The organism is Klebsiella sp. BIGb0407, from assembly GCF_024807845.1.
Lineage (GTDB): Bacteria > Pseudomonadota > Gammaproteobacteria > Enterobacterales > Enterobacteriaceae > JGM124.
In genome coordinates, this window is sequence record NZ_JANUEQ010000001.1 from 173015 (window position 1) to 634387 (window position 461373).

The following is a 461373-nucleotide window of genomic DNA, read 5'->3' on the forward strand; positions in this document are numbered from 1 at the left end:
TTATCGGTTCAGGCAAAATTGAACGTGTACGTTCGGCAATTTCTGCGTTGTCGCTGGAAATGAATCGTCAGCAATGGTTCCGGATTCGTAAAGCCGCATTAGGTTATGATGTCCCTTAATCTCAGTGGTCATACTGAATAATTACTAATCCCCTATAACTGTCTGTTCATATCCTGTGAGCAGGCAGATGAAAATAAATCAGACAGCTAATGTCAATTAGCTAAGTGTTTGTTATTTTTTGTATTGCCCCCCCTCTTTGGAAAAAGATAAACAACGTGTTAGATTGGCCTGAAACGCGCTGTCTGACTGGCTATTATCGGTATTAGATGAACAATTCATTTTGATTCGGCACGTTTCTATCGCATCTTTTGGTGACGTAGTCGCAGTCTATATAGTCGAAAAGAGATGATATAAAAAACCAACATCTGTCTGATTTTTTGCGAATAAAAAAGCAAAGCCAATAGCAATAACCTATTAAAATTGTAAAGGATTTTTTTCATTTCTGTTAATCTACCGATGAGGGAAAAAAGACTGGGTAAGTAGACTTGATCAAAATAAGGGATTTGTTTTTAGCATTTAATGCCTGCACAATGCATTAGGAACGGCAATTTAAGTTAGTGAGCTAATTATAAGGAGGTGAAATTGGAATCGCCATTAGGATCGGACTTATCCCGCTTAGTACGTCTCTGGCGTGCATTAATCGATCACCGATTAAAACCATTGGAATTGACCCAGACTCACTGGGTGACACTGCATAGTATCCATCAAATGCCCCCCGAGCAGTCCCAAATTCAGCTGGCAAAAGCGATTGGTATTGAGCAGCCTTCTCTGGTACGCACTTTAGATCAACTAGAAAAGAAAGGGCTGATTGCTCGCCGTACCTGTGCCTTCGACCGTCGTGCTAAACGAATTACGCTTACAGAAAGCGCAGGGGATATCATCGAGCAAATGGAGCATGTGATAGGTGTGACTCGTTGTGAGATTCTGGCTGGTATCAACCCGGAAGAACAAGCGCAGCTGATCAATCTGATAGGGCGACTGGAGAAAAATATCACCAGACTACAAGAAGGTGAGGTTTAGTCAGTTTTTCCAGCCCGTAAAACATGAAGTGGCATGCGGGCTCATCCGGGCACAGAAAAAGGCTATTGCAGCCTGACAATCTTTGTTCAGGTACTGTACCTGCAAGTGGCTTGCATGACATGGGAAAAGCATAAGGCCTGCCTGATTAGAGGTAGGCCTTTAGTCAGTCTAACGTGGAGATACAGAGACCTGGTTGCCATTACCAATCAGAGCAACACGCTGGCCGACAGAAAAGCGGGTCGCGTCTTGTTTCTGGGTAACAACAATCGTTCTGCCGCTATCTTCACGAATTTCCATCTGGACACCGTTGGAACGGTTCAGAGCGCCTTGGGCTTCCTGACCCGCTAAACCACCGGCGATAGCACCTGCAGCGGTTGCCAGTGAACGACCTGTACCACCACCTACAGTATTACCCAGGAATCCCCCGAGTACCGCACCACCGATAGCACCAACGATATTTTCATCGTTACCACCCTGAATTTGTACCGGACGAACTGACAGGACAGTACCGTATGTCACATTTTGGACTTGTTGCGCTTGACTTGCACTTACCACATCACCAGAAAGCGTTCTGTTATTAACACAACCCGCCAGGGTCAGGCCTACCAGTGAAACTACCAGGACACGTGAAATCATTTCTATCTCCAGATCATGACGTAATGCTCAAATGAGCTTCCATGAGTATATATTATACGGTAAAACCGATCTGATGCCGAATATCCGTCATACTTCGGGTTACCCGGGCGTCGCTCGCGAGGACGTAACCGAATTACGCTCGTACAGATACGGTAAAATATAAACAGATCTTTAGTAATAATACCTAAACAGAAATCAAAAAAATATCGAGTTAAAGGGTTATTACACTTATCTGTAGAATATTCTGCACTCTGAGACTCTCATTTCACCAAACAGTTCGTTGAAACTGGCAACCGGAAGAAAATCAGTATGACGTCCCGTTTTTCAAATTCGTGCAGGCTCGGGTAACGGATATCCAAATCGTTGTGATTTTAGGGGACTGGGGGCACAATAGACTTTATTTACTCATAGTCGGTATAACACCATGTCAGATAACGATTCTTTGCAGCAGATTGCCCATCTGCGCCGTGAATATACCCAAGGTGGATTACGGCGCCAGAATCTTACCGATACACCCTTGCCACTTTTTGAACGCTGGCTGGCACAGGCTTGTGAAGCCAGACTCGCCGACCCGACCGCGATGGTTGTTGCAACCGTTGATGAAACCGGGCAACCTTTTCAACGTATTGTCTTACTTAAACATTATGATGAGAAAGGGTTGGTTTTCTATACCAATCTGGGCTCACGTAAAGCTCAGCAAATTGAACATAACCCCCGCGTCAGCCTTCATTTTCCATGGCATATGCTTGAACGTCAGGTCATGGTGCAAGGAACCGCAGAAAAATTATCGACTTTTGAGGTGCTCAAGTATTTCCACAGCCGTCCTCGCGATAGCCAGATAGGTGCCTGGGTTTCCAAACAATCCAGCCGTATCTCTGCGCGCGGTATTCTTGAAAGTAAATTTTTTGAACTCAAACAGAAATTCCAGAATGGTGAAGTTCCTTTGCCGAGTTTCTGGGGCGGTTATCGTGTCAGCATAGAACAAATGGAGTTCTGGCAGGGCGGTGCCCACCGTCTGCATGACCGTTTTCTCTATCAGCGAACTCCTGACGGCTGGAATATCGACCGTCTTGCACCCTGATATCAGGATTTTCTTGTTAAGCGCTGGTACTCCGGGGGCGAGCGCTTTATTCTATGAGCCCGGAAAAGGGATGTTGCAGGCGCATTTTACATAAACACCCTAATCGAGCCTGCAATATGAATGCGTTGGCGTTTATCGCCTAATAAAAAGACTTTCGCCAGTGGGCGAAAAGCCGTGTACCGGCCAAGGTGCAGTCGTATAGAGATGGAGAATTTGATGTCAGGCATCAATTTGATAAAACAATTGCAAGAGCGGGGCCTGGTGGCTCAGGTTACGGATGAAGATGCGTTAGCAGAGCGACTGGCGCAAGGGTCAATCGCACTCTATTGCGGCTTCGATCCGACCGCTGATAGCTTGCACTTGGGCCATCTGGTTCCACTGCTCTGTCTGAAGCGTTTTCAGGAAGCAGGCCATAAGCCGGTTGCGCTGGTTGGTGGAGCAACGGGGCTTATCGGTGATCCTAGCTTTAAGGCCGCAGAACGTAAGCTCAATACTGAAGATACGGTACAAGAGTGGGTCGATAAAATCCGTCGTCAGGTTGCGCCATTCTTGAGTTTTGATTGTGGTGAGAACTCGGCTATTGCTGCCAATAACTATGACTGGTTTGGCAATATGAACGTGCTGACCTTCCTGCGTGATATTGGCAAGCACTTCTCTGTTAATCAGATGATTAATAAAGAAGCGGTAAAACAACGCCTTAATCGTGATGATGTCGGCATTTCATTTACTGAATTCTCCTATAACTTGCTGCAAGGCTATGACTTTGCCTGCCTGAATAAACTTCACGGCGTAGCATTGCAGATAGGCGGCTCTGACCAGTGGGGTAACATTACCTCCGGTATCGATTTAACCCGTCGTATGCATCAGCAACAGGTTTTTGGTTTAACGGTTCCACTTATTACTAAATCAGATGGCACTAAATTCGGTAAGACCGAAGGTGGCGCTGTCTGGCTCGATCCGAAAAAAACCAGCCCGTATAAATTCTACCAATTCTGGATTAACACGGCAGATAGCGATGTTTACCGCTTCCTGAAATTCTTCACCTTCATGAGTCTTGAAGAGATCGATGCGCTGGAAGAAGAAGATAAGAATAGCGGCGCTGCGCCGCGTGCCCAGTATGTGCTGGCAGATCAAGTAACTCGACTGGTACATGGTGAAGAGGGTTTAACCGCAGCCAAACGTATTACTGCAAGCTTGTTCAACGGTAACCTTAGTGAACTGAGTGAGGCTGACTTTGAACAACTGGCCCAGGATGGTGTTCCGATGGTTGAGCTTGATTCCGGTGTTGACCTGCAACAGGCGCTGGTAGACTCAGAGCTTCAGCCATCACGTGGCCAGGCGCGTAAAACGATTGCTCAGAACGCCATTACGATTAATGGTGAAAAACAGTCCGATCCTGAATATGTGTTCACTGAATCAGATGTGCTGTTTAATCGTTATACCTTGTTGCGTCGTGGCAAAAAGAACTACTGCCTGATTTGCTGGAAATAAGTCTGGTAAACAGCCTGAGCGTAGCAACTTTAATGCTACGCTCTTTTTTTGCCAGGCGATCGATGCCCGGCATTTTTGGTGAGTAAACAGTAAACATGAAAAATATCCTTGCCATCCAGTCTCATGTTGTTTTTGGTCATGCGGGAAATAGTGCTGCAGAATTCCCTATGCGTCGTTCTGGTGTGAATGTCTGGCCCCTGAATACCGTACAGTTTTCCAACCATACACAATACGGCCAGTGGACCGGAACAGTGATGCCCGCCAGTCATTTAAGTGAAATTGTGCAGGGTATTGCCAGCATTGGTCAGCTTAAGCGCTGTGATGCAGTGCTCAGTGGGTACCTGGGTTCTGCGGAGCAGGGGGAGCATATCCTGGAAATTGTCCGTCAGGTTAAAGCCGCAAATCCAGCTGCAAAATATTTTTGTGACCCGGTTATGGGGCACCCGGAAAAAGGTTGCATTGTTGCACCAGGCGTCGCGGAATATCATACCCGCTATACTTTACCGGCCAGCGATATCATCGCTCCTAACTTGGTCGAGCTAGAGATTCTCTGTGGACACAGTGTTGATTCCGTTGCAGAGGCTGTGGCAGCCGCGCGTGAATTGATTGCAATCGGGCCACAAATTGTTCTGGTTAAACATCTGGCAAAAGCCGGTTTACGCGTTGAGCATTTTGAAATGCTGCTCGTGACAGCAGACGAGGCATGGCATATCCACCGGCCACTGGTTGATTTTGGTGACCGTCAGCCTGTCGGCGTTGGTGATGTCACAAGCGGACTGCTACTGGTTAAACTACTGCAAGGGGCTAGCCTGCGTCAGGCTCTTGAGCATGTCACTGCGGCAGTCTATGACATTATGCTGATGACAAAAAACATGCAGGAATATGAGTTACAGCTGGTGGCTGCACAAGAAAGTATTGTGAATCCTGAGCATTTCTTCACGGCGGTAGCGCTCTGATATTATATGGCCCTCTACGAACAGTGAGGGCCTTCATCTTGCATCAGTGAAAAACTACATGCCTTCAGCTGCCAGTGCTGCAGCAACAGCAGGGCGGTTTTTCATGCGGGTCATAAAGTCTTCAAGATGAGACAGACCTTCTAAATTCAGACCCAGAGCATAACCCCAGCGAGCCACGGTAAACAGATAGGCGTCTGCAATAGTAAAGCGCAGCCCCATGAGCCACTGCTTGCCATTCAGCTCATCATTCAGCCAGGCAAATTTTTGCTCCAGTTGCTCACGAACAACCGCTTTATATTCATCCGGTGTATTCGGTTTAAACAGAGGGCTAAAGCCTTTGTGCAATTCTGTAGCAACAAAATTCAGCCATTCCAGAGTATGGTAACGCGTCAGGCTACCTAAAGGCGCCAGCAGCTGACGGTCAGGTACTTTATCGGCCAGATATTGCACAATTACCGCACCTTCGGTCAGTAATGAACCGTCATCGAGCAATAAAGCCGGAACCTGACCTTTCGGGTTAATCGTCAGATAATCTTCATTATTTTCTGTACGTTTAGTCGCCAGGTCAACTTTTACGATCGAAAAGTCAAGTCCGGATTCACGCAGAATGATATGAGGTGAAAGAGAACAGGCACCAGGCTTGATAAACAATTTCATGACTCGCTCCTTTAGAACACTAAGAGAAACAACAAAGATAAGTAAACAGGCTGATAGTCGTTATCTATCTGACCTTAATAACAAAAGCGGGAAACCTAATGTATCCCGCTTTTGTTATTAAGGTCTCCTCAAGCATATACCTGAAGAGACCTGAACTCACGTGCTTAGCGGCTCGGAAGTTCTTGCATCATACGGTTAAGTTTTGGTGCAATAAAAATCATTACTATCGCGATAATACCAGTAACAATCCCGATTTGCAGGAACACTCGACCATAAATTTCCAGTGACTGTAATGGGTTTGTCACATCATTCGGAACGGCCATCAGGGCGGCGACTTTACCCGCAATAACAGCCGCGCTGGCAGAGGTCAGGAACCAGCTTCCCATGATAAAGCCCATCAAGCGCTGAGGAACTAACTGAGCGACCATTGCCAGGCCCAGCCCTGAAATCATGAGTTCCCCAATACTCTGCAAAGCATAACTGAGGATTAACCAGCTGGATGAGACAATACCAGCGGCATTGGCAAAGGTGATACCAAGAGGTAACACCAGGAAAGCCAGGGAACATAATACCATGCCGATAGCGAACTTATGTGGCATCGGCATTTTATCGCCCAGCTTATTATAGAGAGCGGCCAGAATTGGACTACCGATGACTATCCAGAATGGGTTCAGCCCCTGGAACTGCTCAGGCTCAATGGCAATGCCCAGAATGCTGTGCTCAACGTTACGTATCGCAAAGAAGTTGAGGGAGGTTGGCATTTGACTGTAGAGAACAAAAAAGACTACAGCCTGAAGCATCAGAATAAAGGCCACTATCATCTTACGGCGAGCAGTGCCTTTTAAAGCAAAAGTCTCTCTGGCAAAAATACAGATAACCCCCAGCGCTACCAGACCCAGCATCAGGCGGGCAATACCCTGGTAGTGTAATAACCAGGTAGCGATAACTATCAGCGCCGCAACACCGACCAGCGTTGCCAGCAGTTTTCCGATATGAAGCGGTTCAAAGTCGGGTTTTGAACCATGGTTTTTAACCCATTTACGGCAGAATAAAAAGTTAACAATAGTTATCAGCATCCCCACAACACTCAGTGCAAATGCGGTGCTCCAGCCATATTTAGCAGCCAGCCAAGGCGTCGCCAGCGTTGAGAAAAATGAACCGATATTAATCGCCATGTAATACATGGTGAATGCGCCATCAAGGCGAGGATCGTTTTTCTCATAACAGGTGGAAAGTAACGAAGACGGGTTGGCTTTAAATAAACCATTACCTACAGCAACGGTAGCCAGACCGATATATAACAATGCGGTGTTATATCCGGAGCTGGCAACGGCCAGATAACCAAAAGCCAGGACGATTGCTCCCAGCATAATGACACGTTTGGTGCCGAGTATTTTATCACCCAGCCAGCCGCCAATTGACATCATGCCAAACATTAAGGCGCTGAAAGTGGCGAACAGGGTAACGGATTGCTCTTCCGTCATACCCAGCATTTTTACCAGGTAAACGGTAAGAATAACCTGCAGGCCGTAAAAACCGAAGCGTTCCCAAAGTTCGATAGAGAAAATCAGATAGAACGCTCGGGGTTGTTTAAAAACATTCAAGCTTACACTTTCAGTTGGTTCTTTGTTTGCTGTTGACACATAGACCTCTTTACACATCCTAAATGAAGACGTTTTTTTATTTGATGTCCTGACAGACATTCAGTTTTTATTATCAAAAAACGAAAAATGAGGGTTAATGTTCCTGATCCTTGCCGATTCAACAAGGGGATTGTCATATTCCGTTACATATAATTAAGTTAGTGTAAATCACTGGCTGGGAAAATAGAAACGCGTGTTAAATTTTGTAACCTGCCTTAATTTCCTGACATTTACCTGCCAGTGTTCTCTGATTCTCCTCTGTTAGTGTCATATTCTGACTTATTTGATCTGAGTGGTGACATAAACTGGCTAGTTAAATGTTAGCCAGCTATTTATTCGATTAAAAACACTACAATAAAGATGGGTTAATACCGGAGGAAACGATAATTTCATTATTTACTAACCACGCCTTAACAACATTAGCTTGATAGCAGATGGTCAGATTTTTTTCTCATAAAAAACACGCTAAAACCTGATTTTGATAATTAATCGCATTATTTATCAGTATAGCAATGATATTTACGAACAGCGGGAAACAGCGGAGGCTGAAGATGGCCTGAGCCATCTCAGAAGATCAGATACTGGTTTTTTCCTTAAACTCGCATAAATCTTCAATCAGACATGAACCACAGCGTGGTTTTCGAGCAATACAGGTATAACGGCCATGCAGAATTAACCAGTGATGGCAGTCTATTTTGTATTTCGCCGGTACAACTTTGAGTAGTTTTTCTTCAACCTGATCGACATTTTTACCCGGAGCAAATTGTGTCCGGTTACAGACACGAAAAATATGCGTATCGACAGCAATGGTTGGCCAGCCAAACGCCGTATTCAGTACCACATTAGCGGTTTTACGCCCGACACCGGGTAGGGCTTCCAGCGCTTCACGATTTTCAGGCACTTCACCCTGATGCTGCTCGAGTAAGATGCGGCAGGTCTTGATGATATTTTCCGCTTTACTGTTAAACAGGCCGATGGTTCTGATATATTCTTTGACCCCTTCGACACCAAGCGCCAGCATTGCCGCAGGGGTATTCGCGACGGGGTAAAGCTTAGCCGTCGCTTTATTGACGCTCACATCCGTTGCCTGTGCTGAGAGCAGAACCGCAATCAGCAGCTCAAAAACGCTATTAAACTGTAGCTCAGTGGTAGGATGAGGATTATTTTCCTGTAAACGTTGCAGGATCAGTAATCGTTTTGCACTATTCATTATGCCTTTTCCACGCTTCCGTCGATAACCACTGCAGGTTCCCTGGCCCGACGTGCTTTCATCTTCTCATCAATGAGATATTTACCTGCCAGCATTAATCCTAAACCGATAAAGGCGCCTGGTGGTAGCATGGCCAGCAGGAAGGGGGTATCCGTATGGAAAATTTCAATACGTATTGCTTTAGCCCAGTTACCCAGGAGCGCATCTGCACCATCAAACAGCGTGCCGTTACCGATAATTTCACGTGCGGATCCTAAAACAAACATCACACAGGTTGCCCCCAGGCCGGTGGCAAAGCCATCCACGGCAGCCAGCGGAATGCTCGCTTTAGCGGCATAGGCTTCTGCCCGACCAATAACGATACAGTTGGTGACAATCAACGGAATAAAGATCCCCAGCGATTGGTATAAGCCAAAGGCATAGGCATTGATCAGCATCTGCACCACGCTCACCACGGAAGCGATGATCATGACATAGATAGGAATACGAATTTCTGCCGGAACCCAGTGGCGAAACGCTGAGACAGAGGCATTGGTCAGAGTCAGTACCAGCATAGTCGCCAGACCCAGGCCAAGTGCGTTTGTAGCAGTTGATGTCACAGCCAGCAGCGGGCAAAGACCTAAAAGTTGTACCAGCGCGGAGTTATTTTTCCAGACGCCGTCTACCAGAATACGTTTTGCTTCACTCATTGCTGTTCTCCGCAAGCGCTCAATTTATTCAGTTCCGGGGGGAGGGTTTCGGCAAATAAACCTGCACGCTTAACCGCATTAACCACCGCACGTGGCGTGATAGTTGCGCCGGTAAACTGGGTAAACTCCCCCCCATCTTTTTGTACCGCCCAGCGGGGATCCTGACTGCCCTCAATATGCTTTTGCGCAAAATGGGTTATCCAGTCACCGAGGCGAAGCTCAATTTTATCACCCAGTCCCGGCGTTTCGTGGTGTTCGGTAACGCGCGTTCCGAGAATAGTGCCATTAAAGTCGGCACCGACTAACAGGTGTATTGCGCCGGAATAACCGTCTGGTGCTGTGGCTTCCATTACCACACCGACCGGCGTCTCTCCTTTACGGGCAATATAAATCCTGCGTTCACCTTTACCTAAAGGCGTGTCTTTGACAACGAAACAACTGCTCTGAATATCATTGTCGTAGAGATCATGACTGATAACCTGATCGAAGAGTAGCTGCTGCTGTTGGGCTGCTTGCTTGTCGATAGTAGGTTTAGTCAGCTCGTTCACCAGCGCGGTGACCCCGGTCAGTAGGGCAGCAAATACCGCCAGGGTAACACCATGTTTTTGCATTGTCTTTAACATAGTCTTTCCTAACGATGACCATAGGGGCGTGGACGGGTGTAGTAGTCAATCAGCGGCACGGTAATATTACCGAGTAGCACGGCAAAGGCAACGCCGTCCGGATAGCCGCCGAAGGTCCTGATTAACCATACCAGCAGTCCCACCAGGGCCCCAAAAATTAAACGTCCACGATCGGTGGTTGATGCGGTCACCGGATCGGTGAGGATAAAAAATGCCCCCAGCATGGTTGCACCTGAAAAAAGCATGGTGAGCGGTGGCAGGTACTTATCCGGCGCAATCAGCCAGCTAAGGCTGGAGCAGAATACCAGAGTGGCAAGGAAGGCAACCGGCATATGCCAGCGGATAGTTCCGCGTGCGAGTAGAAAAATGCCGCCAGCCAGGTAAGCAAGATTTACCCATTGCCAGCCAACGCCGCCCAGAGCACCAGAAAATAACGGTAACTGCAGTAATGATTCAGCTGACTGCCCGGAGTGTAAACCCGTTTTAAAGGTATCCAGCGGTGTTGCCTGACTAATTCCATCAATGCCCAGGCGATATTCTTGCAGGGTCTGCCCGCTGCTTGTTATGCCGTGAAGGATCAGATTCAAACTATCAAGCGGGCCTGGTGCGACCGCTGCAAGGGTATGGGGTGGCAGCCAGGTGGTCATTTGTACCGGAAAGGCAATTAACAGTACTACATAGCCTATCATCGCTGGGTTGAAAGGATTATGCCCTAAACCACCATACAGCTGTTTAGCGATAATGATTGCAAAAACAGTTCCGAGAATAACCATCCACCAGGGTGCGATTGGCGGAATACTGATACCGAGTAACAGCCCGGTCAGCAATGCTGAATTATCATTGAGATAGGCACGTGGCGATTTTTTACGTAACTGCAATACCAGAGTTTCAGCCAGCAGGGCTGCTGCAATACCGAGCAGCACCTGAATCAGCGTTCCTGAGCCAAACCAGTACCACTGGGTCATGATACCCGGTACTGTAGCAAGGCAAACCAGCATCATAATACGTGAAGTATTACGCTGATTATGGGTGAACGGGGAGCTTGCGATTTTGAAAACCATTTATTCCTCTGGAGACATCTGAGCGGCTTTTCGTGCCTGAGCGCGTGCAATAGCCGCAGCCACTGCGGCTTTACGTGGGTCGACCGCTTCGGGGGTATTTTCTTCAGTATTTTTAGCCTGCTGTTGCTTACGGGCTTTAGCCCGAGCGATAGCGGCTTCAACCGCCGCTTTACGCGGGTCGACAGCCTCAACAGAAGCTTCTGCCTCAGCGGGTTCCGCCTGCTTTTGCTTGCGCGCTTTGGCGCGGGCGATAGCGGCTTCAACCGCCGCTTTACGCGGGTCGACAGCCTCAACAGGAGCTTCTGCCTCAGCGGGTTCCGCCTGCTGTTGCTTACGCGCCTTAGCCCGGGCGATAGCGGCTTCAACCGCCGCTTTACGCGGGTCGACAGCCTCAACAGAAGCTTCTGCCTCAGCGGGTTCCGCCTGCTTTTGCTTGCGCGCTTTGGCGCGGGCGATAGCGGCTTCAACCGCCGCTTTACGCGGGTCGACAGCCTCAACAGGAGCTTCTGCCTCAGCGGGTTCCGCCTGCTGTTGCTTACGCGCCTTAGCCCGGGCGATAGCGGCTTCAACCGCCGCTTTACGCGGGTCGACAGCCTCAACAGGAGCTTCTGCCTCAGCGGGTTCAGCTTGCTGTTGCTTACGCGCTTTAGCCCGGGCAATAGCGGCTTCAACCGCCGCTTTACGCGGGTCGACAGCCTCAACAGGAGCTTCTGCCTCAGCGGGTTCAGCCTGCTGTTGCTTACGGGCTTTAGCGCGAGCGATAGCGGCCTCAACCGCCGATTTGCGCGGATCGGCACCTTCCGTGGAGGGACTTGTTTCACTGGTTGCCATTTCGGCCAGGCGACTTTTCTCTGCCTGACGGGCGCGAGCTTGTGCCTTACGCGCCTCACGACTGGCAATCACGTCACTGTTATCCGGAACCGTACCCGGTTTGATAACAATAGCCGCGCCGCTCGAAAGCGATTTTGTGCTCTGCACCCGGGCCTGAGCAGCTTTAATGGCTGAACTATCCTGGCTGGTGGGCTGTACCGCGGCCGATTTATGTTTCTCCAGGCGTGCTGCTTTCTCACGTTCAAGGCGAGCCTGACGTGCTTCAAAACGCACTTTAGCCTCTGCCGTGCGTTTGGCTTCCAGCTCTATTTCGCGTATCTCTGCTTTTTCCTGACGGAAGTATTGAATCAGTGGAATATTGCTTGGACAAACCCAGGCACAGGCTCCGCATTCAATACAGTCAGACAAATTATAACTGGTGGCTTTATCATGCTGCTGACCCTTACTAAACCAGTATAACTGTTGTGGTAATAAATCAGCCGGACAGGCATCGGCGCAAGCACTGCATCGAATACAGCCTTGTTCTTCTTGGGGTGGAGCCATTTCCTGAACAGAAGGAGCCAGTAAGCAGTTGGTGATTTTCACCACCGGTACATCTAAAGCCGGGAGCGTGAAGCCCATTAACGGGCCACCCATAATGACTTTTTGTTCAGCGCTTGGGTGGAATTGAGCAAACGCCATTAAATGCGCAACCGGAGTGCCTAAACGCGCCCAGACGTTGCCGGGCTGTCGTACCGACTCACCGGTTAATGTCACAACACGTTCAGTTAAGGGTTCACCATCAATTATCGCCCGTTTAATCGCATAGGCAGTACCGACGTTTTGCATCAGAATGCCGATATCTGAAGAACGCCCGCCGTGGGGAACCTGTTTACCGGTCAAAATCTGTGTCAGCTGTTTTGCGCCACCGGAAGGATATTTGGTGGGGATCACCCGCAGTTGGATATCATCACAGCCAGTCAGCACCGCGCGAAGCATCGAAATGGCCTGCGGTTTATTATCTTCAATGCCTATCAGCGTTTTTTGTGGCTGAAGAATACAGGCCAGAATACGAATACCTTCGACAATTTGTGCGGCGCAATCCTGCATTAATCGGTCATCGGCCGTTATGTAGGGTTCGCATTCTGCAGCATTAATTATCAGAGTATTAATGCTATCGCCGCCGCCACGCAGTTTAGTGGCCGTCGGAAAACCTGCACCACCAAGACCTGCCACACCAAACTGGTGAATACGTTCAATCAGTTCGGCACGAGGACGCGCGGTATAGTCACTCCAGCCATCGCGTTCAAACCAGCGATCCTCACCATCGGCCGTCAGAATGACACTGGGTTCAGTCAGGCCTGATGGATGGGCGGTAATATGAGGCGCAATCGCGCTAATAGTGCCTGACGTAGGGGCGTGTACGGGCAGCATACGCCCCCAGCCACGGGTCAGAGGTTGCCCACGCAGTACATGATCGCCTACCTTCACGCACAGCTCACCCTCATCGCCAATATGTTGTTTCAGCGGGATGATTAACTGTGGGGGTAACGGAACCTGACGAAGTGGTGTGCCGCTGGACTGTGTTTTCATCTCCGGGGGATGAATACCGCCGTCAAAATCCCAGACTCTGTTTTGGTTAAAACGTTTTAGAAAGCTAAACATGATGATCCACCGGAATATTTCGCACCGGAATACTGTTTAAATCCCACTTCCACGTTGCAGTGGTAGTTGCGACAGGGCGTAAATCGATACAGCGAGTCGGGCAGGGGTCAACGCAAAGATTACATCCGGTGCATAAATCACTGATAACGGTATGTACTGCGCGAGTCGAACCAATAATGGCATCAACCGGACAAGCCTGAATACATTTGGTACAACCGATACAGTTGGCTTCGTCAATGATAGCCAGCATTCGCACCGGCTCGGCCTGGTTATCACCGTCTATCGGCTGAGGGTCGACATTGAGTAGGGTGGCGATTTTAAGCATGACGGCTTCGCCGCCCGGTGCGCACAGATTAATCCTGGCACCCTGATTACCGACTGCTTCAGCATAAGGGCGACAGCCAGGATAGCCGCATTGCGCACACTGACTTTGCGGCAGAATTTCTTCAATACGCTCAACTATCGGATCTTCGGTAACGGAAAATTTACGCGATGCATAGCCCAGAATGAGGCCAAAGATTAACGCCAGCAAGGTGAGGGCGATAATCGCAATCCACAGGGTACTCATCAGAACTTCACCAGTCCGCTGAAACCAAGGAACGCCAGAGACATCAGACCTGCGGTAATCAATGCAATCGCATTACCTTTGAAGGGCGCGGGAATATCCGCCACCACCAGACGTTCGCGCATAGCGGCAAACAGTACCATAACAAATGAAAACCCGACTGCAGCAGAAAATCCATACAGCGCTGACTGCAAGAAATTATGGTTCAGGTTGACGTTGAGTAATGCCACACCTAATACCGCACAGTTGGTGGTGATCAACGGCAAAAAGATCCCTAACAGGCGATAAAGCGCCGGGCTGGTCTTACGTACCACCATTTCGGTAAATTGCACAACAACGGCAATAACCAGGATAAATGACAGTGTACGTAAATATCCTACATCCAGCGGAATAAGGATCAGCTCATTGATTATCCATGAAAAAATAGACCCGATCGTCATAACGAAGGTGGTAGCGAGTCCCATTCCGATGGCACTTTCAAGCTTTTTGGACACGCCCATAAAAGGGCACAGGCCAAGAAACTTCACCAACACGAAGTTATTGACCAAAATAGTACCCACAAAAAGCAGCAAGTAATCTGACATGATTCGACCTAAAACGAAAAAAGCTGCCTATTATTGACTAATCAACTAATGGCAGCAACAGGATGACTGTAGGGTTATTACGGATTAATAAAGGTTTCTTTAACCCGTTTTGACCGTTTTAAATAAGGCACTGCCAGTGCTGCGGCCAGTAATGGGAACATCAGCTGACGTAAGGCGACACTGTCGGTGACCGGCGACAAGGCAAAAGCCTTAATAGCCAGAATCAGAGAAAGCATTAACCACAGAATATAGTGACGAACGACGGTCTGACGGCGTTTAAAAAAGGCAATGGTTAACCACAGGGTATAGCACCACATGGCCAGTGCGCAGGCAACGGAAAAATACCACAGAAACAACATATTCGAGCCCTGATCCGCCATCATCTGATGGGTATTCGGCGCGAGTAGCATCATCACGTAAATCGCCACGGCGAGAGAGCTACTGATCAGCGACATTAAGAGCCAGGCTAAAGGAACAAGGAGCCAGCCTGCGATACGTGGAGGTTTAACTGTCATGAAAATTCCCGAACCACCTGATAGTATTTAAGCGGGTGATTATAAGTGTTTTTACTTCGAATGCTACCGTGACACCTGCCATAAAGCTATTCTGGCGGGAGTGTATTACGCTGAACGTTAAAAAAAGCACTATCTGATAAATTATTATCAGAGCTTTGTTCTTAGGATCAGGATGAAGAGTCGATAAGGTCACGATCGGGTTATTAATATGCTTACTAACGATATAAGTCTGGAGCATTATCAGCTTGATGTGAAAAAACTTCAGGCGTATGGCTTCGAAAAAAGAGAAAACAGCTATATTTGTAACCGCACGCTTAAGGTGCCGTCGTTTAGATTACAGCTCGAGGTTACACCAAATAATAGGTTAAAGACTCAGATAACTGATGTGGATGTAAGCGCGGTCTATATGCTGCATTTGAATGCGGCGACCCAGGGGGAGTTTGTCGGCAAAATTCGTCAGGAATATAGCGAAATAGTCAGCGATATTCTGGCGAACTGTTTCACTGGCATTGTCTTCACCGCACAGCAGTCTCTGAATGTCATTCAATTTATTAAACAGAAATATGATGTTGAGCTTGAATACCTGTGGGCTAAATTTCCCCGCAACGCCATCGCTCGTTGTAAAGATAACAACAAATGGTTTGCGGCCTTGTTAACGGTGGAAAAAAGTAAACTGGGTCTGCCCGGCCAGGGAATTATAGAGGTGCTGGACTTAAAGATGCGTCCGGAAGAGAAAGACAGCCTGATTGATAATCAGCGTTATTTCCCGGGCTACCATATGAACAAAAATCACTGGTTCACTATTTGTCTTGATGGGCGAGTGAAAGATGAAGAGATCTTTAGCAAAATAATCGCCAGTTACAAGCTTGCAAAATAAAACCAGAACGGATAAATGACAACCTGATACGGTGTCTCTCGCTGAGACACCGTATCAGTGAGACTAACTGGCGCGAACGGTATCGATGATCGCTTGTTTTTCTGCCGGCGTTAAAAAGGCAATTTCCAGCCCATTTTGCTGCGCGGTACGAATCTGTTCTGCGCTCAGGCCTGCAGCAGGTGCAGCGAACTGATACTCATGAATAATGTCTATCCCTTGTACTGCAGGATCGTCGGTATTAATGGTTGCCAGAATGCCGTGATTTAAAAAGGTGGCCAGCGGGTGTTTATCCAGTGAAGCGACGGTACTGGTTTGAATATTAGACGTCAGGCAAGACTCAACGCCAATCCGGTGTTCGGCAAGGTAATCCATTAAGGCCGGATCCTCTACCGCTTTGACGCCGTGACCGATGCGTTCAGCACCCAGTTCACGAATTGCCTGCCAGATACTTTCCGGACCTGCTGCTTCGCCAGCATGCACCGTGATACGCCAGCCAGCATCGCGGGCGCGGGTGAAGTGTTCACGGAATAAATGGCCAGGGAAGCCCAGCTCGTCTCCGGCCAGATCGAGGGCGGTAATATGGCTCCTGTGTGCCAGCAGAGCATTCAGTTCTGCTTCACAAGCCGCTTCACCAAAGGTACGGCTCATAATCCCGATAAGGCGCGCCTGAACGCCAAAATCACGACAACCCTGAGTAACTCCCTCAATTATCGCTTCGACGACGCCGGCTACTGGCAAATTATGGCTCATTGCCATATAACCCGGAGAAAAGCGTAATTCAACATAATGCAGGCCATTACGTGCTGCATCCTCAATGTTTTCCCAGGCCACACGTCGGCAGGCTTCCAGGGAACCCAGAACTTTCACCCCCCAGTCGAGTTTTTGCAGAAAACTGACCAAGTCTGGCGCAGTTTCGACTACCTGAACGTGCGGACGCAAGCTTTCCAGCGTGGTGGCAGGTAAAGCAAGATTAAATTCGCGACCAAGCTCAAGAATGGTTTGCGCCCGGATATTGCCATCAAGGTGGCGATGGAGGTCGGTTAACGGCAGGCTGGTATCAAGCATAGTGCACTCATTTATTGAAGGAAGTGCGGCCTAGTATAAAAACAAATGCGTATAAATTGCTACGAAACAAATGCTGTTGCGCAACAATAAATCGTGGGTCACAGACTTACCATTAACTGGGTGCTTTTTTTGTACAATTAGTGGTGTATTTATCGTCGAAAGATAAAAAAGCCCCCCTCCAGGCATGCATCCCGGAGGGGGGCTGATAAGCTTAACGAACTAAAAGTACGGTGTGACTGACAGCGATCGTCACCACCCGTAACAGACAGTCACGGCTTATTGCTGTGGAACGGCTTCTGCTTCTGGCTCGGTATTTGGAACAATAATCGCCGGTGCTGGCGCTTCTGCATCCTGTTCTGCCTGCGCATCCGCGTCAGGTACTAACAGCTCTGGTTCAGGGATAGCCGGCGCTTCTGGTTCTTCTTCACTGCTTAAACCTAACGGCAGTGCACCGAACAAATCGCTCAGTGGTACAGGTTCGCCGTTCAGAGCCGCTTTGTCGTCTGCAAAGGTCAGCGTCGCGGTGATGTTGTTATCTTCCACTTTGGTGATATGGAACATTTGTCCCATTGCGGCCAGCCCTTTGACTTGCTCAACGGCGGCTTTCTCTGCCTCTTCAGGCGTAGCGCCTTCCAATTGCCCAACCTGGCTTACCAGCTGAGTTGCCATATCCATAGGGACGACCAGACGCGTATCCAGTGAGGATAAATATCTGCCCAACATCGCTTCCGCAGTCTGTGGCGCGACATCAGTTTGCTGTGGATCTTTCAGGGTCAGCGACAGATTAAATGTGGCTTCTCCTTTGCTATTCTTCCAGCTCAGAGGCGCGATGCTCAGGCTTGGATTACCTTTTAACAGCTGTGGGAAGCTGGCAACCAGGGCCTCGACCATTTTCTCACTGTACAGATCGGGTTCTTGCATAACCTCTGGATCTGCCAGCAGTTTCTGAGATTCCTGCGCATAGACTTTACTCACTGCGCCCAGAGCTTCTGCATCCAGGTTGTTGACCTTCATGGTCAGTTTACCGCTACCGAAGTCCTGTCCCTGAGCTTTTAAAGCGTCCAGGGTGTAATCGGCTTGCAGAGAAACGTTCTTTTTATCTGCCTGTAACTCGGTGGTGCCCGTCAGCATCAGACCGTTTAATGCCGCAGTCTCTTTACCGTCAACGCTCAGTGTCAGGCCCTGTAAGCCCACTTTCTGCGTGCCCACACGGAGATCCGCTACCGTCAGCTGTGAGTCACTTGCCAGGCTGATGCCGTTGAAGTTAACCTGAACAGGCTGACCGATTTCACTGATTGTATTGATGCTACCGCTAGCAGCATTCAACTCAAATTTAACCTTATCGCCTTTTGCATCAGCATCAGCCGTTATTGTGCTGCCGCTAAAGACAAAGTGGTTTTTATCTTTGGTGTAGTCGATTGGGATCAGGTTGATAACCGAAGAGGTTGCACCATCAAATGCTATTTGAGTAACGGCATTAATCAGTGATTTATCTTTGGTGACATCAAACAGGGGCTGAGTGGTGCTGTTTTTCGCTAACTCAGACTGAACAGAAGCCATTGCTGGCATAAAACTAAGATGCTTCAGACCTGGCAGTGGACCGTGGGTAATGTTTTCATTAAATACGATAGTTTCGCCCGCAGGTAGCAACGGATTTTTGGTATCAGAGGCATTTTTTAAAACTAACTGCATCTGGCTATCAAATACGCCACGCTGGTAATTTTCGTAGCTAATGACAATCCCTGCCTCCGGGAGAGATTTGGTTAACTCGCTATTGGCCTGTTGCACCAACTGAGCCATACGGCCTTCAAGTTGTTTACCGATATACCAGGATGATCCCGTCCATACCACGCCCAATGCGACAATAACACCTACCGCAACCAGAGATTTTTTCATTGTATTGAGTTCCATATTGAGAATACCGGTAATCACCTCTACCGGATGAGTAAACACGCCTGCTGACAGACGTTCAGACAACTTATCAGGCGGAAAATCGTGCCTTTCCCTGCCTGGCGATTAAAATTACTTCAGTTGCAGCACTAAGCCGCCCCTGATTTTCAGCCTCGCAGGCGACTTAAATTATAAGCCGAAAAACAGTTTAGCAAACCAAAGAAAACCCGCTGCTAAATTTTATTGTATACCCGTGCCAGACGGCCACTTCCGCTGACGCTGACGGTAGCATCGTTAGCGGCAATAAATGCCGACTCACCGGCCTTCAGAACTAACGTTTCTTGAGTATCGGCCAGCGTAGCTTCACCTTCAATACAAAAGACAATCGCAGCACTGTTCTGCGTTAACGGTGTAGCCCTATCCTGCAAGGTATGAATAGAGAACGCAAAATCCTCAACAGGGATCGGGAAATCCAGTCTGTTATCAACTTGCTCAGGCTGCATCAGCAGCTGGCTTGCTGGCTTGGCAACAAACTTTACATTAGCAATAAGTTCAGGAATATCAATATATTTCGGTGTCAGACCGGCTCGTAATACGTTATCCGAGTTGGCCATAACCTCAAGGGCTACACCATCCAGATAAGCATGCGGTGTTTCTGCGAACAGGAACATCGCTTCGCCAGGTGCCAGTTTGACTACATTCAACAATAGCGGTGAGAACAGACCACTGTCATTAGGATAAAACTCACTAATTGCCCGCAGGGTATCCCAGGGTTCACCGCGCTGGTGATTGAGTGCTGATTTGAGTACTGCTAAAGCGCGAAATTTTTGGTCACCCTCTAATGCAAGCAAACTGGCGAACAGTTGCGAAAGCTGGGTTTCATCCGGTTGTTGCAGGAAACGGTTTATAGAACTATGTGCGGCAGATACTGGCTGTAATAGGGTAATAATCTCCGAAAATTCACGAAAACCATTCATCGCCAGGAAAGGTGTCAGAGCATAAACCAGCTCAGGTTTATGATTCGCATCTTTGTAGTTACGCTCAGCCGCATCCAAAGGAATACCGGCGGCATTTTCTTTCGCGAAGCCTTCAACAGCTGCTTGTTTGCTGGGATGTACCTGAATAGACAGGGGCTGTGCGGCACACAGCACTTTAAACAGAAATGGCAGTTCGCCAAAGCGTTCCGCAACTGACTCACCTAAAAGAGCCGTTTTGTTTTCATCAATCACTTCGCGCAGCGACCGTTCGCCGCCTTCAGGGGCAACTAACGATGAGCTACTTTTGGGATGCGCACCCATCCACAATTCTGCCATCGTTTTATTTTCAGGATTAGGGTAACCATACAGTGATGTTAAGGCAGTCTGGCTGCCCCAGGCATAATATTGAATAGAATTGCGCAGTTTTTGCATGATCGCTCCATGAATAATGTGTTGATATACCCGTCATACTGCAAGAGCCTCGGAAGTGGAAACCCGTTTCTGGAAGCAAGTTGAAATATTTAGGTAAGATATCGCTATTAAACCAATAAATCGCCGAGAAGTAACCCAGGCAATAAAAAGTCGTATTAGTCTCAGTTTTTGTTAAAAAATTGTGTAGCATATTACGGCTTGTTTTGAACGCAGCTTCCTAGACTGTGGTGAACAATAATTTTAACGTTACTGTTGTCGTAAGTGAGAGAACAATGTCGAATAAAGCCTTTCATTACCAAGACCCATTCCCACTCCAGAAAGAGAAAACCGAATACTACCTGCTTACCAGTGATTATGTATCGGTAGCTGATTTTGATGGCAACGAAGTTCTGAAAGTTGACCCTCAAGCACTGACCTTACTGGCTAAGCATGCCTTTCATGATGCCTCTTTTATGTTACGCCCCGCGCATCAGCAGCAGGTTGCCGATATTCTGAACGATCCACAAGCCAGTGAAAACGACAAATATGTCGCTCTGCAATTCCTGCGTAACTCAGAAATCGCCGCCAAAGGTATTCTGCCAACCTGCCAGGACACCGGTACCGCCATCATTATGGGCAAAAAAGGACAGCGTGTCTGGACTGGCGGAGGCGATGAAGCCGCGCTGTCATTAGGGGTGTACAACACCTTTATCGAAGACAACCTGCGCTATTCCCAGAATGCGGCACTGGATATGTACAAAGAGGTCAATACGGGCACTAATCTGCCAGCACAAATTGATCTCTACAGTGTCGATGGCGACGAGTATAAATTCCTTTGCATCGCTAAGGGCGGCGGTTCTGCCAATAAAACCTATTTGTATCAGGAAACGAAAGCCCTGCTTTCGCCGGGTAAACTGAAAAATTACCTGGTGGATAAAATGCGTAGCCTCGGGACTGCGGCTTGTCCGCCGTATCACGTGGCATTTGTCATTGGCGGGACTTCGGCTGAAGCGACCCTGAAAACAGTTAAACTGGCTTCGACCAAGTATTACGACGAATTACCGACTTCCGGTAATGAGCATGGCCGCGCATTCCGCGATATCGAGCTTGAGCAAGAGCTACTCATCGAGGCACAGAACCTTGGCTTAGGCGCGCAGTTTGGCGGGAAATATTTTGCGCATGATGTTCGCGTTATTCGTCTGCCACGTCATGGGGCATCTTGTCCGGTGGGGATGGGCGTTTCTTGTTCCGCCGATCGTAATATCAAAGCCAAAATTAACAAACAGGGCGTGTGGATCGAAAAACTGGAAAATAATCCGGGGAAATATATTCCTGAGTCATTACGTCAGGCCGGTGAGGGTGAGGCGGTCAAAGTTAACCTGAACCGTCCGATGTCAGAAATTCTGGCGCAGCTCTCTTCTTATCCTGTTTCAACCCGTCTTTCATTGAGCGGCACCATTATTGTGGCGCGAGACATTGCTCATGCGAAGCTGAAAGAGCGTATCGATAACGGCGAAGGGTTGCCGCAGTATGTCAAAGATCACCCTATCTATTATGCCGGCCCGGCAAAAACGCCAGAGGGTTATGCATCAGGATCGCTTGGCCCGACAACGGCCGGGCGTATGGATTCCTATGTTGATGCCTTACAAGCCCATGGTGGCAGTAAAGTGATGCTGGCCAAGGGTAATCGTAGCCAGCAAGTGACCGATGCCTGCCACAAACACGGCGGTTTCTACCTCGGAAGTATTGGTGGTCCTGCAGCAGTCCTGGCACAGAACAGCATTAAAAGTCTTGAATGTATTGAGTACCCTGAATTAGGGATGGAAGCTATCTGGAAGATTAAAGTTGAAGATTTCCCAGCCTTTATCCTCGTGGATGATAAAGGGAATGACTTCTTCCAGCAGATTCAGTCCTCTCAGTGTGCTCAATGCGTTAAGTAATCTACGAACCGCCCGGCAAATTTGTGGGCGGTTTTTTTTATCGCGTGAGGAGAAAACATGACATCCAGTCGCAGTGAAAAAGACTCAATGGGCCCCATCGATGTACCGGCGGATAAATTATGGGGAGCACAAACTCAGCGCTCTCTTGAACATTTCCGTATCTCAACCGAAAAAATGCCAGTCGCGCTTATTCAGGCGCTCGCTCTGACTAAACGGGCAGCAGCTCAAGTCAACGCCGACTTAGGTCTGCTGCCAGCAGAAAAAGCCAGGGTGATTATTCAGGCGGCAGATGAAGTGTTGGCGGGTAAGCATCCGGATGAGTTTCCACTGGCGGTCTGGCAGACAGGATCCGGCACCCAGAGCAACATGAATATGAATGAAGTCCTGGCGAACCGGGCCAGTGAATTACTGGGAGGCGAGCGCGGAATGGCGCGTTTGGTTCATCCCAATGATGATGTAAATAAAAGCCAGAGCTCGAATGATGTTTTTCCGACCGCGATGCATGTTGCTGCTGTGATTGCGATTCGTGAACAGTTACTGCCGCAACTGGGCGAGTTAACCGCAACCCTGAGTGAGAAAGCACAGCAGTTCCAGGATATTGTCAAAATTGGCCGTACGCACCTCCAGGATGCGACGCCGCTGACCTTAGGACAGGAAATTTCTGGCTGGGTAGCGATGCTGGAGCATAATCTACGTCATATTGAGCACAGTTTGCCGCATCTCAGTGAGCTGGCCCTCGGCGGAACGGCAGTGGGGACCGGGCTTAATACCCATCCTGAATATGCGGTGCGTGTTGCCCGCGAACTGGCTGAGATTACTGAACAGTCGTTTATTACCGCACCGAATAAATTTGAAGCGCTGGGTACCTGTGATGCGCTGGTGCACAGCCATGGTGCCTTGAAAGGGCTGGCCGCATCCCTGATGAAAATTGCCAATGACGTGCGCTGGCTGGCCTCTGGCCCGCGTTGCGGGATCGGCGAAATTTCGATTCCGGAAAATGAGCCGGGCAGCTCTATTATGCCGGGCAAGGTTAACCCGACCCAGTGTGAAGCCCTGACGATGCTCTGCTGCCAGGTGATGGGGAATGATGTCGCGGTCAATATCGGCGGCGCGTCCGGTAACTTTGAGCTGAACGTTTTCCGACCGATGGTTATCCATAATGTTTTACAGTCTGTCCGCCTGCTGGCCGATGGTATGGATAGCTTTAATCACCATTGCGCTATCGGCATTGAGCCTAATCGGGAGCGTATCAGCCAGCTACTCAATGAGTCATTAATGCTGGTGACCGCCCTCAATACGCATATTGGCTATGATAAAGCGGCTGAAATTGCCAAAAAAGCCCATAAAGAGGGGCTGACCCTGAAAGAGGCTGCCCTGAAACTGGGCTATCTGACTGACCGCGAATTCGATGCCTGGGTTCGCCCTGAACAGATGGTTGGCAGCCTGCCTTCTTAACTTACGGCTGATAGTAGAGGTGCAGTCGCGGGATAATTAACGCCAGCGGCTGCGCATCGGGCTTATAGCGATACTGAATATTGTCCGCATCATAATTCGTCAGTTCGCCAATTTGGGGGAGTCCTTCTCCCTGTTCGCGCTGACACAAGATTAACAGCGGGGAAGGGCAGGCATACTGCACCTGCTTCTGTATCTTCTGGTACCAGACTCGAGCCACGGGCTGCACTTTTACCGGTCGTTTAATTTTCAGAACGGTATTTTCAGGTAGCCGCGCAATATCGTTGATTTCCTGGGTCAAACGCTCCGCCCACTGTTCTTTGGTCCAGGGCGGCACGGCACGGCAGGTTTTCAAACTCTTATGCAAACTCTCCAGCACCTGCTCCCGGGTCAGATTTTTAATCACCTGCTTATTCGCCCAGCCAAACCGCACCGTGTCGGGGGTTTCAAGCAGGGTAAGGGTACGATAAGCGTTCAGCGTAATCAGACCCGGAATATAGCGATGTACCCACTCAAAACGCTGAGCGGAAGCCAGCCCGGAATCAACGGTGATGATTTCTTCCAGTGTTTTTTTCAGCATATTGATCTCAGTAATCTGCTGGCTCAACTGTTGATGCTGTTTTTTAGTGACGTTGTAACAAATCACGCCTGGCAGACGAACCGCCGTTTTGCTGCTGATATTCTCTGACTGCTGCTGAATAAACAGATGAGTTAAATGTGCCTGGCTCATCCTGTGGGCTTCCTGACCGATATGCTGGGTCACCGTAATCTGCGAGACAGGGTCATGTTCCTTGCCCTTTGGTGTCTGAGGCAGTGAAAAAACCCGGCAAGCCAGCACCGGCACCCGCTCAAGCTCATCGCGAAACTGTATCAGAGCATGTTCAAGTGTGCGAAAGGTGGAGGTCATTCGTTCAACCAGATCATAGCTTGCCATTATTACCTCACCATAGTTACAACATACTATTCAGTTTTACCATAATGAGGAATTCTCGACAATAATATATCTGTGATGTGTAAATGAGCATTTGCATATTTTATAGATAGCTTTCAGAAATTACGCATTTAATGAATGAATATTCCTATATTATATCTGCTTAACCAACGTAATGTGATGCGGGAAAAATATAAAATGGACGTGCGTATTGTTTAAATCTACCCCGGTAAGCAACTTGTGAAAACGAGGAATAAAATATTCCTTTAAAAAGTGGGTTCACTGTTTATTCGTTGTTGGTGAGATATTATTTAAAAATAGCGGCATAAGAACGTCATCTTGCAGACGGAGTTTCTCCGCGTGTTTAATGGAGGAATATTCTTATCTTATACTTTATTGAGCGATGCAATACTATGCTAATAAAGCAGAAATGGCTTTACTTATTTTTTTAATATATCTATACGGACAATTTATGTCTGCATAGAATAAATTATTCTTATTAAAAATAGATTTATCATTTTATTCATCATCGGTTATGCGTTATTTAAAAGGTAGTGGCATAAAATAGTCTTTATATAGGCGAAACTTCTCCGTGAGTTTAGTTGGCGAATATTCCTATATAATCTCCGCTTGGTCAATATAATGTGATCTATCTGAAATTATGCCCAGCTTTTGTTTGTTTTTTTAAAAATTTACCCTTATTATCCAGCCATGAAAATAACAAGGTGCCTTTGCCATTTTTGCTTGAGTAATATGATGTTATCAGTATTGGGTAAGGTTGGGATTTAGTTTTCACTTATTAAACCTGTGTCTGTAAATATTTTATTAACATAAATAATAAACACTCTGCTGAACGGTGGATTCATCATGGTATTTATTTTTTATGGGGTGGTAGTCGTTGGTATAAAATTACAAAATGTAAGCAATTAACCTTAAATTATCGTTATATATAACGCATTTGTGTCTGTACTACACAGCAAATACATCCATCTATAAGGATGTTAAATACGCCATTTTAATTGAGATTCGAATGGCTTAATGAAAGTTAGTTACCTAAGAATAAACAGGAAAAAATATGAAAAAATTAGCCCTCGTAGTTTCTCTGGCAGCAGTATTTGGATCTGTCAATCTGGCACAAGCTGCTGGTACTGGTACCATCACCTTTAATGGTGAACTGACCGCGAGTACTTGTGACGTCACCATCGATGGACAGGGTGCAGATGCGACCGTTGTACTTCCAACTCAAAGCACAAGCCTGCTGGATGCAGCGACTAAAACTGCCGGTGAAACGGGGTTTGTAATGGCGCTCAACAATTGCACAGGCACCCTGCAAACCGCTTCTGCCTTCTTTGACTCAGGTAGTTCTGTTGAGGCAGTGACTGGCCGTCTGAAAAACATTTCAGGTAGTGCTACTAATGTTAGCCTTCAATTAATTGATGGTTCCAGCCCTTCTCGCGCGGTGATTCAGGCCGGTAACCAAAACCAAACTTCCGGGACCAGCTATGTAGATGTAAGCAGTGGTAGCGCTAACTTGCCTTATGCTGTGCGTTACTATGCGGAGGGCGTAACCGGTCCAGGTACTGTTGTCAGTAATGTGGTCTACTCCATCCAGTACCAATAATATCCTGACTGCCAGCAGTACAATCTCAGGGGGGGAGAAAGTCCCCCTTTAATTAACAGCATCAGGAGAGTCTATGAAGTTCTTACCCATGCCAGTGGTTAGCTTAGGTGTAGTAGCGGTGCTGAGTATGTTTAGTGCTGGCTCGATAGCAAGCTCTGTGATCAGTGGAACGCGTGTAATCTATCCATCTGATAGTAAAGAAGTGAGTATCAAAATCACCAATAACGGCACTGCTCCGGTGCTCATTCAAAGTTGGATCGACGATGGCGACCAGGATGCTCGTCCATCGACTATCAAAGTCCCCTTTGTTCTGACGCCACCCATAAACCGTGTCGACGCGGGTAAAGGTCAGACATTACGTATAAGCTACATCGGCACCGCCTTGCCTATGGATAAAGAGTCCGTTTACTGGCTGAATGTGCTGGAAGTGCCGGGTAAAAACCCAGCGAAATCAGCAGAGAACACTCTTCAAATGGCCTTTCGCAGCCGCATAAAGCTATTTTATCGTCCGGCTAATCTACAAGGGACCGCGAATGATGCGCCGAAATCCGTCATTTGGCAGGCGAAAGGTAATAGCCTGGAAGCCACTAATCCCACACCCTATTTTGTTAACTTTGTCAATCTAACGGTAAGTGGAAAGAAAATTGATGCAGCAATGCTAGCTCCACGCAGCTCAATGAAAGTGAATTTGCCCGGTAAAGTCGGAAATAAAATTAGTGGCGTTTTCGTTAATGACTATGGTGCCGTTAATGCCTATACCGCTGACATTAAATAACCGGATAATCCGGTCCGCTGATTAAACTATTTCATATTTTAATCATTGTTCAGGAAATAAGTTCTTGAAGGTTTTAGCTATGTCTAAATCGTTGCCAGTTGGATTGCGGAGTAAACTTTCGCCCCTTACTATTGCGGTACTTTCAACATTTTTTCTGGGCGGTATTTGCGCAGAGGATGTTCGTGCTGCCGTCAGTGATTCCGCAATGGACATGGAATTTGATTCTTCTTTCCTGAATGTTGATGATAATAAAACTGTTGATTTAAGCCGTTTCAATCGTGGTTCTTCAGGTTCACCGGGAACTTACAAAACCGCCGTGTATGTCAATGACCAGCTTGTCAGTAATACTGATGTTGTTTTTTTTGCCCGCGAAGATAAATCAGTGTACCCCTGCCTGACGGTGGATATCCTGAAGAATATCGCATTTGATTATGACAAACTTCCGGCGAATTTTTTTACGCCGAAAGCTGGCGAAACCTGTATTGATCTGCAGCATAAACTGCCTCAAGCCTATATAAGTTATGACAGTAATGAACAGCGTCTCAATATTGCTATTCCACAGATTTATATGCAGAACGTTGCCAGAGGAACGGTCAGCCCGGAACTCTGGGATAAAGGGATCCCTGCCTTGCTGCTAGGGTATAACGTTAATGGCTATCGCAGTGAATCACGCGGACAAACTTTTGACTCATTATTCGCAGGCCTTAATGCCGGATTAAACGTCGGTGCCTGGTACTTACGCCATAATGGCTCGTTCACCAAAATGGATAATGAGTCGGGTTCGTACAGCAATATGAATACCTACCTTCAGCGTGATATCCCAATATTGAAAGCACGGGCGCTCATTGGTCAGTCCAATACATCAGGCGACCTCTTTGATACGTTACCTTATTCAGGTGTGCAATTAGCCACCGATGAACGCATGTTGCCGGAATCTCTGCGCGGCTATGCTCCGGAAATACGCGGAATTGCGAGAACCAATGCCAGGGTTACTGTACGCCAGGGCGGTCAGGTATTGTATGAAACCAATGTTCCGCCGGGGGCGTTTGTTATTAATGACCTTTATCCTACGGGGTATGGTGGTGATCTGAACGTTACCGTGCGTGAAGCTGACGGCTCTGAACAGAACTTCAGCGTGCCCTACGCCGCGGTGGCGCAGCTACTGCGGCCGGGAACGTCTCGTTATACCTTCACCGCAGGAAAATTACGCAGTGATAACATCCGGGGTAATCCGGCGCTGTACCAGGCAACCTATCAGCGCGGACTCAACAATTCACTGACGGGTTACAGTGGGTTGCAGCTAAGTCAGAATTATTATGCATTGAAGCTGGGGACCGCCGTAGGTACTCCGGTAGGTGCTTTTTCTTTTGACGTCACTCAGGCCCGTACGCTTCTGGGACAAGGTTATAGCAATACCAGCCAGTCAAAGTCTGGCAGTAATAGTAGCGGTCAAAGCTATCAATTTAGCTACAGTAAGTTGATTAACGAAACCAACAGTAACATTTCGCTGGCGGCTTATCGTTTCTCGACCGATGGTTATATGGACTTTATTACTGCCATGCAGACCCGAGACGCAGTGCAGACAGGGCTATCACCGGATGCTGTCAGACGCGCTAAAAATCGCATAACGCTTACCTATGGGCAGGGGCTGCCAAACAGCCTGGGGCAGCTGTATGTCAGCGGTTCAGTACAGAACTACTGGAACAAAGAGGGTACCGATGAGCAGTATCAGCTGGGCTACAATACTCGCTATAAGCAGTTGAACTGGGGAGTTAGCATTTCGCGAAGTTTTTCCAGCTATGGCGCACAGCAAACCAACTATTTACTGAGCTTCAGTTTGCCGCTGGGACGGGATGATTATCAGCATACCCCGCAGCTGCGTACCGATCTGACTTATGACACCAATGGGCGTACCGGGCAGCAGGTGGCAATATCGGGGACCAGTGGGGAAGACAGCCAGTTCAACTACGGTGTGACGGCAATGCACGCTAATCAAAATACAGGTACGACTGGTTCACTCAGTGGAAACTACCGCAGTAGTGCAACCTCAATGACGGCTTCCGCCAGTACGGGCAAAAGCTATCACAGTCTGTCAGCAGGTCTGAGTGGCACTGTAGTGGGGCATTCTGGAGGAGTCACCTTTACACCCTATACCTCAGACACTTTTGCCTTGGTTGAAGCAAAGGGGGCAGAAGGTGCAAAAGTCACTTCTTACCCCGGGGTGCGCATTGACTCTAAAGGTTTTGCAGTAGTGCCCTATCTGAATCCGTACCAAATGAACGATATCAGTATTGATCCGAAAGGCATGTCTGACCAGACTGAATTAGTCAGCGCCAGCCAGAAAACGGCGCCATATTCTGGTGCTGTTGTAAAAATGAAATACGATACTAAAACGGGTTCTGCACTATTAGTTAATGCCACCTGGAATGGACAACCAGTACCTTTCGGAGCCGATGTTTTTGATAGTCAAGGAAATAACGTCGGAACTACCGGTCAGGGTGGACAGATATACGCCCGTGTTATTAAAGACAAAGATCAATTGCATGTGAAGTGGGGGAATGAGCATGCAGCACAGTGCTCAATAGACTATCAATTGATACCCGTTCCGAAGGAAAGAACAGCCTTGTCACTGCAGCAATTTGACAGCATCTGCCGTTGAGTCGTTTAAATATAGAATAACCTGGATTGCGCGGATGCTTACTGTGCAGGTCAGAATTATAGAGAATAAAAAATATGATTAAAAATAATCGGAACGAGAAAGATCATGTTTTGGCAGGAAAAAAACGCAAGGTAGTAATATGTGTGCTAACTGGGGCATTTTTACTGAACAGTGGCGCCGCTTTTGCTGTCGTTTCTTGTCGGGCTCTTAATGCTTCCACTCCCAGAACAGATGATATTCCTCTTGCGCCGGTTAATATTTCAGCTGGTGTGGATATGCCAAACGGGACTGTTCTATATCGAGGTTCATGGTTTGGTGGAACGCCTGACTATCAAATAATATGCAGTACTAATACCTCACCTGAGCGTTTTTATTATACCTTTAAGTTAGGTATCCAGTCAGCACCTCGACCCTTATCGGCATGGTCTGGTTCTCCTTATGCAGGGAAAGTTTATGAAACGGGTATTCCAGGTATCGGCGTGGCAATTACGGATGGTAATTCTGCGGTAACCCTCGATGCTCCTTTTGCCAATGGTGGGAACAGGTCGGGAACTATAGAGTCAGGTTCAAAAAATTTTCGGGTAATGGGCAGTACCCGATATATTAATTTTATTAAAATTGGAAATATAATACCCGGCAGATATCCGCTGACTGCGGCAAATTTGCCGACAGCAAAAATTTTTTTTGATAATCCTGCAGGGCAAGCTAATGTTTCTGGCTTTCCTATAACCAGCAATATTCTTCGCTATTCGGGATCAATTACAATTAGCTCTCAAACTTGCTCAACACCAGATGTTAATGTGCCAATGGGAAAATATGATGCTGATATTGATTTGAGCGGCATAGGCTCCTCCACGCCATGGGTTGATGTTAATCTGGAAATGAGAAATTGTCCGACGTTTAATGGTTATTATAATAATGCCAATACTGTGTCATTATTTAATTTTACTACTGGTGGGACAGGCAGTATTCCCTCATCGACCAATAATAGAATTGGTCTTCGTTTAAGTCCTAATACCTCGGTTATCAGTAATTCAAGTGGGATCATGGCCATCGATAGTACGGTGGATGAAGCGGCTTCCGGCGTGGGCATTCAGATAGGGTGGGGAAGGCCGGTACCGGTTCCGTTTCGACTGGACCAGGAGCAGGTTATGGATTTGCCAAAAGATGGAAGCCCGACGATTCGAATCCCGTTATCGGCTCGTTATACCCAAATCGCAAACCGAATAACGCCCGGGCGTGCAGATGGAAAAGCGACGTTTACGATAAATTATTACTAATACCGCTTAAGAAAAAAGGGGCGTCGTCAGGATGTTGCAGGTTAATTAACCGGCCAGCAAAAACGTAAACTTGCGCCCCCTAACGGGCTGCTGGTAATAATGACTTCCCCCTGCATCGCAACCGCAACTGAATGGACAATAGCCAGTCCCAGACCACAACCACCGGTTGCTCTGTCCCGGCTGGGATCCAGGCGTACAAAAGGTTCCAGCACCCGAGTACGCTCTTTTTCAGGGATACCCGGGCCGTCGTCTTCAACTTGCAAGTAAGCTTTCTCTTCGTCACGCCATAGACTGATACGTAACCGCTGCTGACTATAACGCAGCGCATTATTCAGCAGATTATCGGTGACACGTTCCATCAGCCGCAAATCCAGAACGCCATAGTCGACAGTCGTCGTGGTATCGGTTTCCAGACTGATGGTCTGCTGAGGGTTCATTAGCTGAGTATCAGCGATATGGTTAACCAGCCACTGGCCGAAATTGACCGGGGCAAGATTTAATTCGGTCTGTGGTCTGTCGAGGCGGGCATAGGTGAGCAGTTCATCGATTAATGATTCCAGCTGATCGATATCCCGGTTTAGCATCAACGACTCTCCCTCACTGAGATTATCGCTAATAGCGAGACGATAACGCAGACGAACCAGCGGAGTACGAAGTTCATGAGCAATACCATCAATAAGCCGTTTTTTGCTGGCAATTAAGGTATTAATGTTATCCGCCATCAGGTTAAAAGTGACTCCCAGACGAGTAAATCCTGATGTGTTATCAAAATAGACACGTTCTTCCAGGTAGCCCTCACCAAGGCGCTGGGCAGCATTTTCAAGTTTTAGCATGTCCTGCCAGTGTGGGCGGATCCAAATAAACACCGGTAAGGCGAGAGAAAAGGCGATAAAAGCGATAAGGGCAATATCCAGAAGACGCATTTGATGCAGAAACAGCAGATAAGGCACCGGACCGACTACCAGAACATAGTGGCTGCGAGGTATCCGCTGAATAAACGTGTACTCCTCATCCAGGGCGACAATTTCACCATTATGTAGCCGCTTCATACTTTCCTCATCGAGAGAAAATTTACTCAGTGGCTGGATATTGAGCTTAAACGACAGATTAAGATCGAGTTCATGGATGGTCTTATTCCAGTCCCGAGGCGGGATTTCACGAAGCTCGCTGCGCATCAGATACAGCGAACTTTTCATCAAATCATCCAATGACTCTTTGCCAGCCCGCTCTGCGGTGAATTTATAGACCAGACCCACCAGCATGGTCATCACCAGGAAGCAGACAAACAACAGAAGATAGAACTGGATAAAGAGTTTCTTCATCAGAGACCGGTTTCCCAGGCATGGGGGGCAAATAAATAGCCTTTATTGCGCACGGTTTTGATCCGAAAGGGTTCAGTTGCACTATCGTAAAGTTTCTTGCGTAACCTGGAAATAGCCACATCCACGCTACGATCAAGTCCGTCGTAGCTGACACCGCGCAGATTTTTCAATAAGGCATCACGATCCATAATCTGTCCTGCATGGGTTGCCAGTTCCCAGAGTAAATCGAAATCGGCAGTCGATAAGATAATATTCTCGTTGCTGAGCGTAACCTGACGGTTAATTGGATCAATAAAAAGGCTACCAAAACGGATGGATTTATGCGGGATTAACGCGGCGGATTTGTCATTATTCGCGCTGACAAAACCCGGACTATGCTGGCGTAAATGTGAGCGCAAACGGGCCAGTAAAACAGCAGGCGGGGTGGTTTTGAGCAGATAATCATTGGCGCCCATTTCCAGCGCCAGAATATGATTCATATCGCTATCCAACGCGGTTAACAGCACTATAGGCCCCTCCCAGCGTGGACGCAGATCGCGGCATAACGTCATACCGTCTTTACCCGGCAACATGATATCCAGCAATACCAGATCAGGTTGCAGTCGATCAATGACCGCCTCAGCGAGATCGCCCCGGCTTTCAACGATAACTTCAATATCATGCTTCGCCAGATAAGTGGTAATTAAGCTCCCGATTTCCGGATCGTCTTCGACAAATACTATTTTATTCATTATGGGTTATGCCGGGGTTTAAAGTCTCTGTACAGAATATCTGAAGCTACCACAACCGCGTGTTAACGAAGTGGCCGTCCGCCATCCACGCTGTGCGTTCGCCCGGTCACATAGTTACTGGTCAGCAGGTACTCTACCAGACGGATAATTTCCTCGGGGCCGGGCTCTATCTTCATTAACGACTTATCCAGAGATTGCTGGCGATAGGCTGCATCATCATGGTCGTTAAACATTATCATTGCGGGCGCAATAGCATTGACCTTGATCTCGGGAGCCAGTTTACGAGCAAAGGAACGAGTCATATTGTCGAGAGCGGCTTTACTTGCGGCATAAGCGATATGCTTATCACTCCCACGTTCAGCAACATAATCTGTGAGATGAATGATATCGCCGCTGGCAGGCCCTGAGCCACGTAACAAGGGGGCAAATTCATGATTCAACAAATAAGGCACTTTGACATGGATTTGCATCATCCTGTCCAGAGTATTGCTCAGAGGAACCTCTGCACTTTCTGCCTGCCAGTCACTGGCATTATGAATAATGGCACGTAATGACGGAGTGATAGTGTGAACCTGTCTTGCAAAATCCAGAATGCCCTGATCGCTTGAAAAATCCGCAGCAAGACAGATAACGCCTGCCTGTTTGAGCTTCTCAATAGCAGGGTAATGGGTACGGTAACTGATAATCAGCGGCTGTTTTTGAGCTGCAAAGTGTTGTGCCAGTGCCAGCCCTATCCGTTTTCCGCCCCCGGTCAGGACGATCGGTCGATGTGTCATGGTATTCCCCAACCCTAGATTTTGAGATAATAACGAACAAGTCATCGGAAACTTGTTTACCGTATCTGTTCAGCTGAACGCGAATAACAGTATATATAATAACGCACTCTGCCAGGTTAAATGTTTGTTATCTTTAAAAAACATCAAATTAAAACAGGGGCATAGACAATTTCTGTTTAATGGATATAAAAAAAGACAGCCTTAGCTGTCTTTTTCACCGCCATGCTGATTATTTATACAGATCGGCACTGATTGTAATATTGCCGCCATTTTCCTGCCACTGACGGGTCAGGTGATAGTATTTAGCCCCTTTCTTGGCTGCACGTTTAGCAACCTGATAAGAAATCTCAGTACTACTGCCGTAGTTACCGGTGAATTTAACACTATCAAATGGAATCATTTGTGCTGCAGTGACTTTATTCACTTCTTCAATTTTGGTGCCGTCTGGCAGGGTGACAGTGTAACGTCCACCTTTAGACGACTGAGTTTCAAAGAAACGGCCAACATCGCTGCTTGGTGCTTCAGAAGAGGCTACGCCCGGAATTTCTACACGTTTAGCCGCTTCGCCGCCTTCAGCCAGAGCAGTTCTTCCTGCTTCAGAATTTGCCGGAATCGCATCCGGGCTCTGCACCACACGTTCTTTGGCATCAGCTTTATAGATAAAAGCGGTAACGCGCTGGTTTCCACCCTGGTTAACGTCTACCTGACGAACGATAAAGAATGAGGCTGCATCTTTCGCTTTTGCCGCTTTAGCAATTGCTTCGTTAATATCAGGCTGGTTACGGTAGAAACCTTGTACTGTAACCGTATCGAATGGCTGAAGTATATTGGCGCGATCTTTAGACAATTCAGTTACGCCATTAATAATACGGCCTTCTACCGCTTTGGCTGCAGGGGCATCAGCTTTATAGACCGCCGCTACCACACGCCAGTTACCGCCGTTACCGGTGTCATTCGTATCCTGAACATAAAATGAAGCAGCACCAATTTTGTCTGCACGGCGAGAAACTGCTGCAACCGCATCACTAATAGCGTTAAAACGCCCGGTCACCACAATAGTGTCGTAAGGTTGTAGAGCAGCAGCTTGCTCCGGTGTCAGTTCCGTCGCCGCCTGCACTGACAGTGAGGTAAGTGAAATAATAACTGACGCCAGAATGGTATTCTTGAGCTTCATAAAAATTCCTTCGCCTTGCGCAAAATGAGTACGGGTACTGCGTTTCATGACCAGTACCTGTTAGGCCTCGATTATGGCATTGAAACAATACAATTGTCTGCGCCATTTTTGCTGCAGATATTATCTGCTTATGAATAGAGCGCCATAATTCAAGTTACTTATCTACTGTTTGAATTTCGCCCACAGCGTTATATCCTCCGGTTATGTGGGTTGCAGCCATGAGCATCAAGCTTGTCAGCGGTGCAGATTAATAAGTGATGTGAGTAGGATAGAGGGCTTAATTGCAAAAAACACCCTGTTCACCACTAAAATAGATAAAGGTTATGACTATTTTAGTTAATGCGATGTTAAATGGCATCGTACTATGGAGCAGAATCATGTTTTTACCCGGCTGATAAGCTGATTATCAGGCTACGGCAGTGGAATTAAGATGAAAATGACTAGCTGAATGCATTATGTGGAAAATTTTACTGTTTCTGAAATAAATACTGATAACCTGATGTAGATCACAAGCGTTATTTTCAGTAGGTTATAAAAGATTACGACAGAAACTTTTTGTAACGGGTGATGAATCAGTCGTCTGGATTGAACGTAAATCAGATAGCTAACGTTACTTTGGCAAGGTCTGACAAACCATCATAAAAACCGATGGAAGGGAATAGTATGCGTATTGGTGTACCAAAAGAGCGGCTGGCCAATGAATCCCGTGTAGCAGCAACACCGAAAACGGTGGAGCAACTACTCAAGCTGGGGTTCACCGTAGCCATTGAAAGTGGTGCGGGTAAAGCGGCGAGTTTTGACGATGAAGCATATGTGCGCGCGGGTGCAAGCGTGGCAGATACTGCCGATGTCTGGCAATCAGATGTTATCCTGAAAGTAAACGCCCCGCTGGACAGTGAAATTGAGCTGGCACGGGAAGGTTCTACACTGGTCAGCTTTATCTGGCCGGCACAGAATCCTGAGTTACTTGAAAAGCTGGCAGCGCGTAATATCACCGTGATGGCGATGGATTCTGTACCGCGTATTTCACGCGCGCAGTCGCTTGATGCCTTGAGTTCAATGGCTAATATTGCGGGCTATCGTGCCATTGTTGAAGCGGCTCATGAATTTGGCCGTTTTTTCACCGGACAAATTACTGCTGCAGGTAAAGTACCACCGGCTAAAGTCATGGTTATCGGTGCAGGTGTTGCCGGTCTTGCTGCCATTGGGGCCGCAAACAGCCTGGGTGCCATTGTACGTGCCTTCGATACGCGTCCTGAAGTAAAAGAGCAAGTCCAGAGTATGGGCGCTGAGTTTCTTGAACTGGACTTTAAAGAAGAAGCAGGCAGCGGTGATGGCTACGCAAAAGTCATGTCTGAGGCGTTTATTAAAGCCGAGATGGAACTGTTTGCGGCTCAGGCCAAAGAAGTCGATATCATCGTGACAACCGCATTGATCCCGGGTAAGCCAGCACCAAAACTGATCACCCGTGAAATGGTTGACTCTATGCAGCCGGGTAGTGTGATTGTTGACCTTGCAGCACAAAATGGCGGCAACTGTGAATATACTGTCGCAGATACCATAACTGTCACACCTAACGGTGTGAAGGTTATCGGTTATACCGATTTACCTGGCCGTCTGCCGACGCAGTCTTCCCAGCTGTATGGAACCAACCTGGTTAACCTGCTGAAACTGCTGTGTAAAGAAAAAGACGGCAATGTGGTCGTTGATTTTGAAGACGTAGTCGTTCGTGGTGTAACGGTGATTCGTGAAGGTGAGGTCACCTGGCCTGCGCCACCGATTCAGGTTTCTGCTCAACCAAAACCTGCGGCAGCCAAAGCAGCGGCTCCGGTGGAAGAAAAGGCTCCCGCATCCCCTTGGCGCAAATATGCGCTGATGGCTCTGGCCATTATTCTGTTTGGCTGGCTGGCCAATGTCGCACCGAAAGAGTTCCTCGGTCACTTTACTGTGTTCGCGCTGTCCTGTGTGGTCGGCTATTACGTGGTATGGAACGTTTCCCATGCATTACACACTCCGCTTATGTCGGTAACTAATGCCATTTCGGGAATTATCGTCGTGGGTGCTTTATTGCAAATTGGCAGCGGTGGCTGGGTCAGCGTCCTGAGCTTTATTGCGGTATTTATTGCCAGCATCAATATTTTCGGTGGCTTCACCGTCACTCAGCGCATGCTGAAAATGTTCCGCAAGAATTAAGGGGTAGCACATGTCAGGCGGATTAGTTACAGCGGCATATATTGTTGCCGCAATCCTGTTTATTTGTAGTCTGGCTGGTTTATCTCGCCATGAAACCTCACAACGGGGCAACCTGTTTGGTATCGTCGGGATGGCTATTGCCTTAGTTGCCACCGTTTTTGGCCCGGAGTCAGGTAATATTGGCTGGGTGCTTGTGGCAATGGTGCTTGGTGGTGCAATTGGTATCAGACTGGCGAAAAAAGTCGAAATGACCGAAATGCCAGAGCTGGTTGCTGTTCTGCATAGCTTCGTGGGTCTGGCTGCGGTTCTGGTCGGCTTTAACAGCTATCTGGAACACCATCCTGGCCTTGACTCGGTGATGGAAAATATCCATTTAACCGAAGTCTTCCTCGGTATTTTCATTGGCGCCGTAACCTTCACCGGTTCAATTGTTGCCTTTGGAAAATTATGCGGCAAGCTCTCATCCCGGCCGTTAATGTTACCTCATCGCCATAAGCTGAACCTGGCGGCGATTGTAGTTTCATTCTTGCTGTTAGTGATATTTGTTCGTGCCGAAAGTACTGCCGTACAGGTGCTGGCATTACTGGCGATGACGGCGATCGCTCTGGCTTTTGGCTGGCATTTAGTGGCATCAATCGGTGGTGCAGATATGCCGGTTGTCGTTTCTATGCTGAACTCCTACTCAGGCTGGGCAGCAGCAGCGGCAGGTTTTATGCTGAGCAACGACTTGCTGATTGTGACCGGTGCGCTGGTCGGTTCTTCAGGTGCAATTCTGTCCTACATTATGTGTAAGGCGATGAACCGCTCGTTTTTCAGCGTTATCGCTGGTGGATTTGGTACTGACGGCTCCTCTACGGGTGAAGAAGAAGAGCAGGGCGAACACCGTGAAATCAATGCAGAAGAAACCGCTGAACTGCTGAAAAACTCGACTTCGGTCATCATTACTCCAGGGTATGGTATGGCGGTGGCTCAGGCTCAGTATCCGGTCGCAGAGATTACTGAAAAACTGCGCGCGCGCGGCATCAAAGTTCGCTTTGGTATCCACCCGGTTGCCGGACGCCTGCCGGGTCATATGAACGTACTGCTGGCGGAAGCTCGCGTGCCTTATGACGTAGTTCTGGAGATGGACGAAATCAACGACGATTTCACTGATACTGATACCGTATTGGTTATCGGCGCGAATGACACCGTCAACCCGGCCGCTCTGGACGATCCAAAAAGTCCTATCGCAGGAATGCCTGTTCTGGAAGTCTGGAAAGCGCAGAACGTTATCGTTTTCAAACGTTCAATGAATACCGGCTATGCTGGTGTACAAAACCCGCTGTTCTTTAAAGACAACACCCAGATGCTGTTTGGTGATGCGAAGGCTAGCGTTGAAGGAATTTTGAAAGCGCTGTAAGTCGTTTCCCAGCCAATTCATAACAAAATCCTGCCCTTCGGTGCAGGATTTTTTATTTTTGTTGCATCATATATGCCCGAGGTGTACTCCCGGTCATATTCCTAAAAAATGTGGCAAAGGCACTGTCACTGGAAAATTCTAAAATACTGGCTATTTCTGTAACAGGGTAAGCTTCTGCAAGCAATTCAATCGCCTTAAATAGTCGCCATTGTTGGCGCCATTGCTGGTAGTTGAGTCCCGTTTCTTTCATCATGATACGACTGATAGTTTTCCCTGTAGCACCATTATTCACAGCCAGTTGTTGTAGCAGTGGTGGTAGTTCCATTTCACTCAAGCACTTCAAACGTCGGTCTTTTGGTAATGGAAGAAATGTTGATTCTCGCCAGGCACTATTAATTTCATCCTCACATACAGCCCAAATATGCGCCGCTGCACCCTGCCGCCAATTTATTGAAAAATCCGCAAAAGCAATACGTTCTAATATTTCACGCAACAGCGCTGTCACGCTTAGTACTTCCACATGAGGACTGAAGGTAGAGTGGCGTTGATTATCAACATAGATGGAACGATATCCAACCACACCACGAATTTGAACGCGATGCATCACTCCCGGAGGGATCCAGGCAACACGGGCTGGTGGTAACAGGCAAATACTGTCGTTAAGCGTAATACGCATACATCCTTGCTGGCTGAACAGTAACTGTCCCTTCTTATGACAGTGAGGCCCTGAATCATGCTGAGTGAGTTCAGAGGCAATGCCGACGATATCATTCTCATGCTCATCGGGGTTAAATACGGAATCTGCGGGTATCAATGCCATAAAATGTCCGATTTTATAAATATTATGTCCGTTATGTTGTAATGAGAAAAATACCATCATGGTATTTTTTTTTAAACACCCCAGACATCCGGATGATTATGCAGCGAAAACTAACCCTGACCTTAGCAACATCGATGATGATGTTTCCTCAGGCGGTCGAAACAATATACAGCCCCGCGCTGACCCATATAGCAAAGGGCTTTCATATTAGCGAGGAAGTTGCCGCACAAACCTTATCCAGTTATTTCTTTGCTTTTGCGTTCGGTGTCGTAGTCTGGGGGCGATTATGTGATGTTATCGGACGACGACCGGTCATTTTGTTTGGTCTTGGGATATATCTGTTGGCTTCAATTGTGGCGGTGTTAAGCGACACCTTCGCGCTATTGCTGGGTGCGCGTATTATTGCTGCTTTTGGTGCAGCAGTCGGTTCCGTGGGAACGCAAACAGCGATCCGGGATTGTTTTAACGGACAAAAACTGGCGCAGGTATTTTCATTGATGGGAATCGCCATGGCGATAAGTCCGGCAGTGGGGGTGCTCAGTGGCACCGTGCTGGCACATTACTGGGGATTTCAGGGCGTGTTCATTGGTCTGGCTGCGTTAGCGGCCATACTGCTGGGTTATGCATTCAGGCAAATGCCCGAAACGCGGGCATTACAGAAAGCGCAGGATCCTTTTTTCAGTATCTTTATACGTATGTTGAAAGATGGTGACATTTGGCGAAGTGCTGTACTGGTCGCGCTGCTTAATACGTCTATGTTCAGTTATTACCAGTTAGCTCCGTTCCACTTTGAAGCACTGGCTATTCCGCAACAGTGGTTTGGTTATACAGGCCTTATTCTGGCTCTTGGCGTGGGCATTGGTGCCGCAGTAAATAAGATTTTAGTTAAAAGAAATTGGATGTTTATATCGCTGTTAACATTAGCTTTCGCCCTAGAGTTGTCAGGCGGAATAGCCATGCTGGTTATGGAAAATACCTTATGGTTTATATTCCCAATGATACCGGTTGTTATGGCTTACGGTATCGCAATACCCAATATTCTGGCTCGGGCACTACGGCATTATACGGATTGTATCGGTACGGCTGGTGCTATTCTGGGCTTAATGTATTACATAATGTTAGGTGGTGGCCTAGTGTTAGCCGGTTTAACACAGCGCTTAAGTTTAGTGTTAATTTTTTGTTCTTTGTTACTGGGCCTCATTACATCAGGTATCTTACGTGATGAGCGAAAATCGAGTACACCGAGTGCGTACAGGGGACGGTGAGAACACCCGCCCCCTGTTTAAAAGGATCATATGACGCGCGGACTAATCGTCATCATCCTCTTCGTCATCTAAATCAATCGGGCTTTCAAAATCATCAGGTTTGATGACCAGCAGATCACAACGCAGGCTGTCGATAACCTGTTCCGCGGTATTGCCCAGAAAAGCGGCCGATAACCCGGTACGGCCTATGGTACCCAGCACCACAATACCTGCTTCAAGATGGGTTGCGAGGTTAGGAATAACTTCTTCTGCCAGCCCCTTTTCAACATGGGTTCTATTTTCATCGATAGAAAATTTTTGCCGCAAGGCTTTCATGGCAATGAGATGCTGACCGCGTATCGCGTTGTTATAGGTACTGGAGTCAAAGTCAGGTAGCTCAATAGCAATGCTGATTGGCGTTATTGGATAGGCGCCCACCAAATGGACTTCAGTTTTGTTAACCTTACTTGCCAGCAGGATGGTATCCCGCAGGAGTTTCTCATTTAACGCATCATGATGTTGCTCTTCACTGGTCAGGTTAACGGCAACCAGGGCCTTGCCGCCTTCAGGCCAGGGCTGATCTTTGACTATCCAGACCGGACAAGGGCATTTGCGCAATAAATGCCAGTCAGTGGGAGTAAACAGCACGGCACTCAGGCGGTCGTACTGGTGGGCCATTTTTAATACCAGGTCATGCTTAGCCGTGATGACTTCCTGGATAATGGCTTCAAAAGGGCGGTTATGCCAGACCACCTTAATTTCAATTGGAACGCCTGCATCAATATAGGCCTGGGCTTGCTCTTTAACCCAGGCTGTACGCTGGCTGATAACGCCTTTGCGCATCGCGACGCGTTCGTCCGGCGACAGCAGCGTGGTCATTTCATAGGAAAATTCATAGATAGGTAGAAAGGCTTTAATTTTACAGCCAATGCAGTGATGTAAATAAACCGCGCGACGCAGGGCGGGCTGATCGTCCTGGGTGGCGTCAATTGCCACAAGTACACTTTGATAGTTTGCCATACCGTTCTCCTTACCACAGAGCAATGGATATATACCCGTCATACTTCAAGTTGCCTGGGTGTTGCAGGCGCTCAGCCTGCCGAATCACATAGTTTGTCTATGCTCATCGACAGGCTGAACTGGGCGCCTACAGGCAACTCGAATTATTTAGGGTATAACATCAGAGTACATCAAAGTGACGAGGGAAACAGCAAGGGGATGATTGCCGGGTCAAAAAAATAAAAAATCACCGGCAATAATAAGAGGCAATGAGATTAGCGTACTGCTGAGAGTTGCGGCTGTCCTGCCAGCTCACCCAGCATTTGGCTGTTTTCGATAGTAATATACTTACCTTTAACCGCTAACATTCCGCTTTTCTGGAAACGGCCTAACAGGCGGCTGATGGTTTCCACGGTCAAACCGAGATAGTTACCAATATCGCCACGCGTCATCGTCAGACGAAACTCGCGCGGTGAGAATCCACGCTGAGCAAAACGTCGGGACAGATTATAGATAAAGGCGGCCAGACGCTCTTCTGCGTTCTTTTTCGACAACAGCAGAATCATCTCCTGGTCGTTTTTAATTTCACCGCTCATTAAACGCATCATCTGCTGACGCAGACTGGTGACTTTTCCGGACAAGTCATCGAGCGTTTCATAAGGGATTTCACAGACCATGGACGTTTCCAGAGCCTGAGCAAAGCTAGGATGGCTTCCGGCACCAATAGCATCGAAACCGACCAGATCGCCGGCAAGATGAAAGCCAGTAATTTGTTCATCGCCCTGTTCAGTAATGGTATAACTTTTAATGGTACCAGAACGAATAGCGTATAATGATTTTAGCTCATCACCCGCTTTAAAAATGGTCTGGCCCTTCTGAATCGGCTTTTTACGCTCAATGATATTGTCGAGCTGATCCAGTTCATGTTCGTTCAGTGTAAACGGAATACATAACTGGCTTATACTGCAATCCTGACAATGGATCGCACAACCACCAGACTGAATACGTCGAATGATGCGTTTTTCTGGGATCATAAATAAGCCCTCGGCATAATTGATATTTGTCAATTTTAACATCTTTTCTGATAGCAAGTAAGCGTAACGAAGATGCAATAAAACAATAAATCAATATCACCCGAGGGAGTTTTTCATATCGGTTTGAATTTAAAACGATTAGTGGGGTTTTTAGCCAGTAATTTAGTGATAAAGATTTTTGTTATTTAGCCGGTAAATAGCCTTCATGCTTCAATAACCACTCTTTTCTTGCCACGCCGCCGGCATAACCCGTCATTGAGCCATCGCGACCAATCACCCGATGACAAGGCACAACAATACTGACCGGGTTAGCCCCATTAGCGGCCCCCACTGCCCGGGATGCTTTCGGACGCCCCAGCTGTGCCGCCAGTTGCCCGTAATAGAGTACCTGACCGCAAGGAATAGTTCGTAGTGCCTGCCAGACCTCCCGCTGGAAAGGCGTGCCCATAGTTGCGGTGGGTAAATTATTAATGACGTCAAGGTCACCGGCAAACCAGGCGTGGAATTTATCACTCAGGTCACCAGGGTTAGCACTGCTAATCCGCTTCATGCCCTGTTTACCGTAATGAATATTCAGCAATTGTTCCATGCGCTGCTGATGTTCTTCCCATTCCACTGCCCGAAGATTGAACTCGGCGTCACATAAGATAAATAACTTGCCCAATGGGGTATCAATTTTGTCTTCTAAAAGTGTTATCACAAGTTGCTCCATTGAAATTTAACGGTCGCTATGTCGTCTGATAACAGACAGATACGTCACCTGAATAGCTTTTATCATAGAGAGTGAGGAGGATAAATAGAATGACTTTCTGGTAAAATTGCGTAGAGCCGCGCGGGAATATTACTGTGACCTGCGTTGAGCATGCCCTGTGGCAAGGTTATAGTGACAAAGATGATGGCAGGAGGAGTGATAATGAGTTCTGGTGATAAATCTTTGTTTCTGGAAGCGATGGGTGACGTCACGCCACTAAAACATGACGAAACTCAGCACTGGCTTAAACCGCAGAAAAAAACGATACAGCAGAAGCTGGATACCACACAGCTGGATAACTTCCTGACGACCGATTTTTTGGAGATAGTTTCCCTCAATACGCCGCTGGAGTTTAAGCGAGAAGGGCAACAGCCGGGGGTGCTGAATAAGCTGCGGTTGGGTAAATATCCTCAACAAGCCAGTTTAAACCTGTTACGCCAGCCCGTAGAACAGTGCCGGCAAATGCTGTTTAACTATATTCAACAGGCCCGAGCGGAAGGCCTTCGTAATGTGCTTATCATTCATGGTAAAGGACGTGAAGATAAATCGCATCCGAATATCATTCGTAGTTTTCTTGCTCGCTGGTTAGTTGAATTTGATGATGTTCAGGCATTCTGTTGTGCGCTGCCGCATCATGGTGGAAGCGGGGCTTGTTATGTTGCTTTGAGAAAATCGGCAGAAGCAAAACAGGAAACCTGGGAACAGCATGCGAAACGTAGCCGTTAACGGCTGTATCAAGCAAGAACCCGGCGTGAGCTCATATGTTACGCCGGGCTATCGGTTAAACCGAAGGCATAGATTTACGAATTGAAGAAATAAGCGTTTGTGCACCTGGCGACAACACTGTGTCGACGCGAGTCAAAATACCAATCGGTTCTGCTGAACATTGTGAGGTAATGGGTAGAGCCGTCAGTACTCCCTGGCGTAAGTCATCTTTTACCGCTCCAGAAGGAACAAACCAGACGTAGTTAAAATCCACAGTCAACTGATGTGAAAGTGATGCTGAAAGCGTTTCAATACAATTCGCAGGAAGTTTACAGCCTTGGCTGGCCAGCAATGTTTCTGCATTTTGGCGTGGCACCGTGCCTTGGGGCAAAACGATAACCGGCCACTCCATCACCCGACTTAGCGTAATATTTTCATTTAATAAAGGATGATTCGGACGTACCACCAGTTTTAACGATTCGAGAAATAATAATTCGTAGTTAAGCCCGACCATCAGCTCCGGGTCAGTCATTCGTCCAATACCGATATCGAGTTCACCTGACTTGAGTCCGGACAAAATCATGGTGTTGTTCATGCTCGCGACCTGAAGGGTGACGTGGCTTTGCTGTTTGTGAAAAGGACCAATCACCGCGGGTAAAATCCCCAGAGCGGCAGTGGGTAAGGCACCTATGCGGATCACTTCTGCAGGCTGGGATATTTTTTGGTTGAATGAAAGCCCTGCGTGATTGAGCGCATCAAGAATTTTCACCGCATGAATAAGAAACTGTTCGCCAGTCAGTGTCAGATGAGCACCCAAACGTCCACGATCGAATAAACGTGTACCTGTCAGTTGTTCCAGTTCATTTAATGTCTTGGAAAGTGCTGGCTGGCTAAGGTTAAGAGTTTCAGCCGCACGCCCCAAAGTTCCTTGCTGTGCGACGGCTACGAAAGTGTGTAAATGGCGCAAGCGAATGCGCTGACTGAAGAGACCATTTTTTTCCATACTGAATGTTAAAAAAGGCCCCTCCAGCTGACAAGATAAGTTGTTCAAATTTGATAACTTGATAGCAAAATAAAATCAACATCTCTCGATAAGTCACAACATTTAAATCGTAAACGCGGCAAAATCCAGTCATAACGGGTTTGAGCTTCGGTATTTTTTACTTACTGAGGTCAAAAACCGGTTTACCCGAAATATCGCCGCTCGCTTAAGTGAAACTGCTTAGCTATCGTTTTTTAGCCGGGAGAGTTTCGGCTTCGCCAGGGTTAGGTTAAAGTGAGTAACAATAACTAAACGAAATAAAATAGCTAAAAAACATTCCATTTAGTTATGTTTCGGGACAGATCACAAAATGAATATTCTTCCTGACTAAACGCGCGCCAGACTCTACGCTTTCAGCAGTATCCACTGGAGAAAACAGCTTATGCCGAACACTATCTCAGCCGATGAAATCAGAGAAAGATTTTCACAGGCGATGTCAGGGATGTACCAGAGTGAGGTTCCACAGTATGGCGAGTTATTAGAGCTGGTGGCTGATGTGAATCTGGCGGTGCTTGAGAGTCATCCTGACCTTTATCAGCAATTGGAAAATGCCGATGAACTTGCCAGACTTAATGTTGAACGCCACGGTGCTATTCGGGTAGGCAAAGCGGAGGAACTGACAACACTGAAACGTATTTTTCAGATAATGGGCATGTATCCCGTTGGCTATTACGATTTATCTCAGGCGGGAGTGCCCGTGCACTCAACGGCATTCAGGCCTGTTGATGATTGTGCTCTGGCGCGTAATCCGTTTCGTGTTTTTACCTCGCTGTTACGTCTGGAATTAATCGAAAATCAGACATTGCGTGATCAGGCGGCCAGTATCCTGGCTCAGCGTGATATTTTCACCCCCCGGTGTCGGGAGTTACTCGATATTTATGACCAGCAGGGGAGTTTTACCGCGCAACAGGTTAATGAGTTTATTCCCGAGGCACTGGAAACCTTTCGCTGGCATCAGCAGGCGACGGTGGATATCCGGACTTATCAGGATCTACACCATGAACATCGCCTGATTGCTGATGTGGTCTGTTTCCGTGGTTGTCATATTAATCATCTGACCCCCCGCACTCTGGATATCGACAGAGTTCAGTCCTTGATGACGGAGTATGGTATGACACCGAAGGCAATAATCGAAGGTCCTCCTCGTCGTGAGATCCCGATTTTACTGCGTCAGACCAGTTTTAAAGCTCTGGAAGAGCCAGTTCTGTTCACTGATCATCAGCAAAGTAAGCATACAGCGCGTTTCGGCGAAGTAGAGCAGCGTGGGATTGCGCTAACGCCGAAAGGGCGGGCTCTTTATGATGCTTTATTACTGGAAGCGGGCCAGGGAGTTGATAATTTTCATCATCAGCAACATCTTTGCCAGATATTTAGCCGCTTTCCAGACAGCGATATACCGTTACGGGAGCAGGAACTGGCCTATTTCAGATATCGTTTAACCCCTGTCGGTGAAAGCCATCGTCAGGAAATTACTCCGGCAGACGATATACAGCTACTGATTGAGCGAGGCTGGTTACTGGCACATCCGATTATTTATGAGGATTTTCTACCTGTCAGCGCAGCAGGTATTTTTCAGTCCAATCTGGGTGGCGAAGAGACGCACCGCCAGCATGGTGAAGGGAGTCGTGGTGTTTTTGAGCAGGCCTTGGGGACATCCGTCATTGATGAGTTCTCGCTCTATCAACAGGCACAGGAGAGAAGCAAGCGTCGCTGTGGTCTGTTGTAGCCTTATCTTGAGGATAGGGGAACGGCATTGTCTTTTATGAGAAAAGTCGGGTTAATTTTCTCTAGAGTGTTCGGCGGAAACAAGGCAAAATCTTGTTAACGCGTTGTTCTATCAGGACAGCATATATCGACAGATGAGGACAAGTTCCCTGGCATGAATCGTAGACGTTTTCTCAAAGCCTCCATGGCACTTGCTGCTGCTTGTGGCACACCCGCACTGGCCACCTTTTTTTCTAAAGCGGCTTTTGCCAGTGGCGTAGATATTGCCGATGGGCAGTCGAACAAATTTGATTTCAAAGTCCTGCAAAGCATGGCGCATGATTTGTCGACCCAACCCTGGAGCGGGACGCCTCGTCCACTGCCGGATACCCTGGCGAAAATGACGCCGCAGGCGTACAACAGCATTCAGTATGACGCTGAACACTCCCTGTGGAACAACAAGAATGACCGTCAGCTTGATGTTCAGTTCTTCCATTCTGGTATGGGTTTCCGTCGTCGTATCCGTATGTTCTCCGTCGACCCTGACTCGCATCTGGCGCGTGAAGTGCATTTCCGTCCGGAACTGTTTAACTACAATGATGCCGGGATTGATACTAAACAACTTGAAGGGCAGTCCGATCTCGGATTTGCCGGTTTCAGAGCGTTCAAAGCCCCTGAACTGGCTCGTCGCGATATCGTCTCATTCCTCGGTGCCAGTTATTTTCGTGCAGTTGATGATACTTATCAGTACGGACTTTCTGCGCGCGGTCTGGCCGTTGACACTTACGCGGGTACCCCTGAAGAGTTCCCGGACTTTACGGCCTTCTGGTTTGAAACTCCGAAACCTTCAGATACTACCTTCGTTGTCTACGCTCTGCTCGACAGCCCAAGCGTGACGGGCGCTTATAAATTTATAATTCACTGTGAACAGAAACAGGTCGTGATGGATGTCGACAGTCATCTGTATCTGCGCAAGGATGTAAAACAACTCGGTATTGCACCGATTACCAGCATGTTTGCCTGTGGCACCAATGAACGTCGGATGTGCGATACCATCCATCCACAAATTCATGACTCCGATCGCCTGGCAATGTGGCGTGGTAACGGTGAATGGGTCACCAGGCCGCTCAATAACCCGCAAAAATTGCAGTTCAATGCCTTTGTGGATAATAACCCGAGAGGCTTTGGTCTGCTGCAACTTGATCGTGATTTTAACAGCTATCAGGATGTTATTGGCTGGTATAATAAACGCCCAAGTCTGTGGGTTGAGCCGCGTAACAAGTGGGGCAAAGGCAGTATCGGATTGATGGAGATCCCAACTACTGGCGAGACGCTGGATAATATTGTTTGCTTCTGGCAGCCAGAAAAACCGGCCAAAGCGGGTGATGAGTTTGATTTTAAATATCGCCTCTACTGGAGTGCACTCCCGCCGGTCGAAAGTTCACTGGCTCGCGTCCTTGCGACCCGTACCGGTATGGGTGGTTTCCCGGAAGGCTGGGCACCGGGTGAGTTCTATCCGGAGAAGTGGGCGCGCCGTATCGCTGTCGATTTTGTCGGTGGTAATCTGAAAGAGGCTGCAGCGAAAGGTATCGAACCGGTCATTAATTTATCGAATGGTGAAGCGAAACAAATCGAAATTTTGTATGTCGAACCTTTTGATGGTTATCGTATTCTGTTTGACTGGTATCCGACCAATGACTCAACCGATCCGGTGGAGATGCGTATGTTCTTACGCACCAAAGATGAAACATTAAGTGAAACCTGGTTATACCAGTATTTCCCGCCACCGCCGGAAAAACGTCAGCACCATGATGATCGTATAATGTATTAATCTGTACGCCCCATGCCTGAAAGCATGGGGTTATTTGGATATAACAACGTCTTACTCACATCAACACTATAATTATTAAAAGCATATAAAAATGACAACAACCAGAAATGAATCATCTCTCACTCAAAACCAGTGGCCTGATGAAATAATCGAGGTTAATGGCGATATTTATCTGCACTCGGTGAACGAGAATTTTAGTGAACCCCTGTTTACGCTGGTGATGCGTAATCAAGCCTGGCTACAAACCGCGATGGACTGGCCTCGGTACGTTCGAACAGCGGAAGATACACGTAAAACGCTGATGACGAACTATTTGTTGCACCATCGTCATTACACCAAAATGTATCTGATTTTTTATCGTCAAAAGATGGTCGGGGTATTTTCTTTTAATCTTATTGAACCGACCAACAAAACCGCTTATATCGGTTACTGGCTTGACGAGCAGGTACAAGGTAACGGCATTATTTCTGCAACCATCGAAAAAGTTATTGCAAAGTTTGTTAACGAAGGCCGGGTGCGTCGTTTTGTTATTAAGTCTATTGTCACTAATCGAGCCAGCAACCAGGTGGCTTTGCGTAATGGTTTTACTCTTGAAGGCTGCCTGAAACAGGCGGAATTCCTTAATGGTCAGTATCATGACCAGAATATTTATGGGCGTGTCGAGTCCTGATGGTCAAAGAGACAGACGCCCCCTCTGCAGAGGCTATTATCAGCCTCTATGAGGCACAGACTGAACTCTGGGCCAAAGTACGCCCTGCGCATATCACGCTGGAGAAAGTCTGGCTTGATGCCTTGATAGCGAATATTGCTCCGGGGAGTCGTATTCTTGATATCGGCTGTGGAAATGGTGTTCCGGTTGCTGAATACTTTATTCAACGGGAATTCCAGCTGACCGGGCTTGATTCATCCCCGAGTATGATAGCCCGGTGTCAAAGACGTTTTCCGGATAACCAATGGCATTGCGCTGATATGCGATTCCTCGCGCTCGGGCAGCAGTTTGCGGCCCTTGTTGCCTGGGATAGTTTTTTTCATCTGACGCGTGCTGCTCAGCGTCAGATGTTTCCCCGCTTTGCTGCACATGCTATTCCCGGGGCTTATTTGCTGTTTAATACCGGGCCCGGGAATGGCGAGGCCATTGGCCGTTTTGCGGAACAGGATCTCTATCATGCCAGCCTGGCAGCAGATGAGTATCGTTATTTATTACAACAGTCAGGTTTTGAAGTGATCCGTCATGTCGTCGAAGATACAGAGTCTGGAGGGCGTACGGTCTGGCTTGCACGTAAGAAAATATAATCTTTATTATACATATAATAAAGATGTGCGAATTCAGTTTATATATCATACACATCGTTAAATAATTTATTTTAAGCGGCCGATTTTTTAATTGTTTTGTGATGTGAGTCCTGGTTTTTAATTTCGAATGCTATTAGTCTCAGCAATAGTTAAAACTCTATGTCTGTAGTGTCTTCATTGGTTAATTTTATTTCCTGCATGTCATTCTATTTATATTAAAAGTTTAATTTCTCTTTAATATAGTCGCTGGTGTTCATTGCTTTAGCAAAATAGCCCTTAGCTTCAGTTATACTTCTAATTATTGAATGTGAGGTTATCAATGATGATTATATTCACTATTATTCTTTTGATGATTAACAGTAGAGGTGCATTATGACAGTTATAGTTAACAGTATCATTCAAACAAATATTCCAGTCGCACAGGTAAATAAGTCTGTAAAAATAAGTTTTGATTTTAATACTAACGGTGGGTCTGAGAAAAAAGGGGCGAGGATTGAGGTCAGAGTTATTTCTGATAGTATTATTACAGGCATGTATGCTCCAATGGGTTCTGAATTTGAAACCTCGGCGGATAGAACAATAGCCACCGTTACCAGTGTTGCAGATAAGAGCAATGGCTGGGGGGTAAACAGGCATATTACCCTACAGTTTGATGTGTTACCTGCTGGTGACGGAGATTATATTGTTGGGACACTATACTACTATAATACGGATAATGTTCTTGACAAAGGGATTCCTTTATTAGTGAGATTAGCAGAAGAGTAATGACCATGCTGTACGCCAGTGATTAATTGAATGTTATATTAACCTGAGTGTGATGGAAACTGTTCACTTTTAATTATATTAAATCCGCAACGGATAGATAATAAATCCTGTGGAGTTTAATTAAAATAAACAATCCTTGGTTTGTGACGCGCCGGTTATTTATATCGGCGCATGCCTGATAAGTAAAATACGGTGAAGTCTTATTATTCTGAACAGCATCCCAGTCGTTGCGCTCTTTATTAAATAAGATATTTATGCGATTTTTTTGCGCCCAAAGGGCAAACGTACAGGGCCGGCAAACATCACCAGATTTCCCGCAAGGATCATTACAAGACCGACCACCGCGTTAATATGCCAGACATAGCCTTCGTACATCGTCGACAGGCTTAAGGCTACCAGTGGAAATAACAGCGTGCTGTAGGCGGCTTTACTGGCTCCCAGCCGTGCAACCAGTGAGAAATAGACCCCAAAGGCAATCACCGAGCCAAAAATAGCCAGATAGAACAGGGCACCCAGATAACGCAGGGTTAACTCCGGCATAAATGAATCGCCTCGTATTAGCGCCAGAACCCCCATAATCACTGTACCGTAGAGCATGGCATAACTGTTGGTTGACAGCATATCCAGACCGCGCTGTTGATGGCGAACACTGATCATATTGCCAAGGGAAAAGCCGAAAGTCCCTAACAGACTCAGTCCTATACCATAAAACAGGGAAGCGGAAACCGTACTGCCGACCAGTTCATGCCAGAACAGTGCGATAACACCCACCATACCTAGCAAGGCAGCCGGAAGAATACGTGAAGAAGGTTTCTTGCCAAAAAACAGAAAACTATTCAGGGTATTGAACAGCACAGCCATCGAAAAAATAACCGATTCAAGCCCGGTATTGATAAAGGCTGACGCGTGATAAAAACAGAAGAAGTTAAAACCGAATACACAGGCACCTTGCATGATGCAAAACAGATGATCTTTCAGGGTAATATGACGTAATCGCCCCAGCAGACTAAGAATAATAAGCATCACTCCGGAGGCAATAGCAAAACGCCAGAAAATTGACACTGGAACGGAAACTTGCCCCTGTTGCATACCAATTGCAATCCAGGTTGTTCCCCAAATCACAACGACCAGGCTGTAAAGAAAAGCATTCATTATTATTGTACCTCTAAGAATCAGGCTCTCAGTATGGATAACCTCAACTATCAGGACTTTCACCTGCTTGCGTTACTTGCTTATTCTTGCGCTTTTATTTGTAGAAGCTGGTTATCTGGTGAGCCATTCTTTACACTGACTGTGTGTTTTGATACCAGAAATCACTTATGACATCGCCCTATTATATTTTTGAAAATCTGCTTAAACATAAAGCCCGGTTACTTGATAGCGTTCAGCCGGGTTCCGGTTTGCAGCTGGCGGCCTGGTCGAATGAAAACGATACGGTGACGCAGCGGGGCGATCATCATACCCTCAGCCTTTATGTTAACGGGGGATATGAAACCTACCGGGAAACGACGAATGGCTGGCGAAATGGCGGCGGGCCTGACCGTTTTTGTCTGATGCCTGCAAACAGTGAATCAAAATGGAATATAGGCAGTAATTTTTCATTCGTGCATCTTTACTGTACCGATAAGCACTTGCGCGCCATTGCTGAGCAAATCTGGGATCGCAGCCCGGCAGCAATACAGCTTGATGAAAAGACGTTTGCCAGTGACGAACGAATTACTCAGTTGTATCGCCACTTTTTACTCAATAATGACTGGCAACAGCGTGCCAATCATCTGACGCTTAGCACCGCATCGATGCTGCTGTTAACACACCTCGTTCAGCATTACAGCACCGTTAACTGGCAGCTTCCGATCACCAAAGGTGGGTTATCTCCGGCAATACTACGTCGTACTCAGGACTACATTGAACACCATCTTGATGGCCCGTTAACCCTCGAGGAACTGGCGTTGCAGGCTGAATTGAGCGAGTTTCATTTTGCCAGGATGTTCAAACAGTCTACCCAACAAGCACCGCATCAGTATGTGATGCAGCGGCGGATGATAAAGGCGAAAACCTTGGTCTGCGGTACTTCTCAGACCTTGACTGAGATAGCCCTGGCCTGTGGTTTCAGTTCGGCGAGTCATTTTAGCAACCGTTTTAAAACGGTCTGGGGTGTGACACCTTCCGGATTACGTACCACTCTTTCGTGATAACAGGCAATAGCTTATTCCCCCCGCGACTAACCCCCAGAATGCTGCGCCGACGCCCAGTAGACTGATGCCTGATGCAGTGACGAGAAAGGTAATAATGGCCGCATCTCGTTCATGAGCCTGGTTCAGAGCTTGAAACAGGCTGCCTGCAATAGTGCTCAACAGTGCCAGTCCTGCCAGTGTCTGAATAAACGCCAGCGGCAGGGCGGTCAAAAGACCGGAAATCGATCCGCCAAACACCCCCGCCAGCAGATAAAATCCCCCAGCCGCCGCCGCGGCAAGCCAGCGTTGCTGTTTATCCGGGTGGGCCTCCGGGCTCTGGCAAATCGCCGCGGTAATCGCAGCGATACAGACAGAAAATACCCCGAAGGGAGCCAAAATCAGGGCAATTAGCCCGGTGACCGTGATTAACGGTGAGACCGGAACTTTGTAACCGGAGGCCTGCAGCGTAGCAATGCCTGGGGCATTCTGTGACGCCATGGTGACCAGAAAGAAGGGAATACCGATACCGAGTAGACTTGCCCAGTTAAACTCTGGAGCAGTCCAGGCGGGTAGCACAATACTCACTGCGGTACTGTCGGATTTAAACTCACCGCCCAGCAAACATACCGCTAATCCTGCCAGCAGTGCCGCAACTACCGCATAACGGGGTGCAAATAATTTCAGTGCCAGCCAGCTTACCAGCATGCTAGCGGATAATAAAAAGTGACCCTGTAACGAAGTGAAGGTATCCAGTCCAAAACGTAGTAAGATCCCCGCCAGCATAGCGGCGGCAAGTGAATGTGGAATGATGCGCATCAGACGTGCAAACAGGCCGCTGGCACCACAAAGCAGTATAAGAAATGAGGAAAAAATAAAAATCCCCACCGCCTGATTGATATTACTTCCTGCTAAACTGGTGGCCAGTAACGCCGCGCCAGGCGTTGACCATGCCGTAAGAATGGGTGCCCGATACCAGATTGTCAGAATCAGGGTGCTGACACCCATGGCGATGCCCAGCATGGTGAGCCAGCCAGCAATTTGTTGCGGGGTAGCACCGGCTGCGGCACCGGCTTGCCAGATGATAGCCGCGCTGCTGGCATAGCCCACCAGTACCGCGATAAACCCTGCCAGCAAAGTGGGTAATGGAAGTGCTGCTATGCGCATAAAAACTCCGTGTGCGTTATAACGTCCGAGGAACTCTAGCATTGTGCGTTATAGCGCACAAGCTGCTATACTGAATAAAAAGGAGACCATTATGGATGCCGCTCAGTATTTGGCCACTACGCTCAAAAATTTACGTCATGACAGGGGATTAAGTCTGTCTCAGGCTGCTGAGCAAACGGGTGTGTCCAAGGCGATGCTCGGGCAAATAGAACGTAATGAGTCAAGCCCGACCGTAGCCACATTATGGAAAATAGCCACTGGCTTTAATGTGCCGTTTTCATTCTTTCTTGCGCCTTCCTCATCCCCCGTACAGCCACTTTATAGCCCGCCGTTACAGGATATGCAGCTTGAGCCGCTATTTCCGTTTAACCCTGAACTGGGATTCGATTACTTCTCGATAACACTCACGGCAGGGGCGCTCAGTGAGTCGTCGGCTCACGACAAGGGGGTGGTTGAGCATGTAGTCGTGATAAGCGGGATACTCGATTTGCAGCTTGAAGGGCAGTGGCAGACATTGCAGGCAGGGGATCGGCGGCAGTTTGCCGGTGACAAAGCACATAGCTACCGTAATAGTCGGACAGAAGACGTGCATTTTCACTCACTGATCCACTACCCAGTTTCCGGGCGCTAACCCCCCTCAGACACCCGATAAGAGAGAAGAATGCCGGTTTTCTCCTCTCTTTCTGTTATGCGTCAAAAATCCAAAAACTAAATTTCCTTATCATTTACGCAGAGACAATATTTCTCCGGCGGCAAAATAAGGTTTGTCATCAGTCTCGGGGGAATGAATCCCCCTGTTTTTGTGCGGGGGATACGACTACAATAGCCGCCTTTCACCTATAACAGAACCTGATAACTATTATGCGCCTGCACGCAAATCAACTTGAATTACTCAGCCCTGCCCGTGACACCTCGATAGCCCGTGAGGCGATTCTTCATGGTGCGGATGCCGTCTATATCGGGGGGCCGGGTTTTGGTGCCCGCCATAACGCGGGCAACAGCTTGCGTGATCTGGCCGAACTGGTGCCCTTTGCTCATCGTTACGGGGTGAAAATCTTCGTCGCACTGAATACCATACTGCACGATGATGAGCTAGAGCCTGCCAGACTGATGATCCATGATTTGTATCAGGCAGGGATTGATGCCCTGATTGTTCAGGATATGGGTGTTCTTGAGATGGATCTACCGCCGATCGAACTCCACGCCAGTACTCAGTGTGACATTCGTAGTGTCGAAAAAGCGAAGTTTCTCTCTGACGTCGGTTTCTCGCAAATCGTACTGGCACGAGAACTGAACTTGCAACAGATTACAGATATTCATCAGCAAGTGGATGCCACAATTGAGTTTTTCATTCACGGGGCTTTGTGCGTTGCCTATTCCGGGCAGTGTAATATCTCCCATGCTCAGACCGGGCGTAGCGCTAACCGGGGTGACTGTTCCCAGGCCTGTCGTCTGCCTTATACCCTGAAAGATGACCAGGGTCGGGTAGTCGCGTATGAAAAGCATCTGTTATCGATGAAAGATAACGATCAGAGCGCCAACTTAGGAGCGCTGATTGATGCCGGTGTCGGCTCCTTCAAGATTGAAGGGCGCTATAAAGATGTCAGCTACGTAAAAAATATCACCGCCTACTATCGCCAGTTACTGGATGAGCAAATGGAAGTCCGTGGCAACCTGCGTCGTGCTTCAGCAGGTGTGTCTTCACATTTCTTTATCCCTTCGCCGGATAAAACCTTCCATCGCGGAAGTACCGATTATTTTGTTAATGAACGCAAAATCGATATCGGTGCTTTTGATTCACCGAAATTTATCGGGCTTCAGGTAGGAGAAATTTTACGTGTCAGCAAAAATCATCTTGATGCCGAAGTAACAGATACATTAAATAACGGCGATGGTCTGAATGTCCTGATTAAACGTGAAATTGTCGGTTTCCGCGCGAACACAGTAGAAAAAATTGGTAAAAATCAGTATCGAATTTGGCCAAATGAGATGCCAGAAACGCTGAAAAATGTCCGTCCACATCATCCGCTGAATCGCAATCTTGATCATGACTGGCAGCAAGCTTTGCTGAAAACTTCCAGTGAACGTCGTATTGCCGTGGATATGGCGTTGAGTGGATCTGCCGAAGAGCTGACGTTAACGCTGACTAGCGAAGACGGCGTCAGTGTCAGCCAGCAGTTAGCCGGAAACTTTGAACCAGCGAATAATCCTCAGCAGGCCTACAATAACCTGCGTGACGGGCTCAGTAAACTGGGACAGACCCTCTATAGCGCACGTCAGGTTGATATTACTTTGCCTGTAGCCTTATTTGTGCCGAACAGCGCACTTAACCAGCTACGCCGTGATGCGATTGATGCATTGACGGAAGCTCGTTTACAGAACTACCAGTCAGGACGTCGTAAAGCAGTCAGTGTTCCTGCGCCAATTTATCCCCATACCCACTTGAGTTTCCTGGCAAACGTCTATAATCACAAGGCACGGGAATTTTATCATCGCTATGGTGTGCAGTTAATTGATGCGGCTTATGAGGCGCATGAAGAGAAGGGCGAAGTTCCGGTAATGATAACTAAGCATTGCCTGCGTTTTGCTTTTAATCTCTGCCCTAAACAGGCGAAAGGTAATATTAAAAGCTGGAAAGCCACCCCGATGCAGCTGGTGCAGGGAGACGAAACGCTGACGTTGAAATTCGACTGTCGTCCTTGTGAAATGCATATCATTGGCAAGATGAAAAATCATATTTTGAAAATGCCATTACCTGGCAGTGTGGTGGCGACTATTAGCCCTGATGAATTAATGAAAACAATACCCAGAAAAGCGCAACCTTAAGTATTAAATGTGGTCAGAGAGTCGATTACCCTGTGTCATTGGCGAGGGTAATCGACTTATCTGGTGATATAACAAGCAAAAGCAAAGGGTTGCTCATGAAATTTCAACCCTTTTATTAGCGGCGCATCTATTTTCTTAAGGCTGCTTTAAGCATTTTCTGTTAAATTTCACCACAGAAGAGCTACTTTTAGTGATATCAGCGGCTATTTTTTCCAAGTGTTGTCATTCTATTTAGTCTGTCTGAACCATTATCCAGTCTGTTTGTCGATGTACAGCGATTATATTAAGGAATCCATGTAATGAGTGATTTTCTGCCGTTTTCACGTCCTGCGTTTGGCGCTGAGGAAATTGCAGCAGTAACGGAAGTTATGCAATCAGGATGGATCACGACCGGTCCTAAAAACCAGGCTCTTGAGCAGGCTTTTTGCGAATTGACCGGTAATCAACATGCGATAGCTGTGAGTTCCGCTACCGGTGGAATGCATGTCACATTAATGGCTTTAGGTATTCAGGCAGGTGATGAGGTTATTACTCCCTCAATGACCTGGGTTTCAACACTGAACATGATTTGCTTGCTGGGTGCTGAACCCGTGATGATTGACGTCGATCGTGACACTCTGATGGTGACACCTGAGGCGATTGAAGCAGCTATCACCCCGCGAACTAAAGCGATTATACCGGTTCATTATGCGGGTGCGCCTGCTGACATGGACGCTATCCACGCGATTGGCAAGCGTTATGGTATTCCGGTGATTGAAGATGCGGCTCATGCTGCAGGAACGGAATATAAAGGCCAGCATGTCGGTCGTAGCGGAACGGCGATTTTTTCTTTCCATGCTATCAAGAATATGAGCTGTGCTGAAGGCGGGCTGATTGTCACTGATGACAGCGAGTTAGCCGCACGTATTCGCAGCCTTAAGTTCCATGGCCTGGCGGTTGATGCGTTTGACAGACAAACTCACGGACGCGCCCCACAGGCAGAAGTTATCTCACCGGGTTTTAAATATAACCTTGCCGATATTAACGCCGCGATAGCGCTGACGCAGTTAGGTAAACTGCCACAGCTTAATGCTCAACGCCATAAAATCGCCCAGCGTTATCTGCGTGAACTAGCCGATACGCCGTTCTCACCCCTGGCGATTCCTGGCTGGGAACATCGTCACGCCTGGCATTTGTTTATTATCCGCGTTGATGAAGAACGCTGTGGTATTTCGCGCAGCGGACTGATGGATGCCTTAAAAGCACGCAATATTGGTAGTGGGTTACACTTCCGCGCTGCACACACACAAAAATATTACCGTGAACGCTTCCCGGAACTACATTTACCTAATACTGAGTGGAACAGCGAACGTATTTGCTCGATTCCACTGTTTCCAACCATGACTGACGACGATACCACTCGTGTTATTCATGCATTACGCGAAATTGCAGGACAATAAAATGATAACTACGGACATAATCAAAAAAGTTTCGGTCGTGATACCGGTCTATAACGAGCAGGAAAGTTTACCTGAACTTATTCGCCGAACGACGGAAGCTTGCCAGCAATTAAACCGTGATTATGAAATTTTGCTGGTTGACGATGGTAGCAGCGATGATTCAGCTGCCATGTTAACCAAAGCCGCTGAAGCTCCCGGAAGTCATGTGGTTGCGGTACTGCTTAACCGTAACTATGGCCAGCACTCTGCCATTATGGCGGGTTTCAGCCATGTTACCGGTGATTTAATCGTCACCCTTGATGCGGATTTACAAAATCCACCAGAAGAAATCCCTCGTCTGGTAGAAAAAGCAGATGAAGGCTACGACGTCGTCGGGACAGTTCGTCAGAACCGTCAGGACAGCTGGTTCCGTAAACGCGCATCAAAAATGATCAACAATGTTATTCAGCGTGCCACCGGGAAAGCGATGGGCGACTACGGCTGTATGTTACGCGCCTATCGTCGTCACATTATTGATGCGATGCTGAATTGCCATGAACGCAGCACCTTTATTCCTATTCTGGCCAATACCTTTGCTCGTCGTGCAGTAGAGATCCCGGTACATCACTCAGAGCGCCAGTTCGGTGATTCTAAGTACAGCATTATGGGCCTGATTAATTTGATGTATGACTTGATAACTTGCCTGACAACTACACCGCTGCGTCTGTTAAGCGTGGTAGGTAGCGTTATCGCGTTATCCGGTTTTGCTTTAGCGGTTATGCTGGTGATATTACGTCTCGCCTTAGGTCCACAGTGGGCTGCAGATGGCGTATTTATGCTGTTCGCCGTGCTATTTACATTTATTGGTGCGCAGTTTGTCGGTATGGGACTGCTCGGTGAGTATATCGGTCGCATCTATAACGATGTGCGTGCTCGTCCGCGTTATTTCATTCAACGAATTGTTAGCAGCAAACAAGCTTCATCTTCAGAGGATCATTTATAATGAAAGCAGTCGTTTTTGCCTATCACGATATGGGCTGTGTAGGGGTTCGTGCCCTGGTTGAAGCCGGTTATGATATTGCGGCCATTTACACGCATCCTGATAATGCAGCAGAGAATAATTTCTTTGGTTCTGTCGCCCGTACTGCGGCAGAGTTTGGCATTCCTGTCTTTGCTCCGGAAGATGTCAATCATCCCCTGTGGGTCTCTCGTATCCAGGAGAGCGAGCCTGACGTTATCTTCTCTTTTTACTACCGCAACCTGTTGAGTGAAGAGATCCTCAATACTGCGAAAGTAGGGGCCTTTAATTTACACGGCTCACTGCTGCCAAAATTCCGCGGTCGCGCTCCTCTGAACTGGGTACTGGTTAAAGGTGAGACAGAAACCGGTGTGACCTTACATCGCATGGTAAAACGTGCTGATGCCGGTGATATCGTGGCTCAGGAACGTGTTGCCATTACCCATGATGAAACAGCCCTGACTCTGCACCACAAACTCTGTGCTACCGCTAAATCACTGCTGACCAGTGCGCTGCCTGCGATTAAAAGCGGCCAGTTTAGCGAAACTGTACAGGATGAAAGCCAGGCGAGCTGCTTTGGTCGTCGTTCACCGCAGGATGGCGCGATCTCCTGGACCGGTTCAGCACTTGATGCCCATAACCTGGTACGTGCCGTGACTGAACCATGGCCGGGTGCTTACAGCTATGTGGGTGGTGGCAAGTTTATTATCTGGAAGAGCCGTATTGTTGAAAACAGTAACGGTGCCAGAGCCGGAACCGTTATTTCTGTTAATCCACTGACTATCGCTTGTGGCGAAGGTGCGCTGGAAGTCGTTACCGGGCAGGCTGAAAATGGCGTCTACATGCAAGGCACTCAACTGGCTCAGTCTCTGGGTCTGGTGAGCGGCGCGATTCTTAGCAGCAAGCCAGTCTCTGCGGTTAAACGCCGCACTCGTGTGCTTATCCTTGGTGTGAATGGCTTTATCGGTAACCACCTGACTGAGCGTCTGTTACAGGATGATAACTTTGAAGTCTTCGGTCTGGATATCGGCTCTGATGCGATTAGTCGTTTCCTGAGTAACGATCGTTTCCACTTTGTTGAAGGTGATATCAGTATCCATTCCGAGTGGATCGAGTATCACATTAAGAAATGCGATGTGATTCTGCCGTTAGTGGCAATCGCGACGCCAATTGAGTACACCCGTAACCCACTGCGCGTATTTGAACTCGATTTTGAAGAAAACCTGAAAATTATTCGTGATTGTGTGAAATACAAAAAACGGATCATCTTCCCATCCACTTCTGAAGTGTACGGCATGTGTTCTGATGCTGAGTTTGATGAAGATAACTCACCGCTGACCGTGGGTCCTATCAACAAACAGCGTTGGATCTACTCCGTTTCTAAACAGCTGCTGGATCGCGTTATCTGGGCTTACGGTGAAAAAGAAGGCTTACGCTTTACACTGTTCCGTCCATTTAACTGGATGGGCCCGCGTCTGGATAACCTTAACGCAGCGCGTATCGGTAGTTCACGTGCAATCACTCAGCTGATCCTTAACCTGGTTGAAGGTTCACCTATCAAACTGATTGATGGTGGTCGTCAGAAGCGTTGCTTCACCGACATCAGCGAAGGTATTGAGGCTTTGTTCCGTATTATTGAGAACAAAAATCACAACTGTGACGGCCAGATTATCAATATCGGTAACCCGGAAAACGAGGCCAGTATTAAGCAACTTGCTGAAATGCTTCTGGAAAGCTTTGAACGTCATCCACTGCGTAGTAAGTTCCCACCGTTTGCTGGTTTCCGTGAAATAGAAAGCAGCGCCTACTACGGTAAAGGTTACCAGGACGTGGAACACCGTAAACCGAGCATCCGTAACGCTCAGCGTTTACTGGGCTGGACGCCAACGGTTGAGATGGATCAGACCATCGATGAAACCCTGGACTTCTTCCTGAAAACCGTTGATTTAACGGATAGCGATTCATGAAAAAAGTCGGCCTGCGCATAGATGTCGACACCTGGCGAGGCACCCGTGAAGGGGTGCCTAACCTTCTGGAAACGCTAAGTTTACATAAGACACAGGCAACGTTTTTCTTCAGTGTTGGGCCGGATAACATGGGACGCCATTTATGGCGTCTTATCAAACCTCAGTTTCTGTGGAAAATGTTACGTTCTAACGCCGCATCGCTTTACGGCTGGGACATTTTACTGGCAGGCACCGCCTGGCCCGGCAAAATTATCGGTAAAGGGAATGCGGATATTATCCGAGCCTCGTGTGAGCAGCATGAGGTTGGGCTACATGCCTGGGATCACCATGCCTGGCAAGCCTTTGCCGGGGTATGGGATAAACCGGCAATGGAAAGACAAATTGCGCTCGGGCGTGATGCCCTGGAACAGATTACCGGGCAATCGGTTACCTGTTCGGCTGTGGCCGGCTGGCGAGCTGACGAGCGCGTGGTTGAAGCGAAAGCTGCATTTCCTTTCTACTACAACAGTGACTGTCGTGGGACGACGCCTTTTATTCCTCAACTGGCGGATGGTAGCTTAGCAGCGCCACAAATCCCCGTCACTCTACCGACCTGGGACGAAGTTATAGGTTCCAGTGTCAGTAAAGAGGACTTCAATCGTTTTATCCTCGATAAAATCCACCAGGATCAGGGTACCCCTGTTTATACCATCCACGCGGAAGTGGAAGGGATGGTAATGCGAGAGTCATTTAATGAATTACTGACAATGGCAAGCTCTGAGGGGATTGAGTTCTGTCCTTTGCGTGATCTATTACCTGATGATTTAACAACCCTGCCCAGGGGAAAAGTCATTCGTGGCACTCTTTCTGGCCGCGAAGGATGGCTGGGCTGTCAACAACTTATCGAGAATTGAGTAGATGAATTCAGTAAAATACGGCGGCGCTTTGCTGGTCTGTTTTATCTTGCTTTATTTGGCTCCACTGGAGTTTCGTGACCTGTGGCAGCCTGACGAGACGCGTTATGCGGAAATCAGCCGGGAGATGCTGGCATCCGGTAACTGGATTGTTCCGCATTTTCTTGATCTGCGCTATTTTGAAAAACCCGTAGCAGGTTACTGGATTAATAATATTAGCCAGCTCCTGTTCGGGCATAATAATTTCTCTGTTCGTTTTGGTTCTGTTTTCTCCGTAACCCTCAGTGCATTAATGACCGGCTGGCTGGCTTTCCAGTTATGGCGTGATAAGACCATCGCCATTTTATCCGGTGTTATTTTCCTGACCTGTTTACTTGTCTACGCTATCGGAACCTATTCGGTTCTCGACCCGATGATAACCCTGTGGCTGACGGCCGCGCTATGTTGCTTCTGGGGAGCCTCAACGGCAAAAACGACGGCGGGTAAAGTCGCTGGCTATGTACTACTCGGGCTTGCCTGCGGCATGGGCGTGATGACTAAAGGTTTTCTGGCGCTGGCAGTACCGGTTCTGGGAGTACTTCCTTGGGTGATAGCTCAAAAACGCTGGAAAGAAGTCCTGTTGTTTGGACCTATTGCGATTATCAGTGCCATTCTGATTACCTTACCTTGGGCGTTAGCGGTCGCAAAAGCAGAGCCGGATTACTGGAACTATTTCTTCTGGGTAGAGCATATTCAACGCTTTGCTGAAAAAGATGCCCAGCATAAAGCGCCATTCTGGTATTACATTCCTTTCCTGATTGCCGGAAGTTTACCCTGGCTGGCTTTATTACCCGGGGCGATTAAACGCAGTTTTCAGGAACGTCGCGAGCAAAACGGTGCGTTCTATTTGCTGGGTTGGGTAGTGATGCCCATTCTGTTTTTCAGTATTGCGAAAGGTAAATTACCGACCTATATTCTGCCTTGTTTTGCACCGCTTGCCATTTTAATGGCGCGTCATGCGGTGTTGCTGGCAAAAGCGGGATCGCGAACCTTGCGGGTAAATGGCTGGATTAATCTGGCATTCGGCACCCTTTGTGTGCTGGTGGTCCTACTGGTGTTAGCGCCATTTGGCCTGGCAAAAAATCCGGTTTATGAAGCGGGTGAAACCGGAAAAGTGGTACTTGCAGCCATTGCCTTTGCCGTGTGGGGGCTGTTCGGTGCACTGACGCTCTGTCACAGTCGTCAGCGCTGGTTCTGGGCGGCTGCTTGTCCGCTAGGTCTTGCGTTGCTGGTGGGTGCGGTCATTCCTGAACAGATTATTCACTCGAAACAACCTCAAGAGTTTACGGAGATTGTTCGTCCGAAGCTTGAAGATAGCCGCTATATTGTGACCAATAATGTCGGTGTCGGGGCTGGACTTGCCTGGGAACTCAAACGCAGTGATATCACGCTGTATAGCAATAAGGGCGAAGTCAGCTACGGACTCAGCTACCCGGATGCGCAGCATCGCTATGTTGATGGGCCAGATTTTGCTGCCTGGCTTGCTGAACATCGCAAAGAAGGTAACGTCTCGCTGGTTATCCTGTTATCGAGAAACAGTAATTTGAGTGACCGCGGATTACCTGCTGCAGATTATGAGTATAACGATGGCCGACTGGCACTGTTGCAGTACAACAAATTACCATGAATAGCCTGATGATAATCCTGGCCAGCCTGCTTAGCTGCGCTGGCCAGTTATGTCAGAAACAGGCGGCTCAGGGACATGGACGACGTCATCTGGTAATTTGGCTGGGGCTTAGCGTTTTGATGCTAGGTCTTGGCATGCTGGTATGGTTGTGGGTATTGCAGCATGTTGAGGTCAGTATTGCTTATCCGATGTTGAGCCTGAATTTTATCTTTATTACCCTGGCAGCTCACTGGATCTGGAAAGAACGCATTTCCCTGCACCACTGGTTGGGGTTGGCGTTAATTATGTCAGGTATTGTGATGCTGGGAGTGTCCGTCTGATGGGCTATCTGTGGGCATTATGCAGTGTACTGCTGGTGAGTGGGGCACAGCTGGCGATGAAATGGGCCGTCATGCAATTTCCGCAAGCGACCTTCGAGCTGGCATTTTTAACCGCGGTTCTGTTTGATAATCTGCCAGGATTGCTGGTCTTATTCTGTGGCCTGCTGGCCTATGCATTATCAATGCTATGCTGGTTTTTAGCGCTGAGGCGGATCCCATTAAGTAAAGCCTACCCATTGCTCAGTCTAAGCTATGTTCTGGTCTGGGCTGCGGCTATTGTGCTCCCCTGGCTTAATGAGCCGTTCAGTGCGCTGAAATTGGTTGGCGTCGGGGTCATCTTTGTTGGTTTGTTGCTGATTTTTATACCAGGACGCGCAGCGACGATAACTAAACCCTGAGATTTCACTTATCTCTCCCATTTACCTCTGTCTTCCAGCGTGATTAACGCCAGAAGACCGCTATCTTAAGGCCTATAATGACAAAAAAAATTACGCTGCCCGCTGAAGAATATCAGCAACTGAGTGCGTTTATTACCAAGTGGCTTGATGATAATCATGAACTGACCTTGGGGCAGTTTGAATCAGATATTTTCCTTGATGAGCTGGTCAAAAAGATGGCGCCGATTCTCTATAATCAGGGGCTGGATGATGCGATTAAAGTCGCTCAGCATAATATGCTGACGCTGGAGGAACTGCTGGATTTGGAAAAAATCGTTCCCTAATATTAAGCATTATGTTTTATTATTTTCATGATAAACCCCACTATTACAATCAGTTATAACTAAAAACCTCATCTTCGGCATAGGAAATTGAATGCTATGCCGAACGCCCTCGCTTGCCTGTAAAAATTACCGTGATTGATTCTTGATTGAAGAGAATGGATGCCAATGATAAATGTGGTGGCCATCGCGTGCCCGGCAGAAAAGGAAAAACTCAGGGACGACAATCAAAATGGTCTGACGGGCATAGCCGCGTCAGAGAATGGATATTATGCACTATGGATACTGAAGACTCACTCAGAGTATGTCTAGTAGTGCCACAAGTAACGTTTATTGTATTTAAGGAAGAAATACAGTGTTTCGCCAGGACGCGATTGATCATCAAAAAATGAAATGGTACGGCAGGGCGCTTCTCCTCCCCGGCATTCCATTTTGGTTCACGGCAGGGTTATGCCTGTTTTTTCTCATCGCCTTTCTCACCTTTATCATTACCGGCACCTATACCCGACGACTCAATGTAACCGGTGAAATCAGTAGCTATCCACGCGCTGCCAACCTTTACTCTTCTGTTCAGGGGGGCGTTACCAGACAATTCGTCACTGAGGGACAGGTGGTGAAGACCGGTGATCCCATTTATCAGATTGATGTCAGCAAAAGCACCAGTAGCGGCGTGGTCAGCGACAATCAGCGCCGGGATATCGATGACCAACTGATACGTATCGATCAGATTATCCAGCGACTGAAAAGCAATAAACAAACTACTCTTACGATGCTGGAAAAACAGAAAATACAGTATGCCGATGCATTGACGCGCTCCGGCGACATTCTCCAGCGAGCCCGGGAAGGTATCCATATCATGAAGAAGAATATGGATAACTACCGGCATTATCAGACCAGAGGACTCATCAACAAAGATCAGCTCGCAAGCCAGGTCGCACTCTATTATCAGCAGCAAAACAATCTGTTGAGTCTGTCCGGACAGCATGAGCAAAATGCCTTACAGGTAACCGTCCTGGAAAGCCAGGTTCATACCCAGGCCGCCGAATTTGATAACCAGATTTATCAAATGGAGCTGCAACGCTATGAGTTGCATAAGGAGCTGCAAAATATCCACGCCACGGGGACTGTCATTATCCGTGCGCTGGCCGCAGGGCGTATTAATTCGCTGAGTGTTACCGTCGGACAGATGGTCAGCGTCGGCGACAGTCTGCTTCAAGTGATCCCTTGTGAGATAGAAAACTATAACCTGGTGCTCTGGGTGCCCAACGATGCGATTCCCTACATAAACTCTGGGGATAAGGTCAACATCCGCTATGACGCCTTTCCTGCGGAAAAATTCGGTCAGTTTGCCGGCACGGTGTCCCTTATATCCAGAACCCCGGCATCACAGCAGGAAATGCTGACCTACCAGGGGGCACCCAAAGCAACGCTCACCGCCGCCAGACCATACTACAAAGTGATTGTCAGGCCAGAGAAACAGGCCATTGCTTATAAAAATAAATATTTAAACTTAGAAAATGGCATCACGGCACAAAGTACGTTGTTTCTGGAAAAAAGGAGAATTTATCAATGGATGTTGTCCCCGTTCTACGACATGAAACACAGCACAACGGGGCCAATAAATGAGCAGTAAAATCCCTTTGAAAGGGCTGTTAAATAAGCTGGATCAGAAACTGTGGCGACGTATTCCGGTGGTACATCAAACCGAATCGTCAGAATGTGGAATGGCCTGCCTGGCAATGATCTGTGGTCACTATGGTAAGAGTATCGATCTGCTTGTCTTGCGTCGTCAGTTTAATTTGTCAGCCCGGGGGACAACCCTCGGTAGTGTCAGAAGTATGGGGGCTCAGATGGGCATGGAGACCCGGGCCGTATCCCTGGATCTTGATGAACTCAGTGCCCTGAAACTGCCCTGTATTTTGCACTGGGATTTTAATCACTTTGTGGTGCTGGTGAGTATCCGGAAGGGGCATTTTGTTATTCATGATCCCGCCCTTGGGCGGAGAACCGTGGGTCTTGCAGAAGTCTCTCAACGTTTTACCGGCGTGGCGCTTGAAGTGTGGCCTGGCAGTGAGTTTTTGCCAGAGACAGTGAAAGACCGTGTGAAATTACGTACGCTGTTCCGCAATATCTATGGTATTCGCAGTACGCTGGTCAAAATCTTTTGTCTGTCACTGGTGGTCGAGGTGGCCAGTCTGGTCATACCGGTCGGCACTCAACTGGCGATGGATCATGTCATTCCTGCCGGAGATCGCGGCCTGCTTACGCTAATCTGCATCGGTCTGATGTTTTTTATTCTTCTCCGTGTTGCGGTCAGTATGGCACGCGCCTGGACATCCCTGGTGATGGAAACGCTGATTGGTGTGCAATGGCAGTCTGGGTTATTCCGCCATCTGCTCCAGCTGCCGCTGACCTATTTTGAACGGCGTAAACTGGGAGATATCCAGTCCCGTTTTAGCTCGCTGGATAAGTTACGTTCCACGTTTACCTCAAGCGTAGTCGGGGCCATTATGGACGGTATCATGGTGGTCGGCCTTCTGATTATGCTGCTACTGTACGGCGGATGGCTGGCCGCCGTGGTACTCGGTTTTACTGGGGTATATGTCCTGATTCGTTTATTCACCTACAACCGTTATCGGCAACTCTCAGAAGAGGAGATGGTCAGAGAAGCCCGTGCAGGCTCGTATTTTATGGAAACATTGTACGGAATAGCCACAGTAAAAATGCAGGGAATGAGTGAGCGTCGGGGTGGTCACTGGCTGAACCTGAAGATTGACTCCATCAATACCCATATCAGACTGACCAGAATGGAAATGCTGTTTGGCGGGCTTAACGCATTTGTTGCTGCTTGCGATCAGGTGGTGATTCTGTGGCTGGGAACCAGCTTGGTCATTGATAATCAAATGACCATCGGGATGTTTGTCGCCTTTGGCGCCTTCCGCGGGCAGTTCTCGGACCAGGTGGGTTCCCTGACCAACTTTTTGCTTCAGTTGCGCATGATGAGTTTACATAACGAACGTATTGCAGACATCGCACTGAATGAAAGAGAACCCCGAAAACCGGACAGCGGCATAAAGGCAGATATGCATCCGCTGGCCTTGGAGGCCTGTGACCTGAGTTATCGCTATGACAGTCAGTCGGCATCGGTTTTCAGCAACCTGAACATCAGTATAAAACCAGGAGAAAGCGTGGCTATCACGGGGCCTTCCGGTTCAGGGAAAACCACGTTGATGAAGGTACTATGTGGGCTGTCTGTCCCCGAATCCGGCAAGGTGATGATGGACGGCAGCGATATCCAGCACCTGGGTATCAATAATTACCACAAAATGATTGCCTGTGTGATGCAGGATGACAGGCTATTCTCAGGCTCTATTGGTGAAAATATCTGTGGTTTCACGGAGCATTTCGATGAGGACTGGATGATAGAGTGCGCCAGAACAAGCTGTATTCACGATATGATCATGAAGATGCCAATGAAGTATGAAACACTGATTGGTGAGTTGGGAGAAGGGCTTTCTGGCGGACAGAAACAGCGAATTTTTATCGCACGCGCGCTTTACTGCCGTCCGGGGATATTATTTATGGATGAAGCGACCAGCGCACTGGATAATGAGAATGAATATGAGGTTAATCTGGCAATAAAGCAGCTTAATATTACCCGGGTTGTGATTGCTCACCGAGAAACAACGATTAAATATGCAGACAGGGTGATATCCTTATAAGGCGTAAAAGTAAGGTATTCGCGTAAATATGTGAATGCCTTTTTTACCAGATTAACATCATTTCCCTTTGCTATGTACCATCATACCGCCGGTACAGGTACCCGATCCGGTAGATATTGAGTTATGGCTGGAGCCCCAGTAACCCAGTATGCACTTCCACTTGAGACCTGTTTATCAGAACCACCTGTAATTAATAATAGCTCTAATTCGTCAGTGATTTATTTCAAAAAAAACATTATGTTTTCTTTTCATTTTCTAACTCCCTTATTTTCTGAACGACTTGATCGGTTTCAGTATGTGCATACTCCATCATGCTTAGATATATTATATTATTTTTATTAAAGCCTCCCTTGTAGAATTGATATTTCAGCCCTGGGGCGCAGATGAGTAATTTAATTTTCTTTTCAATTATTTTTTCTATATCGGATTCTGTATCATCTATTTGTACAGTCCAGTTTAATTTTTTTCTTTCTAGCTCTGACTTTAATGCCAGAATATATTTATCTTCCGTGTATATACCAAAAATGTTTCCGAAAAAACCTAACCCACCAATGCCCTGAATCAGACTACGTCCAATCGTCGGGCTTGGCATATAGATGAAGTATATTTTTTCTTTTTCCATTACTCGCACCCGTTATTTCCACATGGCACATTCGACCTGTAACGTATTGAATACTAAGGGATGTTAGTGACGGTTGCTATGGTTTTATTTATCATTTTTAAAATACAGTTAAATACATTTTTATCATCAAAGAATTTGAATTTTATTCTGACCATCAAATCAAGGATAGAGAAGGTATGTTTATCTGATTTTAAATTTGAAACATTTAAGTGGAGGGGGATATTTATTTTCATATGTGTTATCGCTAAGTTAACATAAACATTTTTTGATTATAAACGAAAGTAATATCTCATTTAAAATGGAATTTGAGTAATTACTGTAACAGTAAGTATCGATAATAAGTTGCATGTAATATCTTTTTGCTGCTCGTCTGATTATTTATTTTCTAGTGGCTGGGAAAGTATCCTATCCAAATAGAGTAATAGTCTTGTGTATCACAGTTGGCACCGCCAAAAAACATCCCCTTTACCGGTAAAGTTGACTAGAATTAAACTTAATAGCGGTTATCAGTGCCTTCTGATGGTTTTATCCTGATATGAGGTCAGATTATCAGAGCACGAAAGAGACATATCTTGCGACACTCTTGTTACCCTGAGTCACGTCCGTATCACTCATGCGGGCAATCCTAGTGGTATGCTGGTTAACAGAGTCAGTTAATCATCGAGGTTATCATGAAAACACCCTTATTTATTACTCTTGTGGCCTGCCTGGCGCTCAGTGGATGCGTGTCTATTCCGCAGGATATTCAGGGAAGCAGTAGTTCGCTGGACAAGGTTAGCTACCAGGATATTAAACAAGATGTTTCCCGGTTTAATGGCCAGGAAGTTCGTCTTGGCGGCAAGGTTTTAAATGTTGTAAATAATCAGAATGAAACCTCATTTGAGGTGGCTGTGCTTCCGCTTGATTACAGCGCCAGGCCCGAACTGGGTACTGCCTTTCAAGGGCGCATTATCGTCAAGGCGAGCAAATTTATAGACCCTCTGACATTAAAAGGTAATTTGGTTACCGTTCTGGGCACGGTCACCGGAACCACCAAGGGTAAAGTCGGGGAGGCTGACTATCAGTATCTGACTCTGAGCCTACAGGGTTATCAAGTCTGGAGAGTTCGCGAGAATATTGTACCTGTTAATTATCCTGGTTTTGGCGGTTTTGGCCCGGATCCCTACTGGCGATACGGCTGGGGACCGACTAATGCCTATTTTATGCCGGGCTGGGGATGGTATCCGGCAGGCGCGATGTTCCAGGTTGAGCAACAGGTAGTGAAATAACCTGACTATTAATGACAGCTGAAATCAATTCCAATATAGGGTAGTGTAGCCAAAACAATATCTTATATGCCCGTCATACTCGAGGTTACCTGAGCGTTGTCCGGCAGGTAACGCGAGTTATGGAGGATAGAGTGGCGCCCTGGAGAGCCTGGTTGAATGAAAAAACTGATTATTTTGTTACACGGTGTGGGAAGTTCGGGAGCAGACCTTGAAGGACTTGGCTATTTTTTTCAGCAAGTGATGCCTGAGATAGAATTTGCTTCACCCGACGGTAGTGCGCCTTTTGACGGAGGAGGAGAGGGGTATCAGTGGTTCAGTCTGGACGGTATTACGGAAAACCTGCGTACTGAGCGCCTTGTTGCTGCCAGAGCCGATTTTGCTGCCATTATCAATAATATTTTGAAAGAGCATGGTATTGTCGCGGGCAGAGATAAAGTGATTTTGCTCGGATTTTCTCAAGGTTCAATAATGGCGCTGGATGCTCTGGTTACGGACAGTATCCCATTAGCCGGTGTTGTCGCATTCTCAGGGCGACTGGCGTCACCAAAACCTTATCAGCCTGCGGTTAATACGCCAGTCCTGCTGGTGCATGGCATGGCTGACCCAGTTATCCCCTGGCAGGAAAGTGAAGCCGCCGCCGCCGCGCTGATAGAAGCCGGTGTGAATGAGGTTGAAACGCTGTTTGAACCGGATGTGGTTCATACTATCAGCGGCGACGGTATTGCCAGAGCGATGGCTTTTGTAACCGAACAGTTCGAACTCAGCGAATTTCCTGACGAGTAATAATGACTGGCCCTGTTTGTGGCTGTTTGAGCTTTGAGAATAGCCCGGGCAGGGTTGTTTTTTGATTTTTTTGTAAAGAATTGAAAATTTCGCAAAATAAAAACTGAAATATGGTACAAATCACGGGTGTTTAACTACTGAGGACAATTTTCTATCCGCAATCGATGAGAAGCAATACCGCGGGTAAGTTGGAAAATCATATGGACAATATGTTCAAAAAAAACCATTCAAGCTATCACTTCGACATTTCTTTATCTGCAGTTTCTCTCTCTGGTGAACAACACTGGCGTAACGCACTATAGTCCTTTCTTCTGGCAATAACTTACAACTTTAATTAGCTTGTCGCTTTTTTGCGTCTGGCCAATTTTTATAATTTTATTTTCTCTGTCAGGAGAGGAAAAATGATTTACTGGATTTTTCTAGGGATGGCTATCGTCGCCGAAATTACTGGTACCCTTTCTATGAAGTGGTCAAGTGTTAGCGATGATAATATTGGCTATATTTTTATGCTGGTGATGATCACACTTTCTTATATTTTATTGTCATTTTCGGTTAAAAAAATTGCCCTTGGCGTTGCCTATGCAATGTGGGAAGGGATTGGTATTCTGATCATTACCGTTTGTAGTGTTTTATTATTTGATGAACCAATTTCACTACTTAAAATATTAGGTCTGACGACGCTGGTAGCCGGCATTGCATTATTAAAATCAGGCACGCGCAGCAAAAAAGAGCGCACAGAAGTCGTGTCAGAGAAGAGAGGGCAGCATGCTGTCGTTTGAATGGATACACGGGCTGTGGTTATTTTCAGCCATTGTGTTAGAAATTCTGGCTAATATTTTTCTTAAACACTCCGACGGTTTTCGTCGTCCTGTTTATGGTATTTTTTCTTTAATTGCAGTGTTAGCCGCATTCAGCGCATTATCACAGGCCGTAAAAGGTATTGAACTCTCCGTGGCTTATGCTTTATGGGGTGGGTTCGGTATTATTGCAACGGTTGCTGCTGGCTGGATACTGTTTGGCCAGCGTTTAAATCGCAAAGGCTGGTTAGGCCTCGGGTTATTATTAGCCGGAATGATTCTTATTAAAATGGCCTGACGATATCCCCTGTTTCAGTCGAGGAACAGGGGGTTTCTGCATATTTTTCCAATTCTTTTTTACTCCTGCAATCCTGCTGGTCAATTTTCAATCTCCTCATGGGTGCTAAACGGCACATCCTCATATTTATTATTATCAAATCACCATAAATGTATCCGTAAATTAGCCACATTCTTTCGGCTGCAGAACGACTAGAATAATTTTGCCTTGCTCGCTACGGGTTTTTGCCTGCAGAGAATTTACTTAATGTTACTAAGGGGTAAAATAATGTCACGTATCGTGATTATTGGTGGCAGTGGTCATGTAGGGACTTATCTGGTTCCTCTATTAATCGAACGCGGTCATCAGGTAATTAATGTCAGTCGTGGTAATGCACAGGTTTACCGCCCACATTACGCCTGGTCGCTGGTAGAAAATATCGCTATTGATCGCCAGAAGGAAGAAGAAAATGGCTGTTTCGGTGAGCGAATAGCGGCGCTCAATCCAGATATTGTGATTGATATGATAGCCTTTGACCTGGAAAGTACTCAGCAATTGGTCGAATCGCTGCGTGGAAAGATAGAACATTATCTGTTCTGTAGTTCTATCTGGGTCTACGGCCAGTATGTGACAATTCCGTCAACTGAAACGGATCCTGTTTGCCCTATTGATGCTTATGGTCTTGGCAAGGCAGAAAGTGAGGCCTGGTTAATGCGCGAGGCACGCCGTCAGGGATTTCCTGCAACCTGTTTTCGGCCGGGGCATATTGTGGGTGAGGGTTGGGTTCCAACCAGCCCACAGGGTAATTCTGATCCGAATGTTTTCTCAAAAATCATTCGGGGAGAAGAGCTTTGCCTTCCAAATCTGGGGCATGAAACATTACATCATGTTCATGCTGCTGATGTGGCTCAATGGATTATCCAGGCTATAGAAAACAGAGCAGCGACACTTGGCGAGATTTTTAATACCGTTTCTTCACAGGCAATTACTCTGAGAGGCTACGCAGAAACGGTCTACCGCTGGTTTGGCCATGAGCCGCAAATTCGTTATCAGCCTTTTGCTGAATGGCTTCAGGGACTGGAAAGTGAATATGTCGAGAACTCACGCGGCCATATTGTCCGAAGTTCATCGCATTCGATTGAAAAAAGCCGACAACGTCTGGGTTATCAGCCACGCTACAGTAGCCTCGAGGCGATTCATGAATCGCTACATTCCCTGATATCTGCAGGTGTAGTCACCGCGGAACGGCGATAAATCTACGCCTTCAGATCTTGTCGGGTAACGGATACCGTAGCATTTTTATCATAACGGCTAGCGCCGGAGAAATCTGCCTGCGCCCAGGGTAATATAGATGGTACCCACTTACTGGCGGGCACCATTCATCAAGCACCCGGCAGTAGATACCTTGTTGCAGTTCGTCGGCAACCAGTGACTCTGGCAGATAGGCGAGTCCGTAACCCGAGGTCACTGCCGCAAGCATCGGATAGATGCTGGAAAAAATAAGCTGACCCTCGACTTTAATTTGTAATGGCTGCCCCTGTTTTTCAAACTCCCATGCATAGATTGAACCTGCTGGTGAGTGCCGGATATTAATACAATTATGCTGTTCGAGTTCAGATGGGTGTGCCGGATACCCGTGTTGTTTGAGATACGCAGGGGAGCCAATGACAATAAAGCGAATATCCGGCCCGATGCGTACTGCGACCATATCCTTAACGATATCGTCTCCAATGCGCACTCCTGCATCAAATCGCCCCTCAATAATATCGACAAAACCGTTTTGCTGGGATAATTCAACCTTAACATCCGGGTATTCTTTTAATACCGGAGCAAGGCGAGGCCAGATGCAGTCATGGATCATATGGTCGGAAACCGTCAGTCTGACGGTACCCGCGGGAGTATCACGAAAGCGGAGGAGTGCGGCAATATCGTCTTCCATACCATCAAGACGTGGCTGAAGAATTTGTAACAGCATTTCGCCAATTTCAGTTGGAGCTACCCGGCGGGTGGTACGCATCAATAACGGTAGTCCGAGACGTTCTTCAAGACGACGAATAGTATGGGAAAGCGTTGACTGGGATATTCCCAGATTTATTGCCGCTCGTGTAAAGCTTTTTGCCTCTGCGACAGCAATGAAGGCCAGATAATCGTTGAAATCGTCTCGCAAAGTGCGTCCCTGCCTACCACTGTAGTTTCTGAAAGTATTTTTGCTATTTTATCATGCCATTGTTGAAGTGCGGAAAAGCATCATCGATATCATGATATTTATCCGCAGTGATATAGGCGCCTCGATACTCCCAAAAATAAGGGGGAACCCCTGGGGCGTCCTGATAGCTGTTAATATCATAACGGGTAAATTTCACCGGCAGATCGTCGGAGACATCTTCACCATGCTCCCCGCCGGTTAATTTATGCGCGCTGACAATAAAATAGCCTCCAGGTTTTTTAAATAAAGCATAGTCAGCAATTTTTATTGTCGAAGCCGATAAGATAAAATCAGACCAGGTGAAACCAATATCATTGGCTACCGGAAGGATATGATATTTACCCTGCGGATCGATCATAAATATAGTCGTGGTATTATTAGGGTGTGATGTATTATTCTCAAATCGAGAATAGACCACTAAATCGTCCACCCCGTCACCGTTGATATCCAGCAGGTTACTGCCTTCTTTCAGAATCACTTTGCTGGTTTCATTCGCCAGAGCATGAAACGAGACCAGTAGCAAAGCTAACATTAGCCCTTTTTTTATTTTCACCCAGAGAAATCCTCAATAGTCTGATGCCCGGTACTAAAATCTCGCACAAGAACGACTTAGCTGGCTTACGCCTTATTATGATCTAAAAATAGCACATTGATTGACGGGTTGAAGTTTAAGTTAAGTGTGTCAGGTCGCAGAATATAACAATAGGCAGGCAAAAAAATGCCTGACTGCCTGAGTGTGCAACTCAAGCGGCTGAAACCACAGGCGCTGCCAGGTTTGCCTACCCTTGTTGCCTGTAAGCCCTCCAGATATTAGTAGAACAAATCCAATTGATAAGGCTCGCCAATAATCGCCATCGCTCCGCTAGCCTGTCGGGCAAAATCTGCCTGATAGCGAGCATTCTTTATACCCGTTACCAGATTATCAACGTCGCTGTATGCCCCTCTGATTGCCGGTGCTGTAGCCCATTCTGGCAGGTTTTCTATCCGGTAATCGAAAATAACAGAGAGGGTGCCATCATCATTCTTAATGATTTTTTCAATTTGATTAACCCGTATAGTCCCGTAACAAAAATCATTTTTTTTGTTAAATTCTTTTTTCCCCTGCGGAGTTAATGACCATTGCTTAGTGGCTGATTGACCCTTGTCAGTAACCAAACCGACCTCCATTAGCGCTGCCATTCTGGCATATACCCAGGCAGATTCACCCTGCGCCATGGATACCGGCCACTGCAGCTCGCCAAGGCATAAAGGGGGCTGTTTATCCAGGGCTTGTTGTATCAGTTTAGCGTATGGTTTTTGGTTGCTATAACTTAAGCCTGGTAACATCAGTAGTAAAATAAATAGAGCAGATTTCATTTTAGTTTCTCAATCTGAAAATGTTTAAATGCCTCATCGGTATCAGGATATTTTTCTGTAGTGACATAAGAGCTCTTGTGCTCCCAGGAATAGAGGGGAACACCCGGTGCATTTTGATCAGTATTCATATCATAACGCGTAAATTTAACCGGTAGGGCATCGGACATATCATCGCCATATTTTCCGCCGGCTTTTTTCTGTGCGCTGACTATAAAATAGCCTTTCTGTTTTTTATATAAGGCATAGTCGGCTATTTTTATTGTCGAAGCGGATAAAATAAAATCAGACCAGGTAAAGCCCGTATCATTGGCTACCGGAAGAATATGGTACTTTCCCTGTCGATCAACCACAAATATAGTCATGGTCTGATTAGGGTGTGATGTATTATTTTCAAATTTTGAATACACCACTAAATCTTTTATCCCATCACCATTGATATCCAGCATATTGACACCTTCTCTAAGTGTTACCTTACTGGTATTATTCGCACAGACGGTAAATGGTATCAGTAGTGATAATAAAAAAACCAAGCTATTTTTTTTCATGTATAGAACCCCTGACTAATCGAAATCCAATATCTGACATAGTAATCCCAGAGCTATGACTATCGCAGCTGGCTAAGGTGGTTGCATGAGAAAGATAACTCCCTCCACAAAAGTAGTACATTATCGTATTATCTAGCTGATAACTTTCAAAAACCCATTCGGAAACATTACCGCTCATATCAAAAATACCCAGTGCGTTAGGAGACAACTTACCCACGATCTGTGTGCCAAAATGAGGGCTATCAAATTCCGGATACCAGGCCACTTTTTTTGCATTGTTACTTCCAGAATGAAGGTCACCATAGGTATTAGATTTTAGCGCTGGCTTGCCTCCTCTGGCCGCGACCTGCCATTCATGTAAACCGGGTAAACGATAACCCGTGGCTTTGGGATTGACATAAATAGCACTATTTCTATCACTAGCCCGTAGTGGCTCAGCATTTTTCATCAGGTATACAGGTTGCAGTTGCAGCATTTCACTCAGTGCATTGGCAAATATAATGGTATCTAACCATTCTATATTGGTAACAGGATGGAGACCGCCATCAGTTTCTGGCGTGAGGCAGTCTTCCTCCCTGGCACCATTACAGCCGTTGTTTATTATATAGCCATGGTTATTTGCCCAGGCAGAAACTTGTTGATAGAGCGAGTAAGTGACCTCTTTCTTCATAATAAAAAATGATTCTAAATGTACATTAGTATGTTCTGCATAATTATGTCTGCCAAAAACATTACCAGTATAATAATTACCTTCCTCAACGAAGCTCTCAGGGATAATAGTATGAGCTTTTAAATAGAAGGGTAATGTAATCATAAAAAAACTTAGCCATATAAAATTGATTTTATTTCTCATTGAATTTTCACAGTCTTGTTTAAAACTCATCAAAAGGGTACATGAGGAGCCAGCATAATTATGCAACAATAAATACAAAAAACTATTTTCTTATAGTTTATGTTAAACGTCATCTCAGGACGCAAAGCGTCATGGATTATCCCTGAGAGTGAGCAGGACGAAGACTCAATCCGACATTGTCAGCAACATCCAGCATCTCAATCGCAGAATATAACGATACCTGAGCAAAAAGCTGTACAATGCGCGCAGACAGCCCTATTTAGAGAATCATACTGTGACCGCTTTTTCAGAACTGAATGCTTTACCTGATGCTCAACTGACTAACCTTAATGAGCTCGGATACCTTAATATGACGCCGGTACAGGCGGCAACCTTGCCAGCGATTCTGGCGGGCAAAGATGTACGTGCACAAGCCAAAACCGGCAGCGGTAAAACGGCTGCATTTGGTCTTGGATTACTACAACGTATTGAGGCCGGACAATTTTCCACTCAGTCGCTGGTACTGTGCCCGACGCGTGAGCTGGCAGCCCAAGTCGCGGAAGAGCTACGTCGTCTGGCACGCTATATGCCCAATATTAAAATTCTCACCCTGTGTGGTGGACAGTCCTTTGGCGTGCAGAAAGAATCCTTACAACATGCGCCGCATATTATTGTCGCCACGCCGGGTCGTTTGCTTGACCATCTGAAAAAAGAGACCGTAAACCTTGGCTCTGTGCGGGTAGTGGTGCTGGATGAAGCCGACCGTATGCTGGATATGGGCTTTGCAGACGCTATTGACGAAGTCATGGCCTATGCGCCACCAAAACGTCAAACCCTGTTGTTCTCTGCCACCTGGCCACCCGCTATTGCGGCAATTAGTGGCCGCATTCAGCAGAACCCGGAAACGATTGAGATTGATACCGTTGATGAGCTCCCGGCGGTTGAACAGCATTTTTATGAAGTATCGCGTCATCAGAAAATTAAACAGCTACAGCAGCTATTAAGTCAGTATCAGCCCGCGTCTTGTGTGGTGTTCTGTAATACCAAGAAAGATTGTCAGGCGGTTTGTGACGAGCTGAATGCGGGTGGACAAAGTGCTCTGGCACTGCACGGTGATATGGAACAGCGTGACCGTGATCAGACGTTGATTCGTTTCGCTAACGGCAGTAGCCGGGTTCTGGTCGCAACAGACGTAGCTGCCCGTGGTCTGGATATCAAAGCCCTGGAAATGGTCGTTAACTACGAACTGTCCTGGGATCCTGAAGTACATGTTCATCGTATCGGCCGTACCGCGCGTGCAGGGCAGGATGGGCTGGCGGTTAGTTTCTGCGCTCCTGAAGAAGCCCAGCGTGCCGCTGTTCTCGCCGATATGCTGAATATCTCACTGAACTGGAAACAGGCCCCGGCAGCCGGAACCATTAAACCACTGGCGGCAGAGATGGTAACCTTATGCGTTGATGGCGGTAAAAAAGCCAAAATGCGTCGCGGTGATGTGCTGGGTGCATTAACTGGTGAAATGGGGCTTGATGGCGCTGATATAGGCAAAATCGATGTGCATCCGATGCATGTTTATATTGCCGTGCGCCAGTCGGTGGCTCGCCATGCAGCTTCGCAATTACAGAAAGGTAAGATCAAAGGTAAGTCGGTTAAAGTGAGAATACTGCGCTAACTGCTTGTAAGAGTCTGTCATGGTACGTTTATCGCTAACGTACCATGCTCCCATTCTTTTTCCTCCGCAATGTTCAAACCCATAGTTCTATCAGACATTGGCCAGAGGCAAGTGAATGAGCTCATCTGGCTATCTTGTGCATTGTAAAAAATTATTTTATTTATTGTCTTTATCCGGGGCGATATTTTCACTATTCCCGATGAACAAGATGTATGAGCTATGATTCAGCCAGAAACAAAGTATTACAGTCATCATTTCTCTCTTCATGAATAAATTCTGTCAGGCAGTATGATATCTGTTCGGATAAGAGAATCTCGGGCAGGAGTATTAAAGGTGATGGATTCACTAAAAAAGAGCGAATTTTTAAGTCAGATCGTCAGGGATTTTAAGGATGAAATTGCAGGTTTTTCTTTTGATGTAGCAAAAAAAATTAAAAATCAGATTTTCACCACAATGACCAGGAACATCAATGCAACTAGCGAACCGATAGTATTTTTTACTGCGGGAGCTCCTGCATGCGGTAAAAGCGAAACCGTAAAATATTTACTTGAAATATATCCTAATACGGTGCGTATCGATCCTGATGAGTTCAGAGAACTATTTCCTTATTATATTGGTAGTAATGCAGAGAATTATCAGAAACCTTGCACACATATTATATCTCACTGTTACAAAAACTCGGTGGCCAGGCGTTTTGATATTATTCACGACACTAATTTTGCTGATACGGATACCGCGATAAAAAACATAGCCGAAGCGTTTAAAAAAGGGTATTGGGTTCAGATAATTTATGTTTATCTGGATCCCATAAATGCCTGGAAACATGCTCAAAGGCGAGTGCGTAAAATACTTCCGGAGGTTTTTTGCCATAACTATTTTAAGGTCCGGTCAACGATAAAATCAGTTCTGACGCATCCTGGTTTTCAGGGGAAACCGCTGCGCTGTCGCGCTTATGTGTATGAGGAGATCCCTGGTAAACACGCATTTTCGGTAGCTATCCACGAAAATGTCACTGCTGAGACGCTTGATGTTTTTGTACCATTCAACTATTCAATTTCAGATCTTAAAAAGATTGCTGTATGATAAATGTTCACATAGAGGAGGGAAACACTATGTTACTGAAAGTCAATCAATCAACTCAAAGAAAAGAAGTTTCGTTGCGGGATTTGTTTGGAGACAATCTTACAGCAGCGGGTAAAGGCGTGCTTGAGAGGACGGCGGAAAAAACAGCGCATGATCTTGCTGTAATTATTTTTTCATCTAATGCCGGGTTATCAAGTGACGTGGAACTCTCGGTTCAGAATCGATGAGTACTGCCTCGGAATAAAACAGAACTTGAATAGAGGATTGTTGTATTCAAGTGTTTAAAACGCCCGCATCCCAAAGGGATACGGGCATCAGTCAATCAGGGCGCATCAGCCAGAATAAACATCCCGTAAGGGTGGATTTCCAGGTAATAACTCTCGCCCGCATTCGGTTGTAAACGCGTAGCATTGACTTGCAGTAACAGCGTTTGCCCGTGCCATTCAACTGTCACTTCATATTGTGGTCCCATATAAGCAACATGGCGCACAATGCAACGCTGACACTCTTCGCCACGGTCACTCAGTGTGATGGCTTCCGGTCTGACGCCAACGGTACCTTCTGCCTCGGTAATCACTAACTGTGGCGGACGCGGCAGGGCGTAGCCATAGATCTCGACCACATCCTGAGTAAAGCGAGCCGGGAAGATGTTGGCATCACCCATAAAGTTCGCCATAAAGCGTGAGGCAGGGTGACGATAGAGCGTCTGCGGACTGCCCATTTGCATAATCACGCCTTTATTCATCACCAGCACCGTATCAGATACCGCAAAAGCTTCGCTCTGATCGTGGGTGACATACAGGGACGTGATATTAAATTGCTTCTGCAAATCGCGGATTTTATCGCGCATACTGCGGCGCAGGTTAGCATCCAGGTTACTCAACGGCTCATCAAACAACAAGACTTTAGGTTTCAGGATCAGAGCACGCGCCAGAGCAACACGTTGCTGTTGCCCACCGGAAATCTGGTCGACATAACGGTTTTCGAAACCGTCGAGATCGACCATCGCCAGCGCTTCTTTCACCCTGGTCTTGATTTCTGCCTTAGCGACACCGAGCATCTTCAGACCATAGCCGACGTTTTCCCCGAGCGACATATGCGGAAACAGAGCATATGACTGAAATACCATACAAATATCGCGCTGCTGAATCGAACGCTCGGTAACGTCCTCACCATCAATAAAAATCTGTCCGCTGGTCGGTTTTTCCAGCCCGGCAACCAGACGAAGAATCGTCGTTTTACCGCAACCGCTCGGCCCCAGCAGGCTGACCATCTCCCCTTTAGGAATGGCTAAGTTAATGGTATCAATCACGGTATTGGTTCCAAACCGTTTTGTGATATTGCGTAATTCAACAAAATGAGCTTGCGTCATAGTTATATTCCGTAATCAGGCGTTGTTTTTGGCTTTGGAACGGGAAGTTCGGGACTCACCGATCAGCCAGTCAAAGATGAAAATAATGGCCAGCATCACCACAATCAGAATCGATCCATAGGCGATAGCAATGCCGTACTCACCATCTTCCACTCGGTTCAGAATATAGGCCGTGGCGACACGGGTATCCGGGGTAACAAGGAAAACAATGGCGCTGACGGTAGTAATGGCGCGAACGAAGCTGTAGATAAGGGCTGAAAGAATCGCCGGGCGTAATAATGGCAACAGAATATTGATAATGGTGCGCATCGACCCGGCACGCAGGCTTAAAGACGCCTCGTCCAGTGATTTATCGATTTGTCCGAGTCCGGCAATACCAGCGCGAATACCGACGGGCACGTTACGCATCACCATAGAGATAATCACGATGGCTGCGGTACCGGTCAGGTACACCGGGGCGTCGTTAAAGGCGAGAATATAAGAAACACCTGCAACAGTACCAGGCACGGCGAAGCATAACATGGTGCTGAACTCGATGACTTTTTTGCCACGGAATTGCTGACGAACCACAACCCAGGCAATCAACAGGCCAAAGAACGCGGTAATCGGTGCGGCAATACCTGCATACAACAGGGTATCGAGCAATGAAGGCCAGGCGCCGTCATTCATACCTTGTCCGAACAGCTTGATAAAGTTATCGAGCGTCAGGGTGTAATCCACGCCCCAGTTCACGGTAAAGCTACCGTAGAAAATACTGCCATACAGTAAGGTATTAAAGACCACCCAAAGGGTGAGTAAGGCAACGACTGCCCAAACCAATAAGGTTGGCAGCGGCTGGACATCGCCGCGAGACGATTTACCCGATACGGTGACGTAGGAGCGCTTTCCAATCCACAGATACTGTACGCAGAATACCAGTAACGAGAAGATTAACAGGAAGGCTCCGAGGGTACTGGCAGCCTGATAATCCAGTTGTGACCCGGTAATATAGAAGTAGATTTGCGTGGCCAGAACGTCAAAGTTCCCTCCCAGTACCAGGGGGTTACTAAAATCGGCCAGCGACTGAACGATAACAATTAAGAATGCGTTAGCCAGGGCAGGTTTCAGCAATGGCATGAACACACCCATAAAGGTCTGCCAGCGATTCGCGCGTAAGGTATAGGAAGCTTCTTCCAGCGACGGATGAATAGTTTTAATGGCTCCGTCGAGGATCATAAATGCCATCGGGGTAAAGGCCAGAACTTGCGCCAGCCATATGCCGGTAAAACCATATAACCAGTTTGTGTTCACCAGGCCAAACCAGTCGACCATCAGTTCGGTAATATAACCCGAACGGCCCATCATCAGGGTGACGCCAAGCCCGACAACAAAAGGCGGGGTAACGATCGGCAGTATAGAGAAAATACGTCCCAGCAGCGCACTGCGTTTAGCAATTCGCGTGGTATAAATGGCCAGTACCAGGCCAAAGAAAGTACAGCCAATACCCACGGCGACCGAAAGGACGATGGAGTTAATAATCACCTGGATAATATGTGATTTACTCAGCACCGCCATAAAGGCCAGAGGGGCAAACTCACCGCTGCTGTTAGTAAACATCGGGATGAAAATCGCGATGCTCGGCCAGATAATAAATACGCTAATCAGCGCAATAATGGCCACCAGCGCGCCGATAACAAAGCGGTCGCCTCCCAGCCATTCAAGACGCGTCAGAGCCAGCGTCAGTACTATCCCTAAGGCGACAAACAGCACAATAGTGGCATAGCCCATACCGCGCTCAGCGAACGTAGAGCTAATGACAATAAATGCCATACAGCCTAAAGCCCAGAGTGCGTCAAAACGATGACGACCCAGGTTTTCACCTTTAGCCAGGTGGAAAGGGCGTAACAGCAGAACGGTCGGCAGCAGATACCACAGTAAACTGATATTCAGCCCCGACCAGCTATAGGCTTCCAGCCACTCTTCCTGAGTGGATTCCAGCAGGCCATAGTCAAGGCTCCAGCTAGGCAGAAGAGCGAAAGCCAGCCAGCAAGCGATGACACACCAGACAATAGCGTCCCGCTTTCGCGGCGTACGCAAAAGTAATGTTTCAGACATAAAGAGCCTTATCGGGCAGAGAAAAGAGAATTGGGTGACCTGAGGCGGTCACCCTGATTTGGTTATTTGCCCATCTTCACTTCGTTAACCCATTTGTCGATCAGGGCTTTACGCGTATCGGATGCGCCATACTTGTCCATGTCGTAGTTGATAAGCTTCAGGTCATCAAGCTTCAGAGACAGTGGTGAGCTTTCAGCGGTGGTATTGGTCAGGATCTGGTAGGATTTACCTTTCTTCCATGAAAGCTCTTGTGCTTCTTTTGACAATGCCCAGTCCACGAACAACTTGGCATTGTCGACGTTACGAGCGCCTTTCAGAATACTGACACCACCCACTTCATAACCGGTGCCTTCGCATGGGGAAATCAGTTCAATCGGAGCGCCTTGCTCTTTTTCCAGCGAATAGTCGTGCAGGAAGCCGATACCAATCGCCGTTTCACCACGTGCGGTGTTACGGGCCGGGGCTACGCCTGACTTGGTGTATTGGGAGATGTTTTTATTCAGCTGTTTCAGGTAATCAAAGGACTGATCGTCACCCCATAACTGGGCAAAGGTTGCCAGAGCGGTATACGCGGTGCCAGAACTTTGTGGATCGGCTATCTGAATCTCACCTTTGTACATCGGGTCAGTCAAATCTTTCCAGCATTTTGGTACTGGCAGATTTTTCTCTTTCAAGCGTTCTGTGTTAACCCCAAAACCTAAAATGCCGACATAGACCGCAGAGGAGTAGTTCCCTTTACGTTTAGCCGGGTCCTGGAATTGCGGCATGATTTCAACCAGATTGGCAGACTTATACGGCATCAGTAAGTCCATTTCACCGGCTTGTGATTGTGGGTCCAGCGTACCGCCATACCAGACATCGGCCTGCGGGTTTTTCTTCTCAGCATCGACTTTCGCGAGAGTACTGCCTGAACCATTGCGAATAAATGAGGTTTTAACATCATATTTTTCGCCGAAAGCTTTAGTTTCGGTCTCACACATTTCGTTAGTGGCGCTACAGTAAACCACCAGACGACCTTTCGCTTGTGCGGCACCAGACAGGGTTGCGAGGGCAACACCCGCGGCGATAAGGGTAGACAGAGCAGTCAGTTTCATCGTTATTATCCTGAGTTATATTAATTATCCTGAGGTAAGGTATTACCCGTCATACTTCAAGTTGCTTGGGTGTTGCTCGAGTGAGTCTTGCCGAATCACATAGTTTATCTATGCTCATCGGCGAGCCTCACTCGGCGCCTACAAGCCACTCGAATTATTTAGGGTATTTGCCGTTTCCGTGGCATTGTGACTCCGGTCCTGCCAGCTGAGCCCCGCGATTAACAGGGGCATCAGCAAAAATCCAATCAACGCTGCGGCAATGGTGAGCAGTACAAACATGCCGGACCAGCCATAATCAGTAATCACTTGTGAGAGTGGCCAGCCTGCCAGCGCTGCGCCCAAATAGGCGAACAGTCCTAAGAAACCGGTCACCGTTCCCGCCGCTTGTTTATGGCTGCACTCGACCGCTGCCAGCCCAATCAACATTTGCGGGCCAAAAACAAAAAAACCGGTGGTGAAAAAACACATTGCCAGTAAGGCGTAATGATGAACTGGCGATAACCATAACGCTGCGACAGAAACAAACAGTCCAAGCGCAAATAACAAAATCATCGGTGCACGCTGGCCACGGAACAGTAAATCTGAACCCCAGCCAGCAAATAACGCCCCGCATAAGCCCCCGAGCTCAAACAGCATCACCGTCGCATTCGCGCTAAGCAGGTTGACGCCGTGGCTCTCGGCTAACCAGATATTGCCCCAGTCATTGAGGGCGATACGAATCAGGTAAACCAGGACATAACTCACCGCCAGTAGCCAAATCATGCGATTTTTCAGGATGGTTCTGGAAAACATTTCCCAGAGCAGCATCACGGGGCTTTGCTGTAACTGGCGGATCTCCAGCGGATCCTGGCGCCAGTAACCTACCGCCGGTAAACCTTGTTCTTCCGGGGTGCCACGTAATCGTCTGCACAACCATAATCCAATCACAATACCGATAACGCCGGGGACTAAGAGAGCCGCCTGCCAGCCATACCACAACGCCATTAAGGCTGATAGTAACGGCACCGCTGCTCCCCCCAGGTTGATGGAGGTATTCCAGCATCCCCACCAGAAACCGCGCTCATTTCTGGAGTACCAGTGTGTTAAAATCCGCGCACAAGGTGGCCAGCCAAAACCCTGGAAAAAGCCATTCAGGGTCCAGATAATGACCAAGGTTGTTAAGCTGCCGCCAAAAGCGAACAAAATATTCAGTATCCCGGTCGCCAGCAGGCCCACGCCCATAAACCAGTTCTCGCCCCGTCTGTCATGCCAGATCCCGGCGGCAAATTTTGACACGCCATACGAGAGATAAAACAAGGTACCCAGTAACCCGATATCTCCCTTGTCCAGCCCAAGATCGGTTTGCATCGCGGGCAAGACAAAATTAAAACTTTTACGCGTCAGATAGAAAGCGGCGTATCCGACAATCATCGACAGCAATAAACGGGGTCGCCAGTACTGGTATTCGCGGCTTATGTCATTGTTAGCGAGCATGGCGCCTCCGGTGTAAAGCGACTATAGAAACAAATATCGGAAAGAGGATGAGACCAGGTTGTAGTCGACTAAGACTTATTCCTGGATTAGCCTGACTTTGTTAAAAAAGTGCGGGCAAGTTAACAATTATGCGCGTGCCATTTCGGCTTTCGAGCTGAAAAGTTCCACCCAGTGCCTGGATGCGTTCGCTCATGCCTTGTAAACCAAAACCAGGGCGGTGCTCAGCAGGTAAGCCCACTCCATCGTCATTAACCTCGAGGCAGACTGCGTTATTCCGGTGGGAAAGGGTTATCTCAATCCGGTGTGCACTGGCGTGTTTACTGATGTTATTCAGTAATTCCTGCAGTAGACGATAGAGGGTAAATACTACGGTCTCACTGGCCGGCTGTCCTGGCAGGGCATAGTGAAACCGACAGTCAATGCCCTGTTCTTCAAAAGCAAACTCTTGCACCAGATGATAGAGCGCTTTTTCTAACGACATCTCATCCAGAACCGGAGGACGCAGTTGACGTAATAACTGACGGGTTGAGTGATGAATACGCTGGGCCAGCTGATCTATTTGCTCGGCGGCCAGTCTGGCCGGGGGAGAGTCTTGCGTGCGTTTAATTAACATCGACTGGATTTGAATCGCGGTAATATTCTGGCCGATTTCATCGTGCAGCTCCCGCGCCAGGCTTTTGCGGGCACCTTCTTCAGCATGCACAAGTTGCTCCATCAGGCTACGTCGGGCATGTAACTCTTGCTCCAGCCGCTGGCGATAGCGCAGCATATTATTCGCCAGATGCTGCTGGCGGCTAATGGCGATCCCTAAGCCAATACCTAGCAAGGCTTGGGTAGAGAGAAACAACTCCATTTCCAGCAGATTACTAAAACCGCCGCTGATCTGGCGCGCGATGGTGATCATCATGCTGCCCAGCAGGGCCGCCAGTACGCCACCCTGCCAGCCAAATTTATACGCCATCACCACATTGGGCAGAAACACCACTATCAATAACAGGCGGGCTATTTCAGGTGAAAAAACCAGTTGAGTACCGGTGCCTATAATAAAAAACAGGCTGCACCAGATTAACAGCGAAGTCCGTAGCGGCGGATTAGGGGTCTCCAGAGCCAGTAAATCTTCCAGTCGTTGCTGGCGCAGATACTCATAAATTAAATAGACAAAAGGCGTCAGCAGAATACCGCCAGTAAAGGCGGCCAGCAGAATAAGCGTGGCCGGGCTTTGCAGAAAAGGCGCCAGAATCAAAGTGTGTAGCAGGGCGTCCGCAGTGACAGCTGCCATTAACAAAGATAGTCGCTGCCAGTAGAGGGTAAATCGAGGCCAGAAATGCCGCACGCCAATCACAGTGACCAGACTGATAAACGGCGAGATCAACATCAGGGACTCGCTCATCAGTTGCTGTTGTAACAACCAGCCAGTCAGGAGTAACTCGGGCAGAATCAACGCGGGCCAGAAACGGCGACTGAGCAGGATTAGCATTGCCAGGTGCACGCCCTGAGGCAGTAACAAGGCGGCCTGCTGGCCGTTATGGGTCAGGTAAAAGCTGATAGTCCAGAGGGCAAACCAGCCCAGCCCCCAGGCCATAAAGATAAACAGCGACATCAGAATATGTCGCAACTCCCGGCGCATTACTGGCCTGCCAGTAATTTATTTTCCAGGGCAAAATGCACTAAATCAACGGTGGTTTCGCATTGCAGTTTGCCGAGAATATTCGCCCGATGCACATGGACAGTTTTATGGCTTAACTGCAATAAATCCGCGATATGCCTGACACTTTCCCCTTTGACCAGCAGATTAAAAATTTCGCATTCGCGCGGCGTTAAGCTTACAAGCGCTTTAGAGGGTTGTCCGGCATGGCGCAGCGCTCTCAGGGCATCGGTACATAAATAATTTCCCCCCAAGCCGACAGTACGTACTGCCTGGACCAGTTCCTCAGGGCCACAGCGTTTAGTGAGATAGCCACAGGCTCCGGCATCAAGCGCGCTTTGCACAAAGGCGGTGGTGTCATAAATACTGAGAATAATGGCGCGAAACTTGGGGTTATGCTGGCGCAGACGTTTGAGCAGACTCAGGCCGCTTTCATCCGGCATGGCGACATCCAGCACCGTAACATCCGGGACTGATTTGGTCAGCGCCGTCCAGGCTGGAGCCGCAGCGCTGTACTGACCCACAACTTCAATATCAGGTTCCAGATTTAGCAGTTGAGCAAAACCAGAACGGACCACAACGTGGTCATCAACCAGGGCAACAGCAATCATAAGATGTCATTTAGCAAAACAAGGTATCGCTATGATGCGGGTGAAAGAATTTATGGCAATGATATTATGACAAATATGTTACGAGGGTAACAAAATGTTATCAGACTGCCACAGTTGCACATCTGCACCGACGATACCCTTTTTACCTGGCCAGTTGTGCCCGCTCTCCGGAGCGATTCAGAGTTTAGACCTTGCGGTTTTGGGCCCGCTGCTGGAATAGATGAAAAACAGCGCGATCCCCAGACAGATGATAGCGGCGAGACGGCTCAGCGAAAATGGAATCGACGCATTGCCCAGCCAGCCGAAGTTGTCGATTAACATGCTCATTGTCAACTGACCAAAGATCACGGCGACAGTGGCGATTGCCGCACCGATACGCTGTACCGCCAGTACCATGATAATGATGTAGGGTACGCCAAACATGGCACCAAGCAGCTGCCATTTAGGTACGTCCATCAGGGTCAGTGCATGTTCAGGTTCAAAAAAGAAAATCAGCAGCCCTGTAACCAGCGCACCAATAGAAAACGTCAGGAACGCACTTTTAAATACGCCGACTTTACTGCCCAGTTGCCCGTTAATTGCAGCCTGGATACTCAACATGGCACCGCCAACAACGGCGAGAAGAATCATGAAAATTGTCATAACGTTACCTTATCCCTGTGCAACCATCACCAGCGCTGCAATGATGAATATCAGCGCGATAATACGTTTTTTATCGATGGGTCTGTGCGGTGTACCGAGCAGGCCGAAGTGGTCAATAATCAGGCTTTTGAATACCTGACCGGCCAGAATACCGATCATAGTCATGGCGATGCCGATAGCGGGTGTTGTTACCGTCAGGATGATGACATAAATCGGCCCCAGCAGGCCACCCAGAAGCTGCCAGGGGGGCTGAGCAAAGAAAGACGGGCTGTTACGAGGGCTGAAAAATAACATCAGCAGAAAGGTCAGTGCGGCGCCTACACCAAATACACTGAAAGTGGCCCATAAGTCACCGACCTCACCACCTAATGGCCCGAGCAATCCTGCCTCTATGGACAGTCCCATTCCTCCGGCAATTACGATTAAAATCAGTATTAGTTGCATATCAATAATCAGTTTCCAGTTGTTCAGGCGGAAAAGATTACTTGTTGTGGTGAAGAAGAAAAATGCCATAATCAGGTAAACACCTGTGCAGGATATGCATCAATGAGTGAGCCCGGGAACATCAGCATTCGCTCTCTGCTGATTTTTATAGATGTTTATGAAACGCAAAACTTCTCTGTCGTGGCGCGCAGGGAAGGGATTTCCGCGTCTCAGGTCTCTCGCGTCATCCAGCAGATTGAGGATGCGCTAGGGCAGCAGCTTTTTTACCGTAATACACGTGCCATTATCCCGACGGAAAACGGTCATCTCTTTATCCGTTATGCGAGGACTATGACAGAAAGCCTGGAGGAGGCGCGGCGTGAGCTAAATGAGAGGACGCTTGAGCCCACTGGGATGGTACGCATTAACGCGCCTGTATTTTTCGGACAGAGGCATGTAGCGCCCGGACTACCGGGCCTGGCTGAGAAGTATCCGAAACTGAGCATTGAACTTACACTGACCGATGATTACATCGATCCGCATCGGGATCCGGCTGACGTAATTTTTCGTATAGGTACGCTGACGGACTCTTCTTTTCACGCCCGGGTTTTTGGTCAGCAGTTTTACCATCTTGCTGCCTCACCGGCGTATATAAGCCGGTATGGTGCCCCCGAATCGCCTGAAGATCTGGTCCGGCATAAATGTCTGGTCTACCGTGGATCTTCCGGGCCCAACCGCTGGTTGCTGCGACAATTCGGAGGGGAATGGGTGCACTATCAAGTTTCACCCCTGATGTCTTCTAATAATGCAGAAACGCTGCTTGTTGCCGCGATCGGTGGAATGGGGATCGTATTATTCCCTGACTGGCTAATTGGGGAAAGGCTGAAAAGCGGGGAGCTTGTTGGACTGCTGCCAGAGCTGGATATGTCCATTAAAACTGAGCCACAGCACATTGCGGCCATCTATCCAAACGCTCGCCATCCTCCGCTGAATGTCAGAGCCATTATCGATTATTATCTTGATGCGTTCGGCTCACCACTTTACTGGCAGTCAAAGATCGATACTCAACCTTAAGACCGTGAAAACGAGCTCCAGCATTGATATCCAGTCAGACATTGCCTGAATACAACGCCTGGCGTCACCCAGGCGTTGCGGCACTTAACAGAAGAAGATTACTCGGTTGTTTTTTCCGCTTTTCCTGCCATATTCGCCAGGAAGTCATAGCGTTTTTGTAAATCAGTTGCCGCTTCTTTCCATAACTGTTTTGCCACTTCCGGCTGCTGATTATTCAGGCGGCGGAAACGCTGCTCGTTCATCAGTGTTTCAGCTAATGCATCTGACGGTGGACGGGAGTCCAGCGCCAGCGGCAGTTTACCTTCATCAGCCCGACGCGGGTCGAAGCGATATAGCGGCCAGAAACCAGTGGCTGTCAGCTGGCGCATCTGGTCATGACTCAGGGCCAGGTCGTAACCATGCTCTTCGCAAGGGCTGTAGGCAATAATCAGTGACGGCCCAGGGTAGGCTTCCGCTTCCTGAATCGCTTTAATCGTCTGGTTAAGCTGTGCCCCCAGCGAAATTTGCGCCACATAGACATGACCGTACATCATCATGCTGACGCCCAAATCCTTACGCGCCTTACGTTTACCGTGCTCACCAAATTTAGTGACCGCGCCAAGAGGCGTAGCTTTTGAGGCCTGGCCTCCGGTGTTGGAATAGCACTGGGTATCGAGCACCAGAATATTGACGTTTTCGGTCAGACTCAGCACGTGATCAAGCCCGCCAAAGCCAATATCATAGGCCCAGCCATCGCCGCCAATCAGCCAGATAGACTTATCCACCAGGGCATCGGCATCGGTCACTAACTGACGGGCATCGGCCTCGTCAACGGCTGCAAGCTGCTGACGCAAGGCAACCACCTGGAGGCGACGTTGCTCAGGGGTGGCATCAGCATGCAGCTCCTGATAGAGCTCCGGCGTCAGATTATCGGCAAATTTTTCCAGCAGACGCATGACGCGCGCCCGATGCTGATCGACAGTTAAGCGGAAACCTAAACCAAACTCGGCGTTATCTTCGAACAGCGAGTTGGCCCAGGCCGGGCCGCGACCGTTGGTATCCGTGGTATACGGCGTGGAGGGCAGGTTACCGCCATAGATAGAGGAACAGCCGGTGGCATTGGCTATCAGCATCCGATCACCGTATAACTGGGTGAGGATTTTGATATAAGGGGTTTCGCCGCAACCGGAACAGGCACCCGAGTATTCAAATAACGGCGTAATCAATTGTGAGGTCCGGATATCAATACGCTCAATCTGGCTGCGGTCTATCTCTGGCAGATTCAGGAAGAAGTCATAATGCTCTTTTTCCTCTTCCAGATGTTCAAGTCTGTCCAGCATATTGATGGCTTTAATTTCCGGGTTCTGGCGGTCTTTAGCCGGGCAGACTTCGACGCATAAATTACAGCCAGTACAGTCTTCTGGTGCGACTTGCAAAACGTATTTCTGACCGCGCATATCCCGCGCTTTAACATCGAGGGCTTGCAGGCTCTCTGGTGCATTTTCCATGGCATCAGGCTGAACGACTTTGGCCCGAATAGCGGCATGCGGACAGGCGGCAACGCAGTGGTTACATTGGGTACAGAGGTCAGCTTTCCAGACCGGGATCGCTTCGGCAATATTACGTTTTTCCCAGCGGGTTGTGCCAACCGGCCAGGTGCCGTCTGGCGGCAGGGCTGAAACCGGCAGGGCATCACCGAGACCTGCCAGCATAGCGGCAGTCACGGTTTTCACAAAGTCTGGCGCACTGTCGGAAACGATAGGCGGGCGCATGGCGCTGTCAGGGTCGACAGGCTGCAGTTCAACGGCAAACAGCGACTGTCGGGCAAGCGCCAGGGCCTGCCAGTTACGGTTGACTAACTCCTCGCCCTTACTGCTGTAGCTGCGGGCAATGGCGTTTTGTAGCTCGGTGAGTGCCGAATCGCCAGGAAGAATCGCGGTGAGGTGGAAAAAGCCCATCTGCATGACGGTGTTAATGCGTGCGCCCAACTGGCAGTCACGGGCAATCTTCGCGGCGTTGATAACATAGAAACGCGCTTGTTTCTGATTCAGTACCGCCTGCACATCCTGGGGTAAACGGTGCCAGACCTCTTCGGCACTGTAAGGGGTATTTAACAGGAAAATACCGCCAGGCTTCAGACGTTCGGCCATCAGATATTTATCTACGAATTGCAGCTGGTGGCAGCCAACAAAATCCGCCTGCTCAATTAAGTAGGTCGAATTGATTGGCCGCTCACTGACGCGCAGATGGGATACAGTCAGGCCACCGGCTTTTTTCGAGTCATAGACAAAATAACCCTGGGTATACCAGTTCGTCGCATTGCCGATGATTTTAATATTATTTTTGGTGGCAGAAACACTGCCATCGCTTCCCAGTCCATAGAACAGGGCTTCCAGTTTGGCATGATTCGGCAGGGTGTTGACCGGAAGGGGTAGTGACAGATGCGTCACATCATCGTAAATACCAACGGTAAAGCGTGGGCGCGGTTTAGCTTCGCGTAGTTCATTAAATACCGCCAGCACACATTCCGGGCCAAACTCTTTAGAAGATAACCCGTAGCGGCCGCCAATAACCCGTGGCAGGGTGGCACGACCGCCGCGACTAAAGGATTCCGCCAGCGAAGTCATCACATCCAGATATAAAGGTTCGGCATGAGCGCCTGGCTCTTTGGTACGATCGAGGACGGCGATTTGACTGACGCTGTCGGGTAACACAGACAGTAAATGCTCTGCGCTGAACGGACGGAAAAGACGGACTTTCAGCACGCCGACTTTTTCCCCGCGGGTTAGCAGCTCATCGATCACTTCTTCGCAGGTGCCAATCGCAGAACCCATAACGATAATCACGCGTTCGGCCTGCGGATGACCATAATACTCGAAAGGCTGATACTGGCGACCGGTTGCGGCGGCAAAATCGTTCATTGCCTGCTCAACATGGGCATAGGTCGCGTTATACCATGGGTTGGTGGCCTCGCGAGACTGGAAGTAGGTATCCGGATTCGCCGAAGTACCCCGAATCACCGGATGGTCGGGATTTAACGCCCGGCTGCGATGCTCATCAATCTCTTTCTGCGGCATCAGGCTGAGCAGGGTATCATCTGCCAGGGGGACGATTTTATTGATTTCGTGCGAGGTGCGGAAACCATCAAAAAAATGAATAAACGGCACGCGACTTTTTAGCGTTGCAATATGGGAGATCAGGGCGAAATCTTGCGCTTCCTGAACGCTGCTGGCGCATAACATGGCGCAGCCAGTCTGGCGTATTGCCATCACATCAGAGTGATCGCCGAAGATGGATAAGGCATGCGTTGCGACAGTACGGGCAGCAACGTGCAGCACAAAAGGCGTGAGTTGCCCGGCCAGCTTATACAGCGTCGGGATCATCAGCAGTAAGCCCTGCGATGAGGTAAAGGAGGTCGACAGCGCGCCTGTCTGTAATGCGCCATGGACCGCCGCAATCGCCCCGGCTTCAGACTGCATTTCTACCACACGCGGCACATCACCCCAGATATTCTTCCGCCCGTCTCCTGACCAGGCGTCAGCTTGCTCCGCCATCGTGGAGCTCGGCGTGATGGGATAGATGGCGATAACCTCACTGGTACGAAACGCCACGGAGGCTGCTGCACCATTACCGTCGATAGTTTGCATAAAAAAGCCCTTACATTGCAAAAAAGTAAAGTGGCCCGTTCGGCCATTATTTCTCTAATAGTCTTGTTATTTTAGTCAAATATAAAAAAGACATTTTCGCTTTTGTGTCTTAGGCACAAATTATATCAGGGCATTAGGACAATATTTTTGATTCAGGATGGGATCAAAAACAGATAAGTGGCCAGATTTATCTCTTTTTCATCTCGACGTTGCGCAATCCATAGTTCATGATGGCAAAGTTTTGCACTTCACTGGAGAAAATCATGCGCTCGCTTTTATTGGTCGGTTTTGCCGCACTCTTTTTATCTGCATGCAGTAGTGAACCCCCTCAGCAGGCAACAGCGGCACATGTGCAGCCTGGTCTGCGGGCAGCAATGTCAAATCAAGGGCAGGCGAATTGTGCGATGGTGGGAGGGGCGCTTAGCGTGGCTCATCAGCTGGACGGCAGTGCCGTTGGTATGTGTGCGATGCCAAACGGCAAGCGATGCAGTGAAGATGCGCTTGCCGCCGGGACCTGCGGAAGTTACTGAGGTTTTGCCAGCGTATAAGTCAGAGTGTGCTGGTCATTTTTCAGCGTTAACTGCTGACCGTTAAGGCTCACCTGTGCGCCGTTGCTCAGCATTTGCCCGAACTGATTATCCAGCTCGTTCAGTTGCTGCTCGCCGCACATCATGCGGGTCATCGCTAAACCTTCAGCTTTAAGCTGGTCGCCACTCAGGGTGGCCTGGCCAAAGAAACGGTTACACATGGAACCGGATATCTGCAGTTTTTCACCAAAACTCAGTTCCGGCACGTTGGTGCTTTCCCCGGCGACGAATGGCGTACCGTTGACACTTTGCAGCACGAAACGATGATTTTCTAAATCTTGTGCTGAAAGTGATTTTTGCGCTGATGGCTGGGCGCAACCGGCCAGTGCCAGCGTCGTCAGTATCAATAAGGCCGTTCTTTTCATAACTTCTCCCTCATTTGCAGGTCATCAACGGGCACACTTTGCCCGTTGATGATTTAATACTCCTGATATCTACAGGAGCCTGTGACTAGCTTAGTTGATTTGCGCACGTCTCGCCGCTATCAAGCTGGCGTAAATTCTCAAGTGTAGTCTGGGCAATACTGGTGAGCGCCTCAGCGGTTAAAAACGCCTGATGTCCGGTAAAGAGTACGTTATGACATGCGGACAGGCGACGGAATACATCATCCTGAATCACGTCATTTGACTTATCTTCAAAGAACAAATCACGTTCGTTTTCGTAAACATCCATACCCAGAGCACCGATTTTTTGGTGTTTCAGAGCGTCAATGGCTGCCTGGGAGTCAATTAACCCGCCGCGGCTGGTGTTGATAATCATCACACCGTTTTTCATTTGGGCAAATGCAGAGCTATTGATCAAATGGTAATTCTCTGGCGTCAGCGGGCAGTGCAGAGAAATAATATCGGATTGTTCAAACAATGTGCTCAGCGACACATATTCGACACCCAGATCCAGCGCGGCCTGGCTTGGATAGGGATCAAATGCCAGCAGGCGTAAGCCAAATCCTTTGAGAATACGCAGGGCAGCGATACCAATTTTACCGGTACCAATCACGCCTGCTGTCTTACCGTACATAGTAAAACCAGTAAGGCCTTCAAGTGAGAAGTTAGCATCACGAGTACGCTGGTAAGCACGGTGGATACGACGGTTAAGGCACATCATCATGCCGATAGCATGCTCGGCCACCGCTTCCGGAGAATAGGCCGGGACGCGAACAACCGGCATATCGAGTTCTTTTGCCGCTTCAAGATCGATGTTATTGAACCCGGCGCAGCGCAGGGCAATAAACTTAACCCCTTCACTTTTAAGCTCTTCAAGCACGGCACGATTACCGATATCATTTACAAACAGACAGACCCCATCGTAGCCTTTGGCCGTCTTTGCCGTTTTTTCAGTCAGAAGGAAGTCAAAAAATTCAACATCAAAGCCATATTCGAGATTAACTTGCTCAAAATACTTCCTGTCATACTGTTTTGTGCTGTAAATAGCGAGTTTCATAACTGTGCTCTCCGGGAAGGTATCGCTTAAAATTATCATGCTTAAATTCAGCATACAAATCAGGATAGTGAATCATTGCCTGTCAGGACGTTTTTCTTATGTTATGCGCGTTAAACTTAATCATCAGACTACTTTTTTCTTAGGCTCAGGCATGCCAGAATAACAAGGTATCGGACGAAAATTATGCGAAATCAGGAAGATGAACCTCCCATGAAGGGTAAGTATAAGACGCTTGTTGCGCTAGCACTGGTATTGATTTTAATACCGTTATCACTGTTTTTCACGCTGACCTCCTGGTTACCGGCGGTGGTGGGCTGGTGGCTGCCTGCGGGAAGTCATATCACTCTTAACGCCACTCCCCGAATCCATCGCAGTGCTATCACTCTCGCCGATGTGCGCTACTGGGTAGGTTCCTGTGAAATGGCGGTGGTAAAAGATGCCCGGCTCAGCCACCCCGACCGCTGGCAACTGACGATGGCAGAACTTCGCGTTAACCCGGATTGCCTGTCTGAATTTCCCGCAAGCCACGAAAGTACCGACGACCCGCTACTGCTCAGTGCCTTACAAAATCTGTTGCCTGAGAGCCGGGTGAATATTGACAACCTGGTGGTGACCCCCTGGCCACAATACCATGGGGCGTTACGGCTGGTACTCGACTCCGATAGGCAAGAACTGCACTATCAAGGGCCGTCAGTCTCCACTCATCTCACTCTCACTCAACAAGCGCTGGATATCTATCAACTGGAGCTGCGTCTTGGCGAAGACCAGCCGCCGATTGAACTGGTCGGAAAGCTGACGCTGGCCCTGCATCCCGATGGCATTCCCCCACAAGGCTATCTGACCACTCAGTTTATTGCTCCTGATGTCATCGGAAAGCTCGATGCGACGCTGCGCTGGCAGGAAAACGAAGGCGTGTTAATCATTGCCGAAGAGAAGAGCGGAACGCCGTTGCTGACTCTTCCCTGGTCTGTTGAAGGGAACCTGTTAGAGGTTAACGGCGGTCAGTGGCACTGGCCTTATGCGGGATTGCCGCTGCAAGGTGGGCTGGCATTACGCATTGATGACTGGCAGCAGGGCCTGGAAAAAATGACCGTCAGCGGGCGTATGAATATGGTGACAGAAGGGCGAGCCGGGAAGGGCAACGTGGTGCTGAATATCGGCCCCGGAAAGCTGAGTTTGCTCGATAGTGCGTTACCGCTGCGACTCACCGGTGAGATTAAACGCGAACAGCTAATTTTTTATGCGCGGTTACAAGGTTTATTAACCGGGTCGTTGATTGATCCCACGCTGGCCTTTCAGCCCGGATCTCTGCTTGCCTCTCGAGGCAAGGTGAATGAGGCCCTGAATATCGATGATGTGCGCTGGCCCCTGGCGGGGGTGCGTATTTCCAGCCAGGGTATTGAGGGGCGGTTACAGGCAATTTTACGCGCCAGACAAAATTCTCTTGGTCAGATGACCTTGCATCTCGATGGTAAAGCACAACATTTTATTCCCGGTCAGAGCGGCGCATGGCAATGGAATTACTGGGGTAACGGATTATTTGCGCCGGTACAGGCAAAATGGGATGTAAAAGGAGACGGAGAATGGCAGGGGGATCGCCTGCAATTCACGAGCTTATCAACGGGTTTTGATAAGCTCGGATACGGAATGATGCATGTCAGCAAACCCCGGTTGCAGCTTACCCGGCCGCTGATTTGGGACCGCACGGAAGATGAACCGCAGTTATCCGGAAGTTTTGTGCTGGAAACAGGCGAAACAACATTTGGCGCAGGCGGGAGCCGCCTGCCGCCTGCGGCACTCTCATTCGACGTCGATGGCAGGACGCCCGCTGACTTCCGCTTTAAAGGTGCCCTTCAGGCCGAGGCTATTGGCCCGGTTCGCCTGTCCGGGCGCTGGGATGCGGAACGCTTACGAGGGAATGCCTGGTGGCCAAAGCAATCATTAATGGTTTTCCAGCCCCTGGTGCCGGCTGACTGGAAAATGGATCTGAAGGACGGCAATCTCTATGCCCAGGTTGCCTTTTCGGCGGCAGCAGGGCAAGGCTTTGAGGCCGGAGGCCACGGAGTCGTTAAACAAGGCAGCGTCTGGCTACCGGATAACCAGGTGAATGGCGTCGACTTTATCTTGCCGTTTCGCTATCAGGATTCTCGCTGGCATTTAGGGACGCGTGGCCCGGTCAGTCTGCGAATTGCTGAAGTACGTAACCAGTTTACCGTAAAAAATATTACCGCTGATTTGCAAGGATGGTATCCCTGGGATGAGCAAAAGCCGCTGAATTTAAGCGATGTCAGTGCTGACCTGCTGGGCGGTAAAGTGGTGATGCAGCAATTACGAATGCCGCAGAAAGACGCGGCGTTAATTCGTCTGCAAAATCTCTCTTCCAGCGAGCTGGTGAACGCAATTAATCCCAAACAGTTTACTTTTTCAGGCCGCTTTGATGGGGGGCTGCCGTTATGGCTGAATCACCCCAAATGGATAGTAAAAGATGGCTGGCTCAGGAGTCCGGGATCGATGACTTTTCGGATGGATAACGATATGGCCGATGCGATTGTTGCGAATAATCTGGTTGCGGGAATGGCAATTGACTGGATACGCTATCTGGAAATTACCCACTCCTGGGCGAGTGTGAGTCTGGATAACCTGGGAGAAATGGACATGTCAGCAAGCGTTACCGGGGTCAGTCGTAATAACGGAAAAACCAGCACCGTTAAGCTGAACTACCGCCATCAGGAAAATTTGTTTTCCCTGTGGCGCAGTTTGCGTTTTGGTGAGAACTTACAAACCTGGCTTCAGGAAAATGCCGCATTACCCTCAGGAGTCTGTACTGCTCCGGGTAATGTCTGTGAGGAAAAACAATGAAAATGACACTGGTTTTACTACTGTCTGTCGGTACCTTAACGCTCGGTGGCTGCGTACCGCGTATTGAAGTAGCCGCGCCAAAAGAACCGATAACCATCAATATGAATGTCAAAATTGAGCATGAGATTCTGATTAAAGCTGATAAAGATGTTGAGTCTTTGCTCAAAAGTCGTAGTGACGTATTCTGATAACGGGACATAATCCTATGAAAATACTCATTAAAGGCGCGCTGTTACTGACCCTGATATTAAGCCTGCCCGCACAGGCGTTGACGCTGAATGAGGCGCGTGAGCAAGGCCGTGTCGGCGAAACGTTAAATGGTTATCTGGGGGCGGTAAAGCAAGATCCTGAGACGCTGGAGCTGGTGGCAAAAATTAATGCTGCCCGGGTACAGGTTTATCAGCAACTGGCAGATAAAAATCAGATAACACGTGAAGATGTCGCCAGACTGGCTGGACAGAAGCTCGTGAATAAAGCGGGGCGTGGGGAGTATGTTCGCGGGCTGAATGGTCAGTGGCTGAAAAAAGAGTAACGGGCGGAAATTCATTAACCCGGGGTGACAATACACCCCGGGATCACCGCTAATCAGGCAGCAACGATGCTGTCGATAGAGGATTTAGCATCGGTCTGTGCTTTGGTAGCGACTTCAGGACCGTAAGCAATACCTTCAGCAAACACATAGTTCACATCGGTGATACCAATAAAACCAAGGAACAGGTTCAGGTAAGGAACCAGCAAGTCACTTGGGGTATCTTTATGAATGCCGCCGCGGCTGGTCAGAACCACAACGCGCTTACCTTTCACCAAACCTTCAGGGCCTTGCTCGGTATAACGGAAGGTCACACCGGCACGCGCAATCAGGTCGAAATAGTTTTTCAGCTGCGTCGGGATGTTGAAGTTATACATTGGCGCATTAATAACGATAACGTCGTTAGCCTGAAGCTCTGCAATCAACTCATCAGATAAAGCCAGGGCTTCTTGCTGACGTGGTGTCAGGGGCGCGTCTGAAGGACGCAGACCGCCAACCAGCTCACCATCCAGAACCGGAACCGGGCTGCTCGCCAGGTCACGAACGGTAATGACATCATCGCTATGCTGTGCTTGCCACTGTTGTACGAAATAGTCAGAAAGCTGGCCTGATTGAGAGTAGTCGGCGAGGATGCTGGACTTAAGCACTAAAACTTTGCTCATGGATGGATCCTTGTGTCTTGATTACTGGGCGAATTGCCAGGGTATGCTGATAATGTATTGGCAATGGTGCCAGATAGATAGCGTAATAAATCGAACCCTCTGTTCAAATTTATTGAACAACACAGGGTGCGGTGAGGTGTGGTAAAATACCGATTAATAAAAAAGACATTTATACATGCGTGCTCTGGAGCGTTTTAACGACAGCAATGATGGAAATAACTACACACTCTCTGTCTTCTCTTTTTGCCCGTCTTGACGGCTTAATGTTGCGCGACAAACAGAATTTCACCCGCCGCCTGCATGGGGTGAAGAAGGTCAAGAACCCACAATCTCAGCAGAACTTACTGGATACTTTAGCCGGTGAAATCGCGATTGCCGAGGAACGCGTGCAGCGTCGCAAGCAATCCCGTCCGGCAATCAGCTATCCGGAAAATTTACCGGTCAGTCAAAAGAAAGACGATATCCTGGCGGCCATCCGTGATAACCAGGTGGTGATTGTCGCCGGTGAAACCGGTTCCGGTAAAACCACCCAGTTGCCAAAAATCTGTATGGAGCTGGGGCGGGGTATTAAAGGGCTGATCGGCCATACTCAGCCTCGTCGACTGGCAGCCCGTACCGTTGCTGACCGTATTGCACAAGAGTTAGAGAGCGAACCGGGAAGTACGGTTGGCTATAAAGTGCGCTTTACCGACAGTGTCAGTGAAAACACTCTGGTGAAGTTAATGACTGACGGGATCTTGCTGGCTGAAATTCAGCAAGACCGACTGCTGTTACAGTACGACACCATTATTATCGATGAGGCTCACGAACGCAGTTTAAATATCGATTTCTTACTCGGTTATCTGCGGGAACTGCTGCCGAAGCGTCCTGATTTAAAAATCATTATTACGTCTGCGACTATCGATCCCCAGCGTTTTTCACGTCATTTCAATAATGCGCCCATTATTGAAGTCTCCGGCCGTACCTACCCGGTAGAGGTGCGCTATCGCCCGCTGGTTGAAGATAATGACGATACCGACAGGGATCAGCTGCAGGCGATTTTTGACGCGGTGGATGAACTTGGCCGGGAAAGTCGCGGCGATATTCTGATCTTTATGAGCGGCGAGCGTGAAATTCGTGATACCGCCGATGCGCTCAATAAACTTGCCTTACCTCATACTGAAGTATTGCCGTTATATGCCCGTCTCTCGAACAGCGAACAGAACCGCGTATTCCAGAGCCATGTCGGGCGGCGTATCGTGCTGGCCACTAACGTAGCGGAAACCTCACTGACGGTACCGGGTATTAAGTATGTTATTGACCCCGGAACCGCGCGTATCAGTCGCTACAGCTATCGCACTAAAGTTCAGCGCTTACCGATAGAGCCGGTTTCTCAGGCTTCAGCCAACCAGCGTAAAGGCCGCTGCGGGCGCGTTTCAGAAGGGATCTGTATTCGTCTCTATGCGGAGGCGGATTTCCTGTCGCGCCCCGAGTTTACCGATCCGGAAATATTACGTACCAACCTGGCCTCGGTTATCTTGCAGATGACCGCGTTAGGGCTAGGGGATATTCAGGCTTTCCCGTTTGTGGAAGCGCCCGATAAGCGCAATATTCAGGATGGTGTCAGGCTGCTGGAAGAGCTGGGCGCTATCACTATTGATGAACAGCAAACGGCCTATAAACTGACTTCATCAGGTAAGCTATTAGCGCAGTTACCGGTTGACCCGCGGCTGGCAAAAATGGTGCTGGAAGCCCAGAAGTTTGGCTGTGTCAGGGAAGTGATGATTATTGTCTCGGCGCTGTCGATTCAAGACCCACGCGAACGACCGATGGACAAACAGCAGGCTTCGGCAGAAAAACATCAGCGTTTTCAGGATAAAGAGTCTGATTTCCTAGCCTATGTGAATCTGTGGAACTATCTGAGCGAGCAGCAAAAAGCGCTGTCGACCAATCAGTTTCGTCGTCAGTGTAAACAGGAATACCTCAATTATCTGCGGGTGCGTGAATGGCAGGATATCTACACCCAGCTTCGCCAGGTCGTCAAAGAGCAGCGCTTACCGATTAACAGTGAACCGGCCGATTTCCGCGGGCTCCATTGCGCTTTACTGACAGGCTTGCTTTCTCATATTGGCCAGAAAGATACCGATAAGCAGGAATATACCGGCGCACGTAATGCCCGTTTTTCCATTTTCCCGGGCTCCGGATTATTCAAAAAGCCGCCTAAATGGACCATTGTCGCTGAACTTGTCGAAACCAGCCGTTTATGGGGGCGTATTGCTGCCCGTATCGATCCGGAATGGATAGAACCGCTGGCCCAGCATTTAATTAAACGCAGCTACAGCGAACCCCACTGGGAAAAAGCCCAGGGTGCGGTCATGGCGGTCGAAAAGGTCACGCTCTATGGCCTGGCGATTGTCACCGCCCGTAAAGTGAATTACAGCCAGATAGACGCCGTCCTGAGTCGTGAGTTGTTTATTCGTCATGCTCTGGTGGAAGGTGACTGGCAGACCCGTCATGCCTTCTTACGGGATAACCTCAAACTGCGTGCTGAAGTTGAGGATCTGGAACATAAATCACGTCGCCGCGATATTCTGGTGGACGACGAAACGCTGTTTGAGTTTTACGACAAACGTATTGCTCAGGATGTGGTTTCTGCCGCGCATTTCGATCACTGGTGGAAAAAGACCAGCTTGCGTGAACCAGACTTGCTCAATTTTGAAAAGAGCATGCTGATTAAAGAGGGCGCAGAGCAGGTCAGTAAATTGGACTATCCGAACGTATGGGTTCAGGATTCGCTGAAACTTCGTCTTAGCTATCAGTTTGAACCCGGCGCCGATGCGGATGGTGTCACCGTTCATATCCCGCTGCCCGTACTGAATCAGGTTGAGGAAAGTGCTTTTGAATGGCAAATTCCGGGCGTGCGGCGTGAGCTGATTATCGCATTGATAAAATCACTGCCAAAACCGATACGCCGTGGTCTGGTGCCAGCGCCAAACTATGCTGAAGCATTTTTAAGTCGTGCAACACCCTTTACCTTACCCTTGCTTGATAGTCTGGAACGTGAATTCCGTCGAATGACCGGCACCACGATTGACCGGGAAGAGTGGGCTTGGGATAAGGTGCCCGATCATCTGAAAGTCACCTTCAGAGTGGTGGACGAGCATAATAAGAAACTTGCTGAAGGCAAAAATCTTGCTGAGCTGAAAGCCTCTCTGAAAGATAAGATTCAGCATACCTTATCGGCGGTTGCGGATGATGGAATTGAGCAGTCCGGGCTGCATATCTGGAGTTTCGGGCAGTTACCGGAAAGTTATGAGCAGAAGCGGGGCGGCTATAAGATGAAAGCCTTCCCGGCGCTGGTAGACGAAAAAGACAGCGTGGCGATTAAACTGTTCGATAACCCGCTGGAACAGCAACAGGCCATGTGGCAGGGGCTGCGCCGCCTGTTGTTACTGAATATTCCTTCCCCGGTGAAGTATCTGCATGAAAAACTGCCGAATAAAGCCAAGCTGGGGCTCTATTTTAACCCTTATGGCAAAGTGCTGGATCTGATTGATGACTGCATTGCCTGCGGTATCGATAAACTCATCGCTGACGCAGGGGGGCCGGTCTGGACTGAGGAAGGATTTGCGCAACTTCATGAACGGGTGCGGGCGGAATTAAACGAAACCGTCGTGGAGATAGCGAAGCAAGTCGAGCAGATACTCACCTGCGTGTTTAATATCAATAAACGTCTGAAAGGGCGGGTTGATATGACCATGGCCCTGGGACTATCGGATGTTAAAGCGCAAATGACGGGACTGGTCTATCGTGGTTTTGTGACCCGAAACGGTTACCGTCATCTCGGTGACACGTTACGCTATTTACAGGCTATCGAAAAACGGCTGGAAAAAATGGCTATCGATCCGCACCGGGATCGGGCGCAAATGCTGAAAGTGGAAAGCGTGCAAAAAGCCTGGCAGCAGTGGCTGAATAAGTTACCGCCGACCCGTCGGGAACAAGATGATGTCACAGAGATCCGCTGGATGATTGAAGAGCTCAGAGTCAGTTATTTCGCCCAGCAGCTTGGCACCCCTTATCCGATATCCGATAAGCGTATTTTGCAGGCCATGGAGCAGATCAGTAGTGAGTAAAGCGTAGAGAATACCCCGCCGTATTATACCGGCGGGGCAATTTTTCAGGCGATGCGTTCTTTATCCACCGCGTCACTGCGAGTGAGTATCACGGGAACGGATTTTGATGCTGGTGTTCCGGTGTCTTTACCGATATTTGTTAAGGGGACGAGTGGGTTTGCTTCCGGATAATAGGCCGCCAGATTACCGCGCGGAATATTGTAGGCAACCAGTTTAAAGTGGCTCACTTTACGGTGAATATCATCATTCCAGACGGTTTCAATATCCACATAGTCCCCGTCGCTGAATCCCAACTGCTGAATATCATCAGGGTGGATAAATAATACCTCCCGTTGCCCGTAAACCCCACGATAGCGATCGTCAAGCCCATAAATGGTGGTGTTATACTGATCGTGAGAACGCAGGGTTTGCAGGGTGAAAATATCGCTATTCTCGCTCGAGTGTAACTGCGGGAGCGCCTCGCTACTGAACTCCGCTTTACCACTGGCAGTATTAAACCGTCGTTCAGCCGCCGCATTGCCCAGATAGAAACCACCAGGAATTTCACAGCGCTGATTAAAGTCAGTGAATCCAGGGATAGTGGCTGCGATATGGTCGCGAATTAAATTATAGTCCCCGGCGAGTGCTAACCAGTTGAGGTATTTATCGCCTAATACTGCATCAGCAATACCCGCCACGATTGCTGTTTCTGAACGTTGCGTACTGGCAATCGGTTTGCCCACGCCCTCAGAGGCATGCACCATACTGAAGGAGTCTTCCACGGTAATAAACTGCCTGCCGCTAGCCTGAATATCTTCCTCTGTACGGCCAAGCGTGGGCAGGATCAGCGATGCTTTACCCGGCACTAAATGGCTCCGATTAAGTTTGGTGCTGATATGAACGGTTAAACCGCAGCGTTGTAGCGCTTGTTCACTGCGCGGGCTGTCTGGTGCCGCCGCCGCGAGATTGCCGCCCAGGGCAATAAAGACCTTAACCTTATCATTGAGCATGGCTTCAAGAGCCGCGACCGCGTGATAGCCTGGTGTACGTGAAGGCGTAAAATTAAAGTGGCGTGACAGGCTATCCAGCAGAGCGGCAGGGGCTTTCTCATCAATGCCCATGGTGCGGTTACCCTGCACATTACTGTGTCCACGCACCGGACAAATACCCGCGCCAGGACGACCAAGATGCCCGCCCAATAATTGCAAATTAGTGATTTCACGTACGGTATGCAGGGCGTGCTGGTGCTGAGTGATCCCCATGGCCCAGGTGACAATCACCGCTTTGGCGTGCTGCCAGATTTTCGCGGCATCCCGTAACTGCTGTTCGCTCAGACCGGACTGCTGCGTGATGGCTGACCATGGCGTGGCGTCTATTTGCGCAAACCATGACTCGATACCCTGCGTATTCTGTTCTATAAACGTCAGGTCAAAGATACCCGGCTTACCCTCCGTAATCAGGCCTCGCTGGGTTTCCAGTAATGCTTTTGCCATGCCGCGAACGGCCGCCATATCGCCCCCGAGATTGGGCTGATAGTAATTAGTACTGATGGTGCCGGAGAGCGGAGTAATAACTTCCAGCGGCTTTTGCGGATCGGCAAAACGCTCAAGGCCTCGCTCATGCAGGGTATTAAAGGTAACAATTTTTGCCCCATTCTCAGCGGCATGGCGCAGGCTATGTAGCATGCGTGGGTGGTTAGTTCCTGGATTCTGGCCAAACACAAATACGGCGTCGGTTTTTTCAAAATCACTGAGGTTGATAGTCCCTTTCCCGACTCCAAGACTGAGTTTTAAACCACTGCCACTGGCTTCATGACATAAATTGGAGCAATCAGGAAAGTGGCTGGTACCCGCCATACGGCCAAACAGCTGGTATAGATAGGAGGCTTCATTGCTGGCCCGGCCTGAAGTGTAGAGAACCAGGTCTTCGGGTTTATCCATATCAGCGATATGTTGCGCAATTAACGTAAACGCATTTTCCCAGCTAATCGCTTCATAGCTGTCGGTCTGGGGGTTATAACTGAGCGGTTCAGTAAGACGGCCCTGATACTCAAGGAAATAGTCGCTCTGCTGATAGAGTTTACTGACGCTATGCTGAGCAAAGAAATCGGCTCCAATCGCGCGGCGGGTTGCTTCCCAGGCGACTGCCTTGGCGCCGTTTTCGCAGAAACTGAAGGTGCTTTTATTATCATCGCCCCAGGCGCATCCCGGGCAGTCAAAACCTTTGGCTTTGTTCATGCGCATCAGATTGCGCATATTTTTCAGTGCGTGTTTACTGTCAAAAACGTAACGCGTGGTGGACTCTAAAGAACCCCAGCCACCAGCAGCTGCTTCATAAGGTTTAATTTCTGATTTGAATTTCATCCGGCAGCTTCCTGTCTTATTATCAGTGACACAACTATTTAACATTTATTAATACAGTTTACCGTAAATTGATAATAAACGAGGCGTAAAGCGTGCTTAACTTGCGCAACACAACACTAAAGGATATTCCTCTACTCCAGACTCTGGAGGCAGCAGCTGCGCAACGGTTTCTTGCTATTCCTGAACTGGCGATTCTTGCTGACTCAAATGTTACTGATAGTCAGACCCATGAGCTGAGTATTACACAGGAATTAGCCTGGCTGGTTGAAGATGCCCGCGGAAGTATTCTCGGTTTTTGCTATACGCAAGAATTAGCAGGGAGTCTGTATCTGGCAGAAATATCTTCTCATCCCGCAGCCCGGGGACTGGGTGTGGGGCGTATGCTGGTGGCGCATGTCCGTCAGGTTGCGGCCAGGCGTGGGTTGTCGGGGGTGACGTTAACCACTTACACCGATATTCCCTGGAATGCTCCCTGGTATGAACGGGAGGGATTCATTATCCTCGAACCTTCATCATATTGCCCTGAACTGAAGAATATTGTTCAGAGTCAGGTGACAGAATTAATGTTACTGCCACGTTGTGTCATGTGGTCAGCTCCCCTGAAAAAAGATAACGATTACAGCCGCATAAAAGATAAATAATTATTCGTTAAGTTTGGCTTTAAAAGAGGTCAGAATACGAGAATTCAGGAGTTTAGTGCGTAACTTGCTGCCAAGTTCGCAATTCCCCATAAAAACGCATCATGGCGAGCAGGGGGGAAATGCGCTAAATTACGTTCCTCGCTATTATTTTTGACACTCTATGTGGGTCTGATGAGCACTGAAAATTTAACAGATATTGCCTATCGCCATTTTATCGAAAGCGTTAAAGATTACGCTATTTATATGCTGAATGTTGATGGTTGTGTGGCGACGTGGAACGAAGGTGCACGTCGGGCAAAAGGTTATGTTCGTGATGAAGTGGTTGGGAAGTATTACGGCCTTTTCTATAGCCAGTCTGAACAGATTAGCGGGCTTCCTGCTCGTAATCTGGAAATCGCCGCAAAAAATGGCAAGTTCGAAGGTGAGGGTTGGCGTTTTCGTAAAGACGGCAGGCGTTTCTGGGCCCATGTCATCATTGATGCTATCTATGATGACAATAATACCCTTTTAGGTTTTGCAAAAATCACTCGTGATATCAGCGAACAAAAAGAAGTTATCGATAAAATTTCCTGGATGGCACGTTTTGATACCTTAACCGGGCTACCAAACCGGGTTGAATTTTTTACCTTTGTAGAAAAAATCTTTCTTGAGTCTGATTATAGTCGGGTGGCTATCTGCACTATTGACCTGGATAAGTTTAAAGAGATTAACGACAGCGAAGGGCACTTGGTTGGCGATCAGCTCCTGCAGCGGGTCTCCACCTCGGTACAAAAAGTGCTGGGTCCCGATGAGATTGTGGCGCGCTTTGGCGGGGATGAATTTGTCGCGGCCAAGCCCTATAACCATGAAAGCGAGCTGACTGATTTTACCGACAGGCTCTACGCGTGTTTTAGCGGCCGACAGTCATTTGCCCAGACAGAAATTAACGTGAATGCCAGTATCGGGGTGGCTATCTATCCCGATGATGCCACCGAAATTAATAAGCTTATCAGTAATTCAGATCTCGCGATGTACCGTGCCAAAGAGAATCTGGAAACCAAGATTTGCTGGTATGAGAAGGATATGGATGAAAAAACGCGTCAGCGCAATATGCTGGCTGCGGATATTCGTCGCGGAATTAAAGAGGGCGAGTTTTATATTCATTACCAGGAAAAACGCGCCATGAAAGATAAATCCATTACCGGATATGAAGCGTTACTGCGCTGGAATCATCCGACCAAAGGATTTATCCCACCGGATGAATTTATTCCCATCGCCGAGGAAAGCGGTGCCATAGTCCCACTCGGCTATTGGGTTATTGAAGCCGTGTGTAATGAATCACTGGCCAATAAACTCGATAAAAAAATCTCCATTAATATTTCACCGGTACAGCTTCGTAACAGAAACTTTATCGATAAAGTGCGGGAGATTTTAATGCGCACCGCCTGGCCTATTACCTTGCTGGAATTTGAGGTGACAGAAACGGCATTTATTATTAATAAAAAACTGACCTTCAATATTCTCCATCAGTTCCAGAAAATGGGGATCAGTATTGCGCTGGATGATTTCGGGACCGGCTATTCCTCTCTGAGCACTTTACGTGAGTTTCAGTTCGACGTTATCAAACTCGACCGTAGTTTTTTGACCAATGTTGAACATAATCAACAGGCGCGTTCTTTTGTGCGGGCAATTATTTCTCTGGGCAACTCGATTAATACCCCACTGATAGCTGAAGGGGTCGAAACCAGCGAGCAGCTACGCATCCTGGAAGAAGAAGGTTGTACCGAAATTCAAGGTTTCCTGTTTGGAAAGCCGGTTGATATAAAAAATATTCATCGTTAGATGATGGGCATGGCAGACTTCAGCATAGGATCCTGCCATCTCACCTTTCACCTGAACTCCCACACCCTCGGTAAAATCCCCTTAATGTCTGCAACACCAGTTGCATAATGCTTTTAGCATCAGTAAGGTGTGAAAAATTTACCACAAAATCCAGGGTTAACGATGTCAACTCAACATGCTAAAGATCCCTTACATGGGGTAACGCTCGAGGCTTTATTAAACGCGCTGGTGGCAAATTATGGTTGGGACAAACTGGCTAAGGAAGTTAACATTAACTGCTTTAAAAGTGACCCCAGTATTAAGTCGAGCCTGAAATTTCTCCGCCGGACGCAATGGGCGCGTACAGAAGTGGAAACCCTCTACCTTAATATGCTGGAAGAGAAACAAGAACGTCTTGCCGATGGGGATGAGAGTCCCTGGGCTAACTGGCTTCAGCCCGATCGTTAATTATGCTGACGGGTCTGAACCATCTGACATTAGCGGTCAGTTCTCTGGAACGAAGCCTGGTCTTCTATCAGCAATATCTTGGGATGCAGTGCCATGCATCCTGGGAGGCAGGGGCTTATCTTTCCTGCGGCGAGTTCTGGTTATGCCTCTCTCATGATAACCAGGCGGGAATAAGGCGCCGCGATTATACCCACTATGCCTTTAGTATCAGTGAGGGGGATTTTAGCCTGATGGTCGAGCGGCTGAAAATGGCAGGAGTGGCATGCTGGAAAGATAACCGCAGTGAAGGACAGTCATTCTATTTTCTTGATCCGGATAACCATCAGCTGGAGCTGCATGTCGGAACCCTTGCATCCAGACTGGAAGCCTGTCGTGAAAAGCCGTATCACCAAATGGTTTTTTATTCTGATAACAATGCGGCTAATGACGAAATCTTGTAGCAATTGCCCTTTAAGTTACCGTAGCACGATAAAAAATAATAACACCCCAAATGATGGGGATGTTTATTGCAGTGAAGATACTGCAAAATAATACAGACCTGTTTGAGCGCCGATCTTCGTCGGTATGAGTAATGTTGCTGTTTACCCCAAAGGCCTAATATGCGTAGCAAATACACCGCATTACAAATCTCACTGCACTGGCTGGTATTTATACTGGTAGTCGTCGCTTATTGCGCTATGGAGCTACGCGGCTTTGCGCCACGCAGCTACCGGCCACTGATTAATAGCCTTCATTTTTTCTGCGGCATTTCTGTTCTGGTGCTGATGGTTGCCCGTCTTCTGGTCAGAATCGTTTATCGTGCGCCGGCTATTGTACCGAAACCTCATCCGGCGATGATTGGTCTGTCTCACCTGGCCCATACGCTGATTTATTTGCTCTTTATCTGCCTGCCGATAATTGGCTTCCTGGCGGTTTATAACCGCGGAAGTGAATGGCAGGTTTTTGGAATATCGATGCCGTTCCGGGCTGAACCGGACGAGGATTTTGAATATACCCTTAAATCCTGGCATGGACTGCTGGCTAATACCGGCTACTTTTTAGTCGCGATACATGCCGCGGGCGCGCTATTCCATCACTACTTCATCAAAGACAACACGTTACTGAGGATGATGCCGGGTAAAAATAAGCGTCAATAACAGTAAAGGCACTACCGTTATCAACGGTGGTGCCTGACGTTTGATGCCGGACCACGAAATCTTCGTCGCCATTCGCTCGGGCTGACATTAAATCGTGCCTTAAAACTCTGACGAAAAGATACCGGGGACTGAAATCCTGATATCCCCGACACAACCTCAATACTTTGGTCTGTTGTTTCCAATAATTCCTGGCTACGCTGAAGACGCTCGGCATTCAGCCAGTCGCCCAGTGAAATCCCCGTGGCGTTGAGGAAATGACGGGTGAGCGTACGGCGGCTCATACTGACTAACCTGGCCAGGGAATCAAGATCGTGCTGTTTTTCCAGGTTGCGGCGCAGGTACTCCATCAGTTCATTCATTTTCCCATCTCGCGTTGAAACCGGAACCGGGCGTTCAATAAATTGTGCCTGGTCACCTTCCCTGTAAGGGGAGACCACCATTCTTCTGGCAACCCGGTTAGCAATCGCTGAGCCATAATGCTCACGAATAATATTCAGACAGCAGTCAATACCGGCTGCGGTACCTGCCGAAGTAATCAGACGTTCATCACTGATATACAGAGCGTTATTATTCAAATGAACGTCGGGAAAGCGTTCAGTGAAATCCTGTTCATACTCCCAGTGAGTGGTGGCGTGGTGTCCTGTCAGTAAACCAGAATAGGCCAGAACATAAGTCCCAAGACAAAGCCCGACGACGGTCGCTCCCCGCTGCCAGCAACCGTTCAGTTTATCCAGAAGGACCTGGGAGGGGCTTTCGGCGGGATTATGCCAGTAGGGTACAATCACAATATCCGCACTATCCAGCAGCGTAAGATCCTGCTCCACATTTATCGACAGTCCCAGGCTGGTATGTACGGTGCCGGGTATCTCAGTACAAACCTCCAGATGAAACAAATCTGGCTGCGGCATTGCTGCCCCGAAGAGAATACAGGGCACTGAAAAATGAAACGGGCTAAATCCGGTGGTGGCTATTACGGCGACCCTCAGTGCAGACATAGTTTTAACCTTAGGTGTAATGACTTTTCTGAGGATAACAGCTGGTCCGCCTGAGTGTCTGTCTCTGGTTATTCAAAAAGAAAAGTACTTTCAGAAAAACATACTTTCACCATCAGCCGGGATCAGCACTTTATCTTCAATACCCTGTTCCAGGGTGAATTCACGTAGCTCAGCGCGGGTCAGCAGACAGTGGTTAATGGCTTCCATATGTGAGGTTACGATGGTTGCCGTCGGTAAAAATTGAAGAGTACGCAGCGTGTCTTCTTTCCCCATGATAATTGGACCGTAGAGGTCGTTTACAGCATTGCCTGCATTCAGCACCACAATTTCTGGCTGGAAACGCTGGAGATTTCTCACATAAGGTTTAACCCAGACGGTATCGCCGGCGATATAGAGCGTTTTTTCGTCCGGGTGGGTGAATACCAGCCCACAGGCATCACCCAGTAAGCTTCCCAGCAGGGTATCGGCATATAAGTCATTACTTCCATGCTGGCCATCTGTTTTATAAATAGTCAGGTCATCTCCAAAGCAATTTTCATCTTTGAGTACCCGGACATTAACAAATCCCTGAGAGCTAACCAGTGCGGCATCACTTTCATTCTGGGTATAAATCATCATCTCTTTAGGGATTAATTGCTGGGCGGCTTCATCCCAGTGGTCAGTATGGGTGTGGGTCAGAATAATGATATCGACGGCGAGTAACTCAGCGACTTCAACAGGCAAATCAACCATAGGGTTACGCAGGTGTGGTCGGGCATTTCCTACAAAACCCGGCCAGGCTTCCTTTTCAGCAAGCATAGGGTCGATAAGGAATTTTTTATCTGCGTATTCCAGCGTCAGTGTTGCATTGCGAATTTGAGTTAATTTCATTGAGAGCTCCAGTGATAAATCCGTATTTTGCTGCAACCACCCCGTTGTCAGAACAAGGTGGCTGCGAATGGACTCACTGTAACGGCGGGAGGGTATTAATGGTGACAGGCTCTCAGGTCAATTGTCGATGAAATCAGGCCAATCGGCAGTGGCCTGATTTTAACGGACAGCGTAGCTGTTGCTCAGACCTTGGCAGGCGCTTCTTCAGGTCGTAATTTACCTAACACAATACTGGCGACGATGGCGACACAACCGCCAATAAAGGTTTCATAGACCCGTGAGAATGGCAGTAAATAGGTAGGATCATGCAGAAACTCTGTCTGTTCCAGTAACAACAGAACAAATACGGTAATCGCAAAGGTTTTCGCCGTATAGTTCATTTTTAAAAAACTGGGCAGTAAAAAAACCACCACGCCGAGGATGCCGAAATAGAGATAAATATGGGTGAAGCTAATGAGGTTGAAAAGCGCAATAATAAATAAGGCGCCCAGCAGACTCCCGGCAAACCTTAAACAGGTTGTCTTTAAGATATTCAGTTCTTTTGGCCTTAATAACACAATAAAGGTCAGTGGCGCCCAGTAGGCACGATACAGGTCAAGATAGTCTGGCAGAGCAAGGCTTGCGAACAGGAAAGCGCTATAGATTAAGGCGCGCAGTGGAATGTTTTTTTCACCGGTATAGGTTTGTCTGGCAAAGAGGCCGTTTCTGAAGGCATTATTGTCAAAGTGTTTATGCTTAAGCAATGCGAGGCAGAAGAGGCTGATAGTGATACCGGTAATATAGGCCAGGGGTAATTCAATCTTCACGGCCGGTAGCGTTGTGCCAAGGCTTGAGAAAATAATTAAAAAAGGAATGGTACGATCGATATAAAGATCTTTGTTATAGGCGACGTAGTAGAAGCAAGAAACACAGAACAGATAGAAATAGAATCCAACCGACAGCTTTAGCAGAAAGCCGAGTCCCGCCCCTGCCAGTACGAGTAGCAGTAAAAACCAGATATACAGGACATTGCCTTCCTCCGGCTTGGCTTCATAGATGATATGGGTGAAGAGGACGGTGATAACCCCAAATACGGCGCCGATGACGCCAAAAAGGCTAAAACAAACAAGGCTGTTCAGCAACGCGATAAAAAAGAACACACCATTATTTCGAAAACTAACCTGCATTTTACCCCCACAACTCAACGTTTATCATCGTACAGATACCTTAGTATAAGACTGACGAAAAAAATGGGTTTATTTTTTAGTTTAGCGGGGCGGTGTGCCAGTCAGATGTCATTTGGGTATGATGCCATCGCGACGATAAACGGTCGCGATGAAAATGCCTAAAAAATTACAGACCACGTCAATTAAGCTATTTCGTTCTCTACCGGAATATCATCAAGATGCGTATAGATTTTTAACCCCAGCTCTTTACCGATACGCACATCATTATCCGCACCCTTTGATGCACCCGGAATTCGTAATATCGCGTTACAGCAGTGGATCAGTCGATGTGCGACTGGGTAGAGATAGGTTTCACTGATCTCATCACCAATCTCTTGTGACCCGGCAGCCCGGGCAATCGGTAATGCCAGCCATTCACCGACCACCGGAGTATGGCCTTTATGGTAGATTTCCAGGGCGGTACGTTCAAACGCTTGCAGATTAGCGTGGACCAAGGCCTGGTTTCCTTCAGTGCCACTGCGCACCGGACCGGCAATCAGAATTAACATGGGGCTTTTTCCTCAGAATATAGTTTTAATGCCAGGTGCTGGAGTAACATGATGGTTTTGCCATCCATAATTTCTCCGCTGGCTATCGCCGACATAGCCCGTTCAAGCGGCCACTCCAGGACTTCGATATCCTCTCCTTCCTCTGCCAGCCCGCCGCCAGAGTTTTGACGATTTTTTTCCTGGTATTCGGCAATAAAAAAGTACAGTTTTTCGGTAACTGAGCCGGGACTCATATAGGCTTCCATCACTTTATGAACCTGACTAACGCGATACCCGGTTTCTTCTTCCGCTTCAGCGACAATGCGCGTTTCAGGGGAGGCGTTATCCAGCAAACCTGCTGCTGCCTCAATCAGAAAACCATCATGGCCGTTGATAAAAGCGGGTAAGCGGAATTGCCTGGTCAGTACTACGGTGCGTTTTTGGCGATTATAGAGCAGGATCACTGCACCATTACCCCGGTCATAGGCCTCGCGCTGCTGTTCCTGCCATTGACCGTCGCTACGTTGTAGTTCGAAGGTGTATTTTTTCAGTATGTACCAGTTATCGGATAACAACTGTTCACGAATATTGCGTATTTTTTGCTGCATGGTATTCCCTCGGCGGATGACAAGGTCGACATTATCATGCATAATCGTGCAAGATCAAGACCAGACACGAATGAGGTTTTATGCTCTCCAGTCAACGTAAAAAACAGATTCTGGCCCTTCTTGCCAGTGAAAATCAGGTGATGTCTCGCGAGCTAAGCGTGCATTTTGGCGTCTCTGAAGATTCAATAAGGCGTGATTTACGTGAATTAGCTGCTGAAGGACTATTGCAGCGAGTGTATGGCGGGGCATTGCCGGTTTCTGCCGCTATTGCACCTTTTGAAACGCGCAAAACCGTGCAAATTGGATCCAAGCAGCGTATTGCCCGAACCGCTGTTCAGCTTATTCAGCCAGGCCAGGTAGTAATGATTGATGGTGGCACCACCACGGCGGAAATGGTGAAATTACTACCTACAGATCTCGCCTTTACGGCCATTACCCACAGCCCAAGCATTGCCCTCGCACTTGTCGATTTTCCCCTGGTGGAAGTGATTATGCTGGGAGGCCAGCTGTATCGGCATTCACTGGTTTCAGTCGGTTCGGCGGTGCTGGAGTCGATAGCCAGGATCAATGCTGACTTATTCTTTATGGGGGTCACCGGTGTGCATAAAACCGCGGGACTGACAACGGGAAATTATGAAGAGGCTGGCGTTAAACGGGCACTGGCAGCTCGCGCCGCTGAAACTGTGGTGATGGTTTCAGCGGAAAAACTCAATTCGGCCTCGGCCTTTGTTATTGGTGAACTGACGCTGGCCAGCACGTTTATCTTTGACGGTGAGCCGGATAAGGATATGCGCAGGGTTCTGGAGCAAAAACAGATAACCCTGCTAACCTGTTAATCTATTCTGCCTGCCAGAGCGAGTATATTTTATACGGCAGGCTACAGTAGTCAGGTATGAAACAAGAATAGCCTTATGTTGTTATTTCAGGCCAAAACCACGAGACTGCACGGTTGCGCGTAAGTGTTCTCTGCCACCCATATAATCCATGCTGGTGGCGGATTCGCGGACTGCTTCCTGCCAGGTTTTTGGCTTCATATTCTGTGAGGTTCTGAAATCCAGAAAGGCAGTTTCAAAATCTTGCAGATAATCGCGATAGCCCTCTCTGTCATATTGATTGTAATGCAACACCACCGGCTGGGCAGGGCGAGGACGAATCTTAGCGATCTGCTTATTGTCTGGTTTGCCGACTACCATGCCGAAGGTGACGAAACTCTGCTGCGGAAGATTTATTATCTCAGCAACTTCTTTGGCTGCATTTCGCATCAATCCCATATAAACAATACCCAGCCCCATAGACTCAGCGGCTAATGCCGCATTTTGCGCTGCCAGAGAGGCATCAATAGCAGCCATTAAAAATGAATCGAGATAATCAAAAACCACCGGATCTCCGCCTTGCTCTCTGGTGATTTCAGCACTGCGAGATAAATCAGCAATCCAAAGAAGGAGTAACGGTGCTTCTTCCACGTAGGGGATTCTATCTGTTGGTACTGTCGCGGCAACGGTATCTGCCAGTTTTTGTTTAAGGCATTTATCCGTCACGGCCACGACGCTCCACTGATGAAGGCCTGATGAATTAGATGCTGATTGCGCGGCAGCAACCATGGTTTCAATTGTCCCATCAGGAAGCGCATCGGGTGAAAAATTACGAACCGATTTATGGCTTAGCATCATTTCAATCTGAGGGGTCCGGATGATATTTTCTGGTTTGCTCTGGGCGGCACCGTAGCGTTGTTCCAGCAGTGAGGCTAATTTATGTTGTGATGAGTGCATAGTGGATTTAATCTCCTGATTTATGACTTAATAATCACAGGATATCGGGATTATTTTGTCAGATAATCTCCTTTTTTTCGTCTTCTGTTTCTACAACCGTGCACAATAATCGGCTAAAAGGTAGGACTGCTATGGATCATCTCGAAGCTATACGTACATTTCAGCGCATTGTTGAGACACGGTCATTCACCAAGGCTGCTGCGCATCTCGATACCCCGCGTTCGACGGTGAGTAAATTATTACGAGAACTGGAATCTCACCTTGGGGTAAAGCTGATTCACCGGACTACCCGAACGGTGAATTTAACGACCGAGGGGGCAGAGTATTACCGGCGGATGAGCAAAATCATCACCAAAATTGATGAAACTGAGACGGATCTGCGTGATATGGGCACCGCTGCAAGAGGGCGATTGCGGATTGACTTGCATTCCTCGCTCGCGGGCTTTGTGCTTATACCCAAGTTGAAAGAATTTCAGGCGCGTTATCCTGACATACAGCTGGCATTGGGCGTGGGTGACAGACCGGTAAATTTGATTGAAGAGGGTGTTGACTGCGTGATCCGTGCAGGTGAGCTGGCTGACTCTTCTCTGCAGGCTAAAATATTATATAAAGACCGGCTAATAACTTGTGCGAGTCCGGATTATCTTGAACGTTATGGTATTCCAGCTAGTCCCGAAGAGCTGGAGAAAAATCATAAAATTGTTGGTTATTTTAGCGCAGGAACCGGGGAGGTCTGGCCGCTTCGTTTTCGTCATCGTGGAGTGGAAAAGCAAATAGCGCGTTTCGATATTGCGGCAAATGACAGTGTCTCACAGATCAATATGATGGTTAACGGGCTCGGAGTCGGACAAACTCACACTTCGGTTGTCGCTCAATTTATCCAGTCCGGACAGCTAGTGGCGTTGATGGAAGATATCACCCATCTGCGCATTCCGGTTTCCATTATTTATCCTCCAGCCAAACAGCTTAATGCTCGGGTGAGACTATTTATCGACTGGCTGGTTGAGCATTTATCGGATAGTCCTCAATAGAGCTATTGGGGCACTAATCGCTGCTCCTGGGGGCCGATAAGCAGCGTTATGGCACTGAAAATCAGTCAACAATAAAGAGTCTGGCACCCTGTTTTGTGCTGGATTGATGGGGTTCTGCATTATCGCCCACCTGATAACTCATTCCCGGGGTTAAAACAAATTTACGCCCGTCTTCAAGCACGGTTTCCAGTTCACCTTCCAGGCAAAAAAGAACATGTCCTTTCTTGCACCAGTGATCGGCGAGGTAGCCCGGAGTATATTCAACCATTCTTACCCGAATTTGATTCGGTTTCTCACCAAAGAACTGGGTACGCCAGTAAGCCATGCCGGTTTCTCCTGCATGCTCAGTTTTTTCTATTTCATTCCAGTTGGTGGTGCCAAAAGCAAATGCATCAAGTTTCATTCTGCCGTTCTCATTGTCAGTAAAGTCTTCTACGCTCAGATGAGTCTGTTCTAACGTTATACATAAATGATTAATTCCACAACATAGCGTTAACTTATTGTTTGCGGTATTATGCTGTTTATTGCAGTATTTTGCGGTGAGGAGGTCATAATGCATAAAACAGCCAGACAGCAGTTTCTGATGGAACTGCTGATGAAAGAAGGGCAGGCGGACATCCACTCTCTGGTCGAAAAATTGCAAGTTTCAGCGGATACCGTTCGTCGGGATCTGGCAGAGCTAGAAAAAAAGGGTCTTGCCCAGAAAAACCATGGTGGTGCCGTTGCGCTTAATCTCTCGGTAATGAGTCGTACTGAAAGAAGTGTGCTGATCCCAGAGATTAAATTAAACATTGGACGCTTAGTTGCAGACAAAATCCCCCGTTGTTCAACGATTTTCCTTGATGCTGGCAGTACGCTGTTAGGCGTTGCAACTCTGTTGAACGGGCCAATGACGGTGATCACTTCTTCACTGGATATTGCCTATCAGCTCAGTGATAAACCTGAAATAGAACTGATTCTGCTCGGGGGGAGATGGGATATGCAGCAGCGTCTTTTTTCTGGTAGTGCAACCTTGATGCTACTGGAAAAATACCGGGCAGATATAGCCATACTCGGTGCCTGTGCACTCCACGCAAAATTTGGACTCACCGCAGGGCAAGAGGCTGATGCTGAGGTTAAACGTGCCATGCTGGCTTCCAGTAACGAACACTGGCTGGTGGCCGATCATATGAAGCTGAATCGCTGTGAACCTTATCAGGTTGCACCGTTATCAGAAATAAATCAGCTGTTCCTGAATTCACCCTGGAGTGAGTTTGAAGATACTGGCTCGACACATATAAATTTAACCCATTCCCTATAGTCTGGAGATAACGATGAGTAACACTAAAGATATCAACGTGGCGTTAATCGGTTATGGATTTGTCGGTAAAACCTTTCACGCGCCATTAATCCTTTCTGTACCCGGATTGAAGCTTACCGTCGTTTCATCCAGCAATGCAGATAAAGTTAACAAAGACTTGCCTGATGTCAGGGTTGTCGCTTCTCCTGAGATAGCGATTAATGATCCTGATATTGATCTGATTGTTATCGCGTCGCCTAACGAGACCCATGCGCCATTAGCCAAAATGGCACTGAACGCAGGTAAACATGTCGTTGTCGATAAACCCTTCACGCTCAATATTGATGAGGCGAGAGAGTTAGCTATTCTGGCCGAAGAGAAGAAACGCCTGTTATCTGTGTTTCAAAATCGACGCTGGGACTCAGATTATTTAGGCGTTAAGAAGGTGATTGAGTCGGGCGTTCTTGGTGAGGTCAAACATTTCGAGTCCCATATTGACCGTTTTCGCCCTGAGGTTCGCGATCGCTGGAGAGAGCATAATATCCCGGGCAGTGGATTATGGTTCGATATTGGACCCCATATTATTGATCAGACTTTACAGCTTTTTGGTCTGCCGGAAAGCGTTTATGGCAATATCGCTGTTCTGCGTAAAGGGGCTGAGATTAATGACTGGGCCCATGTGATCCTGAATTATCCCGGCCATAAAGTTATTCTGCACGCAAGTATGCTGGTGGCGGGTGGTGTAATGCGTTTCTCAGTTCATGGGGATAAAGGCAGTCTCATCAAGAAAAATGCCGATCAGCAGGAAAGTCAGTTACTTGCTGGCATCTTGCCTGGCTCCGAAACCTGGGGGGATGATAATGATGACTTGGTTTTATTCGACGGTCAGCAGCAGTCCACCAGGATTAAAGCCCCGAAAGGTGACCAGCGTCAGTACTATATGCAAACTCGTGATGCCATAAATGGTGATGGCGCTAACCCAGTGACTCCGGTTCAGGCGATTGCGGTAATGGCCGTTCTTGAAGCTGCCGTTCTGTCATCTGAATCCGGGCAAGTTCAGAAAGTGGCACTCAGTCAGTCTGAAACGGAAAGTTATAATCATACCCTTTAGTCTGGGTTAAGCATTGAGGTTATGGCACGGAACACAACCGTGGTTCGTGCCATACATCTGTAACTGGGGATTGATACTGTCACCGGATATGACGTTTTTGTCTCGGTCTCTGTTGCTTGCTAGCCTATTTTTCTGCACAGGTACTTATTTTTAATCACACCGTCAAAAAAACGACCTTTAGACACTACGCCTAAAAAGGTTTCATAAGTATGTGCAGGTACGTCGACATACTGATAAATGCCAAGTTCGAAGAATTCGATTTCAAGAACTTTTGTTTCTTTGTTGTAACCAATTGATTTTATTCTTGATGATTTAACTTCATTACGTCGCATTTTTATCTTAAAGCCCCACTAACCGTTTAAACTTGATGGATAATCTCACCAGTGCACTGACTCTCGTATCACGGAGTTCAGGATATCATACCGCATTGTTCGTTAAGGATATTTAACATCCTGGGTCAATGTTACCCTTATTACTGACTTGATGGCTGATATTTATCACTAAAGGATACCTCATCAGGGACTACGGCACCCATCTATCCTTCTTATTATTCATTTTGCTGAGCATGAAGGATGCTTGGGTTGACTGTCTGCATGGCAGTGCAACGACGGATGGAAATGTGACTTATGGTGGTGGGAGAACTCATAGTTTTAGGAAATAGCGAAATCTAATAATGATAGTTCTGGTTGTTTTTTGAACAAGAATGTATCTTCTATTCGGAAACATTGAAGCATGATGTTATTAATAGAGGTGGAAGGTGAAAAAAACATTATTAATTGCGGCTGCAGTGATGGTGATCACTGGATGTGATGGTAAATCTCAGGCGTTAAAACCTCTGCAACCTCAAGAGCCTGTGTCAATTGCAGAAATGATTGCTACAGGTAAACCGGTAATGGCTTCCGAGTGCAGGAAGGGAGAGGGGTCGTTTAACTGTGAATTCATTACCGGTGACTTAACTAAACCCGGTAAGTGGCACCATACCAGGTTAAATCTCTATAAGGGAAGAGAAGCTGAAATGGTTATCGACGGGAACCCTTATAACGTGACCGATTTTGCAAACAATGCCACTGCCAGGCAGGAAACGACCTTGTTCGTCATGAAAAGTGCGCGAGGCGACAGAGGAGAAATAAAAATAGTGAAGTCTAGCGAAGGGAAGTCATTGAGCTTTAACGCTTATAGTTCGGATAACATACCTTATACTAAGGGCTTAGTTAAATTGAATTAATCCGCCTGGAGGGGGGCTCGGCTGTCAGCTATAAATCTATTAGGTCAATATACTCTCTAATCCTCAGCTATTTAGTGAAGCTTTTATATCAAAATGACATCTATTTATATTTCCTAAAAAAGTCTCCATTAATCTGTGATCCTCGAAATTTATCAGTAACTTACTCCAGCAATACCGAGGGCTGCGTAATATCCTGCAGTGACTCTTGGTTTTCACACCCCTCGCAGAATTTTTATTATTACTTTCCACAAACAAACACCACGATGATTGCCAAACAAACACAATCGTGCAAAAATGCCAATAATCGATCGAAATCGTCAGGTTAATGGTAGGTGTTTATGCTCAATCAAGAACGGCAGGATTTGATTTTAAGAAAACTTGAGGCCAAGGGCCGTGTTGTAGCCACTGAGCTCGCGAAAGAATTTGGCGTGTCTGAAAATGCAATCAGGCGAGATCTTCGTCAAATGGCCAGTCAAGGACTTTGCCGCAAAGTTTATGGTGGGGCCTTACTTCCCGCTCCAGATGCAGGAAACATTAGAATAAGAGCTGAGAATTTTGTTGAAAATAAACAATTACTTTCAAACTGTGTTTCTAAATATATAAAAAGTGGACAAACAATATTTATTGATGCCAGTTCTACCAATATAACCGTTGCTGCTGGTTTGCCTCGGGATCGTCCTTTTACGGTTGTAACAAATGCACCTGCAGTAGCAATAGCATTATCTGAGCATAATCTTTGTACAACTATGGTGCTAGGTGGCATTTTCAATACAGTAAAGGGGGCTTGCTTAGGGAGTAAAACCGTAGAGGAAGCAAAGCAAATTTACCCTGATGTGCTTATTTTGGGTGCCTGTGGAGTAGATAAAAATATAGGTATTACCTCACTAGAACCTGAAGAAGCAGAATTAAAGCGATGCCTGATTCAGCAAAGTTCAAGAGTCATAGTACCAGTTACGCTTAATAAAATAGGCACAGCAGCGCCTTTCAGATTAGCTGAAATAAATGATATTGATGTACTTATTGTTCCGGCCGGTCTTAGTGATGAAGTTATTGAAGAGTTTATTGACGCGGGGATAAATGTAGAGATTGCGGAATAGGATGGTTTTTTTATTGTATCAATTTTGTCGGATATATAATGAATGAAATTTAAAAGTGCCTATTCAGGAACGTCTGGAAAAAGAGAAAGCATTGCGATATTGATCTTATCATTGGCTGCATTTGTCATTGTGACGACAGAATTTATCATTATCGGCTTAATGCCATCAATAGCTCTTGATCTTAATATCACAATACCTGTTGCGGGACAGTTGGTGACAGCATTTGCTATCATTGTTGTCTTTGCAGGACCTCCGTTAACCGTCTATCTTTCTCGTTTTGAAAAACGTGCATTATTTACCTGGATTTTGGTAGCTTTTTCATTTAGCAATATAGTTGTTGCTTTAGCTCCTGGATATTGGACGGTTATGGCTGCCAGAGTTTTACCTGCTGCTCTGCTCCCCGTATTCTGGGGAGTGGGTAGTGACGTAGCAGGTAAAATTGTCGCGAAGGATAAAGCTGGTAAGGCAATCTCACAAGTTTATCTGGGCGTGACTGCCGCACTCTTATTCGGACTACCTCTGGGAACATTAATGGGGGATGCTATTGGGTGGCGGGGCGCATTCTGGTTTTTAGCTGTTCTGTCCGCTGTAATGGCTTATTTGATCAATGGATTTATGCCTGTTATTCCTAAAGAAGAGCAGGTTAGTATCAAATCACAGATCGGTATGCTTAATAATCGCTTCTTTATCGCAAATCTTTTGTTATCTCTCGCTGTTTTTACCGCAATGTTTGGTGCCTACACTTATCTGGCTGATATGTTACAAAGCTATGCAGGAATAAAACCTGCATATATCGGTTGGTGGTTGATGGGTTTTGGCACGGTTGGACTGATAGGAAATTATCTGGCTGGGCGATTTGTTGACAGCCACGCGAATAAAGCCGGAATCGTCTTCTGTGTTATGCTGGGAACCGGTGCCGCATCATCGGTATTACTGACACACTCACTTATTATATTTGTTATGGCTCTTATTGTATGGGGTATAGCACATACAGCACTTTTTCCATTAGGGCAAATAAGAGTCATGAAAGCGGCACAAGGAGGTAAAGCTCTGGCGGGTACATTAAATATATCTGCTTGTAATAGCGGTATTGCGTTGGGAGCTATATTGGGAGGATGGGCTATCGATTTAGGTGGCGTTAGCGCAGCGATAACAGGGGCAAGTCTACTTATGATATTGTGCGCTGCTGCATATCCTTATGTAGAGAGTCTGAAGTCGAAAAAAAATAAATGTGAGCAATTCTGACAGGGGATAAACATATCCTCACACTGTTAACTAAAATGTATCTTGAAAGGAATAATTGAATGTATTCTAATTTACCTGAAGATTTTCATGCTTCGAAGGGGGCTGAGTGGTCCTTCGATAGAAATTCTGGAACACTTACAGTGTTTGCTCACCCGCAAAGTGATATTTATATTGATCCCTCTTGCAGCGTGCCCGATTCGGGAACTGTACCCCGACACGACGCAGTAACGATAATGACAAAAATTCCTGATAATGACTTTCAACTACAAGCAACCGTAAACGTTGATTTCAAAGATACATTTGATGCCGGGGTCTTACTGTTAAGAGCAAATGAAAAAACCTGGGCAAAATTATGTTTTGAATACTCTCCAGATAGAGAACCGATGGTAGTCTCGGTCGTGAATAAAGGACATACTTCAGATGATGCAAATGCCTTTATCGTTCCCGATGCTCCGGTTGCATTACGTATATCTCGGAATAGAAATATTTATTCGTTTCATGCGTCACTTGAAAAAAACAAATGGATCTTTATTCGGGCATTCTCATTCGATGAGGCCGTATATGGAGACACTGAAGAAATAGAAGTGGGTTTTGAAGCTCAATCCCCGAACGGGAAAGGTTGTAAAGTTGAATTTAGTCAGATTTCATTGGAAAATAAATCTCTGGAACAACTTCGGGATGGGAGTTAAGATTAAAGAATATACCTCTGGCTCCTCCGGAGCGATGTTCCTGGCTGCTTACAATATATTTGTTTAATTTAATCTCACTGTGTAGCTTATCTATATAGAAATATGGATTGTTAATTTCTCCTCATCCTATGCAATAGAAATTTGTGTATGGGGAATTTAATGAGTGTAATTATATAAAGATTTACTATAGAGAGGTACATGATCCCTCTCTATTTTTTCTATTAATAACGATGAGGCTTTGTTATTTGTTTAACTAAGGAGAGTTTGTAATGAGTTTTTTTAATAATCATCTAATTCAAGTGGATGCGCAATATTATCGTGAATGGCAGTTAAAAAATACTCATTATGATTTTTATTATCCTTTTACAAATCATTTAGCTCATTATTTGACTGGCGATTTTTCTCATGACTGTATAATAAATAATACTGGGGTATCTCTAAATATTTTAAGCTTTAAAGACTTTGTACTCAAACATCAGGATGATGAGCTTTTCGGAGATATTGTTTTTATAATATTAAAGTCCTGTTTTATAGCTTATTATAATAATGACGCTATAATAAAAACAGACCGTTTCCGTACTCTTCTGGAGATCGTTATTGAGTTGTATGATTATTTTTTTACTCATGATTTTGATATTGATGAAAGAGATTATCTGCGTTGTTTTCAGTTGAGTTCTATTGATGATATAAATCAAGCAAGAAAAAAAACCAGAGAAATATCACTTTATTTAAATGCTTCTCAACTCAGGAATCTGCTTCCCCCCTTAGTTTCATGCTTTCCTTTTATTAAGGAGGTATCCTATGAGGAGTTAAAAAATATCGTAACAACGAATAGAATTGAAATATTAATGCCTGTCATTTCCTGTGCGATGGGGTATAAAATTGGAGATTATGCAAATATAACTAATGGCATATCTAAGTCAAAGGCAACACAATATTTTTTTAAATTTAATGATATTTCTATTGAAATAGATACAGAGTGTTTTTCATTTGGAAATAGTAATGGTTTGTCATATATATCCGATGTTAAATCTTTTGTTCATGTTGGCGATTGTAGTTTTTCTCTTAATTGGAATTTGTTACGGGACCTTGTGATTGCGATCGGTTTTTTTCATGATGGTAACTACATGTCAACTTATGGTTTAAGTCGTGGTGAGAATATAAAAATAATATATTCAGAACATCCAGATGGAATTTGTTATTTTTCGATCTCTTCCTTTAATATTGCATTCACCAGAAAGCACTTGCATGAATTTATTTTAAAATTAAATTTATTTTTTGAAAGTGATGATATGGTCAGAGTTTTTTCGAGATTAAATTATTACTTGGGTAATCTGTAATTATAAAGACAAAATCGAGTGATTATATATCAGATGTTTGATTTTTTTAAGTCAGGATCTGATTCTCTGGAGGATAATGTTGTATTTGATTTTTAACATATTATCTTAATACAGAACTATTGGTGTTTTCTCCGGATATCCGGCAGACATATCAACGTAAGTTATGGTTATTTGGGGATTTTCTTATAGAAGAATGCTATCCAGTACAATAGAATCCAGATACCTTTATTCACTGGATCGTATTTATATGAAATGGATTATTTCGGCGATTATCGCTATTGTTGCTGTAATGCTTCTTTATGGTGTGTTTTCAGCAAAATATCAACTGAGTAGTGGGGCATCAGTTATAGAAGTATCGAGTACATATCGGGCAATGAACCCTGTAAGTCGTTACGGATATGAATGGGTAATGAAAAATGATTCCATCATTAATTATTCCGTTATTAAAACGAATCAGGTTCTTGATGATTTGAAATCTCAGTAGTCATGATGCATGAATATCTAAGGTCGTCATGTGCGGCCTTTTTACTTTCTATAGCGCTACGGTAATACCTGAAGCCGTGACGAGTACGGGACGGTTATGTATAAGAATGACCACAAGTGTAATAAATGTCAGATAAATCATTTGGTTAATTAAAATCAAAGTGTTCGCGTTTTATTCTGTTAGTTTATTTCTGCATGCTGTATAAAAAATTCATATTACCAGAGCCCCCTTAAGCTAAATTTTTCGCGTTTTTTTGTAATAATTCTCTGCTAGCATAGAAACATAATGTTACATGTGAGGGTGAGATGTGAAAAAAATACTACTGATTACTGCGGGTGTAGTGCTGCTTGCCGGGTGTGATGGTAAATCTCAAGTGTCTACGACGACCCCATCTAAAAATTTACTCACTATTGCTGAAATGATTACAAAAGGTAAGGAAGATAGAATCTCTGAATGCAATAAGAGAGAGGCCTCCCTTAACTGCGAATTCCTGACCCCTGATCTTACGAACCAAGGTAAATGGCATCATACGAAGGTGGTGCTGTATAAGGGCAAGGAAGCAAATATGGTTATCGATGGCAAAGAATTTAACGTAACCACTTTTGATACCAATGCCTCAGCAGAGCACGAAACGACCACTTTCTCCATGAGAAATACCGATGGCGGCAGGGGGGATATCAAAATAGTTAGCTCTGATGAAGGCAAACTATTGAGTTTTAATGCTTACGGTGTGGATGATAAAAGTATTGTAGCGAGTAGTGTCAAATTGAAATAACTGTCCAGGCGCGTTTGAGGGTGCCCGTTACAAATCTGACAGCTCAATGTATTTACCGCATCCCCAGCCTTCAGACGCGACTTTGTTTGCTATATATTCAGCCTGCATAATCTTGCCTTGTCGTTCAAAAAGAGTAATAAGTTTTTCGGCTGCCAGATGGTCTGGGTAATAAAATTTAGTACCCGGGTGTGGCATGCCCATAATTCGTAGATACTCATCACAGTCATGCTTGTGCTTATTTATCATTGCAGCTATGACAAGAGAGGATATCTCAACCGCTCTTTCGCATAACCAGATGGCACTATCCAGGTTATTCTGATTGTATCCTAGCGCGTAATGAGCAAAAGCTTTGCTCTCGATCTTAAAATGAAGGAGCACGATTTCTTCTGGGGACATGTGGAATATACGGGCTATTGAATCAGTGGTCTGTTGCATGACTTATCCTTCCTGTTGATTAATTTTAGGATTTCAAAGCTTCTGGTGATTCACTCAGTCAGAGTATAGAGGTTTAATTAACTATACTACTACATTAAGATACAGGCGGTGGGTAACTTTATCGGTATCTGTAATCTGAATAAAACCGGCACGTTTATAGAATGCGTGTGCTGATTCAGGTGCATTAGTATTGATAAAATTAAACCAGTCGTTAGAACCCTCAAGCAGAGCGCTGAGTAAAGCGCTGCCAATCTGCCTTTTTCTCCATTCGATTCCTACATACAGATGACGAAGCCGTCCAGCCCGAACCGAAGATGTATAGGGATCCTGGTTTAATCCACACACCGCAATAAGTGAGTCATCGGCATAAAAACCGAATAGTTTTTCCCCCGGCTTATCAAAGCGATTCTGCCCGTTCAGCCAGTTCTCTTCCAGCCTGCGTAGCAGGTTGAACCCGGAAGCCATGCTCTCCGTTTTTAACGCCAAAAAGCCTTTTTGGTCTGGGGTCATTTTCGCAATGGTACTGAACGAAGGGAAGAGATCAGAGATCAATGGCTCTATGAGTTCGGTGATAAAGGGACTTGTTGACTGGATACACTTGAGTGAAGATGCGGTTCGTCCATCACAGAGTAAAACTCTCTTGAGTCCAACCTTTACAGGCACGACAATTCAACAGTGGGGATAGACATTTGTAACTGTGTCCTCATAGCCAGCTATCTCAGTTTAAAGTGTTGGTAGCTCTGCGAACTTTAGAAAAACCGCCTTGCAGGGCGGTTTTTTCATCGACAAGAAATTACTCGCAAAAATACAGGTTCTCAAAAGAGCTCTTTATTTATCCAGCGAAGACATATATTTACCGATTACGTAATTGCTATAACGCTAAAAAAACTCATCATCTTTCAGCCACTACCAGTAGCTTAAAGATACAATCATGGCTTCTGAATATTCACCAGGAGTGGTAACTGCCACAGCAGTAATTTGTGCAGTTATTTTAGTCATTGTCAATGCTGTATTATTCCGTATCTGATACGTCAGTTTGCCAGTGTTATTTTCGAATGTAACAGGTATGGTAAGCCCCCCTAAATGAATAACATTACTCATATCTTTCGTTGTTCGAATAGTCGCTATAACATCTGCATCGCCAGAACATATACTCTGTAATACAGTTGAGCCACTGGTTCCTAATGCCGTTGTTTTATCTACAGAACCTAAATTTATATCACCTGACACAGAGAAATTACATGATAAATCTGGTGTTTCAGGAACGAGCGGTTCGGAAGGGAGAGTAGTTCCCACTCCTAAAACAGCACCACAATTCAAACCATAAATATCAGTATAAGGAACTGAGTTAGGAGTCATTCCTGCATTATGCACATAAACTCGTTTCCCTCCTGGCATCGTATATACACCTTGAGGTCCAGTGGAAACATAAACAAAGGAGTACAAACTAGAATTATTAAATGTGGCTATAAACTCAGGTTTACCATTCGGAACACCAACCCAGCGACTTTGAACACCTACACCGCCAGAAAATCCATCAAAATATAACGCGCCTGCACTATTGTATACGTTACCCGTTATGCCCGGTTGCATTACAGTCCAGCCAACAAACACCTGAACATTACCATCAAAACTACAGTTACCAGCTGCAGAGTAAAATGCAGGATCAATCGATAATGATATAACTCCCGTATAACTGTATCTATATGTAGTAACATCATATGAGTTACCATCTGGACCAACACCTTTCCATGGAGAATTGGCATTCTCAATGATAAACCCGGCTCCATTTCCAGTTATACTTATTCCATTAACCAACCTTGCTTCACCAGTAACAAGGTTAAAAACTCGAGATTCATTAGGGTAAGGTTCAGCATAAGTAAAAGGTACGAAAAATAGCAAAACACAAAATAAAAGACGCTTCCTCATATAGACAAATAGCCTACTTAGCGAATTAATGGTCGTAAGCTTATACAGATTAGAAATCATTTTGCTTTGAAAAATACGAGTTCTATACATTTGTTATCACTCCTAATAAAAAACGCAATGAACTCAATATAGCTAACTTTTCATCTTGTGATGAATTATTTAAAGTGATTTTTTAGGTTGAGTGAAATACAACCGAATTTGAAAGAAGAGGTGGTAATGCTATAGGATAGTCAAAAATGGTTATCATGTTAAGGTAATATACCGCTAAGTCGAAAAGTCTACTTGGAGGTTTTTCTGCTCCCCCGGGCATTTACCATATCGTCGCATTGCACGAACTACCAGGAAGGAGGGAGATGGCGTATCTGACGGAATCTTAGATAAAACTGATAACAAACCCCGAAAAAACCGCCAGAAATGCACCTGATAAATGTCACGTGAATACTTAGTCATGCAAGGAGGTCAATAAGTCTGAATTTCAGTCCTGATAGGTTAAAAGAACGGTGTTTATGGCGGTTTTATATCAGTAGCGATACTTCCTGTTTCCTGGGCTTAGCGAGCGCTGGCTTCTGTTCCTGTCGGTTTTCAAGTTCATGACGCTGACAAATACCGCCTATTTCACGGGTTATTGGCGAAGCGGCTCTCCAGCTTGGCCAGGCAGTGAACAAAATAGATCCCCTTGTTACTGAAGGGAGCATTGAGTTTAGCTGTTTTAAAATGGTAAATCTTCTTATCCGATTTTACCCAATCATCCTCAGGTCGGCTTTACGATGTCGTTTGTACTCGTCATAGAAATTCTCGTGCGTTCCCGGCTCAGAAATGACACGGGGAGTTTGAGTTCCGTGCTGAACTTAACTATGAGAAGGAAAAGCTTCCATGAACGGTCGCCTATCCCGCGCCACTTAACCAGCTCCCCATATGGCAAGCAGCATCAGAAAATACAATCGACGGTACTTTTCCGAACACTCCGCAGTATCAATCTATAAAACTAATTGCAAGATGCTCAATCCCCGCATCGATGTAATCGGCAATCTTTTTTAGTTTGCGTAATAGTTTTTCAGCCAAGCTGACGAGAAAGGCATATTGCTTAATCGGGGGGATTCTTTGATGGGCGTATCTGTTCGGTTTGCCAAATTATCAAGCGATTTATTGAGAGGAAAATCCTTATAAGCGCAATCTCGATTGTAGAAAAGACGACGATTAACAGCCTGAAAGGCGCTATTTTTCATTAAGTTAGCCGCTAATTTCTGAGGGGCGTATTGGGGGCGTTTTAGGGACAAAACAGGGTTTGGGGGTGTATAAAGGGGCGTTAAATAGGCTCTATATGTCCCTGTATGTCTTTCCCGATTAATTACTAACTCCATGATTTTAAATTAATCTTATATTTTACATCAAGATATGATTTTTGTTACTATACCCCCCTATAGTATGCAGAGGCGCCTATGCCACATTCAGAAAAAGATAAAAAACGTATTCTGACGCGGGTCAGGCGCATTCGCGGCCAGGCTGAAGCGTTAGAACGCGCTCTTGAAAAAGGAGACTCCTGCATCGAGATTTTGCAGCAGATAGCCGCGGTTCGCGGGGCTGCAAATGGTCTGATGGGGGAGATGATGGCGATTCATCTGAAAGACGAGCTGGTGACCGGGGAGACCACGGAACAGCAGCGGGCTTTACGAATGGCCGAAGTTGATAACCTAATTCGTTCTTACCTTAAATAGAACCACACTAACAAATGGATAATACTGATGAAATCACGTGCTGCAGTGGCCTTTGGGCCAGGAAAACCACTGGAAATTGTTGAACTTGATGTGGCACCGCCCCAGGCGGGAGAAGTGTTAGTTAAAATTACCCATACCGGTGTTTGCCATACCGATGCCTTTACTTTGTCCGGCGATGATCCTGAAGGTGTGTTCCCTGCGGTCTTAGGCCATGAAGGTGGCGGTATTGTAGTTGAAGTAGGTGAAGGCGTGACCAGCCTGAAACCTGGTGACCATGTTATTCCGCTGTATACCGCTGAATGCCGTGAGTGTAAATTCTGTAAGTCAGGCAAAACTAACCTTTGTCAGGCGGTTCGCGCCACACAAGGTAAAGGGTTAATGCCGGACGGCACCACGCGTTTTTCCTATAATGGCGAACCTATTTATCACTATATGGGCACCAGTACTTTCAGCGAATATACCGTAGTGGCAGAGATTTCACTGGCTAAAGTGAATCCTGAAGCCCCATTAGACAAAGTGTGTCTGTTAGGCTGTGGTGTCACTACCGGGATCGGCGCTGTTCATAACACCGCTAAAGTAAAACCAGGGGATACCGTTGCCGTCTTTGGACTGGGGGGGATCGGTCTGGCGGTTATTCAGGGCGCTGTTCAGGCAAAAGCGGGTCGTATTATTGCGGTTGATACTAACCCGGAAAAATTCACCCTGGCGCGTGAGTTGGGCGCAACTGACTGCGTTAATCCGCTCGACAGCAGCAAACCTATCCAGGATGTGATCGTTGAATTAACCGATGGTGGCGTTGATTTTAGTTTTGAGTGTATCGGTAATGTCAATGTCATGCGTGCGGCGCTGGAATGCTGCCATAAAGGCTGGGGCGAAAGCATCATTATCGGTGTTGCTGGCGCAGGCCAGGAAATTAAAACCCGTCCATTCCAACTGGTTACTGGCCGTGTATGGCGTGGTTCTGCTTTTGGTGGTGTTAAGGGACGCACTCAGTTACCGGGAATGGTTGAGGATGCTATGGCGGGTAAAATTAATCTTGATCCGTTTATTACTCACCGTTTACCACTGGAACAGATTAACGAAGCCTTTGATCTGATGCATGAAGGTAAATCTATTCGTACGGTTATCCACTTCGGCGACAAATAAGCTGAATCATTCCCCTCATTAGATGGGGGGAATTCTTACCTGACGTTACTATCAGCGAATAATATCCCTTTCAAAACCATGTGAATATTTACGGTGGCGCTCACGATACTCTTCTGCGGTATTGAGCGCAGTAACGCGTAACTCTTCGCTGTCGCCATTATGGCGTAACTGCGAGTCTGCACTCGGTACATAGAAGTACTTATGCCCGGGTGTCCCCGCCATAGTCTGACCGGAAAATAGTGCGCACAGAATAACCAGCAACGTAGTGATATGACGAATTTTTATCATGCTAACAGGCTCGTTAAAAAAGTGATGCTGCCAATCTAGCGAGTATCATCCCTGCAAACTAGCAGGGGAGTCAAAAGTGCTGCAAAGTTTCGTCAGCATTATGAAGATTCACCGCTGAAAATATTATGATATGCGTAGAAAATCCCCATTAATAAGCATCATGGCACGTCCAGAAAGCGGAGCAGGGAGGTTACGGCCGCTGCGGCTAAAATGACAAAAATCAGCGGGACTTTACGCCAGGCAAGGACAACCGCAACTGTAACACCAGCCACTCGAGCCATACCGGCAAAATGTTCGGCCTCAAAAAAAGTGGTCGCGAGGGCAACAGAAAATAATAAGGTCGTTGCTGCATCGTTAAGCATTTTCCCGGCACGTTCAGAAAGCACCAGACGGCTTCCCAGTTTTGCTCCGGAAAAACGCATCAGATAAGTTCCTGCGCCGAGTACGGCAAGAGCGGCAAGAATAGTAAAGGTTCCCGGCATTATTTCTTCCTCGTCAACAGACCCAGCATAGAGAGCAGGACTGGCAAACCAACAGGGGCAAATGGGGTGGCAACCAGCGAAATGACAGCACCCGCGGAGGCGCGAATACGCGTAGTACGATTTTTAAATGCCGGAATCACCAAAGCCAGTAAAATAGCCGGAAAGACAGCATCTAAACCTATCAGTTCCGGAGAGGGCACCAGGCTACCGACGGCAGCACCGATTAATGTCCCGGCAGGCCAGATTATTGCCACACCGAGTCCGCATAACCAGTAAGCTGCCTTTCGTTTTTCTGGTGTGCTTTGAGCCAGGCCAAACACGACACTTTCATCATTCATAATATGACACCCCAGCAAGCTGGTGAGCCGGCTTCCCACCAGTTCGCGAACGGCAACACCAAACGGGATATGACGGGCGTTAACCAGTAACCCCGCCATAGCGGCAGCAAAAGGATTGCCGCCACTGGCAATAATACCGATAAACATAAATTCAGAAGCGCCCCCCAGCACAATAAAAGAGGACAGTACCGGTAGCCAAAGCGGGAAGCCATAAACCATCGCCAGAGAACCATAAGAGACACCGACGATGCCAACGGCGATACACACCAGCAAAATAGCTTTTTTAGTCTCACTATCCAGAGCAGATAAATAGGTGCGCAACACGATTATTTTCCGTAACGAACAAATGTATCGTTATAATGAACATAATCAGAGTGCAGATCAAGCGAACGAATCGTTCGTTTTAATGAACGGCAGGTGGGGCGTATGACACAGCCAATAGAAATTATCGCCAGGAGTCTGGTACGTGAACGAAACCGGGCGGGATTATCACTGGGAGAACTTGCCCGGCGCGCAAATATAGCCAAGTCGACACTGTCTCAGCTGGAAACAGGAAAGGGGAACCCTGGGCTGGAAACGCTTTGGGCTTTATGTGTGGCACTGAATATCCCCTTTGCTACCTTGCTGGAACCACAGCCAGTGCTGATGCAGGTGATTCGGCGAGGTGACGGGGTAAAAGTGACCGCCGGCCATGCAAATTATGATGCTATTTTACTGGCTACCTGTCCGCCAGGTGCCCGACGTGATATTTATTCACTCCAGGCTGAACCCGGAGCCGCGCGCTGCTCTGAGCCTCACGCTCCAGGCTCGGTTGAACATATCATCATTACCCGGGGGCGCGCTCTGGTCGGGCTGACCGAAATGCCGGAAGAGCTCAATGTTGGAGACTATATTTGTTATCCCGGTGACCGTCCCCATATTTTTAAGGCACTGGACCCGGGAACCCTGGCGGTAATGATAGTGGAACAGAACTAATATGCCGCGAGACGCCACACGTGACGTGTGGCGTTATTCTCTTGTTAGCTGGTAAGCCCCGCTGAATTCATCAGCAGACGAAACAGGCTACTGATAGCGGTCAGGGTTAAAATACTGGCGGACCATATGCCTACCATCCATAACACTCTTTTTACTGTCTGATTCATCAGTGATACCCCTCGCCATGACGGACTTTTCCGCGGAAAACGTAGTAGCTCCAGAAGCTATACATCAGAATAAATGGCAGAATGAACAGGGCACCGACCAGCATAAAGCCCTGACTCTGCGGAGGAGCGGCCGCATCCCATAGGCTGATATTGGGTGGAATAATATTAGGCCAGATACTTATCCCTAAGCCACTGAACCCAAGAAACACCAGGCCCAGAGTAAAGATAAAAGGCAAAGCATGGGAAGATTCAGGCCTGGTAAGGGTACGCCAGAGCAATCCGCTGAACAGCAGCACACAAATTGGTACGGGCAGAAGATAGTAGAGGTTAGGCGTATTAAACCAACGTTCTGCTATCTGCGGATGTTCCAGAGGTGTCCAGATACTGATAATGGCAAAGATAACCAGCAGTGCCAGCAGCAATACCGGCGTCAGAGCACGCATCTGTTTTTGTAGAGGATTTTCGCTTTTCATCACAAGCCAGGTTGCCCCCAGCAAAGCATAGGCGATAACCAGTCCCAATCCACAGAACAGGTTAAAGGATGTTAACCAGTCTAATTGGCCGCCGCTAAACTCGCGTCCGGTTACCTGAAAACCAGAAATAACCGCGCCGACCACCACTCCCTGACAGAATGTCGCCAGAATTGAGCCGACTTGAAAAGCAACATCCCAGAAGGGACGATGAGCAGGCGTTGCCTGAAAACGAAACTCAAAAGCGACGCCACGAAAAATCAGCCCTATCAGCATGAGGCTGAGCGGTAATGTCAGGGCATCAATAATAATGGCATAAGCTAAGGGGAAGGCACCAAATAGCGCAGCGCCACCGAGAACCAGCCAGGTTTCATTCCCGTCCCAGACCGGGGCAACACTGTTTACCATCACATCGCGGCAGGTTTTATCGCGAATAAACGGAAACAGGATCCCTATTCCTAAGTCAAACCCATCCATCACGATATACATCAAGGTGGCGAAAACAATTATCACAAACCAAATAACGGATAAATCGATCCCCATTAGCGTGACTCCTCTTTTAGCGATGTATGCTTCAGCGGTTTTACCGAGACTGGATCGGGCAAAAACTGTTCCGGGGGGAGTGGACCTTTTTTAATTAACCGCACCATATAGCTGTAACCGACACCGAATACCGACATATAAACGATAAAGAACGTCGCCAGACTGATGGTCATTTGCAAATCGCCGTGGGCAGAAACGGCATCTTTGGTCCGCATCAGATGATAAATCACCCAGGGTTGACGGCCTACTTCCGTGGTGACCCAGCCGGCAAGGATAGCAATCAGTCCGGAAGGCCCCATCCACAGGGTAAAACGCAGAAAACGACGGCTGGTATATAAACGGTTTTTATAACGCAGCCATAAACTGATAACACCCAATAACATCATCAGCATGCCCAGTCCGGCCATAATACGGAATGACCAGAAAACAATAGCCGCCGGGGGACGGTCTTCTTTGGCGAAAGATTTCAGAGCCGGAACCTGCTTATCAAGGCTGTGTGTCAGGATCAAACTTCCGAGGGCCGGAATACCGACAGCGTAACGGGTTCGCTCCTGTTCCATATCCGGCCAGCCAAACAGCAGCAGTGGCGTGGCTTCGCCAGGCTTATTTTCCCAGTGGCCTTCAATAGCGGCGATTTTTGCCGGCTGATATTTTAAGGTATTCAAACCATGCAGATCGCCAATTAAGGCTTGAATCGGGGTGACAATCACCGCCATCCACAGAGCCATGGAAAACATGGTGCGGATTGCCGGAGTATTATTCCCTTTAAGCAGATGCCAGGCCGCAGAGGCGCCAACAAAAAAGGCACTGCTGAGAAAAGCGGCGATGGTCATATGCAGCAGTCGCCACGGGAAAGAAGGATTAAAAATAACGGCCAGCCAGTCCTCAGGCACTACCTGACCATTCTGAATACTGAAACCCTGTGGCGTCTGCATCCAGCTATTAGAGGCAAGTATCCAGAAAGTGGACATCAACGTACCGAGTGCGACCATGCAGGTAGCGAAAAAATGCAGTCCCGGACCGACGCGGTTCCAGCCGAATAACATGACACCCAGAAAGCCTGCCTCAAGGAAAAAGGCAGTCAGTACTTCGTAGGTCAGTAAGGGGCCGGTTATACTGCCGGCAAATTGCGAGAAGCCGCTCCAGTTGGTACCAAACTGATAGGCCATCACTAAACCTGAGACGACACCCATACCAAAATTAACGGCAAAAATTTTCGACCAGAACTGATAAAGGCTGCGGTAAACCGGGTTATTACTCTTGAGCCAGAGCCCTTCGAGCACGGCAAGATAACTGGCGAGTCCAATCGTGATTGCCGGGAAAATAATATGGAAGGAAACGGTGAAAGCAAACTGGATCCTTGCCAGATGAAACGCGTCGAAAGCAAACATGCACACCTCTGAACCAAAAAAGACAGGGTCATAGTAATGTGATGTCGCAAGGTTTATCAGAAACAGAAATGTGATATTTATCTATAACAGTTTTCAAAAAAATTAGTTTTTTGATAGCCTGATATAGGTGAGGGGAACGAGGGGCGCAAATGAAAAAATATCAGCAACTGGCAGAGCAAATCCTTGAGCAGATAGCCCTTGGGATCTGGAAGTCAGGTGACCGTTTGCCTTCGTTACGTGAGCAAGTTCAGCATAGCGGTATGAGCTTTATGACTGTCGGCCATGCTTATCAGTTGCTGGAGAGTCGCGGAGCTATCGTCGCGCGTCCCCAGTCAGGCTACTATGTTGCACCTCGGCCATTACCGACGAACACGCCCATTGCTCAACAAGTCACCCGAGATGAAGTGGTTGATGTTAATACCTATATTTTTGATGTATTACAGGCCAGCTGCAACGCTGCTGTAGTACCTTTTGGTTCCGCTTTCCCCGATCCGCGACTGTTTCCGTTGCAGCAACTTAATCGTTCGCTGGTGACGGTCAGCAAAACCGCGACGGCGATGAGTGTGATTGAAAACCTGCCGCCGGGAAACGCCGCCTTACGTCATGCCATTGCCCGGCGTTATGCTCAGCAAGGGATTCCGGTTTCACCGGATGAAATAGTTATCACGGCGGGTGCGCTGGAAGCGCTAAACCTCAGCTTACAAGTGGTGACTGAACCTGGCGACTGGGTTATTGTCGAAAACCCCTGTTTTTATGGTGCGCTTCAGGCGCTGGAACGGCTGGGATTGAAAGCACTCGCCATCGCGACCGATCCGGTAACCGGTATCGACCTTGATGCTCTGGCACTTGCGCTGGAGCAGAATTCGGTTAAAGCCTGCTGGCTGATGACCAACAGCCAGAATCCTCTCGGCGTGACGCTCAGCGCCAGTAAAAAACAGGCACTGGTCAGTTTACTGGCGCACTACAATGTGGCCTTGATTGAGGATGATGTTTACTCTGAATTATATTACGGTCGTGAGCGGCCATTGCCGTTGCGTGCCTTCGATGAACAAGGCATTACCTTGCATTGCTCCTCGTATTCAAAATGTCTGGTTGCGGGTTTTCGTATTGGCTGGGTCGCTGCGGGTAAGCATGCCCGGCGAATTCAACAACTTCAGTTAATGAGTACGCTTTCAACCAGCTCACCCATGCAGCTTGCCTTGGTCGATTTTCTGGCAACCCGTCGGTTTGATACCCATTTACGTCGTTTACGCAGAACACTGGCTGAACGTAAGCAACAGGTTTTACTGGCTCTCACTGAGCATTTCCCGGCTGAGACCAAGATTCATCACAGCGAGAGTGGCTATTTTCTGTGGATTGAACTGCCGAAGGTTGTCGATACCCGACTGCTGTATCAGCAAGCACTGGTGCACAATATCAGTATTGCCCCTGGTAAAATGTTCAGTACCGGGAGTAACTGGGATAATTGTTTCCGTCTGAATGCATCCTGGGAGTGGGGAGAGCGAGAACAGCTGGCAATAGTGACACTGTCACGTTTGATTGTTCAACAGATGAACTGACTATGGAAGGAGAGAACATTGTGGGGTCAGCCATAGACTTGTGTGGTTAGCGGACGAATTTTACCGGATAATTGTCTGATGATACCGTAACATTTTGGTGCTGATGGCTAAATATTTTATATTTACAGGTTATTTTTTTATATAGTCGAAATAATGTCATATTTAAATTAATCAACTTTTCGAATAAATAAATTATTTTTAGTCTTGATGTTTACGTAACTTTCTTAGTTCTGCTATTTACCTGTCTGCTAATGGTGACAGTATTTATATGCTTATCTTATATGTATATACTTTGCAAGATATTCAAGTGTCGAATAATCCATTTTTAGCTCTTGAACACCTGCGCCGACACCTCGCCCGGGAACTGCACAATTGCTGTACGTGGGGGGGGGCAGGACCAGTTTGTGTGTGTGCGGGGGCAAAAAACGTAAAATCATGCCAGTTATCAGGCTATCTATTTTCAATACAGTGCGAAACAGGTTGATTTATCCGAAACAAAATCAAATAGCGTAAAGATTGCACTGTTTTTTAAGAATAATACGATTGCCGTGATTTTCGAAATGGTGTTTTTAAGCATTAACCTCTTACATTGTCAATTTTTGTTGTTTTTTGATATATATAGATTTATATTCTTTCAGACATTTATTTATCCTTCTCTCGACGCGTGCCTGATTATCTGTTTTATCAGTTAATCTCAATGGTGAAGGAATATTCTTAGATTTGTGTGCAAGCATCTTTAAAACGAGCTAAAAGTGTGTTCAGTCCGATGTCTGTTTCAGACCTACATTTTTTGTTTATGTATATGATGGACACAAATTAATTGGGGGTACGACCCAATGTTCTGGCCTGAGTTTCAGGTTCTCTTTGTTTAAATCACTGAATAAGGAATGTATATGAAAAAAGCAATCTTTGCTGTTCTGACAGCAGCTGCTCTGGCAGCTTCTCCGGTAGCTATGTCAGCTACCCCAGCAGGTGGTGCAGCTGGTGCAGCTGGCGCTGGTGCCGCAGCAGGTACTACTACTCTGGTTGCAGTTGGTGTAGCTGCTGCAGTAGCGGTAGGCGTTGCTGTTGCAGTTAGCAACGATGACAACACCACCATCAATACCACAACAGCGACCCGTTAATCTGAACGGCCTTACGAATTTCGTCAGGTCGAAGATATTAGCTGTTCTGACCCGGAGGTACGTTACTCCGGGTATATCGTCTTAATAAGGGAATATCCGGTGCGTCTACTTGCCATACCTTTCTTCGCATTACTTGCGGGATGTAGCCCCAGTCAGCAAGGGGTAGTGGATACGTTCAGTGCAATCTGGGAAGCGAAAGACGTCACAATGACTGATGAGGCAATACAGTCACTGCCGTACGCAAGCACCTATTTCCGTATTGATAATGAACAACGTGCTTTTCTCGTGCTGGGCTACATTGAGCAAGGAAATCTCAAGTGGTTATCCCGGGACGGTTCCATCGTCGCTACTCGCAATGGGCGACTGGTGCAAACAAATAATCTACATAGTCGCAATCTGTTAGAAGTGATATCCGTCACCCCCGATCCTTTGCTTGAGGCTCAGAGTCTCGCTAATGGTCAGACATGGTCGCGCACTATCCGCTGGAAAGAAGGCGAGCAGTTACGCTCGGCTGCCTTAACCTCTCGCTTTACCCGGGCAGAAAAAGATGAAGTATTAACAATTGCCGGGGAAAACGTACCTTGCCAGGTCTGGTATGAAGAGGTGCAATCCGTTGTGCCTGATGAGCAGTGGCAAAATATTTTTTGGGTAGATACCCGCAATGGCCAGGTGCGTCAGAGTCATCAAATGCTCGGTGCCGGAACCTATCCTGTTGAAATGACCATATTGAAACCCGCACAATGAATAAATTCACCCGACTCATTCTTGGCAGTACGCTCACGATGCTGAGTGCTTGTGCCCTGGCAACCGGTAGTGTGGCAGTAGATAATCAATATCCGGGTCAGGAACAGCGATTTGAAAACGTATCGACGCTGTTACAATTAGTGACTGACCCTGCGTTGCCACAAGATATCTGGTGGCCTGGCGCGGTGATTACCGCGATTCCGGCAACGAATAAAGCCGACCTCGACAAGCGTCTGATACTTGCCCGTCTTGCAGCTTGTAAGGTGGATGCATCGCCAAAACAGACAGTCATGCTGCAATCAGTTATCGATCAGCTTCAGAATATCAAAGTAGTTGACCGGCTCTTCACACCTCTGGATCCTGATGTTATCCGTACCACCCTGGCAGGGGGCGATGTTCCTTTGCAGGGAGAATATAAACTCTATACGGGTGTACGTCCCTCGACTTTACGGGTGATGGGTGCCGTCAGCAAACCAGGCCCAGTAATGTGGCAACCTGCAACGCCTATTAGTGACTATCTGGATGAGCAGGATCATTTGTCAGGCGCGGACAGAAGTACGGTAACGGTTATCCATCCTGACGGACATACCACAACTGAGCCTGTCGCTTACTGGAATAACCTGTACAACGAAGCGAGTCCGGGCAGCATTGTGTGGGTAGGATTTTCACCTTGTGCGACGGATGCAGCAGGCAAATCTTTACAAGATGATATTATTTCATTGTTAACTCGTCGGGTTCCTGATTAATGAAAAAAATCCATGTACTCAGTTTCCTGGCGCTGGCGGTCTCAACTGCGTGTTATGCAGAGGGGCAAACCTATCCGGAACCGATGCTTTATTCTCAGACTGATTTTGGTGGTACCGGGTTGATGCAGCTTCCTACCGCGCGTTTTGCGCCAGAAGGGGAATTTAGCGTCAACTATCGGGACAACGATCAGTACCGTTTTTACTCGACTTCAATTTCGTTATTTCCGTGGCTTGAAGGTACGATTCGCTACGCGGATGTCCGTACCCGTCGCTACAGCAGTAATACCGATTTCAGTGGCAGCCAAAGTTATAAAGATAAATCTTTTGACTTCAAAGTTCGCCTGCTGGAAGAAAGCTATTACCTCCCGGCGGTGGCATTCGGTAAACGAGATATCTCAGGTACCGGTCTGTTTGACGGGGAATATGTTGTTGGCAGTAAACGCGTAGGTCCCGTTGATTTTACTCTGGGCGTTGGCTGGGGTTATATCGGTAACAGCGGCAATATTACCAACCCGTTTTGCCGTGCATCAGATAAATACTGTACCCGTAGTGACTTGGTGGATGCGGGCGAAATCAGCTTTGACGGTATGTTTAAAGGCCCTGCATCTGTGGTGGGTGGGATTGAATACCAGACCCCCTGGCAGCCTTTACGTCTGAAGCTGGAGTATGACGGTAACGACTATAAAGACGATTTCGCCAAAAATATTAGCCAGTTTACCCACTATAACTTCGGTGCCGTGTACCGTGTCGCTAACTGGGCGGATGTCAACCTCAGCTATGAGCGCGGCAACACGCTGATGTTTGGTTTCACTCTGCGTAATAACCTGAATACTCTGCGCCCAGCCTTCCGCGATGCGCCTAAAGCAGCTTATCACCCGGAGGTGACCGACGGAGCGCCTTCTTATACGGTCGTTGCCAGTCAGCTGTCAGAGCTCAAGTACAACGCGGGCTTTGATGATCCGGAAATCAAATATCACGGTAATACGCTCTATATGTCCGGCGAGCAGAAACGCTACCGTGACTCCCGTGAAGCGGTTGATCGTGCGAATCGTATTCTGGTTAATCAGCTACCAGCAGGTACTGAGACCATTAGCGTAACGCAAACCAAAATGCATCTGCCTTTGGTTACCACAGAGACCAATGTTGCCAGTCTGAAAAAAGAGCTTGCGGGTTATCCGTTAGGCCATGAAGAGAAACTGCAACAAAAACGCGTTGAGCCAAACGATCCAATCCCAGATTCACAGGGTTATCGTATCAAACCATCTCGTTTCAGCTATTCGTTTGAGCCGAAGTTAATTCAGTCATTAGGCGGGCCGGAAGGCTTCTATATGTACCAGATTGGTCTGCTCCCAAGCGCTAATTACTGGTTGACTGATAACTGGCTGGTAGACAGTGGCGTATTTATTAACATCCATAATAACTACGAGAAGTTTAACTCCTCGTTACTGCCGAAGGATTCGAACCTGCCGCGAGTGCGTACGCATATTCGCGACTATGTCCGAAATGATGTCTTTATCAATAACCTGCAGACTAACTACGTAACCGATCTGGGACATGGATTCTATGGTCAGGCATACGGCGGTTATCTGGAAATGATGTACGGCGGCGTGGGGGCGGAAGTCCTTTACCGTCCGCTTGATAGTCAATGGGCAATAGGTGTCGATGCCAACTACGTAAAACAACGTGACTGGGATGACATGATGCGTTTTGCTGATTACAGTGTAGGCACCGGTTTTATCACCACTTACTGGACTCCACCACAGATGAATGGCGTGCTGCTGAAAGTGGCGGTCGGTCAGTATCTGGCGGGCGACAAAGGCGTGACTATCGAGATGGCTAAACGCTTTGATAGCGGCGTTAAAGTCGGTATCTGGGGCGCGAAATCGAATGTCTCGAAAGCCGATTATGGTGAAGGCGGATTCAGTAAAGGTTTCTATGTCTCAATTCCGTTTGATTTGATGACAGTCACCCCGAATCCAAACCATGCGGTAATCTCCTGGACACCATTGACTCGTGATGGCGGACAGACGCTGGGCAGAAAGTATCAGCTGTATAATATGACGTCAGAACGTGAATTCCCTCTGGGTCAGTGAAGGGTGCAACAATAGGTTATAAGCGTTGTTATCTGCAGGTCTGGCATCCTTTAACGCGGGAAATGGTAGTGGCAGACCTCATTCAAACGCCTGTTAAGGCATCAGTACTTTGATTAAAAGACGATGATAGCAAATGAAAAAGCGCATTTTAAAATTATCAGTTCTGGCTCTGACGTTAACAGCATTGAGCGGCTGTACGATAATACCAGGACAAGTATTAAGCACCCGTGGTAAAGATGTCATTGAGTTACCGGATAATAATTATGATCTGGATAAACTAGTCAATGTCTACCCGGTGACACCGGGTCTGATTGATAAGCTGCGCCCTGGTAATATTGCTGCCAGATCGAATCCAGAACTTGATGCGCAATTACAAAAATATGAATATCGTATTGGTGTCGGTGATGTTCTGATGGTCACAGTCTGGGATCACCCGGAATTAACCACGCCAGCAGGTCAGTACCGTAGCGCCAGCGATACGGGTAACTGGGTTAATGCTGACGGTACTATCTTCTATCCTTATGTGGGTAAATTACCGGTTGCCGGTAAAACCCTGGCGGAAGTGCGTAACGAAATTACCCGTCGTCTCGATGCGGTGATCGAAAGCCCACAGGTTGATGTGACGATCGCGGCTTTCCGTTCGCAAAAAGCGTATGTGACGGGCGAAGTGGCGAAATCAGGCCAGCAGCCGATTACTAATATTCCATTAACTGTTATGGATGCTATCAATGCCGCCGGCGGACTGAGTACCGATGCCGACTGGCGTAATGTGGTATTAACCCATAACGGTCAGGACTCACGTGTTTCACTTTATGCCTTAATGCAGCGCGGCGATTTAATGCAGAATAAACTGCTTAGTCCGGGTGATATTCTCTTTATTCCGCGTAACGATGACCTGAAAGTATTTGTCATGGGTGAAGTGGGTAAACAAAGCACGCTTAAAATGGATCGCAGCGGTATGACTCTGGCTGAAGCTATCGGTAATGCTGATGGTATGAAGCAAGATGTCTCTGATGCCACCGGTATCTTTGTTATTCGTTCGATTAAAGACCGTGCAGCCGGTAAAATTGCTAATATTTACCAGTTAAATGCAAAAGATGCTTCTGCGATGGTAATGGGTACTGAATTCCAGCTTGAACCATACGATATTGTCTATATCACAGCGGCACCTCTGGCTCGCTGGAACCGTGTTATTTCTCAGCTGGTACCAACCATTACGGGTGTGCGTGACCTGACTGAAACCGTGAGATATATCAAAAGATGGCCAAATTAATGTTCCAGTCAGTCCTCGTAGTCTGTACCGGTAACATTTGTCGCTCTCCGGTGGGAGAGCGTTTGTTACGCAAATTGTTACCTGAAATGCAAATCGACTCAGCGGGAACCTATGGTCTTACCGATCATCCGGCTGATGTTGTGGCTGCTGAAGTGGCTGCCCATCATGGTCTCTCCCTTGATGGCCATCATGGGCGCAAATTAACGCCTGCCATTGCGCGTAGCTACGACCTGATTCTGGTGATGGAAGCTTCACATATTGAAGAAGTGACCAAAATTGCCCCGGAAGTCAGGGGGAAAGTGATGCTTTACGGGCAATGGCTAGGTAAAAAAGAGATTCCGGATCCTTATAAGAAGAGCCAGGATGCTCATGAGCATGTCTACGGCTTACTTGATAGTGCTTCACAGGAATGGGCACAGCGGCTCAGTTAACTAAACGAGATATTCAAGTTTTATTATGACGACAAAAAATACTCAAAAGCAAAACCCCTCATCAGGTGAAAATGAGCTGGATCTGGGCCGCTTGCTTGGCGATCTTATCGATCACCGTAAACTCATCATTGGTGTGACGCTGCTGTCTACTGCCTGTGCTTTGGTGTATGCCCTGTTTGCCACTCCGGTCTATCAGGCAGATACGTTAATTCAGGTGGAACAGAAAAAGGGCAACGCTATTTTAAGCAGCCTGAGTCAGATGATACCTGACTCTTCACCTGAATCAGCACCTGAGCTTCAGCTGTTACAGTCGCGAATGATTCTGGGCAAAACCGTCAATGACCTGAATTTGCGTACTGAGGTCTCCCAGAAATTTTTCCCTATTTTTGGTGAGGGCTGGGCACGTCTGGCCGGTGAGCCAAAACAATCGCTGGAAGTGAGCTGGCTGAATATCCCGCTTGGCCGTGAAAGCGCAAAAAGCGTGCTGGTCACCGTGGGTGAAAACGGCAAGTATCAGGTAGAGATGGATGATACCACCCTGGAAGGCACCATGGGTGAATTGCTGAACGGCAAAGGTATTGATATCAAAATCAGCAATATTGATGCGGAACCCGGTACTGAGTTTATCGTTACGCAGTATTCTGAGCTGGCCGCTATCAACAATCTTCAGCAGAATTTCACTGTCAGTGAGAAGAGCAAAGACAGTGGGATGTTAGGTCTGACGATGTCCGGTGAAGATCCGGTGCTGATTGAGAAGATCCTGAATAACATCAGTGATAACTATCTGCAGCAGAACATCTCACGTCAGGCGGCCCAGGACTCTAAAAGTCTTGAGTTTTTGCAGAAAAAAATGCCTGAAGTCCGGAATGAGCTGGATGATGCTGAAGATAAGCTGAACGCCTATCGTAAACAGAGCGATTCCGTTGACCTTAATCTCGAAGCCAAATCTGTGCTGGAGCAAGTGGTCAATGTCGATGACCAGATTAATAATTTGACCTTCCGTGAAGCTGAAATTTCGCAGCTATACAAAAAAGATCACCCGACTTATCGCGCATTGATGGAAAAACGTCAGACGCTGGAGCAGGAAAAAAACCGTCTGAATAAACGTGTTTCTGGTATGCCTGCGACGCAACAAGAAGTACTGCGTCTGAGTCGTGATGTTGAGTCTGGCCGTGCTGTTTACAGCCAGCTGCTTAATCGTCAGCAGGAACTGAGCATTGCCCAGTCAAGCGCTATTGGTAACGTACGTATTATTGACCCGGCATTAACCCAGCCGAAACCGATTAAGCCGAAAAAACCGTTAATCGTTATTCTTGGTTTCTTCCTCGGCCTGTTTGCCTCTGCCGGTCTGGTACTGGGAAGCTCAGTATTACGCCGTGGAATCGAAACGCCAGAGCAGCTGGAAGAGCAGGGTATTAACGTATATGCCACCGTGCCTACTTCTGAATGGTTGCTGAAACGTACACGTTTACGCAGCAAGAATATTTTCTCCAGCAGCGTGCGTCACAAAACTAAAAACGTGCCGTTCCTGGCGCTGGATAACCCTATCGATCTGTCTATTGAAGCGATTCGTGGTCTGCGTACCAGCCTGCATTTCGCTATGATGGAAGCATCTAATAACGTGCTGATGATCTCCGGGGCAACACCAGACAGCGGAAAAACCTTTATCAGTAGCTCCCTGGCCGCCATCATTTCTCAGCCAGGGCAAAAAGTCCTGTTTATTGATGCGGATATGCGTCGTGGTTATATCCATGAACTGTTCCAGATCAGTAACGACAAAGGTCTGTCTGATATCCTTTCTGGTAAAGTCAGTGCCATTGATGCGGTGCAAACGTTCCAGAAAGCGGGCTTTGATGTTATTACTCGCGGTATGGCGCCACCGAACCCGTCAGAGCTGTTGATGCACGAGCGCTTTAAGCAGCTTCTGACCTGGGCCAGTGAACATTACGATATGGTTATTATCGATACCCCGCCAATACTGGCGGTGACCGATGCGGCGATTATTGGTCGTTCTGTTGGTACCAGTCTGGTGGTTGCTCGCTTTGAAATGAACAGCGTGAAAGAAATAATGGTCTGCGTACAGCGCCTGGAGCAGGCTGGTGTGACGGTTAAAGGGGCTATCCTCAACGGCGTAATGAAGCGTGCCAGCAGCCAGTATGGTTATGGTTACCATCATTATGGCTACGATTATACTGATAAAGCCTAATTCCTCAGGCCATATTTTTAGAGTTTAAAACAGAAAATACCCGCTCAGAATGTTTATTCCGGGCGGGTATTTTTTTATCCCCTTGCCGGCCTCGCGCATATTCTGCCGCGATCTCACTTCCTGTCTTTATGGTTAAAATATCACCTGTGATAAGGGTTGCTGGAAAGTATAACTTCAGTTCGCGCCTGAAGTGTGACACTTCTCGCATCCTGACTGGTAATACAATATTCCCTGTTGACTGGTTGCAGGAATAATTTATTTTATCTGTTATTGCAGATTTTAACTGCGTTGCAGACCTTAAGGAGCCCACCGTGGGAAAAGAACTTTATCTGGGTATTATGTCAGGTACCAGTCTGGATGGTGTCGATACGGTTATTATGGATTTTTCAGAGGCCAGCCCACAGATGATAGCGTGCGGTTTTACCGAGATGCCAGATGAGTTACGAAAATCACTGGCGGATCTTTGCCTGCGTGGGGAAGCTACTTTGCTGGAACTGGGCGAGCTGGATAATCGTCTTGGACGCCTCTATGCGCAGAGTGTACAAGACCTGCTTCGTTCTTCGGGAGTCAGCGCTGCGGATATTCGTGCTATTGGCTGTCATGGTCAGACCGTATGGCACTCGCCGCAGGGGCGTTATCCCTTCACGATGCAGATTGGCGATGCTAACGTCATTGCAGCCCTGACCGGTATCACTACCGTCGCAGATTTCCGTCGTAAAGATATGGCTTATGGCGGACAGGGTGCACCACTGGTTCCTGCTTTTCATCAGGCATTATTTGCTGATCCTGAGCAACTTACGGTGGTACTGAATATGGGCGGGATCAGCAATATCTCCATTTTGCAGACCGGAGAGCCAACCCGCGGGTATGATACCGGGCCGGGCAATGTTTTACTGGATGCATGGATTGAACGTTACCAGGGGCACGCCTATGACAAGGATGCGCATTGGGCACAACAAGGTCATGTCAGCGCTCCGTTATTAGAGCACTTGCTTGCAGAACCCTTTCTGGCACAAGCTGCACCAAAAAGTACCGGTCGTGAATTATTCAGCCTGGCATGGCTATTAGCTAAACTCGAATCATTCCCGGATGTCGCGCCCGTTGATGTCCAGGCGACGCTGGTCGAATTTACCGCAACCACTATCCGTGATGAACTGCTAAAACTACCTGAAACACAGCAATCTAAAGTGCTACTGGCTTGTGGTGGTGGTGCAAAAAATCCACTTTTGATGGCTCGCTTACAGGCGATGCTCGCAGACTGGTCGCTCGGAACGACCACCGCATCCGGGCTGGATATTGATTATGTTGAAGCGGCTGCATTTGCCTGGCTTGCGCATCAGCGTATTCATAATCTAGCGGGTAATGTTCCGGCAGTTACCGGTGCAACAAAAGCGATACCACTCGGCGTGATTTATCCCGCTGATTAAGGTTCTGCTGATTACTATTCCCCGGGTTAACGGCTGTGCCGTTTCCCGGGTGACTGCCAGCCAGTTAAATGGCTAACTTGCCCATTTGTTATTTTTTTCATAAGAGCGTTCCTAATGCAAACTTCCCAACCTGCTGTCGCGTCACAGAAGCGTGCGCTTATCGCTGGTTCTGTGGGTAATTTTATTGAGTGGTATGAATTTGCTGTATATGGATTTCTTGCCACTATCATTGCCCAGAACTTTTTCCGGCTCGAAGGTGAGGCTGAACTGACGGCGCTGATTCTGACTTATGCTTCATTTGCTATCGCTTTTTTCTTCCGGCCACTTGGTGCCATTATTTTTGGTCGAATGGGTGACAGGATAGGGCGAAAACCGACGCTATTGTTTGTATTGATAATGATGACGCTGGCAACCGTGGCCCTGGGTCTGGTGCCTGCCTACGCCAGTATTGGTATCGCCGCACCGCTGATTGTTACCGGGCTACGTATTCTTCAAGGACTGTTTGCAGGAGGAGAGTACGGAGGAGCCGTTTCATTGATGACCGAATTTGCGCCGCGTGGTAAACGCGGACTATTTGGTGCCTGGCAATCATTTACTGTTGCCCTCGGACTACTGGCGGGTGCAGGGATTGTTGCCTTACTTTCTGTCATGCTGAGTCATGAAGACATGCTAGCCTGGGGCTGGAGAATTCCATTCTTTGTGGCATTACCGATGGGGGTTGTTGCTTTATGGTTGCGCTTCCATATGGAAGAAACTCCGAGTTTTATCAAGCAGAAAAAGGCACAGCAGGCACAGCCTGTTCAGACTAAAACCAAAGCTAATTTTAGTGCCACCCTGAAGACCATATTGATGGGCGTCAGCCGGGTCATGGTATGGTCTGCTGCCGGATATACCTATCTAGTTATCATGCCTACCTATTTACAATCTTCGCTCAATACCGGTTTTAATCAGGCGTTATTGATTGCTGTAATTTCCAATATTGGCTTTGCTGCAACAATCATTCCCGCCGGTATGTTAAGTGACCGAATTGGTCGCCGTGCTGTGATGGTTACGGCTGCAGTACTATTGTTCATCCTTGCCTTACCGTTACTGCATCTGCTTCAGGACAGTCATTCTACATTACTGACAAAATCGATTGTGGTACTGATAGCGGGGGGGTTAGTTGGGCTGCTTGCTGGTCCCGGGCCTGCAATGCTGTCAGAAATGTTTCCGACCCATGTTCGCTATACGGGACTGGGGCTGGCATACTCACTATCCAACGCTATTTTTTCTGGCTGTGCGGGCCTGATTATTACCGGTTTAATCAAACAAACAGGTAATCTGGACATCCCGGCCTGGTATGTCATGGCTACGGCCGTTGTGAGTATTTTTGCATTACTGACACTCAATAAAGACGATCATTTACGTACCCTTGATGAGGCGAACTCGGCTGAGACTCCGGTGAGATAGCGTTACCAATACTTCTGAACAGGGCTTATTTTTAGACGCCCTGTTCAGGAAACTCACCGAAAAAGGGGATTTCAAATTAAAAATTGTAGGAGAGTTACTACAAACCTTGATCTGAGGACAAAAAAAGTGCATATTTCACCGTTTTTTGACAACCCTGTTGCTCTCTTATGACTCTTTATCAACATATGCTGGTTTTTTATGCCATCATGGCGCTAATCAGCGCAATCATTACTTGGTTTCTGTCTCATGATACCTGGCGGATAAAACTCTTATGTTCCGTTCTGGTGGGCGCAACCTGGCCAATAAGCTTCCCTGTCGCACTTCTTTTTTCCCTGTTCTGAATCGCGTGATAACCAACGATAATCAACTTGCTTTTAATCACTGACAAGATGGGAGGGTCGTATAATTTTCCCATTTATGCCAGTCGTCAGTGGCAAGATAAATGCTATTTGTTCATTTACCCATCACAAAATAAAGTGTAGAGATCATCTCTGCTATATCAGAAAAGTTAAGTTGTTGTGCTATTTATATAATTACAATGCGAATCAATTTGATATATTTTAATCAGGAAAAATGTTTTTTATTATTTTAATCCACGATTAAACGTAAAATCACGCTATAGATACGTTTTATGATAGTTAATATGACGCGTATGTGTCCTCAATAGAGAAGGCCATGTTATGGCAAATGCCAATTTATAATCAAATATTATTATTAAACTAATCTTCTACTTTACGATTCATGTGTTAAATATATAGAATCAGGACCGTCCGCTTACGGATTTAATTAATTTGCTGAGGTGTATAGTATATTCTGTAGCGACATCGATAGCAGGGAAATAAGAAAACTGAAAATACAGATAGTTTTTCTATAGGGAAGAAACATGTTCGACTTAGATAAAGCACAGCGATTGAGTCTCACCATGCAGGTTGAATCACGGTTAAAAAACGCCCTCATTTTAGGCATGCTAAAACCGGGTTCCCGTTTAGTCACAAAGGAAATTGCCCAGCAACTGGGTACCAGTATTACGCCTGTTCGCGAGGCGTTGCTGAGACTGGTTGCATCAAGTGCTTTGGATGTTACACCTGCTCAGGCTTTTCTGGTTCCGGCTATCTCAGAATGTCATTATCAGGAAATTTCAGTTATTCGTAAAAGCCTGGAAGGTATGGCAGTGCAAAAAACAACCCGAGAAATCAATAAAGCCGGCTTAATGCGTTTAAGCCAGCTCAGAGACAGTATTCTCAGTGCCAGAAAAGTCAGTGTTGAGGCGGCGTTAAAGGCAAATCGTGACTTCTATTTTCAGGTGTTCGATTATGCTGAGATGCCAACGTTAATGGAATTAATTGAACAGCTTTGGATCAGAATTGGACCCAGTTTTAATTACCTCTATCCTCGTTTTGATGAGATTTCTGGTATGCCGCATAATTATGATACTTTAATCGAAGCATTAACTAAAAGGGATGAGGCAGGGAGCGTTGCTGCTATTCATAAAGGTATTATGGATGACTTCGATATTTTGTTACGACAGTTTCGGGGTTAATTAATTGCAATCATGCTAACTGTTTAACCTGTATTAAATGGCTTTACTATACCCGTCATACTTCAAGTTTCCTGGGTGTTGCCTGCGTTCAGCCCGTCGAATCACATAGTTTATCTATGCTCATCGACGGGCTGAACTTGTCGCCTACAGGGAACTCGAATTATTTAGGGTATATATCTTTCCTCTGAATGAGCAAGTCCATTTTTTCCTGACAGAGTATATCTGTTATTCGTCAAGCGCCCGGGCAAGATCGGCTTTGAGATCTTGCACGTCCTCTATACCGACAGATAACCGAATCAGCTGAGGTACAATTCCATTACTTAAACGCTGCTCCAGAGGAATAGAGGCATGTGTCATGGTAAACGGTTGGCTCACCAGACTTTCAACGCCACCCAGGCTTTCAGCCAGAGTAAAGAGTTTCAGCTTTCCAATAATTTCATTAGTACGTTTTTCATCACCCTGCACCACAAAAGAAATCATACCGCCAGGCTGACTCATTTGTTGGCGAGCCAAAGTATACTGTGGATGCGATTCAAGCCAGGGGAAATAGACTTTCTCTACGGCGGGATGAGATTCCAGCCACTGTGCTAATTGCAGTGCGTTATGGCTATGCCGTTCCATCCGTAGGGCAAGGGTACGAATACCGCGTAAGGTCAGGAAACTGCTAAAGGGATCGGCGACAGCACCGATAGCATTTTGCAGATAGCCCAGCTGCTGCCCCAGCTCTTCACTCTCCCCGGTAACAGCAAGTCCTGCTATCACATCGGAGTGACCATTCAGATATTTCGTTGCTGAGTGCACTACAATATCAAAACCGAACTCAAGCGGACGTTGCAGGGCAGGAGAGGCGAAGGTATTGTCAGCCACGCTGATGATGTTATTCCTGCGGGCAATCTCAGCAATAGCCGCAAGATCGGCCAGTTTTAGCAGTGGATTAGTCGGTGTTTCTACCCAAATCATTCTTGTCTCAGGGCGAATTGCGGTCTCCAGGGCTGCCGTGTCGTTAGGTTTTACCCAGCTCACCTTTATTCCTGCACTACGTTTACGCACATTCTCCAGCAAACGCCAGGTACCGCCATAAACATCATCGATGGCGACAATATGACTGCCGCTATCGATAAGTTCCAGTACCGTCGAAATAGCGGCCAGTCCGGAGGAAAAGGCAAAGCCTCGCTTGCCACCTTCCAGCTCAGCAATGGCATTTTCAAGCACCTGGCGTGTGGGATTACCACTGCGCGAGTATTCGAACCCAGTATGCTGACCAGGTGCGGGTTGTTCAAAAGTCGAGGTTGCATAAATAGGAGGCATAACTGCACCATGGGCATCATGAAAACTACCGCTATGGACGCTGGATGTCGCAAACTTAGTCATAGAGTTCCCTTACTGTTAATCAAGATTCTGTTGGTGTAACCACCGATCGCTATACATTTTCGATAAGTATTTATTTCCGCTATCGCATGCTAACGTCACTACGCGTTTGGGTTGTGTCTGTGCCTGACAGTAACGCAGTGCAGCAGCGAGAAGGGTGCCAGTCGAGGATCCTGCGAGTACCCCTTCGCGCGTTAATAACGCTCGGGCGGTCGCAAAAGACTCTTTGTCACTGATGCGATAGGCCTGGTTAACACCGTCAATAGCTGCGAGAGGAGGAATAAAATCTTCACCAATCCCCTCAACTAACCAGCTTCCGCTGGTTGCTGTCTGACCATAGTCAATATGATCGGCAAGGATTGAGCCCTCAGGGTCGGCGAGGATAAATTCGGTCTGCGGGGAATGGGTACGAAAAAAGGCTTGTAAACCGCCTAAGGTTCCACCAGACCCGACACCCACCACGATAGCGTCAATATGCCCCCCGGTTTGTTGCCATAACTCAACGGCGGTGCTCCGGGTGTGTGCCTGTGCATTTGCAGGATTAGAGAACTGATCAATATAAAAGCTATCCGCGATTTCCGTTGCCAGCCGCCGGGCGTAATCCTGGTAATATTCCGGATGTCCTTTCACCACATCAGAACGTGTTAAACGGATATCGACGCCCAGTGCCTGTAAGTGGGCTATCTTTTCCTGGCTCATTTTGTCGGGGACCACCAGAATTAACGGATAGCCTTTCTGGGTTGCGATTAATGCCAGCCCGAGTCCGGTATTGCCGGCAGTGGCTTCAATAATCGTCATGCCGGGCCTGAGTACACCACTGCCTTCAGCCTGCTCAATCATTGACAGTGCGACACGGTCTTTAATTGATCCCCCCGGATTTTGATTTTCCAGTTTCAGCAATAACTCACAGACGCCAGTATCAAGGTGATTCAGGCGAAGCAGCGGTGTGTTTCCAATCAGTTCCAGAATAGAGTCGGCAATCATGGTTTTCTCGCAACATGAAATATGTTCATGTGCGGATAATAGAGCGCACAATCGACCAGCTAAAAGAATATAAACCCGCTCTATATAACCCAAGGTTATAACCGGTGGTTTTTCAGACGTTAAGATGTTAGGCCGTTTAGAAGTCTGGATCGAGAGATGTCTGATTAAGGTGTTTTTAGGGAGGTTTTGCTTATTTTTAGTACATTATACCGGGTTAGTTATGCTCAGGCAGGGATTTCAATTGCGTAAATATACTAAGAGGTTGATCATCAATCGGGCAGTTTTACCGCTGGGATACCCGCGTGATAACCCGTAAGCTGGGTTAACAGATAAGATTTACCGCTGTTATTTTTTATACAGGATGACCTATGGCAAATGACATAACATTTTTTCGTCGTTTTCAGGATGACATTATCAGTGGACGTAAGACGATAACGCTGCGAGATGTCAGCGAATCTCACTTTGTTGCTGGTCAGTCTTTACGTACCGGGTGTTACGAGGATGATACCTATTTCTGTACCATTAAAGTCATTAGTGTGACTGCGGTAAAATTGAGTGAGCTAGATGAGGAACATGCCCGGCAAGAGAATATGACGCTGATACAGCTAAAACAGGTCATTAATGAAATATATCCGGGGGAGGACTCACTCTGGGAAATTGCTTTTAGTGTCGTCAGTGTGGCCTGAACATTTTTCTGTCTCAGCAACAAAAAAGGAAGAGATAACTCTTCCTTGATCTGACAACAATGAACCGCGGTTAAGCGGGTTGCTGACTGGCGTTTTTTAGCATCTGGTACAATTCATCTTTCAAACGCAGTTTTTCTTTCTTGAGCAGGGCGACTTTAAGGTCATATCCCGTCCCTTTCGGACCTTCTCTGCGGGTTATTTCGCCGTCAAGGCGATGGTGTTTATCAAACAGACTGAGAAAACGAGGGTTGACGCTTTTCAGGTGAGTAATCAATTCACGGTACTCAGGAAACATAGGGCCTCCTTGGTGAGTTTATTGAAAGAGGATGACAGGTATCAGTACCTGACCCTAAAAAGTCTACCTGCTTGCGAGTAAAATGGCGAAAAAACTGTCATTTAATTTGTCACAGATGGTAACAAAATATTCATACAGCAAGCTTCAATAAAATCATTCTGGCCCCTCAGTATTGTGAGACGAGGGTCAGGGCCGTTTTTTCTGATAGCGCTTATCGGTTCCTGCTAGCTGTTCAACTGCTTCCCAGCCACGACGCTGATAAAATGCAGCCGCGCGACTCTCACTGTCTGTTTCAAGCCAGATTTGTGCGTATTGCTGAAAGAGAGCGGCTTCGGCATGGTTCATTAGTTGTTTCCCTAGCCCCAGACCTTCATATTCAGGAAGAACAAACAGAGCAAAAATCGCCCCTTCTTCCAAGTCTGCGATAGCAAAGCCTGCGGTTATTTCATTGATTTCGGCCACCCAGATACAATCAGGTAGTGCCAGCATTTCCAGAATAACCTCAGGTGTTATACCCATTTCTGTTAATTGCTCCAGTGACAGATGATTTTCTTTTACTGCAGTACGAATGGAAAAAATAGCCTGGATATCGGTGGTGAGAGCGGGGCGTATTAAGGTTTTCACTGGCTGAGTTCTCAGGTTTAAAGTCACGTCCTGATATTATAACAGTTTGATAAGTAAAGTGAGCCCCGGATGACGGGGCACACTTTTCATCCTGAAACTAGGATTCAGGATTATCCTGTGCGAGCTGATTTACACGCTTACGAACACCAAACCAGCCAATCACCAGTAATACTGCAATTACCGGGATAGAGGCGATGGTAAAAGTACCGTTGGGATAATCCAGCGCCATCAGTACCAGTACACTGAGTAAAAACAGCAAGGTTAGCCAGGAGGTATAGGGCGCTCCGGGGAGTTTAAAACTGACTTCCTCGGCGTGGCCTTGAGCGATAGCTTTACGCAGACGTATCTGACAGATAACGATAAAAGCCCAGGAAGTAATTATGCCTAATGACGCGACATTAAGTACCAGTTCAAATACCTGAGTAGGAACCAGATAATTCAGGAACACGCCGAGCAGATAGACTGCGCTGGTCGCCAGAATACCGGCATAGGGTACCTGGTTTTTGCTCATTTTCGACATAAATTGTGGCGCCGATCCCCCCATAGACATGGAACGCAATATCCTGCCAGTGGCATAAAGGCCTGAGTTAAGACTGGATAGCGCGGCTGTCAGCACCACGATATTCATGATATCCCCCATATAGGGAACGCCCAGTTTACTGAAGAAGGTGACAAAGGGACTCTGGTTTGCCTGATAGGCATTCCAGGGCAACAGCAATACCAGCAGCAGAACCGACCCGACGTAGAACAGACCAATTCGCCAGATAACACTGTTAATCGCCTTCGGTACCATCGTTTTCGGGTCTTTACACTCTCCGGCAGCGGTGCCAACCAGTTCTATCGAGGCAAAGGCAAACACGACACCTTGTACGAGGATTAATGCAGGTAATAAGCCGTGAGGAAATATTCCGCCATTATCGGTTATCAGATGGAAACCGGTACTGTGACCATCTATGGGTTTACCACTGCCGAGAACGAGGGTACCCACCACCAGGAAGCTGACGATAGCCAGTACCTTGATGAGAGCAAACCAAAATTCCATTTCTGCGAACCATTTCACACCAATCATGTTCATGGTCGCAACAATGGCCAGGGCTGCAAGCGCAAACACCCACTGAGGAATATCACCGAAGCTATTCCAGTACTGCATATAGAGTGCGACAGCGGTGATATCTACAATTCCGGTCATTGCCCAATTAACGAAGTACATCCAGCCACATACATAGGCTGCTTTTTCGCCGATAAATTCGCGGGTATAGGAAACGAAACTGCCGCTGGAAGGGCGATGCAGAACCAGTTCACCTAATGCACGTAGAATAAAGAACGAAAATAATCCACAGACTAAATAGACCAGCGCCAGCGCAGGGCCTGCTGCCTGTAGCCTGCCGCCAGCCCCAAGAAATAGCCCGGTACCGATTGCGCCACCGATTGCTATCATTTGCACTTGACGATTACCGATAGCTTTATGGTAACCGGCATCTTGCGCATTAAGCCATTGGCGTTTTGCGGCCCGTTTCTCCGCTTCTGTTTTTAAACTCATGAGACTCCCGTCTGCCTGGTAGCATAGAAAATGACCTTCCTCCCAATACGTTTTGTCTTATCGCAGCGTCTGTAAGAAGAAGGCGAAGGATACTAGCCGGAAATCGGGGTAGAAGTAAAACCAGAAATTTGTGATTTCTGTCGAACGAAGCACGGAAAAAAAGGAAAAATATGGCGATTTGACCTGTCAGAATGACTCTTAATCACAATAAAATAACCGTAACCCCTTTCAGTTGGCGCCGGATTTTACAGCAAATTTAAGTTTGCTGGCTTTCAAAAAGGCGTTTTATCAGATTGCGTGATAGCCATAATCTGCTGGCGTAACCATTGGTGTGCCGGGTCTGCATCACGACGGAGATGCCAGAGTTGTCGGAATAAAAAAGGCTTAATAGCCAGGGGCGGTTCAAAGACACGCAGTACCGGATTGAGAGGTACAAGGTTACGGCTGGCAACGGTAAGAATTAAATCACTGTCCGGAATTAAATCATTCGCCACACGCCAGTGTGGAAGCGTTATTTGTCTTTTTCTTTCAAGCCCGAGGGCCTGAATAGCAGATTCAATTTCCAGTCCGTTGACGGAAGGGTGCGTGACAACTACATGCGGTCTCTCAAGCCACTCGGCTAAGCTCAGCGTCCCGCTGGCAGGCAAGGTACTGGAATCAGCTACGCTGATAAATCGTTCCTCAAAGAGAGTCTGATAGCGTAATGTCTTGCTGTCCGGCCCGGGAAAAACACCCAGTGCAATATCCACTTCACCTTCATCAGCTTGCGACATCATTGCCTCACGACTTGCCTGTGTCACCTCCAGTGAGATACCCGGCGCTTCAGCCCGTAAACGTCTGACCAGTTCAGGAAGAACCAGCCAGGCCCCATAGTCTGACATCGCCAGGCGAAAAGTGCGTTTTGTTTCTGCAGGAACGAAAACGGGGGCGACCAGTAAGTTTTCCAGCCCCTCAAGCGCTTCGCTTAGCGGCAAAAGGAGGCTACTGGCTTTAACGCTCAGCTCAAGATGTTTTCCCCGGCGAATAAGCAAGGGATCGTCAAAAATAGTCCGTAAATGTGCCAGCGCATGGCTCACGGCGGGTTGACTCTTATGCAAGCGTATTGCAGCCCGTGAAATATGTTTTTCCAGCAATAATGCATGGAGTGTGACTAATAAATTAGTATCAATACGGCGAAGATTATTCATTTGACGAATAGTGGCTCGGATAAAATACGAATTGGTATCCATATTATATATAGCTGATGATGGCTCCTCTTTCTATTATTTGCTGAGGTTTCTATGCTTTCAACCAGTGGACTCTATACTTTATCGCTTATCGTACTTGCGTTAATTGCTGGCGCATTGGTGCCGTTTCAGGCCGGAACTAATGCCATTCTTGGCCGCACTCTCGGGCATCCACTCTGGGCAACGGTTGCCTCATTATGCGTCAGTCTGATCTGTATATTACCCTTGATTCTGGCCTTGCGTTTGCAGCTGCCTAAATTAGATGCTGCTGTCCAGGCACCTACCTGGATATGGTTTGGTGGCCTGGCGGGGGTTATTTTTATCACTGCGGCTCTGATGCTGGTGCCTCGCCTTGGCGGGACAGGGTTTATTGCTTGTGTGATTGCCGGACAAATGGTGACGGCCTTAATTATTGACCATTTCGGCCTGATGGGACTGGCCGAAAAATCTGCCAGTCTGGGACGTATTAGCGGTGTCCTGGTGATTTTTGCCGGAGTCATCATCATTCAGCGTTTTACACCACCTTCCTGATATCGTTGTTGCCAGGGATAAGCATTTTTTAACATTTAACAGGAGGGATTTAGCGATAGAGTGTGGCTGTGATTAATGCGAAAGGAAGGCCACTATGTCATTTTGTCTGGAAAGTTACTTTAAACGTATCAATTATCAGGGTTCTCGTTCAGCAACCCTGGAAACGCTAAAACAGTTGCATCATGCCCATACTTACGCCATTGCTTTTGAAAATCTGGATGTCCTGTTAGGGCGCACAATAAAGACAGATGATGATAGTGTGTTTGATAAACTGGTTTCTGCGGGCCGCGGTGGCTGGTGCTTTGAGCAAAACGGACTCTTTCGTCGGGTACTTAAAGAACTCGGATTTGTGGTGACTAATTTATCCGGACGCGTGCTGCTGGCAAACCCTGCGCAACTGCCTGGTCGTACCCATCGTATTACCCTTGTTACTTTTGGCGATGAAGCCTGGCTGGCAGATGTGGGGTTCGGTGGAAAAACGTTACCGAGTCCGATTCGTTTACGTGACGGTGAAGTACTGGATACCGCATACGGTCGCTATAGTCTGGAGCAGGAAGAGGGAACCTGGTTACTGAAATACCAGGACGGCGAAAAGACCCTGAAGATGTACTGCTTTACGCTTGAGCCTCAGTTTGACTCAGATTACGAGATGGGTAACCACTATGTATCGACCTGGCCGGCCTCCCATTTTCGTCATTGTCTGACCCTCAGTTTGTATCATCCTGAAGGCGGGCGCAGCACACTCTATAGTGCAGCAGAAAAAATGCCTGTATTCAGCCATCCGGAAGAGCTCTACCAGCATTTACAGCAGGTGTTTAATTTGCGTTTTGATGACAATGAACACGGGATTTCACTGGATGAGTTAACGGTGATGCTGGAACGTCTGAAGCTGTCGGGTGAGCATTAATCATTCACTTATTTTTAACATCAGACAATAGATTCTGGTGTTATCTGTAAATTTCTGTGAATAACAACTCAAACACACCTCTCATTAATGAATGCAATTAATCAGAGGTGTATTTGTTATGCAGTAATAAAATGGGTTGTATGAATGCTATCAACTCTCACATCTAATAATAAACAACAAAATATTGAGTGTTTTTATAATTCATCTTTATAGTTTTTTCTATTCGATGTTAGTGGATAGCAGGCTGAGAGTTCGGAACCGATCGTTATCCGCCCCTGCAGAAAAAATTTGACGCATACACCATCATCCTCAGGCCAGAGCGAGCCAGGTGAAAACGACACTGAAGGTGCTTGTAACACCCGACGAACCGGGTCTGCCACCATTGAGTGTGTAATACTGTCGCCTATAGGTGACAGACTATTTCGAATGACAGCTAAATAAATATATATTTACGAATTAAGCGCTGAAAATGACAATAAATCTAAAAAATCTCTTATCTATTTAAGGGATTTTATTTTAGCATAGCGGGCAGTTTTAAATGCTGGCTGCGGACTCTATGCAATGAAAAATGTTATTTTCGTTATCCTCCTTGCTTTAATGGTGCTGGGTGCGTTTGCCCATGATCCTCAACCCGTTGCAACAACGGATATGATTACTACGATGAATAGCCGATAATCTGTCATCGGATCTGGAGCCATCACTCCAGCTCGATGCATGAATTATCATAACGCTATGTTTTTTAACGTCAGAAGGTAAGTACAGACCCCACCAGACTGTTGCTTAACGTATATTATGGCTAATCACGTTACGCTTTTTTTGAGAGTCGTTTGCTTGCAGCTGGCCGAACTCACGTATAGATCGGTAGGTATTAACGCGCTTTGCGCGAGTTATCTTTTTGGTTAAAATACATGTTCTGTTTTGTTAAAAATTTCTGATGATCTCCGCTTTCATTATTATCCTGTCTGCTATAAACAGTCTCATATAAGAGTTTAACGATAACGGTGTGTTGTATTTATCGAATATACAGCGTGCTATTTCGGTTTTCACTGGCAGCTATCGGCAGTAAAGATTGCTTGCACCTGTCCGACCTTCCGCTGTAAAACAGCTGTCTGAGTCAGTAATAAAGAGAGAAACCTTCATGCCGCATATTGAAATTAAGTGCTTTCCACGTGATTTGACCGCAGAACAAAAGCAGGTGCTGGCCACAGAACTTTGTGACGTGTTAAAAAAACATCTTGGCTCAAAGGATGAGTCTCTGTCCGTGGCACTGCAGATGGTTGAACAATCGCTGTGGAAATCAGAAGTATGGGATACGCAAATAGCACCCCAGATGGAACAGTTGCTTAAAAAGCCGGGTTATCAGCTGTAATTGAATACAACGAGAGTTGTAAAAAAGCCCTGCGACAGCGATGCGCAGGGCTTTCTTTTATTTAGCTTCGATGCCGTTCAGATCCGGACTCAGCCAACTTTAGGCAACAGACCCAGCGTTATCGAGAACTGAATCAGCACAATCATCACACCACAGGCAAAGACAATCGCTAGTAAGGGTTTGCCGCCAGCCACGTTAAATACCCGCTCTGGGTGTTGCTTACGACTCTGCCAGACCAGCATGGATGGGATCATTAATGCCAGTACGGCCAGGGCTACACCCGCATAACCCAACGCCATAACAAAACCCTGAGGGTAGAACAGGGCGAATATTAACGGCGGCAGGAAGGTCATTGCACCAGTCTGTAATCTGCCAGAAGCACGGCGGTTACGGGAGAAGAGATCTGCCAGATAATCGAATAAACCTAAAGAGACTCCGAGGAAAGAGGTTGCAAGGGCAAAATCAGCGAACAGCTGAATAGCCAGACCCACTTTAGGGGTTGCCACGACATCACGAACCACTTGCAGAAAACCATTCAGCCCGGTGTGGTTGGTCGCCAGCGTATCAAATGCGGCGCCATCAATCGAACCCAGGGTAGCCAGTTGCCAGAAAATATAGGCTACCAGCGGAATAGCGCTACCAATAATAAAGATTCGACGCAGTTTAGGAAGATTACCACCCATATAGCTGATAATGCTGGGTACGCTGCCATGAAAACCAAAAGAGGTGAATATCACCGGAATAGCAGACAGAGCGAGACCTTGTTCAACAGGCAGTGTCAGCAGATTGGTATGATGGATATGTGGCATCATTAAGGCGAGCATCACCACCAGTAAAACAACTTTGGCAGTAAATAAAACCCGGTTAAACATATCAACCATATGGGTTCCGATACAAACCACGCCGCCTGCGACGACAGTAAAGAGAAGAACGCCTGAAGTGGCAGGAATATCCATCGCCAGCCAGTTACTCAGACTGGCTGCCAGGAGCTCTCCCGCACCGCTGATATAAGCCGCTGTCAGGGCATACATCAGGAATAACATGCTAAACCCGGTCAGCCACTGACCCGGGCGACCAAGATAGCGTTTAGCGAGTGTGCCAAGGCCCGTATCGGCTGAGCTGTACTGATATACTTCAACCAGCAGTAATGCGGTGTAGCACATCAGCGCCCACAAGCCGAAAAGCATCAGCAATGTTACACCAAAACCCACACCCGCCGAAGCCAGGGGCATAGCAAGCATTCCTGCTCCAATTGTGGTTCCGGCAACGATAAAAATGCTGCCAAGAGTGCGATTCTTCACGCTTTCCTCTTTATTAATAAACGGAAACATATCTTTATGCCGCGCAGAGTAAGGTAAAAGGTGTTTTCCGTCAAATCAAGCTTACGAACGGTGTAATATTTAGTTTACGAACATGATGCGTTTTATGTGACGTTGTCACTAATAGAGGGGTTATCTGAGGAGTATTATTTCTGACTCACTGTTATTGATTCAAGCCAGACAGGAATAAAAAAATAGAATGCCTGATAGAATTGTGAAAAATAAAATATATATAATCAATGAGTTATTATTTTATCGATAGTTACTGTCAGCTAAAAGGGTAAATTCCCGCCCGATTAAGAGCGGGATTGATGTCCGTCAGATAGAGGTGCGACGATAATCGCGATATTCTGGTTTCCAGAAATTATCATCAATCGCTTGATGTAAAGCCTCGTCAGAAGTGACGACGGCCATGCCTTGCTGCTGTGCTGTTTTTGCTACGGCAAAAGCAATCGCCCGGGAAACGATTTGAATATCTTTCAATTCAGGTAATACCAGACCCTCACCATTTTTAACCAGCGGTGAATGTTCTGCCAGTGCTGCACTGGCGGCCATCAGCATTTCATCGGTGATACGCGAAGCGCCTGAAGCGATAACACCCAAACCAATACCCGGGAAGATATAGGAGTTATTGCATTGGGCGATAGGAAAGACTTTATCCTGCCATTGTACTGGTGCAAAAGGACTCCCGGTGGCCACCAGTGCCTGGCCTTCGGTCCAGGTAATAATATCCTGTGGTGTCGCTTCCACCCTGGAGGTTGGGTTGGATAACGGCATCACGATGGGCCGCGGGCAATGCTTATGCATTTCACGGATCACTTCTTCGGTGAACAGACCCGTTTGACCAGAAACGCCAATCAGAATATCGGGTTTCACATTGCGGACAACTTCCAGCAATGAAAGTGCTTCACTGGTAGTATCCCAGTCATTCAGTTTGTCACGTTTCTGTACCAGTTTAGTCTGGAAGGGAAGCAGGTTTGGCATATTATCGGTTAACAGACCGAAACGATCGACCATATAGACGTTGTTGCGTGCTTCGTCTTCACTCAAACCTTCACGCTGCATTTGCGCGATGATTTGTTCTGCAATACCACAACCCGCAGAACCTGCGCCGAGGAAAACAATTTTTTGTTCGTTTAACTGACTGCCCGCAGCTTTACTGGCGGCTATCAGCGTTCCGACAGTGACTGCTGCAGTACCTTGAATATCATCATTAAATGAACATATTTTATCGCGATAACGTGTCAGCAATGGCATTGCATTCTTTTGAGCAAAATCTTCAAATTGCAGAAGAACGTTTGGCCAGCGATGGCGTACCGCCTGAACAAACTCATCGACAAATGCATAGTATTCATCACCGGTTATGCGTGGGTGACGAGAACCCATATACAGCGGATCATTCACTAACTGCGGGTTATTGGTACCGACGTCCAGAACAACCGGCAAGGTATAGGCCGGGCTGATCCCGCCACATGCGGTATAGAGTGACAGTTTACCAATCGGGATACCCATTCCTCCGATACCCTGATCACCGAGACCGAGAATACGTTCGCCATCAGTGACAACGATCACTTTGACGTTAGGTATGGTGATGTTCTGCAGAATATCATCCATATGCTGGCGGTTATCGTAGTTAATAAAGACACCACGAGCACGGCGATAAATTTCTGAAAAACGCTCACAGGCGGCGCCCACGGTTGGGGTATAAATCACCGGCATCATCTCGACCAGGTGGTTTTCCACCAGTCGATAGAACAGGGTTTCGTTGGTGTCCTGGATATTACGCAGATAGATATGTTTATCAATTTCGTTCTTAAAGCCCTGATACTGAAGCCACGCGCGTTCAGCTTGCTCTTCGATGGTTTCGACCGCGCCTGGCAGTAATCCCAGTAAATTGAAATTTAGTCGTTCTTCAAGACTAAAAGCACTGCCTTTATTGAGCAGAGGGAACTCGAGTAAAACCGGACCGGCATAAGGAATATAAAGAGAACGGTGCTTTTTTTGCTTGATGTTCATTTGGTTACTCTACAGTTTTCAATATGATGGTTTGTCAGGAGATCCTGGCGAGTGGACAGTTGTGAGTATTGCACAAGATGGTTGAACCGGAATAAAGCATTAACCAATTACCCGTCATACTTCACGTTACCTGGGTGTTGCCTGCATTCAGGCAGCCGAATCACATAGTATGTCTATGCTCAGCGACTGCCTGAATTTGGCGCCTACAGGTAACGCGAATTATTTAGGGTATACCCGTCATACTTCACGTTACCTGGGTGTTGACTGCATTCAGGCAGCCGAATCATATCGTTAGTCTGTGCTTATTGGTGACTAAAAAATAATGAGTAAATATTTTTCTTAATCGCTCACTTTATTTGTGATTAAATGAGCTAAATGGTTTTAGCAATTTTTAGCTTTATGGAGAATAGTATGAGTGAAAAAGTCTGGGTGTTGGGTGATGCCGTTGTCGATTTACTACCTGAAGGCGACAGTCATTTATTAAAATGTCCTGGTGGCGCTCCGGCAAACGTAGCGGTAGGGATTGCACGGTTAGCAGGCCAGAGTGGTTTTATTGGCCGGGTTGGCGATGACCCTTTCGGGCATTTTATGAAACAGACTCTGAACGATGAAAACGTTGATACACATTTTATGCACCATGACGCAGTGCACCGAACGTCAACCGTTGTTGTTGCCCTGGACGAACAGGGGGAACGTTCATTCACTTTTATGGTTCGCCCGAGTGCCGATCTGTTTATCGTTGCTGATGATTTACCTGAATTTAAACCCCGGGAATGGCTGCATGTTTGTTCTATTGCGCTGAGTGCTGAACCGAGCCGAAGTACCACGTTTATGGCTATGGAGCGAATTAAAGCGGCGGGTGGAAAGGTCAGCTTTGATCCGAATATCCGCACCGATTTATGGACTGACGAACAGCAATTGCAGGAATGTCTGGCTCAGGCTCTGACACTGGCTGATGTTGTGAAACTCTCGGTTGAAGAATTGCAGTTTATCAGCGGTGAGCCGGATTTACAGACCGGGATAAACAAGCTTATTTCATTTTACCCGCTACAATTATTGCTGGTAACCCAAGGTAAAGAGGGTGTCCTGGCCCATTATCAGGGAAAAACGACGCATTTTCCGTCCAGACCTGTGGTGTGTGTTGATACTACCGGAGCCGGAGATGCCTTTGTTGCCGGGCTACTCTGTGGTCTTGCTGAACAAGGCATGCCAGAAAACGTTGTACAGCTGGAACAGATTTTAGTTCAGGCACAGCTATGTGGTGCATTAGCCACCACCGCGAAAGGGGCGATGACGGCGTTACCTCGTAAGCAAGATTTGGTTAAATTTTTGTAACATTGATACACGATTTGTATGCTCCATCACAGTTACCTTATCCCGTTCGTTTTTTTTGTTGCTCAGGAAGAGATGACATGTTTATTTAACGGTGCTAAATCGGTTTAGCCATGGGTATAACATAAATATAATTAGCAAGGACACAAAAAATATGTTAAAGCAAAAAAAACTTGCATTGATGATAGCGGTACTCGTCGGGTCAGTCTCGTTGGGTGTTCAGGCCGCGCCTTCAAGTATTGAAGCGCGTCTGGCAGCACTGGAGCAGCGTCTTCAGGCGGCTGAAAATCGTGCTCAGGTTGCAGAGCAACGAGCCGTCGTTGCAGAAAAACAAGCGCAGCAACTGGCTGTGCAACAACGTACAACCGAAGTCGCTGCGGAATCAGTCGCTGAGCGTACTGCAAAACTGGAAAGCAAAGCGGATGCCAGCAGCGGCTTTGAGTTCCACGGTTATGCACGTTCTGGTTTACTGATGAACGGCTCCGGTTCCAGCACCAAAGGCGGCCCGTACATGACTCCTGCCGGGGAAACCGGTGGTGCGGTCGGTCGTCTGGGTAATGAACCTGATACCTATGTTGAGCTGAACCTTGAACATAAACAAACCCTTGATAACGGCGTAACCACACGCTTTAAAGCGATGGTTGCCGATGGTCAGAAAACCTATAACGACTGGACTTCTGATACCAGTGATGTGAACGTCCGTCAGGTCTATGCTGAGCTGGGTAATTTACCGGGCTTTGATGGTCCGCTGAAAGGCAGTACCTGGTGGGCAGGTAAGCGCTTTGACCGCGATAACTTTGATATTCACTGGGTAGACTCCGATATCGTCTTCCTGGCGGGTACCGGTGGCGGTGTGTATGACGTGAAGTGGAATGACTCATTCCGCAGTAACTTCTCTATCTATGGTCGTGATTTCGGACCGATTGAGAATGAGAGCAACAACGTCATTCAGAACCATATGTTAACCGCCAACAACTTTATCGGTCCGTTCCAGCTGATGGTTACCGGCCTGCGTGCGAAAGATAATGAAGATCGTAAAGATGCTAATGGTCTCGCTACCATTGACGGCTCGACTAAAGCCCACAACGGTGTCCATGTTCTTGCCGGCCTGCATAATGACAGCTTCTACGGTCTGCGTGAAGGTTCGGCGAAAACCGCTATTCTCTACGGTCATGGTTTAGGTGCCGAAGTGAAGAGTATCGGTTCTGACGGCGCTCTGCTGTCAGAAGCGAATACCTGGCGCTTCGCGAGCTACGGTACCACACCTCTGGGTGATGGCTGGCATATCGCTCCTTCTGTGATGGCGCAAAGCAGTAAAGACCGCTATATGAAAGGCGACAGCTATAAGTGGGCGACGCTGAACACCCGTCTGATCAAAGAAATAACCCAAAACTTTGCCCTGGCATTTGAAGGTTCTTACCAGTACATGGATCTGAAACCTAAAGGCTTTGGGGAACGTAATGAGGTTAATGGTGATTTCTATAAGCTGACCTTTGCACCGACGCTTAAGGCAGAGAAAGTCGGTGACTTCTTCAGCCGCCCGGAACTGCGTCTGTTTGCTACCTGGATGGACTGGAGCAGCAAGCTGGATAACTACTCTAAATCGGGTTCCTTCGGTAACGATGGATTCACCTCCGGCGGTGAGTGGAACTTTGGTGTTCAGATGGAAACCTGGTTCTAAATCTTATCAGCCCCCTGTGTCTGCCGGGGGCATTTAATCTGTCTGTGAGATCTTTTTTTGAATTTTCCCGGTCCGGTATTCATCAGCCAAATTATCGCTACCTTATGCTACTGATTCCTCTCTGTTCACATGATAAACTTCTAATAATCATACTTAGTGTCGGGTTTTTTTGTGCATAAAACCAAACGTGTCACGATGAAAGACGTGGCGGAACTGGCTGGGGTTTCTATCGCCACGGCGAGTCTGGTATTAAATGGTCGGGGTAAAGAGTTGCGCGTTTCAGCCGCGACGCGCGAGCGTGTGCTGCTTATTGCACAACAGCAAAAATATCAGCCCAATATTCATGCCCGATCGCTGCGTGATGAGCGTAATCGCACCCTGACGCTGGGGCTGGTGGTGCCAGAAATGACAAACTATGGTTTTGCCGTGTTTTCATTTGAACTGGAAACCCTGTGTCGCGAAGCGGGATTACAACTCATTATCTCTTGCACCGATGAAAATCCAGCCCAGGAGACCATGGTCGTGAATAACATGATTTCCCGTCAGGTCGATGGCCTGATAGTGGCATCCTGTATGTTTTCTGATGACTTTTATCTCAAACTCAGTGAACAATTGCCGGTGGTCCTTTTCGACCGTTATATGCCAGGTAGTCAGTTACCCTGCGTACTTACCGAGTCTGTTCAATCGGTCCGAGAGTTAATCACACCTATTGCCCGTCAGTCACCCGATGAGTTCTATTTTCTCGGTGGGCCGCCGCGCCTTTCGCCTACGCGTGACCGGCTGGAGGGGTTTATTCAGGGGCTACAGCAAGCAGGCGTCACGCCACGCCCTGAATGGATTATTCACGGAAAGTATCATTCCAGTGCCGGATACGAAATGTTTGCTGAGCTCTGTGCCAGATTAGGACGCCCGCCGAAAGCGATTTTTACCGCAGCCTGCGGTCTGCTGGAGGGGGTATTACGCTATATGCATCAGCATAATTTACCTGAAAAGCCAGTTTATCTGGCCAGTTTTGATGACCACTACCTCTATGACTCACTCTCATTGCCGATCGATACTGTTTCGCAGGATAATCGTCAGCTGGCATTGCGTTGTTATACTCTGATAACTCAGCTTATTCAGGGGGAAACGCCGGAGAGACTTCATACCAGCCTGCCTGCCAGTATTAAAAGACGTATCCGTTAATACGTTTTCTTACTAAGTATCAATTAATCCGGAACCTGCGGTTTTGAAGGGGCGCTGCTATTACGGACTAAAATCAGCAGCGCAAGCACTGCAAGACACATTCCTATAATGGTTAACAGAGACCGGTTAAGTGCCATACTCACCGCGCTGGCATCAGGTGCCAGATTAAACGCCAGGGCAATGGCCGTCAGACAAAATGACCAGCCGCCATAGCGTTTAGCCCCGATCAGCAGCATGGCAAATAACATCCCGCCAGCAATGAAGGCATGCAGCCAGGGAACAGGTGACAGGCCAAGTAGCAGTCCACCGGTAGCCGCCCCAGCCAGAGTGCCGATACTACGGGTTTTAATGCGATAAATCGTCTGCTCTCGGGTCGGTTTCATCACGCGTAATGCGGCAGCAGGCAGCCAGCATGGGTGCGATCCGCCGCTCAGACAGGCGAGAACAGAACCTACCAGACTGACAATCCCCATTCCGGCCGCAAAACGTAATGACAAAGGTGATATCTGTAGCGAAGGGCTGGCTTCAGTCTGAGAGTTAACAGGTAACATGACCCTGGCCAGTACGATACCCCAGACAGCACCGACACTGAAACAGAGGCTATAGAAGGCTGGGCCCGAAGCGGGTACCTGTCCGACTGAGAGAAAAAAGGTCAGCGCTGAAAGGGCTATGGGCAGGCGAAAATAGCCTTGTTTTAGTTCGCCTAACCCTTGAGCCAGTGCCGCAAGCAGTGCAAAAATAAAAAAAGAAACCGAACCCAGAGTCACAAAAACACCGATACTGGCAAACACACTAAACAGCAATGCCGAGATAGCCAGAACGGGCAGGCAGCGGCTGGCTGGCAGCAGCGGAAAAGAGACCACCATCAGATAACTGGCAAAAGAGGCGATACTGCCATATTGAGCATAACCGCTAATGATGCCGATAAACCAGGGGAGCATTACCCCAATCGCCAGCAGCGCGGCGCGACGTATTTTCTCAGGCGTAATAGATGTCATAGTACTTCCGGGGTTCATCACATACATCAACTGTGTTTACAGATTATCTCTGGCATCTGAGGTTAATACTGTATTTTTCTGTATTGTAGTCCCCAGATTGGTTTTAAACCAGTCTACTACGTGATTGATAACAGCGGGTTGATACCATTGAATATCCCCGTGTTCCGCGCCTTCCAGCAGAAGATATTCCACGGGACTATTCTCTTTTTTTAGCGCCTGATATAGCTGTGCACTTTGCAGAGGAGAAACTAAAGCGTCTTTGCTGCCATGCATGATCAGAAATGGGGGTTTAGTACCATGGATATAATTAACTGGGCTGGCGACAAGCGCTTTTTGTTTATCGCTGTGGATTGCTGCGCCGGCAAAATCACGGAAAGCGCTGCCATTGATCAAGAGTGCTTCGGTTGATGATACTGACTCATGCACCTTTTGTACGTTTTCAGGAAAACCTTCACCAATCGTCAGCAGGTTAGAAATACCATATAACGTCGCTACGGCTTGTACGTCAGAAGACTGTTCAGGATAATCCCCTTTATCAAAAACAGTATCACCATTAGTGGTGCCCAGCATTTGAGCCAGCCATCCACCGGCAGAATCACCCAGCACGCCGATTTTGTTTACATCTATACCGTACTGCTCTGCGTTTGCCCGTAAGTAACGAACGGCCGCTTTAGCATCTGTTACCGGGGCCGGGAACACATCGGGTATAACGCGATATTCCACAGCAGCGACGACAAATCCAGCTTTAGCGAGCGCCATCCGCATATCAATAAATTTATTATAATCAGCGGAGGTGAAACCCCCGCCAGGGAAGTAAAGGATGGCTGGTTTTTTGTCTGCGTTACGCGGAATTAATAAATCCATATGCAGTGCACGCGCAGAACGTGTCGTGATAACCTGCTTATAGATAACACCATTTATACTGTCAGTTTGCCCCTGAACATTGTCTACGTTAATGACCTTAGCCCCTTCAACAAAACCGGGAAGGTGAGTGTTTGCCGCGTGACTTCCCGTCGAAAGCGCACCGATTAACAGACCGCTGGTAAGAGTGAGGGTATTTAATTTCATGCGCATCGATATCCTGAGAATTGAATTATAAAGAGAATTGACTATTTACCTGAATGCCTGACTAATTTATCAATGCCCTCCATCCATATGAAAACGGCACAACAAACAGTAATGCGGGTAAAAAATTGACTACCGAGAATATTTTAATCTGGGCGATACGGAATCCGACGGCCACCATAATGATTCCGCCACAGGCGGAGAAATCAGCGAAAGCGGCTTCATCCATATAAGGCATAATCCAGAGTGCTAACCCAAATAATGCACTTTGGATCAGTAATTGAGGCACAGCGATTGTCACCAGCGTAATTCCCAGCGAAATTGAAAAGATCATGGCAGTAAAGAAATCCATCATCGATTTAATCAGTAAGAGTTGATAGTTGCCGTTCAATCCCTCAGTCAGGGCGCCGACAATACCTAGGCCACTGGCACAAAACAGCACTAACATAGCGGTAAATTCTTGAGCGAACTCGGTGGGAGGAAGGGGGCTGCGAGTGGTGATAATGCGTGCCATGCCATGCTGAACTTTTCCGGCCGCCCATTTTACGCCGCGCTCCAGAGAAAACAGTTCACCGAACGTTGTGCCAAGTATTAATGCAAAAATCACAGCGGGCATGTTGTGTACTTTTATCACCATGACAATGCCGATTGAAATTGACGCCAGGGCAAAAGTTGCAGGTAATCCCTCGCGTAGTCGTTGTGGAACATAGCGTGCACAAAAAACGCCTAATATTCCCCCAGCGATAATTGCGGCACTATTTATCCAGGGTCCTACCATAATTTTCTCCGGAGTTAGCTGAGAGCGAATTTAATGGGACATGTTATTTCCACGGATAAGGCATCCCGGAACGCACATCTGTTTTTTATTGAATGAAGAACACTGGAACAAGGGTATGCGCCACAAATAAACATGTCAATATTTACATGTTTACCTATGAATGTTAATTCACATGTGGCATTGATTTGTCTGACAGGATCCGCTTTGTTATGCTACGAAAATGTTTATGACAGCGGATAGTGATAATGAGAGTACTCAAGTACGCCATTCTGGGTTTGTTAAACCGAAAATCCATGACCGGGTATGATATTAACAAGGAATTCAACTATGAGTTGTCAGAGTTCTGGCATGCTAAACACAGTCAGATTTACACGGAATTGAAGAAACTGCATGAAGAAGGCTTAGTCTATTATAGTGTTGAAATTACAGGGGAAATACTCGAAAAAAAACAGTACTCAATCACTGGTAGTGGAAAGGATGATCTAATCCGATGGTTGCACAAAGACGAGCCCATCGAGAAGACGGCGAAAGATGTGTTCCGTGTCCGTATGTATTTTTCGAATAATCTGGATCTCAGCTCCCGTATTAGTTTACTGGAAAGCCAGAAAATGCAGCACAGGCGACGACTGAACCAACTGCTAAAAACGGCAGAACAGTATTCGCAAGTTCCATGTCATGACAGCGATCGTTTCGGTGATTTTATTGTGCTGGAAAGCGCCATTATTCGTGAAGAGGGCATTTTGAGCTGGCTTGATAAATGCATCGGTTATTGCCTGGATGCACAGAAAAAGTAATGTTCTTAATCGACCGTTTGCCAGGCTCTATTCTGCAATACCACCCGATAGCCATCACCATCCTCAAAACTCGCTCCCGCGCGATCCCAGTAAGGGTTAAATGATTCAACACGGCTGAATCCGGCTGCAACCATGTTGCTGCAACGGATTTCCCATGCTGCTGTTTCGGGAATATATAGCACCAGCAAATCTTCATCAGAGGGAGAGGGAGTGACGGGATGATGATGACATTGAGTGAATTCAAGATGCCAGCTAAGGCCTGCACGGCCTAGCATATAACCACTGAAACCATCATGATCGTTAAACTCTCCGATAGCTTCCAAATCAAGTCCCTGACAATACATATCACGACTACGTAGCAAATGACTCACTGGGCGCGCAATGCGCAGGTGATAAAAATCCATATATCCCTCACTTAATAACAGGCTGACCTGAATTCTGGATTAATATCAGATATTTTCCTTCGGGTATCAATATATCGATGCTGAGATGGTTGAGGTTTGGCACGATGTAACAAATAAAATGACTGACTGTGTTTATCTGTTAATAAATCGTTTTTTGCAAGAAATAAGCTGTCGATTTACTGAAACTGCTCTATTGATTCAATAATCACTCTATAAGGATGGAGTATGAATACTACAGGGCATTTTATTACTGCAAAAATTCTGGTTAATCCGCAGTGGACTGTCGAAGAAGGGAAAATCGCCATTGAAACCTATTGCCAGGAGATGCAACAGGAATCAGGTTGTAATCAGGCTCTGGCATTACAGGATAATATCCAGCCACGGTGTTTTATACTGTGGGAACATTACGAAAGCCAGGCGGCTCATCAGCAGCATTTCACCCAGCCACATACCCATGCGTTTATCAAAGCGGGTTGGGTGAGTCTGGTTGAGGTGGTCGAAACTACACGCTGAGCCTTTCGCTATTTTGAACGGTGTGGGGATATGGCCTCACCCGTTTTATAAAGACGTTACTACTGCACTGTGCATCTTATAATAAATGCAGGCGTCTTATTCCTCCCCACATTTTTACTGCTTTTGCATACATATTATTACCAGATAATTGATGTATCATTTTAAACCATGCATATTGAATCAAATCAATAATGGGTCATTGATTCACAATGATCTGCCTATTTTATTCATTTCAATATATACCCATCATCATTGAAGATGCTTGATTTCGAACATAATGAGGATCATGCCTCCCGCCATGAAGATATGAATCACTTATGGATGGATACGTGAAGGGTATGAAAAACTTGCGAAAATAACAGGGAGTTGGACACATTTTAATATTCTGAGGGCTTTAAATCTGAGTGATCTTAGCAAGACAATCATTAATGATTACAAAACAATTAATGATATAAAGTATATCCCTCAGCCAACGGTGATACTAAAAAGTACCTGACTCGTAAAAACAGGATTGACAACGAGTACTATATTCCACCAGAAACGTTTACGCTTGATCATTCTGGTACCGCGAGACTGAACGAAGGGGAAAGGTCACAACCGGGAAATATCGTGATTCTTACACGCGATCATTTATGCGCTATATCTCATTTTTAAATTAATTTTAAAAAAGCGTTTTTTTATATTTCTGTCTTTTTTTGCACTGTCGCATTTTCAGAAAACTAATGGTTAACAGTATCCCGCTATTCCATAAGGGATAATTACAGTGATTAGGAGTTTTCTTGTTAATCATATAAATGATATGATTTTTTTAACGCTTTAATCAGTAAAATTATGTTACATAAATTCATTTCCAATCCCCCTACTAGCATTTCTACACTCCTGTTTATCAGTCCTTGCTGTCAGTGTTTTATATCGGCAAGTAATTCATAGGCGCCATGTAAATTTTGACAATAAAGCAATTTTTCTTATTTTTTATCTTAACTTGATAAAATTAGCAGGATCATTTTCTCTTTGTTTTCTTAAGGATCATGGACGTTTCCATAACATAGAACAGGGATAGCTATGTCTAATTCTTATCAGTCCGAAATATCTAAAGCGCGTGTCAATATCCAGCTGAGTTTGCACAGAAGCAAATCACAGCAGAAAGTAGAATTGTCTCTCAAGCTTATGGTCGTCGGGGATTACAGCAACGGTACCGACGAACGTCCGGTATCCCGCATAACCACCCGATAGTCAGTCCTTGCGAGCTGCGGGGTTTCGTAATCTTTCCCTGGCCGCATGAGCGTGGGATTTTGTTTGTTCTAAAATTTATAAAAAGGAGTTCGATCTCATGGATTGTATAAGGGAAACACGTGTTGGCAATGTGCTGTCGGGATGGAATCACTTATCAGTAGTTGGGCCGATCAATGTGCAGAACACTGCCGGTGCGCGTATTCAATTGTCGTCGGGTGAATGGTGTGATGATTACATTATGGGTTGGGGCTCTTGTCTGTTGGGGCACGACAGCCCTGTCATCAAAAACTCCATCGTTAAAGCATTGGAGCGAGGTTTTCTCCAGCAATATGAAACCGATGAGCATCGTCTATTAAGCGAGAAATTTTGTGCGATTGTACCTTGCGCCGAAAAGTTGCGACTCGTGAACTCCGGCCTAGAGGCTACCATGTATGCAACGCGTATTGCTCGTGCCGTTACTGGCAGACGCATCATCATAAAGTTTGAAGGCCATTTTCATGGGCTCAATGACTCTCTGACCTGGAACGTGGATTCCTCACCGCGCTCTGGAGAAGTATTGGTGGGGGGGAGCTGGAGAGTCTGTCTGGCACTGTAGGTATTCCGGGCGAATTCGGAAAATTAACGGTAGCGGTTTCATGGAACGATCTTGAAGCACTGGAGAATGTTTTTGAAAAGTACAAGGACGATGTGGCAGGCGTGATTCTGGAACCTGTCGCTTTGAACATTGGTTGCATCAAACCGGACGAAGGCTTTCTGAAAAGCTTACGGTCACTGACGATACGGCATGGTGCTCTGTTGATTTTCGACGAAGTGCTGACCGGATTTCGTGGAAATATCGGTGGTGCGCAGAAGGATTTCGGTGTCATTCCAGACATAGCTACGTTCGGCAAAGCGTTCGGCTGTGGAATGCCGATCGCTGGAATTGCCGGTACAGCCGAGTACATGGACGTTATCTCACCGCGCGGTCCGGTACAGATCAGCGGTACCAATACGGGACGATATCTTTCCGTGTCCGCCGCGCTTGCAGCCATTGATCACCTGCAGGACGGGGTAGTGCATCGGCATATTGCCAGCCTAGAGTCTCGCTTAAAATCGGAACTAAGGGATGTTTTCGATAAAAATCGGATACCGTGTTATATCGAGGGTTATGGTGGGCGAATAGGTGTCCACATCGGGACTTCCGAGCGTCCCCGCACAATGAAGCAGATAGAAGGTTTCTACCCGATCAAGTTTGCCCAGAAGTTGTTTGCACTATTGTCCCGTGAATATAATTTGTACGGTTTTTTGATGCCGCTTGGCTATTGTCCAGAGCCTGTGACTCTTAGCGCGTCGCATACGCTAGAAATGATATCAGGTGCCTGTGAGCGACTAGATTCTGCGCTGAAGAGGGTTCAATTCGATGGAGAATAAACTTGGTCAAGATATTTGCATTCGCCGATTCACGAAGTCTGACATGCCAGCAGTCTTGGCACTAATCTCCCAGATTGCCTCCTGCGAGGATCTTACTGAGTCTGCCGGACAGCAATTTTCAAATGAGCTTGATGATCCGAAACATAATGGTGGCCGTTTTGTCGCCGATCTTGGTGATAGGTTGATAGGGACTATGGGCTGCACCCAAGGACCCATCCCATCGAAAAATGTCTTATGGGCAGATTGGTTAATCGTTGATAGTGATTACCGTCGATATGGCATCGCTTCGTTGTTATATGCTGAAATTGAAAAATATGCGTTGAAACATGAAAAGACTTGCCTGTGCCTTGACATTGGCAATATAGACAGAGAACGAGCCGCGTATCGCTTTCATTTGCGTAATGGTTTTCAAATCGTCGGACAACTTCCAGATTATTGGGGCGATTTTGAACATTTGAACATTATGGCTAAGCCTCTAATCTCAAAGGAATGAATTTATCATGGGTGTTTTAAAAGATATTATTGCATTGCAGGATGAGGCCGTTTATTGTCGCGAAAAAGGCTTGACCATAGGGCTTTGTCACGGCTGTTTCGATATCGTTCATCCGGGGCATATTTATCATCTGCAGCGCGCCAGGACGATGGTTGATCGACTGTTCGTATCCGTCACCGCAGACGAGTACGTGAACAAAGGTGTAGACCGACCGGTATTTCCCGAACGAAAACGCGCGGAGTTCCTTGCTTCAATTCGTTATTGCGATCACGTCATTGTAAACCATACGGCAACTGCCGAACTCATTATCAAGAAGCTACGCCCCAATCTGTACTTCAAGGGTGCGGATTACATTGATGGATCGGATATCAGGCTTCAGGTGGAACGAGCACTGGTTGAAAGTGAAGGTGGGCGGATGATTCTGACGGACAACAAAATATTCGACTCGACTTCTAGAATCGCCAAGCTGGTCATGTCAACGAGCAAGTGACGGGTAATCAACCATGTCGAAACTTTTGCTGATTGATCTAGACGGAACAATGATCGACACACCGCATTTCGAAGCCTGGCGCAATGCGGCCCATGAGTTTACAGGCAAACAACTGACGCAGCAGGAATACATTGATCACATCGCCGGTCACCCTCGAATGGAAGGAGCTTCTCGACTACTGTCGCTGATGAGCAACGATGATGTCAGTGGTGCAAATGCCGAATCGTTCAGAGCGAAGGAACTGGCAGAGTACAAACAGAAAGAATTCTTGCGGCTCTCGCCCGGCACCGAGTTGTTCGATGATGCATTGCGATTGCTTGAGCGCATTCAAGAGTCTGCTCAGCCGGTGATGTTCTATACGGCTTCTCTGAATGCGCCGCAGTTGTTTGAGGAGGCCCTGAATCGCTCGAATGTGCGGCGTAGCGCGAAGGTATCCATTACTCGGCAGGCGCCGAATCAGACGCGCGACGAGTTGGTTCAACAACTCATTGGTGATCACGATCCGCAGGATGTGTATCTGATTGATGACAGCCCTTATGCGACTGATCTCGCATGCGGCCAGGGACTCCATGCTTGGCAGATCCGCCGTCATCATCTTGAACCCAAAGCTGTTCATCCACGCGCCTTAATACTTTCATCACTTGATGAATTCATGATGGCTAACAAACCACAGGGAAGTAATAACCATGAATAGGAATTCAGCTGTTCTTGTCACAGGTGGAGCGGGCTATATTGGCTCGCGTCTTATACCCAAACTGCTGGCCGCCGGTTACAAGGTCAGGGTGCTGGATGCGCTTTATTTTACCAACGGGCTCGAAGGACTGATGAACCACCCCGCTCTGGAATTCATCAAAGGAGATATCCGCGATCCGTTGCTCGTGGAGCAGTCGCTTCCAGGAGTAGATACAGTTGTGCATCTTGCCGCTGTGGCAAACGATCCAAGTTTCAATTCGGCTCCCGAGCTCGGTCAATCGATCAACATTGATTGCCTGCCGCATCTGATGAGTACCGCCAAGCGTCTCGGTTGTCGGCGTTTCATCTATGCATCGTCAGCAAGTGTCTACGGCATCAATTCAGAACCTTTTGTCGATGAGCGCCAACCTTGCGTGCCCATCACCGACTACAATCGATTCAAGGCTGAAGGAGAGAAAATACTTTACGAACTCACTGATTCATCTTTCGAGACCGTTGCGGTTCGAGCCGCAACGGTATGCGGGTGGTCGCCCCGTCAGCGCCTCGATCTGACCGTGAACATTCTAACCGCCAGCGCGCTGGCCCGCGGTGAAATTACGGTCTTTGGCGGTACTCAGTACCGTCCCAGCGTGCATATCGGCGATCTAACCCGGCTGTATACGATGCTTGTTGAACGTGAATCCCTGGGTGAGGTTTGCGGGACTGCAATCAATGTCGGCTACGAGAATCATACGGTGACCGATATTGCCAATCAGGTGAAAGAGATCGTTGATCGTTACTTCCTTATCAGCGTGCCGATCAACACTATCAATAGTGATGATGTCCGATCCTATCGTCTGGATTCTCGGCGTGTGCAGCAGATTCTGGGTTTCGAATTTATCTATTCGATCAGGGACGCTATCGTCGAGATTTGTGAGCAGTGGCAGTCAGGAAACTTTAACGACAGCTGTGATGTGTTATTAGATATCCGTTATCACAACTTGCGCAATATGCTGCATAACGACTGGTCGTATCATGCGATAGGAGGCGCATCGTGCTGACCATTTCTTACGGAGAACATTCCGAGGATATCGTCGGGATCGAGTCGAATTCATCGTCCTTTGCAGCGAGTGTGGCGACGCTTGCCAATCGCTCTGTAGGCGTGCGCCCACATATGCCCAAAGCATCACCACGCACTCGGCGCTCACAACTGCTGTTGGCAGGAGCCTATGCGGCTGGCGTTGGCGTTTCGCGAGAAATCATTTCCTTGCCAGCGCCGATAATTATGCGGCTTTATGATGTCGACACGGGCGAACCTCTCGAGCAGCTCGGTGACGAACCGTCGGTGGTATTGGCACTGGATCAGGCGATGGTCAGCAGCTGCGAGCAGTTTCAACTGGGCGACGTGAGGTATCAGTTGACGATAAGTCAGTTCATTGATGCCCCCGATGATTGCGCGGTTTCGACACGGATCTGTTTGAAATGCGTCGGCGTTGCCACCAGTTCACATCGATTGCGGCTTGATTATGGCGTAGATGGCAGTGCCTTGAATGAATATTTGGGAGCTTGTGACTGGCTGACTACCCGACATTATGACTTCGGGCAGAGCGTGATTGATCAAGCGTCTTTCAGTGTAATCGTCGAAACGGCAGAGCAGCGGCTGCGCTATGACGTGCGCATTGAACCGATCGATTCACCTGAGAGTTCCATTGTTTCATGGAGGCAGGGGCAAGAGGGGTGTGTTGCTTCTGTGACCCTAGACTTTGCGACGGTCACCCAGCATCGGCTCGCTACACATTGGCGGGTCGGGATTGATAGCGAGAGCAGTCCCCCCTACGCGTTTTTCTGCGATTTCGATGTTGCCGCGATCCAGAGTAATCACCTGAGGCAATGGCACAGGATCTGGAGCGAGCATGAAGTCACCGTCGAGACAGCGTCGCAGGCAAGTACTGATCTGGGCATGAAATATGCGGTGTTTCAGTTGCTGCAACATGGCATCGGTGCGGTGCATGGGGCCAATGGCGTTCTCTCTCCAGCGCGAGGCCTGACCAGCACTTACCATTCTGGCGCGACGTTCTTCGATACCGAACTGCACAAGTGCATATTCTGGATATGGAACGAGCCGGACGTCGCCAAAGCGCTAATCGATTATCGCTGCAACTCCTTGGAAATAGCGCTTGAGTTTGCTCGAGCCCACGGTTTTCTCGGAGCACGTTTTCCTGAAGCATCCAACGACAAGGGACGGGAAAATGGCCCACATTATGTGTTGTCCTATCCCGATCAGGACATTCGGCGAGAGTGGAGTGTCCATGAAGTTCTTCATATTTCGGCGGACGTCTGCTATGCCGTGTACAAATACTGGAAGGTGACTGGTGACGACTCGTTCATGGCGTCTCGCGGCTACGAGGTGCTGATTGAAAGTGCTCGATTCGCCGCCTCAGTGTTCAAGTGGTCCGAGAGCAGACAAGCGTATGTAGTGAACTCAGTCATGGGACCGGACGAGTATCACTACCATGTGGACAATAGTTTCTTCACCAATTACATGCTGCGGTGGTGTATCCGGCTAGTGCTTTCGCTGCTCGACCGGCCGGGGTTTCCAAGACTGCCTGAAGCGCAACGTAGGCTCTGGCAATCGATAGCAGATAACGTCTATCTCCCTTGGATCACTGTGGGCGGGGTGTCCATTCCTGAGGAGTTCGAAGGGTATGCCGCACTGCCGGATACTCAGCTGCGTACAGACAAAAGGCGTGGGCCTCAGTTTGCCAATGAGATCGAGCGGGGAAACGCCGAGAAACTGCAGAACTTCGATTCGCAACTGGTCAAACAGGCCGACATCGTGCTGCTGATGTCGATGTTTCCCGACGATTTTTCAGAGGTCGTGAGACGTGCAGCCTTTGATTACTATGAACCGCGCACCGTGCATGAGTCGTCATTGAGTTACGGCCCGCATGCCGTCGTCGCCGCTCATTTGGGCAAGACTCAAATCAGTGCTGATTTCATTAGCCGTGCCAGCCGTTATAACCTGGATTTCACGCCCGTCGACGATTACAGCAATGGGCTGCATTTATCTGCCTATGCCGGAGCCTGGCAGGGATTGGTGGAAGGTCTGTCGGGCCTTGATATCGGGTCGGGCCAACTGGCCTTCCGCCCGAGGTTGCCCGCGCATTGGGATGCCTACCATTTCACCCTGCAATACCGAGGCCGCCAACTACGGGTTTCCGTGCTCGGTGACGATGAGCTGGAGATCCACGAGGGCAATCTGCAATTGATAACCGAGCGCGGCCAGGGTAGGCAAATATTCCTCAAGGAGGGGCGCCCATGATTTCTATCAGAGATCGCCTGTCACCTTATAACGAAGCGCTGGGAGTCTTGCCGTTTCGCAAGCTGCTCATCGGGCAAGGCCTTTCGATGGCTGGCGATGCAATTTGTCTGGCGGCGCTGCCGATCGCGCTTATGCGTGATGGCTTCGGTGGTGAGGTGTTTGGTTTCATCATGGCCGCAGTCGGTGTCGGAACTGTCATCGGTGCTTTGGCCGGGGGGATGTTGGCGGATCGCCAGTCGCCCCGACAAGTGCTCATCTACACTGATACGGCCAGAGGTTTTGCGCAACTTGCCACCGTCGCGTTGCTCCTAACAGGGGCTCCATGGGGCTTGCTGGTGTTTGCCTATCTGATCTTCGGTATCGGCATTGGGGTTTCACGGCCATGTGCTCAGGTTCTGCTGGTCAACCTGCTGCCCAAAAAAGCACTGGTGGCGGGAAACGGAGCGATGAACTTCATTGATAACCTAGTTGCTATTGTGTTCCCGGCGACGCTGGGCGTGTTCATCATTCTGTGGGACCCGGTCTGGGGGATATTGATCGATGGATTGACCTTCTTCTGTGCCGCAGTTTACACCGCTCAGTTGCCGAATGTCGGCCACCATGAATCGGAACATGAGCTCTCGCTGCTTGAAGCGCTCAACGGCATCACTGTGGTCATCAATAACGCAACGCTAATGTTGGGGTTTGCCGCGACGCTGGTGGTGAACGTCCTGTGTTTTCCGATCTTTCTGGTGGTTGCGCCTTACGCGATCAGTGATCGCTTCAGCGAAGAAATGTGGGGTTATTGCCTCGCAGCATCGGGGTTCGGCGCTTGTATCGGTTCGGTCATCACGGTGCTGTCTTCTGGGCATGAGCGACTGGATGGGCTTGCGGTCATTTGTGGGATTTTTCTCGCGGGAGCGATGGCGTTGCTCGGACTGGGGACGTCGGCATGGATGGCTATTATGGGCGCGACATTTGTCGGGATCGTTGAAGCATCCTGGCTCACGGGATGGGCAACCGCCATGCAAACACTTTCGCCCGAGAAGGACTTGGGCAAAGTCGTGGGGGTCGATACTTTCGTTACCAGTGGCGTGCATCCTTTCATTTATCTGGGCAGCGGTGTGGTCGGCGAGATAGTCGGCTACTCCCAGACCCTGACGTTCACCGCCGTTGTCAGTGCGGTCGAGATCCTGCTGATTTTCCTGATTTCCTTCATGTTCATACCAAGGAGTGCGCGTAATGATCAAGTGCAATAACGTACAAGAACAGGCTCAGGATCTCTCCGGCGAGATCTTTGAATGCTGGCAGGCGCTTCTGCAATCAGGCGACTTTATTTTGGGCGACGAGGTTCTGGCGTTCGAATCATGGATGTCGGGTCGGTGCGGCGGAGCGCATGCTGTCGCCCTCAATTCAGGTACGGATGCCTTGTTTCTGGCGTTGCGCGCACTCGAGATAGGACCCGGTGATGAAGTAATCACCTGCGCCAATACCTTTGTTGCCACGGTCGGGGCAATTATCTCTGTCGGCGCCAGGCCGATCCTGGCAGATGTTGGTGACGATGAACTGATGAATGTCGATACGATCGCGCCACTTCTGAGTGATCGGACTAAAGCCGTTATTCCTGTCTATCTGCGCGGACGTCCCCTGGATATCGATTCAATCATCGTCTTGTGCCGTTCCCGCGGGGTGGCCGTTATTGAGGATTGCGCTCAGGCGATCGGCACCACGATCGACGGCCAGCAAGTTGGAACTCGCGCTGATGCGTCAGCTTTTTCCATGCACCCCCTCAAGGCACTGGGGGGGCTGGGGGATGGCGGGATGTTGGTCACCCGCGATCCGAAGATTGCTGCATACGCACGTATCGCCCGCAATCATGGCTTGGAAACACGTAACGAATCGGTCCGATTCGGCATTAATTCACGGCTCGACACGTTGCAGGCAGCAGCTCTCAATGTCAAAGCGCAATATATAGATCAGTGGCTGAAAAGACGAGTGGAAATCGCGGCGTTCTACAATGAAGTCCTGTCTGCAACACGCACGGGCACAGACTTGGGTGGCGGCAAACCGGGAAATTCCTACTATCACTATGTCGTGCAGTCCTCCAACCGTGATGAGCTGCAGGCGTTTCTAATACAACATGATGTTCAAACGGCCATTCATTATCCGGTGCCCGTCCATCAGCAAGGAGCCTGGTCGAGAAGTCAGCCGCGAATTGTGTTACCCATGACCGAACGTCTGTCCCGACAAATGCTCACACTTCCTTGCCATCATCATTTGTCCGACGGGGATGTGGAGAAGGTTGCGAAGCTGATCAAGCAATTCGAAGGCACGATGAGGTAGTGAGCGTCGATATTGAATACATGGTGGTTGGCGCCGGGGTGCTTGGCCTGGCGGGTAGCCAGGGCTCTTGCCTTGAGTGGATGTGAAGTGATTGTGGTGGAGGCTCACGGGGGAATCGGCACAGTCATCAGCTTGCGCAATTCAGGAGTGATTCACGCAGGCATCTACTGCCCGACTAACAGCTTGAAGGCGCAGATGTGTGTGGAGGGCAAGCGCTGTTTGTATGCCTTCTGCGATGCGCATGCAGTGACTTGCTAACGGCTGGGTAAGCTCATCGTTGCGACCGATGACGCGCAGCGCGGGGCATTACAGTAATTGTAGGAGCAAGGATGTCGCAATGGCGTCGAGGACTTGCAGCTACTCGACGCTCGGCAGGCGGCCGAACTGGAACCTGAGTTGTCCCGCGTCGCCGTCCACCGGAACCACGTGTCTGGTTCTTCTTAATTAACTGAGGTTAAAAGGTATTTTCGCGATCACGCGGCGTGCTTAGCTCAATTTCGCCGTCATTGCAAAGCAGCATTTTTGATGAGTAACTATTGCGGGTATTAGATCCTTTTTTAGGGACGTTTTTCTCATGTCCGAGATGATCAGTCAGTTCAGCATTGAGCGCGGTTTCGACAGTTAATTTCGTCAACATACGGGAAAACTGATTAAGATCGGCTTCGGTTTTAAGACCTTTAGCCAGTTCAGCTGCGAGCGCTTTGAGTTTTTTATCGTCAATAATTTGCCTGTCTCCGTTGTTGGAATGAACATATCAAAAATAGGCAGATACACAATTTAAATTACAGTCTCCAGAACGATGAACAGGAAGTACCTGGCGTCAGTCCTTGCGGTTGTTGGGTCTCGTAATCTTTCCCTGATAATTATCCGTAAATGACGCGTTCATCAAAGTCTCCTTGATTTTTGCCACTGATATACAATACTGTATATATATACAGTTTTTGTCGAGGGTGCTCCTATGCAGTTTTCCATACCTGATGTGCAACGTCAGATTCTGGCTTTACCCCTGTTCAGTGATTTTGTGCCTTGTGGTTTCCCAAGTCCGGCACAGGATTATATTGAACGCCGTATCGACTTGAATGAGCTGATGATTCAGCATCCCAGTGCTACCTATTTTGTGAAAGCAGCGGGTGATTCAATGGCGGGAGCGGGAATTGATGAGGGGGATTTACTGGTAGTGGATAGCTCGCGTAAAGCGAAATCGGGCGATATCGTTATTGCTACGGTTGATGGCGAATTCACGGTGAAATATTTGCAATTGCATCCGCAAATTATGCTGAAACCGGCAAATAAAGCCTATACACCCATTATCATTGCTGGTGAGGATAAGCTGGAGATTTTTGGTGTTGTGACTTTTATCGTCAAATCTGCGAGCTGATGATGTTTGCACTTTGCGATGTGAATTCTTTCTATGCTTCCTGTGAAGGCGTATTTCGGCCGGACTTAAAGGGACGACCCGTCGTGGTATTGTCAAATAACGATGGCTGCGTGATTGCCCGATCCGCTGAAGCAAAACCCTTTGTTAAAATGGGGGAGCCATACTTTAAGCAGAAAGAGATTTTCAGGCGTTACGGTGTAACCTGTTTCAGCAGTAACTATGAACTTTACGCCGACATGTCCAACCGGGTCATGACCACGATTGAAGAGATGTCTCCACGTTGTGAAATATACTCCATTGATGAAGTGTTTTGTGACCTTACAGGAATGAGGAGTTATCGCGATCTTACTGACTTTGGGCGTGAAATCAGAGCGAGAGTCCTGCAACACACGCATCTGACGGTTGGAGTGGGCATTGGTCCGACCAAGACGTTAGCGAAACTGGCGAACTATGCAGCAAAACGCTGGCAGAGGCAGACCGGAGGCGTAGTTGATTTGTCTGATATCACGCGTCAGAGAAAGCTGATGGCGCTTTTACCCGTAGATGAAGTCTGGGGCGTTGGCCGCAATATTGTGAAAAAACTGGATATAATGGGGATTAAAACGGTATTGGAGCTGGCAGACAGTGACATCCATTTCATTAGAAAAAATTTCAATGTGACGCTGGAAAGAACGGTGCGTGAACTGCGTGGGGAACCCTGCCTGAACCTGGAGGAATTTGCCCCTGTGAAGCAGAATATTGTCTGCTCCCGCTCTTTTGGTAAGTATGTAACTGAATATGAGGAGATGCGACAGGCTATTTGCAGTTATGCTTCCCGGGCGGCTGAAAAACTTCGCGCTGAGCATCAGTATTGTCGGTTTATCTCGGTGTTTATTAAAACATCACCCTTCAGTCGTCACGAAAAATATTATGCTAACAGTGCCTTTGTTAAACTGCTGACACCAACCCAGGACAGCAGAGATATCATTACAGCAGCGACTGATTGTCTTAAAGGCATCTGGGTAAATGGCCATCGTTATCAGAAAGCGGGGGTCATGCTGGGGGATTTTTATAGCCAGGGTGTGGCACAGCTTAATCTGTTTGACGAAAATCTGCCGCGGCAGAATAGCCAGGCACTCATGGCTGTCCTGGATAGTCTGAATACTCAGTATGGGCGCAAAACCCTTTATTTTGCCGGGCAGGGATACCAGCAGCAATGGCAGATGAAACGCGCGATGCTTTCGCCAAGATATACCACCCGATATACCGACTTGCTTATCGTTAATTGAGTCTTTAAAAAATGAAGCCTCTGACCCGGTAACTGAAAGGGATATTTACAGATCTGCACTTGCCGGGAAGCGAATAATCCGCAATAGAATAGCGTCACAGGATATGTAACATTATTCATATCCAGATTCTGGTGGCATAACTTAAGTTGCCAGCCTCAGACTGACTTATTTTATGGATGGTTAAACAGATGACATTAACTAAAAAATTGATTAAGAAGCCTGTTCAAGCCATTCGGGCCATTTGTGCCGGATTATTGCCACGTACTTTTCCAATCTATCCTGAAAGCCCACATTTTGATAAAGAAAAAGAGCGGTTTGTTAATCCACTGCCTACGGGGGGAGTAGCATTCAAAGATGGAATATCGGCGTTATTCGAAATGTTGCAGGGCGTCGGCCAGTATGGGCCGAAAAAGCCGCTGCCGATAATAAAGCCTGACTGGTCGCTGTTTCTTCAGAATGACGATATCAACCGGTTTATCTGGTTTGGTCATTCCACATTGCTAATGAGAGTCGGGCAGCAAACGGTAGCAGTTGATCCGGTACTGGGTAAGTCAGTTTCACCTCTAGTGGTAAATATGCGCCGCTTCCAGGAGCCCGCAGCCTCTCTGGATGAATGGCCTCAGGTCGATATGATATTGTTATCGCACAATCACTATGATCATCTGGAAGAAAATACGCTTAAGCAATTCGCCGGGACATCAACGCGTTTTATTGTTCCTCTTGGTGTGGGTGAAAACCTGAAACCGCTGGGAATTCAACCAGACAAGATTACTGAACTCGACTGGTGGCAGTCGCTGAATGTTAAGGATGTTAGCTATACTCTGGTACCCGCGTGGCATAATACCGGCCGCGGGTTACGCGATAAGGATAAGAGTTTTTGGGGAGGCTATATTATTCAGCAGGCAGATGACCGGGTATATTACAGCGGAGACTCGACCTACGGCTCCCATTTTGCTGAAATTGCCCGACGTTTTCCCAATATCAGTCTCGCTTTTATTGAAAATGGCCAGTATGACAGGCGCTGGCCTGATAATCATATGACGCCAGAGCTGACCGTTCAGGCGGCGGTTGATGTGCAGGCTTATCGTGTTGTGCCGATTCACTGGGGGGCTTATACCATAGCTTTTCATCCCTGGAATGAACCGGTACGGCGCAGTATTCCTCTGCTTCGTCAAAAAGGGATACAGCCTCTGACGCCTTATCAGGGGCAGGTTTTTGATAAAAATACCGTTACTGAAGAGTGGTATCTGGCTCTTGAGTAACCTATATTTGGGGCGCATCGTAAACATCAACCATGTCAGCATCTTGATGGTTATTTCTCGCCAGGGATGACAAAGTGAATTTTAAACATGAATATTACTGAAAGTATTTTAAATGTTGTCGCTATGAATTCGGTTGTCCTTTTTGTGGTGATATTTTTATTAATGCTGGGTTCTTCTGTTGTCGGGAAATACCTGTTTAAGAAACGGCACAGGGGAGATGATATCGCCGATGATGAGGCAAAAATCATTCTTGGTGCCTTATTATCGTTACTTTTTTTATTGATGGGATTTATTTTATCGATAGCCATTGCGGGTTATAACGCCCGTGAACAGACAGAAGAGCAAGAGGCTATTGCTGTTGCAAATGCGATGCAAAATACGGCGATGCTTACTGAAGAAAGTCAGCAACAAGCCTACCCACTATTACAGCAGTATCTCACCACGCGCATAGCCTTTTTTAATTCGGGTACTCATATCTATTCGCAGCCATTACAGAATCAATCGATCGCCATTCAGAAATCACTGTGGAACCTTGCCAGAAATGAGGCGAAAACCAGTACAGTTAATGGCTTTAGCCTGGTATTAAGCTCTTATACCGAGTTGTACAACACACAAGCCAGAACAACCGCTGGCTGGCGGGATCAAATCCCGGGAGCCGCCTGGTTACTACTGATAATCTTTTCTGTCGCAGCTAACTACCTGATAGGGCATAACATTCGCGGGCTTCGTGGGCGAAATTCGCTGATTATCACGTTGCCGCTGCTAACAACGCTGGCACTGTTTATGATTGCTGAAATAGATGTGCCTGGAGAAGGGGTCATTTATGTTAAACCCGATAACTTAGTGGCATTACAAACGCGTTATCTGGATCCTGCCAGTTTGGGTCAGTAATATTCAGGGCTTTTTAGCCCTTAATCATCCCTCATTAGTTACATCATACTTATTTAGTTTTTAAAGGATGATAGATGCAAGCCCTGTGGAAACACTTATTTGCCTTCCAGGGGACTTGAGGCAATGAGTCAGTTACTGATTTTATTCTACCCATAATGTGAGTAGAATAAGACAATTAATTGACTCAGGGAGGGGCATATGTGGATTTGGCAATATAAAAACTGGCCTGATTTCAACTACACCTTTTCACAGTTACAGCCACTTTTACGACAAGTCATTTTTTTGCAAGGTGAGTTGTATGGTAGTCATCATTCGCTGGATACTGATGCTCAGACACTGGATACTATTCTGGCTAATATCCTTTACTCGAGTGATATCGAGGGTGAGAAATTGAATGCACATTCAGTGCGTTCTTCTTTGGCGATACATCTGGGAATTTCTCAGGAGGTCTCTTTTCCTGTCGATAATCGTACCGAAGGTTTAGTGGCGTCAGCCCTGGATGCCATTAATAATCTTGATGAGCCCTTATCCGTTAGTCGGTTACTGACCTGGCACCGGTTATTGTTTCCGTCTGGTGTGAGTTTATTTAACCAGATTGAAGCAGGGTGTTTCAGAAATGGTCCGGTTCAGGTGGTATCTGGGCGGTTAGATAAACCGGTAGTACACTTTGAGGCACCGCCAGCCGACAGAGTTGTCGATGAAATGAAGGTTTTTATTCACTGGTTTAACGCTAGTTTGAATAATAACACCCTGGATCCTATCCTGCGGGCGGGTATTGCCCATTTATGGTTTCTGACGATCCATCCGTTTGAAGACGGAAATGGCAGGATTGGTCGGTTGATTATGGATTTAGCGCTTGCTCAGGCCGAAAAAAATACCGTACGTCTCTACGCTATGTCCCGAACGTTAAATGAACGTAGAAAAGAATACTACGATCTGCTCGAACGAACTCAGCGCCATAATGGCGATATTACTGAATGGTTAGCCTGGTTTATCAGTACATTACAACAATCAATCCTGGCGACACTGGCACAGATCCAACGAACACTGGAAAAAAACAAATACTGGGTGCGATTTGACCAAGGGGGGTTACGTCCGGAACAAGCAAAAGTCATCAACCGTATGCTGGATGGGGATTTTACCAGTAGTATCAATAATCGACAGTATATGTCTGTTGCGAAGGTGAGTCGTTCCAGCGCAACACGACATTTAGCTGAACTGGTTGCGGCTGGATTTATGGCCGAAACCGGTGATGGCGGACGTAGCACGCGTTATGTTTTAAATCATCATTCGGACTGAAATCTAAAAACCATAATTTCACAAAGGAATTGTCAGTCCATTTTAAAAGATGTATCTTAAATGCATCTTTAAGAAGAAGGAAAGAAGACAATGTTAACCTCAGAACAGAAAGAGCTGGTAAAAGCCACTGTCCCGGTATTAAAAGAGAGCGGTGCCGCTCTGACTGATTATTTCTATAAACGTATGCTGGGTAATAACCCGAATCTCAAAGAGACCTTTAACCTTGGGCATCAGCGTAGTGGGGCACAAGCGCGTGCGCTGGCGGGGGCGGTGCTGGCTTACGCTGAAAATATTGACGATCCTTCAGTTCTGCTTCCGGTCGTTGAGCTCATCTGCCATAAGCATGTCAGCTTAAATATTCAGGCCCCTGACTATGCGATTGTCGGCGAGAACTTATTGCATTCCATCAGCGAAGTGCTGAGCATCCCTATGGATGACAAGCTGATTGTTGCCTGGGGAGTCGCCTATCAGCAACTGGCCGATCTCTTTATCGACATGGAAAAATCACTTTATCAGCAACAGCAAGCGACCCAGGGAAGCTGGCTGGGATGGCGTGAATTTATTGTTGAACGTAAAGAACAGGAAAATGCTGAGATTACGTCGTTTTATCTGGTACCGAAAGATAAACAAGCCCTGCCAGATTATCAGCCAGGACAGTATATTACGGTAAGAGTCACTATTCCTGAGCTTGGTATCAAGCAGCCTCGTCAGTACACGGTATCAGACAAGTCATCGGGTAAATATCTGCGTATTTCGGTTAAACGCGAAGACGCTCATCTTGAAGGACAGGATCCCGGCTATGTCTCGTCGACTTTGCATAACGTGATTAATGTCGGAGATGTGATTGAAGCCAGCGCACCAACAGGTAATTTCTTCCTGGTTAATCAGGATAATAATAATGTGCTGATTAGCGCCGGAATCGGCCTTACACCGATGATAGCGATGCTAAACCAACTCATCTCACATAGTGAAGCGGACAAAGCGAATGCCCGACAGATAAGCTTTATTCATGCGGCACGTAATCCTGAAGTACATGCAATGCGTAAAGAAGTGAATGCTTTAAAAGAGCATAACTCGCACTTACACACTTATACTGCTTATGAGTCAGTCACTAACGGTGAAGTCCTGGGCAAAGATTACCAGGTTCAAGGGCGTCTGGATTTACAGCATGTTCCGGAAGAACTCCTCCCGGCAGATGCTGACTACTATCTTTGTGGCCCGATCCCCTTTATGCAGCTACAGAATGCCGCCTTGTTAGCACGTGGTATCCCTCAACAGCAAATTCATAGTGAAGCATTCGGGACTGGAGGGATAAAACTGTAATATAATGCAGACATTGGCTATAACCCTAAATGGTTAGATATATCTAATTAACAGGAAGTATTTCGGGTTGTAGTGTGTCTTGAGTTAATTGCCAGGGGAACGTTCTTCCCCTGGTATGATGAGGACCTAATGAAACTTCACCAGTTTACCGATCTTGGTTTACGAACGCTTATTTTCCTGACGCAGCCGGCGCGTGCAACACCCTTTACTATCAGCCAGACGGCGAGCGAGCTTCAGGTTTCCGTTAATCACCTGGTAAAAGTCGTCCATTTTATGGGGCAGCAAGGGTGGATACATACTGTGCGAGGCCGCAACGGCGGGATCTATCTGGCGAAAGATTTGAATGAGTATCGTCTTGGCGAGATAATCCAGACTCTGGAAGAGCGTGCTGATGACTCAAAACATATCGTCAACTGCTCGAGCCCGGTTTGTCCGCTGATTAATCACTGCAATTTGAATGGCATGTTGCAGGGTGCTATGCAGGTATTCATCAGCCATTTGAATCAATATACCCTTGCTGATGCCGTGCGTAATCGACAGTCGCTGATGGAATTAATGCGTATTCCACTGACCGAGGCATAGCCCCACCTGGTCGTCTGAAATATTTTTAGTTTTTAACTCTCGCTCCTCGCCGATACAGAGTACTGCGAGCGACCCCTAAAGCCTGCGCGGCTTTACTGATATTGCCTTTAAAACGTTTTAAGGTTTCGGCTATCAAGGCCTCATCATGTTGCTGTCTGACGGTTAACGACTCTTCCTGCGGTGCAGGCTTGAACTGTGCAGGCAGGCAACTACAATCCAGCCGTTGATTATCATCAGCTAAAGCGAGCAGCACTTTAAGTAAGCTACGGAGCTGACGAATATTTCCCGGCCAGGGATACTGGGCGAGTTGTTCCAGTAATTCTGAATCTAGCTGAATACCACGCTGAACCCCTCCCATTTCCTGCCATAATTGCAGAATAAAAGCCTGGAGTGCAGGCCATTCGCGTAATGGAGGAAGGGTGAGTGAAAACTCCTGTAAACGGTAGAGTAAATCTTCCCGGAATTCCCCGTCAGCCACTAACTGCGTTAAATTACGATGACTGGCACAGATAACGGCAAAATCAACAGACCAGCTCTGGCTGGAGCCTAAAGGAGCGACTTCTTTTTCCTGTAATACGCGGAGTAAACGGGTTTGAAGAGCGAAGGGCATATCCCCAATTTCATCAAGAAATAGTACACCGCCGTCTGCTTCACGTATTTTTCCGATATAACCATTTTTGCTGGCACCGGTAAAGGCCCCTGGCTGATAACCGAACAGCTCAGACTCAATCAATGATTCAGGAATGGCTGCACAGTTGATAGCGACAAACTTACCCCGATGCCAGCGACTTTGCTGGTGTAACCGACGGCTGACAAATTCTTTTCCGGTTCCGGTTTCACCCTGAATACAAAGAGAAATCCCGGCATTAAGCAACCGGACCATTTTATCGCTCTCGTTTTGTCGGGATAGCGCCTCAGCAGTTGCTGGCGGCCTGGAAACAGGGTGAATATTACGTATCGGTTCACGTAAGCGAAAGTAGTATTGCTGTTGCTGCCTGGTGGTGAGAGGGAGAGGTAGGCGGGTAGAAACCTGTTTGCATAGCGGGAATAATTGCTGGAAAGTCAGTGAACCAAACTGATCGAGGCGTAAATTAAGTTCCCGGATAGCGACGCGGTTAGCAGACATCAGCACGTTATCGGAAAAGATCAGTAATAACTCTTCAATATTATCAATACCGTGCAGCTGAGGATGCAAACTCATTAACCACTGATCGGGTTGCAAACTCTGTTTCATCCACAAATACTCAATCTGTTTAGCCGCTTCTTTGACCCAGGATAGCGTATAGGGATGGGAGTAGTGCGCCGGGCCCGAGATATCCAGAACTCCTGCAACTTGCCCGTTCGGTGCCTGGAGCGTCATCGCCGCACAATATAAATCCTGATTACTGGCAAGATAATGCTGATGGGCAAAAATTTCGCAGCCATCATCGATAGCCAGTGCAGTCCCGATAGCATTGGTTCCACGCCCGCATTCACTCCATAAATTACCCGGCGCCAGGGCAAAGCGTTGTACTTTTTGCAGGGCGCTGAGGTCGCCAAAATTATTCAGAACCAGGCCACTGGCATCTGACAACACCACTACCGACTGTTTCGCGGCAATTTTCTCTGCCAGCGCTTTTACTGCGGGCTGAGCAAACTGTTGCAGACTGGTATTATTCGCGAGTTTATCAGCCAGTTCATTATGAGGAATACGGGGTAAGTCCCCCGCTTTTGGATCAAGGCCATACAGCTGGCTACGAAGCCAGGAATCATTCAGTAATGGGCTTAACGCTATCTCAGGTGTATTGGCAACGGGCTGATTTCCCTGCATTCGCAATCTCCGACTGAGTATCAAGGTGTTGCGCTATTGTAGCTATTTGGTTTTTTTAATGTTGCGAGTCGCAACACAATTGCTAACTCACCATCACCCGTGTTTGTAACAAAATAAATGAGCTAAATTTAACCTTTTGAAAAACATATAAAAATAAACCTGGCGCGATAAAATTAAAACCTGGCATGGCACATGCAATAACTCTGATGCCAAGCGGTTACAGTAAAACTGTGGCAGCTCACACTCTAATAAAAATGACCCTACAGTAAGGAGTTTGCGATGCGTTATGCCCATCCTGGTACACCTGGAGCACTGGTTTCTTTTAAATCTGTTTACGGGAACTACATTGACGGTCAGTTCGTTGAACCTGTTAACGGTCAATACTTTATGAATACTTCACCCGTTAATGGCAGTGACATCGCCCAATTTCCTCGTTCTGATGACAGCGACATTAATGCGGCATTAGATGCAGCACACCGGGCTGCTGACGCCTGGGGTAAAACCAGCGTTCAGCATCGCGCCAATTTGTTGCTACAACTGGCCGATCGTATTGAAGCAAATCTGGAATATTTAGCTGTCGCAGAAAGCTGGGATAATGGTAAACCGATTCGTGAAACCTTAAATGCCGACTTACCTTTAGCGGTGGATCACTTCCGTTATTTTGCTGGCTGTCTGCGTGCCCAGGAGGGCGGTGCGGCAGAGATCGATCAAAATACAGTGTCCTATCATTTTTATGAACCCCTGGGTGTAGTCGGACAAATTATTCCGTGGAACTTCCCATTACTGATGGCGGCCTGGAAGCTTGCTCCCGCACTGGCTGCCGGCAACTGCGTGGTACTGAAACCCGCAGAACAGACACCACTGGGTATTACGTTACTGCTGGAACTGGTGGGTGATATTTTCCCGGCAGGCGTCCTTAACGTGGTTCAGGGCTTTGGCCGTGAAGCGGGTGAGGCGCTGGCGACCAGTAAACGTATTGCGAAAATTGCTTTTACCGGTTCTACGCCAGTCGGTCGCCACATTATGGCCTGTGCCGCGGAGAATATTATTCCTTGTACCGTTGAATTAGGCGGCAAGTCGCCGAATATCTATTTCGCCGATGTCATGCAAGGGGAAGAAGACTTTATAGAGAAAGCCGTGGAAGGTTTAGTCCTTGGCTTCTTTAACCAGGGGGAAGTCTGTACCTGTCCGTCCCGGGCCTTGATTCAGGAGTCGATTTACGAATCCTTTATGGAGCGCGTAATGGCAAAAGTCGCCAATATTCGTCGTGGTGACCCGCTGGACACTGACACCATGATTGGTGCTCAGGCATCGCGCCAGCAGTTCGATAAAATCCTCTCCTATATCGATATCGCCCGGGAAGAAGGAGGTAAGATCCTCACTGGTGGTGGGCGTGCATCAATAAAAGCTGAATTAGATAACGGCTATTATATCCAGCCAACGCTGATTAAAGGTGAGAACCAAATGCGCTGCTTCCAGGAGGAAATTTTTGGCCCGGTTATCGGTATTACGACCTTTAAAACGGAGTCAGAAGCACTGGCGATTGCCAATGAAACACAATTCGGACTTGGGGCTGGGGTATGGACACGAGATACGAATCTGGCTTATCGCATGGGACGTAATATCAAAGCCGGTCGTGTCTGGACTAACTGTTACCATATTTACCCGGCTCATGCCGCATTTGGCGGTTATAAGCAGTCAGGGGTAGGGCGTGAAACCCATAAAATGGCGTTAAATCAGTATCAGAATACTAAAAACTTACTGGTGAGTTATGACACTAAGCCATTAGGCCTGTTCTAGGTATTATTGGACAGAAAGGCAGGGTTACTTCTGCCTTTCTGTTCTGTGAACTCAGGTCTGAGGCTAATTAATACAGTGAAATTTATAAAGTGCTGAATTAATCGATAATATCTATTAGTTTTAGCATAAATGAATTGTTTTTACTGGTATGGGTGAGAAGCATTACCGGGGTTATAATTTCAAATTCAGCATTTTATGCTGTTAAGCCTTTAGTCTATTTTATTGATCTCATAGGTTATTGTTTCACCGGTGTCATTAAGATAAACCATATCAATTTTTGTTGATTTTTCAATTGACTCATTGAAGCTAAAGGTTTTTTCTGATTTTGGCGGTAACATAAAATCACTTCCGGTTATACTCTGTATTTTCCCACTTTCAGCATGTATTTTCATACCAACCACAGACAAATGAATTGTTGAAGGATTATTACATTTAATAACGGACGGCATCTGTCTTTTGCAGGTTACAAGTTTGATTGCCTCTTCTGGTTTTTGTGTGACGCCTTCAGGCCGAAAAAGAACTTTTATCTGAGTGTTCATAGTGACCAGAATACTGTTCTCAGGATTAATATCTTTTTTTTCTGGCGGTATTTCATAAATGTTCAGCCAGTACAGAGATTCTCTATCCTGAGGCAGCGAGGTATTGTTATAGATGATTCTGATACCGCGAACATCTGACTTCTCCAGACGAAAAACGGGTGGAATACTGACGAAAGGAATATCTTTTGCGTCTGGCGTACCTTCTCCGTTATCAACCCAGTTTTGCACAATGACGGGATAGTCATTCGTATTTACCAGCATAAGGGACTGATCTTTATCGCCTGCATGATAAATAACCCGTGACTGGGAGGGCATGATCCCGGCATAAACCTGGAGTGACAGAAAATAAAAAGAGAAGAGTAACCATTTTATATTCATTGCATTCTCACCAGGACAGTGGCCGTTGCGCGTACTTTTCCGACGCTAGCCGTCTTGCCGTTTATTCTTTTGAGTGTAGCAACGAAATTGTAATTGTAGTTAGTGTAACCACTTTTGGAACTTCCCGCCGCTATCGCATTATTCAATACCGGATACCAGCCAGCATTACTTCCTGTATTCGTACTGTTCTGGCCTATCAATGTCAGTGGTACAGCAGGGGCGTTTTGATAACTAATTAATATTCCAACGCCTTTTGCCATCTCTGCATTATTGTAGTTATCTGAAAGCAACGTACTCACTCCGTCGCTACTGTTGACCAGACCGAGAGTTTTTGCTGCGCTATACGACCCGGAGGAAACCTGAAATCCGATTGCCGTTTGACCCGCACCGGTACCCGATGCCACACCATTGTTACATTCAACGCTGACATTAAATGAAGCGGTACTGGTTAGTCCGGAATTTAATTCATTCATTGAAATAGGCGGTAGTTTTACCAGTGGTGTGGCGCTACGAGCAACACAACTTGAGGTATTATAAAGTGTACTGCCGTCCTTCATACCATAACCAAAACCGTTATCAACGCCCCAGAAAGAAAATTTCTTATAGCTGTCCTCACCGATATCATCATGGACTAAATTAGGGCCGACCAACTGAATATAAGCGTTAGGTTGGTCGCAGGTATATTGCCCTCCCGATGTTGAACCCGAGAAGTATGAAGTGCAGCCAAATTGTGAACCGCCTCCTTTCGTGGGGAGCTGGCTCACGCGATAAAGCTCCGCTACCAATGGCGGAATGTCCTGTAATCTTATCTGGATTTTAGAGCCTGAAGTTGCATAAGTACTCACAGGTAATTTTTTCCAGTAACGTGACAGAACGACATCTCCCATCGTCTGTTTTAGTCCGATGTTGGCAAAGTAGGTGGCGTAAACACCGGGCAGACCATCAAAGATACCAATTTCATTGAATCCCCCCAGCCAGTGGTCGCCATTTGTCGCGACAAGAAAGTAAATACTTGAAAGATCTGAGGCGTCGCATTCCCATAAAACAGAACCCGCGTTAGCGCCGCCATAAGTATAGTTAGTCGGTGGAACCACCACACTTGCCAGAAGAGAACCAACAGGGTAAAAGTAGCTGTCGTACAGATTAATCCTGCCAAATGGGATAGCGGCGGTTCTGCTATCTTCTGTCTGTGCAACACCCGTCGTTTTGCAGCGTGCCCAGCCTGACGTTGACGCCATAACTAAAAGCAGTAACATCAGGGCATTGATAAAAAGAACTATTTTACTTTTCATCATCTCAATCCTTTCACAGGGTATTACAGTCGGCAGTAATGTTAACCAGAGCGGTTTTTTTATCACTTTCTTTAATAGCGTAAGGTAAAACGCAGTAATCACTACCTTCGCCCCAGCGTACGGTGAGCTTGCCTTCAGGTTGTTCAACCCGGACATAAATCTGTCCTCCCTGACCCGCAAGGCCGATAGATTGGTTCTGTTCGTCGTACACTTCGGCTCCCATAGGGATGGTTACGCCATTTTTCGGGATAGCTTTAATTAATAGAGCGGTACCAAGACGGGTGCGGAATTTCACTTTCACGCTGGAACCCGCAACGGGAATGATACGCTTCTGACTGTCAAGAACCTCTGCATTACCTTCCATGCCCTGAGGATCGATAGAGATATTGTTATAACGATAAGGTGTTACAGAAGGCACCAGCGCATAACCATTATCATCAATCTCTAACTGGGATGAATTAAAGAGTTTCGCGCCCTCAGCGCCTTTCGCTTCAACCAGCGCAAAAGTTTCTCCTAAATAAGGGCCGAATGTGACGCCGCCGCTATGAACAGCTAATGCACCCTGAACATTCCCTGATGTTTGCCAGTATCCTTTACCCGTAGAGGCGTTTAATCCCAGGTTCGCTTTCGAAAGCTGTTTTTGTAAACTGCCGCCCAGGGTTGTCTGGTGGGACTGCTGATCGCGCATGACGTTCACGCTATAACTGGTATTTTGTTCGCTACCCAGCATACCGGAGGCAGAGGTTTGGTACTGATCGCCACCGCTATTACTATGATTATAAGTTGTGCTTAAGTTAATTCCGCGAGAATCATTGTCGAATAAGGGAATTGAGAATGAAACAGCCGTTGCCGTTTCGATATTCCCTGAATTTTCATTATTTCCTACCCGTTGCCGGGCAATCGAGATATTCATATTAATATTGTGGCTGAAGGTCTGACTGTAACCGAGCTGAAGCTGAGTATCACGGGAACGACCATTGCGATAATTATAGGTAGCACCGGAGATATAGGCATTGCCGTACTCGCCTAAACTTTGGCTGAGAGTGATATCAAAACGTGAACGCTGAGCGCTGGTGTAGTTTGATTGATTTATACCATCGTTAGAATATTCTTGTGCACCAAGGACTTCTGATAACTCACGATACCCGCTGGTGGAATAGCGATAACCTGCCAGTGAAACGGTCGTCTCCGTTGGCTGGAACGTTTTACTCCATGCAACATGAGTCATCCAGCCTTCTGTTGTCTGAGTGCCATTTAATTTTGCCCGGGAGAACGTCGCATCTAACCCGAAGGCTCCCAGGAAGCTGGTATGTACTCCACCGGCAACGAGAGCAATATAGTTTCGTGAGAAACGAAGACCACTATTTGCAGTAATTGCGTTGGTTAATCCGCGCTGGTAAATGAAATCACCAAAAGCAGATTCTTTCAGGGTATTACGCGTGCGCCCGAGTGCCAGATTATAACGAGAAGTACCCGGTCTCATTGATTCAGGTACCGCGGAAAAAGGAACAATAAAGGTTTTTACTGTGCCATCGGCCTCGGTCACTTGCACTTGTAAATCACCGCTATAACTTGTTGGATAAAGATCGTTTATTTCAAAATTACCCGGAGGCACAGTTGTCTGATAGATCTCTTGTCCATTCTGACGGACGCTGACTTTTGCATTGCTTGAGGCAATACCTTTAATTACCGGGGCGTAGCCATGCATTGAATCAGGCAACATGGCGTCAGCCGTAGAAAGATTAATCCCGTTATAACTCAGGCCTGAGAAAAACCGACCATTTGTGACGAGTTGTCCTCCCATCAGTTGACTATTCATAGCCGGAAGAGGGCGCTGAATATAACTGCGGATATTTGTCCACTGAGAGCCATTTTGTTGATTCCAAGTCGCAGTACTTAACTGACGGTACTGCCAGCTACCGATATTGACACCACCATTAAGTGATAACCAGGCTGAATCCATATCGCTGGTGTTCTTGCCAGAATAGGAAACATGATAGTAGTTAGCTAAATAATTGATAAAACCCATACTTGAGCCCGTTTCATAACTATCAGGGCTGACATAACCACGCGGGCGAACATTTAACAACGCCTGAGGAACGATAATCGTCATCTTCAGGGCTGATAAATCTATCTTGCTGCTAGCCTGAGGCTCAATTTGTGATAAAAAAAGACACTGAGTGGCATTGTTAAGAACAAATCCTTCGGTATTTTTAAAACCAATGTCTTTTATCAACGCTGAGGATAAACAAGGAAGAACCTGATCTTTCTCCGCCATATAGGAAACTGAATAGTTACCTAAGAAATTCTGGTTAACATAAACATCCACTTTATACTCGCCTGGCGCGATAGAACCAGAAAGCCGTAATCTTTCCAGAGAACTTTGATCAAATGCCCCCCCTTTAAATAAAGAGGGGTCAAAAATATAATCACTATTCGAATTGTCGAGTGTCTCATCGACGGACGCAATAGAAATACCGGGAACTATCGCAATTAACAGAAGGCAGATTTTTCTAATTACATCATAATGCAAGAGGAAATCAGAACTAGAGATGCATTTCTTGCGTGACATCTGCGCCATAGTCATTTACCAGTATAAGTTTGAGTGACGCACCGTTTAACGTAGTAATTTTCTTCGCTGCATGCCACTGTACGCTTGATTTTGGTGGGATCATCACCGACTTAGCGAGGGAAATAGCGGTTTTACCCGTTATTAAATCAGCTTGTCTTACTGTGATATAAAATCCTGTAGGATTGTTAACAATAACGTTACCTTCCTGCAGACTAAATTTGAGTGACTTACTCGCATCTCCCGCCGAGCCGGTTAAAGTGGCAGGACGATAAAATATTTTTACTCTACTGGTCACCGCGACAACCAGTTGGTTATCGTTTTGCTGAGACGCTTTCTGCGCCGGAAGCTGAGTGAAATTAAGATAAAAGATAGATTCTTTATCTTGAGACAGCGCTTTTGCACCATTAGCAATTAATCTGACTGAATGACCAGAATCAGGCTCCATACGAAATACAGGCGGTACCAGGGTGAAGGGTGCATTGTTATCAGGTTCGTTATTTTCATTGGTGATTTTTAACTGAACAACAAAGGGTTGTGGGTCTGGGTTTTTAAACTGAACAACTTTTTCTGTTATGCCGGAGGTAAAAATAACTCGCGTTCCGGTCATAATAACGCTAGCACTGGCGCTACTGACAATAAATATGCACAGGCTTAAAAATGATAATATTTTTTTATTCATTATGAGTTAATCATCCATAAAAATTGGCTGTAATAATATTATTACAGCCAATTTGTTAATCAGAGTGAAATTACAGTTAAAGATAACTTACGGTATATTCTGCAACGGCAGTAATTTTACCTGCAGTACCGTTATCACCCATGGAATAGTAACGAACGCCAAAATCATAAGACGCTGATGTTTCGCCATTTTTTAATACTAACCCTTGAACAGGAGTGACACCTTTCAAGTTGACAGCGCTGCTGGCATTGTCTTGTGTGTCTTTTAATAATTGAATACCAAAGCCAGTTGCTGCATCAGCACCTGTACGTGTATTACCCAATACACCTGAAGCGCTATCAACATTATAACCCAGGAAGTTGGTTGTAATATTAGTGTCAGCCTGTGGAGCCTGGCAATTTGTAATTGAAACAGTGAACGGAGTGAATCCGGCAGTCTTGGTTGCTTCCAGAGTTTCACCGAAATCTTTTATTGATACAGTAGGAAGTAATACTACGGAATTTGTTTGTCCGTTAATATTGATAGAACAGGTCTGGGAAGTAACTTCACCTTCAAAAGTTACAGTAGGGGCTGCCAGGGCTGAAGCAGGAAGTACCATAATAGCGGCCAGTGTAGCTAATTTGTTTAATGTAATGCTCATGACTTAATCCTATTGAAAACAATGTAATGATGATATGTTTAAAGGCAATTATATCCACATAGAAAGAAGGGTTGATAAGCAAGGTGATAATGTAACATCATATTAAAATCTGTTATTACGCACCGTATTTATTACCTGGGAAACTTCCTACTAGCTGATGGCGAGAATATATTATTAATTAATTAAATAAGCTAATTATTTATTTTTACGAAAATAAGGATAACAATAAAGCAACAATTTATGATGTATATTTACACCCCTAAAAACCTGTTCATAATTACTATGATTATTATAGATAAAATATTTTAAGGGGGTGGAGGTCTGAAGGATACCGGCTGTTACAATATATCAATATTTGTTTTTTTCTCCTTGTCTCTAAATATTTCTGGATGTTTTAATTATCAGCTTAAGTCAAGTTTCGTGTGTATATAACAATAAGGTATAAGTGATCGTATTAAAAAAAGGCCTGATTCAGTAAAAGTAAATAAATTGATCGCGGACATTTTAATTAAGATGAAAATTTTTGTTTGCAGGGTGCAAAAATAATGATGTCACAAGATTATATTTAATATTAAAAGAGGTTTTTCTTCTCTTGTGAAAAAAATTGCGAGTGGTTTGCAAATTATCTGATTACTTCTGGATATATCATTTAGAAAAAAGGAGAGGGTATATTCAGATAAAGAACCTGACACAGATTTCAGCCAGGTCATTTATCTGCAACACTCTTAAAGTGAATGTTGGTTTTTCTCAGAAGGTGGTTTGCGTATTGAAATTTAAGCGTTATTTAGACTTCAAGGAACCATTCCTCCCGGTGAAGAATTTTCCCATTAACTTGAATCTCAATATATTGAATACCTTTATAATACTGGCGAGTGGTGATTTTTTTAACGACATGTTTTTTATCAATACGCATGACACCTTTTGCCGGTAATGAAAAGGTACGCAACTTAAAGACCTTAGGAGAAGTAGTGTTATTTGCCTTCATAAAATGAATAACATAATCCAGTACAATATTTTGTGGCTGGTCACTGACTGAACGGAGCTGAGTAGTAAATTCCAGACTTTCATTCAGTCTGATGTTTCGGCTTTTAACAGTAAACTCATCAAGCTCTACTTCTGCTCCAAACTGAACGCCAATCAGAGACAGTGCATCCGGATGACCGGCTTTGATAAGTGTTCTTAACGCCTGCTTAATGATCCAGTCGATGTTTTTCCGTTCGCTATCGGTTGCTTGCTGCTGCCAGCGAGTTAATAACGCAATGACATACTCAGGATTATCTTTGGTAATATCATTCAGATGATTGGCAACGCTTTTTCTGACGTAGAGTTCAGTATCGAATTTTAACGCCTCTAAAATTTCGCGAGTTGCGGCAGGATCCTGAATAAAAGCAGGTAGCTGTTCTCCCCAGGGAACCCGGGGACGAGTCCCTTCGGATGCCCATCGGCGAATATCCACATTCTCGCTGCAGGCACAATTAAGCAGGAAAGCCATGGTTTGCTGTGGGTATCGTTTGATAAAAGGGCGGACAGCCCATTCAGAAGTAAAATGCTGAGTAACAATCGCTAAGGCATCCAATGAAATATCAGGATAATCAATCCCGTAGGTCTGGATAAACTCAGCAACAGGCCAGACGGAAAATCCTTTAAGTTGATTATCCTTAAGCACTGATATCAGAATATTTAATGCTTCAGGGTAGTCCTCCGGCAGCTCAGCGGCCAGGGTATCACGTATCAGGTGCACTCTGGCTTTCATTTCTTTGTCTGCCAGCAGTGGCCCGATTGCCAGAAATGCCGCGGCATTAAATGGCGGAAAATAGCGAGTGACTGAATCAGCCATTTGTTGCAACAGGGTACCGTTAAACGCGAGTTTAAAGGCACTGTCATTATTGTTATCCGTCAGACTGCTCATATGATGTAAGCCTTAAGTCGTTAATCGGTTACTTTTCAAAAACACGGGTTTACTGGTGTAACTGGCGGGCCATCTTTGATGTCCGGTCCAGGGCGGCAGCAAACTCTGCCTGTTGTTCTGGGGTAAATTGCGAGAGAAAAAGCTCTGCGACAGTGGCCTGGTAGATAGCCCACATTTGCTTACGCAAAGCCTTTCCTTTGTCCGTGATTGCGACAAGTGCAGCCCGGCCATCGTCAGCTAAACGCGTGCGGCTGACCAGCCCTTCTTTTTCCAGCCTGTCGACCAGGCGAGTAAGGTTATAGCGTTCAATCACCAGCACATCCGCGAGTTCATACATTCTGCGCGCTTCTTCCGGGTGGCTTTCCAGCCCCCATAAGGTGTCATACCAGGCATAAGTGGGTAATCCAGCCTTCGCCAGACGCTGTTCAACCTCCCTGATCATCAGCCGGTGAGATCGGACATAAGAAAACCAGAGATCGGGATTATCTGAAGCCATAGGGCATTTTCCTTTGGATGCGATTGCATTTGCAATTCAATTCTACACTGATAAGATGCCCGTCGCTATTATTGCAAATGCAATTGATAATGGTTCTCTTAAGTCACTGGATGGACTGGCGAGGCCCCTACAGCTTACTGAGCTGATAAATATTCTGGAGAATTGTCATGAACCCATTTGATGTCGATGTGCAGGAAACTCAAGAATGGCTGACCGCGATGGAGGCCGTAGATACGGCTGAAGGTCGTCCCCGTACGCATTACTTGATTGAAAAGTTAGTGGAAAGAGATGTCATCCGTTATGGCGATTTGCATAGCCGGGTAACAACACCTTATCTCAACAGTATTACTCGCGAACGTCAGCCGGTTTATCCCGGCAACCTTGAGCTGGAACAACGGTTGAGCGCTTATATTCGCTGGAATGCCATGGTCATGGTTCTTCGGGCAGGCAAACACTCTAATGTTGGCGGGCATATCGCCACTTATGCTTCGGCTGCGGTGTTGTACGATGTGGGTTTTAACCATTTCTTCCGGGGACGCACCGACAGTTTTGATGGCGATATGGTTTATTTTCAGGGCCATTCAGCGCCTGGCATCTATGGCCGCGCCTACCTTGAAGGACGTATCAGTGAAGAGCAGTTAGATAATTTCCGTCGTGAAGCTGACCGGGAAGGACTCTCTTCTTATCCCCATCCGCGTCTGATGCCGGATTTCTGGCAGTTTCCAACCGTATCTATGGGGCTGGGACCACTGACTGCTGCTTATCAGGCGCGCTTTATGCGCTATCTGGAATACCGTGATTTAAAAACGCCGCAGGGCCGTAAAGTCTGGGCATTCTTAGGTGATGGTGAGATGGATCAGCCTGAGTCCCTGGCGGCTATTGCGCTAGGGGGGCGTGAGAAACTCGATAACCTGATTTTTGTCGTTAACTGTAATCTGCAAAGGCTCGATGGCCCGGTCCGTGGTAACAGCAAAATAGTACAGGAACTGGAAGCCACTTTCCGCGCCGCAGGCTGGCAAGTGCTGAAAGTGATGTGGGGAAGCGGCTGGGATGCGCTGCTGGAGCGGGATCAGAGTGGTCTGTTGCGCCAGAGAATGATGGAGTGTGTCGATGGGGATTATCAGACCTTTAAATCACAGAGTGGAGCCTATGTTCGCGAGCATTTCTTCGGTAAATACCCGGAGCTATTAGCGCTCGTTGCCGATATGACGGATGATGAAATCTGGGCCTTAACCCGTGGCGGCCATGATGTGGAAAAAGTCTATGCGGCTTATGCCAAAGCAAGTAGTCATACTGGCCAGCCCACCGTTATTCTGGCTAAAACCGTCAAAGGGTTTGGTATGGGAGAGGCGGGCGAAGGGCTGAATATTAACCATCAGCTTAAAAAAATGAGTACCGATGCGGTTCGCGCATTTCGCGACCGCTTTAATCTTCCCGTTACGGATGAGCAACTGGAAGAGATGCCCTATTTGAAACCGGAGCCGGGCAGTGAAGAGGCGCGCTATTTTGCCGAACGCAGAAGTCAAATGGGAGGATTTGTGCCTGCAAGGCTGGCGAAATCGGAAACGTTACCCGTTCCACCGTTAAGCACTTTTGAGGTGCTATTAAAAGATAGCGGGGAGCGTAGCGCCTCTACGACCATGGCTTTTGTGCGCATCCTGGGTATTTTGCTCAAAGACCCTCAGTTAGCAAAACGCGTAATCCCTATTGTACCCGACGAGTCCCGTACTTTTGGGATGGAAAGTCTGTTCCGCCAGATTGGTATCCACTCTTACCTCGGTCAGCTTTATACGCCTCAGGATGCAGGGCAGCTTAGTTACTATAAAGAAGCGAAAGAAGGGCAAATCTTGCAAGAGGGGATTAATGAGTCCGGGGCTATCTCTTCCTGGATAGCCGCGGGTACCTCGTACAGCAATCATAGTCTGGCCACCATTCCATTCTATATTTTTTACTCGATGTTTGGCCTGCAGCGGGTAGGGGATCTGGCATGGGCCGCTGCGGATGCCCGGACACGTGGTTTCCTGCTAGGGGCAACATCGGGCAGAACGACGCTAATGGGCGAAGGGCTGCAACATGATGATGGCCATAGCCATGTGCTGTCATCGGTGATCCCAACCTGTATTTCTTACGATCCGACATTCCCTTATGAGCTGGTAACCATTATTCAGAATGGCCTGCAACGGATGTATGTCGAACAGCAGGATATCTATTACTACATCACTTTGCTGAATGAAAACTACCCTCAACCGGCGATGCCTGAAGGCGCTGAGGACGGTATTCTGAAAGGAATGTATCTGTTTAAGCCAGCAACCGATCGTCCGGCGAAAGTGCAACTGATGGGCAGCGGCGCCATTTTGCGCGAAGTGATTGCCGCGGCGCAGTTGCTGATGGACGACTTTACTATTGCCAGCGATATCTGGAGTGCCACCAGTCTGACGGAGTTACGCCGTGAAGGCATGCAGACTGAGCGCTGGAATATGTTACATCCGGAACAGCCGAGTCGTATCAGCTACGTCGCACAATCCCTTGAAAATCATGACGGCCCCCTGGTCGTTGCCACGGATTATATGAAAATTGTCGCCGATCAGATTCGGCCTTATGTGCATAACCGCCGTTTTGTGGCCTTGGGTACGGATGGTTTCGGACGTTCGGATACCCGGGAATCATTACGTCGTTGTTTTGAGGTCGACCGACACTTTATTGTTATCGCCGCTCTTAAAGCCCTGGCAGACGATGGCGTGATAGCGGCCAGTCTGGTGAGCGATGCTTTGCAGCGCTATGGCATAAGTCATGATAAACCGGCTCCCACAGACCTGTAAGCGACTTACAGCAAACAAGATGCCCGTTAACGCGAACAGGAAAAATCATGCCAGAAACCAGACACACCGCTTCAGCTGAAAGCATCGTCAGCAGAACCCATTATGCCAGCCCGCTGGTATACCGTTTAGCCCGCGAAAGAAAAGTGGACTTACAGCAACTGACCGGGACCGCACGTCAGGGACGTATCTCGCAGGATGATATTATGCGGTTCCTGCAGTCAGCGCCTGATACCCGGCAAACCAGACCAGAGACGGCAGGTCAGATAGCCGAGCATTTCGACTTCAGCCCGTTCGGTGCAACAGCGCGCAAGTCTTTAACACCGATACAAAAAATAGCGGCCAGCCGCCTGAGCCGTAATGGGTTGACGATCCCGCATGTGACTTATCACGATGAGGCTGATATCACAGACCTTGAAACACTGCGAGTATCATGGAACTCAGAGAATTCCGTCCCAGAGTTCAACATTACTCAACAGGCATTTCTGCTAAAAGCGAGCGCAGCTGCGCTCATTGCTTTTCCCGAATTGAACAGCTCACTGGATATGGATAACGGTGAACTGATCCTGAAAAAGTACCTGAATATTGGCTTTACGGTTGCAACGCCGGAAGGCGATATTATTCCGGTGATACGCGATGTAGCGTCTAAAAGAGTGGCCCAGCTTGCGCAGGAAATGGCAATACTGAATCACAAGGCAGAAGACGGAACGCTAAGTAACGCGGATATCAGTGGGGGTTGCTTTACGCTTTATTCATTAGAAGGGATTGGTGGTCTGGCGTTTACTCCAATCATTAATGGATCAGAAGTCGCTATTCTGGGGATATCCGCCTCCCGCTTAACAGAGAAGAACCGAATGATATTACCCCTGTCACTTAGCTACGATAATCGAGTGATAAGTCATACTACCGCGGCGCGTTTTATGGCCCATCTGAAAAATTTACTGAACGATATTAGGCTGTTACTACTGTAGTTTTAATCCTGCACCGGGCGATTACGTTCGGTGCAGGAATATTTAAAGAGAGTGAAATCAGTCAGGCCGATGTCTGGCTCAGTGACTTGTAAGACTTTCTTAATAACCAGCTGCGGGCAATAAAAAAACCGGAGATAAAACCGGATGAAATGAAAAAGGATATTATTTGAATCAGAGTCAGTTCCTGTACACCGCCACGAACGGCCGTCTGATAACCAAGATAATAACGCAGGGAAAAATAGAACAAGAGAATAAATAATGTGACACAGCTACCCGGAACTATCAGCGTATTGGCTTTTTTACCCGGTTTAATTGGCTGGTGCTCTAATAGGAAACGCGATGCAAATGCGCCGATTATCCCAGCGACGAGCCATACCGGTACGGTCAGTAGCGGCTGAGGGTAATAATAAAAGGTGACGATGGATAACAAAATAAATACAGCGGGAAAGATTATCACCTGGCGTAAATTGATTTCATGGGTAAAGCATGCCCGCACGCCCAAATAAACTAATGCCAGAAAAGTGATATAGACCCACGCAGGCGTTTGTTGCAGTATCTCCAGTATCATGTTTCCTTAACTCAGTCTCATCGGGTTATTACTCGCCACTACGGCCACAAAAAAAGGGCAGATTATCAGCCCTTTTCCTAAAAGGATATTGTTAGATTTCCTGCAATTCACGTACCAGGCGACCTTTTAATTTTCTACGTAACAAAGTAGCAGAAGACAGTTTTTTACCGGTAGTAAAATTGGCTTTGAGGTCACGTATATACGCCTCCGCGTTGATAGAATGAGTCTCTAACTCCGCAGAAACTAATGTATGAAACAATGCTTTCTCACTATTGTTCGCAGCGAGAAGCGCGTTACTTTTGTGTCTGGTGCAATACGACATAATTTGCTCTCCCGTCTGTAACAATTTTGTAGGCATGTAACTCTTCGGGGATCAGCGGTCGTGGAGTCTTCTTCGCTAACCCTGTACGTCGATTATAACGCGGTTCATTTTTTAACCCAAGCATATAATCATAGGTTTCCTCCAGGGAAGTCCGCCGACCAATATCAACAATGCCTCCTGACGCAGCCTGGAAAACGAAACCACCCATATCAAAATACTCATAGTGCGCAATTAAGGCCAGAGAGACCCTCTGCAAAACGACAGCACTTCCTAGCCCCTTAAACTGCACATGGCGAAAATCAGCCAAAGTATCCGTACCATCAAAGAGATCAAAATAGACTTCCGCCATTCCATTAACCGGGAATGACACATTAGCAGGCATTTCGTATCCAATTCGAGTAAAGGTCAGCTCGTCAACCAAACTCCCAAGGATGACAGTGTATACTTCGCCGCCAGCGACAAAAATATAACTATAGTGAGTGCGATGGTCATAGACGAATCTTTTACGCCTGATGCCATAATCGTCGAGAAAAACCTCGTCTTCTATGCGCACTTATTGTCCCTCTGAAAAGCATTATCATCCGTTGCTGAACATCCTTATGCACTTTGAATATTGGGTCAAACCATTACTGAGAATGACCGTGTTTTTAAGAAAAAGATCATAAACGCGAGAGAAAGGTAAATATTTTGGGTATTGAAAGCCGTAACCTGCGTAATGACTTTATTGAATGGGTTACGCAGGGTATGAGAGTACTTTGCCTGGGTGGATTAGTTATTTCGCGGAAAGCTTGAAAAAACTTATAAATCAATGGTTAAGTTATCTGAATGGCTGCGCGAGCAGCACAGGGCAATATACTGTGCATCAGCACATTTTTCTGTCTCTGACTGCACCGTATCCCGATGATCCACCAGGCCTGCGATAACCGGTGTCAGGCAGGCACCACAAATCCCCATTTCGCAGGATAGCGGCACATCAACGCCATTTTCCTGAAGAACCCGGGCAATGGTTTTATCACTTGGAATTGACCATTTTTCCCCTGAGGAAGAGAGTGTCACCGTAAATGTATGGTCTTCTCCCGCTTTGGCGGTCACGGGCTGCGCTTGAAATGCTTCGCTGTGGATCTGTGCTTCACTCCAGCCTTTATCAACGGCTGCCTGACGTCCGGCGCTCATAAACCCTTCAGGGCCACAGAGATAAATATGATGACCTGCATGGACGTCACCGAGCATTTTGTTCAGCGTATGGCGCGGACTCTTGCCTTCGCTGGAGCTGTGGATAATGACGCTGCCTTCGGGGAGATTCTGCATTACTTCAGCAATAAAAGCGCCATTTTCGCGGTTTTTAACCGAATAATGCAGTACAAAGGGGATCTTTTCCGCTGCCAGTTGCAGCGCCATGGCATATAAAGGCGTAATGCCAATCCCGGCCGCCAGTAATGTGACCTGAGCGGCGGGCTGCAGTACAAACAGGTTGCGCGGTGATGAGACCGATAATCTCTGACCCGGACGCAAGGCCTCGTGGATATAGCGTGAACCGCCCCGGGAATGCGTTTCTCGTGCGATACAAATCAGATAACTGGTCATCTGGTGAGGGTTACCTGTCAGTGAATATTGACGAATAATCCCGCCGGGCAGATGAACATCAATATGCGCTCCGGGTTGCCAGGCCGGCAGTGATTCATCCCGGTCGGGTACCAGCCGGATAGCAAGATTATTATCGCCCTGACGCCACATCCCATCGACAATAACGTTCAGCATATTACTCATCATTTATTCTCACCTCACACCAGGAAAAAGTCGCCAAAGCCCATTTTTTTCAGACCGCGTCGATAAGCAATAGAGCTACGATCGGCGGGAATATGCGCCTCAAGCGTCAGATCAAGGGGTAATCTCTCTGGGCGCTGGGTCTCTACCATGAGCCTGTCTTCTTCAAAGACTCGCAGGTTAAAGGCATAAACGTCCTCAACCGGAATATGCAGGTCAAAATTACGGGCAATAGGGGCAAACATTTTCGTGATGCGGGACGAAACCGGCGAGGCTGCATTCATGATAACCAGCCGGTCTTCACCGGGGAAATGAATGGTCAGGGTCGCAGTAAAGGGCAGGTGCATCTCAAAGTGACGCAGCCACTGAAACCCTTCAGGTTCATTAGACTGTACACCCGCCGGATAGTTACTCACTGAGCTCCAGTAGTCGACAGCAAAACCAAAGGGAGTCTCTTGCGGATTGTAGGCCGGAACCACCTGATTATCCGGATCGGCAAAGGTTTCAGTATGGATCCAGGCGAAGTGGGCGACATCGAGAAAACCCTCAACCTGACGCCCGGCGAACCCGTTCACCTCAAATCCAGGACAGGTTAACTGTTGAAAACCGTCATCGTGCCAGTTGGGCATGACGGGCAGAGGCACAGGTACCTCCGGATCGAACGCCAGACAAGTCCAGACCAGACCATAACGCTCCTCAACAGCATAGTTAGTCAGATGCAGTTTTGCCGGTATAGGTTGATTCGGGCTGGAGGGAATACGGTTGCACTGGCCGTTCTCGCCAAAACGCAGACCGTGATAGGGACAGATAATGCCTTCCTCATCATTAAAACCCAGCGTCAGCGGTACGCCGCGGTGCGGACAGACATCGCGAGCGACCACCACCTGGCCCTTAATACGATAAATAACCAGTTGTTCATCCAGCAATACCGCCTTTACAGGCGCCTTGTCGATATCACAGCTGCGTGCGACGGGGTGCCAGCATTTTGCCAGACGTAGCCAGTCATCTGGCTCAAAGGTGCAATGGGCGGGGGGAGTCGGTTGTTGTCTGTTCATCATCTTTCTGCTCACATCAAGAAATCTGTTTAATTGTTGTGGATTTATTGTTGCCAGATTAGAGTGTTGACATCCATAAGCATTAATTCACTAACCTGTTGCAAAAAAGAGTACAGGAGAGATATGAGTCCATTTTCGCGTTTTGCGCTCTATTTTTGCGAAGTTGCCCGCAGCGGAAGTTTACGGCGGGCAGCAGAAAAGCTGCATATTTCCGCCTCGGCGATTAACCGTCAGATTCTGCAGGCCGAAGAGGCTTTTGGAACCCCGCTATTTGAGCGGTTACCGGAAGGGTTGAGTATGACGACGGCGGGTGAGCTGTTGTACGACAATCTGTTGCGCTGGCAGAAGGAATTTCGCCTGACTCAACAAAAGTTTGATGAGCTGCAGGGTCTTAAACGTGGAGTAGTCAGTATCGGTATGGTACAGGCGCTGGCGGAAGGCAGTTTCGCGGCAGCACTGGCCGATATCATCAGTGCCTGGGACTGGCTTGAACTGATGTTTCAGGTTTCTGACAGCCGTACTGTCAGTGAAAAAGTGCGCAGTGCCGATCTTGATTTTGGCCTGATCCTTGACCCGGAGGGGCAGACAGGGCTGAGTGTTCTGGCCTTCGTCGAGTTAGAAATGGGCGTGGTGCTTTCCCCGAGTCATCCACAGGCGGGTGCAGGGACGCTTTCATTGGGTGACCTCAGTGAGGAGCGCCATATTCTTCCCGGCGCGCCGCTGATTGTGCATGACAGGGTGGCAATGTTATACCGCCACTATGATTTCTCCCCGACCAACACCATTAGCTGTAACGACATTCGTCTGATTAAATCGCTGATCCTCAAAGGGGGCGGCGTGACTATTCTGAGCAAGCTCGATGTACTCGATGAGGTGAAAAAAGGTCAGTTAGCCTTTGTTCCGTTGCGCAGCAAATTACTGCGACCCCTGACTCTGGCGCTGTGCACGGCACCATCGCGCCAGCTTTCCCGCCCGGCGCAAATGGTGATTCAGAGACTGACTATGGTGATGGAAGAAATGAAGGCTGACGACGGTATTCAGCCTAATGGGCCACCTTGAATTGTTTCGCATAACCCGTTGATAATGCGCTCCCCAGTCTCTTCACTCAGTTCCTGGTACCAGGCCTGGGTCAGCATCATGTCTTTTCCATGGGTAATATCACAGCGCTTACGTGCCTTAAGTATCAGATCGCGTACGCGTTCACAGCGCTGTTCTTCATACTGGCGCAGAGCAGAAAGAATATCGTTATTCTCACGGAAAATTGTGCCCAGAACCACGGCATCCTCCATAGCGGCACAGCCACCCTGACCAATGTCCGGAGTCGTACTGTGTCCCGCGTCACCGAGTAGTGCCACTTTTCCATGAATCAGTTTATCCAGGGGGTCAATATCGTGGATCTCAACCCGATTGGTGGTCTGCGGATCCAGCGTCGCTATCAGTTTTTGGACAGGCGCAGCCCAGCCTGCAAAGTAGCGGGTCAGATCCGCGCGTAGCGTGGCGCTGTCTTCGGGTAACCCGGCAGGCAGGGGAACATCAAAAAAGAAATAGAAATAGCCGTTTGCCACAGGCATCAAGGATACGCGTTTACCTTCCCCAACGAAGGTAGTCCACTGGTCGGCCGGAGCGATACTTTCATCAATCTTTACCAGTCCGTTCCAGTTCACATAACCCGCGTAGCGACGCTCCGGGGTATACCCCAGAACATAGGGCCGCAGTACTGAACGGCTACCATCCGCAGCGATAAGAAAGTCACCGCTCGCGGTCGAGCCATCGGTAAAACTGACGGTGACGCCATCTGCATGCTCTTCTACCTGGGTCACACGCTTATTAAATGTGACATTGTCACGCCCCCAAAAATGGAGCATCTCGCGTTGCAATTCGGTCCGGGAAACCGGGCAAGGCCGGCCTTGAGTCCGTTCAACGAGAGGGGCAAGACTAAAGCGTGTTAAGGTTTCACCGAGGCGGTGCTCTTTATAAGCCAGATAACGCATCTGGCCGCCCCAGGTTTCGATTATCTCGCCCATACCCAGACTGTTCATGCATTTCACGCCGTTAGGCCAGATAGAAATGGCGGCTCCGACAGGTTTTATTTCTTTCACTGCCTCAAAGACTTCACAGGTAATACCCGCATTTTTCAGAGCGACCGCAGCACTCAGACCACCAATTCCTGCACCTATCACTAATGCTTTCATATTTTTCCCCTTTTTTGCGTTGTGACAGGACTGAGCAATTTGCGTACCAGAGTGCAGATGAGGAGAAAATCAAGGCATTGCGCTAGCCGCAACAGCCTGGCTGCACCAATGAGGTGCCTGATGAGCCGGTTGCTGCCTTTTTTTGAATCAAAAGTTTCCGTTACTGGATTATGGAATCTAAAGTTTCACTGGCGGATGAAGACTTCCGGTACTGAAAAAAGCCGACCCAATGGTTAATCTTGTTGTGGAACATCAACCCTGGTCTGCTTTGTGCATTATGCTGATAACGATGAGTTATAACGGGGTAATCATGGTAACGCTCAATCACTTTAATCAACTGGCTTATGCGGATGCAGAACGTCTTATTGCGTCTTGCGTGGCGATTCCCTCATGGACTTCGGCGCTGATTCAAGGGCGTCCCTGGCAGCATCTTTCTGCTCTGATGAGCAGTGCGCAGGAGAATATGCAGGGATGGAATGAGGCCGATTTGGAACAAGCGCTCGGCGCACATCCGCGCATTGGCGATAAACCGACTGGCGAGCAGGCGCATGCTGCGCTTTCGCGGCAGGAACAATCGAGGGTTAATTCTGATGACGTACAGCTCGCTCAGGCATTGAAAGAAGGTAATGCCCGCTATGAAACACGTTTTGGGCGAGTTTTTCTGATTCGGGCCAAAGGACGTAGTGGAGAAGAGATCTTACAGCAGCTGAACTTACGTCTTGGTAATAGCGACGCACAAGAGGTCGAGGCCGCGCTGATACAATTACGTGAAATTACCTTACTCAGACTGGCAGGAGTGATTCATGAATAGCTTGAGCACACATATTCTCGATATTTCTACGGGAAAACCCGCTGCAGGCGTTGAGGTGAGTTTATTGCGGGAGGGGCTGCGTCTGGCTGTTGCCACCACGGACAACAATGGCCGGATTAGTTCGCTTGCGAGCGGTGAACTCTGTGCCGGAAACTACCAGTTAGTGGCTGAGTTGGCTGCCTGGTTTGCCCGTGACGGGCGTCAGACGCTGTTTTCTCGGGCACAGATTGATTTTATTCTCAGTGACGGGAGGGATGAACATTTTCATCTTCCGTTCCTGATAGCACCGGGTGGATGGTCAACCTATCGCGGAAGCTAATCAAATAATCTGGAACCCGTTCAGGCGCTAACGCCTGCCGGGTTCCGACGTTAGTTCTCTTCCTTCCAGACAGGCTCACCATTCACCCAGGTCTCACTGATATTGCGTTCATCACCCAATATCATCAGCACAAAAAGCTGTTCATAAATATCATGGCAGCGCCTGGCCCGTAGTTTTTGTAGTGGAGTGACAGCGGGGTCGATAACGACAAAATCGGCCTCTTTACCGGGCAGGAAATTACCAATTTTATCATCGAGTCGCAGCGCGTGAGCGCCGCCGAGCGTGGCATGATAGAAGGCCTCACTGGCAGGTAACTGATATCCCTGGAGCTGAGCCACTTTGTAGGCTTCACCCAGAGTACGTAACAGGCTAAAAGTGGTTCCCGCGCCGACATCGCTGCCCATACCGATACGCACCTGCTGCTGCCAGCTGACAGGTAAACGAAACAGACCGCTGCCGAGAAATAAATTTGAAGTCGGGCAGAAAGCAATCGCTGACCCGGTTTGTTGCAAACACTGCCACTCTTTATCCGCTAAATGAATACCGTGGGCAAACACGCTGCGTTCCCCGGTCAGTTGATAGTGGTGATAGACATCCAGGTAATGCTCATGTTCAGGCCAGAGCTGTTTGACCCAGGCCACTTCACTGAGATTTTCACTGAGATGCGTATGGAGCCAGGTATCCGGAAATTCCTCACGTAACCGTTGAACCGCCGTCAGTAATTCTGGACTTGAAGTGGGAGCAAAACGTGGCGTGATAGCGTATCCAAGGCGGCCACGCAGATGCCAGCGCTGTATCAGTTCGCGGGTCTGGGCATAGCTCTGCTCGGCAGTTTCGGTAAGATAATCAGGAACATGCCTGTCCATCATCACCTTACCCGCGAGCAGGCGCATATTCAGACGCAGGGCCTCATTAAACAAGGCATCCACCGACTCAGGATGAATAGTACAAAAAACCAGTGCCGTAGTGGTGCCATTGCTTAGCAGCTGATTAATAAAAAACTGGGCAATTTCTGCCGCGTAGGCTTCATCAGAAAACTGGCGCTCAACAGGAAAGGTGTAAGTATTCAGCCATTCCAGGAGCTGTTCACCAAAGGCACCAATCATTTCGGTCTGCGGATAATGAACATGCGCATCGACAAAGCCCGGCAGGATCAGTTTACCGCGCTGGTCGGTATAGCCTTTCTGTGGATGCAAGTATTGTTCAGCTTCCTGCCACGGTAACAATGCCTGAATTTTACCCTGAGCAATAAACAGCACCGCATCGTCAAGATAACGTGCATGGCGAGCAATCTCATCTGCACTGGCTGCTGGCTGGGTAATATCAAAAAAAGCACCCCGCAGGGCCCGCTGGTATTCAATCATGGTCGCGCCTTATTTATTCCGTAGAGACTGATTTGATTGAGCAAAGTTGATGCCAGTTTATCGAATATCCCGGATGTTTTCTCTCTTTGGCACGAAACCTGCTTTGTTAATGAAACTCTTTAACTATCAGACTCTCATCGCTGGGTTTGACGAAGGCAGGCTGTGATCTATCGCCTGAAGTCGTGCCTCATCACTGTGCAGATAGTCATTTTAACGCCCTGGTGTAGTGCCCGACTGTTGAAGAACTATCGGCTTATTGCCGAGAGCAGGTCTGACTTTTACGGACTATTTTCCCGGTTATAAGGAATCGCAATGGCAGAGATCTGTATACAAGTGATTAATCCCAATACTAACCCCGGGATGACCGAAACCATTGCCCGTGCGGCGCGCAAAGTGGCAGCGCCGGGAACGAAAATCCTGGCCGTATGCCCGGACGACGGCGTGCCCTCTATCGAAAGCCATTTTGACGAGGCGATTGCCGCCATCGGGGTGCTGGAACAGGTAAAAGCGGGGCGACAGCAGGGTGTTTCCGGGCACATTATCGCCTGTTTTGGCGATCCGGGCTTACTGGCGGCGCGTGAACTGGCACAGGGGCCTGTCATAGGTATTGCCGAAGCGGCGATGCATATGGCGACCCTGGTTGCGACGCGTTTCTCGGTTGTCACCACGCTGCCACGCACGCTGATTATCGCCCGCCATCTGGTGCATCAGTACGGTTTTCAGAACCACTGTGCCGCACTGCATGCCATTGACTTACCGGTACTTTCGCTTGAAGACGGCAGCGGTCTGGCGCAGGAGAAAGTCCGTGCGCGCTGTATCCGGGCAGTAAAAGAGGACGGTAGCGGGGCGATTGTACTGGGGTGTGGCGGTATGGCGACCCTGGCCGGGGAACTGACTCTGGAGCTCCAGGTTCCGGTGATCGACGGGGTTAGCGCCGCCGTGAAAATGGTGGAGTCCCTGGTAGCGTTAGGTCTGACAACCAGTAAACGGGGAGATCTCGCTTTCCCTGAGACAAAAATATTAAGCGGCAAATTTCAAAGACTCAATTAAGGATGGCGTCCATGCTTACAGAACAACATTACCCACGTGATATGAGGGGATATGCCGGAAAGCCACCCCATGCTCGCTGGCCCGGTCAGGCACGTATTGCCGTGCAGTTTGTGCTTAATTATGAGGAAGGCGCAGAGAACCATGTTCTGCATGGTGATGCTGGCTCAGAGCAGTTTCTCTCCGATATTATCGGGGCGGCGAGCTATGACGCGAGGCATATGTCGATGGACTCATTATATGAGTATGGGAGCCGCGCCGGATTCTGGCGTATTCACCAGGCATTTCGTGAGCGTGGACTACCGCTGACGGTATTTGGCGTGGGTATGGCACTGGCCAGGCACCCTGATATTGTCGAGGCGATTAAAGCCGCCGACTACGATGTCGTCAGTCACGGCTGGCGCTGGATCCATTATCAGCATATGGATATCGACCAGGAACGTGAACATTTGCAAAAAGCGGTGCATGTATTAACCGATCTGTTCGGCAAGTCACCCACCGGCTGGTATACCGGTCGCGACAGCCCGAATACGCGTCAGCTAGTTGCTGAACACGGCGGGTTTGATTACGACAGCGACTATTATGGGGATGATTTGCCCTTCTGGACCGAAGTGCAATGCCGCGATGGCTCACAAAAACCCCATCTGGTCGTGCCTTATACCCTCGATACCAATGATATGCGTTTTGCTACCGCGCAAGGATTTAATACCGCCGAGCAATTCTATACTTATCTGAAAGACAGTTTTGACGTGTTGTATGAAGAGGGAGAGCATGCCCCGAAAATGATGTCCGTGGGGATGCATTGTCGTCTGTTAGGGCGGCCCGGTCGTTTTCGGGCGCTGCAACGTTTTCTCGATTATATCCAGCAGCATGAGAAGGTCTGGGTGTGTACGCGCCAGCAGATTGCCGATCACTGGCGTAAAGAGCATCCCTTCCGTCCATAGTCTCTATAACCCGGCTAAGTACTCTTCGCCGGGTTATAGACCCGCTATGCATATTGTGGCGATAATGAAATCAAGCAAATTCTGGAGGATCGCAACAGTCCCATTCACCCCTTTTTTTATTTTTCATCGTTGATGAGTTGACGATTTTATAAGCGTCAGTGCCACTGTGGCTAGCATAAGAAAGAGCGCAGAAATATAAAGCAGTGTTGACTGAGCAACGTGCTGCGATGACATTCCGGCAATAATCGGGCCAAGCCCTGCGCCTATATCCCGCCAGACAGCATTGTTTGCAAGTTCAGTAAGGCGATGCTCATCAGAGGTACTGTCTGCGACAATAACCGGAACAAGCGGCAGCTGTATTGCCCGGAGAATAAGAATGGCAACCGGTGCGATGTATATCCATTCATAACCATAGAGGATCAGAAAAAGACAAGTTATCCCAGAGAATCCCGTGAGCATTCTCCTTGCGCCGAACCTGAGCGCAAGATGCCCTCCCAAAGGACTGAAGAACACTTCAAAGGCATAGCGTGACGCCATGATTAAACATGCGCTGATGACAGCGTGCGTATTGTCCGTATAGCGGAAGACGGCGGCAAGGCTGAAGATAAAAAGACCGTCTATCACTACTCCCTCGACAAACGACCAGACTGAAATAGTTGAAGGAAGCGACACGTTTTTTTTCTTTGCAAAACGCTGATACTGAGTGGGTTTAACAAAAAATGACAGGCTAAAGGCGAGTAGTGAGATAAGGGCGAGCACAAGATAGGCCTGCTCAATCCCATATGACCAGACGATGATGGAGCAGACAGGAAGCAGCAGCATCTGGCCAGACGAAATCAGCGATCGGGAAGAACCTGCGGCTTTGCTCCGGGCATGACGGTCAGATGTGGCTGTCGCCTGCGTGGACAAATTCATGCCCGCAAAAGACAGTCCCCATATTATCCGGATAATAAGCAGCAGAGCGAAACCTTTTAAATATATATACCCGAGACAGCACAATAAGGTGCCAATTGAAGAGAGTTGACAAACTAACCGGTCACCCCAACGGTTGTAAAGCCGGACAACGTAGCTGTATCCGAATATTCTAATAATTCGGTTCGCGGCCAGCAGTATTCCAGCTTCCGCCAGGGACACGCTGAAGAAATCATGGAACATGGGCAATACTATATAAAGTAACGTATCACCTGGCCCGCAACAGGCAAGAATGATGGCGGTTTTTTTGTAATCGGGTAAGTTCTGCATCCAGCGAAACATCTGTTATTTCCATATTTTAAGGTAGTTACAGTGTATTCTTTGAAGCTTTAATGTGCAGCTACAGCAGATGGCGGGTATGTCTGCAGTTACTGACGGTAGGACGCTATCGGGAAAATTTACGCGAGCCTATGACGCACAGGATGACACCTAGCGTAATCAACACCATGAGTGGACTGACTTCCTCATGCAACAGTGTGGCTGACAGACCCAGCCCGAAGAAAGGCTGAAGAAGCTGTAGCTGGCCGACAGCAGCAATCCCGCCGGTTGCCAGTCCCTTGTACCAGAAAATAAAGCCAATCAGCATGCTGAACAGGGATACATACCCCAGCGCTACCCAGGCAGATATTCCGATACCGGTAAATGTGGCAGGCATTGTGATGAATGACGCAACCAGCATAAATGGCAGAGAGAGGATCAACGACCAACTGATGACCTGCCATCCACCCAGGACGCGGGTGAGTTTTGCGCCTTCGGCATAGCCCAAACCACAGGCTACCACCGCTGCGAGCATGAGAAGACAGCCGGTGGGTGAGATTACCCCGCTTTGTGAGAGGGCAAACCCCATGACGAGCAGACTACCCAGCACCGAAAAAATCCAGAAGGCCGTCCCGGGACGTTCACCCCCACGCAGGACGCCAAAAATTGCGGTACTCAGCGGCAGAAGACCCAGAAAAACGATTGAGTGGGCAGAGGTCACGTGCTGTAACGCCATCGCCGTTAGCAACGGGAAACCGATAATGACGCCCAGAGAAACGATGATGAGTGGCACAATCTGCGAGGCTTGCGGGCGTTTTTCACGAAAACCATAAATCAGCATAATGGCCAGCACACCGGCAATCGATGCTCTCAGGAAGGTCAGGAAAAAGGGATCCATATCGAGAACGGCTACGCGAGTAGCCGGTAGCGAGCCACTAAAAATGATAACCCCCAGCAACCCGTTGACCCATCCGGAAACCGAGCCAGGGTCGGTTTTATGATTCACTGTATTCACCACTGCAACCTCACTTTCTATATTGTTGTCGCTCGCAGGCTTGAGCGCTTGTGAGGGGAATGGTACGCTTGATTATTCAGTACAATCAAATTATTGTCATGGATACATTTGATGAAAGCACGCTATAAATCCATTGTGGATATCTTTGCAGACAGGATCCGAAACGGGGATATCCCCTCCGGTACACGTTTACCGACACACAGAGCACTCTCTGCACAGGAACATATCTCTCTGGCTACCGCGACCAGGGTTTACACTGAGCTGGAAGCTATGGGGCTGGTCAGTGGAGAAACCGGAAGGGGGACATTTGTCAGGGAAATTTCGTTGCCTTACGGTCACGGGATTGACCAGCATGCTGTGGCTACAGATGTGCTTGACCTGAATTTTAACTATCCATCGCTTCCCGGGCAGGGGGAGCTACTACGTGAAGCTCTGCGACAGGTCGCCGCCTCCGGGGATATTGAATCCCTTCTTCGTTACCAACCCCATGCAGGCAGGATGACTGAACGGGAGATTATCGCGGCTCACATTGCAGGCCCGGGATTCCAGCCTGAAGCAGAAAATGTGGTGATCGTGAACGGTGCGCAACACGGACTGACTATCACCGTGATGGGTATGCTGCGACCGGGAGATGTTGTAGCTGTTGATGCACTGACCTATCCCGGTTTTAAAGTACTGGCCGAATTGTACCATCTGGAACTTATAGCCATACCTGCCCTGGCAGATGGCCCGGATTTATCTGCACTGGAAGCGTTATGCCAGAAGAGGCATGTCAGGGCAGTCTATACCATGCCTACATTGCATAATCCCCTTGGCTGGTTGCTCAGCCACAGTCAGCGAAAAAAAATGGCCGATATTGCGAGAAAGTATGATCTCCTCGTGATTGAAGACACCGCTTATGGCTATCTCATCCGCAGACCACCGCCGCCTGTTGCGAGTTATGCACCCGAACGAACCGTTTATATCACCGGGTTCTCAAAGAACGTGGCTACTGGCCTGAGAGTGGGAGCCGTAGTCTGCCCGACATCGTATCGGCCTGCACTGGAAAGAGCGGTCAGGGCGACCACCTGGAATACACCTTCAGTGATGACAACACTGGTATGTAACTGGATACAGGATGGCACGGTTGCCCGTTTTGAAACACTGAAACGGCGGGACGCGCGCCAGCGGCAGGCGGAGTTAAGATGCACATTGGGGGATATTCCCTGTATTGCGCATCCGAACTCATATTTTGCCTGGCTTCCTTTGCCGGACGATGCAAGAGCGGACAGGGTCGCCAGGGCGCTGATGGACTGCAATATTTCCGTCTCAACCGCAGAGCCTTTCTGTACCTCACTTGTTGTTCCTCAGGCGCTCCGACTCGCTCTTGGATCAATTGCAATTGAGAAGTTACATCACGCGTTGCTTAAAGTCCGTGAAGCCGTTCAGTCTGAACAGTATCGTTAACCTGTTATCCACATATGACATTTCCGCCTCGCTCATAGCAGCTTGTCAGGCGGTGTCCGGGCAATGACCAGAATTAACGCATCAGGCTGACCTGGGCGGCAACAATGCGCCAGCCCTCGGGGAAACGCACCCAGGTTTGCTGCTGACGGCCAATGCTGGCGCTACCTTCACGCGTAAATTCAGTACTGCACACCGCATAATCTTCACCAAAAGTGGTGATGACGGTATGGCGTAATTCACGCTGTAGTCCGGCAGAAGGCCTGGCAGCACGGAAAGCCCGAATTTCATCGATACCGTAAAGATTTTCACCGGCACCCAGACGGACGGTACGTTTATCGTGCCAGAACAGTTCATCCAGCACCGGGATATCATTACTCACCAGCGCCTGTTCATAGCGATAAAAGGCGGTAGTTACCTCAGCCAGAACCTCTGGCTGATTAACCGTATCCTGAGTCATCACAGGGAAACCTCCGCAGGATTTGCATTCGTGTAACCTGACGTTTCCAGTACCTGGGCGACCCGCAGACAGGCCTGTTCGTTAAACGGAGAGGCAATCAGCTGTACGCCTATCGGGCTTCCTGAAGCCGTGCGCAGCGGCACCGTAACGACGGGCAATCCGAGGAAAGAAATAGGCTGAGTGAGCATCCCCATACTGGCGCGTATCGGTAATGACTGGCCGTTGATCTCCATATTTTGCTGACCGATAACCGTTGCGCTGCAGGGCGTTGCCGGGGCTATCAGCACATCGACGTGATTAAACAACTCAGCTACTAACTGTTGGGCATGGCGACGGAAACGCTGGGCCTGCAGATACCAGGCGGAAGGGATCATCGCCCCGGCGAGCAAGCGTTCCCGGGAATGGGGTTCAAAACGTCCCGGTTCACGCCGCAGTGCCGGTAAGTACTGATTACCGCCCTCGGAAGCGCTGATAATAAAGGCGGCAGAACGCGCCAGCTCCGCTTCCGGGAAAAGATACTCTTCCCGGGCGTTAAGAACCCGGGCAACCCGCGTCACCGCCGCCCGGGCATCATCATTACACCACTGAGAAAAATAACCGCCCAGCACGCCACAGCGCAAACCGTCCAGACCCTGCGTGAGCCGCGAATGGCTTAGCTCAACCGGCCTTTGTGCCTGAAAATCATCCTCAGAATCGTGACCCTGTAACGCATCGTAAACCGTGGCTAAGTCACTGACACTGCGGGTAAACGGGCCGATATGGTCAAGACTGGCAACAAATGGCTGGGTACCGGCGCGGGACAGGCGGCCAAAGGTTGGTTTTAGCCCAAAGATCCCGCACAGAGAAGCCGGAACACGGATCGAGCCATTGGTGTCACTGCCTAATGAAAAATGCACCAGACCGGCAGCAACAGCGGCGGCTGAACCTCCGGATGAACCCCCGGCAATACGCTGCAAATCATGGGGATTACGCGTCGCGCCGTAGTGGCTGTTTTCGGTGGTGAACCCATAGGCATAGGCATCCATATTCAGCATGCCGGACAACAGACCGCCCGCCGCCTGAATTTGCCGTATCGCCCGGCTATCCTGACTTGCTGGCGATGAGTCACTGAACAGTTGTGCTCCCGCGAGGGTAGTTTCACCCGCGACATCAAACAGGTTTTTGACGGCATAGGGGATGCCCGCCAGCGCGGGTAAGGGTTGTTTTGTCCGGATCAGGGCATCAACCTTGTCGGCCTCCGCAAGCATGCGTGTTTCCGTGATATGCGTCCAGGCATTGAGATGGGGATTCACGCGGGCAATATCATCGAGAGTTATGCGGGCGATGTCTCGGGCACTCAGTTCACTGCCGGCGAGCGCATCCTGAATATCAGCAATAGTCATCTGATTAAGCTTCATGCCTTATATACCCCGGCTATTTCCACACGTTGATCCAGCGGGTAGTCCATCAGCGGTTCGGCCATGGCGGCAATGCGATTGAACTGCAGGCGTAATTCATTGCGGCGGGCATCATCCAGCTCCAGCGCGAGGATAAGTTCCATTTGCGTCAGCCAGGCGTTCCAGTCGGTTTCGGTTTGTTTCATCATAGACTCCTAATATCCGGCGGCAGTGCCGTTACTACGGGGATCCGATGCCCCCTCAAGCAGGCCATTGGGGTGGCGTACAATCGCCCCGGCATGGCCCATGGCTTCGCTGAAATCAGCCAGAACTTCAACATCATGCCCGAGTTCTTGCAGACGGGTTATGCTTTGTGGTGAAAAACGACCTTCCAGCTTCAGCGAGTCAGAGGTTTGTCCCCAGGTTCGTCCGAGCAGCCAGCGCGGCCGGGAAATACTTTCCTGCAAGGGAACGCCCTGCAGAACGTAACGGGTAAAAATTGCCGCCTGGGTTTGCGGCTGACCATCGCCCCCCATTGAACCATACACCATTACCCGCCCGTCATTCAGGCGCGCAGCGGCGGGATTCAAGGTATGGAAAGGCTGTTTACCCGGAGCCAGCGCCAGCAGATGCGCAGGATCAAGACTGAACGACGCGCCGCGATTTTGCCAGACAATACCCGTATCCGGCAGGACGACACCGCTGCCAAATTCGTGATACAGGCTCTGAATAAATGAGACCGCCAGCCCGCTACTGTCTATCACTCCCATCCAGACGGTATCACCAGGGCCTTTGCCTGTACCCCAGGGCGCGGCCTGCTGGTCATCAATTTTATCTGCCATCTGTTGCAGCGCCTCGGGGGCTAACAGGCTCTGAATATCTGTATCGACATGCAACGGGTCGGTGATATGGGCATCCCGCAGGGAAAAAGCCAGCTTAGTGGCTTCAACAATACGGTGCACCGTTTGTGCTTCATCGGCCTCGGTCATTGCCAGGCGGTCAGTGATGCCGAGGATCGCCAGGGATACCAGCCCCTGGGTAGGCGGCGCGAGATTCCACAGTTCTCCTTGCTGATGCTGTAGTTTTAAAGGAGTTGGGCGGCGGGCCTGATGCTTATGCAGATCGTTAAGCGTAACGGGGAGTCCGTATTTTGCCATACCCTCAGCCAGACGTTCTGCCAGCGTTCCGCGATAGAAGCTGTCGAGGCCGTCTTCGACAAGCAATTTTAGCGTCGAGGCCAGGGCTGGCTGACGGAATAGACTTCCGGCTAGCGGAGGCTCATTGTTTACCAGAAAGGTCTCTGCAAAACCTGGCAAATGGCGAAGCTCATCAAGTTTACCGGTGGTTGCACTGAATTGTGACGGTGTCACAGGAATGCCCCCGGCTGCATAATGAATCGCATCTTCCAGCAGGCGATCCAGCGGCAGTGACTGGCCGGTTAGCGTATGAGAAACCTTAAGAGCCTCATCCCAGCCGCTGACGGTTCCGGCAACGGTCAGTGCGGCCTGGGCACCACGATGTGGGATTTGTGTCAGACCACGATACGTTTCGGGTGTTGCCAGCGAACCGGCGGCTCCAGAGGCATCAATCGCGATAGGATCACCTTCCGGCGGGACGATAAGCCAGAAGCCGTCGCCGCCGAGCCCGTTCATATGCGGATAAACGACGGCGATTGTTGCCGCGGCAGCGACCATCGCTTCTATAGCACTTCCTCCGTCGCGTAATACCGCAAGTGCACTTTGGCTTGCCAGATGGTGGGGGGCGACCGCCATCCCCTGTACGGATACATTACTTTGCATGGGTTATCCTCATTACTCGTCGTACCGTAATGTCTGCAAAAGCTGTTCCAGGTTGAAAGTAAAGTTTCAGATAAGAGAATTGGCACGCATTGTGAAAGCATTGAATCCGTAAGACTTCAAACAACCCGAATCATTTTGGGCAGATAGCGGTATAATTTGCTGAAACAAAAGTTACAGAGGATCTATGGAACAACTTGATGAACGTTTGAAGGGGCAGTACGCGACCTTGTCGCCCCAGGAACAGCGAGTGGCCGATTTTATCTTTGACCACTTTGATGACCTGATAGGCTATAACAGCGCAGAGCTGGCGAAACTGAGTGGGGTATCAAAAGCCACGGTCAGCCGTCTGTTTAAACGACTCGGTTATGAGAAGTATAAAGATATGCGCGATGAGCTGCGCACCCTGCGTCAGACCGGCATGCCCCTGACCGATAATCGTGATGCGGTGCAGGGGAATACCTTACTGGCGCGGCATTATAAACAAGAAATGGCGAATCTGACCCAGTGGGTCAACGCCCTGGATGCCGAGCAATTTGCCGGAACCATTAACGCCATGGTTGATGCCCGGCGCATTATCGTTATCGGGATGCGTAACTCCTGGCCAGTGGCGCTGCATCTGCGTCAACAGTTGCTCCAGGCGCGCGGACAGATACAGGTTTTACCCCAGCCGGGGCAGAGTTTAAGCGAAGAACTGGTGGATTTAACCCCGGAAGACTTGGTGGTGGTTATCGCTTTTCGCCGTCGCCCGCGCATTATCAAGCCACTCCTGCAACAGCTTCAGCAAAGAGAAATCCCGGTTTTATTGATGTGTGAGCCTCAGGCTTATAGCCTGTTTCCCCTGGCACGCTGGCAGCTTTGTGCGCCACTGGACAGCGTTTCTGCCTATGACAGCTATGCTGCGGTCAATAGTCTGATCAACCTGCTGGCTAATGCCTTTTTACATGAAACCCTTGATAAAGGCCGCCCCCGAATTCAGGACATTGCCACTCTTTATCAGCAACTGGATGAGCTTGAGCAACGATAATGGGGATTCAAGCTGGTGCTTTGCCTTGTTTTAGTGCAATACAATCGTGAGAAAACGATCCGGGTTTTCTCACTAATCCCTTCTTAAACCTGTTTATTCACTCTTTTATTATTTATCAAGCAACGGGAATACTATTTTTCATGGTTGGCACATTAGTTGCAAAAGTTGATTCAAAGAATCTTTTGTTTCACACTCATGCCATAGGAAATCATCATGAAAAAATTATTCGTCGCACTGGCGGGAGCCGTCTGTCTGTTTACACAAATGACCGCAGCCCATGCCGACCAACTCCAGGATATTGAAAAACGCGGCGTCATTCGTATCGCAGTGCCGCAGGATTTCCCGCCGTTTGGATCTGTGGGCACCGATCTCCAGCCCCAGGGCTATGACATTGATATGGCCCACTACCTTGCGAAACAGCTGAAAGTGAAGCTGCAACTGGTCCCGGTGACCAGCGCTAACCGCGTGCCTTATTTGCAGACCGATAAAGTGGACCTGGTTATCTCCAGTCTGGGTAAGAATCCGGAACGTGAGAAGGTGATTGATTTTAGCCGTCCTTATGCTCCGTTTTTCTTAGGGGTATTCGGACCAAAAGACAGTGAGTTAAAAGACGTCGCAGCCCTTGGCGGAAAAACGGTCGGCGTCACCCGTGGTGCGGTGGAAGATATGGTCCTGACCGAGATTGCGCCAAAAGAAGCGCAGATTAAACGTTATGAAGATAACAATACGACTCTGTCTGCCTATCTCTCAGGCCAGGTGCAATACGTCGCGACAGGTAACCTGGTGGTCGCCGCAATTTCTCGTCAAAACCCGGCAAAAGCACCGGTACCGAGCTTTATGCTGAAAGACTCACCTTGTGTTATCGGGCTGAGAAAGAACGAGCCTGCGCTAAAAGCAAAAGTGGATGCCTTGATTGAGCAGGGGATCAAAGACGGTACTCTGGAAAAATTATCCCAGGAGTGGCTGAAAGCCCCATTACCTGCCGACTTTGCGGCTTAAGGTCAGCCCATGACGGAGCAACTTCATTTTTCTGAGCTCTGGCAGCACTGGCCAGAGTTACTGGCGGGCATGCTGGTAACGATTCAACTGGCGGTACTGACCACCATTGGTGGCCTTGCTATCGGTATTTTCGGCGCCGCTATTCGTAGCGGGCGTCCGACCTGGTTCAGCCGTATCTGGGGCGGCTATGTGGAGTTGATCCGTAATACGCCCTTTGTGGTTCAGCTGTTCTTTATTGTCTTCGGCCTGCCTAATCTGGGTTTAAAGATGACGGCAGGGGAAGCTGCCTTACTGGCGATGATTATTAACCTTGGGGCTTACAGCACCGAGATAATCCGTGCCGGGATCCAGGTCTCGCCGAAAGGCCAGTGGGAAGCGGGTCGGGTACTGGGTTTAAGTCGTCTGCAGACCTTTATTCGCGTGATTTTGCCGCCGTCACTTCAGCGGATTTATCCCGCTCTGGTGAGTCAGTGCATTATCGTAATGTTAGGTTCAGCGGTGGTATCGCAGGTTTCTTATGAAGAGCTGACCTTTGCTGCCAACTTGATCCAGTCCAGAACGTTTTTGAGCTTTGAGGTCTATCTGGTGGTAACCGGGATCTACTTAGTACTTTCAATAATCATGCGTCAGCTGCTGATGGCGGCGGGGCGTAAATGGCTGAGGGTTCCGGCATGATGACCACCTTTACCGAATGGGACATTATCCGTAACTTGCTGCTGGCAGGGCGCTGGACGGTATTACTGTCACTGGTGGCGTTTATCGGCGGTGGATTAGTGACAATCCCGCTGCTGCTGTTGCGTCTTACCGGTGGCCGGGGAATTAATCGGGTTATCCGCGGTTATATCGAGTTATTTCAGGGAACACCGCTGCTGATGCAGCTGTTTCTGGCCTTTTTTGGTATTGCGTTATTAGGCTTTGATATCTCGGCCTGGGCTGCGGCATCAATTACCCTGACACTCTATACCAGCGCTTTTTTACTCGATATCTGGTTCGGCAGCATTCGTGCATTACCGAAAGGACAGTGGGAAGCCTCGCGCTGTCTCGGACTCAGTTTTACCCAGACCCTGTGCCGGGTTGTGGCTCCTCAGGCGTTGCGTATTGCTATTGCCCCGACGGTAGGTTTTGCGGTTCAGGTAGTAAAAGGCACTGCGCTTGCCTCAATCATCGGTTTTATTGAGCTGACGAAAGCCGGCACCATGCTGACCAACGTCACTTACCAACCCTTTAAAGTCTTTGCGCTAGTGGCGCTGGGCTACTTCCTGCTGTGTTACCCGCTGTCCCGTTACAGCCGCTATCTGGAGAATAAATTTAATGCCTCTCATCACCATTAATCAGATGCAGAAGTTCTACGGCGACAACCACGTACTGAAAGGAATCGATCTCGACATCGATATGGGAGAGGTGATTTCAATTATTGGTCGTAGCGGATCGGGGAAAAGTACTTTACTGCGTTGCATCAACGGACTGGAGAGCTACCAGGATGGCAGTATTAAACTGGGAGGTATGACCATTACCGACCGGGATTCCCAGGCGCGTGAAATCAGTCGCTCGGTGGGTATGGTCTTTCAAAATTTTAATCTGTTTCCGCATATGACGGCGCTGGAAAACGTGATGCTGGCCCCGCGCCGGGTGCTGAATAAAAGTGCGGCTGAATGTCGTGAGCTTGCAACGCATATGTTGGAGAAAGTCGGATTGGGTAATCGCCTGGACTACTATCCTTCCAGCCTGTCTGGCGGCCAGCAGCAGCGCGTGGCGATTGCCCGGGCGCTGGCTATGTCGCCCAAGGTTTTACTCTGCGACGAGATAACCTCGGCGCTGGATCCTGAATTGGTCGGCGAAGTCCTCAAGGTGCTGGAACAGCTGGCGGCGGAAGGAATGACGCTGATCCTCGTGACGCATGAAATGAATTTTGCCCGCGAAGTGGGTGACCGGGTGGTGTTTATGCATCAGGGGAAAGTCTGGGAGCAGGGCGACAGTAAAACCCTGTTTGTTAACCCGCAGACCACTGAACTGAAACAATTTATCTCGTCCGTTCGCGGCTTGAACTAATTAAAGGTATCAAAATGGATATGACTCAATTTTCGCAAATCAATCCACCGCCACGCCTGCTGATGGGGCCGGGACCGATTAACGCCGATCCGCGTGTACTGCGCGCCATGTCGAGCCAGTTGATTGGCCAGTACGATCCGGCGATGACCCACTATATGAATGAAGTGATGATGCTCTACCGCGGCGTGTTTCGTACTGAAAATCGCTGGACGATGCTGGTGGATGGCACTTCTCGTGCCGGTATTGAGGCTATTTTAGTTTCTGCCATTCGTCCAGGCGATAAAGTGCTGGTCCCGGTCTTTGGCCGTTTTGGTCATCTGTTATGTGAGATTGCCCGGCGTTGCAGGGCAGAAGTGCATACCATTGAAGTGCCCTGGGGCGAAGTCTTTACTCCGGACCAGATTGAAGAGGCAATCAAACGCGTTAAGCCTCGTTTGTTGCTGACGGTGCAGGGCGATACTTCAACCACTATGCTGCAACCGCTGGCAGAGCTGGGCGATATTTGCCGCCGTCATAACGTACTTTTTTATACCGATGCCACCGCATCGCTTGGGGGCAACCTACTGGAAACCGACGTCTGGGGGCTGGATGCGGTCTCGGCGGGTATGCAGAAATGCCTGGGCGGGCCCTCTGGTAGTGCACCTGTCACGCTCAGTGCGGCGATGGAAGAGGCGATTCGGGCGCGTAAATGCGTGGAGCAGGGGATCCGCACCGAGGCGCATCTTGATGGCGTTGATGAAATGGTTTACTCCAACTATTTCGACCTGGGCATGGTGATGGATTACTGGGGACCGGAGCGGCTTAACCACCATACTGAGGCTACTTCTGCCCTGTTCGCCGCTCGGGAATGTGCCCGACTTATTCTGCAGGAAGGTCTTGATAACGGCATTGCCCGTCATAAATTGCATGGCGATGCGTTGCTGAAAGGCGTTCAGGCGATGGGACTGGAAACCTTCGGCGATCTGAAGCATAAAATGAATAATGTGCTGGGCGTGATGATCCCATCGGGGGTTAATGGCGACCAGGTACGCAAACTGATGCTGGAAGATTTCGGCATTGAAATCGGCACCTCCTTCGGCCCACTGCACGGCAAAGTGTGGCGCATCGGAACGATGGGCTATAACGCCCGTAAAGACTGTGTCCTGACGACATTGAGTGCACTGGAATCCGTCCTGAATTACCTGAAGTTTTCTACCACGCAAGGCGCGGCCATGCAGGCTGCATGGGACCATTATCAGCATGAGAGCCCGCTATGAGCCCGCCTGTAGAACAACAGCAGCTTTCAACAGAGGCTGCGGCTCGGGTGATGGCCCGGGCCGATGAACTGGCACTAATCAGCGAAACGCCGGTGGTACTCACCCGGGTCTATCTCTCGCCCGAGCATTTACAGGCTAATCAGCAGGTCGCCCTGTGGATGGCACAGGCCGGGATGCAGGTCTGGCAGGACAGCGTCGGCAATATTTGCGGGCGCTATGAAGCCGAGCAGGAAGGAGCTGCTGCCATTTTACTCGGGTCACATCTGGATACGGTACGCAACGCCGGGCGGTATGACGGTATGCTGGGGGTACTGACGGCGATTGAGGTGGTTCAGGCGCTGCACGACCAAGGTCGACGACTGGCAAAGGCGATTGAAATCGTCGGTTTCTGCGACGAAGAGGGAACCCGTTTCGGTATTACCTTATTAGGCAGTCGAGGGCTGACAGGCAGCTGGCCTGAAAGCTGGCTGAACGAGGTCGATGCTGAGGGCGTGAGCGTTGCGCAGGCGATGGTGAATGCCGGGCTTGACCCGTTAAAAGTGCATCTGGCAAAACGCCCGCTGAAAGATATTGCCGCTTACCTGGAACTGCATATTGAGCAAGGCCCCTGTCTTGAACAGGCAGGCCTGGCACTGGGCGTGGTTGAAGCGATTAATGGTGCCCGACGGCTTAATTGTTGCTTTACAGGAGAGGCGGGCCATGCGGGTACGGTCCCGATGAGCCATCGCCGGGATGCGCTGGCGGCAGCCGCGCAATGGATGACGCTGATTGAGTCGACGACCCGCCAGCAGGGGGGCAATCTGGTGGCAACCGTGGGCACCCTGCGCTGTGAGCCCGCTGCGGTAAACGTTATCCCCGGCGAAGTGGTTCTGACGCTGGATATCCGCGGTCCGCAAGACTCGCCGCTGGACGCTCTGTTGAACGAACTCCTTGAAGGGGCAAAGGAGATTGCTAGCACGCGTAACTTAACGTTCGCAGCCCAGGAGTTCTACCGTATCCCGGCCACCGCCTGTTCACCCGAATTGCAGAGCGTATTAACGCAAGCCGTCTCTGAAGTGCAAGGCCAGTCCCTGTCGTTACCCAGCGGAGCAGGCCATGATGCGATTGCTATCAATGAGTGCTGGCCGGTGGGTATGCTGTTTGTGCGCTGTAAAGGAGGAATTAGCCACCATCCTGCGGAGTCGGTGCTGCAAACGGATGTCGCCTTAGCGATTGAGGCCTTCAGCCGTGCGACGACGATGCTGGCGGAAAAATAATCATAAAGGGTCATGGGGTAGTAACTGTATATCCGGTCTATCCCATAAACATTATTCGGACTATTTCTGTCGTTTATTAACCACTAACTCTCCCAGTCTTATCAAATGCGCGCGGATAACATTGCGCGATAAGCCCAGCAGATTTGCCGTGTGGACCTGGTTATAACGGCAATGGCGATAAACAAGCCGTATCAGAGCATCTTCTACCCTGGCATGCATATCCCCGTTTGCTTCCAGAACGACGGCTTCCAGAGCCTGGGTCAGCAATTCATCGGCACTGAGCGCAGGGTTTTCTCCATTCACGCGGGTTTTCGTCGCGGTTCCCTGAAGATTAATATGTTCCGGCAGCAGGGTATCTTCTGTACAGACTAACAATGCATGGTGGATAACATTTTCCAGCTCGCGAATATTACCGGGCCAGGAATAGCGGGTGAGTTGCTGGCATGCCGCGTCACTTAATACCACCTGGTGATAGCCGAGGCGGGTGCAGTACTGGTGAATAAAGTGACGGGCCAGAGGGAGAATATCACCGCTACGTTCCCGCAACGGAAGCAACTGTAAGCTAACCACGTTGAGCCGATAGAACAGGTCTTCACGAAAACGCCCCTGGCGAATCGCTTCGCTCAGATCGGTATTGGTGGCTGCCAGTACCCGGACATCAATTTTCAGTGATTTACGTGAACCAAGGCGTACCACTTCACGTTCCTGTAGTACCCGTAACAGTTTTACCTGGATAGCCAAAGGTAAATCACCAATTTCGTCCAGAAACAGCGTGCCGCCATTCGCCTCTTCAAACCAGCCCGCCTGGGCATTTAATGCCCCGACAAAGGCGCCTTTCTCATGGCCAAACAGTTCGGCCTCTACCAGCGTATCGGCAAAGGCACCGCAGTTGACCGCCAGAAAGGGTCCCTCACGGCGATGACTTAAATTATGAATATGGCGGGCAACCAGCTCTTTACCGGTGCCGGTCGCGCCTGCGATAAGTACGCTGGCTTCACTGGGCGCAATTTTTTGCATATGATCGAGCAGCGCAAGGGATTGCAGGTCTTCAAATATCTGCGCGGTAACCCTGGGTATTTGTGAGCGTCTGGGTCCTGCCGAGGAAGAAAATAACGTCATAGCGGATCCTCAGGAATAAAACGAAGGGGTAGGAAATTGCTCATTAAGCGCCCATTGTCCCAGCTCATAAATCCGGTAATCCACCGGGTCGTGCAGCGTCTGAGTCCGCAAATTTCGCCAGTAACGATCTAAACCGAGAGAGGCATTGGTGGCGCGGGCTCCCGTGACATCAAACAGTGCACTACAGATAGCCAGACCATGTCGGGTCGCGGCGACCTTTGCTGTGGCAATCGCCAGGGCCAGATGACCTCGCTCGCTGGCCGTAAGCGCAAGTCCTTTGTTCCATGCGCTGTCGAGCAGGCTATTTGCCCGTTCAACCAGCAGACGGGTGCTTTCCAGCTGAACCCAGAACTCACCATAATGACGAAGAATAAAGGGGTCATTATCGCTGTTTACTGCCGGAGACAGCGGCCATGGACGTGATTCCTTGCGGGTATACTGCCGGGCTTCGGCAAAAGCGCCTTCGGTGATCCCCAGAAACAGATTTGAAAAATGCAAATGCGAAATAAGCTGTCGCAGACAGGCGAAGGGCGAGCTTAACGGCCCGGGATCGCGTAACAGTTCATCTGTTTCCACCCGTACGCGTTCAAAGGTGACGCTCCCGCTGTCCGTTTGCCGCTGGCCGATATTATTCCAGTCCTCGTGCAGAGTAATACCTGTTCGGGAACTGGGGATCACCGCCATGGTCATTTTTTGCGGCGACTCTTCATCCATCGCGGCGGCGATTAACATTTCTGAGTCCGGTGCGCCAGAGCAGAAACTTTTCTGCCCCGAAAACTCATACCATCCCTGATGACGTCTGGCGATTAGCCTGGCGTCGAGGGCATTCATGGCATTTCCCCAAAACCAGTTACGCGATGCGGTGTGAGCAAACCAGGGCTGCCACTGACTTTGACGGGCAAACAGCCTGACGGTTGCCAGCTGCAGGTGATGGAAACCGAAAACATGAGCAATCGAGCTGTCGGTACGGGCAAATTCACGCGTGACGGCAAAAATATCCTGCCAGCTACAGCCTAATCCGCCCAGGTGTTCGGGGATCAGCATGGCCAGCAAACCGCTGTTTCTCAGCGCGTCACGCTGTTTTTTGGGCGTTCCTCCCAGTCTGTCTCTCTCCACCGCATCCGTTGCAAACTCCGCCGCTAACCGACGCGCGCTGTGAGTGATATCGGATTTTGTTATCGTCATACTGAGTCCTTTCATAAAAAATAACGGTTGTTGCCAGGCAAACAGTCCTGGGTGATGAAATTGAAACAGTGCGTTTATAAACAAGCTGTGCCTGCCAGAAAACGAATAAAAATAGCTATCCTTATCCGCTTTTCGACATAACAAAATATACTCTCCACCGATGAGAATGTCCGATTTATAGGTTGCTGTATTATAATGAAATATTAAATAACCTTAATAATAGTATTGTTTATACAACAGCAAAGCGTTAAATAAATGTTGGCTGATAAACAGTTTGCTGGTTATTTATTTTTATGAAAATATAGAGTGGCCATTTTTAATAACTCCCTCGATCATAAATCAGTAAACCTTATCGATATTAATAAATAACCTTATCTGTAATTGTGATTTGACTTTTTTACAGCGACTACTGACTATGCCAGTCAAATACGGTCATTCATATTTCCACTGGTATACATTTATGCAATATGTTTTTCATCTGTCAGACATTCTGCCGTACAAAGAGCAATTGATTATTGCGCTGCTGGTGACGATTAAATTAGCGCTGGCAGCAATAGCGGGCACCTTGATCGCTAGTATATTATTATTGTGGTGGCTGAAGTCAGGTGGGAAATTAATAAAGAGTATTATCAGAGTCTATATCGAGGTGATCCGTAACACGCCTATATTAGTGCAATTGTTCCTGGTTTTTTATGGTGCGCCTCTTATAGGTATCCGGCTGGACTCCTTTGTCGCCGCGCTGGTTGGCTTGATTATCAACGCCAGCGCTTATACCACAGAAATATTGCGTGGCGGCTTAAAGGTCACCGGCTCAGGGCAAGATGATGCCGCTAATACGCTGGGACTATCACCCTTTTTTAGTTATTTAGTGATTCTTCTTCCTCAATCAATGCGGGCTGTTTTCCCGGCGTTAACCAATCAGATGGTCGTCCTGATGCTGAATACCAGCGTATGTTCTTTTATCGCTCTGGATGAATTAACCGCTCAGTCGATGACGATTGCCTCGGATACCTATCGCATGTTTGAAGTCTATTTTATGATGGCCGTGATTTATTTATTGATAACCTTTACGCTGGTCGGTTTATTCCGTATTGCTCAGTATCTCTTTCTTAACTGGGGAGCAAAATCATGAGCGAGTTTAATGCCAACGATCTCTGGTTAATTATTTATTCAACCCGCTGGACCCTTTATTTATCCGTGCTGTCGTTTATTGGCGGTGCAGCAGGGGGGATTTTAATTGCGGTATTAAGAACAAATCGACACTTGCCTGTCAGACTCATTTCTACAGTATATATCCGCATCTTTCAGGGAACACCGCTGATCATTCTATTGCTGTTATGTTTCTTTTCCCCGTCGCTATTTTTGGGAATCGATATTTCGCCGTTATTAAGTGCAGTAATTGCGTTTAGTTTATATGCCAGTGCCTCGACAGGTGAGATATTGCGCGGTGCTATTCAAGCGGTGCCGGAAGGTACGCGTGATGCAGCAAAAATGTTAGGGCTGAATAGTTTTGACAGCCATGTATTTATTATTTTTCCACAGGCACTACGTATTGCCACACCTTCACTGGTTGGCTTTTTTATTCAACTTATTAAGGCGACCAGTCTGGCTTCTGTAATTGGTTTTGCCGAACTGTCTCGCACAGCGCAAATTATTAATAACCAAACCTTTAAACCGTTTTTAATTTTTATGATCGTTGCTGTGATTTATTTTTTACTTTGCTGGCCATTGTCACTGCTGGGTAGAAAGCTTGAAAAATCATTATCATAACCACCGTTAAGGGAAATCTATGTTAAGTAAACTGAAAAAAATAGTCGCTGCTGCACTGCTTGTTATCTCCTATTCAGCGGTCAGCCATGCGGCTACGGATGACAGCCTGAATCGTATTCTGAATCAGAAAAAAATCGTCATTGGGGTAATTAATCAGTGGCCACCTTTTGGTTCAATTGATGCGCAGGGACAGCCGGTCGGTTATGAAGCCGATGTCGCTAAACTCGCCGGTAAATATCTGGGCGTTGAGGTAGAACTGGTGCCCGTTGCATTCCCTAATGCCATTCCATTTTTACTGACAAATAAAATTGACGCCATTTTCGCAATGTTAGGCGTAACGCCGGAGCGTGCGAAACAAATAGCCTACTCGGAGCCTTATGCCGAGAACGATCTTTCCGTACTGGCAGCGAAGAAGACGCCGATTACCCAGCCTGAAGATCTTAAAGGGTTACGAGTCGGTGTTGCCCGGGGAACATCAGCTGAAAAAGCAACCCTGGCAATACTGCCTGAAGGCGTGCAGGTTAAACGGTTTGATATTGATGCGGATACTATTCAGGCATTTATTTCTGGCCAGACCGATACCATCTCAACCTCCAGTTTATTGTTACCCATCATCAATAAAGCCAATCCTGATTTACAGGCCGAAACCAAGCTGACATTACGCAACCAGTATCATTCGATAGGCGTCCGCCGTGAAGACCAGGATTTACTGCGCTGGCTGAATACCTACCTCTTCTTTGTTAAAGGCAACGGAGAATTAAACGCGATCCATGAAACCTGGCTGAAAAAACCGCTGCCCGAGTTTCCTCCACTTAACTAACAGCACGCTGAATGAAGGTGGCGATGATGTCAGTCTTAGAGACAGAACAATCAGTACTCGCAGATCATGTTTCGATGGCGAAGCTGAATAAACGTTTTAATCAACTGCCCGTCCTGAAAAATATCGATCTCCATATCCACCCGCGAGAGCGGGTGGTTATCTGCGGTCCGTCGGGCTCCGGGAAATCGACGCTTATTCGTTGTATTGGTGGGCTTGAGTCTTTTGATTCAGGCGAGTTACAGGTACTGGGGCAAACCATGAAACCCGGTTCAATTCACCGGAATGTTCAGCATGGACGAGTGAGTATGGTGTTTCAGAATTTTAATCTGTTCCCCCATATGACTATTTTGCACAACTGCACGCTGGCCCCGCGTCGGGTTTTGGGCCTGACAAAGCAGCAGGCGACCAAGCGGGCCATGGCCTACCTGCAACGCCTGGGTATCGAAAGTCAGGCAGATAAATATCCGGCCCAGTTATCAGGCGGGCAGCAACAGCGAGCGGCAATTTGCCGTGCTCTGTGCATGGAACCCGAAATCCTGCTGTTTGATGAGCCGACCTCTGCGCTTGATCCTGAGAAAGTCAAAGATGTGTTAATTGCCATGACGGAACTGGCAGACCTTGGAATAACCATGGTCTGCGTCACGCATGAGCTGAAGTTTGCTCGTCAGGTCGCTGACCGGGTGCTGTTTATGGATGAGGGAATGATTGTAGAAAGTGGTGCCCCTGAACAGATTTTTGAGCAACCGCGCACCGAACGACTGAAAACGTTCCTGAGCAATGTCCTGTAAACCGAACTAATAAGGCAAGTTATGACAACCCGGCATATGAATTTAGGGCTCTTTATTTTCCCCTTCGGCCATCATTTGGGCGCCTGGCGCCACCCGGACGCCAGGGACAATATCGCTTTTGATTACCGCTACTTGCAGGACATAGTGCAAGAGGCGGAAGCGGCTAAACTCGATATGGTCTTTTTTTCAGACACGGTGGCAGAACGCCAAAATCAGGCGATGACGCCGCAAGCCACCTCGTTTGAACCCACGACCTTACTGGCGGCGCTGGCCACCGCAACGCAGCATATTGGCCTGGTTGCGACCATGACGACCAGCTATAACGCGCCTTATAACGTGGCACGTCGTTTTGCCTCGCTGAACCTGTTAAGCCAGGGACGCATTGGCTGGAATGTGGTGACGACCTCCTATTTACCTGAGGCGCAGAATTTTAATCAGGTTCAGCATCTTGGCCATGCTGAACGCTACCAACGAGCGCATGAGTTTGTTGATGTGGTGAAAGGATTATGGTCTGGCTGGAGCCCGGATACCCTGACATTTAACCAGCAGAGCGGCGAGTTTTTTAACCCCGATAAGCTTACCGTGCTCGATCATCAGGGGAAATACTTTAAGGTTCGTGGCCCGTTGAATATCAGTTATCTCGATTATGACGCCCCGGTCATTGTACAGGCAGGCTCATCCGGACCCGGCCAGGCGCTGGCGGCCAGACATGCCGAAATTGTCTTCACCGTACAGTCGGTCTTTGAAGAGGCTCAGGCATTCTACCGTAGCCTTAAACAGCAGGTGGTAGCCGAGGGGCGTTCTGCTGATAGTGTTCGTATTCTGCCGGGGATTTCATTTTTTATTGGTGATACTGAAGCTGAGGCGCAGGAGCGTTACCAGCAGTTACTTGAATTGATCCCGGTCAGTGAAGCAGTAGCTATGCTGTCTGACCAACTGGGCGGCTTTGATTTCAGTGCCTGCGATCTTAATGAGCCGCTACCTGCGTTACCGCCGAGTAATGCCGGGCAGACCCGACGCGAAAATATCATCGCCCTCGCGACGCGAGAGAATCTCTCGATCCGTGATATCGCAGTACGCCATGCGGTGACGGCAGGGCATCTGGAAGTGGTGGGAACGCCAACCCAGATTGCCGACCGTATGGAAACCTGGTTCCGTGAAGGTGCCTGCGATGGTTTTAACCTCAAACCGCCGGTCTTTCCCGCTGATGCCAGCAAATTTTATCGGACCGTACTCCCTGAGTTACGCCGCCGGGGACTGTTCCGTTCGGAATATCCTTCTCGCTCATTCCGTACCAATATAGGGATCTGACAGGAATATCATATGCCTGATTACAACGACCAATTTAAACGACGGCTGCTGGGCAACCAAACACTGGTGGGAACCTTTTTAAAAGTTCCTTCCGGGCATATTACTGAAATGCTTGGCGCGGTGGGGTATGACTTTGTCATTATCGATCAGGAACATGCCCCCTTTGACCGGCTCAGCACTGACAACGCTTTACTGGCGGCAAAAGCCTGGGAGATCAATGCCCTGGTACGCGTCCCCTCGGCGCAACAAGAACATATTCTTGCCGCTTTGGATGGCGGTGCAACGGGGGTATTAGTCCCCCATGTGCAGTCTGCTGAGCAGGCGAAAGCCATCGTCAATGCGGGAAAATATCACGGGGAACGGGGTTTTGCCCTGGCAACGCGGGCAGCATCCTGGGGCCAGAAAACGACCGCGCAGCATATCGCTGAGTCGGACAGTCGAACCGTCATTATCGCGCAGATAGAAGACCTGTCAGGACTTGAAAATGTGGAGGCGATTGCCGCCGTTGAGGGTATTGATGCCATCTTTATTGGCCGGGGGGATTTGTCCGTTTCGCTTGGGGCCAGAACACCAAATGACCCGGTCGTTTTTGAGGCCTGCCAGACTATCGCCACAGCGGTAATAAAACAGGGCAAAGCCTTGAGTGCCTATATGTCAACGGAAGCGGAGGTTAAGGCCCTGGCAGAGATTGGTGTGACGACATTTATGTACGGCTCCGATCAGGCTTTATTTATGTCTGCTGCCCGGCAAGCGGCGACGATTATTCGCAGTATTACCGGGGATAACCAGGATGGCTAATGTAAAGAAACAGATGCACCTGGGGGCATTTCTTTATGCGACAGGCCATCATGTTGCCGCCTGGCGACACAGCGATGCGGAACCCCGTAGCGGATTGCATTTTGAGCACTATCTTGAACTGGCAAAGCACTGTGAGTCCGCCTGTTTTGATTTTATCTTTCTGGAGGACGGTACCGGTATCCGCGAACCTGACCTCAATGTTGCCAGTAAAACATCGCGAGCCGCGCATTTTGAACCGCTGACGTTGCTGTCTGCCATCGCGGTCAATACCTCCCAGATTGGCGTTATCGGCACCGTCTCGACCAGTTATAACGAACCCTACAATCTCGCCAGAACGGTGGCGTCACTGGACCATTTAAGCGGCGGTCGTGCTGGCTGGAATCTGGTGACTTCGGCGACGGATCTGGAAGCGCAGAACTTTGGTCTCAATACTCAACAGCTACATCAAGACCGCTATGCTCGCGCAGAAGAGTTTGTTGATGTGGTGACCGGGCTCTGGCAGAGCTATGAGCATGATACCCTGGTGCTCGACAAAGCCAGTGGCCGTTACTATAACCCGGAAAAGCTGCATCAACTGAACCATAAGGGGCAGCATTTCTCGGTGCGCGGGCCTCTCAATAGTCTCCGTTCCCGGCAAGATAAACCGCTGATAGTCCAGGCTGGCGCTTCCGCGGACGGGCTGAAACTGGCAGCCCGCACCGCGGATATGGTGTTTTCTGCCGCCCAAACCCTGGAGGAAGGGCAGCATTATTATCGTTCGCTGAAGCAGCTGGCGGAAAGCTTTGGCCGTAGCCGGGATGACATTCTGGTGATGCCCGGCATTTTTCCGCTGGTAGGGAAAACGCGTCAGCAAGCACAGGATAAGTTTGATGAGTTACAGAATCTGATACCTGAAAAAGTGGGACTGGCACTGTTAAGCCAGCATCTTGGAGTAAAAGATCTGGATAAACTGCCGCTGGATGAGCCAGTTCCGACAACACTATTACCGACTAATGGCAATAAAAGCCGTCAGCAACTGTTGCTGGATTTCGCTCTGCGCGAGCAACTGACGCTGCGTGAACTGTCATTAAAGATTGCCGGAGCCCGGGGCCACTGGCAGGTTATCGGCAGTGCAGAAGATATTGCCGACCAGATGGAGCAACGTTTTACCGAGGGCGCTGCCGATGGATTCAATATTATGCCGCCGCTGTTACCCGGTGGTTTATACGATTTTATCGAACAGGTTTTACCGGTTCTGAGACACCGTGGTCTGGTAAAAGACAACTACCAGGGTTCTACCTTGCGACAGCATCTTGGCTTGAATAATTAATTGGATACCTTATGCCTATCAAAAGAATTACCAGCCTTGAGCAGTTAGAAACCACATTAACCGCTATTTTACCTGCGCTGGAGCAATTAAGTATTACGAGTGATAGCCAGGGGCGTTACCCGCATGAAAGTATGGCTCTGCTGCGGGAAGAAGGGCTGCTGGCGGTCGCTTTACCGGTATCTTCAGGGGGGCTTGGCTTTGGCGAGGAAGTCCACTTTGCCGCCTATTTTAATCTGATTGCCCGACTGAGTAGCTCCTGCAGCAGTACGGCGCAGATCTTTAGCGCACACTGTAATGCTCTCCTGACCATCAACCAGCTGGGCAGCCCCGGTCAGATAGAACAGTACGCGCCATTAATAGTGCAGCAAGGTCGGCTATTCTGTTTTGTTGGCAGCGAACCCAGCGACAGGTTTGATGTCAATGGCAACCGTGTGAGTTTTAGTTCTTTTGCCAGCCAGACCTCTCGTGGCTGGGAAATAACCGCCCGGAAGTCTTTTGCCACGGGGTCACCCGGAGCACACTGGGCGTTGATTCACTGCCAGGATCAACAAGACACCAGTCCGGAAGGCTGGTTACTGATTGCCGTCGACCTGTCGGCGACCGAAGTCACAGTTATTGATGACTGGAACAATATGGGGCAGCGCGCAACGGCGAGTGGAAAAATTCATATTGATGCGTTAACCGTACAGGACTTGGATATTATCGGTGGCCCAGGCTCGGTACCTAAAACCAATCGGCTCGGACCATTATATCAGCTAACATTTGGCGCATTACTGACGGGTATTGCACTGGGTGCGCTGACTTTTGCGATTGAGTATCTTAAACATCAGCGGCGACCGACCAGCGGTTTTACCACTGCGGCTCATGAGCCTTTCAATCAACTGCGCATTGCTGATGACAGTATTACCGTTACCGCTCTGGAAGCATTACTGAGCAAAGCGGCGGGATTGCTGGATGCACATTATCGCGGGAAGCCGGTTTTTAGCGAAACGGTCACGGCAATCTACCAGGTCAAAGTGATGGCCAGCCGGGCGAGCGTGGAGATCTCAAGTAATATATTCAATCTGCTTGGTGCTACTGGCACCACAAAACAGCTTGCGGCCGACCGTTTCTGGCGCAACGGGCGCACACTCTCTCTGCATGACAGTATTGATAAACAGCGCAGTTTAATTGGGCAATACGTTTTAGGTGTCAGTGTTCCACAGGCGGGTATTCGCTAAAATAAAAAGGAAAAATCAGCTAACGGCAAGTAGCAGAGCCGTTAGCTTTCAGGAAGGGGAGTGAAGGGCTTCAAGCTTATTCTCAGGTCGTATAATCAAAAAAACAGTGGCGACAGGGGCATAAATAATTATGAAATAAGCTTTTTTAAAACATCATCCTGATTAATTCTGTGTACTTCATCATGGCAGACATTACATAAGGTTATTAAATTATCCACGCTATTCTCTCCGCCACGAACATGATGGTGAATATGATGCAATTCTAATAGCGTTCGTGGATCGTTCGCTTTCTTTAACCCATGATTCCATCCACACATCCGGCAGGAATGCTTATCCCTTTCTAAGACTTTAACCCTGACTGGGTCGGGGATTTTTCTATCATGAATATCGGCCTGGCGGTCTTCTTCTAATAGATATGAACCAACCGGTAATTCAGGACGGCCAGAGTTTTTAGTCGCAACAGGCCATCCTTCTTCGGTTCTGAGTTCCCGCGTACGGCGTGCCCATTCTTTACTGTCATTGGCTAAGTAGCGCAATTCTTCACCAGACACTGCGCGGCCAACATTTTTGCGTAAATGGAGCAGGATTTTATCTTTTACTGATAGCTTGCTCTTGCGGAGATCGTTCGCCTCATTCCATCTATGGGCCGACTCTTTGTCCTGAGATGTATTAATTAACGTATAAACGTCAGTTTTCAGATCGTCAATTGAATCTGCGCCGAGTTCCTCAAGCGTGACCTCTTGTTGTTCAATCATTTCTTTGAGTAATTTGCCACTTAATACAGCCCAGCCAAATTCAACTCTAAGTTCTCTGATTCTTCGCGCATATTCGCTAATGCCAGCAACGATCATTAACTCATCGCCATGAATAATCTGCCGTGGGTATGCGACGAGATAGGAAAGAATACGATCCCTGGCTGAGTGACAACTATCGCCAACCACAAGCGAACTCCCTAAGTCTCGCAAAATATGGTTTGCCGGAATCAGAGCTTTAACCTGATCCCGTAGTGACCCTTCTACTAGCTTATACTCAAAGTCTACAATGAACGCCAATAGCTCATTACGCAGCTGCTCCGGGATGTTTTGCTTTGATCGTCTCGCCATTGTTCGTTTTTAAATCCATGAGTTGAATGATAAATTCGGCAATCTCCGCGGCAAAGATTGGCGGAACAGCATTACCTATTTGTCTGGCTATCTCTGTTTTTGTACCCATAAAAATAAAATCATCAGGGAAGCTCATTATTCGCGCTGCCTCTCGATGTGTAATCGGTCGATGTTTATCTGGATGCAGATAGCGACCTTTCTCAGGCTTGAAAAACTCTGTTCTGATTGTTACTGATGGTCTGTTCCACCATAGTCTTCCGAATAAATCAGTTCCACCCGACGTTTTTTTTATCCAACAGGCTGGCGTTAATTCTGGGCGATTGTTCTGGAGATCGAACCTATTACCTCCAGGAGGAACGGCTCTATAGCGTTCCTGAGATAACGCTGTAGGATTGCGGCCGAAATGTAAGTCTAAAGGAGGTGCAACATTCCTGACTTCGGTTCCTACGGGTTCAGGAAGGTCTGCAATGACGTCTTGCACGCATTTCCAGATGGGTAAGGTTCCGGGTTTATCCGGTGAACGATGTGTTGGAGGCGGCGGGAAATCTGGCAGTGTATCTGAGTCAAAAAGTGTCTCTTTGATACCGATAGCAATGACGCGTTTACGGGTTTGAGCAACCCCATAGTCTGCAGTGTTCAATAGTGATGGGTTGAGAAGCCTGAAGCCAAGTTGCATCGCCCTGATGGTGATAGCCTGAAACTCTTCGCTTTTAAGCAGTCCTTGCACATTTTCCATGACGAAAATGGATGCTCCGGATCGTTCAATAATATCCATATAGGGTTCCCACAACGCTCTGCGATGGTCACCTTCACGATTTTTATTAAGCAAGCTGAAGCCCTGACAAGGTGGGCCACCAATGACAATATCTGCTTGTGGTATCTCGTTTGCTTCTATCCATTCGTCTATATTCACAGCCACGCCATGATGGCCAAAATTAGCGTTATAGGTTTTTATAGCTGCTTTATCATTATCAATAGCCAAAATACTTTCAAAGTATTGAGCTGATTTTCCTTTTAAAAAACCGGCAGACAGGCCTCCTGCTCCACAGAAGAGGTCTATGACTTTGAATTTTTGGTTCTTCTTCATATTGTTCCTATACCTACCGCATAATGACTGTAATTTTAGTGGATTACTCACAAGACTAATACTGTATGTATTTACATGCAAGTGGTGTATCCCTGGTGAGGAGAGTCTGGTGAACTACTGCAGGCATGGTATTATAATTAAATTATCATGAATAAGGACGATACCACTGTGGAAAAGAAAACAGCCAGACTAACAATATTGATTGATCCTGATAAGAAACAGGCCCTGGAAACACTCTGCCAGCGACAGGACCTGACGCCATCCCAGGTTATTCGGCAGCTTATTCGCGAATATTTGCAAAAGCACGGTGTTGAGTATGCAAGCCAGACTGCGGCGACGGATTCAAAGACTGAAAAATCCTGACGGATGAAAACCACGGCGCCGGAAACGACACCGTGGTTTCAACTACTCCTGGACGCCCAAAACCTGCAATGCTTCTGGCAGGGTCGAGTAAAATGACAGACGACCGTCAATCGGTTGTATCTGTGCCCGCGCCAAGGTTTTGAGGGGCTGGAAAGGAATATCGGTGATAACCAAATGCTTTTCTTCTGGCAGCACTTCGATAAAGCGTTGTAAGGCATTCAGGCCACCGGCATCAAGCACCGGCACCGCATCCCACTGTAAAACGACGGTCTGATACTCTTCGGAATGCGCCAGCAACTCATCAAAGATACGTTCTGCTGCGGCAAAAAATAGCGGCCCGTTCACTCGCAGTACCAGAATATCATCGGTTGCTGTCAGCTGACTCAGACGCGTCATTCTTGCTATGCGACGCATAAATAGCAGTGAGGCGAGTAAGATACCAACGGTAATAGCAATCACCATATCGAACAGTACTGTCAGACTCATACAAAACAACATCACCAGGATGTCATCTTTCGGTGCCCGTCGTAGCAGGTAGACGACCTTATGCGCCTCACTCATATTCCAGGCGACAATCAGTAGCAGAGCAGCCATTGCCGCGAGCGGCAGATAGGATAGCCAGGAAGCCAGAGCCAGCAACGCCAGAAGCACTAATAAGGCGTGAATGATCGCCGCAACGGGAGAAGTTGCTCCGGCACGCACGTTGGCCGCGGAACGGGCAATCGCGGCTGTCGCCGTTATTCCGCCGAAGAAAGGCGCGATGATATTTCCCACACCCTGACCCAGCAGTTCGCCATTCGCACTGTGTTTAGTGCGCGTCATGCCATCGAGTACGACAGCACAGAGTAAGGATTCAATGGCACCCAGTACTGCCATAGAGAACGCTGCGGGTAACAGAGCAGAAACAGTCTGCCATGTCAGTTCCATCGGTTGCCCATTTGCTGCAGGTAAATCCCAGGGAAACATTAAGTGAGGAAGAATAGGGGGGATCCCTTGTCCCTGAGTCCCATCTGGCAGTTGATAGGTGAAACTTGAACCTATGGTTGCGACGTCATGTCCGAATAAGCTCAGTAACCCCATCACGGCAGTCCCCGCAAGCAACGCCGGTAAATGCCCCGGGATCCGTAGTCTCAGTTTAGGCCAGTAGATAAGAATAAACAGCGTAACAGCACCAATCAGGGTATCTGCAAAGTGCAGGGTTGGCAGAGCAGAGACCAGGGCCTGAACTTTACCAATATAGGTTTCTGGCATATGCGTCAATTGCAGCCCGAAAAAGTCCTTGATTTGCATGGTGGCAATGGTGATACCGATACCCGAGGTAAAGCCCAGGGTGACGGGCAGCGGGATATACTCGATCAGCCGCCCCACTTTCGCCAGCCCCATAATGACCAGCATGATCCCGGAAAGCAGCGTGGCGACAAGCAGACCCGACAGGCCAAACTGTTGTGATACCGGATACAGGATAACGACAAATGCCGCAGTCGGGCCTGAGACGCTATAGCGCGAGCCCCCGCTGATAGCAATCACCAGACCGGCTATCGCCGCGGTATACATTCCATACTGAGGTGGAACACCACTGGCAATTGCCAGTGCCATGGCCAGAGGAATAGCAATAATGCCAACGGTAATGCCTGCGATAGTATCTTTGAGGAAACGTTGACGTGAATAGCGTTCCTGCCAGCACGCAGCACGCAGGGCGCTAAACAGGCGGACAGTATTAATTTTAGGTGTAGTCATGACAGATAGTAGCCAAATCAGTGACAGAAAACGACATGGCGGGCCGGATAAGGTCCGTCTCGGATAGACCATATACTTGCGGGTGTCAGATGGTGATGAACGCCCCCTGATTTATGTTAATCATATTATAACATGATTTTCATATAGTACTGCTATCAACATGAGCTAAAAGCATGGTGGAATACTGACCAGCAGATGAGGTCCATCTTGATGCTTGAGTAAGGGTTGAGATAAAAATTTAACCAAGTCAGATATGTATAGAATCGGTAACAAAAAAAAGGGGGGGGGGAGACTCACTGTCTGACGTGTTGAAGCAATAGAACATTTTCATGATTTATTGCGTGCAGCCTGTCAGCTAATCTGAGGTCATCAGTGAAGATAGTATAGTCTTTTGCAAGCGTTATGAGTGAATTGTCAGTTAATCCATAATCAATAAAAGCATCTTTCGTATCGTCAACAATTTGCACAGGGATTTGTGTTACTGAGTTGAAAAGTATTACGACTTCCTCCATTACGAGTTTTCTGACATAACCATTAAGATCAATGAGGTTTGAAACCTCAGTGGCAATATAAGGTGTGATATAAATAGTTTCAGCATGTTCCACAACAAAAAAAACTTTTTCCAGACAGTCAGAGGTATATTTTGTAAGACGTTTTGATGATTGAATGAACCGACCATCCTCGACTAAACCTACCACGAGTAATAACAGCAGGTTTGTATCTATAATCAGTGACTTAATCCTTTTCATCATATACCTGTGTTATTTATTGAGCATTCTGAAACCTCTAAAAACCCCCGTGTTTGCATCGACAAGAAAGACCCGATAAGACTTTCTATCAACCAGTCGCCTCATTAATGGATTTATATTGAGATTCGGAATATTGGAGGCACTGCTTAATCCTGGAATGGTGTAGCTCAGAGTCACTTCGAAAAGTTTTTGGTCGTCTGAGAGCAGCACTTCTTCTAAAGTAAAATTTTTAGCTTCTGGTAATAGTTTCTCTGCATTTGTATAGGCAGTAGAGATTGCATCGTCAAAATTGATATTACTCATACTATTACTCTGTTTAATGATGATTAAACATAATATACATTAAATGTGAATAGAGTCCTGCATGATATGACTACAAATCAGAGTTTCTTTAGCTCTAAACCAAATAATGAAAATACTTGCCCGGATTTGCCTTTACCGGGCAAATCCGGGCAAATCAGTTCTTGCCTCTATTCAGATAGTCTTGCATTTCTTTTTCCGGCACCATTCCGCCGCCAGTTGCCCAGACTAAGTGGGTTGCGGATGCCATTATTGCCGGTGTCAGGGCGTGCAGGTCCTGGTAATCCTGACTATTGCAAATCCACTGTGGGCCTGACATACCGGCTAAGGCGGAAGGCTCCAGGCGGATATTTTCTGTATCAAAGAGCTGATAAAGCATCTGATACATTGACTCATCACTCAGGGTATAGCAGCCGTCAATCAGCTGTTCCATGGCTCTGCCGACAAAACCGGAGGCACGGCCGACAGCCAGCCCGTCTGCTGCGGTTTTATTGTCAATACCGATATCCTGAACGCTGATATTATCGTGCAGGCCGGTGCTCATACCGAGCAACATACAGGGGGAATGCGTCGGTTCCGCAAAAAAACAATGCACGTTGTCGCCAAAGGCCAGCTTGAGTCCAAAGGCCACGCCTCCGGGCCCGCCGCCTACGCCACAGGGTAAATAGACAAACAGAGGGTGTTCAGTGTCCACCGCGATATTTTTACTGTGTAACTGGGCTTTTAGTCGCAGACCAGCGACAGCGTAACCGAGAAAAAGGGTGCGTGAGTTTTCATCATCAATAAAGAAACAGTTTGGGTCACCTTCAGCCGCGCGGCGGCCGTTTTCAACGGCGACACCATAGTCTTGCTCATATTCAACCACCTCCACCCCATGAGAACGCAGGCGGTCTTTCTTCCACTGCCGGGCATCTGCTGACATATGGACGGTGACATGAAATCCCATGGCGGCACTCATAATGCCAATCGACATTCCCAGATTACCGGTCGAGCCAACAGCAATACGATACTGAGAGAAAAAAGTTTTAAAGCGCGGAGTGAGAAGAACGCGATAATCGTCGTTAACCGACAGCATTCCTGCGGCGATAGCGAGTTTTTCTGCATGGGTAAGCACTTCATAAATTCCGCCACGCGCCTTTATTGAACCCGAAATGGGCAAATGGCTATCCAGTTTAAGCCACAGTGCACCATTAATATTGCCTGAACGCGTCTCTTGAAGTCTGGCTTGCATCTCTGGGATAGCGACAGCATCTGACTCAATAATACCTTGAGTTACCGCTGTTTCTGGAAACGCCTCGGCTAAAAAAGGCGCAAAGCGTTGCAGACGAGCTTCAGCCTCTTCGACATCATGACGTGTCAGACCGACTTTTTTGAGACCGTCAGCCGCGTGTGTGAAATGTCGATTCAGCCAGAATGTCTCTTGCAAAGAAATCAGGTCACTGACGATGGGCGTTTGTCGGATAAGTTCAGGCAGGGTGGGCATCGTATTCACTCTCTTCTGTAGATATAAAATTATTCTCGATAAAGCTGAGCGTTTATTGAAGTCATTAAAAATGATGAGCGAAAGCATGACAAACGATGAATTTTCACCACTGAGTGAATTCTGCTAATCCAAACTGAGTGATGAGGGAGCATTTGTTTACTCTTTTTCAAGGTTACCAGGGTTTTTAAGATATATTTTTCAACCAGTTGATAAAAGCTTCTATTTTTGGCCACTGCCGCGTTGAAAGTGTGGAAATATAGTAATGCTGATGACACGCCAGCGTCATCTCACCAAATGGCGCAACAAGTTCACCGCGATCGAGTCTCTTTTGTACCAGCCGTTTACGACCCATAGCGATACCCATATGGTTAATTGCTGCAATAACAGCAAGGTCGGAACGGTCAAAACCCATCCCCGGCCGTTCTGGCATACTGGCATTAAAATGGCGAGCCCATTCCTGCCATTCTCCTTCGCCAGAATCATGACTCCAGGCCTGACGATCGTGAAGCAGGGTGCAGTGACTGAGCTTGCTTATATCCCCCTGTAACTTAAGTCTTGTCGCATATTCAGAACTACAAACGGGCAGAATAGATTCATCCATCAGATAATGCCGGGTCAGATCGTCAGGTGGGCGGTCGTCGAAATAAATAGCCAGATCAACACCCGCCTGCTGGAAGTTTATTGATTCATTACCGGTAAGAATATTAAGAGAAATAGCAGGGTGGAGCCTGACAAAATCACCCAGCGCAGGCACAAGCCAGCATTGTGCGATTGAGGGGCGTGAATATACGGTCAGCGTGCCTGAGAGTTCTTGATTTTTAATATCAAGAATTTCCCGATTCAGCGTATCAAGGGAAGATTTCATCGCCCAGTAAACACGCGTTCCTTCCTGAGTGAGTTTCACTTTTCGGTGTGATCGAGTGAAAAGTACAATCCCCAGCTCTTCTTCAAGCAAGTTAATTTGATGGCTGATAGCACTGGGACTTAATGACATTTCCCCGGCGGCGAGTGCAAAAGATTCATGCCTTGCTGCTGCCTCGAAAGTATACAGCCTGGCTAACTGCGCGCCGCTCAATGCTCGGTTTCTGATTACTTTCAGTATATCGGTCATTCGTTATTATCCGATGAGTCAGGGTCTGAACAGAATTGGTTAAGATGAGCTAAATTGTACCAGAATGGCATTAAACAAAAAAATAAGATAAAGATCACTCTTTTGATTCATTCTGGCTCATCTTAAGTCCATAAATCATCATTTGTCAGCAATCCCGGTTTTTTGTCAAATACCCTGAAAAACATATGACGGGGTAACAGCAATGGATCATCAACTTGGGGTTGTCGCAGTATTGCTTAGTAGTATTTTATTGATTGTCGTATCCATCGTGAAGCTACGATTACACCCATTTCTGGCACTGTTAATGGCCAGTTTTTATGTCGGCGCGATGATGGGCATGCCGCCACTTGAGATGATTAACTCGATTGAAGGAGGAATAGGGGGCACCCTCGGGTTTCTTGCCGCGGTGATAGGTCTGGGAACCATACTCGGAACAATGATGGAAGTTTCAGGTGCGGCTGAACGCATTGGGCTCACACTACAACGAAGTAAATGGCTGTCACCGGAAATGATCATGGTGCTGGTCGGACTGATTTGTGGGATCACCCTTTTCGTTGAGGTGGGTGTAGTACTTCTTATTCCCCTGGCATTTTCTATCGCCAGGAAAACAAAGGTTTCGCTACTGAACCTGGCGATACCGCTGTGTACCGCTCTGATGGCGGTACATTGCGTAGTCCCTCCACATCCTGCGGCATTATTTGTCACTAATCAGTTAGGTGCCGATGTCGGAACCGTTATTGTTTATGGATTACTAGTAGGATTAATGGCCTCTATTGCTGGCGGCCCTGTGTTTCTAAAATGTCTGGGTCGCCGCGTTCCCTTCCGCAGCGTTCCGCCCGAATTCTCAAATGTTGAAGCCCGACACGAATCGTTTTTACCTTCACTATCGGTATCAATAATAGCCGTGTTATTGCCTATTTTATTGATGTTATTAAAAACGCTGGCCGAACTTTATATGGAGAAAGAAAACGGACTGCGAGTGGCAATGGAATTTATTGGTAATCCCGTTTCCGCTATGTTTATTGCGGTCTTTGTCGCCTATTACTTATTAGGTACGCGACAAAAAATGGGCATGGCAGTACTTCTCACCCAGACCGAAAAAGGATTTGCGTCGATTGCCAATATTCTTTTGATTATTGGGGCTGGCGGGGCGTTTAATGGCATTCTGAAGGAGAGCGGTTTAGCCGATATTTTAGCGTCACTCCTTTCAGGACTGCATATGCATCCTATTTTACTGGCCTGGCTTATCGCCTTGATTCTGCATGCGGCAGTAGGTTCAGCTACGGTCGCCATGATGGGGGCTACGGGCATTGTGGCTCCTATGTTACCCCTGTATCCAGGAGTCAGCCCCGAAATCATTGCCATAGCTATCGGTTCTGGCGCGATAGGCTGTACCATTGTCACTGACTCATTATTCTGGCTGGTAAAACAGTATTGTGGTGCAACATTAAGTGAGACGTTCCGCTTCTATACCGTTGCCACCTTTATTGCTTCATTTACGGCACTTATTTGTACATTTATGCTGTCGTTTATTATCTGATTCTCAATAAAACCTGGAGCATAAGTTAGCAGATACGCCGCTTGTGCTCACGGGCTAATCACAGGGGAAACCCTGAAGGGGCCTGTTTATGCCAGGTCAGATGGGCTGAGGATCGTGCCGGAAATGTTATCTGATACTCAAGAATAAGCGCATTGATATTTTTTCATTATAAAACCAGCAAAAACAATGCTATAGGGCTTTTTATATTAGGCGGCCGATGATAAATCGCGAATTTAGCACTACAGGGAAATTTCTCGTTCATTTGAATTCTATACTTGTCGTGCGCTTTCGTGATGCAAGTCACAATTACAGGCTTAAAATATTGCGCCAACTGTTAATATTAATATGCTAATGGTGAGATGTTACCGGTAACTATGGTATTGTTAATCATATTGAACGTATTTAAACGTGCGTACTGTTACAGGATATCAACATTTATGATGATAGCGCTGAGAGGATTAAAACGGCTTATCGGTATTTTTCTCCCCATCCAGCGTATGTATCCAAGGCAATTGAAACTGCTGACAATAGCTGTCATATTTTGTCGAAAATTTTTGGTCAGTACGAGACATTGTCACCATGTTGGGATAGCGCAGTGCAGGAAAGGGAGAAGGTGACGGTGTTTTGGTCAAATGCTGTGTTTCATTTTTTTTAATCAATTTGCTGTGATTACCAGACAGGAGTAAAGAATGTCCAAGCAACAAATCGGCGTTGTCGGAATGGCTGTAATGGGGCGCAATCTGGCGCTGAATATCGAAAGCCGCGGTTATACTGTGTCTATTTTTAACCGCTCCAGCGATAAGACCGAAGAAGTCGTTGCCGAGAACCCGGGTAAAAAACTGGTTCCTTACTATACGGTTAAAGAGTTTGTTGAGTCTCTGGAAACCCCACGCCGTATCCTGTTGATGGTGAAAGCGGGCGCAGGTACTGACAGCGCGATTGATTCCCTGAAACCTTTCCTTGAAAAAGGCGACATCATTATTGATGGCGGTAACACCTTCTTCCAGGACACCATTCGTCGTAACCGTGAACTGTCTGCTGAAGGCTTTAACTTTATCGGTACCGGCGTTTCCGGTGGTGAAGAGGGCGCATTAAAAGGGCCTTCAATCATGCCGGGTGGCCAGAAACACGCCTATGAGCTGGTTGCCCCTATCCTGACCAAGATTGCTGCTGTTGCTGAAGACGGTGAGCCATGTGTGACCTATATCGGTCCGGACGGCGCGGGTCACTATGTGAAGATGGTGCATAACGGTATCGAGTATGGCGATATGCAGCTGATCGCAGAAGCTTACTCCCTGCTGAAGCACGGCCTGGGTCTGTCCAATGAAGAGCTGGCAACCACCTTTACCGAGTGGAACCAGGGCGAACTGAGCAGCTACCTGATCGACATCACCAAAGACATCTTCACCAAAAAAGATGAAGAAGGTAAATATCTGGTTGATGTGATCCTGGATGAAGCGGCGAACAAAGGCACCGGTAAATGGACCAGCCAGAGTTCACTGGACTTAGGTGAGCCGCTGTCACTGATCACTGAATCCGTCTTCGCTCGCTACATCTCATCGCTGAAAGATCAGCGCGTTGCTGCCTCTAAAGTGCTGACCGGTCCACAGGTTAAAGCCGTTGAAGGTGATAAAGCTGAGTTCGGCGAGAAAGTACGTCGCGCCCTTTACCTGGGTAAAATCGTTTCTTACGCACAGGGCTTCTCTCAGCTGCGCGCTGCGTCTGAAGAGCACAACTGGGATCTGAACTACGGTGAAATCGCGAAGATTTTCCGCGAGGGTTGCATTATTCGTGCCCAGTTCCTGCAGAAAATCACCGATGCCTATGCGCAGAACCCGGCGATTGCTAACCTGCTGCTGGCACCGTACTTTAAGAATATCGCTGATGAGTACCAGCAGGCGCTGCGTGACGTTGTGGCTTACGCTGTACAGAACGGTATTCCGGTACCGACCTTTGCTGCCGCTATCACTTACTACGACAGCTACCGTGCTGCAGTCCTGCCTGCTAACCTGATCCAGGCGCAGCGTGACTACTTCGGGGCGCATACTTACAAGCGTACTGATAAAGAAGGTGTGTTCCACACCGAGTGGCTGCAAGACTAATACTGCGTTTTTACCCCGCTAAATACAGGATACCGCTTCTTAAATGAAGCGGTATCCTGATTTTAAACTTATCTGAAGGCTCCAGTTATAAAGGATAGAGTTCATCAATTATTGCCATATAAATAAGACAGCAATAGCATGTCAGATAATCAGCACAACCTTTCATCAGATATTCTTTATAATCGATATTAAGCCCATGACTATCAGGGACCTCCCCTGAGTGAACATAATTGCACCTTACAGCATATATAAAGGCCATAATATCAGAGCTTCTATACTCCTCAAGCCATGAGATTGATGAGTTTTTCATTAATCGATTAAAACCATCCGCCAAAAATTTTCGCTGTTCTCCCGCGGCTGATGAAGAAAGAGTATCTAAATATAATATAGCTTGATTTGTCACATCAATATTTGACCCAGTAATGGTCTGCATGCTGGTAATATTAAAGTTTTCATTTATATCAACAAGATTATATTCATACCATTTTGTATAAATGAAACTATTATTAAAAAGATTAGCATATCCCATTGGATTGAAACTAAAATCCAAATTGTTTAGCATATATCTAACCTCTTTGGTTTCTGGCTCAATATCACCTAAGCCAGATGTCCGCTGCGAAATCAGCCATTTGATATTCTCTAGCTCTCTGGATTTTTTTCTTGTGTGACCAAATCCATATTCATTGATTGGCTGTTTAAAAAGTTCATAGCAGTACCACAGCTCTGATAATTTTAAAGTTGACAGGTGTGCTGACAGGTAATTAGTGGGGGCGGAGATACTGATGTATCTATCTATATCGCATGCCAGGTTAAATCTTTGATTGAACCTTACTAACAAATTAGCGCTGTCTCTTCCCGTATACTCTTTATATTGTTCCAGTAATGTTTTTTTTGTTTCTTCTAGTTCAACCATGATTTCTCTTGCTATTAATATTGTTTTATTTATGACATAAAGTTATCGTATCAATCAGGAAATATCAAATTTAATTTGAGAAAATAATGCCTGGGTTGATATTAAAGTAGTAAATTGTAGAAGTGATAATAATAGTTTCATATACGTGATGTTAGCCATGAGTATATTGATTGTTTTTATTAAGATTGAAACCCCCGAAACTTGTTATTGTTTGTGAGATGAAATTTATCTTATGGTAGCTTATTGTATTGTTGAGTTAACTTATAAAGAGAGTTGATTTTTATTTCTATTTTCCATGCTATTTTCATAAAAAAACACTCATTCTTTCGCTAGAGTCTCCGTTAATAACATCTATCGGCGTATTTTTATCATGTAAAAAATTAGTTTCATTATTGTGTATGAATCTAATGTATATAAATTAATGTTATATATTAAATAAGGGAAGGTATGTTGTTAGCAAATTTACGTATTGGGGTTAGACTCGGGGCCGGTTTTTCTGTCCTGATTATCATGTTGTTTGTAGTGAGTTTTTTTTCACTTTCTAAATTATCAGATTTCCAGTCTAATGCCCGTGGTATCGTGTCAGAGATCTATCCTTTAACCAAAGAGTCTAACAATCTTATCGATCTGGTTAATGAACATTTTATCGGCTATTCGCAGCTGATACTGGCGAGTGAGCAAGCGCGGCGTGAAGGATATTTGAGCAATATTATGGCTCATCGTAAGGAGATAGGAAGTCTGCTTGATAATATTGAACGAGGAATTACTAAAGAAAGTTCACGTAAATATACCGACGCGATTAATCAGCATCGTGCGAAATTTTTAACATCGGCAGATAAAGTCATTAGTGCGATACAGGCTGGAAATCGCTATGAAGCAGCAGAAGAATTCAATAATAACCTGAGTAAACTTCAGGCTCTGTATATCAATGCAGTGAAGGATATGGCGAACTACCAGGGTGATACCATGGACACCTCAATAGAGGTGATGGCGGTTGAATATAATAATGCACGTCTGATTTTACTGATCATTCTTGCGCTTTCTATTACCGCTAGTGTCGTTATCGCCTATTCGCTCACCCGAAGTGTAACTCGGCCTATTCAGCGAGCTTTGCAAGTGGCAGATAGCGTAGCTCAGGGGGATTTAACCTCGCAGATTAACGTCACCAGTACCGATGAAACTGGATTATTACTGAAATCGCTGGATCATATGAACACCAGTCTCAGTGCGCTGGTTGGGCAAGTTCGTGATGGTGCAGATACGATATCCATTGCAGCAACGCAAATTGCGGCTGGTAATCAGGATTTATCAGCACGTACTGAAGAACAGGCCAGTTCCCTGGAGGAAACGGCTTCCTCAATGGAGCAGTTAACGGCAACAATTAAAAACACCGCGGAAAATACCACTCAGGCTGCACATATTGCACATCAGGCAACCGACGCGGCGAAGAAAAGTGGTCAGGTGATGATTTCCGTTACGGAAAAAATGCGCGGTATCCGCGATTCTTCTTTGCGTATGGCGGAGATAATCAATGTCATTGATGGCATATCATTCCAGACCAATATTCTGGCGCTAAATGCTGCAGTAGAAGCGGCGAGGGCAGGTGAACAAGGTCGTGGATTCGCGGTCGTTGCAGGCGAAGTACGCTCTCTGGCTCAGTCCAGCGCCACTGCAGCCCGAGAGATAAAAGATTTAATCGATGACTCGGTGAGAAAAGTACAGGAAGGCATGCTGCTGGTAAATACTGCAGAGGAGACCATTGACGGGCTCACAGGGTTTGTTCGTGATGTTAACGAGGTGATCAGTGAAATTTCGCAGGCCAGTAGTGAACAGAGCGACGGGATCCATCAAATCAATATCGCTGTCGGACAAATAGATACCACGACTCAGCAGAATGCGGCTCTGGTAGAGGAGTCGGCTGCAGCGGCATTTTCTTTACAGGCACAGTCTCTCGCGCTGGCTGAATCGGTCAGTGCGTTCAAGCTACAACTGGCTAATGCTCAGTAAGGGAATGGGGTACCCGGAGTTGTTATAGAGCGCCGATATAAAATAACGACGGATGAGCCATGCTCATCCGCCAAATAATGCTACTGGAATATTTTTTGCACAAACTCAGCGTATGCCGGACGCCAGACATTCATTTCATGGCCTAATTCAGGATATTCCTTATAATCGAACTTAATACCTTTGCTGGTTAACTCATTTTTAAGGCTGGCAATATCAGCCCCTGTGACAATATCATTTTGTCCCACCACCAGAGTGAAGTTATTTAACTGGCGGTTAATCTCCTCTGGTTTATTCAACTGAGCAGCTACGCCTTTATTCGGAACAGTTTCAGTGGTGACACCGCTAAATGTTCCTAACCAGCCAAAACTGTCCAAATGATTCATTCCGGAAACCAGCGCCTGATAACCGCCTTGAGACAGTCCTGCCAGCGCACGCCCATTGGCATCAGAACGCACATTAAAGCGCTCGGCAACCAGCGGAATAATTTCGTTCATCAGTTCATTATCGGCAGCCTGGGCATTAAGCGGATAGAAAGTCTGGCGTCTGTCTTTAGGGGGGAAATCCTCAGGAACGGCTTCAGGAACGTCCGTTTCGGTATCCGCGATGACAACGAGCATGGGTTTGATTTTCTTTTCCGCCAGTAAATTATCCATTATCTGTGGAATACGCCCTTGCTCAACAGCGGAAAGCCCGGTATCACCAAAACCATGGTAGAAATAGAGCACCGGCAGTTTTTCTCCTGTGCCGGTATAACCTGGAGGCGTCCAGACATAGATATGTCTTTCTGCTTTCGATGCCGCAGAATGCCAGGCGATATCACGGACCTCACCGTGAGGTACTGGACGTTCATCTAAAATACTGCCCGGGATCAGCGTCAGACTGGTGTTAACCTGGCGCTGTGGCTTCTGGTAGCGGCTTCCGGTATCAACGGAACGAAAACCATCGATATCAAAAAAATATTCATATAATCCGGGTGCCATCGGCCCACTTTTCCATTCCCAGACTCCCCGATCATTTTTCGTCATCTCATGGGAGGCATAAGTTTGCGGGGTATCGCCCGTTACGACGGAAACTTTCTGCGCAGTGGGGGCAAAGAGACGATAAGTCATACTATTGTCCGCATTACGCGCAGAAATATACTGATTCAGCGGAATCGAAGGATCCGGACTTGATAATGCGGGAGCGGCGATAGCGCCAGATGAGGCCAGGGTGAGAATAAGTGCAATCAGGTTATATTTCACAGGCAGTGTTCCTCTGTTATTTTCTTTATCGTAATGATTATCATTAATAAAAAATGTGATGCGGATTATAGAGAAGATGTTAAGTTGTTAATGAGACTGTTTAATTTCCAGCCTGCTTTTTATCCTCAAGAAGGATTCAGCCCTGAATCGCCATCCGGCGAGGCCAGATGACTCAATCTCTGATGTATGAAATCAATGAGGGCTCTTGTTTTAGCGGGTAAGTAACGCCTGTCTGAGTAAAGTGCAAATAAATGCAATGGGGCTGCAGATTGTTGAAACGAAACTTCTATTAAGCTTCCATCCTTAATATAGGGCTGGCAGGCCTGTTTCGATAGAATGGCAAAACCGACACCTGCTACCGCGGCTCGTCCTGCCATCTCTCCGCTGTTTACCCGATAATGCCCATTGACCTTAATGGTTTCGAACCCTCCCTTTTTATTGACAAACTGCCAGGGCGTACCTTTTAGCGCACTCACTGTTGTAATACAGGGTAATTCTTCAAATTGCCGGATATCAGTAGGGGTGCCATAACGCTGAATGAGGGAGGGGGCTGCAACAATAGTGCAAGGGATAGTCATCAAATGACGGGCTATATAGTCGCTGTCATCCATCTGACCACGGGTAACAATAATAGCCAAATCCAGATCGTCCCGCAGGGATTCCAGTCCCGATAAATTGGTGACGCAGCTTATTTCCAGATCCGGATACTGACTGGCAAAATCGGCAACAACAGAACCCAGCAATGCAGGACCTATTTCATTGGGAATACAGATACGTAACGGGCCCTTGAGTTGCATTTGCTGCGATGTTAATTCTGTCTCCGTTTGTTCAAGCGCCTCCAGTATGGGTTTAGACCGGGCATAGAGCAGGTGCCCCATCTGGGTGAGTTTCATATGTCGGGTGCTGCGCTCAATAAGCTGAAGATTCAGTTTTTCTTCTAGCTGAGAAATACAACGACTCACATTTGATGTCGGCATTTCAAGCACTTTCGAGGCACCAACAAAACTTTCTTTTTCAACCACAGCAATGAACACTTTCAGTGAATTAATATCAAGACCCGGACGCATCAATTATCCCATATTTGATAATAATAATTCCAATTTTTACCATATAATAAAATAAATTGATAGCAGTTAGACTTGGATCTCTTTCATCCACAGGTTACTTGCTATGCCACTGCTCACACAGACGTTAAATCATAAAGCCCTTATGCGGATAGCCATAGTAATGGCTTTTATCCAGTTCACTAATGCGCTGGAATATATGATGTTTAATCCGATATTTGCTTTTATGGCCGCTGATTTCGCCGTTCCCGTATCATTCTCAGGATATGTATCCGGTATGTACACACTGGGAGCAGTCCTCGCGGGCGTTATCGCCTTTTACTGGATTAGTCGTTTCAATCAGAAACGTTTTTTAATCGCGAATATGGCTCTGTTAGGTCTGCTGACACTGTTGACCACCTTCACCTCCAGTTTTAGCCTTCTGCTGACGCTACGATTCTGTGCTGGACTAGTTGGAGGTACGACAATGGGGGTAGGTATCAGTATATTGATAAACAACGCGCCAACCGAGTTACGTGGAAAAATGCTGGCGACGGTGATTGCGTCATTTTCGATGGTAAGCATTATAGGAATGCCCGCGATATTATTTTTGTGTACTCATTATGGCTGGCATATTGCTTTAGGGTTAATCAGCGTACTTTGTTTACTCGCATTACCGCTGATTATATCCATCATCCCCCAGGATCCTGGCTCTTTCGAAACGCCCCGCAGGCTGGCTTTCAGCCCGGAGACTTTACTGTTTGCCTCCAGCAATGCGCTTGTCCAGTTTAGTCCGATGCTGGTCATTCCTGTTCTGGTACCCTTAATGACACAGCAGTTAGGGGCATCAGAAGATCAGTTACCCTGGCTGTTCTTCGCCGGGGGAATTGCAGGATATCTGTCTACAAAAATGACAGGCATATTAACCTGCCGTTTTTCTGCTTTGATTCTGGCCACGGCTTCAACCCTTGTGTTTATTCTGAGTTTGCTCATACCCGCTCTGGGCTATCAGCATGCTGCGCTATTTATGACATTATTTCTCGGGGCCTCATACAGTCGGCTGGTTTCATCTTCGGTAGTTGCGATTCAGTTTCCTGATGACAAGCAACGAGCAGGGTTCTCTTCATTACAGACATCAATAATGTATTTGCTTACCACCGTCGCATTTTTCCTCTCCGCTTTTCTATTACCTGATCACAATCTGGCACTATTGAATGTGAACAAATTGTTGGCAGTCTGTGCAATTACCGCGTTAGGATTCCCTGGTATTGTTATCATTCTGCAAAAGAGACTGGCTAAACGGCGGGTAGAGAATTCCTGAGCACGAGTAAAAATATAAAACAGAATAAATATTTTAAGTTAAAAACAAATAATGTCATTATCGATGCTCTTAATATTTGTTCCACTATTATCCCCGCATTAACATGGAGAATGATATGCACGGTTTCGTTCCTGAAGTGTTTTTAGCATCTATTGGTTCTGAGTGGTCTGTTGATGAAAAGCAGCAAATTCTGACCGGTTTCGCCCATCCGGTCAGTGATATTTATATCGATCCTTCCTGTAATCAGCCCGATTCGGTCGCAGCACCGCGCCATGATGCGGCGACCTTGATGGCTCCGGCTCCCAAGGGGGATTTCCAGTTATCCTCGACGGTCACGGTGGGTTTCAAAGAGACGTTTGATGCGGGCGTGCTGTTACTAAGAGCAAGTGAACAGGTCTGGGCCAAACTGTGTTTTGAATACTCTCCGGATGGTGAGGCGATGGTGGTGTCGGTGGTGAATAAAGGTAAAACATCAGACGATGCTAATGCCTTTGTTGTCTCTGGTTCCACGGTGGGATTACGTATATCCCGTAAAGCTAATGTTTATTCGTTTCATGCCGCAGTGGAAAAAAATCGCTGGATCTTTATCCGTGCCTTTTCATTTGATGAGGTGACCCAGAGTACCATTGATGAAATGACCCTGGGCTTTATGACCCAGTCTCCGAATGGAGAAGGGTGCAAGGTTGAATTTGGCGATATTTCACTGACGCATACCACGCTTGCCTCTCTCAGAGACGGAAATTGATATTCAGACTCAACCGATCTATCTGAAATTTTGAGGTTGAATATGTGAAATGGTTCACAATTATTATCTGGTCTGAGTGAAACCCGATTGCTAAGTTTATCGGCTTATGGTTAATTAAACGCTGGATTGTAACTGTGAATAACAGGCAAAACCTAGAAAGAGTCATGACTCTTTTTATGTTTTGCCTTTTTTTTTGGGTAAAATATGCGTATTCAACGGGTTCTTAATAACAATGTTGTCGTGGCACATGATGCCGTAAACCATGAATGCATTATCATTGGTAAAGGTATTGGTTTTGGTAAAAAAACCGGCGATATCATTGACCCTTCTCTTTCCCAGAAAATATACCGCCACGATGAGAATATTAACCTGACTTCCGGTCAGGATTATTATTCTGATATTCCTGAGTCGCTTTTTCATATTGTCTCCGAGATTGTCACTCAAGCTAAAACCAGACTTGACCGTAATATACACAAAAGCGTATATGCATCTCTGCTTGACCATCTTAATTTCGCTATTGAACGTGACCGCCTTGGAAAGCGTATTAAAAACCAGCTGCTGTGGGATATAAAAAGACTGTATCGCGAAGAGTTTCGTATTGGCAGTGAAGCTATTGATAAAATTAACCAGCAACTCGGTACCGCGCTGGATGAAAATGAAGCTGCCTTTGTAGCGTTGCACCTCCTCAATGCCCAGCAAGACGGCACTATGCCTGATGTCAGCGATGTCTCTAAAATCATTCAGGAAACTCTGAATATTATTAAGTACCATTTCCGTATCGAATACAAAGAAGACTCACTGAATTTTCAGCGGCTGGTGACACATCTTAAATTTTTCGCCCACCGCTTATTAAGCAACTCCTATGTAGATAATCGGGATGGTTCTCTGAATGAACTGGTTTCGATGAAATATAAACAGTCACATGAGTGCGCGGTGAAAATAAGTGATTTTATTAATAAAAATTACGGAAGAAAGCTCACCGATGATGAGGTGATGTTTTTAACCATACATACGGAAAATCTTAGAAACGAATAATCCGTACTGAATTAAAAAAGCTATTTCCTAAAATCAATTCCAGAATTGAGGTCTCACTATGTCCGAATTTGATAGTCTGGCACGCAAAATAATAGATGATATTGGCGGGAAAGATAATGTTATTCATTTAACGCACTGTATTACTCGACTGCGTTTTACCCTTCGTGATACGGCGTTATTTAATATTGAAGCGCTGAACAGGCTGCCGGGTGTGATAATGGCGGTGAACAGTAACGAGCAGTGCCAGGTGGTTATCGGCAATGATGTCACTAAAGTTTATGACGCTATCTATGCCGCCGGACTCGTCTCCAGTAATGACTCAGTTGTGGAGGCAGATAAAAAGTCAGGTAAAGGGAATATTGTTGGCGCGGTATTTAATAAAATGTCGTCAATTCTGGTGCCAATTGTACCGGCACTTGCTGGCGCGGGTATGATTAAAGCGCTGCTGGTAATTCTAACCACCTATAATTTTCTGGCCGCGGACACCAGTACCTATAAAATCCTTGCGGCGGCCAGCAACAGCGTGTTCTTTTTTCTGCCGTTATTTCTGGCTTTTTCCTGCGCCCGGTCCTTTGGTACTAACCCCTTTGTCAGCGTGGCGATTGTCGGGGCATTACTTGAGCCTAACTTTACCGGACTGATGCAGGCCCCTGGCGATATCGTGACCTTTATCGGTATCCCGGTGGTACTGATGAAATACTCGTCCACTCTGATCCCGGCGATTCTGTCTATCTGGCTCTACTCATATGTTGAGCGGTTCCTGAAAAAAATCATCCATCAGAGTATCGAGTCTGTCGCAGTACCTATGCTCGGATTACTGATTATGGTGCCGACTATCGCTATCGTGATTGGTCCTATCGGCGTCTATCTCGGTGACGGTATTGGTCACGCTATCGGCTATATGACCGGAGTCAGCGGGGTACTTACCGGGGCCCTGATTGGCGGAGGGTGGACCATTCTGGTGATGTTCGGTCTGCACTGGGGCCTGGTGCCGGTGATGATCAATAACCTTACGATGCATGGCTCGGATACCATCAAACCTGCGGCAGCAATGGCCACTTTCTCTCAGGCTGGCGTGGCGCTGGGTGTGTTCCTGAAGGCAAAAGATAAAAAACTGAAGTCTTTTGCCTTGTCAGCGATGATCCCGGCGTTATTTGCGGGTGTAACCGAACCCGTTGTTTATGGTCTGTCAGTAAAATATAAACGCCCGCTAATCGCTTCTATTATTGCCGGTACGCTAGCGGGTGGTTTTGTCGGCGGTATGGGCACCACGGTGATTGCCTACGTCTTCCCGTCAATCACCACGCTGCCTGCTTTTATGACTGATACTTTTGCCTACTACCTTATCGGCTTAAGTATGGCCTTCGGACTTTCAGCGATACTGACTTATCTGTTTGGATTTGATGAGGGTATTGAGTCCGCCCCCGCCGCTGCAGCTGATACAACGAAAGCCCCCGATGCGGCGAAAGTAGCTGAGAAACCGGTACCTGCAGCGGATACTGCCCTGACAGTTAATTATCTTGTTTCGCCGATACAGGGGACGGTTATTCCGTTAGACCAGGTAAAGGATCCGGTATTTGCCAGCGAGTCGGTAGGCAAAGGAATCGCCATCATTCCAGAAGAAGGTTTGGTTTATTCCCCGGTCGACGGCGAAATCAGTAAGCTCTTTCATACCCACCATGCCATATGCATTACCTCAGATGATGGAGCCGAGATCATTATTCATATCGGGCTCGATACCGTCCGCCTTAATGGCAAATATTTTACTGCCTCAGTTAATGAAGGGGATCGCGTTACAGCGGGCCAGCTTTTACTTTCCTTTGATATTGATGCTATCCGTGCGGAAGGCTATGACCTGACTACGCCTGTCGTCGTCGCCAATACCTGTGACTATCAGGTTATCACCCCCACGGATCAACAGACCATCCGGTCTGGAAATCGTCTACTCACTTTACAGCCTGAATAAATAAACTGAATTGGAGATACGTTATGTCTAAACAAATAATCACCGGATTCCCTGATAATTTTCTCTGGGGTGGCGCCGTTGCCGCGAATCAGGTTGAAGGTGGCTCAGGTGCAGGCGGAAAAGGGCTATCAACCGCAGATATGGCTGTATATCGCGATGCGCTGGGGCGTGGAGAATATGAAAAACATTATTCCATCAGCGACCAGCAAATTCAGGAGGCTATTGCAGCGACCGATATCAGCTCCTATCCGAAACGTCGGGGTATCGATTTCTTCCATCGCTATAAAGAAGACCTGGCGCTGTTTGGTGAGATGGGCTTTAAAGTCTTACGTGTTTCTATTGCCTGGACGCGTATCTTCCCGAATGGAACGGAAGAGCAGCCCAATGAAGAGGGGCTTCAATTCTATGATGACTTATTCGATGAGATGATTAAAAATAACATCGAACCCCTTGTGACACTGTCACATTATGAGATGCCGATCCATCTGGTTAATGAGTGTAATGGCTGGCTTGACAGAAAAGTCGTCGGCTTATTTGAAAAATTTGCTATCAGCGTTTTTGAGCGTTATCGCAATAAGGTCAAATACTGGATAACCTTTAATGAAATCGACAGTATTATTCGCCATCCATTTACCACTGGCGGTATCGTACCGGACCGTTTCTCTGCAGACGAAATAGAGAATGTACTGTATCAGGCATTACACCATCAATTTGTTGCCAGTGCGCTGGCGGTTAAGCATTGTCATAATATTATCCCGGGTTCAAAAATCGGCTGTATGCTTACCCGTTTACTGACCTATGCAGAGAGCTGCGACCCGAATGATATGTTACTGGCCCACAGAGAAAACCAGCTTAACTATTTCTTCTCTGATGTGCAGATCAGAGGTTATTACCCGAGCCATATGAATCGCCGGTTCGCCGAAAAGAATATTGATATTGTGACGGAGCAGGGCGATGAAGAGATCCTGCGTCAGCATACCGTGGATTTCCTCTCATTCAGTTATTACATGTCGCTGGTGACCAGTATTAACGCCGATAAAATGGATAAAGTGAGCGGTAATATCGCCGGTGGCGTTAAAAACCCTTACCTGGAAAAAACTGAATGGGACTGGCAGATTGACCCGGTAGGGCTGCGTATTGCCCTGAATGATATGTATGACAGATATCAGATCCCGCTGTTTGTCGTAGAAAACGGCATGGGCGCCACGGATACCCTTGGCCCGGATAATCAAATTATCGATGACTATCGTATTTCTTATTTCCAGGGCCATATCCGTGAAATGAGAGAAGCGGTTAAAGATGGCGTGGAATTGTGGGGATATACCTCCTGGGCTCCGATAGACTTGATCAGTGCTTCTACGTCTGAAATGGCGAAACGCTATGGCTTTATCTATGTTGACCAGGATAATTATGGTAACGGAACCCTTAATCGCCTGAGAAAGAAAAGCTTCTACTGGTATCAGAAGGTGATTGCCACTAATGGTGAAGAAATTTAGGTATAGATAACCGCTACTGTTAATCATTAACGACTGATATCTGGGTTAAATAAGTGACTCAGATATCAGTTTTTTTTATCGACCCTGTCATAATCTCAGCCTGAAAAAAACCTCCCATGCATCTGAAAAAAAAGAATAGATGGGAAAGCTAACGAACTTTTTCAATCTCAGAGACGTTATGAAGAAAAATTTTAATCTTTTTGTAGCAAGTTCAGCTCTTTCTCTGCTTGGGATAGAAGTTTTTCATATCACCTTACCTCTGTTAGCGTTAAGTCTTAATTTGGATCCTATTCAAATAAGCTGGTGTGTTTTCGCTTTCTACTGCCCGGTTATTTTCGTAAAAATTGCGTCCTCAACCTTTATTGAGCGAAAAAATAAGATCCGCATCCTGAAAATGAGTGAATCAGGAAGGATACTATGTACGCTTCTGTTTATTCTCTCATTGGCTTTCTTTAGTGATGATGGCCTGATGTGGATACTTGTTATTTCATTTCTTTATGGTGTTTTCACCGTATTTACTGAAGTGGCTGAGCCTGTTGTCATCAAGAACCTGATACAGGGGCAAGCTTCTACAGCAGCCTTGTCTACCTATGAAATCAGGACCCGGGCAGTACAATTGCTGGCACCGGCATTATGCGGGTATTTAATCGCAGTGGATGTTTTCCTACCCTATTATTTTAATCTTCTCCTCGCTATTTTTGCTCTGGGGTTTCTCTATTTTATTAAGATGCAGCATACTCCTCAGGTAAAAAAACAACGCTCAGGGATTACGGAGGATCTCGGCATTGCGGTGGGATGGTTAAAGCAGCATCGATTATTTTCGCTAATGATTCTTCTGACGGCAATTAACAACTTTCTTCATCCTATACTCTATCTCACGGTCATTTGGGATCTCAAAGAGCAGAATACCGCCTTTGAAATTACCGGCCTGGTTCTTTCCGGTCTGGGAGCCGGAGGTTTAATCGGCAGCTTTATTGCCAGAAAACTCATCAATACGCTTCCTCTGAGAAACCTGACACTGATTATTAATATTCTTCGCGTGCTGGTATTTGCCGGTTTTCTGGTATCCATGCATCCTGTCTGGGTCTTCATGCTCTTTGTCTTTAAAGCCATACTGGGCGGGGTGTGGAATGTCAGTTATAACGTATTTACCATTCAGGAAATGCCTGCTGAACTGGCAGCCCGGATATCGGCAATCAGCGGTACATTAGTGAAGCTTAGCGCCGGAGTTGGCAGCCTGATTGCCGGTTATATGCTGAGTATGGCAGGCTCCTTGACGACGCTAATAACGCTTGTGATCCTGACTCTTTTTATGCTGTCCTGTTCATTTGTCTGTAAGGCTGAATACAGTCAATATAATGAATCACGTTAAGTCAGGACTTCAATTAATATAAAAATTCAATGTGGTGATGCTTTTTAAATTAACAAAAAACGATTATTTTCCATTGAAAACCATCTGATTAACCACCGGGAACTCATTTTTATTTGATTTTTTTTTGCTCTTGATACTAATCTTCAGATGTAATCCGTCGTAGAGTTGAATGATAAGAGTTGATACTTACAGAAGGTGAGTAATGCAAAATTTCATCAGGCTTTTTGCATCTTTTGTTCCCTGGTCTGTTCTGGCCTGGGTGATGAAAACCCATATTGAATTAGAGTATAAGACCATCATCTGGCTTGCTCTCGTTACTTTTATGGTATGCCTTAATTTTCGGTTTTTAAAACTGGGCGACCCGGTTGCCTTCTCTAATATTGGGTGTTTTATCTTTATCTTCATTAATTACTTCACGTTTCATTTGGATTTTCCCATGCAACACCCCGCAACCCTTTGTTATGGCCTCCTGCTATCTGCTGCGCTGGTAAGCGTAGCGTTAAAAAGGCCGTTTACGATAAATTATGTCGGTGATAATATTCCAGAGGAGAAAAAGAAACATCCGGTGTTTATTTCTATCAATCAGATTATAACTATCGTCTGGTTTTTAGTATTTATTGTTAATGCAGTGATTAATTATTTCTTTGTATATACTATTGAAATAAGAATGCTTTCTTTTTTGGTCATTGTTATCGGTATGCTTGCATCAAGCTATCTTCCCGGCGTTATGCGCAAATACTACAGAAATAAATCAATAACGTAAGTTATTAGCAGTCTGGATCCCCAAACAGGCAAGGATCCAGACTCAACGATATTAACCCCCAGTCACCACATTAATCAGTTCATTCGCCAGCTGGCTAAAACGACTAATGCGCACAGTAAGTGGGCCGGTTTCACTGGCCGTACCGTATTTGGTCAGTTCCAGCGGGGCTTCAACCTGGGTTTTCTCGGCATAGATAGTTGACTCAGGAATAAGCTTCACGCGGGAAGGTTCCGGATTTGCCACGGTGGAGACTACCAGCCAGCGGGGGGCGTTCATACCGGGCTGAACCAGCATGCTGGCAAACAGGCGATGGCTTTGCAGGACCGCAGGGGTACGATAGACAAAATCCTTGTACGCCAGTTTCTGGAGGGGTTTCCAGTCAGCATCGTAGACTACGGCTTCTGCAGCAAGGAACTGCTCGTTATTCAAGGGAGCAGTGAACTCGATGGTATAAGCCGTATCGGTATTGGGCAGAGCCACGACCTGGGCACGGGCATTGCTGGTGCCTTCACTGATTTTTGGCGTTTGTGCGTCAAAATTGAGCGTCAGTCCTGATTTACCGTTAAAACTCTGTACCGGCAGTTGATTCAGTGCAGTGCAGCAGGCTGCCTGACTGACAGCCGGGGTATTCACTGTAGAAGTCAGGTTCTGGGCACAACCACTCAGAAATAACAGGCTAAAAGCCACTGGGATTATTTTTTTCATCATTTTCTCCTGAAGAGCGTTGTCCGTTACCACCACAGCTCGAAGTTAAATCCAAAGGTCACTTCTTCGGTGCTTCCTTTATCGCTTTTCACCGGCGCCGCATACTTATAGGTTTCACCGTAGCTGTTAAGACGTTCCCATTGTGTATCGGAGTCAGACCAGGTCACAAACAGACGCAGAGCCGGACGCGCCCAGACACCTTTACCTGCCTGAATCATCTGTGCCAGGGTCACTTTATACATATCGTTGACGCCAGCATTGTTCTGGGCATCAACACGCTCGTAGCCAAATTCCAGCGCGGTTGCCAGATATTCATTCCAGCTGTATTGCGGACGTAAACCGGCACTGAACCAGGTCATCCCGCGCTTATTATCGAGATTAAGATCCTGCCAGGCAATGGAATACATGCTCTGGATATTATCGGTGAAGTTTAACTCACCATAGTTGAAGATACGCCAGCTGTAACCGTTGTGGTCGACGCCGGTGTTATATTTTGTCGAACTGGCACCCTCAGCACTCATCAGACCGCCTGCAAGGGCATCACGTCCGTACTGGAAGGCGAGGGAGTTGCTACCCATTGCCCAGGCCTGACGATAAATCATCGACAGCATGGAACCGTTAGTGGTGATATCTTTATCATTGTAACTGGAATTCTGAGTGAAAACGTAGTTGAGACCGGTAGTTAAATCCGCATCATCAGAAAGTTTCAGGTCGCTCAGACGGACGTCGATATTGTGCAGAACACGCTCATCAGCGCTGGACTCTGGTGCCAGCCAGGCAATGCTCCCTTTGGCAAAACCAAAATCAACGTTTTCGAGACCGGTACCGTTGTCAGAGACATCCCAGTATTTAACGTCAATCATGTGGACTTCATAACGTTGATAAAAACGCTTACCGACCCAGACTTTGGCATCAGGCTGACCGGGGATAATATTATAGACCGAAGCCCAGGTTTGCAAAGTACCGACATCGCCCCATTTATCACCGCTGCCGATATACCAGGTGAAATCAAAAATAGCATCAGTGTCAGTGGTAATATCCGTTTTGAATCCACCTTCCCACCAGTTCATTTCATTACCTAAACGGTAATTACCAAAACCTTCTGAGGCACGAATAACGGTATCGAGTTTTCCTTTACCATCATTTCTGTTTTTATTATTGGTATAAATATTACCCCATTTGACATAACCGATGGGAGTAAAGTTTTCCAGTTGTGCGGCTGAGGCAGAAAAAGGCAAAGCTAACGCGAGCAGAGGTAAAAGACCACGGCGAGTCATCATAAAAAATTCCATGCTGTATTTATTAAAAGAGTGGCATTACCGGCAGCATTACACTGCCGGAGTGATAGTAAAATTAAGTACGTTTCTCAACTAATGCAGCCATAACATCATCATGATATTGGCCGTTCAGTTTGTAATAGCGACGGTAAATTAAATAGCTTGAGGCGACTAATACAAATGGAATGCCGATCATTAATATGCGCATACCAAATATAGTTTCAGCACTCTGTACTTCATTTGGAATATAGCCAATAAACGTCAGACCCATACCAATCAGGAAGCCTGCGAATGCAGCAGCCGCTTTTACCAGCATAGTCTGTACTGAGAAGATAATACTTTCACTGCGCATACCGGTTTTATATTCGCCGTAGTCTACGACGTCAGCCAGCATAACGGTTGCCATCGCCAGCGAGAAGCCTGAACCCAGCTTAAGCAGAGCACCAGAGAGGCCAACCAGAATATGACTATCCGGCATAAAGATGCTTGAGAACAGCAGGATAAGGCAGCTTAATAGCGGGAACAGGCAAGCCAGACGCCAGACGGTCGGGCGTGATAATTTCGATACGACTTTCGGGAACAGCAACAGTCCGGCAATTTCCGCAGCGCCTGAAAGCATCATAAATACCGGGAACAGATCTTTATTACCGATTGCGTAGGCAAAGTAATAAATCGCAAAGCCACCCGCCAACTGCATCGCCATGTTAAAGGTCAGGACGATACCAATCAGGGCTTTGAGCTGATCGTTTTTGGTGATGATATTGATCATATCTTTGAAACTGATTTTTGGCTTGCTGACTTTTACATCGACAGTTTCTTTAACGTTAACGACGGTTATCACTGCGCTGATAATAAAGAAAATCGCGATAACTATGCTGACATTGACAAAACCGCTGGCGCTGTCGCCATTACCCAGCCATTCAATTGCTTTCAGGCCAAAGGCACCCATCAGCAACCAGGCAAGGCTTGCGAACAGACGCGGTATAACAACAATTTTTTCGCGGTCTTTTTTCTCTTTGGTTAATGACGGGATCATTGACCAGTAAGGAATATCCATGATCGTGTAGGTCATGCCCCATAATATATAAGAGACTGAAGCATAAAAATAAAGCCAGAAGCCGGTAAATTCATGGGCGACAAAAACCCCAACCATCACGACGGAGTTAATAATCGTACCGATTAAAATCCATGGACGGAATTTACCGAAGCGACTGTGGGTATTATCAACAATTAACCCCATTACCGGGTCAGTGACGGCATCCCAGATCCTGGCGAATAAGAACAGCGAACCGACAAAGGCCGCTGAAAGGCCAACCACGTCGGTATAATAGAACATCAAATAGAGGTAGATAATTGAACAGGCAAGATCCTTGCCCAGCGCTCCGATACCGTAGGAGAGCTTACTTGTATTGCTGATACTCATATTTTTCCTTTATTTTTTTTAAGACATCAGTTCAGAGAAAAGATTAATCCTGTGCCTCAACCAGCAGTAGCACAGCAGATTCAGGGTCCATTACCGGCATCGCCAGGCCCGCGTGTTGCAGCCAGTCGCCTGTGACTTCAACGCCTTCAGCTACCCAGGCAGGCTGAGTACTGACAATGCCATGGCGGAAGTTTTCAGCCGAATCGATGACGCTTACGCGATAGGTAACCTCTGGATCCAGTCCTTGCAGACGAAGCGCACCGCTCATCGCCCAGGTTGGCATCGCCAGTTGAGCAACCGCCACCAGCGCCTGACGTCGGTCTGCAGAAACAATAGAGGTGATGCTCTGTGCAGCAGAATCATCGCTATCGAGGCGGTAGAGGGTGCCTTCATGAATCAACTGACGATATTTTTTATAGATGTCGATATAGCGGCTGAAGCCAGCTTTATCTTCATCGGAGGCTTTAAGCGGGTCCAGTTCGATGCCTAAATGACCGAACAGAGCGGTAATACCCCGGAAGTGGATATCCGAAACGCGACGGGTAGAGTGGCTTTTTTTCGCACCGATATGCGCGCCCATCACTTCCGGCGGGAAGAAGTAGCTGAAGCCGCGCTGGATAGCATGACGCTCAAGGGCATCATTATTGTCTGACGGCCAGAAACGCTGAACATGGCGCAGAATTTCATAGTCGATACGCCCGCCGCCAGCAGCACAGGACTCAATATCCACGTCCGGGTGCTTCGCTCGTAATGCGGCCATCAGGGCGTAGACGCGTTCCACCTGGAGAGTTTGTGCCGGGCGTTGCTCATGGCCGGGCTGGACGACTTCTCGGTTCATATCCCACTTCAGATAGGAGATTTTGTAGCGGCTCAGCAGAGTATCGAGGCGTTCAAACAGATAATTAAAGACCTCATCGTTACACAGGTTCAATACGTACTGGTTACGACCAATCGGCTGCTGATAGTCGCTCAATTGTAGTAACCAGTCAGGATGCTGACGGTAGAGATCGGAGTTTTTGCTGATCATCTCTGGCTCAACCCACAGCCCAAAAGTCATGCCTTGTTTCAGGACATGGGCAATGACAGGTTCCAGTCCCTGCGGGTATTTTTTCTCATCAACAATCCAGTCGCCCAATGCGGCTTTATCATCGTTGCGGCCAAGGAACCAGCCATCGTCGATAATAAAACGCTCAACGCCCATCTGTGCGGCCTGAGTTGCCATCTCCATGATGTACTGTGGGTCATGGTCAAAATAGATCCCTTCCCAGGTATTAAGATGCACCTGGCGAGGTTTATCTGAGCTGAAGCTGAGAAGCTGACGGCGAATATGGTTGTGGAACTGCTGGCTCATACCATTCAGGCCGCGACCGCTCCAGGTGGCGTAAAGCAGGGGAGTCGTCACGCTTTCTCCGGCCTGCAAGACGATTTCTCCCGGGACATACAGCGCTTCGCCCTGGAGAACACGGCGGCCATCGGCTTTAACGTCGATGCGCATGCGATGGTTACCGCTCCAGGCAAGATGGGCTCCCCAGACTTCGCCGTGGTTTTCACCAAAGCCCGGCGTTCCGGTGACCAGTGCCGGGTAATGCTGATGCGAGGTGCGACCCCGGCGGTTTTCCTGCTGATAACCACCGTGAATTAATGAATGACGATGTTGCTGGAATTCATAGACCCAGCGACCGTAAAAGGAAAGGCACTCGCTGGCGCGTTCCGGTAAGGGAAGAGTGATAGCCAGACGGGAAACATCGTAGGCTGTATCACCCGTATTTGTCAGGGTGTGGCTGAGTCTGATGACATCACAGTCGCGGTCAAACAGCAGGTGTGAGGTAACGCGCAAGCCCGCAGCGGTGTCTTCGCTGTGGATCTCTAAGCCCTCGGCAGTTTCTTCTATTTTGCTGATAGTGAAGACAGGTGACCAGTGCTTGCCATTACGCTGTCCTTCAATTCCAGGACTTCCGAATAAACCCCTACCATTTTCAGCCATCAGAGATACGGGGGTATCGGTATCCAGTCGCCCATAAGGTACCGCGCGACTCAGCGCAAGTTTAGCGCCTGGACTTGGGGCAAGTTTACGTCCCCAGTAAAGGATCTCTCCGCCGTTAGCGGGATCGATACACAAAGTAGAAGTGTTTCCTGAGAGAAAGCGCGTTGGTTCCATCACATCGTCCTGTTAATAAATGCCTGATGATGGCAGAGATATTAACAGCCATTACAAAATGTAATTGTGACCGCTCACTCAAAAATTGTTAGGAGTTTTGTTTTTTTCGACAAAAATGGAGTTTTTAATTAATTAATTGTAAGTACAATAATAATACCGCCTTGATATATATAGATTGTTTTAATATGTGAGCGGTTTTCAATTATTTCAGGCTTACAGGTGAAATGGTCTTTATAAAAGGGAAAACGGCGGCTCAGATGGCCGCCGTTTGAGGGGAAATGTTGTTAAATTAGCGACGAGCCCAGCGCAGGCTGTAGTGATAGTGTTGTTTTTGTAACAGATACTCAGGTGAGACACTCGGACTCCAGGAGTCGTCACCGCCAATACCCATATGGAAACCATCGATATTCAGCCAGGTACCAGGCTCTTCAACCAGCAGATGACGGTGGGAAGTCTCACGCAACTGTGTCTGACCATAACGGCTCAGATTAAACTGGAAGTCGCCACTCCAGCGGTGATTACCGTAGTCAAGACGGCGGGTTCCACAGCGCAGGCCGTTTTCACTCGGGAATACATAAGGAGTGTACATATCTGCCAGCGGACGCTGCCAGAGATCGAAACGTGCGGAATGAAGGCGGTCAGGATAGTTCTCATGCGGACCTAAACCTAACCAGCTCACCTGAGACTCGAATTCTGCCAGCTGACAGGTCAGGCCGATACGTGCCGGAGCAGGGGTTCCGCGGGCAATATCGACATCAACGTTGATCTGTAACTCACCTTGATTATCAATCAGATAGGTTTTACGACTGATAAACAGTAACTTACCGTCTGCCACCCAGTGGTGTACTGAACGCAATTGCACGGCCTGTGCCAGGGCATCAGCATGCAGACTGATGGCACGACTTTGCATCCGGTAATGTCCGGCGGCTTTCCAGCGCTCTACCCAGGCATTAGGGTCAATGCGTGTGACTTCACTGACGCCAATATCATTGTCCAGCGGGGCGCGGGTAAACTGATCCAGTAATGGAGTCAACAGCAGGTTCTCACCCTTGCTAGTCCACTGAGTCAACAGGCCGCTGATTCTGTCAAACTGCCACTGCTGGTCATCATGCTGAATTTGATAGTAAGTATCAGTGGTTGTCAGAACCGGGACGTTACCCTCTGCCACTTCCGTCGTATCGGATAATACTCCCGGCAACTGCCACTGTTCATGGGCGCAGATATGGCCGGCTTCACTCCAAATGGTGGCTGCATTCTGGTGGACTTCGATATTCAGCCATGCCTGACCGCTACGGGTAATATCAGGTAAATCAAGGCTAATAACTTGCTGACCCTGAGGCGCAATATTAAGTGTCACATGACCACTGGCCAGCGTTTCACCATCCAGTTTAACGTCCCAGACGAGCTGCTCGTTATCAGTACTACGGAACAGATATTCACTGGTGACTTCCAGCTGATTGTCCGGCAGTAAACGGAACTGGAAGAACTGCTGGGCGTGGCGAGCTTCATACAAGGATGGATGTGGTGTGCGGTCGGCAAAGACCAGACCATCCATGCAGAACTGACGATCGTTTGGCGTGTCGCCAAAATCCCCGCCATAGGCCGAGAAGGTCTGACCGTTTTCATCACGTTTATTCAGCGACTGATCGACCCAGTCCCAGATAAATCCACCTTGCAGACGCGGATACTGACGGAAGGCTTCCCAGTATTTATGGAAACCTCCGAGGCTATTCCCCATGGCATGGGCATATTCGCAGAGGATCAGCGGGCGTGACTCACCAGGCATACCGACCCATTTTTTAATCGACCATTTAGGGACTTGTGGGAAGGGCTGATCCTCGTCGACGCGCGCATACATCGGGCAAATAATGTCGGTCGCTGCGCTGTCACCACCGCCGCCTTCATAATGTACCGGGCGGCTTGGGTCATTAGATTTGATCCAGCTGTACAGAGCATCATGGTTATCACCGTGACCCGACTCATTGCCCAGAGACCAGATGATAATCGACGGATGGTTACGGTCACGCTGTACCATACGCGTGACGCGTTCGGTCATGGCGGGCAGCCAGCGCGGATCGTTACTCAGGCGATTCATCGGCACCATACCGTGAGTTTCGATATTGGCTTCATCGACGACATAGAGCCCATAATAATCGCACAGGCGATACCACTGGGGATGATTAGGGTAGTGGGAGCAGCGTGTTGCGTTAAAGTTATTCTGTTTCATCAACAGAATGTCCTGACGCATGGTCTCAATATCCATCACCTGACCGTTATCCGGATGGTGTTCATGACGGTTAACACCACGGATTAGCAGCGGCTTACCGTTGATGGTCAGCAGGCCGTTACTGATGCTAACGGTTCTGAAGCCGGTGTCATAAGCTTCCGCTTCGATAACGGTTTTACCGCGTTTCAGCGCGACCACTGTACGGTAAAGTGTCGGTATCTCGGCACTCCACAACGCGGGATTATCTACAGGCAGACGCAGCGTGGTGCGATCGTTGTAACGGCCACGCTCATCGATAATATCGCTTTCAATTGCTTGTTCCGCCTGAGCAACAAGACTGTCACCGAGCCATAGCTGGACTTCAACCCTGTCCGTATCGCTGATATCACCCTCGACTACTACCAGTGTTTCCAATGTTGCGCGGGTAAAATCATCATTAAGACGGGTGTTTATCTGGATATCGGCCAAATGGGTATCAGGTTTATGCAACAGAGTGACATCGCGGAAGATACCGCTCATGCGCCACATATCCTGATCCTCAAGATAGGAGCCATCACTCCAGCGCAGCACCATTACGGCAAGACGGTTTTCACCCGCTACCAGTACCTGACTGAGATCAAATTCTGACGGCAGGCGACTGTCCTGGGCGTAACCTATCCACTGACCATTACACCAAAGATGGAAGGCCGAGTTGACGCCATCAAGGACGATACGTGTCTGTCCGCTAGCAAGCCAGTCCGGGTTAACATTGAATGTGAGCGAGTAACAGCCGGTTGGATTCTCTTCTGGCACAAAGGGTGGATTAACCGGGATCGGGTAGGTGACGTTGGTATAGATTGGTGCATCATAACCGGCCATCTGCCAGTTAGAAGGAACGTCTATATTGTGAGCGCTCTCCAGATCGTTTTCCAGCCAGTTTTCCGGAACCTGTTCTGGCTGAGTAAAATAACTGAACTTCCAGCGTCCATTCAAATTCTGGATCGACTTTGATGGTGTATCGTTCCGGGCATCCGCCGTTATCCGCCAGCTGGAAAACGGCGGATGTGCTGCCAGAATATTTAGTTGGGTGACGGCCGGGTTTTCCCAGTCACGGCGGGCGAGTACGGCGGCTAATGAGAGAGGTCTTTGGCTCATCATTCAGGTTCCTTCAGTAATTTTGTTATCCGCTCACAATTTTAACTACTATGCGAGGATACCTGACGTTTGTAAAGCATCATTACGGTAGAGGGTGATGGTATTCACAATAATTGCCCCGATCCCGGGGCAATCAGGAAAAATTATTTCAGGCGGGCGACCTGGCGAGCAAGACGGGTGAGCTCTTCCGCCAGATGCTGAGCGGATACGGCGTTTGCTTGTGGTTTATCGGTGGTCTTGCGTTCAATCAGGCTGACGGGGAGCAGCTCGGATACGGTCTCTTCGCCTTCGATAAGCGCCAGCAGACGTTCCACGCTCACTTTGCCAAGGTTTTTAAAGTCCTGCTTGATAGTGGTCAGCGGTGGGGTGAAGCAGGCGCTGTCTTCAGTGTCATCATAACCCACCACCGAGATAGCACCCGGTACGGGCAGACCGAACTCGGAAAGTGCGCGTAATGCACCCAGCGCCATCTGGTCGTTGGCGACCAGAATTGCGGTGGGGATAATGCCTTCGTTAAGCAGTTGCGTAACGTGCTGGTAGCCGGACAGCGAGCTCCAGTCACCGTGCATAACGGCCATCGGGACTACCTGGTGACCGGCAAGTTCAGATTTCCAGCCTTCAAAACGGAGCCGGGCGGAGATAGAGCTGAGTGGACCGGCAAGCAGGGCTATTTTCTGATGCCCCAGCTCAACCAGATGCTCAACGCCCAGCTTCGCACCGAGCTGTGGGTCAAAAATAATATGGTGCATTTCAGAACAAGGAGAGGAATCCAGGAAGAGTACCGGAATAGATCCGCAAAGCTGGACAATTTCCTGAGTCTGTTCATCTTCCATCGGAATATTGACCAGAATGCCATCGACACGCTGGGACAGTAACTGACTGACGGCGGCTTTAGCGGCCTCCAGCCCTGACTGTTCGGTCATCGATATCACGACACTAAACTGCAGTTCACTGGCCCGTGACTTTGCCGCAGCGACAATTTGTGACGGAGCATGCAGGGCCAGATTACTGGTGGCAAAGCCCAGAGTATGTGTCAGCTTCCCGGCCAGCTGCTGCGCCATGCGGTTAGGAATATAGTTCAGCGCATTCATCGCCGCTTCAACCTTGAGCCGGGTTTTCTCAGAAACATGCGCCGCCTGATTAATCACCCGGGAGACAGTCTGGTAAGAAACGCTGGCATGCTCAGCCACATCATAAAGGGTTGCAGACTTCGGTTTCATGGCGGAATTCCTTGTCATTTTACGTGTCGGTTATAGTTATCAGACTGCGAAAATCGCGTGAAATATCATAGCATTTGTCCGGGGCGGTGCACAGTGGGAGGCTTAGATCCCTATGAGTAATCAAATTATTCTGACTGCTTGTGACGCAACTCTCATAAACAGCCGAAAATTAAGATCGCTTAGCCGTATACATAAAGAAAAACGCTAATCCAGAAAATCAAAAAGCACCTAATAGAGCACAATCTGACATCTAACCAATCACAATATTGCATAATGTTGCATTGCGTATCATAATGATTTCATCAGAACGATGATGCCGGGAACCGTCAGTTCTATCGCGGTTTGATTAGACACACACGCAAATGGAGCATGAAATGCACGAGTTATCCCAGATTGAGCTGGATTCGTTGATCGATAAACTTGAGCAACAAACCATCGACTGGTTTCTCAAATACAAGCAACTGCCAGCAAAAGACCTGTTATGGCGATATTTTTCAGACTCAAAGAAAGGAAATTTTAAAGATATCTATACCGGTTTAATGCTTCAGAAGGTGGATCACCGCACCGTGCATTTAATGTCCTTTTTACCGCTATTATCTAATCGGCTAACACCAAAAATAGCGAAAGTTATAGCTGTATCCAGATTTAAAACGCAATTACTGATGAATATGATTATTTACTGGTTAATACTCTATTACTCAGGAAAATCCAATGAGCTTCCAGGCGATAATGAAAGTCAGAAGCTTATTGTTGATATGCTATGAAATTGTTTATACAGAAAAAATAGGGGGGGAATAATTTTTCCTGAATTTCTGAACGCATGTTTTCAGCGTTTTAACCGTATAATCGAATCGATTACTTAATATAAGAATCCAGCACCTTCAGCACCACATCAAGGTCTTCTTCACGCTTTTGTTCGTCACTTTCATGAACAACATGTTCGGTGAGATGCCCCTTAATCACTTCGCGCATTAATCCATTTACCGCTCCGCGTATGGCGGCAATCTGCTGCAGAACTGCAGAGCATTCATGGGGTTCATCGAGCATTTTTTTAAGCCCGGCAACTTGTCCCTGGATTTTATTGGTACGGGCGATAATTTTTTTCTTATCCCGAATGGTATGCGACATGCTGGAACCTCACAGACTTAAAAATTGTCCGGATCATATCATCCTCAATCTACTGGGGGGTAGTATATTGTACTGGGGGGGAGTAGAATTAAACCTCCATTCACAAATAAGAATTATTATCATGAGCGATTTTGCCACGCTGTTGCAGCAAGGAAATGCCTGGTTTTTCATCCCCAGCGCCATCTTACTCGGCGCTCTGCATGGTCTGGAGCCCGGGCATTCCAAAACCATGATGGCGGCTTTTATTATCGCCATTAAAGGAACCGTGCGGCAGGCGGTGATGCTGGGGCTGGCAGCGACGCTGTCACATACCGCGATTGTCTGGTTAATTGCATTCGGTGGCATGTATATCAGCAACAAATTCACCGCTGAATCTGCCGAACCCTGGCTACAGTTGGTGTCTGCGGTCATTATTCTGGGAACCGCATTCTGGATGTTCTGGCGAACCTGGCGCGGTGAGAAAAACTGGCTTGAATCGATGCGTGAAGAGGAACAGCACCATCATCATGATGAATCACGTCTGATTGATACCGGCCATGGTCAGGTTGAGTTATCGATTTACGAGGAAGGGCAAGCACCGCACTGGCGGCTGCGTAGTGTCCGGGGACAAAAGTGGGTTGCGGGTGATGTTTCCCTGGTGACAACAAGGGGAAACACGGATTATTCACAGCTATTTGAATTCGTCGATAAAGGAACTTACCTGGAATCCAGGTTAGCTATTCCTGAACCTCATGATTTTGATGTTCGTCTCTCGTTGGGTCATCGGGGTCATGCCCACGAGTATGCACTTTCGTTTCATGAGCATGATCACGCCTCGCTGGTAGGGCTGGATATCCATTCGAAGGAGTATCAGGATGCGCACGAGCTGGCACATGCTCATGATATCAAACGCCGTTTTACTGATAAAAAAGTGACCAACGGGCAGATCCTGTTATTTGGCCTGACGGGCGGGTTAATACCTTGTCCGGCGGCGATTACCGTACTGCTTATTTGTATTCAGCTTAAAGCTTTAACCCTGGGTGCCACGCTGGTGGTGTGTTTCAGCATCGGACTGGCTCTGACCCTGGTCACCGTGGGAGTTGGTGCGGCGATAAGCGTGCGTCAGGTTGCAAAACGCTGGAGTGGTTTTAATAAAATAGCCAAAAGAGCCCCGTACTTTTCCAGCGCGCTTATCGCCTGTGTGGGTATTTATATGGGGATCCACGGCTATCTGGGTATCGCCAGCTGATTAACTCGTGGATAAAGCCTGTATAAAACAGGCTTTATTTAGCGTTATGACTATCTTTCTGGCAGGCCCGGAAAAGCGGTCAGTAAAAGCTTATAGTGATGAGGCTGGCGCATAGCGACCAGATCTTTACGGCGCACTACATTAGTGGGGTAGTGACTCTCGCCAACAGGGGCAGTGTCAATTTTCTGACTGAGACAGGCGGCTTGCTGAAATAAAACCTGTTCCTGGCGCGGGAAGCTAAAGGTCTCAGGTCCAAAAATGCCGCTGAATCCACCCTCAGCACCGCTTAAGGTATTGGCTAAGGCCAGCCAGACATTGTTTTCTCCGGCACGGGTGCGAAACAGATGCCAGTGAAGCGGGTCCGGACCTGTGGGTATCGGGTAGTTCTGGATTATTGCACTGCCGGGATGAGCGCCGGTAAACCCGGAGGAGATATTGGCAGAACAGGCGATAATATCGCAGCCTTTCAGAGCTAAAATACGGCCACTCTCCGGAAGTAATGCGTCCTGCCCAAGCAGTAAACCGACTCTTCCTGCCGGGATGTCATAGTATTTAAACTCGTGACCGGATTCAGCCCAGGACTGCATTTCTGCGGACAGATGTATTTGTCGGTAGCAACCAATTATTCCCTCAGGCCCCAGTAACACTTGGCTATTGAAGTATTTACCGTTATCCGTTTCAGCAAAACCGATAACCAGCCAGACTCTGAATTGCATCGCCAGAGCAACCAGTGTGGAAATAGCCTGTCCGTCGATGCTCTGCGCATTCGCAACCGGCGTAGCCGTTCCTGTCAGAGCTAGTTCAGGAAAAACGATCAGTTCGCTACTCTGCTCTGTGACCGTTCTTTCGACAATGAATTGAATTTGCTTTACATTTTTTTCAACTGTCGAATGTGGCGAGAACTGTGCCACTGAGATAGTGCTCTTTCTTCCCGCTGGCAGGGGTTTATAACCATAAAGCCCGAAGAAATCTTGCGGATTCCATAAAAAACTGTCGCTCAGTAGTTCCTGATAGAGAGTCGGTTTACGTAAAGTCGCAAGGGAATGGCCGAGAACGGTTTTTTGCCGGACTCGCGCCAAGTCTATCTCGGCATAAACGACGCCATCGCCCTTATCAAGGCTTGCCGCAATCTTACCATCGGGTTCAATGATACAGCTACCGCCGCTAAACTGAACGCCGCGTTCAAGTCCCCAGCGGTTACTTTCTATCAGGTAACAGCCGTTCTCCATCGCGCGGCTAATCCAGTAGGGCGCGGGTGTACGTTCCGCTAGCCAGTTACTGACATGACAGATAATATCAGCCCCTGCCAGCGCTAACAGGCGGGCGGTTTCTGGAAAATGGATATCCATACAAACCAGCATACCGATGCGGCCAATCGGCGTGTCGAATACCTGATGTCCGGTATCACCAGCGGCCGCCCATTTCGGTTCAGAAATATAAGGGTGGCTTTTACGGTGGCAGCCAATCACCCCCTCAGGACCTATCAGTACTGCACTGTTGTAGTAAAGCCGAGTCTCAGGGGCAGTCTCAGGCAGACCGAGCACGATATAGCACTGATAACGCGCTGCTATCTCACCAAATTTATCGGTACAGGGGCCCGGTACGGTTTCGACCATTGGGCTGATTTCTTCCCGATCAAACCAGCAATAGCCGGTAGTGGCCATTTCCGGGGTGGTAATCAGTTTCGCCCCGTTTTTGGCAGCGTCCTCCACCAAAGTCAGTAGCTGGTTTATATTATCTTGTTTAGCAAACATCCGTGGCTCAAACTGAACCGCGGCGCAAAGAAAGAGAGCATCAGACATAGTTATCCTCACAGCTAGAAAGTAAAGGTTTTAATTCTTACGCTGGCCGGAATCCGGCGGCGTTGTCCATGCCAGAATTTCATTAGCCTGAATTAAAGAACCTGAGATCTCTTCAATACTGATGCGTTTATCCATCGCCTGATGGCGCAATATTTCGTAGGCCTGTTCTTCCCCGATATTGTGCATCCGCATCAGAATCGCTTTCGCCTCGCTGACTTGACGGATCCCCAGCACCTTTTTTTCCAGGCGCTCAATTTTGTCGTGGAACAAGCGCTGCTGACGCGAATGATGTAAGGCAAAAACCATCGCTGACAGCAGCCCTGAAGCTCTGACCGGTGTGGTGATGGATGCTCCCGCATTCATATTCAGAGCCTGATCGATAAAGGTCGGGTTTTCATAGGCAATAACCGCAATAAGCGCATGTTTTGCAGGCTTATACCAGGAGACATCCGGAGACGGGTCATCCGACTGAAGCGCGTAAAAAATAAGATCCGTGTCATCGGGAAGTTCATCCGGAATCGGCCAGAAAGCCTGAACTTTAAACCCCATCCGTCTTAAATGATTGGTTAGCGTTTCGCCGTCTTCGTCATTAGGGTGTAACACGACACAGCGGATCCCCCGACTCAGTAACAGTGCTGCTGCACTGAATCTTTTATGTTCATGAGCCATGGGAGAACCCCACTGCCGTGAGCTTGGTTGTCCAGTCACCCTGGATTTGATTGGTCATATAAGGGTCGGGTTCAACCATACGACGGGCTTCCTGAACCAGAGTAAACTGGCCCTCTGAATTCGCTATACCAATGCGTGGATAGAGCCCGGTATGCTGATTAAGTTTATCAATGCGAATACGCCCCTGGGGAGCATCGAACTGACTGCCGCGTAATGCTTCAGAAAGTGGTTGCATATCGTCGCTACCACATTCAGTCATCGCACTGGCAAACAGGTGGACCTGACTATAAGTGGCTTCCCAGTTCATATCGGTGCTCAGCCCCTCACCAAACTGATGACGAAACTGCGCCAATGCCTGATGGTTGGAGACTGTGTCGATACTCTGAAAATAGGGCGCTGAACTATAGTGGCCGCGAGCCGCATCAATACCCATAATGGCAATTTCGGTTTCGGACGTGTTCAAACTGCCAATCGGCATACACTGCGGATCCAGCCCGGCGGCCAGGTAGGCTTGATAGAGATAGGGCACGGTTTGACCCACCACGGTACTGAAGATAAAGTCGGGCTGTTTCTTTTTTATCTCTTCCACCACGGGAAGGAATGACTCATAGGAAGCATTGAGATCAAGATAGCGTTCGCCAATCACCGCGCCGTCATGATGTTGTAATATCAGCGCCTGCATATTGCGATTACATTCATAGGGATAGACATACCGGGAGCCAATCAGATAGACCCGCGCGCCGAACTTACCCGTCAGATAATTAGCCAGCTGCAGGCAGTTTTGATTGGGTGCGGCGCCACCGTAGAAAATATTTTCTGAAAATTCGAATCCTTCATACAGCTGGGAGTAAAACAGCAGGCGGCGATATTTTTCCACCACCGGCGACATGGCTTTGCGGCTGCTTGAGGTATAGCCCCCGAAAATAACCTTCACCCCATGCTCGACGATCAGCTTTTCAGCCAATGCCCTGAACTGACTATTATCAGACTGGGGATCGAGGTGGATACCCTGCAAAGGCCGGCCATTAATTCCGCCGCGCTGATTAATTTCAACGATTGCCTGAGTGGCACCACGCCACTGGGAAAGCTCCTGAGCCGCCGTCACGCCACTGAATGAGTAAAGTAGGCCAATATTGATAGGGTTATCTGACGCCATAGATACCTGCTTATCGAAGACTTAACGACCGGGCTAAAGGGTCCTGCAAAATCTGCGCAGGACCTTGTGAATTACTGAGCCAGAAGCTGCTTATTCAGCATGGCTCCGACGGTGTATTTAGGGTCAACCATATTCCCTAAACGCACTTTTCCGCACTGGCTCAGTAGCATATAGGCGTCCCATTTATCGAAACCAAAATCGGCAACCAGCCAGTAAATAAGGTCGCGATAGGCAATGCGGGTGGCATCTTCCAGAGGCCGGGCGCTACCAATACTCATAATGTTTTCGGCATTTTCCATTCGAGGCCAGTCCAGCTGCCAGTTTTTAATCAAGTCGACTTTGATGGTGGTGGTGGAAGCAAACTCAACCGCGGTACCACAAATCTCGCCGTCGCCCTGGCAGGCGTGGGCGTCACCAATAAAGAGTCTCCCTCCCGGTGAACGCACGGGCAGATAGGTAATACTGCCCGGACCAATATCCGGCACATCCATATTTCCGCCGTGATTATCCGGTGTAAGTGAATTAATGGAGTCTATTTCAGGTGAGACGCTGAGTGTCCCGATATGGGGTTTATAGGGCAGGGTATGGCGCTTGCTCCAGTAGACTTTCTCGCTATCCAGTTTGATGATTCGGACCTTTTCAGGCAGCGGGTCATTGAGCATGGCGGTTAAATCGGTTCCGGTTAACCCGCCGAAATGGGGGATCATGGCGCAGATCCCGAAAGGCTTAGCGCCTCTGGGCAGCATCGACTCAATATAGACCGCAATGACATCGCCTTTCTCAGCCCCATTGACCATAATCGGGCCATTTTGTGGATTCAAAAAGGGCATTTTCAGCCGTTCACTGGGACTGTCTTGCTCTGAGTTTATCGCTCCTTCAAAGGCATCCCGAGTATCCACTATCACCCGATCGCCAGGTTCAATAGTCAGCACCGGGGTAGAATACGGCCCGATGGTATAGTGAAATTCTTTCTGCATCTCTTCTGTCAGATGATGGGTAACAGGCTGACGGGCAGCGCCCAGACCACGTTTGTACATTATTGATTCGTCTAACCATTTCATAAAAAATCCTCAAGTCGTCTGGTTATTCACTATAAAGCCAGCTGCTGGCGTAGGGTTTGGTCGCAAGAAAGTTGCTGCCTGGACAGGATGTCGACAATCTGCCCTTTATCCATCACCGCACAGCGCCCAGCCGCTCTTTGGATCATGGCAATATCCTGCTCAACGAGGATCACGGCGACATCAAGCTCACTGGCAATTCTTACCAGCGTGTCGGCAATGGTATGGACGATGGATGGCTGAACCCCCTCGGAGGGTTCGTCAAGCAGTAAAACTTTAGGATCCCCGACTAAGGCTCGGGCAATCGCCAGTTGCTGTTGCTCACCGCCGCTCATCGTGCCCGCTTTTTGCTTAAGCCTCTGACCTAAAATGGGGAAATATTCCAGTACGCGCTCTAATAACTGCCCAGCATATAAGCGATTTTCACGAACAAACTGCATTCCGACCTGTAAGTTCTCTTTAACCGTCAGGCCTTGAAAAACCTCTCGCCCCTGGGGAACGTAACCGATACCCAGACGGGCCCGGCGCTGGCTCGCTGCTCGGGTGATATCAGTTTCATCGAGAACGATTTTTCCTCCGGCAGGCGATATCGCGCCGATTAGAGTGCGCATTAGCGTGGTTTTTCCTGCGCCATTACGACCTATTAAACCGAGGACTTCCGCAGCCTGCAGACTAAAACTGACGCCATTAAGGACTTGTCCTCCGCCATAACCCCCGGTTAAGCCTTGTGTTTCCAGTACGGTCTTTTTCATCACGCTTTCCCCAAATAGATATCAGCCACATCGTCTCTCGCCAGAACGTCAGCGGCATCCCCGTCGGCAAAGACCTTACCGCCGTGCAGAACGGTGACTTGAGAGGCAATTTGGCGGACAAAAGTCATGTCATGCTCCACCACCATGATGGTCAGCCCGTCGCGCTGCATTTGTTTAATCAACTCCCCGGTCTGGAAGGTCTCATCGACGGATAAGCCTGCCACCGGTTCATCCAGCATCAGCAGCAGGGGGCGAAGAGAAACGGCCATGGCCATTTCCAGCCACTGTTTTTTACCGTGAGATAAAATACCTGCAGGTTTTTGATACTCCTGGCGCAGGTTGAATTGTTCAATCAACTGCTCCAGGCTCTGTGCCTGATTTCTTACCTCAGGACGCAGGTGGCTCAGCGACAGTTGCAGATGCTGTTGCACGGTTAAGTCCGGAAAAATACCGGGGATCTGAAACTTAATACTCATTCCCATTTGAATACGCTGAAAAGGCTGTAACCGGGTAATAGGCTTTCCGTTAAATTTGATTTCACCGCTGCTCGGGGTATGTTCCCCGGTGAGCAATTTAAAAAAGGTACTTTTCCCCGCCCCGTTAGGGCCAATCACGCAACGCACTTCATTGCGCCTGATATTCAGATCGGCATTTTGAATCACTTTGATTCCGCCGAAGTTTTTGCTCAGACCCTGACTGCTGAGGATAGTATTCTCTGAACTCTGGTTCATAGCGGGCCTCCTTTATGCTGACGCATCAGGACCAGGTGATTTATCTTTTGTGAAAACCAGGGTATTAAGCCATTAGGGGCTGCCAGCACCACAAACAGCAGAATCGCACCCAGTAAGATCATCGCGTATTCACTGCCGTAGATCGCCAGCCATTGGGAAAGCCAGACCAGCAGAGCGGTAATAACGATGGTCCCGAAGATGTTTTTTCTTCCTGCGGTAGCCACCCAGATAACGGGCATTGCGGCAGCGGTCAGGCCCATCGATGAAGGGGTGATATAAGAGCCCCATTGGGTATAGAGCACACCCGATAACCCTGAAAGCACGCCGCCTAAGGTGAAAATAAGCAGCTGATAACGGCGAATATCAATGCCCAGCATTTCCGCCCGGCGTGGATTTTCACGAATAGACGTCAGGGTGAGGCCGAAACGAGAGCGGAGCAGACAGCGTACTCCCCAATAAACGGCGGCCAGTAAGATGATAATCAGATAATAAAAACCGTTATCCTGGAGCGTCAGCATCTCGCCATCAAACCAGGGTAGTGATAGCGGCGGCATACCTGACATACCGTTGAAACCGTTCAACCGCGCACTACCGATAGTCCACTGCGGGCCCGCGGTTTGCGACATAAAGGTTTCTAAAACCAGAGTAAAAGAGAGTGTAACGATGCCGATAAAAATGCCGGTTACGCCACCATAGAACATCAGATATCCCAGCGCGCCGGCCACCAGACCCGCCAGGGCCAGGGCGACCAGCAAACCCGACCAGGTGGAAGTGACACCGTCACCAAAGTTAAGCGTCATAACCCCATAGGCATAACCCGCAATGCCAAAGAAAGCGGTCTGGCCGAAGGACAGGATGCCGCCGTGACCCCACATAGCGGCTAAGCCAATAGCGCAGAAGGTCCAGAGCAGAAAATACGAAAAATCACCGATTAAACTGCTGTCTGATACCAAGGGTAAGAGCAGTGCCCCCACAAAAATGATCGCGGCAATCTTTCCGGTCTTCACAGCCGGACGGTTATTCTGTGGTGCAGATGATGAGGGTTGAGAGAGACTGGCCATAGTTGCTCCTAACGCTGACGAGTGAACAGGCTGCCAACCCCGTTCGGGAGGAGGCGAATAACCAGTACGGCGGTGACCAGCAGACCAATTTGTCCGGCCAGCTGCCCATACCAGGCGTTAAGACCGGTCTGTATTGTCCCCAAGGCCAGTGCAGCAGGGATTGTGCCCGCCAGCACATTGGCTCCACCCACCACGACGGTGACAAAGGCCTGAACAATAAAACTGCTCCCCATGGTCGGGACGGCTGTCAGAGTCGGGGCATAGAGCGCGCCAGCCAGTCCGGCTAAACCTGCGCCAAGGGCAAAAGTGAGGGTATAGATCCTGTCGGTTTCAAGGCCCAGGCAGGAGGCCATTTTTGCATTCTGAATAGTCGCTCTGGCGCAGACGCCGTAGTTTGAATGAAAAAATAGCCAGTAGAGGATCAGCAGGGTGACAATGGCGAACAGGGGAAGCAATGCCCGGTAGGTCGCAAAGGAGTACTCGCCGATGGAGAAGGAGCCGAAGGGTGTTGACAGTCCTTCCAGCGAGGGGCCGGCAACCAATAGCATGGCCTGTTGAACGATAAGACTGATTGCCCAGGTCGCGACGACAGAATCATAGAGTCTGCCGTACAGATGGCGTACCACCAGACGCTCAACCACACCGCCAAAGAATGCCGCAGCCAAGGTTCCGCAGATCATGGCGAAGGGCAGAGCAACACCGGCTTTATTCATCAGAATGGTCACATAAGCGCCACACATAATAAATTCGCCATGCGCGAGATTAATCACCCCCATCATGCCAAATATCACCGCAAGACCGAGCGCGGCTAAAACCAGGTAGGCGAAATTGTCACCAAACTGATAGAAAATTGAGTATAAAAAAGAAAGCGTTAGCATCGGGCCGTCCAGGTGTCTGCAATAACACAGCTAAAGGAATAAAACAGGGAGCCAGAGTGAAGGCTCCCCAGTCGGGGCTTACGATTGCTTAGGAGGCGACGATGGGGTGTACTGGCTCTTATCGGCCTTCACCGGTAAATTACAGCCGGCTTCACCCAGCCAGTAAGGTTTGATATCGGTCCAGACTTTAGGGATCTCGATACTGTGGTCGTCTTTAACGTGGGCTAAATAGATGGTGTGACTTAAGTGATGGCTTTTCGGGTCAATACAGACCTTACCGGACGGGCCGTCGGTACAGATATCGCCACTTTCCAGCGCCTTAATAACGGCGTCACGCTCTGTACTACCGGCTTTTTCTACCGCCGCTTTATACAGATAGACCGCATCATAGGCATTTGCTGCTTCCTGGTTTATATAGGGTTCATCAGGGAACTTGGCGCGGAAGCGCTGTTTGAAATCATTACTGGCCGGGGTATCAACTTCTTCAATATAGTTGGCGGTAATGTACATATCTTTCAGAGCTGGGGCTTTAAAGCGTTTATGCTCATAAGCCTGGCCCACGTTAACCGAACTGCCCATCGGTAAGCCTAATTTAGCCGCAGCCTGCTGCTCATAGTAGGAGGACTGATTGGCTCCCACTAATAATGTCATCACAAAATCAGGTTTCGCTTTTTGAATATTCTGTATCGTTTGTCCGAACTGTGAAACGGTGAGGGGAATAAACTCTTCACCGACCATGGTTCCGCCATTATCCTCAACGATTTTACGAACCCACTCTGCGGATATCTGGCCGAAGTTATAGTCAGCGGCAATGGTATAAACTTTATTTCCGTATTTTTCCATCATCCATGGAATAAGCGTGGAGAACTGTTGTTCTGGCACTGCCCCGGTGACAAAGACAGTTGAATCACAAACGCCGCCTTCGTATTGGTTATTATACCAGTAGAGTTGTTTCTCACGATCCATAATAGGCCGAATCGCTTCCCTGGAGGCGCTGGAAAAAGCACCGAAAATAACATCAGCTTTATCATTTTTAATTAATCGCCGTGCCATTTGCTGGAATCGGGTATTATCCGACTGGGTATCATATTTAATTAATTCTATTGGCTTACCCAGTATGCCGCCTTTAGCATTAATTTCTTCAACAGCCAGTTCTGTAGCGTGGATCTTGGGTATTACCGGCAGTGCAAAGTTACCGGAGGCATCTTCCAGCAGGCCAATCTTCACAGTAGAATCAGCCGCAAAGGCCGACCCTCCTGATAGGATTGCCGCAAGTGCAAAAGGGAGAGCTGCGTAATGACATTTTATTCTGGACATAGATACCCCTGATAACGGTTGAAAGAGTGGGTCTGAAAAAAGCCAAAAAAAAAGCCCTGTAAGATCAATTGACCTTATCGGGGCTCTATTGCCATAACCACAAGCCGACAACGTTGGCGTTCTTGCGGAGGAGATAACTCTACTATTAAAATTATTTGGATATATTGTCAACACCGAAAAAAAGAATAAATCCGGACAGTAATTTCAGTCAGACAAGTGCACTGTAGAGGTGCATTTATTGCACAAATACAGGCAGACTAAAATCCCTTTTATAAAAGGAAACTGAAGTGAAAATTAAGAATGAAATATCAGAGAGGATATTAAAAGAGTTTTTTTTTGCACCAGACTGGTGCTATTAAAAAACATCAGGAAAAGTCTAAAGACTAGACCTGTTTAGCTTTTTTATTGTTATATTGTAACTCTTATATTTTTTTTAATTGCGAGATCAAGGTTTGTCTGGCGTGAGCGATTCGGGGCTGCCTGAGCGCACTGGGTGACCAGATCAGATGATAATTAATCTCGGTATTACCTATCGGGGCATTAATCAGAGAGAGTTCATGCTGGTTTATTTTCTCTTCACAGAGGAATTCAGGCATCACGCTCCAGCCGAATCCACGGCACAGTAAGCTACGTTGCCCGCGCAGATCCTGACTCACCATCGCAGGCAGTAATGCAGAATATTTAATACGATTTTTTTCCAGCCAGTGGCTGATAATCGATAACTCCAGATTATAGGCAAGCAGAGGCTCTTTAAGCAGCTCGGCGGCAAAATCTTTACTCTGGTTAAGACGTTGTGCAACTTTGGGTGCCGCGACAGCAATCACCCGGTCAGTAAAAATGATCTCTGCGCGCAGGCGGGTATCCGCAACCGGGTGTGCGGTGATACCCAGATCGCAGTGACCTTCGAGCACCATCTGCGCCACCATCGGACCATCCCCGGTATGCATATGTACACGTATGCCACTTTCCAGCAAAGGGATCATCTCAACGGTCAGTTTTTCGGCCATAAAATCGGCGTGACCGATCATTTGCAGCGTACCGCTGACATCCATTGAACGAGATCGCGCCGAAGATAACGCTGACTCTGCGGTATCCAGCGTATTGCCTATATCGGCAGCCAGGTCATCTGCGGCTGAGGTCGGGGTAATACCGCTGCTTGTGCGTTCAAAAAGCGGGCGCCCAATCGCGATTTCCAGCCCCATAATATGCTGGGAGACAGCGGGCTGGCTAAGATTTAAGGTTCTCGCCGCGCCGCTAATCGATCGCTGACGGTACGCTTCGACAAATGTTCTTAAACGCACTAAAGACAAAATGGCACCCCATAAATATTTTTATACCCCCTCATAAATACCCTTGTTGGCGCGGAAAAGCCAGTCCCGGTACTCTGTGTGCAAGATAATTTTAAGCAAAGGGCAACAGATGACCAGCTATCCATACCAGCAAGATCTACAGCGTATTTTACACATGATGAAGCAGGCACAATTAAAACACGGACCTGCTTCTGCAGAACTACGTCGTGATCGACTGTTACGCAGTATTTTATTACTGAGGGAAAATCAGCAGGCAATCATTTCAGCTATCAGCGCCGATTTCGGCCATCGCAGCGAATATCAGACAATGGCCGCTGATTTAGTCACCACAATGAATATGCTGCAACATTCGGCAGATAATCTTGAAGAATGGATGAGACCTGAGCAAGCAGAGGTACCTGTTGCAGGTATGCAAGCCTGGATTGAACCTCAACCGCTAGGTGTCGTCGGCATTATCAGTCCGTGGAATTTTGCCATTAACCTGGCATTCGGGCCACTTGCCGGTGTTTTTGCTGCCGGGAATACGGCGATGCTCAAACCTTCAGAGCTGACACCTGCCACTTCTGAATTACTGGCGGAAATTGTTCCCCGTTACTTTGGCCAAACGGAACTAACCGTCGTGCTCGGTGATGCCAGCGTGGGTCAGGCATTCAGTGCATTACCTTTTGATCATCTGGTTTTCACCGGCAGCACCGCGGTGGGCAAACAGGTGATGCGCGCCGCGGCAGAGAATCTGGTTCCGGTAACTCTGGAACTCGGTGGAAAATCGCCGGTGGTGATGGACAACGATGCTTCTCCTGTGATGACCGCTGAAAGGACTATGACCATAAAGACCTTTAATGCTGGCCAGATCTGTATCTCGCCTGATTACCTGTTGCTTCCCGAGGCGGCAGAAGCGGCGTTTGTTGAAGCAGCCAGCGCTTTTGTTCACCGGACATTGCCGTCAATACAAGATAATACTGATTACACTGCGATTATTAATGACCGACATTATCAGCGTCTGATTAATTTGCTGAAAGATGCCGCCAGCAAAGGGGCGAAGATAATCAGTCTGGCACCTGAGGGAGAAGTTGATTTTGACGCCAGCAGCAGAAAAATCGCACCCCATTTGGTGCTTGATGTAACAGAGGAGATGGCGATTATGCAGGAAGAGATTTTTGGACCGTTGCTGCCAATTAAAACCTATTCCGGCAAACTTGATGACGTTATTGCCATGATTAATGCCGGACCACGTCCACTGGCAGCCTATTATTTCGGTAATACTGAAGAGGGTCAGCAGAAAATGATAAGGAGTACCACTTCAGGGGCTCTGGTTATCAACGATGTGATGACTCATGCCTCTCTCGATAGCTTGCCATTTGGCGGAGTGGGTGCCTCAGGCATGGGGGCCTATCACGGTATTCACGGATTCAGACGCTTCAGTCATGCCAAACCGGTGGTTATCCAGAATGAGGAAGGCACCACTAATTTACGGTTGCGCGCTCCCTATCAGGCCAATCTTGACGCCCTGAAAGCAGCTTTCACACATTAATTTATCGCATCATCGAGACCAAGAGACATTATGAAAATTTTAATGGTTTTAACTTCCCACGAGACATTGGGCGATACCGGATTGAAAACAGGGTTCTGGCTTGAGGAATTTGCCGCACCTTATTATGTATTTAAAGATGCTGGGGCAGAGATAGTACTCGCGTCTCCGGCAGGGGGACAGCCGCCACTGGATCCGAAAAGCGATTTACCCGAGTTCCAGACCGCAATGACCGACCGATTTAAAGCCGATAAACAGGCTCAACAGGCGCTTGCGAGTACAATTAGACTCGAAGAGGTAAAACACGAGGATTTCGATACGGTATTTTATCCTGGTGGTCATGGCCCGTTATGGGATTTGGCTGAATCGGAAATATCTATCCGGTTGATTGAAAACTTCTGGCAGTCAGATAAACCGGTTGGATTTGTCTGCCATGCACCAGGGGCATTACGCCATGTTAAGGGGATCAATGGTTTACCCCTTATCAAGGGTAGACGTGTCACCGGATTTACCAATGGTGAGGAAGCGGCGGTTGAACTGACCGCTGTGGTACCTTTCCTGATAGAGGATGAGTTTATTGCCCTGGGCGCTGATTATCAAAAAGGCCCTGACTGGGCTCCCTTTGTGGTTGAAGACGGTAACTTGATTACCGGACAAAATCCGGCCAGCTCTGAAGCCGTGGCAAAAGCCTTATTACACAAATTAGCCTGAGAGGAATAAAGATGAGCCATACTTTAAAAACCAATCCTGCCTGGACTCTGGCATCTCGCCCGTCAGGTGAGCCTGATGAGAAAACCTTTGCACTCACTCAGCACGCGGTTCCGGTACCCGGGGAGTCACAGATGTTGCTCCGTACCGTTTATCTTTCCCTCGATCCCTATATGCGCGGAAGGCTGGCCAGCGGTAAATCATACGCAGCGCCGGTGGCTATCGGGGATGTGATGGTTGGTGGAACCGTTTCCCAGGTAGAGCAGTCCAATATTGATGGCTTCGCTCCGGGAGACTGGGTACTGAGTCAGGGAGGGTGGCAAAGTTACTCCCTTTCAGGCAGTGAAGGGGTTATTAAGCTGGATGCGAATTTTGCACATCCTTCTTACGCTCTGGGTATTCTCGGGATGCCTGGCTTTACCGCTTTTATGGGATTATCTGAAATAGGTAAACCGCGCCCGGGCGAAACGCTGGTGGTTGCGGCAGCAACGGGCCCGGTTGGCGCCACGGTGGGTCAGCTCGGTAAACTCTGGGGCTGTAAAGTGGTTGGGGTTGCTGGTGGAGAAGAAAAATGCCGCTATGCGAAAGAGACTCTGGGATTTGATGACTGTCTTGATCATCGCGCCGCTGATTTTGAGCAACAACTGGCAGCAGCCTGTCCGGACGGCATTGATGTCTATTTTGAGAATGTGGGCGGTAAAGTTTTTGATGCCGTATTCCCACTTCTGAATACCGGTGCTCGTGTACCGTTATGTGGTCTGATCGCCAGCTATAATGCAACCAGTCTGCCTGAAGGACCGGACAGAACGCCTTATATTATGATGGAGATGATTAAGCGACGTATTCAGATCCGCGGTTTTATTATTTTTGACGATTTTGGCGACCGTTTCGGTGAGTTTTTTGAAAAGATGAGTGTTCTGGTTACTGAAGGCAAAATTCACTATAAAGAACAGATTGTTGAAGGTCTCGAGAATGCACCTGCGGCATTAAACCAGGTTCTGCGTGGAGAGAATTTTGGCAAGATGGTGATTAAGGTTAGCTCTGCTGCCTAAGACTTAATTGAAAGCGACTTCAAAGAAATACCTGAAGTCGCTTTCGATAGCTCAAGTACTAATCTTTCCAGACTTCAGCGGCAATTTGTTGGACCAATTCAATTTTAGCCCACTGTTGCTCTTCCGTTAACGCATTGCCTTCTTCCGTTGAAGCAAAGCCACACTGTGTACTCAGGCAAAGCCGCTCAAGAGGAACGTATTGTTCCGCCTCACGAATACGGGCAATCACTGCCGCTTTATCTTCCAGCTGACCCAATTTTGAAGAAATAAGCCCAAGCACCACTTGTTTATTTCCGGTAACGGCGGCGAGAGGAGAGAAATCACCGGCTCGTTCCGTATCAAACTCCAGATAATAGGCTGCCACATTTTCACGACCAAATAATGCATCAGCAACCGGCGCATAACCGCCACTTGCCGCCCAGGTCGAGCGATAGTTACCCCGACAAACATGAGTCGTCAGCACCAGATCTTCAGGAGCGCCTTCAACTGCACCGTTATTGACGCTAAGTAACAGCTCAGAAAGAGAGTTGATATTATCGCTGACGACCGTATGGGTTGAAGGATGGCAACTGCATCCCTGAGCCTTATCCTGGTCAGCAATAGCGACGCCCGCATTATTGTAACGGGCATCGACCATCATTCCCCAGGTACAGTCATCGAGTTGAAGATTACGGCATCCTGCGGCATAGAGTTCTTTGATAAAGACCTGGTAAGCTTTAACGATATCGGCGACCAGTTCGTCCTGCTGCGGGTAAATACTCTCGGTGGCCTGTTTATTTTCAGGACGATGCAGCTCTTTTAAAAATTGAGCGGGTGCCGGTATCGTCAGACGCGGAAGGGTATTTGCATCGGCAAAGGGTAGCAGAAATTTAAAATGCTCAATAAAGGGATGATTTTCGCCACTGATTTTTCCGGTCAGACGAGCCGTTTCCGGGCGAGTTTCAATACCGTCAAACACATACCCCTGTGAAAGACTGGCTTTCTCTACACCATTCAGTCCCCACATAAAATCAAGGTGCCACCAACTACGACGAAACTCACCGTCGGTAATCACCTGCAAACCGAGCGATTTTTGCTTAACGATCAGTTCACTGATGGCTCTGTCTTCGATACCCGTCAGAGTCGCCTGGTCTATTTCTCTGCGAATAAACTGACTGCGGGCCGCATGCAGATAATCAGGGCGCAGATAGCTACCAACAACATCAGCGCGGAACGGGGGCGTGTGGTGATTATTTTTCACGTTATTTATCTCAGAGTTATTTGAATTATCTGGAGATTCTACACCTGAACATTCCCGGGAGATGGTGAAATATGGTCATCACAAATTAGAAAAATTCATGTTGTTATAATCTGTTATTGAATGAGGGGAATATTGGGTAATTGTTATTTTTAGGAAAAAAGACAATAAGTTACCCTATGTCACGAAACCGTCATCAAACTGTCATATTTGTCACTGATGATGTTTTTGTCTGGTAACACATGTAGTTGCAGAGCACACAGAACTTATTGCTGGTGGTCATTTCGTCCCTGTAGCTCTTTGTGGGAGAGACTCAGTAGAAAGTTAAGCGTCAGGTATTTACTCGTAGTGACGTACAGCTCAGCGTATCCATTCACTCTAACGGATAGTATTTGTTAGAGCATAAACATGATAACGGGTTTAAAAATTTGCTAAGGAGTTAGAGTGCTGGATCTTATTTATTTAAAAGCAGCCCTGATGGGGATAGTTGAGGGGCTGACAGAGTTCCTGCCTATTTCATCAACTGGTCACCTTATCTTAGTCGGTGGGCTTATTGATTTCACCGGGGAAAAAGAGAAAGTCTTCGGTATTGCTATTCAGACTGGCGCTATGCTGGCAGTAATATGGCAATATCGCGTGAAACTGATCCACACGATTGTCGGAATGTTTTCCGATCCCGTTGCCCAGCGCTTCGTCAGAAATATTCTGATTGCCTTTATACCTGCGGTGGTTCTTGGCCTCGCGTTTGGTAGCATGATTAAAGCCCATCTATTCAGTGCGGTGCCGGTGGCACTTGCCTTTATTATCGGTGGTTTTATTATCCTGATTGTCGAAAAACGCGGCGAGACTAAAGGGCATGTCAGAGTTAATCATGTCGACGATATGACGGCAAAAGATGCTCTCTATTTAGGTCTGCTACAGTGTTTAGCCCTGATCCCAGGAACCAGCCGTTCAGGTTCGACTATCATCGGGGGAATGGCGATTGGATTATCTCGTAAGTGTGCCACCGAGTTTAGCTTCTTCTTAGGGATCCCAACGCTGATTGGCGCGGGTGCCTATTCTATCTGGCAGGAGCGTAATATCCTGCAAGCTTCTGATACACCGTTATTTTTAGTTGGGCTGGTGTTTGCCTTTGTCAGTGCGCTGATCTGTATCCGCTGGTTAATTCACTATGTATCAAGCAACAGTTTTAAACCTTTTGCCTGGTATCGTATTGCTTTCGGTATCATTGTTCTGCTGACGTCCTGGACCGGTATTATTAACTGGACTGCCTAAAACTAAGCGAGTCAGACTAAGCCGGCAGAGCAAACTGTCGGCTTTTTTCGTTTTATACAAGGGTGAAGAAACTGATTATTCTCGTACCCACTCCATATGTTCTTTATAGCCATCAATATCGATATTGACAGATAACTTACCATTGGGTAACAAACTTATTTGCTTAAGGATAAGTGATTTATGATAAGGATGATCGAATAACTCCGATTTTTCAGAATACGCGTAACTCTGGAAATGTAATTCGTTACCTTCCCAATGTGCGTTGTTAAATAAATGATGCCAGTTTTCGTTTGATGCTTGAAATAATATAAATTGGCCCTGTTTATTATTTACTATCTCGAACTGCGTGATATTTTTATCCTGCCATCTTCCGACATACCTTTCCATATCCGGGTGAGGAGGGATCACAGGATTAGCAATAAAGTCGCCAGCCTTAAATGCGGTTTCTTTATTTTTATCGCTTGGTTTATGCAGATTACATAGCGGTGCGATTTTTTTCGCTTTCAGGTACAAAAAGGTCAGACTGATATCTTCAAAACCCATCGGCTGTTCCAGCTTCATCATCCTTTCAGTGATATCCAGAATTTTCAGCTGACTTTCATATCCGGGAGATGTCAGTTTGATCACCTGAGTCTCTGCATCGATAGCATAATGAGACGTTTCAACAGCGACTTTTATCTGCGGTTCTTCACAGTTAAAAGGATACAGTAGTACTTGATCATTTGCCTTGAATTCAACAACATTCGCGATACCATTTTTTAGCGGTAACATTGCCCAGATCCCGAGAAGATCTTTTTTATCAACCAGAGGGGAGGCTGGTGGAACCGCTGAATAGACAGAACCACTGGCTAGCACCGTGACTAAGAGCAGGTTAACGAATTTAGACATAAATAATCCTGTAAGATGAGCAATGATATAGACGCTATTGTAAATAAATTATATCAATATAACCTACTATCGCTGTGAATAATGACACAATATAGGAGCAGTAATGATTTTATCGGGTGCAGTCATTCACGATCTCAATACTCTGGCAGACTGGTTATCGGTTGATAACTTTACGGGGGAAGAAAATGCTGACCATGATATTTTGATTCTCGCCGGGCATGCCATTATCCCCAATATCGTAGGCGCGTTATATTTTGCCAGCCAGGCTGATATTCCTGTGCTGTTGAGTGGGGGTATCGGTCACTCCACACAGCTGCTTAAAAAGGCTATGCAAGAGTCTCCATTTCTTAATATTACTGATATCAATGCTGAAAGTGAGGCTGAACTTCTGTCACTGATTGCCTCTCAGATTTTTCATATTTCTGAGGATAAAATTCTTATTGAAGACCGTTCAGCAAATTGTGGCCAGAATGCTGACTTTAGCCGTAATTTACTTGCAGAGCGGCAATATGGTATTAAAAAAGCGATCCTGGTTCAGGATCCGCTAATGCAGAGAAGGACATTTGAAACGTTCTCGTATAGCTGGAAACAGCAAAACAGAGACTGTCAGTTTACCAACTGGCCCGTATTCAAACCTAAATTATTGATGACTAGCGCCGGGGCAAAGATTACCGGTGGGCAGGTACCTGGATTATGGGATATTGAGCGATATATCTCGATGATTCTCGGTGAAATCAAACGTTTATATGATGATGAGTCGGGTTATGGGCCTAAAGGAGCAGGCTTTATCGGCCATGTTAATATGCCAGAAAAAGTGGTCACGGCGTGGCATCGATTACTGGCTAATCCTGAGTTAGTTACAATTATTCGTTAGATATGAGTCAAAATTACCCGTGTTCTACGTGAAAACTGTAAGGATACGGCATACGGCAGCCAATTTATCTCAGATTTCATATAGCGATGGCAAAGTAGCGTAAAAATCGTTCTTACAGGTTATCATGGATATGGTATTATTAAATCATGTTGATAACCCATACTGGAGAGCGTTCATGAGTATTCAGAAAGAGCACCCTGGGGTTTCCACTTTGATTGGCACCCCGAAAGAAGTGAGAGGTCGTCTCAGCAAGTCTCATGCTGAGCAAGTTTTGCTTGTTTCGTTCGAACACCAGAATAACCATGGGACAGAGATTCTTTTTGAGAACCTGTCAAATATGGCGTCATCCATGTACGCACTGTTCCAGCAGCAGCATCAAAGTAATGCAACACTTGAACGCCTGGCGGAAGCGTTAGTACCGCCGACTCCGGCATCACCCCGGATCCTCAAAGAGGCGGCCATGCTGGTTAAAGCACGCAAGGCCGTTCTGGAAAGTGGAGACTGGCTGAGTGCTGTCGAGCTTGCACAACTTGCGCAGTTAAGTACAGCTAATCCAAGCGCTCAGCCTAATAAATGGAAGAAGGGCGGACGCATCTTTGCTATTCACCATAATGGTGTTGATTACTTCCCGGCCTATGGCCTGGACAGGGATCAGGACTACCGGCCTTTAAAAGCACTGGCTCAGGTGATTGAAGAATTTGACGGTCATAAGAATGGCTGGGGAATGGCGTTCTGGTTTATGTCGGCCAATAGTTTTCTGGGTGGTAAACGGCCTCAGGATCTGCTGGCCTCACACCCGGACCAGGTAATTGCATCAGCCAGAGATGAGGTTCAAGGGATTGAACATGGCTAAGCCGCCTGCTAGTTCAGACCTGCACAAGACTGGAAGCATGTTATTGCCTCATGCAGGTACTCTGAAGACAACAAAGTATATATTGAGCAAGGGAACGCTATTACATCGTGTCCATCATGAACAGTATGCGGCTAACCAGTTTAATCCGGGTCTGAATGGGAATGCTCGCTTCAGCCCGATAAAAGATGCTGAAGGTTATCCCATTCCAACGATGTATGCCGGTATAACCAAAAACTGCGCCATGATGGAGACAATTTTTCATGATGTCTCTTTTGCGCCCGGGTTTAAAACGTACGATAAAAATAAGCTAAATGGGATAGTAAGCTCAACACTCGAGGTTCTTGAAGAACTGGAGTTAGTAGACCTTGCCAGTGTGGCTCTCCGCAAATTAGGTATTACTCGCAATCAACTGATCGATACCGAAAAAAATCACTATCCGACGACCCGCCAATGGGCTGAAGAACTCTATCTGCAATGTCCAACGGCACAAGGTCTGGTTTGGATTTCCAGACAGGATGATACTGCTCGCGCTATGGTTCTTTTTGGCGATCGAATTACCCCACAATTTCTTGGTCAGACCGGCGAGTCACTCAGTCTGATTAACGATGTCGCTACCTACGATAATGTACTCGAGCTTGCCGACAGGCTTGATGTTCTTATCGTCCCGGGCAAATTCTGACCAGTTTTTGCTCAAAACACCTTTGAAAAATGATGTGCTACGTGAATTCTGCAAGGATATGGCAGCCATTTTCTCTCAAATTTCACGTAGCGACGCTAAAAAGGGGAGGGAAGTTTTGGCTAATTTATCAGCACTGTTATCTGTCATTCGCGATCTGGAGATCCAGCTGCATCAACCAGCGTTACGTCTTGATGCTGAACGGGTGGAAAAATTACTGCATAGCGATTTTGAAGAGATCGGTCGTTCGGGACAGTTTTATAACAGGTCACAAACCATAGCCGCGTTAAAAATGGAAAATGACCATCCGCAGATTTTTTCCGCCGATTTTACGCTGAAGCTGATTTGCACAGACGTTGCATTATTAAGGTATAAAAGTTTTCAGCTTAATGGCGATGGCGAAATTATCCGTCGGACAGAACGTTCATCGATTTGGTTGTTATCATCAACGGGAAAAAATGACAGTCAGTGGCAGATGCGTTTTCACCAGGGAACAGCAATTGGTGATTAAGGGTTGAGAGGCAGAAAATTCAAATGTGTTGAATACCGGGAATCGCTCTGTATACACCAGAGCAAGCACTGAAGAAAAAGAGGCAAAGAAGTGAAGGTGAGAGGCCATTAAGCTGGGAGTGAATGTCTGGTGCGTATCCATAAACTCAATTTAACATAATATACATTATGCGCACCAATATTGTAGAGGCTCAATGATAATGTCTATTTGTGGCTCATAGAATGTCCAGGCTATAGTCATTAAATCTGTATGACTAGACAACGACTCACTTTTTCCTGATGAGGAGTTTTCTATGGCTATACAAGATATCGGGATGTTCTCCGTGAAAGAAATCAACCCATTCCTATCGAACCTTGACAAAATGTTGTAATAGCAAAGTTGTAATATCCGCTCTGGGCTTAATCTGACCTAAGTTAAGATGTCCGTCATATAGATTCATCACCGAGGTATTCTGATGACGGCTCATGCAGCGGATTTTTTCACTTTGGATGAAGTTAATGCTGGCGTATGAAAATCTTGCAGAACTGCACGATATCCATCAGTCCAAAGAAACTGTCCGGTCTCTTATGGTTAAAGCCCGTCTCTGGATCCCCCGCAAACAACGGCGACATAACACAGAGTAATACATAACGATAGTTACTAACTGTGCTGATGAACTTATATAGATCGACGGCTGTGACCATTGCTGGTTTGAAAACCTGGTTCCTGCGTTTACAGGTCTGGGGATGAGCATTCCGGTCGCCCCCAGACCTGTAGCTATGTTCAGCTAGTTAGCTACAAACAGTAGCTGATAATGATATTTTTAGTCACTTACTCCCAGGATCGGCAAGAGGTGTTTTTTATTCACAGCCTGAATGTCTCCACGATGAGGCGCAGATTCTGGGCCTGTTCAGAAAGTGACTGTGAGGCGGTTGATGATTCCTCTACCAATGCAGAGTTATTTTGCGTCACCCCATCCATCTGACTCACGGCTACACTCACCTGAGAGATCCCCTGCATCTGCTCAGCCGATGACAGAGCTATGCCATCCATTGCTGCGGCGAGTTCTTCAACCAGATTAATGACTTTCATGCTGTTTTGACCGGTTTCATTGGTCACCATCACGCCGCATTCAACCTGACTCACCGTCTGCTCTATCAGTGACTTGATATCTTTTGCCGCCGTGGAGCTGCGTTGCGCCAAGGTCCTGACCTCTGATGCCACCACAGCAAATCCACGTCCGCTTTCACCGGCACGTGCGGCTTCCACCGCAGCGTTCAGCGCAAGAATGTTGGTCTGAAATGCAATACTCTCGATAATAGAGGTAATGTCTCTCACCTTAGAGGCACTTTGCGAAATATCGCCCATGGTATCCGACATGCGTCTGATGTCCTTTTCGCCACTCCTTACCAGCGAAGCCGTATCCCTTGCTGCGTTAGCCGTCTGCCTGGCCATTGTGCTGTTGCTCTGAACTGTGGCCGTCAACTGCTCCATACTTGCCGCCGTCTGCTGAAGTGCGGCCGCCTGCTCTTCAGTACGTGAAGCCAGCTCATTGTTACCCTTTGATATTTCATCTGATGACAGTGCAACAAAAGTGGAGCCATCCTTAATCTCTGAGACTATGCCACGAAGTCGTTCCTGCATTCCGGATAGCGAGGCCATCAGGCTGTGGGTGTCATTTTTACGCAGCTGAACGGATGAGGACAGATCGCCTTGTGAAATCACATAAGCGAGACGCTGCGCGTCGGCAGGTTCCCCACCGAGTTCACTCATCAATTTACGAATCAGATAAATACTGGTGGACAGGCCAAACAAGACTGCGACGGCTAACAGCACCAATAAAATAATGTAGGCATGTTCAGTCGTTTTACTATTTTCTGCGACAGCATCATCAGTCCGTTGAGTGAGTTCCTGGCTCATGAGGGTTAGTCCGTCAATCAAAGGAACCTGAGCGGGCCTTACTGTCTCCAGAAGAAACTCCACTGTGGCAGCATTATTTTTCTCTAATGCTATGGGGATCGTGTTGCTGAATGAATCAAGCGCATTTTTCTCGCTGTTCTTTATCGATTCAAATGCTTTAAATTCTGTGCTATCAGCAGACTTGTCAATCATCTGCCCCAGCTGCGTACTGCTGTCGGTGAACCGTTGCTTTAACTTTTCTAGCCGGGCAGATTGCTCTTCAATGCCTTTTTCATCGGTAAATAACGAAAGATTTCTTACTGTTATCGCCATGTCACGCTGAATCAATGTCAGATCTGTGATCAATTTTGTTTTTTTCATGTCCCCCTGCACCACGGATTCAAGGGTACTTTTTGCCTGATACAAAGAGTAAATGGCAACTACTATGCATACGGAGAAAAAAATAATTAACGTGCCAAAACCGGAACCGAGTCGTGTTGAGATTTTCATTAATCTTTACTGCAAAAGGGAGAGTTACGACTATTTTCGGCATAAGTGTGAAAATCTTTATTCAGAAATAATTTCAAGGTATCAGTTAAGATGGTATCCTTTTTATAAATGCATCCCGGTTAAAATAAAAATTGATATACATCAAATTATTAGGTGCGAAAAACTCAATGCATCTTGCATTGAAGCCACAAAACATTGGCTTTCGAATTCCATCAAAGACTTCATCCGCCATTTTTCACGCCCGCCTAAATTCGCCAAAGGTTTACATCGCCCGGTGGTGAAACTCATCATAAAAACTATCAAGCCCCCCGCTCTCTGTACTATGGAGTTGGCGCAGCGACTATAGCGATGTAACGAACCATGTCTCCCCACTTTTTGGTTTAACAGTTTGATTTTCATCTGCAGACTTCTGACAGGTAATTGCTTCTTTGATATGTTCAGGAGTAAGCAAAGACTTGTCAAAATGGCTAGCCGCTGGTGTAGATACGACAAGAATAAATAGAACGACAATTAATTTGATATTATTTAATTTAATCATATTTGAGAATGCTTTTCCCTGCTCTCCCATATAGAACAGACCAAAAAATCCTGACACGTCCTTGTGTTATTAAGTTCAAAAAACAGTCAAATTACTGTCAGCGTAACAGTATTTTACCAATCAGGTAAGTTGTAGCTTGTCCGCCGATAGCTACACGATCACCAACCAGTTTACAGCGGAGATCGCCTCCACGCTCAGAGACCTGGCGTGCAAACATCTGGGTTTTATTCAGCTGTTCAGCCCAGTAAGGAATGAGCATGCTATGTGCAGAACCGGTAACGGGGTCTTCTGGTACTGATTCTCCCGGGCAGAAGAAACGGCTGACAAAATCATATTCACCATTACCCCGCGCAGTGATACAAACCATTTTCCCCAGAGGAGCCATACCATTGATATTTGGACGAACGGCTTCTACCTGCTGTTGATTATCCAGCACAACCAGATAATCACGTGCTACTCGTACTTCTTTGTACTCTGTAATGCCTAATGTTTCGAGCAATAAAGCAGGCGGAGTCACGGACTCAGTTGCCCAGGCGGGAAAATCAAGCGTCAGCCAGTCGCCACTGCGTGTAACAGTCAGCGGACCAACAAATCGGGTGTCGAAATGGATAGTGGTATTGGGATAATCAAGATGTTCAAAGATAATATGTGCCGCTGCAAGTGTGGCATGTCCGCATAAATTGATTTCATGCTGTGTAGTAAACCAGCGCAACTCAAAACCCTTATCAGTGGTGACGAAAAATGCCGTTTCTGACTGATTATGTTGCTGTGCCATTTTTAATAATGTCTCATCTGGAAGCCATTCCGTAAGCGGGCATACTGCTGCCGCATTGCCGCCAAATGTATGAGACGTAAAAGCATCTACCATGTAAAAGTCAATCTGTTGCATAGCGCAATTCTCTTATCATTGTTAAGGAACATCACATCCTACTATGACATGGCAGCATTCAATTTCGAATTGTTTTTTGTTGGAGTATGTCCGCTTCTCTGCCCTGTCTGATAATATGGTTAAAATTTAAATGGCCAGGCAGATGGAGTCATTATGCTTCCTGAACGGATAATTATTTTAGGCAATGGTGGAAGTGGTAAATCTACTTTATCCCGGCTCATGGGTGAAAAATTTGATTACCCGGTAACGCATCTGGATCGGCTATTTTGGGGGGCAGGATGGAAAAAACCGATAGCGGAAGAATTTAGAGCCAAAGTCATGGCTGCGACTAATGCCCCAAGATGGATCAGCGAAGGTAATTATGCTCGTCGGACCTTTGATCTGCGCCTGCCCAAGACTGAATTGGTTATTTGGTTGAATACACCGCGTGTTGTCTGTCTTTTCCGTGCGTTAGTCAGAGCACTACGTAATAAAAAAAGGCAGGATATACCCGAAGATTGCCCGGAAAAAATAAATTCTACATTACTGGTCTTTCTGAAATATGTCTGGAATTTTGAACGTGACTCGCGCCCAACAATAGAAAAACTTCTGATTCAACATGGTGGTAATGTGCGCGTTATTCAGTTAAACAATAAAAAACAGATCAAGGAGTTTACCGACAACTTCCCTACTCTATTTAGTACTGATTCTTGATCTGATCAATAGGTACGGATTTACTGATAAGCCAGCCCTGTGCCAGGGCCTTCGGATTAAATGCTAAAATAGCTCGTCTTTGATTTTCTGTTTCCAGTCCCTCAAAAATAACGCGAACACTCATTGTGCTGGCAATTTCATTAATTTTTTCTAATACTTTTTCCGTAGGTGAATTAGTTCCTGCGACATGAGTGAAGGTCCGATCAATTTTTATCTTATCAAAACTCAATGCGCTCAGATATGCCAGGCTTGAATAACCGGTACCAAAATCATCAATAAAAATCTGGAAATCATGCATTCTCAGCGCATTCAGCTTGTCGTTAAGAATTTTGAAATTAATAGTCGAATTTTCAAGGATTTCAAATGCAATTTGTTTTGGTGAAATATTGTTTTTCTTGGCTGTTTCTATAAGAAAAGAGATTGAATCTTCGATGGTTAGAAATTCACAGTCGATATTTAAGCTTAGGTAAGTATTAGGATTGTCCCCCAAGAAATGGCTGCATTCATGCATTGCTTTGGAAACAATATATTTACTAAATTGATTACTGATACCCATTTCTTCAATTTTTTTAATAAACACGATCGGTGGGATATCTCCCAACCTCTTATCATGCCATCTGGCGAGAGCCTCAACACCATGCAGCTTATACGATTCCATATTAACGATAGGCTGATATTCAATATTTATTAAATTAAAATTGAGTGCGTTTTGAAGTTTTGATTCAATTGAATTAGTATTTGACCGATTTTGTTTAATGACGTACCAGACTGCATATCCAAGGGCAGAACCACAGAGGAAAATAATAAATAAGAGAGAGTGATGAGTCGATGAAAATAAATCATCATAACTTTGCGAATGAACACAGAGCTCATATTCCTCTGAGCAGATTCTGTAGCTCAAGGATTTTAAGTTATTATCAGATGATAGATTGTCGCCAAATGAGCGTAATACCATTTCACCATCCAGCGAGGTGATTTTAGATTTAATGCCATTTACAAGGTTATCAAATGTCAGGAAAGCATGCGGTGTTGCAACCACAAACATATTGTTTTTACTATTAACATCTATAAACGCCCCTTTTATTGCATAGCTGGGCATATTATTCCAGATGGTAACATTATTCTTTTTTACTCTATGTTCACCAGTGAATTTATAAGACTCTGAAATATCACCCCACAATGCAGAGCAGAGTATTTTATTACTCTTAAAAATACCTGCATCTTTAAGGAAATTATGCGTGAAAACAATATATTTTAATTTATTGATATCTTCATCTGTACATCTATCCACACTGTTAGTACTTATATTATTTAAGGCATTATTCAGATTGTCAGAGACGAAGATCGCTCGTTTCAAGAGATCTTTAGAATAGGACTCTATATGAGAATGATTGCTGTTTATCCAAAGGAACTGAGCTACCGAGAATGAGATAATGATACCCAGTATCATTAATACAGACAGAAAGAACAGAGAACGCGTTACCCCTTTGAACAAATTCATCTAAAATCTCAATTTATATTGATAGCATGCTAATAACTTTGTGACTACATCCACGATGACTTAAATATTTTCTTGTGCGCGCGCATTGTGATTGCACTGTTATATTTATGTCAAGAATAAAAGCGTATGTCATTGTCCGGGAATAAATAAAAAATTTAATTATTTGATTATGGTTAAGGTATGATTTGAGTTGTAGAAAGGAGGGAAAAGCGACATGACATTGTTTCATAGGAAAATTAATGTAGAAACTAGCAATCAGCGATGCTGACTGGCATATTTTCTGTGAAATTATTATTTACCATTATTCCTGTCACCCTACTGATGTTATGTAAAACTGCCTTCTTTCAGGTTATTCCTCCTCGCTGATGCTCTAGCGAGAAGGATATGCCAAAAGAACAAAAATTCTATTTTTGTTCTGCCAGCATTTTTAGTTGTAAATGCAATTTACTTTTTAGCTCATCAGCAATGGCTTTCTGCTCAGGCGTTATCGCTTCAGGTATTATGAATTCGAATAAAACATCTTTTCGGCATAAATTACTGGGTGGGCTGGGTATTTTTTTATAGAGCAGAGAATCAAATGTTTTTACTACTGAGGTGCAGGTTTCAACCGACCCTTTATTGATGTTTGCACTAGTGACCCATTTCCCATTGGTTTGCACCGAAACCTGGCAGTAGCCCGCAGAGGGTTCATGAAGTTGTGCCTGAACGAAGTTCTTTAAGTCGCCATAGTATCTGTGACACTGTTCTTGAGGTGTCGGTGTTGCAGCTGCCGCAGGCCAGATAAAGAAAGGCATGAATAATACTGAATATAAAGTAAGGACTTTCATATTATCTCTACACTGGTTGAAGTATCTGTCCAACATCTATTCGGTTACCATCCGGATCGGCGAAGATAAACGCACGAATGCCGTACTCTTTATCCTGTACCCCTTTAATTATTCGGGCTCCAGTACTCTGGCAGAGAGTAAATAAAGCGTTAGCATCGCCGACCAGCAGATGAGCGACAGGAAAATGGGCCGCTTTATAACCTGGCTGTAAGGTCAGATGTAATTCACAGGCTCCCTGTTTTAAAATCATAAAGCCGACTGGATTACCATTTTCAAAAGCTTTCTCAAATCCTAAACCATTAATATAGAACTGCCGGGCAATATCCATATCTTTAACTGGCAAAACAGCAGCCATACGACCAAATGTGACAGAATCTTGCATTGACTCAACCTCTTAACAGGAAGACTTTCACAGTGTCAGGCGGTGCTTAACTGTGTGTTTCCAGACAGGTTCTGGACAGTGCCAGGCTAAGAGATAGCATATCTGAAAGTCACTGGAATTGTACATAAATCTATTCTCCAGTGACGCTGTCACTTATTTTCAACATTAGTCATCCATGCCATACCTGACAGGTTATAAAAAGAACATTCCACCCGAAAATGGGATAGCGTAAAATACGTCGAGGGATTACTCTGGATAGTGCCTGCCTTTAACTGTTTAATGGAAAAAAAATGTCAAAAGCATTACTGATCATTGATATGCAAAAATTTGTTACTGACAGAATTCAACAGGGTGTCCGGTTCTATCCAGAAAACGCGATCGAGAACATGTCAGGCATCATTGAAACCTTCAGGTCCGCGGATCTGCCGATAGTACATATTCGCCATCAGACAGTTGCCGTAGGTTCACCTTTGCATCAAGACTCACCTTTAAGTTTACCGCTTGAGTCTTTTGAAGCCTTAGCAAATGAGACCCTGTTTATTAAAAATACCTCTTCTGCTTTCAATTCAACTCCCCTGCTTTCTTACCTACAGGATAAGAATTTAACAGACATTGTTGTTATTGGTGCCGTGGCGGGATTTTGTGTCAACTCAACCGTCAGAACCGGCGCCGACTCAGGGCTAAATATGACAGTGATAAAAGATGCCGTCATCAGTTTCGATCTGCAAAGCCATCAGCCTGGAGCTGAAGAAATTCATGATGTGACTATGGCATTACTTGGAGCAGGTTTTGCCCAGGTGATTACAAGGGCTGAACTGGCCAGCTAATACTGATGGAATAATGATATTGCCTGATTCCTTGCGTGACGGAAAAGTCCCTGTCACTGGCAGTGGGTTTCAGGCAATCCTCTACTTGATAGATCCTTTTACTGATACTTCGGTGTTAATCCTCGTCCCGGCAGCGTCTGACAGGTTCGCCCTTTTGATGGTGGCGCAATTTTTGGATATTCGTCCGGCGTGATATAAACCTGCGAGGTGGCGACATACCCATCACTAAAAGTGGCTTCAATGAAGGTTGACTGCCAGCCACTATCTGGTTTGGTCAGCGGTATAACCGTCTCTTTGCCGTCGTCCGGAAGAGTGACTTGACTTGAATGATATTTAACGCCACAGGCAAAACGGAAATCTCTGGCAACGGGATTATGTGCTGTCCACTGTAAAACCTGGGAGGGTTGCTCTGAAAAACTCACTTTCAGCGTTTTGTTCTTATTATCATCACTCCCTATGACTTCACTGATTTCAGGTAGCGCTTTCTGTGCCTGGTAACGATTAAGGAAGGTAATCAGTGATGGAACGGTGACCGAAAGTATTCCGTGATGTGTTGAATTACCCACAACCCGCAGCGACTTCGGACCTGGCAGTATGTCGTAATAAAAGCGGCTGTTATCAGGGACATAAAAGTCATCGCCACTGGCATTAATAATATACTTTTCAATTTCAAGTCGTTTACGCATATCCGTAGACAGATAGGATAATGGATCTTCTATCGTCATCAGACTTGAAAACTCATTGGTATCAATCTGCTTATCTATTCCTTGCTGGTAATAAGGATTGAATGCGACGGGCCAGTTATCACCATATGAGTGATACATATGTCTGAGAGACTCCTGGGTACTGAGTAAGTCCATGGCGAATGGGACTACTGCAACAACATTGGGGTCGGATAATGCCGCCAACCAAGTCGCCCAACCACGTTTAGAGGCTCCGGTGACGATAAATTTCGAAATATTATGCGAGTGCAGTTCTGACTTTGCCAGCCGTAACGCCTGAGATACGGCCGCAGACATAGGAATATGAAGAGATGAATTCTGGTATTTCTTGGTATCATCGATAAAAAGTTTCCAGGACCAGGCAACACTGTCATCTTCTGCCAGAGGTTTGGTTGCCCCCTGATAAGTTAGCTTCTGATTTGGAACATTACTGACAGAAATAACGATTGTTTTGGTCTCAGTGGCTATCTGGCTAAGTTGTTCCTGAGCAAAATTTGTTGGTGCCACAGGATTCCCGGAACCATCGTCATTGCTTCCGCTATTAATGACAACAAGTGCGTTTTTATCATGAGCTGAGTCAGGAATATATATATCAACTTCATGCTGCCAGAGTCCGGGTGATACACTTCCCTGCAAAGTCCAGGATTGTGAGCTAAGTTTATATTTTTGTAGTATAACGCCAGCAAGTTGTTTTTTTTCCAGTAACGTATAATCCACAGGAAGTGCAGCAAGCGACTCGCGATAGTTGGGTATAACTTGATTCAGATCGATTTTTTCATCTTTATTTTCTGACGAAAATGCCTGGCCACATAGCGAGAAATATAGCATGGAAATATATGATATTTTAAGCTTCACTCAATAACTCCTGTTTTATTTATGGAAATAAAATAATAGTAGAACATTATTAACGATAAATTTATTAATAGTGTTGTATCATTTACTAACTAATAAAAACTGACGTGCATTATTTAAACACTTGTCAAAGCATGCATTAAAATGGCTTTTATCTTCAGGTGTCATAAGAGGGATTTTTACCGGTTTTTCAATGGACTGAGTTACTCCGTTTACTCTCCCGGCGAGCCCTACGGGTCTGCCTTTAGAGTCGTTGTAAATACGATCATCGTTATATATACGATGATCGTGTAATAGTGATGAGTGGTAAAAGGTTGACGAAATTTGTTCAGTGTTCATGTTAACGATAGTGAATTGAAGGCCTCTCTCTGTCTATCAAAAAACAATCCTCAATATAATTAATCACTTACACGCGCTATCATGTAAACTCATATAAATATAGCAGTTAAACCCATCAGCTTTGTTATTCACCAATATTATCGTAGAGATTGAATATGTTACTTAACTCACAAATTGAATAATAAAAGGCCCTTAATTTGTGACTGAACACTGGTTTATGAAATTAGAAACATGATCTACAACACCTATTCCAGCCAATGACTTCAACCAATGATTTAGATGAAACAGATACAGTTCATTGATTTTATGTGATTTATTTAATTTATATTACTACATGCTATATTTGCTTCAACTGAGATCTAAGTCACAGACATAAAGCCATAGTGTGACTCAGACACTATTTATTTCATGATTGATTGCCCATTATTCAACGCAGGGAAAATCCTGACTGGAGTATGAAAGTGAAGATTCATTTTGATCAGCATTTACTGTCCCTGAATAACAGCTTTTTTTCACCGGAAGAAGCGATTCGTTATGCGGGGACCTTATTGCTGCAAACTCAGGCATGTAATGAACAATACATTGATGAAATGATCGCGGTTTATCATGAATTTGGTTCAATTATAGTTCTGGACAATGGGGTTGCTATGCCACATGCCCGTCCAGAAAAAGGCGCATTGAAAACGGCTTTTTCAGTTGTGATAGTGAAAGAGCCGTTGATTTTCCATCATGAAGAGTTTGATCCGGTCCATGTCATTATTGCTATCGCCGCGAGCGACTCTGACAATCATATTTATCTTATTCAAGTTATAGCTGATTTAATTGAAAGAAATATCGTAGATTTCATAAAAAATAACACTGATAAAAATACTATCCTACAGTTTATTCATCACTCGTTAGCGGAGGCATTATGATTAAAATAAGAACGGTATGCGGAAATGGGATTGGAAGTTCTCTTATGGCAGCAAATAATGTAAAAAAAATATGTGAGGAATTGAGTATTAAAGCTGATGTTTCTTCTGTTGATTTTGCTAATGCGGTGGGCGAAAGAGCTGACCTTTACATTACTATCAAAGAGTTGGCGACACAATTCCCTGCAAGTTGCAACGTCGCTATTATTCGTAGTTATGTACACAAAGCAAAAATCTTCGAAGATATTCATGATGCATTGTTGAACATAAGCAAGTCTTAATATTACATTTCTTTTTTAAGGAATTTAAATATGGCTAGTATCCTCTCTTTTTTGACTGAGATTTTCACTCAGCCTGCCTTTCTTATGGGAATCATCTCATTAATTGGCTTGCTGGCTTTACGTTCCCCTGTTAATAAATTACTCACCGGGACATTAAAACCTATCCTTGGGTATTTAATGCTGAGTGCCGGTGCGGGTGTGATTGTCGCCAATCTGAACCCATTAGGCGGTATTATTGAAGCCGGGTTTAGTATTCGCGGTGTGATACCAAATAATGAAGCCATAGTTTCTGTTGCCCAAAAACTATTGGGTGTAGAGACCATGAGTATTTTATTACTTGGCTTTGTCTTTAACCTGGCTATTGCAAGATTTACTAAATATAAATACATCTTCCTTACCGGGCATCATTCCTTCTTTCTAGCTTGTTTATTTTCTGCTGTTTTGCAAGCTGCACATTTTGCTGGCTGGCATTTGATTGTTATCGGCGGTTTTTTACTGGGTGCCTGGTCTGCTATCTCGCCAGCCATAGGTCAGCGTTATACCAAACGTGTCACTGAAGATGGCGGGATCGCGATGGGGCACTTTGGTTCCCTGGGTTATTACCTGTCAGCCTGGATTGCCAGTAAAGTAGGTAAAGCAGAAGACTCTTTCGCTGATACAGAAATTTCAGAAAAATGGGGCTTTCTGCGCGATACCACCGTTACAACGGGCATCATTATGGTAGTTATTTATTTGGTGTGCAGCATTGTCGCGGGTTCAGAATATCTCAGTACCATAACCGATCAAAATATGGTTATTTACTCTATTCTGACGGGTTTGCAATTTGCTGTGGGTGTTGCCATCGTGTACAGCGGTGTTCGCTTGATTCTGGGTGATTTAGTTCCGGCATTCCAGGGTATCAGCCAAAAACTAATCCCCAATTCTATACCCGCGGTTGACTGTGCAGTATTCTTTACCTTCAGCCCTACCGCTGTGGTTATCGGTTTTATCAGTTCTTTTGTTGGTGGCTTAGTCGGTATGCTGATGCTAGGAGGTTTAGGCATGGCACTTATTATTCCTGGTATGGTTCCACATTTCTTCTGCGGTGGTACTTCAGGGGTATTTGCCGATAAATTAGGTGGCAAAAAAGGCTGTATTATCGCCTCATTCATTGGCGGTGTTTTCCTCGCTTTCTTACCGGCTATGCTGTTACCAGCTCTGGGTAATCTGGGCTTTGAAAACAGTACTTTTGCAGATTTTGACTTTGCAGTCTGGGGTATTGTCATCGGTAATGCTTTTACTCAGTTCGGACAAAGTGCAATTTATGTTGTTTGTTTTGTCCTGCTGTTGGTATTACTTATTCCTTTTGCGTTCCGAAACGTAAAAGTTGTCGGTGATACCTTAAGTTATGATGAGTTAGTTGAAAAAGATAAAACTCACAAGTAATCACTGTGCAGATAAATGCCTTAAGGAGTTGTTATGGCAGTGATCTCGATTGGACTATCCTGCTTTGATCAGTTTTTCTTTATGAATCGCTGGCCGGAGGAAAACAGTAAAAACTTCTCCAGTGATTTTATTGAAAGTGGTGGAGGTCCTAGTGCTAATGCTGCCTGGTTATTAGGTTTATGGGGTGAAGATATTTATTATGTCGGTCACCTCAATCAAGATATCTATGGCCAGAAGATAATCAGTGAGTTTCATGAAGTTGGGGTTAATACAGATTATGTTATTTTTAATGATGAGATGATTACCCCACTGGCATCAATTTTAGTTAACCAGTTAAGTGGCTCACGTACTATTGTGACACGTAAACTTCTGGTACCACCACGCTTAACATTTGATGAAAAAATTAAAATTGATGGGTTGATTAATAAACTCACTCAAGATGAAAAAGGAGAAGTCATCACTATTCTAATCGATGGTCATGAACCTGAATTAAGTGAATATATCTTGCAGCGATTACCTGAAGCTCGCGTCGTGATGGATGCGGGATCGCTGAGAGAAAGCAATCTTAATCTGGCAAAGTACACGGACTATCTGGTAGCCAGTGAGAATTTCTCCCGTGATTTAATTGAAATTGAACGGTTCACATCAGAAACACAGCTACAAACAGCATTGAATGAATTAAATAAATTAGCGAGAGGACAGGCATTTATTACTCTGGGTGAAAAAGGATGCGCTTATTTACAAAATGGCCGTCTGGTAATATCACCTGCTTTTATTTGTAATGCTATTGATACCACAGGTGCTGGCGATATTTTTCATGGTGCATTTACTTATGGCGTCCATTATAACTGGCATATAGAGAATATCATTCTTTTCGCCAGTTTATCTGCCGCCATAGCTATTGAAAAGAAAGGGGTACGTGAAGCCATGCCTAACCTGGCGAAAGTCCATAATTCCGCCAGCCAATATGAGAGAAATTTAAAGATATTCTTCGACTGAATTTTACTATTAAATAAATTAAGAGAGGGTTCCATGTTAGTTTCTATGGAGAAAATGCTTAACCATGGCTTTGCTCACCAATATGCTGTTGGTCAATTTAACATTCATAATATTGAATGGACTAGCGCAGTATTAAAATCCGCTCAGAAATTAAGATCCCCTATCATATTGGGTATTTCCGGGGGAACTATAAAGCATATGCTGGGTTTGAAATCTATACATGATATTGTTGTAAATGCGATGGAGTATTTACAAATAGATATCCCGGTAGCCTTACATTTGGATCACGGGCAGTCATATGAGGCTTGTGAGGCTGCTATTAAGGCTGGGTTTAGCTCGGTGATGTTTGATGGTTCACATCTGCCCTTTCAGGAAAACTTAGATATTACTCATCGTCTGGTTGAATATGCTCATCGCCGAGGGGTTTCTGTTGAAGCGGAACTGGGTACCATTGCAGGGAGTGAGGACGGCATAGTTAACTCTCATGTTATTTATGCAGACCCGCAAGAGTGTTATACCTTGGTTTCACAAACAGGAGTCGATTGTTTAGCAGCAGCACTGGGCTCAACCCATGGACTCTATAAAGGTAAAGCTAAAATAGGATTTACAGAAATGCAGCATATTGCTCAACTGGTTCAAGTCCCCTTAGTATTGCATGGCGGAACCGGAATTTCTGATGAAGATATGAAGAAAGCAATTTCGCTCGGCACGGCCAAGATAAATGTTAATACGGAAAATATGTATGCCTGGTGTTTAGCGGTACAAGCACAATTTGAAAATCAAGGCGAACATGATGTCAACGATCCGCGTAAAGTAATTACGAAGGGCATGCTGCCCGTCGCAGAGCAAGTTGAAGAACGTATGCGTTTATTTGGTTCTGCCGGCCGAGCTATCTAGCCACTCTTATGGGGCCTGTTATCTTTTACAGGCCCTCTTCGCTATTCAAGGTATGTATTAGATAAGTCACAGGTCATCTCAAAACAGGCCAGTGAGCTTGCAGCAAGGCTTGAATAATAGTGATCCTCGCGGATCACTTTAAAACCTCGTTGTTGATAAAAATTCATGGCATTAGGCGTTGAAGATAAGCGAAGTTTTGTCATATTCCGCAAAAGTGCCTGCTGTTTGATAGCATCAATAATTTGCCTTGCAAATCCTTTACCAGCATATTCAGGTAAGGTGAAAACAGCTTCAACCGACTGTTCTTGCAGACTAAGAAACCCAGTGGCTACAGGTTCCCCCTTCGCATCCTCAATCACAAAAAAGGGATTATCATTGATGACTTGCCGGTACGATGATGGCATTTCTTCTGGAGTCCACGCTTTCAGAATGTCATCAGGATAGATACCCTTGCAACCATGCCGTAATGCACGATTACGTAAAGCCCAGAGTTTTTCAGCCTCTTCACTACGCGCATACCTGATAGCCATTAAATTATTCCCTGATAAGATAACCAGCAACTGATTAACATAGTAAATCTTTACTGGTTTTGTCACCCTAAATCGGTAGGATGGCCGACTATTACTGCCACAGATTTTGGCTGCTGATAGCTATTCTCTGAAAGGATACTTAAATGAATAAAATAATGCAGTTGGTACTTTCTGTTAATCTTTTGATCCCGTTGGCCGTTCTGGCGGCAGAAGCACCTCTCCCTGCCCCGATCGCCGCACTGGAAAAACAAGGTTTTGAGTTAAAAGGTGAATTTAGTGCTCCCGGTGGCCTGCCTGGTTATGCGATGCAATTCCAGGGTCAGGGTACGACGGTCTACCTGACCCCCGATAAGCAACACGCGATTATGGGAAATATGGTTGATGCCGCGGGTAAAAATCTGAGCGATGAACAAGTTGAAAAATTTGTCTACGCCCCGATGGCTAAAGAAATGTGGAATAGTCTCGGTCAGCATCGCTGGATAGCCGCAGGGAGTAAAGATGCTCCGCATATTGTTTATGTATTTGCCGATCCCTACTGTCCTTATTGCACTGAGTTTTGGGAACAGGCTCAGCCCTGGCTTTCATCAGGAAAGGTTCAGCTCAGAATATTACTCGTTGGTATGTTACGTCCTGATAGCGGTCAGAAAGCCGCAGCGATTATGATGGCCGCTGACCCCGCAAAAACACTGGCTGATTATGAAAATAGCAAAGGTAAGCTTGCCCTGGTAAAACCAGAGAAAATTCCGGCTGAAGTCGGAGAAGCACTCAAAAATAACCTGACACTGATGGATGATTTAGGTGGGAGTGCAACACCTGCGATTTACTACCTTAATGCCGAAGGTCGATTGCAGCAACATCAGGGAAAACCTGATGAAGAAACGCTGAAAATAATTATGGGTGATAAATAGTCACTTTCAGACACAGAGGGGATTTCCCCCTCTGGTACTGATAGGCTTAAAGATACGAGCACAATGTTCAGGCTATCGTGTAATGTATATAATATTATGTATGTTGTAACTATTTTGATATTTATGATTAATAAAAATTAATTACCGTCCACCAGCATTAAGCCATTACCCTGCCTGTATCCCCCTCTGCTGCTTCCTGAATTCCCCCGGCGTACAGCTTGTATAGCGTTTGAAAAATTTCACAAAGTTGGTCGATTCTTCAAACCCCAGTTGTTCTGCAATAAGTACAACGGGCGTTGTCGAGTTGGCCAGAAGTCGCTTAGCTTCAAGGTTAATCCGCGAGGTAATAATATTTTTTGCAGTCATGCCCGTCGCTTCTACTGCGGCAAGGTTCAGACTTTTCTCTGAACAAGCCAGTGTATTTGCATACCATGTGACCTGGTGCTTTTTAGCATAATTCTTTTCAACTAGATCTTTAAAAGCGTTAAAACGCTGTATTGAATTCGAGGAACAGCCAGGATCCCTTCTATTCTGACCACAGGTGATAGAGAGCCGTAACAAAAGAGCAATAAACTGATGATGCAATAACGCATTGATTTCACTAATTTTATTCGGTAGTAAAAGCGCTGCATCTTCCCTCATTTGCTCAATGGCTTGCGTCATAATACCCAACGCCGGTGCATCCAAAGGAATATGGTGGGGTATGTTCTGCGTGATTTCCTTAACTCTAAAATTAAAGGAATAAGGTCTGATAGATGCTGGAGTCGAAATAAACTCTGACCGAAGCAACATTATCCATCCCTCCCAGTTTCTATCGTTACCATATTGATGAACCTGCCCTGGGGATAGCGTCATAAGTGAGCCCGCTCTGCAACTTACCGGTAGAAAATCAATCCAGTGAGTACATTCCCCTTCCACGATGAGGAGCAGCATTCCAAAAGCATACTGATGCGGAAGCTGCATCTGTTCCTGACTCACCCGCTTTCTCAAACTAGAAACTGAGAAAATCTCGATGTCCAGTGAATACGAGCCCGCAGGTTCATAGTCCAGTTTGATAACATCCGGCATGTTTTCCGCATGTTCGCAAAAATGTCGAATTTTTACCATTTAAACCCCTATTTCTACCGTTACAGGTCTTTGCTTATGGCTAATAATTACCACATTACAGTAAAGGAAAATAAAATGAAAAAACTGAACTGGTTCAACAATGTTGAAAGCCGCACGCACCCGTGGGAAGGCATGGGACTTACCTGGCTAACCACAGCACTCAATGTGCCTGATGTCAGAGCCGCCGTTAATTTCTACATCAATGCGATGGATATGGTGGCAATTGCAGAGCTGGAAGGCAACTCCGGTGAGATGTTGTTCGCCCGCATTCGTTATCGCGGCACAAACTTTACGATTAACAAGGAAGGCTGGGACTCAGATCTCAATAGCCCGCAGTCCTCAGGAATACCAACTCCTTTTATTTTCTATATGTATGTAGATGATGCAGCCCTGCTGGTAAATCAAATGGTGCGGGCCGGTGCAATAGTGCTGAATGAACCCACAGAAATGTTCTGGGGCGATTTAAAAGTACGTATAAAAGATCCCTTTGGATTTATCTGGGATATTGCACAAAAACTATAAATCAAATAGCCGCTAAAGGATCATCACAATGAGCGGTTAAAAAGGACAGGCACCCTGTTTCGTTTATCCCTGGATTGTCTTTCAATTCAATGGATGACCGCTATGCCTGTCCGTAAACTATATATCTTAGTCCCTCTTCATCGGCAGTTATTCCTCAGGGGTTAGCCAGAATAACGCAGCCTGTCCCAGGGACTTCCCTTCCTTGTCGGTAAGCTGCCAGATAACACCTTGATAGATATTAAATGCTTCCCCCTGCCGTGTTATTCGGACGCCCGAATAGCCGAACACAATCCCCTCTGTTTTGAGACGCATCAGCATACTCTGTCGTTCTTGCTGATCGGGTGTTGCGGCGCTCAAGCGCGAAGGGAGTTGCAACATTTCCTCCCTGGAATATTTAAAACATTTCAGTGCACTTTGATTAGCATAAATAAAGCGTGGATCTGCCGAACTATCATGTGCCAGCAGACTATAAGGTGCACTGTCATCTAACCAGCTAGCAAGGTCGCTCACATTTTCAGGCGAAGGTAGCGGAACACCCGCCCGTTGCAGGTAACAGTCCGCGATACGCTCTATCAAAGCCCGATCCTGGAATATCGTCATTACAGATTCCTCACGCGTGGATTATGCCCCAGTACCTGTAAGGCATCGACAGGGATATCAATCAGCCAGGATTTCTGCCCTCGATGGCCAATCTTTTCTAACAGTAAATCGAAATTACTCATATCAGGCTCAAGCGATTCAGCTTCCCAGCCCGATGCCCGGGCTATTGCGCAGTAATCCAGAACCTTAAGGTTCGCATGATAATGCTTCTCTGCAATCTCGGGCAGGATAATAGGAAGCCCCTGGCCAACAATAGAGAAACTGGCATTATTGATTAAAAAAATCACTATCCCGAGTTCGCAGGCCTCTCCCAGAGAGCCGGAAAATAACCGAAAACAGCCATCCCCGGTAAAGAGAAATACCGATTTGTCGGGTGACGATAAGCTGGCACCAACAGCAGCACCAAACGCACCTCCCATCGCAGAACCACGATAAAGTGAGTAGAATTGAATATTATTATTGGGTCGCTGAGTGACATATTGTCTGTCTTTATAGGATAAACAAACGTCATCGAAGCCGATAGAATTAGGAGGCCAGAAACGGTCCAGTCGCAGATAAACCTCGGCCATATCAACACAGCCTTCGCGCGGAACCATATACTGACGATGATTAAGCGTTTCAGGTGCTAACGCCGCGCTGAGATTATTAAATGGTTGCTCTTCCGCCGCTTGTATTAATCCATGCAATAATTGATCTAACGGGCCGGAAATATGTTGATATAAGCCTTGTGCCCGATGCGCAAAGCTATTGTCAATTTGCCCGTAACCTTCAGAATGATGGCTCAGAAAATAGGTTTTACCGGCCATAAATGGACTCATATTAACGGTATATTCATCAGGGCAAGCCCCTAATACCAGCAATACGTCATCGGCTCCCAGTGATTGATAAAGCGAGGTCGCCTCATCGTTTCCGCCAAATGAAATATACCCCATACCGTAGGGATTAGACCGTTCTACGGCATTAGCACCATTAATCGTCCAGATAACGGCACAACGCAGTCGCTGACTGAGCTGAGTGGTGAGTATCCTGGCATCAGGATAACGCGCCATCTCTTCTCCTACCAGTAGCACCAGACGACGGCCATTAATATCACGACGAAATGCAGCATAAAAATCATCGATAACCAAATCCGGTGCAGAAATGGTAATGGGAGGCGAAATTCTCGTTGAAATGCCTGAAAGCGTCTGATTTAAGGCGCTATGAAGCAAAATCAGCACAACGGGTCTGGAGCGTGCTAATTGCTCACGCGCTGACTGAAGGGTTTCGGTCAGCGTTTCCAGAGTATCAAGCACAAACACCGAATCCGGTAATTCACTGCGTAACTGTCCGATAATATGGCTACCATACTCAGAGGTATCCTGCAGAGATGCCTGTCCTCTTCCCTCCTCAGGAGACAAAGGAATAATATAGAGAGCAGGAATATCATGCAGCTTGGCATCACTGAGACCACAACTTAATAATTTAGTGGCAGCACCTGACGTCGCCACTGCGGCAGCCACTTTTCCACCGCTCAGAAAATAACCCAGAGGAATAAAACCAGCACTGTATTCAGCAATAGAATAAAAAGAAGGTGTCTCTGCACCGGGTTCAACCATAGGGTCAAGAGATTTAAGAAAGTGAATGACACCGCCACCGGTAACTCCTGCATAGCAGGTAATTCCCCATTCCAGTAGTGTCGAATGCAATACCTGATAGCCTGTTACTCTCTTACTGTCTGTAGCCGAATCATTTTTCATCGCCACCGCCTGAGTGATTAAATAACACTCATAAGGCTAGTTGATCCTGGCGATATTTACATAATCGAAATATTTATGGATTAATTGTTTCAAATTATGCAGACCTGCCAGTGAAAGATAATAAGCGAACGTAAGTTTAGTCTGGGTTTACATTCGCTGTTTTATATTAGTCTTTCCGATAGCTAAAAATCATGGAGAGGTGATGCAGAAAAAATCATGGTCAGAACGAGTCGTTATCGCGGTAATACTGGCAGCCGTCATGGTGACTGTCAGTATTGTAATACTACTCTGGTTACGTCTGGCAATTAATACCATGAGTATCTAGTGCTCACGCAACGTCACAAGTTATCTGTCTTTACTAAAAAATAGAACGTCCCATTCGTTTAGATAATATTTCAAGCGCTGCAGTACCGGCCAGAGAGTTACCTGAAGAGTCCAGTTCAGGGCACCAGACCGCAATTGAAAACGCATTAGGAACAATAGCAATAATACCGCCCCCTACTCCCGATTTACCCGGCAAGCCAACCCGATAAGCAAATTCACCAGCACCATCATACATACCACTGGTCATCATCATGGCATTAATCTGCCGGGCATGTTCAGCTGGAATAATCTGTTTTGCATGCAAGGTTCGCCCTTGATTAGCCAGAAATACGAACGTTTTTGCGAGTTCAACACAACTCATACTGAGCGCGCAGTAATGGAAGTAGGTTTGCAATACCGTAGTGACATCATTATCAAAGTTACCAAATGATTTCATCAGCCAGGCAATAGCCGCATTTCGCGCGGAATGCTCAAATTCGGAACGTGCCACCTGAGTGTCGTAGACTAAATCACCGGCTTCAGATAATCCCCGTACCACCTCGAGCATACGTTGTTTTGGTGCACTTAACCGGGTTTGCAGCATGTCACAAATCACCAGCGCGCCAGCATTAATAAACGGATTACGAGGTTTACCTTGTTCGATTTCAAGCTGCAACAAGGAATTAAACGGCTGCCCGGAAGGTTCCTTACCCACTTTTTGCCAGATCTCATGTTCATCGTAGCGCTCCATCGCGAGTGCCAGACTCAGTACTTTCGATATCGACTGAATGGAAAATCGCTCGCTGGCATCGCCAGCCGTGAAAATTTGTCCTTCAAGGGTACAAACCGCAATCCCGAGTTTATCGCCAGATACCGCAGCAAGTGCCGGAATATAGTCCGCTACTCGCCCTTGTCCCACCAGAGGACGAACCTGGAGCAGGATCTCCTCCAGTAACTGATTGTCTAATGCTGGCACCATAAATTCCTGACTGAAGAAGATAAACTGGCAGATTATAGCAAAGCAACGGAAGTCTGGGGAGCAGGATCCTGAGATGCTATGAAAATGCGGTTTAAATACATTAGTCGTTATGAGGTCTTTTCTCTCTGTGATAGCTGTCACAATTCCATAACAAAGCAAAAAATCGGAATCGTTTAAACAACGGCTGGAAAGCCCCTGTTCCTGTCCTCGGTATACTCATCTCCAGGACAACCAGCATGAGTGAATAATAATGAAAACAATAGAAATCGCCTCTGACAGTTACGTGAAAGTCAGTATTCGGGAAAAAATAGGTTATGGATTCGGGGATCTGGCCTCTAACCTGTCGTTCGGATTTGTCTCTCTGTTCTTACTGTTTTTCTACACTAATATTTATGGCATTACCGCCGTACAGGCGAGTTTGATCTTTGTGATCGCCCGAGTGCTGGATGCGGTATTTAATATTTTTCTCGGATACTTTATCGATAAAACCCATACCCGCTACGGCAAACTACGTCCTTACCTGTTATTCGGCGCTGTGCCGCTCGGAATTTTGACGGTTCTGTGTTTCAGTGCTGTAGACAGTGATTTCAAGTTTTACTATGCGCTGATTTCCTACACTATTTACTGCCTCGCCTACACCGCGGTGAATACCCCCTATTCTGCTATGACCAATATGCTGACTCAGCATGAAGGTTCGCGAGCATCTCTGTCAGTATATCGGTTTGTCTTTGCTATCATCGGGTATCTGATTGTCTCCACCAGCGCAGACTTACTGATTTCACAGTTTACCGATCAGAAAATGGGCTATGTTTTTGCTGTCAGCTGCTTCAGTCTGCTCGCCACGTTCTTCTTCTTAGCCTGCTTTGGTATGACGAAAGAGCGGGTTATCAGCTCACCAAATCAGATACAACCGACGCTGAAAGAAATGATCACCGCAGTCACCGGTAACGTGCCGTTAATCAATCTGTCGCTGTTCACCGTGTTCTTCTATATGGCTTATACGGTCTGGATGGCGATAGCCATTTACTTTATTAAATACACTCTCGGTAATGAATCCTTTACCGCCACCTTCTTCGCCATTCAATCTGCAGCTTATGTTGCGGGAACCGTGGTCTCAGAAAAACTCATCAGTATGATGGGGAAAAAGAAAATGGCACAACTGGGGTTACTGATAGGCATTATCGGCGTGTTGTTCCAGTACTTTCTCGCTGGTGACAACAGTTACCTGATAATGACCGGCGTTTGTCTGTTCAGTATCACTTTAGGTATGGGGTTTGTGGCGATGTGGTCGATGATCGCCGATACCGTAGAATTTGCTGAGTGGAAACATGGTGTACGCACAGAAGGAGCTATCTACGGCTTCTTTAACTTTATCACCAAAATTGCCATGGCGATTGGCGGCGGCTGTGCCGGACTCATGCTGGACTACTTTGATTACTCTTCCGACCATATCACTGCCAGTGCCTTAAACGGCATCAATCTGATGATGACCCTGTTCCCTGGCCTGATGTTTGCGCTCGGAATGGTGTTTATTTTCTTCTATAGCCTCGATGAAAACACCTACCGGAATATCATCAAAGATATTGAATCACGTAAACTTAATAAGCTGTCATAGTGCAGGTAATGAATATGAAAAAAGATTTTCAGGCAATTATTGCGGCGATGACCCGCGAAGAGAAAGTCGCTTTACTCAGCGGCAGTGGTCTCTGGCGTACCGCGAGTTTGCCGCAACACGGCATTCAGGATATCGTCATGACAGATGGTACTTATGGCGTCCGCTATAGCACCAGCCAGATTGAACAAGGAGATAACTGGAATATCACCGATTTTCTTGCCGTTATCGGTCAAAGCGCGGGTGAAATTGTACAGGAACCTCAGAAAGGCGGTTCCGAAGCGCTATTCAGTAAATCTAAACCGGCAACCTGCTTTCCTAATGGTTCGACGCTGGCTTGCAGCTGGGATACTGAACTGGTGTATCAAATGGGCGAAGCTCTGGCAGAAGAGTGTCAGGAAATGGGCGTGGGTATTCTGCTTGGTCCGGGAATAAACATCCGGCGAACGCCTCTTGCCGGTCGTGGGTATGAATATTACTCTGAAGATCCTGTGGTCAGCGGTGATATTGCGGCCGCACTGATTAATGGCCTGCAAGACAATGGGGTCGGTGCCAGCCTGAAACATTTTGCGGCGAATAACTCAGAGTTTCGCCGCACCGAAATGGACTCGGTGGTTGAAGAACGTGCTTTGCGTGAGATTTACCTTTCTGGCTTTAAACGCGCTATCGATAAATCGAACCCTTGGACGGTGATGTCTTCTTATAACCGACTCAATGGTGTTCAGACATCACAGGACAGCTGGTTACTCACCGACGTACTGCGTAATGAGTGGCAGTATGACGGACTGGTAGTATCCGACTGGTATGGTATCAAAGACCGGCCTGCCTCTTTACTGGCAGGGAACGATCTCGGTATGCCTGAAACACAACGCGATAAAGATGAACTGCTAGCGGCTATCCAGCGTAATGAAATTCCGGATTCGGTTTTGGATACGGCTTGCCTGCGCATGTTAGCCCTGGTCGATAAAGTACAGCGGAATCGTAAACCGGATACCCAAGCCCGCTATCCACAGCACCACCTGCTCGCACAAAAACTGGCTGCTGAATCTATTGTCCTGCTAAAAAATGAGGACAACATTCTCCCGTTGCAACCAGGTATACGACGCACTATTGCCGTGCTGGGGAAACCCGCACAGGAACCCGTTATTCAAGGGTCGGGCTGTGCAACAACGATACCTTATATGCTGGACAGGCCGCTCGATGAGATTTTTGAAGTCGCTGAGAACGATTTTAATATTGAATATGCCCCTGGTACTCCGCAGGATAATATTGTTGATGAACAAGCCCAGGCTCATGCCGTTGAGGTTGCGAAAAAAGCGGATGTCGCGGTTGTTTTCGTCAGTACCGCTATCGGTGAAGATGGTGAAAATGGCGATCGCAAGAATTTGGATATATTACCGTCTCATGAAGCATTAATTCGTGCCGTGGCCAAAGTGCAACCTAATTTGGTAGTGGTATTAGCCAACAGTGACGCCGTGGTCATGCCATGGTTATCTGACTGTAAAGCCCTGCTGGAAACCTTCTTTGCCGGTCAGGGTATGGGCCGCGCGGTAGCCGATATTCTTTTTGGCCGGGTCAACCCTTGTGGAAAGCTGACCGTCACGGTACCTGATACCCTGGAAGAAACGCCCGCATGGCTCAGTTACCCGGGTGAAAACCTGCGTCACCATTACAGCGAAGGCCTGTTCGTCGGTTATCGTTATTACGACAAACGTAACCTGACACCACAATTTCCGTTTGGCTTTGGTCTGAGTTATACACGCTTTACCTATGCCAGTCTGGTGACATCCGCAACGCTGCTTGAGGATGGCGATACGCTCACCCTGAGCGTAGAAGTCACTAACAGTGGAAGCATGGCGGGTAAAGAAATCGTCCAGCTCTATATCTCAGCGCCACAAGGCGAGCTGTTACGTGAAGTTCGCGGCCTGAAGGCTTTTACCAAAGTGTATCTTGAAGCAGGAGAAACGAAAACAGTAAGTCTGGTTGTAAACTGGCAAGACTTTGCCTGTTTCCATCCGGGAATGTCTGCCTGGGTCGTTGATTCCGGGGAATATCATCTTCATATTGCGCGATCATCACGAGATATTGCACTCAGTACCGTCGTCAATGTCTGTGCCCGGCCTTATTACCTGCCTCTGAAAGCGGATAATTCGTTACAACAATTGATTAACAATCCACCCGCTTTTGACCGGGTGGTTAAATTACTGGTGAGCAAAAACAATCTGCCTGAAAGTCTGGTCAAAGAAAAACTCATTCGTGTTGCACCCGATCTGTTCTGTGGTTTGTTTATTGCCCTGACAGAATTCCTGAATATCGATATTACACGCCAGGAATTAACCCGGGCCTTACAAGAACCACAGGATTAAATGACGTCCATACTCCCTCGCAGGGCAACAGTATTGTCCTGCGAGGAGGCAAGGTAATTAGCTCTTTTTTGATTGACGGAGTAAACCTATGTTTCCGTTTTCAGTGACTCAACAGCCAGGACTTAAGCCACAGCGACAAACCACTGCAACTCTCCATGAGGGTAACGGATATGAGTTAATTTCATTTGATGCTGAGAAACTCAATGTCTTTGCGGCAGAGGTTTATTACTGCGAACCACACTGGCACTCCGCTCCGGAATTAATCTGCATCCTGTCCGGGGAGTTCTCTGTGACACTCGGGCATACAACTTTCAGGGTAACCGCTGGCAGTCTTCTGTATATCAATCAGGATGAGATCCACTCATTAGAGGCGCAGGCTCCTGATAGCCAGTTGCTGACGATTCAATTTGCACCGAATCTCTTTGATGAGATTCATCCGGCACCGCAAATGGATTATACCCTTGATCTCAGCCAGCCACTTTGTATCGCTGACAGGAAGGTCATGCATAGCCTGGTAGCACTGGTTGAACATCTGATTGAGGTTGATGCTCAGCCTTCATTTACCCGTATTGCACTGATTTATCAGCTCCTCGGGACGCTGGCAACGGTCGCAGAACAGCGCGGTAACCGACAGCAAGTTAGCATCAGAAAAAAAGATCAGAAGCTGGTCAAATATGGCATCGAGTTTATTAATCAGCACTTTGATGACGAACTCACACTTGCAACTATCGCTGAAAATGCCGGTGCCAGCTATCATCACTTCTCACGTATTTTCAAAAAAATAAGTGGTTATAATTTTATCGAGTATCTGACAATGATAAGAATAAACAAAGCCAAACAGTTGTTAAAAGATACGCAGATCCCGATTACTGATATCAGCTATATTTGCGGTTTCAGTGGCCATAAACAGCTGATATTTGCTTTCAATAAGTACTGTCGAATGACCCCGACTGAATTCAGGAAAAACTACCTTACGGCTATAAATACAGCGGCAGAAATGCAAATCATGACCGATTTCCGCTGCCTGCCTCTGGACAGACAGGTCATTAAACGTCTGCGGCATTTAGAGTTCAAGCCTGCTGACAGGTAGACTGCAGTTCCTGTGGGTGTGTTACTTCAGTTCCAGAACAGTTATTACACGGGCAATCTCCGCAATATCGCCTGGTGTTAAAGGCAGCAGAGGACGAGGAAGACAATCCGTATCGGTAAGTCCAAGCACACCAGCAGCAGCTGCAATAACGCGAATACTTCCGCCATGTTTACGGAAAAGCGCCCACAACGGCTCAAGCCGGGATGACAGTGCGGTGACGCGGGCATGATTATGTGCTGCTGCAGCCTCTGTGATCTGTTTTGCTGTTTCCGGGAACAGACCACCGCACACGGAGTACCAGACCTCACAACCTGCATTTAATCCAAGCCCGGCGCAAGCATCACCACTGATACCGATTGTCACTCCCGGACGAAGATTTCTGCGTAGCGCATCCACCCTATCTGTAGCCGCAGCCAGGCTATCAGGAACACCAGGGATCTTAATCGAACGCACTCCACCCAGTGATGACAACAGGCCGTGCAGTTCATTCGTAAAGGTAAAATGCGTGGTTGCTGGATTATCATAGATACAAACCGGGACAGACGCGTGCCGGGTAACCGTCTCAAAAAGTGCGAAGACCTCTTCATCACGGAGTGCCTGGTAGCTGATCGCCGGAAGCAACAAGGCATTCGCGCCTGCTGTCTGTGCATCATCTGCCAGGTGCAAAATGGCTTCGGTGCTGACCGCCCCCACACACACCATCATGGGAATATCTCTGGCATAATGTTTTGCCAGAGTAGCAATACGGTTGCGCTGATCCCGGCTTAAATACGCATAACATCCGGTTGACCCCAGAATGCCTATAGAATCGACACAGGCTTCGGTAAGACGGGCCAGAATCTTAATAAACCCCTGTTCATCGATGCCGCTGGCAGTGATTGGGGTTAACGGGAAAGCAGACAAACCAGTGAACATTATGTTTATCCTGAATGATATTAATGACTTCGCTCTTCGATGAGCACCACGTCAAACCACAGACCGGGCATCATTTTTTCAAGGCCGTCGGTCAGCATTTTTCCGGCTTCATGAAGCTTATCCAGTGGCATCTGCGGCAGACTCTCCAGAATGAACCACATTTGCTGAGCTTCAACATCTAAACGGGTTCTGATCCCCTGTCTCCAGTTCCAGCGGCGGCAGGTCACCCCTGCATCATCACACCAGATAACCTCACCTTGTAGAGGACATTCAACTGTGGTCTCGCCTCCTTTTACAGTATCAAAAGGTTCTGTACCCTTCGCCACAACCAGGCGCGGCCCCCCCTGATAGGCAGAGATATTTTCACCGCCAACCGGAACCGCATATTGCAAACTAACTGCATTATAGAGATCCACTACCGGGTCGAGTGCTGGCATTACGCCATCGCGAATAACACGTTTACGCAAAGCATCCGCTGAGCAAGGTGTCCGCTTTGGCTTGGCGCCAAATCTCTGAAATACTTCTGCCCACGCGGTCAAATGAGTTTCAGCCCATTCAGGGGTTCCAGCCATAACATCTTTACAAGCTGCTTTCAGAGCTATTTCCCCAACATTCGGGTTTAGTACTGGAGCGGCCTGCACATAGATACTGAGGGCCCGGAAACCGGGGGCGATATCATAAACTTCAGGGGCAATTGACGGGGAGACTGTAAACACGCGATAATCCTGTGATGACCAATTTATCCCATAATATCGACCAATGACCAAAAAAGTCAATTTAATGACCGATGCAGGTGCAGATGTCAATACGGTGAACGAAGCTGTTTCGCACCGGATTAAACAGTACCGCAAGCAAAAAAAATTATCCCTCGATGAGTTATCCAGACGAGCAAATGTCAGTAAAGGCATGCTGGTAGAGATTGAGGGATGTAAAGCTAACCCCAGTATTGCGCTGTTATGTCGCCTTGCTGCTGCAATGGGGGTATCCGTTGCTGATTTTGTCGATGTCAGCGCAAAACCTGACGTTAACATTATTGCGGATACAGAGATCCCTGAACTCTGGAAAGGGGAAAAAGGAGGAAGCGCAAAGCTCCTTGCTGGCTCAGGTGGCCCTGATATGACGGAACTCTGGATGTGGGAAATGCAGCCCGGTGAAAAATTTTCTTCACCAGGACATCCTTCGGGAACTCTGGAGTTGCTGTATGTGCAGTCCGGAACGCTTACTCTTGGTGTGAAAGAGAGTCTTTTCCAGGTGATTACCGGTTACTCCGCCACAGCCAGAACGGATGTTCCTCATTTCTATGAAAACCAGGGCGAAGGCATCCTGAAATTCATCATGACTGTTAACGAAAAAGCATCCTGAGGGATGCACCACTAGATATGCACCGTCCTTAAATAATAGGAGGAGAATATAATCGTGCTTAAGCCAGCCAGCATCATTGTCAGGGCTACACGGCTGTATGGCTATAATGACGACTCCCAGCCTTGTGACAGTGTCACATGATGCATCGGGTTAAATATGAGACATAAATCACAAAATCAGTTGAATAGCGGTTGAGAGCAGCTTATCATTTCACCACTTCTTACCAGCCTGCCAAAAATAAAAATGTCTTTAAAACCAGTCTCTCGCAAAACTGCGTGGCTGCGGGTGCTTATGCTCTCCGTTGCTGCATTTATCTTTAATACCACCGAGTTTGTTCCTATCGGTTTATTGTCAGATATTGCTCAAAGCTTTGATATGGAAACCGCGCAGGTTGGTATCATGCTGACAATTTATGCCTGGATAGTGGCTCTGACATCCCTGCCCTTTATGTTATTAACCGGGAAAGTGGAACGTCGCCGCTTATTAATCGCCATTTTTGTCGTTTTTATTGCCAGTCATATTCTCTCTTTCCTGGCATGGAATTTTACCGTGCTTATTATCAGTCGTATTGGCGTCGCTTTTGCGCACGCTATCTTCTGGTCAATAACGGCATCACTCGCCTTACGTATGGCTCCTGTTGGCAAAAAAGCTCAGGCATTAAGTCTGATAGCGACCGGTACGGCACTGGCTATGGTGCTGGGCTTACCGCTAGGCCGTATTGTCGGACAATATTTTAGCTGGCGGACCACGTTCCTCGGTATCGGGGTTATTGCGACCCTGACACTAATTTGCCTGGTGCGTCTGCTGCCTCAGCTTCCTAGTGAACGTTCAGGCTCTCTGGCAAGTTTACCGTTACTGCTCCGCCGTCCGGCCCTGATGAGTCTTTACCTGCTGGTAGCTATAGTGGTGACCGGGCATTATACCGCCTACAGCTATATCGAACCCTTCGTACAAAATATTGCCGGACTGAGTGCAAACTTTGCCACACTGTTATTACTGATCCTCGGGGCTGCAGGTATTGTTGGCAGTATTGTCTTCAGTAAGCTGGGTAATAAATATGCCTCACATCTGCTCAGCGGCGCGATTGGCTTATTGCTGGTCTGTCTGGTGCTGCTGCTGCCAGCCGCAGTAGGTGAAGTCCCGCTGATGGTTCTGTGCATGTTCTGGGGTATTGCCGTGATGACGATAACCCTCACCATGCAGGTACAGATCCTGACAATGGCGTCGGATGCCACCGATGTCTCAATGTCCTTATTCTCAGGAATCTTTAATATTGGTATTGGTGCCGGAGCTCTGTTAGGTAACCAGGTTAGCCTGCATTTCTCGATGGCGGATATTGGTTTTGTGGGTGCAATTCCAGTTCTGGCGGCATTTATACTGTCAGTATTAATTTATAAAATCTGGACGTCTAAGTCAGAACCAGAGCCTGGATCACAGCAAACGCAGGGACACGTTCAGGCCTGACGGTAAGAATAGTTTTGTCTCCCGGCAATACCGGGAGACAAATAAAGCGCTGAGACATTAAGCGGGATAGGTCTTAATAATTTCAAGAATACCATTAATAATAAACTGAACACCCATACACACCAGCAAGAAGCCCATCAGACGCGAAATCGCATCGATTCCCCCTTTACCCACAATACGCATAATCGAGCCAGAACTGCGCAGGCTTATCCACAGTATCAAACCGATTATCAGAAAAATAAGTGGTGGAGCGGCATCAAGCACCCAGGCAGAAAACTCATCACTCTGCCTGACTGTAGAGGCCGAACTGATTATCATCGCAATAGTACCCGGCCCGGCAGTACTTGGCATCGCCAGAGGCACAAAGGCAATATTGGTATCCGGGTCGTCATTATGGTCATCCGCACCCGTACGCTGCGGTTTAGCCGCCGGAAATAGCATTCTGAAACCAATGAACGCGACAATAAGCCCACCCGCAACACGCAACCCCGGGATAGAAATACCGAAGGTATTCATCACCACCTGACCGGCGTAATAAGCCACTATCATAATGGCAAAAACGTTAATCGCAGTCATCACAGCGATACGATCACGTTGCTGTTTATTCATATTACCCGCCAGGCCCAGGAACAACGCAATCGTCGTCAATGGGTTAGCCAGGGGTAATAAAACAACCAGTCCGAGGCCTATTGCCCGAAATAAATCCATCATTTAATGTCCCTTTTTAGCGAGAGTTTTCAGTTTAACCCGGTGTTTTAACATCGATTTTAGCATCATTTGTGACTTTTTAGCTATTTGTGGCATCTGGGTCTGCCCCTGATTGACATATAGTTTCATCATGAATAGTATCTGACGTTACTAACTACTTGCCTGGGCAAACATTTTGAGTCGTGACAGTAACTGTGATTTGTTTAACGAAATTATCCCTCTTGGTCGATTGATTCATATGGTCAATCAGCATAGTGAACGCTTGTTAAACGATGCATTGTGTACGCTGGATATTACTGCCACTCAATTCAAAGTCCTGTGCTCTATTCATCATCAAGGTAGCCTTTCGCCGGTGGAGTTGAAAAAAATCCTCTCCGTTGATCTTGGAGCATTAACACGCATGCTTGATCGCCTGGCATGTAAAGGCTGGGTACATCGTGTGCCTAACCCTAAAGACAAGCGTGGAATACTGATCAGTTTAACGCCAGAAGGAAGTGCGCTTTGTCAGCAGTGTCATTGCACTGTGGGATTAAGTATGCATAACGAACTGACAAAAAATCTGACCTCAGATGAAGTCGATACACTCTATAAATTACTTACAAAGATACTGCCGTAAACCTGCAAAGAGGTAGAATAATGTCCAGACAGAACAACGATACCATTACTATTCACAGTATTTTAGACTGGATAGAAAATAATCTACAAACCCCTCTCTCGCTGGAGAAAGTTTCACAGCGTTCGGGTTATTCAAAATGGCATCTGCAACGGATGTTCAAAAAAGAAACGGGATACTCTCTGGGTCAGTATATCCGTAACCGTAAGCTGACGGAAATTGCACTTAAATTACAAGAAAGCAATGAACCGATTTTAAATTTAGCCGAAAGCTATGGTTTTGAATCGCAGCAGACTCTGACACGAACCTTTAAAAATTATTTTTCGGTACCGCCGCATAAATATCGTGTTGCCAGAATGGTTCAGGATACGAAATATATTCTGCCGATTAATCAGTGCTGCAGTTAGATTTCCACTCTCGATGAACAAAAAAAGAGTCACTATTACCAGGATGTCGGGTGATATAACATCGTCGGAAGTCGGTGACCTGTCAGCAATGAATGCCCAGGTCAGCCACTTATTATCCGACAAAGCCCGGACAGCTTTGTTAATCTGTTGAGCCCTGTTCTGATGACTATCCGATTTTATAATCCCTTACGATACTGAATAAAACCTGATTGCGTCGCAACACGGTCATACAGTGCCTGTGCCCGCGTATTATTTTCATGGGTGTGCCAGTACAGCCGGCTGCAGTTATCTGCCATTGCCTGAATGCGTACCGCCTCAATCAGTGCCCGGGCTACGCCCTTACCTCTGGCATCTGGTGCAGTAAACAAGTCTTCTAAATAGCAATAATAGGTCGCAGACCAGCTGCTACGATGGTATACAAAATGCGTGAAGCCAAGCATGATGCCTTTCTCATCAAAAGCCGCCATACCCTTTATGAGTTCGGAAGGATCAAGCAGACGTTCCCAGGTTAAAGTACTCAGAGAAGCAGGTAAATCGGACTCATAGAAGGTCAGATAACCCTGCCATAATCCCTGCCATTGCAGGAGGTCTCCGGCATTCAGTAACCGCACAGTCAAGTGGCCGGCGAGTGCAGTCGGGGCTCCCGGGGTATCACGGAGTTTTGACAGGCTGACTTTTTGAATCCCGTGCGCCATATTGTCCGCGGCAAGCCAGGCCTCAAACCCTGCTTTTATGCGCGGCCATTCGTCGGCAATAATCGAAAACCAGGCGGTATCCCGGGTTCGTTGTTTGTAGATGACGGCATTACGGAACAGGCCTTCATAACGGAATCCTAGACGCAAAGCCGCCCGACGCGAAGGTGCATTCAGACTGTCGCACTTCCACTCATAACGACGGTAGCCCAGGGTTTCGAATGCATACTTCATCAGTAAAAAATGGGCTTCAGTCGCCTGGACTGAACGTTGCAGTAGAGGTGAAAACACCACCCATCCTTCCTCAATAGTGCCACTCTTGTGGTCAATACGCATCAATGAGAGCGTTCCTGTCGCCTGACCACTGTCATTATCAACCACGGCAAAATGGAAAGGATCCTGACAACCCGCTGCCTGATTCAGATAATCGATAAAATCATCACGCGTACTAAAAGGACCGATACTCAGGTAAGTCCAGCCGCTGTTATCAGGCGCCTGCTGCCAGGCTTCCCAGAGCGCATTGCCATGACGGGCGACATCGAGAGCTTCCAGTCGACAATAGCGCCCTTCAAGTGTTATGCGCTGTGGCAATCCGCAGGGCTGCCAGTTCGGCAGCGGCAGGCCAATGGGTTGCTGAAATTCATTGATAATAAGTGACAATGTAACCTCCTATATTTTTTTGGAGAGAACCGGACAGGTCTTCGGCAGCAGTTGCAGATTAGCGGGATAGTCATCCGGAGCACAGGCTTTCAGATGATGATAAAGCAGCTGGCTATTTTTATGTGTGAAGGTTCCTTTCTGGCAGACAAAATAGTAACTCTCTCCGGTCGCTATCGCCTCGGGAAACGGCAGGGCTAACATACCGCTGTGAATAGCATTCAGACTGAGCAATAAATCACCGACCGACACACCATACCCACTAATCGCCGCCAGGTTGCCCTGCTCAAGGGTATCAAACAAGATACCACGGGTAATATCCAGTCCGGGGAAACGCCCACTCTCTTTTAACCAGCGCCGCCAGTCTCTGCCATCGGGTGAAGGATGGATCAGTTCGCAGGCAGATAAGTCCCGTTGTGCCTGTTTTACCATTCCGGGGGAACAAACGGGTATCAGCCACTCATCAAACAGATGATGGCTTTCGGTACCATCACCAAACTGTCCTGAGCCCAGTAAAATGGCGCAGTCATAAGGTTCTTTGGCAAAATCGACCTTGTCTGTATCCATCCAGACACTGGTGACCCGAACCTTCTGTGTTGAGTCTGACTCACGAAAGGAGCGTAATACGTTTAATAACCAGCTTAAAGTCAGTGTCGAGGGAGCTTTCAGCCGTATTTCCCGTTGATGACTACGGAATGCATCACAGGCCTGTTCCAGCTGAGAGAACCCCTCCTCAAGCTGAGCCGCCAGTCTCCTCCCTGCCTGAGTAATTTCAACCTTCGGCCCCATACGTACGAATAGCTCACAGTCAAACCACTGTTCCAGTGTACGAATATGCCGGCTGATAGCACCCGGAGTCACATTGAGTAATATCGCTGTTTTGCTGAATGAGCCCATGCGAGCGGCAGATTCAAATGCTCTCAGCGCATATAGAGGAGGAAGCGACATGGCAGAGACTCCTTGTTGAGTTTAACTCACATTGAAACGCAGTTTTATCCGTTTTTCAACTGGCTCTGATGGCGTAATAATTTGTCGCTGATTTAATACAGGAACAGACTGAATGAATATCCCGCTGTTAAGCACCTACACCCTGGCAGTATTACTGTTGATTATGACACCGGGGCCAGTAGTGGCCCTGGTGACGAGCGTCGCAACCCGCGCCGGAAGTCGCCGGGCATTTTCAACCCTGATAGGCACAAATGCAGCGTCGTTAGTTTTGATGGGCATCGCTATTTTGATGTTAACCGGTGTGATGTCACTCAGTGAGTTGAGTCTGGCGTTACTGGGTATTCCCGGATCGCTGTATATCGGCTATATCGCACAGCAAGGAATTGTCTCTCCGGTAAGTACCACCGAGCAATCGTTAACAACATCAAGAAAAGGCGTCTGGGGAGGTTTTATTACCGGATTATCAAATCCAAAAGATATCCTATTTTTTCTCGCTTTTTTTCCGCAGTTTATTCCGGTGACCGCCAGTTTCAGTGCCAGCGTACTGTTACTGGCACTGGTCTGGATAGTACTGGATTTTGCTGTACTCTCTTTTTATATTCTGGCCATTAAACGCTGGGTCAGACACCAACATCAACGGGCAATCTCACTGTTATCCTCCTGGATACTGCTGATGATTGCCTGTGCGGGTGGCATCTATAACGGCTGGGCTATTTTCAGAGCACTGACGAGTTAAAGGATCTCACCACCTTTGGTCAGCTGTTCACGCCGGGTGTCTTCCTCTTCCTGGTGAGAGCGTTGATGCCCATGTCCTTTTTGCGCGATGGCAATACGCAGTCGCTGCTGCTGAGCATAGCGATCCTCGCGGGTGAGATCCTGGTCATCGCTGAGAGCAATCAGTAAGGTATTCATTTCAACAATAATATGACGTTCGAGGGTTTCATCAACCTGCTGAATAATGTCATCCAGATGTGCCATGGTTTACTCCTTATTAAAATCTACCGTCATTATATACCCAAAATAGCCTGAGCTGACGGCTATCCACCAGCCTGAAACCTATACCAAAATAATTCGAGTTGCAGGCAGGCGGCAAGTGAGAGAATCCCGATGAGCTTACAAGGATAAGTGATTCGGGTGAACGAATGCAGCCAACGCACAGGCAACTTGAAGTATGACGGTATATTCTCATGACCTTTATCCTGTTCAATAGCCTGAGAATTCATCTATTTCATCATCTCTTTAGCCGTTTGACTTAAGGAAGAATCAATAAAATAGACATATTGAAGATAGCGCTCAATCGCGCTTTCAAAAGCAGGATGAATAAAGTGATAAACTCATTATTGCGCAGCGGATGCCCGGATGACTTTCTGACTCTGGGGGAAAATGGTCAGGCAGTATTCGACTCTGCCTGGCAAATCCGCGAAACCTTGCGTTTGCGCAACCAGCAGGCAATCGCAGATGCCCTGGCCATTCCACAAATCAATGACAGCGGGAGCCGTATTGACTGGTATGCGCCTAATCCTGGACAAGTAACCAGCTGGGCGGCAGCCAGTGAGGAACAACGCGTTAGCGCCTTGCGCTATCTTGAACATTGTCAGACAAACCTGAAGTTGCTGAGCAGCCAGTGCCTGCGCAGTGAAAAAACCGCACTGCAACTGTTTGGTTCACTGCTGACGAAAGTATTACAGTTCCCGGCAAGCCAGTATATCTATCTGATTAATGATAAACCGGTCATCACATTCTGGGGATTTATTAATCAGAACGAAACTATCCGGGAAAACAGCCTGTCCTGTCTGCAGGCCCAAAGCCCGCTTGAGCCGTTAACGGTAGCAACCTCACGAGTGATTGAGCCTCCTGTAGTTAACGAAACAGTAAGCGAAAAAGTAAGCGATCCTGCGTATTCCCAAATACCCGATCTGACTATTTACTCGGCTGATACTGAACCGACTACTGAACCTGTTATCGCACCGGTGGAGAAAATAACGCCCCGCTCATACCGCCGCTGGTTATCCGCAGCAGGTATTCTCGCCTTATTGCTAGCCCTGGCTGGCGGCAGCTATTTGATACCGCGATTACAGTCAGAAGAAGAAACTGAAGTCGCAAGTGACCTGAGCAAACCGCAGGTAACTGAATCCGTCGAACAGAAACCAGTACCTGTCGCAGAGATCCCCGCGAGTACTTTACCTCTGATACTGGCAACCGTAATACCACCAGTCGTGGTTGAAATCCCAGTCCCTGAAGCCCCGTCACAACCGATAACCAAAGGGGCGCTTGTGCTTCCGGCAGATGAATTAAAAATGGGATCAACCAAATTCCTCAACGGTTCATGGCAGGTTCGCATTCAGTTTAGCGACCCTATCGCGGGTAAACCTCCGACCTTACGTTACCGAATTAGTAATAATAAAGGTACCGTACGCCTTTCCAATAGTGACAACGTCACCTGTTCAGCCCAGGTCTATTCCGGACTTCATCAGTCGGGTGTATTAATGATCAAGAGCCGCGGTAATGCTCGTTGTGATGACGGAACACGTCATGTTTTACCAGAAATATCCTGTAAAGCAGGCATCAACGGCGTGGCGGAATGTACCGGTCGCTACGAAGGTGACAACCAGGTTCCGGTCACCTTTCAAAAAGTGAGTAATTAATTATGCTGGCCACTCTGTTTAACTATAAATCTGATGTGACGCTGATTGAAAATAGTGGCATTCAGTTTCTCGATTTCGGGCTAACCCCCCAGTGGCAGGATACCCGCGCCGGACGTTTCGTTCGCCAGACAGCAAATGGCCCACTTTTGCGGGTTAACTATGATGTTATTCCCGGAAAGTTCAGCCTTCCCGGTGAGAAAGGTAGTGCTCCGGAAGTGGTTAAACCCGAAACCACGCTTTCACTGACGCATTCGTTACAAGTGCTGAATAACGTCTGGTTACCCTTACCTTTTTTGCGTATTAATGCTTCGCATATGTTTACCGGCGGGCCGGATAACTGGGCACGAGTCCAGGTGTGTTCTCTCGCGGAACCGGATAATGCCGGTAATACCGTCCGGGTGACGATTGCTCTCGATACCAGAATAGCGACATCGACACAGGACGGTCCATCCCTGGCGCCGGATGTCAGTGATATCGGTAACGGAACCCGCTTCGCGCTGGCCTGGCGGGATGACAGTCTGAACGATTTTCTCGATAACACCTGGGTTGATGGCTGGTTACGGGAAATCTTCTGTCATTTTTACCGCGATAACGCCGCAATGGACGATAGCACTCTGGCTCGCGCGCTGAAATTATTTGAATATCAGGGGCATTATCTCAATATTCTGGAGATGATCGGGACACAGCTCGCGATACCCGAGGTTAAAATTGTCACAGCCACGCTGCATGCAGAAGCGATCCCCGTGGATTTGGTGCTTGATGTTGGCAACACCCATACCTGTGGCATTCTGATTGAAGATCATGGTGCAGAAAACGACGGTCTGCGTCAGACCTCTGAGCTACAAATCCGCTCTCTGGGGGAGCCACACCGGATAAATCCGCCGATGTTCACCAGCCGCCTCGAGTTCAGTGAAGCCCGATTCGGTAAACAGCACTGTTCACTGGAAAGCGGCCGTCATGATGCCTTTATCTGGCCTTCTATTGTCCGTGTTGGTGATGAAGCTCATCGCCTCGCTTGTCAGCGTCTGGGTACCGAAGGTGAAAGTGGTATTTCCAGCCCACGTCGTTATTTATGGGATACCAGCCCGGCACAACAGAACTGGCGTTTCAGTCAGCTCAATGCCAGAACCCAGCGTGAACCTCAGGCTACAGCCTTACCGCTGATGTCATTAATGAATGACGATGGCCAGCCGCTTTACACCTTACCGATTGAAGAAAGGCTTCCGGTATTCTCCGCACAATACAGCCGTAGCTCGCTGATGACCCTGATGTTGTGTGAACTGCTGGCACAAGCCTTAATGCAAATTAATAGCGTCGGTTCCAGGCAAAATATGAATCACCCTACTGCGCCGCGCCATTTACGTAATCTTATCCTGACCCTGCCTTCAGCGATGCCGAAACCTGAGCGTGAATTATTCCGACTCAGAATGCAGGAGGCGGTGGGTCTGGTATGGAAAGCGCTGGACTGGCACCCTGTCGATGATGATTTTAACGCAGACCTTGCCCACAAGCAGAGCAAGCGCCCGATCCCACAAGTTCAGATGGAATGGGATGAAGCAACCTGCGGTCAGCTGGTGTGGCTGTATCATGAAGCTATCATCAATTATGCCGGACAGACTGGACAATTTTTTGAAACACTTGCACGTGCCGACAGGCTCAATAACGAAGCGCCTGAATCGGGTAAAACTCTACGTGTTGCCTCGGTGGATATTGGCGGTGGCACGACCGATATGGCGATTGTTCAGTACCAGTTGGATGAAGGCCGCGGGCGTAATGTGAAAATAACCCCACGGCTACTGTTCCGCGAAGGTTTTAAAGTAGCTGGCGATGATGTTCTGTTGGATGTTATTCAGCATAGCGTCCTGCCATCACTGCAAAATACGATGCAACGGGCAGGCGTGGCTGATGCCCCCGGATTAATGAGCCTGCTGTTTGGCGAAGCCACCCGCCAGGAAACGCAGGCTGTTCTGCGTCAGCAAACAACACTCCAGTTATTCATTCCGCTGGGACATGCCATTTTATCGTTCTGGGAAAAATACGGGGAAGAAACTCCGGATGCTATTCTGGAAAGTACGTTTGGTGAGCTGTTAACACAGCCGCTGACTGAAAATGTTCTCAATTATATCCAGCAGGCTGTACAGCAGGCCCAGGGTACCAGCACAACGCCATTCGATATTCTGAAGGTCCCGCTACAGGCGGATATCACTCAGCTCAAAGAGGCATTAGTCAGCGGGAAGTTTTCTTTAACCTCGCCACTTCAATCACTGTGTGAAGTTATCAATCTCTACTGCTGTGATGTCCTGTTAATTACCGGACGTTCTGGTGCATTACCGGGTATTCAGGATCAGTTGCGCCATCTCCAGCCGGTGCCGGTCAACCGTATGGTCTGGCTGGATAACTACCAGACGCAGCCCGGCTGTCCGTTTACCGATACCGATGCGCGCGGTAACCCGAAATCAACCGCCGCCGTCGGCGCAATGCTTTATAGCCTGGCCAGTGATTTACGTCTGCCGCACTTTAATTTTAAGGCTGCCGATATTCAGGCATATTCCACGGTCCGCTACCTTGGCGTACTTGAGGATACCCATCGCCTGCGTGATGAAAACGTCTGGTATCGTGATATCGATCTGGACGCAGCTGAGGGAGAACTTCCTTCTGAGCTTCACTTCCCGTTACGGGGCAATGCTCGCCTGGGCTTCCGACAACTGGACAATACGCGCTGGCCAGCGACCTCGTTATATACCTTAGCCATTAACTCACCGCATCTGGCTAAAGCAGTCGCCGGTGATAATGTCCTGAATGTGTCCCTGAAACAGACCCGTGATGCCGAGTCTTTCGCTCTCGCCAAAGCCTGGCTGTCTGATGGCACAGCAGTTCCGCTGGAACAATTGAGCTTTAAACTGAATACACTCGCCGATGGCGATCACGGTGCGATGCACTACTGGATTGACAATGGGAGCGTGTATCGCAAATGAACCCAACGATAAACACCCTTAACTCACTGACTGACTGGGTCGCACAAGCCCGATCCGTAAGCACTCAGGTCGATCATCAGGCTGACAGTTTGATGGTTAACTTGCAACGGATAAAATCACGCGCCCGTCGTGTTAATGCCCTACACCAACAGCCGATTACCCTGGGTTTTTATGGCCATGCTCAGGCAGGTAAAAACAACTTACTGGCTGCGTTACAACGCCCGGCTAATGAGCGGATAGAGATTACGCTGGGTGATAAGACGTTCGATTATCTGACGCATATTAATCCAGGCAATATTGCGCCCTCAATGGCTGTGCGTTTTAGTCAGACACCGTCTGTTGAAATTCCACAGTATCCACTACGGCTGGCATTACTCAGTGAATGCGAACTGGTTTATCAGTTTATCAAAGATTGTCAGCAAAATTCTGCCGTGCGCGCGCTGACGCCCAGTTTTATATCCCAGCGATTAAGCGAGCTGGAAACACGATGCCAGGCCGATATTATCAGCGCTGATTATGAGGACGATATCGCCCTGGTACTACAAGAATACCGGCGTTTACAGCCGCGCCGTGCCAGGTTCAGTGAAACCCTGGAAGTCCGGATAAGTGCACTTGCTCCACGACTGAGTCTGAATGACCGGGCAGAACTCTATTCACTGCTCTGGAACGAAGACCGTCATTTAACACAAACCTGGTTGCGTCTCGCACTGTTGCTGGAACAACTCGGCCACCCTCATCAGGTTCTTGCGCCAGCAAGCCTGGTAGTGGACAGTTTTATGTTACCTGTCGAAGGTTTTTTAACGCCCGCCAACCCTCATAGCCACTATCAGTCAAATGATGTGCAGGTCTGTTCTCTGGTAAAAGGTGTTGCTCTGCCACCGCTCAGTGTCAGTCAGCAAGACCTGGCACGCGTCTGTGCTGAAGTGATCCTGACGCCAAAATCAGACACCCTGCTCTCCCGTGTTGATTTACTGGATATTCCGGCACACCAGCTTGACTTATACACACACCGTCTGCAAGTGGATATTTTACTGGTTTGCAATGCCGTGACCCACGTAGGCGAGATCCAGACGACAGCTGAAAGGCTGAATCGCTGGATAGACAGTACACAAGCGCCCGGTAACGACAGTATGCCCGGGTTAATTTGGGCCATTACTTCAGCCGATTCACGCTTTAAAAGCGGGGTGAATCTGGATGAAGGGGTTCAACGCCGCGTGGGTGCCGCGCGTACTCGCTGGGGTACCTTGCAGGCGCAGGATAGCCGGAATTTGCACTTACTGCGTGACTGGCTACAAGGAGCCCTGACGCCCGAGCGCAAAGTTCAGCGCCTGACAGGTTTAAACCAGGCGTTAGAAAAACAGACCCGAAGTTTATTCCGCAGCCTCACCGAGGTACATCAACTCACACCCGAACAACAGCGTCAGCAGGCTGAAACTCTGGTACGGACGTTACAGACCCAGGTTCTGCAGCTGGGATCCTTGCTATCTTGTCTGGTACCTTCGCGTGAAGCATTGAATCAATGCTGGTTACAAACTTATCAGCAAGAACAGGCCAGACCAGGAAGTCTTGAACTGAAAATTGATTTATTCGCCGATGAGAGCCTTGATGAGGTAGCAGATTCTGCACAGGGGTCTTACAGTAAAGCGATTTATCATCTGTGGATCAATCATCTGCGCACCCCGTTACAACAAGCTGAAACCAGCCTGTCGTCCTCACTGGAGCCTGCGCAGTGGCACATTTTGTGTGAAATATTGATTATCGCCAGCTACCGACTTGGACTACCGGCACTGCTGGAAAGCGTCAGCGCCGAACCGAACCGGGAACTTGCCGTGGCGCGCAGCCATAGTGCACTGGGCGATTTTGTTGCCTGGCTTGGTTATGCGGGTACACCCCACAATCAGCGCCCGTTAAGCCGCGTGAATAAGCAACAGGCCATTTTCACACCCGTAAGCCACCTGGATATTAATCAGCGCCTGAGCAAACTGGGTGAACAACCCCAGAGAACCAACGTCAGCTATGCCTATGACTGGCTGGTGGCGCTGTATACCCGGGGGAGTGAAAACAGCGGCTATCAGGCCCCAAACAGCCTGAGTGAGCAGCAACACCAGAAGCTGTTAAAGTTACTGGCTTAACGTTACCTAAAAGGCCATGAAGATTTCAGGGCCTTTTGCATCAACGATCGGGATTTTGCAGATCTTTAGTGTGATCGCGGGTCATTAATCTGGCCTCAGGGATATTACGGGCCTCGACAGCTGCACTGATAGAAGCCAAAGTCCCATTCTTAACCACACCCAACTTATTGTAACGTTGGGCTATATCCTGAATGCGTTCCAGGATTTCTGTCATCGCCAATCTCCTTATCGTTGTATTCCCATCACACAATGGTAACACCGGGATACAACCCACTGGTATCCTGGTTAATTTCTGATTACAATTTATCTACCCGTTAACCTGATAAAAAATAAGGAGGATCCTATGTCGTGTTGTGAACGTTTTATTTGTTCACGTACTATTGGTGATCGTCGCTGCTCAAGCGTTATCGATATCGTACTGCGATAACTTCGGCTTGAGCGAAGCATACCTTTAGACCCCTTCACTCGGGCTTACGAGTTATCGTCAGTGGTGTATGACGAGGCATAATCATGCCTGTAACTCTTGAGTAAGCACAGATGAGTACTTTATTAACTGCCCAATCCCTGCAGCTGGATACCCCTTTCGGTCCGTTACTGGACAATATTAGCCTGACCCTGAAAAAAGGCGATCGTGTCGGTTTAATCGGCCATAACGGTTGCGGTAAAAGCACCCTGCTTAAATTACTGGATGGCACCCTTGCCCCCACTGGCGGCTCACTTACCCGGGCACATCACGGTCTGCTGGCCAGAGTGGAACAACATCTTCCCCCGGAGCTTATCAGCCTGACTCTGTTTGAAGCGGTACGGGCAAAAATTGATCCGCAACTGCAAGAAAGCGAGGGCTGGCGCGCTGAAACACTGCTTGCCAGTATGGGTTTTACTCCTTCGGACTGGCATCTGAATGCCGGAACCCTGAGTGGCGGGCAACATACTCGCCTGTTACTGGCGCGCGCCTTAATCAGTCAGCCCGATGTATTATTGCTGGATGAACCCAGCAACCACCTTGATTTGCCGACAATGCTGTGGCTTGAGCAATTTCTGGTGAGCTGGAGTGGCAGTTTTATTCTGGTTTCACATGATGTCAGCTTATTAAATGCCGTGACCAATACCAGCTGGATCCTGCGTGACCGCATGCTGCATTTCTTTTCCCTGCCATGCTCGGCCGCCCGTCAAGCGTTAACCGAGCGGGACAACGCCGATCAGCATCGTTTTCAGGCCGAGCAAAAAGAGATAGACCGTGTGGCTGCCAGCGCTAAACGTCTGGCAACCTGGGGACATGTCTATGATAACGAGGATTTATCACGCAAAGCGAAACAGATGGAAAAACGGGTTGATAAACTGAAGGAAACACAGACTGAACTTAGCGCCGGGAGTCAGTGGCGCCTGCAGCTTAAAGGCGATGCTTTAGTTGCCGATCGTCTGCTGGAACTGGAAAATTTACACGTTCAACCTGACCCAACCAGTGCTTCACTATTTAACCTGCCGCTTCAGCGCTTAAAAAGCGGCGATCGGGTAGCGATTATTGGTCGAAATGGCTGTGGAAAATCCTCGTTGCTGCGCCTGCTCTGGCAGCAGTATCAACAGCCTCAGACGCAAAGCGAGATCCGTCTTCATCCCCGGGTTCATATGGGGTATTACGATCAGAATCTGCATCAGCTGAATGATAACGATACCCTGCTGGAGGCCCTGGTTCCTTTCGCAACCTTAGTCGAGCAGGACAGGAAAATGGCCTTAATCGGTGCAGGTTTCCCCTGGATACGCCACCAGCAAAGGGTCAGCACCTTAAGCGGTGGTGAACGATCGCGGCTGCTGTTTGTCGGCCTGACGCTGGCGCGCTACTCCTTGTTAATGCTGGACGAACCCACTAACCATCTGGATATTGAAGGTAAAGAGGCGCTGGCTGAGACCCTGCAACAGTTTGCTGGTGGTATTTTGCTGGTGACACATGACCGGAGTCTGATAGCCCAGAGCTGTAATCGTTTCTGGCTGGTGGATAAGGGGCAACTCAGTGAGTGGCATAATCTTGATGCACTTTATTGTCAGTTAAGTGCTAAGGATAGTGATAACAGGCTATCTGAAGTAATGGCTATCAAGGATACTGGTCCGCAATCAAAGGATGCTGATATTCTGCTGGAACGGCTGGTGATGCTGGAGGATATGCTGGAAAAAGATCTTGCCCGTAAGATCAAACATCAGAAACCCCAGTTGCAGCAACAGTGGCGTAAGGAAATTAATTCCCTGAATAAAAAACTTGCTATTTAATTAAAGCCCATTTTGCTTCGCTAAATATTATATATAGTGAAGCAAAATCTTTTTTTGACATTATTAACGGACAAACGATGTTAAATTAGCTCTAACAGGGAATATAACCAGCTCGCATACCAGTAAATAAACATCAGGGTTATATTTATTAATAATGCTTATTTTCGCCCCTGTAATCAGGCTGTTCACTACGTTCACAGCAGTAATTACTGTAGAGTCATTTTATATATCGAGGTTATACAATATGTTTCCATCAATAGTCAGCGACACCGCTACTACAACTCATTCCTATAACGCCGCCCAAGGAAGCACTCGGCCGATCACAGCCCATGAAATAGTAAAAAATTCAGAATTGATGCATATTTTGCCTGACTGCAATCACCGCGTAACAGGCAATCTGTTTTGGTTGGAACATGATAAAACACCCGAACTAAATAGTAGAGTTGATTTTATAAACAAGCTAACTTCTTCTATTTTAGAAGCCTCCCCAATTCGAGAGAAACCCATTACATTGGTTTCATTGCACTCACACGGATTACTGATAGAATATTTTATACATAAGCAACTTGAGAAGTTAGGATATCAGGATATTAACTGGAGAATTATAGATTCTAACTATCAAGATAACGGACTTGAAGAGAGCCGCAAAGAATTTAAAGAAAAAACCGGTGGTAAACTCAAGGCTTTTACTACAGAGCAGACCTATTTTAAAAAAACATCAGACGTAGCTTGTGAGAAATTAGCCAGCAATGATAAGCATCGCGGAACCGTTGTCATCTTATCAATTAACTCTCCAGCGCCGATTGTATCAATCGATGATGTTCATAAGACCTTGGGAGGCGCTGCGGTTAAGGATATAAATAAAGCCAACGCTATTTATTTAATGTTTACTCTTTCTGAGCATGGTTCTATACCTAACGTGACAATGAATGGAATAAATCCAGTGAATGCAGTGTATGAAATGGGTATAAGGGGTCCAATACATGCAATGTCCGAGATGCTTAGCGTTACCGCAAGGAAAGTAAATGATGCAATTGGAACGTACCATGGCACTAAAACCTTAAGTTGTGAAAACATATTAAAGTGTTCAGTAAATACAAAAGAGGGCTACAGTATTGATTGTAGTCAGACTGAAGAAAATCTCAGAATTAAAAAAGGGATAAATCTACACCTGAAAAATTTTAATTATGGTGACATGAGAAACAGTGATATAACGCTGCCCCATATTAATGGGGCCCTGGTTGAATATATTGAACTGTTGTCCCAAAAGCCTGAACTTAAACTCCTTTGTACGAAATTATTAGTTTCCGATTATGATAACAGTATCATTGAACTCAATGATTTTTTTATTAATGATAGTCATCATAAAACGTTGTTCGCCTCTTATGATGCAAACCAAAAATCTTTTGAGATAAAGTAACGAAGAATATTTTCTACTCCGTTACTTTACCTGTGTTTTGATCTCTTCACGGTGTAATTCAATCGTAAAATTATAGAACTCGTTCAGACACCAGGTTTGCGTATATTCCACGGGTATATCATCGTGAGTAAAACCTGTACGGGTGACCAGCAGCAGAGGGAAAAGCTCACTGGTATTAAGATGGTGAGCGACCCTGCTATCGGGTAATACGGCACTGAAAGACTGGCTCGCACGAACCACCGGAGCCCCTTTTTGCTCCAGATATGAATAGAGTGACTCATCCAGCAGGTGAATATTATCGAGCAGAAACCCGGGCAGAACAGCGCTCTGAAGAGAAACTGAAATACCGTTAATCTTTCTTAAGCGAATCAGTTCAACCACCTCTTTTTTTTCATTACTCAGCTGCAAAACTTCTTGCTCTATTTTGGTCGCTGCCCTGCGCTGGTATCCAACAAGTTCACTTTGCGCCTTTCCGCCGCTGGCTTTCGCCATCTCACTAAAACTTTCGAGTAAGGGTAATGACTGGCGTACATGGGGTGCAATAAAGGTTCCTGATCCCTGGTTACGCACCAGTATCCCCTCTTCCAGCAACTGCTGCAGAGCCTTACGGGCCGTGCCTCGTGCAATACCCAGCCTGTCTACCAGCGCACGTTCTGAAGGCAGAACATCTCCGGGACGCAGATGCCCGTCAGCTACCGCGGCTTTGATAGCGCTGGTAAGCTGCATATAGAGGGGCATTCCGCTGGACTCATCAAGCTGGAATTCAGGTAACGGAGAGGCAGTCATCAGATCTCAGTGTACTTTCGGGTTCAATTTGAGTGAACCAATTGTTATCCAGAGAGCCGTTATTGTCATCCTCAAAAAATCAATAAGACTCTTTAAAGGTTAAAACGATCACAAAATAGTCTGACAGGGCTACTTACCTCGCCATGATTTAATGTATGGTACATTAATGGTACACAAATGGTTCACTTACTTTGATAAGGTAATACGCTATGACATATAAACGATTTCTGGACTGTAATGCTTCCGATTTAGCCTCAATAAACAAAAAAGAACTGTTGTATGCCATCCGTGCCAGTGAAGGACGTGTCATGGTCAGTGAATCTATCGCTATTACCCAGCCACTGCTGGGCAGCATTACCAACGCCGAACTGGCCGCTTCGCAGGGAGCAGATATTCTCCTGATCAACATGTTCGACTGCGATAATCCCCGGATTCAAGGAATGCCAGAGGGAATAGCCCCGGAACAGACACTTCATGAATTACAGCGTCTGACGGGCTGTATTATTGGCGTAAATCTGGAAGCAGTTGATTCAGCGTTTACCGCAGCGGAGCACGCAGATATCTGGAAAATGAAACAGGGACGTACCGCAACCGCTGAAAATGCCTCAAAGCTGGTTGCAATGGGGGCAAAAATAATTGTTCTGACCGGTAACCCAAATAACGGCGTCAGTAACCGTGCGCTTGGTCTCGCAGTGAAGGAGATACGCGATGCCGTGGGCGATGATGTGGTGCTTATCACCGGGAAAATGCATGGAGCAGGTATTGTACGGGAAAGTGGCAGCAAGATTATTACTGAGGAAGATGTCTCCTGGTTTGCCTCACAGGGGGCCGATATTATATTGATACCCGCTCCGGGAACAGTGCCGGGTATGAGCCAGCAGCGCGTAGCCGAGCTTATTGATACGGCTCATAAACAAGGCGTGCTCGCCATGACAGCTATCGGTACTTCTCAGGAAGGTGCTGACGTGACGACGGTTCGCCAGATTGCTTTGATGAGCAAAATGGCTGGGGCAGATCTTCATCATATTGGCGATACAGGCTATATGGGACTGGCGCTGCCGGAAAATATCCTCGCCTATAGCATCGCTATTCGGGGTGTGAGACATACTTATACCCGTATGGCTCGGTCGGTTAACCGTTAAGGTAAAATAAGAGCCTGCCTCCGACACAGTATTATCGGAACCAGGCTCTTATAGGGATGTTTATCCGATACGCGGACCAGGCCTAAAAGCATGATGTCGCGCAGACCAGACAATAAGCCAGGCAATGATAAGCAGACCCAGTAACACCCACGGGAAAGAGACAACGCCCCATGACTCCAGCAGTAAACCACCAATAATGCCGCTGGCAGCAATAGCCCCATTCCAGGCAACTACGTTCATCGACAGGGCTACATCAGCCCCACTCCCTGCAGCATCCGCCAGCGCAGTTTGTAACAATGTCGCTGCGCCACCAAAAGTGATCCCCCAGACCATCACGCCAAAATAGACAGCCGCGGCACTCTGAGCCATAAAACCAAACAAACAGGCGACCAGCGCAAAAGCTGCCAGGCTGACCAGCACCGTGGTTCGCAGGTGCCTGTCCACGAGCTTTCCGGTAACCCAGATACCCACTAAGGCCGCTACGCCAAATACCAGCAGCACTAAATCGACACGATTCGTCAGCCCTGACTGCATAACAAACGGAGCAATATAGGTGTAGAGGATATTGTGCGCCAGCATCCAGCTTATCACTACGGCCAGAACAGCCCGAACTCCCGGGGTCATAAAGACTTCTCTTAACCTCATACGTTCATGCGCTGACTGCCCCGGGTAATCAGGGACTTTGGCAATCACCCAGACCAGCAGTATCAGTGCCAGAATTGACATCACCCAAAACGAAATGCGCCAGCCAATCACCGCTCCCATAAAGGTCCCTAAGGGTACACCGAGTGAGAGCGCAATCGGCGTACCTATCATGGCTATTGCCATCGCCTGTCCTTGCTGGTGGGGTTCCACCATACGACGTGCATAGCCTGCCAGTAAGCTCCAGGCCAGACCTGCGGCCACTCCGGCAAAGAAACGTGCGACCAGGATAACCCAATAATGCTCAGAAAGCGCCGTCAGTGAGTTAAACACCAAAAAACCAATAATGGTCAACAGCAATACACTACGTCGCCGCCAGCGTCGGGTCGCGATGGTGAGCGGAATAGCCGCCAAAAGCGAGCCTAATGCATAGACAGTGACCATTTGCCCGGCAACAGCCTGACTGATTGCGAGGTCGGCGCTGATTTGCGGCAATAATCCTGCCGGAAGCGTTTCGGTGATAATACAAATAAACCCCGTCATTGCCAGGGCGAGTAACGCCATGACAGGTAATCTTTCTGTCCTGGTTTGAGCCGCAATAGTTGACATAAAAATCCTGTTCAAGAAAAAACTGTTTATCTACATATGGTTGTAGCCAATACCGATATATATACCGATCGATATAAATGTAGGGTCATCGAGGGATTGTTGTCAATTAGTTTTGTATCGATTAGTATTTAAGTCTGAATGACAGGAGGCTAAAATGGCACAAATGGGACGTCCCCGGACTTTTGACCGACAACAGGCTATTGAGCAAGCTATGCATCTTTTCTGGGAACAGGGTTACGAAACCACCTCACTCAGTCAGCTCAAAGAACGCATCGGTGGCGGTATTTCTGCTCCGAGTTTTTACGCCGCTTTTGGTTCCAAAGAGAGATTATTTACCGAAGCGATTGAATGCTATCTTGCCACTTATGCTCAAGTGACTGAGTGCCTGTGGGATGAGTCCCTGCTCCCTGCTGTGGCGATTGAACAAGCCTTACGCCGTTCATCACAAATGCAATGTGAAACCGGACATCCCAAGGGTTGCATGGTGGCACTGGGGACAATGAGTGCAACTTCACCTGAAAACCAGCATGTTACAGATCCGCTGACCGTCTCCCGGGCACGGACTTTGGCCGGATTTGTTCACTGTGTGGAACGCGGTGTTACAACAGGTGAGCTGGCCCCCAATGTGGATGCATACACTCTGGGAACTACGTTCAATAGTTTCTTGCTCGGGGTGTCCATTGCGGCCAGAGATGGCATACCTCTGGAGGTATTTAATACCGCTATAAACGAGCTGATGAAGTTGTGGGAAGCGCAACGTATCAGTGCACCGGAGTGACAGATACGTTGCGCCAACAGAATAATCGGCTTAAGACGTTTTTCGATTCCTGTGTAGCCAGATAAGTTTGTAGGCGGCCGGAATGATAAACAGTGAGAGTAGCGGCGCGGTGATCATGCCGCCAATCATCGGGGCAGCAATACGACTCATCACTTCAGAACCGGCTCCGCTACCCCATAAAATAGGGAGCAGGCCAGCAATAATAACCGCCACGGTCATCGCCTTAGGGCGTATGCGCAACACTGCACCCTGGTAAAGTGCGTTATCCAGCGCCTGCTCACTAAAGGTTTCCGGGCGAGATAACTGCGGATTATCGTCAATAGCATGACGCAAATACATCAGCATCACGACCCCAAACTCCGCCGCCACCCCGGCAAGGGCAATAAACCCGGTGCCGGTTGCCACTGACAGATGAAATCCTTGCCAGTACAGAAACCAAATACCGCCCACTAAAGCAAATGGCAGGCTCAGTAAAATCAGTAAAGCTTCATCAATTCGCCGGAACGCCAGATACAGCAGAACGAAAATAATCATCACCGTCATGGGTATCATCTGGCTGAGCTTTTTACTGGCATGTTCCAGCAACTCGAACTGTCCGGAAAAAGCCACGCTGGTTCCCGGTTTCAGAGAGACCTGTTCATTAATAGCCGTTTTTAAATCCTTGACCACTGAGACCATATCGCGCCCACGGGCATCAATATAAATCCAGTTACTGGGCAGCGCATTTTCCGTTTTCAGCATATTAGGGCCGGTGTTAACCCTGATTTCCGCCACATCACCGAGCGTTATTTGCTGTTTCCCAGGGGTCAGTAAGGGTAACTGTTTTAACGCTTGTGGGCTGTCCCGGTACTCTTGCGGATAGCGGATACTGATCGGATATCTGGCAATACCCTCCACCACCTCACCGGTTTGCATACCGCCGATAGCCGTACCGACAAATAACTGTACATCGTCAATCGTCATGCCGTAGCGCGCCGCTTTTTCCCGGTTAATATCCACCGTAATATAGCGTCCTCCCTCCAGACGTTCAGCAAGAGCAGAACTCACGCCCGGCACCTGACGAGCCACCTCTTCAATACGTTGTGCGGTTTCATCCAGGTCAGCCAGTACGCTTCCGGAAACTTTAATCCCGATGGGGCTTTTGATCCCGGTCGAAAGCATATCGATCCGGTTACGGATCGGTGAGACCCACAGATTCGCCAGCCCCGGCAGACGCACGGTTTTATCCAGTTCTTCGATAATTTTTTCAGGCGTCATGCCCGGACGCCATTCAGCCTGCGGCTTTAACTGAATCGTGGTTTCAAACATCTCCAGCGGCGCTGAGTCGGTGGCGCTGTCCGCGCGCCCTGCTTTGCCAAACACCGACTCCACTTCAGGGACCGTTTTAATCAGCCGATCGGTAGTTTGCAACAGCGTACGCGCCTCGGCGGCTGAAAGCCCCGGCAGAGTGGAAGGCATATAGAGTAAATCACCTTCATTAATTTGCGGCAGAAACTCCCCGCCCACCTTACTCAAAGGCCAGACAACCGTCAGAATCGAGAGCAGAGCAACCACCAGCGTGAGTTTTGGCCAGTGCAATACGCGTAATAACAGCGGATGATACAATTTGATCAGTCCACGATTAAGCGGATTACGGGTTTCTGCAGGGATTTTCCCGCGGATAAACAGCCCCATCAGTATCGGGATCACGATGATAGCCAGTAACGCCGCTCCCGCCATAGCATAGGTCTTAGTGAACGCCAGCGGGCCGAACAGGCGGCCTTCCTGTCCTTCGAGGGTAAAAATCGGAATAAATGACAGCGTAATAATCAGCAAGCTGATAAATAATGCCGGGCCAACCTCTACCGACGCATCGGTGATGATTTTCCAGCGGCCAGGATTATCTAATTTTTCATTGGGATGATTGTGGTTCCACTCTTCCAGCCGTTTATGGGCATTTTCTATCATTACCACCGCCGCATCCACCATGGCACCCACCGCGATAGCAATGCCGCCAAGTGACATAATATTGGCGTTAATCCCCTGAAATCGCATGATGATAAAGGCAAAAAATAAACCTAATGGTAAGGAGATAATCGCCACCAGCGCGGATCGGACATGGCCGAGAAATAACCCGCAGACCACCGCGACCGCAATAAACTCTTCTAGCAGCTTAAAGCTGAGATTATCAATAGCCCGGTCAATTAATTCGCTACGGTCGTAGGTCGTGACAATCTCGACACCCGGTGGCAGGCTGCTTTGCAGCGTTTTCAGTTTTTCTTTTACTGCAGTGATCACTTCCCGGGCATTTTTACCCGAACGCAGAATAATCACCCCGCCGGCCACTTCTCCTTCCCCGTTAAGCTCGGCGATACCTCGCCGCATCTCCGGCCCTATCTGAACCCGGGCGACATCCTGTAAATAAACGGGAACGCCATCCGCGCCTGCACTCAGTACAATATGATTAAAATCATCGATGGATTGCAGGTATCCGGTGGCCCGTACCATATATTCGGTTTCGGCACGTTCTATCGATGCCCCGCCCATTTCCTGATTCGAGGCGTTAAGCGCACTTTTAACCTGTTGTAGCGTTACGCCATATTGCACCAGCTTTGTCGGGTCTATCTGAACCTGATATTCCCTGACCATTCCCCCGATTGAGGCGACCTCAGATACATTGGGGATCGTTTTGAGTTCATACTTTAAAAACCAGTCTTGCAGCGAGCGGAGCTCTGCCAAGTCATGCTGCCCGGTTTTATCTGTCAGGGCGTATTCAAAAATCCACCCCACGCCCGTGGCATCCGGGCCTATTTCCGAGCGAACCCCTGCGGGTAACCGATTCTGAGCCTGGCTAAGGTATTCCATCACCCTTGAGCGGGCCCAGTACTGATCGGTGCCATCCTCAAAAATGACATAAACCCAGGAGTCGCCAAATTGTGAGAAACCCCGTACCGTTTTGGCTCCGGGAACAGAAAGCATCGTGGTGGTCAGCGGATAAGTGACCTGATTTTCGACGATCTCAGGTGACTGACCCGGATAACTGGTTTTGATGATCACCTGAACATCAGAGAGATCGGGTAAAGCATCCACCGGGGTATTCGCGACAGTCCAGCTGCCCCACAGCGTGAGAAACAGCACCCCGAGCATAATAAGAAAACGGTTGGCGACAGAGCGCCGAATAATCCATGCAATCATCATTTTTCCCTTAATGTCCGGAATGCGTGGTACCGACGGAGGTTTCTGTGATGTTGTCCGGAGCCTTCAGTTTATCCAGAGCGCCACTGATATTGGCTTCAGAGTCAATCAGGAACAGACCGTTCACCACGACCGACTCCCCTTCACTCAATCCTTCGACGGCCGCCTGTGACTGGGACTCATGGATTAACTTGATGGCTTTCGGGACAAAGCGCCCTTGTGAATTAACGACGATCACGCGTTGCTGCTGACCGGTATCAATAACCGCTTCAGACGGGATTAATAGCTGTTCAGGTCCCTGAAGGTTAAGTTTCAGATAGGCATTCATTCCGGGCTTGAGCTGCTCATGAGGGTTATCAACCTGGATACGCAGCTGCAAAGTTCGCGTGGCAGGATCGGCGCTGGGTAACAGACTCCATTTCTGAACCCGGAATTCCTCGTTCGGATAAGCCGGTATCGCGAGGCTAAATTGCGCCGAATCATTCAGTAAATCAGCTATCGATTCGGGTACAGCCGCTGTTATCCAGACCGGGTCAATCCCCTGAATTTGTGCCACCACTTTATCTTTAGAGATATTCATGCCATTACGCAGGTCAAAAGCGGTGATAACCCCCTCAATCGGCGCTTTTAAGGTAAAGTGAGTTTGAATGACACGCTGTGTACGCAAGCGCTGAATATCTTCTTGCGGCATTCCTGCCAGACGCAGACGCTCAAGAATACCTTTCATCTCGACGGCTGAACCCGTTGTCGCCGACAACAGTAAATATTCACTCTGCGCCTCCACCCACTCAGGAATAGTGACGTCGATAAGCGGTGTGCCTTTTCGTACTTTGTCGCCCAGCGTCAAAGGATAAACATGCTCCACAAAACCGTCAGAACGGGCCTGAATAATGGCAAACTGATGGTCATTAAAGCCAACGTTCGCGGGCAGTACCCGGGAATATTGCAAATGGCCCGTGCGGGATTTTTCGGTTTTTAACCCCAGGTTTTGCAGCAGCACCGGGTTAATACGCACCCCCTCAGTATCCTCACCGGGATCCGCTTCATCACGATATTTAGGCACCAGGTCCATATCCATAAAGGGTGATTTCCCGGGCTTATCAAATTTGACGTCAGGTTTCATCGGGTCATACCAGAACAACACTTCTTTTTCAGCAGGCGCGCTACTGTATTGGCTATCCGGATAGACATAAGGGTAAGCCGAAATCATTATTACACTGCCGAGAATAATCCCGCCTGATACGGCGATAGCCAGTTTAAATTTTGAAGAAACCATATTTGCTCCTGCCATATGGGAATATATCCGCTATACCTCAATTCAACTTATAAACAGGTAATTAGAATGATGTACGGCATATGCTAATGTCTGTCTGAATATGCCCCGCATTATTCTTCGGGGCATTATTTAAAGATTACTTAACTTCAATACTCTGCAAAACATAATCATTACCCTGCTGAGTGAAAGAAAAGTTAATAGCCTCACCGGATTTTAATTTACTCACCTTATCGGCTACCGGCGTAAAAATAAAATTCATCGTCATAGGTGGCCAGCTGATTTCCGGGATAGCCTCATGGGATATGGACATTTTCTGTTGTTTATTATCAATACCTTTAATCACGCCAGTAGTCTGATGAAGAGGTTCACTCACCTGATTGCTCATAGCAGCCTGAGTATTACTGGCTTCTGCATGCATATTATGATGCGTTTCATTAGCCTGTACGGCATAAGCTACTGTCAGAGACAAAAAACTCGCGGAAACGATTTTTATTAACTGATTCATCTTACTACTCCTGAAATGAGATAATCTACATTAAGCTTTCCAGCCGCCACCGAGAGCGGTGAAAAGGTTTATTTCATTAATTTTCCTGGCATACTGTAAATCGACAATCGCCTGACGGGTGGTGAATAAAGAACGCTGCGTGTCTAATACTTCAATATAAGTAACCGCACCGCTGGAATATAATCTACTGGCACGTTGCAAGGTGGTATTTAATGTCTCAAGATAACGTTGCTGTGCAATCAGCTGTCGACTCAGACTATCGCGTAAAGCTAAACTATCGGCGACTTGTTTAAAGGCATTCTGAATTTTCTGCTGATAATTCACCACCGCTTGCTGCCGGAGAATATTCACGCGTTCCAGGTTTTTCTGATTACGACCCGCATTAAATATCGGTAGCTCTATCTTCGGTACAAAGTTCCATAAACCACTTCCCGTATTAAATAAACTGCTTAATTCGCTGCTGCTGGTCGACAGACCACTGGTCAGGTTAATAGAAGGGTAAAATGCCGCCCTGGCGACACCGATATTCGCCTCTGCGGCTTTTAACTGATGCTCTGCTTCCAGAATATCGGGGCGCTGACGTAAAATTTCCGCAGATAAATGCGCTGGCAGTTTCACCGGGTTAAACGGCACCCCCTCCAGAGCTCCAGGTATCTGCCCGGTGTGGTAGCTCCCCAGTAAAAGTTGTAATGCATTCGTCGTTTGCGCGAGCTCCCCTTCTCGTCTGGCGATTTCTGCATCGGTACTGTCGAGTGCTCCGCGGGCTTGTTCCAGCGCCAGCAGATTACTGCCACCATTGACGACCTGATGCTCAACCAGGGCATAGGCTTGCTGGTAGTTCAGGCGGGTATCCTGTGCTATCCGCAGCTGCTCAAGGGTTTGTTGTTGATTAAAATAGTTCTGAGATATATTTGAGATCAGCAGAATATGCACATTACGCCGGGCTTCTTCGCTGGCAAACAGGTTTTGTTTTTCAGCTTCGCTGCTGTTTTTCAGTTTACCGAAGAAGTCCAGCTCAAAGCTCAGATCCAGCCCGATATCGTACTCTTTACTGGTTCCTTTATCCGCATTCAACCCTCCCTGATAGCTTGTACTGGATGAACTATTAAGCTGCGGATATCGGTCAGCCTCAGTAACACCATACTGAGCCCGGGCCTGCTGAACCTTCAGGCTCGCCATTTCAATATCGCGATTATTTGAAATCCCACTGGCTATCAGTTCCTGGAGCTTGGGCTGCGTGAAAAAACTGCGCCAGCCGGTATCCTGATAGTTATCAGCCACCGCGACCAGTCCATTTTGTGAAAGTGAGAACTGCTGAGGTACCGGAAGTTCAGGCGCCTGATAATCCGGCGCCAGGTTGACGCAACCCGCAAGAATAAATCCGCTACTAAAAATAAATTGTTTTAATCTGAACATATCGCTTCTCGCCACAGCCCGCTTGCCCGCACAGGGGCAAGTCATATCCATTGATGACTCCTGGCACCTTAACTGAGCGACTCTGTTGGCAGGGTTACAGAATAATGACAACTTTGTCATTATTGGATGAAGCCGTTGCTATCACTGCCAGGCCCACTAAAATGAGCCATATCAGAAAGTCTGTCAGGGTGAATAGATGAAAATATTAATTGTCGAGGATGAGGTAAAAACCGGAGAGTACCTGAGTAAAGGCCTCACCGAAGCGGGATTTGTGGTTGATCTTGCGGATAACGGTCTGAACGGATACCACCTGGCGATGACAGATGAATATGACCTGATTATTCTCGACATTATGTTACCCGACGTGAATGGCTGGGATATTGTGCGTATGTTACGCGCGGCCAGCAAAGGCATGCCGATTCTGCTACTCACCGCCCTGGGAAGTATTGAACATCGGGTTAAAGGACTCGAACTGGGCGCGGATGACTATCTGATTAAACCCTTTGCCTTTGCAGAGCTCCTGGCCCGCGTACGCACTCTGTTACGTCGTGGTACCACGGTTATTCAGGAAAGTCAGTTCCAGGTCGCCGACCTGGCGCTTGATCTGGTCTCCCGCAAAGTCAGACGCGGCAGCACGCGAATTACACTGACCAGTAAGGAGTTTACTTTGCTGGAGTTTTTTATCCGCCATCAGGGTGAAGTCCTGCCACGCTCACTGATTGCCTCCCAGGTCTGGGATATGAATTTTGACAGCGATACCAATGCCATCGATGTTGCCGTGAAACGCTTACGCGCCAAAATAGACAATGACTTTGAGCCGAAGCTTATCCAGACGGTTCGGGGTGTAGGATATATGCTTGAGGTTGCCGATGAGCATTAGTCACCGGCATCGCCCCTTTTCACTTGCCGTCAGGCTCACGTTTTTTATCAGCCTTGCGACGATTTTCGCCTTTGCGGTATTGACCAGTATCATGCTGAACTCGGTGAAAACCCATTTTGCCGATATGGATGAACAGGATCTGAATAAGATTAAAATGACGCTGTCCTCCATTCTGCTTGAGCCTGGGGCCTCTGAAGCGGAAAAAGTAGAAAAAGTCAGCGTGATTCTCGCCAGTTACCGTCATATCTCAGTATTGATGCTCAATGCCGATGACCAGATGCTCTATCAGTCCCCTGACGGACCTGATTTAATGCCCGTGCTTAATACCCCTCAGTTTACTGAAAGTCTTAAAACAGGTTCCGTTTTTCAATGGTCTGACCGGGTAGCGGCTCCCGATGCCCATGATAACCACGGCCCCAAAACCTATCGAATTCTTGCCGCATCGGTTAGCGCGCCTTATCACGGCAAAGACTCAACCTGTACTTTTGTTATCTCCTTTTCCATCGATTTTCATCTGCATTATCTCGATGAGCTTAAATACAATCTCTGGCTCATCGCCGCGGTTATGGGCTTGCTGATTGTCTTGATTGTGGTCTTTGCCGTACATAAAGGCCATGCGCCACTTCGTACTGTCAGCCTGAAAATTAAGAATATTTCCTCTGAGAACCTTGATGTCAGGCTTAATCCCAAAACGGTTCCGGTTGAACTGGAACAACTGGTTATCTCCTTTAACCATATGATTGAACGTATAGAGGATGTCTTTACTCGCCAGTCTAATTTCTCCGCTGACATTGCCCATGAGATCCGCACCCCGGTGACCAATCTGGTTACACAGACAGAAATTGCTTTAAGCCAGCCCCGCAGCACCAAGGAACTTGAGGATGTACTCTATTCCAGTCTCGAAGAGTATAACCGGATGGCGAAAATGGTCAGCGATATGCTGTTTCTTGCCCAGGCAGATAACCATCAGTTGATCCTCGAGCATACCCGGCTGGATCTCCGGGCTGAGACGCTGAAAGTCTTTGATTTTTTCGAGGCCTGGGCTGAAGAACAGCATGTGACGCTTAAAATTAGCGGGCTGAGCTGCTGGGTTGAGGGAGATGCGCTGATGTTACGTCGGGTGATGAATAATCTGCTTTCTAACGCGATTCGCTATACGCCGCAAGGCGAAGCCGTGCAGGTCACGCTGAGTACCGATGATGAGTGGGTAAAAGTGGTAATTGCTAATCCGGGACGGGTTATCCCGGCTGAACATCTGTCCCGTATATTTGATCGCTTTTATCAGATAGACCCTTCCCGCCAGCGTAAAACCGCCGGCAGTGGTATTGGCCTGGCTATCGTTAAATCTATTGTCGGCGCCCATCAAGGAAAAATAAGCGCGGCTTCCGATTCGGTTTCAACGCGTTTTACTCTATTACTGCCACGTTTAAAATCATAGCGGTGAGCCCAAACGGGGTCGACTGATAATATCAGTCTCAGTTGACGCCGTGATAACCATCCATATAGGCCCCGGAAATAGCCACTCCCATCGACTTTTGTTCTTGTGCTGATTTCAGCCCACTACTGGTGTAAGTTTTACCGGCAAATGTTTCTTGTGACTTAATTGACTGAAGAAATTCCTCACTTTGAAAGTAATTAACCCGTTGTAATGCCTCATCGGGTGATATTCCTGCCGCTTTATCCTTAGCGCCTGCCTCGTAGAACTGTTTGAAGAATGGCACCATCATTCGAATACTATCTGTTTTTTTGACCACAAAATTGGGATTTAAATCGTCACTGGTAGCCTGTATATACTGCCTGGCATGACGTTCAGGGCTGGTTTTCGGCGCGCAGCCTGTAATAGCCAACGTAACAGCGAGAACGGTTCCTAATAAGGTAAAAGATTTATTCTTCATTAGATTCCCTGAATATATATTTATCCGTAGGTTAGAGAAATAATTATAATTCATAAATCTAATAGCACACAATAGTCGAACAACTAAGCGACTTAAGGTATGAGTGACTGAAATTCCAAGGGGGAGAAATACTACTGGTAAAATAGAAAAAGTAAGGCCATAGCCTTACTTTTTCTTATAACATGACTGGAGAAGCTATTAGCTCAGGTCAACATTCTTACTGCCGAAGAACCAGGTCAGTACAAAGCCTGCAACATAAGAGATAAAGATCCCCACTACGTAGACTGCCATTCCGGCGAAGATACCCTGACTTGAGGTCATCAGTGGAATTGACACCAGACCTGACGGGCCAAATACGGTATTTAATCCCACCGGAAGCCCCATCCAGGCAACCAGACCGATAAAGAAGCCACCCACTGCGCCGCCAAGACATGCGGTCACAAAAGGCTTCAATCGCGGTAAGGTTACGCCGTAAATCAGAGGCTCGCCGATACCGAGCAGGCCCGGAAAGATGGCACCTTTCACTTGAGTACGCAGCATGGAACCTTTCGCTGAACGATAATACAGCGCCAGGGCTGCACCAACCTGTCCACCACCTGCCATAGCAAGGATTGGGAACAGTGAGTTAAAGCCCTGCGCATCCATCAAGGCAAAATAGACCGGAACAAATCCTTGGTGAATACCAAATACCACGGCAATTAAGAACAAACCGGCCAGTACCGCAGTCCCGATAGGGTTACCATTCAGGTGCAGGAACAGCCAGGTCATGCCTTTAAACAGCTCACCACCGATTGGCATTATCGCCAGGTAAGTCAGCGCGCCTGTCAGCAGTAAGGTGATCCCTGAAGTCAGGATCATATCAAGGTTATCAGGCACAAAGCGACGAACCTGCCGCTCAATCCACGCCCCGGCCATACAGGCTAATAATACGCCGATGATATTACCGCGCGGGTCAATAGCCAGCCCGAAGAAGTTATCCATGCCGGCGTAATAACCCACTGTCCCTTCCGGCACATAGCGCAGGATAAACAGTGAGGCAATAATCGCACCATTAACACCGGTACCACCGAACGCTTTCTGGGTATTAAAACCAATCAGAATACTTAAGAACGTAAACAGACCGATACTGAATACTTTCATATAAGCAATCAGCTGGGTTAACCAGAGTGCCGGTGTTTCACCTTCAATAAACAGTGATTGCTGAAGCAGCGTCGCGATACCTAACAACAAACCTGCAGCAATAAACCCGGGAATTAACGGAGTAAAGATGGTGGCGAATTTAGTCAGAAAGTTATGAACAGCACTATTCTGCTTCGCTTTCATCTGTTTTTTATTCTGGCTGGCGAGAGCCTGTAAATCGGCTGACTCGCTATTATCCGGCTCTATCTGTGCACCGGACTTGATCATTTCATTCATCATATCGCTGGCAGTCTGTGCTTTGCCAGGCCCAAGAATGATTTGCAGCTGATCGTCGCCGTTGACCACCCCCAGTACACCCGGAACTTTCTTCAATTCGTCATTTTGTACAAGGTCGCGATTTTTCAGCGTCAGTCGAAGACGCGTCATGCAGTTGCCGCACAGAGTGATATTGTTACTGCCGCCGGTAAGGCGCAGGATACTTTCAATCATCGAGCCGGTAATTTTAGCCATAATTAGATATTCATCCCCTGAAGTGTTTGACGGATGAAGCCGTTATTTTTCTTTAACAACGCACTGGCTTCACTGGCAGACAGCCCGCTCAGCACCATTAAAATCGCCGTTTTGCAGTGGCGCTGGCATGCATTAAGCGCCTGGTCAGCAACATCCGGCGTACAGTCAGTCGCCTCAACGACAATATTGACCTGACGCTGAACAAGTTTGGCGTTAGTCGCTTCAACATCGACCATCAAGTTGCCATAGACTTTACCGCTGCGGATCATAGAACCGGTAGTTATCATGTTAAGGGCCAGCTTCTGTGCCGTCCCGGCTTTCATCCGCGAGGAACCCGTGACAACTTCAGGTCCGACAACGAGTTCAATCGCAATATCAGCACTCAGACTCATTGCACTGCCAGGATTACAAGAAATTGCCGCAACCGTAGCGCCAACACTTTTCGCGTAAGCCATTGCGCCCAGGACATAAGGGGTACGGCCACTCGCGGCGATACCGACCAGAACATCTTTTTCATTAAAATCGATATCCTTGAGGTCTTGAGCCCCCATTTCGCCATTATCCTCGGCATTTTCTACCGCCTGTAAAATGGCTTTGTGACCACCGGCGATAATGCCCACGACCTGACTGGCTGGCGTACCATAAGTCGGCGGACATTCACTGGCATCGAGGATCCCTAAACGGCCAGAGGTACCCGCGCCGCTGTAGATCAAACGTCCGCCTCTGGAAAAAGCGACAACCACGGCATCAACGACTTGTGTAATTTCCGGAATAGCGGCTTCAACAGCCAGAGGAACTTTCTTATCTTCCTGATTAATAACAGTTAACACGTCCAGCGTGGATAAAGTATCAATATCCGCACTGGCTGGATTGCGGCTTTCGGTAATCATTTTTTTTAAGTTAATTTGCATTGTGCTTAATCCGTCAAAGTAATCTGTCGACTATGATATGGAATATTTTATTACTCGTTAGTGATGTGAATCACGTTAAAACGATTCTAACCTCGCCTCAAAAAAAGAATAAAATAAAGATTAATAAGATTAAAAATACACACGCCATTGAAAATAATAATAAAAACACAATTCCTAACAATGGAATAATTTTGGAATAAATTATTATTATTTTACACCGACATCAGGCTCCTGCGAACCTGGATAAGAATTTTGGCCACAGTGGAGCGAGTTGAGGAACGAAATGTTGTTCTGTTCTCCCTGTTTCCTTCTACAGGTCATCACCGCTATGATAGAGGCTATTGTTATTTTCCCAGGTTAACACCGATGCGTATTTTACAACTTATTTCACTGAATAAAGAACAATTTACACCGGGTGAACGCACCATCGCCGATTACCTGTTAGCCCATCCTGAAATATTGAAACAATACTCATCACAAGAAATTGCCACTCAGCTAAACATTAGCCAGTCCAGTATCGTTAAGTTTGCCAAAAGATTGAACTTCAAAGGATTTACCGATCTTAAAATGGCGCTGATCGAAGAATGGGGGCAGCTGAACAAGCAAATAAATATCGCCGATCAGCACTTGCATAGCAGTATCAGCGTCCATGATAGTCCGGCTATCATCGCGGAAAAACTCTGCCTTGAAAAACAGCAGGCGTTGCGTGATTCAACTGACAATGTGAATTTTTCTCAGCTGGAAAAAGCCATCTCTTTAATGAAATCAGCTCGCAGGATCCAAATTACCGGTATCGGTGGGTCTGCTCTGGTGGCTAAAGACCTCGCTTATAAACTGATGAAAATTGGTTATCCCGTCATGAATGAAATGGACGGGCACGTACAGATAACAGTGGCTCAGTCACTCGGCCCGGGAGATATCCAGATTGCTATTTCCTACTCCGGTTCACTCAAAGAGATATTACTGGCCGCTCAAGTCGCGAAAAATAACGGCGCCCAGCTGGTTGCTGTCACATCATTGCAGGAAAGCCCGCTGCGGAAAATAGCCGATTACACCCTGGATACTCTGGCAGATGAAACACGCTGGCGCAGCTCTTCTATTTCAGCGCGTACGGCTCAAAATACCATTACTGACTTACTCTTTGTTTGTCTGCTACAAGAGGATAACGAAAGAAGTCAGCAGTATATTAATCGCAGTAAAGAGATGATTGAGAAATTAAAATAAAACCCGGGGCGCCTGACCCCGGGTAAGTTCTTCACTATTAAGGTTTCTGGCACTACCAGGTGTGACGAATACCAATTGAGTAGAGGCGGAAGTCCTGGGTATTATCATCCCCGTACGTCAGATGAACCTGCTGGCTGTTTTTGGAGTGTTCCCAGGTGGTCTGTTCCCACGCCAGATTCGTCCAGAGGGTTGTTTTAGGCGTCAGGTTATAGTTTACAATCAGACCTAAACGCAACCCGCCGTTGTCAGCACGGTTGGTGGTTGCACCGCTTACAGGGTCATAGTTCTTTTCATTGAGGAAGTAGCGGAAATAAGGCTGAATGTTCCACTGCTCATTAATGGTCGTCGGGAAATAACCACGGATCTGGTTTTGCTCCCAAGTCTTATCGCCATGACTGTTCCAGGTCCAGTCAGTGTAATACATCAGTTTAGCCAGCATTTTATCGTTAATTCGGTACTGGAACCCATGTTCACTTTCCCATTCCCAGTCGTTATAACCCGGGCCCGAGAAAGCATTATCATAGTAGTAACCTGCATCCCAGAAAACGAAAGCAAATTGTTCGTTAAAATTATAACTACCGCCGGGAATCAACCAGTAAGAGTGGTAAGAGTTTTTCGCTGGCATACCATTTTTTACATCATTAGATTCTTTACGATAAACGAAACTAAGATTCAGGGTGGCATCCTGATTTTTAATCAGATTCCGGTTAGCCTGTAACTGTAAGCGGTTACGATTATAGGAGGTCTGTTCTGAGTGGAAATTGGTCGTGTAGTTACGCATGGAGACTTTATACTCCATAAAATAACTCCACTTTGAGTCCACAGGCTGAATGGCTACCTGAACGACCGGGCTAATTTTATCAAAGACTTTCTTATCGTTAATTTTATACCCTTTAAACTCCTCTATCTCCAGGAATGTATTACTGGAGATATTGAATTTTGATTCTTCAGCTATTTTTTTAGTAGGTTGTTGTGCTGCTTGCTCTGTTGCTTTTTCTTCAAGTGGCTCATCAACTACCGCCTGGCTAACTGAAGGCAGTGCAGTCAATAATAAAAACAAATACGAATGTTTTGCATAATTCATAGGAAACCTGCCAGTAAAATTAATCTGTTTTTTTGAGGGTTATTTTATTTTTTATAAAACTATCAGTAACAGGGTCATAATATCTATGACCCTTTATTTTAGAAAATATTAGTATGTCATACCGTGACCCAGTGGGTAGATGACTTTTCCATTGCTAGCTTTAATATCAACAGGGAGCTTACCTGTCGGATTATTAAAGGTAACGCCCTGAGAATCTTTAAACAAACTTCTGATACCTGCTTTAATATTCGCTTCCAGAGAGTTACGACCTGCATTAGTGATGTCAAAGCCGGTAATGCCATAAATAGCAATATTCGCCTTCACATTCTTCAGGGCAGAAATATCATAGGGATTGCGGGAAGAAATCACTACCACTGGTTTTTTATATTTTGCAGCCAGGTTAATAATAGACTGGGCAGCATTATCTTGTGCTTTCAAATTATAGGTCACGAGGATAATAAAATCTGAATGATTAATTTGCTTATCCATTCCCTGAGGTAAGGTTTGCCCTGACAGATCAACATCAATACCCGTGGTATCGATAGTTTTGCCTTTCAGCTCGCTGCTGATTTGATTTAACTCTTTTTTAATCAATTCATTACGTGCTTTTTCATCAGAAATCACCAGAATGTTATTCTGTTTTTTCAACGTGAAAGGTAAAACGCCTTTATTTTCAATTAAGGTTACTGATTTCTCGGCAACTTTGCGTTCGTAGTTTTTATGTTCTGCTGAAGCAACAACTGACAGAGCATGTGCTTCGGTATACATCGGCTGCGGTAACAGTTTGTTATCCAGCTTATATTCAACAACGCGCAATGCGGACTCGTTGATACGCTTAGCCAGCTCTGGGTTCACCTGGCTCTGTTTTTCAATATACTGATACAGGCTGGCTAGCTTCTCCATGCCTTGTTTATCCCAGATATGAACCGGCATAACGGCGACGTCAACGCCCGCTAAGTATGCCTGCTCTACGGCTTCATTGGTGCCAAAGTTATCCGCAACAGCCCCCATATCTAATGCATCGGTAAAAACAAGGCCTTTGTAGTGCAATTCATTACGGAGAATATCGGTAAGGATTTTTTTCGATAAGGTCGCGGGTAGGCCCATTTCCTTGCCGTCATGCCTGGAAATCACTTTGCTATTATCGAGTGCGGGGACCACGATATGTCCGGTCATTATCGCTTTAATACCGTTATCAATAGCGTATTTGAACGGGACTAAATCATTCTGGCGCCACTCTTGTTCAGAGTAAGGAACCACAGGCAAGCCAACATGTGAGTCAGTCTCGACATTACCGTGGCCCGGGAAGTGTTTGATGGTTGCGGTAACATGATGTTTCTGTAAACCGTCGATATAAGCACTGGCCATATCGTTAATCAGGCCAGTATCACTACTGAACGAGCGAACACCAATGACCGGGTTATTTTGATTCACATTGACATCAACAGAAGGTGCGAAATTAATATTCACGCCTAATGCTGACAGCTCAGAACCGTGAATTTCACCTGATCCCTTCGCCATAGAGATATCACGCGTTGCTGCTAATGCCATATTGCCCGGCATTTCGGTGCCTTCACGTAAGCGAGTGACATAGCCGCCTTCCTGATCGGTTCCAATCAGCAGAGGCAGACGATAACGTGCGCTCTGAATATCTTCGATCAATTTATAAGACTGAGCGGTTGTCATGAAGTTTTCGCGGAACAAAATAATGCCGCCAAGGCGATAATCATAAATCATATCAGCCAGCGCTGCAGGCAGGGCGTGAACGCTGGTCTCTTCTTTACGCTCTCCCGCATATCCCTGCGGGTTCTCGTCCCACTGACGAATATCCAGCATCAGCATTTGACCAATTTTTTCTTTAGTCGTCATCTGTGAAAGGATAAGTTCGGCATTTTTATGCGGATCTTTCCACAAACCTTCTAACTGAGCATCAGTGAGAGGCTGTTGTGCAACATGGCTGACACAACCTGCAAGTAGTGCGCTAACCGTCATGGCGACTATTTTTTTCATTTAGAACCTTTTGTTACTCAAATACAACGTTAAAGGAATTTTTGATTTCATATAGTATCAATGTAAGGAATTAATTATTCCTTGGCGTTGATCACAATTTTGCTTTTTGTCACCTCGCTAGCTGCATTAACAGACAAAGCCCAGCTATTTCCTGTAAAAGAGAAATGACCAAATATCAATATATGATACTGATTTTTATATGTTTTTTTTGAGTCTGAATTCAACGTATCGAAAGATTGAAAAGCTCAATACAGGCTGTCTGAAGGAATATGACGCTTACCAATAACGTGACAGTGTCACTTATACAATAAAGATACCGGCACTATTTTATTGATCTTCATCATCGTTCTGCCGTTAAATAGCAGGCTTCTATTTCTCGTCTGATATTTCTTATGATTGTTCGTCCTCATCAGCACTGGCTGACCCGGTTGTTTGTCTGGCACGGTTCGGTACTCGAAAAAATTTATTCGCGACTCCTGTTAAACCTGCTCCTCTCTGTCAGCGTCATTTTCTTTCTGCCCTGGTATGAAACGCTCGGTATTAAATTAACCATGGCGCCTTTTAGTGTACTGGGGGTAGCGATTGCTATCTTTCTGGGATTCCGTAATAGCGTTTGCTATGCACGTTTTAATGAAGCTCGGCTGTTGTGGGGGCAACTGGCGATTACTTCTCGTTCCTTACTTCGTGAGGTCAGAACATTACTGGGGCACCAGCCCGAGTCAGTCCAGGCATTTATTAATTTGCAGTTGGCCTTCTGTAATAGCTTACGTATGTCGCTACGCAAACAACCGCAACAAGAAATATTGAGTCGCTATCTGACGCCTGCCCAGCTTGCCTGGGTCAGCGAAAGTCATACCCCTCAGAATCGCATTTTGGTTCTGATGGGTAACTGGCTCAATGAAAAACGCCAGCAAGGAGAGATCTCAGACATTTTATGGCAAAGCCTCAATAAGAACTTGAATGCACTTTCTGAGGTGTCGGGTGGCTGTGAACGTATCATTACTACCCCACTGCCTTTCGCTTACAGCCTGATACTGCATCGCACCGTCTATATCTTTTGCATCATGCTGCCCTTTGCCCTGGTCACCGACCTGCATTACATGACGCCTTTTCTCTCGGTATTTATCTCTTATACATTCATTGCCCTGGACTCACTGGCAGAAGAGCTTGAAGATCCTTTTGGTACCGAGGATAACGACCTGCCCTTGGATGCTATTTGTATTGCCATTGAACGTGACATCAGGAATATGAATGATGAGACCACGCTGCCATCAGCCTTAATGCCAAACCGCTATTACCGTCTGAGTTAATAAAAGGCTGGAAGGCTCAGCACCGACAATAAAACAGGTGCTGAGCCAGGAGACACAGGTTAGATTTCTGCTCACAAGATAAAGTCTGTTTGACCGAAAAAACAACCTTTGAGATATATCTGATTATCTTCAATGCGAAGTACCAGGTAACTTAATACGATATATTACTCATCACTAAACGTATTCGACTTAGCCGAGCGTTACAGTGAGCCATGCTATTGATAGCTGACAATCACTTGGTGAATAACTATTTTTATCAGAATAAATATTCTGCACTACTCTTAAAAGGTCACCGACTGCAAGCTAAAACAGCGTGAATAAAGTATTAATTTTCAAAAATAAAGGTATTACAATGCAGGACTGGAACCCAACATCCTATCTACGATTTGAAGCGGAACGAACCCGCCCGGTAAAAGAGCTCGCTGCTCGTATCCATTTCCCACAAGCCGTCGCTATCACGGATTTAGGCTGTGGCCCAGGTAACTCTACTGCCGTACTCTGTAAGCAACATCCTAAAGCACGGATCACCGGAATTGATACCTCACCTGCGATGTTAGAAAAAGCACGCGCTATCTTACCTGGCTGTCAGTTTGTAGAGAGCGATATCAGTTGCTGGCAACCTGAGAAAAAACAAGATGTCATTTTTGCCAACGCGTCGTTACAGTGGGTAAACAATCACGAGACTCTCTTTCCCCATCTGGCTGCCCAGCTCTCACCGCGCGGAGTCCTTGCGGTTCAGATGCCCGATAACTGGCAAGAGCACACCCATCGTCTGATGCGCGATGTTGCGGATGAGCAGGGATATTCACACGATCATCGTGAAGCCATTCTCAGCGCCCAGGCCTACTACGATCTCTTGAGTCATGCGGGCTGTGAGGTAGATATCTGGCGTACCACCTACTTTCATGTTCTTCCCTCGACGCAGGCCATTATTGACTGGTTAAGTACCACCGGGCTACGCCGTTTTGTTAATCATCTGGCACCCCACCAGCAAGAGGCTTATCTCGAACGCTACCATGAGTTACTGAAACAGCACTATAAAGAACAATCTGACGGTAATATCCTGATGCCCTTCCCTCGCCTGTTCATTGTGGCGCGTAAGCTGCTGTAATAATTAAAACAAAAAAGCCGTCAGGGAGTAATCTCCCCGACGGCTTTTTCAGTAATGCAGAGGGCCTATTTTTCTGTTGCGAGTTGCAAACGACGGGCACGCAACCAGTCGTAACAGGCGTTAAAAATAACGGTGTAAGGCAGGAAGAAAAGAAAGAATCCTATCTCAACCATCAGCGCTTCAAGTAACGAAACCTGTAACATCCAAGCTGCAATCGGCAAACCGATCAGAATAAAACCGCTTTCAAACCCCAGAGCATGGCAGACGCGAACTTTAAAACTGCGTGGCTGGCCTGGCGGGAAAAATTTGTCAAAACCGGTGTTATAAATCATGTTCCATAACATCGCGACGGTTGACAGCATAATGGCCAGCGCACCCATCTGAAATAACGGTTTATCCATCAGCCAGGCCGCCGTTGGCGCACAAATGGCCAGGGCAATGACTTCAAATGACACAGCGTGGATAATACGCTCACCTAAACTACGATTTTGCTTTTTCATCAATGAACTCCAATTCACTTATGGCGGTTATTCTCATCGTAATTAATGATAATATAAAGTTAGTAACCATCGATAAAAGCGATAGATCATGAATTATTCTCCGGAGTCACTGGAAGCGTTTTTGTATGCTGTTGAGTCGGGTTCATTTTCTGCAGCCGCGCGTAAACTCAAAAAAAGCCAGTCAACCATCAGCACCGCAATCGCCAATCTGGAAGCCGATCTGGGCGTAGAGCTTTTCGACCGCACTAGCCGCCATCCCAGGATAACGCCTCAAGGATTAGGCGTTTTACCCTATGTAAAGGCTATTTTTGCTGCCAATGAACGGTTAGATGAATTCGCCGTCAGACTGACGGATAATATTGAACCCCGCCTGAGTTTTGTGCTCTCCGATCTCTGGCAAACCAGCCATCACGAGTCTATTTTACAGCAGTTTTCTGAACGTTATCCGGACATAGAATTTGAGTGCATTATTGCCGAAGATGATGATGTTATCGACTCCATTCAGTCTGGCCGTGCTCATGTAGGTGTTCTGCGAGTGCAAAATCATTACCCGACAAATATCTCTACTGCACGTCTGCAAGTGGGGACTGAAATGGCTATTTTTATCCATCAAAATCATCCGCTGGCATGTCAGAAAGAGCTTGATATTGACGCGTTACAGACAGTACGGCAGCTAGTGTTGAAGACCTATGTGCGTCCGGATAACGTATTATCAACGGGTCCAGTCTGGTCATCACCCTCTCTGCTAATGTTACTGGAAATGGCAGAGCAAGGGTTTGGCTGGGGCATTCTGCCCCGCTGGCTGGTGGAGCAATTTGGTCATCAGGTATTACAGGAACTTTCACTTGAAGGCTGGCCGAAGTTATTTGAAGTCGATGTCGCCTGGTCAAATAAAACCCCGCCGGGACCCGCTGGCCGCTGGCTTATAGACCAGCTACGTTCCAGACAATAATTTAATTATCCTGACAAAAAAATGAAATAGTGATTGTCAGCCCTGTCACTTCGGGTTATTAATCTTTTTTCTCTCAAGCGGACAATAACCCTATGGATACCTTCACAACCCTGCTCGCTATCGCCGCTACGTTAGCGATTGGCGCAATCAGTCCTGGCCCGAGTTTTGTCTATGTCGCACAAAATGCGGTGGCACGATCTCGTAACCATGGCCTGGCCACTGCCATGGGCACAGGAGTTGGAGCGGCTATCTTTGCCTTACTGGCATTACTCGGCCTTCAAGCTTTTTTACTGGCCGTGCCGGTGGCTTATACTGCGCTGAAAATTGTTGGTGGAGTTTACTTGCTCTGGCTGGCCTATAAAATAATACGCCATTCCCGCGAGCCATTAAGCATGGGGAAAGTCAGTATTGGCGAAAAAAGCCTGCTTGCGACTTTTCGTGACGGGTTGTTCACTCAGCTAAGTAATCCAAAAACTGCGGTGGTCTTTGCCAGTATTTTTACCGCGCTGCTGCCACGCGAGATCCCCGCGTATTACTATATTGCGCTGCCACTGATAAGTTTCATTATTGATGCTGGCTGGTATTCATTGGTGACTGTTGCGCTTTCGACCGAACGTTCACGCAATGTCTATATTCGTTTTAAAACGGTTATAGACCGGGTGGCGGGCAGCGTTATGGGGCTACTCGGTTTGAAACTGATTTTTTCTTCACGCTAACCAAAAATTGAGGCCACTTTTAGCTCAGGCTATTGTGGCCTTATTCATCGCTAGTGAATTCCCAGTTGACTGGCATACGAAATTTCTTCGCGCAGCTCCCGGTTGGTTAACTCCATTAAATCAGCAAACTCCAGCGTTAATTGCTGAAGCTGGCTCAGATACTGAGCCGGAGTGAGTTTACTGTTTTCTCTTCTCAGGAATTCAATTGCTAGCGTGGCAGGTGTCATTCTGGCGTCCATCATTATCCTCATCATCATTGTGCAACGATTCTCAGTATAGCGCGAAGATTCACACATGAACAAAAAACAACCATATTTAGCGTAACTATTTTATCAGCCCACGATTTTTAAGCATCGGTTCACGCAGCGGGGCATGCCCACGCCAGCTCTGGTATAAACACTCAAGGTCTTCACTATTACCCCGGGATAAAATAGCATCACGAAAACGCTGACCATTAGCACGAGTTAACCCTCCCTGCTCGACAAACCATTGATAACCGTCATCAGCGAGCATTTGGGTCCAGATATAAGCGTAATAACCCGCAGCATAGCCGCCGCCAAAAATATGGGCAAAGTAGCTGCTGCGATAACGAGGTGGAACCGCTTTTAACCCGATATGCTCCTCGGCCAGTATCCTCTCTTCCAGCGTGACAATATCTTTAACAGTGGTTTCTTTGTCCAGACTGTGCCAGCGTAAATCTAGCAAAGCCGCTGATAGCAGTTCGGTCATATCATAACCTTTATTAAACTGCGCTGAACGGAATAGCTGTTCACGCAGCGTATCGGGCATAGGCTCATCCGTCTGATAATGACGAGCATAGTGAGCAAAAACCTCAGGCTGACGAGCCCAGTGCTCGTTAATTTGCGAGGGGAATTCTACAAAATCGCGCGGAGTATTGGTGCCAGACAAGGCGGGGAACTGCTGGCTGGCAAATAAACCATGCAATGTATGGCCAAACTCGTGAAACAGTGTCACGACATCATCCCAGGAGAGTAACGCGGGCTCACCGGACACCGGTTTGAGGTAATTGCATACATTATAGATAACCGGTGAAGCGCTATGGAGCCGGGACTGATCGACAAAGTTGCCCATCCATGCACCACCAGACTTACTACTACGCGCAAAGAAGTCACCGTAAAATAGTGCAATTCCCTGCCCGTCAGCATCAAAAATCTCCCAGACCCGGACATCGGGATGATAGACAGGAATATCAAAACGTTCGACAAATTGCAGGCCAAATAGTTGACTTGCGGCCCAGAAAACCCCTTTTTGAAGCACATTACCTAACTCAAAATAGGGTTTGATTTGCCCCTCATCCAGCTGATATTTTTCCATTCTCACTTTCTGGGCGAAAAACTGCCAGTCCCACGCAGCCAGTGAATATCCGCTATTCAGTTTATCCATAAGCTGCTGAATATCATGCTGCTCGTGCGTTGCTCTCTCTGTCGCCGCCGGTACGATATCACGCATAAACTGTAATGCCGCGGCAGGCGTTTTTGCCATCTGATCGGCGATTTTCCATGCTGCATAGTTTTCAAAACCAAGTAGCGCCGCCTGTTCAGCCCGCAAAATCACCAGACGGGCAACGATAGACTGAGTATCAAAGGCATCCTTACGCTGAGTTCGATTCCAGCCAGCGAGGAATAGTTCTTCACGCGTTGCCCTGTGGGTTAACGTTTGCAGCGCGGGTTGCTGGGTAAAATTCAGCAAAGGAATAACCCATTTACCTTCCTGCCCACTCTCCTTTGCCGCCTGTGCTGCCGCAGCGATCTCACTGGCGGTAAACCCTTCAAGAAGGAGGACATCATCAACCACCAAAGCCGCTGCCTTATTTGCCGCGTGAAGTCGCTGATTAAACTGACTGGTTAACTGCGCAGCTTCTTTATTTAATGCCTTAATCTGTGTTTTATCGGCGTCAGTCAGGGTAGCTCCTGATAAGCTGAAACGCTGCCAGACAACCTCAACCAGCCTCAGTGATTCTTTATCCAGCTCAAGCTGTTGCCGGTGCTGGTAAACCTTATCCAGGCGCGCGAACAGACGTTCATTGAGGTGAATTTCATCATTTAATTCTGCCAGTTCACTGGAAAACTCTGCTTCCAATTGTTCGAGATTATCATTGGTATGGGCGGCAGACATGGCATAGAAGATATTGCTGACCCGGCTGAGCATCACGCCACTCTGTTCAAGTGCCAGGAAGGTGTTATTAAAGGTTGGTTCAACGGGGTTATTCGCGATTTCGGCGATCTCAGCCCTTTTTATCCGTGTTGCCTCATCAAAAGCGGGTCGATAATGTTCCTCCTTCAGGGTATCAAAACAAGGTGCCTGGTAAGGCAGAAGACTTACCGTTAATAAAGGGTTTTCAGCAGACATTGTTCACTCCCTGGAAATAGGTATCACAAATAATTCGATGAAGGGTAAAAAGATTGCCCGAACAGATTACCGTGCTAAGGTATTTACATACAATAAAAGTACAAAGGAAAATGGTGATGATTATATTAGTTACGGGAGCAACGGCAGGATTTGGTGAGAGTATTACCCGTCGTTTTGTGAATAATGGGCATAAAGTCATTGCTACGGGTCGCCGCGAGGAAAGGCTGCAAGAGTTGAAGCACGAATTAGGTGATGCCGTCCTGACCCTTGCCCTTGATGTACGCGACCGTGCCGGAATAGAAAAAGCACTGGGCGAACTGCCAGCAGAGTGGCGTAATATCGATGTACTGGTCAATAATGCGGGCCTGGCGTTAGGTTTAGAACCGGCACACAGAGCCAGTCTCGATGACTGGGAAACCATGATCGACACCAACAATAAAGGCCTGGTCTATATGACCCATGCGGTGTTACCGGGCATGGTTGAACGTAATAGTGGCCATATTATTAATATTGGCTCTACCGCAGGCCGCTGGCCTTATGCAGGAGGCAACGTTTACGGTGCAACAAAAGCCTTTGTGCGTCAGTTCAGCCTTAATCTGCGCGCAGATCTGCAAAAAACCCCGGTACGTGTTACAGATATTGAACCCGGTTTAGTGGGCGGAACAGAGTTCTCTAATGTGCGTTTTAAAGGTGATGATGCGAAAGCAGAACTGGCCTATGAAAATGCCAACGCATTAACCCCGGAAGATGTCACAGAGGCCGTTTGGTGGGTGGCGAACTTACCAAAGCACGTCAATATTAATACGCTGGAAATGATGCCAGTGAGTCAGAGTTTTGCCGGGTTAAGCGTCAACCGCAACAGCTGATCGACAAGCGAGACTATTTCCTGGGAGTGGCTCCTGCTGGTGACCACTCTCTTTCCTCGGTCTCAAAATATTAAACTTTATTTTTCAGGCTGCCCCTGCCTTCGTCCGCTAATCCATTCCTGAACTTCAATCGCGAAAGTATCGGGCGCTTTACGATGGATTTTTCGTGCCAGATCTAAGATAGTGTGACGGGATAACTCTTCTTCCATTCTTCTCTGGGCACTATCCATCACGCCCCGAATACCACAAATCCCTTCGCAGGCCCAGGCAGGCGGTGTTTCATCGAAAACGGCCATTCTCTGCCGGATCTCTTTACATTCAAACATGGATTTAGGGCCATCAATGGCCTTCACAATGTCCAGGACAGAAATTAACTCCGCAGCCCTTGCCAGCCGGAAACCGCCACCTTTTCCCTCGGTGCTCACAACTAAACCTGCCCGGGAGAACTTGGTGAAAATTTTTGCCAGGTAATCATAGGGAATACCTTGTAATTCGGCGAGTTCGCGAACATTCATGTCATGTAAATCACCTTTTCCATCAACCATGCACACCAGACTATGTATGCCATATTCCACGCCTGAACTGTAAAATGCCATACAAAACTCCGCTGTTACAAGTCGTAGTCATTATACATGTTTTTAGGATCCACAGAATGCATACAAAATACTAAATAAAAATCTCATTATTTTTCATGATATTAATAAACCACATTAGAATACCACCCCGTTAACTCCGAAAGATCTTGTCTGAGTTAAGTGCGACAAGTATAGTCGTAGTTAATCCAGAGCCATGGCACGAAAATTAACAAGGTGAGAAAATGAAACAACGTATACTGATTGTCGGAAGCGGTTTTGCAGGCATGTGGTCAGCTCTCAGCGCCGCCAGACTGGCTGATTTAAACCAGCGTGATGATATCGATATTACCGTATTGGCTCCCCAACCCGAGCTACGCGTGCGGCCACGATTTTATGAAGAAAATGTCGCATCATTAGTTTCACCCCTTGAAGATTTGTTTGCCGTTGCAGGCATTAATTTCATTGCAGGAACAGTTGAATCTATTGATTCAAATAACAAAAAAGTTATCTATCATGACAAGTCAAAGAAACTAGCCACGCTTACCTATGAAAGCTTAGTGCTTGCTACGGGGAGCAATACCCGACGCCCTCAGATACCAGGATGTGATAAATTTACCTTCGATATCGATCAACTTGAATCAGCAAAAGTATTCGAAAATCATCTTCAGAATTTGTCACAGCAACAGTCATCTGCCGCGCGTAATACGGTCGTTATTTGTGGCGGAGGATTTACTGGAATTGAACTGGCTACCGAGTTGCCATCTCGATTAACGCGTCTATTAGGTGAAAAAACTAAGACTAAAGTTATCGTAGTTGAACGAGGAGACGTTATCGGGGGACGCTATAGCGATGCGTTGCGCACGGTTATTGAACAAGCGTCACAAGAATTAGGCGTTGAGTGGAAATTAAATACCGAAGTCAGCGCGATTGATGCTTCTGGCGTAACCTTGAAGGACGGCAGCCATATACCCTCTTTAACCGTGGTCTGGACCGCTGGCGTTCAGGCAAACCGGTTAACTCAACAACTCAACGTCGAGCGAGATAGCCAAGGACGTTTATATGTTGACGAAAATTTGCAAGTTATTGGGTTACCCGATGTGTATGCAACGGGGGACGTTGCTCATGCGAAGACCGATTCACTTGGAAATACCGCGCTGATGACCTGTCAGCATGCTATCCAGCTGGGTAAATTTGCGGGTCACAATGTCGCCGCGAGTTTAATCAATATCCGTCCATTACCCTATCGACAAGAAAACTATGTCACCTGTCTTGATCTCGGAGCCTGGGGAGCGGTTTATACCGAAGGATGGGAACAGCAAGTAAAATATGTGGGTGAAGAGGGAAAAAAAATCAAAATTTCTATTACCAATGAATTAATTTATCCACCAAAAGCTGACCGTGAAAGTGCATTTGCGGCTGCGGATCCACTCGCTTTATTTGTTTAATACTCACCCCTTCTATTCGTTGTTACAAACAGGGACAGTTAGCTTTACTGGCCCTGTGATCGAAGAATAAGCAGTACCGGCTCCGTGAATCATGATTTACCCCAGCCAGCAACAATAATCAGCATACCGCAGCAGGCTATCGCCGCCCCACTCCAGTCATAAACGCTAAGTTTTACCCCCTCGACAAAACGTAGCCATAACAACGCGGTTATCACATATACTCCGCCGTAAGCTGCATATACCCGTCCGCTAGCGGCAGGATGCAGGGTCAGTAACCAGACAAAAAAAACTAAAGAAAGAGCTGCAGGAACTAAGAGCCATGGCGATCCATCACGTTTGAGCCACAACCAGGGAAGGAAACAGCCAATAATCTCCGCTAAAGCGGTTACAAAAAAAAGCAACGTTGTTTTGATCATAGTGTCAGAATAGTCGGATTATCAGGACTGGATGCGGCGAGCATAGGCGCACGCATCTCGCAGTGATATAATATTCAGAAGTGTTACACCTTAAAAGGAAACGGTTATGAAGACAAGCCTTCTCAAACCTTTAGCGAATATCAGTCTGGCTCTGGTCTTAAGTGCTTTCGCATTCACACAGGCAGCGCATGCAGAAACCAGCAAACTCATCATTGAGTCCGGTGACAGCGCGCAAAGTAAGCAGCAAGCGGCGATGGAAAAAGAGCAGTGGAATGATACTCGCTCACTGCGCAGCAAAGTGAATAATCGGGTTGAAAAGGACTTTGATAAAGACACCCATGCTGTCGACTTACGCGATAAATGTATGGAAAGCGTCGATATCAATGTTTACTGGGAGCCCAATACCCAGCGTTGTCTGGATCGCCGCAATGGCCGTGTAGCTAAGCCGTAACTCAATACCCCTCTTCTATAACAAGCTCCTGCTAATCAGGAGCTTGTTCAATTCTCAAGGTTTCCAATGAGCAGTGATTTAACCATTAAACTTCGACCACTGGAACGCGAAGATTTGCGTTTTGTTCATCAGCTCGATAATAACGCCAGCGTGATGCGTTATTGGTTTGAAGAACCCTATGAAGCCTTTGTCGAACTTTCTGATTTATATGATAAACACATCCACGATCAGAGCGAACGTCGCTTTGTCATTGAATATAATGGTGATAAAGCAGGCCTGGTTGAACTGGTAGAGATAAACCATATTCATCGTCGGGCAGAGTTTCAAATCATCATTTCACCGGAGTATCAGGGTAAAGGCCTGGCATCCCGAGCCGCTCGCCTTGCAATGGATTATGGTTTCAGTGTTCTCAATCTTTATAAACTTTACCTGATAGTGGATAAAGAAAACGAAAAAGCCGTTCATATCTATAAGAAGTTAGGTTTTATCACCGAAGGTGAACTGGTTGACGAATTTTTTATCAATGGTCAATACCGGACGACGATCAGGATGTGTATTTTTCAGCATCAATTTCTGGAACAACATAAGAAACAGGAACAGAATATCTTGCAGTCAACAGCCCAGTAGTTATTACTGGGTTACTCTTGAAAAATACATTGATGATATTAGTCGCTGTAATCAGTTTCTCCAAAGCTATAACTAATCCGTACATAAACCACCTCTTTTTCCTCGTTATTTGGGTTAAAGATCTCTTCTGGATGAATAAAAGTCAAACTATCGAAAACGCCCTCAAAACGCATAATAATATTACTACAGCCATTATTCTTTAAAATAGTATTTAACTTAATATTGGTGATAGGATTAAGAACAGAGCCAGATCGTTCCCGAACCAAGTCATATAAGTAAACATTACCATCCTCAAATGATAAAGCAATTATTGCATTCAATATTGAGAAAGCCACTGCATTGATTTTTTGATTAACCACCCCACTTTCAGGCCTATGGAGTAAAGTAGCCAATGCTCTCTTTTGGTCATAAAGCAGAATTTCAGATTTCCATTCATGATGAAAACCCAGAAAACGCTGATCCTGACTAATAAATTCTGGGAAATAGCGTTCCGGAGGAGCCCATAGTAATTTGTTCCCATCGCATTGAAACCATACATTTCCTTTAGGGCAATAAATTTCTCCAGCATCAGTTAAAATTAATAAAGAATAGTCACCACTGAAATCATTCGCTAATTTAGTAGAATATTTTACTTTTATGATGTCTCCAGCGTTTACTGTACGAATAAGACTCTCCTCCTGCAAATTATAAATTAGTGCATGACGAAAATTATCAAAAGTCACAAACCACTTACCATCAGGTGACATAATAATATGTTCGATTACAGCATCCAAAGAATAACGTTCAGTTTTAACCTCACCAATAATTGGATCGATAATTATTATATTCCCATTTTTTATATCTACAGTTATTGTTGGATGAACATCTTTTTCATACATAAACTGTGTTGACGAAGGATACAGAGGCATTTTAGTTCGAGGAAACCATTCCATGGTAACATTATCAGAACTCAGGGGCTTTGTGTAAAAATAGTTTTCGGCACGATGTAGTATTAGATAATTTTCTTTCTGGTCATCATTTACCCATGCAGCATCATAGTCTGCATATTTGTTGTTCATTAGAAAATTATCATTATAAGTTAAGTATTTATGAGTCCTGACGTCTTGAATATATGCCTTATATACTTCCTTCACGTTAGAAAAATCAAAGGATTCTGAGTTGTCAAATAAAAAATTCAACTGACGCTGCCATGTCATCCATAGAGCCATCGCTGGATATTTCTTCTGAAAAATTCGCGTATCATGATGGAGTTCCCATGAATAAACCTGCACTAAAGGCATCAGCAATGTATCCAGTCGTTCTATGGGATTAAGTCGTTTCAGAAAAGCAGCCTGTCTCAGTTTGATAATTAATTCATTTTCAAGATCCTTACTTTCCATATTAATAATTTCAGCCATCTTTGGAAATTTTCTCACTGAAAAAATATGACTGATGAGTTTGTCATAAGGTGAGATGTTTTCACCATCAGAGACATCTTGTGGTTGATTAGTGGGAAATAGTTCAAAACTTTCAGTAAATAGATCATAAAATATTTTATAGGCCATAACACCACCAGGGCCATTACATTTTAAGTATATTTTACCTTTAGCAGAGAAATCTAAAGAATAATAATAACCCAGAATCTTTAACTTGATATCAGAATAAGAGGAAATAGCGCCACTTAACAAAAGTGTAGGGAATTTTTTTAGTCTATCACCATAAACGCAATTTTGGTTAACAAAACTCTCCAGACGGCTACCAGCATGTGATGAACTTTTTTTAAGATAGGGTTTTACAGGACGAATATCATTTATTGAAGAGTGCCAACCAACAATAAAATAGGGTGCCTCATATTTATTTGGTTTTACAAAAAACTGATTTTTAATCGTTGTCACACCAAGTTCAAAAATCTTCCTGTCCCAATTCATGAATAATTTTCCAGATAAAAAATACAGTTCCTTACTTTTCTGGGCAAGAATAGCTTTGGTTAATGAAGAGTTTATATCTAATGAATAATTACTGTTAAAAACTGCAGGTGTTGTATTATTATTTAATAAATCCGCATAAATAATTAAGCTGTGTTTATCATTTTTTTTTATGCTATACAGAGATTCTTCTTGATATGTTAACCTTATATCTGTTCTATCACCTTCATACAGAGGACGTAACGTTTTATTTTCTGGGTAGAATAAATAATAAATATCATTTATTTTAAAAATACTCAATAATCTTTCCGGTGAAACACCATTTTCAGAAAATAAACACTGATAATCAGGATAAGAAATAATAGAAATAAACGACGAAGTTGTATCCATATCAAAGGTAACCTCATGTCCATTTAGTGTATCCCTGCTACCTGATGAGGTTAATATTTTAGAATAAGATGCTAATGATGCCCAAGGGGTAATTTTATAACCTTGCAGATAACTCCCCTCTAAAATACATTGAAAAATAACGCCCTTAAATTCATCTTCGCCCAGCATTACATAGAGAGGCTCACCCTTTTCTGTTATCTCTTCTGTCAGCCCTAGTAACAGGTTAACTTCTTTTCTATTTGAATAATAAGCATAATAATCACCAATATAATAAGAAATGCCATACAGACCCGGGGGAAAAGTGACATTTCCACTACTGTTATAATAATTGGAGGATTTTAATCTTCCTGAAGGCTTAGAGAGTTTGACAGCCACTTTTTTTGACGAGTCCAATATTGATTTGGCCCGAACACTGAACTCTGCTATTGTTGATAATTGCTTGATGGTAGCGAAAGAAAGTCTGATTAACTCTCCCTTAAAAATAGTCATAACGGTATTATCTACCATTTTTAATATTTCATTCATGAGACCGACACCAGGATCAAAAATACCAAGAGCATTCTTAAGGAGTTCAAAAGATGAGATCTTTAACATAGTCTGTTCATTTAATATAGTATTATAAATACTAAAATCATTTATCAACTTCCCCCATAATATATTACCATTTTGTTTAAAAACTTTACTTTTATCTATCATGAATGCTATATCGATAAACCTTCCACTAACTTTATTCGCCATATTAAAAATTTTTTCCCCCGCAGGCATAACCAAAAAAACCATATCAAGCAAGCAATTTGTAAAAATATCAGTAGCTTTATCACCTTGAAAAGATTTCACACAAGAATAAAATGGAACAAACAGTTCTTTAAAAAAAGCTATTATTTCTTCTTCAGAGGATAATAAATCATCCTCATTTTTCTTAATGACTTTTTTTATTTTGTTATCTTGATAATCTATCAACTTACTAATAAACAAAGAGGTGGGTTCTTTTTCGGAAATATTAATTTTTTCATTTTCATAGATGTTAACCTTTAAAAATCCATCTTCATATGAAGACCAATTCAAGAAAAAAACACTCAAATCTTCTTTTATTTTTTTTGTTTCAAGATTAACTCTACGCATTAATTTTTTATATGATGAATCTATCACATAAATTCGTTGCTCCCCCTGATATAAGGCCTTAAAAAAAATATATTGTTCATTAGGACGTATTTTTGTTAATGGTGGTCCAATAAGTCGCTCTTTAATAAAACGGGGTTCGGTAATTATCAACGATACTATATGTAATGCTGATTTATCTATAAACCGTAAATCTTCATGATTTAAATAAGGGTCAAAATAATCTTTTTGTGTAAATATTGTTTGTATAAATATAATGTTTGTACTGTGAGCTAAATCCAAAGCATCTTTAAGTAATTTGTCATATATTGGTTTTATGGTCGGTATTTTAATACTGAGACCACGGTTCTTACGATGTATACACCATGCCTGTTTTTCTGTCGAATAAATGAATTCCTTTTTACTAATAGGCTCTCTGCTGTAATAAACATTTTTCGGATAATTATCCGCATAAAAATAAATACGTGGATTTTCAGCACCACAATATTTTTTTAAAATATCGTTAGCGAATTCAAGTCTTGAGTACCATGCATTGCCTTTAACATTGTTCAAACCGGTAGATATTTCACTAATCACTGAAGAAATATTTGATGACAAATCAATGCGTTTTTCCAATTCACCGCAAAGTATATTCCACAATGTTTTAAAATCCGGTAATCCTTCTAGGTTTAGAGTTGAATCAGAGTAAAGAGCAAGAAATTTGAGTCCCATCTCAATCCTACTTTGACTAACTTGAGTGAGTTCACCTTTTATAAAATATGACAATATATCAATACCATATGGAATAGTATCCATTTCATCATAATCAGCTAAGTTAAGCCATTCCGCATCTGAACTTAAATATATCAAAAACCAAGTAATACTTCCGACAAGTATTTGAGAGTATTTCTGAAAATTGATGGAAAGAATTGGCATAGTTGGTATGAGATATCTATTATGAAATAAATTTCTTATACTTTTAAATTCATGACGACGTAAAGGATAGTGATATGAAACAATGCTATTTTTCATTATTTCACGTTTAAACTTTTCAATTGATATATATCTATTACTTGAAAAATAACCAATTAAATACTCATCGAGAGGTTTTCCATATAGTAAGTTAGCCAGAAAATCGCTCACCAGTTGGCGCTGTACATTTGAACTAATAAATTCATCCTCTTTTTCCCCATACAACCCTGTTCCATAAAGATAAATCTGTGCCAGTCGAGCCTCATGAAAGGGAAATTTACTCATTAATAATAACATTATCATGGCCAATTCTTTATTGCCCACATTTTCAGATATATCAATATATGAATTAATATAACCTATCAGTCTTTTCCGGCATTTTGTTATATTTAGATTATTATCATATCTATTTATTTTTAAATTATCACCTAAAGACTCACCAGCTATCGCTGAAGTATGAGTAATGTTTGAATATTGCTTTTTAGAAACAGGAATAAAAGTATCATCGAGGCTACGAGTGACTTTTTCTTTTATACTTGGGATTTTACTAAGTGAATCATTAGCATGGGTATCATTTGCATTACCATTCATTGGGCTTTTACGTATATAAAACCCGACTCCACTTCCGGCGACTACCAGCGCAGTACCTATTAATAATCCTTTTTTAGTTTTTAATGAGAATGCGGGAGGATGAACTTCACCGGTTCGCTGCAGTTGGTCAGCCACACTTTCAGCATCCTGTTGCAGGACTTCTCCTTGCTTCAGAATATTATTTAGCTTAATGTCATTTTGTACCGAATATTTTTTATTTCGCGAAAAATAATTTCTCAAATAATCATAAAAGGTTTTCTTTTTTTCTGAACCGGGAACATTATCATCCTGTAAATTTAATACATCATGGCTATTACCTACTAATGCTATCTTTTCGACAGTATCAGTTTCAATTTTATTAATACTACTCTTTCTGGGTGCTAAGGGAGATAGAGTATCGGTAGTTGATGATAATAAGATTTTAGGTATTACTGGCATAGTGACCTTCCTTGCTTATCCAAATAACCGCATTAATAACATGGTTAACGTTCTATGATAATTTTTTTATGGATAAAAAAGGAGAGCATTTATAAGTTATTTTTCAGACATTTCTTGTTGAATATATAAAATACATGCATTAATAGTTATATCTTACTAAGATCATCTATAATAGGTAAAGGGAGTTGGTTTTATTAAATCATTAAACAACTACTATCTGAAAATAATAATATATAACATAAAACGGCTGAAACTATCAGGTAGTATCAGAGTGTCTCTCGGTGACAGCAAGCTGCAATGTAATAAGAGTTTATTGTCACGCATTACTGACTCGGTGTAAAAAAAGCTCTACTATGTATAGGTAGCTAAACCATTTTACGCTGAAGAAGCTATCCTTATTCACTTCACTTTAAGGAAATAGATGATGAAAAAATCGATTTGGTTGGGCATGTTCTTGTGTACTGTAGCTATGTCGGCACTTGCAGCTCCGAACTCTTGTGAAACGGTGAAGGCCAGTATTCAGGAGAAAATCATCAATAATGGCGTACCGGAATCCGGGTTCTCACTCACCATAGTGCCAAATGATGAGGTAGATCAGTCAGGTGCTAACAGTGTCGTTGGTCATTGTGCTAACGATACTTACAAAATTGTTTATACCCGTTTTAGTGATGCGCACTAGTCTTGTATCTCTGGTGGATGGCTTATAAAAATCCATGAGTCATCCACTCAGTTTACAATTATCAGTCATCACCTGCCATTCCTGCTCGGCTGTTAATATTAAAGATCCGTTTATGTGAAGCTGTTTCAGATGTTCAGATCAGGCGTAAATGGGTGAATCAGAGAGAACAGACAAATCGATAAAATGCCCTAACTCTTTTTCTTCAGGACGAGAAAGATAAGGTATTTCACCTAATAACGGGCAAGGAAGCACTTTACTTAATGCCTCGATAATACTGGCATAATTTGCCATGCAAGGATTAATACGGTTAGCCACCCAACCTATAAGAGGCAATCCATCATGAAGAATTGCTTGAGCCGTCAGTTGAGCATGATTCATGCAACCATCCTGAATACCCACCACCATCAATACAGGGAGTTGTTCTTGTACCACCCACTCTGACAAGGGATGCAAATCATCCATCAGGCTTCGCCAGCCTGAGCAGCCTTCGATCATAACGCTGTCATACTGATGACTCAAATCTGCCAGACCGTTTGACATCAGGCTGTAATCCATTTGAGCCGGAGTCCCGGGCGTTCCACCTTCATTTAATACCAGGGGACTGATAGCTTCAGCAGGTAAAATATGGCTGGAAGCACTTTGTAATATTGCAATTTCTTTGCTTTGATTAGCGGGTTGTTTGCCTGGGCCCTTTCGGACCACGGGTTTATATCCTACAGCACTTTTTCCACTACAAACCAGAGCTTGTAACAACGCACGCGCGACAACGGTTTTTCCAACCCGGGTATTGGTACCCGTGATAAAAAGGCGATTAAGCATGATAATGCTCCCGGCAGTTATATTCGTCACTGAGTGCCACGAAAAGTAATTCAATTCCGGAAGTCTAAAAGAAAGACTGCAATGCCAGTTTGAGATAACGCAATGTTTTATGCGTCAGGGTGTATTTTAGCCCTGCAGTAAACGTACCAACAGTATGCCATTATACATTGAGTCCTTAATCAGCGCTGAAGCCACGCGTGTTCCACGATGGCTAAGTTGTGTACTTTCTACAATGATATGGCGACTATAGGCAGGTAACGACTGCTGGCGTAAACAGTCTCTGATAGCCGAATGTAAGATGTCGGCAGCCTGATTGAGCGGGGATCCGATGAGAATTTTTTGCGGATTAAACAAATTCACCATAATAGCCAGAATTCGTCCGACACTCTGACCCACGCCTGCAATAATATCTTTAGCCAGCAAATCGCCCTGTAACGCCGCATCACAGAGCGAGTTAATCGTAAGCGGTTTGTCATGAAGCATAGAACTCATCGACTGGCTCATACGCTGCTCTGCCAGGCTAAGAATGCTTTCCATGCTCGCTATCGTTTCCAGACACCCATGATTACCGCAATAACATTGTTTACCAAAGGGATCGACCTGGGTATGGCCAATTTCGACCAGAGAACTACTGCTGGCATGGAGTAAACGTCCGCCTGTAATAACCCCGGCACCGACATTTTGATCAATAACGACTTGAATCACATCACTGATACCACGAGAGGCACCAAACAGCCCCTCAGCCATCGTCCAGGCACTAATATCATGCTGAATATAGACCGGCACACCAATACGGTTTGATAACGCCTCGCCCAGCGGCATATCGATAACATCATAAAATGGCATTCGGTGCACAATCCCGCGGGCAGTATCGATAATACCGGGCAATGTGATAGCAATTGCCGTAAGACGCTCGAGCTTATGTTGATGGCGAACAAAAAATTGATCAACATGCTCCTGAATACGTAGCAGCAGAGGCTGGGGATGTTCAAGTTCCAGCGCAACGCTGTCTTCAACCACTTCCCGACCACTTAAATCACGTAATGCCAGCCATAACTCACCGCGAGTTATGCGTAACGCCAGAAAATGCCAGGCTTGAGTATCTAAAATTAAGCCGACAGCAGGACGCCCTCGCCCACCGGGATCCTGAATCTCCGTTTCCTGAACTAAATGGGCTTCAAGCATTTCTCGCACAATTTTAGTAATACTGGCCGGAGCCAACTGTGCCAGTCGGGAGAGATCAATACGCGACACCGGGCCATGGGTATCTATCAGGCGATAAACAACACCTGCATTCATCTGTTTTATCTGGTCAATATGGCCCGGTTGACTATCAACAACCACGTAATTCTCCCTTTATTTTCGCGCTGCGAAATAAATTTTTATCTATGGTGAAACACTTCTTATAGAGACGTCAAATATTTGCACCAAATTGTGACATGGCACACATAATCCGGGTTTAATCAGTACTTTGCAAGTGGGCGGATGATTCCGTTAATAAGGCAATTATTTTCTTTGTTGATTGTGATAGTTCGCGATGCTTTGACCATACCAGCCATAGCTCTGAACGGGCATCGGGTTCATCAACAGGTAACCAGACTACATCACTTAATCTGACGCGCTGAAAAGACGACGGTAGAAGAGAAACGCCCAGACCCGCGGAGACCAGACTAATAATCGTCATCGCCTCACCCACCTCCTGAGTAATATACGGGGTAATGTGATGGCGCTTTAACAATCCCAGAATATCTTCATACAGCCCGGTACCGACTCGTGAGTCAAAAAACACAAAGGGTTCTTGAGCTAACTGCGTCAGTGACACTGATGATGCTTCAGCCAGAGGATGTAATCGATGAACCAGAGCGAGTAACGGTTCACGCAATATGACGCGATGCTCCAGGGTGTCCGGCAGCTTAGTATTGCGCATTAATCCGAGTTCCAGCTCTCCCTCATTCAGAGGGGGTATCTGTTCACGGGTATTCATTTCTCGCATTTGAATATGAACATCGGGATAACGGTGGCGAAAAGTCGACAAACTATCAAAAACAGACTTAATAAACGGAGCCGAGGAAGTAAATCCCATTTTTAACTCCCCCGTTTGCCCCTGATGCAAGCGCGCAGCGCGTAATGCAGCGTCATCTACCTGACTCAGAATTTGCCTGGCATCCAGCAGAAACTGCTGTCCTGCTGGCGTCAACGCCACGCTACGATTGGTTCGCGCCAGCAAACGCGCGCCTATTTGCGTTTCCAGCTGTTGAATCTGCTGACTGAGAGGCGGTTGTGAGATCCGCAAACGCTCGGCGGCATGTCCGAAATGCAGTTCTTCGGCCACGGCAACAAAATATCTGAGGTGACGCAATTCTATATTCATACGTTTTAAGTATCATTTGAGATTATTAATATATTAGACAGAACATTGGCAATTTTCTACCCTGAAGCTCTTGATATGCTTGCCGCTAGCAAAGTTTAGCTCCAGCAGTAACTGAAATTAATATGAGTCTGTCTTGCTCTAAGGATCTATTGTGCATTCCACTTCTGACATCAACCTGGCAAGCGGAGAAAGGATTGATGCAGGCAGCCCTGCCCAAACATCGGCGTTTATTAAACGTGGTACGCCGTCCTTTATTCGTGTGACCCTGGCGCTGTTTTCCGCGGGTCTGGCAACTTTTGCGCTGCTCTACTGTATCCAGCCGATTCTGCCTCTGCTCTCTGATGAGTTTCATGTCTCACCTGCGGGGAGTAGTTTATCACTCTCTATCTCCACCGGAATGCTGGCATTAGGCTTATTATTTACCGGTCCGTTATCTGATGCGATTGGCCGTAAAAAAGTCATGGTGACCGCCTTGTTACTGGCGTCTTGCTGCACCCTGCTGTCAACCCTGATGAGCAGCTGGCACGGGATCCTCATTATGCGCGCTCTGACGGGGCTTTCGTTAAGCGGTGTTGCCGCCGTCGGCATGACTTATCTCAGTGAAGAGATGCATCCCAGCGTGCTGGCTTTCTCTATGGGACTGTATATCAGTGGTAACTCAATCGGTGGTATGAGCGGGCGTTTATTAAGTGGCGTTGTGAGTGACTTTTTTAGCTGGCGCGTGGCAGTGGCTGTGATTGGCTGTTTTGCCCTCGCTTCTGCCTTGATGTTCTGGCGTATTTTGCCTGAGTCCCGACATTTCCGGCCGATTAAACTGCGTCCAAAATCGTTACTGATCAACTTTCATCTTCATTTGCGCGATAGCGGTTTGCCGCTGCTCTTTGTCGAAGGTTTCTTACTTATGGGGTCCTTCGTTACGCTGTTTAACTATATTGGTTATCGTTTGATGTCATCTCCATGGGGGCTGAGTCAGGCTGTGGTTGGTTTATTGTCACTGGTCTATCTGACCGGCGTCTGGAGTTCACCTAAAGCCGGTATCATGACCGAAAAATATGGCCGAGGCCCGGTGCTGACTGGCGCGATACTGATAATGGGTTTGGGTCTGGTGCTCACCCTATCCTCTGCTCTTGGCATGATATTTATCGGTATGACGCTGTTCTCCGGTGGTTTTTTTGCGGCTCACTCGGTTGCCAGTAGCTGGATAGGAGCCCGTGCTCGTCGTGCGAAAGGCCAGGCCTCATCACTCTATCTATTCTGTTATTACCTGGGTTCCAGTGTGGCAGGGACTTTAGGCGGCGTTTTCTGGCATCAGTATGGCTGGACAGGCATAGTCGGATTTATAGGTCTGTTACTCTGTGGAGCAGTCATTATCGGCTGCAGACTGCATCGACGTACACATTAATCGGGTATAGCCTCGTGTTCAGCCGGAGTTAATGTTATTTTCGTGCGCATAAACTCCCGTCCACGAGGCCCTATGGAAAAGCAACACTATACTGATTTAAGTCGTATTTTCTTACGTCTGTCCCGTTTTGATCATCTTAATGCGATTGCCAGTTGGGATATGGCAACCATGATGCCGGTCAATGGTAGCCAGGCTCGCGGAGAGGCTCTGGCTGAGCTAAGCGTGTTACGCCATCAGATACTGAGCGATAAAAAAATCGCGCTATTGATACGTGATGCAGAGCAAGAAGATCTCAATGATATTGAGCGTGCCAATCTCATTGAAATCACCCGCCAGTATCAGAATGCGATTTTATTGCCTGACAGTCTGGTGGAAGAAAAATCTCTGGTAGGTTCGCGCTGTGAACATGGCTGGCGAACTCAACGCCCGGCAAACGACTGGTCCGGATTTGCCGCGAATCTGAAAGAAGTGGTACGCGTAAGCCGTGAAGAAGCCCGTTTACGCGCAGATGCTCAAGGGATCTCGCCTTACGATGCGCTGCTGGATATCTATGAACCCGGCATGACCAGCGAAAAACTTGATGGCCTGTTTGGTTCGCTGCGTAGCTGGCTACCTGATTTGCTGCAAACCGTGCTAGCCAAACAAGCAGAAGAATCCGTCATCACACCTGTCGGACCTTTTGCTATAGAAAAACAACGCCAGTTAGGCCTGGATACCATGAACATGCTGGGCTTTGATTTTGCAGGCGGCCGTCTTGATGTCAGTGCTCACCCATTCTGTGGCGGTGTGCCAGAGGATGTTCGAATCACCACTCGCTATAACGAAGATGAATTATTCAGTGCCCTTTACGGCGTGATTCATGAAACGGGCCATGCGCGTTATGAGCAAAATCTGCCCCGGGCTTGGCCTGGTCAGCCGGTCGCGCTGGCTCGCTCAATGGCGATTCATGAGTCACAAAGTTTATTTTTTGAAATGCAACTGGCTTGTAGTGCCCCATTCCAGCAGCAATTACTGCCAAAAATTATCGCGCATTTTGGTCCGCAACCTGCATTTGAACTGAACAACCAGGTAAAATTAATCCAGCGAGTCAAACGTGGATTTATTCGCGTCGATGCTGATGAGATAAGTTACCCTGCACATGTGGTACTGCGCTATGAGATTGAACGGGCGTTGATCTCAGGTGATATCGAAGTGGATGATATTCCTGCTCTGTGGGATGAGAAAATGCAGGAGTGGCTTGGTCTGTCTACTGCCGGAAACTACCGTAATGGCTGTATGCAAGATATACACTGGACTGACGGCGCCTTTGGTTATTTCCCGTCTTATACCCTGGGAGCGATGTATGCAGCTCAGTTATTTGCCGCAGCACGCCGTGCTTTACCCCAGCTTGAAAACCAGATTGCCAGCGGTGAATTCGGCCCGCTATTTACCTGGCTTGAGCAAAATATCTGGCGACATGGCAGCCGTTTCAGCACTTCTCAGCTGATAACCAATGCGACAGGTGAAGATCTTAACCCATTGCATTTCCGCAAACATTTAGAATCTCGCTACCTCTGACAGCCACAACGTCGGGTATCTTGCCCGACGTTGTACATTCCGTTACACGCCGATACCAATCACTCACTGAAGCTTTGCGCTGACCCGCCTATAGTTCATTTCAACGGCCCCGTACCGGGGCTGAAACGCAAACAAATATCGAGGGTATCGAGATGAAAAAAGTATTAGCTCTGGTTGTTGCCGCTGCAATGGGTCTGTCTTCTGCTGCTTTTGCCGCTGATACTACAGCGACCACAGGTTCTACCGGCACTACGACAACAACGGCCAAAACAGAACATCATGTGAAACACCATCAGAAAGCGCCAGTGGCACAGAAAGCTCAGGCTGCTAAACATAAAAAAGCCGCTAAGCCCGCAGCTGCACAGAAAGCGCAATCTGCCAAAAAACATCATAAATCTTCAGCAAAAGCACCCGCACAACCAGCTGCATAAAAAAGTGACCGCACCACAGGGATAGTGTGCAAACACAAAAATACCCGGTATTACCGGGTATTTTTTTGGAGGCAGACATATGTTTCAACGCTATCGGTTTGAGTTTATTTTAATCCTGCTTATTGTCTGCGGTCTGGTGACCTTCAGTTTCTGGCTGCATTAATCTGACCGCTAATATTGCTTTAGTTTTGTCGGTACCTGTTTTAGCCGCTAGAATAGTTAAAAACCATTGTCTTCAGAGAGTGTTATGCACAAAAGTCGGGTCTGTTTTTGGGGCACTATTTGCCTGGTATCGCACCTCGGTACAGCCAATGCTGCAAACAATGAGGCAGAGACAAAAACACTGTTCTTTGGTCAGGATAATCGTGTTCCGGTAGCCCAGACAGCCAGTGCGCCCTGGGATGCTATCGGCCAACTGGAAACAGCCAGTGGCAACTTATGTACTGCAACCCTTATTGCACCACAGCTGGCTTTAACCGCCGGACACTGCCTGCTTGAAGCGCCGAAGGGTAAATTCGATAATCCGGTCGTGCTGCGTTTTATTTCACACAAAAGTCATTGGCGCTATGAAATCCATAATATCGAAGGCCGGGTTGAGAACAGCCTCGCCCGTCGCTTAAAAGCCGATGGAGATGGCTGGATTGTACCTTCGCGTGCAGCCCCCTCTGATTTCGGTTTAATTGTGCTGCATAATGCACCGCAAGGTATCACACCCATTCCCTTGTTTTCGGGAAACCGGCAGGCTCTGGATAATGCTTTAGCAACTACAGGGAACAAGGTCACCCAGGCAGGATATCCGGAAGACCATTTAGATGCCTTGTATGCCCATAGCGACTGTCTGATCACCGGCTGGTCACAAACTACGGTTCTCTCCCATCAATGCAATACTTTGCCGGGCGATAGCGGCTCGCCATTAATGCTCAAAACACCCGATGGCTGGCAGATTATTGCGGTACAAAGTTCGGCCCCGGCGGCAAAAGACAGGTATCTCGCCGACAATAGGGCTATTGCAGTGACTGGATTTCGTGAAAAATTGACAGCTCTCAGTCAGTAAGAATTTCGCTATTTTTATCTGAGAGAGAGCAGAATTCAGAATCTCACACTACGGAAAGTCGTGATATCAATCACAAATTTCGCTTCATAAATCATCGAGGTTACCGCTCATCCCCCCTTATAACCGCTTATTCCCCTCTGTGACCGCTTAGCAGGTTTCCCCCTTCGCAAGACCTGGATTTGGCATGCTAGCGCCTGAAAACAGGTACCCTCTCTCACGGCATTCAGACAACTCAAATCAGAGAAGAGGGCTTATTCAGTCTTAAACCAACCAGGTCAACCATGAATAAAAAGTCATTATTCAAACATCTACCATGGATAATTATCGCCATTCTGGGTGCTTGCTGTCTGGGTGTTGTTGCCCTCAGACGCGGTGAGCACATCAGCGCATTGTGGATAATTGTCGCCTCTGTCTCCGTCTACATCGTGGCATATCGCTATTACAGCCTTTATATTGCCCAGAAAGTCATGAAACTTGACCCTACACGGGCAACGCCTGCGGTCATTAACAATGATGGTCTGAACTATGTCCCGACTAACCGTAACGTGTTATTCGGTCACCACTTTGCCGCCATTGCTGGCGCAGGTCCGTTAGTCGGCCCTGTTCTTGCAGCACAGATGGGTTATCTGCCAGGCGTGCTCTGGTTACTGGCCGGTGTGGTACTGGCGGGTGCGGTTCAAGACTTTATGGTGTTATTTATCTCTTCCCGCCGTAATGGTGCTTCGCTCGGCGAAATCATTAAAGAAGAGATGGGTACCGTACCGGGTACCATCGCCCTGTTTGGCTGTTTCCTTATCATGATTATTATTCTGGCGGTGCTGGCATTAATCGTGGTTAAAGCCCTGGCCGAAAGTCCGTGGGGTGTCTTCACCGTTTGTTCCACCGTGCCGATTGCCCTGTTTATGGGGATTTATATGCGCTATCTGCGGCCAGGTAGAATCGGTGAAGTTTCGGTTATTGGTATTGTGTTACTGGTTGCCTCTATTTGGTTCGGCGGCATCATTGCACACGACCCATACTGGGGCCCTGCTCTGACCTTTAAAGATACAACAATCACTTTCACTCTGATTGGTTATGCTTTCGTTTCCGCACTATTACCGGTATGGCTGATTCTGGCACCGCGCGACTATCTGGCAACCTTCCTGAAAATCGGCGTTATCGTCGGCCTGGCAATTGGTATTATAATTCTGAATCCAGAATTGAAAATGCCAGCCCTGACTCAGTATGTTGATGGTAGCGGTCCGTTATGGAAGGGTGCCCTGTTCCCGTTCCTGTTTATTACCATTGCTTGTGGTGCAGTCTCTGGCTTCCATGCTCTGATTGCCTCCGGAACTACACCTAAACTGCTGGCCTGTGAAACCGATGCCCGCTTTATTGGTTACGGTGCCATGCTGATGGAATCCTTTGTCGCCGTTATGGCGCTGGTTGCTGCATCTATCATTGAGCCTGGCCTCTATTTTGCGATGAACACGCCTCCGGCAGGACTGGGTATCACTATGCCTAACCTGCATGAGCTGGGCGGTGAAAACGCACCGATGATCATGGCTCAGTTAAAAGATGTTACCGCCCATGCGGCAGCAACGGTGAGTTCCTGGGGCTTTGTTATCTCTCCTGAGCAGATTTTGCAAACAGCGAAAGATATTGGTGAACCTTCTGTATTAAACCGTGCCGGTGGCGCGCCTACCCTGGCGGTCGGTATTGCTCACGTGTTCCACCAGATTATGCCGCTGGCTGATATGGGCTTCTGGTACCACTTCGGTATTCTGTTTGAAGCCCTGTTTATCCTGACCGCTCTGGATGCGGGAACCCGTTCTGGCCGCTTTATGCTGCAAGACTTATTGGGTAACTTTGTTCCGTTCCTGAAAAAAACCGATTCATGGATTGCCGGTGTTATTGGTACTGCAGGTTGTGTGGGTCTGTGGGGTTATCTGCTGTATCAAGGCGTTGTTGACCCGCTGGGCGGCGTTAAGAGCCTGTGGCCACTGTTTGGTATCTCAAACCAAATGCTGGCAGCCGTCGCACTTATCCTGGCAACTGTAGTCCTGGTGAAAATGAAACGTACTCAGTATGTCTGGGTTACATTAACTCCGGCTATCTGGTTACTTCTCTGTACCACCTGGGCACTGGCACTCAAATTGTTCAGTAACAATGAGAAAATGGAAGGCTTCTTCTACATGGCCAACCAGTATAACGAGAAGATTGCTAACGCAGGTGCAGACGCCACAGCAGCTCAGTTAGCTGATATGAAACATATTGTGATTAACAACTACACCAACGCAGGCCTGAGTATTCTCTTCCTGTTCGTGGTGTACAGCATTATCTTCTACGGTGTTCGTACTTATCTGAAAGCCCGCAATAGCGACCAGCCGACAGATACCGAAACCCCTTATGTTCCAGTGCCGAAAGAAGGGATTAAAATCTCCTCAGGACACTAATAACTAGACTAAGAATAGTTTCAGTACTGTTCGTTCTAAAATTAGCGGAGTATGTCGCCAGACATTCTCCGCTAATGTCAACCTGATGACCAGTCAGCCATAAGCTCCCGTGATAACCGAGTGGTGTTTGAATAATTTGATACAAGATCATTCATTATTCAATACCGTGATATATCTTTAGCTATTAATATAAAACAAACCAAATCGAAGTCTGCCAATACTAAATAATCTGGTCAAAATACGTACTAAGCAATGAGTTTTACATGTGACCGTTATTTGACATCCAGAGAGGCTACAGGAGCAACTGCAACCCAGTGTTTCATTGGACTACCCAACACAACCAATTCATTTGTTCTTGATAAAACATACTGCCTATCATATACATGCACATTTGCTTTAAATGTTGCTTTAGACGTTATATATATAATACCGCCATAAAGTGGCACATCATCTGGAATATAGATATTTCGAGACCAGTGTCCATCGTACAGATCAATATAAATATAATTATTTTGTACTAATGCCTCGCTTAACTGCTCCTTAGTGATATCTTTACCATTTTCCAGGTTAAACTTAACAAAATATTCATTCATAGCATTCATGATATCCCTCTTTTTTGCTGTTGACTTACGGAACTAGCTAATAAGATCATTACCAACACGCCAATCAAATCATTTATATCAAATACATATAATTAAAATCACTTTAGATACATTATATAAGAAGTAATAGGTAACAACTCTAACCATTCAATCTGAAATTTTTTATTGAGCTATCATAAAAAGACAACTGAATTTAACTCCAAAAAATTTATTATAACCATGCATATTATTTTAAAGATCATCCCACTTGTTTAATTCAATGCCAAGCTTATTAAAAATAACGATAGAGATTGTGACTTGATTGACAACATCAACACAATAACTCGTTATTTTTTTCATCAATACTTTTTTTAAAGAAATGCAATGCTCATCTAATTATGCAATAACAAAAATCAAACAAGTGACATTTTTCCGAGAGGTTGCATCCATAATTAATCATTAAAATAGATATTGAGATTTTCCGTAAGGAGAATACAGTGTCGGACAGCAATATTTATAATTATTATTCAAAAGATGTTTATTAGCTTAAGAATAAAGGTATACTAATTAATATTGACAGAAGCATCTCCTAAATTAATTCGTGGGGAGTGCTCAATTTAATTTCGAAACGTTGTTGCTAAGAGGAATAATATCATGACCCCGATTGCGGTAACCGTACTAACCGGTTTCCTTGGCGCAGGGAAAACCACCCTGTTGCGACATATTCTTCATACTCAGCAAGACTATAAAATTGCTGTTATTGAGAATGAATTTGGCGAAACGCCTATCGATAACCAGCTTATCGGCGAGCGCGCAACGCGCATCACGACCCTGACGAATGGCTGTATCTGCTGTACCCGTTCTGGTGAACTGGAAGCGGCGCTGCTTGATTTACTCGACAGTCTGGACAAAGGTGAAGTGCAGTTTGACCGACTGATGATCGAATGTACCGGTATGGCCGATCCCGGCCCGATTTTACAGGCATTTTTTGCCCATGAAGTTATCTGCGAAAGGTATCTGTTAGATGGCGTTATTACCCTGGTAGATGCAGTTCATGCCATGTCACAGCTGGATAAATTCCCTCTTGCCCAGTCACAAGTAGGTTATGCCGACCGTATTTTGCTGACAAAAACAGATGTCGCCGGTGATACCCGCGAATTAACTGAACGCCTGCAACGTATTAATGCCAGAGCCCCAATATATACCCTGATTCAGGGTGATATTGATCCTCAGCTACTGTTTGATACCCGTGGTTTTATGCTGGAGGAAGATATTATTCCGGCGAAACCGCTGTTTCACCGCATTGCGCCTCAGCAAAATACGGTCTCTTCCATCGTGCTGGAGTTCGACTATCCTGTCGTGTTATCAGCGGTTTCCGCTGTGATGGAAGAACTGCTTCTGAGTTTTGCCGATAATCTGATGCGCTACAAAGGCATGCTCTGGATAGAAGACCAGCCCGCTCGCTTGTTGTTCCAGGGCGTGCAGCGCCTCTATAGCGCTGACTGGGACAGACCCTGGCAGCCAGATGAAACACCACGCAGTGTTATGGTATTTATTGGCCAGGATCTGCCAGAAGAAGAGATTCGGGCCGCTTTTGCCCGTCTACAACCGGCCTGAGTCAGCAGGATAATTTATAACCCTACCGTCTCTTTCAGCGTTTTCAAATAACGGCGACTCACCGGAACAATTTGACCATCCCGCAATAACAGTTCCGCCTGATCTTCCAGGCGGATCTCTTTCAAGTAATTCATATTAACCAGGTGCTGTCGGTGACAACGTAACAAAGAGGTGCGTGTTTCCAGCGTTCGTAAGGTCAGCTCAGTAAAACTCTCCTGCCCGTCCTTGCTGGTAACATAAACACCGCCTATTCGACTACTGACAAAGGCAACATCTTCCAGCTGTAGCAGCCAGATTCGATTGCTACTGATACAAGGGATAAACTTTAGCGGCTGCTGATACTGTGAGAGCTGGGTGATATCCTGAGTCTGCTGACCTATGCGTAACCTTTCCAGTGTTTTCTGTAGCCGGCCCGGCTGAATGGGCTTGAGTAAATAGTCAAAAGCGCATTGTTCAAAAGCCTGAAGCGCATACTCTTCAAAAGCCGTAAGGAAAACGATATGGGGCCGATGCTGCTGGTCGAGCATACCTACCATTTCCAGGCCACTAATTCTTGGCATCTGGATATCAAGAAAGACAATATCGGGGCGAATTTTATGGATCGTACCTATAGCCTCGATGGCATTAGCGCATTCCCCTACGATTTCGACATCACTTTCATCCTGCAACTGCAGACGAAGATTTTCCAGTGCCAGCGGTTCGTCATCAACGAGTAACACTCTTAACATGCTGTTTCTCCGGTCGGTAGACGTAAGGTTACGCGGGTAAAATAGTCAGGGTCACAACTCACAGAAATACCGTAGTCATCACCAAATCGGGCTCGCAGACGTTTATCCACTAAACTCATTCCTAATCCCCCCTCTGTATTCGTGCGGGTGTCGGTACCACTCTGCTGGTAAAGTCCGGCATTATCCTCCACTTCAACAACCACACCGTCATTCTGGCGATAGGCGCGGATGACAATATTACCATTACTTAATAACTGGGATGTTCCGTGTTTGATAGCATTTTCCACTAATGGCTGTAGGGTAAAAGCAGGGAGTTTCTGAAAATAGAATTCATCCGGAACCTGTAAATCCACTTTAAGCTGTGTTGGAAAGCGAGCGAGTTCAATTTGCAAATAAGCATTTACATGCTCAAGCTCTTCCGCCAGCGTCACAACCTCTGCTGAACGCTTAAGGTTTTTTCGGAAAAAGGTCGACAGGTTCTGTACTAACTGCCCCGCTTTGTCGCTGTCCTTGCGGATAACGGCGAGTAAGGTATTCAAGGCATTAAATAAGAAATGCGGATTAACCTGAGCATGTAATAATTTAATTTCTGACTGTGCTAACAATGCTTTTTGTCGCTCAAATTTACCCGCCAGGATCTGAGCCGATAAGAGCTGGGCAATACCTTCCCCTAGCGTACGGTTGATTGAGCTAAATAGCCGATTACGCACTTCATAGAGTTTGATAGTCCCAATCACTCTGCGATTTTCCCCTCGTAAAGGGATAACCAGCGTAGAACCTAGCTTACAATTAGCATGTAATGAACAACGATAAGGCAGCTCATTACCGTCAGCATAGACGACTTCGTCGTTTTCAATTGCCCGCCAGGTATATCGAGAGTTAATGGGACGCCCGGCTAAATGATGATCTTCACCAATACCGGTAAAGGCCAGCAATTTTTCTCTGTCGGTAATCGCCACCGCAGCAATATCCAGCTCTTTTAATAGTACCTGCGCCACTTTCATGCTGTTTTCTTCATTAAAGCCCTGGCGTAGTATCCCTTCCGTTGAAGCCGCGACTTTTAATGCTGTTGCCGAGAATGCCGAAGTGTATTTTTCAAACATGGCGCGCTTGTCGAGTAAAATGCGCATAAACATCGCCGCCCCGACGGTATTGGTCACCATCATTGGCGCGGCAATATTACTGACCAGATGTACCGCATTATCAAAAGGACGGGCAATCAGAACAATGATCACCATTTGCAGAATTTCAGCAGCGAAGGTCACAGCCCCTGCCACTAGCGGGTTAAACAGTTTATCGGTTCTTCCGTGCTTGACCAGATAACTGTGTACCAGCCCACCCATTAATCCCTCAGCAAAAGTCGAAATCATACAACTCAGTGCTGTCATCCCGCCCATGGAATAGCGATGGATACCGCCAGTCAGCCCGACCAGCCCTCCCACTACCGGCCCGCCCAGCAGCCCACTCATAACGGCACCAATTGCACGCGTATTGGCGATCGAATCTTCTATATGCAGACCAAAATAGGTTCCCATGATGCAGAAAATAGAGAACGTGATGTAGCATAACAGTTTGTGGGGTAAGCGAACCGTGACCTGCACTAACGGGATAAACAACCGCGTTTTGCTCATCAGCCAGGCAATAACCAGAAACACACACATTTGCTGTAGCAGCAGTAGGACTAGATTAAACTCATACATTCTTAGTTTTCCGCACCCCGGCAAGTTAATGCCGATGATTGAACGAAATGTTGACGCGTGGGCTGAGCGTGGTGTTAAAGCGCAGGTTCTGACAACATATCCGCAGCGCAGCGTTTATCTGCACTGCCTGAGCGCTTATTGTATTGCAGTTTGCGATGGGGATACACAGAACATTATCAGTAAGCCCCATAAAACCTTGTTCTGATAGGTGGAACCACATCAAAGAGATGCGCCGGAAAGACTGACATTTTGCTCCTTTGTATTAACGGATATGACATGGAATACATGGAACAGTTAATCTGTGTTGCTCTCCCTGACTGTTTCACTGATAGCGACTCTGTTTCGTCCCTGCAACTTTGCCTGATAAAGAGCAGCATCCGCATTTCGTAAAAGCTGCTCCAGGTCGCAGCCATATTCTTGCAGGCTGGCTACCCCCGCAGAAATAGTAATATGTGATGACTCTGGGAAGTCTGCTCCAGCTATGACCTGACGGATGCGTTCTGCTATCGCTATCGCGCTCGACAGCGAGGTCTCGGGGAGGAGTACAATAAACTCCTCTCCGCCGAAACGGCTAATGATATCGCTTTCCCGGCAGGTTAGCTTGAGTAGGTCAGCAATCTGCACAAGTACTTTATCCCCCATTTCATGCCCGAAACGGTCATTGATATTTTTAAAATAGTCAATGTCCACAGCAATAACAGACAGAACCTTGTTGTTATTAATTTGGGATGACTGCTCATTGAATCCTCGTCGATTAAGCAACCCGGTTAGGGGATCTGTCAAAGCTTCATCACTGAGTACAGCTAAGCGGGCTGATACAGAGCGTAGGTTTTTTTCCAGGGCATTTCTTAACAAAGCCGCTTCCTGATACCAAACTCTGATAGTGGATAATTTTTCCGGTAACATGGAGTTATCGGTAGCCTTGACGAATCTCGCCAATTGCTCCAGCGGGCGCGCAATACGAGAGGAAATAAAGGCCATTCCGGCAGCAACTAGAAGTAGGATCGTAACTACCATTCCTGAAATTTTCTCCAGCGTTTGTTTCAGCATATCTGTTATCGTATTTACAGGTGTAGAGACAAAAATATTCCAGTCAGTTTTCGTCAGGTTCGCGTAACCTACCAGATTTTCCTTGTCTCCATCGCGTCCTATAAAGTACCCGTTCTTATTCTTACGTAATGCCTCTTTAACCTCGGAAGGCAGAGGGATAAGGTTGCCTGTATGGCCTGAAGTCGGGTCATATATGATACGTCCATCATTATCCACAATAGTGATAGCGATATTTTTTCCAAAAAAATGGAGACTAAGAATATCGCTCAGCATATTGTGTTTTTTTAGATAAATGCTGCCCCCTATAAACCCCAGATAACGACCTTCGGGAGTTTGAATGGGATGGATAAGCATGATCATTAAATTCCCAGCAACGGAAATGAATGGCTGGGTAATCATCGGATGCCGGGCAGCCAGCATTTGTTTGGACATTTTTGAATGTACTTTAATACCGATTCGTGAAGGTAATGGCGGATATGACGTAACCAGAGTGTCCTGAGGATCTACCATGACCAAAGAGTTAAAAATACCGGATCTGAGGTTGAGGCCCTCTAACTCATTTTTGCAGGCAACCGGGTCAGTACTGAGTATCTGTGATGCACTCCATGCTAATTCTTTTTGTGCAAAATCCAGATACCTGTCAGTGGTATCGGCAAGTTTTCTTGCATAGGCGAGGTTACTGTCCAGAAGAGAATCTTCAATGTTGTTCTTTTGAAATATCAGCATAGTGCTTAACAGAAGAGCGGATGTAAGTAGAACACCGCCAGTGCTAAGCAGGATGAGGAGAGGTCTCAGATAGGGCTTTTTTTTTAACATTATTCACCTGTACTACTGACCATCCCTGCTAACTGCCAGGTGTGCACCTACAGAGCAAGGACAACGAATCATCTAAAATGTCCCAGAGATTATCCGCTGTAGAATAACCGTAGACCCCTAATGCTAATCATATGCTAAAGATTTAACTTTAGAAATTATTCTCTGCTGCATTCTCTTTAGATGCAATAGTGTCCACTCCCCGTTACCGGAGACAGTCCCTATTACAATTTTCTGACTGTCTCCGGTATATCTCCGGGGGGATATTATTCAAACAAATAGTCTTGCAGCGTTTTTTTGACTCTGCGTTTAAGGTTGAAAATATCACTGTTAAATCTGAGGCGGTGATAGCATTTCAGAATCCAGCCTGAGGTGACTCAGACAAAAAAGCCTGAATCAGCAAGCTTCAGAATGTTAACAATCTGAGTTTCAGTAAAACGTGCTATTTACTGACGCTAAGATCAGCATCCACCAGCAATAAAGTGCCATGGCTTCCGGGTGAAACACGATGTATGGCTCCGCGAGGAATCAAATAATAATCCCCCGTTTTAAGCTGAACCGCGTGCTCATCAATAACCAGCTCCATCTCGCCCTCGATTACCACCAGCAGTTCATCAAATTCGGCATGGTGTTCATCAGGTATCCCCTCACCGCCCATTTTAATCAGTTTAATCGCTGCATTTCCCACTTCACCGAGCCGGCGGGATTGCCACACCTCAGGGAATGCCTGCGCCAGTAAAGATAAGTTACCTGTACTCATTAAAAACCCTTAATGGTTATCTTCAGCCAGAAGTGGCTTGAATGAGTCAGGGTATAACCTGCTTCTTGTCAGGCACAAATTCAGATTAAAACTAAGCTATGCTGAGCGGTGAATAATGCTGAGGAAAAAACGCCTGTTAAAACTTTCATCTGATAACTGGAAGTGAACATCTATGTAAAAGACATTGCACTCAAAAAATATTATCCTGGGAAAATAGACAGAAAGCAGACAGGTATGTATTTACCTATGTTAAACGTTAGGCGATAGTTTAAATACATGATTTAATGCATGAATAAAAAACCAGCCAACTAATCTCTGTGACTTATTGAAATTTAAAACTATTTTAAAGACAGCGATATAATAACTTTCAAAAACAAACACCCGTATAAACATACATTAAAATTAATCACTGAAAACAACGAGGGGGGAATATACCCGTCGACAGGTCATCCCGACGACGCCGCTTACAACTATAAGATCCAGCACCCTTTCACCAAAATGGCCTTCCGAATCAATAGTTTTTCGCCTGTCGTTCTTGAGTCCGGTGCCGCCCGGTAAAACAGATAAACCAGTATAGTTTCCGAACTCAAGCTATGTCGTTATCACCGCCTGGAGAGTAAAAAACTTATTCCTCTTAAAGCTTCATCGTCTAACGTTGGAATTCTGCTGTAAAACGTGCTGGTATTCGTCGCTGCAATCCGTACCATACACACACACTTTCGCATGCAGGCTATACGAACCGCAGGCGCTAACCCGTCTTTTATTGCTAATCAGATGGGGCATGAAAATGCGCAGAATGTGTATGAAGCCTATGCCGAATGAAAACTGGCATTTTAAAACAGTTTTGCCCCATTTATGCCCCATTTGATACTTGAGTAAATGTTAAATGATTAATAATCAACAAGAAAATAAAAAAGAGCAGTACAACCTGAATAAGAAACTCTAATTTAACTAACACATTGAAAGTATGTAAATTTATATTAATTTCAATATGTTAGCTAAATTATTTTTCTACTATAAGCACCAATAAACTACATTATTTGTGTCCCATTTTGTGTCCCACAAGGCATTTTGTCCCATGTTTTGCCCCATGATCTCAACATCACGAATGTAAGAAAAAGTCTGTATCTGGAAGAAAAAACGGGGGCGTGTCGTAGACATGTGATGGCAGGTGTCCCAATGTGATCCATCAAAGAACTCTCCGATCAAACGACATACATATCACGCAGCCAGGCTGAGAACCTTTTTCGTGAGCTGAAGAAGGTCGTTGGCAACATTGATGCGGGGGTTGAACATCCTGCAATTAGGTTTGTGGATTGATAATCTAAATACCCACTGCTAATGAATGAATAAGTTTTTTTACTTTTTCTTGATACTCTAAATCATATTTTCTATTCAAAATATATGTCATACCTCTTGTTGACAAAGGAACTCTGTCTCCATTGTATTCGAAAACAAAAGCCTTCATCGATTGGAGTACAATACCTAATACATTTTCACCCAAATCATAAGAGTGATCAAACTCACTATGCAAAGCACATTCGGTCTCATGCATAATGTAGCTACTAATTACTCCTAGGAAGTTCTTATCTCCTAAGACGTCATAGGTAATAGAGTCAGAACATTGTATTTTCTCATATAATGAGGCGTAATTCCCTGAAAACAAATTAAAAACCGGATATGAAAAAGTATTTATTTTTTCTTGTGGGCATAGATGTGATAAATCAAGAGCAATAAATCCACATTTTGCTTCGCCATCAGCAACTCTTTTGTCGACTTGTTTTTTGGCTGTTCTTATGTTTTTCATGAGTCCTGCAGGACTATGAATATATTTACATTCAATGGCAATGAAATTATCAATAATCACATCACAAGCACTATTAAGGTTTATAGAAACATCTCTCCCTTTGTTGGCATCAATGAATCTACACGCCATAGACAACTCAAAAAAGTAATCATTATACATTCCATCGGAATCAATTTCATAATCCACCCCACCTTCAACAATCCTTATGAAATCATTCCTATTATACTCAACACCAGAGTCGAGAAGTCTATTTATTGAGTTGTATTTCATTACCAATTCAGCAATTTTACCGGCACGGAACACATCTAAGTTTGACACATCATCGAGATCTTTCTTAATCCTACCTAGTTTTGTGTTATAAATATTAGAATTTGGTCTTCTTTCTTTAAGAATTAAATTAAGTCTTTCAAGAAGTACGTCAAATTCTTTTTTTATAGAATCTAAATCATGCATTGTTTTTACACTACTCATACTTAACCTTTATCCCTTATAAAAATAAGCATAAATAATATTAGCACAAAAAATATCAACAGTAATAAGTGGGGTAGGATGAATGCAAAGAAAGTACACTACAAGTCTCTTAACCCCCTATTTTTTGGTAACTAGCAGGCGCCCTGTTTAAGTCAGCTCTCGACCACCATATTCCAAATCTATATTTATCCTGCCACCCATTAACCAAGCTAAGCATACGGTAACAGACTGGATTGATGGGTAGCCGTCCGTGGCTGACTTGAATTAACCGGCCAGCCCATGTGACGGAGCAATATATTTAGAGATTTAACTCAATTCATTGATTTTAATATTTAAAATAGCTGTTTTCAATGATTCTAATGCTCTTTTAGCTGCGTTGTAACTCATTGATTTACAGTAATTAGCGTTGAGTTTTGATAACTACTTTTTTAGATTAATCCACTCAGCCAGTCCCTGGCTAACCCTCCAATCCTGAATTACAGTTGAACCCAGATCCCATTAGTCAAACTATAGAACCGATGTAACCCACGCGCCTCTGTCGTTGTCACAGAGTCAACCAAGGCACCTGCCGGTGTTCTGATTTTATCCCCTGAGTTACCACGGAAAACTATTTGAGCCGTTGATGCATGTCTCCTGATAAAGTGCACTGTAGAGTCAATCATGTTTTCAGCCAGCGGGAGTGTCATATCCTGCGATGTTCCTGGTACAACTGGCATGAGAGCAATATTTACGCCTTCACCATAGTTGTACGCATCATTTCCGAACAAACTCCCCGACATGGGGACCTCGAGGTTTTTTCCCTCATATCTCGCCCCGTACATTCTCCAGAATAAATACGGTCCATCAGCTAATCGGATGTTTGTTTTAAAATTCCGTACCGTCAACCATTCACTGACATTTGTCATCGGTTTGTCTGACATATTCAGGAATGGGCGTTTAACACGGTGATTGTTATATGTCGCAGTGGGGCTGAAAGTTGTCCCGTGTGAATCATGATAAGTCAGGCCATCAATTACCACTCGCCCTTGCTTGTAATTTGGTGATAACGGCATTTTACCTGACCGGAATCCAAATTTTACAAGTCCTGCAGAGGGGATTTCCTCGCCAAGTTGCGAGTAGCGGCAAATATCTTCAATGTAACCATTATTCAAGAAAATAGGAACGCATTCAGAATAGTGGTCATCAATCGCTATAGCACCATAGGCCGGACGAATAATGTTGTAATTGTTAATGGTAATTTTTCCAACCAATCTATTCGTAAACACGGCATTGTCATAATCAATAGGTCCGGAAACAATCCTTAATGCTGTATCTGTTTTATATCCTCTTGTTCTGTTCTCAAGAATATAAGGGGAGTCTATGACGATGTTAATATCAACTACGGTTTTCCCCTCCAGTAACGGAGAGGAGAACGCATTACCGAGTGCTATTAAAATACCTGCTCCATTATTTTTTCTAAACGTCGAGCCGATTATTTTAACATCTAAATCAGCTGGCATATTTGGCTCCGGCTCGATATCAATACCGGACATCGGGTCTGTGCCGTTAGTGAAATCAAATTCATTATTGATGACGGTAACCTGACCGCCGATGATACTCAACCCCTGTCTGCCATTATTCCATGCGCGGCATTCGTTTAATGTTATCTGCTCGTTTGTCTTTCCGGGGTAGGAAGTATCCATTGCAGTAATGAATCCATCACCGTGAAACTCTCGCGCAGTACAACGTACAAGCTCGAGATTTTTGTAGGAGCGGGTAAGAAACCCATACCCCCACTCTGCACCTGATTTATTCACTTTCCTGTCACCGACCAAGTTCAGATCATATATACGCGCATACTCTCCTCGAGCTTTAAAGTGGATGAATGAGAAATGAGTTAAGCTATTTGTATTTAGTAAATACCAGTGGGAATTATTGGCATATATTTTTTTATTGTTCCTGATTAGTAAAACGGAGGCTAATACAGTCCGTTCCTGTAATGCGAACGTTGCATGGCTATTACCCGGAATGGTTAATTCGTCACAATAACCCACAGCTTTAAGTAAGTTTGGAGTATTATTGTACCCTCCAGCTATGAGATAATCCCCCAGTCCAGCCTCGCTATTATAGGAGCGATAGCCCCACCCTCTAATATCACCTTTCTTGGGGCCGTCAAGCTGCCCCCCTCTCAATTTTTCAACTTCTTCTGTTACGAATGTGAACTTGCCTTTGTCTGTCGTTAAAACATACTCATTAAAATCATTTTTTACAGGCTCGGAAAGTAAAGTGTGAGATGTTAAAGAGAAATCACCATCAGCAATCCAGTTTATAAGCTTATTGCCCCGGTAGCTTATTGCACCTATCCCAACAGGAGAACTGACACCAATCAAGCTTAATAGAGTACCTACTGGCGGCAATACAGACACTCGCTCCGATGATAGCTGGCTCCTTAGTGAAGCATCACCCACGCCTAGCCACTTACCCTGTCCTATCCCGCCAGCGCTCTCAGGTGTGGAGCCGGCGGGAACGACTTTGGGCCCTGACCAGTCCCCATCCCAGCGGTAATACTCGCCGTTGAAGCGCCAGCGTAAAATAGTGTTAGGAGTGATGAGGGTAAAACCCGCCTCAAAAGAGTCCGCCGTGATATAGCCATAGTTCAACATCGCCCGATTTGCATCGTTATCAATTCCAGCGAGTGTACGACGATTTTTTCCCAAACGGTCAACATATGTGTAACTTTCGGAATTCGTGAACTCATCCATCTTTTCCGAGTTAAATGGCAAGTCTCTGATGTCGTTCGACGGCACTGGCTTTTGTGTTGGTTTTGGTATGGCCATTAGCTTTCTTCCAATAAAAAAGCCAGCACGATGGCTGGCCTGTTGGTTAATTTATTTGTTTAGACGTTATAGTCTGGTTTCGCGTCGAAATATTCAGAGGCTGTAATGGCGTATTTCTCACCGGGAGACGGGCGCTTATCTGTCACAGTCCACTTCATTAATTCATGTTCCACGGATGTGGCAATGACGTAGCGTGATGGCGACTGGATATTTACGCCGTCATAGATATTTAATTGAATATCGGCCGGAACGTCTGCAATAAACCCGAAGTCCGTATCATCTCGCGCAGTGGCTTTAAATTGCTGCGTGGTATATCCGCTGATGTTAGTCAAATAGACAAACATCTCACCGTCGAAATTGATTCGCTCACTGGTCGTGAATATGTTTCCATCCTGCGCCGTAATATACCCGCCCTGCTGATTTGAATCGTAGGTGTCAGCGATTAACACCATATCTGACGGATAGACGTTGCCACCGTCAGCCAGGGTGGTTACAGATATTGTGGTGCGCTGTGAGATTAATCGGTTAGCCTCCAGCAATGCCCGATCACGCGCCTGATAGGGATTACGGCAGCCCTGCAGTATGATTTTATTCGGGTTGCGTGATAGCCCCTCGGTAATACCGTTTTCATCCACCCGGTAGCGAATGTAGTCTTTCTTATTCCGTACCGGTTCAACATATTCAATCTCAACACCGTCATAGCCGCTGGGCATCGACATGTCATATGAGATTTTCATGTCATTGCCGGTAATGTTCGCCCGGTTAAATGTCGTGGCGTGATATTTCTTTGCCTCTTCACGCGCGAACGTCAGGACTGCATTATCCCAATAGGCCGTCACCCTAGCGACATTGCAGATAGTCTCTATGCGCTGGCCTAGCGATATATCTTCATCATCAAAGGTGTAATCAAAATAACCTAAGCGTGGGTCCGGGAGGTTATCGAAAACGCGGTACAAGCCATCAATATCTATATGGCTTTCACTTTCCCCTGCAGTTTTTAGCCAGGAGTGAAGTACTGCATCAGCAAAGCTGCGCGACGGCCTTAGGGTGTAATCGACTGTTCGTGTTTCACGGTTGTAGGAAATAACTTTCCGCGTAGCCAGGAGGTTATATTTTCGCTCCCTTGCTCCGGTTGGCGCCTCTGTAGCGCGAATGCTGATCCCGACAATTGTATCGTCCGGAAATATCACATCACGCTTGGTGCGAATGATATGGGCATTCTCAATCTTCATCACACTCTGGTCATTTGAGTTGACCGTCCGGGTTACCTGAACCGCATAACGCCCACTGGTATCGAGTGTTAATTTCACCGTCTTGTAATATGTCCTTGAACCATTAGTCTCTGACATACTGACTGTTGATTTCTTTCTGGTTCCCTCTATCTCATTGTTATCAATATCAACTTCCCAGTAGTCAATATCAGCATCTGACCAGTTTCCGCTTCCTAGCTGCGCCTGAAAGTGCAGCCATAGCTGGTCGCCGTCCACAGGCGAGAAGAACGGGCCCACACTAAGGAACTGGTTATCATAGAGAATGAATTTTGTTGTGTTTACGATAGCGTTCGCAGGTAATACAGCCAGCTCAGCACCAGACAGGTTAGAGAAATAGAACTCATAGTATTCTTCAGGACTGATTAAAGCCCCGTCGTCCGTCCGTTCTGCGCGCGTCAGCTGAGCGTCAATCTTGACGTCTTTAGTAACCGTTCCCTGCGGCGTGTCGTAGCTGACATTGACCGTCATCGATATTGAACGCGGCTTTGTCAACTCATAGAAATACTCGAACTCATCCTGCCGGATAATTTTAATCGCTGCTTCGCCACCGAGAATTTGACCCGATACTACCTGGCTGGCGGTCGCTGTCTGCTGCGGGATATCCTCGCTTTCATTCGGGCCCGGTAATTCCTGCCCGTCGATATCGGGGAATTCGAATCCCTCGTTAATCAGAGGAATGACTTCACCCGGCTGGTAAATCCGGTAACTGGCCCCTGCCATGGCGGTAAAATCTGACTCAGCGAACCGGACGCTTTCCGTTTGGTAATGCCCGATACCTAAGTCCAGCCACTCGGTGACCGTTTTAAGGTTGTTGCTGTACTCAAAAATAGACTGCTGAATCAGGTCAGGGAACGCCCTTACCTGCCCGTAAATGTCCGGCCTCGCCTGATATGCCCGGGCGGTATTGGTTTGCCCGGTCAGGCGGTTATTCGGACTGTCTTTCGCGTTTGAGTCAGCAATAGAAAATGACGGCGTTTTCGGGGCCAGGAACGAAAACACCTTAGTCACGATATTGAATACGGGTTTTAGTATGTCGCCAATAAAGCCCTTCGGCTGGTCAATCACCTGGATGTAATGCGTCGGTACCAGCTGGAAATTTAACTCATCCTCTTCAGCCAGTTCGCGCCCGTTCACGATGATAATAACGTCAGAATGAAACTGCTGTTTTGCTAACCAGTCATCATAAAAAAAAGAGCCGACTGTTAAATCGACTCTTTCCTTTGGGGTTCCCGCTATTCGCTGGATTTCAACTATCGGCATATCGCATATACTCCAGTCGGGTAAATTTCTTCTCAAGCACTATCAACCGGTCAATCCGGACGCTGCCGTTTTCCCCGCGGCTGTGAAATGCCTGGCCGTCGATAATCAGTCCGATATGAGCCGGGAGACTGCCCAGGTACCCGATGAAAAAACCATCCTCGACCGGGTGCGGTACTGGCTCCCAGAACACAGATTCCTCTTTGTGACATGTCACGAAGTCGCTACCCGCTTCATAACCTGCGTCGTGATGAATCTCTACCCCGAGAACGTGCCGGTAATAGAGCACAAGCAAGCCCCAGCAGTCGCAAGCCTCAAACGAACAGGCCCGGTTAGACCAGGGCACGTCGAGCATCCGGTTAATAAACTCATCGCGTGTCATACCGTCTCCAGCCCGGTGAATTCGTCCATCGTATAAATCTTGGCGATGTTCTTATTCAGAGGGTTATTCATTGATAGCGTCACATTTACTGATTCAGCATCCAGCGAGATATCTTTCACATACAGAGACCACTCACTCATCGGCTCGCTAACATCAGCTGAGTCAAACATCCGGAACGTGGCCACAATCGGCGTCATCCGGGTGTAAGAGCGCCAGGCTTTCAGTTGCTGCTTAAATCCCTGGGCTGCCCGGCTGAACTTAACCGACGCGTCTATAATCGGTGTCTTGCTCTGCTGGCTGCCTGACAGCTCAAAGTTCGTCGGTTGATACTCAACGCCGCCCAGGGTTTTAGGCTCGATTTGCAGACTGACTAAATGGATATCGCCGAATGAAGGATGGGAGAAAGTGATGGTGTCAAACGTTACTCTGATTGGTCTCTGCGCCCGGTAATCGCGCAATTTCATAGTTAGTCTCCGCTGAGTGGTATCTTCTCTGTGACTGCAATATCAAGTAGACCCCAGTTCTGAGGTGGTATCTCAACAATCCAGTCACCGAACTCGTCGTCATCGTTATTGAGTTTCTTAGCGATAACCGTTCCGGTCCATGTCACCACGCTACCGTTTATCGAGGTCTGAACCGGATAGGCCGTGAAATGCAGCTCCTGAACCTGCAATCCCGAACCACCCAGGTTAACCCGCATCCGAAACCAGCGATTGCAGTTATCCAGATAGTTCGCGCTGCGTAGCCACTGCTGAAATGCCCGCTCCTGGTCAAGTGTGAAAATCCATTTAAGTGACCACGTAACCTTCAGGTCATCGGTTAACTTCTGGAATATCGGTGCTCCGACTTGCGGCTGGTCTGTGCGGAATCCAGTATCAGGCGTCATGTTCTTATCCGCTTTTTGCGGTAGCGGGAACCAGGAGGGGTAGTCGATTGCTTGCATATTTTACCCATTAAAAAAGCCCACCTGAGTGGGCTAATTAATTGAATTTTAAATTAATCTCCCACTCGCACCGCTGAGCATAGAGTAAAACTATGTGAGTCTGAGATATATCCTTTTATTTTTTGTGGATTATATGTTACCCACATTGTGCCACCATTAAACTTTATGGAGTATTCGCCATTTTTAAATGATGAACTGTCTGCCTTATAATATGAGTCACCAAGCATAACTAGCGGTTTAGGCCCTGTTGAAAAACCTACGCTACCAGCCCATCCGCACTCCAACAGCATGAATAAATGAGTTTCTTTAAGGAAAAAGTTATTTGCTTTTTGACCACTCCATGGAATGGAGGTGATTCTTTTCATTTGATCTTCAACATCTAACTTTGTTTTATCTTGTTCTTTTTTAACATTATCAATGGAGCATTTCCCCCACTGTTCTGATACTTTTTTTATTCTGTCACTTACTGAGAAGTTAGAGTTATCCTTGCTTGCTGCAAATATTTTCGTTATATCATCAACTATCATCACGCCATTTTCTTCGTTAGTCATTTCGGGACTTTGCGAAGAGCTACCATCTGGCCTAGTTGCCTTGAATGATTTTCCCATAACGTCAATACTACCAATTCCCTTTATATAAAACGGCGTAGGGGTTCCGCTGGACAAGTCTGATACAGAGTACTCACATGATAACCGCTCATTGGCAATTGATGAGCAGGAAATAAGCATTAGCCCAACGCCGATAATCTTCTTCACATCCCTATCCCCATAAGTAACATAATATTTCAATGTTAGCAGATGGGGAGGCAAAAGAAAGCAAGGCAGTTGTTACGTCACAATGAGCCAGTAGCTCTTCTGGGTGCATTGTGATGGGTTGACACAGCCCCGCTGATCTCTCGTCCATCCATGATGTTTCTGACAACGATATTAATGACATCCTGAGCATTGAGTCCCTTCTCTGTTGTTACATCAACTGTTGCACCAGATGCCTGCTGATACACATTGATAATAGGGGGAAGGTTGTTTCCTTGTTGTGAGTTACCACCGCTATCTTTAGCTGTATTTGACTGGTGAAGTCGATCCATTCCAGTAGATGCTTTTGGAATTGTCGGTGAGCCATTCACATCCTTGTTACTAAATACTTTCCCGTTATCACCAGGGATCATAAATAGGCCATGCTGTGTCTGTAGAAACTCAGGAAGGTTACCCTCTCCAACCGGATAAACACCGCCAGCAGATACCGGCCCACCGTTTTTACGCCCGCCAAGAACACTAAGAGCCATCCCGCTGGCCTGAGCTGTTTGGTATGCCGTCAATCCAGTTCCTGATGCTGCCCCTGCCGTAGCAATAGACGCCGCAATAGCGGCTGGAGTCCATGCCGCCAAAGCTGCCGCACCGCCAGCCGTTGCCGCTGCTGCGTTTGCTGCCTGAGTTGCCACTCCGAGCGTTTGAGATAGGATGAAGTTTTTCAGCATCTCAACGCCCAACTGAACGACTGAGTTCACCGCACTATTCAGGATGGTATTACCCAGCGAACGCATAGCATCCTGCGCCGACATGGTGCCAGTCATCAACCCGGTAATGGCGTTCGATGCATTACCAGCCAGAGAATCGACCGCGCTTGTAAGCATGTCATAGCCTAATCCCATCTGGCTGAGTTCCTGCCACTGGGCATCCATTCGCTGCTGTCGGTATTGTGCCTCGATCGAAGCGCGAACAGCTTCAATTTCAGTAACTTTATCCTTATTAAATACCGCATATTCGACAAGCTGCTGACGCATGATTGCGTACTGATTATCGACGGCAAGAACTGGTGAGGACTGAGACTGCAATCCTGTAAAGTTCTGAGCGGCCTGTTTGCGCTTCTGCTCTTCTTCAGCTGCTGCCTTAACTGCTTTCTGAACTTTCCATATAGACTCAGCCTGCGCCTCTGCTGCGGCTTTCTGCTGCGCTGAAGCATTTGCACCAAGCGCCTGGACGGCGTCATATTTAGCAAGCTCAAGCGAGCCGTCGGCGTAACCGGTATTTAGTCGTTCTAACTGTGCTTGCTGCTGAGCGAGAGACTGCGCGGCAACATCTGCTGTTTTTGCCGACTTGTTGCTTTCGCTATTAGCCTCCTGTTGGGCCTTCGCTAAGTCGTAGTTTTCACCTGCAAGCAATTTGGCATTTTCTATTTGCTCATCGCTGCTATCGACTTTGGCCATTTCCATCTCGGCTCTTGTCACTGCCCTCAGTCGCTCATCTTTTATGCTTAAAAGCTTATTCTGCTCTTCGAGGCTGAGAATTATTTTATCACCTTCGCTACTGCGAGAATCTGCATTACCTATCGGCTCTGCGGCCTTCTTCTTCAGCGAGTCAATGACCTGTATTGTTGAAGCCATAGCAGCTATTGTTGCAGCGCTTGCGTTCGGGAATTTCTCTTTCAGATTTTGAGCCAAAATATCAAAAGCTACATCGGCCTCCCGCACCTTAATGCTTAATTCTCCTTGGATTCGCGATTGCTTCTCTTGAGTGCTTTTTAGTCTTTGGCTTGCGCTATCAAGATCCCCGGTTTTTTCTCTTAGATTTCGACTAGCCTCTGCCTGTCTCTTTGTAAAATCAATCCCTTGACCTATTGACTCAGCGTATTTAAAAGCCTCTGGCGTGAATTTTGCGTAAGCATCTCTGGCGCTGGAAAGCTCAGTTTTCAGACTGCTAATCGCTTCCTCTTGAGCGATTATTGATCCCTCTGTCTTGGCAAGCGTTGCGTCAAGTTGTGCGCGGGTCATTTCACCCAACTTTTCTATTACGCCATCAAGAGAGTCAGCAAACTTTATAGCTTCCTCCTTTGCTTTGTTTGCGCTGTCATACCAAAAATAAAGAGCTGCTGCGGCAATCATTACAGCCCCAACAGGACCACCGAGCATTGCCATAGCTCCACTCGCCATTTTTATACCAACTGACGCAGCCTTTGACGCTGCGCCAACAGCAGCGGTGGAAGCAGCAAGCGCGGCGTTCGCTTGCACCAGACTTAATTTAGCAGCTCTTTCTCTCTGATGCGCTGCCGACAGCTCAGCAGACATAATGATGCTCTGCCTTGCAGCTGCGTTATTGTTAATAGTGTTTTGCAGTCTAGCTCTATCTAACTGAGCGTTTCTTACTTCTGCAGCAGCTCGCCGCTGTGCCTGTGCGGCAGCAGCCTCTGATGCTTTGGCAGCGGCTAAATCGGCTTTTAACTGGTTTGTACTAGCCGCTATGTAAGCTAACTTTGCCGCCCCCGCCGACTTCATCGACCCTGCCATCCGAGCACCAAGTACAACAGCCATAGCAGTAAGTGCAGTCGTTCCAGCGTTGATAGTTGATGCCATTCCCTCTGAGTCTTGGCTGAACGAAAGGATAGAATCTGCTGCACTAATTATCCCACCAGTAAAAGCCTCGATCACACCAGTGCCGCTCTCTACTTCAACCAAAAGAGAAGTGATCGCTGTACTCATCCTAACCGTTGCGTCAACCAAGGTATTAGACATACCCGTAGCTGCGGACTCGTTAGCTTCAAGTGACTGTTTAAGCCCCTCAGTTAAATCTTTCGCGGTAAGTTTACCCGCCGCTCCCAGCGCACGAACCTGAGCCGATGTTTTCCCGCTTGCTGAGGCGATATCATCAATAACGGAAGGAATTGCAGAAGTGATAGTCTCCCACTGATCCGCGCCAACTTTCCCAGTGTTTATCGCTTTAGAGAACGCACTTATTGCAGAAGTTGCTTTGTCTGCACTGGTCGCGTTCTTAACAAATGCGTAAGACATCGAATCTTGAACGTCGACAGCCTGGTTGGTCGTATATCCCATACTGCGCAAGCTTGCCGCAGTAGTGATATATAGCTCTTGTGCTTCCGATAGGGCTCGGAACGTCCCGTTTGCAGTCTTGAGTAGCCGCTCCTGAACCTCATTAAATTCAGCCTGACTACTGGTTGCCATCCTGACTCGCTCGGCATACTCCTGATGTTTCTGAACCATCTCCGCCATTTGTTTTAGCGCAGATGCTGCAATTACTGCTTTTATAGTCGCTGCTAGTTTTCCCAAGCCAGTATTTAACGTATCAGCAGATTGCTCGGTGTCATCAAGTGAAGATGCAGCATTATTTGCAGCCTCAGGCAGTTCGTTAAGTTTTCTGTTTACTTCGTCAACACCATCAAGCAAGCGTTTTACTTCAAGCTCAATTTCAATATAAATACTGCCCAAGTCTTCTGACATCGGTTATCTCCAGGCATAAAAAAACCACCCTAAGGTGGCTGTTTGTCATGCGTTAAGCTTTTGATTGAAAATACTATAACTGTGATATTTTTCTCACCAAGGAATTGATGCAGCGATAAATGATATGACAGCAATAACCGCTATTACCACCACAACTAAGACTGAGCTAGATGAATTATTTTTATGCTCATCTTCATCCTTCTGGCCTCTCTCTTGCTTCGCAATCTCTTTGTTAAACTCTTCCTCTCTTAAGTCAGCCTCGTAATTGATCGCAGCCATCTGTTCTTGAAGGTGAATGCCAGAGAAAAGATCCCGATCAGTCAAGTCAGTTATTGAAGTAAGAATATTCACAAAGGCGTCATTAACATCAAGTTCGGCCTGATAAACATTACCCCCAGAACTTGTAACTCGTTCTATGTAGTTACGCTCCTGTCTAACCATTTCTCTAATGAGATTTCTATTAGGCGACTTGGTATCATCGCCATTAATTAAAAACATCTCATCTTGACTTATGTCATATGTAAAATTCACATCCCTTTCCCCATAAGTAACATCATATTTCAATGTTAGGTCAGGAGAGGCGCAAAGGAAAGCAAGAAACCCCGCGGGTGCGAGGTTGAACGTTAAGGGAAAAATCATCCAGCAGACTATTTATCTTTAACAATAGTGATCACATAGCCAATTGCTAAAAGCATAAAAATCGCCAGTATCAACGCTGACATCCAACTAGGCATCAGCAGAAAAAGACGCATTATTTCAACTATCGCTTCTACTTCCTTCATATCACCCTCGCAAAGTTACCCTTTGCTCTAGCGTCATATGAGGTAACGGTCGGGATCCTGACCAAATGTGTATGGCGGTTTTGCTACTACAATGAGACTAAATTTGCCAGGCGGCAGAGTTTCATCATGCTTATAATAGTCAGGATTCCGACCAAGATTATTTGCCGTGAGCCATAATGGAAAATATGACTGTACTGATCCAGCTTCAGGCTTCTCATCAGTAGGTTAACACGCTATTTTTATCACACCGTTAGAACTCAAACCAATGCATGGTAAGAACAGAAAATGAGTATAAAAGCAGAAGACCTTCGCGACGGCTGCCAGTGGTTATCTCGAGAATTAACACGACTTGAACAACTTAACCGTCCTTTATCTCTTGATGAATTTTTTGATACTTGCTCGGACGAAAAGTTTATTCATACTCTTTTCGAAAAATATGGGCACTTCATTATCGGGTTGCATTTGCTTGATTATAGAAGTGATCATTGCAACAAAGAGCTAATTGAGTACATGGAAAATGCTCTTTCCCGGCATGCTAACGTCATAACAAGTGGTACCTACGGGGTGGTAGATAACGCATACCTTCTAGCAATAAATGTCCTGTTTGCCATCTCTCGCGAAGCTGACGACTTCTAACAAAAAACTAATATCACCAGTGAACGAGAAAGATAAATGAGCACCGAAAAAATAGCGTTCCTATACCCATACCATGTGATTCCACCTTCAAACGAGAAGGTGCCTCTGCTTGTCCTGGATGCTGATGCGTTCCCGCTTAAAGTTAAGATCAGCTTTGAGCTGTTTTTCCTTGGGCTAATACCTGATGCCCACTACTTTATCTCACTAGAACTGACTGACTCAGATACTGGTGAAGTGATTAAGCTTTCCGAGCATCAAGGCATATGGATTAGAGCAACTGCAACATCAAACGGTGATAAGGCCGTAGCTGCATCGGCAGAGGTTGAATTTCCTGACTGTGAATTTATCAAACAAGGTTACTACCTAATTACCGCAACAATAAATAAAGATAAACAGCCAATCCATAAGGCCACAGCATACTTTGGAGTGAGCTACGCCTGATGAATAATGATACTATTGATGTAACGTTAAATAGGCGAAATAGAATTCGCGTTGTTGAAGATCATGAGCGAGCCAATGATTTTTCCGGCGGCGGTGGAGGCGATGACATGTTGCAAAGAATAAAAGACCTTGAAGTTAAAGTGTCAGCGCTAACAACTGACATTGCTGTTATTAAAGACAAAATAGCTACCAAAGAAGATATTCAAGCTGTTAAAACTGAAATTCATAAAGAACTTGGCTCTCAGACTTGGAAAATCGTCTTAGCTCTAGTGATTACCGTAACCTTGGCTGTTCTGTCAAAATACTTCATAAAATAGCCAACAAAAAGCCCACTTAGTGGGCTTAGAGAATTAACTATTAGGCTTATTTTTATTCATCAATGTCATTAAATAGGTAAAAAACATTGCAGCCAGCAAGTTAGATTGGTGATCTTGAACTGAGTCATCTAGTCGCTACCTCGATCTCTTTTACCAAATGCATAACCTAAAGCCAAAGTGAGTATTGGTGTAAAAATAGCCCAAACATCTTTAAGAGAACCAACAATGTCAATCTTATCAGGCTCGCCCTGAATAACATAATAGAGATACGCAAGCATCATGCCCGCGCTAAAGATACCTCCAAGATAAAAACAATATTTCAAGGTCGCCCAGATAAATGAATCCTTAGCATGTTCCCCGGTTCCAATCTGTGCGGCTATTGCACCAGGAGAAGATGTACCATCGGATGAATTATTTATAGATGGCAACACTTCAGGAGAGCGCTGGTTTTCAAGTCGCCCAATTGATGGTTGAATTTGCTCTTCCATCACTCATCCTCATAAAAAGAGTAATGAATTACAGCTATTAACGCACCGCCAAGAGATCTACCCACATCAGCTTTCCATGATAGATAGATTTTTTTACCATCTGGTTTTACACCGACCTCGAAAGGAACAAGCATTCCAGTGTAACCCCAAGTAGTAAATTGCGACTCGGTGAAAGTAATATTCTGCTTTAAAACAACCACTCCTTGCTCAAGGTTTGCAGAAAAATCCGTCATACCTGCAGGTAGGGAGCCAATGAAAACCTGAAAATCCAGATTTATTTTTAACTTATTGTAATTAAAATGAATAATAACTTCATTGGTGGAAGATAATTCAGCATTAAAGATACCTGATTCAACTAACGACTTCCCACCTGATGTCACAGATATTTGCATTTCTTATCCACTCTTCAATTATATATGCATAGATATATCAGCATAGAATATGCGCAGGGCATATTCCCAGTAAAGCTGAAACTCATAGGTAAAGTTGTCAAATGCTTACAATATCACAGTCATGTTTTTTCCGGTGATTCTTTGTCATCGGACGTGTTTTTACATTTCAATCGCTTACTCTATTAAGCATTTCCTGCCACTTGCGATCGTCTTCGTCCATAACCGAGTCGTATTCTTCACGGGTGAAACCTTTCTCTGGCGGGTACTTGGCGTTAATGAGCATTGCAAACTCAGTCATGGTTAAGCGTTCGGCTTCTTCGCGGCTCATACCGAAATGCGCCCTGGCTGAATTGATGTACTCGATGGCCAGAAACTCTGCCGTTGAGGTTTTACCCTCGTTGCGCTGTAGCTGCCGGGTCTTGGCTTTGCCGATAACTCCGTGGGTAATGAGGCTGCTGGCAACTAAAAGTATTTGCTCAAATGACATTGAGCCAGAGCGCCAGACTAGTGAGCCGCTGCGCCTTCTGCTCGGCACCATTTCCCCGGTTAACTCTGAGCAGTCATCATCACAGCATGCCTGGAGGGTGTTTGTTGCTGCACTGATTGCCTTTGCTGCGAACTCAGTTTTGTTTACATGCTCAATAAGCCATGCAGGAATAGAGCCATACGCTTCGTACGCGCGCGAAAGAAGTTGTGTTACTGCATCGTGGTTAATGTCGTAAAACGCTTGCACAATCTCTGCCGGGCTGCCGATTCTGGTCATTGCCGCAAATGACGGCCGGAACAGGTAATCGTGCTTTTTGGTGCTTATCAGGCATTCGCCTATTTCGGTTAATGGTGTCATGTGGCCTCCGTAATCAATATCGAGGGCTCACATGAACCCTCTGTATTGGTTACGACTTTCTGCGCTTGATACCGAAAGCAATCGTTCCGTCTGGATTGGATAACTCGACTTCGATAACGGCTTTTGTTATTTCACCAACCTGCGAGATAACATCAACCTTTAAAAGTCCATCAAGCACTTTGCCATCCATAGTTCTGATAGCTACAGAGCCTTCCATTAACTCAGCAACAAGCCCATTTTCCCGCTGACGCTTTATCGTGTTCATGATTACGCCGTTACGGTCATAACTGATGATCCGGTTTTCTGTCCATCATTCGAGGTAAAAGTAACAGTCACAGAGCCAGCCGCGACGCCGCGGAACAAGCCTGACTGGTTGATGGTGCCTTTGGTGATATCCGAGGTTGTCCAGACACCTGTTTTATCACTGGCATCCAGTGGCATGATGCTGGCGGTCATCTGCTGAGTACCATTCACTGCCACGCTCGCCGTTGCTGGGGTAACAGTGACACTTGCAACCGGAGTGTCGTCGTTCACTTCAAACAGAACGGTGTCAGAGTCAGCTACTTTCCACTCACCAGAGAACGTGGATACTTCATTACCGAAATCGCCATTCCAGGATGTAGTGACAAAGTAACCTTCGATGTAGGTACCAGAATCCGCACCGACGAAATCAAAGCGCACCCAGATAGTCGGCTGACGTCCGGCCTGTATCTCGTCCAGAATGTACTTAGCCATTCGGATAGCACCGATTTCTGACGCTTTATCTTTTCGGCGATACTCACCATCACCGGAGATGGTCAGGTCCATATTCGATACCAGGTTCTCAATCAGCCCTTTGGTATCGTCTGTTTCTGATGTGATTGAGTTAAGCGAGTAATCAAAACTCTTCGTGGTTAAAGCGCCCAAGCGCTTATAGTCAGTCAGCAACGGACGAGTATCAGCACAGCCAAAGGCCATGCGTAGTACCGCCACTTTGCCAATCAGTTTGCCCGTGTCGTTTGCACAACCTTGCATGTGTATACCTCTTAAATGAAAAAACCACCCGAAGGTGGTCTGATTGATGATTTGTAGGCTATTCGCCGTAGGTGCAGCAGAGCATTAGTCGCATAACCAACCTGCCCTCAGTTGTCATTACCGGTTGAGGAATGCCGCCGAGAAGCCTGACAGCACCGATACATGAGTCAGCGCCATCCTGACCACTCACCCACTCGACGATTTGATTTGTTGCAGTTTCTACTGTCGATTGTTTTTTTTCAGCACCGATAATATCTATCTGGACGTATGAATCTCCAGCCCGATCATGCTGGATATCTGAGCCGCCGCTAGGACGAAACACAATGAATCCTTCGTTAGCTTTCCCTGTGTCTTTCCACATGAGTGGCTGATCAGTGAGACCGCGAGTAAGGCCTATAGATTTGAAGGTGCTTCTTACACGCTCATACATTGGAGGCGTCATAAGCCAAGCTCCCGTTTAACTTCAGCCACCATCCGATCATGAACATCAGCAAAACCTTTAGTCAGGAACTCTTTCTGAGCCGTTGGCCTGGTGAATTTCGGCCTGATAGCTGGATTGTGAACATACATGGCATAGTCAGCAGAGTAACCAACGCGCCCGGTAATACGTCCATCCTTAGTGAAAACATCACGGTATTGTGAATTGATGAGGGTTGATGTTTTGATTGGGGTGTAAATTGCAGCCTGTCCAGCGCCGATGTTTAAAGCTGCATGTATTGCCCTCGGAGCCTTCCGGTTAATCATATTCTCAGCGTAGGCTCTAAGGTTTGCCTGAACGGTTCTATCACCTCTGATTTTGACACCCATATCAGACTCCTGTAATTATGGCGAAGTCATCTGCCTGACGGTAGAACGTATCGGCATAGCGGATAACCTGCATGATCTCATCAGCACCCGCCTCTGTTGGGTCTGCAATATCAGATTTCCCAATAAGAATGTAGTCTCCCTTCTTTGCTTCTGAAAACTCAGACCAGAAAGTGTTTTTGACCACAATCTCTGTACCGAGACTGCCTATCTTTGCCGAAATACCCCCTTGATAGTCGCACATAATGATTTCGGGACCTGACCATGACGCATCGCCATTCTCAGCAAGTCCAAGATATCTCCAAATTGTGCACTTAGCGGTATAAGACCACCTCGCTAATTTGCTCAATGTCTCCACCTTACAACCTGCGCTCCGGTTGCTCTGATGCGTTCACAGTTAATGAACCATTCACCATTAGTTTTGACATGCGCCGTAGTCTTGCGACCGGAATCTGTTTCCACCCATACCCTGACAAAAGGCTCTGGCTTTCTTTCAGAGGCATCAATCAACATAATCACCCCCTTACGACTTTGAACTGAAGCACTCCGCCACCGCTATCAATGGGCAGTGACGATGTGCAACCTGACGTATCAAGCATTTTCATGGACGAATAGAGAGATGCCTTGCCATCATCGAAATACTTAAATGACTGAGAGGCACCTGACGGTGAGGACTGAGAGGAAACCTTCCTGACATCGGACGAGGCAAGCATAAGCACGACCGCATAAACCTTTATCAGTAGCTGGTCGCAGTCGTCGTAGCCTGCCCCATCCAGACAGGCGTCAATCTTATTAACCTTGCACAGGTAGGCATCAATAATGAAACTAGCCGCCTCATAGCCCAGCGCAAATAACTGCTCTTCCACCTGCGCCGCTGTTATCTGCACTGCCATGATTACGCCCCTTTCTTACCGAAGGTTGTCAGAACGCCAGCGGTGTCCTTAATACTGGTAGCGATTTGCTTCCAGTTTGCGGCGGCAGCAATTTGTACGTTGGTCGGTGACTTGATGCTGTCTTTCGACCACTGATAACCACGAATTCCCAGGGTGAAGTCGTACTCACCTTGCATCAAGGCTTTGATGTTCTCCTGCCCGAGGACATCCTGAGCTTTCATGATGAGCGGAGTAGTGCTGACAGCAGCAGCGCCGACAGTCAGGCCGAGCACATGCTGAAGATCAGCGTCTGCCAGTGCCGGGATGTCAGACACAACAAAGCGACGACCCATGCCATCTTGCATGATCGATACATTGCCAATCTGGAACAGGCGATTTGCGTTGCTCAGCGTCTCATCGATGAAGTCATTGAACGTTGCGCCATCCATCAGCCAGGCAACCAGGCGCGAATAAGCGTCACCGAACGGGCGAGCGCCTTTGTTCAAGCCACGCAGTGACGGTGCCACACCAGCAGTGCTTGACTGGTCAGTGACAGCATCGGCATTGGTTGAGATAGCCGCCTTGAGTGCTGAACCTGTGGTGTTCAGATAATCCTGAATCATTGCTTCTGCAGCCTGGACTGAAACAACCACCGAGGCCTCATTCACGTCTTTGCCCAAGCGTTTCATCATGGTTGGGGTAACAGAGATAGGCCCGATACGACCGTCAATCTTCACCATGCGATCAAGCAACTGCCCCATTTCCTGAGGTGTAAGCACGCCAGAGCCATAAGCATTACGGCGCTGAGCCAGACCACCGAGCAGTTGCCATGATGTTTGCTCGACGTAATCACCGATGTGGTCGCCACCACCGAGAACCAAAGCGCCGCCAGATGCTGCGTTAAATTCCTGTACTGCCTGAGCTACCAGCTCGGTTGCCGCTGTAGAAACTTGCTGCTGAAAAATATGAAGGGTCATTTATTACTCCTGAGTCTTTGCGATAATGTCACGCGCCCGTGCATATAACGGGTTTGTGTCAGTTTTAGGTTTGAATCCATCGCCTCCGGCACCAGGATTTTTATCTTCAGCACCTCCGGTGCCACTTGCTTTTGAACCGATGATTACCGGTGCAAATAATTTGTTGGAACGAAACTCTTTCGATAAATCTTCGAGGCTTGATGCTGAAGGCTTGCCGGACAGGTCAAGCACTCGAGTCTTACCCTCTTCCACAGCCAAGCGTGATTTGATGTGTGGGAAAATTAACTCTGCGTTGTCGCCTGCCAGCTCTGCTGCCAGACGTTGAGCTTCGTTATCAACCAGAAGCGTGTGAAGCCGTCCGTCGCGCTCCTGAACCTGAGCCAGTAACTCAGCCTCACGCGTAGACAGTTTCTCGCCCCAGCTTTTCTCCAGCGCCTCGATATCGCCGTTTTTACGGGCCTGCTCTTCTGCTGCCTTTTTTGCTGTTTCTTCTGCTGCCCGGCGCTTTTCCTGCTCTGATTTCTTCTCGCCTAACAGTTCTTCGACCTTCTTGCTCAGGCCGCTAATATCAGGCAACCCCTCAATAGCTAGCTGATAACCTTCACCAGATTCTGCATACATTGCCTTTTGAGCATCATCCAGCGCGTCGAATTCTTCTTTCGTTAATTTGAACTTAAACATCTATAACCTCTGGTCAGATGAATGCAGTCGCTGACTGCAGGTAATAAAAAACCCGCTCGATGGCGGGTCATATGATTGACGGATTGATTTAACTCAGCCCTGCTCTCTCGAAGGCGTCAGGCGCTGCCTTCTTCATGTCTTCGAGGGTCATCGGCTTAAAGTTTTTGTGAAGCTGCAGCTTTGCAAACTGCTCAGGTGTTAAGCCGCCATCACGGAATAGCTTTCCGCGAGTGGGCCCGAGGATAATGTCTTGCCGCTTTGCTGTTTGACGTTCAAGCCATTGGTAATAGGTTTCCTCGCCATAGACTGAATCACCAGGCGCATCCTGTTTCATCATTGACCGGAATCGCTTATTGATAACTGGAAGCATCCTGGAGCGACAACGGATATGCAGTGGAGGCCGTGGTCCCTTACCTACTGGGTAAGTCGTTCCATCTAGAGACCGACAAGTCACTGTAGTTTTGTTATCTAGTATCGCTGCAAACTCTTCCTCGTCTACGATATCCGGGTTTTCCATGTAGAACTCAACCGCAGACATGCTGTGCGCGTGTTGTAGTGCTGTTCTGGATATAGCGTCATAGTCGAGTACGATTTTGTTCACCACAGCATAAGCGCCAGCTTCAGCAGCCCCGCCAATGATAGTCTGCTGCAAATCACTGACCGTTCCGTTATCAGCAAACACTCTGACAACCTCGTTAGTAATCTGAGTGGATGCCATAACGCCCCATGCCTCGATAAACTCAGGCAGGTACAACGGACCATTCCAGTTTTTAAGTGACATAGGGCTGTTACGCATAGCCTTACGCAGAGCATCCTCTCCGGCTTTTTTCACTACCTCTTCACCGAACACCTGGATGAAACTCATATATTCAAGCTCAGCCATTTGCAGAGATGTTTTATCAGCGGCATCAATCAGCAGTTGAACATGCTTACTCAGGACGGGCTTTAACTCACGTTTAAGCGCCTTTGCTATCAGTTCGGCGCGACTCTTTGATGATATTGGCCCTGAGAAATCAGCAAGTGCCAGAGCAACAGCACGACGTATCTCTATCGCTATTTCCCGACTCTCTGCCGACTGTCCGGCCTTTAGTCGCTCAAGCATCGACTGAACCATCACCGCATTATCGAAAACAGAGTCATTCATCAGTGATTACTCCGGCTGTCGATTCTGCTGTACGCTCGCTATGGCTGAGAATAAATCGCCACCCATCTGGCTTTCCAGCTCATCAAGCACGTCATCAGGATTATCCGAAGCGGGTACAAGTCCCATACGCTGCTGGTAGCGAATGAAGTCGATTTTGCGCATATTGTTGCTTTGCACTGCAGACATCAGCGCTGTTATTGCTTGCGAGTCGAGATTAGCTATTTCATATCGTTTGTTGAGTTCGACGCTTCCCTCACCACTTCCAGAGAATGCGATGGCGAACTTTAACGCCCGGTTTATTGCCTGCTCAACGTTGCCAGCACAGAGAGAGAGGATTGAATTGTCCGTCTGCGCCTCATCCCCGGCTTGTGTTGCAGTCCTGGCTGATGTGTTTCGCTCTACCAGTTTCGCACCCAGCATCGCCAATTGAGCCTCTCGCCTTTCAGCGACAGTGACAATCAGGTTTCTGTCCTCTGGTTGAGCGAACTTCAAGTCAGCACCAACGGGAAGAGACAGGCCATTGCGGGACCCGACAATAAATCCATCAGGAAGGAAATCTTTAGCCCACTGTTGCGTTAATCCGGTAATAGCCACCATGGGCTGCCCTACCGTATGAGCCGCTTCCGCTATATCTGCTTCTGCCTGATAGTGCTTGATGTTTACGTAGGCGATATCAGCCAGCGGAGGAGCATCTGGCGTATGGTCATTGTTAGATGACCCTATCCATGACCAGGGTAATTCATTGAGTGGCTTACCGACAGAATCACGAAGCTCTCTTAGCTCTCCGGCCTGAATCCCATCACCGCCTGCGTCAGTCCAGAGCCTGGAATGCGCTTTACCATCAATCAGCCGTAGCTCTATCCAATATTTGTTTAATGTAATTTCAAAGTTATTAGGATCATCCCTTGGCTCGACATAATGGACGACAACAAGGGAGGTTTTACCCTTCGTCACCCTCCAGTTTATGATTTGCTTTGCTGTGAACATCCGGAGCACCGACCGACCTTTACTGGCCTCTGTCTGGACTCCTGTTGATGTGTAGTCAGTCAGAACCCCGGCCCGGCCTCGCTGCAATACTTGGCTAAGCGCGTCACGGACAAGCTGTGCGAGCGGCTGCCCTTCTCCGTCTGCGTCTGTTGACAGAGCGTCGATGCCGCCAGTCAGCTCTATCTTTGGTGGCTTATTAAAAGCAATGCCAATCAGACCAAACAGAGTTCGCCCGGTGGCGTTAATGAATGCAGCCCGGTTCAGATAGTCTTTATAGCGTTTGCCGTCCGAGTCATCCTTATCAGGCCTGCTGCTTGGATCTGGAAGGTATTTTATTTTCTTCTGTTTTACTTTCCGCTCACCATCAACGCAGTCACCAATCATCTCCCATTCAGGCAGGAACTCGTTGTATGCCGGGTGGCGGTAGTCAATGTTTTGGTCAGTCATATGATTACCATGTGAAAGGGATGTCTGCGACAGGTCGAACGATTGGGTAATCCATCGTTATAAAATAACCCGCAGCGTCATTAGTGTGGTCGTTGCCAGCTTTCTTATCCGGCTCTCCGCTGGCATTCCATATCTGCTGTTCCAGATTCTCCGCATAAGTCGGGCATCGCTGAACGTTCACCAGGTAACGGCGGTCGCCGCTGGCATTGCAGAACATGGCATTCATGGAGTTAACACGGTCTTTTACTGGCGGGTTTGAATCGTTAACGATGACGTAGAAACCGGCCTCGCTCAGCTGTGATATGTCGGTGCTGCTGGCATTCACTGACTTGCGGGAGTCGCCTGAGGCATCCGGATAGATGTAAATCTCTCTGGTTTTCTCGAACTCGTTATCGCCAACTTCTTTCCAGAACTGGCGCTTAATGCGTTTAACCATGTCAGGTGTATCGTAGCCGTCGATAATTTCAGAGACGGCCCGAGGTAGACCTTCACGTTTGACGTGAACAATCCCAGACATCTTGCCAACGTTGAAGTCCATACCGATAAACAGTGTTTCGCCGGGTTGTTCCTCGTCATTGCAGTTGTTCAGCTTGCGGTCAAACGTGTGATACACCGTCCCGCTGGTCAGGTTAACGAACTCACCCTCCAGATAGGCGTTGATTAATTGCTCTGGATAGCTGTCCCTTAACGCCTGGACATAATCATCAGGAAGAAACGGGTTAGTTGCCGTTGCGGCTTGAACCATCTCATATCCGGGCTTGGCTGATTTCTTCCACGTTTTGTAAACGAAGCGGAACCCTTCTGGAGTCGTGTAAACGCCGACCCGGTTAAATGGGGTTATCAGCCCTTTAGGTCGTTGGCGATTACGCGCAATGATTTTATTCCACACAGCCTGGGCGTGAGCCTCTTTCAGCGTGTCGATTTCGTCAACGTGCGCCCTGTAGGACTCATAACCGACAATACGGCTTGGGTTGTCCAGGGTGCGCATTACAAAATCGCCAATGCCCGGCGAAGACGTGTAAATGATGTTCTCTGATTTGTTGTATTTAAACCGGATGCCGAAATCCGTTAGCTTCTCATCCATTCGAGGCGCAAGGATTAACCGGATCAGATCATAGGTTGGCTCATACAGCGCAATTAGAGCGTTACTGGATGAGCGGGCATCACGAAAAGCGCTGTTTGCTAGCGTCTCCGTCTTGCCAGTGCCGAACCCACCTACAAACGCCGGATATTTGCATTTGAGGTTAAAGAACCTCGCCTGAGGCTCCGTCATCGTCACGCGTATCTTTCTGCCCGACAATAGTCACCTCCATTTCCGTTATCGGCTCGTCATCATTATGCAGGGCCAGCTCAGCGCGGAGTCGTTCGTTCTCCATTCGACGTCGCTCGATTTCAAGCCGTTTGAGCTCTCTGTCTTCCGGGCTACTTCCCAGCCCGATGTATCTGGCCACGCTTTCAAACATCTTCTCGCGACTTATGGTGGATATCTCTATGCCACCTTTGGTTACTTTGGTGCCGGAATAGGCCAGCCTGGCTATTGGTGATAACTCTCTGGTGTCGTGCATATGAACGCGCCCGATCCCTTCCCCGCCACAATTCGGGCATTCAGGGTTAGGCTCTCGCGTTTTCTGGTAATCTGTACCGCCTGAGCAGTCAGGAACCGGCTTATCTCGCATCTCTGCTTTTTCGCAAGCTTCTTCGTACTCATCTTCAGTCCAGTGGTACTTATGGCCGACACTCCAGCACCGACGACAACAGCCGCGCCGATATTCTGATATCTCGTTAGCGTCGAAAGTGGCGAGCTGCCACATTTGGGAGAGGATTTCGTCTGCGGTTGCGATTGTTCGAGCAATGGAAGCTTTCTGTTGCTGCGCTATAGCCTGCGCAACGTTAGGATTCGTTAGGAGCTGACGCCCGTAGTTTGGGTCTTTATATCCAGCCCGTTCAGCTGCTGCAGTAGCGTTGTTATCCTTGAGATATTCAGCAATGAAGCGCTTCACCATCGGACTTAACTTACTATCAATCAGCTCTTCTGCGCTCTTTTTAATCTGCGCATTGCGCACTTTCTTCTGCGCAGTTTCTTGCGCAATTTGCACAGTAGGTTTTTTGACATATCGACGGGCTGTTGCGTAGTTGATGCCTTGCGAGTCACACCAGTCTTTCGGGGAGATATTTGTTTTGGCATGGTCGGCGAGGAACTGCTTTTGTATGGCTCCCCAATCCGGTCTTGCCATTGTTAATCCTTATTATCTTGCGCCTGCAGATATGGCAGGAATGCATACACTATCCGTTGAACCAGATAGCAGAACGTTTCGTTGATTTGATCATTTGGTGTAGGAACTCCGACAAGCTGACAGATATCGAATGCGATGTGACATGCTTCATGCGCTAGTATCTGCGGCTCATGTAGAAAGACACCCATCATCATAATCGGCGTTTTGCCGTCTCTATGATGTGTATATGCAAATCCATTCATTCCGCTAAGATCAAAATCTCTTCCCATCCTGCGCAGATATTTAACTGCATCATCCCTATCTAAAAACAATATGACATCTGAGCAATTGAATAACGGGACTGAGAATGTCGGGTGCTTGCTCATTGTCATTTCCCTTAAGTTGATAAACTCTGAAAAGGCCACCTAACGACGACCTTTGCGGAGCTTTCTACTTTTCATCTTCGCCGTTCAGCACAGCCAGGGACTCGACTGATTCCTGTACTGCTTTGGTTGTACGAGCTACGACGCCGTTTTCAGTGTGAACTCGGTTGTATTGCTGAATGAGTAATCGCATCTTGAATACGTCATCACCAGTAAACGCTTTAGCCTCTTTTACTGCAGCGGTGTCGTATTGAAGTGTTTGCAGCAAATCTAACTGAGCTGTTTGCAGTGCTGTAATTTCTGACATAATTCCTCGTTGTTGTTGGTTAGTCGCAGCGTTCGCTACGCCTCGCGGGGTTGCGTCGTTACTTCGGCTTACCCTGCCGCTGGGAGATATGGATCACCATCCTTACGGGGTTCCGGTATCGTTAAAAAGCCCCGCTTATTGCGAGGCCATTAAATGCACATTAATTTTATGATGCGCGTTATATATTCAACATTTTCTGTGAGGGTAATCCTGATTTATCACTTAATATCAGAGCCTCAAAATTTCAAAATGATATTGGTGTGACTTTTTGCCCTCATAGCTCCTCTGGTGGTGAGGGCATTTTTTGAATATATTTACCTATCAACCCATCAGCGATAGATGCTGGCGCCACTCAATGATGAGCGGCACTTTTCACAAGGAAGGAGCCAAAATGTGGGTCATTTATGAAATTTCTTTTTTAAATACAGCCGATAATCCAAACGTATTCAAACCAATACTTCACCTTACTAATAAAAGTGGGGAGAAGAAGCACATTCAATTGGGCGTCAGCAATAAGGATATACGCGGCCTCACAATCCAACAGTTAGAAGATGTTGCTAATGGGCTTGTTGATATCAATGGTGTCATTACCACGCATGCATGAAAATAATTCACACATAATTAGTTGGGATTAATCTTAACTGTGTATTAGTCTCTGATGGCTCAATTTAGTTTTTGAAACTATGTTTCAACCCCCTCAGCCGACTCTGATTTTCCCGGGCTGAGGGTTCTTTTTATTAGTGTTAACACCCATTTTCAAACAGATGCGTACTTTAATCTCAAAATTAACACCCAACATTTCTAAGCTCATTCTGATTTTTCAACTACTATCTATATAAAGACTAACCTTGGTGTTATGGCTCGCCCTTATTCTTTCTCCTGAGTGATAGGGGCATTTTTTTATCTCAAGTACTGTTGCCTGATGTAGTCCTGCAAGTAGTTCACTTGCTTTGACGTTGCCCCTCAATCTTACGAATACCATCCAACTGATTATTTGCCTTCTCAGCTTCAGCTAGCAGCAACCTAACCCAAGGAACAGATTGGCAGTAAGTCAGTCGCTTGGTGGTAACGGGACGATTATCGGTTTCAATAGTTCCGCTGGTATCGGTGTGCATTGCGCTGGTACGTAAACGGTCCGCGTAGTCGAGCAACCCGTCAGAGATATCAGCAGGAACAGGCAGATCGCATGTCTTTTCACGGCGGAGTATCTCCCGGTATTCGATGACTGTTTTTTCGGTGCTGGCATCAATCAGTGAGTTGTTCCGATTGGTGAACTCAGAAACCTGATTGAACCGGTTGAAGTCAAAAGCTTGTTTGGCTATAACCTCGCGCTGCCCATTTACTTCGCTCTGAGCTGTCTGTAACAAGGCATTGTTATGTCCAGCATTCCAGATAATCCCACCAGCCAAACAGATAACAAACAAACCAAGCATTATTAAAAAGGCTTTCACGGTGCCATCCCCCAGCAAACTAACGCGGACTCTTGGTCTCTGCGAGATACCTGCCCATAACAATTGTTAGACCGGATGCGGCAATCTCTACCGCCGTCTTTAATCCACCAGCGGATAGCTTCACACGCTCCCTTTGTGTCACCAGCATTCATTCGTTTGTAGAAAGTTGAAGGGAAACATTTACCGGGGCCGATGTTGTACGGACAGAAAGAAGCAATGCCTGCCTTCTGAGGTTCGGTGAGCGGCACTTTGATATTACGATCCACCCAAGCTAGTGCCTTATCTCGCTCAATAGCATTAACCTGGTTGCATTTCTCAGTCGTCAACGTCATTCCTTTAACAACTGGCTTACCATCAACCATCGTAGCGCCACGGCAAATCGTCCAAATTGGAGGCTTTGCGCTATCAAGATAAGCTGTATCGTGATTCCCCTCTTTCTCACCCAAAAACTGGTCGAGAATAACCGGAGCCGATGCACCAGCAAGAACCAGTCCAAGCACAGCAGCACTGAGTTTTGCCCTATTTCCCATTACTCACCTCGCGCGGCATTGCGCTGATTCTCTCTGACTTTAAAATAGAGATTGACTAGGAAAGTGAGTAAGCCCAAGAAAAGGCTACCGAGGACACCGATAGCTGCCCATTGGGAAGGACTGACCTTATCAAGCAATTGAAGCGTCCAGAATCCGGCGTTACCTGCAGAGGTACCGTATGCAACGCCTGTTGTTAGTTTGTCCATTCGATACATGCTCCACCTCCCGGTTAAGGGCAGTGCTTTATGGGTAAAGGGATGCGCCTCATCCACTCGTTTTAATAGATAAGGTGGTTAGCTGTATGGATGGGCGCAAATAGAAAGCCCCAGCAAATGCCGAGGCTCAGATGTAAAAAAGGCCGCACATAGCGACCTTAGATATTTATAGAAAATTATTACTCCGACTTTAAATCATCAATAACTTTATTCGTTTTAATAACGGAGTAATTAACGATGGAATCATTTTTCATTACCCATTCATATCCGTAACGACTAACAGGGTTCATTGCCTGATATGTGCTGGATACTTCTATAACTGATGCTCCATCGCTCAGTTGTGACTTTGCCGTAAATACACCATAAAGGAGCATTGCTGCAACAATGGCGATAATCGCCGAAATAATCCATTTCATATAAATAATATCCAGTTGTTAGAAAGTCTCTGGATTTTATTGCAGCAGAAAGCATTCTGCTATGAGAAAACTACCAAAATAACCATAACTTAACTACTACATGACTGCTGAATGATAGCAATCATCGTTTCGGATTAGGCGCACCATCGAGGAATCGAACCTCGCACTTTCAGGCTGCAGCCTGTGCTTCATCCATTTAGCTTATGGTGCTAGGTGTGGCGTTTATTAATTAGAAATGACCGCAATATCAATACGAGTATTGAGAGCAATTAAAAAATCACAATATACGATGCTATTAAGATTTGTACTTACCACTACCACTACCACTACCACTACCACTAACGAAAAGCCTCACACGAAGACGAGGCTTACTGAATTAGTCGTCATCTAAAGATATAGCGACAATATCAGATTCATACGAAATATATGCTGTTTAGTTCATTTTTGCAATACCTTGCTGATAATTTGTCGCCTTTTGTTGTGATCGTGATCTGGATACTTGCAATAATGCCTGCGAATCCAGTCTCACAAATATCGCATGCATAGCCAGCCAATGTTCTACGTAGTTCTGTGACCAGTTTGTTTTGTTGACTCCAACTAACTGTGCCAGTTTCTGATATTCATATGTCTGCCGACCGGCCAGGCTTGATTTCACATCCTGAGCAGCCAGCCAGATAAGCTGACGCAGCCTATCCATAGTCTTTTTAGTCACCTTCTTCCCTTCAATTTGCTGGTTGAACTGCTCCCATGCCCTTCGGGTAATAGTCACCTGATAATCCCAACTGATATTCTCGCCGTAATTCCAAAGAAGCCAGGCTTTATGATGTTCATCCAGAGATAAAAGCGCCCGGCGCCACGATGCTGTTGCGTACTCTACCGGCTGCATCAGTGGTATATGTGAACCCTTAGCATGTGCCTGTTTACCAGGTATGGGCGGATTATCCAGCGTTATCATCTTGCCGGTGACCTCATCAAGTACTCGAGGCTTTTTACGCTTGAATGTTCCTGTATCGAATTGAGCGTTCTCCAGCCAGGCCATTAACTGCCCTTTCGTTGCGCCGCTTAAATCAGCTGTGGCCACAATTAGCTGCTGACGTACAAACTCTAACTGCTGTGCCGTCATGCGGCCTCCCGTTGTTTAACGAGGCTACGGCGCAAAGCGCTGAAATGCCTTCTAATGGATTCAAGTTCTTCGAGGGTGTATCGATGTGGAGTATTGTTATTTTCCAGCAACTCAACACGTTCAGCGCCGATCTTTTCAATCAAGAAGATTCGATATTGTTGCTGATTTCCAGATAGCTGGACGTTGCACTGGTGACACTGTTTATGGATATTGTCGTCGTTATAGCGGATGTGGGAAGCCTTACCCCGTGACCGATAATGGCCAGCCTCCCATTGAACCGTATCCCATGTTCCGCAACTGATGCATGGCAGATCATAATCACGCTCGCGGATATAATCGTTAACCACTCTTTGCGTCATGTCCTCCCAATGCTTGAGCGGTTTAGTGGATGCTTTTCTTTTGCGCCACTCAATACGATCCTTCTTCGCTTTATCCTTGGCCTGTTTTTCCCGCTTTCTTTCGAGTTCTTGCAGGCCGAACTGCGCACCATGCTCCGGGCAGCACCAGCGGATATTGTCGAAATCAGGAGCGAATTTCTCTCTGCAAATTTTGCACCGGCGCTGAGGTTTCTTAGCCATAGTTACCCCCACATCCGATTACGCCAGCGACGATCAGCCTTAGGCAGATTTTTGCTTTCAGGCAGCAATGCGCTGATGGTCCAAGTGGAGAAATCAGGGTTAAGACTGCGGCTTACAGTGATATTTCGACGGCGATACTGCGCCTGAAGCGCGTCGGCTTGCTCTATAGTACAAATGGGATGCTGGAACCAGGTTAATTTCATCGCCATCACCCCGCAAAACTAAGCAGCTGGTTGGCAGCGTTCTCTGCCTCCTGGCGGCTTTTGAATGTACGGGAGAGGATCCAACGCCAGAGAACGTCGAGTGCAGCTTTGTACAGCTGCTGAAACTCGGTTTCGTCCATATTGGCAAAGGCAATGCTACGGGGGTGTTTACGTAGGGTGTCATCTGGCAACCGAATAGCATCGAAATGCCCAGCCTCAACGGTGACCCAGGCACGATACGCGTCGAAGGATTTGCACAAGCTGATGCCATTGGTAACGCGACGGCTGGCGACCTGCTCTAAATATTGCTCAGCGGCATCAAGCAAAGCGCCCTCATTACCGCCAAATGATGCAAGATATTTACTATATCCGGTCACCAATTTTCGTTCGTTTGAAGATATAGCTCCGCCAGTAGGCTCCCAGTATTCAAATCCGAGGTTGAGCAATGCGAAGAAACGACGATGAAAAGCCGGGTTACGGACTTGCTTAAAGTCCGCCACCAGCACAGCACCGAGCTTGATTTTTGATTGCAGAAAGTCGCTGGTCTCCGGCGTGGCGGCGATCAGGATTCCTGAGGACTGCTTGATGAGTTGTAACTGCGCCACAGAGTTCTCCATGGCGCGAATATCGGGTGTCAGTTGTTCTGGCTGACACTGACATTATGAACAGGTGATTATGGAAAATCAAAAATAGTTTTATATGACTTGATATCGACTTGCACAGAGTTCAAGAAAACTAAAACTAGCTAATGTTCTTGGACAAAGTTATCAATCCTTATCTTTGCATTTTTCTACCATTTTAAAATTCCGTGCATCAGCATTATGATGCACCTTTGAGAATAAAATTAAAACCCCAACAAATACATTGAGTTATGGCTATCACCCCCTCCAAAAAAACAAGGTGGGGGCAATTCTCAAATCGAATTATCAGACCTCTGCATCTTTCAATGCAGCGGACAGTATATTACCGAAAGAACCCGTCACTCTATTTTTTTTTGCACCTAATCGTGCCGCTTCGAACCGATCACCAACACTGCCTGGAATGATGTATTCATCATAGCTTTTAACATTTGACGGTCTAGCTCTATTAATTCTGTCTAACTTTCTTTTGAAAACATCGTGATAATTATATTTAAGCTTATTAAAAACAAAACCCAACACCTCATCAATCTCCTCAAATTGATGTCTTCTCAAGCAAACCTCTGTGAAATATGACAATCCATTCAACACCTTTACTTTTATATCATGAGAAAAAGTATCAAGTTCTTTATTTTTTATGCAACTGAATATCTCAAGCCCTGGATAATTAAAAATCCTATAAAACTCTTGGCGCTGCTCTGAAAATATTCTCTCATATTCCACTTCATTTATTTCATTAATTCTGTAATCATCTTTTAGCTCCTCTCTTGCATCAATGCAGAATGTAGCTTCATATCTCATCAAAACACAAAGCAAATCAAGTCGTTCATTTTCCTCTGTGAAAGAGTCGAGCTGAAGTAAATTACCAATTAAACTGATAGCCTTAATCTTCTCTTTTTTATCTCCACGCCATAGATATGTGGAATACGTTTTTACAAATAAAGGTGATTTATTATATACATATTGGTATTCACCAAGAAATGATATGCCCTCTTCATAGATACCATTATCTTCGATTATATATTGTGCCAAATTTATAACGGCTTGAATTTTTATTTCAGCGGGAGTGGCTGATCGCGATATAATCGACCGATACTTTTGTTTAACTTCACTTGGCTTTTTAGTGATTCGAGAGTTATCCGCATCATTAAGAAGAGAAAGATTATTATCTAAACCTTTATCAGTTCCAATTTGCTGTAAGCGACTAGTTACTGAACCATCCTCCTGAAAAGATTGTCTCATAAGAGTAGCAATCTCACCTGAGTAAACTTTGAAATATTTATCATCAACAATAATGATTATTTTTAGCTTAACTAACTCCGCAACTGCTTTCTCGAACTCATATTTATCTCTTTCCATGTTTAATATATATTGAAGTTTTGATAACAAATTAATTAAATCACTTTCTGATGTTAATATCCCCATAACACCAAATATTTTTAAAGCACTCACAGAAAGATAATCCTTTATTCTCCCATAGAGGAACTCAATAGCATTCTTTCCAGTATTTATCTTGGAATCAAGCATCGTTTCAATAGAACCACTTTCTCCATAAATTATTGCACTTTGGAAAATAAATAAAGGCCTTCCATTAGTCAATTGATGAATTGATGCAGCTAACTCATTTGAATCCCTACCTTTTTTATATACTTCAGTGTCAATTGCAAGTTCGTTCTCTAGTACACTATCAAAAAAACTTAATGATTCAGATGACGATAGTTCTTTAACTTCAATCTCCTCACCTGTAATATTACTGGCTGAACGTGTTGTTATAACTACCTTATGGTGACTAATATCAAGTAGCTTTATGAATTCAAGTAGTTTATCTTTTTCGGGAGGAGTAAAAGTTTCATAATCATCTATTATGATTAACAACCTCCCTTGAAAGTTGATTATATCTAACGGATCAGAATTATCATTGCAGAAAGCAATGTTGTTAATGTATCTTATTACAGATTCATAAGAGTCGACATTGCCGCTAATCTTTTCTATTCTGCCTGTATGATAGTTGAATTTTCTATCTTTGGCAGAAACAAAAACAATATAGTCAAAGTATTTTTTTTCCTCACTAAGTAACACTTCGCAGACTCTTTGAATAGAAGCAGTTTTACCTACACCCCCATGTCCCCAAACAGTAGAGAATACAGTAGACGTATTTTCTTTTAAAAACTGTACTAATTTTTTGACTATTGCTGTGTCAATATATTTTTTATAATTATTTTCGAAACTATTAATGATAGTCCCGTTACTAGCTTTAACTCTTCGCTCATCGATTTCCATGATAGAACCAATGATTCCATCAACCGTAAAGTACTTCCTATTTGTTTTAACAAGCTGATTGAACATTCCTCTCGATGCAAGCTTGTCATCTATATAGGAGAAAAGATAGAACTCATCCACCTCATCTGTTTTTAAAAAAGGAGATATCTTATGATATTCGGCATTATGATATATGTATAAAGTATTGCTTTCTAATTTAGCCGTGGATTGAGAAATAGTGCAAGGAGAATACTCACCTGTCGGTTTATATCGAATCCCTTTCGAAGCTGTCTCATTCGAAGAGAATACATTTATAATATCCATGTCTGATTTCAAAAAAACAGGCCCAGCATCTTTAATATCCGTATAGATATCACATAAACTTTCATAAAGTTCTTCGGCCGTATCCTCAAATGAGAACCCATGCCCTATTGACTCATTCCTTAAGCTAGGGTATTTATTAATGCTATCTTTGAATGTTTTAAGCTTCTTACCCCCAAATATTTCTCCCTCTACATCCAATACTCTTACCAAATGCAGGATACTCCCAATCGATGGTCTAACCACATTTTGAAAACACATAGCTCTTGAGTCATCATCGACTCTTAAAATATTTTTATTCCAAAGATATCCAAGTGTTAACACTAAAATATACTCTATTCTCGATTGTTCCTGAGTGGCTGCATCACGAAAATTACCAGTAAATATATTAAGATGTGATTTTTCGCCTATTTTTTTGGATATGTAGTCCATTAATAAACTCCAATGTTTCCAGCTAAGTGAGTGGGTAGAGATGAGTTAGGATGTAGTATAAGGAAGCTTAAAGCATTATAATCAATTTTCATATACAGCAAGAGATATTCATTTTATAGTATTGATAAGTTACTCACACAACATTGGGTAACTGTGAACTCATTCCGCTAAACCCTCAACGGTATTTACACAGCTATCAAGGTAGTAGCTTTGATGCAATAACTCTCAGATTAAATATCAATGCCAGCTCTTGGCACATAGCGGACTTTTCGATTAGGTTTTGCCCTGCGCCACAGCGCGGCCAGGTCGAGTTTAATCCAATACATATGATGCTTGAGTCTATGCTGATGGTGCGCCGGTAATTACCCGGCGCGATCTACTGAAAAAAAAGCCATTGCCACTTCTACTGACCACACAGTTTCGGTGTTATCGCTCATAGTGCAAGCTTTAGGGCTCTAAACTCGATCACCCATACCCAAGGATTAGATAGCCAACTTCCAGCACCATAGATGGATCGCCATAACTCGACAAAACTATCGTATGGGGTCTGGAAATCACCTCCGCTATCGGGTCGCCACCCAGTAAGTTCCATTCCTTCAGCTTGAGCATCTTCCTGACTAATATCATTTAGCCGCTCGACACGGACACTGGTAATTTCCAGAGTTATTCGGGAAGCCCGGCGCGGCATGTGGATTGACGGCTTCCAAAGGATATTTTTAGCCGCTGGAATGAAGTCGCAATGTGATGGGACGTGTTCAGGATAATTAGCTCTGTACAGCGTTAATCCTATCGCTGAAGCTGGGGCATCAGCCCACGTCTCACGCACCCACAGGCGGTCACCGACAGAGCCAAATGGGCAGTTAGCTGAAAGGCTATGACCAGGAATGGCGGGAACAAATTTAACCCCCTCATTCCATTCGGTTCCATAAACTTCATAGAACCGCCCACATAAAACTGGCTGTACCTTCATCACTCGGCGAGTCTGAGTCTTACGGCCAGCAAGAATTGCTCTAACCATTTCAGCGTTAAAAATCACTCCGCGCTCTTTAGTTGCTTTATTTTTATCGCTCATGGTTTCGCACTCCCGAAAATTTGATGAACCTCATAACCCCGCCAGTTTTGACGGCAAACCTCTGTGATGGCAGGTGTCGCTGGTTTACGCCGTGGCTCTGTTTTACGGTGACAAATATGACGTTCCCAGTTTGGAGCCAACTTGAGCTCACGGCACACTCCGGTACCGCAATGGGTGATAATTTCTCTGCGTAACAGGTGCATCAGGATATTCCATGCAGACCGGCTATCACGCCCTAGAACCTCTGCTAACTGACGACCCGATGCCGTTTTATGTTCCTGGAGGAACGCAATTATCTTTTGCTGGTTTTCACTGTTCATGAATGGCTGACTCCTTGCGCAATTGCTGGGCGAACTCCAGAGCATCTGACTCTGAAATGTCTGCATGCATGAGTTTTGCAAAATCCTCAACGCCCTGAGCTTTAATCTCAGTAATAGCGGCCTCAGTAACCGGGGTTTCAAGTGCAGTATTGAGCACATCGACGTACCACTCTGTGTAACGATAATCGAGCATTCCGTCATGCTGTTCTACCCACATATCTGGGGCGGTAGCGAATTCAATAGCCGCACGTAACTGTGCATTTTCAACTGCCAGCGCATTACTTCGCTCTGTCTCGACACGTAGGACATGAAGCGAATTTGTCACTGACTCCATGGCAGTTGTAAGTGCTAATTTCAGCTGTGTATTCTCATTCGATACCTGATCTAATTCATCAACTACAGCTTGGTATTTACTTTGAAGTTCAGCATTGCACGCAGCTAACTGGTTTATGGTCAAACTTTCAAAATTAATTGTCATTTTGTCATCTCTTGCTGTTTGCGACGCTGATATTCCGCCATCATTTCCTGGGCTGGTGTAAGTCCAGCAGGAGCCTTAGGGGCTGAAATCTGTCGGCGAATCGGCGGTACCGAGAAACCTGTGGCCACTTTTTTTTCCCAGCGCTGGAGAAGGGTTCCCGCTAACCTCTCCTGCTCTGTTGCTGTAAGTTTTCGCTCTACTCCAATGCGACGGATCTCAATGCAAATGTGATACAGAACAGGGTGCCGCCATGGAAACTGTTCAGAGCTACCATATTTATAAGACTCATTCCGCCAGCGTTTCAACTCATCAATTACGTTTTTCACTGTCAGATTAAGCCGTCCACCACTGACCTCTGCCGTAAGGCTGATAAACTCAGCTAAGTCTGGAGGCCAGCTATTGCCCGCAGCGCATCGCTCTATACAAGATTTACAGACGTTAGTTATCTGGATAGAGGTCATGCTTCCAACCTGTGTGATCCATAATTTCGTTGGCCTGTCCCCGTTCTTCTGGGTCCAGCGGTTCGCGTAGATTTGCCCCATCAGCTCCCAAAGCTCCCACGCTTGATTCTCTGCGCTCACGCTCCCAGCGTCGACGCTCTGCGCGGATACGTTGAACAGCGTCAGATTCTCCGGAATTGTTTGCATGCTGCAGATCTCCCTGTTTGGTTACGGGTTTTGTGGGGGTTTTGGGTTTGAATAATCCCTGATAGCCGTTGGCGATACTTGAATCAATCACATCGACCGGGTTATGTCCTTCGTCAAGGCAGCCCTTAAGTAACCGAAATAACTTTGTAACCGTCAGTTCGGTTTTAATCCCTTTCCCAGATTTCTGGCGGTAAGTAACCCACTCGGTCCATGCAACCGAATCCAGCCATTCGGGGATCGAAATACTCAAAGGGTCAAACTTGATTTTCCCCTCGGGGGGATTAAAGGGGGGGTTATCTTTTAGATCTGTATTTGAAAGAATGTCTTTGGTGTTCCCTGTTTCCGGGGATACCAATCCCTGTTTTTGGGGATAGTTTTCACTGTTTTCGGGGATGGTTTCCCCTTCGTTTTTGCTATCCCTGTTTTCAGGGATAACTATCCCTAATTTGTAGGTATCCTGAGATTTTGCCTCAGCCGTAATCACGGCACATTTCTTACACTTTGGTTTCGTGTAAGCCCATTTATTAAGATCAGTATTGATGCTGATGTATCGAGTCTGACCTATACGCCTAATCAGAATAATTCTGCGGGTTGCCAGTGAGAGAACGGCCTCAGAAACATGCTTAACCTCCAGTGAGGTTTTATCTGCAATGAGGCTATTGGTGATCCGGTCCTCTTTCTTTGACCATCCGTAAGTAAGGCGAACAATGCTGTTCAGCACACGAAACTCACGTCCCGATAACTCAACGATACACAAGGCATCCTGGATCTGATTGGCTAAACGTAAATAGCCACTCTCCAGATCAGCCATATTGCTCTCCCTTTGCGCCCTTTCAGACGCAGGAAATTTGATAATCTCAGCGACATTTGACATACTTAGTCCTGTGAATTGATCCAGTTAATTCCACCGAAGGTCGGTACTGTTCGCGCAGTCCGACTTTCACCTTTTTTAAATCCGTCATATCAACCCCGGAACAATAACCACTAATCCACTGACCACTTGCGCCATAGACTCTATTGGCAATAATTTCAGCAATGCTTCTGCTGCTTCGCGAACTTCCTTTTCAAGCTTCTCGATGGGTAAACCCATCAATTTTGCATGGTGTGCTTCACTGCATTCCTTCACTGCACTCGCTACCAGCTCCGCATCCGTCATACCCTGTTTAAGTCCATACTGACGTGCTATTTCAATAGGCATAACATCAGCGATAACGGGTAGTAGGGTCGATACATAACGCTCATACTTTTCAGAGTTGCGAGGGTTATCGATCCAGCGGAATAAGTTTTGTTTCGCGTTCTGTAGCGAGCCAGAAAGGTTTAAGCCCTTCCCTCCCCGTCGATGCCACTCAGTCACGATCAGCGTAGTGATAGTTTCCTGAGATTTCCCCGGTAAACTATCCTGCCAAACGCTCATGGCCTCACGAATTACCGAGAATTTAATTGCACCACGATGCGTGAACACCGATTGATTTTTAGAAATCAGCTTCCGCTGAAACTGGGTGTTATCATTTTGAAATAAAAGTGATTGCATGAGTTTTATCTCTACAGACCGTATTAAGCGGCTGTATTATCTGAGTGAGGAAAGAGACTGGGCAGATCCGGCCTGATTTCGTGAGCTTTGACCTCACCATTAGTAGCTGCAACGACCCTAACAACTTGCTCGGGTGCTACTTTGGCCTTGTTATGAAGCCACTTATAAACGGCTTGCTGGGACACACCACAGGCTGAGCCAAGTTTTTGTTGAGAACCTAGCAAGGCAATGGCGTTTTTAATTGCATCATTCATAAAAACCTCCGTTGTTAACGAAGGTCAGTATAAAACCATAGTTGTTTACCTTGCAACAACTATGATTGTTTGCTTACTAACAACCGAAGTTGTAAATTGTGGATATGAAAAAAACACTCGCCGAAAGGCTTAAGATGGCGCGGCTTCAGGCAGGATTATCCCAAAAAGCTTTAGGTGAAAAAGTTGGGATAAGTCAGGCTGCGATACAAAAAATTGAAAACGGATCAGCCAAAACCTCCACAAAGCTAATAGAGATTGCAGGGGTGCTTGGCATTCGTCCTGAGTGGCTGTCTGAAGAAAAAGGGCAGATGAGCACACCTACTGCAGACAGTTCCATTCCCCATGAGAGTCAATGGGGAACCGTAGATGCATGGGATAGCAAAACCCCGTTACCCGATGATGAGGTGGAAGTGCCCTTCTTAAAGGACATAGAATTTGCTTGCGGTGATGGACGGGTTCACGATGAAGACTATAACGGCTTTAAGCTTCGCTTCTCAAAATCAACTCTACGCCGAATAGGTGCCAGTACAGACGGTTCTGGCGTTCTATGCTTCCCTGCAGTTGGTAACAGCATGGAGCCGTTTATACCTGATGGCTCTACGGTGGCGATTAACTGCCATGATAAACGCATCGTGGATGGCAAGATATACGCCGTCAATCAAGAGGGATGGAAACGCCTCAAGATGCTTTACCGTGTAGGTCCGGATCGTATAAGTCTACGCAGCTACAACAGCGAAGAGCATCCTGATGAAGAGCATCAACTGTCTGATGTTGAAATTATTGGCCGCATGTTCTGGTCTTCTACTCTGTGGTAATCGCAGCAGCGCATTACCAAACGACTAAGAGAAAACAATGAAAATCGGATACCTGTTTCCTGCTGCCATCATAGTCGCAGCGATAGTGTTTATTGCATGGTTCATCATTGGCGGGTATGCAACGTCTCGGTGAGTCGCCGGAAGGGCTCACAACTTCTTTTTATAGGTTTGTGATGCCTTCAAACAAAGCAATTATTACTTACATATTTCGGTAATAACTGATGATTATTTACCCATCTACGTTGCATTAGATCTTTGAAGACAACATAATCATACGGACAGCCTCTTTGGAGATTTTGCTATGATTCGCCGATTGATTAAAAAGGTCAATGAGCACCCGCTAAAAGTGGAAGTTGATGACTTACAACAAATTTATGACGAAATAGAGTCTAAGCAAAAAAAAATTGCTGAAGAAAAACAAAAAATCAGAGAGGAACAAACGGATGGCTCAAGACTCACAAAGCACAGATTCACTATTTGATTATTTTTATGTTGATAAAGAAAGAATTAGCGCTTTAACCGCGCAGTTATTTGAATCTGGTGTTTTGAGTAATGTTAAACAAACAGCTCTAGAATCTGAGAAGGATTTAAAAGAGATAAAGGCTGGGTTGCCAATCATCGGGGGTCGTTTAAATACTTCAGATGCATGGTCTCGCGGACAAGAAAGATCCTTTGATTCAACTTGGAGCATCCCCTTAAACCTCTTAGATAAGCTATCAGAAACAGGGGCAATGAAAAATAGTCTGAATGAAGCAAGGCTTGGCGATATAGTTTTAATAAAAGGAATGATGAAGATTTTTGATGCTCAGATGGTGCATCTATGTATGCCAATAGCAAAGAAGATCAAAGCTAACGAGATAAAGCAATGTAAAAACAATAACGAAAAAAATGCATTGAAAAATGAGTTATCTGGACTCGAAGATGCTGAAGAAATGATAAAAATATTACCTCTTACAGCACATATAGATTTTGCCGATTCATGTGGCAACCTTAGTTGGATGTCAGTAGAGCCAGCGAATTTAATAACAACTCTTAGTGATGTTTCTCTGAAATACGGCCCGTTTATTCCGGGTGAGTGGCACATTCTTTGTATCGTTGATGCATATGCTGACGATAATAAATTTGATAATCCTGATGCTCCATACCCATTAGTCACAAACGACTTGAAGAACGGGATGGAAGGTATACTCCTGATGATGCGCGCATTGATGGGTAGACCATCTGGTTCATTCGGTATTACTCCCCTGATCATTTTCCGCGGCCTTAATTTAACAACTTAATAATTCGCATATTGAATTTCGTTATCCCAGCCGCTCCCCAGCGGCTTTTTTGTGCCCCCCCAATAACTTTTCCCCAGCCCCTCCTCATGCCTATTGCGCAAATCATCATATCCACCCGCTCTTCATCTAAACCCATTATCAATACATCGGTTAAATTTCAACCAGACCACTCTGTCACACAGCAAATTCGACTGTATTCACAAAAATAAAACACCTTAAAAAACAACTAAAAGACCAAAAAACAATCTTAATAATAAATAAAAACAACAATGGTTGTTGACTGAGAAACAACTATAGTTTTAAATTAACTCACCAAAACAAACCAACACTAGCGGGACGAGAGTTAACCCGCTTAGTTATTACCAATAAATTAGCGCGAATACTCGGGTCAACGTTCCGCCAGCCTGGCGATAAGGGCAGAGGGTTAGATGGAAGAATTAATCATAGGCTTGAAGATTTATGCGTTGGCGTTCGTTGGAATTTTCCTCCTCGGCATAGCGATAAACCTGACAACCAAGAAAGAATATCGGAGTTCACTAAAAAAGATTTGGCTCGAACATATTCAGATGTTCGGCTTGATAACAGTTGTCGGTGTGATTGTGTTAGGCCTGGCGTGGTTCTTATTTCGCGTAATTTAACAGCGACATGGGGATTCACATATCGAATAAATATCAATCAGTTAAATGTTAACAGGTAGGGATGATATGAAAAACCATTTAATTCCTAATGACGGTCGCGCCGTTCCAATGCGCAACCAACGCACTGGTGCCGCATGGCTCGTATCTTTTGATTATCTCGACAAGACGTATTGGCACGAACCGCATGGAAACCTGCGTAATATTCGCCGCCCTTTCGCATCACGCAGTGTTGAACAGGATCTGGTTCCGGCTGGTACGCACTGATGAATACGCTATTCGCTTTAGTGCTAACCATCGGCATGACCAATGGTGAGTTTCAGGATGTTGTTCTCGGTGTTTACGACAGCCAGGAACAATGTGAGCAGGCAGCTGTAGAGCAGCGCGTTAACGGTGAATGTTTTCCTGTTGAAGGCATTATCAGCGGCGGTGAACTACTAGCAACAATGTGAGGTTAAGAAGTGGAAAAGAAATGCGGTTACCACAGTTGTAGCAAATCAGTGAAAGAGGGAAAGGAAGTTAAAAGAACCCTGCTTTATCGCTCTGGCGCTCAATTGTCCAGAAAGGAAAAAGAATACTGTTCAAAGCAATGCGCCAGTCACGATCAGATGGCTCACGAAGGATAGCGCATTAGCCAGCGCAAGGCTGGCCATACGTCCGGTGGTACCGACCAAAGTTACACCGGAGTTTTTACCAAAACCAAAGTACGAACCCCAATGGGCGCTAACAATGGCCCGGGGATTCTATCACCTGAAATTGAGGATTCACCATGGAATTTTCCAATTTAATCAAGGCAAGTCAGAAATCAGGAAAGCCATCTGGCTTTTTCTGGTTCAGCGAAAAAACTGAAGCCCGTGCCAAGTTACGTGTTCAGATCATCCTTGAAGATAATGGCATCGAAGTTGGTCGCGGCCATGACTACCAGCTTCCAGCCCTCACTAATTTCCCTGTTGTCGATGATCTTCCGGAAGAAGGCGTTATTGATTTCACTTGGTGCGATCGCTATGCACTCAGCGATGATAACCGCACCTGGTTGCCGATTGTGAAAACTGTCGAAGTGAAGCCAGACGAAACCGGTAATGCAGGCGTCGTCACTCAATCCGATGCAGAAGCAAAAGCAGCAGCTCAGGTTGAAGAGTTCCGCACCCGGGATATGCCCGTAATGACGAGTGTCTGCACTCTGCCATTCCGTCAGCGCGTTGTAGCGCAGTTCCTGGCCGATAAAGAATATGCATACCACATTGATAACGAGCAGAAAAAAGCAATGCTTGCTGCTGAAATGGATACTGATAATGCTTATGTGCAGAATCTGATCCTTGCTTCAGAGAATGAGTCATCACTGAAAACCATGAAGGACTACGCCCTGTGGCTAATGACTTCTGCGGTAAAAAACGTCTTCCCTATTGATGCTAAGACGCCAGAACTCAGCCTTCTGTGCCGTTTTATCAATATCTGGATCGACACTCCCCACGTTGACCGTGGACTCCTGGTGAAGGAGTGGCAATCCGGTAAGCGTGTTTCTTCAATCCAGCGTACCGATAAAGGCACGAATGCTGGGGGCGGGAATAAAACCGACCGAAATCCTGACTGTGCACACACTCTTGATTCTTTGGATGTCGAAATTGCGGCAGCAACTATGGCGCCGGATTTCGATATCTACAGCATCCCTGGTTCCGTTCACCGCCGTGCCAAAGAAATCATTGAGAAGAAAGAAAATCCATTTAAAGAGTGGTCCGCAGCCCTGCGCAGTTGCGCCGGTATTCTGGACTATTCCCGTGCGGCTATTTTTGCCCTTATCCGTGGCGCAGATGAAGGCGTTCACCTTTCTCCAGCCAGCTTGCAAACGTACATAACGACCAGCCTGACTGAATATCAGCACGACAAGCCAAGTACAGAAATGGTTGCTGCTGCGCAGGTAACTCGGGAGTCAGTTGATGAGATGTTAGCCGCTGCTCGCGGGGAGATTGTGCCGAAGCGTGGCGAAGGCATAGAAGGTGCCAGTGACCCAGCCGCTCAAAAATTGGATAAAAACCCCCGCAAGACATTCTGCACCCACGAAGAGAATTTGCAGCGAGTTCGGGAAGAAGGTGCCCGTCGCCGAGCTGAGGAAGCAGCCTTACAGCCGAAAATAGAAAACCTCGGTACAGGCGTATTCTCAATCGAAGGCCTGGTGTCCAGCCCCTCAAATGAAGTCGTAAAACAAGAAGCGGAGAACGCCAACAATGTGCCGATGGAAGAGACTGTCCAAATCGAAGACAAAACTGATACTGCGTTATCAGCGGGCGAAAGCGTTGATGCAGCTGGTTCGCAAACAGATCCCGTAAATAACGTTGTCTGCATGTCATGCGGAGCTATCGGTGGCGGTCACTGTTCAGATTGCGGTTCCTCATCGAGTAATCCGACTGATGCAGAAGTAGAACCGAGTTTAGGTGTTGAACCAATAACCACAAGTGACACTGTAACTAAAAAAGAAATACAGACTGAATCAGCACCGGAACCAGCATGGCCGGAATACTTCGAACCAGGGCGTTATGAGGGCCTCCCGAACGAGGTCTATCACGCTGCGAACGGTGTTAGCTCAACGATGGTTAAAGACGTTCGCGTATCTCCGATGTATTTCAACGCCCGTCATGTTGAGAAAACCATTCAGAAAGAACGCTCTAAGGTGCTGGATATGGGAAACCTGGTGCATGCCCTAGCACTGCAGCCTGAATCGCTGTATCAGGAATTCAGTGTTGAGCCTGAAATTCCAGAGGGTGCATTTACCACCACAGCGACAATTCGCGCCGCTATCGATGAATATAACGCTGGACTACCTTCTCTGCTCAGCGCTGACGATATCAAGGCACTGATTGAAGAGCACAACGCCACTCTTCCACCTCAGGTTGCACTGGGATCTTCTTTAGAAGAAACCGGACAGAGCTATATGGCATTGCTGGCAGAGTTCCAGCGTATTGAAGAAGGCCAGAAGCAAACAGCAGCCGCGATGAAAGCCTGTATCAAAGAGTACAACGCCACCCTTCCACCTCAGGTTAAAGCCAGTGGCAGCCGTGACACCTTGCTCGAGCAACTGGCAATCATCAATCCTGATTTAGTTGCCCAGGAAGCACAGAAAGAGCAGCCGCTGAAAGTATCGGGTACCAAAACTGACCTGATTCTGTCATTAAAAGCGGTCAAACCTGACTCGGTATTTGCTGACGAACTACTGGATGCCTGGCGTGAGAATCCAGAAGGCAAAATTCTGGTAACTCGTCAGCAATTGAGTACAGCGCATGCAATCCAGAAAGCGCTATTAAACCACCCTACAGCCGGAAAACTGCTGACCCATCCGAGCAGAGCCGTTGAAGTCAGTTACTTCGGTATTGATGAAGAAACCGGTTTAGATATCCGTGTCCGCCCTGACCTCGAAATCGATATGGGCGCACGTATCGGTGCTGACCTGAAAACCATCAGCATGTGGAACATCAAGCAGGAAGGTTTGCGGGCTAAGCTCCACCGGGAAATCATCGAGCGCGATTATCACCTGAGTGCTGCCATGTACTGCGAAACAGCTGCTCTGGATCAGTTCTTCTGGATATTCGTTAACAAAGACGAAAACTACCACTGGATAGCCATCATAGAGGCATCAGCCGAACTGCTGGAGTTGGGCATGCTCGAGTACCGTAAATCTATGCGGGCGATAGCGAACGGCTTTGATACGGGTGAGTGGCCAGCGCCGATTACCGAAGACTATTCAGAAGAACTCAACGATTTTGATGTGCGTCGCTTAGAAGCGTTGCGCGGTCAGGCATAAGGGGAAACGACTAATGACTACTTCAATTGCTACTGCTGACAACAAAACTCAGATGATCGATAACGTCTCAATTCTGACTAACGGCGACCTGTTCGATCGTCTTCTGAAAATCTCTGCAGTTATGGCCAACAGTGGAAACTTTGTCCCCGCGCATTTCAGAGAAAAACCTGACGCCTGTATGGCTGTTGTTATGCAGGCTGCCCGCTGGGGAATGGACCCCTTCGCTGTCGCCCAGAAAACATTCATTGTTGGTAATTCTGGCGTTCTTGGCTACGAAGCACAGCTTGTCAATGCAGTGGTTACTCGAATGGCTCCAACGAAAGACCGTATTAACTTTGAGTGGTTTGGTCCGTGGGAAAGAATTGTTGGGCGCTTTGTAGAGAAACAAAATAGAGATGGGAAGAAATACATCGCTCCGGGTTGGGATCTAAACGACGAAGCGGGGGTAGGCGTTCGAGCTTGGGCTACTTTTAATGGCGAATCTGAGCCCAGAGTATTAGAGCTGCATCTCTCTCAGGCTCAAGTGCGCAACTCAACGCTTTGGGCAAGCGATCCGCGCCAGCAGCTGGCATACCTTGCCGTTAAACGCTGGGCCAGATTGTACTGCCCTGATGTGATTCTCGGTGTTTATACCGCTGATGAAATTGATGAGCGTGAAGAGAAAGTTGTGAATCCAGCTTCAGCGACAAAAGTATCCATGGAAGAAATCACCAGCAGCGCTGTATCAACCACCAGTAGCGCACAGGAATCGGCCCAGAATATCGACATCCTAGCTGATGAGTTCCGTGACCGTATAGACGCGGCTGACACTGCAGCCGTAGCAAGTGAAATACGCGGCGAAATTGAATCTCATAAATCCACGCTCGGTAACGCCCTGTTTACTGAGCTGAAGAATAAAGCTGTGAAACGTTATTACCTGGTTGATCACCGTAACAAGGTCGAAACAGCAATCAACGCCCTACCTAATCCAGGCGAACCTGAAGCATCAGCGCTTTTCGCTAAAGCAGAAGCCACTCTGAATGCCGCTAAACGTCATATCGGTGACGAACTCTATGACGGGTTCCGTATCACCCTGGACGATATGAAACCTGAATACGTTAGATAACCATTACGGGAGGGGAAACCCTCCCGCTTAAGGAGTGGATATGAGCATCAAACATCGATTACCTGAACTCGAAGCCAGTATTGATCCTGAAGCCTTACGTGTAGCTGCTAATGAGTATTCAGACCTGCTGCTGACGCTAAGCCTCTGCATGAAAATGGCTGGGCCTACTCGCGTGAACATTCGTGCTTGTGCAACAGCTTTGCAAAAGCGCCTAACCAGCTGGCACAGCAAGAAAGAGCTTAACGCTATCCTGTCCAGTTGGGATCCGGTTGGCTATGTGCTCGGCCTGATACGCGAGGCTAATGATAACGCTCGCGCCGCCGGCGACCCTGTTGATGTATTTGTGTGAGGTGAATATGCGCCTGATTAATCGCAGTAAACAATCACCAGTAGGAAGTCGCGCATGTGAAATAGCCCTGGCAACCCATCATGCAAAATTCGGGAACTACGGCAGGCAGAAATCACGAACCAACTACACCGTATCGGTAGACGGCATGAAAGTCACTGTTGAGGTCGTCAATCGTTCAGCCAGTTATGTAGCCACGGCAATGAATGGTTTTCGTAAGCTTCGGAACCTACCGGCACAAACCAATAACTGATTTTGAATAATCAAAATAACGCATCCGGCGAAGATATAATTTCGCCGGTTAGGAGCTACCTATGGCACAGGTAATTTTTAACGAAGAATGGGTTCTTGCAGAAAAACTAGCCGCAAATACAGGTTTAGGCCTTCGTCAAATTGAACAATATAGACAAGGCTGCTGGGTTGAAGGCGTGCATTTTAAAAGGCACTTCCCTAAAGGGATTAAAACCTCGCGAGGCATAACCTGGTACAACTACCCAAAAATCAATCAAATGATTCAGGAAGCATAAATGGCAGACTTACCTCTAGGTGTGGAATTACGCGGTCGGAGAATTCGCATCTGGTTCATGTACAAAGGTAAGCGCTGCCGTGAGTTACTCAAGGATTGGTACGCCACCCCTGCAAATATAAAAAAAGCAGGCCAATTCAGAATGCTTGTCGTCAGTGAGATTTCTCTTGGTGAATTTAACTACAGTGTACGATTCCCAGACTCCAGCAGTGCCGTATTAACCGCAACCGGTTCAAACAAAATCACTTCATTCAGTGAATTGGTTACAACCTGGCTAGAAAACAGAAGAATTGAGTTATGTGCTAATACCTACCGTAAAACTGGCTCGCAATTGAAAACTCTGACCAAAATAGTTGGCGCTGAAACACTTATAAGAGATATCACACATAACGATGTTCTAAAATATCGAACAGAATTACTGGAGGGACAAACGATGTACTCTCTTGAGATCCGAACAAACAAAGTTGGACGAAGCGTAAGAACGGTTGATAACTATGTATCTTTACTGTGCGCCCTTTTGCGTTTTGCTCATCGTTCTGGTTTCACTTCTGAAAAAGCCTTTGAAGGGATAAAAAAACTACAGAAGAGTAAGACTAAGCCTGATCCCCTCACTCGTGCTGAATTCGATAAATTAATGCATTTCAATGAAGGACAGAGGCGAAACTTGTGGCAATTCGCTGTTTATTCCGGATTGAGACATGGTGAGCTTGCGGCTCTTGCATGGGAAGATATAGATCTTAAGGCAGGAACTGTCAGTGTTAAACGAAGTCTGAATACGTTAGGTATGTTTGGTCCTCCGAAAACTGAGGCGGGGATACGCACAGTCGCACTGCTACAACCGGCAATTGATGCCCTGACAGCGCAACAAAAACTGACAGGAAAGCATCCTAAGACTGAAATCGTTTATCATCACCGCGAATACGGCCATACAGAACGTCAGAGAGTACATTTCGTATTTATGCCAAGGGTCAGTAAAGGAGAGCAAAAACCGTATTACTCTTTAAGTAGCATCGGTGACCGTTGGAATTCTGCTGTAAAACGTGCTGGTATTCGCCGCCGCAATCCGTACCATACACGGCACACTTTCGCATGCTGGTTATTAGCCGCAGGCGCTAACCCGTCTTTTATTGCTAATCAGATGGGGCATGAAAACGCGCAGATGGTTTATGAAGTCTATGCCGCATGGATAGAAGAGATGAATCACGAACAGGTAGAGATGCTGAATGAAAAGTTGGCATTTTAAAACGATTTTGTCCCAATTATGTCCCATTTGATACTTGAGTAAACGTTAAATGATTGATAATAAAGAAGAAAATAGGAAGCAGCAGTACAACCTGAATAAATTACAGAAGCGTCTGCGCCGTAATGTTGGCGAGGCAATTGCTGATTACAATATGATTGAGGAAGGCGACCGCATTATGGTTTGCCTGTCCGGCGGCAAAGATAGCTATACCATGCTTGAGATCCTGCGCAGCCTGCAGAAGAGCGCGCCGATTAATTTTAGCCTGGTAGCGGTTAACCTCGATCAGAAGCAGCCCGGTTTTCCGGACCATATTCTGCCTGCCTATCTCGAAAATGAAGGCGTGGAATATAAAATTGTTACTGAGAATACTTACGCTATTGTCAAAGACAAGATCCCGGAAGGAAAAACCACCTGTTCACTGTGCTCTCGCTTACGCCGTGGCATCCTTTACCGTACCGCCACTGAATTAGGTGCGACTAAAATTGCCCTCGGTCATCATCGCGACGATATCGTTCAGACACTGTTTTTGAATATGTTCTATGGCGGCAAGATGAAAGGTATGCCACCGAAGCTGATGAGTGATGACGGAAAGCATATTGTTATTCGCCCGCTAGCCTATTGCCGTGAAAAAGATATCGAGCGTTTCGCAACCGCTCGTCAGTATCCGATCATTCCTTGTAACCTGTGCGGTTCACAGCCTAATTTACAGCGCCAGGTGATTGGCGACATGCTGCGCGACTGGGATAAGCGTTATCCGGGCCGAGTAGAAACCCTGTTCAGTTCGATGCAAAACGTAGTACCTTCCCATCTCTGTGATACCGAGCTGTTTGATTTTAAAGGTATCACGCATGGTTCTGAGGTTATCAACGGCGGGGATTTAGCCTTTGACAGAGAGGAGATGCCTTTGCAACCGGCAGGCTGGCAGCCTGATGAAGATACCGAGATGCCGGTACAGCGTCTGGATATTCTGGAAATAAAATAGTGTATTCACCCTCTCGCCATGGGAGGGTTTTTATCTGATACAGGTAAAAAAAAAGCCGACTGATTAAAGTCGGCATCATCGGAATTAACTGTGCTATGCATTAATTCTTAAAAAGAAAGTAAGACAAATATGGAGCACAACGCCCATCACTCGGTTGACGTTGTATTCACCTGCGAGATGAATTATTACTTAAGTCCCCATGCTGTTTCTTGATTTTGCTCAAGTTAATGGTGGTTTACTGGGAACATAAGCAATCTGACTTTTTAGATCCATTTTCTGCGATACAACCAACCTGCCACACAGCCAATGATCACCACCAGCGCAATACAGAACAAAGTAAAAGCAAATGTCCCGTCTGAACCAGGAATACCGCCCAGGTTGACACCAAAAAGCCCGGTTAAGAAAGTGCTGGGTAAAAACACCATCGCCATAAGAGACATAGTATAAGTTCGTCTTCCCAGAGCCTCTTGCATCAGTTGGGATATTTCATCTGTCATTATCGCGGTGCGCGCAATACAGGAGTCAATCTCGTCCAGACCTCTTCTGCCGAGGCGGTCAGCGATGTCCTGCATTAAACGTCGCTGATCGTCACTGAGCCAGCTAATACGATCGTTGGCCAGACGGGCATAGACATCCCGCTGAGGAGCCATATAACGACGCATCACAATCAGTTGCTTACGCAGTAATGCCAGAGTACCGCGCGGAGGGACTTTTTGATCGAGCAGGTCATCTTCAAGATCGATAATCGTATCATGCAGATGTTCAACAAAATCACTCGCATGGTCGGTTAGCGCATCGCAGACGCTGACCAGCCAGCTGCCACTTGATGTCGGACCGCTCCCCGATGCAAGATCGCTTATCACATCGTCCAGAGCCAGTATGGTTCGCTGGCAAGTGGTAATGATTAAACGGTCATTCATAAATAAGGGCATCGCGACCATCTGTTCAGGCCGCTCTTCAGTACTGCCATTAACACAACGCAGAGTGATTAATGATCCTTCCCCCAGCCGGGATACGCGGGGACGCAAGCCTTCGCCGGTCAACGCATCACGTATGTTATCGGGAATAAGGGGAGTTGAGGCGAGCCAGTCTGCACTACTCTGGAGGGTATAATTGAGATGTAACCAGCAGGGATGTTCGCTATCAATAACGCTGTCATTGTCGATGGGCCGGGCTCCCCCCTTACCATCGAGTTGCCAGGCAAAAATTGCGTCCGGCACATTGAGTTCACTACCTTTAATGACATCCACTTCCACCTTCCTTATGCTGAGTATCTCTTTTCATTGTCTGGCTTTATTTAACCGTAAATCACAAAATGTTCTCCGGCAAGCAAATCATTAGCTTATTGTTGCGCGCAAATACAACATTTATGTTTTATTTCTACTCTTTTATGTTGGTTTTCAGTGTTAGACTGAATCAAACCAGATAACAACCGAGGTTAAATATGTTCAGATATCCCATCACCGTCTCTTTCGATGATGAATCCGGTGAGTACGAGATAAGCTACCGCGATTTTACCGAGTGCTATTCCAGCGCATTAACCGAAGATGACGTGGAACTGGAAGCAAAAGATGGGCTGACCGCTTTTATTGCCGATTTGATTGAATCGCGGATCCCAGTACCTGCACCCTCTCCAGCCGAAACCGGGGAGATAACTGTCCATCTGCCCGTACTGACTTGTTTAAAAATAGCACTGAGTAATGCCATGATTAATACCGGTACAAGGAAAGTCGATCTGGCGAGGAAATTGAATCAGAAAGGTCCTCAAATTGACAGGTTGCTGGACGTTGAACATGCCTCAAAAGTCGAAACACTGGAGCAAGCCTTGTATCTGTTGGGCTATGAAGTCTCTGTGTCAGTCGCCAAACTTCCCTGAATTTTTATGCGGGTGTCACTGACACTCGCCATAAATATTATCTCTCTGCACAATGACACTTTAAGAATAACCATACAATAACAGATGGTTAACGTCATCTGTTGACACCACTAATTCCCCGCTGTATAAAGCTGCGCCGTATAAGTAATTCTCATTTACATTATTCCCTGTTACAGGGTCACCTCTCATTCGCATAAAGGGTAGTACCATATGAAAAAGGTTATCTGTGCCTTAGGACTGACATTGACCGCGGTCAGCTCTGCATTTGCCACCACCTACCCTGTCACTATTGAGAATTGTGGCTACCAGGAAACCTTCACAAAAGCACCTGAGCGGGTTGTTGCCCTGGGACAAAATACGGCAGAAATTCTCATGCTGCTGGGCCTTGAAGACAAAGTCGTGGCCAGCGCGTTCTGGCCAACGAAGGTGCTTCCGGCGCTAGCTAAACAAAATGAAAAAATCAAAACCCTGACGGTTGAAATCCCGACTCTCGAATCTATTCTTGCGCAGAACCCCGATTTTATCCCTGCCCAGTTGCCGTTATTACTCGGGCCTGAGAGTAAAGTTGCCAAACGGGAAGATCTAGCGACCCTTGGCGTTAATAGCTATATGTCTCCGGGAATGTGTGCCACTAAGAAGTCAGTCGGCGATATGTATGGTAGTCGCCAGAAACTGTGGGACATGTCTTTCCTGTACAAAGAAATCAGTGATTTAGCCACTATTTTTAATGTTGAAGATCGCGGAAATGCGCTGATAGCTGATTTTAAACAGCGTGAAAGTAACCTGCGAAAAGAATTTAGCCAGAACAAACAAAATAACGCTTTTGTCTTCTGGTTTTCCAGTTCATCCCCCTCTTCCGATGTCTATGTCGGGGGTAAAAATAGCGCCTCCGGTTTTATTGCCGATACTCTGGGCGGGCATAATGCCATCACCTCGGAAACTGAATGGCCTACCGTTGGCTGGGAAAGCATTATTGCAGCTAACCCCAGCGTGATAGTGGTTTCCAGTCTTGACCGTAATCGCTGGGCTCTGGATAGCGCGGAAGAAAAAATTAAATTCCTGAAAAGCGACCCGGCAGTAAGTCAGCTGGACGCGGTTAAAAAGGGACATATTGTGGTCATGGACGGCCAGGCGATGAACCCGACTATTCGTACTATTTACGGAGCTGAACAGGTTGCAAAACAGCTCAGAGAGATGGATTTTAACTGATGACCCATGCCGTTAAACAGACCCGGCAAGGTTTGCTGCTAACAACGTCGGCGCTGATAGCCTTTATCGTACTGTTGGCCGTGATTGCTATCGGCGTCAGCGTCGGTGAACTGTCTATTCCGTTAACAAGCGTGTTTTATGCGCTGACCAACAGATTAGGATTTACCGAGGTTCCCCTTAGCCGTATCTACGAAAGCGTTATCTGGGATTTTCGTCTTAGCCGGGCGCTGGTTGCTGCTTGCTGTGGTGCAGGACTCGCTATATGCGGTGCCGTACTACAAAGCTTGCTGAAGAATGCCCTGGCAGAACCTTATGTACTCGGTGTCTCAGCAGGCGCATCGACAGGTGCGGTTTCAGTCGTGGTTCTCGGTATAGGTACTGGCGCTGTTTCTCTCTCTGCCGGAGCCTTTGCCGGTGCATTTGCCGCCTTTGCTTTTGTGACCTTACTGACTAATGGTGCACGCGGCGGCAACGAACGCACTATTTTAGCCGGGGTAGCAGCATCACAGCTGTTTAATGCGATTACCGCCTATACCATAAGTACCTCTGCCAGCGCTCAGCAGGCGCGTGATGTGATGTTCTGGTTGTTGGGTAGCTTCAGCGGTGTACGCTGGCCTGAGTTTCAGCTGGCATTAGTGGTTGTAGCGCTTGGGCTGGCTGTTTGCCTCTACTACTCGCGCGCCCTGGATGCCTTCACCTTTGGTGATGATGCGGCTGCCTCATTAGGTATCAGTGTTACCTGGGTGCGTTTGATTTTATTCACCACCACGGCGCTGATAACCGCGACTATTGTCAGTATGGCCGGCTCGATTGGTTTTGTCGGGCTAGTCGTACCCCATATGATGCGTTTCTTTTTTGGCCCGCTTCACCGCACCCTACTCATCGCCAGTGCCCTGGCAGGGGCAATTTTAATGGTGCTGGCTGATATCGCATCCAGAATGCTGATAGCCCCGCAGACCTTACCCGTTGGCGTGGTCACGGCGTTGGTCGGGGTGCCGTTCTTTGCTGTCATTATCTATCGTTCAAGGAATAAGTGATGAGTATTACCGCTGAAAATATCACCTGGAAGGTCGGTAAGAAAGTCATCGTCAATAATGTTTCACTGTCCATCTCTCAGGGACAAACTGTGGGTTTGCTGGGGCCTAACGGTTCAGGAAAGTCTTCTCTGTTACGTGTTCTGGCGGGTCTGCGACGTCCCCATGCCGGGACTGTTTCGCTGGATGGAAAACCCATCGCCCGACTGGCCAGGAAACAGCTGGCCCGACGTATCGCGTTTGTCGAGCAACATGGTATGACTGAATCGAACATGCGGGTTCGTGACGTAGTCAAGTTAGGGCGGATCCCCCACCATACGGCGTTTTCTGGTTGGACAAGTTTTGACGACGAGACCGTTAATTCTGCGCTGGGACGGGTTGATATGCTTGATAAATCTGACCAGGGCTGGCTCAGTCTATCTGGTGGGGAACGTCAGCGTGTACATATTGCCAGAGCGCTGGCACAAGTACCCAGTGAAATTTTGCTGGATGAACCGACTAACCACCTGGACATCCACCATCAGATACAGCTGATGAAGCTTATCAGTGAGCTGCCCGTAACAAGTATTGTGGCTATTCATGATCTTAATCATGCTGCCATGTTCTGTGATGCCTTAATAGTGATGCAGCAAGGGCAAGTGATAGCCTCCGGTTCCCCGGAAGAGATCTTAACCGAAACCCTGCTCTGGGATGTTTTCCGGGTGAAAACCAGAATTGAGATTTCTGAATTTCACGGCAAAAAACATATTCACTACCTTATTTGAATCCGGTTCACGAATGAAATTTCTGCGTCCTGCCACTGAACTCTGGCCGCCGGTGTTACTGGGCAGCCAGTTTGTCTTTAATATTGGTTTTTACGCCGTTATTCCCTTTCTGGCGATTTTTCTGCGTGATGATATGTTGCTCTCTGGAGCTATGATTGGTCTGATCCTCGGTCTGAGAACTTTTTCCCAGCAAGGGATGTTTATCATCGGCGGTGCGCTTTCAGATAGCTTTGGTGCCCGGATTGTTATTCTGTGCGGCTGCGTTATCCGTGTCGCAGGCTACCTTCTGCTTGCCCTGGGTGAAAGTCTCCCCCCTATTATCCTCGGAGCCTGCCTGACCGGCGTGGGCGGCGCTCTGTTCTCGCCATCCATTGAAGCCCTGTTAGCAAAAGCGGGCACCGATAGTGAAGCCCGGGGGAAAAGGAGTCGTTCCGAGTGGTTTGCTCTGTTTGCCGTTTGCGGCGAACTCGGCGCAGTCATTGGCCCTGCGGCAGGAGCGTTACTGACAGGATTTGGTTTTCGTGAGATAGCGCTGGCGGGCGCAGTAATATTTATCATTGCACTTGGCGTGCTGTATTTATGCCTGCCACCTGATTCGCCTCGTCATCAGTCACTGCATATTGCCCCATGGTGGACAACTTTTCGGCAGCCTCGCTTTGTCGTTTTTATCATCGCCTACAGTTCATGGTTACTGAGTTATAACCAGTTGTATCTGGCACTTCCGGTAGAAATTACCCGTTCGGGTGGCAGTGAAAAAGATTTAGGTCCTCTGTTTATACTGGCATCGGTACTGATTATTCTGTTTCAACTTCCGCTGGCCCGCTTCGCCCGGCGAATAGGCGCGGCCCGGATAATGCCTGCCGGGTTTATTCTGCTGTCTGCGTCTTTTCTCAGCGTGGCGCTGTTTGCCACTCAAGAGCCTGATGACTCCTGGCTACGCTTACTGCCTGCGGCCTGTTTTGTTACGCTGCTGACAATCAGTCAGATGCTACTTGTTCCTTCAGCCAAAGACTTGATCCCTGATTTTGCCGATAAGACTACACTTGGCGCACATTATGGTGCGCTATCGACAGCGGGAGGGGTTGCCGTATTAGCGGGTAACTTGCTGTTAGGATCCCAACTGGACAAAGCACTGACCCCCTCACCTGATGCTTTCATTCCCTGGTTACAACTGGCAGTCTTTCCATTTTTAAGTGCCATAGCATTTTATTTTCTCTACCGCCCGGTAAGGTAAAATGGCAGTGATTACTCTTTAATGAAGAGTTCGATACGTTTTTTTATCCCGTTCTCTTCAACCGTCGTTTCTGCACGATAGTGCGCGTTATTTCTGGCGCAGGCTAGAATCTGATCAAAATTAAAACCATTTTGTGTGAGTCCCTCTAATGCAGAGCTCGGTAATAAGCCATGCAAGAGAGAGATAAACATTACCGGAACCGTTGTTTCTTCGTCCAAATTGTTGCCGATAAATTTTTTTATGACCAATCTTTTCATTCGTATACTCACTCACTGAACCCATCGGACTGTCTGACAACCGGTAGTCGAAAATGTTTCTTCGTTGTCAGGAATTGAAGAGTAAAGCTAGAGAAGATGAATCCGCTCCATTAATCGACATTCCATAATGTTTCATCGAGTTTAAGGACAATATTTTCTCCTGCCACCTCATAATTAGCACTGCCCTGAGTTTGGAAAAAATCATTCTGGTCATGACATGGCGCGAAATAATTGACCTGACAGGACCAGGTTATCTGCCCGTCGGATAGACTCGTAATGGCAAAGCTTCCCTCTACCACGGCATAGCGAACATCCCCCCCATAGACAGAGAGAATCGCCCCATCAAATAGTTTTGAGTGAACTTCGAATAGGGTTTTTAATGCAAAATTATCTTCTGGCGAAATGCCATTAAGTGGGATGAGGTAGTTTTTTACGTCAGACATTAATATCTCCCTTGTTAGCGAGGTGTATTTTCGTACACTGAATAGTCTCTGGTGCCGGGTAGCACAATAGCGATGATACTACTCCGCACTTATTTCCGTTACAAAGGATTCATTTTCAGCAAGGATAAGGAACATAGATGCTGTCATTGAAAAAGAGTTTACCCCTGGTACTTTTTATTCCTGTGTTACTGACTGCCTGGAGCACATCCTCGTTAGCGGGAACGCAGAATACCTCAGGTGAGATGGATTCCCTGTTCAACGATCTTCAAGTGGAAACGAAACCAAGCTACGGGTTACAGGTAAAACGAGCCATAGACGCACAGCTTGGCTACCCGACAAAATATAAGGGAAAGTCCTGTACCGTTCAGCTCAAGCTAAAACGTAGTGGAAGGGTGGAAAGTACTACCGTTGAGAAAGGTGATGCAGCTTTTTGCAAAACGTTTATCTCCGCTATCTATCAGGCAAAAATTCCTGAAGCACCAGACGAACAAACGTGGCAGAAATTCAGTAATATGACGGTTGACTTTATACCCTATAAATAACAATGCTATTGATAATATTATCTTACTGGAGTAAATAATGGGTAGTGAGATGTTCGGGTATGAATAAAGTATCCGGGCCGGGACTACATAATGTCAGGCAGACATGAAACCTATCTGTCTGGTTTTAAAGAGTCTAATTTTTCACCAACCCAGCGCTGTGATTAACCGTTCTCACCGCAGCGAAACAATTTTCCGTCTTTACACGGAGAATTACATCAAACCGTCATATTTATAATGAATTGTATGATCTGTTTTCCATTACTCTGATTGATATACGTCCTGAAGTTATCGCCGATGAATAATCTCCATAAGGTGACGTTATGAAACTGATTAATCGTAGTAAACACTCATCAGCAGGAAGTCGGGCATGTGATGCCGCTCTGGCAACTCACCATGCAAAGTACGGAAATTATGGCAGACAGAAGTCGAGAACAAACTACACCGTATCGGTCGACGGCGAGAAAATAACCGTTGAAGTGATCAACCGAACATCCAGTTACGTTGCCACAGCAATGAACGAATTCCGTAAACTCCAGAACCTGCCCGCCTATACTCGTTAACTTTCATAAATATTTCAGACAATACGGCCCGGGTAATCACTGATGCCCGGGTATCTAAAATAACGCACCGAAAACTCACGTTGTTGATACGGATAAAGTCCCCTGATACCGGCTGCAAAAGTATTTACTTCATTCAGCCCCAGTAAAAACAGTAAAAAACTTAATATCGCGATAATTATCGAGAAAAATACTTACCCCCGATGAAGTACTCTTTTAGTCACCCTTTTCTCTCTCGTGAAAACCATGTCTGAACACCAGAATCTCTCGTTTCTTGCCGCTTTTTCCGGAATGATATTCGTACAAACTGGCGCCGCCTTTGCTAAAACACTCTTTCCCGTCGTGGGCAGTGAAGGTGTAGCGGCTTTACGTATCGGCATAGCCGCTATTATTTTATTGGTTATTTTTCGACCATGGACATTATTACGTGGCAATATTTCCTGGCCTTCGCTCTTTCTGTATGGCGTTATTCTGGCGCTAATGAATCTGCTTATTTACCGGGCATTTGCTTATATTCCCGTCAGTATCGCCATTTCAATAGAAGTGATGGGGCCGCTTATTGCTGCGCTGATAACGTCGCGGAAAAAATCCGATCTGTTATGGATAGGTCTTTCAGCGCTAGGACTGTTTTTACTTGCCGCAGGAGACGTCGACGGGAATATCAGTCTTACTGGTGTGGGGTATTCTCTTGCAGCGGCATTTTTTTGGGGGCTTTACGTTATCGTTGGCAAAGGTATATCGCTGGGGGGCGGAAAATCGGTTGCTGCAGGCATGCTGGTCGCCGCAGTGATTGCCGTTCCCCTGGGTATAGCTCAGGCTGGAATGACATTGCTTGAGCCCGCGATTTTATTAACCGGTCTCGGTGTCGCCATTCTATCCAGTATGCTGCCTTTTCTGCTGGATATGTACGCCATGCGCTGGCTTCCACCACGCGTGTTTGGCGTATTACTCAGCGGCTCGCCTGTCGTCAGCGCTATCGCTGGATGGTTTGTGCTGCATGAAAAATTGACGCTACTTCAGTGTGGCGGTGTGATGTCAGTTATGGCTGCCTGTGCAGGTTGTGCCCTGTATTCCAGACCAGCAAGACGTTCCTGATGACTCTTTATTCATCATCCAGCGCAAAAAGAGGAATATTCAGGCTCGATTTAACCTGATCCAGCACGATTAAGGTTCGGTAGGTCAGAATGTCCTGATTATCGGCAAAATGCTGCCTTATCAGTTGTTCAAAATGCCGTAAATCACGAGAAATCATAATAATAATAAAAGAAACGCCGCCATTGACGAAGTAACACTGCTGGATCTCATCAACGTTGCGGAAATAACGTTTTGCTCTGTCCATCACAATACTGCGGTCTTCAACCAGACGAGATTCGATAACTGCTGTTACAGGGTTACCCACTAATGTGGGTTCTAGCAATGCTACGCTTGCTCTGATAACGCCCTTTTCTTCCAGCCTGCTAATACGGCGCTGAACTGAGGGTGTGGATAATCCTACCTTCTCGGCAATTGCCGCGTGTGGCAGTCTGTTATTGTTCTGGAGGATGTCCAGAATAGCGAGGTCAAAACGATCGAGTTCACTGGTTTTGCTTTTTTTACTCATCGAATTCTCAAAGAGTGAGAAAGAATTCGCACAAGAATAGTCATATTTAACAGTTCTGTCACGGCAGAAACACAGCCAGTATTGCGGGAGTAAAATATAAGGTCCGGAATAAGGATCCCTGCCAGACAGGGATCCTTATATTACTGATTACTCTGTCATGGAAGACGCATTGTTATCGCCGACGCGCTGGCTAATTTCTAGTGCAACCGGAATATTTTTATACGCCGGAATACCGCTTTGTGGGTCAAAATTATTCAGTGCTATCAGGTTATTTGATTCAGGAAAATAGGTTGCCACACAGCGAGAGGCCATATCGTGAATAACTATCTGAAGATTATCGACCCGACGGTGCGTTTTATTCTGTTGTTTATCCAGGGCAATCACGTTAACCCTATCACCCGCCACCAGTTTCTGTTTATCCGCTTCATCCTGGCTGATAAATAAGACGTCACGCTGGCCAAAAATACCACGATAGCGATCGTTTAAACCATAAATGGTGGTGTTGTACTGGTCATGACTACGTACCGTGGCTAACACCAGCTCACTGGCATTGGCCGATTCAGGATCTTCAAGTAAACCTGCCGTGGTGAAGAAGTTGGCTTTCCCCGACGCGGTGACCCATTTGCGTTCTGACGCCGAATTAGTTAAATGAAAACCACCTGGGTGAAGGATCCTTTCATTGTAATTATCAAACCCGCTTAACACCGCTTCCATCGCATCGCGTATCTGATTGTAGTCATCCACCATTGCCTGCCAGTCCACTTTGGTATTCGGCAGTGTGGCTTGAGCAAGGCCCGCGACAATCGCACACTCAGACTTAAGGTAAGGGCTGGCGGGCTCCAGCATACCGCGTGAAGCATGTACCATCGACATGGAGTCTTCGACGGTTATCGCTTGTTCACCACTTTTTTGCGTATCGCGTTCAGTCCGGCCTAAGACGGGAAACAGGAAGGTATTACGCGCGGTTAACAGATGAGAACGGTTTAACTTGGTACCCAAATGCACTGCAAGGTCGAGTTTTTTCATGCCACTAAAGCAGGCGTCCTGATCCGGCATGGCTACCGCCAGATTCCCCCCCATGCAAATTAACGCTTTTGAACGGCCTTCCGATATGGCCTGCATACTGGCTACCGCCGCATGACCGAATTTATCTGGCGGAGTAAACCCAAATCGTGCTTCAAGTTTCTGTAGAAATGACTTACTCGGTTTTTCAGTAATGCCTACGGTACGATCGCCCTGCACATTGGAGTGACCGCGCAGAGGGCAAATTCCGGCACCTTCACGACCGATATTCCCTTTAAGCAGCAGCAAGTTGACCAGTTGCTGAATATTTTGCGTACCATGCTGGTGCTGGGTGATCCCCATGCCATAGCAGATAATCGTACTCTTGGCTTCGGCATACGAAGCAGCAATCTGCTCAATATCCTGCTGAGTGATACCGCTGTGCTTAACGATATCTTCCCAGGAAGTGTTCTGTACATCCTGTTTAAGCGCTTCAAAGCCCGCGGTATGCTCTTGAATGAAGGCGTAGTCTAACAATGCAGGCTTACCATCTTGCTGAGCAATATCATCCCAGCCAATCAGTGTTTTCATTATCCCTTTGATTAACGCGGTATCACCGCCAATGCGGACTTTATAGTAGTCACTCGCTAATTGAGTTGACTCTAACGTCAG

At 47.0% G+C, this 461373-nt stretch carries 434 protein-coding genes, 1 tRNA gene and 6 pseudogenes (2 of these 441 only partly in view); 223 read left to right on the plus strand and 218 right to left on the minus strand.

What is annotated here, in order from left to right; genetic code table 11:
• On the plus strand, positions 1–119 hold the 3' end of the coding sequence (locus M2387_RS00860; RefSeq protein WP_259046599.1) for an aldo/keto reductase. Its footprint begins 778 nt before the window's first position; 119 of the gene's 897 nt are visible here — the last part of the coding sequence; its start codon lies off the left edge, out of view; its stop codon occupies positions 117–119.
• Between the two features lie 517 nt (positions 120–636).
• Positions 637–1080 carry a transcriptional regulator SlyA gene (slyA, locus tag M2387_RS00865; RefSeq protein WP_310572750.1) on the plus strand — a complete coding sequence of 148 codons (444 nt, stop codon included), beginning with the start codon at positions 637–639 and terminating at the stop codon, positions 1078–1080.
• 168 nt (positions 1081–1248) lie between these two features.
• Here the strand turns inward: slyA and M2387_RS00870 are convergent, their stop codons facing one another.
• On the minus strand, positions 1249–1716 hold the full coding sequence (locus tag M2387_RS00870) for an outer membrane lipoprotein (RefSeq protein ID WP_259046601.1): 468 nt from the start codon (positions 1714–1716) through the stop codon (positions 1249–1251).
• Positions 1717–2140: 424 nt separating this feature from the next.
• Here M2387_RS00870 and pdxH point away from each other — a divergent pair, with 424 nt between their 5' ends.
• The 3 genes from pdxH (at position 2141) to pdxY (ending at position 5244) form a co-directional block, all read left to right on the plus strand.
• Positions 2141–2797, plus strand: coding sequence for a pyridoxamine 5'-phosphate oxidase (pdxH, locus tag M2387_RS00875; protein WP_259046602.1), 657 nt, complete (start codon positions 2141–2143; stop codon positions 2795–2797).
• A 216-nt stretch (positions 2798–3013) separates the two neighbouring features.
• Positions 3014–4288, plus strand: coding sequence for a tyrosine--tRNA ligase (gene tyrS / locus M2387_RS00880; RefSeq protein ID WP_259046603.1), 1275 nt, complete (start codon positions 3014–3016; stop codon positions 4286–4288).
• Positions 4289–4383: 95 nt separating this feature from the next.
• Positions 4384–5244: a pyridoxal kinase PdxY gene (pdxY, locus tag M2387_RS00885; protein ID WP_259046604.1), complete on the plus strand. Its 861-nt coding sequence runs from the start codon at positions 4384–4386 to the stop codon at positions 5242–5244.
• Between the two features lie 54 nt (positions 5245–5298).
• Here pdxY and gstA read toward each other — a convergent pair whose 3' ends face one another.
• The 10 genes from gstA to M2387_RS00935 form a co-directional block, all read right to left on the minus strand.
• Positions 5299–5901 carry a glutathione transferase GstA gene (gene gstA, locus M2387_RS00890; RefSeq protein WP_259046605.1) on the minus strand — a complete coding sequence of 201 codons (603 nt, stop codon included), beginning with the start codon at positions 5899–5901 and terminating at the stop codon, positions 5299–5301.
• A 164-nt stretch (positions 5902–6065) separates the two neighbouring features.
• Positions 6066–7544 carry a dipeptide/tripeptide permease DtpA gene (dtpA, locus tag M2387_RS00895; RefSeq protein WP_259046606.1) on the minus strand — a complete coding sequence of 493 codons (1479 nt, stop codon included), beginning with the start codon at positions 7542–7544 and terminating at the stop codon, positions 6066–6068.
• 574 nt (positions 7545–8118) lie between these two features.
• Positions 8119–8754, minus strand: a complete 636-nt coding sequence (gene nth, locus M2387_RS00900; protein ID WP_259046607.1) for an endonuclease III — start codon at positions 8752–8754, stop codon at positions 8119–8121.
• Positions 8754–9443 carry an electron transport complex subunit E gene (locus M2387_RS00905; RefSeq protein WP_259046608.1) on the minus strand — a complete coding sequence of 230 codons (690 nt, stop codon included), beginning with the start codon at positions 9441–9443 and terminating at the stop codon, positions 8754–8756. The genes nth and M2387_RS00905 overlap by 1 nt, the downstream gene beginning before the upstream one ends.
• Positions 9440–10066, minus strand: coding sequence for an electron transport complex subunit RsxG (rsxG, locus tag M2387_RS00910; RefSeq protein ID WP_259046609.1), 627 nt, complete (start codon positions 10064–10066; stop codon positions 9440–9442). Before rsxG ends, M2387_RS00905 begins: the two co-directional genes overlap by 4 nt.
• An 8-nt stretch (positions 10067–10074) precedes the next feature.
• Entirely contained in the window at positions 10075–11127 is a 1053-nt protein-coding gene (gene rsxD / locus M2387_RS00915; RefSeq protein ID WP_259046610.1) for an electron transport complex subunit RsxD, read from the minus strand.
• Positions 11128–13602 carry an electron transport complex subunit RsxC gene (gene rsxC / locus M2387_RS00920; RefSeq protein WP_259046611.1) on the minus strand — a complete coding sequence of 825 codons (2475 nt, stop codon included), beginning with the start codon at positions 13600–13602 and terminating at the stop codon, positions 11128–11130.
• On the minus strand, positions 13595–14170 hold the full coding sequence (rsxB, locus tag M2387_RS00925) for an electron transport complex subunit RsxB (protein ID WP_259046612.1): 576 nt from the start codon (positions 14168–14170) through the stop codon (positions 13595–13597). Before rsxB ends, rsxC begins: the two co-directional genes overlap by 8 nt.
• Positions 14170–14751, minus strand: a complete 582-nt coding sequence (rsxA, locus tag M2387_RS00930) for an electron transport complex subunit RsxA (RefSeq protein ID WP_259046613.1) — start codon at positions 14749–14751, stop codon at positions 14170–14172. Before rsxA ends, rsxB begins: the two co-directional genes overlap by 1 nt.
• Positions 14752–14828: 77 nt before the next feature.
• Positions 14829–15266 (minus strand): DUF2569 domain-containing protein, encoded by a 438-nt coding sequence (locus M2387_RS00935; RefSeq protein ID WP_259046614.1) that lies wholly within the window; start codon positions 15264–15266, stop codon positions 14829–14831.
• A gap of 208 nt (positions 15267–15474) precedes the next feature.
• Here M2387_RS00935 and M2387_RS00940 point away from each other — a divergent pair, with 208 nt between their 5' ends.
• Positions 15475–16143: an MmcQ/YjbR family DNA-binding protein gene (locus M2387_RS00940; protein ID WP_259046615.1), complete on the plus strand. Its 669-nt coding sequence runs from the start codon at positions 15475–15477 to the stop codon at positions 16141–16143.
• A 63-nt stretch (positions 16144–16206) separates the two neighbouring features.
• On the opposite strand, the gene add is transcribed toward M2387_RS00940, so the two are convergent.
• From add to manA, 3 genes are all read right to left on the minus strand, one after another.
• Positions 16207–17208, minus strand: a complete 1002-nt coding sequence (gene add / locus M2387_RS00945) for an adenosine deaminase (protein WP_259046616.1) — start codon at positions 17206–17208, stop codon at positions 16207–16209.
• A 276-nt stretch (positions 17209–17484) separates the two neighbouring features.
• Positions 17485–19185 (minus strand): YdgA family protein, encoded by a 1701-nt coding sequence (locus tag M2387_RS00950; RefSeq protein WP_259046617.1) that lies wholly within the window; start codon positions 19183–19185, stop codon positions 17485–17487.
• A gap of 146 nt (positions 19186–19331) precedes the next feature.
• Positions 19332–20507 (minus strand): mannose-6-phosphate isomerase, encoded by a 1176-nt coding sequence (manA, locus tag M2387_RS00955; protein WP_259046618.1) that lies wholly within the window; start codon positions 20505–20507, stop codon positions 19332–19334.
• A gap of 272 nt (positions 20508–20779) precedes the next feature.
• Between manA and fumA the strand changes: the two genes are divergently transcribed.
• On the plus strand, positions 20780–22426 hold the full coding sequence (gene fumA, locus M2387_RS00960; RefSeq protein ID WP_259046619.1) for a class I fumarate hydratase FumA: 1647 nt from the start codon (positions 20780–20782) through the stop codon (positions 22424–22426).
• Between the two features lie 57 nt (positions 22427–22483).
• The gene (gene fumC, locus M2387_RS00965) at positions 22484–23881 is read left to right on the plus strand and encodes a class II fumarate hydratase (protein WP_259046620.1); all 1398 of its coding nucleotides are present in this window, start codon (positions 22484–22486) and stop codon (positions 23879–23881) included.
• 1 nt (position 23882) lies between these two features.
• Here fumC and tus read toward each other — a convergent pair whose 3' ends face one another.
• A complete protein-coding gene (tus, locus tag M2387_RS00970) occupies positions 23883–24812 on the minus strand; it encodes a DNA replication terminus site-binding protein (protein ID WP_259046621.1) in 930 nt (309 codons plus the stop codon).
• Between the two features lie 1072 nt (positions 24813–25884).
• On the opposite strand from tus, the gene M2387_RS00975 reads away from it, so the two are divergent.
• From M2387_RS00975 to M2387_RS00990, 4 genes are all read left to right on the plus strand, one after another.
• The gene (locus M2387_RS00975; protein WP_259046622.1) at positions 25885–26430 is read left to right on the plus strand and encodes a fimbrial protein; all 546 of its coding nucleotides are present in this window, start codon (positions 25885–25887) and stop codon (positions 26428–26430) included.
• 73 nt (positions 26431–26503) lie between these two features.
• Entirely contained in the window at positions 26504–27205 is a 702-nt protein-coding gene (locus tag M2387_RS00980) for a fimbrial biogenesis chaperone (protein ID WP_409039395.1), read from the plus strand.
• Between the two features lie 79 nt (positions 27206–27284).
• Positions 27285–29864, plus strand: a complete 2580-nt coding sequence (locus M2387_RS00985; RefSeq protein WP_259046623.1) for a fimbria/pilus outer membrane usher protein — start codon at positions 27285–27287, stop codon at positions 29862–29864.
• Positions 29865–29938: 74 nt separating this feature from the next.
• A complete protein-coding gene (locus M2387_RS00990; protein WP_259046624.1) occupies positions 29939–31144 on the plus strand; it encodes a fimbrial protein in 1206 nt (401 codons plus the stop codon).
• 41 nt (positions 31145–31185) lie between these two features.
• On the opposite strand, the gene rstB is transcribed toward M2387_RS00990, so the two are convergent.
• The 4 genes from rstB to ydgH all read right to left on the minus strand — a co-directional run bounded on the left by rstB (position 31186) and on the right by ydgH (position 35147).
• Positions 31186–32466, minus strand: a complete 1281-nt coding sequence (rstB, locus tag M2387_RS00995; RefSeq protein WP_259046625.1) for a two-component system sensor histidine kinase RstB — start codon at positions 32464–32466, stop codon at positions 31186–31188.
• Complete coding sequence (gene rstA, locus M2387_RS01000) at positions 32466–33197, minus strand: two-component system response regulator RstA (protein WP_259046626.1); 732 nt, start codon at positions 33195–33197, stop codon at positions 32466–32468. Before rstA ends, rstB begins: the two co-directional genes overlap by 1 nt.
• A gap of 62 nt (positions 33198–33259) precedes the next feature.
• A complete protein-coding gene (folM, locus tag M2387_RS01005) occupies positions 33260–33973 on the minus strand; it encodes a dihydromonapterin reductase (protein WP_259046627.1) in 714 nt (237 codons plus the stop codon).
• Between the two features lie 229 nt (positions 33974–34202).
• Positions 34203–35147, minus strand: a complete 945-nt coding sequence (gene ydgH / locus M2387_RS01010; RefSeq protein ID WP_259048212.1) for a DUF1471 family protein YdgH — start codon at positions 35145–35147, stop codon at positions 34203–34205.
• 663 nt (positions 35148–35810) lie between these two features.
• On the opposite strand from ydgH, the gene pntA reads away from it, so the two are divergent.
• Entirely contained in the window at positions 35811–37340 is a 1530-nt protein-coding gene (gene pntA, locus M2387_RS01015) for a Re/Si-specific NAD(P)(+) transhydrogenase subunit alpha (protein ID WP_259046628.1), read from the plus strand.
• Between the two features lie 10 nt (positions 37341–37350).
• Entirely contained in the window at positions 37351–38739 is a 1389-nt protein-coding gene (gene pntB / locus M2387_RS01020) for a Re/Si-specific NAD(P)(+) transhydrogenase subunit beta (protein ID WP_259046629.1), read from the plus strand.
• A 52-nt stretch (positions 38740–38791) separates the two neighbouring features.
• On the opposite strand, the gene M2387_RS01025 is transcribed toward pntB, so the two are convergent.
• Positions 38792–39559: an AraC family transcriptional regulator gene (locus M2387_RS01025; protein WP_259046630.1), complete on the minus strand. Its 768-nt coding sequence runs from the start codon at positions 39557–39559 to the stop codon at positions 38792–38794.
• A 98-nt stretch (positions 39560–39657) separates the two neighbouring features.
• Here M2387_RS01025 and M2387_RS01030 point away from each other — a divergent pair, with 98 nt between their 5' ends.
• Positions 39658–40824: an MFS transporter gene (locus M2387_RS01030; RefSeq protein ID WP_259046631.1), complete on the plus strand. Its 1167-nt coding sequence runs from the start codon at positions 39658–39660 to the stop codon at positions 40822–40824.
• A 42-nt stretch (positions 40825–40866) separates the two neighbouring features.
• On the opposite strand, the gene uspE is transcribed toward M2387_RS01030, so the two are convergent.
• From uspE to ogt, 3 genes are all read right to left on the minus strand, one after another.
• A complete protein-coding gene (gene uspE, locus M2387_RS01035; RefSeq protein ID WP_259046632.1) occupies positions 40867–41823 on the minus strand; it encodes a universal stress protein UspE in 957 nt (318 codons plus the stop codon).
• Between the two features lie 254 nt (positions 41824–42077).
• Entirely contained in the window at positions 42078–42836 is a 759-nt protein-coding gene (gene fnr, locus M2387_RS01040) for a fumarate/nitrate reduction transcriptional regulator Fnr (protein ID WP_259046633.1), read from the minus strand.
• A gap of 181 nt (positions 42837–43017) precedes the next feature.
• Positions 43018–43536, minus strand: coding sequence for a methylated-DNA--[protein]-cysteine S-methyltransferase (gene ogt, locus M2387_RS01045; protein ID WP_259046634.1), 519 nt, complete (start codon positions 43534–43536; stop codon positions 43018–43020).
• A gap of 213 nt (positions 43537–43749) precedes the next feature.
• On the opposite strand from ogt, the gene smrA reads away from it, so the two are divergent.
• Positions 43750–44313, plus strand: coding sequence for a DNA endonuclease SmrA (gene smrA / locus M2387_RS01050; RefSeq protein ID WP_259046635.1), 564 nt, complete (start codon positions 43750–43752; stop codon positions 44311–44313).
• A 55-nt stretch (positions 44314–44368) separates the two neighbouring features.
• On the opposite strand, the gene M2387_RS01055 is transcribed toward smrA, so the two are convergent.
• On the minus strand, positions 44369–45295 hold the full coding sequence (locus tag M2387_RS01055) for a LysR substrate-binding domain-containing protein (RefSeq protein ID WP_259046636.1): 927 nt from the start codon (positions 45293–45295) through the stop codon (positions 44369–44371).
• A gap of 421 nt (positions 45296–45716) precedes the next feature.
• Between M2387_RS01055 and hglS the strand changes: the two genes are divergently transcribed.
• From hglS to M2387_RS01080, 5 genes are all read left to right on the plus strand, one after another.
• Positions 45717–47060, plus strand: a complete 1344-nt coding sequence (gene hglS, locus M2387_RS01060; protein ID WP_259046637.1) for a 2-oxoadipate dioxygenase/decarboxylase HglS — start codon at positions 45717–45719, stop codon at positions 47058–47060.
• 153 nt (positions 47061–47213) lie between these two features.
• Positions 47214–48869, plus strand: coding sequence for a glucan biosynthesis protein D (locus tag M2387_RS01065; RefSeq protein WP_259046638.1), 1656 nt, complete (start codon positions 47214–47216; stop codon positions 48867–48869).
• Positions 48870–48960: 91 nt separating this feature from the next.
• Entirely contained in the window at positions 48961–49539 is a 579-nt protein-coding gene (gene rimL / locus M2387_RS01070) for a 50S ribosomal protein L7/L12-serine acetyltransferase (RefSeq protein ID WP_259046639.1), read from the plus strand.
• Positions 49539–50162 (plus strand): class I SAM-dependent methyltransferase, encoded by a 624-nt coding sequence (locus M2387_RS01075; protein WP_259046640.1) that lies wholly within the window; start codon positions 49539–49541, stop codon positions 50160–50162. Before rimL ends, M2387_RS01075 begins: the two co-directional genes overlap by 1 nt.
• A gap of 372 nt (positions 50163–50534) precedes the next feature.
• A complete protein-coding gene (locus M2387_RS01080; protein WP_259046641.1) occupies positions 50535–50927 on the plus strand; it encodes a hypothetical protein in 393 nt (130 codons plus the stop codon).
• 252 nt (positions 50928–51179) lie between these two features.
• Here M2387_RS01080 and M2387_RS01085 read toward each other — a convergent pair whose 3' ends face one another.
• On the minus strand, positions 51180–52079 hold the full coding sequence (locus M2387_RS01085) for a DMT family transporter (protein ID WP_259046642.1): 900 nt from the start codon (positions 52077–52079) through the stop codon (positions 51180–51182).
• A gap of 167 nt (positions 52080–52246) precedes the next feature.
• On the opposite strand from M2387_RS01085, the gene M2387_RS01090 reads away from it, so the two are divergent.
• Positions 52247–53119, plus strand: a complete 873-nt coding sequence (locus tag M2387_RS01090) for a helix-turn-helix domain-containing protein (RefSeq protein WP_259046643.1) — start codon at positions 52247–52249, stop codon at positions 53117–53119.
• Here the strand turns inward: M2387_RS01090 and M2387_RS01095 are convergent.
• Positions 53099–54265: a benzoate/H(+) symporter BenE family transporter gene (locus tag M2387_RS01095; RefSeq protein ID WP_259046644.1), complete on the minus strand. Its 1167-nt coding sequence runs from the start codon at positions 54263–54265 to the stop codon at positions 53099–53101. The two genes, M2387_RS01090 and M2387_RS01095, sit on opposite strands and share 21 nt — an antisense overlap.
• 91 nt (positions 54266–54356) lie before the next feature.
• Here M2387_RS01095 and M2387_RS01100 point away from each other — a divergent pair, with 91 nt between their 5' ends.
• The 12 genes from M2387_RS01100 to M2387_RS01155 all read left to right on the plus strand — a co-directional run bounded on the left by M2387_RS01100 (position 54357) and on the right by M2387_RS01155 (position 68813).
• The gene (locus M2387_RS01100; protein WP_259046645.1) at positions 54357–54896 is read left to right on the plus strand and encodes a helix-turn-helix domain-containing protein; all 540 of its coding nucleotides are present in this window, start codon (positions 54357–54359) and stop codon (positions 54894–54896) included.
• A 230-nt stretch (positions 54897–55126) separates the two neighbouring features.
• Positions 55127–57091, plus strand: a complete 1965-nt coding sequence (locus M2387_RS01105; protein WP_259046646.1) for a peptidase U32 family protein — start codon at positions 55127–55129, stop codon at positions 57089–57091.
• Positions 57092–57390: 299 nt separating this feature from the next.
• On the plus strand, positions 57391–58530 hold the full coding sequence (gene arnB / locus M2387_RS01110) for a UDP-4-amino-4-deoxy-L-arabinose aminotransferase (RefSeq protein WP_259046647.1): 1140 nt from the start codon (positions 57391–57393) through the stop codon (positions 58528–58530).
• Between the two features lies 1 nt (position 58531).
• Positions 58532–59512 carry an undecaprenyl-phosphate 4-deoxy-4-formamido-L-arabinose transferase gene (arnC, locus tag M2387_RS01115; RefSeq protein ID WP_259046648.1) on the plus strand — a complete coding sequence of 327 codons (981 nt, stop codon included), beginning with the start codon at positions 58532–58534 and terminating at the stop codon, positions 59510–59512.
• On the plus strand, positions 59512–61494 hold the full coding sequence (gene arnA / locus M2387_RS01120; RefSeq protein ID WP_259046649.1) for a bifunctional UDP-4-amino-4-deoxy-L-arabinose formyltransferase/UDP-glucuronic acid oxidase ArnA: 1983 nt from the start codon (positions 59512–59514) through the stop codon (positions 61492–61494). Before arnC ends, arnA begins: the two co-directional genes overlap by 1 nt.
• Positions 61491–62387: a 4-deoxy-4-formamido-L-arabinose-phosphoundecaprenol deformylase gene (gene arnD, locus M2387_RS01125; RefSeq protein ID WP_259046650.1), complete on the plus strand. Its 897-nt coding sequence runs from the start codon at positions 61491–61493 to the stop codon at positions 62385–62387. The genes arnA and arnD overlap by 4 nt, the downstream gene beginning before the upstream one ends.
• 4 nt (positions 62388–62391) lie before the next feature.
• Entirely contained in the window at positions 62392–64053 is a 1662-nt protein-coding gene (gene arnT, locus M2387_RS01130; protein WP_259046651.1) for a lipid IV(A) 4-amino-4-deoxy-L-arabinosyltransferase, read from the plus strand.
• Positions 64050–64373, plus strand: coding sequence for a 4-amino-4-deoxy-L-arabinose-phosphoundecaprenol flippase subunit ArnE (arnE, locus tag M2387_RS01135; protein ID WP_259046652.1), 324 nt, complete (start codon positions 64050–64052; stop codon positions 64371–64373). The genes arnT and arnE overlap by 4 nt, the downstream gene beginning before the upstream one ends.
• Positions 64373–64771: a 4-amino-4-deoxy-L-arabinose-phosphoundecaprenol flippase subunit ArnF gene (gene arnF / locus M2387_RS01140; protein ID WP_259046653.1), complete on the plus strand. Its 399-nt coding sequence runs from the start codon at positions 64373–64375 to the stop codon at positions 64769–64771. The genes arnE and arnF overlap by 1 nt, the downstream gene beginning before the upstream one ends.
• A gap of 77 nt (positions 64772–64848) precedes the next feature.
• Positions 64849–65094, plus strand: coding sequence for a DUF2164 domain-containing protein (locus M2387_RS01145; protein ID WP_259046654.1), 246 nt, complete (start codon positions 64849–64851; stop codon positions 65092–65094).
• 352 nt (positions 65095–65446) lie between these two features.
• The gene (locus M2387_RS01150; RefSeq protein ID WP_259046655.1) at positions 65447–66724 is read left to right on the plus strand and encodes an HlyD family secretion protein; all 1278 of its coding nucleotides are present in this window, start codon (positions 65447–65449) and stop codon (positions 66722–66724) included.
• A complete protein-coding gene (locus M2387_RS01155) occupies positions 66714–68813 on the plus strand; it encodes a peptidase domain-containing ABC transporter (protein ID WP_259046656.1) in 2100 nt (699 codons plus the stop codon). Before M2387_RS01150 ends, M2387_RS01155 begins: the two co-directional genes overlap by 11 nt.
• Positions 68814–69048: 235 nt before the next feature.
• Here the strand turns inward: M2387_RS01155 and M2387_RS01160 are convergent, their stop codons facing one another.
• Positions 69049–69435 carry a nitrogen fixation protein NifS gene (locus M2387_RS01160; protein WP_259046657.1) on the minus strand — a complete coding sequence of 129 codons (387 nt, stop codon included), beginning with the start codon at positions 69433–69435 and terminating at the stop codon, positions 69049–69051.
• Positions 69436–70106: 671 nt separating this feature from the next.
• Here M2387_RS01160 and M2387_RS01165 point away from each other — a divergent pair.
• From M2387_RS01165 to M2387_RS01185, 6 genes are all read left to right on the plus strand, one after another.
• Positions 70107–70703, plus strand: coding sequence for a Slp family lipoprotein (locus M2387_RS01165; protein ID WP_259046658.1), 597 nt, complete (start codon positions 70107–70109; stop codon positions 70701–70703).
• 156 nt (positions 70704–70859) lie between these two features.
• Complete coding sequence (locus M2387_RS01170; protein WP_259046659.1) at positions 70860–71486, plus strand: alpha/beta hydrolase; 627 nt, start codon at positions 70860–70862, stop codon at positions 71484–71486.
• 209 nt (positions 71487–71695) lie between these two features.
• A complete protein-coding gene (locus M2387_RS26000) occupies positions 71696–71788 on the plus strand; it encodes a hypothetical protein (RefSeq protein ID WP_462442470.1) in 93 nt (30 codons plus the stop codon).
• Positions 71789–71887: 99 nt separating this feature from the next.
• Positions 71888–72265 carry a multidrug/spermidine efflux SMR transporter subunit MdtJ gene (gene mdtJ, locus M2387_RS01175; protein ID WP_259046660.1) on the plus strand — a complete coding sequence of 126 codons (378 nt, stop codon included), beginning with the start codon at positions 71888–71890 and terminating at the stop codon, positions 72263–72265.
• Positions 72252–72581 (plus strand): multidrug/spermidine efflux SMR transporter subunit MdtI, encoded by a 330-nt coding sequence (gene mdtI, locus M2387_RS01180; protein WP_259046661.1) that lies wholly within the window; start codon positions 72252–72254, stop codon positions 72579–72581. The genes mdtJ and mdtI overlap by 14 nt, the downstream gene beginning before the upstream one ends.
• Before the next feature lie 267 nt (positions 72582–72848).
• Positions 72849–73814, plus strand: coding sequence for an NAD-dependent epimerase/dehydratase family protein (locus tag M2387_RS01185; protein WP_259046662.1), 966 nt, complete (start codon positions 72849–72851; stop codon positions 73812–73814).
• A gap of 10 nt (positions 73815–73824) precedes the next feature.
• On the opposite strand, the gene M2387_RS01190 is transcribed toward M2387_RS01185, so the two are convergent.
• From M2387_RS01190 to M2387_RS01210, 5 genes are all read right to left on the minus strand, one after another.
• On the minus strand, positions 73825–74727 hold the full coding sequence (locus tag M2387_RS01190) for a LysR family transcriptional regulator (RefSeq protein ID WP_259046663.1): 903 nt from the start codon (positions 74725–74727) through the stop codon (positions 73825–73827).
• A gap of 43 nt (positions 74728–74770) precedes the next feature.
• Positions 74771–75319, minus strand: coding sequence for a carbapenem self-resistance protein CarG family protein (locus M2387_RS01195; RefSeq protein WP_259046664.1), 549 nt, complete (start codon positions 75317–75319; stop codon positions 74771–74773).
• A 257-nt stretch (positions 75320–75576) separates the two neighbouring features.
• Positions 75577–76122, minus strand: a complete 546-nt coding sequence (locus M2387_RS01200) for a CpmK protein (RefSeq protein ID WP_259046665.1) — start codon at positions 76120–76122, stop codon at positions 75577–75579.
• Complete coding sequence (locus M2387_RS01205; protein WP_259046666.1) at positions 76119–76667, minus strand: carbapenem self-resistance protein CarG family protein; 549 nt, start codon at positions 76665–76667, stop codon at positions 76119–76121. The genes M2387_RS01200 and M2387_RS01205 overlap by 4 nt, the downstream gene beginning before the upstream one ends.
• Entirely contained in the window at positions 76654–77550 is an 897-nt protein-coding gene (locus M2387_RS01210) for a formylglycine-generating enzyme family protein (RefSeq protein ID WP_259046667.1), read from the minus strand. The genes M2387_RS01205 and M2387_RS01210 overlap by 14 nt, the downstream gene beginning before the upstream one ends.
• A 244-nt stretch (positions 77551–77794) precedes the next feature.
• Between M2387_RS01210 and dbpA the strand changes: the two genes are divergently transcribed.
• The 3 genes from dbpA to M2387_RS01225 all read left to right on the plus strand — a co-directional run bounded on the left by dbpA (position 77795) and on the right by M2387_RS01225 (position 80478).
• Positions 77795–79168: an ATP-dependent RNA helicase DbpA gene (gene dbpA, locus M2387_RS01215; RefSeq protein WP_259046668.1), complete on the plus strand. Its 1374-nt coding sequence runs from the start codon at positions 77795–77797 to the stop codon at positions 79166–79168.
• 336 nt (positions 79169–79504) lie between these two features.
• Complete coding sequence (locus tag M2387_RS01220; protein WP_259048214.1) at positions 79505–80251, plus strand: zeta toxin family protein; 747 nt, start codon at positions 79505–79507, stop codon at positions 80249–80251.
• A 29-nt stretch (positions 80252–80280) separates the two neighbouring features.
• A complete protein-coding gene (locus M2387_RS01225; RefSeq protein ID WP_259046669.1) occupies positions 80281–80478 on the plus strand; it encodes a hypothetical protein in 198 nt (65 codons plus the stop codon).
• A gap of 95 nt (positions 80479–80573) precedes the next feature.
• Here M2387_RS01225 and fbpC read toward each other — a convergent pair whose 3' ends face one another.
• From fbpC to M2387_RS01265, 8 genes are all read right to left on the minus strand, one after another.
• On the minus strand, positions 80574–81623 hold the full coding sequence (fbpC, locus tag M2387_RS01230) for a ferric ABC transporter ATP-binding protein (RefSeq protein ID WP_259046670.1): 1050 nt from the start codon (positions 81621–81623) through the stop codon (positions 80574–80576).
• Positions 81624–81638: 15 nt separating this feature from the next.
• Complete coding sequence (locus tag M2387_RS01235) at positions 81639–83717, minus strand: ABC transporter permease (protein ID WP_259046671.1); 2079 nt, start codon at positions 83715–83717, stop codon at positions 81639–81641.
• Between the two features lie 62 nt (positions 83718–83779).
• Positions 83780–84811: an ABC transporter substrate-binding protein gene (locus tag M2387_RS01240; RefSeq protein WP_259046672.1), complete on the minus strand. Its 1032-nt coding sequence runs from the start codon at positions 84809–84811 to the stop codon at positions 83780–83782.
• A gap of 138 nt (positions 84812–84949) precedes the next feature.
• Entirely contained in the window at positions 84950–86284 is a 1335-nt protein-coding gene (gene uhpC / locus M2387_RS01245) for an MFS transporter family glucose-6-phosphate receptor UhpC (RefSeq protein WP_259046673.1), read from the minus strand.
• A gap of 100 nt (positions 86285–86384) precedes the next feature.
• Positions 86385–87911: an MASE1 domain-containing sensor histidine kinase gene (locus M2387_RS01250; RefSeq protein WP_259046674.1), complete on the minus strand. Its 1527-nt coding sequence runs from the start codon at positions 87909–87911 to the stop codon at positions 86385–86387.
• Complete coding sequence (locus M2387_RS01255) at positions 87911–88540, minus strand: response regulator transcription factor (protein WP_259046675.1); 630 nt, start codon at positions 88538–88540, stop codon at positions 87911–87913. Before M2387_RS01255 ends, M2387_RS01250 begins: the two co-directional genes overlap by 1 nt.
• Positions 88541–88717: 177 nt before the next feature.
• Positions 88718–89182 carry a DMT family transporter gene (locus tag M2387_RS01260; RefSeq protein WP_259046676.1) on the minus strand — a complete coding sequence of 155 codons (465 nt, stop codon included), beginning with the start codon at positions 89180–89182 and terminating at the stop codon, positions 88718–88720.
• Between the two features lie 9 nt (positions 89183–89191).
• Positions 89192–89626, minus strand: coding sequence for a DMT family transporter (locus M2387_RS01265; RefSeq protein ID WP_259048216.1), 435 nt, complete (start codon positions 89624–89626; stop codon positions 89192–89194).
• 102 nt (positions 89627–89728) lie between these two features.
• Here M2387_RS01265 and M2387_RS01270 point away from each other — a divergent pair, with 102 nt between their 5' ends.
• Positions 89729–90679, plus strand: a complete 951-nt coding sequence (locus M2387_RS01270; protein ID WP_259046677.1) for a LysR family transcriptional regulator — start codon at positions 89729–89731, stop codon at positions 90677–90679.
• A gap of 98 nt (positions 90680–90777) precedes the next feature.
• Here the strand turns inward: M2387_RS01270 and nifJ are convergent, their stop codons facing one another.
• Positions 90778–94305, minus strand: a complete 3528-nt coding sequence (gene nifJ, locus M2387_RS01275; protein ID WP_259046678.1) for a pyruvate:ferredoxin (flavodoxin) oxidoreductase — start codon at positions 94303–94305, stop codon at positions 90778–90780.
• Between the two features lie 263 nt (positions 94306–94568).
• Between nifJ and M2387_RS01280 the strand changes: the two genes are divergently transcribed.
• Complete coding sequence (locus M2387_RS01280; protein WP_259046679.1) at positions 94569–94835, plus strand: putative hemolysin; 267 nt, start codon at positions 94569–94571, stop codon at positions 94833–94835.
• Here M2387_RS01280 and hslJ read toward each other — a convergent pair.
• Both hslJ and M2387_RS01290 read right to left on the minus strand, forming a co-directional pair.
• A complete protein-coding gene (gene hslJ, locus M2387_RS01285; protein ID WP_259046680.1) occupies positions 94829–95257 on the minus strand; it encodes a heat shock protein HslJ in 429 nt (142 codons plus the stop codon). The two genes, M2387_RS01280 and hslJ, sit on opposite strands and share 7 nt — an antisense overlap.
• Positions 95258–95342: 85 nt before the next feature.
• Positions 95343–96332 (minus strand): 2-hydroxyacid dehydrogenase, encoded by a 990-nt coding sequence (locus M2387_RS01290; protein WP_259046681.1) that lies wholly within the window; start codon positions 96330–96332, stop codon positions 95343–95345.
• 210 nt (positions 96333–96542) lie between these two features.
• Between M2387_RS01290 and M2387_RS01295 the strand changes: the two genes are divergently transcribed.
• Genes M2387_RS01295 through M2387_RS01305 form a run of 3 tightly spaced genes read left to right on the plus strand, consistent with a single transcriptional unit; the run spans position 96543 to position 99723 of the window.
• Positions 96543–99191, plus strand: a complete 2649-nt coding sequence (locus tag M2387_RS01295) for a YdbH family protein (RefSeq protein ID WP_259046682.1) — start codon at positions 96543–96545, stop codon at positions 99189–99191.
• A gap of 2 nt (positions 99192–99193) precedes the next feature.
• Entirely contained in the window at positions 99194–99379 is a 186-nt protein-coding gene (locus M2387_RS01300; RefSeq protein WP_259048217.1) for a YnbE family lipoprotein, read from the plus strand.
• 17 nt (positions 99380–99396) lie between these two features.
• Positions 99397–99723, plus strand: a complete 327-nt coding sequence (locus tag M2387_RS01305) for a YdbL family probable chaperone protein (RefSeq protein ID WP_259046683.1) — start codon at positions 99397–99399, stop codon at positions 99721–99723.
• Between the two features lie 53 nt (positions 99724–99776).
• Here M2387_RS01305 and azoR read toward each other — a convergent pair whose 3' ends face one another.
• Positions 99777–100382: an FMN-dependent NADH-azoreductase gene (gene azoR, locus M2387_RS01310; RefSeq protein ID WP_259046684.1), complete on the minus strand. Its 606-nt coding sequence runs from the start codon at positions 100380–100382 to the stop codon at positions 99777–99779.
• Between the two features lie 206 nt (positions 100383–100588).
• Here azoR and hrpA point away from each other — a divergent pair, with 206 nt between their 5' ends.
• Positions 100589–104494, plus strand: a complete 3906-nt coding sequence (hrpA, locus tag M2387_RS01315; RefSeq protein WP_259046685.1) for an ATP-dependent RNA helicase HrpA — start codon at positions 100589–100591, stop codon at positions 104492–104494.
• A gap of 44 nt (positions 104495–104538) precedes the next feature.
• On the opposite strand, the gene M2387_RS01320 is transcribed toward hrpA, so the two are convergent.
• The gene (locus M2387_RS01320; RefSeq protein WP_259046686.1) at positions 104539–106836 is read right to left on the minus strand and encodes an FdhF/YdeP family oxidoreductase; all 2298 of its coding nucleotides are present in this window, start codon (positions 106834–106836) and stop codon (positions 104539–104541) included.
• A 92-nt stretch (positions 106837–106928) separates the two neighbouring features.
• On the opposite strand from M2387_RS01320, the gene M2387_RS01325 reads away from it, so the two are divergent.
• The 5 genes from M2387_RS01325 to cybB all read left to right on the plus strand — a co-directional run bounded on the left by M2387_RS01325 (position 106929) and on the right by cybB (position 110881).
• Positions 106929–107477, plus strand: coding sequence for a GNAT family N-acetyltransferase (locus M2387_RS01325; protein ID WP_259046687.1), 549 nt, complete (start codon positions 106929–106931; stop codon positions 107475–107477).
• A 171-nt stretch (positions 107478–107648) separates the two neighbouring features.
• Positions 107649–109298: a putative bifunctional diguanylate cyclase/phosphodiesterase gene (locus M2387_RS01330; protein ID WP_259046688.1), complete on the plus strand. Its 1650-nt coding sequence runs from the start codon at positions 107649–107651 to the stop codon at positions 109296–109298.
• A gap of 162 nt (positions 109299–109460) precedes the next feature.
• Positions 109461–109745 (plus strand): VF530 family protein, encoded by a 285-nt coding sequence (locus M2387_RS01335; RefSeq protein WP_259046689.1) that lies wholly within the window; start codon positions 109461–109463, stop codon positions 109743–109745.
• 2 nt (positions 109746–109747) lie between these two features.
• The gene (gene fos, locus M2387_RS01340; RefSeq protein WP_259046690.1) at positions 109748–110185 is read left to right on the plus strand and encodes a fosfomycin resistance glutathione transferase; all 438 of its coding nucleotides are present in this window, start codon (positions 109748–109750) and stop codon (positions 110183–110185) included.
• 159 nt (positions 110186–110344) lie between these two features.
• Positions 110345–110881, plus strand: a complete 537-nt coding sequence (gene cybB, locus M2387_RS01345) for a cytochrome b561 (protein WP_259046691.1) — start codon at positions 110345–110347, stop codon at positions 110879–110881.
• Between the two features lie 20 nt (positions 110882–110901).
• Here cybB and M2387_RS01350 read toward each other — a convergent pair whose 3' ends face one another.
• From M2387_RS01350 to M2387_RS01370, 5 genes are all read right to left on the minus strand, one after another.
• Entirely contained in the window at positions 110902–111876 is a 975-nt protein-coding gene (locus M2387_RS01350; RefSeq protein WP_259046692.1) for a GlxA family transcriptional regulator, read from the minus strand.
• A 90-nt stretch (positions 111877–111966) separates the two neighbouring features.
• Positions 111967–112746, minus strand: a complete 780-nt coding sequence (locus M2387_RS01355) for an MBL fold metallo-hydrolase (protein ID WP_259046693.1) — start codon at positions 112744–112746, stop codon at positions 111967–111969.
• A 182-nt stretch (positions 112747–112928) separates the two neighbouring features.
• Entirely contained in the window at positions 112929–113912 is a 984-nt protein-coding gene (locus tag M2387_RS01360) for an FUSC family protein (RefSeq protein ID WP_259046694.1), read from the minus strand.
• A gap of 182 nt (positions 113913–114094) precedes the next feature.
• Positions 114095–114460 (minus strand): NUDIX hydrolase, encoded by a 366-nt coding sequence (locus M2387_RS01365; protein ID WP_259046695.1) that lies wholly within the window; start codon positions 114458–114460, stop codon positions 114095–114097.
• The gene (locus M2387_RS01370) at positions 114454–115047 is read right to left on the minus strand and encodes an NUDIX domain-containing protein (protein WP_259046696.1); all 594 of its coding nucleotides are present in this window, start codon (positions 115045–115047) and stop codon (positions 114454–114456) included. Before M2387_RS01370 ends, M2387_RS01365 begins: the two co-directional genes overlap by 7 nt.
• 80 nt (positions 115048–115127) lie before the next feature.
• On the opposite strand from M2387_RS01370, the gene M2387_RS01375 reads away from it, so the two are divergent.
• Positions 115128–115883, plus strand: a complete 756-nt coding sequence (locus M2387_RS01375; RefSeq protein ID WP_259046697.1) for a DeoR/GlpR family DNA-binding transcription regulator — start codon at positions 115128–115130, stop codon at positions 115881–115883.
• An 81-nt stretch (positions 115884–115964) separates the two neighbouring features.
• Here the strand turns inward: M2387_RS01375 and M2387_RS01380 are convergent, their stop codons facing one another.
• A complete protein-coding gene (locus tag M2387_RS01380) occupies positions 115965–116816 on the minus strand; it encodes a nitroreductase family protein (protein ID WP_259046698.1) in 852 nt (283 codons plus the stop codon).
• A gap of 131 nt (positions 116817–116947) precedes the next feature.
• Between M2387_RS01380 and M2387_RS01385 the strand changes: the two genes are divergently transcribed.
• Positions 116948–117847, plus strand: coding sequence for a LysR family transcriptional regulator (locus M2387_RS01385; RefSeq protein WP_259046699.1), 900 nt, complete (start codon positions 116948–116950; stop codon positions 117845–117847).
• 61 nt (positions 117848–117908) lie between these two features.
• On the opposite strand, the gene M2387_RS01390 is transcribed toward M2387_RS01385, so the two are convergent.
• Positions 117909–118250, minus strand: a complete 342-nt coding sequence (locus M2387_RS01390) for a DHCW motif cupin fold protein (protein ID WP_259046700.1) — start codon at positions 118248–118250, stop codon at positions 117909–117911.
• A gap of 150 nt (positions 118251–118400) precedes the next feature.
• Between M2387_RS01390 and M2387_RS01395 the strand changes: the two genes are divergently transcribed.
• Complete coding sequence (locus M2387_RS01395; RefSeq protein WP_259046701.1) at positions 118401–119147, plus strand: DeoR/GlpR family DNA-binding transcription regulator; 747 nt, start codon at positions 118401–118403, stop codon at positions 119145–119147.
• A 13-nt stretch (positions 119148–119160) separates the two neighbouring features.
• A complete protein-coding gene (locus M2387_RS01400) occupies positions 119161–120237 on the plus strand; it encodes an oxidoreductase (RefSeq protein ID WP_259046702.1) in 1077 nt (358 codons plus the stop codon).
• 119 nt (positions 120238–120356) lie between these two features.
• Here the strand turns inward: M2387_RS01400 and M2387_RS01405 are convergent, their stop codons facing one another.
• Entirely contained in the window at positions 120357–120569 is a 213-nt protein-coding gene (locus M2387_RS01405; RefSeq protein WP_259046703.1) for a KTSC domain-containing protein, read from the minus strand.
• A 425-nt stretch (positions 120570–120994) separates the two neighbouring features.
• Between M2387_RS01405 and M2387_RS01410 the strand changes: the two genes are divergently transcribed.
• From M2387_RS01410 to M2387_RS01440, 7 genes are all read left to right on the plus strand, one after another.
• Positions 120995–121462, plus strand: a complete 468-nt coding sequence (locus M2387_RS01410; protein ID WP_259046704.1) for a hypothetical protein — start codon at positions 120995–120997, stop codon at positions 121460–121462.
• A 338-nt stretch (positions 121463–121800) separates the two neighbouring features.
• Positions 121801–122559, plus strand: coding sequence for a DeoR/GlpR family DNA-binding transcription regulator (locus M2387_RS01415; protein WP_259046705.1), 759 nt, complete (start codon positions 121801–121803; stop codon positions 122557–122559).
• 42 nt (positions 122560–122601) lie between these two features.
• Positions 122602–123804, plus strand: a complete 1203-nt coding sequence (locus M2387_RS01420; protein WP_259046706.1) for an MFS transporter — start codon at positions 122602–122604, stop codon at positions 123802–123804.
• A gap of 59 nt (positions 123805–123863) precedes the next feature.
• On the plus strand, positions 123864–124493 hold the full coding sequence (locus M2387_RS01425) for a DUF1349 domain-containing protein (RefSeq protein WP_259046707.1): 630 nt from the start codon (positions 123864–123866) through the stop codon (positions 124491–124493).
• A 269-nt stretch (positions 124494–124762) separates the two neighbouring features.
• Positions 124763–125833: a hypothetical protein gene (locus tag M2387_RS01430; RefSeq protein ID WP_259046709.1), complete on the plus strand. Its 1071-nt coding sequence runs from the start codon at positions 124763–124765 to the stop codon at positions 125831–125833.
• 247 nt (positions 125834–126080) lie between these two features.
• The gene (locus M2387_RS01435) at positions 126081–126317 is read left to right on the plus strand and encodes a hypothetical protein (protein ID WP_259046710.1); all 237 of its coding nucleotides are present in this window, start codon (positions 126081–126083) and stop codon (positions 126315–126317) included.
• Between the two features lie 307 nt (positions 126318–126624).
• Positions 126625–127092 (plus strand): hypothetical protein, encoded by a 468-nt coding sequence (locus M2387_RS01440; protein ID WP_259046711.1) that lies wholly within the window; start codon positions 126625–126627, stop codon positions 127090–127092.
• A gap of 27 nt (positions 127093–127119) precedes the next feature.
• Here the strand turns inward: M2387_RS01440 and M2387_RS01445 are convergent, their stop codons facing one another.
• From M2387_RS01445 to M2387_RS01460, 3 genes are all read right to left on the minus strand, one after another.
• A complete protein-coding gene (locus M2387_RS01445) occupies positions 127120–127527 on the minus strand; it encodes a hypothetical protein (protein WP_259046712.1) in 408 nt (135 codons plus the stop codon).
• An 81-nt stretch (positions 127528–127608) separates the two neighbouring features.
• Positions 127609–127992, minus strand: a complete 384-nt coding sequence (locus M2387_RS01450; protein ID WP_259046713.1) for a GNAT family N-acetyltransferase — start codon at positions 127990–127992, stop codon at positions 127609–127611.
• A 441-nt stretch (positions 127993–128433) separates the two neighbouring features.
• The gene (locus tag M2387_RS01460; protein ID WP_259046714.1) at positions 128434–129546 is read right to left on the minus strand and encodes a hypothetical protein; all 1113 of its coding nucleotides are present in this window, start codon (positions 129544–129546) and stop codon (positions 128434–128436) included.
• A gap of 1349 nt (positions 129547–130895) precedes the next feature.
• Between M2387_RS01460 and M2387_RS01465 the strand changes: the two genes are divergently transcribed.
• Together M2387_RS01465 and M2387_RS01470 are read left to right on the plus strand one after the other, a co-directional pair.
• Entirely contained in the window at positions 130896–131171 is a 276-nt protein-coding gene (locus tag M2387_RS01465) for a metal/formaldehyde-sensitive transcriptional repressor (RefSeq protein ID WP_259046715.1), read from the plus strand.
• Between the two features lie 27 nt (positions 131172–131198).
• Positions 131199–132317 carry an S-(hydroxymethyl)glutathione dehydrogenase/class III alcohol dehydrogenase gene (locus M2387_RS01470; protein WP_259046716.1) on the plus strand — a complete coding sequence of 373 codons (1119 nt, stop codon included), beginning with the start codon at positions 131199–131201 and terminating at the stop codon, positions 132315–132317.
• A 51-nt stretch (positions 132318–132368) separates the two neighbouring features.
• On the opposite strand, the gene M2387_RS01475 is transcribed toward M2387_RS01470, so the two are convergent.
• The 3 genes from M2387_RS01475 to M2387_RS01485 form a co-directional block, all read right to left on the minus strand.
• The gene (locus M2387_RS01475) at positions 132369–132605 is read right to left on the minus strand and encodes a YncJ family protein (RefSeq protein ID WP_259046717.1); all 237 of its coding nucleotides are present in this window, start codon (positions 132603–132605) and stop codon (positions 132369–132371) included.
• Positions 132606–132763: 158 nt separating this feature from the next.
• Positions 132764–133087 carry an AzlD domain-containing protein gene (locus M2387_RS01480; protein WP_259046718.1) on the minus strand — a complete coding sequence of 108 codons (324 nt, stop codon included), beginning with the start codon at positions 133085–133087 and terminating at the stop codon, positions 132764–132766.
• Complete coding sequence (locus tag M2387_RS01485) at positions 133087–133746, minus strand: AzlC family ABC transporter permease (protein WP_259048219.1); 660 nt, start codon at positions 133744–133746, stop codon at positions 133087–133089. The genes M2387_RS01480 and M2387_RS01485 overlap by 1 nt, the downstream gene beginning before the upstream one ends.
• Positions 133747–133851: 105 nt before the next feature.
• Between M2387_RS01485 and M2387_RS01490 the strand changes: the two genes are divergently transcribed.
• On the plus strand, positions 133852–134400 hold the full coding sequence (locus M2387_RS01490; RefSeq protein WP_259046720.1) for a helix-turn-helix domain-containing protein: 549 nt from the start codon (positions 133852–133854) through the stop codon (positions 134398–134400).
• A gap of 44 nt (positions 134401–134444) precedes the next feature.
• On the opposite strand, the gene M2387_RS01495 is transcribed toward M2387_RS01490, so the two are convergent.
• The 3 genes from M2387_RS01495 to M2387_RS01505 are packed head-to-tail and all read right to left on the minus strand — an operon-like array spanning position 134445 to position 136971.
• The gene (locus tag M2387_RS01495; protein WP_259046721.1) at positions 134445–134567 is read right to left on the minus strand and encodes a DUF2474 domain-containing protein; all 123 of its coding nucleotides are present in this window, start codon (positions 134565–134567) and stop codon (positions 134445–134447) included.
• Complete coding sequence (cydB, locus tag M2387_RS01500; protein WP_259046722.1) at positions 134567–135580, minus strand: cytochrome d ubiquinol oxidase subunit II; 1014 nt, start codon at positions 135578–135580, stop codon at positions 134567–134569. The genes M2387_RS01495 and cydB overlap by 1 nt, the downstream gene beginning before the upstream one ends.
• Entirely contained in the window at positions 135580–136971 is a 1392-nt protein-coding gene (locus tag M2387_RS01505) for a cytochrome ubiquinol oxidase subunit I (protein WP_259046723.1), read from the minus strand. The genes cydB and M2387_RS01505 overlap by 1 nt, the downstream gene beginning before the upstream one ends.
• Before the next feature lie 149 nt (positions 136972–137120).
• Between M2387_RS01505 and M2387_RS01510 the strand changes: the two genes are divergently transcribed.
• The 12 genes from M2387_RS01510 to M2387_RS01565 all read left to right on the plus strand — a co-directional run bounded on the left by M2387_RS01510 (position 137121) and on the right by M2387_RS01565 (position 151563).
• Positions 137121–138530, plus strand: a complete 1410-nt coding sequence (locus tag M2387_RS01510) for an aminotransferase-like domain-containing protein (RefSeq protein ID WP_259046724.1) — start codon at positions 137121–137123, stop codon at positions 138528–138530.
• 893 nt (positions 138531–139423) lie between these two features.
• Positions 139424–139654, plus strand: a complete 231-nt coding sequence (locus M2387_RS01515; protein ID WP_259046725.1) for a hypothetical protein — start codon at positions 139424–139426, stop codon at positions 139652–139654.
• A 99-nt stretch (positions 139655–139753) separates the two neighbouring features.
• Complete coding sequence (locus tag M2387_RS01520; protein ID WP_259046727.1) at positions 139754–140398, plus strand: YjbF family lipoprotein; 645 nt, start codon at positions 139754–139756, stop codon at positions 140396–140398.
• Positions 140395–141144, plus strand: a complete 750-nt coding sequence (locus tag M2387_RS01525) for a capsule biosynthesis GfcC family protein (protein WP_259046728.1) — start codon at positions 140395–140397, stop codon at positions 141142–141144. Before M2387_RS01520 ends, M2387_RS01525 begins: the two co-directional genes overlap by 4 nt.
• Positions 141144–143237: a YjbH domain-containing protein gene (locus M2387_RS01530; protein WP_259046729.1), complete on the plus strand. Its 2094-nt coding sequence runs from the start codon at positions 141144–141146 to the stop codon at positions 143235–143237. The genes M2387_RS01525 and M2387_RS01530 overlap by 1 nt, the downstream gene beginning before the upstream one ends.
• A gap of 133 nt (positions 143238–143370) precedes the next feature.
• Positions 143371–144510, plus strand: a complete 1140-nt coding sequence (locus tag M2387_RS01535; RefSeq protein WP_259046730.1) for a polysaccharide export protein — start codon at positions 143371–143373, stop codon at positions 144508–144510.
• Positions 144498–144941 carry an arsenate reductase/protein-tyrosine-phosphatase family protein gene (locus tag M2387_RS01540; RefSeq protein WP_259046731.1) on the plus strand — a complete coding sequence of 148 codons (444 nt, stop codon included), beginning with the start codon at positions 144498–144500 and terminating at the stop codon, positions 144939–144941. The genes M2387_RS01535 and M2387_RS01540 overlap by 13 nt, the downstream gene beginning before the upstream one ends.
• A gap of 25 nt (positions 144942–144966) precedes the next feature.
• Positions 144967–147147, plus strand: coding sequence for a polysaccharide biosynthesis tyrosine autokinase (locus M2387_RS01545; RefSeq protein ID WP_259046733.1), 2181 nt, complete (start codon positions 144967–144969; stop codon positions 147145–147147).
• Positions 147148–147458: 311 nt separating this feature from the next.
• Positions 147459–148574 (plus strand): anhydro-N-acetylmuramic acid kinase, encoded by a 1116-nt coding sequence (locus tag M2387_RS01550; RefSeq protein ID WP_259046735.1) that lies wholly within the window; start codon positions 147459–147461, stop codon positions 148572–148574.
• A gap of 114 nt (positions 148575–148688) precedes the next feature.
• Positions 148689–150023: an MFS transporter gene (locus M2387_RS01555; RefSeq protein ID WP_259046736.1), complete on the plus strand. Its 1335-nt coding sequence runs from the start codon at positions 148689–148691 to the stop codon at positions 150021–150023.
• Positions 150024–150190: 167 nt separating this feature from the next.
• The gene (locus M2387_RS01560) at positions 150191–150364 is read left to right on the plus strand and encodes a GhoT/OrtT family toxin (RefSeq protein ID WP_259046737.1); all 174 of its coding nucleotides are present in this window, start codon (positions 150191–150193) and stop codon (positions 150362–150364) included.
• Between the two features lie 542 nt (positions 150365–150906).
• The gene (locus M2387_RS01565; protein WP_259046738.1) at positions 150907–151563 is read left to right on the plus strand and encodes an FCD domain-containing protein; all 657 of its coding nucleotides are present in this window, start codon (positions 150907–150909) and stop codon (positions 151561–151563) included.
• A 225-nt stretch (positions 151564–151788) separates the two neighbouring features.
• Here M2387_RS01565 and M2387_RS01570 read toward each other — a convergent pair whose 3' ends face one another.
• Positions 151789–152934 (minus strand): trans-sulfuration enzyme family protein, encoded by a 1146-nt coding sequence (locus M2387_RS01570; RefSeq protein ID WP_259046739.1) that lies wholly within the window; start codon positions 152932–152934, stop codon positions 151789–151791.
• A 21-nt stretch (positions 152935–152955) separates the two neighbouring features.
• A pseudogene (locus M2387_RS01575) lies at positions 152956–153915 on the minus strand (PLP-dependent cysteine synthase family protein); the annotation flags it as partial.
• Positions 153916–154283: 368 nt separating this feature from the next.
• On the opposite strand from M2387_RS01575, the gene yqfB reads away from it, so the two are divergent.
• Positions 154284–154601: a N(4)-acetylcytidine aminohydrolase gene (gene yqfB, locus M2387_RS01580; protein ID WP_259046740.1), complete on the plus strand. Its 318-nt coding sequence runs from the start codon at positions 154284–154286 to the stop codon at positions 154599–154601.
• A gap of 70 nt (positions 154602–154671) precedes the next feature.
• Here yqfB and M2387_RS01585 read toward each other — a convergent pair whose 3' ends face one another.
• From M2387_RS01585 to M2387_RS01600, 4 genes are all read right to left on the minus strand, one after another.
• Entirely contained in the window at positions 154672–154896 is a 225-nt protein-coding gene (locus tag M2387_RS01585; RefSeq protein ID WP_259046741.1) for a DUF465 domain-containing protein, read from the minus strand.
• Between the two features lie 186 nt (positions 154897–155082).
• Positions 155083–155520 (minus strand): GNAT family N-acetyltransferase, encoded by a 438-nt coding sequence (locus M2387_RS01590; protein ID WP_259046742.1) that lies wholly within the window; start codon positions 155518–155520, stop codon positions 155083–155085.
• A gap of 97 nt (positions 155521–155617) precedes the next feature.
• A complete protein-coding gene (ansP, locus tag M2387_RS01595; RefSeq protein ID WP_259046743.1) occupies positions 155618–157060 on the minus strand; it encodes an L-asparagine permease in 1443 nt (480 codons plus the stop codon).
• Between the two features lie 272 nt (positions 157061–157332).
• Positions 157333–158289 (minus strand): LysR family transcriptional regulator, encoded by a 957-nt coding sequence (locus tag M2387_RS01600; protein ID WP_259046744.1) that lies wholly within the window; start codon positions 158287–158289, stop codon positions 157333–157335.
• Positions 158290–158340: 51 nt separating this feature from the next.
• Between M2387_RS01600 and M2387_RS01605 the strand changes: the two genes are divergently transcribed.
• The 3 genes from M2387_RS01605 (at position 158341) to pptA (ending at position 161093) form a co-directional block, all read left to right on the plus strand.
• Positions 158341–158817, plus strand: coding sequence for a DMT family transporter (locus M2387_RS01605; protein WP_259046745.1), 477 nt, complete (start codon positions 158341–158343; stop codon positions 158815–158817).
• 94 nt (positions 158818–158911) lie between these two features.
• The gene (locus M2387_RS01610; protein WP_259046746.1) at positions 158912–159724 is read left to right on the plus strand and encodes an arylamine N-acetyltransferase family protein; all 813 of its coding nucleotides are present in this window, start codon (positions 158912–158914) and stop codon (positions 159722–159724) included.
• A gap of 1138 nt (positions 159725–160862) precedes the next feature.
• Complete coding sequence (pptA, locus tag M2387_RS01615; protein ID WP_259046747.1) at positions 160863–161093, plus strand: tautomerase PptA; 231 nt, start codon at positions 160863–160865, stop codon at positions 161091–161093.
• Between the two features lie 89 nt (positions 161094–161182).
• Here the strand turns inward: pptA and tyrP are convergent, their stop codons facing one another.
• A complete protein-coding gene (tyrP, locus tag M2387_RS01620; RefSeq protein ID WP_259046748.1) occupies positions 161183–162394 on the minus strand; it encodes a tyrosine transporter TyrP in 1212 nt (403 codons plus the stop codon).
• A gap of 336 nt (positions 162395–162730) precedes the next feature.
• Entirely contained in the window at positions 162731–164428 is a 1698-nt protein-coding gene (locus M2387_RS01625; protein WP_259046749.1) for an NAD-dependent malic enzyme, read from the minus strand.
• Between the two features lie 411 nt (positions 164429–164839).
• On the opposite strand from M2387_RS01625, the gene M2387_RS01630 reads away from it, so the two are divergent.
• From M2387_RS01630 to M2387_RS01640, 3 genes are all read left to right on the plus strand, one after another.
• A complete protein-coding gene (locus tag M2387_RS01630) occupies positions 164840–165763 on the plus strand; it encodes an aminoimidazole riboside kinase (protein WP_259046751.1) in 924 nt (307 codons plus the stop codon).
• Positions 165764–165914: 151 nt separating this feature from the next.
• Positions 165915–167441: a carbohydrate porin gene (locus M2387_RS01635; RefSeq protein WP_259046752.1), complete on the plus strand. Its 1527-nt coding sequence runs from the start codon at positions 165915–165917 to the stop codon at positions 167439–167441.
• Positions 167442–167612: 171 nt separating this feature from the next.
• Complete coding sequence (locus M2387_RS01640) at positions 167613–168626, plus strand: LacI family DNA-binding transcriptional regulator (protein ID WP_259046753.1); 1014 nt, start codon at positions 167613–167615, stop codon at positions 168624–168626.
• A 23-nt stretch (positions 168627–168649) separates the two neighbouring features.
• Here the strand turns inward: M2387_RS01640 and M2387_RS01645 are convergent, their stop codons facing one another.
• The 3 genes from M2387_RS01645 to M2387_RS01655 form a co-directional block, all read right to left on the minus strand.
• Positions 168650–169624, minus strand: coding sequence for an FUSC family protein (locus M2387_RS01645; protein WP_259046754.1), 975 nt, complete (start codon positions 169622–169624; stop codon positions 168650–168652).
• A 36-nt stretch (positions 169625–169660) separates the two neighbouring features.
• Positions 169661–170692, minus strand: a complete 1032-nt coding sequence (locus tag M2387_RS01650) for an alpha/beta hydrolase (RefSeq protein ID WP_259048221.1) — start codon at positions 170690–170692, stop codon at positions 169661–169663.
• Between the two features lie 61 nt (positions 170693–170753).
• Positions 170754–171467, minus strand: coding sequence for a DUF554 domain-containing protein (locus M2387_RS01655; RefSeq protein WP_259046756.1), 714 nt, complete (start codon positions 171465–171467; stop codon positions 170754–170756).
• Positions 171468–171712: 245 nt separating this feature from the next.
• Here M2387_RS01655 and M2387_RS01660 point away from each other — a divergent pair, with 245 nt between their 5' ends.
• Positions 171713–172261 (plus strand): PadR family transcriptional regulator, encoded by a 549-nt coding sequence (locus tag M2387_RS01660; RefSeq protein WP_259046757.1) that lies wholly within the window; start codon positions 171713–171715, stop codon positions 172259–172261.
• 5 nt (positions 172262–172266) lie between these two features.
• Here M2387_RS01660 and M2387_RS01665 read toward each other — a convergent pair whose 3' ends face one another.
• Positions 172267–172665 carry a VOC family protein gene (locus M2387_RS01665; protein ID WP_259046759.1) on the minus strand — a complete coding sequence of 133 codons (399 nt, stop codon included), beginning with the start codon at positions 172663–172665 and terminating at the stop codon, positions 172267–172269.
• Between the two features lie 225 nt (positions 172666–172890).
• On the opposite strand from M2387_RS01665, the gene M2387_RS01670 reads away from it, so the two are divergent.
• From M2387_RS01670 to M2387_RS25860, 12 genes and pseudogenes are all read left to right on the plus strand, one after another.
• Positions 172891–173178 carry a putative quinol monooxygenase gene (locus M2387_RS01670; RefSeq protein WP_259046761.1) on the plus strand — a complete coding sequence of 96 codons (288 nt, stop codon included), beginning with the start codon at positions 172891–172893 and terminating at the stop codon, positions 173176–173178.
• Positions 173179–174240: 1062 nt separating this feature from the next.
• Positions 174241–174393, plus strand: a pseudogene (locus M2387_RS01675) (type VI secretion system contractile sheath small subunit); the annotation flags it as partial.
• Positions 174394–174508: 115 nt separating this feature from the next.
• Positions 174509–175006 carry an aminotransferase class III-fold pyridoxal phosphate-dependent enzyme gene (locus M2387_RS01680; protein ID WP_259046762.1) on the plus strand — a complete coding sequence of 166 codons (498 nt, stop codon included), beginning with the start codon at positions 174509–174511 and terminating at the stop codon, positions 175004–175006.
• A 59-nt stretch (positions 175007–175065) separates the two neighbouring features.
• Positions 175066–175821 carry an aminotransferase class III-fold pyridoxal phosphate-dependent enzyme gene (locus M2387_RS01685; protein ID WP_259048223.1) on the plus strand — a complete coding sequence of 252 codons (756 nt, stop codon included), beginning with the start codon at positions 175066–175068 and terminating at the stop codon, positions 175819–175821.
• Complete coding sequence (locus tag M2387_RS01690; RefSeq protein WP_259046763.1) at positions 175811–176314, plus strand: GNAT family N-acetyltransferase; 504 nt, start codon at positions 175811–175813, stop codon at positions 176312–176314. Before M2387_RS01685 ends, M2387_RS01690 begins: the two co-directional genes overlap by 11 nt.
• 7 nt (positions 176315–176321) lie before the next feature.
• A complete protein-coding gene (locus M2387_RS01695) occupies positions 176322–176804 on the plus strand; it encodes an adenylyltransferase/cytidyltransferase family protein (RefSeq protein ID WP_259046765.1) in 483 nt (160 codons plus the stop codon).
• A gap of 13 nt (positions 176805–176817) precedes the next feature.
• Positions 176818–177498 (plus strand): HAD family hydrolase, encoded by a 681-nt coding sequence (locus M2387_RS01700; protein ID WP_259046766.1) that lies wholly within the window; start codon positions 176818–176820, stop codon positions 177496–177498.
• Positions 177491–178537, plus strand: coding sequence for an NAD-dependent epimerase/dehydratase family protein (locus M2387_RS01705; protein WP_259046768.1), 1047 nt, complete (start codon positions 177491–177493; stop codon positions 178535–178537). The genes M2387_RS01700 and M2387_RS01705 overlap by 8 nt, the downstream gene beginning before the upstream one ends.
• Positions 178531–180798: a glycosyl hydrolase family 65 protein gene (locus M2387_RS01710; RefSeq protein WP_259046769.1), complete on the plus strand. Its 2268-nt coding sequence runs from the start codon at positions 178531–178533 to the stop codon at positions 180796–180798. The genes M2387_RS01705 and M2387_RS01710 overlap by 7 nt, the downstream gene beginning before the upstream one ends.
• Complete coding sequence (locus M2387_RS01715; RefSeq protein WP_259046771.1) at positions 180795–182036, plus strand: MFS transporter; 1242 nt, start codon at positions 180795–180797, stop codon at positions 182034–182036. Before M2387_RS01710 ends, M2387_RS01715 begins: the two co-directional genes overlap by 4 nt.
• Complete coding sequence (locus tag M2387_RS01720; protein ID WP_259046772.1) at positions 182020–183120, plus strand: DegT/DnrJ/EryC1/StrS family aminotransferase; 1101 nt, start codon at positions 182020–182022, stop codon at positions 183118–183120. The genes M2387_RS01715 and M2387_RS01720 overlap by 17 nt, the downstream gene beginning before the upstream one ends.
• A 42-nt stretch (positions 183121–183162) precedes the next feature.
• Positions 183163–183378 carry an FAD-dependent oxidoreductase gene (locus M2387_RS25860; RefSeq protein WP_409039418.1) on the plus strand — a complete coding sequence of 72 codons (216 nt, stop codon included), beginning with the start codon at positions 183163–183165 and terminating at the stop codon, positions 183376–183378.
• A gap of 199 nt (positions 183379–183577) precedes the next feature.
• Here the strand turns inward: M2387_RS25860 and M2387_RS01725 are convergent.
• Positions 183578–183841, minus strand: a pseudogene (locus M2387_RS01725) (transposase); the annotation flags it as partial.
• 237 nt (positions 183842–184078) lie between these two features.
• On the opposite strand from M2387_RS01725, the gene umuD reads away from it, so the two are divergent.
• The 7 genes from umuD to M2387_RS01760 all read left to right on the plus strand — a co-directional run bounded on the left by umuD (position 184079) and on the right by M2387_RS01760 (position 191123).
• The gene (gene umuD / locus M2387_RS01730) at positions 184079–184498 is read left to right on the plus strand and encodes a translesion error-prone DNA polymerase V autoproteolytic subunit (RefSeq protein ID WP_259046774.1); all 420 of its coding nucleotides are present in this window, start codon (positions 184079–184081) and stop codon (positions 184496–184498) included.
• Positions 184499–184500: 2 nt separating this feature from the next.
• Positions 184501–185766: a Y-family DNA polymerase gene (locus M2387_RS01735; RefSeq protein ID WP_259048225.1), complete on the plus strand. Its 1266-nt coding sequence runs from the start codon at positions 184501–184503 to the stop codon at positions 185764–185766.
• A gap of 188 nt (positions 185767–185954) precedes the next feature.
• Complete coding sequence (locus M2387_RS01740) at positions 185955–187028, plus strand: MBL fold metallo-hydrolase (protein WP_259046775.1); 1074 nt, start codon at positions 185955–185957, stop codon at positions 187026–187028.
• Positions 187029–187115: 87 nt separating this feature from the next.
• A complete protein-coding gene (locus tag M2387_RS01745; RefSeq protein ID WP_259046777.1) occupies positions 187116–187919 on the plus strand; it encodes a bestrophin-like domain in 804 nt (267 codons plus the stop codon).
• Positions 187920–188117: 198 nt separating this feature from the next.
• On the plus strand, positions 188118–189218 hold the full coding sequence (locus M2387_RS01750) for a Fic family protein (protein WP_259046779.1): 1101 nt from the start codon (positions 188118–188120) through the stop codon (positions 189216–189218).
• Between the two features lie 90 nt (positions 189219–189308).
• On the plus strand, positions 189309–190541 hold the full coding sequence (gene hmpA, locus M2387_RS01755; protein WP_259046781.1) for an NO-inducible flavohemoprotein: 1233 nt from the start codon (positions 189309–189311) through the stop codon (positions 190539–190541).
• Between the two features lie 129 nt (positions 190542–190670).
• A complete protein-coding gene (locus tag M2387_RS01760) occupies positions 190671–191123 on the plus strand; it encodes an Rrf2 family transcriptional regulator (protein WP_259046783.1) in 453 nt (150 codons plus the stop codon).
• A gap of 25 nt (positions 191124–191148) precedes the next feature.
• Here M2387_RS01760 and M2387_RS01765 read toward each other — a convergent pair whose 3' ends face one another.
• Positions 191149–192933, minus strand: coding sequence for a sigma-54-dependent Fis family transcriptional regulator (locus M2387_RS01765; protein WP_259046784.1), 1785 nt, complete (start codon positions 192931–192933; stop codon positions 191149–191151).
• A 279-nt stretch (positions 192934–193212) separates the two neighbouring features.
• On the opposite strand from M2387_RS01765, the gene exaC reads away from it, so the two are divergent.
• A complete protein-coding gene (exaC, locus tag M2387_RS01770; protein ID WP_259046786.1) occupies positions 193213–194733 on the plus strand; it encodes an acetaldehyde dehydrogenase ExaC in 1521 nt (506 codons plus the stop codon).
• A gap of 209 nt (positions 194734–194942) precedes the next feature.
• On the opposite strand, the gene M2387_RS01775 is transcribed toward exaC, so the two are convergent.
• From M2387_RS01775 to M2387_RS01805, 7 genes are all read right to left on the minus strand, one after another.
• A complete protein-coding gene (locus tag M2387_RS01775; protein ID WP_259046788.1) occupies positions 194943–195650 on the minus strand; it encodes a fimbrial biogenesis chaperone in 708 nt (235 codons plus the stop codon).
• A complete protein-coding gene (locus M2387_RS01780) occupies positions 195647–196942 on the minus strand; it encodes a fimbrial protein (RefSeq protein ID WP_259048227.1) in 1296 nt (431 codons plus the stop codon). Before M2387_RS01780 ends, M2387_RS01775 begins: the two co-directional genes overlap by 4 nt.
• 13 nt (positions 196943–196955) lie before the next feature.
• The gene (locus tag M2387_RS01785) at positions 196956–199514 is read right to left on the minus strand and encodes a fimbria/pilus outer membrane usher protein (RefSeq protein WP_409039505.1); all 2559 of its coding nucleotides are present in this window, start codon (positions 199512–199514) and stop codon (positions 196956–196958) included.
• Positions 199489–200193 carry a fimbrial biogenesis chaperone gene (locus M2387_RS01790; protein WP_259046790.1) on the minus strand — a complete coding sequence of 235 codons (705 nt, stop codon included), beginning with the start codon at positions 200191–200193 and terminating at the stop codon, positions 199489–199491. The genes M2387_RS01785 and M2387_RS01790 overlap by 26 nt, the downstream gene beginning before the upstream one ends.
• Before the next feature lie 76 nt (positions 200194–200269).
• Positions 200270–200833: a fimbrial protein gene (locus M2387_RS01795; protein WP_259046792.1), complete on the minus strand. Its 564-nt coding sequence runs from the start codon at positions 200831–200833 to the stop codon at positions 200270–200272.
• Positions 200834–201617: 784 nt separating this feature from the next.
• Positions 201618–202742 (minus strand): DNA alkylation repair protein, encoded by a 1125-nt coding sequence (locus M2387_RS01800; RefSeq protein ID WP_259046794.1) that lies wholly within the window; start codon positions 202740–202742, stop codon positions 201618–201620.
• Between the two features lie 49 nt (positions 202743–202791).
• Positions 202792–203238 (minus strand): MarR family winged helix-turn-helix transcriptional regulator, encoded by a 447-nt coding sequence (locus M2387_RS01805; RefSeq protein WP_259046795.1) that lies wholly within the window; start codon positions 203236–203238, stop codon positions 202792–202794.
• 167 nt (positions 203239–203405) lie between these two features.
• On the opposite strand from M2387_RS01805, the gene aceE reads away from it, so the two are divergent.
• Complete coding sequence (aceE, locus tag M2387_RS01810; RefSeq protein ID WP_259046796.1) at positions 203406–206057, plus strand: pyruvate dehydrogenase (acetyl-transferring), homodimeric type; 2652 nt, start codon at positions 203406–203408, stop codon at positions 206055–206057.
• A 47-nt stretch (positions 206058–206104) separates the two neighbouring features.
• The gene (locus tag M2387_RS01815; RefSeq protein ID WP_259046797.1) at positions 206105–207025 is read left to right on the plus strand and encodes a 2-oxo acid dehydrogenase subunit E2; all 921 of its coding nucleotides are present in this window, start codon (positions 206105–206107) and stop codon (positions 207023–207025) included.
• A 61-nt stretch (positions 207026–207086) separates the two neighbouring features.
• On the opposite strand, the gene M2387_RS01820 is transcribed toward M2387_RS01815, so the two are convergent.
• The 4 genes from M2387_RS01820 to hpxD form a co-directional block, all read right to left on the minus strand.
• The gene (locus tag M2387_RS01820) at positions 207087–207593 is read right to left on the minus strand and encodes a DUF6622 family protein (RefSeq protein ID WP_259046798.1); all 507 of its coding nucleotides are present in this window, start codon (positions 207591–207593) and stop codon (positions 207087–207089) included.
• Between the two features lie 293 nt (positions 207594–207886).
• Positions 207887–208468, minus strand: a complete 582-nt coding sequence (locus M2387_RS01825; protein WP_259046799.1) for a hypothetical protein — start codon at positions 208466–208468, stop codon at positions 207887–207889.
• Positions 208469–208713: 245 nt separating this feature from the next.
• A complete protein-coding gene (locus M2387_RS01830; RefSeq protein WP_259048230.1) occupies positions 208714–209682 on the minus strand; it encodes a PDR/VanB family oxidoreductase in 969 nt (322 codons plus the stop codon).
• 14 nt (positions 209683–209696) lie between these two features.
• Positions 209697–210734 carry a molybdenum cofactor-independent xanthine hydroxylase subunit HpxD gene (gene hpxD / locus M2387_RS01835; protein WP_259048232.1) on the minus strand — a complete coding sequence of 346 codons (1038 nt, stop codon included), beginning with the start codon at positions 210732–210734 and terminating at the stop codon, positions 209697–209699.
• 123 nt (positions 210735–210857) lie between these two features.
• On the opposite strand from hpxD, the gene hpxR reads away from it, so the two are divergent.
• Entirely contained in the window at positions 210858–211793 is a 936-nt protein-coding gene (gene hpxR / locus M2387_RS01840) for a LysR family hpxDE operon transcriptional regulator HpxR (protein ID WP_259046800.1), read from the plus strand.
• On the opposite strand, the gene hpxO is transcribed toward hpxR, so the two are convergent.
• Complete coding sequence (gene hpxO, locus M2387_RS01845; protein WP_259046801.1) at positions 211772–212926, minus strand: FAD-dependent urate hydroxylase HpxO; 1155 nt, start codon at positions 212924–212926, stop codon at positions 211772–211774. The genes hpxR and hpxO overlap by 22 nt on opposite strands.
• A gap of 310 nt (positions 212927–213236) precedes the next feature.
• Between hpxO and uraD the strand changes: the two genes are divergently transcribed.
• Together uraD and uraH are read left to right on the plus strand one after the other, a co-directional pair.
• Positions 213237–213737, plus strand: a complete 501-nt coding sequence (gene uraD / locus M2387_RS01850) for a 2-oxo-4-hydroxy-4-carboxy-5-ureidoimidazoline decarboxylase (RefSeq protein WP_259046802.1) — start codon at positions 213237–213239, stop codon at positions 213735–213737.
• Positions 213730–214056, plus strand: coding sequence for a hydroxyisourate hydrolase (gene uraH / locus M2387_RS01855; protein ID WP_259046804.1), 327 nt, complete (start codon positions 213730–213732; stop codon positions 214054–214056). Before uraD ends, uraH begins: the two co-directional genes overlap by 8 nt.
• A 50-nt stretch (positions 214057–214106) precedes the next feature.
• On the opposite strand, the gene guaD is transcribed toward uraH, so the two are convergent.
• The gene (gene guaD / locus M2387_RS01860; protein ID WP_259046805.1) at positions 214107–215420 is read right to left on the minus strand and encodes a guanine deaminase; all 1314 of its coding nucleotides are present in this window, start codon (positions 215418–215420) and stop codon (positions 214107–214109) included.
• A 312-nt stretch (positions 215421–215732) separates the two neighbouring features.
• Between guaD and hpxA the strand changes: the two genes are divergently transcribed.
• Both hpxA and puuE read left to right on the plus strand, forming a co-directional pair.
• Positions 215733–216470 (plus strand): allantoin racemase, encoded by a 738-nt coding sequence (gene hpxA, locus M2387_RS01865; protein ID WP_409039419.1) that lies wholly within the window; start codon positions 215733–215735, stop codon positions 216468–216470.
• 11 nt (positions 216471–216481) lie between these two features.
• On the plus strand, positions 216482–217411 hold the full coding sequence (puuE, locus tag M2387_RS01870; protein WP_259048234.1) for an allantoinase PuuE: 930 nt from the start codon (positions 216482–216484) through the stop codon (positions 217409–217411).
• A 123-nt stretch (positions 217412–217534) separates the two neighbouring features.
• Here the strand turns inward: puuE and M2387_RS01875 are convergent, their stop codons facing one another.
• Positions 217535–218665, minus strand: coding sequence for an MFS transporter (locus tag M2387_RS01875; protein WP_259046806.1), 1131 nt, complete (start codon positions 218663–218665; stop codon positions 217535–217537).
• 103 nt (positions 218666–218768) lie between these two features.
• On the minus strand, positions 218769–219647 hold the full coding sequence (locus M2387_RS01880) for a DMT family transporter (protein WP_409039420.1): 879 nt from the start codon (positions 219645–219647) through the stop codon (positions 218769–218771).
• 120 nt (positions 219648–219767) lie between these two features.
• Between M2387_RS01880 and M2387_RS01885 the strand changes: the two genes are divergently transcribed.
• On the plus strand, positions 219768–221102 hold the full coding sequence (locus M2387_RS01885) for an aminotransferase-like domain-containing protein (protein ID WP_259046808.1): 1335 nt from the start codon (positions 219768–219770) through the stop codon (positions 221100–221102).
• A gap of 73 nt (positions 221103–221175) precedes the next feature.
• Here the strand turns inward: M2387_RS01885 and hpxZ are convergent, their stop codons facing one another.
• The 4 genes from hpxZ to hpxW are packed head-to-tail and all read right to left on the minus strand — an operon-like array spanning position 221176 to position 224734.
• Complete coding sequence (hpxZ, locus tag M2387_RS01890; protein WP_409039508.1) at positions 221176–221559, minus strand: oxalurate catabolism protein HpxZ; 384 nt, start codon at positions 221557–221559, stop codon at positions 221176–221178.
• Positions 221559–222956: an AtzE family amidohydrolase gene (locus tag M2387_RS01895; RefSeq protein WP_259046813.1), complete on the minus strand. Its 1398-nt coding sequence runs from the start codon at positions 222954–222956 to the stop codon at positions 221559–221561. The genes hpxZ and M2387_RS01895 overlap by 1 nt, the downstream gene beginning before the upstream one ends.
• Positions 222953–223141 carry an oxalurate catabolism protein HpxX gene (gene hpxX / locus M2387_RS01900; RefSeq protein WP_259048237.1) on the minus strand — a complete coding sequence of 63 codons (189 nt, stop codon included), beginning with the start codon at positions 223139–223141 and terminating at the stop codon, positions 222953–222955. The genes M2387_RS01895 and hpxX overlap by 4 nt, the downstream gene beginning before the upstream one ends.
• 9 nt (positions 223142–223150) lie before the next feature.
• Entirely contained in the window at positions 223151–224734 is a 1584-nt protein-coding gene (gene hpxW / locus M2387_RS01905) for an oxamate amidohydrolase (RefSeq protein WP_259046814.1), read from the minus strand.
• A 184-nt stretch (positions 224735–224918) separates the two neighbouring features.
• On the opposite strand from hpxW, the gene hpxU reads away from it, so the two are divergent.
• The 7 genes from hpxU (at position 224919) to hpxK (ending at position 231318) form a co-directional block, all read left to right on the plus strand.
• Entirely contained in the window at positions 224919–225758 is an 840-nt protein-coding gene (hpxU, locus tag M2387_RS01910; RefSeq protein WP_259046815.1) for a MurR/RpiR family transcriptional regulator HpxU, read from the plus strand.
• Between the two features lie 213 nt (positions 225759–225971).
• Positions 225972–226757, plus strand: coding sequence for a transporter substrate-binding domain-containing protein (locus M2387_RS01915; RefSeq protein ID WP_259046816.1), 786 nt, complete (start codon positions 225972–225974; stop codon positions 226755–226757).
• A 9-nt stretch (positions 226758–226766) separates the two neighbouring features.
• The gene (locus tag M2387_RS01920; protein WP_259046817.1) at positions 226767–227432 is read left to right on the plus strand and encodes an amino acid ABC transporter permease; all 666 of its coding nucleotides are present in this window, start codon (positions 226767–226769) and stop codon (positions 227430–227432) included.
• Positions 227432–228088: an amino acid ABC transporter permease gene (locus M2387_RS01925; RefSeq protein ID WP_259048239.1), complete on the plus strand. Its 657-nt coding sequence runs from the start codon at positions 227432–227434 to the stop codon at positions 228086–228088. Before M2387_RS01920 ends, M2387_RS01925 begins: the two co-directional genes overlap by 1 nt.
• The gene (locus M2387_RS01930; protein ID WP_259046818.1) at positions 228069–228806 is read left to right on the plus strand and encodes an amino acid ABC transporter ATP-binding protein; all 738 of its coding nucleotides are present in this window, start codon (positions 228069–228071) and stop codon (positions 228804–228806) included. Before M2387_RS01925 ends, M2387_RS01930 begins: the two co-directional genes overlap by 20 nt.
• Before the next feature lie 14 nt (positions 228807–228820).
• Positions 228821–230062 carry a pyridoxal-phosphate-dependent aminotransferase family protein gene (locus tag M2387_RS01935; RefSeq protein WP_259046819.1) on the plus strand — a complete coding sequence of 414 codons (1242 nt, stop codon included), beginning with the start codon at positions 228821–228823 and terminating at the stop codon, positions 230060–230062.
• The gene (hpxK, locus tag M2387_RS01940) at positions 230059–231318 is read left to right on the plus strand and encodes an allantoate amidohydrolase (RefSeq protein WP_259046820.1); all 1260 of its coding nucleotides are present in this window, start codon (positions 230059–230061) and stop codon (positions 231316–231318) included. Before M2387_RS01935 ends, hpxK begins: the two co-directional genes overlap by 4 nt.
• A gap of 60 nt (positions 231319–231378) precedes the next feature.
• On the opposite strand, the gene M2387_RS01945 is transcribed toward hpxK, so the two are convergent.
• Positions 231379–232437 (minus strand): sigma-54 interaction domain-containing protein, encoded by a 1059-nt coding sequence (locus M2387_RS01945; RefSeq protein WP_259046821.1) that lies wholly within the window; start codon positions 232435–232437, stop codon positions 231379–231381.
• Between the two features lie 9 nt (positions 232438–232446).
• Entirely contained in the window at positions 232447–233622 is a 1176-nt protein-coding gene (locus M2387_RS01950) for an acyl-CoA dehydrogenase family protein (RefSeq protein ID WP_259046822.1), read from the minus strand.
• Positions 233623–234082: 460 nt separating this feature from the next.
• Here M2387_RS01950 and M2387_RS01955 point away from each other — a divergent pair, with 460 nt between their 5' ends.
• Genes M2387_RS01955 through M2387_RS01990 form a run of 8 tightly spaced genes read left to right on the plus strand, consistent with a single transcriptional unit; the run spans position 234083 to position 241638 of the window.
• Positions 234083–234754: an amino acid ABC transporter permease gene (locus M2387_RS01955; RefSeq protein ID WP_259046824.1), complete on the plus strand. Its 672-nt coding sequence runs from the start codon at positions 234083–234085 to the stop codon at positions 234752–234754.
• On the plus strand, positions 234751–235392 hold the full coding sequence (locus M2387_RS01960; RefSeq protein WP_259046826.1) for an amino acid ABC transporter permease: 642 nt from the start codon (positions 234751–234753) through the stop codon (positions 235390–235392). The genes M2387_RS01955 and M2387_RS01960 overlap by 4 nt, the downstream gene beginning before the upstream one ends.
• Positions 235393–235411: 19 nt before the next feature.
• A complete protein-coding gene (locus M2387_RS01965; RefSeq protein ID WP_259046828.1) occupies positions 235412–236212 on the plus strand; it encodes a transporter substrate-binding domain-containing protein in 801 nt (266 codons plus the stop codon).
• A gap of 26 nt (positions 236213–236238) precedes the next feature.
• Positions 236239–237000, plus strand: a complete 762-nt coding sequence (locus M2387_RS01970) for an amino acid ABC transporter ATP-binding protein (RefSeq protein WP_462442471.1) — start codon at positions 236239–236241, stop codon at positions 236998–237000.
• 21 nt (positions 237001–237021) lie between these two features.
• The gene (locus tag M2387_RS01975) at positions 237022–238311 is read left to right on the plus strand and encodes an LLM class flavin-dependent oxidoreductase (protein WP_259046830.1); all 1290 of its coding nucleotides are present in this window, start codon (positions 237022–237024) and stop codon (positions 238309–238311) included.
• Positions 238312–238323: 12 nt separating this feature from the next.
• Positions 238324–239109 (plus strand): HpcH/HpaI aldolase family protein, encoded by a 786-nt coding sequence (locus M2387_RS01980; RefSeq protein ID WP_259046832.1) that lies wholly within the window; start codon positions 238324–238326, stop codon positions 239107–239109.
• The gene (locus M2387_RS01985; protein WP_259046834.1) at positions 239102–240418 is read left to right on the plus strand and encodes an LLM class flavin-dependent oxidoreductase; all 1317 of its coding nucleotides are present in this window, start codon (positions 239102–239104) and stop codon (positions 240416–240418) included. The genes M2387_RS01980 and M2387_RS01985 overlap by 8 nt, the downstream gene beginning before the upstream one ends.
• 11 nt (positions 240419–240429) lie before the next feature.
• Positions 240430–241638 carry an acyl-CoA dehydrogenase family protein gene (locus M2387_RS01990; protein WP_259046836.1) on the plus strand — a complete coding sequence of 403 codons (1209 nt, stop codon included), beginning with the start codon at positions 240430–240432 and terminating at the stop codon, positions 241636–241638.
• Positions 241639–241766: 128 nt separating this feature from the next.
• On the opposite strand, the gene M2387_RS01995 is transcribed toward M2387_RS01990, so the two are convergent.
• Together M2387_RS01995 and M2387_RS02000 are read right to left on the minus strand one after the other, a co-directional pair.
• On the minus strand, positions 241767–242741 hold the full coding sequence (locus M2387_RS01995; RefSeq protein WP_259046837.1) for an HNH endonuclease: 975 nt from the start codon (positions 242739–242741) through the stop codon (positions 241767–241769).
• Positions 242698–243828 (minus strand): DNA cytosine methyltransferase, encoded by a 1131-nt coding sequence (locus tag M2387_RS02000; protein ID WP_259046838.1) that lies wholly within the window; start codon positions 243826–243828, stop codon positions 242698–242700. The genes M2387_RS01995 and M2387_RS02000 overlap by 44 nt, the downstream gene beginning before the upstream one ends.
• A 168-nt stretch (positions 243829–243996) precedes the next feature.
• On the opposite strand from M2387_RS02000, the gene M2387_RS02005 reads away from it, so the two are divergent.
• On the plus strand, positions 243997–244191 hold the full coding sequence (locus M2387_RS02005) for a ribbon-helix-helix domain-containing protein (RefSeq protein WP_259046840.1): 195 nt from the start codon (positions 243997–243999) through the stop codon (positions 244189–244191).
• A gap of 42 nt (positions 244192–244233) precedes the next feature.
• Here M2387_RS02005 and dauA read toward each other — a convergent pair whose 3' ends face one another.
• From dauA to dsdC, 5 genes are all read right to left on the minus strand, one after another.
• On the minus strand, positions 244234–245928 hold the full coding sequence (dauA, locus tag M2387_RS02010) for a C4-dicarboxylic acid transporter DauA (protein ID WP_259046842.1): 1695 nt from the start codon (positions 245926–245928) through the stop codon (positions 244234–244236).
• A gap of 293 nt (positions 245929–246221) precedes the next feature.
• Positions 246222–246677, minus strand: a complete 456-nt coding sequence (locus M2387_RS02015; RefSeq protein WP_259046843.1) for a PIN domain-containing protein — start codon at positions 246675–246677, stop codon at positions 246222–246224.
• Positions 246678–246689: 12 nt separating this feature from the next.
• Positions 246690–246980: a hypothetical protein gene (locus M2387_RS02020; protein WP_259046844.1), complete on the minus strand. Its 291-nt coding sequence runs from the start codon at positions 246978–246980 to the stop codon at positions 246690–246692.
• 154 nt (positions 246981–247134) lie between these two features.
• The gene (locus M2387_RS02025; RefSeq protein WP_259048242.1) at positions 247135–248460 is read right to left on the minus strand and encodes a D-serine ammonia-lyase; all 1326 of its coding nucleotides are present in this window, start codon (positions 248458–248460) and stop codon (positions 247135–247137) included.
• Between the two features lie 184 nt (positions 248461–248644).
• Complete coding sequence (gene dsdC / locus M2387_RS02030) at positions 248645–249571, minus strand: DNA-binding transcriptional regulator DsdC (protein ID WP_259046845.1); 927 nt, start codon at positions 249569–249571, stop codon at positions 248645–248647.
• A gap of 202 nt (positions 249572–249773) precedes the next feature.
• Between dsdC and dsdX the strand changes: the two genes are divergently transcribed.
• Both dsdX and gndA read left to right on the plus strand, forming a co-directional pair.
• Entirely contained in the window at positions 249774–251111 is a 1338-nt protein-coding gene (gene dsdX / locus M2387_RS02035) for a D-serine transporter DsdX (protein ID WP_259046846.1), read from the plus strand.
• 689 nt (positions 251112–251800) lie between these two features.
• Entirely contained in the window at positions 251801–253213 is a 1413-nt protein-coding gene (gene gndA / locus M2387_RS02040; RefSeq protein ID WP_259046848.1) for an NADP-dependent phosphogluconate dehydrogenase, read from the plus strand.
• An 85-nt stretch (positions 253214–253298) separates the two neighbouring features.
• Here the strand turns inward: gndA and M2387_RS02045 are convergent, their stop codons facing one another.
• Positions 253299–254126 (minus strand): hypothetical protein, encoded by an 828-nt coding sequence (locus tag M2387_RS02045; protein ID WP_259046849.1) that lies wholly within the window; start codon positions 254124–254126, stop codon positions 253299–253301.
• 447 nt (positions 254127–254573) lie between these two features.
• On the opposite strand from M2387_RS02045, the gene M2387_RS02050 reads away from it, so the two are divergent.
• On the plus strand, positions 254574–256133 hold the full coding sequence (locus M2387_RS02050; RefSeq protein WP_259046850.1) for a methyl-accepting chemotaxis protein: 1560 nt from the start codon (positions 254574–254576) through the stop codon (positions 256131–256133).
• 80 nt (positions 256134–256213) lie between these two features.
• Here M2387_RS02050 and M2387_RS02055 read toward each other — a convergent pair whose 3' ends face one another.
• Together M2387_RS02055 and M2387_RS02060 are read right to left on the minus strand one after the other, a co-directional pair.
• On the minus strand, positions 256214–257374 hold the full coding sequence (locus tag M2387_RS02055; protein WP_409039421.1) for an esterase: 1161 nt from the start codon (positions 257372–257374) through the stop codon (positions 256214–256216).
• Positions 257375–257499: 125 nt separating this feature from the next.
• The gene (locus M2387_RS02060) at positions 257500–258441 is read right to left on the minus strand and encodes a LysR family transcriptional regulator (RefSeq protein WP_259046851.1); all 942 of its coding nucleotides are present in this window, start codon (positions 258439–258441) and stop codon (positions 257500–257502) included.
• A 103-nt stretch (positions 258442–258544) separates the two neighbouring features.
• On the opposite strand from M2387_RS02060, the gene M2387_RS02065 reads away from it, so the two are divergent.
• The 7 genes from M2387_RS02065 (at position 258545) to M2387_RS02095 (ending at position 267115) form a co-directional block, all read left to right on the plus strand.
• Positions 258545–259738 (plus strand): MFS transporter, encoded by a 1194-nt coding sequence (locus M2387_RS02065; RefSeq protein ID WP_259046852.1) that lies wholly within the window; start codon positions 258545–258547, stop codon positions 259736–259738.
• 115 nt (positions 259739–259853) lie between these two features.
• The gene (locus M2387_RS02070) at positions 259854–260483 is read left to right on the plus strand and encodes a DUF1349 domain-containing protein (RefSeq protein ID WP_259046853.1); all 630 of its coding nucleotides are present in this window, start codon (positions 259854–259856) and stop codon (positions 260481–260483) included.
• Between the two features lie 204 nt (positions 260484–260687).
• Positions 260688–261518, plus strand: coding sequence for a BglG family transcription antiterminator LicT (gene licT / locus M2387_RS02075; protein WP_259046854.1), 831 nt, complete (start codon positions 260688–260690; stop codon positions 261516–261518).
• A gap of 58 nt (positions 261519–261576) precedes the next feature.
• Complete coding sequence (locus M2387_RS02080; protein ID WP_259046856.1) at positions 261577–263484, plus strand: beta-glucoside-specific PTS transporter subunit IIABC; 1908 nt, start codon at positions 261577–261579, stop codon at positions 263482–263484.
• 23 nt (positions 263485–263507) lie between these two features.
• Positions 263508–264980 carry a glycoside hydrolase family 1 protein gene (locus tag M2387_RS02085; protein ID WP_310572752.1) on the plus strand — a complete coding sequence of 491 codons (1473 nt, stop codon included), beginning with the start codon at positions 263508–263510 and terminating at the stop codon, positions 264978–264980.
• A 178-nt stretch (positions 264981–265158) separates the two neighbouring features.
• The gene (locus tag M2387_RS02090) at positions 265159–266352 is read left to right on the plus strand and encodes an MFS transporter (RefSeq protein ID WP_259046857.1); all 1194 of its coding nucleotides are present in this window, start codon (positions 265159–265161) and stop codon (positions 266350–266352) included.
• A 202-nt stretch (positions 266353–266554) separates the two neighbouring features.
• Positions 266555–267115: a DUF3159 domain-containing protein gene (locus tag M2387_RS02095; protein WP_259046858.1), complete on the plus strand. Its 561-nt coding sequence runs from the start codon at positions 266555–266557 to the stop codon at positions 267113–267115.
• Between the two features lie 51 nt (positions 267116–267166).
• Here the strand turns inward: M2387_RS02095 and M2387_RS02100 are convergent, their stop codons facing one another.
• The 6 genes from M2387_RS02100 to M2387_RS02125 all read right to left on the minus strand — a co-directional run bounded on the left by M2387_RS02100 (position 267167) and on the right by M2387_RS02125 (position 277259).
• Complete coding sequence (locus M2387_RS02100; protein ID WP_259046860.1) at positions 267167–267823, minus strand: MalM family protein; 657 nt, start codon at positions 267821–267823, stop codon at positions 267167–267169.
• 23 nt (positions 267824–267846) lie between these two features.
• Complete coding sequence (locus tag M2387_RS02105) at positions 267847–269100, minus strand: carbohydrate porin (protein WP_259046861.1); 1254 nt, start codon at positions 269098–269100, stop codon at positions 267847–267849.
• A gap of 73 nt (positions 269101–269173) precedes the next feature.
• Positions 269174–270520: a melibiose:sodium transporter MelB gene (melB, locus tag M2387_RS02110; protein ID WP_259046862.1), complete on the minus strand. Its 1347-nt coding sequence runs from the start codon at positions 270518–270520 to the stop codon at positions 269174–269176.
• Positions 270521–270563: 43 nt separating this feature from the next.
• Complete coding sequence (locus tag M2387_RS02115) at positions 270564–272678, minus strand: alpha-galactosidase (RefSeq protein WP_259046863.1); 2115 nt, start codon at positions 272676–272678, stop codon at positions 270564–270566.
• Positions 272679–272967: 289 nt separating this feature from the next.
• Positions 272968–276039 carry a beta-galactosidase gene (locus M2387_RS02120; protein WP_259048247.1) on the minus strand — a complete coding sequence of 1024 codons (3072 nt, stop codon included), beginning with the start codon at positions 276037–276039 and terminating at the stop codon, positions 272968–272970.
• 143 nt (positions 276040–276182) lie between these two features.
• Positions 276183–277259 (minus strand): LacI family DNA-binding transcriptional regulator, encoded by a 1077-nt coding sequence (locus tag M2387_RS02125; protein WP_259046865.1) that lies wholly within the window; start codon positions 277257–277259, stop codon positions 276183–276185.
• Between the two features lie 374 nt (positions 277260–277633).
• Between M2387_RS02125 and M2387_RS02130 the strand changes: the two genes are divergently transcribed.
• Positions 277634–278023, plus strand: coding sequence for a hypothetical protein (locus M2387_RS02130; RefSeq protein ID WP_259046866.1), 390 nt, complete (start codon positions 277634–277636; stop codon positions 278021–278023).
• A gap of 91 nt (positions 278024–278114) precedes the next feature.
• Here M2387_RS02130 and rcnR read toward each other — a convergent pair whose 3' ends face one another.
• Positions 278115–278387, minus strand: coding sequence for a Ni(II)/Co(II)-binding transcriptional repressor RcnR (gene rcnR / locus M2387_RS02135; protein ID WP_259046867.1), 273 nt, complete (start codon positions 278385–278387; stop codon positions 278115–278117).
• Between the two features lie 121 nt (positions 278388–278508).
• Between rcnR and M2387_RS02140 the strand changes: the two genes are divergently transcribed.
• The gene (locus M2387_RS02140) at positions 278509–279615 is read left to right on the plus strand and encodes a nickel/cobalt efflux protein RcnA (protein WP_259046868.1); all 1107 of its coding nucleotides are present in this window, start codon (positions 278509–278511) and stop codon (positions 279613–279615) included.
• A 50-nt stretch (positions 279616–279665) separates the two neighbouring features.
• On the opposite strand, the gene M2387_RS02145 is transcribed toward M2387_RS02140, so the two are convergent.
• The 10 genes from M2387_RS02145 to M2387_RS02190 form a co-directional block, all read right to left on the minus strand.
• Complete coding sequence (locus M2387_RS02145) at positions 279666–281417, minus strand: nitrilase-related carbon-nitrogen hydrolase (protein ID WP_259046869.1); 1752 nt, start codon at positions 281415–281417, stop codon at positions 279666–279668.
• A 30-nt stretch (positions 281418–281447) separates the two neighbouring features.
• On the minus strand, positions 281448–282086 hold the full coding sequence (locus M2387_RS02150; protein ID WP_259046870.1) for an ANTAR domain-containing response regulator: 639 nt from the start codon (positions 282084–282086) through the stop codon (positions 281448–281450).
• Complete coding sequence (locus tag M2387_RS02155) at positions 282076–283242, minus strand: transporter substrate-binding domain-containing protein (protein WP_259046871.1); 1167 nt, start codon at positions 283240–283242, stop codon at positions 282076–282078. The genes M2387_RS02150 and M2387_RS02155 overlap by 11 nt, the downstream gene beginning before the upstream one ends.
• Before the next feature lie 71 nt (positions 283243–283313).
• Positions 283314–284303 (minus strand): acetamidase/formamidase family protein, encoded by a 990-nt coding sequence (locus M2387_RS02160; RefSeq protein ID WP_259046872.1) that lies wholly within the window; start codon positions 284301–284303, stop codon positions 283314–283316.
• A 29-nt stretch (positions 284304–284332) separates the two neighbouring features.
• Entirely contained in the window at positions 284333–285052 is a 720-nt protein-coding gene (locus M2387_RS02165; protein WP_259046873.1) for an ABC transporter ATP-binding protein, read from the minus strand.
• The gene (locus M2387_RS02170; RefSeq protein WP_259046874.1) at positions 285052–285783 is read right to left on the minus strand and encodes an ABC transporter ATP-binding protein; all 732 of its coding nucleotides are present in this window, start codon (positions 285781–285783) and stop codon (positions 285052–285054) included. The genes M2387_RS02165 and M2387_RS02170 overlap by 1 nt, the downstream gene beginning before the upstream one ends.
• Complete coding sequence (locus M2387_RS02175) at positions 285780–286844, minus strand: branched-chain amino acid ABC transporter permease (protein WP_259046875.1); 1065 nt, start codon at positions 286842–286844, stop codon at positions 285780–285782. The genes M2387_RS02170 and M2387_RS02175 overlap by 4 nt, the downstream gene beginning before the upstream one ends.
• Positions 286845–286852: 8 nt before the next feature.
• On the minus strand, positions 286853–287722 hold the full coding sequence (locus M2387_RS02180; RefSeq protein ID WP_259046876.1) for an ABC transporter permease subunit: 870 nt from the start codon (positions 287720–287722) through the stop codon (positions 286853–286855).
• 78 nt (positions 287723–287800) lie between these two features.
• Positions 287801–289039, minus strand: coding sequence for an urea ABC transporter substrate-binding protein (locus tag M2387_RS02185; protein WP_259046877.1), 1239 nt, complete (start codon positions 289037–289039; stop codon positions 287801–287803).
• A gap of 422 nt (positions 289040–289461) precedes the next feature.
• Positions 289462–290349: a LysR family transcriptional regulator gene (locus M2387_RS02190; RefSeq protein ID WP_259046879.1), complete on the minus strand. Its 888-nt coding sequence runs from the start codon at positions 290347–290349 to the stop codon at positions 289462–289464.
• Positions 290350–290458: 109 nt separating this feature from the next.
• Between M2387_RS02190 and M2387_RS02195 the strand changes: the two genes are divergently transcribed.
• The 3 genes from M2387_RS02195 to M2387_RS02205 are packed head-to-tail and all read left to right on the plus strand — an operon-like array spanning position 290459 to position 293637.
• Entirely contained in the window at positions 290459–291880 is a 1422-nt protein-coding gene (locus tag M2387_RS02195; protein WP_259046880.1) for a coniferyl aldehyde dehydrogenase, read from the plus strand.
• 30 nt (positions 291881–291910) lie between these two features.
• Positions 291911–292588, plus strand: a complete 678-nt coding sequence (locus tag M2387_RS02200; protein ID WP_259046881.1) for a type 1 glutamine amidotransferase domain-containing protein — start codon at positions 291911–291913, stop codon at positions 292586–292588.
• Between the two features lie 11 nt (positions 292589–292599).
• A complete protein-coding gene (locus tag M2387_RS02205) occupies positions 292600–293637 on the plus strand; it encodes an NADP-dependent oxidoreductase (protein ID WP_259046882.1) in 1038 nt (345 codons plus the stop codon).
• A gap of 58 nt (positions 293638–293695) precedes the next feature.
• Here M2387_RS02205 and M2387_RS02210 read toward each other — a convergent pair whose 3' ends face one another.
• Positions 293696–294877 carry a 5-methyltetrahydropteroyltriglutamate--homocysteine S-methyltransferase gene (locus tag M2387_RS02210; protein WP_259046883.1) on the minus strand — a complete coding sequence of 394 codons (1182 nt, stop codon included), beginning with the start codon at positions 294875–294877 and terminating at the stop codon, positions 293696–293698.
• 441 nt (positions 294878–295318) lie between these two features.
• On the opposite strand from M2387_RS02210, the gene M2387_RS02215 reads away from it, so the two are divergent.
• A complete protein-coding gene (locus M2387_RS02215) occupies positions 295319–296149 on the plus strand; it encodes an undecaprenyl-diphosphate phosphatase (protein ID WP_259046884.1) in 831 nt (276 codons plus the stop codon).
• Between the two features lie 75 nt (positions 296150–296224).
• On the opposite strand, the gene M2387_RS02220 is transcribed toward M2387_RS02215, so the two are convergent.
• Positions 296225–297037, minus strand: coding sequence for a hypothetical protein (locus tag M2387_RS02220; protein WP_259046885.1), 813 nt, complete (start codon positions 297035–297037; stop codon positions 296225–296227).
• Between the two features lie 103 nt (positions 297038–297140).
• Here M2387_RS02220 and M2387_RS02225 point away from each other — a divergent pair, with 103 nt between their 5' ends.
• The 4 genes from M2387_RS02225 (at position 297141) to M2387_RS02240 (ending at position 299951) form a co-directional block, all read left to right on the plus strand.
• Positions 297141–297911, plus strand: a complete 771-nt coding sequence (locus M2387_RS02225; protein ID WP_259046886.1) for a YdcF family protein — start codon at positions 297141–297143, stop codon at positions 297909–297911.
• Positions 297912–298086: 175 nt separating this feature from the next.
• Positions 298087–298764 (plus strand): hypothetical protein, encoded by a 678-nt coding sequence (locus M2387_RS02230; RefSeq protein WP_259046887.1) that lies wholly within the window; start codon positions 298087–298089, stop codon positions 298762–298764.
• Positions 298757–299443, plus strand: a complete 687-nt coding sequence (locus tag M2387_RS02235; RefSeq protein WP_259046888.1) for an RES family NAD+ phosphorylase — start codon at positions 298757–298759, stop codon at positions 299441–299443. The genes M2387_RS02230 and M2387_RS02235 overlap by 8 nt, the downstream gene beginning before the upstream one ends.
• A gap of 115 nt (positions 299444–299558) precedes the next feature.
• On the plus strand, positions 299559–299951 hold the full coding sequence (locus M2387_RS02240; RefSeq protein ID WP_259046889.1) for a nuclear transport factor 2 family protein: 393 nt from the start codon (positions 299559–299561) through the stop codon (positions 299949–299951).
• A gap of 843 nt (positions 299952–300794) precedes the next feature.
• Here M2387_RS02240 and M2387_RS02245 read toward each other — a convergent pair.
• Together M2387_RS02245 and M2387_RS02250 are read right to left on the minus strand one after the other, a co-directional pair.
• Complete coding sequence (locus tag M2387_RS02245) at positions 300795–302339, minus strand: methyl-accepting chemotaxis protein (protein WP_259046890.1); 1545 nt, start codon at positions 302337–302339, stop codon at positions 300795–300797.
• 635 nt (positions 302340–302974) lie between these two features.
• Entirely contained in the window at positions 302975–303766 is a 792-nt protein-coding gene (locus M2387_RS02250) for a PhzF family phenazine biosynthesis protein (protein ID WP_259046891.1), read from the minus strand.
• A 153-nt stretch (positions 303767–303919) separates the two neighbouring features.
• On the opposite strand from M2387_RS02250, the gene M2387_RS02255 reads away from it, so the two are divergent.
• Positions 303920–304459, plus strand: coding sequence for a P-loop NTPase family protein (locus tag M2387_RS02255; RefSeq protein WP_259046893.1), 540 nt, complete (start codon positions 303920–303922; stop codon positions 304457–304459).
• On the opposite strand, the gene M2387_RS02260 is transcribed toward M2387_RS02255, so the two are convergent.
• From M2387_RS02260 to M2387_RS02270, 3 genes are all read right to left on the minus strand, one after another.
• Positions 304443–305960, minus strand: coding sequence for an EAL domain-containing protein (locus M2387_RS02260; RefSeq protein WP_259046895.1), 1518 nt, complete (start codon positions 305958–305960; stop codon positions 304443–304445). The genes M2387_RS02255 and M2387_RS02260 overlap by 17 nt on opposite strands.
• A 404-nt stretch (positions 305961–306364) precedes the next feature.
• Positions 306365–306823 carry a hypothetical protein gene (locus tag M2387_RS02265; protein WP_259046897.1) on the minus strand — a complete coding sequence of 153 codons (459 nt, stop codon included), beginning with the start codon at positions 306821–306823 and terminating at the stop codon, positions 306365–306367.
• On the minus strand, positions 306795–307169 hold the full coding sequence (locus M2387_RS02270; protein ID WP_259046899.1) for a VOC family protein: 375 nt from the start codon (positions 307167–307169) through the stop codon (positions 306795–306797). Before M2387_RS02270 ends, M2387_RS02265 begins: the two co-directional genes overlap by 29 nt.
• Before the next feature lie 290 nt (positions 307170–307459).
• Here M2387_RS02270 and M2387_RS02275 point away from each other — a divergent pair, with 290 nt between their 5' ends.
• Complete coding sequence (locus tag M2387_RS02275) at positions 307460–307996, plus strand: isochorismatase family protein (RefSeq protein WP_259046901.1); 537 nt, start codon at positions 307460–307462, stop codon at positions 307994–307996.
• A gap of 98 nt (positions 307997–308094) precedes the next feature.
• Here the strand turns inward: M2387_RS02275 and M2387_RS02280 are convergent, their stop codons facing one another.
• Positions 308095–309573, minus strand: a complete 1479-nt coding sequence (locus tag M2387_RS02280) for a PhoPQ-activated pathogenicity-related family protein (RefSeq protein WP_259046903.1) — start codon at positions 309571–309573, stop codon at positions 308095–308097.
• Between the two features lie 797 nt (positions 309574–310370).
• On the opposite strand from M2387_RS02280, the gene M2387_RS02285 reads away from it, so the two are divergent.
• From M2387_RS02285 to fba, 5 genes are read left to right on the plus strand one after another with little or no spacing between them, the layout of a single operon-like run.
• Positions 310371–310823: a PTS sugar transporter subunit IIA gene (locus tag M2387_RS02285; RefSeq protein ID WP_259046904.1), complete on the plus strand. Its 453-nt coding sequence runs from the start codon at positions 310371–310373 to the stop codon at positions 310821–310823.
• A complete protein-coding gene (locus M2387_RS02290) occupies positions 310820–311101 on the plus strand; it encodes a PTS sugar transporter subunit IIB (RefSeq protein ID WP_259046906.1) in 282 nt (93 codons plus the stop codon). Before M2387_RS02285 ends, M2387_RS02290 begins: the two co-directional genes overlap by 4 nt.
• Positions 311102–311131: 30 nt before the next feature.
• Positions 311132–312526, plus strand: coding sequence for a PTS ascorbate transporter subunit IIC (locus M2387_RS02295; RefSeq protein WP_259046908.1), 1395 nt, complete (start codon positions 311132–311134; stop codon positions 312524–312526).
• Between the two features lie 33 nt (positions 312527–312559).
• The gene (locus tag M2387_RS02300; protein ID WP_259046910.1) at positions 312560–313525 is read left to right on the plus strand and encodes a carbohydrate kinase family protein; all 966 of its coding nucleotides are present in this window, start codon (positions 312560–312562) and stop codon (positions 313523–313525) included.
• 33 nt (positions 313526–313558) lie between these two features.
• Positions 313559–314422: a class II fructose-1,6-bisphosphate aldolase gene (fba, locus tag M2387_RS02305; RefSeq protein ID WP_259046912.1), complete on the plus strand. Its 864-nt coding sequence runs from the start codon at positions 313559–313561 to the stop codon at positions 314420–314422.
• Positions 314423–314463: 41 nt separating this feature from the next.
• Here fba and M2387_RS02310 read toward each other — a convergent pair whose 3' ends face one another.
• Entirely contained in the window at positions 314464–314952 is a 489-nt protein-coding gene (locus tag M2387_RS02310; protein ID WP_259046913.1) for a GNAT family N-acetyltransferase, read from the minus strand.
• 161 nt (positions 314953–315113) lie between these two features.
• Between M2387_RS02310 and dsbG the strand changes: the two genes are divergently transcribed.
• Positions 315114–315860, plus strand: coding sequence for a thiol:disulfide interchange protein DsbG (gene dsbG / locus M2387_RS02315; RefSeq protein WP_409039511.1), 747 nt, complete (start codon positions 315114–315116; stop codon positions 315858–315860).
• Positions 315861–316025: 165 nt separating this feature from the next.
• On the opposite strand, the gene M2387_RS02320 is transcribed toward dsbG, so the two are convergent.
• Positions 316026–316967, minus strand: a complete 942-nt coding sequence (locus M2387_RS02320; protein ID WP_259046915.1) for an AraC family transcriptional regulator — start codon at positions 316965–316967, stop codon at positions 316026–316028.
• Positions 316968–317042: 75 nt separating this feature from the next.
• Here M2387_RS02320 and M2387_RS02325 point away from each other — a divergent pair, with 75 nt between their 5' ends.
• Positions 317043–317489, plus strand: a complete 447-nt coding sequence (locus M2387_RS02325) for a VOC family protein (RefSeq protein WP_259046917.1) — start codon at positions 317043–317045, stop codon at positions 317487–317489.
• Between the two features lie 147 nt (positions 317490–317636).
• On the opposite strand, the gene M2387_RS02330 is transcribed toward M2387_RS02325, so the two are convergent.
• Positions 317637–318089, minus strand: a complete 453-nt coding sequence (locus M2387_RS02330) for an MEKHLA domain-containing protein (protein WP_259046918.1) — start codon at positions 318087–318089, stop codon at positions 317637–317639.
• Complete coding sequence (locus M2387_RS02335) at positions 318089–319825, minus strand: thiamine pyrophosphate-dependent enzyme (protein WP_259046919.1); 1737 nt, start codon at positions 319823–319825, stop codon at positions 318089–318091. The genes M2387_RS02330 and M2387_RS02335 overlap by 1 nt, the downstream gene beginning before the upstream one ends.
• Before the next feature lie 202 nt (positions 319826–320027).
• Between M2387_RS02335 and M2387_RS02340 the strand changes: the two genes are divergently transcribed.
• Positions 320028–320150: a hypothetical protein gene (locus M2387_RS02340; RefSeq protein WP_259046920.1), complete on the plus strand. Its 123-nt coding sequence runs from the start codon at positions 320028–320030 to the stop codon at positions 320148–320150.
• Positions 320151–320183: 33 nt separating this feature from the next.
• Here the strand turns inward: M2387_RS02340 and glsB are convergent, their stop codons facing one another.
• The gene (gene glsB / locus M2387_RS02345; RefSeq protein WP_259046921.1) at positions 320184–321107 is read right to left on the minus strand and encodes a glutaminase B; all 924 of its coding nucleotides are present in this window, start codon (positions 321105–321107) and stop codon (positions 320184–320186) included.
• Positions 321108–321357: 250 nt separating this feature from the next.
• Here glsB and M2387_RS02350 point away from each other — a divergent pair, with 250 nt between their 5' ends.
• From M2387_RS02350 to M2387_RS02360, 3 genes are all read left to right on the plus strand, one after another.
• Positions 321358–322722: an MFS transporter gene (locus M2387_RS02350; RefSeq protein ID WP_259046922.1), complete on the plus strand. Its 1365-nt coding sequence runs from the start codon at positions 321358–321360 to the stop codon at positions 322720–322722.
• A gap of 14 nt (positions 322723–322736) precedes the next feature.
• Entirely contained in the window at positions 322737–325085 is a 2349-nt protein-coding gene (locus tag M2387_RS02355) for a beta-glucosidase family protein (protein WP_259046923.1), read from the plus strand.
• 88 nt (positions 325086–325173) lie between these two features.
• The gene (locus tag M2387_RS02360) at positions 325174–326175 is read left to right on the plus strand and encodes a helix-turn-helix transcriptional regulator (protein WP_259046924.1); all 1002 of its coding nucleotides are present in this window, start codon (positions 325174–325176) and stop codon (positions 326173–326175) included.
• Between the two features lie 21 nt (positions 326176–326196).
• Here M2387_RS02360 and M2387_RS02365 read toward each other — a convergent pair whose 3' ends face one another.
• Positions 326197–327090 carry a dihydrodipicolinate synthase family protein gene (locus M2387_RS02365; RefSeq protein ID WP_259046926.1) on the minus strand — a complete coding sequence of 298 codons (894 nt, stop codon included), beginning with the start codon at positions 327088–327090 and terminating at the stop codon, positions 326197–326199.
• Positions 327091–327110: 20 nt separating this feature from the next.
• Positions 327111–327806 carry a B3/B4 domain-containing protein gene (locus M2387_RS02370; protein ID WP_259046928.1) on the minus strand — a complete coding sequence of 232 codons (696 nt, stop codon included), beginning with the start codon at positions 327804–327806 and terminating at the stop codon, positions 327111–327113.
• Between the two features lie 43 nt (positions 327807–327849).
• Here M2387_RS02370 and M2387_RS02375 point away from each other — a divergent pair, with 43 nt between their 5' ends.
• Complete coding sequence (locus M2387_RS02375; protein WP_259046929.1) at positions 327850–328452, plus strand: helix-turn-helix transcriptional regulator; 603 nt, start codon at positions 327850–327852, stop codon at positions 328450–328452.
• Positions 328453–328695: 243 nt separating this feature from the next.
• Entirely contained in the window at positions 328696–329916 is a 1221-nt protein-coding gene (locus M2387_RS02380) for a sugar transporter (RefSeq protein ID WP_259046930.1), read from the plus strand.
• 57 nt (positions 329917–329973) lie between these two features.
• Here M2387_RS02380 and M2387_RS02385 read toward each other — a convergent pair whose 3' ends face one another.
• On the minus strand, positions 329974–330627 hold the full coding sequence (locus M2387_RS02385; protein WP_259046931.1) for a MarC family NAAT transporter: 654 nt from the start codon (positions 330625–330627) through the stop codon (positions 329974–329976).
• Positions 330628–330862: 235 nt separating this feature from the next.
• On the opposite strand from M2387_RS02385, the gene M2387_RS02390 reads away from it, so the two are divergent.
• Together M2387_RS02390 and marA are read left to right on the plus strand one after the other, a co-directional pair.
• Positions 330863–331240, plus strand: a complete 378-nt coding sequence (locus tag M2387_RS02390; protein ID WP_259048249.1) for a MarR family transcriptional regulator — start codon at positions 330863–330865, stop codon at positions 331238–331240.
• Positions 331241–331260: 20 nt separating this feature from the next.
• The gene (marA, locus tag M2387_RS02395) at positions 331261–331644 is read left to right on the plus strand and encodes an MDR efflux pump AcrAB transcriptional activator MarA (RefSeq protein ID WP_259046932.1); all 384 of its coding nucleotides are present in this window, start codon (positions 331261–331263) and stop codon (positions 331642–331644) included.
• A 176-nt stretch (positions 331645–331820) separates the two neighbouring features.
• On the opposite strand, the gene M2387_RS25795 is transcribed toward marA, so the two are convergent.
• Entirely contained in the window at positions 331821–332996 is a 1176-nt protein-coding gene (locus M2387_RS25795) for a GNAT family N-acetyltransferase (RefSeq protein WP_310572753.1), read from the minus strand.
• Positions 332997–333005: 9 nt separating this feature from the next.
• Entirely contained in the window at positions 333006–333941 is a 936-nt protein-coding gene (locus M2387_RS02410; RefSeq protein WP_259046933.1) for a LysR substrate-binding domain-containing protein, read from the minus strand.
• 112 nt (positions 333942–334053) lie between these two features.
• Between M2387_RS02410 and M2387_RS02415 the strand changes: the two genes are divergently transcribed.
• On the plus strand, positions 334054–334677 hold the full coding sequence (locus M2387_RS02415) for a LysE family translocator (RefSeq protein ID WP_259046935.1): 624 nt from the start codon (positions 334054–334056) through the stop codon (positions 334675–334677).
• Here M2387_RS02415 and M2387_RS02420 read toward each other — a convergent pair.
• A complete protein-coding gene (locus tag M2387_RS02420; RefSeq protein WP_259046936.1) occupies positions 334674–334919 on the minus strand; it encodes a YdcY family protein in 246 nt (81 codons plus the stop codon). The two genes, M2387_RS02415 and M2387_RS02420, sit on opposite strands and share 4 nt — an antisense overlap.
• A gap of 338 nt (positions 334920–335257) precedes the next feature.
• Between M2387_RS02420 and M2387_RS02425 the strand changes: the two genes are divergently transcribed.
• Genes M2387_RS02425 through M2387_RS02435 form a run of 3 tightly spaced genes read left to right on the plus strand, consistent with a single transcriptional unit; the run spans position 335258 to position 341693 of the window.
• Complete coding sequence (locus M2387_RS02425) at positions 335258–336586, plus strand: SrfA family protein (protein WP_259046937.1); 1329 nt, start codon at positions 335258–335260, stop codon at positions 336584–336586.
• Positions 336587–336588: 2 nt separating this feature from the next.
• Positions 336589–339561 (plus strand): virulence factor SrfB, encoded by a 2973-nt coding sequence (locus tag M2387_RS02430; protein ID WP_259046938.1) that lies wholly within the window; start codon positions 336589–336591, stop codon positions 339559–339561.
• Positions 339558–341693, plus strand: a complete 2136-nt coding sequence (locus tag M2387_RS02435) for a virulence factor SrfC family protein (RefSeq protein WP_259046940.1) — start codon at positions 339558–339560, stop codon at positions 341691–341693. Before M2387_RS02430 ends, M2387_RS02435 begins: the two co-directional genes overlap by 4 nt.
• A gap of 40 nt (positions 341694–341733) precedes the next feature.
• On the opposite strand, the gene M2387_RS02440 is transcribed toward M2387_RS02435, so the two are convergent.
• Positions 341734–341907, minus strand: coding sequence for a hypothetical protein (locus tag M2387_RS02440; protein WP_259046941.1), 174 nt, complete (start codon positions 341905–341907; stop codon positions 341734–341736).
• Between the two features lie 323 nt (positions 341908–342230).
• Between M2387_RS02440 and M2387_RS02445 the strand changes: the two genes are divergently transcribed.
• Together M2387_RS02445 and M2387_RS02450 are read left to right on the plus strand one after the other, a co-directional pair.
• Entirely contained in the window at positions 342231–343955 is a 1725-nt protein-coding gene (locus M2387_RS02445; protein WP_259046942.1) for an ABC-F family ATP-binding cassette domain-containing protein, read from the plus strand.
• Positions 343956–344199: 244 nt separating this feature from the next.
• Positions 344200–345375, plus strand: coding sequence for a hypothetical protein (locus tag M2387_RS02450; RefSeq protein ID WP_259046943.1), 1176 nt, complete (start codon positions 344200–344202; stop codon positions 345373–345375).
• A gap of 21 nt (positions 345376–345396) precedes the next feature.
• Here M2387_RS02450 and M2387_RS02455 read toward each other — a convergent pair whose 3' ends face one another.
• A complete protein-coding gene (locus M2387_RS02455; protein ID WP_259046944.1) occupies positions 345397–346161 on the minus strand; it encodes a GntR family transcriptional regulator in 765 nt (254 codons plus the stop codon).
• Positions 346162–346370: 209 nt separating this feature from the next.
• Here M2387_RS02455 and M2387_RS02460 point away from each other — a divergent pair, with 209 nt between their 5' ends.
• A complete protein-coding gene (locus M2387_RS02460) occupies positions 346371–347303 on the plus strand; it encodes a DUF7916 family protein (protein WP_259046945.1) in 933 nt (310 codons plus the stop codon).
• A gap of 60 nt (positions 347304–347363) precedes the next feature.
• On the opposite strand, the gene M2387_RS02465 is transcribed toward M2387_RS02460, so the two are convergent.
• Positions 347364–348554 carry an MFS transporter gene (locus tag M2387_RS02465; protein WP_259046946.1) on the minus strand — a complete coding sequence of 397 codons (1191 nt, stop codon included), beginning with the start codon at positions 348552–348554 and terminating at the stop codon, positions 347364–347366.
• A 154-nt stretch (positions 348555–348708) separates the two neighbouring features.
• On the opposite strand from M2387_RS02465, the gene M2387_RS02470 reads away from it, so the two are divergent.
• Positions 348709–349332, plus strand: coding sequence for a TetR/AcrR family transcriptional regulator (locus tag M2387_RS02470; RefSeq protein ID WP_259046947.1), 624 nt, complete (start codon positions 348709–348711; stop codon positions 349330–349332).
• 30 nt (positions 349333–349362) lie between these two features.
• Here the strand turns inward: M2387_RS02470 and M2387_RS02475 are convergent, their stop codons facing one another.
• The 4 genes from M2387_RS02475 to M2387_RS02490 all read right to left on the minus strand — a co-directional run bounded on the left by M2387_RS02475 (position 349363) and on the right by M2387_RS02490 (position 355703).
• On the minus strand, positions 349363–352506 hold the full coding sequence (locus tag M2387_RS02475) for a CusA/CzcA family heavy metal efflux RND transporter (protein ID WP_259048253.1): 3144 nt from the start codon (positions 352504–352506) through the stop codon (positions 349363–349365).
• A 10-nt stretch (positions 352507–352516) separates the two neighbouring features.
• Positions 352517–353782: an efflux RND transporter periplasmic adaptor subunit gene (locus tag M2387_RS02480; RefSeq protein WP_259046948.1), complete on the minus strand. Its 1266-nt coding sequence runs from the start codon at positions 353780–353782 to the stop codon at positions 352517–352519.
• 136 nt (positions 353783–353918) lie between these two features.
• Complete coding sequence (locus M2387_RS02485) at positions 353919–354287, minus strand: copper-binding protein (protein WP_259046949.1); 369 nt, start codon at positions 354285–354287, stop codon at positions 353919–353921.
• A gap of 30 nt (positions 354288–354317) precedes the next feature.
• Positions 354318–355703, minus strand: a complete 1386-nt coding sequence (locus tag M2387_RS02490) for a Cu(I)/Ag(I) efflux RND transporter outer membrane protein (RefSeq protein ID WP_259048254.1) — start codon at positions 355701–355703, stop codon at positions 354318–354320.
• 196 nt (positions 355704–355899) lie between these two features.
• Between M2387_RS02490 and M2387_RS02495 the strand changes: the two genes are divergently transcribed.
• Both M2387_RS02495 and M2387_RS02500 read left to right on the plus strand, forming a co-directional pair.
• Positions 355900–356583, plus strand: a complete 684-nt coding sequence (locus M2387_RS02495; RefSeq protein WP_259046950.1) for a copper/silver response regulator transcription factor — start codon at positions 355900–355902, stop codon at positions 356581–356583.
• Entirely contained in the window at positions 356573–358021 is a 1449-nt protein-coding gene (locus M2387_RS02500) for a Cu(+)/Ag(+) sensor histidine kinase (protein WP_259046951.1), read from the plus strand. The genes M2387_RS02495 and M2387_RS02500 overlap by 11 nt, the downstream gene beginning before the upstream one ends.
• 37 nt (positions 358022–358058) lie before the next feature.
• On the opposite strand, the gene M2387_RS02505 is transcribed toward M2387_RS02500, so the two are convergent.
• The 3 genes from M2387_RS02505 to murQ form a co-directional block, all read right to left on the minus strand.
• Positions 358059–358478 (minus strand): Exc2 family lipoprotein, encoded by a 420-nt coding sequence (locus M2387_RS02505; protein ID WP_259046952.1) that lies wholly within the window; start codon positions 358476–358478, stop codon positions 358059–358061.
• Positions 358479–358676: 198 nt separating this feature from the next.
• On the minus strand, positions 358677–360128 hold the full coding sequence (murP, locus tag M2387_RS02510; RefSeq protein WP_259046953.1) for a PTS N-acetylmuramic acid transporter subunit IIBC: 1452 nt from the start codon (positions 360126–360128) through the stop codon (positions 358677–358679).
• A 2-nt stretch (positions 360129–360130) separates the two neighbouring features.
• Positions 360131–361039, minus strand: coding sequence for an N-acetylmuramic acid 6-phosphate etherase (murQ, locus tag M2387_RS02515; RefSeq protein ID WP_259046954.1), 909 nt, complete (start codon positions 361037–361039; stop codon positions 360131–360133).
• Between the two features lie 366 nt (positions 361040–361405).
• On the opposite strand from murQ, the gene M2387_RS02520 reads away from it, so the two are divergent.
• Complete coding sequence (locus M2387_RS02520) at positions 361406–362263, plus strand: SIS domain-containing protein (RefSeq protein WP_259046955.1); 858 nt, start codon at positions 361406–361408, stop codon at positions 362261–362263.
• A 52-nt stretch (positions 362264–362315) separates the two neighbouring features.
• Here the strand turns inward: M2387_RS02520 and M2387_RS02525 are convergent, their stop codons facing one another.
• Positions 362316–363347: an OmpG family monomeric porin gene (locus M2387_RS02525; protein ID WP_259046956.1), complete on the minus strand. Its 1032-nt coding sequence runs from the start codon at positions 363345–363347 to the stop codon at positions 362316–362318.
• A gap of 108 nt (positions 363348–363455) precedes the next feature.
• Positions 363456–365339, minus strand: coding sequence for a glycoside hydrolase family 3 protein (locus M2387_RS02530; RefSeq protein ID WP_259048256.1), 1884 nt, complete (start codon positions 365337–365339; stop codon positions 363456–363458).
• A 410-nt stretch (positions 365340–365749) separates the two neighbouring features.
• Here M2387_RS02530 and M2387_RS02535 point away from each other — a divergent pair, with 410 nt between their 5' ends.
• Positions 365750–366667, plus strand: coding sequence for a bestrophin family protein (locus M2387_RS02535; protein ID WP_259046957.1), 918 nt, complete (start codon positions 365750–365752; stop codon positions 366665–366667).
• A 352-nt stretch (positions 366668–367019) separates the two neighbouring features.
• On the plus strand, positions 367020–367778 hold the full coding sequence (tam, locus tag M2387_RS02540) for a trans-aconitate 2-methyltransferase (protein ID WP_259046958.1): 759 nt from the start codon (positions 367020–367022) through the stop codon (positions 367776–367778).
• A 65-nt stretch (positions 367779–367843) separates the two neighbouring features.
• Here tam and M2387_RS02545 read toward each other — a convergent pair whose 3' ends face one another.
• Positions 367844–368278: a multidrug/biocide efflux PACE transporter gene (locus tag M2387_RS02545; protein WP_259046959.1), complete on the minus strand. Its 435-nt coding sequence runs from the start codon at positions 368276–368278 to the stop codon at positions 367844–367846.
• Positions 368279–368366: 88 nt separating this feature from the next.
• On the opposite strand from M2387_RS02545, the gene M2387_RS02550 reads away from it, so the two are divergent.
• On the plus strand, positions 368367–369230 hold the full coding sequence (locus tag M2387_RS02550) for a LysR family transcriptional regulator (RefSeq protein ID WP_259046960.1): 864 nt from the start codon (positions 368367–368369) through the stop codon (positions 369228–369230).
• Positions 369231–369322: 92 nt separating this feature from the next.
• Entirely contained in the window at positions 369323–369946 is a 624-nt protein-coding gene (locus M2387_RS02555; protein ID WP_259046961.1) for a LysE family translocator, read from the plus strand.
• A gap of 50 nt (positions 369947–369996) precedes the next feature.
• On the opposite strand, the gene M2387_RS02560 is transcribed toward M2387_RS02555, so the two are convergent.
• Complete coding sequence (locus M2387_RS02560) at positions 369997–370185, minus strand: YdiH family protein (protein ID WP_259048258.1); 189 nt, start codon at positions 370183–370185, stop codon at positions 369997–369999.
• An 85-nt stretch (positions 370186–370270) separates the two neighbouring features.
• Complete coding sequence (dcp, locus tag M2387_RS02565) at positions 370271–372316, minus strand: peptidyl-dipeptidase Dcp (RefSeq protein ID WP_259046962.1); 2046 nt, start codon at positions 372314–372316, stop codon at positions 370271–370273.
• Between the two features lie 116 nt (positions 372317–372432).
• Between dcp and ydfG the strand changes: the two genes are divergently transcribed.
• Positions 372433–373182 (plus strand): bifunctional NADP-dependent 3-hydroxy acid dehydrogenase/3-hydroxypropionate dehydrogenase YdfG, encoded by a 750-nt coding sequence (gene ydfG, locus M2387_RS02570; protein ID WP_259046963.1) that lies wholly within the window; start codon positions 372433–372435, stop codon positions 373180–373182.
• Between the two features lie 77 nt (positions 373183–373259).
• Here the strand turns inward: ydfG and M2387_RS02575 are convergent, their stop codons facing one another.
• A complete protein-coding gene (locus M2387_RS02575; protein WP_259046964.1) occupies positions 373260–373778 on the minus strand; it encodes an RrF2 family transcriptional regulator in 519 nt (172 codons plus the stop codon).
• 221 nt (positions 373779–373999) lie between these two features.
• Here M2387_RS02575 and M2387_RS02580 point away from each other — a divergent pair, with 221 nt between their 5' ends.
• The gene (locus tag M2387_RS02580) at positions 374000–375202 is read left to right on the plus strand and encodes an NAD(P)/FAD-dependent oxidoreductase (RefSeq protein ID WP_259046965.1); all 1203 of its coding nucleotides are present in this window, start codon (positions 374000–374002) and stop codon (positions 375200–375202) included.
• Positions 375203–375291: 89 nt separating this feature from the next.
• Here the strand turns inward: M2387_RS02580 and M2387_RS02585 are convergent, their stop codons facing one another.
• Positions 375292–375618 carry a YnfA family protein gene (locus tag M2387_RS02585; protein WP_259046966.1) on the minus strand — a complete coding sequence of 109 codons (327 nt, stop codon included), beginning with the start codon at positions 375616–375618 and terminating at the stop codon, positions 375292–375294.
• Positions 375619–375724: 106 nt separating this feature from the next.
• Here M2387_RS02585 and M2387_RS02590 point away from each other — a divergent pair, with 106 nt between their 5' ends.
• Both M2387_RS02590 and speG read left to right on the plus strand, forming a co-directional pair.
• The gene (locus tag M2387_RS02590) at positions 375725–376069 is read left to right on the plus strand and encodes a DUF1283 family protein (RefSeq protein WP_259046967.1); all 345 of its coding nucleotides are present in this window, start codon (positions 375725–375727) and stop codon (positions 376067–376069) included.
• 66 nt (positions 376070–376135) lie between these two features.
• On the plus strand, positions 376136–376696 hold the full coding sequence (gene speG, locus M2387_RS02595; RefSeq protein WP_259046968.1) for a spermidine N1-acetyltransferase: 561 nt from the start codon (positions 376136–376138) through the stop codon (positions 376694–376696).
• A gap of 38 nt (positions 376697–376734) precedes the next feature.
• On the opposite strand, the gene M2387_RS02600 is transcribed toward speG, so the two are convergent.
• Positions 376735–382089 (minus strand): hypothetical protein, encoded by a 5355-nt coding sequence (locus M2387_RS02600; RefSeq protein WP_259046969.1) that lies wholly within the window; start codon positions 382087–382089, stop codon positions 376735–376737.
• Positions 382090–382513: 424 nt separating this feature from the next.
• Here M2387_RS02600 and M2387_RS02605 point away from each other — a divergent pair, with 424 nt between their 5' ends.
• Complete coding sequence (locus M2387_RS02605; RefSeq protein WP_259048260.1) at positions 382514–382768, plus strand: DUF1161 domain-containing protein; 255 nt, start codon at positions 382514–382516, stop codon at positions 382766–382768.
• Positions 382769–382906: 138 nt separating this feature from the next.
• On the opposite strand, the gene bioD is transcribed toward M2387_RS02605, so the two are convergent.
• The 3 genes from bioD to M2387_RS02620 form a co-directional block, all read right to left on the minus strand.
• Positions 382907–383587: a dethiobiotin synthase gene (gene bioD / locus M2387_RS02610; RefSeq protein ID WP_259046970.1), complete on the minus strand. Its 681-nt coding sequence runs from the start codon at positions 383585–383587 to the stop codon at positions 382907–382909.
• 126 nt (positions 383588–383713) lie between these two features.
• Positions 383714–384931: a sugar metabolism global transcriptional regulator Mlc gene (mlc, locus tag M2387_RS02615; protein ID WP_259046972.1), complete on the minus strand. Its 1218-nt coding sequence runs from the start codon at positions 384929–384931 to the stop codon at positions 383714–383716.
• 115 nt (positions 384932–385046) lie between these two features.
• The gene (locus M2387_RS02620) at positions 385047–385958 is read right to left on the minus strand and encodes a LysR family transcriptional regulator (protein WP_259046973.1); all 912 of its coding nucleotides are present in this window, start codon (positions 385956–385958) and stop codon (positions 385047–385049) included.
• A gap of 169 nt (positions 385959–386127) precedes the next feature.
• Here M2387_RS02620 and M2387_RS02625 point away from each other — a divergent pair, with 169 nt between their 5' ends.
• From M2387_RS02625 to M2387_RS02645, 6 genes and pseudogenes are all read left to right on the plus strand, one after another.
• On the plus strand, positions 386128–387360 hold the full coding sequence (locus tag M2387_RS02625) for an MFS transporter (protein ID WP_259048262.1): 1233 nt from the start codon (positions 386128–386130) through the stop codon (positions 387358–387360).
• Between the two features lie 72 nt (positions 387361–387432).
• Positions 387433–388917 carry a carboxypeptidase M32 gene (locus M2387_RS02630; protein ID WP_259046975.1) on the plus strand — a complete coding sequence of 495 codons (1485 nt, stop codon included), beginning with the start codon at positions 387433–387435 and terminating at the stop codon, positions 388915–388917.
• A gap of 152 nt (positions 388918–389069) precedes the next feature.
• A pseudogene (asr, locus tag M2387_RS02635) lies at positions 389070–389339 on the plus strand (acid resistance repetitive basic protein Asr); the annotation flags it as partial.
• Positions 389340–389427: 88 nt separating this feature from the next.
• Positions 389428–389511, plus strand: a complete 84-nt coding sequence (gene ydgU / locus M2387_RS26005; RefSeq protein WP_462442472.1) for a small membrane protein YdgU — start codon at positions 389428–389430, stop codon at positions 389509–389511.
• Positions 389512–389595: 84 nt separating this feature from the next.
• Positions 389596–390402, plus strand: a complete 807-nt coding sequence (locus tag M2387_RS02640; RefSeq protein ID WP_259046978.1) for a trypsin-like serine peptidase — start codon at positions 389596–389598, stop codon at positions 390400–390402.
• Between the two features lie 281 nt (positions 390403–390683).
• The gene (locus M2387_RS02645) at positions 390684–392837 is read left to right on the plus strand and encodes a carbon starvation CstA family protein (RefSeq protein ID WP_259046980.1); all 2154 of its coding nucleotides are present in this window, start codon (positions 390684–390686) and stop codon (positions 392835–392837) included.
• Positions 392838–393109: 272 nt separating this feature from the next.
• Here M2387_RS02645 and M2387_RS02650 read toward each other — a convergent pair whose 3' ends face one another.
• Positions 393110–393439: a hypothetical protein gene (locus M2387_RS02650; RefSeq protein WP_259046981.1), complete on the minus strand. Its 330-nt coding sequence runs from the start codon at positions 393437–393439 to the stop codon at positions 393110–393112.
• 633 nt (positions 393440–394072) lie between these two features.
• Here M2387_RS02650 and yjiA point away from each other — a divergent pair.
• Positions 394073–395035: a GTPase gene (yjiA, locus tag M2387_RS02655; RefSeq protein WP_259046982.1), complete on the plus strand. Its 963-nt coding sequence runs from the start codon at positions 394073–394075 to the stop codon at positions 395033–395035.
• 14 nt (positions 395036–395049) lie between these two features.
• Here yjiA and btsR read toward each other — a convergent pair whose 3' ends face one another.
• The 4 genes from btsR to M2387_RS02675 all read right to left on the minus strand — a co-directional run bounded on the left by btsR (position 395050) and on the right by M2387_RS02675 (position 400086).
• Positions 395050–395763 (minus strand): two-component system response regulator BtsR, encoded by a 714-nt coding sequence (gene btsR, locus M2387_RS02660; protein ID WP_259046984.1) that lies wholly within the window; start codon positions 395761–395763, stop codon positions 395050–395052.
• Entirely contained in the window at positions 395757–397463 is a 1707-nt protein-coding gene (locus tag M2387_RS02665; protein WP_259046985.1) for a sensor histidine kinase, read from the minus strand. Before M2387_RS02665 ends, btsR begins: the two co-directional genes overlap by 7 nt.
• A gap of 294 nt (positions 397464–397757) precedes the next feature.
• Entirely contained in the window at positions 397758–399329 is a 1572-nt protein-coding gene (locus M2387_RS02670) for a sensor domain-containing diguanylate cyclase (protein WP_259046986.1), read from the minus strand.
• Between the two features lie 439 nt (positions 399330–399768).
• On the minus strand, positions 399769–400086 hold the full coding sequence (locus tag M2387_RS02675; protein ID WP_259046987.1) for a cupin domain-containing protein: 318 nt from the start codon (positions 400084–400086) through the stop codon (positions 399769–399771).
• A gap of 653 nt (positions 400087–400739) precedes the next feature.
• Between M2387_RS02675 and M2387_RS02680 the strand changes: the two are divergent.
• Positions 400740–400908: pseudogene (locus M2387_RS02680) on the plus strand (tyrosine-type recombinase/integrase); the annotation flags it as partial.
• Positions 400909–401410: 502 nt separating this feature from the next.
• On the opposite strand, the gene M2387_RS02685 reads toward M2387_RS02680, so the two are convergent.
• From M2387_RS02685 to M2387_RS02730, 10 genes are all read right to left on the minus strand, one after another.
• On the minus strand, positions 401411–402364 hold the full coding sequence (locus M2387_RS02685; RefSeq protein WP_259046988.1) for a hypothetical protein: 954 nt from the start codon (positions 402362–402364) through the stop codon (positions 401411–401413).
• A gap of 476 nt (positions 402365–402840) precedes the next feature.
• Positions 402841–405180, minus strand: a complete 2340-nt coding sequence (locus tag M2387_RS02690; protein WP_259046989.1) for a tail fiber/spike domain-containing protein — start codon at positions 405178–405180, stop codon at positions 402841–402843.
• A 59-nt stretch (positions 405181–405239) separates the two neighbouring features.
• A complete protein-coding gene (locus M2387_RS02695; RefSeq protein WP_259046990.1) occupies positions 405240–407711 on the minus strand; it encodes a host specificity factor TipJ family phage tail protein in 2472 nt (823 codons plus the stop codon).
• The gene (locus M2387_RS02700) at positions 407698–408090 is read right to left on the minus strand and encodes an NlpC/P60 family protein (protein ID WP_259046991.1); all 393 of its coding nucleotides are present in this window, start codon (positions 408088–408090) and stop codon (positions 407698–407700) included. Before M2387_RS02700 ends, M2387_RS02695 begins: the two co-directional genes overlap by 14 nt.
• Complete coding sequence (locus tag M2387_RS02705; protein ID WP_259046992.1) at positions 408087–408554, minus strand: DUF1833 domain-containing protein; 468 nt, start codon at positions 408552–408554, stop codon at positions 408087–408089. Before M2387_RS02705 ends, M2387_RS02700 begins: the two co-directional genes overlap by 4 nt.
• A 2-nt stretch (positions 408555–408556) precedes the next feature.
• Positions 408557–409033, minus strand: a complete 477-nt coding sequence (locus tag M2387_RS02710; RefSeq protein WP_259046993.1) for a hypothetical protein — start codon at positions 409031–409033, stop codon at positions 408557–408559.
• Between the two features lie 53 nt (positions 409034–409086).
• Positions 409087–409788 carry a hypothetical protein gene (locus tag M2387_RS02715; protein WP_259046994.1) on the minus strand — a complete coding sequence of 234 codons (702 nt, stop codon included), beginning with the start codon at positions 409786–409788 and terminating at the stop codon, positions 409087–409089.
• 77 nt (positions 409789–409865) lie between these two features.
• Positions 409866–413261, minus strand: coding sequence for a tape measure protein (locus M2387_RS02720; protein ID WP_259046995.1), 3396 nt, complete (start codon positions 413259–413261; stop codon positions 409866–409868).
• 93 nt (positions 413262–413354) lie between these two features.
• Positions 413355–413792 (minus strand): hypothetical protein, encoded by a 438-nt coding sequence (locus M2387_RS02725; RefSeq protein ID WP_259046996.1) that lies wholly within the window; start codon positions 413790–413792, stop codon positions 413355–413357.
• Positions 413793–413908: 116 nt separating this feature from the next.
• On the minus strand, positions 413909–414043 hold the full coding sequence (locus M2387_RS02730; RefSeq protein ID WP_259046997.1) for a hypothetical protein: 135 nt from the start codon (positions 414041–414043) through the stop codon (positions 413909–413911).
• Between the two features lie 285 nt (positions 414044–414328).
• Between M2387_RS02730 and M2387_RS02735 the strand changes: the two genes are divergently transcribed.
• From M2387_RS02735 to M2387_RS02745, 3 genes are read left to right on the plus strand one after another with little or no spacing between them, the layout of a single operon-like run.
• Entirely contained in the window at positions 414329–414679 is a 351-nt protein-coding gene (locus tag M2387_RS02735) for a hypothetical protein (protein WP_259046998.1), read from the plus strand.
• Positions 414680–414715: 36 nt separating this feature from the next.
• On the plus strand, positions 414716–415120 hold the full coding sequence (locus tag M2387_RS02740) for a hypothetical protein (RefSeq protein WP_259046999.1): 405 nt from the start codon (positions 414716–414718) through the stop codon (positions 415118–415120).
• Positions 415120–415437 carry a hypothetical protein gene (locus tag M2387_RS02745; protein ID WP_259047000.1) on the plus strand — a complete coding sequence of 106 codons (318 nt, stop codon included), beginning with the start codon at positions 415120–415122 and terminating at the stop codon, positions 415435–415437. Before M2387_RS02740 ends, M2387_RS02745 begins: the two co-directional genes overlap by 1 nt.
• Before the next feature lie 128 nt (positions 415438–415565).
• Here M2387_RS02745 and M2387_RS02750 read toward each other — a convergent pair whose 3' ends face one another.
• The 17 genes from M2387_RS02750 to M2387_RS02830 form a co-directional block, all read right to left on the minus strand.
• Complete coding sequence (locus M2387_RS02750; RefSeq protein WP_259047001.1) at positions 415566–415925, minus strand: hypothetical protein; 360 nt, start codon at positions 415923–415925, stop codon at positions 415566–415568.
• Positions 415925–416317, minus strand: a complete 393-nt coding sequence (locus tag M2387_RS02755) for a hypothetical protein (RefSeq protein WP_259047002.1) — start codon at positions 416315–416317, stop codon at positions 415925–415927. The genes M2387_RS02750 and M2387_RS02755 overlap by 1 nt, the downstream gene beginning before the upstream one ends.
• A gap of 166 nt (positions 416318–416483) precedes the next feature.
• Positions 416484–417161 (minus strand): DUF6246 family protein, encoded by a 678-nt coding sequence (locus tag M2387_RS02760; RefSeq protein ID WP_259047003.1) that lies wholly within the window; start codon positions 417159–417161, stop codon positions 416484–416486.
• A 49-nt stretch (positions 417162–417210) separates the two neighbouring features.
• The gene (locus tag M2387_RS02765) at positions 417211–417426 is read right to left on the minus strand and encodes a hypothetical protein (protein ID WP_259047004.1); all 216 of its coding nucleotides are present in this window, start codon (positions 417424–417426) and stop codon (positions 417211–417213) included.
• Between the two features lie 2 nt (positions 417427–417428).
• Complete coding sequence (locus M2387_RS02770; protein ID WP_259047005.1) at positions 417429–418175, minus strand: Ig-like domain-containing protein; 747 nt, start codon at positions 418173–418175, stop codon at positions 417429–417431.
• Positions 418176–418233: 58 nt separating this feature from the next.
• Positions 418234–418617: a phage tail termination protein gene (locus M2387_RS02775; protein ID WP_462442469.1), complete on the minus strand. Its 384-nt coding sequence runs from the start codon at positions 418615–418617 to the stop codon at positions 418234–418236.
• A complete protein-coding gene (locus tag M2387_RS02780; protein WP_259047008.1) occupies positions 418614–418982 on the minus strand; it encodes an HK97 gp10 family phage protein in 369 nt (122 codons plus the stop codon). Before M2387_RS02780 ends, M2387_RS02775 begins: the two co-directional genes overlap by 4 nt.
• Before the next feature lies 1 nt (position 418983).
• Complete coding sequence (locus tag M2387_RS02785; RefSeq protein ID WP_259047009.1) at positions 418984–419328, minus strand: hypothetical protein; 345 nt, start codon at positions 419326–419328, stop codon at positions 418984–418986.
• A gap of 166 nt (positions 419329–419494) precedes the next feature.
• Positions 419495–419872, minus strand: a complete 378-nt coding sequence (locus M2387_RS02790) for a DUF7370 family protein (protein WP_259047011.1) — start codon at positions 419870–419872, stop codon at positions 419495–419497.
• A gap of 2 nt (positions 419873–419874) precedes the next feature.
• Positions 419875–420828, minus strand: a complete 954-nt coding sequence (locus M2387_RS02795) for a major capsid protein (RefSeq protein WP_259047012.1) — start codon at positions 420826–420828, stop codon at positions 419875–419877.
• A 3-nt stretch (positions 420829–420831) separates the two neighbouring features.
• Entirely contained in the window at positions 420832–421509 is a 678-nt protein-coding gene (locus M2387_RS02800; RefSeq protein WP_259047013.1) for a hypothetical protein, read from the minus strand.
• Between the two features lie 88 nt (positions 421510–421597).
• Positions 421598–422653 (minus strand): structural protein, encoded by a 1056-nt coding sequence (locus M2387_RS02805; RefSeq protein WP_259047014.1) that lies wholly within the window; start codon positions 422651–422653, stop codon positions 421598–421600.
• A gap of 6 nt (positions 422654–422659) precedes the next feature.
• A complete protein-coding gene (locus M2387_RS02810) occupies positions 422660–424087 on the minus strand; it encodes a DUF4055 domain-containing protein (protein ID WP_259047015.1) in 1428 nt (475 codons plus the stop codon).
• Positions 424088–424091: 4 nt separating this feature from the next.
• Positions 424092–425360, minus strand: coding sequence for a terminase large subunit (locus M2387_RS02815; protein ID WP_259048264.1), 1269 nt, complete (start codon positions 425358–425360; stop codon positions 424092–424094).
• Positions 425332–426321, minus strand: a complete 990-nt coding sequence (locus tag M2387_RS02820; protein WP_259047016.1) for a terminase small subunit — start codon at positions 426319–426321, stop codon at positions 425332–425334. Before M2387_RS02820 ends, M2387_RS02815 begins: the two co-directional genes overlap by 29 nt.
• Positions 426322–426323: 2 nt before the next feature.
• Positions 426324–426686, minus strand: a complete 363-nt coding sequence (locus M2387_RS02825; RefSeq protein WP_259047017.1) for a hypothetical protein — start codon at positions 426684–426686, stop codon at positions 426324–426326.
• Positions 426687–426750: 64 nt separating this feature from the next.
• A complete protein-coding gene (locus M2387_RS02830; protein ID WP_259047018.1) occupies positions 426751–426990 on the minus strand; it encodes a DUF2560 family protein in 240 nt (79 codons plus the stop codon).
• A gap of 355 nt (positions 426991–427345) precedes the next feature.
• Here M2387_RS02830 and M2387_RS02835 point away from each other — a divergent pair, with 355 nt between their 5' ends.
• Positions 427346–427594 carry a hypothetical protein gene (locus tag M2387_RS02835; protein WP_259047020.1) on the plus strand — a complete coding sequence of 83 codons (249 nt, stop codon included), beginning with the start codon at positions 427346–427348 and terminating at the stop codon, positions 427592–427594.
• A gap of 337 nt (positions 427595–427931) precedes the next feature.
• On the opposite strand, the gene M2387_RS02840 is transcribed toward M2387_RS02835, so the two are convergent.
• The 17 genes and pseudogenes from M2387_RS02840 to M2387_RS02920 form a co-directional block, all read right to left on the minus strand.
• A complete protein-coding gene (locus tag M2387_RS02840; protein ID WP_259047022.1) occupies positions 427932–428441 on the minus strand; it encodes a hypothetical protein in 510 nt (169 codons plus the stop codon).
• Positions 428438–428971 (minus strand): lysozyme, encoded by a 534-nt coding sequence (locus M2387_RS02845; RefSeq protein ID WP_259047023.1) that lies wholly within the window; start codon positions 428969–428971, stop codon positions 428438–428440. The genes M2387_RS02840 and M2387_RS02845 overlap by 4 nt, the downstream gene beginning before the upstream one ends.
• Entirely contained in the window at positions 428971–429186 is a 216-nt protein-coding gene (locus tag M2387_RS02850) for a class II holin family protein (protein ID WP_259047026.1), read from the minus strand. Before M2387_RS02850 ends, M2387_RS02845 begins: the two co-directional genes overlap by 1 nt.
• 179 nt (positions 429187–429365) lie before the next feature.
• Entirely contained in the window at positions 429366–429602 is a 237-nt protein-coding gene (locus tag M2387_RS02855; protein ID WP_259047028.1) for a hypothetical protein, read from the minus strand.
• Positions 429603–429741: 139 nt separating this feature from the next.
• Positions 429742–429812 (minus strand) — tRNA-OTHER (locus M2387_RS02860).
• A gap of 223 nt (positions 429813–430035) precedes the next feature.
• Positions 430036–430725: a bacteriophage antitermination protein Q gene (locus tag M2387_RS02865; RefSeq protein WP_259047030.1), complete on the minus strand. Its 690-nt coding sequence runs from the start codon at positions 430723–430725 to the stop codon at positions 430036–430038.
• On the minus strand, positions 430722–431303 hold the full coding sequence (locus tag M2387_RS02870) for a recombination protein NinG (RefSeq protein WP_259047031.1): 582 nt from the start codon (positions 431301–431303) through the stop codon (positions 430722–430724). Before M2387_RS02870 ends, M2387_RS02865 begins: the two co-directional genes overlap by 4 nt.
• Before the next feature lie 2 nt (positions 431304–431305).
• Positions 431306–431506, minus strand: coding sequence for a hypothetical protein (locus tag M2387_RS02875; protein ID WP_409039422.1), 201 nt, complete (start codon positions 431504–431506; stop codon positions 431306–431308).
• A gap of 5 nt (positions 431507–431511) precedes the next feature.
• Positions 431512–432123, minus strand: coding sequence for a DUF1367 family protein (locus M2387_RS02880; protein ID WP_259047035.1), 612 nt, complete (start codon positions 432121–432123; stop codon positions 431512–431514).
• A 309-nt stretch (positions 432124–432432) separates the two neighbouring features.
• A complete protein-coding gene (locus M2387_RS02885) occupies positions 432433–435156 on the minus strand; it encodes an NB-ARC domain-containing protein (protein WP_259047036.1) in 2724 nt (907 codons plus the stop codon).
• Positions 435157–435589: 433 nt separating this feature from the next.
• Complete coding sequence (locus M2387_RS02890) at positions 435590–436228, minus strand: ASCH domain-containing protein (protein ID WP_259047037.1); 639 nt, start codon at positions 436226–436228, stop codon at positions 435590–435592.
• Positions 436225–436548: a hypothetical protein gene (locus M2387_RS02895; RefSeq protein WP_259047038.1), complete on the minus strand. Its 324-nt coding sequence runs from the start codon at positions 436546–436548 to the stop codon at positions 436225–436227. Before M2387_RS02895 ends, M2387_RS02890 begins: the two co-directional genes overlap by 4 nt.
• On the minus strand, positions 436538–437026 hold the full coding sequence (locus M2387_RS02900; RefSeq protein ID WP_259047039.1) for a hypothetical protein: 489 nt from the start codon (positions 437024–437026) through the stop codon (positions 436538–436540). Before M2387_RS02900 ends, M2387_RS02895 begins: the two co-directional genes overlap by 11 nt.
• On the minus strand, positions 437023–437487 hold the full coding sequence (locus M2387_RS02905) for a replication protein P (RefSeq protein ID WP_259047040.1): 465 nt from the start codon (positions 437485–437487) through the stop codon (positions 437023–437025). The genes M2387_RS02900 and M2387_RS02905 overlap by 4 nt, the downstream gene beginning before the upstream one ends.
• A 283-nt stretch (positions 437488–437770) precedes the next feature.
• Positions 437771–438547 (minus strand): annotated as a pseudogene (locus M2387_RS02910) (replication protein); the annotation flags it as partial.
• Positions 438548–438631: 84 nt separating this feature from the next.
• Entirely contained in the window at positions 438632–439204 is a 573-nt protein-coding gene (locus tag M2387_RS02915; protein ID WP_259047042.1) for a toxin YdaT domain-containing protein, read from the minus strand.
• Between the two features lie 23 nt (positions 439205–439227).
• Entirely contained in the window at positions 439228–439458 is a 231-nt protein-coding gene (locus M2387_RS02920; RefSeq protein ID WP_259047044.1) for a transcriptional regulator, read from the minus strand.
• A gap of 104 nt (positions 439459–439562) precedes the next feature.
• On the opposite strand from M2387_RS02920, the gene M2387_RS02925 reads away from it, so the two are divergent.
• From M2387_RS02925 to ttcA, 14 genes are all read left to right on the plus strand, one after another.
• On the plus strand, positions 439563–440273 hold the full coding sequence (locus tag M2387_RS02925; protein WP_259048265.1) for an XRE family transcriptional regulator: 711 nt from the start codon (positions 439563–439565) through the stop codon (positions 440271–440273).
• Positions 440274–440310: 37 nt separating this feature from the next.
• Entirely contained in the window at positions 440311–440406 is a 96-nt protein-coding gene (locus M2387_RS02930; RefSeq protein ID WP_259047046.1) for a YoaK family small membrane protein, read from the plus strand.
• Positions 440407–440574: 168 nt separating this feature from the next.
• A complete protein-coding gene (locus M2387_RS02935) occupies positions 440575–440754 on the plus strand; it encodes a hypothetical protein (RefSeq protein ID WP_259047048.1) in 180 nt (59 codons plus the stop codon).
• A complete protein-coding gene (locus M2387_RS02940; RefSeq protein ID WP_259047049.1) occupies positions 440717–441553 on the plus strand; it encodes a hypothetical protein in 837 nt (278 codons plus the stop codon). Before M2387_RS02935 ends, M2387_RS02940 begins: the two co-directional genes overlap by 38 nt.
• 704 nt (positions 441554–442257) lie before the next feature.
• Positions 442258–442455, plus strand: coding sequence for a hypothetical protein (locus M2387_RS02945; RefSeq protein WP_259048346.1), 198 nt, complete (start codon positions 442258–442260; stop codon positions 442453–442455).
• Positions 442455–442640 (plus strand): YebW family protein, encoded by a 186-nt coding sequence (locus M2387_RS02950; RefSeq protein ID WP_259047050.1) that lies wholly within the window; start codon positions 442455–442457, stop codon positions 442638–442640. The genes M2387_RS02945 and M2387_RS02950 overlap by 1 nt, the downstream gene beginning before the upstream one ends.
• A 9-nt stretch (positions 442641–442649) precedes the next feature.
• On the plus strand, positions 442650–442814 hold the full coding sequence (locus tag M2387_RS02955) for a YdaE family protein (protein WP_259047052.1): 165 nt from the start codon (positions 442650–442652) through the stop codon (positions 442812–442814).
• 143 nt (positions 442815–442957) lie between these two features.
• Complete coding sequence (locus tag M2387_RS02960) at positions 442958–445981, plus strand: RecE family exodeoxyribonuclease (RefSeq protein ID WP_259047053.1); 3024 nt, start codon at positions 442958–442960, stop codon at positions 445979–445981.
• A 13-nt stretch (positions 445982–445994) separates the two neighbouring features.
• Positions 445995–447086, plus strand: a complete 1092-nt coding sequence (locus tag M2387_RS02965; protein ID WP_259047054.1) for a RecT family recombinase — start codon at positions 445995–445997, stop codon at positions 447084–447086.
• A 40-nt stretch (positions 447087–447126) separates the two neighbouring features.
• On the plus strand, positions 447127–447435 hold the full coding sequence (locus M2387_RS02970) for a DUF7740 domain-containing protein (RefSeq protein ID WP_259047055.1): 309 nt from the start codon (positions 447127–447129) through the stop codon (positions 447433–447435).
• A 7-nt stretch (positions 447436–447442) separates the two neighbouring features.
• The gene (locus tag M2387_RS02975; protein WP_259047056.1) at positions 447443–447685 is read left to right on the plus strand and encodes a DUF4060 family protein; all 243 of its coding nucleotides are present in this window, start codon (positions 447443–447445) and stop codon (positions 447683–447685) included.
• Between the two features lie 61 nt (positions 447686–447746).
• On the plus strand, positions 447747–447959 hold the full coding sequence (gene xisR, locus M2387_RS02980; RefSeq protein WP_259047057.1) for an excisionase family protein: 213 nt from the start codon (positions 447747–447749) through the stop codon (positions 447957–447959).
• Positions 447960–449201 carry a site-specific integrase gene (locus tag M2387_RS02985; protein WP_259047058.1) on the plus strand — a complete coding sequence of 414 codons (1242 nt, stop codon included), beginning with the start codon at positions 447960–447962 and terminating at the stop codon, positions 449199–449201.
• A 49-nt stretch (positions 449202–449250) separates the two neighbouring features.
• Entirely contained in the window at positions 449251–450183 is a 933-nt protein-coding gene (gene ttcA, locus M2387_RS02990; RefSeq protein WP_259047059.1) for a tRNA 2-thiocytidine(32) synthetase TtcA, read from the plus strand.
• Between the two features lie 263 nt (positions 450184–450446).
• On the opposite strand, the gene zntB is transcribed toward ttcA, so the two are convergent.
• Positions 450447–451433, minus strand: a complete 987-nt coding sequence (zntB, locus tag M2387_RS02995; RefSeq protein WP_259047060.1) for a zinc transporter ZntB — start codon at positions 451431–451433, stop codon at positions 450447–450449.
• A gap of 194 nt (positions 451434–451627) precedes the next feature.
• On the opposite strand from zntB, the gene M2387_RS03000 reads away from it, so the two are divergent.
• The 5 genes from M2387_RS03000 (at position 451628) to M2387_RS03020 (ending at position 456300) form a co-directional block, all read left to right on the plus strand.
• The gene (locus tag M2387_RS03000; protein ID WP_259047061.1) at positions 451628–452059 is read left to right on the plus strand and encodes a type II toxin-antitoxin system HicB family antitoxin; all 432 of its coding nucleotides are present in this window, start codon (positions 451628–451630) and stop codon (positions 452057–452059) included.
• 210 nt (positions 452060–452269) lie between these two features.
• Positions 452270–453268 carry a siderophore ABC transporter substrate-binding protein EitA gene (gene eitA, locus M2387_RS03005; RefSeq protein ID WP_259047063.1) on the plus strand — a complete coding sequence of 333 codons (999 nt, stop codon included), beginning with the start codon at positions 452270–452272 and terminating at the stop codon, positions 453266–453268.
• Complete coding sequence (locus M2387_RS03010) at positions 453268–454305, plus strand: FecCD family ABC transporter permease (protein ID WP_259047064.1); 1038 nt, start codon at positions 453268–453270, stop codon at positions 454303–454305. The genes eitA and M2387_RS03010 overlap by 1 nt, the downstream gene beginning before the upstream one ends.
• Entirely contained in the window at positions 454305–455066 is a 762-nt protein-coding gene (gene eitC / locus M2387_RS03015; RefSeq protein ID WP_259047065.1) for a siderophore ABC transporter ATP-binding protein EitC, read from the plus strand. The genes M2387_RS03010 and eitC overlap by 1 nt, the downstream gene beginning before the upstream one ends.
• A gap of 13 nt (positions 455067–455079) precedes the next feature.
• Entirely contained in the window at positions 455080–456300 is a 1221-nt protein-coding gene (locus M2387_RS03020) for an MDR family MFS transporter (protein ID WP_259047067.1), read from the plus strand.
• Between the two features lie 11 nt (positions 456301–456311).
• Here M2387_RS03020 and M2387_RS03025 read toward each other — a convergent pair whose 3' ends face one another.
• Together M2387_RS03025 and M2387_RS03030 are read right to left on the minus strand one after the other, a co-directional pair.
• Positions 456312–456557: a hypothetical protein gene (locus tag M2387_RS03025; protein ID WP_259047068.1), complete on the minus strand. Its 246-nt coding sequence runs from the start codon at positions 456555–456557 to the stop codon at positions 456312–456314.
• A 110-nt stretch (positions 456558–456667) separates the two neighbouring features.
• A complete protein-coding gene (locus tag M2387_RS03030; RefSeq protein WP_259047070.1) occupies positions 456668–457000 on the minus strand; it encodes a hypothetical protein in 333 nt (110 codons plus the stop codon).
• A gap of 137 nt (positions 457001–457137) precedes the next feature.
• Here M2387_RS03030 and M2387_RS03035 point away from each other — a divergent pair, with 137 nt between their 5' ends.
• From M2387_RS03035 to M2387_RS03045, 3 genes are all read left to right on the plus strand, one after another.
• Positions 457138–457542 (plus strand): cell envelope integrity TolA C-terminal domain-containing protein, encoded by a 405-nt coding sequence (locus M2387_RS03035; RefSeq protein ID WP_259047072.1) that lies wholly within the window; start codon positions 457138–457140, stop codon positions 457540–457542.
• A 320-nt stretch (positions 457543–457862) separates the two neighbouring features.
• Positions 457863–458102, plus strand: coding sequence for a DUF4060 family protein (locus M2387_RS03040; protein ID WP_259047074.1), 240 nt, complete (start codon positions 457863–457865; stop codon positions 458100–458102).
• A 243-nt stretch (positions 458103–458345) separates the two neighbouring features.
• Positions 458346–459194, plus strand: coding sequence for an EamA family transporter (locus tag M2387_RS03045; RefSeq protein WP_259047076.1), 849 nt, complete (start codon positions 458346–458348; stop codon positions 459192–459194).
• Positions 459195–459201: 7 nt separating this feature from the next.
• Here M2387_RS03045 and M2387_RS03050 read toward each other — a convergent pair whose 3' ends face one another.
• Both M2387_RS03050 and M2387_RS03055 read right to left on the minus strand, forming a co-directional pair.
• A complete protein-coding gene (locus M2387_RS03050; RefSeq protein ID WP_259047078.1) occupies positions 459202–459699 on the minus strand; it encodes an Lrp/AsnC family transcriptional regulator in 498 nt (165 codons plus the stop codon).
• Positions 459700–459846: 147 nt separating this feature from the next.
• Positions 459847–461373, minus strand: the 3' portion of a protein-coding gene (locus tag M2387_RS03055) for an FdhF/YdeP family oxidoreductase (RefSeq protein ID WP_259047079.1). Its footprint extends 789 nt past the window's final position; 1527 of the gene's 2316 nt are visible here — the last part of the coding sequence; its start codon lies off the right edge, out of view; its stop codon occupies positions 459847–459849.

Coding starts and splice junctions, on each gene's coding strand:
- cybB (WP_259046691.1), top strand. CDS start 110,345: ATGCGTAGCAAATACACCGCATTACAAATCTCACTGCACTGGCTGGTA.
- M2387_RS01075 (WP_259046640.1), top strand. CDS start 49,539: ATGGTCAAAGAGACAGACGCCCCCTCTGCAGAGGCTATTATCAGCCTC.
- yqfB (WP_259046740.1), top strand. CDS start 154,284: ATGGCAAATGACATAACATTTTTTCGTCGTTTTCAGGATGACATTATC.
- hmpA (WP_259046781.1), top strand. CDS start 189,309: ATGTTAACCTCAGAACAGAAAGAGCTGGTAAAAGCCACTGTCCCGGTA.
- M2387_RS01760 (WP_259046783.1), top strand. CDS start 190,671: ATGAAACTTCACCAGTTTACCGATCTTGGTTTACGAACGCTTATTTTC.
- M2387_RS02065 (WP_259046852.1), top strand. CDS start 258,545: ATGCCACTGCTCACACAGACGTTAAATCATAAAGCCCTTATGCGGATA.
- M2387_RS01185 (WP_259046662.1), top strand. CDS start 72,849: ATGTCACGTATCGTGATTATTGGTGGCAGTGGTCATGTAGGGACTTAT.
- M2387_RS01395 (WP_259046701.1), top strand. CDS start 118,401: ATGCATAAAACAGCCAGACAGCAGTTTCTGATGGAACTGCTGATGAAA.
- M2387_RS01090 (WP_259046643.1), top strand. CDS start 52,247: ATGACATCGCCCTATTATATTTTTGAAAATCTGCTTAAACATAAAGCC.
- arnD (WP_259046650.1), top strand. CDS start 61,491: ATGAAAAAAGTCGGCCTGCGCATAGATGTCGACACCTGGCGAGGCACC.
- M2387_RS01645 (WP_259046754.1), bottom strand. CDS start 169,624: ATGACATCTATTACGCCTGAGAAAATACGTCGCGCCGCGCTGCTGGCG.
- rstA (WP_259046626.1), bottom strand. CDS start 33,197: ATGAATAAAATAGTATTTGTCGAAGACGATCCGGAAATCGGGAGCTTA.
- M2387_RS02140 (WP_259046868.1), top strand. CDS start 278,509: ATGAGCGATTTTGCCACGCTGTTGCAGCAAGGAAATGCCTGGTTTTTC.
- ydgU (WP_462442472.1), top strand. CDS start 389,428: ATGTTTCAACGCTATCGGTTTGAGTTTATTTTAATCCTGCTTATTGTC.
- M2387_RS02805 (WP_259047014.1), bottom strand. CDS start 422,653: ATGAATGACTCTGTTTTCGATAATGCGGTGATGGTTCAGTCGATGCTT.
- M2387_RS02530 (WP_259048256.1), bottom strand. CDS start 365,339: ATGACGGTTAGCGCACTACTTGCAGGTTGTGTCAGCCATGTTGCACAA.
- M2387_RS02080 (WP_259046856.1), top strand. CDS start 261,577: ATGTCCGAATTTGATAGTCTGGCACGCAAAATAATAGATGATATTGGC.
- M2387_RS01280 (WP_259046679.1), top strand. CDS start 94,569: ATGCGCTCGCTTTTATTGGTCGGTTTTGCCGCACTCTTTTTATCTGCA.
- M2387_RS02930 (WP_259047046.1), top strand. CDS start 440,311: ATGAAAATCGGATACCTGTTTCCTGCTGCCATCATAGTCGCAGCGATA.
- M2387_RS01225 (WP_259046669.1), top strand. CDS start 80,281: ATGTTACTGAAAGTCAATCAATCAACTCAAAGAAAAGAAGTTTCGTTG.
- M2387_RS02575 (WP_259046964.1), bottom strand. CDS start 373,778: ATGGCATTTTACAGTTCAGGCGTGGAATATGGCATACATAGTCTGGTG.
- M2387_RS01750 (WP_259046779.1), top strand. CDS start 188,118: ATGTGGATTTGGCAATATAAAAACTGGCCTGATTTCAACTACACCTTT.
- M2387_RS02600 (WP_259046969.1), bottom strand. CDS start 382,089: ATGCCAGTAATACCTAAAATCTTATTATCATCAACTACCGATACTCTA.
- M2387_RS02130 (WP_259046866.1), top strand. CDS start 277,634: ATGCACGAGTTATCCCAGATTGAGCTGGATTCGTTGATCGATAAACTT.
- M2387_RS02470 (WP_259046947.1), top strand. CDS start 348,709: ATGGCACAAATGGGACGTCCCCGGACTTTTGACCGACAACAGGCTATT.
- M2387_RS02180 (WP_259046876.1), bottom strand. CDS start 287,722: ATGCTAACGCTTTCTTTTTTATACTCAATTTTCTATCAGTTTGGTGAC.
- arnE (WP_259046652.1), top strand. CDS start 64,050: ATGAATAGCCTGATGATAATCCTGGCCAGCCTGCTTAGCTGCGCTGGC.
- M2387_RS02675 (WP_259046987.1), bottom strand. CDS start 400,086: ATGAGTACAGGTAACTTATCTTTACTGGCGCAGGCATTCCCTGAGGTG.
- M2387_RS01375 (WP_259046697.1), top strand. CDS start 115,128: ATGCTCTCCAGTCAACGTAAAAAACAGATTCTGGCCCTTCTTGCCAGT.
- arnF (WP_259046653.1), top strand. CDS start 64,373: ATGGGCTATCTGTGGGCATTATGCAGTGTACTGCTGGTGAGTGGGGCA.
- M2387_RS01955 (WP_259046824.1), top strand. CDS start 234,083: ATGCAATATGTTTTTCATCTGTCAGACATTCTGCCGTACAAAGAGCAA.
- M2387_RS01630 (WP_259046751.1), top strand. CDS start 164,840: ATGAGTGAAAAAGTCTGGGTGTTGGGTGATGCCGTTGTCGATTTACTA.
- M2387_RS02170 (WP_259046874.1), bottom strand. CDS start 285,783: ATGAACCAGAGTTCAGAGAATACTATCCTCAGCAGTCAGGGTCTGAGC.
- M2387_RS02335 (WP_259046919.1), bottom strand. CDS start 319,825: ATGAAAAATGATTCGGCTACAGACAGTAAGAGAGTAACAGGCTATCAG.
- tam (WP_259046958.1), top strand. CDS start 367,020: ATGCAGGACTGGAACCCAACATCCTATCTACGATTTGAAGCGGAACGA.
- M2387_RS01085 (WP_259046642.1), bottom strand. CDS start 52,079: ATGAATGCTTTTCTTTACAGCCTGGTCGTTGTGATTTGGGGAACAACC.
- M2387_RS02200 (WP_259046881.1), top strand. CDS start 291,911: ATGAAAATTTTAATGGTTTTAACTTCCCACGAGACATTGGGCGATACC.
- M2387_RS01915 (WP_259046816.1), top strand. CDS start 225,972: ATGAAAAAATTATTCGTCGCACTGGCGGGAGCCGTCTGTCTGTTTACA.
- M2387_RS01295 (WP_259046682.1), top strand. CDS start 96,543: ATGAAGGGTAAGTATAAGACGCTTGTTGCGCTAGCACTGGTATTGATT.
- hrpA (WP_259046685.1), top strand. CDS start 100,589: ATGATGGAAATAACTACACACTCTCTGTCTTCTCTTTTTGCCCGTCTT.
- M2387_RS02585 (WP_259046966.1), bottom strand. CDS start 375,618: ATGATCAAAACAACGTTGCTTTTTTTTGTAACCGCTTTAGCGGAGATT.
- arnB (WP_259046647.1), top strand. CDS start 57,391: ATGAGTGATTTTCTGCCGTTTTCACGTCCTGCGTTTGGCGCTGAGGAA.
- M2387_RS01525 (WP_259046728.1), top strand. CDS start 140,395: ATGAATAAATTCACCCGACTCATTCTTGGCAGTACGCTCACGATGCTG.
- M2387_RS00935 (WP_259046614.1), bottom strand. CDS start 15,266: ATGACAGTTAAACCTCCACGTATCGCAGGCTGGCTCCTTGTTCCTTTA.
- M2387_RS02885 (WP_259047036.1), bottom strand. CDS start 435,156: ATGGACTACATATCCAAAAAAATAGGCGAAAAATCACATCTTAATATA.
- M2387_RS02045 (WP_259046849.1), bottom strand. CDS start 254,126: ATGGTTGAACTAGAAGAAACAAAAAAAACATTACTGGAACAATATAAA.
- M2387_RS02380 (WP_259046930.1), top strand. CDS start 328,696: ATGTCTTTAAAACCAGTCTCTCGCAAAACTGCGTGGCTGCGGGTGCTT.
- M2387_RS02630 (WP_259046975.1), top strand. CDS start 387,433: ATGGAAAAGCAACACTATACTGATTTAAGTCGTATTTTCTTACGTCTG.
- M2387_RS02120 (WP_259048247.1), bottom strand. CDS start 276,039: ATGAGCCAAAGACCTCTCTCATTAGCCGCCGTACTCGCCCGCCGTGAC.
- M2387_RS02825 (WP_259047017.1), bottom strand. CDS start 426,686: ATGAGCAAGCACCCGACATTCTCAGTCCCGTTATTCAATTGCTCAGAT.
- M2387_RS02890 (WP_259047037.1), bottom strand. CDS start 436,228: ATGAGCGATAAAAATAAAGCAACTAAAGAGCGCGGAGTGATTTTTAAC.
- M2387_RS02445 (WP_259046942.1), top strand. CDS start 342,231: ATGAGTACTTTATTAACTGCCCAATCCCTGCAGCTGGATACCCCTTTC.
- gndA (WP_259046848.1), top strand. CDS start 251,801: ATGTCCAAGCAACAAATCGGCGTTGTCGGAATGGCTGTAATGGGGCGC.
- speG (WP_259046968.1), top strand. CDS start 376,136: ATGAGCAGTGATTTAACCATTAAACTTCGACCACTGGAACGCGAAGAT.
- M2387_RS02755 (WP_259047002.1), bottom strand. CDS start 416,317: ATGCAAATATCTGTGACATCAGGTGGGAAGTCGTTAGTTGAATCAGGT.
- M2387_RS02485 (WP_259046949.1), bottom strand. CDS start 354,287: ATGAATCAGTTAATAAAAATCGTTTCCGCGAGTTTTTTGTCTCTGACA.
- M2387_RS02710 (WP_259046993.1), bottom strand. CDS start 409,033: ATGCAAGCAATCGACTACCCCTCCTGGTTCCCGCTACCGCAAAAAGCG.
- M2387_RS03020 (WP_259047067.1), top strand. CDS start 455,080: ATGAAATTTCTGCGTCCTGCCACTGAACTCTGGCCGCCGGTGTTACTG.
- uhpC (WP_259046673.1), bottom strand. CDS start 86,284: ATGCTCGCTAACAATGACATAAGCCGCGAATACCAGTACTGGCGACCC.
- add (WP_259046616.1), bottom strand. CDS start 17,208: ATGCTTGATACCAGCCTGCCGTTAACCGACCTCCATCGCCACCTTGAT.
- M2387_RS02310 (WP_259046913.1), bottom strand. CDS start 314,952: ATGGCTATCAGGTATGCGCGTAGTGAAGAGGCTGAAAAACTCTGGGCT.
- M2387_RS02235 (WP_259046888.1), top strand. CDS start 298,757: ATGGCTAAGCCGCCTGCTAGTTCAGACCTGCACAAGACTGGAAGCATG.
- M2387_RS01360 (WP_259046694.1), bottom strand. CDS start 113,912: ATGCAGGTTAGTTTTCGAAATAATGGTGTGTTCTTTTTTATCGCGTTG.
- M2387_RS02320 (WP_259046915.1), bottom strand. CDS start 316,967: ATGGTAAAAATTCGACATTTTTGCGAACATGCGGAAAACATGCCGGAT.
- M2387_RS02985 (WP_259047058.1), top strand. CDS start 447,960: ATGGCAGACTTACCTCTAGGTGTGGAATTACGCGGTCGGAGAATTCGC.
- M2387_RS01985 (WP_259046834.1), top strand. CDS start 239,102: ATGGCTAATGTAAAGAAACAGATGCACCTGGGGGCATTTCTTTATGCG.
- gstA (WP_259046605.1), bottom strand. CDS start 5,901: ATGAAATTGTTTATCAAGCCTGGTGCCTGTTCTCTTTCACCTCATATC.
- pptA (WP_259046747.1), top strand. CDS start 160,863: ATGCCGCATATTGAAATTAAGTGCTTTCCACGTGATTTGACCGCAGAA.
- M2387_RS02390 (WP_259048249.1), top strand. CDS start 330,863: ATGGTCAATCAGCATAGTGAACGCTTGTTAAACGATGCATTGTGTACG.
- M2387_RS02865 (WP_259047030.1), bottom strand. CDS start 430,725: ATGACGGCACAGCAGTTAGAGTTTGTACGTCAGCAGCTAATTGTGGCC.
- M2387_RS02095 (WP_259046858.1), top strand. CDS start 266,555: ATGCAAAATTTCATCAGGCTTTTTGCATCTTTTGTTCCCTGGTCTGTT.
- ydfG (WP_259046963.1), top strand. CDS start 372,433: ATGATTATATTAGTTACGGGAGCAACGGCAGGATTTGGTGAGAGTATT.
- M2387_RS01445 (WP_259046712.1), bottom strand. CDS start 127,527: ATGCAACAGACCACTGATTCAATAGCCCGTATATTCCACATGTCCCCA.
- M2387_RS02480 (WP_259046948.1), bottom strand. CDS start 353,782: ATGGTTTCTTCAAAATTTAAACTGGCTATCGCCGTATCAGGCGGGATT.
- M2387_RS02940 (WP_259047049.1), top strand. CDS start 440,717: ATGGCTCAAGACTCACAAAGCACAGATTCACTATTTGATTATTTTTAT.
- M2387_RS02490 (WP_259048254.1), bottom strand. CDS start 355,703: ATGTTCAGATTAAAACAATTTATTTTTAGTAGCGGATTTATTCTTGCG.
- M2387_RS01300 (WP_259048217.1), top strand. CDS start 99,194: ATGACACTGGTTTTACTACTGTCTGTCGGTACCTTAACGCTCGGTGGC.
- pdxY (WP_259046604.1), top strand. CDS start 4,384: ATGAAAAATATCCTTGCCATCCAGTCTCATGTTGTTTTTGGTCATGCG.
- M2387_RS03010 (WP_259047064.1), top strand. CDS start 453,268: ATGACCCATGCCGTTAAACAGACCCGGCAAGGTTTGCTGCTAACAACG.
- M2387_RS01290 (WP_259046681.1), bottom strand. CDS start 96,332: ATGAAACTCGCTATTTACAGCACAAAACAGTATGACAGGAAGTATTTT.
- aceE (WP_259046796.1), top strand. CDS start 203,406: ATGAACCCATTTGATGTCGATGTGCAGGAAACTCAAGAATGGCTGACC.
- arnC (WP_259046648.1), top strand. CDS start 58,532: ATGATAACTACGGACATAATCAAAAAAGTTTCGGTCGTGATACCGGTC.
- M2387_RS01935 (WP_259046819.1), top strand. CDS start 228,821: ATGGATATGACTCAATTTTCGCAAATCAATCCACCGCCACGCCTGCTG.
- M2387_RS02220 (WP_259046885.1), bottom strand. CDS start 297,037: ATGTCTAAATTCGTTAACCTGCTCTTAGTCACGGTGCTAGCCAGTGGT.
- M2387_RS02355 (WP_259046923.1), top strand. CDS start 322,737: ATGAAAAAAGATTTTCAGGCAATTATTGCGGCGATGACCCGCGAAGAG.
- M2387_RS02685 (WP_259046988.1), bottom strand. CDS start 402,364: ATGAGTAGTGTAAAAACAATGCATGATTTAGATTCTATAAAAAAAGAA.
- M2387_RS02090 (WP_259046857.1), top strand. CDS start 265,159: ATGAAGAAAAATTTTAATCTTTTTGTAGCAAGTTCAGCTCTTTCTCTG.
- rstB (WP_259046625.1), bottom strand. CDS start 32,466: ATGAAGAAACTCTTTATCCAGTTCTATCTTCTGTTGTTTGTCTGCTTC.
- M2387_RS01210 (WP_259046667.1), bottom strand. CDS start 77,550: ATGAGTTTTAAACAAGACTGTGAAAATTCAATGAGAAATAAAATCAAT.
- rsxD (WP_259046610.1), bottom strand. CDS start 11,127: ATGGTTTTCAAAATCGCAAGCTCCCCGTTCACCCATAATCAGCGTAAT.
- M2387_RS01415 (WP_259046705.1), top strand. CDS start 121,801: ATGCTCAATCAAGAACGGCAGGATTTGATTTTAAGAAAACTTGAGGCC.
- M2387_RS01025 (WP_259046630.1), bottom strand. CDS start 39,559: ATGGCATTGATACCCGCAGATTCCGTATTTAACCCCGATGAGCATGAG.
- M2387_RS02735 (WP_259046998.1), top strand. CDS start 414,329: ATGAGTATAAAAGCAGAAGACCTTCGCGACGGCTGCCAGTGGTTATCT.
- pntB (WP_259046629.1), top strand. CDS start 37,351: ATGTCAGGCGGATTAGTTACAGCGGCATATATTGTTGCCGCAATCCTG.
- M2387_RS02580 (WP_259046965.1), top strand. CDS start 374,000: ATGAAACAACGTATACTGATTGTCGGAAGCGGTTTTGCAGGCATGTGG.
- M2387_RS01495 (WP_259046721.1), bottom strand. CDS start 134,567: ATGAATCAGACAGTAAAAAGAGTGTTATGGATGGTAGGCATATGGTCC.
- murP (WP_259046953.1), bottom strand. CDS start 360,128: ATGGCTAAAATTACCGGCTCGATGATTGAAAGTATCCTGCGCCTTACC.
- M2387_RS02830 (WP_259047018.1), bottom strand. CDS start 426,990: ATGTCAGAAATTACAGCACTGCAAACAGCTCAGTTAGATTTGCTGCAA.
- M2387_RS02545 (WP_259046959.1), bottom strand. CDS start 368,278: ATGAAAAAGCAAAATCGTAGTTTAGGTGAGCGTATTATCCACGCTGTG.
- M2387_RS01220 (WP_259048214.1), top strand. CDS start 79,505: ATGGATTCACTAAAAAAGAGCGAATTTTTAAGTCAGATCGTCAGGGAT.
- M2387_RS02255 (WP_259046893.1), top strand. CDS start 303,920: ATGCTTCCTGAACGGATAATTATTTTAGGCAATGGTGGAAGTGGTAAA.
- M2387_RS02460 (WP_259046945.1), top strand. CDS start 346,371: ATGACATATAAACGATTTCTGGACTGTAATGCTTCCGATTTAGCCTCA.
- fba (WP_259046912.1), top strand. CDS start 313,559: ATGTTAGTTTCTATGGAGAAAATGCTTAACCATGGCTTTGCTCACCAA.
- arnT (WP_259046651.1), top strand. CDS start 62,392: ATGAATTCAGTAAAATACGGCGGCGCTTTGCTGGTCTGTTTTATCTTG.
- arnA (WP_259046649.1), top strand. CDS start 59,512: ATGAAAGCAGTCGTTTTTGCCTATCACGATATGGGCTGTGTAGGGGTT.
- M2387_RS01255 (WP_259046675.1), bottom strand. CDS start 88,540: ATGATTGCTGTTGCCCTGGTTGATGACCACGTTGTGGTCCGTTCTGGT.
- M2387_RS01990 (WP_259046836.1), top strand. CDS start 240,430: ATGCCTATCAAAAGAATTACCAGCCTTGAGCAGTTAGAAACCACATTA.
- M2387_RS03035 (WP_259047072.1), top strand. CDS start 457,138: ATGCTGTCATTGAAAAAGAGTTTACCCCTGGTACTTTTTATTCCTGTG.
- M2387_RS02975 (WP_259047056.1), top strand. CDS start 447,443: ATGCGCCTGATTAATCGCAGTAAACAATCACCAGTAGGAAGTCGCGCA.
- hpxA (WP_409039419.1), top strand. CDS start 215,733: ATGGCAGAGATCTGTATACAAGTGATTAATCCCAATACTAACCCCGGG.
- M2387_RS01470 (WP_259046716.1), top strand. CDS start 131,199: ATGAAATCACGTGCTGCAGTGGCCTTTGGGCCAGGAAAACCACTGGAA.
- M2387_RS01475 (WP_259046717.1), bottom strand. CDS start 132,605: ATGATAAAAATTCGTCATATCACTACGTTGCTGGTTATTCTGTGCGCA.
- M2387_RS02330 (WP_259046918.1), bottom strand. CDS start 318,089: ATGACGATATTCCAGGATCGGGCTTTGATAGAGCGTATCGCGGACTGT.
- M2387_RS01635 (WP_259046752.1), top strand. CDS start 165,915: ATGTTAAAGCAAAAAAAACTTGCATTGATGATAGCGGTACTCGTCGGG.
- M2387_RS02155 (WP_259046871.1), bottom strand. CDS start 283,242: ATGGCGTCAGATAACCCTATCAATATTGGCCTACTTTACTCATTCAGT.
- pntA (WP_259046628.1), top strand. CDS start 35,811: ATGCGTATTGGTGTACCAAAAGAGCGGCTGGCCAATGAATCCCGTGTA.
- M2387_RS02605 (WP_259048260.1), top strand. CDS start 382,514: ATGAAAAAATCGATTTGGTTGGGCATGTTCTTGTGTACTGTAGCTATG.
- M2387_RS01785 (WP_409039505.1), bottom strand. CDS start 199,514: ATGTCACGCAAGAAATGCATCTCTAGTTCTGATTTCCTCTTGCATTAT.
- M2387_RS01820 (WP_259046798.1), bottom strand. CDS start 207,593: ATGATACTGGAGATACTGCAACAAACGCCTGCGTGGGTCTATATCACT.
- hpxW (WP_259046814.1), bottom strand. CDS start 224,734: ATGCAAAGTAATGTATCCGTACAGGGGATGGCGGTCGCCCCCCACCAT.
- fos (WP_259046690.1), top strand. CDS start 109,748: ATGCTGACGGGTCTGAACCATCTGACATTAGCGGTCAGTTCTCTGGAA.
- hglS (WP_259046637.1), top strand. CDS start 45,717: ATGCCGAACACTATCTCAGCCGATGAAATCAGAGAAAGATTTTCACAG.
- rcnR (WP_259046867.1), bottom strand. CDS start 278,387: ATGTCGCATACCATTCGGGATAAGAAAAAAATTATCGCCCGTACCAAT.
- rsxA (WP_259046613.1), bottom strand. CDS start 14,751: ATGTCAGATTACTTGCTGCTTTTTGTGGGTACTATTTTGGTCAATAAC.
- M2387_RS02835 (WP_259047020.1), top strand. CDS start 427,346: ATGATGAGCGGCACTTTTCACAAGGAAGGAGCCAAAATGTGGGTCATT.
- fumC (WP_259046620.1), top strand. CDS start 22,484: ATGACATCCAGTCGCAGTGAAAAAGACTCAATGGGCCCCATCGATGTA.
- M2387_RS01145 (WP_259046654.1), top strand. CDS start 64,849: ATGACAAAAAAAATTACGCTGCCCGCTGAAGAATATCAGCAACTGAGT.
- M2387_RS01720 (WP_259046772.1), top strand. CDS start 182,020: ATGATCAAGTGCAATAACGTACAAGAACAGGCTCAGGATCTCTCCGGC.
- M2387_RS02780 (WP_259047008.1), bottom strand. CDS start 418,982: ATGGGTGTCAAAATCAGAGGTGATAGAACCGTTCAGGCAAACCTTAGA.
- M2387_RS02555 (WP_259046961.1), top strand. CDS start 369,323: ATGGATACCTTCACAACCCTGCTCGCTATCGCCGCTACGTTAGCGATT.
- hpxK (WP_259046820.1), top strand. CDS start 230,059: ATGAGCCCGCCTGTAGAACAACAGCAGCTTTCAACAGAGGCTGCGGCT.
- M2387_RS01960 (WP_259046826.1), top strand. CDS start 234,751: ATGAGCGAGTTTAATGCCAACGATCTCTGGTTAATTATTTATTCAACC.
- M2387_RS02535 (WP_259046957.1), top strand. CDS start 365,750: ATGATTGTTCGTCCTCATCAGCACTGGCTGACCCGGTTGTTTGTCTGG.
- M2387_RS02650 (WP_259046981.1), bottom strand. CDS start 393,439: ATGAATGCTATGAATGAATATTTTGTTAAGTTTAACCTGGAAAATGGT.
- M2387_RS01480 (WP_259046718.1), bottom strand. CDS start 133,087: ATGCCGGGAACCTTTACTATTCTTGCCGCTCTTGCCGTACTCGGCGCA.
- M2387_RS02145 (WP_259046869.1), bottom strand. CDS start 281,417: ATGTCTGATGCTCTCTTTCTTTGCGCCGCGGTTCAGTTTGAGCCACGG.
- M2387_RS01980 (WP_259046832.1), top strand. CDS start 238,324: ATGCCTGATTACAACGACCAATTTAAACGACGGCTGCTGGGCAACCAA.
- M2387_RS26000 (WP_462442470.1), top strand. CDS start 71,696: ATGTTCAAAAAAAACCATTCAAGCTATCACTTCGACATTTCTTTATCT.
- M2387_RS02550 (WP_259046960.1), top strand. CDS start 368,367: ATGAATTATTCTCCGGAGTCACTGGAAGCGTTTTTGTATGCTGTTGAG.
- hpxD (WP_259048232.1), bottom strand. CDS start 210,734: ATGAACAGACAACAACCGACTCCCCCCGCCCATTGCACCTTTGAGCCA.
- M2387_RS02375 (WP_259046929.1), top strand. CDS start 327,850: ATGACCAAAAAAGTCAATTTAATGACCGATGCAGGTGCAGATGTCAAT.
- folM (WP_259046627.1), bottom strand. CDS start 33,973: ATGACACATCGACCGATCGTCCTGACCGGGGGCGGAAAACGGATAGGG.
- M2387_RS02225 (WP_259046886.1), top strand. CDS start 297,141: ATGATTTTATCGGGTGCAGTCATTCACGATCTCAATACTCTGGCAGAC.
- exaC (WP_259046786.1), top strand. CDS start 193,213: ATGCGTTATGCCCATCCTGGTACACCTGGAGCACTGGTTTCTTTTAAA.
- ydgH (WP_259048212.1), bottom strand. CDS start 35,147: ATGAAGCTCAAGAATACCATTCTGGCGTCAGTTATTATTTCACTTACC.
- smrA (WP_259046635.1), top strand. CDS start 43,750: ATGAGTTCTGGTGATAAATCTTTGTTTCTGGAAGCGATGGGTGACGTC.
- M2387_RS00870 (WP_259046601.1), bottom strand. CDS start 1,716: ATGATTTCACGTGTCCTGGTAGTTTCACTGGTAGGCCTGACCCTGGCG.
- hslJ (WP_259046680.1), bottom strand. CDS start 95,257: ATGAAAAGAACGGCCTTATTGATACTGACGACGCTGGCACTGGCCGGT.
- M2387_RS01605 (WP_259046745.1), top strand. CDS start 158,341: ATGCTTTCAACCAGTGGACTCTATACTTTATCGCTTATCGTACTTGCG.
- M2387_RS01920 (WP_259046817.1), top strand. CDS start 226,767: ATGACGGAGCAACTTCATTTTTCTGAGCTCTGGCAGCACTGGCCAGAG.
- M2387_RS02435 (WP_259046940.1), top strand. CDS start 339,558: ATGAACCCAACGATAAACACCCTTAACTCACTGACTGACTGGGTCGCA.
- M2387_RS01930 (WP_259046818.1), top strand. CDS start 228,069: ATGCCTCTCATCACCATTAATCAGATGCAGAAGTTCTACGGCGACAAC.
- M2387_RS02620 (WP_259046973.1), bottom strand. CDS start 385,958: ATGAATATAGAATTGCGTCACCTCAGATATTTTGTTGCCGTGGCCGAA.
- M2387_RS01875 (WP_259046806.1), bottom strand. CDS start 218,665: ATGTTTCGCTGGATGCAGAACTTACCCGATTACAAAAAAACCGCCATC.
- M2387_RS02175 (WP_259046875.1), bottom strand. CDS start 286,844: ATGGCCAGTCTCTCTCAACCCTCATCATCTGCACCACAGAATAACCGT.
- M2387_RS02025 (WP_259048242.1), bottom strand. CDS start 248,460: ATGCCCACCCTGCCTGAACTTATCCGACAAACGCCCATCGTCAGTGAC.
- M2387_RS02950 (WP_259047050.1), top strand. CDS start 442,455: ATGAATACGCTATTCGCTTTAGTGCTAACCATCGGCATGACCAATGGT.
- mdtI (WP_259046661.1), top strand. CDS start 72,252: ATGCTGTCGTTTGAATGGATACACGGGCTGTGGTTATTTTCAGCCATT.
- M2387_RS01555 (WP_259046736.1), top strand. CDS start 148,689: ATGCAAACTTCCCAACCTGCTGTCGCGTCACAGAAGCGTGCGCTTATC.
- M2387_RS02475 (WP_259048253.1), bottom strand. CDS start 352,506: ATGATTGCATGGATTATTCGGCGCTCTGTCGCCAACCGTTTTCTTATT.
- M2387_RS01260 (WP_259046676.1), bottom strand. CDS start 89,182: ATGACAATTTTCATGATTCTTCTCGCCGTTGTTGGCGGTGCCATGTTG.
- cydB (WP_259046722.1), bottom strand. CDS start 135,580: ATGGGGATCGATTTATCCGTTATTTGGTTTGTGATAATTGTTTTCGCC.
- M2387_RS01510 (WP_259046724.1), top strand. CDS start 137,121: ATGAAAAAATATCAGCAACTGGCAGAGCAAATCCTTGAGCAGATAGCC.
- M2387_RS02325 (WP_259046917.1), top strand. CDS start 317,043: ATGAAAAAACTGAACTGGTTCAACAATGTTGAAAGCCGCACGCACCCG.
- M2387_RS01430 (WP_259046709.1), top strand. CDS start 124,763: ATGAGTTTTTTTAATAATCATCTAATTCAAGTGGATGCGCAATATTAT.
- M2387_RS01320 (WP_259046686.1), bottom strand. CDS start 106,836: ATGAAATTCAAATCAGAAATTAAACCTTATGAAGCAGCTGCTGGTGGC.
- rimL (WP_259046639.1), top strand. CDS start 48,961: ATGACAACAACCAGAAATGAATCATCTCTCACTCAAAACCAGTGGCCT.
- M2387_RS02770 (WP_259047005.1), bottom strand. CDS start 418,175: ATGCAAGGTTGTGCAAACGACACGGGCAAACTGATTGGCAAAGTGGCG.
- M2387_RS01545 (WP_259046733.1), top strand. CDS start 144,967: ATGACGACAAAAAATACTCAAAAGCAAAACCCCTCATCAGGTGAAAAT.
- M2387_RS02275 (WP_259046901.1), top strand. CDS start 307,460: ATGTCAAAAGCATTACTGATCATTGATATGCAAAAATTTGTTACTGAC.
- M2387_RS02895 (WP_259047038.1), bottom strand. CDS start 436,548: ATGAACAGTGAAAACCAGCAAAAGATAATTGCGTTCCTCCAGGAACAT.
- M2387_RS00940 (WP_259046615.1), top strand. CDS start 15,475: ATGCTTACTAACGATATAAGTCTGGAGCATTATCAGCTTGATGTGAAA.
- rsxB (WP_259046612.1), bottom strand. CDS start 14,170: ATGAGTACCCTGTGGATTGCGATTATCGCCCTCACCTTGCTGGCGTTA.
- M2387_RS03000 (WP_259047061.1), top strand. CDS start 451,628: ATGTTCAGATATCCCATCACCGTCTCTTTCGATGATGAATCCGGTGAG.
- M2387_RS02695 (WP_259046990.1), bottom strand. CDS start 407,711: ATGCCGATAGTTGAAATCCAGCGAATAGCGGGAACCCCAAAGGAAAGA.
- M2387_RS01885 (WP_259046808.1), top strand. CDS start 219,768: ATGAAAGCACGCTATAAATCCATTGTGGATATCTTTGCAGACAGGATC.
- M2387_RS02945 (WP_259048346.1), top strand. CDS start 442,258: ATGAAAAACCATTTAATTCCTAATGACGGTCGCGCCGTTCCAATGCGC.
- tus (WP_259046621.1), bottom strand. CDS start 24,812: ATGGCAAGCTATGATCTGGTTGAACGAATGACCTCCACCTTTCGCACA.
- M2387_RS02965 (WP_259047054.1), top strand. CDS start 445,995: ATGACTACTTCAATTGCTACTGCTGACAACAAAACTCAGATGATCGAT.
- M2387_RS02270 (WP_259046899.1), bottom strand. CDS start 307,169: ATGCAAGATTCTGTCACATTTGGTCGTATGGCTGCTGTTTTGCCAGTT.
- M2387_RS02670 (WP_259046986.1), bottom strand. CDS start 399,329: ATGTTAAAAAAAAAGCCCTATCTGAGACCTCTCCTCATCCTGCTTAGC.
- M2387_RS02000 (WP_259046838.1), bottom strand. CDS start 243,828: ATGAAGAAGAACCAAAAATTCAAAGTCATAGACCTCTTCTGTGGAGCA.
- M2387_RS02775 (WP_462442469.1), bottom strand. CDS start 418,617: ATGACGCCTCCAATGTATGAGCGTGTAAGAAGCACCTTCAAATCTATA.
- M2387_RS02160 (WP_259046872.1), bottom strand. CDS start 284,303: ATGAAATGGTTAGACGAATCAATAATGTACAAACGTGGTCTGGGCGCT.
- M2387_RS01250 (WP_259046674.1), bottom strand. CDS start 87,911: ATGCGCCGGGAGTTGCGACATATTCTGATGTCGCTGTTTATCTTTATG.
- M2387_RS01530 (WP_259046729.1), top strand. CDS start 141,144: ATGAAAAAAATCCATGTACTCAGTTTCCTGGCGCTGGCGGTCTCAACT.
- fnr (WP_259046633.1), bottom strand. CDS start 42,836: ATGATCCCAGAAAAACGCATCATTCGACGTATTCAGTCTGGTGGTTGT.
- M2387_RS01055 (WP_259046636.1), bottom strand. CDS start 45,295: ATGGAAAAAAATGGTCTCTTCAGTCAGCGCATTCGCTTGCGCCATTTA.
- tyrS (WP_259046603.1), top strand. CDS start 3,014: ATGTCAGGCATCAATTTGATAAAACAATTGCAAGAGCGGGGCCTGGTG.
- M2387_RS01700 (WP_259046766.1), top strand. CDS start 176,818: ATGTCGAAACTTTTGCTGATTGATCTAGACGGAACAATGATCGACACA.
- M2387_RS01350 (WP_259046692.1), bottom strand. CDS start 111,876: ATGTCTGCACTGAGGGTCGCCGTAATAGCCACCACCGGATTTAGCCCG.
- M2387_RS02665 (WP_259046985.1), bottom strand. CDS start 397,463: ATGTATGAGTTTAATCTAGTCCTACTGCTGCTACAGCAAATGTGTGTG.
- M2387_RS01095 (WP_259046644.1), bottom strand. CDS start 54,265: ATGCGCATAGCAGCACTTCCATTACCCACTTTGCTGGCAGGGTTTATC.
- M2387_RS02070 (WP_259046853.1), top strand. CDS start 259,854: ATGCACGGTTTCGTTCCTGAAGTGTTTTTAGCATCTATTGGTTCTGAG.
- M2387_RS02060 (WP_259046851.1), bottom strand. CDS start 258,441: ATGCGTCCGGGTCTTGATATTAATTCACTGAAAGTGTTCATTGCTGTG.
- M2387_RS01065 (WP_259046638.1), top strand. CDS start 47,214: ATGAATCGTAGACGTTTTCTCAAAGCCTCCATGGCACTTGCTGCTGCT.
- M2387_RS02740 (WP_259046999.1), top strand. CDS start 414,716: ATGAGCACCGAAAAAATAGCGTTCCTATACCCATACCATGTGATTCCA.
- marA (WP_259046932.1), top strand. CDS start 331,261: ATGTCCAGACAGAACAACGATACCATTACTATTCACAGTATTTTAGAC.
- pdxH (WP_259046602.1), top strand. CDS start 2,141: ATGTCAGATAACGATTCTTTGCAGCAGATTGCCCATCTGCGCCGTGAA.
- M2387_RS02560 (WP_259048258.1), bottom strand. CDS start 370,185: ATGGACGCCAGAATGACACCTGCCACGCTAGCAATTGAATTCCTGAGA.
- M2387_RS03030 (WP_259047070.1), bottom strand. CDS start 457,000: ATGTCTGACGTAAAAAACTACCTCATCCCACTTAATGGCATTTCGCCA.
- M2387_RS01405 (WP_259046703.1), bottom strand. CDS start 120,569: ATGCGACGTAATGAAGTTAAATCATCAAGAATAAAATCAATTGGTTAC.
- M2387_RS01425 (WP_259046707.1), top strand. CDS start 123,864: ATGTATTCTAATTTACCTGAAGATTTTCATGCTTCGAAGGGGGCTGAG.
- M2387_RS01155 (WP_259046656.1), top strand. CDS start 66,714: ATGAGCAGTAAAATCCCTTTGAAAGGGCTGTTAAATAAGCTGGATCAG.
- manA (WP_259046618.1), bottom strand. CDS start 20,507: ATGCAAAAACTGCGCAATTCTATTCAATATTATGCCTGGGGCAGCCAG.
- M2387_RS02765 (WP_259047004.1), bottom strand. CDS start 417,426: ATGAACACGATAAAGCGTCAGCGGGAAAATGGGCTTGTTGCTGAGTTA.
- M2387_RS01420 (WP_259046706.1), top strand. CDS start 122,602: ATGAAATTTAAAAGTGCCTATTCAGGAACGTCTGGAAAAAGAGAAAGC.
- guaD (WP_259046805.1), bottom strand. CDS start 215,420: ATGATTGAATACCAGCGGGCCCTGCGGGGTGCTTTTTTTGATATTACC.
- azoR (WP_259046684.1), bottom strand. CDS start 100,382: ATGAGCAAAGTTTTAGTGCTTAAGTCCAGCATCCTCGCCGACTACTCT.
- M2387_RS02750 (WP_259047001.1), bottom strand. CDS start 415,925: ATGGAAGAGCAAATTCAACCATCAATTGGGCGACTTGAAAACCAGCGC.
- dauA (WP_259046842.1), bottom strand. CDS start 245,928: ATGACTACACCTAAAATTAATACTGTCCGCCTGTTTAGCGCCCTGCGT.
- M2387_RS01270 (WP_259046677.1), top strand. CDS start 89,729: ATGAGTGAGCCCGGGAACATCAGCATTCGCTCTCTGCTGATTTTTATA.
- M2387_RS02465 (WP_259046946.1), bottom strand. CDS start 348,554: ATGTCAACTATTGCGGCTCAAACCAGGACAGAAAGATTACCTGTCATG.
- M2387_RS01925 (WP_259048239.1), top strand. CDS start 227,432: ATGACCACCTTTACCGAATGGGACATTATCCGTAACTTGCTGCTGGCA.
- M2387_RS02880 (WP_259047035.1), bottom strand. CDS start 432,123: ATGGAGAACTCTGTGGCGCAGTTACAACTCATCAAGCAGTCCTCAGGA.
- M2387_RS01105 (WP_259046646.1), top strand. CDS start 55,127: ATGCGCCTGCACGCAAATCAACTTGAATTACTCAGCCCTGCCCGTGAC.
- M2387_RS01585 (WP_259046741.1), bottom strand. CDS start 154,896: ATGTTTCCTGAGTACCGTGAATTGATTACTCACCTGAAAAGCGTCAAC.
- licT (WP_259046854.1), top strand. CDS start 260,688: ATGCGTATTCAACGGGTTCTTAATAACAATGTTGTCGTGGCACATGAT.
- eitC (WP_259047065.1), top strand. CDS start 454,305: ATGAGTATTACCGCTGAAAATATCACCTGGAAGGTCGGTAAGAAAGTC.
- M2387_RS01515 (WP_259046725.1), top strand. CDS start 139,424: ATGAAAAAAGCAATCTTTGCTGTTCTGACAGCAGCTGCTCTGGCAGCT.
- dcp (WP_259046962.1), bottom strand. CDS start 372,316: ATGTCTGCTGAAAACCCTTTATTAACGGTAAGTCTTCTGCCTTACCAG.
- M2387_RS01400 (WP_259046702.1), top strand. CDS start 119,161: ATGAGTAACACTAAAGATATCAACGTGGCGTTAATCGGTTATGGATTT.
- M2387_RS02920 (WP_259047044.1), bottom strand. CDS start 439,458: ATGAATGATGCAATTAAAAACGCCATTGCCTTGCTAGGTTCTCAACAA.
- M2387_RS02525 (WP_259046956.1), bottom strand. CDS start 363,347: ATGAATTATGCAAAACATTCGTATTTGTTTTTATTATTGACTGCACTG.
- M2387_RS01365 (WP_259046695.1), bottom strand. CDS start 114,460: ATGTTAATTCTGATTGCCGGTCCGGTGCGCAGTGGCACTGAAGGAAAC.
- M2387_RS02960 (WP_259047053.1), top strand. CDS start 442,958: ATGGAATTTTCCAATTTAATCAAGGCAAGTCAGAAATCAGGAAAGCCA.
- mdtJ (WP_259046660.1), top strand. CDS start 71,888: ATGATTTACTGGATTTTTCTAGGGATGGCTATCGTCGCCGAAATTACT.
- M2387_RS02970 (WP_259047055.1), top strand. CDS start 447,127: ATGAGCATCAAACATCGATTACCTGAACTCGAAGCCAGTATTGATCCT.
- M2387_RS01330 (WP_259046688.1), top strand. CDS start 107,649: ATGAGCACTGAAAATTTAACAGATATTGCCTATCGCCATTTTATCGAA.
- puuE (WP_259048234.1), top strand. CDS start 216,482: ATGCTTACAGAACAACATTACCCACGTGATATGAGGGGATATGCCGGA.
- M2387_RS01505 (WP_259046723.1), bottom strand. CDS start 136,971: ATGTTTGCTTTCGACGCGTTTCATCTGGCAAGGATCCAGTTTGCTTTC.
- M2387_RS02800 (WP_259047013.1), bottom strand. CDS start 421,509: ATGTTTAAGTTCAAATTAACGAAAGAAGAATTCGACGCGCTGGATGAT.
- M2387_RS01655 (WP_259046756.1), bottom strand. CDS start 171,467: ATGGTAGGACCCTGGATAAATAGTGCCGCAATTATCGCTGGGGGAATA.
- M2387_RS01565 (WP_259046738.1), top strand. CDS start 150,907: ATGTTCGACTTAGATAAAGCACAGCGATTGAGTCTCACCATGCAGGTT.
- M2387_RS01705 (WP_259046768.1), top strand. CDS start 177,491: ATGAATAGGAATTCAGCTGTTCTTGTCACAGGTGGAGCGGGCTATATT.
- M2387_RS01815 (WP_259046797.1), top strand. CDS start 206,105: ATGCCAGAAACCAGACACACCGCTTCAGCTGAAAGCATCGTCAGCAGA.
- M2387_RS01265 (WP_259048216.1), bottom strand. CDS start 89,626: ATGCAACTAATACTGATTTTAATCGTAATTGCCGGAGGAATGGGACTG.
- M2387_RS01715 (WP_259046771.1), top strand. CDS start 180,795: ATGATTTCTATCAGAGATCGCCTGTCACCTTATAACGAAGCGCTGGGA.
- M2387_RS02245 (WP_259046890.1), bottom strand. CDS start 302,339: ATGAAAATCTCAACACGACTCGGTTCCGGTTTTGGCACGTTAATTATT.
- M2387_RS01385 (WP_259046699.1), top strand. CDS start 116,948: ATGGATCATCTCGAAGCTATACGTACATTTCAGCGCATTGTTGAGACA.
- M2387_RS01490 (WP_259046720.1), top strand. CDS start 133,852: ATGACACAGCCAATAGAAATTATCGCCAGGAGTCTGGTACGTGAACGA.
- M2387_RS01450 (WP_259046713.1), bottom strand. CDS start 127,992: ATGGCTTCCGGGTTCAACCTGCTACGCAGGCTGGAAGAGAACTGGCTG.
- M2387_RS01895 (WP_259046813.1), bottom strand. CDS start 222,956: ATGAAGCTTAATCAGATGACTATTGCTGATATTCAGGATGCGCTCGCC.
- M2387_RS02165 (WP_259046873.1), bottom strand. CDS start 285,052: ATGAAAAAGACCGTACTGGAAACACAAGGCTTAACCGGGGGTTATGGC.
- M2387_RS01460 (WP_259046714.1), bottom strand. CDS start 129,546: ATGTATAGAACTCGTATTTTTCAAAGCAAAATGATTTCTAATCTGTAT.
- M2387_RS03045 (WP_259047076.1), top strand. CDS start 458,346: ATGTCTGAACACCAGAATCTCTCGTTTCTTGCCGCTTTTTCCGGAATG.
- M2387_RS02795 (WP_259047012.1), bottom strand. CDS start 420,828: ATGACCCTTCATATTTTTCAGCAGCAAGTTTCTACAGCGGCAACCGAG.
- M2387_RS02125 (WP_259046865.1), bottom strand. CDS start 277,259: ATGAAACCGAAGTCTGCAACCCTTTATGATGTGGCTGAGCATGCCAGC.
- M2387_RS01740 (WP_259046775.1), top strand. CDS start 185,955: ATGACATTAACTAAAAAATTGATTAAGAAGCCTGTTCAAGCCATTCGG.
- M2387_RS02425 (WP_259046937.1), top strand. CDS start 335,258: ATGAATAAAGTGATAAACTCATTATTGCGCAGCGGATGCCCGGATGAC.
- M2387_RS02450 (WP_259046943.1), top strand. CDS start 344,200: ATGTTTCCATCAATAGTCAGCGACACCGCTACTACAACTCATTCCTAT.
- fbpC (WP_259046670.1), bottom strand. CDS start 81,623: ATGACGCAAGCTCATTTTGTTGAATTACGCAATATCACAAAACGGTTT.
- dsdC (WP_259046845.1), bottom strand. CDS start 249,571: ATGACCGATATACTGAAAGTAATCAGAAACCGAGCATTGAGCGGCGCG.
- M2387_RS02265 (WP_259046897.1), bottom strand. CDS start 306,823: ATGTTGGACAGATACTTCAACCAGTGTAGAGATAATATGAAAGTCCTT.
- M2387_RS02230 (WP_259046887.1), top strand. CDS start 298,087: ATGAGTATTCAGAAAGAGCACCCTGGGGTTTCCACTTTGATTGGCACC.
- M2387_RS02720 (WP_259046995.1), bottom strand. CDS start 413,261: ATGTCAGAAGACTTGGGCAGTATTTATATTGAAATTGAGCTTGAAGTA.
- M2387_RS02015 (WP_259046843.1), bottom strand. CDS start 246,677: ATGAAAAGGATTAAGTCACTGATTATAGATACAAACCTGCTGTTATTA.
- M2387_RS02900 (WP_259047039.1), bottom strand. CDS start 437,026: ATGACAATTAATTTTGAAAGTTTGACCATAAACCAGTTAGCTGCGTGC.
- M2387_RS03025 (WP_259047068.1), bottom strand. CDS start 456,557: ATGAAAAGATTGGTCATAAAAAAATTTATCGGCAACAATTTGGACGAA.
- glsB (WP_259046921.1), bottom strand. CDS start 321,107: ATGGTGCCAGCATTAGACAATCAGTTACTGGAGGAGATCCTGCTCCAG.
- M2387_RS01830 (WP_259048230.1), bottom strand. CDS start 209,682: ATGAGTAATATGCTGAACGTTATTGTCGATGGGATGTGGCGTCAGGGC.
- M2387_RS02820 (WP_259047016.1), bottom strand. CDS start 426,321: ATGGCAAGACCGGATTGGGGAGCCATACAAAAGCAGTTCCTCGCCGAC.
- M2387_RS01540 (WP_259046731.1), top strand. CDS start 144,498: ATGGCCAAATTAATGTTCCAGTCAGTCCTCGTAGTCTGTACCGGTAAC.
- hpxR (WP_259046800.1), top strand. CDS start 210,858: ATGAGTCCATTTTCGCGTTTTGCGCTCTATTTTTGCGAAGTTGCCCGC.
- M2387_RS02350 (WP_259046922.1), top strand. CDS start 321,358: ATGAAAACAATAGAAATCGCCTCTGACAGTTACGTGAAAGTCAGTATT.
- M2387_RS02705 (WP_259046992.1), bottom strand. CDS start 408,554: ATGAAATTGCGCGATTACCGGGCGCAGAGACCAATCAGAGTAACGTTT.
- M2387_RS01995 (WP_259046837.1), bottom strand. CDS start 242,741: ATGGCGAGACGATCAAAGCAAAACATCCCGGAGCAGCTGCGTAATGAG.
- M2387_RS02250 (WP_259046891.1), bottom strand. CDS start 303,766: ATGCAACAGATTGACTTTTACATGGTAGATGCTTTTACGTCTCATACA.
- M2387_RS02415 (WP_259046935.1), top strand. CDS start 334,054: ATGAATATCCCGCTGTTAAGCACCTACACCCTGGCAGTATTACTGTTG.
- M2387_RS01975 (WP_259046830.1), top strand. CDS start 237,022: ATGACAACCCGGCATATGAATTTAGGGCTCTTTATTTTCCCCTTCGGC.
- M2387_RS01690 (WP_259046763.1), top strand. CDS start 175,811: ATGGAGAATAAACTTGGTCAAGATATTTGCATTCGCCGATTCACGAAG.
- M2387_RS01170 (WP_259046659.1), top strand. CDS start 70,860: ATGAAAAAACTGATTATTTTGTTACACGGTGTGGGAAGTTCGGGAGCA.
- M2387_RS02875 (WP_409039422.1), bottom strand. CDS start 431,506: ATGAAATTAACCTGGTTCCAGCATCCCATTTGTACTATAGAGCAAGCC.
- M2387_RS01695 (WP_259046765.1), top strand. CDS start 176,322: ATGGGTGTTTTAAAAGATATTATTGCATTGCAGGATGAGGCCGTTTAT.
- M2387_RS02365 (WP_259046926.1), bottom strand. CDS start 327,090: ATGTTCACTGGTTTGTCTGCTTTCCCGTTAACCCCAATCACTGCCAGC.
- M2387_RS00975 (WP_259046622.1), top strand. CDS start 25,885: ATGAAAAAATTAGCCCTCGTAGTTTCTCTGGCAGCAGTATTTGGATCT.
- M2387_RS01390 (WP_259046700.1), bottom strand. CDS start 118,250: ATGAAACTTGATGCATTTGCTTTTGGCACCACCAACTGGAATGAAATA.
- uraD (WP_259046802.1), top strand. CDS start 213,237: ATGGTAACGCTCAATCACTTTAATCAACTGGCTTATGCGGATGCAGAA.
- M2387_RS02430 (WP_259046938.1), top strand. CDS start 336,589: ATGCTGGCCACTCTGTTTAACTATAAATCTGATGTGACGCTGATTGAA.
- hpxO (WP_259046801.1), bottom strand. CDS start 212,926: ATGAAAGCATTAGTGATAGGTGCAGGAATTGGTGGTCTGAGTGCTGCG.
- dsdX (WP_259046846.1), top strand. CDS start 249,774: ATGGATCATCAACTTGGGGTTGTCGCAGTATTGCTTAGTAGTATTTTA.
- hpxX (WP_259048237.1), bottom strand. CDS start 223,141: ATGAAACAAACCGAAACCGACTGGAACGCCTGGCTGACGCAAATGGAA.
- M2387_RS01165 (WP_259046658.1), top strand. CDS start 70,107: ATGAAAACACCCTTATTTATTACTCTTGTGGCCTGCCTGGCGCTCAGT.
- M2387_RS01950 (WP_259046822.1), bottom strand. CDS start 233,622: ATGACGATAACAAAATCCGATATCACTCACAGCGCGCGTCGGTTAGCG.
- M2387_RS01465 (WP_259046715.1), top strand. CDS start 130,896: ATGCCACATTCAGAAAAAGATAAAAAACGTATTCTGACGCGGGTCAGG.
- uspE (WP_259046632.1), bottom strand. CDS start 41,823: ATGGCAAACTATCAAAGTGTACTTGTGGCAATTGACGCCACCCAGGAC.
- M2387_RS02290 (WP_259046906.1), top strand. CDS start 310,820: ATGATTAAAATAAGAACGGTATGCGGAAATGGGATTGGAAGTTCTCTT.
- M2387_RS02440 (WP_259046941.1), bottom strand. CDS start 341,907: ATGACAGAAATCCTGGAACGCATTCAGGATATAGCCCAACGTTACAAT.
- M2387_RS01745 (WP_259046777.1), top strand. CDS start 187,116: ATGAATATTACTGAAAGTATTTTAAATGTTGTCGCTATGAATTCGGTT.
- M2387_RS02745 (WP_259047000.1), top strand. CDS start 415,120: ATGAATAATGATACTATTGATGTAACGTTAAATAGGCGAAATAGAATT.
- M2387_RS03040 (WP_259047074.1), top strand. CDS start 457,863: ATGAAACTGATTAATCGTAGTAAACACTCATCAGCAGGAAGTCGGGCA.
- M2387_RS01945 (WP_259046821.1), bottom strand. CDS start 232,437: ATGACGTTATTTTCTTCCTCGGCAGGACCCAGACGCTCACAAATACCC.
- M2387_RS02640 (WP_259046978.1), top strand. CDS start 389,596: ATGCACAAAAGTCGGGTCTGTTTTTGGGGCACTATTTGCCTGGTATCG.
- M2387_RS02690 (WP_259046989.1), bottom strand. CDS start 405,180: ATGGCCATACCAAAACCAACACAAAAGCCAGTGCCGTCGAACGACATC.
- hpxU (WP_259046815.1), top strand. CDS start 224,919: ATGGAACAACTTGATGAACGTTTGAAGGGGCAGTACGCGACCTTGTCG.
- M2387_RS01735 (WP_259048225.1), top strand. CDS start 184,501: ATGTTTGCACTTTGCGATGTGAATTCTTTCTATGCTTCCTGTGAAGGC.
- M2387_RS02150 (WP_259046870.1), bottom strand. CDS start 282,086: ATGGCTCATGAACATAAAAGATTCAGTGCAGCAGCACTGTTACTGAGT.
- M2387_RS01795 (WP_259046792.1), bottom strand. CDS start 200,833: ATGAGCATTACATTAAACAAATTAGCTACACTGGCCGCTATTATGGTA.
- M2387_RS02855 (WP_259047028.1), bottom strand. CDS start 429,602: ATGAAATGGATTATTTCGGCGATTATCGCCATTGTTGCAGCAATGCTC.
- M2387_RS02590 (WP_259046967.1), top strand. CDS start 375,725: ATGAAGACAAGCCTTCTCAAACCTTTAGCGAATATCAGTCTGGCTCTG.
- M2387_RS01100 (WP_259046645.1), top strand. CDS start 54,357: ATGGATGCCGCTCAGTATTTGGCCACTACGCTCAAAAATTTACGTCAT.
- M2387_RS02205 (WP_259046882.1), top strand. CDS start 292,600: ATGAGCCATACTTTAAAAACCAATCCTGCCTGGACTCTGGCATCTCGC.
- M2387_RS02730 (WP_259046997.1), bottom strand. CDS start 414,043: ATGAAGGAAGTAGAAGCGATAGTTGAAATAATGCGTCTTTTTCTGCTG.
- M2387_RS02100 (WP_259046860.1), bottom strand. CDS start 267,823: ATGATGAAAAAAATAATCCCAGTGGCTTTTAGCCTGTTATTTCTGAGT.
- eitA (WP_259047063.1), top strand. CDS start 452,270: ATGAAAAAGGTTATCTGTGCCTTAGGACTGACATTGACCGCGGTCAGC.
- M2387_RS02455 (WP_259046944.1), bottom strand. CDS start 346,161: ATGACTGCCTCTCCGTTACCTGAATTCCAGCTTGATGAGTCCAGCGGA.
- M2387_RS01805 (WP_259046795.1), bottom strand. CDS start 203,238: ATGGCTTCAGATAATCCCGATCTCTGGTTTTCTTATGTCCGATCTCAC.
- M2387_RS01775 (WP_259046788.1), bottom strand. CDS start 195,650: ATGAATATAAAATGGTTACTCTTCTCTTTTTATTTTCTGTCACTCCAG.
- rsxC (WP_259046611.1), bottom strand. CDS start 13,602: ATGTTTAGCTTTCTAAAACGTTTTAACCAAAACAGAGTCTGGGATTTT.
- fumA (WP_259046619.1), top strand. CDS start 20,780: ATGTCGAATAAAGCCTTTCATTACCAAGACCCATTCCCACTCCAGAAA.
- M2387_RS01670 (WP_259046761.1), top strand. CDS start 172,891: ATGAATACTACAGGGCATTTTATTACTGCAAAAATTCTGGTTAATCCG.
- M2387_RS00905 (WP_259046608.1), bottom strand. CDS start 9,443: ATGAGTGAAGCAAAACGTATTCTGGTAGACGGCGTCTGGAAAAATAAC.
- M2387_RS01650 (WP_259048221.1), bottom strand. CDS start 170,692: ATGAAATTAAATACCCTCACTCTTACCAGCGGTCTGTTAATCGGTGCG.
- M2387_RS02295 (WP_259046908.1), top strand. CDS start 311,132: ATGGCTAGTATCCTCTCTTTTTTGACTGAGATTTTCACTCAGCCTGCC.
- M2387_RS00985 (WP_259046623.1), top strand. CDS start 27,285: ATGTCTAAATCGTTGCCAGTTGGATTGCGGAGTAAACTTTCGCCCCTT.
- M2387_RS02495 (WP_259046950.1), top strand. CDS start 355,900: ATGAAAATATTAATTGTCGAGGATGAGGTAAAAACCGGAGAGTACCTG.
- M2387_RS01355 (WP_259046693.1), bottom strand. CDS start 112,746: ATGAAATTAACTCAAATTCGCAATGCAACACTGACGCTGGAATACGCA.
- M2387_RS02815 (WP_259048264.1), bottom strand. CDS start 425,360: ATGACGGAGCCTCAGGCGAGGTTCTTTAACCTCAAATGCAAATATCCG.
- M2387_RS02020 (WP_259046844.1), bottom strand. CDS start 246,980: ATGAGTAATATCAATTTTGACGATGCAATCTCTACTGCCTATACAAAT.
- M2387_RS01535 (WP_259046730.1), top strand. CDS start 143,371: ATGAAAAAGCGCATTTTAAAATTATCAGTTCTGGCTCTGACGTTAACA.
- M2387_RS01560 (WP_259046737.1), top strand. CDS start 150,191: ATGACTCTTTATCAACATATGCTGGTTTTTTATGCCATCATGGCGCTA.
- M2387_RS01970 (WP_462442471.1), top strand. CDS start 236,239: ATGTCAGTCTTAGAGACAGAACAATCAGTACTCGCAGATCATGTTTCG.
- M2387_RS02260 (WP_259046895.1), bottom strand. CDS start 305,960: ATGAATTTGTTCAAAGGGGTAACGCGTTCTCTGTTCTTTCTGTCTGTA.
- M2387_RS01160 (WP_259046657.1), bottom strand. CDS start 69,435: ATGGAAAAAGAAAAAATATACTTCATCTATATGCCAAGCCCGACGATT.
- yjiA (WP_259046982.1), top strand. CDS start 394,073: ATGACCCCGATTGCGGTAACCGTACTAACCGGTTTCCTTGGCGCAGGG.
- M2387_RS03050 (WP_259047078.1), bottom strand. CDS start 459,699: ATGAGTAAAAAAAGCAAAACCAGTGAACTCGATCGTTTTGACCTCGCT.
- nifJ (WP_259046678.1), bottom strand. CDS start 94,305: ATGCAAACTATCGACGGTAATGGTGCAGCAGCCTCCGTGGCGTTTCGT.
- M2387_RS02520 (WP_259046955.1), top strand. CDS start 361,406: ATGCGTATTTTACAACTTATTTCACTGAATAAAGAACAATTTACACCG.
- M2387_RS01380 (WP_259046698.1), bottom strand. CDS start 116,816: ATGCACTCATCACAACATAAATTAGCCTCACTGCTGGAACAACGCTAC.
- M2387_RS01780 (WP_259048227.1), bottom strand. CDS start 196,942: ATGAAAAGTAAAATAGTTCTTTTTATCAATGCCCTGATGTTACTGCTT.
- M2387_RS02925 (WP_259048265.1), top strand. CDS start 439,563: ATGAAAAAAACACTCGCCGAAAGGCTTAAGATGGCGCGGCTTCAGGCA.
- M2387_RS01600 (WP_259046744.1), bottom strand. CDS start 158,289: ATGGATACCAATTCGTATTTTATCCGAGCCACTATTCGTCAAATGAAT.
- murQ (WP_259046954.1), bottom strand. CDS start 361,039: ATGCAAATTAACTTAAAAAAAATGATTACCGAAAGCCGCAATCCAGCC.
- M2387_RS01080 (WP_259046641.1), top strand. CDS start 50,535: ATGACAGTTATAGTTAACAGTATCATTCAAACAAATATTCCAGTCGCA.
- M2387_RS02115 (WP_259046863.1), bottom strand. CDS start 272,678: ATGGAACCAACGCGCTTTCTCTCAGGAAACACTTCTACTTTGTGTATC.
- ttcA (WP_259047059.1), top strand. CDS start 449,251: ATGATTGATAATAAAGAAGAAAATAGGAAGCAGCAGTACAACCTGAAT.
- M2387_RS01790 (WP_259046790.1), bottom strand. CDS start 200,193: ATGAATAAAAAAATATTATCATTTTTAAGCCTGTGCATATTTATTGTC.
- M2387_RS02195 (WP_259046880.1), top strand. CDS start 290,459: ATGACCAGCTATCCATACCAGCAAGATCTACAGCGTATTTTACACATG.
- rsxG (WP_259046609.1), bottom strand. CDS start 10,066: ATGTTAAAGACAATGCAAAAACATGGTGTTACCCTGGCGGTATTTGCT.
- xisR (WP_259047057.1), top strand. CDS start 447,747: ATGGCACAGGTAATTTTTAACGAAGAATGGGTTCTTGCAGAAAAACTA.
- M2387_RS01680 (WP_259046762.1), top strand. CDS start 174,509: ATGGATTGTATAAGGGAAACACGTGTTGGCAATGTGCTGTCGGGATGG.
- M2387_RS02360 (WP_259046924.1), top strand. CDS start 325,174: ATGTTTCCGTTTTCAGTGACTCAACAGCCAGGACTTAAGCCACAGCGA.
- M2387_RS02500 (WP_259046951.1), top strand. CDS start 356,573: ATGAGCATTAGTCACCGGCATCGCCCCTTTTCACTTGCCGTCAGGCTC.
- umuD (WP_259046774.1), top strand. CDS start 184,079: ATGCAGTTTTCCATACCTGATGTGCAACGTCAGATTCTGGCTTTACCC.
- M2387_RS01610 (WP_259046746.1), top strand. CDS start 158,912: ATGTCATTTTGTCTGGAAAGTTACTTTAAACGTATCAATTATCAGGGT.
- melB (WP_259046862.1), bottom strand. CDS start 270,520: ATGAGTATCAGCAATACAAGTAAGCTCTCCTACGGTATCGGAGCGCTG.
- M2387_RS02420 (WP_259046936.1), bottom strand. CDS start 334,919: ATGGCACATCTGGATGACATTATTCAGCAGGTTGATGAAACCCTCGAA.
- M2387_RS01305 (WP_259046683.1), top strand. CDS start 99,397: ATGAAAATACTCATTAAAGGCGCGCTGTTACTGACCCTGATATTAAGC.
- M2387_RS02185 (WP_259046877.1), bottom strand. CDS start 289,039: ATGTCCAGAATAAAATGTCATTACGCAGCTCTCCCTTTTGCACTTGCG.
- M2387_RS01660 (WP_259046757.1), top strand. CDS start 171,713: ATGAGAGTACTCAAGTACGCCATTCTGGGTTTGTTAAACCGAAAATCC.
- M2387_RS01625 (WP_259046749.1), bottom strand. CDS start 164,428: ATGAACATCAAGCAAAAAAAGCACCGTTCTCTTTATATTCCTTATGCC.
- M2387_RS02050 (WP_259046850.1), top strand. CDS start 254,574: ATGTTGTTAGCAAATTTACGTATTGGGGTTAGACTCGGGGCCGGTTTT.
- M2387_RS00990 (WP_259046624.1), top strand. CDS start 29,939: ATGATTAAAAATAATCGGAACGAGAAAGATCATGTTTTGGCAGGAAAA.
- M2387_RS01335 (WP_259046689.1), top strand. CDS start 109,461: ATGTCAACTCAACATGCTAAAGATCCCTTACATGGGGTAACGCTCGAG.
- ansP (WP_259046743.1), bottom strand. CDS start 157,060: ATGAGTTTAAAAACAGAAGCGGAGAAACGGGCCGCAAAACGCCAATGG.
- M2387_RS01030 (WP_259046631.1), top strand. CDS start 39,658: ATGCAGCGAAAACTAACCCTGACCTTAGCAACATCGATGATGATGTTT.
- M2387_RS02870 (WP_259047031.1), bottom strand. CDS start 431,303: ATGGCTAAGAAACCTCAGCGCCGGTGCAAAATTTGCAGAGAGAAATTC.
- M2387_RS01765 (WP_259046784.1), bottom strand. CDS start 192,933: ATGCAGGGAAATCAGCCCGTTGCCAATACACCTGAGATAGCGTTAAGC.
- btsR (WP_259046984.1), bottom strand. CDS start 395,763: ATGTTAAGAGTGTTACTCGTTGATGACGAACCGCTGGCACTGGAAAAT.
- M2387_RS02300 (WP_259046910.1), top strand. CDS start 312,560: ATGGCAGTGATCTCGATTGGACTATCCTGCTTTGATCAGTTTTTCTTT.
- M2387_RS01665 (WP_259046759.1), bottom strand. CDS start 172,665: ATGGATTTTTATCACCTGCGCATTGCGCGCCCAGTGAGTCATTTGCTA.
- M2387_RS02700 (WP_259046991.1), bottom strand. CDS start 408,090: ATGACACGCGATGAGTTTATTAACCGGATGCTCGACGTGCCCTGGTCT.
- bioD (WP_259046970.1), bottom strand. CDS start 383,587: ATGCTTAATCGCCTTTTTATCACGGGTACCAATACCCGGGTTGGAAAA.
- M2387_RS02340 (WP_259046920.1), top strand. CDS start 320,028: ATGCAGAAAAAATCATGGTCAGAACGAGTCGTTATCGCGGTAATACTG.
- M2387_RS01435 (WP_259046710.1), top strand. CDS start 126,081: ATGAAATGGATTATTTCGGCGATTATCGCTATTGTTGCTGTAATGCTT.
- M2387_RS01370 (WP_259046696.1), bottom strand. CDS start 115,047: ATGCAGCAAAAAATACGCAATATTCGTGAACAGTTGTTATCCGATAAC.
- M2387_RS01205 (WP_259046666.1), bottom strand. CDS start 76,667: ATGAAAAAAAATAGCTTGGTTTTTTTATTATCACTACTGATACCATTT.
- M2387_RS02935 (WP_259047048.1), top strand. CDS start 440,575: ATGATTCGCCGATTGATTAAAAAGGTCAATGAGCACCCGCTAAAAGTG.
- M2387_RS02810 (WP_259047015.1), bottom strand. CDS start 424,087: ATGACTGACCAAAACATTGACTACCGCCACCCGGCATACAACGAGTTC.
- M2387_RS02850 (WP_259047026.1), bottom strand. CDS start 429,186: ATGTATCGAATGGACAAACTAACAACAGGCGTTGCATACGGTACCTCT.
- M2387_RS02915 (WP_259047042.1), bottom strand. CDS start 439,204: ATGCAATCACTTTTATTTCAAAATGATAACACCCAGTTTCAGCGGAAG.
- M2387_RS01200 (WP_259046665.1), bottom strand. CDS start 76,122: ATGAAATCTGCTCTATTTATTTTACTACTGATGTTACCAGGCTTAAGT.
- M2387_RS02645 (WP_259046980.1), top strand. CDS start 390,684: ATGAATAAAAAGTCATTATTCAAACATCTACCATGGATAATTATCGCC.
- M2387_RS02385 (WP_259046931.1), bottom strand. CDS start 330,627: ATGATGGATTTATTTCGGGCAATAGGCCTCGGACTGGTTGTTTTATTA.
- uraH (WP_259046804.1), top strand. CDS start 213,730: ATGAATAGCTTGAGCACACATATTCTCGATATTTCTACGGGAAAACCC.
- nth (WP_259046607.1), bottom strand. CDS start 8,754: ATGAATAGTGCAAAACGATTACTGATCCTGCAACGTTTACAGGAAAAT.
- M2387_RS01235 (WP_259046671.1), bottom strand. CDS start 83,717: ATGTCTGAAACATTACTTTTGCGTACGCCGCGAAAGCGGGACGCTATT.
- M2387_RS02105 (WP_259046861.1), bottom strand. CDS start 269,100: ATGATGACTCGCCGTGGTCTTTTACCTCTGCTCGCGTTAGCTTTGCCT.
- M2387_RS00980 (WP_409039395.1), top strand. CDS start 26,504: ATGAAGTTCTTACCCATGCCAGTGGTTAGCTTAGGTGTAGTAGCGGTG.
- M2387_RS01965 (WP_259046828.1), top strand. CDS start 235,412: ATGTTAAGTAAACTGAAAAAAATAGTCGCTGCTGCACTGCTTGTTATC.
- M2387_RS02905 (WP_259047040.1), bottom strand. CDS start 437,487: ATGACCTCTATCCAGATAACTAACGTCTGTAAATCTTGTATAGAGCGA.
- M2387_RS02845 (WP_259047023.1), bottom strand. CDS start 428,971: ATGGGAAATAGGGCAAAACTCAGTGCTGCTGTGCTTGGACTGGTTCTT.
- M2387_RS01240 (WP_259046672.1), bottom strand. CDS start 84,811: ATGAAACTGACTGCTCTGTCTACCCTTATCGCCGCGGGTGTTGCCCTC.
- M2387_RS02790 (WP_259047011.1), bottom strand. CDS start 419,872: ATGGCAGTGCAGATAACAGCGGCGCAGGTGGAAGAGCAGTTATTTGCG.
- hpxZ (WP_409039508.1), bottom strand. CDS start 221,559: ATGACTCAGGATACGGTTAATCAGCCAGAGGTTCTGGCTGAGGTAACT.
- M2387_RS02085 (WP_310572752.1), top strand. CDS start 263,508: ATGTCTAAACAAATAATCACCGGATTCCCTGATAATTTTCTCTGGGGT.
- M2387_RS01570 (WP_259046739.1), bottom strand. CDS start 152,934: ATGACTAAGTTTGCGACATCCAGCGTCCATAGCGGTAGTTTTCATGAT.
- M2387_RS02760 (WP_259047003.1), bottom strand. CDS start 417,161: ATGACACCATTAACCGAAATAGGCGAATGCCTGATAAGCACCAAAAAG.
- M2387_RS01800 (WP_259046794.1), bottom strand. CDS start 202,742: ATGAGCAGTCTGACGGATAACAATAATGACAGTGCCTTTAAACTCGCG.
- M2387_RS02410 (WP_259046933.1), bottom strand. CDS start 333,941: ATGTCGCTTCCTCCTCTATATGCGCTGAGAGCATTTGAATCTGCCGCT.
- M2387_RS02505 (WP_259046952.1), bottom strand. CDS start 358,478: ATGAAGAATAAATCTTTTACCTTATTAGGAACCGTTCTCGCTGTTACG.